The sequence below is a fragment of the Bacteroidota bacterium genome (genome assembly GCA_008933805.1).
Taxonomy (GTDB): domain Bacteria; phylum Bacteroidota; class Bacteroidia; order UBA8524; family UBA8524; genus SB11.
The window spans coordinates 1-400733 of sequence record WBUH01000002.1 but is presented as its reverse complement, the minus strand read 5'-3'; the positions used below and the strand labels follow the sequence as shown (position 1 = coordinate 400733).

At 41.6% G+C, this 400733-nt stretch carries 336 protein-coding genes, 8 tRNA genes and 3 pseudogenes; 196 read left to right on the top strand and 151 right to left on the bottom strand.

Annotated elements, in window-relative coordinates:
• Positions 1 to 713: nodulation protein NfeD (locus F9K23_03905; protein KAB2918311.1), on the bottom strand; the 713-nt coding region annotated here is incomplete at its 3' end.
• A gap of 42 nt (positions 714 to 755) precedes the next feature.
• Here F9K23_03905 and F9K23_03900 point away from each other — a divergent pair.
• Entirely contained in the window at positions 756 to 1874 is a 1119-nt protein-coding gene (locus F9K23_03900; GenBank protein KAB2918298.1) for a LysM peptidoglycan-binding domain-containing protein, read from the top strand.
• 24 nt (positions 1875 to 1898) lie between these two features.
• Complete coding sequence (locus F9K23_03895; protein KAB2918297.1) at positions 1899 to 3137, top strand: O-antigen ligase family protein; 1239 nt, start codon at positions 1899 to 1901, stop codon at positions 3135 to 3137.
• A 503-nt stretch (positions 3138 to 3640) separates the two neighbouring features.
• Here the strand turns inward: F9K23_03895 and F9K23_03890 are convergent.
• The 5 genes from F9K23_03890 to F9K23_03870 all read right to left on the bottom strand — a co-directional run bounded on the left by F9K23_03890 (position 3641) and on the right by F9K23_03870 (position 7169).
• A complete protein-coding gene (locus tag F9K23_03890) occupies positions 3641 to 4360 on the bottom strand; it encodes an RNA pseudouridine synthase (GenBank protein KAB2918296.1) in 720 nt (239 codons plus the stop codon).
• A gap of 77 nt (positions 4361 to 4437) precedes the next feature.
• Positions 4438 to 5205: a 3'-5' exonuclease gene (locus F9K23_03885; protein KAB2918295.1), complete on the bottom strand. Its 768-nt coding sequence runs from the start codon at positions 5203 to 5205 to the stop codon at positions 4438 to 4440.
• A 98-nt stretch (positions 5206 to 5303) separates the two neighbouring features.
• On the bottom strand, positions 5304 to 5978 hold the full coding sequence (gene trmD, locus F9K23_03880; protein ID KAB2918294.1) for a tRNA (guanosine(37)-N1)-methyltransferase TrmD: 675 nt from the start codon (positions 5976 to 5978) through the stop codon (positions 5304 to 5306).
• Positions 5979 to 6069: 91 nt separating this feature from the next.
• Positions 6070 to 6591, bottom strand: coding sequence for a 16S rRNA processing protein RimM (rimM, locus tag F9K23_03875; GenBank protein KAB2918293.1), 522 nt, complete (start codon positions 6589 to 6591; stop codon positions 6070 to 6072).
• 5 nt (positions 6592 to 6596) lie between these two features.
• Positions 6597 to 7169, bottom strand: a complete 573-nt coding sequence (locus F9K23_03870; GenBank protein KAB2918292.1) for a 30S ribosomal protein S16 — start codon at positions 7167 to 7169, stop codon at positions 6597 to 6599.
• Between the two features lie 212 nt (positions 7170 to 7381).
• Between F9K23_03870 and F9K23_03865 the strand changes: the two genes are divergently transcribed.
• Both F9K23_03865 and F9K23_03860 read left to right on the top strand, forming a co-directional pair.
• Positions 7382 to 7774, top strand: coding sequence for a hypothetical protein (locus F9K23_03865; GenBank protein ID KAB2918291.1), 393 nt, complete (start codon positions 7382 to 7384; stop codon positions 7772 to 7774).
• A 158-nt stretch (positions 7775 to 7932) separates the two neighbouring features.
• Complete coding sequence (locus F9K23_03860) at positions 7933 to 8370, top strand: helix-turn-helix transcriptional regulator (GenBank protein ID KAB2918290.1); 438 nt, start codon at positions 7933 to 7935, stop codon at positions 8368 to 8370.
• Positions 8371 to 8422: 52 nt separating this feature from the next.
• Here the strand turns inward: F9K23_03860 and F9K23_03855 are convergent, their stop codons facing one another.
• The 5 genes from F9K23_03855 to F9K23_03835 all read right to left on the bottom strand — a co-directional run bounded on the left by F9K23_03855 (position 8423) and on the right by F9K23_03835 (position 14649).
• Positions 8423 to 8947: a hypothetical protein gene (locus F9K23_03855; GenBank protein KAB2918289.1), complete on the bottom strand. Its 525-nt coding sequence runs from the start codon at positions 8945 to 8947 to the stop codon at positions 8423 to 8425.
• A gap of 114 nt (positions 8948 to 9061) precedes the next feature.
• The gene (locus F9K23_03850; GenBank protein KAB2918288.1) at positions 9062 to 10351 is read right to left on the bottom strand and encodes a DUF5103 domain-containing protein; all 1290 of its coding nucleotides are present in this window, start codon (positions 10349 to 10351) and stop codon (positions 9062 to 9064) included.
• A gap of 54 nt (positions 10352 to 10405) precedes the next feature.
• Entirely contained in the window at positions 10406 to 12325 is a 1920-nt protein-coding gene (locus F9K23_03845) for an ABC-F family ATP-binding cassette domain-containing protein (GenBank protein KAB2918287.1), read from the bottom strand.
• A gap of 42 nt (positions 12326 to 12367) precedes the next feature.
• On the bottom strand, positions 12368 to 13591 hold the full coding sequence (locus F9K23_03840) for a bifunctional 3,4-dihydroxy-2-butanone-4-phosphate synthase/GTP cyclohydrolase II (GenBank protein KAB2918286.1): 1224 nt from the start codon (positions 13589 to 13591) through the stop codon (positions 12368 to 12370).
• Positions 13592 to 14211: 620 nt separating this feature from the next.
• A complete protein-coding gene (locus tag F9K23_03835) occupies positions 14212 to 14649 on the bottom strand; it encodes a hypothetical protein (GenBank protein KAB2918285.1) in 438 nt (145 codons plus the stop codon).
• A gap of 718 nt (positions 14650 to 15367) precedes the next feature.
• Here F9K23_03835 and F9K23_03830 point away from each other — a divergent pair.
• Positions 15368 to 16243 carry a hypothetical protein gene (locus tag F9K23_03830; protein KAB2918284.1) on the top strand — a complete coding sequence of 292 codons (876 nt, stop codon included), beginning with the start codon at positions 15368 to 15370 and terminating at the stop codon, positions 16241 to 16243.
• 147 nt (positions 16244 to 16390) lie between these two features.
• Here F9K23_03830 and F9K23_03825 read toward each other — a convergent pair whose 3' ends face one another.
• From F9K23_03825 to F9K23_03810, 4 genes are read right to left on the bottom strand one after another with little or no spacing between them, the layout of a single operon-like run.
• Positions 16391 to 17119, bottom strand: a complete 729-nt coding sequence (locus tag F9K23_03825; protein ID KAB2918283.1) for a hypothetical protein — start codon at positions 17117 to 17119, stop codon at positions 16391 to 16393.
• A gap of 51 nt (positions 17120 to 17170) precedes the next feature.
• On the bottom strand, positions 17171 to 17632 hold the full coding sequence (locus tag F9K23_03820) for a carotene hydroxylase (protein KAB2918282.1): 462 nt from the start codon (positions 17630 to 17632) through the stop codon (positions 17171 to 17173).
• On the bottom strand, positions 17632 to 18234 hold the full coding sequence (locus tag F9K23_03815; GenBank protein ID KAB2918281.1) for a glutathione peroxidase: 603 nt from the start codon (positions 18232 to 18234) through the stop codon (positions 17632 to 17634). The genes F9K23_03820 and F9K23_03815 overlap by 1 nt, the downstream gene beginning before the upstream one ends.
• 46 nt (positions 18235 to 18280) lie before the next feature.
• Positions 18281 to 19093, bottom strand: coding sequence for a carotenoid biosynthesis protein (locus F9K23_03810; protein ID KAB2918280.1), 813 nt, complete (start codon positions 19091 to 19093; stop codon positions 18281 to 18283).
• Between F9K23_03810 and F9K23_03805 the strand changes: the two genes are divergently transcribed.
• From F9K23_03805 to F9K23_03715, 19 genes are all read left to right on the top strand, one after another.
• Entirely contained in the window at positions 19048 to 19488 is a 441-nt protein-coding gene (locus F9K23_03805) for a DUF2452 domain-containing protein (GenBank protein ID KAB2918279.1), read from the top strand. The two genes, F9K23_03810 and F9K23_03805, sit on opposite strands and share 46 nt — an antisense overlap.
• Complete coding sequence (locus tag F9K23_03800; GenBank protein KAB2918278.1) at positions 19472 to 20005, top strand: hypothetical protein; 534 nt, start codon at positions 19472 to 19474, stop codon at positions 20003 to 20005. Before F9K23_03805 ends, F9K23_03800 begins: the two co-directional genes overlap by 17 nt.
• Positions 20001 to 21386 carry a tRNA uridine-5-carboxymethylaminomethyl(34) synthesis GTPase MnmE gene (gene mnmE / locus F9K23_03795; GenBank protein KAB2918277.1) on the top strand — a complete coding sequence of 462 codons (1386 nt, stop codon included), beginning with the start codon at positions 20001 to 20003 and terminating at the stop codon, positions 21384 to 21386. The genes F9K23_03800 and mnmE overlap by 5 nt, the downstream gene beginning before the upstream one ends.
• A 107-nt stretch (positions 21387 to 21493) precedes the next feature.
• Positions 21494 to 22513, top strand: a complete 1020-nt coding sequence (locus F9K23_03790; protein KAB2918276.1) for a DNA cytosine methyltransferase — start codon at positions 21494 to 21496, stop codon at positions 22511 to 22513.
• Positions 22514 to 22516: 3 nt separating this feature from the next.
• Positions 22517 to 23509 (top strand): restriction endonuclease, encoded by a 993-nt coding sequence (locus F9K23_03785; protein KAB2918275.1) that lies wholly within the window; start codon positions 22517 to 22519, stop codon positions 23507 to 23509.
• Between the two features lie 103 nt (positions 23510 to 23612).
• Positions 23613 to 24653 (top strand): AAA family ATPase, encoded by a 1041-nt coding sequence (locus F9K23_03780; GenBank protein KAB2918274.1) that lies wholly within the window; start codon positions 23613 to 23615, stop codon positions 24651 to 24653.
• A 756-nt stretch (positions 24654 to 25409) separates the two neighbouring features.
• Positions 25410 to 26366 carry a hypothetical protein gene (locus tag F9K23_03775; protein ID KAB2918273.1) on the top strand — a complete coding sequence of 319 codons (957 nt, stop codon included), beginning with the start codon at positions 25410 to 25412 and terminating at the stop codon, positions 26364 to 26366.
• A 112-nt stretch (positions 26367 to 26478) separates the two neighbouring features.
• Positions 26479 to 29370: a type I restriction-modification system subunit M gene (locus tag F9K23_03770; protein ID KAB2918272.1), complete on the top strand. Its 2892-nt coding sequence runs from the start codon at positions 26479 to 26481 to the stop codon at positions 29368 to 29370.
• On the top strand, positions 29370 to 30611 hold the full coding sequence (locus F9K23_03765) for a restriction endonuclease subunit S (protein KAB2918271.1): 1242 nt from the start codon (positions 29370 to 29372) through the stop codon (positions 30609 to 30611). The genes F9K23_03770 and F9K23_03765 overlap by 1 nt, the downstream gene beginning before the upstream one ends.
• A 23-nt stretch (positions 30612 to 30634) precedes the next feature.
• On the top strand, positions 30635 to 34378 hold the full coding sequence (locus F9K23_03760; GenBank protein KAB2918270.1) for an AAA family ATPase: 3744 nt from the start codon (positions 30635 to 30637) through the stop codon (positions 34376 to 34378).
• Positions 34375 to 37575: a type I restriction endonuclease subunit R gene (locus tag F9K23_03755; GenBank protein ID KAB2918269.1), complete on the top strand. Its 3201-nt coding sequence runs from the start codon at positions 34375 to 34377 to the stop codon at positions 37573 to 37575. Before F9K23_03760 ends, F9K23_03755 begins: the two co-directional genes overlap by 4 nt.
• Positions 37575 to 38249: a M48 family metallopeptidase gene (locus F9K23_03750; protein ID KAB2918268.1), complete on the top strand. Its 675-nt coding sequence runs from the start codon at positions 37575 to 37577 to the stop codon at positions 38247 to 38249. The genes F9K23_03755 and F9K23_03750 overlap by 1 nt, the downstream gene beginning before the upstream one ends.
• 593 nt (positions 38250 to 38842) lie before the next feature.
• Positions 38843 to 39184: a hypothetical protein gene (locus F9K23_03745; GenBank protein KAB2918267.1), complete on the top strand. Its 342-nt coding sequence runs from the start codon at positions 38843 to 38845 to the stop codon at positions 39182 to 39184.
• Between the two features lie 24 nt (positions 39185 to 39208).
• On the top strand, positions 39209 to 39463 hold the full coding sequence (locus F9K23_03740) for a hypothetical protein (GenBank protein KAB2918266.1): 255 nt from the start codon (positions 39209 to 39211) through the stop codon (positions 39461 to 39463).
• A gap of 349 nt (positions 39464 to 39812) precedes the next feature.
• On the top strand, positions 39813 to 41144 hold the full coding sequence (locus tag F9K23_03735; GenBank protein KAB2918265.1) for a peptidoglycan synthetase: 1332 nt from the start codon (positions 39813 to 39815) through the stop codon (positions 41142 to 41144).
• A 12-nt stretch (positions 41145 to 41156) separates the two neighbouring features.
• Entirely contained in the window at positions 41157 to 41555 is a 399-nt protein-coding gene (locus F9K23_03730; GenBank protein ID KAB2918264.1) for a hypothetical protein, read from the top strand.
• 125 nt (positions 41556 to 41680) lie between these two features.
• Complete coding sequence (locus F9K23_03725; GenBank protein ID KAB2918263.1) at positions 41681 to 42079, top strand: DUF1801 domain-containing protein; 399 nt, start codon at positions 41681 to 41683, stop codon at positions 42077 to 42079.
• A gap of 175 nt (positions 42080 to 42254) precedes the next feature.
• Entirely contained in the window at positions 42255 to 42665 is a 411-nt protein-coding gene (locus F9K23_03720) for a DUF1801 domain-containing protein (protein ID KAB2918262.1), read from the top strand.
• Positions 42666 to 42747: 82 nt separating this feature from the next.
• Positions 42748 to 44742, top strand: a complete 1995-nt coding sequence (locus F9K23_03715) for a 30S ribosomal protein S1 (protein ID KAB2918261.1) — start codon at positions 42748 to 42750, stop codon at positions 44740 to 44742.
• 135 nt (positions 44743 to 44877) lie between these two features.
• Here F9K23_03715 and F9K23_03710 read toward each other — a convergent pair whose 3' ends face one another.
• Positions 44878 to 45615, bottom strand: coding sequence for a hypothetical protein (locus F9K23_03710; protein ID KAB2918260.1), 738 nt, complete (start codon positions 45613 to 45615; stop codon positions 44878 to 44880).
• A 20-nt stretch (positions 45616 to 45635) separates the two neighbouring features.
• Here F9K23_03710 and F9K23_03705 point away from each other — a divergent pair, with 20 nt between their 5' ends.
• The 8 genes from F9K23_03705 to F9K23_03670 all read left to right on the top strand — a co-directional run bounded on the left by F9K23_03705 (position 45636) and on the right by F9K23_03670 (position 50357).
• Positions 45636 to 46154 (top strand): M15 family metallopeptidase, encoded by a 519-nt coding sequence (locus tag F9K23_03705; protein ID KAB2918259.1) that lies wholly within the window; start codon positions 45636 to 45638, stop codon positions 46152 to 46154.
• 45 nt (positions 46155 to 46199) lie between these two features.
• Positions 46200 to 46607, top strand: a complete 408-nt coding sequence (locus F9K23_03700; GenBank protein ID KAB2918310.1) for an EVE domain-containing protein — start codon at positions 46200 to 46202, stop codon at positions 46605 to 46607.
• Positions 46604 to 47122, top strand: coding sequence for a GNAT family N-acetyltransferase (locus F9K23_03695; protein ID KAB2918258.1), 519 nt, complete (start codon positions 46604 to 46606; stop codon positions 47120 to 47122). The genes F9K23_03700 and F9K23_03695 overlap by 4 nt, the downstream gene beginning before the upstream one ends.
• A gap of 41 nt (positions 47123 to 47163) precedes the next feature.
• Positions 47164 to 47862, top strand: coding sequence for a DUF1361 domain-containing protein (locus F9K23_03690; GenBank protein KAB2918257.1), 699 nt, complete (start codon positions 47164 to 47166; stop codon positions 47860 to 47862).
• Between the two features lie 30 nt (positions 47863 to 47892).
• Entirely contained in the window at positions 47893 to 48375 is a 483-nt protein-coding gene (locus tag F9K23_03685) for a methylated-DNA--[protein]-cysteine S-methyltransferase (GenBank protein ID KAB2918256.1), read from the top strand.
• A 4-nt stretch (positions 48376 to 48379) separates the two neighbouring features.
• The gene (locus tag F9K23_03680; GenBank protein ID KAB2918255.1) at positions 48380 to 48574 is read left to right on the top strand and encodes a hypothetical protein; all 195 of its coding nucleotides are present in this window, start codon (positions 48380 to 48382) and stop codon (positions 48572 to 48574) included.
• A gap of 334 nt (positions 48575 to 48908) precedes the next feature.
• Complete coding sequence (locus F9K23_03675; GenBank protein KAB2918254.1) at positions 48909 to 49568, top strand: DUF4386 domain-containing protein; 660 nt, start codon at positions 48909 to 48911, stop codon at positions 49566 to 49568.
• 72 nt (positions 49569 to 49640) lie between these two features.
• Positions 49641 to 50357, top strand: coding sequence for a DUF4386 domain-containing protein (locus F9K23_03670; protein ID KAB2918253.1), 717 nt, complete (start codon positions 49641 to 49643; stop codon positions 50355 to 50357).
• On the opposite strand, the gene F9K23_03665 is transcribed toward F9K23_03670, so the two are convergent.
• Positions 50338 to 50934 (bottom strand): Crp/Fnr family transcriptional regulator, encoded by a 597-nt coding sequence (locus F9K23_03665; GenBank protein ID KAB2918252.1) that lies wholly within the window; start codon positions 50932 to 50934, stop codon positions 50338 to 50340. The two genes, F9K23_03670 and F9K23_03665, sit on opposite strands and share 20 nt — an antisense overlap.
• A gap of 12 nt (positions 50935 to 50946) precedes the next feature.
• Entirely contained in the window at positions 50947 to 51531 is a 585-nt protein-coding gene (locus F9K23_03660) for a Crp/Fnr family transcriptional regulator (GenBank protein ID KAB2918251.1), read from the bottom strand.
• 136 nt (positions 51532 to 51667) lie between these two features.
• Between F9K23_03660 and ettA the strand changes: the two genes are divergently transcribed.
• A complete protein-coding gene (gene ettA / locus F9K23_03655; GenBank protein ID KAB2918250.1) occupies positions 51668 to 53338 on the top strand; it encodes an energy-dependent translational throttle protein EttA in 1671 nt (556 codons plus the stop codon).
• A gap of 576 nt (positions 53339 to 53914) precedes the next feature.
• Entirely contained in the window at positions 53915 to 54385 is a 471-nt protein-coding gene (locus tag F9K23_03650) for a hypothetical protein (protein ID KAB2918249.1), read from the top strand.
• Positions 54386 to 54462: 77 nt separating this feature from the next.
• On the opposite strand, the gene F9K23_03645 is transcribed toward F9K23_03650, so the two are convergent.
• Genes F9K23_03645 through F9K23_03635 form a run of 3 tightly spaced genes read right to left on the bottom strand, consistent with a single transcriptional unit; the run spans position 54463 to position 56312 of the window.
• A complete protein-coding gene (locus F9K23_03645) occupies positions 54463 to 55299 on the bottom strand; it encodes a hypothetical protein (GenBank protein ID KAB2918248.1) in 837 nt (278 codons plus the stop codon).
• Positions 55300 to 55761 (bottom strand): acyl-CoA thioesterase, encoded by a 462-nt coding sequence (locus tag F9K23_03640; GenBank protein ID KAB2918247.1) that lies wholly within the window; start codon positions 55759 to 55761, stop codon positions 55300 to 55302.
• Between the two features lie 35 nt (positions 55762 to 55796).
• Complete coding sequence (locus tag F9K23_03635; protein KAB2918246.1) at positions 55797 to 56312, bottom strand: gamma carbonic anhydrase family protein; 516 nt, start codon at positions 56310 to 56312, stop codon at positions 55797 to 55799.
• A 221-nt stretch (positions 56313 to 56533) separates the two neighbouring features.
• Between F9K23_03635 and F9K23_03630 the strand changes: the two genes are divergently transcribed.
• Complete coding sequence (locus F9K23_03630; GenBank protein KAB2918245.1) at positions 56534 to 57328, top strand: GNAT family N-acetyltransferase; 795 nt, start codon at positions 56534 to 56536, stop codon at positions 57326 to 57328.
• A 12-nt stretch (positions 57329 to 57340) separates the two neighbouring features.
• Here F9K23_03630 and F9K23_03625 read toward each other — a convergent pair whose 3' ends face one another.
• The gene (locus F9K23_03625; protein ID KAB2918244.1) at positions 57341 to 58045 is read right to left on the bottom strand and encodes a hypothetical protein; all 705 of its coding nucleotides are present in this window, start codon (positions 58043 to 58045) and stop codon (positions 57341 to 57343) included.
• Positions 58046 to 58123: 78 nt separating this feature from the next.
• Between F9K23_03625 and F9K23_03620 the strand changes: the two genes are divergently transcribed.
• The 4 genes from F9K23_03620 to F9K23_03605 all read left to right on the top strand — a co-directional run bounded on the left by F9K23_03620 (position 58124) and on the right by F9K23_03605 (position 62182).
• Positions 58124 to 59377 (top strand): imidazolonepropionase, encoded by a 1254-nt coding sequence (locus F9K23_03620; protein ID KAB2918243.1) that lies wholly within the window; start codon positions 58124 to 58126, stop codon positions 59375 to 59377.
• Between the two features lie 35 nt (positions 59378 to 59412).
• Entirely contained in the window at positions 59413 to 60135 is a 723-nt protein-coding gene (locus F9K23_03615; protein ID KAB2918242.1) for a hypothetical protein, read from the top strand.
• 39 nt (positions 60136 to 60174) lie between these two features.
• On the top strand, positions 60175 to 60846 hold the full coding sequence (locus tag F9K23_03610; GenBank protein ID KAB2918241.1) for a hypothetical protein: 672 nt from the start codon (positions 60175 to 60177) through the stop codon (positions 60844 to 60846).
• Between the two features lie 418 nt (positions 60847 to 61264).
• Positions 61265 to 62182 (top strand): DUF72 domain-containing protein, encoded by a 918-nt coding sequence (locus tag F9K23_03605; protein KAB2918240.1) that lies wholly within the window; start codon positions 61265 to 61267, stop codon positions 62180 to 62182.
• Here the strand turns inward: F9K23_03605 and F9K23_03600 are convergent.
• From F9K23_03600 to F9K23_03590, 3 genes are read right to left on the bottom strand one after another with little or no spacing between them, the layout of a single operon-like run.
• Positions 62179 to 63372: a glycosyltransferase gene (locus tag F9K23_03600; protein KAB2918239.1), complete on the bottom strand. Its 1194-nt coding sequence runs from the start codon at positions 63370 to 63372 to the stop codon at positions 62179 to 62181. The genes F9K23_03605 and F9K23_03600 overlap by 4 nt on opposite strands.
• Positions 63372 to 64841: a YjgP/YjgQ family permease gene (locus F9K23_03595; GenBank protein KAB2918238.1), complete on the bottom strand. Its 1470-nt coding sequence runs from the start codon at positions 64839 to 64841 to the stop codon at positions 63372 to 63374. The genes F9K23_03600 and F9K23_03595 overlap by 1 nt, the downstream gene beginning before the upstream one ends.
• 45 nt (positions 64842 to 64886) lie before the next feature.
• Entirely contained in the window at positions 64887 to 65270 is a 384-nt protein-coding gene (locus F9K23_03590) for an SRPBCC domain-containing protein (protein KAB2918309.1), read from the bottom strand.
• Between the two features lie 167 nt (positions 65271 to 65437).
• On the opposite strand from F9K23_03590, the gene F9K23_03585 reads away from it, so the two are divergent.
• A complete protein-coding gene (locus F9K23_03585; protein ID KAB2918237.1) occupies positions 65438 to 66037 on the top strand; it encodes a phosphatase PAP2 family protein in 600 nt (199 codons plus the stop codon).
• Entirely contained in the window at positions 66034 to 67755 is a 1722-nt protein-coding gene (locus tag F9K23_03580; GenBank protein ID KAB2918236.1) for a glycosyltransferase family 39 protein, read from the top strand. Before F9K23_03585 ends, F9K23_03580 begins: the two co-directional genes overlap by 4 nt.
• 139 nt (positions 67756 to 67894) lie before the next feature.
• Here the strand turns inward: F9K23_03580 and F9K23_03575 are convergent, their stop codons facing one another.
• From F9K23_03575 to F9K23_03525, 11 genes and pseudogenes are all read right to left on the bottom strand, one after another.
• Positions 67895 to 69799: an ABC-F family ATP-binding cassette domain-containing protein gene (locus tag F9K23_03575; GenBank protein ID KAB2918235.1), complete on the bottom strand. Its 1905-nt coding sequence runs from the start codon at positions 69797 to 69799 to the stop codon at positions 67895 to 67897.
• A gap of 61 nt (positions 69800 to 69860) precedes the next feature.
• A complete protein-coding gene (locus F9K23_03570; GenBank protein KAB2918234.1) occupies positions 69861 to 70859 on the bottom strand; it encodes a hypothetical protein in 999 nt (332 codons plus the stop codon).
• Entirely contained in the window at positions 70856 to 71458 is a 603-nt protein-coding gene (locus tag F9K23_03565; protein KAB2918233.1) for a hypothetical protein, read from the bottom strand. Before F9K23_03565 ends, F9K23_03570 begins: the two co-directional genes overlap by 4 nt.
• A gap of 74 nt (positions 71459 to 71532) precedes the next feature.
• Positions 71533 to 72792 carry a hypothetical protein gene (locus tag F9K23_03560; protein ID KAB2918232.1) on the bottom strand — a complete coding sequence of 420 codons (1260 nt, stop codon included), beginning with the start codon at positions 72790 to 72792 and terminating at the stop codon, positions 71533 to 71535.
• Positions 72793 to 73022: 230 nt separating this feature from the next.
• Positions 73023 to 73613, bottom strand: a pseudogene (locus F9K23_03555) (N-acetylmuramoyl-L-alanine amidase).
• 74 nt (positions 73614 to 73687) lie between these two features.
• Positions 73688 to 74713: a UDP-glucose 4-epimerase GalE gene (gene galE, locus F9K23_03550; protein ID KAB2918231.1), complete on the bottom strand. Its 1026-nt coding sequence runs from the start codon at positions 74711 to 74713 to the stop codon at positions 73688 to 73690.
• Between the two features lie 4 nt (positions 74714 to 74717).
• Entirely contained in the window at positions 74718 to 75305 is a 588-nt protein-coding gene (locus F9K23_03545; GenBank protein KAB2918230.1) for an N-acetyltransferase, read from the bottom strand.
• A complete protein-coding gene (locus F9K23_03540) occupies positions 75305 to 76354 on the bottom strand; it encodes a TonB family protein (protein ID KAB2918229.1) in 1050 nt (349 codons plus the stop codon). Before F9K23_03540 ends, F9K23_03545 begins: the two co-directional genes overlap by 1 nt.
• Entirely contained in the window at positions 76351 to 77337 is a 987-nt protein-coding gene (locus F9K23_03535; protein KAB2918228.1) for an SDR family oxidoreductase, read from the bottom strand. Before F9K23_03535 ends, F9K23_03540 begins: the two co-directional genes overlap by 4 nt.
• On the bottom strand, positions 77330 to 78676 hold the full coding sequence (locus tag F9K23_03530) for a UDP-glucose/GDP-mannose dehydrogenase family protein (protein KAB2918227.1): 1347 nt from the start codon (positions 78674 to 78676) through the stop codon (positions 77330 to 77332). Before F9K23_03530 ends, F9K23_03535 begins: the two co-directional genes overlap by 8 nt.
• Positions 78677 to 78700: 24 nt before the next feature.
• Positions 78701 to 79834, bottom strand: coding sequence for a DegT/DnrJ/EryC1/StrS family aminotransferase (locus F9K23_03525; protein ID KAB2918226.1), 1134 nt, complete (start codon positions 79832 to 79834; stop codon positions 78701 to 78703).
• Positions 79835 to 79990: 156 nt separating this feature from the next.
• Here F9K23_03525 and F9K23_03520 point away from each other — a divergent pair, with 156 nt between their 5' ends.
• A complete protein-coding gene (locus tag F9K23_03520) occupies positions 79991 to 80851 on the top strand; it encodes a hypothetical protein (protein ID KAB2918225.1) in 861 nt (286 codons plus the stop codon).
• Positions 80852 to 80868: 17 nt separating this feature from the next.
• Complete coding sequence (locus F9K23_03515; GenBank protein ID KAB2918224.1) at positions 80869 to 82092, top strand: 3-deoxy-D-manno-octulosonic acid transferase; 1224 nt, start codon at positions 80869 to 80871, stop codon at positions 82090 to 82092.
• Positions 82093 to 82209: 117 nt separating this feature from the next.
• Here the strand turns inward: F9K23_03515 and F9K23_03510 are convergent, their stop codons facing one another.
• Positions 82210 to 83379: a glycosyltransferase family 9 protein gene (locus tag F9K23_03510; protein ID KAB2918223.1), complete on the bottom strand. Its 1170-nt coding sequence runs from the start codon at positions 83377 to 83379 to the stop codon at positions 82210 to 82212.
• A 6-nt stretch (positions 83380 to 83385) separates the two neighbouring features.
• Complete coding sequence (locus F9K23_03505; protein KAB2918222.1) at positions 83386 to 83901, bottom strand: hypothetical protein; 516 nt, start codon at positions 83899 to 83901, stop codon at positions 83386 to 83388.
• A 74-nt stretch (positions 83902 to 83975) separates the two neighbouring features.
• On the opposite strand from F9K23_03505, the gene murB reads away from it, so the two are divergent.
• The 10 genes from murB (at position 83976) to F9K23_03455 (ending at position 92718) form a co-directional block, all read left to right on the top strand.
• A complete protein-coding gene (murB, locus tag F9K23_03500; GenBank protein KAB2918221.1) occupies positions 83976 to 84992 on the top strand; it encodes a UDP-N-acetylmuramate dehydrogenase in 1017 nt (338 codons plus the stop codon).
• An 11-nt stretch (positions 84993 to 85003) separates the two neighbouring features.
• A complete protein-coding gene (locus F9K23_03495; GenBank protein ID KAB2918220.1) occupies positions 85004 to 85879 on the top strand; it encodes a YegS/Rv2252/BmrU family lipid kinase in 876 nt (291 codons plus the stop codon).
• Positions 85880 to 86066: 187 nt separating this feature from the next.
• Positions 86067 to 86753: a hypothetical protein gene (locus tag F9K23_03490; protein KAB2918219.1), complete on the top strand. Its 687-nt coding sequence runs from the start codon at positions 86067 to 86069 to the stop codon at positions 86751 to 86753.
• 254 nt (positions 86754 to 87007) lie between these two features.
• Positions 87008 to 87448 carry a hypothetical protein gene (locus F9K23_03485; GenBank protein KAB2918218.1) on the top strand — a complete coding sequence of 147 codons (441 nt, stop codon included), beginning with the start codon at positions 87008 to 87010 and terminating at the stop codon, positions 87446 to 87448.
• Positions 87449 to 87723: 275 nt separating this feature from the next.
• Positions 87724 to 88137, top strand: coding sequence for a hypothetical protein (locus F9K23_03480; protein KAB2918217.1), 414 nt, complete (start codon positions 87724 to 87726; stop codon positions 88135 to 88137).
• Between the two features lie 335 nt (positions 88138 to 88472).
• The gene (locus F9K23_03475; protein KAB2918216.1) at positions 88473 to 89408 is read left to right on the top strand and encodes an SH3 domain-containing protein; all 936 of its coding nucleotides are present in this window, start codon (positions 88473 to 88475) and stop codon (positions 89406 to 89408) included.
• A gap of 461 nt (positions 89409 to 89869) precedes the next feature.
• Positions 89870 to 90457, top strand: coding sequence for a hypothetical protein (locus F9K23_03470; protein KAB2918215.1), 588 nt, complete (start codon positions 89870 to 89872; stop codon positions 90455 to 90457).
• 266 nt (positions 90458 to 90723) lie between these two features.
• Positions 90724 to 91158: a hypothetical protein gene (locus F9K23_03465; protein ID KAB2918214.1), complete on the top strand. Its 435-nt coding sequence runs from the start codon at positions 90724 to 90726 to the stop codon at positions 91156 to 91158.
• Between the two features lie 575 nt (positions 91159 to 91733).
• Positions 91734 to 92078 (top strand): translation initiation factor, encoded by a 345-nt coding sequence (locus F9K23_03460; GenBank protein KAB2918213.1) that lies wholly within the window; start codon positions 91734 to 91736, stop codon positions 92076 to 92078.
• Positions 92079 to 92148: 70 nt separating this feature from the next.
• Positions 92149 to 92718, top strand: coding sequence for a nitroreductase (locus F9K23_03455; protein KAB2918212.1), 570 nt, complete (start codon positions 92149 to 92151; stop codon positions 92716 to 92718).
• A gap of 328 nt (positions 92719 to 93046) precedes the next feature.
• Here the strand turns inward: F9K23_03455 and F9K23_03450 are convergent, their stop codons facing one another.
• Both F9K23_03450 and F9K23_03445 read right to left on the bottom strand, forming a co-directional pair.
• On the bottom strand, positions 93047 to 93499 hold the full coding sequence (locus F9K23_03450) for a 3-oxoacyl-ACP synthase (protein KAB2918211.1): 453 nt from the start codon (positions 93497 to 93499) through the stop codon (positions 93047 to 93049).
• A gap of 75 nt (positions 93500 to 93574) precedes the next feature.
• Entirely contained in the window at positions 93575 to 95284 is a 1710-nt protein-coding gene (locus tag F9K23_03445; GenBank protein ID KAB2918210.1) for a capsule assembly Wzi family protein, read from the bottom strand.
• A 362-nt stretch (positions 95285 to 95646) separates the two neighbouring features.
• Between F9K23_03445 and F9K23_03440 the strand changes: the two genes are divergently transcribed.
• The 7 genes from F9K23_03440 to F9K23_03410 all read left to right on the top strand — a co-directional run bounded on the left by F9K23_03440 (position 95647) and on the right by F9K23_03410 (position 102652).
• Positions 95647 to 96450, top strand: coding sequence for a hypothetical protein (locus tag F9K23_03440; protein KAB2918209.1), 804 nt, complete (start codon positions 95647 to 95649; stop codon positions 96448 to 96450).
• 59 nt (positions 96451 to 96509) lie between these two features.
• A complete protein-coding gene (locus F9K23_03435) occupies positions 96510 to 99725 on the top strand; it encodes a T9SS type A sorting domain-containing protein (GenBank protein KAB2918208.1) in 3216 nt (1071 codons plus the stop codon).
• On the top strand, positions 99725 to 100225 hold the full coding sequence (locus F9K23_03430; protein ID KAB2918207.1) for a redoxin domain-containing protein: 501 nt from the start codon (positions 99725 to 99727) through the stop codon (positions 100223 to 100225). Before F9K23_03435 ends, F9K23_03430 begins: the two co-directional genes overlap by 1 nt.
• A 17-nt stretch (positions 100226 to 100242) precedes the next feature.
• Positions 100243 to 100821 (top strand): Crp/Fnr family transcriptional regulator, encoded by a 579-nt coding sequence (locus F9K23_03425; protein ID KAB2918206.1) that lies wholly within the window; start codon positions 100243 to 100245, stop codon positions 100819 to 100821.
• 1 nt (position 100822) lies between these two features.
• Positions 100823 to 101398, top strand: a complete 576-nt coding sequence (locus F9K23_03420) for a Crp/Fnr family transcriptional regulator (protein KAB2918205.1) — start codon at positions 100823 to 100825, stop codon at positions 101396 to 101398.
• Positions 101399 to 101443: 45 nt separating this feature from the next.
• Positions 101444 to 101809, top strand: coding sequence for a DUF4260 domain-containing protein (locus F9K23_03415; protein KAB2918204.1), 366 nt, complete (start codon positions 101444 to 101446; stop codon positions 101807 to 101809).
• 393 nt (positions 101810 to 102202) lie between these two features.
• Positions 102203 to 102652 (top strand): DoxX family protein, encoded by a 450-nt coding sequence (locus tag F9K23_03410; GenBank protein ID KAB2918203.1) that lies wholly within the window; start codon positions 102203 to 102205, stop codon positions 102650 to 102652.
• A 57-nt stretch (positions 102653 to 102709) separates the two neighbouring features.
• Here F9K23_03410 and F9K23_03405 read toward each other — a convergent pair whose 3' ends face one another.
• Together F9K23_03405 and F9K23_03400 are read right to left on the bottom strand one after the other, a co-directional pair.
• On the bottom strand, positions 102710 to 103069 hold the full coding sequence (locus tag F9K23_03405) for a DUF779 domain-containing protein (protein KAB2918202.1): 360 nt from the start codon (positions 103067 to 103069) through the stop codon (positions 102710 to 102712).
• Positions 103070 to 103145: 76 nt separating this feature from the next.
• On the bottom strand, positions 103146 to 104675 hold the full coding sequence (locus F9K23_03400) for an aldehyde dehydrogenase (GenBank protein ID KAB2918201.1): 1530 nt from the start codon (positions 104673 to 104675) through the stop codon (positions 103146 to 103148).
• Positions 104676 to 104807: 132 nt separating this feature from the next.
• Between F9K23_03400 and F9K23_03395 the strand changes: the two genes are divergently transcribed.
• Complete coding sequence (locus F9K23_03395; protein KAB2918200.1) at positions 104808 to 105740, top strand: AraC family transcriptional regulator; 933 nt, start codon at positions 104808 to 104810, stop codon at positions 105738 to 105740.
• 109 nt (positions 105741 to 105849) lie between these two features.
• Positions 105850 to 106629, top strand: coding sequence for an enoyl-CoA hydratase (locus F9K23_03390; protein KAB2918199.1), 780 nt, complete (start codon positions 105850 to 105852; stop codon positions 106627 to 106629).
• A 77-nt stretch (positions 106630 to 106706) separates the two neighbouring features.
• On the opposite strand, the gene F9K23_03385 is transcribed toward F9K23_03390, so the two are convergent.
• Complete coding sequence (locus F9K23_03385) at positions 106707 to 107789, bottom strand: NTP transferase domain-containing protein (GenBank protein KAB2918198.1); 1083 nt, start codon at positions 107787 to 107789, stop codon at positions 106707 to 106709.
• 182 nt (positions 107790 to 107971) lie between these two features.
• On the opposite strand from F9K23_03385, the gene recQ reads away from it, so the two are divergent.
• From recQ to F9K23_03365, 4 genes are all read left to right on the top strand, one after another.
• On the top strand, positions 107972 to 110164 hold the full coding sequence (recQ, locus tag F9K23_03380; GenBank protein KAB2918197.1) for a DNA helicase RecQ: 2193 nt from the start codon (positions 107972 to 107974) through the stop codon (positions 110162 to 110164).
• Positions 110165 to 110246: 82 nt separating this feature from the next.
• Positions 110247 to 110319: transfer RNA gene (locus F9K23_03375), tRNA-Gln, on the top strand.
• A gap of 107 nt (positions 110320 to 110426) precedes the next feature.
• Positions 110427 to 111419, top strand: a complete 993-nt coding sequence (locus F9K23_03370; GenBank protein ID KAB2918196.1) for a ribose-phosphate pyrophosphokinase — start codon at positions 110427 to 110429, stop codon at positions 111417 to 111419.
• Between the two features lie 90 nt (positions 111420 to 111509).
• The gene (locus F9K23_03365) at positions 111510 to 112088 is read left to right on the top strand and encodes a 50S ribosomal protein L25/general stress protein Ctc (protein KAB2918195.1); all 579 of its coding nucleotides are present in this window, start codon (positions 111510 to 111512) and stop codon (positions 112086 to 112088) included.
• Here the strand turns inward: F9K23_03365 and F9K23_03360 are convergent.
• Together F9K23_03360 and mltG are read right to left on the bottom strand one after the other, a co-directional pair.
• Positions 112078 to 112431, bottom strand: a complete 354-nt coding sequence (locus tag F9K23_03360) for an Hpt domain-containing protein (protein ID KAB2918194.1) — start codon at positions 112429 to 112431, stop codon at positions 112078 to 112080. The two genes, F9K23_03365 and F9K23_03360, sit on opposite strands and share 11 nt — an antisense overlap.
• A 94-nt stretch (positions 112432 to 112525) precedes the next feature.
• On the bottom strand, positions 112526 to 113599 hold the full coding sequence (mltG, locus tag F9K23_03355; protein KAB2918193.1) for an endolytic transglycosylase MltG: 1074 nt from the start codon (positions 113597 to 113599) through the stop codon (positions 112526 to 112528).
• Positions 113600 to 113724: 125 nt separating this feature from the next.
• Between mltG and dapB the strand changes: the two genes are divergently transcribed.
• The 3 genes from dapB to F9K23_03340 all read left to right on the top strand — a co-directional run bounded on the left by dapB (position 113725) and on the right by F9K23_03340 (position 117437).
• Positions 113725 to 114444, top strand: coding sequence for a 4-hydroxy-tetrahydrodipicolinate reductase (gene dapB, locus F9K23_03350; protein KAB2918192.1), 720 nt, complete (start codon positions 113725 to 113727; stop codon positions 114442 to 114444).
• Between the two features lie 293 nt (positions 114445 to 114737).
• The gene (gene lepB, locus F9K23_03345; protein ID KAB2918308.1) at positions 114738 to 116051 is read left to right on the top strand and encodes a signal peptidase I; all 1314 of its coding nucleotides are present in this window, start codon (positions 114738 to 114740) and stop codon (positions 116049 to 116051) included.
• A 195-nt stretch (positions 116052 to 116246) separates the two neighbouring features.
• The gene (locus tag F9K23_03340) at positions 116247 to 117437 is read left to right on the top strand and encodes a hypothetical protein (GenBank protein KAB2918191.1); all 1191 of its coding nucleotides are present in this window, start codon (positions 116247 to 116249) and stop codon (positions 117435 to 117437) included.
• Positions 117438 to 117478: 41 nt separating this feature from the next.
• Here the strand turns inward: F9K23_03340 and F9K23_03335 are convergent, their stop codons facing one another.
• Positions 117479 to 117970, bottom strand: coding sequence for an asparaginase (locus tag F9K23_03335; protein KAB2918190.1), 492 nt, complete (start codon positions 117968 to 117970; stop codon positions 117479 to 117481).
• Positions 117971 to 118027: 57 nt separating this feature from the next.
• Positions 118028 to 118729, bottom strand: a complete 702-nt coding sequence (locus F9K23_03330; protein KAB2918189.1) for an SDR family NAD(P)-dependent oxidoreductase — start codon at positions 118727 to 118729, stop codon at positions 118028 to 118030.
• Positions 118730 to 118991: 262 nt separating this feature from the next.
• On the opposite strand from F9K23_03330, the gene F9K23_03325 reads away from it, so the two are divergent.
• The 3 genes from F9K23_03325 (at position 118992) to F9K23_03315 (ending at position 121174) form a co-directional block, all read left to right on the top strand.
• Complete coding sequence (locus tag F9K23_03325; protein ID KAB2918188.1) at positions 118992 to 119447, top strand: cold shock domain-containing protein; 456 nt, start codon at positions 118992 to 118994, stop codon at positions 119445 to 119447.
• A gap of 240 nt (positions 119448 to 119687) precedes the next feature.
• Positions 119688 to 120932 (top strand): DEAD/DEAH box helicase, encoded by a 1245-nt coding sequence (locus tag F9K23_03320; protein KAB2918187.1) that lies wholly within the window; start codon positions 119688 to 119690, stop codon positions 120930 to 120932.
• A gap of 50 nt (positions 120933 to 120982) precedes the next feature.
• The gene (locus tag F9K23_03315) at positions 120983 to 121174 is read left to right on the top strand and encodes a cold-shock protein (GenBank protein KAB2918186.1); all 192 of its coding nucleotides are present in this window, start codon (positions 120983 to 120985) and stop codon (positions 121172 to 121174) included.
• Positions 121175 to 121233: 59 nt separating this feature from the next.
• Here F9K23_03315 and prmC read toward each other — a convergent pair whose 3' ends face one another.
• Positions 121234 to 122115 carry a peptide chain release factor N(5)-glutamine methyltransferase gene (gene prmC / locus F9K23_03310; GenBank protein ID KAB2918185.1) on the bottom strand — a complete coding sequence of 294 codons (882 nt, stop codon included), beginning with the start codon at positions 122113 to 122115 and terminating at the stop codon, positions 121234 to 121236.
• Between the two features lie 115 nt (positions 122116 to 122230).
• Here prmC and ribD point away from each other — a divergent pair, with 115 nt between their 5' ends.
• A complete protein-coding gene (ribD, locus tag F9K23_03305) occupies positions 122231 to 123250 on the top strand; it encodes a bifunctional diaminohydroxyphosphoribosylaminopyrimidine deaminase/5-amino-6-(5-phosphoribosylamino)uracil reductase RibD (protein KAB2918307.1) in 1020 nt (339 codons plus the stop codon).
• On the opposite strand, the gene F9K23_03300 is transcribed toward ribD, so the two are convergent.
• The 4 genes from F9K23_03300 to F9K23_03285 all read right to left on the bottom strand — a co-directional run bounded on the left by F9K23_03300 (position 123225) and on the right by F9K23_03285 (position 126807).
• Complete coding sequence (locus F9K23_03300; protein ID KAB2918184.1) at positions 123225 to 123917, bottom strand: ATP-binding protein; 693 nt, start codon at positions 123915 to 123917, stop codon at positions 123225 to 123227. The genes ribD and F9K23_03300 overlap by 26 nt on opposite strands.
• 18 nt (positions 123918 to 123935) lie before the next feature.
• Positions 123936 to 125159, bottom strand: a complete 1224-nt coding sequence (locus F9K23_03295; GenBank protein KAB2918183.1) for a hypothetical protein — start codon at positions 125157 to 125159, stop codon at positions 123936 to 123938.
• Between the two features lie 3 nt (positions 125160 to 125162).
• On the bottom strand, positions 125163 to 126404 hold the full coding sequence (locus tag F9K23_03290; GenBank protein KAB2918182.1) for an amino acid ABC transporter substrate-binding protein: 1242 nt from the start codon (positions 126402 to 126404) through the stop codon (positions 125163 to 125165).
• A gap of 109 nt (positions 126405 to 126513) precedes the next feature.
• Positions 126514 to 126807 (bottom strand): RNA-binding protein, encoded by a 294-nt coding sequence (locus tag F9K23_03285; GenBank protein ID KAB2918181.1) that lies wholly within the window; start codon positions 126805 to 126807, stop codon positions 126514 to 126516.
• Between the two features lie 211 nt (positions 126808 to 127018).
• Between F9K23_03285 and F9K23_03280 the strand changes: the two genes are divergently transcribed.
• The 3 genes from F9K23_03280 to msrA all read left to right on the top strand — a co-directional run bounded on the left by F9K23_03280 (position 127019) and on the right by msrA (position 129090).
• Positions 127019 to 127891 carry a glycosyltransferase family 2 protein gene (locus F9K23_03280; GenBank protein KAB2918180.1) on the top strand — a complete coding sequence of 291 codons (873 nt, stop codon included), beginning with the start codon at positions 127019 to 127021 and terminating at the stop codon, positions 127889 to 127891.
• Between the two features lie 102 nt (positions 127892 to 127993).
• Entirely contained in the window at positions 127994 to 128380 is a 387-nt protein-coding gene (locus tag F9K23_03275; protein KAB2918179.1) for a bleomycin resistance family protein, read from the top strand.
• Positions 128381 to 128415: 35 nt separating this feature from the next.
• Positions 128416 to 129090, top strand: a complete 675-nt coding sequence (msrA, locus tag F9K23_03270) for a peptide-methionine (S)-S-oxide reductase MsrA (protein KAB2918306.1) — start codon at positions 128416 to 128418, stop codon at positions 129088 to 129090.
• A 76-nt stretch (positions 129091 to 129166) separates the two neighbouring features.
• Here msrA and F9K23_03265 read toward each other — a convergent pair whose 3' ends face one another.
• Entirely contained in the window at positions 129167 to 129988 is an 822-nt protein-coding gene (locus F9K23_03265; GenBank protein KAB2918178.1) for an SDR family oxidoreductase, read from the bottom strand.
• Between the two features lie 243 nt (positions 129989 to 130231).
• On the opposite strand from F9K23_03265, the gene F9K23_03260 reads away from it, so the two are divergent.
• Positions 130232 to 130354 carry a 30S ribosomal protein THX gene (locus F9K23_03260; protein ID KAB2918177.1) on the top strand — a complete coding sequence of 41 codons (123 nt, stop codon included), beginning with the start codon at positions 130232 to 130234 and terminating at the stop codon, positions 130352 to 130354.
• An 81-nt stretch (positions 130355 to 130435) separates the two neighbouring features.
• On the opposite strand, the gene pdxH is transcribed toward F9K23_03260, so the two are convergent.
• Together pdxH and F9K23_03250 are read right to left on the bottom strand one after the other, a co-directional pair.
• Positions 130436 to 131080, bottom strand: a complete 645-nt coding sequence (gene pdxH / locus F9K23_03255; GenBank protein KAB2918176.1) for a pyridoxamine 5'-phosphate oxidase — start codon at positions 131078 to 131080, stop codon at positions 130436 to 130438.
• 103 nt (positions 131081 to 131183) lie between these two features.
• Complete coding sequence (locus F9K23_03250) at positions 131184 to 132512, bottom strand: signal recognition particle protein (protein KAB2918175.1); 1329 nt, start codon at positions 132510 to 132512, stop codon at positions 131184 to 131186.
• Positions 132513 to 132542: 30 nt separating this feature from the next.
• On the opposite strand from F9K23_03250, the gene F9K23_03245 reads away from it, so the two are divergent.
• Positions 132543 to 132959 (top strand): thiol-disulfide oxidoreductase DCC family protein, encoded by a 417-nt coding sequence (locus F9K23_03245; protein KAB2918174.1) that lies wholly within the window; start codon positions 132543 to 132545, stop codon positions 132957 to 132959.
• Here the strand turns inward: F9K23_03245 and F9K23_03240 are convergent.
• Positions 132952 to 136725: a PKD domain-containing protein gene (locus tag F9K23_03240; GenBank protein ID KAB2918173.1), complete on the bottom strand. Its 3774-nt coding sequence runs from the start codon at positions 136723 to 136725 to the stop codon at positions 132952 to 132954. The genes F9K23_03245 and F9K23_03240 overlap by 8 nt on opposite strands.
• Before the next feature lie 172 nt (positions 136726 to 136897).
• Here F9K23_03240 and F9K23_03235 point away from each other — a divergent pair, with 172 nt between their 5' ends.
• Positions 136898 to 140746: a PKD domain-containing protein gene (locus F9K23_03235; GenBank protein KAB2918172.1), complete on the top strand. Its 3849-nt coding sequence runs from the start codon at positions 136898 to 136900 to the stop codon at positions 140744 to 140746.
• 8 nt (positions 140747 to 140754) lie between these two features.
• Here F9K23_03235 and F9K23_03230 read toward each other — a convergent pair whose 3' ends face one another.
• Entirely contained in the window at positions 140755 to 141522 is a 768-nt protein-coding gene (locus F9K23_03230; protein ID KAB2918171.1) for a phosphatase PAP2 family protein, read from the bottom strand.
• Between the two features lie 63 nt (positions 141523 to 141585).
• Between F9K23_03230 and F9K23_03225 the strand changes: the two genes are divergently transcribed.
• The 5 genes from F9K23_03225 (at position 141586) to F9K23_03205 (ending at position 148898) form a co-directional block, all read left to right on the top strand.
• The gene (locus F9K23_03225) at positions 141586 to 142272 is read left to right on the top strand and encodes a TetR/AcrR family transcriptional regulator (GenBank protein KAB2918170.1); all 687 of its coding nucleotides are present in this window, start codon (positions 141586 to 141588) and stop codon (positions 142270 to 142272) included.
• A gap of 6 nt (positions 142273 to 142278) precedes the next feature.
• Positions 142279 to 143652: a TolC family protein gene (locus F9K23_03220; GenBank protein KAB2918169.1), complete on the top strand. Its 1374-nt coding sequence runs from the start codon at positions 142279 to 142281 to the stop codon at positions 143650 to 143652.
• 43 nt (positions 143653 to 143695) lie between these two features.
• Positions 143696 to 144814, top strand: a complete 1119-nt coding sequence (locus F9K23_03215; protein ID KAB2918168.1) for an efflux RND transporter periplasmic adaptor subunit — start codon at positions 143696 to 143698, stop codon at positions 144812 to 144814.
• A 27-nt stretch (positions 144815 to 144841) separates the two neighbouring features.
• Positions 144842 to 148315 carry an efflux RND transporter permease subunit gene (locus tag F9K23_03210; protein KAB2918167.1) on the top strand — a complete coding sequence of 1158 codons (3474 nt, stop codon included), beginning with the start codon at positions 144842 to 144844 and terminating at the stop codon, positions 148313 to 148315.
• A 163-nt stretch (positions 148316 to 148478) separates the two neighbouring features.
• A complete protein-coding gene (locus F9K23_03205) occupies positions 148479 to 148898 on the top strand; it encodes a hypothetical protein (GenBank protein ID KAB2918166.1) in 420 nt (139 codons plus the stop codon).
• 74 nt (positions 148899 to 148972) lie between these two features.
• On the opposite strand, the gene F9K23_03200 is transcribed toward F9K23_03205, so the two are convergent.
• The 4 genes from F9K23_03200 to tnpA all read right to left on the bottom strand — a co-directional run bounded on the left by F9K23_03200 (position 148973) and on the right by tnpA (position 156250).
• Positions 148973 to 151819: a membrane assembly protein AsmA gene (locus F9K23_03200; protein ID KAB2918165.1), complete on the bottom strand. Its 2847-nt coding sequence runs from the start codon at positions 151817 to 151819 to the stop codon at positions 148973 to 148975.
• Positions 151820 to 152045: 226 nt separating this feature from the next.
• The gene (gene sppA, locus F9K23_03195; GenBank protein KAB2918164.1) at positions 152046 to 153827 is read right to left on the bottom strand and encodes a signal peptide peptidase SppA; all 1782 of its coding nucleotides are present in this window, start codon (positions 153825 to 153827) and stop codon (positions 152046 to 152048) included.
• A 15-nt stretch (positions 153828 to 153842) separates the two neighbouring features.
• A complete protein-coding gene (locus F9K23_03190; protein ID KAB2918163.1) occupies positions 153843 to 155480 on the bottom strand; it encodes a T9SS type A sorting domain-containing protein in 1638 nt (545 codons plus the stop codon).
• 284 nt (positions 155481 to 155764) lie between these two features.
• Positions 155765 to 156250, bottom strand: a complete 486-nt coding sequence (tnpA, locus tag F9K23_03185; GenBank protein KAB2918162.1) for an IS200/IS605 family transposase — start codon at positions 156248 to 156250, stop codon at positions 155765 to 155767.
• 159 nt (positions 156251 to 156409) lie between these two features.
• On the opposite strand from tnpA, the gene purB reads away from it, so the two are divergent.
• The 7 genes from purB (at position 156410) to F9K23_03150 (ending at position 167020) form a co-directional block, all read left to right on the top strand.
• Positions 156410 to 157759: an adenylosuccinate lyase gene (gene purB, locus F9K23_03180; GenBank protein KAB2918161.1), complete on the top strand. Its 1350-nt coding sequence runs from the start codon at positions 156410 to 156412 to the stop codon at positions 157757 to 157759.
• 174 nt (positions 157760 to 157933) lie between these two features.
• Positions 157934 to 158707 (top strand): succinate dehydrogenase cytochrome b subunit, encoded by a 774-nt coding sequence (locus F9K23_03175; GenBank protein KAB2918160.1) that lies wholly within the window; start codon positions 157934 to 157936, stop codon positions 158705 to 158707.
• Positions 158708 to 158765: 58 nt separating this feature from the next.
• The gene (locus F9K23_03170) at positions 158766 to 160685 is read left to right on the top strand and encodes a fumarate reductase/succinate dehydrogenase flavoprotein subunit (protein ID KAB2918159.1); all 1920 of its coding nucleotides are present in this window, start codon (positions 158766 to 158768) and stop codon (positions 160683 to 160685) included.
• Positions 160686 to 160788: 103 nt separating this feature from the next.
• On the top strand, positions 160789 to 161556 hold the full coding sequence (locus F9K23_03165; GenBank protein KAB2918158.1) for a succinate dehydrogenase/fumarate reductase iron-sulfur subunit: 768 nt from the start codon (positions 160789 to 160791) through the stop codon (positions 161554 to 161556).
• Positions 161557 to 161713: 157 nt separating this feature from the next.
• A complete protein-coding gene (locus F9K23_03160; GenBank protein ID KAB2918157.1) occupies positions 161714 to 165619 on the top strand; it encodes a PKD domain-containing protein in 3906 nt (1301 codons plus the stop codon).
• A 54-nt stretch (positions 165620 to 165673) separates the two neighbouring features.
• The gene (locus tag F9K23_03155) at positions 165674 to 166423 is read left to right on the top strand and encodes a hypothetical protein (protein ID KAB2918156.1); all 750 of its coding nucleotides are present in this window, start codon (positions 165674 to 165676) and stop codon (positions 166421 to 166423) included.
• A gap of 3 nt (positions 166424 to 166426) precedes the next feature.
• Complete coding sequence (locus tag F9K23_03150) at positions 166427 to 167020, top strand: riboflavin synthase (protein KAB2918155.1); 594 nt, start codon at positions 166427 to 166429, stop codon at positions 167018 to 167020.
• A 76-nt stretch (positions 167021 to 167096) separates the two neighbouring features.
• On the opposite strand, the gene F9K23_03145 is transcribed toward F9K23_03150, so the two are convergent.
• A complete protein-coding gene (locus tag F9K23_03145; GenBank protein ID KAB2918154.1) occupies positions 167097 to 168464 on the bottom strand; it encodes a dipeptidase in 1368 nt (455 codons plus the stop codon).
• Positions 168465 to 168687: 223 nt separating this feature from the next.
• Between F9K23_03145 and F9K23_03140 the strand changes: the two genes are divergently transcribed.
• The 3 genes from F9K23_03140 to F9K23_03130 all read left to right on the top strand — a co-directional run bounded on the left by F9K23_03140 (position 168688) and on the right by F9K23_03130 (position 175207).
• On the top strand, positions 168688 to 171876 hold the full coding sequence (locus F9K23_03140) for a T9SS type A sorting domain-containing protein (GenBank protein ID KAB2918153.1): 3189 nt from the start codon (positions 168688 to 168690) through the stop codon (positions 171874 to 171876).
• Positions 171877 to 172013: 137 nt separating this feature from the next.
• Positions 172014 to 174320: an AAA family ATPase gene (locus F9K23_03135; GenBank protein KAB2918305.1), complete on the top strand. Its 2307-nt coding sequence runs from the start codon at positions 172014 to 172016 to the stop codon at positions 174318 to 174320.
• A gap of 23 nt (positions 174321 to 174343) precedes the next feature.
• Positions 174344 to 175207, top strand: coding sequence for a hypothetical protein (locus F9K23_03130; GenBank protein ID KAB2918152.1), 864 nt, complete (start codon positions 174344 to 174346; stop codon positions 175205 to 175207).
• 84 nt (positions 175208 to 175291) lie between these two features.
• Here F9K23_03130 and F9K23_03125 read toward each other — a convergent pair whose 3' ends face one another.
• From F9K23_03125 to F9K23_03115, 3 genes are all read right to left on the bottom strand, one after another.
• Positions 175292 to 175759: a hypothetical protein gene (locus tag F9K23_03125; GenBank protein ID KAB2918151.1), complete on the bottom strand. Its 468-nt coding sequence runs from the start codon at positions 175757 to 175759 to the stop codon at positions 175292 to 175294.
• A gap of 90 nt (positions 175760 to 175849) precedes the next feature.
• Positions 175850 to 176227: a hypothetical protein gene (locus tag F9K23_03120; protein ID KAB2918150.1), complete on the bottom strand. Its 378-nt coding sequence runs from the start codon at positions 176225 to 176227 to the stop codon at positions 175850 to 175852.
• Positions 176228 to 176258: 31 nt separating this feature from the next.
• Entirely contained in the window at positions 176259 to 176633 is a 375-nt protein-coding gene (locus tag F9K23_03115; protein KAB2918149.1) for a helix-turn-helix transcriptional regulator, read from the bottom strand.
• A gap of 151 nt (positions 176634 to 176784) precedes the next feature.
• On the opposite strand from F9K23_03115, the gene F9K23_03110 reads away from it, so the two are divergent.
• Positions 176785 to 177435, top strand: a complete 651-nt coding sequence (locus F9K23_03110; GenBank protein ID KAB2918148.1) for an NADP oxidoreductase — start codon at positions 176785 to 176787, stop codon at positions 177433 to 177435.
• A gap of 340 nt (positions 177436 to 177775) precedes the next feature.
• On the opposite strand, the gene F9K23_03105 is transcribed toward F9K23_03110, so the two are convergent.
• The gene (locus F9K23_03105; GenBank protein KAB2918147.1) at positions 177776 to 177982 is read right to left on the bottom strand and encodes a DUF2892 domain-containing protein; all 207 of its coding nucleotides are present in this window, start codon (positions 177980 to 177982) and stop codon (positions 177776 to 177778) included.
• A gap of 200 nt (positions 177983 to 178182) precedes the next feature.
• Positions 178183 to 179058 (bottom strand): helix-turn-helix domain-containing protein, encoded by an 876-nt coding sequence (locus F9K23_03100; GenBank protein KAB2918146.1) that lies wholly within the window; start codon positions 179056 to 179058, stop codon positions 178183 to 178185.
• A gap of 215 nt (positions 179059 to 179273) precedes the next feature.
• Here F9K23_03100 and F9K23_03095 point away from each other — a divergent pair, with 215 nt between their 5' ends.
• From F9K23_03095 to F9K23_03085, 3 genes are all read left to right on the top strand, one after another.
• On the top strand, positions 179274 to 179837 hold the full coding sequence (locus tag F9K23_03095) for a hypothetical protein (protein KAB2918145.1): 564 nt from the start codon (positions 179274 to 179276) through the stop codon (positions 179835 to 179837).
• A gap of 107 nt (positions 179838 to 179944) precedes the next feature.
• Positions 179945 to 180529 (top strand): tRNA-(ms[2]io[6]A)-hydroxylase, encoded by a 585-nt coding sequence (locus F9K23_03090; protein ID KAB2918144.1) that lies wholly within the window; start codon positions 179945 to 179947, stop codon positions 180527 to 180529.
• An 80-nt stretch (positions 180530 to 180609) separates the two neighbouring features.
• Positions 180610 to 183480, top strand: a complete 2871-nt coding sequence (locus tag F9K23_03085) for an outer membrane beta-barrel protein (protein KAB2918143.1) — start codon at positions 180610 to 180612, stop codon at positions 183478 to 183480.
• A 3-nt stretch (positions 183481 to 183483) separates the two neighbouring features.
• Here the strand turns inward: F9K23_03085 and F9K23_03080 are convergent, their stop codons facing one another.
• Positions 183484 to 184233: a thermonuclease family protein gene (locus tag F9K23_03080; GenBank protein ID KAB2918142.1), complete on the bottom strand. Its 750-nt coding sequence runs from the start codon at positions 184231 to 184233 to the stop codon at positions 183484 to 183486.
• A complete protein-coding gene (locus F9K23_03075; protein KAB2918141.1) occupies positions 184109 to 184480 on the bottom strand; it encodes a YraN family protein in 372 nt (123 codons plus the stop codon). Before F9K23_03075 ends, F9K23_03080 begins: the two co-directional genes overlap by 125 nt.
• Before the next feature lie 32 nt (positions 184481 to 184512).
• Here F9K23_03075 and lipB point away from each other — a divergent pair, with 32 nt between their 5' ends.
• From lipB to F9K23_03045, 6 genes are all read left to right on the top strand, one after another.
• The gene (gene lipB / locus F9K23_03070; GenBank protein KAB2918140.1) at positions 184513 to 185259 is read left to right on the top strand and encodes a lipoyl(octanoyl) transferase LipB; all 747 of its coding nucleotides are present in this window, start codon (positions 184513 to 184515) and stop codon (positions 185257 to 185259) included.
• Between the two features lie 51 nt (positions 185260 to 185310).
• On the top strand, positions 185311 to 185904 hold the full coding sequence (locus F9K23_03065; protein ID KAB2918139.1) for a LemA family protein: 594 nt from the start codon (positions 185311 to 185313) through the stop codon (positions 185902 to 185904).
• A 5-nt stretch (positions 185905 to 185909) separates the two neighbouring features.
• The gene (locus F9K23_03060; protein ID KAB2918138.1) at positions 185910 to 186365 is read left to right on the top strand and encodes a TPM domain-containing protein; all 456 of its coding nucleotides are present in this window, start codon (positions 185910 to 185912) and stop codon (positions 186363 to 186365) included.
• Entirely contained in the window at positions 186358 to 187086 is a 729-nt protein-coding gene (locus F9K23_03055) for a TPM domain-containing protein (GenBank protein KAB2918137.1), read from the top strand. Before F9K23_03060 ends, F9K23_03055 begins: the two co-directional genes overlap by 8 nt.
• A 126-nt stretch (positions 187087 to 187212) precedes the next feature.
• Positions 187213 to 187947, top strand: a complete 735-nt coding sequence (locus F9K23_03050) for a 3'-5' exonuclease (protein KAB2918136.1) — start codon at positions 187213 to 187215, stop codon at positions 187945 to 187947.
• Entirely contained in the window at positions 187944 to 188831 is an 888-nt protein-coding gene (locus F9K23_03045; GenBank protein ID KAB2918135.1) for an oxidoreductase, read from the top strand. The genes F9K23_03050 and F9K23_03045 overlap by 4 nt, the downstream gene beginning before the upstream one ends.
• 1 nt (position 188832) lies before the next feature.
• On the opposite strand, the gene F9K23_03040 is transcribed toward F9K23_03045, so the two are convergent.
• Both F9K23_03040 and F9K23_03035 read right to left on the bottom strand, forming a co-directional pair.
• Complete coding sequence (locus tag F9K23_03040; protein KAB2918134.1) at positions 188833 to 189327, bottom strand: hypothetical protein; 495 nt, start codon at positions 189325 to 189327, stop codon at positions 188833 to 188835.
• Complete coding sequence (locus F9K23_03035; GenBank protein KAB2918133.1) at positions 189320 to 190201, bottom strand: J domain-containing protein; 882 nt, start codon at positions 190199 to 190201, stop codon at positions 189320 to 189322. The genes F9K23_03040 and F9K23_03035 overlap by 8 nt, the downstream gene beginning before the upstream one ends.
• 54 nt (positions 190202 to 190255) lie before the next feature.
• Between F9K23_03035 and F9K23_03030 the strand changes: the two genes are divergently transcribed.
• Positions 190256 to 190771, top strand: a complete 516-nt coding sequence (locus tag F9K23_03030; GenBank protein ID KAB2918132.1) for a thioredoxin family protein — start codon at positions 190256 to 190258, stop codon at positions 190769 to 190771.
• Positions 190772 to 190778: 7 nt separating this feature from the next.
• Here the strand turns inward: F9K23_03030 and F9K23_03025 are convergent, their stop codons facing one another.
• A complete protein-coding gene (locus F9K23_03025; GenBank protein ID KAB2918131.1) occupies positions 190779 to 191495 on the bottom strand; it encodes a rhomboid family intramembrane serine protease in 717 nt (238 codons plus the stop codon).
• An 82-nt stretch (positions 191496 to 191577) separates the two neighbouring features.
• Here F9K23_03025 and F9K23_03020 point away from each other — a divergent pair, with 82 nt between their 5' ends.
• From F9K23_03020 to F9K23_02990, 7 genes are all read left to right on the top strand, one after another.
• Positions 191578 to 191877, top strand: a complete 300-nt coding sequence (locus F9K23_03020; protein ID KAB2918130.1) for a hypothetical protein — start codon at positions 191578 to 191580, stop codon at positions 191875 to 191877.
• A gap of 191 nt (positions 191878 to 192068) precedes the next feature.
• Positions 192069 to 192602, top strand: coding sequence for a hypothetical protein (locus F9K23_03015; protein KAB2918129.1), 534 nt, complete (start codon positions 192069 to 192071; stop codon positions 192600 to 192602).
• A 309-nt stretch (positions 192603 to 192911) separates the two neighbouring features.
• The gene (locus tag F9K23_03010; GenBank protein ID KAB2918304.1) at positions 192912 to 193349 is read left to right on the top strand and encodes a DinB family protein; all 438 of its coding nucleotides are present in this window, start codon (positions 192912 to 192914) and stop codon (positions 193347 to 193349) included.
• 10 nt (positions 193350 to 193359) lie between these two features.
• Positions 193360 to 194190, top strand: a complete 831-nt coding sequence (locus F9K23_03005; GenBank protein ID KAB2918128.1) for an AraC family transcriptional regulator — start codon at positions 193360 to 193362, stop codon at positions 194188 to 194190.
• Positions 194191 to 194263: 73 nt separating this feature from the next.
• Positions 194264 to 194806: a DUF4287 domain-containing protein gene (locus F9K23_03000; GenBank protein ID KAB2918127.1), complete on the top strand. Its 543-nt coding sequence runs from the start codon at positions 194264 to 194266 to the stop codon at positions 194804 to 194806.
• Between the two features lie 32 nt (positions 194807 to 194838).
• Positions 194839 to 195132 (top strand): hypothetical protein, encoded by a 294-nt coding sequence (locus F9K23_02995; GenBank protein ID KAB2918126.1) that lies wholly within the window; start codon positions 194839 to 194841, stop codon positions 195130 to 195132.
• Between the two features lie 83 nt (positions 195133 to 195215).
• Positions 195216 to 196442 carry an S-adenosylmethionine:tRNA ribosyltransferase-isomerase gene (locus tag F9K23_02990; GenBank protein ID KAB2918125.1) on the top strand — a complete coding sequence of 409 codons (1227 nt, stop codon included), beginning with the start codon at positions 195216 to 195218 and terminating at the stop codon, positions 196440 to 196442.
• A gap of 851 nt (positions 196443 to 197293) precedes the next feature.
• Here F9K23_02990 and F9K23_02985 read toward each other — a convergent pair.
• On the bottom strand, positions 197294 to 198640 hold the full coding sequence (locus tag F9K23_02985; protein KAB2918124.1) for a PhoH family protein: 1347 nt from the start codon (positions 198638 to 198640) through the stop codon (positions 197294 to 197296).
• Between the two features lie 255 nt (positions 198641 to 198895).
• On the opposite strand from F9K23_02985, the gene F9K23_02980 reads away from it, so the two are divergent.
• Both F9K23_02980 and F9K23_02975 read left to right on the top strand, forming a co-directional pair.
• Positions 198896 to 203326 carry a T9SS type B sorting domain-containing protein gene (locus F9K23_02980; protein ID KAB2918123.1) on the top strand — a complete coding sequence of 1477 codons (4431 nt, stop codon included), beginning with the start codon at positions 198896 to 198898 and terminating at the stop codon, positions 203324 to 203326.
• A 76-nt stretch (positions 203327 to 203402) separates the two neighbouring features.
• The gene (locus F9K23_02975; GenBank protein ID KAB2918122.1) at positions 203403 to 204056 is read left to right on the top strand and encodes a PorT family protein; all 654 of its coding nucleotides are present in this window, start codon (positions 203403 to 203405) and stop codon (positions 204054 to 204056) included.
• 78 nt (positions 204057 to 204134) lie between these two features.
• Here F9K23_02975 and F9K23_02970 read toward each other — a convergent pair whose 3' ends face one another.
• From F9K23_02970 to F9K23_02960, 3 genes are all read right to left on the bottom strand, one after another.
• The gene (locus tag F9K23_02970; protein KAB2918121.1) at positions 204135 to 204578 is read right to left on the bottom strand and encodes an Hsp20/alpha crystallin family protein; all 444 of its coding nucleotides are present in this window, start codon (positions 204576 to 204578) and stop codon (positions 204135 to 204137) included.
• A 288-nt stretch (positions 204579 to 204866) separates the two neighbouring features.
• Positions 204867 to 208472: a gliding motility-associated C-terminal domain-containing protein gene (locus F9K23_02965; protein ID KAB2918120.1), complete on the bottom strand. Its 3606-nt coding sequence runs from the start codon at positions 208470 to 208472 to the stop codon at positions 204867 to 204869.
• Between the two features lie 212 nt (positions 208473 to 208684).
• Complete coding sequence (locus F9K23_02960) at positions 208685 to 212287, bottom strand: gliding motility-associated C-terminal domain-containing protein (GenBank protein KAB2918119.1); 3603 nt, start codon at positions 212285 to 212287, stop codon at positions 208685 to 208687.
• Between the two features lie 139 nt (positions 212288 to 212426).
• On the opposite strand from F9K23_02960, the gene F9K23_02955 reads away from it, so the two are divergent.
• Both F9K23_02955 and F9K23_02950 read left to right on the top strand, forming a co-directional pair.
• Positions 212427 to 212503: transfer RNA gene (locus F9K23_02955), tRNA-Met, on the top strand.
• Between the two features lie 348 nt (positions 212504 to 212851).
• On the top strand, positions 212852 to 214285 hold the full coding sequence (locus F9K23_02950; protein ID KAB2918118.1) for an NADP-dependent isocitrate dehydrogenase: 1434 nt from the start codon (positions 212852 to 212854) through the stop codon (positions 214283 to 214285).
• A gap of 80 nt (positions 214286 to 214365) precedes the next feature.
• Here F9K23_02950 and F9K23_02945 read toward each other — a convergent pair whose 3' ends face one another.
• Positions 214366 to 215286 (bottom strand): LysR family transcriptional regulator, encoded by a 921-nt coding sequence (locus F9K23_02945; GenBank protein ID KAB2918117.1) that lies wholly within the window; start codon positions 215284 to 215286, stop codon positions 214366 to 214368.
• An 88-nt stretch (positions 215287 to 215374) separates the two neighbouring features.
• On the opposite strand from F9K23_02945, the gene F9K23_02940 reads away from it, so the two are divergent.
• The 9 genes from F9K23_02940 (at position 215375) to F9K23_02900 (ending at position 226610) form a co-directional block, all read left to right on the top strand.
• Complete coding sequence (locus F9K23_02940; protein ID KAB2918116.1) at positions 215375 to 215668, top strand: hypothetical protein; 294 nt, start codon at positions 215375 to 215377, stop codon at positions 215666 to 215668.
• A gap of 30 nt (positions 215669 to 215698) precedes the next feature.
• Positions 215699 to 216658 (top strand): sodium-dependent bicarbonate transport family permease, encoded by a 960-nt coding sequence (locus tag F9K23_02935; GenBank protein ID KAB2918115.1) that lies wholly within the window; start codon positions 215699 to 215701, stop codon positions 216656 to 216658.
• A 103-nt stretch (positions 216659 to 216761) separates the two neighbouring features.
• Positions 216762 to 217451 (top strand): TetR/AcrR family transcriptional regulator, encoded by a 690-nt coding sequence (locus tag F9K23_02930; GenBank protein KAB2918114.1) that lies wholly within the window; start codon positions 216762 to 216764, stop codon positions 217449 to 217451.
• A complete protein-coding gene (locus F9K23_02925) occupies positions 217438 to 219162 on the top strand; it encodes an ATP-binding cassette domain-containing protein (protein KAB2918303.1) in 1725 nt (574 codons plus the stop codon). Before F9K23_02930 ends, F9K23_02925 begins: the two co-directional genes overlap by 14 nt.
• 1 nt (position 219163) lies before the next feature.
• Entirely contained in the window at positions 219164 to 220513 is a 1350-nt protein-coding gene (locus F9K23_02920) for an HlyD family efflux transporter periplasmic adaptor subunit (protein ID KAB2918113.1), read from the top strand.
• Positions 220510 to 221904 (top strand): TolC family protein, encoded by a 1395-nt coding sequence (locus F9K23_02915; GenBank protein ID KAB2918112.1) that lies wholly within the window; start codon positions 220510 to 220512, stop codon positions 221902 to 221904. The genes F9K23_02920 and F9K23_02915 overlap by 4 nt, the downstream gene beginning before the upstream one ends.
• Before the next feature lie 662 nt (positions 221905 to 222566).
• Positions 222567 to 224168 carry a sensor histidine kinase gene (locus F9K23_02910; GenBank protein ID KAB2918111.1) on the top strand — a complete coding sequence of 534 codons (1602 nt, stop codon included), beginning with the start codon at positions 222567 to 222569 and terminating at the stop codon, positions 224166 to 224168.
• A complete protein-coding gene (locus F9K23_02905) occupies positions 224014 to 224817 on the top strand; it encodes a response regulator (GenBank protein ID KAB2918110.1) in 804 nt (267 codons plus the stop codon). Before F9K23_02910 ends, F9K23_02905 begins: the two co-directional genes overlap by 155 nt.
• 122 nt (positions 224818 to 224939) lie before the next feature.
• Positions 224940 to 226610, top strand: a complete 1671-nt coding sequence (locus F9K23_02900; protein KAB2918109.1) for a hypothetical protein — start codon at positions 224940 to 224942, stop codon at positions 226608 to 226610.
• A gap of 163 nt (positions 226611 to 226773) precedes the next feature.
• Here F9K23_02900 and F9K23_02895 read toward each other — a convergent pair whose 3' ends face one another.
• Both F9K23_02895 and F9K23_02890 read right to left on the bottom strand, forming a co-directional pair.
• Positions 226774 to 227097, bottom strand: coding sequence for a nuclear transport factor 2 family protein (locus F9K23_02895; protein ID KAB2918108.1), 324 nt, complete (start codon positions 227095 to 227097; stop codon positions 226774 to 226776).
• Positions 227098 to 227116: 19 nt separating this feature from the next.
• On the bottom strand, positions 227117 to 227899 hold the full coding sequence (locus F9K23_02890; protein KAB2918107.1) for an SDR family oxidoreductase: 783 nt from the start codon (positions 227897 to 227899) through the stop codon (positions 227117 to 227119).
• Between the two features lie 131 nt (positions 227900 to 228030).
• On the opposite strand from F9K23_02890, the gene F9K23_02885 reads away from it, so the two are divergent.
• The 13 genes from F9K23_02885 to F9K23_02825 all read left to right on the top strand — a co-directional run bounded on the left by F9K23_02885 (position 228031) and on the right by F9K23_02825 (position 241429).
• A complete protein-coding gene (locus tag F9K23_02885; protein KAB2918106.1) occupies positions 228031 to 228417 on the top strand; it encodes a helix-turn-helix transcriptional regulator in 387 nt (128 codons plus the stop codon).
• Between the two features lie 471 nt (positions 228418 to 228888).
• Positions 228889 to 229425, top strand: coding sequence for a DUF2975 domain-containing protein (locus F9K23_02880; GenBank protein KAB2918105.1), 537 nt, complete (start codon positions 228889 to 228891; stop codon positions 229423 to 229425).
• A gap of 2 nt (positions 229426 to 229427) precedes the next feature.
• Positions 229428 to 229646 carry a helix-turn-helix transcriptional regulator gene (locus F9K23_02875; protein KAB2918104.1) on the top strand — a complete coding sequence of 73 codons (219 nt, stop codon included), beginning with the start codon at positions 229428 to 229430 and terminating at the stop codon, positions 229644 to 229646.
• Positions 229636 to 230019 (top strand): VOC family protein, encoded by a 384-nt coding sequence (locus F9K23_02870; protein KAB2918103.1) that lies wholly within the window; start codon positions 229636 to 229638, stop codon positions 230017 to 230019. Before F9K23_02875 ends, F9K23_02870 begins: the two co-directional genes overlap by 11 nt.
• Positions 230016 to 230456: a DUF1801 domain-containing protein gene (locus F9K23_02865; GenBank protein ID KAB2918102.1), complete on the top strand. Its 441-nt coding sequence runs from the start codon at positions 230016 to 230018 to the stop codon at positions 230454 to 230456. The genes F9K23_02870 and F9K23_02865 overlap by 4 nt, the downstream gene beginning before the upstream one ends.
• Before the next feature lie 205 nt (positions 230457 to 230661).
• Entirely contained in the window at positions 230662 to 231246 is a 585-nt protein-coding gene (locus F9K23_02860; protein KAB2918101.1) for a Crp/Fnr family transcriptional regulator, read from the top strand.
• Between the two features lie 48 nt (positions 231247 to 231294).
• A complete protein-coding gene (locus F9K23_02855; protein ID KAB2918100.1) occupies positions 231295 to 231777 on the top strand; it encodes a DUF4395 domain-containing protein in 483 nt (160 codons plus the stop codon).
• A gap of 275 nt (positions 231778 to 232052) precedes the next feature.
• Positions 232053 to 232862 (top strand): helix-turn-helix transcriptional regulator, encoded by an 810-nt coding sequence (locus F9K23_02850; protein ID KAB2918099.1) that lies wholly within the window; start codon positions 232053 to 232055, stop codon positions 232860 to 232862.
• A 92-nt stretch (positions 232863 to 232954) separates the two neighbouring features.
• Positions 232955 to 234079, top strand: a complete 1125-nt coding sequence (locus F9K23_02845) for a GNAT family N-acetyltransferase (protein ID KAB2918098.1) — start codon at positions 232955 to 232957, stop codon at positions 234077 to 234079.
• A gap of 346 nt (positions 234080 to 234425) precedes the next feature.
• Complete coding sequence (locus tag F9K23_02840; protein ID KAB2918097.1) at positions 234426 to 234563, top strand: cytochrome c; 138 nt, start codon at positions 234426 to 234428, stop codon at positions 234561 to 234563.
• A gap of 446 nt (positions 234564 to 235009) precedes the next feature.
• Positions 235010 to 237997 (top strand): hypothetical protein, encoded by a 2988-nt coding sequence (locus F9K23_02835; GenBank protein KAB2918096.1) that lies wholly within the window; start codon positions 235010 to 235012, stop codon positions 237995 to 237997.
• A 3-nt stretch (positions 237998 to 238000) separates the two neighbouring features.
• The gene (locus tag F9K23_02830; GenBank protein KAB2918095.1) at positions 238001 to 238747 is read left to right on the top strand and encodes a response regulator transcription factor; all 747 of its coding nucleotides are present in this window, start codon (positions 238001 to 238003) and stop codon (positions 238745 to 238747) included.
• Positions 238748 to 238918: 171 nt separating this feature from the next.
• Positions 238919 to 241429 (top strand): T9SS type A sorting domain-containing protein, encoded by a 2511-nt coding sequence (locus tag F9K23_02825; GenBank protein ID KAB2918094.1) that lies wholly within the window; start codon positions 238919 to 238921, stop codon positions 241427 to 241429.
• Positions 241430 to 241526: 97 nt separating this feature from the next.
• On the opposite strand, the gene F9K23_02820 is transcribed toward F9K23_02825, so the two are convergent.
• A complete protein-coding gene (locus tag F9K23_02820) occupies positions 241527 to 243332 on the bottom strand; it encodes a T9SS type A sorting domain-containing protein (GenBank protein KAB2918093.1) in 1806 nt (601 codons plus the stop codon).
• A 255-nt stretch (positions 243333 to 243587) separates the two neighbouring features.
• Complete coding sequence (locus F9K23_02815; protein KAB2918092.1) at positions 243588 to 244346, bottom strand: response regulator transcription factor; 759 nt, start codon at positions 244344 to 244346, stop codon at positions 243588 to 243590.
• A gap of 582 nt (positions 244347 to 244928) precedes the next feature.
• On the opposite strand from F9K23_02815, the gene F9K23_02810 reads away from it, so the two are divergent.
• From F9K23_02810 to F9K23_02775, 8 genes and pseudogenes are all read left to right on the top strand, one after another.
• Complete coding sequence (locus tag F9K23_02810; protein ID KAB2918091.1) at positions 244929 to 247901, top strand: hypothetical protein; 2973 nt, start codon at positions 244929 to 244931, stop codon at positions 247899 to 247901.
• A 20-nt stretch (positions 247902 to 247921) separates the two neighbouring features.
• Complete coding sequence (locus F9K23_02805; protein ID KAB2918302.1) at positions 247922 to 248575, top strand: response regulator transcription factor; 654 nt, start codon at positions 247922 to 247924, stop codon at positions 248573 to 248575.
• A 169-nt stretch (positions 248576 to 248744) separates the two neighbouring features.
• Positions 248745 to 249302, top strand: a complete 558-nt coding sequence (locus tag F9K23_02800; GenBank protein ID KAB2918090.1) for an RNA polymerase sigma-70 factor — start codon at positions 248745 to 248747, stop codon at positions 249300 to 249302.
• 5 nt (positions 249303 to 249307) lie between these two features.
• On the top strand, positions 249308 to 250279 hold the full coding sequence (locus F9K23_02795; protein KAB2918089.1) for a DUF4974 domain-containing protein: 972 nt from the start codon (positions 249308 to 249310) through the stop codon (positions 250277 to 250279).
• Positions 250242 to 252341: a hypothetical protein gene (locus tag F9K23_02790; protein KAB2918088.1), complete on the top strand. Its 2100-nt coding sequence runs from the start codon at positions 250242 to 250244 to the stop codon at positions 252339 to 252341. The genes F9K23_02795 and F9K23_02790 overlap by 38 nt, the downstream gene beginning before the upstream one ends.
• Before the next feature lie 66 nt (positions 252342 to 252407).
• The gene (locus tag F9K23_02785) at positions 252408 to 254765 is read left to right on the top strand and encodes a TonB-dependent receptor (GenBank protein KAB2918087.1); all 2358 of its coding nucleotides are present in this window, start codon (positions 252408 to 252410) and stop codon (positions 254763 to 254765) included.
• A 189-nt stretch (positions 254766 to 254954) separates the two neighbouring features.
• Positions 254955 to 255338: a hypothetical protein gene (locus tag F9K23_02780; protein KAB2918086.1), complete on the top strand. Its 384-nt coding sequence runs from the start codon at positions 254955 to 254957 to the stop codon at positions 255336 to 255338.
• A 779-nt stretch (positions 255339 to 256117) separates the two neighbouring features.
• A pseudogene (locus tag F9K23_02775) lies at positions 256118 to 257305 on the top strand (citrate transporter).
• A 334-nt stretch (positions 257306 to 257639) separates the two neighbouring features.
• Here the strand turns inward: F9K23_02775 and F9K23_02770 are convergent.
• Positions 257640 to 258107, bottom strand: a complete 468-nt coding sequence (locus F9K23_02770; protein KAB2918085.1) for a DUF1572 domain-containing protein — start codon at positions 258105 to 258107, stop codon at positions 257640 to 257642.
• A gap of 99 nt (positions 258108 to 258206) precedes the next feature.
• On the opposite strand from F9K23_02770, the gene F9K23_02765 reads away from it, so the two are divergent.
• Both F9K23_02765 and F9K23_02760 read left to right on the top strand, forming a co-directional pair.
• A complete protein-coding gene (locus tag F9K23_02765; protein KAB2918084.1) occupies positions 258207 to 258776 on the top strand; it encodes a Crp/Fnr family transcriptional regulator in 570 nt (189 codons plus the stop codon).
• 62 nt (positions 258777 to 258838) lie between these two features.
• Positions 258839 to 259579 (top strand): SDR family NAD(P)-dependent oxidoreductase, encoded by a 741-nt coding sequence (locus F9K23_02760; GenBank protein KAB2918083.1) that lies wholly within the window; start codon positions 258839 to 258841, stop codon positions 259577 to 259579.
• Between the two features lie 32 nt (positions 259580 to 259611).
• Here F9K23_02760 and F9K23_02755 read toward each other — a convergent pair whose 3' ends face one another.
• The 4 genes from F9K23_02755 to F9K23_02740 form a co-directional block, all read right to left on the bottom strand.
• A complete protein-coding gene (locus tag F9K23_02755) occupies positions 259612 to 260370 on the bottom strand; it encodes a response regulator transcription factor (protein ID KAB2918082.1) in 759 nt (252 codons plus the stop codon).
• The gene (locus tag F9K23_02750; protein ID KAB2918081.1) at positions 260351 to 263245 is read right to left on the bottom strand and encodes a hypothetical protein; all 2895 of its coding nucleotides are present in this window, start codon (positions 263243 to 263245) and stop codon (positions 260351 to 260353) included. The genes F9K23_02755 and F9K23_02750 overlap by 20 nt, the downstream gene beginning before the upstream one ends.
• 361 nt (positions 263246 to 263606) lie before the next feature.
• A complete protein-coding gene (locus tag F9K23_02745; protein KAB2918080.1) occupies positions 263607 to 264713 on the bottom strand; it encodes a hypothetical protein in 1107 nt (368 codons plus the stop codon).
• 22 nt (positions 264714 to 264735) lie between these two features.
• The gene (locus F9K23_02740; protein KAB2918079.1) at positions 264736 to 265905 is read right to left on the bottom strand and encodes a hypothetical protein; all 1170 of its coding nucleotides are present in this window, start codon (positions 265903 to 265905) and stop codon (positions 264736 to 264738) included.
• A 174-nt stretch (positions 265906 to 266079) separates the two neighbouring features.
• On the opposite strand from F9K23_02740, the gene rplU reads away from it, so the two are divergent.
• From rplU to F9K23_02725, 3 genes are all read left to right on the top strand, one after another.
• Entirely contained in the window at positions 266080 to 266394 is a 315-nt protein-coding gene (gene rplU, locus F9K23_02735; protein KAB2918078.1) for a 50S ribosomal protein L21, read from the top strand.
• A 40-nt stretch (positions 266395 to 266434) separates the two neighbouring features.
• Complete coding sequence (locus F9K23_02730) at positions 266435 to 266827, top strand: 50S ribosomal protein L27 (GenBank protein KAB2918077.1); 393 nt, start codon at positions 266435 to 266437, stop codon at positions 266825 to 266827.
• Between the two features lie 86 nt (positions 266828 to 266913).
• Positions 266914 to 267099: a hypothetical protein gene (locus tag F9K23_02725; protein KAB2918076.1), complete on the top strand. Its 186-nt coding sequence runs from the start codon at positions 266914 to 266916 to the stop codon at positions 267097 to 267099.
• A 300-nt stretch (positions 267100 to 267399) separates the two neighbouring features.
• Here the strand turns inward: F9K23_02725 and F9K23_02720 are convergent, their stop codons facing one another.
• Positions 267400 to 272835: an alpha-2-macroglobulin family protein gene (locus F9K23_02720; GenBank protein ID KAB2918075.1), complete on the bottom strand. Its 5436-nt coding sequence runs from the start codon at positions 272833 to 272835 to the stop codon at positions 267400 to 267402.
• 98 nt (positions 272836 to 272933) lie between these two features.
• Between F9K23_02720 and F9K23_02715 the strand changes: the two genes are divergently transcribed.
• The 5 genes from F9K23_02715 (at position 272934) to F9K23_02695 (ending at position 278838) form a co-directional block, all read left to right on the top strand.
• Positions 272934 to 273638 carry a hypothetical protein gene (locus F9K23_02715; protein ID KAB2918074.1) on the top strand — a complete coding sequence of 235 codons (705 nt, stop codon included), beginning with the start codon at positions 272934 to 272936 and terminating at the stop codon, positions 273636 to 273638.
• Complete coding sequence (locus F9K23_02710) at positions 273616 to 274335, top strand: hypothetical protein (GenBank protein KAB2918073.1); 720 nt, start codon at positions 273616 to 273618, stop codon at positions 274333 to 274335. Before F9K23_02715 ends, F9K23_02710 begins: the two co-directional genes overlap by 23 nt.
• A gap of 426 nt (positions 274336 to 274761) precedes the next feature.
• Complete coding sequence (gene rnr / locus F9K23_02705; GenBank protein KAB2918072.1) at positions 274762 to 276870, top strand: ribonuclease R; 2109 nt, start codon at positions 274762 to 274764, stop codon at positions 276868 to 276870.
• Between the two features lie 92 nt (positions 276871 to 276962).
• Positions 276963 to 277937, top strand: coding sequence for a polyprenyl synthetase family protein (locus F9K23_02700; GenBank protein ID KAB2918071.1), 975 nt, complete (start codon positions 276963 to 276965; stop codon positions 277935 to 277937).
• 16 nt (positions 277938 to 277953) lie between these two features.
• Positions 277954 to 278838: a WG repeat-containing protein gene (locus F9K23_02695; GenBank protein KAB2918070.1), complete on the top strand. Its 885-nt coding sequence runs from the start codon at positions 277954 to 277956 to the stop codon at positions 278836 to 278838.
• Between the two features lie 10 nt (positions 278839 to 278848).
• On the opposite strand, the gene F9K23_02690 is transcribed toward F9K23_02695, so the two are convergent.
• From F9K23_02690 to F9K23_02670, 5 genes are all read right to left on the bottom strand, one after another.
• A complete protein-coding gene (locus tag F9K23_02690) occupies positions 278849 to 279571 on the bottom strand; it encodes a hypothetical protein (GenBank protein ID KAB2918069.1) in 723 nt (240 codons plus the stop codon).
• Positions 279572 to 279581: 10 nt separating this feature from the next.
• On the bottom strand, positions 279582 to 280850 hold the full coding sequence (locus F9K23_02685; protein ID KAB2918068.1) for a dihydroorotase: 1269 nt from the start codon (positions 280848 to 280850) through the stop codon (positions 279582 to 279584).
• A gap of 5 nt (positions 280851 to 280855) precedes the next feature.
• Positions 280856 to 282877 carry a hypothetical protein gene (locus tag F9K23_02680; protein KAB2918067.1) on the bottom strand — a complete coding sequence of 674 codons (2022 nt, stop codon included), beginning with the start codon at positions 282875 to 282877 and terminating at the stop codon, positions 280856 to 280858.
• Between the two features lie 162 nt (positions 282878 to 283039).
• The gene (locus F9K23_02675) at positions 283040 to 283792 is read right to left on the bottom strand and encodes an NlpC/P60 family protein (protein KAB2918066.1); all 753 of its coding nucleotides are present in this window, start codon (positions 283790 to 283792) and stop codon (positions 283040 to 283042) included.
• Between the two features lie 17 nt (positions 283793 to 283809).
• Positions 283810 to 284154, bottom strand: coding sequence for a 4Fe-4S dicluster domain-containing protein (locus F9K23_02670; GenBank protein KAB2918065.1), 345 nt, complete (start codon positions 284152 to 284154; stop codon positions 283810 to 283812).
• 79 nt (positions 284155 to 284233) lie between these two features.
• Between F9K23_02670 and F9K23_02665 the strand changes: the two genes are divergently transcribed.
• Entirely contained in the window at positions 284234 to 285244 is a 1011-nt protein-coding gene (locus F9K23_02665; GenBank protein KAB2918064.1) for an acyl-CoA reductase, read from the top strand.
• Between the two features lie 200 nt (positions 285245 to 285444).
• On the opposite strand, the gene F9K23_02660 is transcribed toward F9K23_02665, so the two are convergent.
• Together F9K23_02660 and F9K23_02655 are read right to left on the bottom strand one after the other, a co-directional pair.
• The gene (locus tag F9K23_02660; protein ID KAB2918063.1) at positions 285445 to 286041 is read right to left on the bottom strand and encodes a hypothetical protein; all 597 of its coding nucleotides are present in this window, start codon (positions 286039 to 286041) and stop codon (positions 285445 to 285447) included.
• 109 nt (positions 286042 to 286150) lie between these two features.
• Positions 286151 to 287884, bottom strand: a complete 1734-nt coding sequence (locus F9K23_02655) for a DUF642 domain-containing protein (GenBank protein KAB2918062.1) — start codon at positions 287882 to 287884, stop codon at positions 286151 to 286153.
• Between the two features lie 235 nt (positions 287885 to 288119).
• Here F9K23_02655 and ligA point away from each other — a divergent pair, with 235 nt between their 5' ends.
• From ligA to F9K23_02635, 4 genes are all read left to right on the top strand, one after another.
• Positions 288120 to 290198, top strand: coding sequence for an NAD-dependent DNA ligase LigA (gene ligA, locus F9K23_02650; GenBank protein ID KAB2918061.1), 2079 nt, complete (start codon positions 288120 to 288122; stop codon positions 290196 to 290198).
• A 357-nt stretch (positions 290199 to 290555) separates the two neighbouring features.
• Entirely contained in the window at positions 290556 to 291077 is a 522-nt protein-coding gene (locus F9K23_02645; protein ID KAB2918060.1) for a hypothetical protein, read from the top strand.
• Between the two features lie 27 nt (positions 291078 to 291104).
• Positions 291105 to 291977 (top strand): 4-hydroxy-tetrahydrodipicolinate synthase, encoded by an 873-nt coding sequence (locus tag F9K23_02640; GenBank protein KAB2918059.1) that lies wholly within the window; start codon positions 291105 to 291107, stop codon positions 291975 to 291977.
• Positions 291977 to 292273: a hypothetical protein gene (locus F9K23_02635; GenBank protein ID KAB2918058.1), complete on the top strand. Its 297-nt coding sequence runs from the start codon at positions 291977 to 291979 to the stop codon at positions 292271 to 292273. Before F9K23_02640 ends, F9K23_02635 begins: the two co-directional genes overlap by 1 nt.
• A gap of 340 nt (positions 292274 to 292613) precedes the next feature.
• Here F9K23_02635 and surE read toward each other — a convergent pair whose 3' ends face one another.
• The 26 genes from surE to ubiE all read right to left on the bottom strand — a co-directional run bounded on the left by surE (position 292614) and on the right by ubiE (position 316379).
• Positions 292614 to 293390, bottom strand: coding sequence for a 5'/3'-nucleotidase SurE (surE, locus tag F9K23_02630; GenBank protein KAB2918057.1), 777 nt, complete (start codon positions 293388 to 293390; stop codon positions 292614 to 292616).
• A gap of 79 nt (positions 293391 to 293469) precedes the next feature.
• Positions 293470 to 293781: a DUF3467 domain-containing protein gene (locus F9K23_02625; GenBank protein ID KAB2918056.1), complete on the bottom strand. Its 312-nt coding sequence runs from the start codon at positions 293779 to 293781 to the stop codon at positions 293470 to 293472.
• Between the two features lie 124 nt (positions 293782 to 293905).
• Positions 293906 to 298180 carry a DNA-directed RNA polymerase subunit beta' gene (rpoC, locus tag F9K23_02620; GenBank protein KAB2918055.1) on the bottom strand — a complete coding sequence of 1425 codons (4275 nt, stop codon included), beginning with the start codon at positions 298178 to 298180 and terminating at the stop codon, positions 293906 to 293908.
• 43 nt (positions 298181 to 298223) lie between these two features.
• Positions 298224 to 302036: a DNA-directed RNA polymerase subunit beta gene (gene rpoB, locus F9K23_02615; GenBank protein ID KAB2918054.1), complete on the bottom strand. Its 3813-nt coding sequence runs from the start codon at positions 302034 to 302036 to the stop codon at positions 298224 to 298226.
• A 108-nt stretch (positions 302037 to 302144) separates the two neighbouring features.
• Complete coding sequence (locus F9K23_02610) at positions 302145 to 302522, bottom strand: 50S ribosomal protein L7/L12 (protein KAB2918053.1); 378 nt, start codon at positions 302520 to 302522, stop codon at positions 302145 to 302147.
• Between the two features lie 64 nt (positions 302523 to 302586).
• Positions 302587 to 303111: a 50S ribosomal protein L10 gene (locus F9K23_02605; protein ID KAB2918052.1), complete on the bottom strand. Its 525-nt coding sequence runs from the start codon at positions 303109 to 303111 to the stop codon at positions 302587 to 302589.
• Positions 303112 to 303141: 30 nt separating this feature from the next.
• On the bottom strand, positions 303142 to 303840 hold the full coding sequence (locus F9K23_02600; GenBank protein ID KAB2918051.1) for a 50S ribosomal protein L1: 699 nt from the start codon (positions 303838 to 303840) through the stop codon (positions 303142 to 303144).
• A gap of 30 nt (positions 303841 to 303870) precedes the next feature.
• Positions 303871 to 304311: a 50S ribosomal protein L11 gene (rplK, locus tag F9K23_02595; protein KAB2918050.1), complete on the bottom strand. Its 441-nt coding sequence runs from the start codon at positions 304309 to 304311 to the stop codon at positions 303871 to 303873.
• 83 nt (positions 304312 to 304394) lie between these two features.
• Positions 304395 to 304934, bottom strand: a complete 540-nt coding sequence (gene nusG / locus F9K23_02590; protein KAB2918049.1) for a transcription termination/antitermination factor NusG — start codon at positions 304932 to 304934, stop codon at positions 304395 to 304397.
• A 12-nt stretch (positions 304935 to 304946) separates the two neighbouring features.
• Entirely contained in the window at positions 304947 to 305141 is a 195-nt protein-coding gene (secE, locus tag F9K23_02585) for a preprotein translocase subunit SecE (GenBank protein KAB2918048.1), read from the bottom strand.
• Positions 305142 to 305154: 13 nt separating this feature from the next.
• Positions 305155 to 305225, bottom strand: a tRNA-Trp gene (locus F9K23_02580).
• 86 nt (positions 305226 to 305311) lie between these two features.
• On the bottom strand, positions 305312 to 306499 hold the full coding sequence (tuf, locus tag F9K23_02575) for an elongation factor Tu (GenBank protein KAB2918047.1): 1188 nt from the start codon (positions 306497 to 306499) through the stop codon (positions 305312 to 305314).
• 86 nt (positions 306500 to 306585) lie between these two features.
• Positions 306586 to 306657, bottom strand: a tRNA-Thr gene (locus F9K23_02570).
• Positions 306658 to 306715: 58 nt separating this feature from the next.
• Positions 306716 to 306788, bottom strand: a tRNA-Gly gene (locus F9K23_02565).
• Positions 306789 to 306814: 26 nt separating this feature from the next.
• Positions 306815 to 306898, bottom strand: a tRNA-Tyr gene (locus tag F9K23_02560).
• 18 nt (positions 306899 to 306916) lie between these two features.
• Positions 306917 to 306989, bottom strand: a tRNA-Thr gene (locus tag F9K23_02555).
• Positions 306990 to 307087: 98 nt separating this feature from the next.
• Positions 307088 to 307393, bottom strand: coding sequence for a ribosome-associated translation inhibitor RaiA (gene raiA / locus F9K23_02550; protein ID KAB2918046.1), 306 nt, complete (start codon positions 307391 to 307393; stop codon positions 307088 to 307090).
• Between the two features lie 24 nt (positions 307394 to 307417).
• The gene (locus tag F9K23_02545; GenBank protein KAB2918045.1) at positions 307418 to 308308 is read right to left on the bottom strand and encodes a tyrosine-type recombinase/integrase; all 891 of its coding nucleotides are present in this window, start codon (positions 308306 to 308308) and stop codon (positions 307418 to 307420) included.
• Positions 308309 to 308363: 55 nt separating this feature from the next.
• A complete protein-coding gene (locus F9K23_02540) occupies positions 308364 to 308555 on the bottom strand; it encodes a 30S ribosomal protein S21 (protein ID KAB2918044.1) in 192 nt (63 codons plus the stop codon).
• 58 nt (positions 308556 to 308613) lie between these two features.
• The gene (locus F9K23_02535) at positions 308614 to 309774 is read right to left on the bottom strand and encodes an acyl-CoA dehydrogenase (GenBank protein KAB2918301.1); all 1161 of its coding nucleotides are present in this window, start codon (positions 309772 to 309774) and stop codon (positions 308614 to 308616) included.
• A 138-nt stretch (positions 309775 to 309912) separates the two neighbouring features.
• Entirely contained in the window at positions 309913 to 310776 is an 864-nt protein-coding gene (locus F9K23_02530) for a hypothetical protein (protein ID KAB2918043.1), read from the bottom strand.
• Positions 310777 to 311363: 587 nt separating this feature from the next.
• Positions 311364 to 312608, bottom strand: coding sequence for an aminotransferase class I/II-fold pyridoxal phosphate-dependent enzyme (locus tag F9K23_02525; protein KAB2918042.1), 1245 nt, complete (start codon positions 312606 to 312608; stop codon positions 311364 to 311366).
• A 90-nt stretch (positions 312609 to 312698) separates the two neighbouring features.
• A complete protein-coding gene (locus F9K23_02520) occupies positions 312699 to 313802 on the bottom strand; it encodes a YjgP/YjgQ family permease (protein ID KAB2918041.1) in 1104 nt (367 codons plus the stop codon).
• 26 nt (positions 313803 to 313828) lie between these two features.
• Positions 313829 to 314947, bottom strand: coding sequence for a tRNA guanosine(34) transglycosylase Tgt (gene tgt, locus F9K23_02515; GenBank protein ID KAB2918040.1), 1119 nt, complete (start codon positions 314945 to 314947; stop codon positions 313829 to 313831).
• A gap of 20 nt (positions 314948 to 314967) precedes the next feature.
• Positions 314968 to 315678 carry a PorT family protein gene (locus F9K23_02510; GenBank protein KAB2918039.1) on the bottom strand — a complete coding sequence of 237 codons (711 nt, stop codon included), beginning with the start codon at positions 315676 to 315678 and terminating at the stop codon, positions 314968 to 314970.
• The gene (gene ubiE, locus F9K23_02505) at positions 315651 to 316379 is read right to left on the bottom strand and encodes a bifunctional demethylmenaquinone methyltransferase/2-methoxy-6-polyprenyl-1,4-benzoquinol methylase UbiE (protein KAB2918038.1); all 729 of its coding nucleotides are present in this window, start codon (positions 316377 to 316379) and stop codon (positions 315651 to 315653) included. Before ubiE ends, F9K23_02510 begins: the two co-directional genes overlap by 28 nt.
• 107 nt (positions 316380 to 316486) lie before the next feature.
• Between ubiE and F9K23_02500 the strand changes: the two genes are divergently transcribed.
• The 6 genes from F9K23_02500 (at position 316487) to F9K23_02475 (ending at position 323182) form a co-directional block, all read left to right on the top strand.
• Positions 316487 to 317086 carry a YihA family ribosome biogenesis GTP-binding protein gene (locus F9K23_02500; GenBank protein KAB2918037.1) on the top strand — a complete coding sequence of 200 codons (600 nt, stop codon included), beginning with the start codon at positions 316487 to 316489 and terminating at the stop codon, positions 317084 to 317086.
• Between the two features lie 283 nt (positions 317087 to 317369).
• On the top strand, positions 317370 to 319490 hold the full coding sequence (locus F9K23_02495; GenBank protein KAB2918036.1) for a T9SS type A sorting domain-containing protein: 2121 nt from the start codon (positions 317370 to 317372) through the stop codon (positions 319488 to 319490).
• A gap of 110 nt (positions 319491 to 319600) precedes the next feature.
• Entirely contained in the window at positions 319601 to 319981 is a 381-nt protein-coding gene (locus F9K23_02490) for a hypothetical protein (GenBank protein KAB2918035.1), read from the top strand.
• Between the two features lie 219 nt (positions 319982 to 320200).
• Positions 320201 to 320821, top strand: coding sequence for a hypothetical protein (locus F9K23_02485; protein ID KAB2918034.1), 621 nt, complete (start codon positions 320201 to 320203; stop codon positions 320819 to 320821).
• A 705-nt stretch (positions 320822 to 321526) separates the two neighbouring features.
• Entirely contained in the window at positions 321527 to 321880 is a 354-nt protein-coding gene (locus F9K23_02480; protein KAB2918033.1) for a hypothetical protein, read from the top strand.
• A 942-nt stretch (positions 321881 to 322822) separates the two neighbouring features.
• Positions 322823 to 323182 carry a hypothetical protein gene (locus tag F9K23_02475; GenBank protein KAB2918032.1) on the top strand — a complete coding sequence of 120 codons (360 nt, stop codon included), beginning with the start codon at positions 322823 to 322825 and terminating at the stop codon, positions 323180 to 323182.
• Positions 323183 to 323228: 46 nt separating this feature from the next.
• Here F9K23_02475 and F9K23_02470 read toward each other — a convergent pair whose 3' ends face one another.
• From F9K23_02470 to F9K23_02460, 3 genes and pseudogenes are all read right to left on the bottom strand, one after another.
• A complete protein-coding gene (locus F9K23_02470; GenBank protein KAB2918031.1) occupies positions 323229 to 323825 on the bottom strand; it encodes a superoxide dismutase in 597 nt (198 codons plus the stop codon).
• A 153-nt stretch (positions 323826 to 323978) separates the two neighbouring features.
• Entirely contained in the window at positions 323979 to 324557 is a 579-nt protein-coding gene (locus F9K23_02465; protein KAB2918030.1) for a thymidine kinase, read from the bottom strand.
• Positions 324558 to 325076: 519 nt separating this feature from the next.
• A pseudogene (locus tag F9K23_02460) lies at positions 325077 to 325175 on the bottom strand (exosporium leader peptide).
• A gap of 85 nt (positions 325176 to 325260) precedes the next feature.
• On the opposite strand from F9K23_02460, the gene F9K23_02455 reads away from it, so the two are divergent.
• Positions 325261 to 325506: a hypothetical protein gene (locus F9K23_02455; GenBank protein KAB2918029.1), complete on the top strand. Its 246-nt coding sequence runs from the start codon at positions 325261 to 325263 to the stop codon at positions 325504 to 325506.
• Positions 325507 to 325773: 267 nt separating this feature from the next.
• Here F9K23_02455 and F9K23_02450 read toward each other — a convergent pair whose 3' ends face one another.
• Positions 325774 to 332010 carry a hypothetical protein gene (locus tag F9K23_02450; protein KAB2918028.1) on the bottom strand — a complete coding sequence of 2079 codons (6237 nt, stop codon included), beginning with the start codon at positions 332008 to 332010 and terminating at the stop codon, positions 325774 to 325776.
• Positions 332011 to 332257: 247 nt separating this feature from the next.
• Positions 332258 to 333022: an alpha/beta fold hydrolase gene (locus F9K23_02445; GenBank protein KAB2918027.1), complete on the bottom strand. Its 765-nt coding sequence runs from the start codon at positions 333020 to 333022 to the stop codon at positions 332258 to 332260.
• Positions 333023 to 333154: 132 nt separating this feature from the next.
• Between F9K23_02445 and F9K23_02440 the strand changes: the two genes are divergently transcribed.
• From F9K23_02440 to F9K23_02415, 6 genes are all read left to right on the top strand, one after another.
• Positions 333155 to 333589, top strand: a complete 435-nt coding sequence (locus F9K23_02440) for a dUTP diphosphatase (protein ID KAB2918300.1) — start codon at positions 333155 to 333157, stop codon at positions 333587 to 333589.
• A gap of 40 nt (positions 333590 to 333629) precedes the next feature.
• Positions 333630 to 334637 (top strand): NTP transferase domain-containing protein, encoded by a 1008-nt coding sequence (locus tag F9K23_02435; protein ID KAB2918026.1) that lies wholly within the window; start codon positions 333630 to 333632, stop codon positions 334635 to 334637.
• A gap of 99 nt (positions 334638 to 334736) precedes the next feature.
• Positions 334737 to 336455: a tetratricopeptide repeat protein gene (locus F9K23_02430; protein ID KAB2918025.1), complete on the top strand. Its 1719-nt coding sequence runs from the start codon at positions 334737 to 334739 to the stop codon at positions 336453 to 336455.
• Positions 336433 to 337227, top strand: a complete 795-nt coding sequence (locus F9K23_02425) for a DUF4292 domain-containing protein (GenBank protein KAB2918024.1) — start codon at positions 336433 to 336435, stop codon at positions 337225 to 337227. The genes F9K23_02430 and F9K23_02425 overlap by 23 nt, the downstream gene beginning before the upstream one ends.
• A complete protein-coding gene (locus F9K23_02420) occupies positions 337214 to 338467 on the top strand; it encodes a peptidoglycan DD-metalloendopeptidase family protein (protein ID KAB2918023.1) in 1254 nt (417 codons plus the stop codon). The genes F9K23_02425 and F9K23_02420 overlap by 14 nt, the downstream gene beginning before the upstream one ends.
• A gap of 35 nt (positions 338468 to 338502) precedes the next feature.
• Entirely contained in the window at positions 338503 to 339426 is a 924-nt protein-coding gene (locus F9K23_02415; GenBank protein KAB2918022.1) for an exopolyphosphatase, read from the top strand.
• A gap of 54 nt (positions 339427 to 339480) precedes the next feature.
• Here the strand turns inward: F9K23_02415 and F9K23_02410 are convergent, their stop codons facing one another.
• Positions 339481 to 340392: a tetratricopeptide repeat protein gene (locus tag F9K23_02410; GenBank protein ID KAB2918021.1), complete on the bottom strand. Its 912-nt coding sequence runs from the start codon at positions 340390 to 340392 to the stop codon at positions 339481 to 339483.
• A gap of 147 nt (positions 340393 to 340539) precedes the next feature.
• Between F9K23_02410 and F9K23_02405 the strand changes: the two genes are divergently transcribed.
• A complete protein-coding gene (locus F9K23_02405; protein KAB2918020.1) occupies positions 340540 to 341112 on the top strand; it encodes an NAD(P)H-dependent oxidoreductase in 573 nt (190 codons plus the stop codon).
• A 58-nt stretch (positions 341113 to 341170) separates the two neighbouring features.
• Here the strand turns inward: F9K23_02405 and F9K23_02400 are convergent, their stop codons facing one another.
• Complete coding sequence (locus F9K23_02400) at positions 341171 to 342313, bottom strand: acyl-CoA dehydrogenase (protein KAB2918019.1); 1143 nt, start codon at positions 342311 to 342313, stop codon at positions 341171 to 341173.
• Positions 342314 to 342488: 175 nt separating this feature from the next.
• Between F9K23_02400 and F9K23_02395 the strand changes: the two genes are divergently transcribed.
• The 4 genes from F9K23_02395 (at position 342489) to F9K23_02380 (ending at position 345190) form a co-directional block, all read left to right on the top strand.
• A complete protein-coding gene (locus F9K23_02395; GenBank protein KAB2918018.1) occupies positions 342489 to 343520 on the top strand; it encodes a T9SS type A sorting domain-containing protein in 1032 nt (343 codons plus the stop codon).
• A 17-nt stretch (positions 343521 to 343537) separates the two neighbouring features.
• The gene (locus F9K23_02390) at positions 343538 to 344128 is read left to right on the top strand and encodes a hypothetical protein (protein KAB2918017.1); all 591 of its coding nucleotides are present in this window, start codon (positions 343538 to 343540) and stop codon (positions 344126 to 344128) included.
• A complete protein-coding gene (locus F9K23_02385) occupies positions 344118 to 344414 on the top strand; it encodes a transcriptional regulator (GenBank protein ID KAB2918016.1) in 297 nt (98 codons plus the stop codon). The genes F9K23_02390 and F9K23_02385 overlap by 11 nt, the downstream gene beginning before the upstream one ends.
• A gap of 65 nt (positions 344415 to 344479) precedes the next feature.
• Complete coding sequence (locus tag F9K23_02380) at positions 344480 to 345190, top strand: hypothetical protein (GenBank protein KAB2918015.1); 711 nt, start codon at positions 344480 to 344482, stop codon at positions 345188 to 345190.
• A 121-nt stretch (positions 345191 to 345311) separates the two neighbouring features.
• On the opposite strand, the gene thiL is transcribed toward F9K23_02380, so the two are convergent.
• The 3 genes from thiL to F9K23_02365 all read right to left on the bottom strand — a co-directional run bounded on the left by thiL (position 345312) and on the right by F9K23_02365 (position 347279).
• Positions 345312 to 346355 carry a thiamine-phosphate kinase gene (thiL, locus tag F9K23_02375; protein ID KAB2918014.1) on the bottom strand — a complete coding sequence of 348 codons (1044 nt, stop codon included), beginning with the start codon at positions 346353 to 346355 and terminating at the stop codon, positions 345312 to 345314.
• A gap of 58 nt (positions 346356 to 346413) precedes the next feature.
• The gene (locus F9K23_02370) at positions 346414 to 347178 is read right to left on the bottom strand and encodes an MBL fold metallo-hydrolase (GenBank protein ID KAB2918013.1); all 765 of its coding nucleotides are present in this window, start codon (positions 347176 to 347178) and stop codon (positions 346414 to 346416) included.
• Between the two features lie 30 nt (positions 347179 to 347208).
• Positions 347209 to 347279: transfer RNA gene (locus F9K23_02365), tRNA-Cys, on the bottom strand.
• Between the two features lie 63 nt (positions 347280 to 347342).
• Here F9K23_02365 and F9K23_02360 point away from each other — a divergent pair.
• Entirely contained in the window at positions 347343 to 347888 is a 546-nt protein-coding gene (locus tag F9K23_02360) for a hypothetical protein (protein KAB2918012.1), read from the top strand.
• A gap of 2 nt (positions 347889 to 347890) precedes the next feature.
• On the opposite strand, the gene F9K23_02355 is transcribed toward F9K23_02360, so the two are convergent.
• Positions 347891 to 348913, bottom strand: a complete 1023-nt coding sequence (locus F9K23_02355; protein ID KAB2918011.1) for a phytanoyl-CoA dioxygenase family protein — start codon at positions 348911 to 348913, stop codon at positions 347891 to 347893.
• Positions 348914 to 348990: 77 nt separating this feature from the next.
• On the opposite strand from F9K23_02355, the gene F9K23_02350 reads away from it, so the two are divergent.
• The 3 genes from F9K23_02350 to F9K23_02340 all read left to right on the top strand — a co-directional run bounded on the left by F9K23_02350 (position 348991) and on the right by F9K23_02340 (position 351277).
• Positions 348991 to 350121 (top strand): FAD-binding oxidoreductase, encoded by a 1131-nt coding sequence (locus F9K23_02350; GenBank protein KAB2918010.1) that lies wholly within the window; start codon positions 348991 to 348993, stop codon positions 350119 to 350121.
• Positions 350122 to 350196: 75 nt separating this feature from the next.
• Entirely contained in the window at positions 350197 to 350811 is a 615-nt protein-coding gene (locus F9K23_02345) for a class I SAM-dependent methyltransferase (GenBank protein KAB2918009.1), read from the top strand.
• A 94-nt stretch (positions 350812 to 350905) separates the two neighbouring features.
• Positions 350906 to 351277: a hypothetical protein gene (locus F9K23_02340; protein ID KAB2918008.1), complete on the top strand. Its 372-nt coding sequence runs from the start codon at positions 350906 to 350908 to the stop codon at positions 351275 to 351277.
• A 241-nt stretch (positions 351278 to 351518) separates the two neighbouring features.
• Here the strand turns inward: F9K23_02340 and F9K23_02335 are convergent, their stop codons facing one another.
• The 12 genes from F9K23_02335 to F9K23_02280 form a co-directional block, all read right to left on the bottom strand.
• Positions 351519 to 352829 (bottom strand): quinol:cytochrome C oxidoreductase, encoded by a 1311-nt coding sequence (locus F9K23_02335; protein ID KAB2918007.1) that lies wholly within the window; start codon positions 352827 to 352829, stop codon positions 351519 to 351521.
• 5 nt (positions 352830 to 352834) lie between these two features.
• On the bottom strand, positions 352835 to 353479 hold the full coding sequence (locus F9K23_02330; GenBank protein KAB2918006.1) for a cytochrome c: 645 nt from the start codon (positions 353477 to 353479) through the stop codon (positions 352835 to 352837).
• Positions 353476 to 354012, bottom strand: coding sequence for a DUF3341 domain-containing protein (locus F9K23_02325; GenBank protein KAB2918005.1), 537 nt, complete (start codon positions 354010 to 354012; stop codon positions 353476 to 353478). The genes F9K23_02330 and F9K23_02325 overlap by 4 nt, the downstream gene beginning before the upstream one ends.
• A gap of 21 nt (positions 354013 to 354033) precedes the next feature.
• Entirely contained in the window at positions 354034 to 355449 is a 1416-nt protein-coding gene (locus F9K23_02320) for a hydrogenase (protein KAB2918004.1), read from the bottom strand.
• A gap of 45 nt (positions 355450 to 355494) precedes the next feature.
• The gene (locus F9K23_02315) at positions 355495 to 358656 is read right to left on the bottom strand and encodes a 4Fe-4S dicluster domain-containing protein (protein KAB2918003.1); all 3162 of its coding nucleotides are present in this window, start codon (positions 358654 to 358656) and stop codon (positions 355495 to 355497) included.
• Between the two features lie 74 nt (positions 358657 to 358730).
• On the bottom strand, positions 358731 to 359999 hold the full coding sequence (locus tag F9K23_02310) for a c-type cytochrome (GenBank protein ID KAB2918002.1): 1269 nt from the start codon (positions 359997 to 359999) through the stop codon (positions 358731 to 358733).
• A 211-nt stretch (positions 360000 to 360210) separates the two neighbouring features.
• Complete coding sequence (locus tag F9K23_02305; protein KAB2918001.1) at positions 360211 to 362163, bottom strand: polysaccharide biosynthesis protein; 1953 nt, start codon at positions 362161 to 362163, stop codon at positions 360211 to 360213.
• 57 nt (positions 362164 to 362220) lie between these two features.
• Positions 362221 to 362760 carry a UpxY family transcription antiterminator gene (locus F9K23_02300; GenBank protein KAB2918000.1) on the bottom strand — a complete coding sequence of 180 codons (540 nt, stop codon included), beginning with the start codon at positions 362758 to 362760 and terminating at the stop codon, positions 362221 to 362223.
• Positions 362761 to 362886: 126 nt separating this feature from the next.
• A complete protein-coding gene (locus tag F9K23_02295) occupies positions 362887 to 364851 on the bottom strand; it encodes an oligopeptide transporter, OPT family (GenBank protein KAB2917999.1) in 1965 nt (654 codons plus the stop codon).
• A gap of 113 nt (positions 364852 to 364964) precedes the next feature.
• On the bottom strand, positions 364965 to 366593 hold the full coding sequence (locus F9K23_02290) for a peptide MFS transporter (GenBank protein ID KAB2917998.1): 1629 nt from the start codon (positions 366591 to 366593) through the stop codon (positions 364965 to 364967).
• Between the two features lie 57 nt (positions 366594 to 366650).
• Entirely contained in the window at positions 366651 to 368543 is a 1893-nt protein-coding gene (locus F9K23_02285; GenBank protein ID KAB2917997.1) for a peptide MFS transporter, read from the bottom strand.
• A gap of 60 nt (positions 368544 to 368603) precedes the next feature.
• Positions 368604 to 370769 (bottom strand): S9 family peptidase, encoded by a 2166-nt coding sequence (locus F9K23_02280; protein ID KAB2917996.1) that lies wholly within the window; start codon positions 370767 to 370769, stop codon positions 368604 to 368606.
• Positions 370770 to 371030: 261 nt separating this feature from the next.
• On the opposite strand from F9K23_02280, the gene F9K23_02275 reads away from it, so the two are divergent.
• On the top strand, positions 371031 to 372092 hold the full coding sequence (locus F9K23_02275; GenBank protein KAB2917995.1) for an efflux RND transporter periplasmic adaptor subunit: 1062 nt from the start codon (positions 371031 to 371033) through the stop codon (positions 372090 to 372092).
• Between the two features lie 10 nt (positions 372093 to 372102).
• Positions 372103 to 376485: an MMPL family transporter gene (locus F9K23_02270; protein KAB2917994.1), complete on the top strand. Its 4383-nt coding sequence runs from the start codon at positions 372103 to 372105 to the stop codon at positions 376483 to 376485.
• Between the two features lie 489 nt (positions 376486 to 376974).
• Here the strand turns inward: F9K23_02270 and F9K23_02265 are convergent, their stop codons facing one another.
• The 3 genes from F9K23_02265 to mfd all read right to left on the bottom strand — a co-directional run bounded on the left by F9K23_02265 (position 376975) and on the right by mfd (position 381723).
• Entirely contained in the window at positions 376975 to 377259 is a 285-nt protein-coding gene (locus F9K23_02265; protein ID KAB2917993.1) for a GIY-YIG nuclease family protein, read from the bottom strand.
• Between the two features lie 344 nt (positions 377260 to 377603).
• Complete coding sequence (locus F9K23_02260) at positions 377604 to 378422, bottom strand: hypothetical protein (protein ID KAB2917992.1); 819 nt, start codon at positions 378420 to 378422, stop codon at positions 377604 to 377606.
• A gap of 13 nt (positions 378423 to 378435) precedes the next feature.
• Positions 378436 to 381723, bottom strand: a complete 3288-nt coding sequence (mfd, locus tag F9K23_02255) for a transcription-repair coupling factor (protein KAB2918299.1) — start codon at positions 381721 to 381723, stop codon at positions 378436 to 378438.
• A 1079-nt stretch (positions 381724 to 382802) separates the two neighbouring features.
• On the opposite strand from mfd, the gene F9K23_02250 reads away from it, so the two are divergent.
• The 6 genes from F9K23_02250 (at position 382803) to rfaE2 (ending at position 389543) form a co-directional block, all read left to right on the top strand.
• Complete coding sequence (locus tag F9K23_02250; protein KAB2917991.1) at positions 382803 to 384527, top strand: hypothetical protein; 1725 nt, start codon at positions 382803 to 382805, stop codon at positions 384525 to 384527.
• Entirely contained in the window at positions 384466 to 386550 is a 2085-nt protein-coding gene (locus F9K23_02245) for a T9SS type A sorting domain-containing protein (GenBank protein ID KAB2917990.1), read from the top strand. The genes F9K23_02250 and F9K23_02245 overlap by 62 nt, the downstream gene beginning before the upstream one ends.
• Before the next feature lie 200 nt (positions 386551 to 386750).
• Positions 386751 to 387587, top strand: coding sequence for a hypothetical protein (locus F9K23_02240; GenBank protein KAB2917989.1), 837 nt, complete (start codon positions 386751 to 386753; stop codon positions 387585 to 387587).
• Between the two features lie 111 nt (positions 387588 to 387698).
• Positions 387699 to 388049 carry an aspartate 1-decarboxylase gene (locus tag F9K23_02235; GenBank protein ID KAB2917988.1) on the top strand — a complete coding sequence of 117 codons (351 nt, stop codon included), beginning with the start codon at positions 387699 to 387701 and terminating at the stop codon, positions 388047 to 388049.
• Between the two features lie 8 nt (positions 388050 to 388057).
• Positions 388058 to 389086, top strand: a complete 1029-nt coding sequence (locus tag F9K23_02230; GenBank protein ID KAB2917987.1) for a flippase-like domain-containing protein — start codon at positions 388058 to 388060, stop codon at positions 389084 to 389086.
• Complete coding sequence (rfaE2, locus tag F9K23_02225; protein ID KAB2917986.1) at positions 389049 to 389543, top strand: D-glycero-beta-D-manno-heptose 1-phosphate adenylyltransferase; 495 nt, start codon at positions 389049 to 389051, stop codon at positions 389541 to 389543. The genes F9K23_02230 and rfaE2 overlap by 38 nt, the downstream gene beginning before the upstream one ends.
• A 469-nt stretch (positions 389544 to 390012) precedes the next feature.
• Here the strand turns inward: rfaE2 and F9K23_02220 are convergent, their stop codons facing one another.
• The 4 genes from F9K23_02220 to F9K23_02205 are packed head-to-tail and all read right to left on the bottom strand — an operon-like array spanning position 390013 to position 393196.
• Complete coding sequence (locus F9K23_02220; GenBank protein KAB2917985.1) at positions 390013 to 390651, bottom strand: hypothetical protein; 639 nt, start codon at positions 390649 to 390651, stop codon at positions 390013 to 390015.
• Positions 390652 to 390656: 5 nt separating this feature from the next.
• Entirely contained in the window at positions 390657 to 391280 is a 624-nt protein-coding gene (locus F9K23_02215; GenBank protein KAB2917984.1) for a hypothetical protein, read from the bottom strand.
• 1 nt (position 391281) lies between these two features.
• Positions 391282 to 392649: a PorT family protein gene (locus tag F9K23_02210; GenBank protein KAB2917983.1), complete on the bottom strand. Its 1368-nt coding sequence runs from the start codon at positions 392647 to 392649 to the stop codon at positions 391282 to 391284.
• Positions 392639 to 393196: an RNA polymerase sigma factor gene (locus F9K23_02205; protein ID KAB2917982.1), complete on the bottom strand. Its 558-nt coding sequence runs from the start codon at positions 393194 to 393196 to the stop codon at positions 392639 to 392641. The genes F9K23_02210 and F9K23_02205 overlap by 11 nt, the downstream gene beginning before the upstream one ends.
• 184 nt (positions 393197 to 393380) lie before the next feature.
• On the opposite strand from F9K23_02205, the gene mnmA reads away from it, so the two are divergent.
• From mnmA to F9K23_02180, 5 genes are all read left to right on the top strand, one after another.
• Positions 393381 to 394487 carry a tRNA 2-thiouridine(34) synthase MnmA gene (mnmA, locus tag F9K23_02200; protein KAB2917981.1) on the top strand — a complete coding sequence of 369 codons (1107 nt, stop codon included), beginning with the start codon at positions 393381 to 393383 and terminating at the stop codon, positions 394485 to 394487.
• Between the two features lie 54 nt (positions 394488 to 394541).
• Positions 394542 to 396245: a S8 family serine peptidase gene (locus tag F9K23_02195; GenBank protein ID KAB2917980.1), complete on the top strand. Its 1704-nt coding sequence runs from the start codon at positions 394542 to 394544 to the stop codon at positions 396243 to 396245.
• A gap of 66 nt (positions 396246 to 396311) precedes the next feature.
• Positions 396312 to 398702: a TonB-dependent receptor gene (locus F9K23_02190; GenBank protein ID KAB2917979.1), complete on the top strand. Its 2391-nt coding sequence runs from the start codon at positions 396312 to 396314 to the stop codon at positions 398700 to 398702.
• Positions 398684 to 399574 carry a DUF4249 domain-containing protein gene (locus F9K23_02185; GenBank protein KAB2917978.1) on the top strand — a complete coding sequence of 297 codons (891 nt, stop codon included), beginning with the start codon at positions 398684 to 398686 and terminating at the stop codon, positions 399572 to 399574. Before F9K23_02190 ends, F9K23_02185 begins: the two co-directional genes overlap by 19 nt.
• 26 nt (positions 399575 to 399600) lie before the next feature.
• On the top strand, positions 399601 to 400131 hold the full coding sequence (locus tag F9K23_02180; protein KAB2917977.1) for a putative metal-dependent hydrolase: 531 nt from the start codon (positions 399601 to 399603) through the stop codon (positions 400129 to 400131).
• Between the two features lie 84 nt (positions 400132 to 400215).
• Here the strand turns inward: F9K23_02180 and F9K23_02175 are convergent.
• Positions 400216 to 400733 (bottom strand): T9SS type B sorting domain-containing protein (locus tag F9K23_02175; GenBank protein KAB2917976.1); only part of this gene is annotated, 518 nt, incomplete at its 5' end.

The window sequence follows — 400733 nt, the reverse complement described above, 5'->3', positions numbered from 1 at the left end:
TGCAACTCGTAATAAATGCCTAAAAATATCAGCAGTATTAATACCCCGCTGGTACCGGGGTGCATCAAAAAGCCCATGATGCCGTCCATAGCAGTGTCCTGCACTTCTACTATATCATATTCTTTTACCCCTGCTTGTTTCAGCATTTCTTCCACCGTCTCGGCTTCGCCGTCGCAAAATCTGTGTTTTATCGCCTCGGTAGTAGTCAGCGTAACAATCTTTCCTGAATCATTCACACCGGGCACCACAATATCCCCGTCAACCATTGCTTGCGCAATATCCGGGTTACGGCCTCTTGCCTCAGCCGTTGCACGCATTTTACTGCGCATATAACTTTGGTACTTATCGGGTACTTTCTCGCCGCTTTCATTCACCACCGTAGCCGCGCCAATAGTAGCACCCTTGCGCATGAATATTTTATTGCAGGCGATAGAAATCAACGCCCCTGCTGAAGCGGCATTGTTTTCAATAAACACATACACGGGTATCTTGCTGTTGAGTATTCGGGTACGTATCGAGTCGGCATCCGATACCAATCCACCGTAGGTATTTAAGTCTAAGATAATCAGGTCGGCCTTCACCCTTTCGGCTTCTTCAAAGGCCCGCATGGTTTTGCGCGTAGCTTTGGGTGCTATCTCCTCGTGTATAGAAAACTTTACAATTTTCAATTTTTTCACAGGCAAAGCGGCACTATCCTGCGCAATAGCCTGCATTGCAAGGAGTAATAGTGTGAAGAAGCAAAGAATACTACGCATATGTTATACAAAATTACGCTTAAAGGCAATATTTTGAGTACCCAACCTGTTAAGTTTGCATACTGTAAACACACTATGAAATCCCTATTACTGTATATAACTATCTTTTTTGCAGGCCTGCAAGCTACTGCTGCAACCCAAAGCGTTGTGAAAGACTCTGTGGGCGTTGCCCTAAAAAATGGTAATTATTTTATTATCCACGAGGTTGCCAAAAGCCAAACCCTGTTCGCACTCAGCAAAGTATATAAAGTAAGTATACAAGAGATTTTAGAAGCTAATCCCGGTATGCCGCCCGCAGTGCAGCAAGGCAAGTTGCTGTATATCCCGCTGAAAAACTTTAAAGCACCCGCTGGACTAAAACTATCTTCTATCAGTGATAAAGGCACTTTGATTTCTGGCGATGGGGAGGATACAGTAGATGCAGATGGCCCCGGACCCATGCCAAAAGAAGAAAAGAAACCCGAACCCAAACCTGCTGAAAAAAAAGTCCCAGCTGTTGAGGAAGAGGAAAAAGAGATAATTGTCCCCCCAACTAAAATTGAACCTGAAACAACAGACAAATACGACTGGAAAAACTACAAAGGCACCGAAGACTTGGTGCATAAGGTAAAAGCAGGTGAAACTTTGTACAAAATAGCCACCTACTACGGGGTTACCGTGCAAGAACTGATGGAACTGAACGGACTTGACAATAGTATTATCTCAAACGGACAGTTATTGGTTATCCGCAAAGCCAAAGCCCAAGAGAAGCCGAAGAAAAACGACCCTGCCCCGAAAGAAACTAAAAAGGAAACTCCCAAAACTGATAAAAAGCAAGACCCCGAACCTACCCCTGAAAGCAATAGCTCTGGCGAGGTACAGGAAACAGGAATGGTGCTGGTGATTGATAAAAGTTTCCCCGACTCGGATAAGAACATTGCTTTGCACACCAAGGCTCCCGTGGGAACCATTATTTTAGTAACCAATCCGGCCAACAACCGCTCGTTGTATGTGCGTGTGGTGGGTAAATTGGAGTCTGACGATACATCCTTGATTATGATGATTTCCCCCGCCGCTGCCAATGAGTTAGGTACTGCGCTTACCGGCAAAGTAAAACTTACCCTCAGCTACGCCCAATAATCTATATTTGCACCCATTGTGCAGGTGTTAGCATTTTTAAAAAACCACTATTTTTTCTTCGGGTGTATACTGGTATGCCTGGGTTTCCCATTGTTTGAGATTACCCCTGCTTTTATGAGCATAGGCACTGTATTGTGTTCAACGGCACTGCTGTTTGACGGCAAGCTGATTGATAATTTAAAGAAACTGCTATCTCCCCCCGTTCTGCTGTTTATTTTGCTTTGGGTTTTGCTTTTAGTAGGAGGCTTATACAGCGAAGACAAAGTAAAATGGTGGTCGATTTGTTCGCGCAAACTTCCGTTGCTGTTGCTACCACTGGGGTTTACATCGGCACGACCGTTAACTAAAAAGCAAGTGTGGTGGGTGTTTTTTGTGTTTAATGCCATTATCACTTTTTTCTCAATAGCCAGTACCATCAACTACCTGCAAAATGCTGCCGCTATTAATGCCAGTATGATTGAATCGAAATCAGTTCCCGTGTGGCCGGTTGGCAATGGTATATCACACATTTACTTTGGGGTATTGATGAGTTTCGGCATTATCAGCTGTTTGTTTTTTGCCTTGAAGGAAACCCAAACGGTAATTTTTTCCCGCGATAGGATTGTTTTCGGAGTGTTAGGGATACTTAATTTTATCATCATCCACATTCTTAGTGCCCGAACAGGGCTGGTGGCTTTGTACGGAGGTTTGGGCATTTTGGCCGTCACCACTGTATGGCAATACCGTCGCAAAAAAATTGTGTGGTTGGCTTTGTTGGCCTTGCCTTTACTGCCAACCGTAGCTTACCTTACCGTACCTACGTTTAAGAATAAGATTATCAATAGCGTACGCGATGTGCAGATAAACCGCGACGGGGGTGATATTAACCACCGCTCGTTTAGTATGCGCTTAGAAGCCTGGAAAACAGGGGGAGGATTGATTGCACAACACCCACTGACTGGTGTAGGCCCCGGTGACATGGATGCCAAAATGGCTGCCCAATACGTACGCAACAATACGGTACTATGGCCTGAAAACCGTGTGATGCCCCATAACCAGTTTATTGAAAATTCGGTGCAAATGGGGCTTATATACGCATTACTATTGTTGGTAGTGGTACTGTGGCCATTTATTAAATTAAAACGTTCTAATACGTTGCAATGGGCTATTGCCGCCATGTTTTTCTTTGCCATGTGCTTCGAGTCAGTATTAGAGCGGCAAATCGGAGTAACCTTATTCCCCTTGGTGTATTTCTTATCGGGGTATTTGCCCAAAAACGAGTAGATTTTTGTTGTTTATCGGTTGATTGTTATCAGTTACCAGTTATGAGTAATTGGTGGAGATTTGTTGTTGGAAGACAAGAATGGGGTTGAAACCCCACGCTGTTACAATTACCGTGTTGGTAAGGACTTAAGTCCTTACCAACACGGTAATCGCAAAAGCAACGGATTTTAATCCGTTGCAAAAGCATCAATCCAACTGATTATTTGCTTTTCAAGCGACTGTGTTTGAAGATAATGTTACCCGCAGCACTCCTTCAACGATGCTCAGGATTATCCTTCGGCAGGTTCAGAAAATCCTCTGTACTTGTGCCTGTCATGCTGACGAAGGAAGCATCTTCGGTAGTCTTTGTTAACAACGTTGCTATGAGGTTCTTCCCTGCGGTCAGAATGACAAGCATAGGGTTGAAACCCTATTCTGTTAAAATTACGAAGGGCATAAGGACTCAAGTCCTTATGCCCTTCGTAATCGAAAAAGCAACGAATTTTAATCCGTTGAAAATATCGTTACAACTCATACCGTTTCACCACCTTTAAAAATACCTCAAAATCTTTGGGGTACGGGGCATCAACGGTAATGGTTTTATCATCGGGGCCAATAAAACTAATGCGGGCAGCGTGCAGCAAAAAGCGTTCAATCATTGGTGTTTCTTCCTCCCACTTGCTGTATTTATAACCCTTTTTAAGCTTTGAAAGATATGGCAGTTTGCCACGGTAGGCAGTATCGCCTGTAATCACCGCATTCTGACTGGCAAGGTGTATGCGTATCTGGTGCATACGTCCCGTAACCGGCTTGCACTCAATCAAACTGAAATTATTGTATAATTCAAGGGTATTAAAATACGTAACAGCCTCCTTACCTTCTTTAAAGTCAATGTTTACGCGGTTACTCTTATCCACCTTTATCGGTAAATCCACCTTTAGCATATCAAAGCGCACCACACCGTCAATCACTGCGTGGTAGGTTTTTTCTACCTCACGGCCTTCAAACTTCATGCTGATATAGCGGTAGGTTTCAGGGTCTTTGGCAATCACCAATGCACCGCTGGTTTCACGGTCAAGTCGGTGGCACAACTGCGCATCTTCGCTATACCGCTTTGCCAAGCGCAGTAAACTTTGCCCCTCCCCGTTCCGCTCATCCAACGAAGGCAAAAACGCAGGCTTATTTACTACAATCAGCCTGTCGTCTTCATACAGTATTATATCTTCAAACTTTACGTGCTTCATTCTTCAATTTTTGATTTACGATTTATTGATTTACAGATTAAAAAATCAGTAAATCAACAAGTCAACCAATCAGTAAACTATTTATTAAACTGCTTCAAACGTATGCGGGTAATTACCTGCTTGGTTTGCTGCGGAAAATCACCGTTCATCATCCAATCGTAATAGGTGGGTTCGCGCTTAAATATCTCGGCCACCAACTTGCCCCTGTGCTTACCAAAGTTAAACACTTCTTCCCCTTTATCATTACGGATGATACGTCCCGCCAAATCCACTAAATTGCTCTGCCCCGACATTTTGTGCAAGGCTTCAATATTTTTCTCCAACTGCTCGTACTTGGTAAGCTGTGCTTTAAACACCTCAAAAGTTGCGCGGGTATCGGCCTCAGCAGTGTGGGCATTGTCCAATTCGCTGTTGCAATAAAAGCGATAGGCTGCAGCAAGATTACGCGGCTCCATCACATGGAAAATACGTTGCACATCAATAAACTTGCGGCTTTCAATATCAAACTCCACCCCTGCCCTAAAAAACTCCTCCACCAACATCGGAAAATCAAAGCGGTTACTATTAAACCCTGCAAAATCACAATTTTCCAAAAAGCGGTTCAAATCGTGTGCAAGCTCTTTAAACGAAGGCTTACCGGCCACATCAGCATCGGTTATCCCGTGAAAGGTGGTAGACTCTGCCGGAATAGGTATTCCGGGGTTTACAATGTGGTGCAGCGTTTCTTCTTTTCCGTCGGGATATACTTTTATAAAGTACAATTCAATAATACGGTCGGTGCTGGTGCTGATGCCCGTTGTTTCCAAATCAAAAAACACAAGCGGGCGTTTAAGGGTTAACTCCATGTATTTGATAGCCTTCGGCTATTCTGTTTTAATTTTTTTGCGAAGATATATACAGTTGCGGGTAGTGTGTTTGCAATATTGAGCCATTTTATACGGCGTCAGTCCAACAAATCAGGCCTGCGTTCTTGGGTTCGTTTCATGCTTTCTTCGTGTCGCCATTCCTCAATTTTTTTATGGTCGCCACTCATTAGTACATCAGGTACTTTTAAGCCCATAAACTCTTCGGGGCGGGTGTACACCGGCGGTGCTAATAATCCATCCTGAAACGAATCACTGAGTGCCGATTCTTCATCGCCTATGGCGCTGGGTATCAGCCTCACAACGGCATCTACCACAATGGCTGCCGCCAATTCTCCCCCAGTAAGTACATAATCGCCTACCGAGAGTTCTTTGGTAATGTATAGCTGCCTGATGCGTTCATCAATGCCTTTGTAATGCCCGCACAGGATGATAAAATTATTTTTTAACGAGAATTGATTGGCTGTTTTTTGGTTAAAAACTTCCCCGTCAGGGCACATAAAAATCACTTCATCGTAGGTGCGCTCACTTTTCAACTGCTCAATACATTTCGCAATAGGTTCAGCCATCATCACCATACCTGCTCCGCCGCCAAAGGCATAATCATCTATCTGGCGGTATTTGTTGGTAGCATAGTCGCGCAGGTTGTGCACGTGTATTTCTACCAAACCTTTCTCTTTTGCCCGCTTCACTATCGAGTAATTAAAGGGACTTTCGAGCAAGCCGGGTACAACGGTAAGGATGTCTATACGCATCAAGAAGTTTTTAGTTTACAGTTTTTAGTTTACAGTTTGAAATGCACCAAAACGGGCGTCTAAAAACTAAAAGCTCTGTTTTTTTTTGAAATTATAAATCAATCAAACCTTCGGGCAGCGTGGTGTGCAGGGTTTGGTTGTCAAAATCAATGTCTTTAATAAACTCATCCACAAAAGGTATCAACACCTCGCGGCCGTTCATCATCATAAACAATAAGGTTTGGGCAGGGGTCTCCATATAATTTTGTATGAAACCCAGTTTGCCCAACTCACTGTCAACAACGGTAAAATCAATCAACGCCGAAGCATTTATGCCCCCATCGTCAACAATCCATTTATCAGGCACCATTACCTCAAGTCCCACCAATTCGCGGGCTGCCTCTTCGGTATCAATATCCTCAAACTTCACAATCAGGCTACTACCGCCATCTTGCCATTGTGTAAAATAAAAAGGGACCGGCTTTTGGTGAATTACCAAAAATACCGGCCCCATATTTTTTTCAGGTTTTTCAACCTCAATGCCCCCGTCAAGGTCAATCCTTACAGCACCTTTGTATCCGTGTAGTTTGCCAATGCGCCCTACCTTGCTACAACTGTGCCCGGGGTACTTCATTGTTCTTAGCTTTCAGTTGTTTCAGCAGTAGCATCTGTGCCTTCTGCTTCAACGTTGGTTTCGCCTTCGGCAGTAGCTTCTTCTGCTGTTTCAGCAGCAGCTTCAACTTCTTCAATTACAGGCGAGTTTTTAGCAGCTATTTTAGCAGCCCTTTCAGCATTTACTTTCGCTTCGCGCTCCATGTCGGCAAGGCGTTTAGTTTGCTTCTCGGTTACTACAGTAGTTACTTTAGTTTCAATTTTGTTGGTTTTCTCATCCAACCACTTTGCAAATTTTTCTTCAACTTGCTCAGCAGTTAATGCACCTTTTTTAACACCGTTCAACAAGTGGTGTTTCATCATTACGCCTTTGTACGATAGAATGGCACGGGCAGTATCGGTGGGTGTAGCACCGTTTTGTACCCATTGCAATGTGCTTTCGAAATTCAGGTCAATAGTAGCGGGGTTAGTGTTTGGATTGTAAATACCCAGCTTTTCGATAAACCTTCCATTCCTAGGAGCACGACTGTCTGCCACAACTATATGGAAAAAAGCGGCTTTTTTGCGTCCGTGACGCTGTAGTCTGATTTTTACTGACATTTTAGTATAAAAATTTAACCGCTGGTTCTCCAATTTCCAACGGGGCTGCAAATGTCTGTCAATTATTTGATTTATACAAGAATTGGGGGCGAAAATTCACGCTTAAACCCGCTGTTTTATTTTTTTATCGGCAGTGTATTAAACCTTTACCGTTTAAAGGTATCCTACCCATAACAGAGCAAATTTAACAACACTTTTAATATTTTAATGCCATGAAAAAGATTCTAGTATTTACCATTGCCGCCCTATTTGCCGTAAGCGGTATGGCACAGGAAAAAAAGAAAGGCAGAAGTGCCGAGCAACGTGCCGAGAAAATCACCAACAAAATGAAGGAAAAACTAAACCTTACTGATGAGCAGGTGGTGAAGATTAAGGCCATTAATTTGGAAGCGGCCCAGCAAAAAGACACCCTGAAAGCTGAAGCCAAAGCCGAACGCAAGGAAAAAGTGAAAGCCATTGAAACCGACCGCGATACTAAAATAAAAGCAGTGCTTACCGAAGAGCAAAAAGCCGAGTATGAAAAGATGAAGGAGAAAGGCAAAGAAAAGGTGAAAAAGCACCGTAAAGACAAGAAAGCGGAAGCTACTGAAGAGGACGATGAATAAATAACATAGTTAAATTATAGTTTGGTGTGGGCCACGAAAGCAATAGCTTTTGTGGCCTTTTGTTTTGTTCCGAAAAAAAGCCGCTTAGTAATCAAACGATTGAGGGTATTATCAGTTTGCTACTTTTACCTTTAGGGTTCTAGGCTAATGAACTCCATATGGGCGAACAAATAAAGGTAGAAATTACAGGGAGTATCAGCAGCCTGAAACAGCAAAACAATACAATTGAGCCTATTTTAGAAACAGTACCCAAATTGTTAAATGATGAAACGAACGTTGTTTATGAACATACGTTGCTGCTACAGCGGGTAATAGACAGTAACGAAGCATTGGGTCTTCACTCGCGCAAATTTGTGCGCCTGTTGGAGGAAGTTTTGTTTTACGACGCCCACCGTGAAAAATTTTTAACACTTAGCCACCGCGAAAAGGATGTGTTGCTGCAAATGGCCTTGGGCAAAAGCAACAAAGAAATTGCTTCGGTTTTGTTTATCACTGTAAATACGGTTGAAACCCACCGCAAAAACATCAAACGAAAATTAGAGGTGACTACCTTTTATGAGATTAATAAATACGCCCGTGCTTTTAACCTAATATAAAAGCCACCGGCAGTGCTGCCGATGGCTTTATCTAATATCACATTATACTATTCTATAATAGCAGTATCAATAATCCAACAGCTATTATAGAGCCCCAAATAATTTTACCTGTTTTGGGTTTGTGTTCTTTCACACTCTCCATAGGTTTGTTGGCATCGTTATTTATTTGGGCATTTACCATAAAACTGGTACTGTCTGATGCTTCAAAAGTTTTCATGTTTTTGTAAGTGGCCGGATATCCCGATAGCTCTATTCGTATTGATGACCACTTTTCAGAAAACAACACCTTACTGTTGGCTTCAATAGAAAACATCGGATGCACTAATAAATCGCAGTTGTTTGCCTTAATTAAATCTACCATAGCCGATTCTTTGGCCTCGTTCACCGTCATATTGTGATACGTTTGGTTTAACTGCACTTTATCTGGTTTCACCGTAAGCTCAGCTACCACAGGCTTTTGTATCACTCCTTGCTTGTTGATATAAATATAATCGTATGATTTTGAACGATAGCTGGCACATGATGATAAGCCAAAAACTACAACTGAAAACAGGATTATTCTTTTTAATAATTTCATAGGGTATTTATTGTACAAGCAAATTTACCTGCCTGTACCCCCTGATAAAATACCCACAATAGGTGATTTTAATACCCCCCGAACCCGCTATCGGGTGCTACTGACTTACTAGGGTTATTTTCGCGAAGTATTAGAGTTTATCCGTTTAAAACCCAGTAACTCATGATAATCAAGAAACTGGTTGCGTACGTAATAAAAAATATGATAGTCGTTTTCGGTATCAAAGTAATTACCCTCAGTAAAGGTAGTTTCGGGTAACTCAGCAGGATTTTGCGGCGTAGTTACGTACATATAATCGTAGAAACCTTGCTTTAACAAGGCTTTACCTTCGTAGGCTTTGTTGGCATGGTTATAGGTCATTTTAAACCGCTCTTGTATGCGCCAATCCGTCAATTCGCCCATTACATACACACTATCGGGCAAAATCACCTCACTTTTCAGGGTAAAATATACCCAAGTATAATCCCCGTCAATATTGCCGTCGTTCCCGTCTTTATTGTCCACTACACGTTTACCGTTGTAATCAATCAAGTTTACATGGCGTTTAAACGCTTTTATTTCATCGGGTATCAAACGGGTATGGTAAGCTCCTTCAAAAAAGTACTTCTTATCCACGTTCATACTGGCAAAACGCAAGCTGCGGGTATCAAAAAACCTAAACTCATTAATACCGCCAAATACGTTTTCCTCTTCGTAGTTGTAAATCAAGTCCTGCCCGTTTACAAACTGGGGCTTAAGGTTAGTAATGGCATTATCCTGCCAGTAGTTTTGCATGATAACCACTCTTGTATCTTGAAAGGGGTTTATCACCAAATAGTTTTTGGTATTGGCCGTAAAATCAACCTCTTGCTTATTAAAACGGTAATCCGGACGTGTAGCTGCTATTGCCGTGCCTGTAATACCTATTTTACTATCCAGTACGTAAAAACGGCGGGTAAGGATTAATTCTCCCTCGTTAAAATTCCTGTATACTTTTAATAAATAATTGCCTGAAAGTTTGGGTTTTATCTTCTCATTAGGAAAACTAAGACGATAGTGAACGTATTTAAAGTAGGTATTGTTGGCGTATTGAAAACTCTCAATATTATCAAACATATTACCCTCAAGGTATTGCATGGGTTGCAAATCGCTGGGAGTCCAATCGCTGTTGCAATGCACAAACGTGTATTGAAAATACTCATTTTCAGTTCCCAATTGGTCAAAAAGCAACATCAACCTGTCATCAGCACCCAAGCCTAATACGGGCATGTGGTCGTTACTGCTTTCCTGAAAAAGCAATACCGTTTGGATATTCTCTTCGTAAATAAAATTCTCGTAGCGAAGGGTTTTATCATCATCACCCGCCAATGCAAGCATGGCCGGTACAAAACCAAAAATCAGAAGAAACGCTTTTTTTACCCCCATAGGTAATTGTATAGTTATACCTCCGCCCCTAAAGAGCGGAGGCGGTATGTTTTGTTATTCCTCAAACGCAAGCAACTGCTCAAAAATTGCTTCGTACTGTTTATCAGCCGCGGCAATTTGTGTTGTCAGTGCGTTGTACTCTTTCTGCAAGGTAGCCATTTTATCAGCGTTAGAAACATTTTCAGGCTTCGCCATTTCGTTTTCTAACTGCTCTTTTTGCTGGTTCAGTTTAGCCACGTGCGCTTCGGCAGTTGCCAATTCCTTGTTCAGCTTTTTGTGCTCAGCATCCTTGTTCGCATCAGGTTTAGCAACCGTTTCAACCTTTGGCTTGCTTTCAATTTTTACAGCAGGTGCGGCAGGCTTTACTTTTTCTTCGGCCTCACGGCGTTTGCGCCATTCTTCATACTCATCATAAGTACCCACATATTCCTTCAATTCATGGTTTTCAATCCACCAAATTTTGTTGGCTATGTGTGATACAAAGTGCCTATCGTGCGAAACAACCAAAAATGTGCCTTCGTACTGCTGCAATGATTGTATTAAGATGTTGATACTTTGCATATCCAAGTGGTTGGTGGGCTCATCCAGCAACAAAAAGTTGGCTTCGCTTAACAGTGTTTTGGCCAGTGCCACCCTTGCCTTCTCTCCACCCGAAAGTACTTTTATCTTTTTAAACACATCATCGCCTGTAAACAGGAAACAGCCTAATACTGTTCGCAATTCTTGGTCTTTACGGTCACCCGCAAAATGTTGTAATTCTTCTAATATCTCGTAGTTAACATTTAACGATTCTAACTGGTGCTGTGCGTAAAAAGCTTCGCGCACGTTGTACCCTTTTATCGCCTGCCCTTCTACCTTTTCCTGTCCTGCCACAATACGCAACAAGGTCGATTTTCCCCTACCGTTGGCACCTATAAGGGCAATTTTATCGCCTTTTATTATCTGGCCGCTGGTATTGTTTAGTATCAGGTTATCTCCGTAGCGTTTGGTAATGTCTTTTAGTTCCGAAACTACTTTACCCGATTGCTGGGTTACTTTAAACTGAAGGTTTATTTTGGTGTCATCAGTTTGCACCTCATCTACCCGCTCCAGTTTATCCAGTAATTTCTGGCGGCTTTGTGCTGCCGTAGCTTTTGAGGCTTTTGCTTTAAAACGTTCTATAAAACGCTCTTGCTGACGTATGTAATTTTGCTGGTTATCAAAGGCTTTTTGCTGCAAATCATCACGTTCGGCTTTTGTTTCAAGATAATACTCGTAGTTACCGGGGTACACCGTAATTTTTTGAAACGCAACCTCGGCAATTTTATTCACCACTTTATCCAAAAAGTAACGGTCGTGCGATACCACTACCACACTGCCTTCGTAATTTCTCACATATTCTTCCAACCATTCAATAGAAGGTAAATCCAAGTGGTTGGTGGGCTCATCCAATAACAGCAAGTCAGGTTTTTGCAACAGCAGCTTGGCCAGCATAACCCGCATACGCCATCCACCCGAAAATTGCGAAAGCGGCTTTTGCAAATCGGCCGTACTAAAACCCAAACCCTCTAATACTTCCTCGGTTTTATGGTGTATGTTGTACCCGTCAAGACTTTCGTATTCGGTTTGTTTGTTTGATAGCTCCTGCATAATTGCATCGCTATGGTCATCCACCATGCGCTCGTATATATGGGCAATGTCTTTTTCAAGTTCCAATACACGGCTAAATGCCTGCAAAGCCACATTCAAAATGCTCTCGTTACTTTCATAACTCAGCAAATCCTGATTCAAAAACCCGATAGTAACGTCTTTAGGTTTAGAATAGATGCCGCTGGTAAGGCTGTACTCACCCGTCATCACCCTCAGCAACGTTGATTTTCCGGTACCGTTCTTCCCAATCAACCCAAAACGGTCGCCGGGTTTAATATTCCAGTTGGTGTCTTTATATAAATATCGTCCGCCAAAATCGAACGAAAAATTGGTTAAGTCTATCATTTATGCTCTAACGCTCTTTATTCTCTGTTTACTATTAGATGATTATGCAAGCAAGTCTTTCAAATCGTGCCCCATTTTTTGTTTTTTGGTATCTAAATACTTTTGGTTGTGTTGGTTGGGTTTTACCTGCAAAGGCACAGTGTCGGCAATCTCTAAACCGTAACCTATAAGCCCCGCACGTTTAGTGGGGTTATTGGTTATTAGTTTCATTTTGCAAACGCCCAAATCACGCAATATTTGTGCACCCACACCGTAATCGCGTTCGTCCATCTTAAACCCAAGCTGCAAATTAGCCTCCACAGTATCCAATCCCTGCTCTTGCAATTTGTATGCCTTTAGCTTGTTTAGCAGGCCAATACCTCGGCCTTCTTGGTTAATGTACAACACTACACCTTTACCTTCTTTCTCTACAATTTGCATGGCAGCGTGAAGTTGCTCGCCGCAATCGCAACGCATCGAGCCGAAAATATCGCCCGTTACACACGATGAGTGTACGCGTACCAACACGGGTTCGCCTTCTTCCCATGCACCTTTCACAAGGGCAAGATGCTCCTCGCCGGTGTGTACCTGTTTGTAGGCTACTAAATCAAAATCGCCGTAGGCAGTGGGCATACGCACCGAAATTTCGCGTTTTATAAGTGTTTCGGTTTTCAGGCGGTACTCAATCAAATCTTTAATCGAGCATATTTTCAAATCGTGTTTTTGTGCCACTTCCATCAAATCAGGAAGGCGGGCCATGCTTCCGTCCTCGTTCAAAATCTCAACGATACAGCCTGCGGGCTCAAATCCTGCCAAACGGGCAAAATCAATAGCCGCTTCGGTATGACCTGCACGACGTATCACGCCTTCGGTTTTGGCTTTTAAGGGGAAGATGTGTCCGGGACGACCCAATTCATCGGGTTTGGTAGTAGGGTCAACCAAGGCCTGTACGGTTTTAGCACGATCGGAAGCTGAAATCCCTGTGGTGCAGCCTTTACCCAATAAATCTACTGATACGGTAAAGGCAGTTTCGTGGGTAGCTGTGTTGCGCCCTACCATCATATCCAATTGCAAATCGTTGCAACGCTCTTCGGTCAGTGGCACACATATAAGCCCGCGACCTTCGCGAGCCATAAAGTTTATCATTTCGGGGGTAACGTTGCGAGCCGCTGTAAGGAAATCTCCTTCATTTTCGCGGTCTTCATCGTCCACCACTATTATCATTTTACCTTTTCTAATCTCCTCAATACCTTCTTCAATGGTGTTGAGTTTTATCTCGGTTTTCATGCCGCAAAGGTACGGCTTTATAGGGGGATTTACAGGGGGTAGTTTCGTGATTTATATTGCACTGTTTTGCCTACTGATAATTACTATTTCCTACCATGCTGAACGGTAGTGAAGCACCCTCGGTAGTCTGTGTTAACAACGTTGCTATAAGATTCTTCCCTACGATCAGAATGACAAGCATGGGGTTGAAACCCCACGCTGTTAAAATTACCGTGTTGGTAAGGACTTAAGTCCTTGCCAACACGGTAATCGCAAAAGCAACGGATTTTAATCCGTTGTAAAAGCATTACTATAATCAATCATCCAACTGTAGAAGCCTCGCGCGCCAGCTTTCCCACTATTAAGGAGGAACACAAGGGGGTGTCTGCCCGTTATACATCCTCCGCACTCCTTCGGCAGGCTCAGGGAATCATACGCACTTGTCACTGCTGAACGTAGTGAAGCATCTTATCTCGCTTTGTTAACACATTTCAAATAAGATTCTTCCCTGCGGTCAGAATGACAAGCATGGGGTTGAAACCCCACGCTGTCAAAATTACCGTGTTGGTAAGGACTTAAGTCCTTACCAACACGGTAATCGCAAAAGCATTGGATTTTAATCCGTTGCAAAAGCATCAATCCTACTGATTATTGCTTTTCCAAGCGTCAGCTCTTGAGATTGATTTTGCGACGTTAAACTCGATATATACCAATGTGAGAATGATTGCAGACTCTGATAAGAAGTAGATTACCCCAAGCGTAGTAATGCCTGCTAAATTGTAACCAAGAGTTACCCATGTGATTATAGCGTATGTGGCGTTAGCAACACTAATTATCTTAAGCAAAAGTTTGTGCTTATTGTTGGGCGCAAAATAGCTTGTAAGAGAATACAAACAGAAAACAACTGCTATTGCCGATAGGTAGTTTATTATTGTTGGCGGAACGCCGAAGAGTAAAGGATTGGTTTTTACAACGCCTAACAACAAAGCTACGGTAACTGCTGCACCTATACTATCTATAAGCAACAACCGTTGGGGTTTAGCAGAAAATTGCCCGATTAGTTCTTTTAACCCGTTCATACAAAACAGGACATTGTTTGGCAACCAAATGTTGCATAAACACTTTGATGGTAAGTTCTTGAAATTGCTGCTTCGTATCAGAAAATCACCTGTCATTTTTACTACAAATCGAAAAATCTTATGCTGAACGGTAGTGAAGCACCCTCGGTAGTCTGTGTTAACAACGTTGCTATAAGATTCTTCCCTGCGGTCAGAATGACAAGCATGGAGTTGAAACCCCTCGCTGTTAAAATTACCGTGTTGGTAAGGACTTAAGTCCTTACCAACACGGTAATCGCAAAAGCAACGGATTTTAATCCGTTGCAAAAGCATCAATCCTACTGATTATTTGCTCTTTCAAGCTTCTATGTTTGAAGATAATGTTGACTTTATGAAATATCCGTCGCACTCCTTCGACAGGCTCAGGAAACCCTCCGCACTTGTCCTGCTGAACGATAGTGAAGCATCTTATCCCGTTTTGTAAACACATTTCAAATAAGGTTCTTCCCTGCGGTCAGAATGACAAAGGGCTGTACCGATATACGTCATCGCGAAACTGGTGTAGCTTATTGATGCTGTTGGTCTCTACTTCTCTTTTAATTCAAAAAACAATTACACATTGAGATATCGGTATAATCGTGTAAAGAAGCTCTAATGACGTAGTAGTAGTTTCTTAAAGTATATGTATATTTAGATTCTCAAATTATACTTTTAACGATAATTTATAAAAAGTGATTAAATGAAATATCATATTGCTGATGAACGATGGGGTATTTGGGGGAGTGAGGGTTATGAAAAATACTTGCTGAACTTTGCATTTGAAGCAAAATTCCATCCCTCTGTTCCTGATAAAATTGTAGAAAACTATAAAGTAATAGAGTATCTCATGGCATTTGCCTACTATTATTATCCTTTATATGATGAAGCTATCGAAAAGTCAGTGGTTTTACTGGAAAGGTGTGTTAAAACTAGATGTAAACAGTTATCAATTTCGCTATCACATTCTGTATCTTTAAAAAATGGCGCGCAAAAAGATAAGTCAAAGGAGTATAATCGTCTAATTAACGATTGTACAGCGGCTGAGCCAAAGAAAATGATTCAATGTGAACTACACAATTTAAGAGGTGTTAGAAATTTTTTAATACATAAAGAAAATTATTCATACACTGGCCCGATTGGGATGCCTATTCTTTTGCGATTTATAAATGTTGTTAACATATTGTTTCTGCCAGAACAGTCTGTAGTATTAATGAAAAAGGAGGTTGAAAAACTTCAGAAAAAACTTAAAGAATATGCTAATTGTGGTTTGGTTCTAAATCGTCAAAACAAAAGAATATTGCTTGAAAAAATATCAATTGAAGAAGCTATACTGTTAGCAGGTGGCTGGAAATATTCATTAATATGTAGCCCAATTTTCTTGGATATTGAAGAAAAAATAAAAAATCACAACTATTCTAAGCAAATAGAACTGGAAATAAGTGGATTATCTATAGACGATAATTCTATTACATGTCTTGATTGTGATACTGGTGAACAAATTGAGGTTTCAAAAACCAATCACCCAAAAAATATTTCAATGCTGGCAGACTTTGAGATAGCAAAAAAAAATTGTTAGCTAGATGACTTATCAATTTATCAAACCTTTATCGAGCATGAAGTTGCTAAAAACAGAGCACATTTTTTATATAGGAACTTACATTTAAGCAAATTTTAATATAAATTTTTTTTAATCACCTCCTATACAAGAATTTACTAAAATCCCTCACTCCCCCAGAAACAACTTACCGAAAATGCGTTTTTCGCGGGCGTTTAAGTCGCGGAGGTAAATCAAGTTCTCGCGACCGCTTACTATAATAACCTCTTTGGTTTTTAATAAAAACGGGTATTTGTGGAAAATAGCCACCAACCGGTTTTGATAAAACACCAGTTTGAGACGTTGCGCAGGGTTTTTATAATTAATTCCCACCACTTCGTTTAGCTGAAACGCAGCGAAACCGCTATCGGCCAAAGGACTGAAAAAACCGAAACTATCCAAGCGGGGGGCTAAATCAACAAAAGAAATATTGCTGAGGGCTGAATCTACCATTTTGGCAAACACCCTTTCGGGCACCCAATTAGAATCAATTTCAGAGATGCGGATATACCCAACCAACTCAAACACCACTTTAGTATCGGTGTAGTAATAGCCTGCGGGCAATTTTAGTTTACCCGAAGCAAACCCTGTAAGTTGATTATCAGTAGTAAATAACTGTGTTTTTTGGGGGAGCGTGAGCGTGTATTCGTCGTAGCCTGCTTTGGCAGCTTGCACTACGGCAATAATTTTTACCCAGCCTTTGTTTTGCTCGCCCACATAAATGGTAGTGCCTTTGTACAGTTGGGCAATAGTTTGCTTGCCCGGCTCTTCGTAAATTTCGGCAAGAGTATTTAACCGTTCAGCTTGGGCAAAAAAAGTGGCAAAAAGAAATAATAAAACTGCTGAAACCTTTTTCAATAACGTATTGATTCCCTTTGGTGTATCACAAAGTTAGGGAATCGCAAGGGATTATTTACTGTTTCTTGCCTGTTGCCAGTATTTACGTCCCACAATCAGCATCCCGAAAGATTCTCCTTTGTGTTTATCTAAATGACTGTGGTGGGCGCGGTGGGCACGGCGTATGGCTCTAAAATATATCCAATTGCTGTTTTTAAACCACTTAAAACGTTGGTGTATGTACACATCATGCACCAAAAAATAAGCAAGTCCGTACAATATGATACCAATGCCCACAAACAGTTTCCAGTCGTTGCCGTGCATCATACCAAACATGGTGAATAACCAACCGGGTATGGCAAAAATCAAGAAGAAAACATCGTTGCGCTCAAAGAAACCTTTGCGTCCGTTGTGGTGGTCGTAATGAAAATACCACATCAACCCGTGCATCACATATTTATGGGTAAACCACGCCATAAACTCCATCACCAAAAAAGTAGCAATAACTACAGCAATGTTAAACGCAGTGTGCATTATTGTGCTTTCTTCTCAATAAGTTTAATTAAATCAGCGTCGAACGGTTTGGTTTTAGACCCAAAATGAGCCATCAGCTTACCGTTTTCGTCCAACAAAAACTTGTTAAAATTCCACGCTACGCTGTAATCATCCACACCGTTGTATTGTTTCTTAGTTAGCCATTGGTAAACAGGATGTTGGTTGTCGCCTTTTACTTCAATCTTTTCTGTTAACGGAAAAGAAACACCGTAATTCTTTTGGCAAAACGTGGCTATCTCTTCAGGTGCGCCCGGCTCTTGGCCGCCAAATTGGTTGCAGGGGAATCCTACAATTACCAACGTATCTTTATATCGCTCTGATAATTTTTGCAAATCTTCGTATTGGTAAGTATAACCGCATTCGCTGGCTACGTTTACGCACAAAACTTTTTTGCCTTTGTAATCGGCAAAGTTTATTTGTCCTTTTCCGTCAAGCGTTTTCAAACTCAACTCGTGAAAGGTTTTTGGTACATCACTGTTTGCTGGTGCTGCAGGTGCTTTATCTTTCTTTGGCAACACAAAAGCCAAGGCCACTAAGGCCACAGCACCCAATATAATTACGTATGTTATCACTTTTTTCATGGTTTCTTCGGTTCAAAATCAATAAACAAAGCTATGGCGTTTTGGTTCATAGCAAAACATTCATTATCATAAAAAAAACAAGCTGTATTGCGTAAAGTGGCACAGCCACAGGGTTTTGCAGTTTTAATTTTATACTGCTAAAACCAAAAGCCAGCAAAGTGCCAAATACACCCCATGCTATGTAGTTTTGTATAGGAATGTGCAACGTATGCCACTGCCAATAATCATAGCGAACGGCCACAGGCTCTATCAGTATGTCCATCAGCACCATAAAAATTCCTGCCAACACACATTTAAGCCAGTTTAACTTGGTAATCATTTCGGCTAATAATAAGCTGCTGTATAGCAGTATAAACCAGTTAACGCCAATAATCAGCGGAATACCGTCAAACTTTTTTCCCAAAGTAGCCCCGTAGTGGTAGCTGCCGAATATTTTTCCTGTTTCAACGCCTACCCACTCAATAGCCCAGCCTGCAAACATTACCAAAATTGCTCCCAACACAAACTTTCCTTTCCACGGTTGGTGAAATGCCAGCAGTACCCCTAAACACAACAGCAAATGGTAGGGCACTAATTGCATAAACATTGGCTTTAGCGAAGGGATATTGAAGCCCACTAACCCTACCAAATGAAATATAATCAGTACAATAATTCCCCAACGGGCGTTTTTACTCTTTTTTGCCATGCTAACAACGATGAACAACGCAAATATGGGGTTTGTTTGGGTGAATTTGATACCCCCACACCCACATTTCAGATTCTCACTCCAACAAAATAGCCAAACGCTTGTTTTATGCTTAAATTTGAACTGCTTTGAAAGACCCCGAAAAAGATAAACCCTTGTACGAAGGCGAAGCATCGTTTGCTCCTTATCCGCTTACGGTAAGCTCGCCGCCCATAAAAACCGAAGACAAACGGCTGATAAAAGCCACTGCCTACGAATCGATGCAGCAACACGCCAACCAGCAAATATTGTTGCTTCGCAAACAAGCCGAGTTGATTTTGGAGCAGGTAAGAAAAATTGAAGAACGGGTCGAAATTTCGAGAAGAATATATGAAGCCGACCTTCGCTTTACCCCCGAAGTAGGACAGCAGTATCACTTATACCGAAAAAACGGAAAAGACGTTATTACTATGATTGCTCCCGACGAATGGGGTAAAAAAATGCCCTATGATGAGTATATTGCAAGTATGATACTTCTGGCCGATAAAAGCTGGGAGATAACGAATAAAAATAATGACGCCCAACTATAGCCTTCCACGTTTTATAGGAATAATTGCACTTATAGGATTGTTTATCAGTGCAAAGGCACAGCCCATTAACTTTATGATATTGGGCAAACAAGGCAATGGTAAGAAATACACTTTTTACGAAGGGCAGGAAATCACCTACAAGCTAAAAACCGACGTTGGCTACTTTACCGATAAAATTCTAAAACTAAAAGACTCGGCCATTGAGTTTGCCACTTACACAGTAGCCTACGCCGATATTGAAAAAGTGCGCATCGATAAAAAAAGGTACCTTATACCCAACAAAGCCGTTTGGGTGTACGGCGGTAATATACTGGCCGCTTCAGCCGTGTTAGAACTGGCCTACCTTATCAATACAGGCAGCGGTATTTATAACTTAGGCACCCAAATGCTGTATTTAGCAGCTCCAGTACCCTTAGTACTCTTGGCAAACTGGGTATATGGCAAATTTGTAAAAACCGAATACACACTTTCTGCCGACGAATATCAACTGCGTCCCGTAATTTTGCGGAAAGATTGATACTGTGAGAGGATACAACCCCGCCGATACCATTGCAGCCCTTGCCACACCCAGCGGTGTAGGAGCCATAGGCATTATACGACTTAGCGGCAGCAACACCTTTGCCATACTTGATAAAATATTTACCGTTAAAAACTTGGCTGAAAAGCCCAGCCATACCCTGCATTTTGGCAAGATAAAAGACGGCGATACCGTGCTTGATGAAGTACTGGTTTCCATCTTTAAAACCCCCAACTCATACACAGGCGAAGACGTTGCCGAAATAAGCTGTCACGGGTCGCAATACATACTGCAAAAAGTACTGGAACTATTGGTGCACAACGGTGCAAGGCTTGCCCAACCGGGCGAATACACCCTGCGTGCTTTCCTCAACAAAAAACTTGATTTATCACAAGCCGAGGCCGTTGCCGATATTATAAATGCCGATAGCGAAGCCGCCCTTAAAACCGCCATGAACCAAATGCGTGGCGGCTACTCTGAAAAGATACGAATGCTTAGGGAGCGATTGGTAAACTTTGCCTCGCTGATAGAATTAGAGTTAGATTTTGCCGAAGAAGACGTTGAGTTTGCCAACCGCGACCAACTGAAAGCCCTTGTGTACGAAATATTGGGAGTGGTAAACAACCTGCAACAATCCTTCAAACTGGGTAATGTGATAAAAAACGGCATACCTACCGTAATAGCAGGCAAACCCAATGCAGGCAAAAGCACCCTGCTAAACGCCCTGCTAAACGAAGAACGAGCCATAGTGAGCGATATAGCAGGCACCACCCGCGATACCATAGAGGAGGCCATGCAGCTAAACGGCATAGTGTTTAGGTTTATTGATACCGCAGGCATACGCACCCACAGCGATAGCGAGATAGAAACCATTGGTATTGGCCGCACGCACGAGAAAATAAAAACCGCCGCCCTTGTTATCTACCTGTTTGATGTAAACACCACCACACCCCAAACCCTTGCCGCCGAGTTGGAGGTACTGAACGATTTTACAGGCAAACTGCTGCTGGTGGGAAACAAAGCCGAAGGCCACAACCCCCAACAACTGCAACAACAATATGCCCACTTGGGCGATGTGGTAGTAATATCATCTAAAGAAAAAAATATTGCCCCATTGTTGGCCGCCCTTGAAACTTTTGCCAACACCCATACCCACACTGCCGACCAAACCATTATTACCAACCTGCGCCACTACGAAGCCCTGCAACACACCGCCACCGCTCTTGAAGCCGTTGTAAACGGATTGGATAGCGGCATAACCGGCGAGCTGCTGGCCTTTGATATTCGCCGCTCGCTACACCATTTAGGTGAAATAGTGGGTGACATTACTACTGACGACCTGCTGGCCAATATTTTCAGCAAGTTTTGTATTGGAAAGTGATTGAATGCCCTATTAACGATGTCTGCCTAAAGAATATTTGACACGAAAACTCGCGTAATCACAACAAAAAGATTGGTTTTGTTTACTTTTGAATTAGTAAAGATGAAATGACTGAGTATGTCAAATATATAAATGAGGTTTTAAGACCTAAAATTACCGAAAGAGAAATAGTTCTTGATTTGTTTGCAGGTTGTGGAGGATTGTCCCTTGGATTTGAGGCAGCTGGTTATAAGACTATCGGGTTTGAAATGGATAATGCCTCTTGTAATACATATAATAAAAATTTAGCGGGGGAATGTTTTAATGTAAAACTTGATCTTGATTTTGATTATCCCCAAGCTGATATCATTATTGGAGGTCCACCATGTCAACCTTTTAGTGTTGGTGGGTATCAAAAAGGCATAAAAGATGCAAGAGATGGATTTCCAATTTTTATTGATGCTGTAAAAAAGCTGCACCCCAAGGTTTTTATGTTTGAAAATGTTAGGGGACTTCTTTATGGTAACAAATGGTATTTTGATTTGATATTAATCGAACTAAGAAAACTGGGGTATATAATTGATTATAAGCTTTTAAATGCGGTAAACTATGGAGTGCCTCAAAATAGAGAGCGACTTTTTGTATTTGGACACAGGGCAAAATTCAATTTTCCGCAGACACATAATAGGAAAGTAACTGTTGGGGAAGCTATCGGCGATACAATGTTCAACGCTCCAAGTGATAGTAAGTTTCTAACTCCCTCTATGGATGCTTATGTTGCAAAATATGAAAAAGCCTCTCACTGTATTAACCCTAGAGATTTATACTTTGAAAAACCAGCAAGGACTTTGACTTGCAGAAATCTTGCAGGAGCAACAGGCGATATGCAACGCGTGAGATTAAAAGATGGTAGACGAAGAAGGTTGCTTCATAATGAAGCTGCTCGGTTACAGAGTTTTCCTGATTGGTTTGAGTTTATTGGTAATGAAACACAAAGATTTAATCAGATTGGTAACGCAGTTCCCCCGCTACTCGCTTATCAGTTAGCAACCTCACTAAAAGAATGCTTTAAAACAGACCAACTTTATTCCCCTCTTGAAATTATAGAAAATAATATGCAACCCAATCAAGTTTTATCTCTATTCTAAAAAATGAAGAATTACATCAGCAAGAGTAATAAATCAGAAGCTGTTCAGAAAATTATTAACGAAGCTCTCGAAATTTTAGAAAGTGTAGGTATTCCTTTTGACAAAAAATCTGAAAGAGCATTAGAGAAAATGGCACTAAGTTTTTTAGCTGTTTCTGGTGTTACTGATGATTGGGTTACAATAAAAAACATTGATGATACTATCCATCTTAAAACAAGAGAGATTATTCAAATCATTAATAAAAACTTTGAAGAGAATATTTCTCCTGGTTCTTATGATGATATCAGACGGAAAGATCTTAAATTATTAGTGCTTGCAGACCTTGTTGTAAATAGTGGGGCTAATAAAGGTTCAGCAACAAATGACCCAACAAGAGGGTATGCTTTACATCCTGATTTCAAAACGTTATTACTAAGTTACAAAACAACTCAATGGGAAATTGAATTAAGGAAATTTAATGAAGCAAAGCCTGCATTGTCTGAAACTCTTGCTCGTAAAAGGGACTTAGAGAAAATTCCTGTAAGCCTTCCTAATGGGAAAAGTATAGAGCTTTCATTAGGAGAGCATAATATTCTACAAAAAGCTCTAATTGAGGAGTTTTTATCCCGCTTTGGTAGTAATTGTGAGGTACTCTACATCGGTGATACATCAAACAAAAGTCTCCATATCGAAGTGGAGGAATTGAAAAAGCTGAATTTCTTTGAGTTATCACATGATGAATTACCTGATATAATTGCGTACAGTAAGAAAAATAATTGGCTTTATTTAATTGAAGCAGTATACAGCTCTGGCCCTATGAGTGAGACTAGAGTGCTAGAATTGAAGAAAATGCTAAAAGATTGCAATGCTGAATTAATTTTTGTTACTGGCTTTCTTACTCGGGCTGATTTTAGAAAATGGATGCTTGATATAGCTTGGGAAACAGAAGTTTGGATTGCTGATAATCCAGACCACTTAGTACATTTTAACGGACACAAATTTTTGGGTGCGTATTAGTAATTTATGATAACCATATTGCCTGTTTTCAGAACCATCATCGTCCATCCCTTAATGCCAATTGCCTAACCGCAACAAACCATCCGTTCTCAAATAATAGAGCATGGATGAAAATAAAACTATCAAAACAAGCATCACCCAAAAAGACATTCAAAACGAGGCCGTAAAACTGGCCAATACTCCTACCGACGGTACTTTCGGACTGTTTGCCGTGCACACCGCCAACGGCTGGATTGATGCTGTAAAAAACAAACCCCAGCCCCGTATGCTCTTTAGCGAGTTTTGGCACGAAGGCGAGCTGTGCATACTGTTTGCCGATACCAACCTTGGCAAAAGCATACTGGCCGTGCAAATGGGCGACAGCATTAGTCGCGGGCAGCCCATACCCGGCTTTGCGCTGCAAACCCCGCCGCAAAAGGTGCTGTACTTTGATTTTGAACTATCGGGAAAGCAGTTTGAAATACGTTATATGCACCCTACCGAAGGCCACTACCAATTCAGTCACCGTTTTCACCGTGCTGAGATTGACCCCGATGCTGATTTGCCCGTTGGTTTCACCGATTACGAAACATTTTTGTACCAATCTTTCGAGCAGGCCATATTGCACACAGGTTCGCAAATAATAATTATTGATAATATAACGTATTTGAAAAACGAAACCGAAAAGGCCAAAGATGCCCTACCGCTTATGAAGCTGATGAAAGCCCTCAAAACAAAGCACAACCTATCTATACTGGCCTTAGCCCACACCCCCAAGCGCGATTTGGCCAAGCCCATTACCCGAAACGATTTGCAGGGCAGCAAAATGCTGATAAATTTTTGCGATAGTGCCTTTGCTATTGGCGAGAGTACACAAAGCTCCCAACTGCGCTACCTTAAACAGATAAAGCAACGCAATACCGCCCAACTATACGGGGCTGAAAACGTATGCGTATGCCGCATTGATAAACCCCTTAATTTTTTGCAGTTTGAGTTTTTAAACTACAGTTATGAGACTGAGCATTTGCACACCCACGAAGAAGCCGGCAGGGAGCAACTTATTGATGAAGTGAAACAGCTTAGCAAGTGCGGCCATAGCCAAAGGCAAATAGCATCGCAGTTGGGTTTATCGCTGGGGGTGGTAAACAAATACATCAACCTGTAAAAGCGCTCACAAGCACTTACACTGCTGAACGTGAACATTGTGAACACATGAACGGGTAATGTAAAAACAATTACTACGCTTCCATATTGAGTGAGTTGGGAACGTCATTCCCTCGAAGGAGGGATTCTGTGCGCAAGACTAATTTTAAGAATGTCCACCTCACAGATTCCCATTTTAAATGGGAATGACTGGCCGCCGCACACCATTTTATTTCAATTGTGTTTAATATAACCTATTTACACATTACCAATAAGATTCTTCCCTACAGTTAGAATGACAATACGTTGCATTAAAAAGAAAAAAGTCCCAAAACTGTGGCCATCAGTTTTAAGACTTTTCCCGATAAAAGTATGGCATTACGCCAGCCGGAAGAGGACGAAGTAAGGGAACAGCAGTTTAATCAGTTCCCAACCCTTTTTGAAGGTTGAAGCTCCAAGCTTCAATACACCTTCGACTTTATAGGTAACGACCATTTATAGACTATACTTTGTTAATAGACTTTTGTCAAGTTTAAGCTGACCGTTTTTGCAACAATCGTCATTAAAGAATCATAAGTTATTGTTTATCAGGAAGAAATAATTTTGGCAAATCGAGAACAAAAGCATCCTCAATCAAACAAAAGATATACGCATTAATTACGTCGCGTTTAATGATACAATAACAACCGGTTAAAATAAACAGTACTATTTTGTTCACGCCGTTCACATTCAGTGGTGTATATCACCGTGAACACCTATCACCCAACTATCAAATAAAATGCACCGCTATCAATTGCAACCCTATAAAGGCGCGCACAGTCGCCACCAATGCCCTGCCTGCGGCAAGCCCCGCCAGTTTACTTTGTATGTAGAGATTGAAACGGGTGAACCCCTTGCGCACCACGTTGGAAAATGCAACCGCTTAGATAAATGCGGCCACCACTACACCCCCAAACAATACTTTGCTGATAACGGCAGCCTGCCACCGCCTAACCGTTTTAGCCATAAGCCTAAAACACAATCCAAAACTACAAGCTACATTGCCCCCTGTATTGCTGCAAACAGCCTTAAAAGCTACCAAAGCAACCACTTTGCAACTTACCTGAACAACTTGTTTGGGGTTGAAATAACCAACACGCTACTAAAAACATATCCCGTAGGAACCTCAAAACATTGGCCGGGTGCAACCGTATTTTGGCAGGTAGATGCACAGGGAAATGTACACACAGGTAAAATAATGCTGTACAACCCCGCAACGGGTAAACGTGTAAAAGAACCACACAACTACATTACGTGGGTGCATAGTGTGATTAAACAACCTGATTTCAACTTAAAACAATGTTTGTTTGGTGAGCATTTGATAAGCTCTTATCCTGACAAACCAATAGCCATTGTTGAGAGCGAAAAAACCGCTATTATAGCAAGTGTGTTTATGCCTACGTTCAACTGGCTGGCAACAGGTGGGGCACAAAACATGCACAATGAAATGTTTGCTCCCCTAAAGGGTAAAAGGATTGTACTGTTTCCGGATGTGAACCAATATCACAAGTGGAAACAAAAAGCCACAGGCATACTCATACCGCGCACTCAAATTTCGGTTTCCGACTATTTAGAAAAAAGGGCTACCCCCGCTATGCGGGAACAGGGTGCAGACCTTGCCGATGTGCTAATTAAACCCGACCCCGTTGCAGGATGGGCACTCACTGATAATGATTATCCTGTGATGTGGGGGTGAAGAAAAACTACCTCTTGCTGTATTTTTTGGTTTAATTTGGAGCGAAAACCTACCCTCATAGTTCCATACAACTTTGTAACCGTAGGGAATAAGCTAAAACACAAAGCATACAGTGAAGAACGATAAGATAAAATTAACCCAACTAGAAAATTTCTTAATGAAAGCCGCTGATATTTTACGCGGCAAAATGGATGCATCAGAATACAAAGAATTTATTTTTGGCATGTTGTTTCTCAAACGTATGTCGGATGTGTTTGACCAAAAACGAGAACAAATACGCAAAAAAGATTATTCTCATTTAGATGAAGCTACCCTAAACGAAGTATTAGAAGACAAAGTTACTTATGGCAGTACTTTTTTTGTGCCCCTAAGGGCGCGATGGCATCAAGGTTTTGTTGATGAAAACGGAACCGAACACCCTCCTATAAAACACCTGCAAAATGATATCGGGCAAATGCTTAATAAAGCACTGGATGCTATTGAAGAAGCAAACCCTGAAACACTTACAGGTATTTTTAAAGGTAGGGTAAACTTTAATAAAGATGTTGACGGCAAGGCTATTGTGAAAAACAAGGACTTGAAGGATATGATTGACCACTTTAACGAGTTTCCGGCACTTATAAATGAAAACTTTGAATTTCCCGATTTATTGGGTGCAGCCTATGAATACTTGTTGAAACATTTTGCGGATGAAAGCGGAAAAAAAGGAGGACAGTTTTACACCCCCTATCAGGTGGTTAGGTTGTTGGTACAATTAATTAAACCCGAAGAAAGAATGACAATTTACGACCCCACAGCGGGTTCGGGGGGTATGTTAATACAATCGTATCAATATGTTGAAGAGCAAGGACAAAACGCAGAGAACATACAGCTTTTTGGGCAAGAGCTAGACCCCACCGTTGTTGCCATTTGCAAAATGAATATTATCCTGCACAATATAACTAAATATAGTATTGAGTTTGGTGATACTTTAACAGAGCCATTGCACGAGCAAAACGGACAAATAATGCAGTTTGACAGGGTAATAGCCAACCCGCCGTTTTCGCAAAACTATAACCGCAGCGAAATGAAATACCTTGCTCGCTTCCCGTATGGTTTTGCTCCTGAAACAAGCAAAAAAAGCGATTTAATGTTTGTGCAGCACATGCTGGCCAGTTGCAAAAAAACAGGTAAAGTAGTAGTGGTAATGCCCCACGGCGTGCTGTTTAGAGGGGGTAAAGAAAAAGAAATACGCCAAGGCATGCTAAATGCCGATGTAATAGAGGGCATTATAAGCCTACCCCCGCAGTTGTTTTATGGTACAGGCATACCCGCCTGCATAATGGTGTTAAACAAAAACAAACCCGATGAGCTAAAAAACAAAGTATTTTTTATAAATGCCGATAAAGAATATGCCGAAGGCAAAAAGCAAAACAACCTGCGACCCGAGGATATTGAAAAGATAGATTATGTATTTACCCACAAAATAGAAGAGGCTAAGTACTCAAAACTGGTAGATTTAGCAACCATAGCCGACTTTGATTACACACTAAACATAAGACGGTATGTAGATAACACTCCTGAGCCTGAACCCGAAGATGTGAAGGCACACCTTATAGGTGGCATACCCATTACTGAAGTTAACACTATACAAAATACGCAGGCCAAAAAATTTGGCTACAACGCACACCTATTATTTAAAGATAAAAACGAAGGTTACAAAGAGTTTGCTATAACCGAAAAAGCACAGATAAAAGCCCATATAGATAACGATAAAAATGTTATTGATACGCTAACCCACTTGGGCTTGCACCTGGCAGATTGGTGGCAACTGGCCAAAGAAGATTTTTCTAAACTGGCTGGGCAAAAAGAGAAAGTTAAAGAAAACCAAGTATCAGACAGTATTGCAGCATACGTTACCGCAGGCGGTGATAAACTGCCAAAAGTGCGAAAAGAACTGCTGGAAACTATTAAAGAAAAGTTTGAAGCCGTAGGGGTATTGGATAAGTACCAAATAGCAGGGGTATTTGTAAACTGGTGGGACAATATAAAATACGACCTTAAAACCATAATGCAAAACGGATGGGAACCCAGTCTTATACCCGATAACTATTTGATTGAAGAGTTTTTTACCAAAGAGCAAACCGAGATTGAAGCCTTAGAAAACCAACAAGCTGAAAAAGAAACCCTGTTGGATGAAACTGTGGAAGAAACCGCCAACCTGTTGGAACTGGAAGCCGAAGAAGACGAAACCATTACCACCGCCAAAGTAAAAGAAGAGCTGAAAAAGCAAATAGCCTACTACCTAAAAGAGAAACTAACCCCAAAAGAAGCTCTGCCCTACCAAGAAGCAGAGAAAAAAATAACTGCTACCGAAAAAGCCATAAAGGATATAAAAGCCACCCTTAAGCAAAAACAGGCCGAACTGCAACTAAAACTAATACTAAAACGCTACGGTACCGAAGATGAAAAAGAAGAAAGCAAAAAACTGCTGCAAACTGCCAATACTGAACTTGACAAACTGGATGCCCAAATAGCCGGACTGATAACACACTTTAAAACAGATTTAAAAACAACTGCCAGTTTTGAACAAATAAAGGCAAGTACCACAGCCCTTGAAAAAGAGTTGAAAATAAACACCGAAAACACAGCCGAAACCCTGTTTAAACTGGCACAGGTACTACACGCCCAAAAAGAATTTAAAGAAATAAGCAAAGCCTACACCGCACGCCTAAAAGACAAAGAACTGCTGCAAAAACACATGCAAAAACTAGATGCTTTGTTGGAGGAAATAGGCGGTATAATTACCGATGATGATGCAAAAAAACTGATACTTAAAAAACACTTTGATATAATAAACAACCAACTGCAACGCTACCTAAGTACTGAAACACGGGCACTAATTGCCGCTTGCGAAAACCTGTACGATAAATACTTTGTTTCTGCGCAAAGTATAGAGGCACAACGCAACGAAACCATGAAAGAACTAAACGATTTTCTTACCCAATTAAATTATTTGAATTAATGGAAGAAAACAAAGTGAATATTCCTTATGGGTGGAATAAGAAACAGTTTATTGAACTTGTTTTGAAAATGCGTTCAGGAGGCACTCCAAAAAGCGATAATCCATTTTATTATGATGGGAACATTCCGTTTGCTTCTATCGAAGATTTAACTAATACCAATAAATACGTATCACAAACAATTAAACAAATAACCATAGAAGGTCTTAACAGTTCGTCCGCATGGTTAGTTCCTGAATATTCAATATTGTATTCAATATATGCTACACTTGGAGTTCCAAGAATAAATTTAATAGAATTAGCAACTAACCAAGCAATACTTAATATTATTCCCAATGAAAAGAAGATTACTCTTGAGTTTTTATACTATTTATTGCTTGAAAAAAGGAATACAATTATTGCTCATTCTGCCCACACAACTCAGAGTAATTTAAACGCAAAAATTGTAAAAGAGTTAGAATTCACCATCCCGAAATCCACAACTGAGCAACAAGCCATTGCCGCTATTCTTAGCAAGGTGGATGAAGCCATAACCCAAACCCAAGCCCTTATAGCCAAATACAACCGCGTAAAAACAGGCCTGATGCAAGACCTGCTTACCAAAGGTATAGACGAAAACGGTAACATACGCAGCGAAGAAACGCACGAATTTAAAGACAGTCCGCTGGGCAGGATTCCGAAGGAATGGGAGTGTTTTCCTCTTAAAAGTTGTATTGAGTTGTATAACAATTTGAGAAAACCAATTTCTGCCATTGAAAGGGAGAAAATAATTGGTACATATCCTTATTATGGAGCAACAGGTATAATAGATAAAATAAACACATTCAGGGTTGAAGGTACATTTGTATTAATTGGCGAAGACGGAGACCATTTTTTAAAATGGAAAAATCACGCACAAACTATTCTTGCATCGGGAAGATTCAATGTAAGTAATCATGCACATATCTTAAAAGGGACTCATAAGTGTATCACAAAATGGATTCATTATTTTTTTTTACATCGGGATATAATTTTCCACCTAACTCGCCAAGGTGCCGGTAGATTTAAATTAAATAAAGAAAGTCTTTTAAATTTACCTATTTTAGTACCTAAAGGTATATTAGAACAAGAATTAATTATTAAAAAAATTGAACAAATAATTTTTTTAATAAATACACAAAATACTCATTCGATTAAACTCCAATCCCTTAAAACAGGCTTAATGCAAGATTTATTAAGCGGTAAAGTAAGGGTAAATATATAAATTGTATTAAAAAAATCAACTGCATGAAACACAATCCTCGCTATCAATTAAAACATCTGTCTGTGCGTGTGCCTTGGCACGATAACGCATGGAACGGCACCATTTGCAGCAACCCAAAAGCCAATGGTGCTTGCCTTATTTTAAAAAACTGTGCCCTAAATCGTAACGATGAACAAGAGCAGGAATTAGCCGGCAGTTCTTTTAAAGATTTAAACGAAGCTCAGCTCCCCCCATGCTGGGGTGAGCGGGCTACCTTTATGGCACCCTTCCCATTCTATAAAACATTATCTCACCCGTATATAGAAAGCTCGCCCGGCACACACGGGCATTTGAAGCCAACACAAGTTCAGTTCCCGGCATTTTCTGCCGCAGCAGTACCCTATCACTGGATGCTGAAAGAAAATGCAAAAGACAAAACCGAACTCTTTTCACTAAACTTTGACGAAGCCCGTGAGCCGCATCTTGATTGGGCAAAAAACGGCAACGATAGTTGGGTGCAAGAAATAAACAATCAAAAGGCATTGCTAAACTGCTTTTTTGAACACCTGAAAGAAGAAACCTCTTTGGTGTTTTTTTATGCAAAGCAAGTTCCCTTTGTTGAAGAATCGGGGCGGGTAATTGCCGGCGTTGGTAAAATTAATAAGATTATTCCTTCAGAAGCCTACGATGGCAGTAACAACCGTTTTGGGGCAGCCTACTGGGAACATATGGTAATGCACACCATTCGCCAAGATGGTAAAAATGGGTTCCTGCTGCCTTATCACGATGCCATAACATATCAAGAAACGCACCCTGATTTTGATATTGCTGAATTGGCCGTTATAGTTCCAAACGACAAACGTTTTGAGTTTTCGTATGCAGCAGAACACGTAAGTAACGATAGCGCCATCAGGGTATTGTTAGAGTGTGTTAAATCATTAGAAAAGGCAGAAGAATTAGGTATTGGTACAAACCATCAAGCCAGTATTCAATGGATTCATGATGAAATTGCCCAATTAGAAAAATTACGTGGCGCATATCCGGGTATGGGTTCGGCCTTGTGCGCCTTTGGCGTTGAAAAAGGCCATTTTGTAGCCGCCGAAATTATTAACCGGCTAAAAAGCGATAATGAAAATCCTTGGCATCTTTTTGAACAGGCCATAGAAAATCACCAAGGAATTTTATCCGATGATATAGCAGCATTAATTCCTTTCTCCTCAAGAAAATCCTATCAACGCTTAAAAGAGAAGGCTAACCCTACCCGTATTAACATTTTGCATCTACTCAGCCGTTTCGATTTAAGTATTGACCAAGCTAAATTTCTTTTTGTAACAGAGGAAAGAGAACGTATTGGTATTAACCGCAGGGATGAAGAATATTTACAAAATCCCTACCTCATTTATGAAGATTTACGTTTCACTACCACACCTGTTGCATTAAGTACCATAGACCTTGGGTTGTATTTAAAACATGTGCCCGATACCTTGTTGCCTGACCAATTAGTACTTAATGACCCATTTGATAATAACCGTGTTCGTGCCTTAACTATTTGGCAATTAGAAATTGCTGCATTACAAGGGCACACTCTTTTACCTCGCAAACAACTTATTACCCAAATACGCAACCTTGCCATAATTCCTTCTTGTAATATTAATAGTGACTATTTTGATTTGGCCGAAGATTACTTTACCAATGGGGTTGCGTTAGAAGAGATGAAAGATGGCGAGCGGGCTTATCAACTCTCACGTTTTGCTAACACTCGCCAAATTATTAGCCAAAAGGTTGATGAACGGGTTAATGCAAAAAGGCTCGAACTACAGGCAGATTGGAAAGGTTTGCTTGCTAATGAACTTAAAAAACATACCGAAGGAACTCCTGATAGCCTTGAAATAAGTGCCCGTGACGAAAAAGTCGCTGTATTAAAAGAAATTGCAGAAAGCAGGTTTTCAGTTTTAATTGGCCCGGCCGGTACAGGTAAAACCACTTTACTTACCATCTTAGCAGGTCAAAAAGAGGTAGAAAACAATGGAGTGTTACTACTTGCTCCCACCGGAAAAGCACGGGTACGTATGGAAGAAGTTGCAAAAAACATACGGGTAACTGCCAAAACCATCGCCCAGTTTCTTGCCGGTTATGGCCGGTATATTGGTGAAACACAACAATATGTTTTCTCTAGCAACTTTTGCGAAGGCCAATATGAAACAGTTATCTTAGATGAAGCATCCATGCTTACTGAAGAAATGCTGGCAACCACCCTTGATTGTTTAAAAGGAGTAAAACGTTTTATTTTAGTAGGAGACCATCGCCAATTGCCGCCCATAGGGGCTGGTCGTCCATTTCTAGACATCATCCACCACCTTAAACCCGATGGAATTGAAACAACCTTCCCAAGAGTTGGGAAAGGTTATACGGAGCTCACGATTAATAGAAGGCAATCAAACTCAAAAGGCGAAGATTTACAACTGGCAGAATGGTTTAGCGGTGAAACACTTGAACCGGGGGCGGATAACGTCATTAATCATATCATAACAACACCAAATTCAACACGTTTACGCATAGAGCATTGGAAAAACGAAGCTGAATTTGAGCAATTGTTTAAAAAAGTGCTGGTTGATGAGCTTAAAATGGAATCTATAGAAGATGTTGATACCTTTAACAAATCACTGGGAGCTAATGACTATGGGTTTTTTAATTTTAGAGAAGCAGTTGAGAAAGTTGAATCTTGGCAAATATTATCCCCTATTAGAGAAAAAGAGTTTGGTGTAAGAGCGATTAATAGGAAAATTCATAAGCTATTTAGAAAAGACAATCTTGATTTCGCAAAAATTAGAAATGGAAAAACACCTGCACCTATTGGACTGGAGCAAATTGTTTATGGTGATAAAGTTATTAATCTAATTAACTCACGTAGAAAAGAAGTTTATCCCGAAGGTTCAATGAACTATATAGCCAATGGTGAAATAGGGATGGTAATAGGTCAATTCAAGCAAGCTTATCATACTTTCACAGGCCGTCCACAAAACACTGAAATCGAATTTACATCTCAAAAAGGGTTTAAATACACCTTCAAATCTTGGGAGTTTTCCGAAGAAGGTAATGTGCCATTAGAGTTAGCTTACGCACTTACCGTGCATAAAGCACAGGGTAGTGAGTTTGGAAAAGTTTTTATAGTAGTTCCTAATCCTTGTTTTTTGCTTTCACGCGAGATGCTTTATACAGCTCTAACCCGTCAAAAAGAAAAGGTAATTTTGCTAATTCAGGGCGATGTTTTTGATATTAAAGGCTTGGCTTCACCATTAAAATCAGACGCGCTTAAAAGAATGACCAATCTTTTTATAAAACCTGAATTGGTAGAAGTAGAAGGCGAATACTTAGAGAAAAACTTAATTCACCAAGCAAGTGATGGGAAAATGCTTAGGTCAAAAAGTGAATTATTAATATACCAACGGCTTATTGATAAAAATCTATCTCCGCTATATGAAAAGAAACTCACAATAAAAGAAGTAGAAAGACTACCTGATTTTACAATTGAAAACGACAACACAGGTGAAGTATTTTACTGGGAGCATTGCGGCATGCTTCACAACACCGAGTACCAACAACGATGGAATGAGAAATACAATTGGTATATTGAAAATAAAATTCTTCCTTTTCAAGATGGTGGTGGCACAAATGGTACTCTTATCATAACAGAGGATAAACCAAGTAAACTAGAAGATGGAAGTATAAGGGGGGCTATTTCAATAAAGGAAATAGACGAGATTATTAATAAGGTGTTTAAAGCATGATACTAAGCAACGATGACAAATATAACGGCAATTTAGGCAACAGCCTAAAGCTTGATGAATACAACTTTGTTGAAAAACCATTTTTAGAGCAACTTATCAGCCTTGGTTGGAATGCAGGACACAACCAAGTAATTGAGCTTAAAAACCAGCAAACTCCGCAACAAAGTTTTCGTACATCGTTTGCACAAGTAGTATTGCTCCCCAAACTGCAAACAGCTTTAAAAACTATAAACCCCTTCCTAACCGATGGACAGATAGAAGAGGTGATACGCAAAATAACCACCTTTCCTAAAAACAGCCTGATAGAAAACAATCAACAGGTATTACACTACCTGCTAGAAAATACAACCGTATCACGTAACGAGCAAACAGGCGAGCCAAGCCCTACCGTACGCTTTATTGATTTTGAAAACCCTCAAAACAACATATTTACTGCCATATCTCAATTTAAAGTAAAAGTAACCGGTACAGACCACCACATCTTACCCGATATTGTTTTGTTTATAAACGGTTTGCCCGTGGTAGTCGTAGAGGCAAAATCATCAAAAGTAAAAGAACCAATCCCCGAGGCGATAGACCAACTGTTGCGTTATTCAGAAGAAAGGGGGTATAATGGCGAGGGGAATAAAGAACTGTTTTTTTATAATCAGTTTATAATAACCACATGCCGTACTGAGGCCAAATTTGGAACAATTACTACAAACATTGAAAAACATTTTTATAGATGGACAGACCCCTACCCCAAATCTCTTAATGATTTAGAACATGGCAAATCATCACCTAACGACCAACAAAGGCTGGTTGCAGGTATGCTTGATTTACGCAACTTATTAGATATAATACAAGTATTTACCGTTTTTCAGATAAACGATAAAGGACAAAAAATAAAAGTAGTAGGCCGTTACCAACAATTTAGAGCAGTAAAAATTGCCACCAAACGTTTACTAGAAGGCAAAAACCCATTAGAACGTGGGGGTATTATATGGCACACCCAAGGTTCGGGCAAATCACTAACCATGATGTTTTTAGTACGCGAAATGCGATTGAAACCCAAACTGCAATCGTGGAAAATAGTATTTGTTACAGATAGAACACAACTGGAAGAACAACTTACTGATACAGGCCAAAGCATAGGGTTTACTATTAAAGTAGCCCACTTTATAAACAAAAAAAATGTACCCGATGGTAAAAGCCTTAAAGAGTTGCTTAGCAATGATAACTCTGATTTAGTAATGGCTATGATACATAAGTTTCAGGAAAACGGGGACGATTTAGAAGGCTTGCAACTATTTCCTGAACTAAATAATAATAGCAATATACTAATAATGACAGACGAAGCTCACCGGTCACAATATTCATTATTAGCAGCCAACTTAGATAAAGCCCTGCCCAATGCAACCTCAATAGGTTTTACAGGTACACCAACAGGCAAAACCGAAAAAAAATACAAAGATTATATAGACAAATACACCATGCGCCAAGCCATTGATGATGGCGTAACACTAGAAATTATATACCAAGGCTTTACCCACAATGCCGAAATTCCTGATAAAAAAGGCATGGATAAAAAGTTTGAAGACGTTTTTAGTGAGTATGAGTTGATAGAGCGACTTCAGATATTGGGCTTTGGCAGCCGCGATGCTTATTTAGAAGCCGCTGAAACCATAAAAGAAAAAGCCAACAGCATGGTAAACCATTATGTAGAACAAATATTTACAGGTGGTTTTAAAGCACAAATTGTAGCCAATAGCCGTGAAGCAGCAGTTAGATATAAAAGTGCCATTGAAGACGCTTTAAAAGAAAAAATTTCCTCCCTTGAGGCAAACAACCCCTTGATGGTAGATATAAGTTTATTAAAAGAATTAGAAACCGCCGTAATAATTTCAGGCAGCCATAACGATGCCCCACACATAAAACAATATACTAATAGCGGCTATCACAAAAAAAGCATCAAACGTTTCAAACTTCCCTTTAGCCAAGCAGATGATGAAGATGCAACAATTATTGGCAACGTAGGTATTATTATAGTAAACAATATGCTGCTAACAGGTTTTGATGCACCCATAGAACAGGTAATGTATCTTGATAGGGTTATTATAGAACATAATTTATTACAAACCATAGCAAGAGTAAACCGTATTGGTTCTGAAGGAAAAAATAAAGGTTTCATTGTTGATTTTGTGGGCATAGGCCACCACTTAAAAAGGGCACTTGATACCTATGCCGAAAAAGAAATACAAGAAATTATTGACTGTATTTCTAATGATGAAACTGAGCTAAACGAACTTATACAAGCACATAAGGATATTTGGGAATTTCTAAAAAAACAAGGCTTAGAAGACCTTGCGGATGCTGATGCTTTTTTTGATGTATTTTATGATGAAGATATTCGCTTTGAATACATAAAGCTATATAGAAAACTAACGACCTGTTTCAACAATGTAATACCTCGCAAAGAAGCATTAGACTTTTTTAACGACTGGAAAGCCTTTACAGAAATTAACGAATTAGCAAACAAACATTTTAGAGATAAACGCTTTAGCATGAAAGGCATACCTCCTAAGCTAAGAAGTATTGCTGATGAATATTTAAAATCGAAAGGAATAGAACAAACAGTTGCCCCCATATCAATAATAGCTGATGATTTTCAGAAAGGGGTAAATACCAAGAAAAGAGAAAAAACAAAAGCTGCAGAGGTTGAACATGCAATTCGCCACTATATTGACATAAATATAGACGAAGACCCTGAATTATTTGCTTCGTTTTCCGAAGCTTTAGAAAAAATACTAGAAAACTTTAAGGGCAACTGGAAAGCCATTTATGAAGAATTAGAAAAACTGCGCGAAAAAATAAAGAATAGGGAAAAAGAAGAAACGTTTGGACTTGACCGCAAAAAGCAAATGCCATTCTTTCGGATTTTTAAAGCCGAATTATTTGATAACCGTACCCTTACCGAAGAAGAAATTGCACTTACAGTAAACCTAACCCAGCACATTGTTAATTTAGTTGTAACCGAAATTAAGCTAACAGGTTTTTGGGATAGTCCTCCAGCACAATTGAAGCTAAAAGAATTTTTACAAAAGTGCATTTTATCTCCTGATTTTAAGGCAATTCCTAACATCATCACAAAAAGACACGAATTAATATCAAGAATAATGGAATTGGCAAAAACCAACCACTTTAAAATCATTGACTAATGCAATTTGACTATGAAATAAAATACAGTAAAAGAAAAACGCTAAACATAACTGTAGAGCGTGATAGGAAAATTATTGTACGCGCACCCATTAATACTTCACAACAAAAAATAGAATCTATTATCCAATCAAAAAGCCAGTGGATAAAAGAAAAAATTAGTCACACACAAAAATATCCTCTAGACTATAAACCCAAGGAGTTTATTTCAGGCGAAACCCTTTTATACTTAGGAAAAAACTATCAACTATTAGTAGTTGAAGAAGAGATAAATGATATAGTGTTTAATCACCGTTTTCTTATATCAAAAACCAATCAATCAAAAGCAAACGAGTTGTTCAAGAAATGGTATCTACATAAAGCTCAGAAAAAAATAGAACCATTAGCAAAAAACTATGCAAAAAACCTAGGAGTAAAATATAATGAGTTTAAAACATCTGAAATGAAATACCGCTGGGGGTCATGTACCCCTAAAAACAATATCATTTTTAATTGGCGTATTATAAAAGCTCCTATGTATGTACTTGAATATCTTGTCGTCCATGAATTAGTTCACCTATTGGAAAATAACCATACTCCAAGGTTTTGGAATATACTTTCGATACAAGTCCCCAATTATTTAAAAGCAAAAAAATGGCTTAAAGAAAACGGACACCAACTAGAAGTGGACTTTTAAAAGACATCTTTCTGACTAATATTATTTTGGGGAAAGAAACAACATTCTACGCCTTATATGAAAACAGTCCTCAATGAGAGAGAGCCTTACTTAACTTATACAACCCTCCAAATAATACTTCTTTTAGCCTTTTCCTTTGTTGCTTGTAGCCTTATCTTATTCATTACAAACCAATACCTGAGAGAGAGCCTACATACTACCCCCAATATAAAAACACTCCCCCGCATAAAAAAATACCCCCCCGGTGCTTTTTTTCCAAGCGTTGAAAAGGTTACTCATTACACCTTTGAACTTGAATGCTAAGTGAGAGATACTGAACTGAACTTGTATAACTATGGGAAAAGCCTTGTAAGCTAAATGAAGGCTTTGTGTGTAATATTTTATACGATAGAGACAATAGGTTAAACTTAAACCCTTGTGTAAATAATCGTTTCCTGTTTTCCTTTTAAGCGGAACGCATCTGCCTTAGTTGAGATAACCTTATTGTATTTGGAGTTAAACCCAATAAATGTATATTCGGACATTGTATTCAAGTCCGCTTAACCAAAGAACAAAAGATTAAGATTGCCAATAGTGAAGATGTGTTTACTATTATGCAAGCGGTGCTGAAGCGTGAAAACAGGTTAGGCCGTCAAAAAGAACACTTTTGGGTAATCGGGTTAACCCCTACCCTTGTTATCTCATTTATTGAGTTGGTAGCATTGGGCAGTTTAAACAAAGCCGGAGTAGAACCCTTAGACGTGTTTCACTTAGCATCTTCAAAAAATATTCGTAAGATTATACTTGTGCATAACCATCCTTCAGGGAACCTAACCCCAAGCGGTGAAGATATAAACCTAACAAACAACTTAAAGATGGGGGCAAAATATCTAAACATTGAAATTTTAGACCACCTTATCATTTCTGAAACCGGTTATGCAAGTGTACCTATTTGAATTAACCTTAAAAGTTAAACCTGCATGAAAAAAGCTGTACCTATTACCATATTTTTTATTTTCATTTTACTTCTTGCAAATGCCTATTTATCTTACAATATGCATACAAAATTGTTAGATGTTCAAAAAAGGATTGATACTATACAGAGAAGAACAAGAAATATTCAAATTCAGACAGATGAAGACTTGCAACAAATAAAATACGACCTGCAAGATGTTCAAAGTAGAATAGACGACCTTTCTGACAATTATACTAAAATACGGATTACAAGTGAGTGATATTTGTCTTCTTTTGTACCCTATTTGTACCTTGAAAAACAGTAAACCGTTAAACCCCTTACCAATACTGTTAACAAAAAAGTTAGTTACTTTTTGTATCGGAAAGTAGCTAATCTTTGTCATTCCGAAGCGCAGCGAGGAATCCTATAACAAATATGTTAACTGTTTACATATTCTTTATAAGATGCTTCCTTCGTCAGCATGACAGGAAACCAATAATGCAAGGTCTTCCTAAGTAGTCCCACTAAGTTGGGTAGCCTTAAAACCCGTTTAAGTATAGTTTACACGCTCACTATTACTCCCACGCATACTAATTTGCCTATAACTTTTTAACTTGCCGCCTTATACTATGCACTACCATTTTATATCCATAGGCGGCGCAGTAATGCACAACCTTGCCCTTGATTTACTGGCACAAGGCCACACCGTTACCGGCAGCGACGATGAAATATTCGACCCTGCCCTTACCCGATTGAAAGAAAAAGGCTTATTGCCCGAAACCTTCGGTTGGTTTCCCGAAAAAATCACACCGCAGGTTGATGCCGTTATATTGGGCATGCACGCCCGTACCGATAATCCGGAGTTACAAAAAGCTAAAGAATTAGGCTTGCCCATATACTCCTTCCCCGAGTTTATATACGAACACAGCAAAAACAAAACCCGCGTGGTAATTGGCGGCAGTCATGGCAAAACCACCACCACCGCCATGATAATGCACGTGCTGCACACCTTGGGCAAGCAGTTTGATTACTTGGTAGGCTCAGCCATTGACGGGTTTGAACGAATGGTGCGCATGAGCGATTCCCCCATAGTAATACTGGAGGGCGACGAGTACCTTACCTCGCCCATCGACCCGCGCCCTAAGTTTTTGGTATACCATGCCAATATAGCCCAGCTTACAGGCATTGCTTGGGACCATATCAACGTATTCCCCACGTTTGAAGGGTATGTGCACCAATTTGAGTTGTTTATCAACCAACTACCTGATGGTGCCCCCCTAGCCTATTATGCTGCCGACGAGCATTTGCAAACGTTGGTAGCACCGCACGCAAACCGTCTGCAACTACTCCCCTACGAGGCCCTGCCCCATACCCTTGAAAACGGGCAAACCTTTCTAACCACACCAAACGGTAACTTGCCGTTACAAGTATTTGGCCTGCACAACCTGCAAAACATGGCCGGAGCAAAGCACCTTTGCAACCAACTAGGCATCAGCGATGATGATTTTTATGCAGCCATTTCAACTTTTGGCGGCACCGCCCGCAGGCTCGAAAAAATTAAAGACACCGGCAGTTTAGTCGTTTTTAGGGATTTTGCACACTCACCCTCAAAAGTTAAAGCTACTGTAAATGCTGTAAAACAGCAATATCCCACCCACAAAGTAGTAGCCTGTTTTGAGCTGCATACCTTTAGCAGTCTTAACAAAAGTTTTCTTTCGCAATACCATCAAACATTAACACAAGCCGATGATGCCATTGTGTTTTTTAACGAACACGTGCTTGAACTGAAAAAGATGCCCCCGCTGGATATTGAAACCGTTGCCGAAGCATTTGGCGGCAGTGTTATAGTATACACCGAAAGTAAAATGCTGCACCGCTACCTGCATTCGGTAATTCAAAACAACACAGTATTACTTTTAATGAGTTCTGGAAATTTTGACAATCTACCGTTAGATTTTTAAAAAAATACACGTATGAATTACATCAAAAAAACCACCGTTGCCATACTATTGTTTTCAGCCGCATTTTTAAAGTCGTACGCCCAAACACCAACCGATAGCATTGACAACGGGCTAAAACAGTACATGTTTGTAATGTACACCAAAGGCAGCAACCGCACCCAAGATTCTACAACCACCAACCGCATTCAAGAACAGCACTTAAACCATTTAGACAGCCTGCACGCGCTGGGCTTGTTAAATGTTGCAGGCCCATTTATGGAAGACGGAGACTGGCGTGGTTTATTGGTGCTGGATGTGCCCACTAAGGAGGAAGCAGAAGCACTTGTAAAGAAAGATCCGGCAGTAATTGCAGGACGTTTGAACTACGTTATTTTACCATGGATGACGCAGAAAGGCAACTGTTTCAGGTAGAAATACCTGATTTACAATGCAAACTTTAAAACTTTTTACCCGCCCTTACAAAGATTTTAGTAGTCCATCAAATATTTTTGAAGTATAGGAATGTTCAACTGAGGTGAAATTGCTTATTCCGGTTTTTGGGAAAACTAAAAATATTTGAAAAGATTATGCGTGCTATAGAAAACTACATCATGGAATGCTCAAACACACAGGCAGCAATATTTGGCTACTTGCGTGAGATTATACTATCATTTTCTCCTAATGTTGAGGAAGACATGAGCCACAACACCCCATACTACTACATCAACGGCGGAGCTTGCTATATAAACAACCAAAACAAAGGCACTGCGTTATCGTTTTGTAACGCACATTTGCTAACAGACCCTGAAGGGGTTTCGTTTCCTACCGACGGACAAAATGAAAAACATATCTTCTTCAACTCGATAAAAGAAGTAAATGCCGATTTGGTATTATCAATGTTACACCAAGCTACCACAGCATCTGAAGATGCCACCGCCAAACTTGCTTATTGCTAAATTTTACACGTACACCCTTATACTTTTTTACTACACACACTCGTTATCGCTTAGCAAAAGGATAATGCTGTGTGTACCTGCAAACTTTTAAACCACTTTTACACAGGTATAGCAACTAATTATCGGTTTTGCTATTTTTGATTGTTTGTTCTTTCACTTTTCAAAACAAAATACAATGCATACTATTGAACAGTACATTTTAGCTACAAATAATAAAAATGCGGGCATAGTTGGCTTTTTGCGCCAGCTTATATTTTCATGTTCAAAAAACATAACTGAAAAAATAGCCTACAACTTCCCGTTTTATTACCATCACGGGCGTTTGTGCTATGTGTATGCCCACGACAAAGGAGTGTCGCTTTGCTTTTGCAACGGTGCTGAAATAAAAGACCCGTTTAATCTATTAGACACCACCCCGAATAAACAGGTAAAAAGTATCACGTTTAAAGACATCAAAGATGTTGACTATGATAAGGTAATACCCTTATTGCATCAATCAATTTTGCTTAATGAACAAAAGGCAGGGATAGTGGAAAATGCAGCATTTATGCAGGGCATAGAAAATCACATGCCTGTGAAGCCCTAAAAGCCTCAAAAACTATCAGTTAAAATTTGGTTTTTACCATATTTTTTCTACCTTTGCCGCCCCCCAAAGGAGGATTAATAATTTGACAGAAGAAAACAAAAATCTTGACCCGCAGCCTAACGCAGAAGTAACTGCCAATGAGGTTGCCAAACCAAAAGAGGTAAAAACTGCCTCTGCACCTGCAGCTCCCGCTGACTTTGACTGGAGTATGGACGACCAAGGATTTGGCGGCTACTCTGATGTTGAAAGGAAAAAGCTAGAGAACCTTTATTCAGACACTTTGAGCCAACTTAACGAAGGCGAACTTGTTAAAGGCCAAGTTGTGGCTATTAACGACAAAGACATTGTTTTGAACATTGGATTCAAATCAGACGGTTTGATTGCCCGTACTGAATTCCGCGATTTGCCAGATATTAAAGTTGGCGACGAAGTGGAAGTATTGCTTGAAACTAAAGAAGACAAACTTGGCCAATTAGTTCTTTCTCGTAAGAAAGCTATTGGCGAAAGGGCTTGGGAAAACATCATCAAAGCCCACGAGAACGATGAAATCGTTACCGGCTACATCAAATCACGCACAAAAGGCGGTTTGGTGGTGGATGTTATGGGTATGGATGCTTTCCTTCCCGGCTCTCAAATAGATATTAAACCCATCCGTGATTACGATGTGTACGTGGGTCAAACCATGCAGTTTAAAGTTGTGAAAATCAACCAACTGTTCAAAAACGTAGTAATTTCACACAAAGCGCTTATCGAAGACGATATCGAAGCTCAAAAATCAGACATACTTTCTAAACTTGAAAAAGGTCAGGTATTGGAAGGTGTTGTTAAAAACATGACCTCATTTGGTGTGTTTATTGATTTGGGTGGTGTTGACGGTTTGTTGCACATTACCGATATTTCATGGGGACGTATCAACCACCCAGAAGAGGTATTGCAGCTTGACCAAAAAATCAACGTTGTTGTACTTGACTTTGACGACGACAAGAAACGTATTTCATTGGGCTTGAAACAACTTCAGTCTCATCCTTGGGATAACCTTCCAGAAGAGATTAAAGTTGAAGCTAAAGTAACAGGTAAAATTGTTACCGTTGCTGATTACGGTGCATTCCTTGAAATTGCCCCAGGCATCGAAGGTTTGATACACGTATCAGAAATGAGCTGGAGCCAACACTTGCGCAACCCACAAGACTTTATGAAAGTGGGCGACGAAGTACAAGCGGTTGTTTTAACCCTTGACAAAGACGAGCGCAAAATGTCATTAGGCATCAAACAACTTTCACCAGATCCTTGGGTTAATATCGAAGAGAAATACGCTGTGGGCAGCCGCCACACAGGTATCGTTCGTAACCTAACCAACTACGGTGTATTTATTGAGTTGGAAGAAGGTGTTGACGGTTTGTTGCACGTTTCTGACCTTTCATGGTCTAAGAAAATCAAGCACCCTGCTGAGTTTGTGAAGAAAGATCAAGAACTTGAAGTATTGGTGTTGGAAGTTGACAAAGAAAACCGCCGTTTGAGCCTAGGCCACAAACAGTTGGATGAAAACCCATGGGATACTTTCGAAACCTTATTCCCCGAAGGTTCAGTACACGAAGGTACTGTACTTAAAATCGGTGATAAGAGTGCAACCATTGCACTACCTTACGGTGTTGAAGGGTACGCTCCGGTGAAACAACTTCAAAAAGCCGACAAAGGCAATGCTAAAGAAGACGAAGTACTTGAGTTTAAAGTAACTGAGTTTAGCAAAGAAAACCGTCGCATTACAGTATCACACACTGCACTTTGGAAAGAAGAAGAGAAAGTGAAAAAGGCAGATGCTGATGATAAGAAAGTGAAGGAAGAAAAAGCAGTTTCTAAAGCAGCTAAGAAAATCAACCAAAACACTGAAAAATCAACCCTTGGCGATATCGATGTATTAAGCGCGCTTAAAGCACAGCTTGAATCATCAGAAAAGAAAACAGCCGCTAAAAAAGCAGAAAAACTGCAAAAAGACGCTGAAGCCCGTGTTGAGAAAACAGAAGAACCAACTGCCGAAGAGCCTTCAACCGAAGCTGAAAACGGTAGCACCGAAGAATAATATTCTTTGAACTTTATAGTAAATCCCGCCTCATAAAGGCGGGATTTTTTTTGTTTTATACCTACTGCAAAATATTTTAACCTCTCCACCCACAGATTCCCATTTAAAATGGGAATGACTGCAAACGCGTACACCTCATCTACCAAAAAACGATTCCATAGCAGGCGTAAGTGTGGTGTTGTGTGTTTCGCCTTTCAACTCCCTCATGGGTATTTTAACCCGCAACATACTATCGGCGTCAATCTCCTTCTTAGCCCTGTGGCAGGCTCCTTTTACATAATTAAACTCCTCACCGCCACCCCAATACATATAAAGCGTTCTCAAGTTTTCCTTACCCCTCCTCTTTGCATATTCTGAAGGCATCAAAGTCCCTTCTACCCACAACGAGGGACTAACAGCTATAAATGTGGTAAACAGGGTGTCGGCAGCAAAAAAATCTCGGTAGACCCACAAACCACCAAACGAGTGCCCCACAATTATCCGCTCGTCAGCCCAACCGTAATGAGCTTGTATATAGGGTACTATACCCGAATCTAAAAGATGGTTCATGTGATTGTTATCGGCCATCAAGTCACGGCGGCGTTTCTCTCTGTAATTACCAAAATGGGCAATACCCACCAGTAGCGTATTACTGTGAACGGAATCATTAAAAAACTTTCGCAAATAATTACCTGCCTTTAGGCTGGCATCAAAATAAAAGATGATGGTATCGTAAGAACCTTTAACATCCCTTTGGCGGTAGTTATCAATCCGTATTTCAAAACTGTCGTTAGCAACAGTATCAAACAAAACAACGTTCTCTGTCCCCTTTTGCACATAGGGTGATTGGCAACATAAAAATGAAGCTGCAAGAAGTATAACTAGCTTATACATTATAAAAACAATTTAGTGATATGTTTTGTAATAGCATATCCGATAAATTCGTTCTCAATTTAAACGCTGTGAAAATTAAAAAGTTAGTAAAAGGTTTGCTTTGGACGATAGCCATCTTACTGATTTCTTCTACGGCGGTATTCTTTTATTTAACTGATGTTTCTAAAGTAAACCCTAAAACGGTAGCGTTTTATAACCAATTAAAAGACTCTTTAAATGAAAGAGGGTATAAAGCCGACTTTTATATTGTGAGTTGCAAACGGCCAAAATGGTTTAACTCAATTCTGGTAAAACTAAAAAGCGGTGCCAAACCTTATAGCCAGCACTTACACGGCAACGCAATAGATATAATTGTTTTAGATGTAAACAACGATGGGAAAAGCAACATTGCTGATGTTGATTTAGTGTTTGATATACTTGATAAGAAAATAGTAGGCGATAGCGGTGGAGTTGGTACATACAAAAAGATGAAAGGTTTTGCAAGCAAGCAAATGATACATTTTGATTATCGGGGAAAACGGGCAAGGTGGCATCATTAAAACTCTGCTACAAATTTCTAACTTCGCAACATGGCAAAAAAAGAGATGAATTACTGGCTGGTAAAATCAGAGCCGTTTAAGTATAGCTGGGAGCAATTTGAAAAAGACGGTGAAACCTTTTGGGACGGTGTGCGCAATTATGCGGCCCGTAACAATCTGCGTAGCATGAAAAAAGGTGATTTGGTGTTGTTTTACCACAGTAACGAGGGTTTGCATATTGTAGGGATTGCCAAAGTGGTGAAAGAAGCCTACCAAGACCCAACCACCGATGATGTGAACTGGGTGGCCGTGAACTTAGCCCCGCACAAAAAACTTAAAAAGCCGGTTGACCTTGCCACTATTAAAACAACTCCTGAGCTGGAAAATATGCAGCTAGCACGTTTGGGCAGGTTGTCTGTAAGTGCTGTAACCCCTGCTGAATTTGATAAAATAATAGCCCTAAGCGAACAATGATAAATTTGCCCCTTACCAAATGCAAACTGCGTCCGCTGCATCCTGATGATGCCGCAAGTATAGCCAAATACGGTAACAACACGCAAATTGCTGATAATATGCGTGACCGTTTCCCAAGTCCTTATCAAAAAGAACATGCTGATTTTTTTATCTCGTCGGTATTGTCGCCAGAAAATAAAGACATGGTAAATGCTATTGAGATAAACGGAGAAGCTGCCGGTGTAATATCGTTGCTGCTAAAAGACGACGTACACCGCCTGAGTGCCGAAATAGGCTATTGGCTGGGCGAAGAACATTGGGGCAAAGGCATAGCCACTGAAGCCGTAAAAGCAATTACCGATTATGCATTTGAAAACACTGATTTGGTGCGCATATACGGCATTGTGTTTCAAAACAATCGCGCATCTGCTACCGTGTTAGAAAACGCTGGCTACCGTTTTGAAGGTACACAGCGCAAAGCCATCTACAAAAACGGCGTAGTATTAGATGCGCTGGTGTATGCCATGGTAAAATAACCACATACTATCGGGCATGGGTTTTGCGTTGCAATTATACCATGCAGCACTTTATCAACTTTTTAGTAAACACTCATCGCGCCAAAGTAGCCTTTTGGTTGGCGGCATCACTTGCTATCAGTTTCGGACTGATATTTACACGAGTAACCATTACAGGAACCGGGCACTTCCGTTTTCTTGTATGGAATTTGCTTTTGGCCTTCATCCCCTACGTTATCAGTACGTTACTGGCTTACCGTACTTCTCGCCGTAAAAACCTGCTGATAATCACAGCCTCGGCATCCCTTTGGCTTTTGTTTTTTCCCAATGCTCCTTACATACTTACCGATTTATTTCACCTTAAACAACGCAGCGGCATCCCCTACTGGTTTGATTTGTTGATGTTATTAAGTGCCGCTTGGACGGGCCTGATGTTGGGTTTTGTATCGCTGGCCGATATGCAAAGCGTTATCAGCAATACGTTTAACAAGCTAACGGGATGGATATTTGTGGTGATAAGTATGTTGCTTACCGGTTTTGGTATTTACCTTGGCCGCTACGAGCGTTGGAACAGTTGGGACATTGTAACCAACCCTACAGGATTAGCAAAAAATATACTTTCATACACCCTGCACCCAATGGATTATCCTCGTGTTTGGGCAATGACCGTTGCTTTTGCAGCGTTTTTGATCGTTGGTTACTTCACCATTCGTCAATTAGGCAAAATACCTCTCACTGCTACAAAAAACGATAACGCTTAAGCCGCTAAATATTCCGATATTTACGGCTACTTGACAACATATACCGCATACTATTCTTCGCCCATCGGGTTAATTGCTGTTACAGGCACCGAAACCCACATTACCCGCATTGATTTTTGCAAAGGGGATGAAAAAGCGCTGCCTGAAACGCCCGCTACACCCGTAATGCACCAATGTATTACAGAGTTGGAAGAATACTTTGCCAACCGACTTACCACCTTCACCGTACCTTTACAACCTGCGGGAACTGATTTCCAGAAAAAGGTATGGGAGGAGTTAATGAAAATACCTCACGGTAAAGTAATCAGCTATAACGAAATGGCCAAACGCTTGGGCGATGAAAAGGTAATACGCGCTGCCGCAAGTGCCAACGGTAAAAACCCGATTGGAATACTTATACCCTGCCACCGTGTGATTGGGGCTAATGGTGATTTGGTAGGCTACGCAGGCGGCTTGGATAAAAAACGCCTGCTCTTAGAGCACGAAGGCGCAATAGCAAAGAGTTTGTTTTAATTCAATGGAACTAGATAACGAAACTATTTGGTATGTATTTACCCATTGTAATGAACTACTTACTTTGGATGAAAAAGACGCACACACAAAGTTCTATACCGAAAGGGATATTAGCGAAAGGGCTTCGAGAGCTGGTAATGAACAGTTTTGGGTTAATTTTTACCTCAGAGCCGGTAGATTAAAACCCGAATATCCTTAAAGTACCATTAATCTCTTAAAAGACGGCATCAAAGTGTTTGAACAAAAAACTGCGATCCGAATTTTAAACGAGTACCCTAATCATCCTTTACTTAATTTTTGCCCTGAATGCGGTAAGCTGACTCGAACCCCGCTTGCAAAACAATGTAGGTTTTGCCGTCACGATTGGCATTAAGAATAATTTTAATAATAGAAATAATATTAGGCGGATTAAAATCCACCACTTTTGAAATTACACTATGCAACGGGACTTAAGTCCCGTTGCATAGTGTAATTTTAACAGAATGGGGTTTCAACCCCATTTAACAACCCATCACACTTCTTAACCCAAATCAATGAGTTTGGAAAACGCGGGCAATAGCTTTGTACCCGTTAATCAAATTCACATGAACACCCCCAAAAGAAACGCACTATACATAGGCATCTTATTCATCATTCCGTTTTTTGCATACAGCACCGCCGATGGGTTTATCAGCACAGCATTAAACAGCACTGCAATAAACAGCAACTCTCTTATCATCGGAGCTGCTTTGGTGCTTGTAAATGCACTGTGCGTGGCATTAATAGGAATAGTAACCCATACTACTCTCTCGCACTTAAACCCTGCCGTAACCAAAGCATACCGCCTCACCCGCTTGTTAGAAGCATTGGGGTTCATTATCATAGCCGCTACAGTATTATACTTTACATATTCAACTCAACACAATGTAAGCAGCACCAAAAACACTCTCTTTTGGGCGTATCAATCCGCAATGTTAGTCTTGAGTTTAGGCAGCTTACCGTTCTTTAAGTTCTTGCAACAGCAACAAATCATCCCCCGTTACATGTCCATTTGGGCTATTGGCGGTTATGTATTGCTTGCAACAGGTTCATTGTTAGAAATGGCTGGACTCCCCTTTGGCCTGTACCTTTCCATACCCGGCGGTTTATTTGAATTGGTATTTGCCATTCGCTTAATGGTAAAAGGATTTACAACAGCTAACCATACCATTTAAACCTAAACCGCATTTCTTACCAAAAGTCAATGCGCGGCAAAAACAGTAACAGCAACTTTGCAGGCATAAACAATGAAAACAATGTCAGCGCTAACATCAACAGAATACTGCCAACAGAAAACCGCTTCATTTATAGGTACAGTATTAATTATCATGGCCATCGTGGCCGGCTATTCTTACAGTTTCTCATTAAATACGCTTTGGGCACGAGGCAATGCCGCACAAACCGTTATTAATATTCAACAATCGCCTATACTGTTCAGAACAGGTTTTATAGGATGGATAGTTATTTTTCTGCTGGATGTGCTATCAGCGTGGGCTATGTATCATTTTTTTAAACCGGTGAGCAAAAACATAGCCACCCTTAATGCGTTGCTCCGTCTGTCCTATTCTTGCATTTTAGCCGTTGCAATAGGAGCGCTGGCTGTAGCATTATTGCTTACTGGTAACGGAACCTCGTTATCCCTTCACAACCAACTTGTCTTACTTTCAATAGAAACCTTTAACAGCATTTGGACGGCAGGGTTATTATTGTTTGGCATCCACCTTGGCTGCTTTGCCTACTTACAGTTTAAGACCGTTCAAATTCCTGCATTTCTTGCTGCCCTCACAACAATTGCAGCAGTGTGTTATACGGGTATTTCCCTTACCAAAATAATAACACCGCAATACAGCAACGAGATAGCAAGTATGGAAACTGTTTTAAGCTTACCTATGGCATTGGGAGAACTTGCCATAGCTATATGGTTGATAGTAAAAAGTAAAACGTTTACCCAACGGCAGGTTTAGTCTTTTGAGCTACCCGTTTTCTAATCCTGCTCAACGATTCGGGGGTAATGCCCAAATAACTGGCAATTTGGTGTTGCGGAACACGTTGCAAAAGCTCGGGACGATTGCTCAATAAATCCAGGTATCTTTTTTCAGGAGATGAGGTGATAAATGCCGCAAAATCTTCCTGCGTTTTACCATAGTCCTCCTCAATCATACTTCGAGTAATTGTGAGCAGTTTCGGGAATTTCGCATACATTTTCTCTTCCTGTCCCAAATTGCCCACTATCACAGTGGTGTCTTCAACACAAGCAACAAAATGTTTTGAAGGTGTTTGAGTAGCATAGCTGGCCACTGAAACTGCGGCCTGCCCCTCAGTATAAAATGCCGTAGTTTTTTCATCGTTGTCTGTTAAGTAATATTGACGCAAACAGCCTTTCAGTAAAAAAAAGCACTCATCACAAAGTTCTCCTTCACGCAATAACACTTCCCCTTTTTTGTATGATTTTACCACAAGGTTTTGTGCAATTGCCTCGCGCTCTTCATCGGTAAGAGTGTCAAAACTGTTTAAAAAACTAATTAGCTCGCCATCGGCCATCTTTACTCACTTTTAAAATTTATCACTAACCAGTAACCGTTTGCGTATTCTGCTCAACGATTCAGGTTTCACACCTACATACGTGGCAATTTGGTATTGGGGAATGCGTTGTGCAATATCGGGCCTGCCTTCCAACAGTTTTAAATACCGTTGTTCAGGCGTATCAGTAATGTATGAAGCCATCCGTTGCTGGTGTTCTGCCACTACCCTTTCCATCACCTTACGGGATATGGTTTCAAACTTTGGAAACTGGGCATACAAATCGTTCTCTCGTTCGGCATTGCCCACCACCAATGTTGTATCCTCGGCGCATACAAAAAAATGGTCGGCAGGTAGTTGCTGCATAAAACTATTCAACGAAATTACCCATTGCCCCTCTGTAAAAAAGTTATTGGTCTTTTCCTCCCCTCCTACCAAATAATATTGGCGCACACAGCCCTCCCAAACAAAGTAGCACTCAGTACTAATTTGTCCCTCACTAAGCAGCACAGTGCCCTTCGCAAACGATTTCAGCACCATACTATCTTCAATAGCCTGTGCCTCAACATCGCTCAACGGATGTATCTGCCTAAAATATTCAACCAGTTTGTTGGGCATGGATGTAACAAAAATAACACAACCCGCGCGTATTACTGTAAAATGGGGTTAAGCATAAAGCCATACTCTGTGTAAGAAAATCATCCCACTTACGCAAAATCCCCTTTACTTTGCATCCATATAGCTACCTAATTCCATGTCAGAAAAAATTATCTTTTCAATGGCGGGCGTAAGCAAAATTTACCCCCCGCAAAAGCAAGTACTTAAAAATATATACCTGTCGTTTTTCTACGGTGCCAAAATAGGCGTACTGGGTTTGAACGGTGCGGGTAAATCAAGCCTGCTGAAAATTATTGCAGGCATCGATAAAAACTACAACGGCGAGGTAGTTTTCAGCCCGGGTTATAAGGTAGGGTATTTGGAACAAGAGCCTAAACTTGACGAAACCAAAACCGTTAAAGAGATTGTGCAAGAAGGCGTGCAACACATTGTAGATGTGCTGGCCGAATACGAAGCGGTGAACTTGAGACTATCGGAGCCGATTGACGAGGATGAAATGATGAAGTTGATTGAGAAACAAGGCGAGCTGATGGAAAAGATTGATGCCTACAATGCTTGGGAATTGGATAACCGACTTGAGATTGCAATGGATGCATTGCGCTGCCCCGAAGGTGATACATTGATAAAACCATTATCAGGCGGTGAGCGTCGTCGTGTGGCATTGTGCCGTTTGTTATTGAGCGAACCGGATATTTTGTTGCTGGATGAGCCTACCAACCACTTGGATGCTGAAAGCGTGCTGTGGCTGGAGCATTTCTTGCAAAGCTATAAAGGGACTGTAATTGCAGTAACCCACGATCGTTATTTCTTGGATAATGTGGCGGGTTGGATTTTGGAACTTGACCGCGGCGAGGGTATTCCTTGGAAGGGTAACTACAGCAGCTGGTTGGAGCAAAAATCACAACGGATGGCGCAAGAAGAGAAAACCGAGAGCAAACGTCAGAAAACCCTTGAGCGTGAGTTGGAATGGGTGCGCATGGCTCCCAAAGCACGTCAGGCTAAGGGTAAAGCCCGTTTGGCTGCATACGACAAGCTATTGAGCGAAGAGAGCAAAGAAAAAGAAACCAAACTTGAGTTGTTTATTCCGCCGGGTCCTCGTTTGGGGGATGTGGTGATTGAAGCCCAAGGGGTGAGCAAAGCCTTTGGCGATAAGTTGCTGTTTGAAGATTTGAACTTTAACCTGCCAAAAGCGGGCATTGTGGGGGTTATTGGCCCTAACGGTGCGGGTAAAACCACGTTGTTTAAATTGATTTTGGGCTTAGAGCAACCCGATAAAGGCTCGTTTAAAGTGGGTGAGACGGTTAAAACTGCCTACGTTGACCAAAGCCACGACGGGTTGGAAGCGGATAAAACCGTGTTTGATGTAATTGCAGGCGGCACCGATACCATGATGCTGGGCGATAAGCAAATCAACTCACGTGCCTATATTTCTAAGTTTAACTTTAGCGGTAACGACCAAAGCAAAAAGGTAGGGGTACTATCGGGCGGTGAACGTAACCGTGTGCATTTGGCTCTTACGCTGAAAGACGGCGGTAACGTACTGCTACTGGATGAACCTACCAACGATATTGACGTAAATACCTTGCGCGCGCTGGAAGAAGCCCTTGAAAACTTTGCAGGCTGTGCGGTGATTATTAGCCACGACCGTTGGTTCCTTGACCGGGTGGCCACGCACATTTTAGCTTTTGAAGGTAACTCACAAGTGTATTGGTTTGAAGGTAACTTTAGCGATTACGAAGAGAACCGTAAAAAACGCCTTGGTGATGCCCAACCTACAAGGGTTAGGTTTAAGAAACTAGGGGTTTAAATACTATAAAATCTTATTTCTAAATCCGAAAACTGCATTGTTGGTTTTCGGATTTTTTATTTAACGGGATTGCTCACAGGCTTTCTATTTGCCGCAAAGGCGCGAAGTCGCTAATTATGATACTTTGTGTCTTACTGTCTTCGTGGCTAAAAAACGTTAATCATATAAACCTATGTAACGTAGTTAATTTAGGGTTACCCCAAAAACACTGGTTTCAACCTGCCGAAACGCTATTGACCTGTTTCAGATTTTTATTTAGTGGGATTGAAGGTGATTCCCTCCAAACAGGCTTTTTATTTGCTGCAAAGGCGCGAAGTCACTAATTTATAATACTTTGTGGCTTACTGTCTTCGTGGCTAAAAAACGTTAATCATATAACCCTATGTAACGTAGTTAATTTAGGGTTACCTCAAAAACACTGGCTTCAACCTGCCGAATAATAGCCCAAACAACCATTTATACCCCTAAAAACTGTAAATCGGAGCCTTGCGGATATCCACACAGTTATGCACCCATCTTTTTGGTTTACAATAATTTGATATTTGAAAAGTGCCGTTTTCTGCTATCTTTGAGTATATGTGGAGAAAACTTGACGGCACGAAGCTCGGCGAGGACATCTTGACCGAAGTGGAGACAACAATTTTAAACGAGCGGGCCATGGGCAACCGATTAAAGGTGTGCATTGGTACCGACTCACAAGTGTATGGGGAAACGATTGAATACGCCACCGTAATTGTTTTTGTACGTGAAAAGCGCGGCGGCTTTATGTTTATCAAAACCGATAAGCAAAAAGCAGGCATTACCGTAAAAGAACGTATGCTGAACGAGGTGGCAAAATCAATTGATGCGGCCTACCAATTGTGCAACCTGTTGGATAAATACAACGTAGAGCTTGAGGTGCATGCGGATATTAATACCAGCCCTCAGTTCAAATCAAACAGCGCACTTAGCGAAGCTATGGGGTACATTTTAAGCATGGGCTTTATTTTTAAAGCCAAACCCAATGCGTTTGCAAGTTCGTATTGCGCCAATAAGGTGGTGAATTAGGTCTTTATTTCCCGCAAGGCTTAAAACGAAATAAGCCACCCTTATCGCCTGAGCATCTCTCCGCTCGGGTAAAGAAATTATTGTCTGTTAAATAAACGTTGCCAAAAACTTTTCTTCACTGGTTTTTCTGCCGTAAAACTCCAATCAAACCCTGCAACAGCCGCTATTTTGTCAGCCATAGTTTGCCCCTCTATGCCGGTAAACAACTCTATCATGGGTTGCTCAGCAACGGCGCAATACGGCCAGTAATGTTCTATCACATCATCACAACGGCGGGTAGTAAACTCCTTTTGTAAAAAGTACGAAAACGCCAGTTGCTCCATCACGTGTTTTTGGTAGGCGGCCAGCATGGCATCGGTAAGTTGCAGCACCTTTTCCATAACAGGTCGGGCATTGGTATGCAATCCAATCACGCCCGCATTCCACATAAAATACTCGGCCGGTATATTCACCTTTTCACCGTTTGTTAGGGTAAATGTATTGGCCTTTACAAAACGGTGTATCTTTTTAATTATCGGGTTGGCGTTGCTTTTCAGTTGGGCTTCGGGCAAGTGCATCAGCGCATTGCTATCGTCAATTTGGGTAAACAGTTCCGCAGGCGATTGCTTAAACCACGTATCGCTATCCAAGTAAATAAACTTGCCGCTGTATTTTGAAGCAAAATCAAGCAGCATCTGTATTTTCACCCGATGCACAAAATTGTGTTCACCTTTCCATTGCTGCACCGTTTCGGGCGGCAGTGGTTCACACACCACAAACTCTTTTATATCCTCAAAAAAAGCAGGGTTATCCGTGTACAAAACTATTTTATACCCCTCCTGCCCTTGTAGGTACCTAAGCAGCGAGAGTACGCAAAACTTCGCTTCGCGCAATATGCGCTCTTTGCCGTAGCACTGTATTACAAAATAATTCATCTATTCAGGCAGGCTATAACGTTCAATAATCCAATCGGGTAAAGCAGCAGCGCGCCCCGTAGCCATATCAATCATGGTGTAATCAAAATGCCCGGTACAGCACAACTTCATCCCTTCTTTCTTCAATATCTCAAAATCAACCTTGGCAGTATGCTTTTCAAAATGGACAAGTTGAGTACTCACCACAAAGTAATCGCCCAATTTCAACGGGCGCTTAAACTCCATGTGTGTAGATACAATCACCCACCCGAAACCGTTTTGCAGAAACTCTTCCATCGGCATACCGTAGCAACGTCCCATTTGGTCGTAACGGGCAGCCAATACATAATCAATATAGCGACTGCTGTGCACGTGGCGGAACATATCAATGTCGTCCGGCCTCACCTGCATTTCGCTCTCGTATTTATTCTTATTTAACTTCAAGGTATGGTTTATTGAATTTAAAATTAGCGACTTGCGCATTCAAATCATAAATCAACAAGTCAACAAATCAAAATTTACTTGTAAAACTCCATGTATTCCGCGGCCAACTCAACATACACGGCGGCATTGCGCTTCACCTTTTCCACCTGTTCGGGGGTAAGGGTTTTCACTATTTTAGCCGGAGTGCCCACCACCATGCTAAAAGCAGGGATTTCCATGCCCGCGGGTACTAATGCATTTGCCCCTATAATACTAAAATCGCCCACTTTGGCACCGTTCATCACGGTACTGTGCATTCCTACCAACACATTATCACCAATGGTAGCCCCATGCACCAGCGCAAGGTGGCCTATAATGCAATCGTTACCAATGGTGGCTGGTTCGTTGAGGTCAACGTGTATCACGGCATTGTCTTGTATGTTGGTACGGTGTCCGATGGTAATAGAGTCGCTGTCGGCTCTCAACACCGCGCCAAACCATACGGAACATTCATCACCCAACGATACATTACCAATTACTGTAGCATTGGGGGCTATAAATACATTTTTGCCCTTTTGAATAGGCTTAGACAGGATTTGCTGTATATCCATAGGGCAAAGATAGGCAAACCGAAGGTGCAGTATTGTATTACCGGATTGAAATCCGGTGCTTTGGAGATTACCCCATCGGTGAGGACTTAAGTCCTCACCGATGGGGTAATCTCAACAACGCGGGGTTTAAACCTCACGTTGCAAACTCATCCCAAAGTCAATACAAATACGTTATTGTCCTATTCGTCTCGAAGGATAACTCCTATTTTTGCTTTGAAACTATGGAAATTCTCCCCTTACAACCCGAAGACTTACCCCGTTTATCTGAAATTCAACCGACCGATTGGGGCGACATTACCCCCAACGTAACTTATTACCTCAATTCGCCGCATTGCAGCCCGATAAAAGTGGTTGAAAACGGTGAAATTATTGGTACAGGCTCTGCCATCCGCCACAAAGACACTGCATGGCTGGCCTTGATTATCGTTCACCCGCAACACCGTAACAGAGGTTTGGGCGGTATCATCACAAAGTATTTGGTAGATATGCTAAAAGCCGAAGGCTTTGAAACCGTTTACCTGATTGCTACCCCAATGGGTGAACCTGTTTACAAACGTTTGGGCTTTGAAATAGAAACCGAATACCTGTTTTTCAAGGGTGAGCTTAAGGAAACTGAAACGCAGCCCAATATCATTCCGTTTGAAGCCAAACACCTGCCCCGCATTTACGAGTTAGACCAACAATCGTATGGTGAAAACCGTTGGTACCGCATGGATGAAAATTTACAAACCGCAAGGGTGTATGAACACAACGGCAAAGTGGAAGGGTTCTATTTACCCTCATTATCTGAAGGATTGATAGTTGCCGCAACACCCCAAGCAGGCATCGCACTGATGCAACTGCGCGCCCAAACCCACGAAGTATTTATCCTCCCTGTTGATTGTGCCGCAGGTATTGAGTTTTTAAAAACCAACGGTTACCAGGAAGTTCGCAACGCCCAACGGATGCGTTTGGGCAAACAACGCCCCTTTAACCCCGCCATGTTATACAACCGTGTAGGCGGCCCGATAGGGTAGCAATATTGCGAGTTATTTATTTTTAAAACACAAATCAATAATCGCTTTGATATGTTTCCCATCTCCATATTCAGGCCATATCCTCCTAAACTCCTCATCTTTTGATAATTCATTCAGTGAGTAAAGAAAACTAAGCTGTTTGCTGTTTCTCATAAAGCAACAATTACTACCCATTCCTATTAAGATTGAAATTATGTCGGGAGTACCTTCTTCTACGTACTCCCCTCCTGTTATGCTATCAAAATCATGAAGATTATTCTTTAGATACATCATTGCTTTATTCCCATTCATAACCCAACCATAAGAGCAGCTATCGTATATGTATCTTTTTATTTTCATAAAATTGGGGCAATCTGAATGTATTTGATGCCCTATTTCCAGTTCGTCAATTCTCCCTCTAATCATATAACCAACACTATCAACGTGTTTAAAAAACCCGTACTTAAAATTCTTGTATTGCTTTAAACTACTATACACATCGTAAGTTAAGATGTCAACAAACAGGAATGCCGACGCACGGTTAACTTCTTCCAAGTCAGTAGTCTTTATCAAAAAAACCAATGTGTCATCTTCATTTGAAACACTAATATCCCTATTATATTGTTCAAGATTTCCGTTAAACTCATTGGTTTCAAATACTTTGAAAAGATTACCAACAAAAATCAAAAATGACAAAACAAGTATTACGACAATAATTTTGTTACGAGATATCTTCATAGCATAATGTTGTTCAAAAGTACAATTCCCCATACCTTCTTCAATAAACTCTCATAACAAGTTCACTATTTTTGCCACATGCCTTTACTTATCACCCATATAAAATCCCTTTACGGAGTTCTTTCACCTGATGTTACTGTGAAACGCGGCGCAGCGATGGCCGATTTTGCACACATTGATAATGCCTATTTGCTGATTGAGAATGGGATTATTAAAGAATTTGGGGAAATGGCCGAGCTTGAAAAATCTTCAAATTCGCAAATCATCAACTCTTCAAATCAGATAAACGCCGAAGGCAGATTAGTACTCCCAACGTTTGTTGATAGCCACACGCACATTGTGTTTGCCCGCACTCGCGAAGAAGAATTTGTGATGAAAATAAAAGGGGCTACTTATGAAGACATTGCCGCTGCCGGCGGTGGCATACTTAACTCAGCAAGGCGTTTGCAAGCAGCCACCGAAGACGAATTGTTTGAGGCTGCTTGGCACCGTTTGCAAGAGCTGATAAGCAAAGGTACCGGAGCCATTGAGATTAAAAGCGGATATGGCTTAACTGTGGCTAATGAACTTAAAATGCTGCGTGTGGTGAAGCGGCTGAAAGAAAAAGCCCCAATCCCTGTAAAGGCTACCTTTTTGGGGGCACACACCTACCCTGCCGACTACAAACAAAACCACGAAGGGTACTTACAACTGATTTTTGACGAAATGCTGCCTGCCATAGCTGCTGAAGGCTTGGCTGATTATATAGATGTGTTTTGTGAGAAAGGCTTTTTTAGTGTTGAGGAAACCGCCCGCATATTAGAAGCCGGTGCAAAACACGGTTTAAAAGCTAAAATACACGGCAACCAGCTGGATTACAGCGGCGGTGTGCAAGTGGCCGTAGCCCACAATGCCGTTAGTGTTGACCATTTGGAACACGCCGGAGATGCTGAAATAGAAGTGCTGAAAAACAGCAATACCCTACCCGTTGGCCTGCCCGGCTGTTCGTTCTTTTTAGGGTTGCCCTACACGTCCGTTCGTAAATTAATTAATGCAGGATTGCCCGTAGTGCTGGCCAGCGATTTTAACCCCGGCAGTTCTCCCGCAGGGGATATGCGTTTTATTACTGCGTTGGGCTGCATACAAATGAAACTTACCCCCGAAGAAGCTTTTAATGCTACTACCATCAACGGTGCAGCGGCGTTAGAATTATCAAAAGAAACGGGCAGTATAACCGTTGGTAAAAAAGCTAATTTTATTGTCACTAAGCCCATCCCTTCGCTGGCGTGGATACCTTATGCGCATCAAAATAATTGGATAGAAAATGTTTTTATTAACGGCATAAAAGTGTAATTTGCTGTTACTAACTATCTATTGCTATCTAACTTATGAAATTAATTACTTGGAATTTGCAAGGCGCAAATGACAGTGACGGCAGCAAGTGGGCTATTGTAGCCACTCAGTTTATAAAAAAGTATAAAGCCGATATTGTTTGTTTGCAGGAAAGCGGATGGCCACTTGCCAACCCTGATTTTATGAGGGTATATGAGGAAAACATTGAGCTTATACCCTACCCCACCCGTTTTAAAGGCAATAAACCACCCGACGGGGTAAATTATACCCAATTTATTTGGCGACCGTTTAAAAACGGTAGAGAGGAAGATATACCCATTTATGTTTTTTGGATGGAAACCGACGACGACGGACACAGGGTGAATCTTACCATTTTATCACTCATAAAGCCTTACTACCTGTTATACGTTGAGCCCGTTACCGTTACTGATACATTTTCTACTCGCCCTGCTATAGGAATAAACCTTGGTGTGCCCAATTTTTTCTGCATTCATGCCAATGCAAGAACCAAAGGTGGTGATGCTCCAAGGTTAATAGAAACCATTAACGACCGATACCGGGTTTGGTTTGCCGCAGGTGATTTTAATAAAGACCCTGATACCGAATGGAACCCCGCGGGGGTGATTTGGCCGCCCGGAAGCGCTACACACGATAACGGCAGTTGGCTGGATTATATGGTAGCCTATACCGGTTTTAACAGGGGTGTGGTGCTGAATAAACAAGCTTCCGACCATTTTCCTGTAGAGTATGTTTTCTAATCTCACTTTCACACATCATATAAAATCTATCTAAGCATTATGAGAATTACAACATGGAACATGCAAGGCGCTACGAATAGCGCCGACAGCAAATGGACTATCGGTGTCCAACAATTATTAGCCACTGATAAAGTGGATTCTGACATAGTATCTCTGCAAGAGTGCGGAGCTGCTCCTCCATCAGCCGTTGCGGCGGTAGCCCCCGCATGGATTGGGAATCCCCCCGCTGGACTGGTTACAGGGTATTACACATGGAAACCTTCAAAGGTTACTTACTACGTAGTATGGGCACAAACCGACCCAAACGGCAACAGGGTAAACATTGCCCTTGCTTCACAAACTGCCCCTGCTAACCTTTTGTATGCGCCTCCCGGTTTAGCCGGCGGCAGGCCTGCCATCGGTATGCTGGTGGGTGGTCGCTATGTATTCAGTATTCACGGTTTCTCAGGTAATGGTAACGACGACCCCGGATTGATTAACAATGTGTATGCTATGGGTACGCCCAATTGGTATGTTGCCGGTGATTACAACCGCGAGCCAAACACTTGGGTACCTCCGCACGGGGTTTTATGCCCTCCGGATAAGCCCACCTATCCGTCAACAAAAAGAAAATACGACTACATGGTGAAGAATGCTGCTCCGGCTGTTACGGGCATCACCTTAGATACTTTCGTAGTTTCTGACCATTACCCTGTTGTTTTTGATGTATAAGCAGGGACTACTGTTTGTACGAGATATACGGAATTAAAATCCTGAACTGTTACGATTACCTTCTTGTGCAGGACTTAAGTCCTGCACAAGAAGGTAATTTTAAAAACTATAGTTTTTAACCTATTGCACCGACGGGCATAAAGCCCGCCTCTTTCGTAGTGGTTTGTTTCGAATGGTTTAAAACCATTCGAAACGGAACACTAACGTACAGTATCGAGAATCAAAGTGAGACCATTTAGTTTGACGGTTTTAATTTTGGTTTCACAACTACTAAGTCGCTAATCACAATATTTTGTGGCTTAGTGTCTTTGCGGCAGAATAACTGTTTTAATAGGCTATATAGCAGGGAATTTTACTTTTGATACCATTCCATGTTTTTTAACTTATGCTTACTTTCGGATGAAATTTTGAGGCTGTAATGGACTTTGGACGCATACCTGATATTGAACACACCGATTTCAGTTTACCCCCTACCCCGCCTGAAACCCTTGAGGTGCTTTCTAAAGCAGGGAAAAAAGGTAAGCCTGAAATTTTTGTGGGCTGTCCCGTTTGGGGCGAAAAGGAATGGGTAGGTAAAATATACCCCAAAGGCACCAAACCCAAAGAGTTTCTGCACTATTACTCCACCCAGTTTAATTGCATTGAGCTAAACAGTACCCACTACAATTTTCCCAATGAAATACTAGTAGAGAAATGGAAAGCCGACGTACACGAAGGGTTTAAGTTTTGTCCGAAAATTACCCAAGACATCAGCCATTTTAAACGTTTGGTTGGAACTGACGGCATGGTGGAAGACTTTTGCAAAGCCATTCAACTGCTTGAGGGGAATTTAGGCACTGTGTTTTTGCAACTCCCGCCTAATTATACTCCCAAAGGGTTAAGCGATGTGATACGGTTTGCCGAAACTTTCCCTAAAAACGTTCCGTTGGCTATCGAGTTCAGACACCCGCACTGGTTTAGCGATGCATGGGTGCGGAATGAGATTTTTGCGGCATTGCAACATTTTAAAGTAGGTACAGTAATTACCGATGTAGCAGGTCGCCGTGATGCAGCTCATCAACGTCTTACCACCCCCGAGGCTTTTATCCGTTTTGGAGCCAATGATTTACACCCTACCGATTATCCGCGTATGCAGGATTGGGCCAACCTGTTACACGATTGGGCACAGCAGGGTTTGCAACGGGCATATTTCTTCCTACATACCCCAATAAAACATTACAACCTTGAGCTGGCTACGTATATGATTGATGAGTTAAACAAATTAGGGTATGATTTAAAAGCTCCCTATCCTTACTCAGAGCCAAAGAAAATAAACCCGCAAAGCAGTTTGTTTTAAAGCGTGCGGTAAAAATCAAGCAACTGGCCACAAATCACCTTGTTGTCGTATCTCTCCTCAATAAGTCGGCGTGCGTTTTGTCCCAATTGGGTACGTGTATTTTCGTCGGTAAGTAATTGTATCAGTTGATTTGCCACCTTTTTAGGGTCTTCGCCTATCAGAATATTCTTCGCTTCCGTAAAATCAATTCCTGCTGCTGCACGAGGGGTAGCCACAATAGGTTTGCCCAGTGCCATACCCTCTAATATCTTCACACGAATACCGCTGCCGCTTAGCAAAGGCACTACCATAATGTGGTGCTGTTGCATAAAGCTTACTGCATCGGGTACTTCGCCTGCAATGGTTACATTGGTATCGTTCCGCTCATAAAACCACTGGGGTATTTTTTTTCCTGCCAAATGGAACTGAACATCAGGAAACTGTGTTACCACCAACGGCCATATCTCATCCAAAAACCATTTCATAGCCTCTTGATTGGGTATCCAATCCATAGAGCCTAAATGAAACACATCCGGAGTACCTTGTGGTTGCGCCGTGTGGTCGAACTTATCCAAATCAATCCCGTGTGGAGATAAATATACTTTGCCTTTAAACCCAATGCTTTTAAAGAAATCTTCATCCTCCTGCGTTAGCGATACCAACGCATCTAATTGGTGCAAAGTGGCTTGTTCGTATGTTTTAAGTCGGCTTGCCAACAAACCCAAATACCATTTTTTAACAGGATTGCCTGTATTGGCAGCCAGTTTTTCCCAAATGCGATGCTCAACATTATGGGCGCGCATGGCAATAGGCCCTTTGTAGTGCTTGCGTATATCAGCAATGTATCCTGTAACAAACAGACTTTCTAAGTGAATAACGTCAAACGTATCTTGTTGCAATACCCTTGCAAGCAGTTGGGCAAAGGGTTGTCCGTAAAAACGCACCATGTGGTAAGAGTGCGGGGTAAACAGGTTTAAAAAAGCGTCTTTTGCTTTAATGTCGGTATCTATATCAACACTCTCAAACCCAAAATCATCAAAAAAATAACGGGGCAAAGTGCTCACATCCACATTATCTTTTTTGGGATTAAGGCACACAAACTTTACTTGTGCTCCCGCGGCTTTTAGCCCGTGCAACAGGGTGTGCATGGCTATTACCCCCCCATCTTTCAACGGATAGGGTACTCGGTGTGATACAACCAGAATTTTCATTATTGGTTTGGTTCTTTGCGCTTGCGGCCAAAGCTAACAATGCGGCGCATACCGCGAATATAGGCATCGGGGTCAAATAACGATGAATCGCGGGAGGCTTTTGATGCCAGCCAAACCCCTAGCGGGGTCAGTACGGCGGCGGCAATCCACATACCCACACTGGCAGGCACAACCAACTCGCGGGTAATTTTTTCACCAATGATGTTTAGAATATAAAACACCATAAACAGTAAAATGGCTATCACCATCGGCCAACCAAAGCCGCCTTTGCGCACAATAGCTCCCAGCGGTGCACCGATAAGAAACAGTACTAAGCAGGCTACGGGCAATGTAAATTTCTTATGCCACTCTATGCGGTATCTGGCTTCTTTTTGTAACGTATCCTTGTGCAGTTTTTTGCTGTTTTCAACCGTTCCCTTTGTTGTACGGGCGATATTCAATGCCTGAGAAAACACCATGTTTGCATTGGGGTTTTCCTTTTGTTTCCATTCAGCGGTTGCTTTGTGGTACTCCTCAACATATTGGGGCTTCAGCGTATCAAAAATGTGGTAGTTGGCGTTTACAAACGTTTGCATTTCAAGCAACAGTGTATCGGCTTTTTTTTGTAGCGAGTCTATTCCCTGTTGCAATTGGCCTATGCTTTGTAATTGCTGATTACCCTTAAACAAATCTTCGGCAGTACGGCTCAAATCCAACTGCGATAAGTCAAACACAATCTCTTGTCGTTCAAACTTCATCGAGTTGTGCATAAAAGTTCGGTGATAATCGGGGTTGTCCCGCATTTCTTCAAACCTGCGTCCGTTTATCAGGGTAAAATATAAAAAGCGTTTGTCTTCGCTGCGGGTCATTTCGCCGCGTTCGGCCAATACTACCGTAGTGCTGGCTTGCTCTTTAGTATGGTCGTAAATTACAATGTCGTAAATGTCTTTCCCGTTCTTATCCTTCTTGCCTATCTTAATGCTAAAACCTTCAATATCATTATAAAAAGCCCCTTCGCGAATATCAAACGCCGGCTTTTTGTTTTTCACATCCCAAAACAGCGAAAAGAATTTAAGGTTGGCGGCGGGTATCACATAGTTACCAAACAAGAAACTGCCTGCTGCTAAAATTGCCACAAACAACGCAACCGGGTATAATGCCCTGCGTAGCGGAACACCTGCTGCTTTTATTGATACTAACTCGTACCGCTCGCTAAGGTTACCAAACACCATAATGCATGACAACAGCACGCCCATGGCCAATGAAAGCGGGATAAAGTTGGGAACGCAATAAAACAGTAATTCGGTAACCACGTACCACTCAAGTCCTTTGCCCACCAAGTCATCAATGTACTTCCACAAAAACTGCATTAAGAAAAACAGGGTGGAAATAAAAAAAGTAACAAGAAAAGGCCCTACAAATGAGCGCAGTATAAAGACGTCGATTTTTTTGGTGCCGAACACTATGGATGTTATTTTGCTATTGCCGATGGCAGTTGCAAATTTTCAGCCAAAAAACTGAATATGAAAGAAGTTTTATGAGCCAATGGCTGTTTTTAGGGTTTGTACTTGGGTGCCCCACAATTGTTTTGATTCCTCAACCTCGCTCTCAATAGCAAAATCAGTAATCACAAGCCCAACATCGCCGGTAATTTCGTCTTGGATAATCTCAAATTCAAAAAATTCCTCCTCGTGGCTGTCTTCCCAACGGAAACGAATGTATTTATTAGGGCTGTTCTTTAGCATCTCTGCTTTTTGTTCTGAGCCGGCCCAACGAAAAACATATTCTCTTTTGTCGTGTATATCCACATCATCACAAAACCACTCAGCAAGGCCCGATGGCGTACTCAAATAATTATAAAGAATACTGGGCGAAGATTTAAACCCAAACTCAACTACGTACTTTTTTTTCTTACTCATCATTCATTGCTTTAAAAACACTGTTGCTGCGAAAGTATATGGATAATAGCTTTATTTTGCGTTGACAAAATATACTTTTTACAAAGTAAATCAAAACAATACTCGTGTCAAGTTTTATTAAAAAAAACAAACTGTTTTTCATCCTCTTGTTAGTATTTGCAGGCTTTTTGACACTGCAATTAATATGCTACCCAAAAGGGAATTTAGTATTGTTTTTAGATGGCCTGCACACGCCTGCCGCTGATATTTTCTTTAAACTTTATACCCATATAGGCGACGGACTAACCTCTATCGCTGTGGCTGTAGCCCTGTTTTTACTAGTAACGATGCGCTGGGGATTGCTTACGTTGCTAACCTTTGCGTTATCGGGAGGTATATCGCAACTGCTTAAAACGGTTGTTTTTGGCCCCACTCCCCGCCCCCACCGCTATTTTGAAGGACTTAACCTACTGCACCCTGTTGAAGGTGTGAAAATTGCATACATATACAGTTTCCCGTCAGGGCATACTATCAGCACGTTTGCGCTGTTTAGTATGCTGGCCTTTTTAATACCAAAAAATCAAGGGATTACAGGGTTACTGTTTTGTTTAGCAGCCTTAGGTGGTATAAGTCGTATTTATTTAGGACAGCATTTTACCGAGGATGTATTGGCAGGAATGCTGATTGGCACTCTTTGCTCAATGGTTTTATATTATTGGGTTGAGGAGAAAAAAGGCTTTATGGCTTCGCCTAAACTGGATAAACCTTTGTTGAAATTAAAAAAATGAACAACGAACGTAAACACTACTATATAGTTGCCCTGATTGGTGCGCTGCTATTTATCCCCTTTTTGGGGCAGGTGCATTTGTTTGATTGGGACGAAATAAATTTTGCTGAAAGTGCCCGCGAAATGATGGTAAGCGGCAATTACTTTCAGGTACAGGTAAATTTTCAGCCCTTTTGGGAAAAACCACCGTTGTTTTTTTGGCTACAGGTACTTAGCATGAAAGTATTTGGAGTAAACGAGTTTGCTGCCCGTTTTCCCAATGCTTTGTGCGGCATCGCCACTCTGCTGGTGGTTTTTCATATAGGTAGAAAAATATTTAATACCCGAATGGGTTATTGGTGGGTGGCTTGTTTTGTGGGTGCATTTACCCCGCATTTATACTTTAAATCGGCCATTATCGACCCTACTTTTAACCTGTTTATCTTTTTAGGAGTATTTCAAATATACCGCGCTTCAATAACTGAAACAGGTAAACGCCGTTTGGGTATTTATGCGCTTGCAGGTATGTTTTTGGGCTTGGCGGTATTAACCAAAGGCCCTGCTGCTGCTGCCGTTACCTTGTTATGTGTATTGAGCTATTGGGTGGTAAACCGTTTCAGGTTTTATTTTAACGTTAAAGAAATTATCCTGTATACACTCTGCGCTATTGCCGTGGCTTTTGCTTGGTTTGGAGTAGAAACGTTAAACAACGGTTTCTTCTTTTTGCGTGAGTTTATCTTGTACCAAATAGACCTTTTCCGCAACCCCGTTGCCGGACACGGTCAACCCTTCTACTACCACCCCATTGTATTGCTGTTGGGTTGTTTCCCTATATCCATTATCGGGTTTTATATGTTCAAGAAGAATGAAAACATTTCTGACGAGCAAAAGGTATTTGCCCAATGGATGTTGATTTTGTTTTGGGTGGTGCTGATACTGTTTAGCATTGTAAAAACTAAAATTGTTCACTACTCATCGTTGTGCTATTTGCCGCTTACATTTTTGGCTGCTTATACGATTGAAAACATTATTAGCGGACAATGGCAATGGAAACGCTGGCTTTCAATCCCGTTGTTGGTAATTGGTGTGGCATTGGGAGCTGCCTTTACCATGCTACCCATGATTGCCTCATCGGCAAGTTTAAAGGCCAAATTATTCCCTATGATTAAAGACCCGTTTGCGGTGGCCAATTTTAGTCGCAACGTTGCTTGGGGCGGTTGGGAATGGCTGATAGGTATTTTGTTTCTGACGGCCATTATTATGGGTACTGTGCTGCTGTACCGCCAACGGTTGCAAAGGGGTTTTATAACGCTGTTAGGCGGCACTATGCTTAGCCTGCAATTGTTTTTATACGTAGTGGTACCCAAAGTTGAACAATACAGCCAAGGTGCTGCTATTAAGTTTTGGGAAAGCCTGCAAGACAAGGATGCTTACGTGCAGCCCTTGGGCTACGATACCTATGCCCATTATTACTATGCCCGCATAAAACCGTGGGACAATATGGCGCCTGATTTAAAACGCTTTTATGATGCCGAGGTGGAAGGTTACAAACAACGCGCGCCAACGGATTGGTTTGACCACCTGCTACGCGACTGGCTGCTGGAAGGCAAAATAGATAAACCTGTTTTTTTCTGCTGCCACATTTCTAAAGCCCCTGAATATGCCAAACGTGTTGATTTATTGCGCATAGGCCAAGACGGTGGTTTTGTATTCTTTATGCGTGAACCAAAGAAAGATTAGAAATTCTAGACGGCTTGCGGTGTTATACATTATCAACCTTACACTGTCATGCTGACGAAGGAAGCATCTTCTCTTACTTTGTCAGCTTACAGATTGCTATGGATTCTTCACTGTCGTTCAGAAGGACAGGAGAAGGTTATCAAAACAACTCACTCAACTCCAACCAGCGGAGTTCTTTTTCTTCCAGTTGGGTATCTACTTGTTCAATTTCTTGCGCCCATTGGGCTATTTGGGTGTGGTCGCCGTCACCGCTGCTTAGTTTATTAGTAAGCTCTGTTTTGCGGGCTTCCAGTTTAGCCATATCCGTTTCAAGGCTTTCCCATTCCAGCTTCTCTTTATAGGTGGGTTTGCGGGTTTTGGCAGCCTCAGCAGTGGATTGGGTTTTAGGTTCAGCAGCCGCCTTAGCTGCTTTCTCCTCCAACTTACGTTTCTCGTCCTCTACTTCTTTCTCAATGCGGTATTGGGTATACGTTCCGTTGTAGTCTTTAATATTCGCGTCGCCCTCAAACACAAACAAGTGGTCGCACAAACGGTCAAGGAAATAACGGTCATGCGATACAATTACCAAACACCCTTTGTAGGTGGCTAAAAACTCCTCAAGGGTGGTAAGTGTAAGTAAATCAAGGTCGTTGGTAGGCTCATCCAGAATTAAGAAGTTGGGGTTCTTCATCAAAATGGTAAGCAGGTACAACCGTCTGCGTTCCCCCCCGCTAAGGGTTGAAACATAATCATGCTGCTGCTTGGGATGAAAGTTAAACGTTTGCAACAATTGCATAGCCGTTAAACTGCCTTCTTTACCCCCCAACGGAAGCACATCGGCAATATCACGTATCACCTCAATCACCCTTTTATCCTCGTCCAGCTTCATCCCCTTTTGGTTGTAGTAACCAATCACAAGGGTTTCGCCGGGCACTACCGTACCCGCATCAGTATTTTCAAGGCCGGTAATCACATTTAAAAACGTTGACTTTCCGGCACCGTTTTTACCTACAATCCCCACTCGTTCGCCGCCTTTAAATGTGTACGTAAAGTTGTTGAAAAACACAGTATCGCCATACCCTTTGCGAAGGTTTTTAAGCTCCATCACTTTACCGCCGATACGGTTCATTTTCACATTAAAACTGATGCTTTCTTCTTTGCGCACATTGCCTGCTTTCTCTTTCAGTTCATAAAAAGCATCAATCCGCGATTTTGATTTTGTCCCCCGTGCTTTGGGTTGCCTACGTATCCATTCCAACTCTTTACGCATCAGGTTGCGGGCCTTATCGGTTTCGCGCTCCTGCATTGCCATGCGCTCGTCTTTCTTTTCCAAAAAGTAAGTATAGTCGCCCGAATAGCGATACAGCTTACCTTCGTCTAATTCAATAATTTCATTGGTTACGTTGTCCAAAAAGTAACGGTCGTGCGTTACCATCAGTAACGTAGTATTATCGGTGCTCAGGTAGCTTTCCAGCCACTCTATCATCTCAATATCCAAATGGTTGGTAGGCTCATCCATCACCAAAATATCGGGGTTGCTTATCAGCAAACGGGCAATGGCCACCCTCTTGCGCTCACCACCTGATAATTGGGCAATTTTACGGTTGGGCAGGTGTATATCCAGCTTGCCCAATATCTGGCGCACTTTTGCTTCGTATTGCCACACATCCAGTGTATCAGCCTGCCTTGTGGCTTCGTTCAGTTGGCGTTCAGTGTCAATGGTGGGTGCTAAACTATGGGCTTCGGCAGCCGTTTCATAGGCTTTTATGGCTTGTATTACGGGGTTATTTTCGTAAAAGATATAATCGGCAACAGTTACAGCTCCTGCAAAATCAGGTTCTTGGGGTAAATACCCTACTTTGATATCCCTGCGAAACACTACTTGCCCCGTATCGGGTATGTCTAATCCCGCAATCAGGTTAAGCAAGGTGCTTTTACCCGTACCGTTATTAGCTACAAGGGCCACCTTTTGACCTTGGTCTATCCCGAATGAAAGGCTTTTAAATAGTTCCTTTTCGCCGTATGATTTGCTGATATTTTCTACCGAAAGATAATTTACTCCCACAGCGGGCAAAGATAGGGCTTGTTGGCGTTAGTTGATGAATTCAGTTGCCAAGAACGAATTGCTATCGCGAGATTAACCAAATGGGTTGATACTCTTGAACTGCAAATGCCATCCTTCGTAACAAAAAATACTTACCGTCTTTTTCTTTCCAATACAAATGAAACACAACTCTTTTGTTGTTATGTGTTACCGTAATTGACTCCATGATATCCATATTATTGAGTTGCCAAACTTTGAGGCCATTGTATTGATATTGATACTCACCACTTTTTAAATAAGGTGATGAAAAAAATTTGTCATGGAATCCTGAACTATCAATAAGTAGTTTATTGTCTGTATTTTGCTTTCCATCTAAAGGCGATTTTTCAATCAAAAATTTAGCTATAGTTTGCTCTAAGGGTTCAAAATTTATGGATACAACAGTCCTTGTTATACTATCGGGATGGAGCAGCAGCCCAGCTATAATTGAATTTGTATTACTAATAAATGTAACCTTGCAAAACAACTCAACCGGATGAGTGCCCTTATTATATGATTCTTTCACAAAGGCATTAATTTTATAGGAGCTTATTTGCCCAATAAGGCTTTCTACCGTCTTATGAATTTTATCAAAATCCAATTCTCCAATTTGCCCGTAAAAATTATCCGCTAAATAATCAAACTCTTTGGCAACAAAATGATCTGCAAAGGTTTTTACTACAGAACTATCACCACTGCTTGCAGGAACAAATTGAGAAATTCCGTCTTTCCAATTTCGTGTTAGGTATTCTTTATTGCACCAATAATCCAGTGTATCAGTTCCATTTTTAAGTTGTATTTGTTGAACTATTTTCCCTTCTCTAAATTCAATCCTAAGTATCTCGTTATTGGCTTTCTTTTCAAAGTCTCTCCATCCACTAAATGTCATAGGATTATATCTTTCAACAATCGTATTTTCTCCCGGGAAAATAGGAATACTAAGTAAATCAGCTTTAGCAACAACTTGGTTTTTCGCTTCGCAACCCAAACAACCTATTATCGTAATAATGTATAACGTCCTATTTATTATGCCTGCTATCATTTATCACTAATACTTTTAAGGGTAACAATATTGAATTCTATTTTTTTATATATCTCTTCGTATGGCTGGTAGTATTCAGTATTTAAAATATCCATTACCTCAGCCTTGTTTTCACTTTTAAAGAAAAAAATATTTCGTTGGTCAACCTTGTATGGGGTTCCATCTTCTTTGATAGTTGTTCTTCCTAATCTATTACCGTAAGATGCTACAATCATACTATCAAAAATCTCAACAAATGCTTTCTTATTTTTCTTGAATAAATAGTCGGCATCATTCCAAATAATAATCCTTGCTTCTGGCTCTGTTTCAAAGTTCAATAACAAATCATACAAAGCATGGCTGATTGCCTGCACCCTATAACCCACAGGTAAGCATAGATTAACTTGATATAAAAAGGATTTTAAACTTTTAACCATTCGACCATATATAGGAGCTACCTCAAATCCCCCTATCCCGATTAAAAACTGAGTATACTGAGTTGTAAACCAAATGTAGCTATCATCGTCATCGTAAAATATAACGAAATCATTTTTATCAGCTTTGCCAAAAAGAGTAGAATGCCATTCTTTTGGACTACGGCTCACATCTATTTCAATCATCGTAATTCCATAAATAAAAAACCGGGCAAGCCGGCGTATTATTGCCAACTGCCCGGTAAAGATAAGCTAAAAAACTACCCGCTTATTTCCGTTTTGGTGAGGGTGAGCGTATAGGTATTCTCACCGTTTATCACCTGTATATCTTGACTACCGCCATAGTTACCGCCATCGGATGTGGCAAGGTTGGCAGTAAGTGTATAATTTCCTTGAGGTACGTTTTGTGCGGCAAACAGCCCTTCTAATTCATCTTCTCCGCTTTTGGCAAGGGCTATTGGCTCGCCTCCGCCTTGTGGAACCAACGACACTAACGTTTGCGCAATATGACCGTTCAATTCTTCAGCATCGGGATGTTGTGGGTCGTTTAAGTTAATATCCACATTAACGGGTGAACCTGTAGGGCTTGGTGCCAATAATGCTGGGTCGGTTTGCGAAGTTGGCGGAACAACCGATTTTGACTCATCACCGTATGGCAACACCAGCTCTTTCAATTTATCCAGCAGTTTCATGGCCCTGCTTGAATAAAACCCTAACAAGAATGAAATTATCAGAGTTCCTTTTGATGCGCTTACATCAAATATGCTATCAGGACTTGAAAGATAGTTGTAGGAGAATATAATAATGAGAGATATGAATGGTGAGTAGGCAATTTTTGCCAGATGGCCGGGGGTTTCGGAAGGTTTAAAGCCCGTACCGCTTGATATGGCCATGGCTACATAAAATAATATGCTGGTAAGTACTCCAAAAATCGTCCAAAATATTATCTCAACGTAGGTATGAGGACCCGCTAACCAAAAATAGGATTTAACCTTAAACCTAGCATTTTGAATAAACGAAACGGCAAGGCTGTTGGGCTGCAAATCAAGCAATGCAAATATTCTGGCGGTATCCTCGGGGAAAATATTTGGCAGTTGATAAATGATAATATTTTTTACCGCTCGGTTATTAGGGTTGTTTTTAAACTGCTGGGCGGTAAATATAGTTGGAGGAGCATCAGTGCGAGAAGTATCACCTTCTACAACGTCCTGTTCAGCCGTTTGATCAATAGTAGGCATATTAGCCGACCCTTCATTTATTAACGAGGTTATGTATGCTACATCCGTTGCATCAATAGTTTTGTACTCTGCCTCGTGCGGGTCGTCATAATATTTCCGTTTATCCTCAGCTGTTTCATATTTATCAAGGCTGTGAATAGCTAAATAAACACCTACGGTGGCCACTAATAGCACAATAAGCAATGCCAGCCAATGGTTTTGTTCTTGCCAAAATGTTAAGGTAAAAACCTTTTTATACAATGGCATAGGCGCATTGTTGGTTTCAGTAGTATTGTTTTCCATAATGTTTATTGTGCAATGAATTGTTTAGATACCCACTGGCTTTGTGTCGGGTCGATTTTATACCATCCGTTCATTTCTGCATAGGCGGTAACTTTTGCGCCGCTGCTTAGCGAATACACCACCGCGAAATTTGTCCCCGCTCCTGCCCTCACATTTAGCTTGCTGGCGGTAACTGTACCGGTAGCTATGGGCTGCGGTGTTTGCGTATCCGGACTGGTTATAAAGCTTGTTATTTTTTGAGAGATTAGGGGTATAAAGTTTTTGTTGGCCGCTTCTACTGTATTACCCCCGAAAAAATTAGTTCCGGGACAGCTTTTCGTACTCCCTGAGCCATTGGTGCGCCTACCTGTATTAAGGTCGAACCAATGGTGATACAAGATAGTTTGGTCGTTAGGCAGCAAACTAAACCGTTTGCAAAGCACTGCATTTAAGAATATTATGGTTTCTTTATGCTCCTCGGTCATTTGGTCTTGGTTAATATCAAACCAACCCAAATGTTCAATAGCAACAGCCCCTGTATTTGCTCCTTTAATTGCGGCCGGGGTAGTATCCATACTCCTGCACAACGCAATTAAGCCGTCAGGAAACGTAGTAAGATTTTGACCGATATCGCTAAACCCACGTTGCAAGTGACTGCTTTTCATGCTGTTTAGCCACTTAAAGGGTTGAGGCGGGTTGTCCCTAAAGTAGTGGACATAGCCCGGTATGTAGGTATGGTGGTTCTGAATTTTATTTATACTGCGCGTGAATTTAGTATTCTCAAGATAGTTCTTAAATTCATCACGGGTATAAAGTACGAATTGACCTTGTGTTTGTGGCATTTGCAATTAACTGTTTGCACGAATTTATAAATATTTTACTCGTAAAAACAACTAATCAAATAGTTATTGGCTAATTATTTTTTAGCCAACGATTTTTCCCACGCCCAAGCAGTAATCAGCATATTTTTAAGATCGCGTTGGGTTTTCCAGCCCAAAACGTTGTTGGCCTTAGTGGTATCGGCATATACTTGCTCCACATCGCCATCACGGCGGGGGCCATATACAAAGTTAAAGTTCACCCCTGTTTCAGCTACAAAGGTATCAACCACTTCTTTTACGCTGCTACCCTTGCCTGTACCTAAGTTAAATATCTCCAGCTTCTCTGCACTTTCATTGTTCAGCAGTCGTTCAATGGCTCGCACGTGAGCGATGGCCAAATCCACTACATGCAAATAATCGCGCACACAAGTACCGTCAACAGTGTTATAGTCGCTGCCGAATATGGTTAGCTTCTCACGTTTGCCAATAGCTGTTTGTGTTATAAAAGGAACAAGGTTATTGGGTACACCTAAGGGTAACTCACCAATCAATGCGCTATCATGTGCGCCAATGGGGTTAAAATAACGCAAAGCAATGGCTTTGGTATCACTCACTTTAACGGTATCGATAAGGATTTCCTCACAAATTTGTTTGGTATTACCGTAGGGAGACTCTGCCTTCTGTACGGGTGAGGTTTCTGTAACAGGATTTATCTCGGGCTGCCCGTAAACGGTACATGACGATGAAAACACAAGGTTATTGATGCCTTTGGCTTGCAGTTCTTGCAACAAAATCACCAACCCGCTTACGTTATTGTGGTAATATTTTAACGGATGCTGCACCGACTCGCCTACGGCTTTATAAGCCGCAAAGTGTATCACACCGGCTATATCGGTATGCTGTGCCAGCAATGCTTGCAAATCGGCACGCTCACACACATCTCCTTCAAAAAACACCGGCCTTTGGCCTGTTATCTGCTCTATACGGTCTAATATAAATGCTTCTGAGTTATTTAGGTTGTCAATAATTACAGGCTGATAACCTGCATTGTACAACTCAACCACGGTGTGCGAACCTATAAATCCAACACCACCAGTAACTAATATTTTTGGCTTGCTCATGGGGTTACAATATACGGCTCACAACGCCGTCTTTCAACTGATATTTTTGTTTGCTTTCTTCACACACGGCTATGCCTTGCTCATCAAACATAAGTTTGTGGCCGTATTCGCTCATCCAGCCTGTTTGCCTTGCCGGATTGCCTATTACTAACGCATACGCTGGAACCTCTTTGGTTACTACCGCACCCGCACCAATAAATGCATACTCACCAATGTTGTTTCCGCAAACTATAGTTGCATTAGCCCCTATACTTGCCCCTTTGCCTACATGGGTTTTTGCATAGTTTTCCCTACGGCTTACTGCGCTACGGGGATTAATAACGTTGGTAAACACCATGCTGGGGCCTAAGAACACATCATCGGCACAGGTTACACCAGTGTATATGGATACGTTGTTTTGCACCTTAACATTATTACCCAACACCACTTGTGGTGAAACCACCACGTTTTGCCCCAAATTACAACCTTCACCAATTATACAACCCTGCATAATGTGCGAAAAGTGCCAGATTTTAGTACCTGCACCAATGGTGCAACCATCATCAATAATGGCGGTGGGGTGTGAGTAATATGTAACGGGATTGTTATCCATTAACGTAATCTAAATTTTATAGGCATTTTATACCTTATTGCGGTTTTAACATTACATATTTTATGAGGTTTGAACTTAAAATTTGTCTTAACAACCCTAATACATTCTTCCTCAAGCCCAAAATCTAATTTAATATCATTAATACATTTTACATTATCAATGCTACCTTCCGATCTAACGGTAAACTGAACTAGAACTTGGCCTTGAATAGCATTTTCAATAGCAAATGCCGGATAATTAAGATTTTTAGCAATTATAGACTGGCGTATATCGGCAGACATTTCGGGATGTTTACAAATAGTTGCGGTATCTATTTGTTCAGTGCTTATACTACCATCTTCATTGAAAAAAAATACCGAATCTATAGTCTCATTCTTACCATAATATACTTTTGCTGCTACTATATTTTCAGAATGATAAAACACCCATTCATTTATCTTTAAACCATCGTCGTAATTACCGGTGTATAATAAACCACCCGTAGAATTATAATTTTCATACTTGCCGTGATATGTACCATTAACATACCAAGCTTTTTCGCTTATGCTTCCATTCTTATTTTTTTGGATTACTTCACCCGTGTAGTCAGGGCCATAATGCAATGTTGTATCAGCGATGGTTTTGCCTTGCGCATAGTTCAGCCATAAACCTATTTTAGTTCCGTCTTTATATAAACCTTCCCGCTCAACTCCCCCTTCTTTATAATAGATTTTCCAATAACCGGTTTTATCACCGTTTTGATACTCTCCTTCACACATCACATTACCCGATGTAAAATAGTAGGTAAACTTACCGTTACAGCTTTCTTTACTTACTTCAACACTGCTAAAACTTCCTTTACAGTACAATTTATCTTCATACTTATAATATATCGAAATAGGAATCTCTCTGCTTGCAACATTATCGGGTTTTTCATAATAAAAAACAGCCTCACGCTTTTTGCAAGATTCCCAAACCATATTCAGGTACACCCTTTTAGCATATAGCCCTGCGAATGAACAACATTGCAGGGCTATACAGGCAAGAATAAATATTATATTTTTTCTCATTTATTCGAAGCAAACTCCCTTCCGTGCGGGTCTTTAAACAAGTCCGCTTCGGGGAGTGATTTAAAGTAATCGTATGTTATTTTTAATCCTTCAGCGCGGCTCACTTTAGGTTCCCAGCCAAGTATTTCTTTAGCGCGGGTAATATCAGGGCGGCGTTGCTTAGGGTCGTCAGTAGGTAATGGTTTATACACTATCTTTTGCGATGTACCGGTAAGTTTTATAATCTCTTCGGCAAACTCTTTAATGGTGATTTCGATAGGGTTACCAATGTTTACAGGGTAAGCATAATCGCTCATCAGCAAACGGTAAATACCTTCTACCAAATCATCCACGTAGCAAAAACTGCGGGTTTGGCTACCATCACCAAAAACAGTAATGTCTTCACCCCTCAACGCTTGTCCGATAAATGCGGGCAATGCTCTACCATCATTCAGACGCATACGAGGGCCGTAGGTATTAAATATACGTACGATACGGGTTTCAACACCGTGATAAGTGTGGTAAGCCATTGTCATAGCTTCTTGGAAACGCTTAGCCTCGTCGTACACACCGCGTGGGCCTACAGGGTTTACGTTGCCCCAGTAGTCCTCGTTTTGAGGATGCACTAACGGGTCGCCATATACTTCAGATGTTGACGCAATAAGCATACGTGCACCTTTTTCTTTTGCCAAGCCCAAGCAATTGTGCACACCCAATGAACCCACTTTAAGGGTTTGAATGGGTATTTTCAAATAGTCAATAGGGCTTGCAGGAGAGGCAAAGTGCAGAATGTAATCCAACTTGCCGGGCACATGGATAAACTTAGACACATCGTGGTGATAGAACTCAAAATTGGGCAGTTTAAACAAATGCTCAATATTGCGCACATCACCTGTGATAAGATTGTCCATTGCAATCACATCATAGTCTTCTTTTATAAAGCGGTCGCACAAATGCGAACCCAAAAAACCGGCACCGCCGGTTATTAATATACGTTTACGCATTGGCTTTAGCAATTTGGTTTTTACCGTTTATACCTACACCGTAATATGCAAAGCCCATATCGTTAAGTTCTTTGCCATCGTAAATATTACGTCCGTCAAACACCACTTTGTCATTCATTATTTTAGCAAGATTTTCAAAGTTAGGCACACGGAATTCAGGCCATTCGGTAATCAGCAATAAAGCATCAGCACCTTGTAGTGCATCGTCTTGCTCATCCACATACTCAATAGTATCACCCAGCATGTGTTTGGCTTCTTTCATTGCCACGGGGTCGTATGCTTTTACTTTTGCACCGCCTTCAAGCAATTTTTCTATAATCACCAATGATGGAGCTTCGCGCATATCATCAGTTTTTGGTTTAAACGATAGTCCCCACATACCAAAGGTTTTGCCTTTAATATCGCCGTTGAAGTGTTTCATTATTTTGGTAACCATCACCATTTTCTGGTCTTCGTTTACCTCTTCAACTGCCTCAAGTATGCGCATGTTATAGCCTTTTTCAACCGCAGTTTTAATAAGGGCTTTCACATCTTTTGGGAAGCATGAACCGCCATAACCAACACCGGGATAGATAAATTTATTACCGATACGCGCATCGCTGCCTATACCCTTACGCACCATGTTTACATCAGCACCCACAATTTCGCATAGGTTAGCTATATCGTTCATAAAGCTGATTTTGGTAGCCAGCATACTGTTTGCAGCATACTTGGTCATTTCAGCTGAAGGCACATCCATGAAAATAATGGGGTGACCGTTTAACAAGAAAGGCTTGTACAAACGACGCATAATTTCTTCTGCTTTTTCTGATTCAACACCGATAACAATACGATCGGGTTTCAAGAAATCATCGATTGCAGCACCCTCTTTCAAAAACTCAGGGTTAGAGGCCACATCGTAAGTTAGTTTTGAGCCGCGGGCATTTAATGCTTCTGATACTTTAGCACGTACTTTTTCAGCAGTACCCACGGGTACAGTACTTTTAGTAACAACCACTAAATAATCAGTCATGTTACGACCAATCTCATCCGCTACAGCCAATACGTATTTCAAATCAGCACTTCCGTCTTCACCCGGAGGGGTTCCTACTGCTATAAAAGCAACATCGGCACCAACAATACTTTCAGCAAGGCTGGTTGAAAAGTGCAACCGCTCTTTTTCAACGTTACGAAGTACCATTTCTTCAAGCCCAGGTTCATAAATAGGCATTATGCCCTTTTTAAGATTTTCAATCTTACGTTGGTCAATGTCAACACAAGTAACATCAATACCTACTTCGGCAAAACATGTTCCGGTTACAAGGCCCACATAGCCGGTTCCAACTACTACTATTTTCATAGTGCTTAATACGATTTTGGTTTATTAGTGATTGTTAACGAAATCTAATACATTACTGGTGATAAAAGCAAGTTGTTGCTCATCCAATTCGCTATGCATAGGCAGCGAGAATACGGTTTTACACAATTGCTCGGTCACGGGGAACATTCCTTCTTTATACCTTGGGTCGGTATACGCTTTTTGCATGTGCAACGGAACAGGGTAGTAAATCATGCTGGGCACACCGCGCTCGCTCAAAAACTTACGTAACTCATCGCGGTCAACGTTGTTCAATAGCAACGTGTATTGGTGAAATACGTGAGTTGAATCGTTAGCCCTTGCTGGTACGGTTAGTTTTGGGTTGTTTGCAAACGCTTTATCATAAAAATCGGCTACCTTATTACGGGCAGCAGCATAATTATCCAAACTGCGTAGTTTAATGCGCAATACTGCGGCTTGCAAGCTGTCCAAACGGCTGTTTACGCCTATCTCATCATGGTAATACAAGGTGCTTTGACCGTGATTACAAATCATGCGCATTTTTGCAGCCAAAGCATCATCATTGGTGAATATAGCACCACCATCGCCCATACAACCTAAGTTTTTAGACGGGTAAAACGATGTTGCTCCCACTGTACCTATGGTTCCTGCTTTCTTTACAGTTCCGTTGGTAAAGGTATATTCAGCACCAATAGCTTGGGCTGTATCTTCAATTACGTATAAGTTATGCTTTTGGGCAATCTCCATCACCCCTTCCATGTTTGCACACTGGCCAAACAAATGCACAGGCACAATGGCTTTGGTTTTTGGGGTAATTGCAGCTTCAATAGCCTTTAAATCAATCTCAAAAGTTGCAGGGTCAACATCCACCAACACGGGGGTAAGTTGAAGCAACCCAATCACTTCGGCGGTAGCTACGTAAGTAAAGCTGGCAGTTATCACCTCGTCGCCGGGTTTCAAACCCAATGCCATCATGGCTATTTGCAACGCATCGGTACCATTAGCGCATGGTATCACGTGCTTCACGCCCAAGTATTGTTCTAACTCTTGTTGAAATGCTTTTACTTCCGGACCGTTTATAAATGCCGACGTTTTTATAACGTTTGCGATAGCAGCATCCACTTCATTTTGTATTTTTTCATACTGGCTGTAAACATCAACCATCTGAATTTTTTTCATCCCTTGTGATTCCACGCTGAATAAATGATTTTGTGCAAATATAACCCAATAAATATGAAATATGAGGTAACAATACGCGCCGAAAAAGGTTTTTAGCGTGCTGATAAATAGCGGCTACACTACCAACTATTTACCGTTGGTTTTCGTTTAGCTGTTATGCCTTTACATAAAAATAACGTAGGTTTGAGCCTGAAAATGAAGTACCTAAAAATACTTGGGAGTTTGCTGTGTGTGGCTTCGGCTACAGCGGCTTTTGCTCAGCAAAGCCCTCCGCCCTTCCCTCCCCCATCTGATACGGTTCGCAAGGTGCAACAACCTTTGCGCCAACGTGAGTTTAAAGCACAACGTGCAGTGGTTTTCAGGTTCAACTATTCGTACTGTTTTCCGCAGGCCGATTTGGGTAAACGCTTCGGGGTATTTTCAAACCTTGGCGGAAGTGTAGGGATGAAGTTTGAGAGCGGCTGGGATTTGCGTGCTGAAGGCGGTTTCATCTTCGGGCGTAATGTGCTGGAATATTCAATGCTTGATTCGTTGCGCAACAGCGACGGTTATTTAGTAGATAAAGACGGATATAATTTTAACCCCCAACTATCTATGCGCGGCTTTAATGTAAGCGCACACTTAGGCCGATTATTCCCGTTGGATAAAAACCGTAACTCAGGTTTGTTTGTAAGTTTGGGCGGCGGCTTTTTGCAACACCGTATGCACTTTCAGAGTGTTTCTAACTTTGCCCCCCAACTGCAAGGCGATTACATGAAGGGCTACGACCGATTGACTAACGGCTATTACGTGCAGGAGTTCATCGGTTACCAGTATATGAGTATTAAAAAAATGGTGAATTTTTACGTGGGGCTTGAGTTTACACAAGGTCGTACGCAATTTGCCCGTAACTGGAACTACGATTTAATGGGACCCGATACCAAAACCCGAAGTGATAATTATTGGGCGCTTCGTATCGGTTGGATATTGCCCATATACGGTGCCAACCGTGATGAAGACGAGTTTATTTTCCGCTAACAGATAACGGTTTGCCCATGCCTGTATTGTATGATTTGGGAATTGCAGCCTACACAGCAGGTGCCCGTTTAATGGCCTTGTGGAATGATAAAGCCCGCAAATGGGTGGCAGGCCGGAAAAATATTTTTGAACAGATACAGCATACCCTTCCTGCAAAAACAAAAAAACGGCTGTGGCTGCACGTGGCCTCGTTGGGCGAGTTTGAGCAAGGCTTGCCCGTAATTGAAAAATTTGACCGAAACGAGTGGGAAATTATCGCCACTTTCTTTTCACCGTCGGGATATGAATACCGCCACAGACACCCCGCCATTGATTTTGCTTTTTACCTTCCGCCCGATACTGCCGGAAATGCTTCCCGCTTTTTGGATGGGGTTAAGCCCGATATGGTGTTGTTTGTGAAGTACGATTTTTGGTTTCACTACCTCACACAAACTAAGCAACGAAACATTCCCTTATACCTTGTTTCAGCATTGTTTAGGCAAAACCAACCTTTCTTTAAAAAATATAACGGCTTGCATTTGCAAATGCTGCACAGCTTTAATCATGTATTTACGCAAGACGAAGGCTCTGTGGTTTTATTACAAAACATCGGTTACAAAACAGTTACCTATACAGGCGATACCCGTTGCGACCGTGTGTTGCACAATGCTCAAAACGCTAAAAAATTCCCCTTAATTGCTGCTTTTAAAGCCGATAAAAAACTATTGGTAGCCGGCAGCAGTTGGCCGGAAGAAGAAGCTTTGCTGGCGGAAGTTCATCCGCAGCTAAACAACGTATTAAAACTGGTAATTGCTCCCCATAAGATTGACGAAGGGCATTTGGCTGAAATTGAAAAGAAATTCAGTAAGGTTATCCGTTACTCAAAGCTAACCGAGGCAAATGCTACGGAATACGATGTTGTGCTGATTGATAACATCGGGATGCTTTCGTCGCTGTATCAATACGGCGATATGGCGCTTATCGGTGGTGCATTCCGCAAGGGGCTGCACAATATTTTAGAGGCCGCTGTGTTTTCAATTCCCGTTTTGTATGGCCCGCCTGTTAACAAGTACCCCGAAGGAAAGCGTTTGGTAAATGCGGGCGGCGGCTTAATCATCAACAATGCTGCTGAATTAAAGAACATCCTATCTGAGTTTCTTACTCACGAGGAGAAGCGTTTGAAAACAGGTGAAAATGCCGCGGCCTTCATCCAACACAATGCAGGCGCAGCGCAAAAGATTTTTGATCTTATAAAACCCTGAGCCTGTCGAAGGGCACTTAATTTTACTACCATCTTAGCAAATTAATCTATCACTTAGTCGTAACGGATTGCTTCGTCAGGCTATCGCCTTTCTCGCAATGACGCATACGGACATTAACTACCCCTCCAAAAACAAATCCACTTCTTTAATTACAGTCGTGATACTGATGGATTGTATATCGCCCATGCCTACCCAATCGTAGGGCGGATTGGTAACCGCAGGCGGGTAAATGGCTTTTACATTTGGGTGAAGTGCGGCAGGGTACGGAAAAAACCTGCCGTAACTGTTACCGTTTAATAAGGCAATGGTACTTTTTCCTAGCGCAGCGGCGTAATGAGCAGCACTGGTATCGTTGGTAATTATTAATTGACTGCCATTGAGCACAGTGGCTAATTGCAGCAAATCCGTTTGGCCGGTGTAGTTTACTATTGATGATTTGTTTTTGGCATTGCTGATAATTTCATCGGCCAATGCACCATCTCCTTTTGAGCCGCAAACCACACACTGCAAACCGTATTTAGCAGCGATATAATCGGCTACTTGCGCAAATTTTTCAGTACCCCACCGTTTGCGTTTTGCAGCAGCCCCCGCAAACAATACTACATACTGTTGCGACAACCCTGTAATTGAGGGGAGTTTTTTTGCGTCGATAATCGGTTTCACAAGTTCAGCAGCCTGCCCTGTTACCCACTCCATAAAACGAGTGTTCAAACCAAACTCGTGTAATCCGTCGGGGATGGGTTTAGTATGGGTAAAATCAGCATCGCAATAGTTACGCAGCCATTGGCGTACTTCTCTATCGTTGCGTTGCCAGCAATATTTTTCTTTAGCAGGCAGTAAACGGGCAATCACCCCGTCAATAAATGTACTGCGTGAGTACGAAGGAGCTATCACTAACTCAGGTCTTTTAGCACTTATTTCTCGCAAAAACTGTTGGGCATAGTCTTCTTCTTTCAAAAACCTACCCTTTTGCAGCCAAATAAACTCGTCTGCAAAATCACTGTCCCAGCCCTCTGCAATCGGCTGCCAAAGTGCATGGCCTATTAAGGTGATTTTATAACCGGGTTTTGCTTTTCGCAACAACTCCAGCGAGTTTCTAAACAAAATATAATCGCCGATATCGTCCGTTCGGATAACAACAATCTCCCTGTCAAACTCCGTAGGCAGTTGTTTAATGCTATCTACAAATGCCCGCCGCTTTTTTAAAAACCGTTCTTCTTTCAGTCGGTTTCGCGGATTCTTGTAAACTGCCTTCCACAGATTTGAAAAAAATACTTTTGCACTCATGCCTGCTTATTCTTCGTCTCCCTCGTCGTCTTCCAGCGCAAAATTATCAATCTCAACATCATTCACCTCAAAATTGGTAAAGTACACAGTAATTTCAATATCCTCATTTTGTTTTTGTACGTATTGAAAATCCCAACTGAAAACGTCCCCTTCTTTCTTATTAATCCCTATTGAAACCAACTTATAATCGTTTACAACATCAATAGTATCTGCTTTCTTTTCAGCTAAATATTCTTTGTTGGCATCATTTGCCAGTGCTGTTTTTGCAGCATTTGCTAACGCAGCATATTTTTCTTCCACCTGCTTAAATAATTCTTTTTGATAGGGCTGAGGGCCGCTTTTATCCGCTGAAAATGTGATACCTATTCTCTCATTTACGGGTTTAAAAAACACTTCACCCCTGTAAAATTTGATTGTATCCATTCCGGCATAGCTAAACTCATTGTATTCGAGCACCCCAAAATATTCATCCTCAATTTTTGCAGGAAGCAATGCACCAAACAGCTTTTTAAAAATACTCATTGCATTAATTTTGGTAGCAAGATAAACAACCCTCCGCTAAGGCACTAACATTTTCCTACCTTCGCAACACCCTCATGGAGATACAAGAAAACATTTCGCTAAAGCCCTTCAATACCTTTGGTATCGAAGCGTTTACCCGATATTTTATCCGCATTAATTCCCTTCAAAACCTAACGGAATATTGCGCCGACCCACAACTTTTTGCCCTGCCCCGTTTGATATTAGGAGGGGGCAGTAATGTATTGTTCACCCAAAACTGGGAAGGTATTACGCTGCTGAACGAGTTGAAGGGAATAGACATAGTTGCAGAAAATGAGGACGAAGTGGTGCTGAAAGCCGCATCGGGAGAGAACTGGCACAGCTTGGTGATGTATTGTGTTGAAAGGGGGTTCGGGGGGATAGAAAACCTATCGCTGATACCCGGCACGGTGGGGGCTGCGCCCATGCAAAACATAGGTGCGTATGGGGTAGAGATTAAAGACGTACTGCAAACGGTTGAATACTTTAGTTTCGACGATTTGCAAACACATACCGTTACTAACAGCCAATGTGATTTTGGCTACCGCGAAAGCATTTTTAAACGTGAACTGAAAAACAAAGTTTTTATACTTTCCATCACCATTAAACTCAGCAAAAAACCTGTATTTAACACTACCTACGGGGCTATACAAGAAACGCTGGAAACAATGGGGGTTAAAACGCTTAACGTTAAGGCAATAAGCGATGCCGTAATTGCCATCCGGCAAAGCAAGTTGCCCAACCCTGCTATTTTAGGAAATGCGGGCAGCTTTTTTAAAAACCCTGAAATACCCACGGTGCAATACCTGCAACTGAAAGAACAATTTGCAGATATGCCCGGTTACAAGGTGAATGACACCATTACCAAAGTACCCGCAGGCTGGCTGATTGAACAAACAGGCTGGAAGGGAAAGGTAGTGGGCAACACGGGTAACCACAAAATGCAGGCGTTGGTGTTGGTGAATTACGGCAATGCAACGGGACATGAAATTTATGCCCACGCACAAAACGTAATCGCCTCGGTAAAGGAGCGTTTTGGGATACAGCTTGTGCCGGAAGTGAACATGATTTAATCCCGCAGAGGATGGCAAAACAGAAAATATATTTTTTAGTGAACCCGATTTCGGGCGGAAAGAAGAAGGATAATTTTAAGGCACAGGTAGCTGCTAACATAGATACGGCGAAGTACGAGTTTGCCATTGAAGAATGGGGCGACCACGACAGTGTGGAACAACTGGTGGGCAATGCACTTGCCAATGGTTTTGACATAATTGTGGGTGCGGGCGGCGATGGAACTATTAACCAAGTAGCCCGCCAGTTAGCAGGCACTGATACATTAATGGGCATTGTGCCGATGGGTTCGGGTAACGGGTTTGCCCGCCATCACAACATACCCATGCAAACCGAAAAGGCGTTGCAACGTCTTAATGCTCCTAGCCTTAAAAAAGTAGATACTTTACTGATAAACAACCAACGCTACGTAAATGTGGCGGGCATTGGCTTTGATGCGCACATAGGGTATTTGTTTGCCACTGCCCCCCAACGAGGGTTTAAAACCTATACCAAGATTGTGGTGCGTGAGTTGGGCAGTTTTAAGCCCCAACAATACAGTTTGGTGATTGACGGTAAAGAATATACCGAAGACGCCTTTTTAATATCAGTAGCTAATGCTTCTCAATGGGGCAACAATGCTACCATAGCTCCCGCAGCCAGTACCCGTGACGGGTTGATGGACGTGGTGGTGATGAAACCGTTTAAGTTTTACGATGTACCCCGCCTTGCTCTGCAAATGTTTACCAAAAGCATTGACAAGAATAAAAACATCTTATCGTTTAAGGCAGAAGACGTTATCATACGGCGCAACGATAAAGGAGCCGTCCACTTTGACGGGGAACCTGCCGAAATGGGTACGGAAATAAATTTTAAAATCGATCCTGCTTCGCTTAATTTGCTGGTGTAAGCTGCCGGTCATGCCCCGCTCTCGCAAGTCTGTAGTGTGGTTTGCAGCGCCTTCAAATTTCACAATACAGATGGGCTGTATTTTGTAACCTTTGCTACCGTCGGCTGGACAGACTTAATCTCACAAGTCGCTGACACACAACCTGCGCTACAGACTTGCGAGAGCGGGGGAAAATTAAAGTTCTAAAATGATGAAAAAGTTGATTTACATAATGATTTTCGTTCTTGCATTTAGTTGTAGAGTTAAAGAAAAAAATATTGCGGGAGATAATCGCTATCTCTATAAAGATTTTGACTTCTTTACAATGAAAGGAGTTGATAGCATAACTGATTACGTGAAGAATAAAAAAGATAACAATGTAAAAGTTAGCTTTAAATCTGACAGATCATTTGCTAAAGCTATTTTTTTAAATAAGATAAATAATGAAACACGAGTAATTGAAAAAGATAGTTCAACAGGAAACTACATAACCACATTTTTTAAATACAAATTCCCTTTTAATACCATTGATACTCTGATCCCAATAAATGATAGTGTCTTTATCCAAAAAACATATTTGATTTCAAATAGTAAAAATAATGAAGATAAAAAAATTGGAACAAGGGTTTGGTTAAATTACCAAGATTCAATTTTAATAGTATCAACTCCAGGTTTTGAAATAAACAAGGAAAATTTTAAATATTTGTTGATTAATAATAATATAAATAAATTTTTCATTACTTACATATTTAAAAATGATTTATTAGAAATAAAAGGGCATACAGGTTTTTTATTTCATGAACAAAACAATATTGTGTCGCCTTTCTTTGAAAGCATCATTAATCAGAATAATATTCGGTTTAAGTTGATAATAGAAAATTATCGACATTGGTAGGTCGTGTCCCAAATTACCCCCTGTTCTCGCAAGTTTGCAGCGGCAGGGACTTGAGAGGACAAATAGGCTAAGTTTGAAACTTAGAAATAGTAATTTGCAGTATGAGCCGTGCCTACAGATTTCACAACACAGATGGGCTGTGTTTTGTAACCTTTGCTGCTGTGGGCTGGACAGATATATTCTCACAAGTCGCTCCCACACAGGCAGTGTGACAGTGTTGCGAGAGCGGGGGAATTAAGATAAGAAAATAAATTATGAGCATAGCAAAAAATTATGGATTAAAGTTTTTTATGCATAATCCTGCTGATGGAGAGCGCTTAGTGCCTTATATTACCTGTAGCAATGATATCCATGGAGATCCCACTGTTAATGAAGGTATCGCAGAATACTTGGAAAATACGGGGCCAAATATGGCACAACAATTAATAGATGAACTAAGTATATTTCATACAGAAACTGACCCAGACGATTCATTTCTGGTTAATTACCCAATTTATGGAACAGACGATTTTGTGTTTTATATGAATCAAAATACATTGTACCCAAACGATTCAATGGATGCCTTTTATGTTACTTTTATGTCTTCCGGAGGTATTATAAGCGATATTCCTTTACGCGATTTGATATTATTATTAGGAGAATGGAGAGATTATCTTAATTCATTTGGTTCTAAGCATAATTTAGCCAATATGTAATTAGCTATAATTATGAGCAAAACAATACGGTTTGAAATTTATAGTAGACAGGCGAACAAATTCGTTACCGGAACCGTATATCGAAACTAATATCTGCCCCGCTCTCGCAAGTCTGTAGTGTGGTTTGCAGCGCCTACAAATTTCACAACACAGATGGGCTGTATTTTGTAACCTTTGCTACCGTCGGCTAGACGGATATATACTCACAAGTCGCTGCCACACAGGCTGTGTGACAGTGTTGCGAGAGCGGGGGAATTAAAATAAGAAAATAAATTATGACTATCGCAAAAAAATATGGGTTAACATTTAGAACAATTTTAACCCCGCGAGGCTCCTTATCCCCTACTGTTGACATTAGTAAAGACGCTAATGGGGATTTAAATAGAGGGATAGCATTTTATCTAGCTAATATAGGATCAACCGACGCCCAAAATTTAATTGATTGGTTGCCGGTTTTTTATACGGAAAGAGATCCCAACGACGATATGGTGGTCAACTATCCGGTTATGGGTGATGATATTGGATTTTATATAAATCAAAACACTTTATATCCAAATACGTCTATTGATGCATTTTATGCTACATTCAATTATGGAGGAACAAAGAGTAATGTTCCAGTAAAAGATTTGATTTCATTATTAGATGAATGGAAAAATTATCTTATTTCCATGGGCATTAAAGGTAGTTAATTTTAAAATAAATAAAATGAGTAAATCAAAACAATACGGTTTGAAATTTATAGTAGACAGGTGAACAAACTCGTTACCGAAACCATATATCCCCCCGCTCTCGCAAGTCTGTAGTGTGGTTTGCAGCGGCAGGGACTTGTGAGGGTAAATAAGTTACGTTTGTAACTTAGAAAAGTAATTTGCAGTATAAGCCGTGCCTAAAAATTTCACAACACAGATGGGCTGTATTTTGTAACCTTTGCTACTGCGGGCTGGACAGACTTAATCTCACAAGTCGCTGCCATACGCCTGCGCTACAGACTTGCGAGAGCGGGGGAGATACATGTTCATGTAGCATGGCCAAGGTAGTCAACTGCCACATCAACTACTGCTGCTTTTCAAATAAAACAAATACCTTTAAGTCATTAAATAACCCAATGTCATTCCAAAAAGCAAGAAATAATATATTACTATATTCGTTTCTTATTTTCCTATATTTTTCATGTAAGGGGAAAAGTAACAGCAATGATTCATTTGCTTCAAATAAAACAACAAATGAATCATCAAAAGAGGAGTATGTTTATAAATTCAATTCTATAGACTCTATTAAAGAGATTATTTTTGATTTAAAAGGAAAACTATCTTCTTTTGACAAAATAAGAGCACATAAAAATCTTCAAAAACCGCTAATAGAGTGTCCAGAATATGAAGGGTGTCTTTTGTATTCAGATGGTAGAAACTCAATACTAGAGTATCCATTATATGAAGATGGTAGACACATATATGGAAAGGGTAGAATTTTTATTAATGAAAAAAATGATGTTTTTGCACATTTACTGATCGTTGGTGGTGACAGTACTTTTGAGTTCTTTGAAAAGAAATCATTGTTCTTTAAGTTCCATAAATCTAATAAAATATATGCCACTAACCTTGATGGGAAAATTATTCAACGGCGAAATTCCCATGTGACAAGGATGCTTGGCGAATATTCTGTCCCATTTAAACTAAAATTTAACCCTCCACAGATTAATAATGAGACTTTTCCTGATTTAATCACACTGACATCGGTTTTAATATATGAAAATCCTGACTCACTATCTAATGTAGTTACCTCAGTAAAAAACAGGACACCTCTTAAGTATATAAAAAGTACTAGTGATTTTGGCGGGAAAGATTCTTCCAATTTTGAATGTCCTATTTTATGGTATAAAGTTAAATACTCAAAAGATGGTGTTGGATGGGTTCGATATACAGTAAATGAAATAGCCGAATACGATGATGAAAATTGGTAGTGTTCCAATTACCCACTCTTCTCGCAAGTCTATAGCGGCAGGAACTTGTGAGGGTAAATAGCTAAGTTTGTAACTTAGAAAAGTAATTTGCCGTATGGCCGTGCCTACAAGTTACACAATACAGATGGGCTGTATTGTGTACCCTTTGCTGCTGTGGGCTTGACAGATATATACTAACAAGTCGCAGCCACACAGGCTACGCTACAGACTTGCGAGAGCGGGGGAAAGAAGAAGTTAAAAGAGCTGGAAGATACAGTTGTTTCATTGAATGGTTGGATATCTATGTTCGAGTCATCAGTAAAGGATCTGAAAACAGATATTATAATTACAGATACGGGGACAAATACAACTAATCAAGATAAAACAACTGTAACCTACAAGAATAATATCAAAACAATAACAACAAAATAATGCACAACAAGATTGTGAAAAAGGGGTATTATATTTTTTTATACATGTTCATGAGTTGTATAGATAATAATCAAAGGAAACAAGTTTTGGGAAAAGAGGACAAACTCTCTGTTTTTTGCAATACCAATAGCTTCGAACTATATAAATTTAGTCGAAATGATTCGACATTGATGGAGATTCGTTATGGCTCATTAAGTTTATTGATGCCTGTTCATTATGAAGCTGATTTAACAACTTTTTTACTATTGAAAGATTCATCATATAATGAAAAGTATTGCTACGGCAAAGATAGCGTATTATTTTTTGTATTATATGATCCTTCAATCAGTTACTATTCTTTAATTAGAGTTCAAAAAAATGGACAAGAATTATATAGCAATAAATTAATTTTTTCTAATAGAAAAAATTTCTTTTTAAGCGTTGATAGTGAGTGTTTTTATAATTCTAATTTTGATTTAAATGGAAATGGTGAAATAAAGGCTAATTTTGAATGTTACCAATATAAAGACACAGTTCCTACAAAAAAGCTAACTTTTATCGTAAATAGTGATACTTTTTCAATAAATAAATTTCTTTTACCGGATAACGGAGATTCTTCATTAAAAATATTCAATAATATTATTAATATATTAAAATAAGCCTCCCCGCTCTCGCAAGTCTGTAGTTTGGTTTGCAGCGGCAGGGACTTGTGAGGGTAAATAAGTTAAGTTTGTAACTTAGAAATAGTAAATTGCATTATGAGCCGTGTCTACAAGTTACACAATACTGATGGGCTGTATTGTGTAACCTTTGCTACTGTGGGCTGGACAGATATATTCTCACAAGTCGCTGCCGCACAGTTTGCGCTACAGACTTGCGGGAGCGGGGAAATTTAATATATTTATGCTCAAAAGATAATAATTAAATGAAATATAATATTTATTACTGGCCTTTTGATTGGTTTGGATTGTGGAAAGAACATGATGAAGGTTTCGAGAATTATCCAAGTGTCCATGAGTTTGTTGACAGAAGCATAAACAGTAAATATAACAAAACCAGTATTTTAAGTTATTTGAAATCAGGAGAGGTAATGATGTGCACAAGCGCTTTTCAATTTCCAAACCCAATTACAGGTAAAAGGGCGTCGAAAACCGTTTGTTATCGCACTGATGGTAAAAGGATTTGGTTTGATGATATTATTGAGTTAATAGAGAATAACGATCTATGCCTTCCTAATAGTTGGCTGCAAGAAATGATGGAAAATAATTATAGATTTCGTGACCTTACAGACTTGGATATAGATGCGATGACAAGTAAACTCTTTAATGACTTGAAGTCTTTCAAATCGGATAAGGGGTAATGGGTCGTGTTCAAAATTATCAACTTTGTATAAAAAAGTTATGGAAGTCCCGAGAAATCGGGATTTTTTCATTTATACCCGTTTCCAATTACTACCTATCCAACAAGTTCTTTGAAAGCCGTAACCGTCCGCAATATTGGCAAAACCCCGCACCCCCCTGTGCGGTGCGTAACAAAAATAACAGGATAACCGCGTAACCGAATAACACCGTAACAACGATATAAAATTGTCCCATTTTGTCTCACGTGTTTGGGACAGTTTTTTTAAAGTTAATACAATGAAAAACAACGATTTATTATCAAAAACGATTGTCCCGGCTGTCCCAACCAAAGAGTAAAAAACCAGTTTAGGGAATGCGCGAAGGAAAGAAAGGGGACGCTCCGAAGGAAAATATTTAGGGCAAATCGGGGAGCGGTATAAGTGCCAATACCGTAGCTTTGTAGCGCTGCAACATCAGCTTGATGAAAACCGTTATCCCTGAGATTGTTTACTTTTGGCTTTATGCTTAAGATACGAAGTCGAATTTTAATGTAAGAGACTAACTATTTTATTTCGGGGTGACTAAACATTGAATTATGAGCAACAAGAACAAAAACAAATTGGGGATTATGTACAGCACCGACCCCGATTTTGAATACAACGAAGAATCTACGGAGGAAACCAACACTCTGCCCCCACAGCAACAAAGGTTAAGGGTGATGTTGGATAAAAAGAACCGTGCAGGCAAGGCCGTTACGCTGGTAACAGGTTTTGTGGGTACTAACGACGACTTAGAAGCTTTGGGCAAAAAACTGAAAAACCTTTGCGGAAGCGGAGGCAGTGCTAAGGACGCTGAAATACTGGTACAGGGAGACCACCGCGATAAAATACTGAAATGGCTGTTGGACAACGGCTACAGCCAAACCAAAAAAGCGGGTTGATTGTTATTTGATTTAACAATTAACATTTAATGTTTAATGGGATTTTTGATATTGATTAGAGCGTATCGTGATGAATAAACAAGATATTACTGAATTGATTAAGAGCAGGCGCAGCATATTTCCGCGCCAATATAGCGGCGAAAAAATTGCTGACGAAATTGTAGCCGAAATGCTGGAAACGGCCAATTGGGCACCCACCCATAAGTATACTGAACCGTGGAGGTTTAAGGTATTCAGAGGTGAGGCGCTGGAAAAACTGGTAGGATTTCAAAAACAGTTGTACATAGCAAACACACCCGCAGAGGAAATAAAGGATGCCAAACTGAAAGTGTTTGACGAAACCCCGTTGCAAACCAGCCACATTATTGCTATTGTAATGCACCGCAACCCCATAGTACCAGAAATGGAGGAGATTGCCAGCGTGGCAATGGCAGTACAAAACCTATGGCTCACAGTTTCAGCATATGGATATGGCGGGTATTGGAGTACCGGAAACGGCACGTTTAGCGCTGCTATGCACCAATGGCTACAATTGGACGAAAACCACCAACTGATGGGTTTTTTCTACATCGGTGTTCCTGCCGAGCCTTTGCAACAAGGTCGTCGTCGCCCTATGGATGAGAAGGTGCAATGGATGTAATCAATTTTTGATTTGTTGACTTGTTGACTTGTTGATTGAATGTTATTCTGAACGATAGTGGAGAATACTACCCCAATCTGTAAACTGACAAAGAGGGAGAAGATGCTTCCTTCGTCAGCATGACATGGCAGGGGTTTTATATTCCTCCTCCTGAATCCTCCTCTATGAGGAGGACATTGGAGAGCGAACCTACTACATCATTTCTTCGGATATCAAAACTCGCTAATCGTTCAATGTCCCCCGCAGGCGGGGGCAGGGGGTGGATTTAATTTATTATGAATTGTCATTCTGAACGACAGTGAAGAATATTACCCCATCTGTAAAAAGCCTACCCTACTTCTACCACCTTTTCTTTTTTTCCTCTAAACTCAAAAGTATCTCCGGCTTTTTTGTTTAACAGTACTTGCGCCAACGGTGTGGCGGGAGAAAGGGCTACCCATGTTTTCCCATCCACTTTCAGCATACCCGCACTTACGGCAATAAAATAATTTCCACTGCCGGTGATGGCCACACTACCCGGTTGTATGACGGTTTGTTGTGTTTCAGGATTTATGAGTTTTAGTGTAGCCAGCTCTTTCAATGCCTCGTTCAGTTGTTTGGCATTCATATCGCGCACAATCTGCCCCATAGCACGGGCGGTTTCGTACTTATCCCCCATAGAGCTTTTGCCCTCCTCATTCGCTGAGTTTTGGGCATCCTCCATCGCCTTCTTAGCCACCTCAATACGGGTATTCAATGCCTCAAGGCAAAGGTTATATAATTGTTGTTTGATATTAATCATGGAATATTCTTTTGCCGCTAAGACGCAAAGTCACAAAGTTAGTTTCTTTGCGTCTTCGTGTCTTTACAGCAGGGCTTAAAACTCAAATCCCCTCAACCCAAAGTTTAATCGCATTCCCACCATCAGCATACTGCTGGTAGTACTTTGTGCAGCAATATCACTGCTTACGTTGCGATAAATGTAGCGCACATCAAAAAACAGGTTGTGGGCGGGCATATAACTGGCCGTCAACTCACCCCACAAAAGGGTGTTGCCTACCCCCTGCCCAATGGTATTGTTCTCATCGCTATAGCGGGTATCGTAATTTTTGCCCACATCACCCCCAAAATTTCTTCCTGCACTGTCTTTGCCGTATTTGGCATAAATAGCACGGGCAGTAACATTAATGCGGTTGGCAGGCTGGTAGCGCACAATGGCCAACACCTCATTAAAGTTTGCCCCTAGCGGGTGCGCCAACGGCGTGCCCATATTGGTATAGGTTTGCGCGGTATTAAAATGCTGATACGTATAAGGGCGTACACTATTAGCCTCTAACTGAATATCAAGGTGGGGTATAGTAAAGGCGTTGATGTATTTCATCCCTGCCTGCACCCCGAATTTATTCACCCATGAACCCGGATTACTGCGCAATTGTTTGATGTGCAACTCGTCCAATATTACTTGGCTGTAAAAGCTAAGACTGCGGGTGGCATTAAACTTCACATCAAAACCCAACAACGCATTATCACTGCTCACCCCGCCTGTTGATTGCTCAATAGCGCGGTAAAAAATAATCGGGTTCAGGTAATTATAGTCAAAACGTCCGTTACCTGTGGCACTATCGCCCCTGCTAAACACAATGCTCTCAAAAATTCCCACGTTCCAACGGCGACCAAGGTTTACACTCAAATGGTGAAAACTCATAAATTTATCGCGCTTATCACGTTTTGCCAGCGTGGTATTGAAGGCGTTTAACTGCATAAACAAGTTGGTGTAGTTAATGCGCCACACGTTAGTTTTTATCTTTAAAAACAGGTTTTCTTTAGAGAAATCGCTCAACACCAATGAGCGTGCTCCGTTGCCGATAAAATTACGGTCGTGCCCGAATTGGAAATTAATCAACTTGGTAATATCAAACGTAACGTAGCCGCGGGCCTCAAAAAAATCAAACGTGTTGGTATCCGTTTTATAAGGCTTGGTAAGCCCTGCACCCGGAAACACCCCTTCGGCACGGGTACGGTCAGCTAAATACAAGGGGGCTTTTACTTGGTTCTCCGTTAAGTAGGTATAAAACCCGATACGCCTTCCCACTTGTCCGCGCATTTCAGCACCGCGCGTGTTTTGCCATATCATCCGGCTTTCACCGTCCACCTGCTCAGTACCCGAAGTGAAATTCAACACAGGATTTACAAACACGCTAAACTCGTACGCTTTAAAGGCATACAACGCAGCCTTATAGTTATAAAAATACTTTACTATCGGCTTGCCTTTTACCGCCTCATTTTCTTGCACATCGGGATTATCGGCCAGTAAATACGTTAGGTTAAACACATCACGCTTGGTATAGCGTCGGTTGCTGTCGCCCAACAGCTTTTCAGCCATTGCACCTACTTCATAGCGTTGCAAGGGTTTCACCGAGGTGTGCACCCCGCCGTACAGCCAATACTTGCGGGCCGGACTGCCGTTCATTATCTCGAAGCGGTCAATCAAGTGCGAATATTCGCGGTTATTGCTCATCGTGTAGGTTGATTGGGAAATCAACGGGCTTACCGCCAACAGTGCTGAAAAAAGGAGTAAGAAGCGCATGGTGTGCGAAGATAGGGGATTTTTTTGGGGCAAGGTTTATCACACCGGCTATTCCAACTTCAAACAAAACAATAACGTTTATTGATTAAAGAGTCGTTCTTTTAATGAGTTTATCCTATAAGCGGTTGGTTTTATTCCTATCGTCCCGACGAGCATAAAGCCAGCCTCTTTTGTAAAGGTTCGTTTAAAACACATGGGATTAAAATCCCATCTTGATACGATTACCTTCCCGCAAGGGACTTAAGTCCCTTGCGGGAAGGTAATTACAAAAGCGACAGGTTTTAACCTGTCAGGCTACCCGCAATGAAGTTTGATTTTGGCAACCATGTAATCTTTTGTTCATCACTTAAAACCACCCTATTATGGAAAATAAAGTAATACTCACTTTTCCTTGCTCTAAAAAATGGCAGGATATGACTGATGCAGGCGACGGTAAGAAATTTTGCAGCGATTGCAATAAGTGCGTTACCAATCATACCGGACTAAGTAAAGAAGAACTTCACCAAAAACTAAACAATCCTGATGAACAGGTGTGCGGTTTTTATACCGTTGACCAACTTGACAACCTACATCAACAGTATTTCTTTTCGCGGTTTAAAGGCCTTACAGTTTCATTATTAAGCCTATTGGGTGTATTTGCCACTAATGGCATTGCTAATGCCCAAACCCAACAAGAACAGGCTCCCGCAATCCCTGTAAGCGATAGCATCAACCCTGTTGACACTATTAGTTTCCCTGTAGAAATAAGCGGCAGATTGAGGGATAAAGAAACATTGATGGCAGCCTCAGGCATTACCATCCAGATTTTGCAACACGGTAAAGTAATTAAAACTGTGGGGACTGATTACAAGGGGCGTTTTAAGTTTGTATTGACAAAAGAGGAGTTAACCGATACCACCATCACATTGAAAGCTGTATTAGGAGCTAACCCTTTTAACACCGCAGAAGCAATGACGGTGCGCAACGACAGTAAGCTTACCGATGCCTCGTTCGATATTTTGCTTAGTGGCATACCTACTTATCACCTACTTAATAATTATGATGACGCCAACCCGCCTAAATTTAATAATTGGGGGCCGCGGTATATGATCGGTTGTGCTGTATCATTGTTTCAAATGCCTGAACCATTTAACAATACAACCTTGCCCCGTTTAGATTTTGAATAGAACAAAACCACTATAAATTCTAACCATCCGATACAAACAATTTGTAACTTTGGCAATTAGTGAAAAAACTAACCACATTCATTATTGCCCTGTTGCTAACTGCGGTTGCGTTTGGGCAAGCCTCTAAAGACTATACCGTACAAATTAAACTATCGGTACAAAAAAGTCCTTTGCGTTTCACTCTGTTGTGGAACAAAGCAGCAGCGGCTACCCAATACAAGGTGTTCTCAAAAACACCCGATGCCCTTGCATGGACAGAACTTGCAACACTTTCGGCATCAGACACCACCTATACCGATACAACAGTAAAGGCAGGAGTTGCGGTTGAGTACCAAGTAGTGAAGTTTACCCCAAATTACAATGGGTATGGCTATTTGTATGCCGGCGACGGAATTGACGAATACAACTACCGCGGCAAGCTATTATTGATGGTGGATAGTAATTACAGGTTGCCGCTTGCTACAGAGATTAAACTACTGCAAAGCGATTTGCGTGGCGATGGATGGCAGGTAATTACCCGTTATGTAAGCCGAAACTCAACTCCGGTAAAAGCTAAACAACACGTAATTGATTTGTGGCAGCAGGATTCGATAAATTTTAAAGCTGTTTACTTGTTAGGTCATATACCTGTTCCCTATTCTGGTTATGTAGGGCCTGACGGCCACAGCGACCACTACGGTGCTTGGCCTGCTGATTTGTATTACTCGATGGCGGATAACAGTCAATGGACAGACTATGTGTTGAACGTAAAGGTCTCTTCAAGCCCCCGCAACTACAATACCCCCGGCGACGGTAAATTTGATGCAGATGCAATAAACCCCGGAAGTGCCAAACTACACGTGGGTAGGGTGGATATGTATGATATGCCTGTTTTTGGCATGAGTGATACCGCGCTAACCCGCCGCTACCTTGCCAAAGCCCATAATTTTAAACTGAACAAATACCCTATTGTGCTGCGCGGTTTTATTGAAGACGCTATTGGCGGATTTGGCGGTGAAGCTTTTGTGCGCGGCGGCTGGGGCAGTTACTCAGGTATGTTTGGAGACTCTATTCGTGAGGGGGATTTTTTAACCGAGTTAAAGACCCGCCCCTATATGTTTTCAGTAACGGCTGGCTATGGTAGTTATACTACCAGTTCAGGCATCGCTACTTCAACCGATTTTGTAAACGACTCACTTACGGCTCCTTTTACCTCTTCATTCGGCAGTTATTTCGGCGATTGGGACATCACAAACAACCTGTTAAAGGCACACATTGCCTCACGTTCATTGATACTAACTTCTACATGGAGCGGCCGCCCTGTTTACTACCATCACCAAATGGCGTTAGGGCTTCCTGTAGGTTATTGCGCCACGGCATCGGCCAACTCGCCGCGCAACTTATACCACTCATACTATTCAAGCAACGGAGTTACCATGGGTTTAATGGGCGACCCTACTTTGCGATTACACCCCATTACGCCTGCTACTTCGTTATCGGCCACTGAAAGTTGCTCTAATGTATCATTAAACTGGACTGCTTCTACCGATACCGGAATCATGGCTCACCGCATCTACCGTGCTGCCTCTGTTGACGGTAAGTACGAATTAATCGGCCAAACCACTGCCGCAAACTATGTGGATGCTTCGCCCTTATTAGGTAAAAATTATTACATGGTAAAAGCCCTGCGCCTGCAAAAAACTCCTGCCGGAACGTATTACAATACTTCACTAGGAATTATTGACAGTGCTACCTTTTTACCTGCTCCAAAATTAATGTTGACGGTAAACGACAGCGAGCAGTGCGAATTCAACAACACATTTATTATTAAGAAAACCCAACCGCAAGGTTACACCCTCCCATACACCGAACGCTGGTGGATAGACGGGCAGCAAAAAACCTATACCGACTCTTTGGTTGAGAGTTTTGTAGGCGCAGGTTCATTTAATGCAAGCGTAGCAGTTGTTTCAAGCGGTAACTGTTACGACAGCACTGTTTTGCATTTGCTGGTTAATCCCATCCCTCAATCGGGCATTACCTTGGTAAAGGGCGGTTCTTGTACTGATAGTACCAACGTGCAACTGCTTTCACCCGCTACGGGCGTAAGCTATACATGGGCATTTTCTGACGGAGATACTTTGTACACCCAACAAGTGGCTAAAAACTTTGCCGACAGCGGCTGGCAAACGGTACAACTAATTGTTGAAGACCTTTCTACTGGATGTATCAACAACTTTGAAAACCAAACGGTGTATGCCAAGCTGAAACCTGCACCCAAAGCTTCGATACTAATTAATAATGCCGCCCAGTGCTTAAATGGCAACCGCTTTGTAATACGTAATGGCATTGCTGCATACCCTGCACCTTATACCCAAAGCTGGCGCATTGATGGGCAAACGGAGGTGTTTACTGATTCGTTGGTAAAGTTTTTTAATACTTCAGGCACTTACACGTTAAGCTATGCCGTAGGTATTAACGGCTGTTACGACAGCACAACCACTACCTTAACGGTGAATACCAATCCAGCTGCGGGTTTCATTGCACTGTGGGAAGGGCAATGTGCCGATAGTAATCTTTTGAAATTAGCCTCAAATACTTTCACCGATAAGTACACCTGGAAATTCTCTGACGGGGATTCTATAATAACCTCCTTCCCAAATGCACTAAAAACATTTACTGTAGGGGCAGGAAATTACACCGTCAATTTAACTACCGAAAATACTACCACTGGCTGCAAAAGCTCAATTACCCAAAATGTGAGTGTATTGCCCAAACCTGCTCCCGTAAACATTACGGGTAATCCGTTTATACAATTAGGCAGGCCGTTTACATACAAAGCCCAAGGCCAACCTACTTACAACTATACTTGGTCGGTAAGTCAAACCCCTGATTTGTTGCAAGCCAATAAAGACAGTATTACCCTGCGTTGGGATAACACCCTGCTGGCAGCAGTAATAAAACTGGTAGTACGCGATACCAACGGCTGCAAAAGCGATACCTCATATTTTAATGTGTGGACGATTATTAACAGCACCAACGAGGTGAGCAATAACGCCTTTGAAGTATACCCCATACCTGTAAGCAATGATGTGTTGTACATCAACAACCTTGCAGGTATAGAGGGAACAACCCTTGTTACGGTAATGGATGCGACAGGCAAGACCATCTTTAATAAACAAACAGTATTGCTGCAAGGCGAAAACAAGATGGATGTAAGTAATTTAGCGGCGGGTGTTTATTACATCAGTTTGCAAAACGGTACACAGGTATTCACCCAAAAAATTATTAAACAATAATGAGGCGATTATTAACCCTTGTATTGATGGTGCTTGCTTTTGCCGCTGCAAAAGCTCAATACACTGTATATGTATTTTTGGGTGAAAGTTGCCCCATTTGCCAATACCACACCCTTACTTTAAATACCCTTAGTGCAGAATATGCAGGCAAAGGAGTTACAGTGGTAGGCTTGTTTCCAAACCCTGATTCTGACTCCGCTACTATTGATAGCTTCCGTCGCGAATACCAACTTACTTTTGAACTACGAAAAGATATTGGCCGCCAATACATGAACCGATTAGGGGCTACAATAACCCCGCAAGTATTTGTGGTGAATGAAACCACAGGGATAGTGCACTACAAAGGCCGTATTGACGATAAGTACACTACATTGGGTAAACGCAAAACTACTCCCGCAGTGCCTGACCTAAAAAACGCGCTGGATGCCTTGCTGGCAGGTAAAACCGCTCCCGTAACGGAAACTACCGCTGTAGGCTGTTACATTGATAGTGAATATTAATAGTTTTCTTTGCAGTTATGCACCCACTGCTCGAAGCAGGTCTTAGCCGACATATACAGCTTACCGATGAAGAAAAAGAATTGCTGTGGCAAGCTGTAACCTTACGCAAGTACAGAAAACGGCAATACGTGCTGCAAGCCGGTGATGTTTGCCGTTACGAAAACTTTGTGGTAAGCGGTTGTTTAAGGGCTTATTATATAGACGATGCTGGCACGGAACATATTATCATGTTTGCTGTTGAAGACTGGTGGACATCTGACTTGTTGAGCTTTTTAACCCAAACGCCCTCTAAACTGAATATTGACGCACTGGAAGATTCAGAAGTGTTGCAAATAGAACATTCAGCGCTTGAAGCCTTGTACCTTAAAATACCCAAACTGGAACGGTTTTTCAGGATAATGATGCAAAACGCATACATAGCCCAGCAACAGCGGATTTTGTTCAATATCAGCAAAACCGCTAAAGAACGTTACCTGTACTTTATTGAAAAATACCCCAAATTGGAGCAACGCCTGCCCCAACATCAAATAGCGGCCTACTTGGGTATCACCCCTGAGTTTTTGAGCCAGATACGAAAACAATTGAGCGAAGGATAAAATGGAACTGCAACAAGCCATACGCCGTTTTATAGGCCTTGATGAAGAGAGCTTGCAAGACATTGCCTCGTACTTTAAACCATTACACTTGCCTAAAGGTGCCTTTTGGGTAAAAGCCGGACAAGTAAGCACACAAGTGGGTTGGGTAAAAGAAGGTTTGTTGCGCACTTGGTATGAGGTTGATGGAGAAGAAATTACCCACTGGATTAGCGAAGAAGGATATTTTGATACCTCACTCAGCAGCTTTAGTTTTAAAACACCAAGCCGTTGGAATTTGCAAGCTATTACTGACTGTGAGCTTTTAGTACTGGATTGCGACGACCACCGCGAATTGCTGAACAAATACACCCAGTGGCGCATTTTTGAAAGTCAGCTATTGATTTTTAGTTACTTGGGATTAGAGGAACGAATGTTCTCGCAACTGCACCAAACCGCAGAAGAGCGTTATGAGAAACTACTGATTGAACGTCCTGAACTGGCCGCCCGTGCACCTTTGCAACACTTGGCAAGTATGTTGGGCATGAAACCCGAAACCCTGAGTCGTTTACGTAAAAAACAAACCACCCGCATTTCTTGATTTTTGTCAAGCGGCTACCCTACCCTATCGGCGTAGGTTTGTAGCATGAAAACAACATTAAAATTAGAAGAAGCCGCCCAGTTTGCTTTGGGCATTATAGTATTCTCACAACTACCCTACGCTTGGTGGGTATTTGCTGCTCTTATTCTTACCCCTGATATTGGTATGCTGGGTTATACCGTAAACAATAAAGTGGGGGCTGCCGTTTACAATCTGTTCCACCACAAAGCTCTTGCGCTGATTATTGCCGTTTTGGGTTTTTACCTGAAAAGTGATGCTACTGCACTTACCGGAGTAATTTTATTCAGCCATGCCGCAATGGACAGAATGATGGGCTATGGTTTGAAATTTGAAACCGGTTTTAAGTTTACCCACTTAGGCAACATAGGTAAACCCGATTTGCAAGCGTAAAATATTCTTGTATGCCGCTAAGGCTCGAAGACGCAAAACACTTCTTCCTTTCTAACTTAGTGGCTTTGTGGCTAAAGAAAAACCCCTTTGCAATGAAACAGGCATTAAGTTTACCCACTTAGGCAAAATTGGCAAACCCGATTTGCAAGCGTAAAATATACTTGTATGCCGCTAAGGCTCGAAGACGCAAAACACTTCTTCCCTACTAACTTAGTAGCTTTATGGCTAAAGAACACTCTTTAGCAATAGAATTTTTTATGAATGGGAAGAGTACTCTTAAGGTAACCCTATTTTCCTTAAACTACTTTAAGATAATTTCTTAAAATAGTTCAATGCCTTGCTGCTAAAGGCATCCCGACCTTTGTTCCAACAAATAACAAACGATTTAGAATTATGATGGAACAATTTTTCAGCTCACAAAACAACTGGGCAGGTCTTTTATTAAGGGTTACTATTGCCGTGGTATTATTTCCGCACGGTGCACAAAAACTACTGGGATGGTTTGGCGGCTTTGGCTTCGACGGAACCATGCAGTATTTTACTCAAACTGTAAAATTGCCATACATCATCGGTTTACTGGTGATACTGATTGAGTTTTTTGCACCCATTGCTTTGGTATTGGGCGTTGGCAGTAAAATTTTGGCGGCAGTTATCGCCATCCTGTTTGTTGGCATTATGCTGACTTCGCACCTTAATTTTGGTTTTTTTATGAATTGGATGGGAAACCAAGCGGGGGAAGGATTAGAGTACTTTTTACTGGCCATAGGGGCTAGTTTAGCCCTTATGTTAAACGGAAGCGGCAAGTTTGCAATAGACAATATGATTGTTGCTGCCTTAAAATAACCTGCTTTACCTTCTACACACATAAAAAGCCCGCCGGCTTAAGCGGGCTTTTACTTTTCATAGTAAACCCAATTGCTTTTGCTCTTCTTCGGTAAACAATCGTGAGCGGATAATAAACCGCAGCCCTAAGGGTATTTCAAGTGAAAAACTGCTTCCCCTGCCTTTTACAACATCAAGGGTTAGCTGAGTATGTTTCCAATATTCGTATTGGTCGCGGCTCATGTAAAACTCACAGTCCTGCACTTCTCCCAACAACACATCACTTTCACCTGTTTTAAACTCTCCTTTCTCAAAACACATCGGTTGCGAACCATCGCAGCAACCACCGCTTTGATGAAACATCAACGAGCCGTGTAACTTCTTAAGCCTTGTTATTACTTCGTCAGCTTGGGGCGTACTGGTTACTTTTTGTATCATATTTAAACATTCATTAAAAATAAAAGGGCATTGCCCAAAGGCAACACCCTTTCCTATAAACCGCAAAAAGGGGAGATTAAAAGAAACCTAGTTTCTTTTTATCGTATGATATCAGCATGTTTTTAGTTTGGCGGTAGTGGTTCAGCATCATTTTATGCGTCTCACGTCCAAACCCTGATTTTTTATACCCGCCAAACGGTGCATGGGCAGGGTACGCATGGTAGCAATTTACCCATACACGGCCTGCTTCTATAGCACGGGGCATTTGGTAAATTTCGTGTGCATCACGGGTCCACAAACCGGCACCTAAGCCGTACAAAGTATCGTTGGCAATTTCAATCGCCTCTTCAGCTGTTTTAAAAGTAGTTACACAGGTTACGGGGCCAAAAATCTCTTCTTGAAACACGCGCATTTTATTGTGGCCTTTCAAAATAGTAGGTTGTATGTAGTACCCTTCGTTTAAGCCGTCGCCCAAGTTAGCGGCAGTACCGCCACACAGCACCTCTGCTCCTTCTTGACGACCAATATCCATGTACGAAAGTATTTTTTCATATTGGTCGTTTGATGCTTGCGCGCCCATCATTGTTTCACCGTCCAACGGATTACCCATTTTAATAGCCTTTGTGCGGGCAACCACTCGTTCCATAAACTTATCGTAAATAGATTCATGCACCAAAATCCTTGATGGGCAGGTACATACCTCGCCTTGGTTAAGGGCAAACATTACTGCACCTTCTACACACTTATCAAAAAACTCATCATCAGCATCGGCAATGCTGGGCATAAAAATATTGGGTGATTTTCCGCCCAATTCCATGGTAACTGGTATCAGGTTTTCACTGGCATACTGCATTATCAAACGTCCGGTGGTTGTTTCGCCTGTAAAGGCAACTTTAGCCACCCTGTCCGATGTTGCCAAAGGTTTGCCTGCCTCGGGGCCAAAGCCGGTAACAACATTAATAACACCGGGGGGCACAATATCTTTAATCAGTTCCATCAGCACCATAATGCCGGTGGGGGTTTGTTCAGCAGGTTTCACCACAGTAGTACAACCCGCAGCCAACGCCGGAGCTATTTTCCACGATGCCATCAGTAAAGGAAAGTTCCAGGGAATAATTTGCCCCACTACACCCAAAGGCTCTTGCAAGTTGATACTGATAGTGTTTTCATCATGTTCTGACATGGTACTTTCATCTGCCCTTATTACACCTGCAAAGTAGCGGAAGTGATCGATACACAAGGGAATATCAGCCGCACGGGTTTCGCGCAACGCTTTGCCGTTATCTACAGTTTCAACCCTTGCCAAAAGCTCAAGGTTTTTCTCCATCACGTCAGCAATGGCAAGTAATACTCTTGCGCGTTCTGCTGCCGATGTTTTGCTCCATGTTGCAAAAGCAAAATGTGCTGCATCCAATGCCTTATTTATATCTTCTTTATTACCGCGTGCTGCTTGGGTAAACACCTTACCATTGATAGGCGATACATTATCAAAATATTCACCGCTGGCGGGTACTACCCACTGACCTCCGATAAAATGATTGTACTTTTCTTTGAATGCCGGAAAAGCTAGTTTTTCGTCTTGTTGAGTAAGTTCTAATGTCTCCATAAAATGTTTTTTGGTTTATTTAAACTCAAAGGTTGTACACCCTGTAACAAAAAACTATGCTGTGAGTATCAATCAATACGCTGCCCGTATAAGGCTTGCAGTTTATAAAAATATATTCGCTAGATTAGTTGTATGAAAAGGGTACAGATAGCTGAAAACATACCGTTGCACACTGAAAAATCGCTGTACACGTTGGTAGAACACCGCTCGGCATTTACGCTGGATAAATGTGAGCTGAATGTGTTTGAAACTCACCGGGAAGCAAAAGATGTGAAGTTGGTATTTGGCGATATGGTACTTACCAGTATGCTGAAAGGTAAAAAAGTGATGCGTTTGTTTGATAAACCTGCTTTTGATTACCTGCCCGGCGAATCGGTGATTGTGCCCCCTAATGAGGTAATGCGTATTGATTTTCCCGAAGCTAATACCCTGCAACCCACCCAATGTATTGCCCTTGCTATTAACCACGAACAGATATTTGATACCCTTAATTTACTGAACGACCGTTTTCCTAAAGTGGAACGTGATGATTACTGGCACGTGGATGCCGACAGGTTTCACCTGATAAACAATAATGATTTAAGCGACAGCATACAACGCATGATACGCATCAGCGTGAACGAACACACCAAAGAAAAAGATGTGCTTGCCGGCTTAACCCTGCGCGAGCTTTTGGTGCGATTGATGCAAACACAGGCTCGCCAGTTGTTTGAAATGAATTATGTACAGATGGCCAGCCGACATCGCTTTGCGCATGTGGTACAATACATTAAAGAAAACCTTACCGGAAAAATAGATATGGATTTGCTGAGTGAGCAGGCCTGTATGAGCAGGGCTAATTTTTTCCGCAAATTCAAAGAGAATTTTGGGCAAACTCCTGCCGAATATATTTTAGAACAACGCATAAAGCTATCTAAAGAGTTGCTGAAAAGCCCTAAATACCAAGTAACGCAAGTGTGTTTTCTGGTAGGCTTTAACAACTTAAACCACTTTATCCGTTGCTTCAAACAATACGAAGGCACAACCCCTAAGCAATACAAAGACAGCTTTAGAAACTATGCCTGATAACACTCTCAACAGGCTACTCTTGTTAACTTTTCTGCATAATTCACACACTTTCTTGGCCTAATAAAAATAATGGCTATTTTCGCCACCAACAGAACATTGAAAGTATATGAGCTACGAGAATATAATTGCCCAAAAAAACAATGGTATTTTTACCATTACCATCAACCGCGAAACCAAGCTAAACGCACTGAACGTGAAAACCTTGCAAGAAATTCGCGAGGCCGTTCTATCCATACAAGAGGATAAAGAAGTGTATGGTATAATACTTACCGGTGCCGGTACTAAGGCTTTTGCTGCCGGTGCTGATATTGCTGAGTTTGCCAATTTTACCATTGCACAAGGAACTGAAATGAGTGCTGCCGGTCATGCGGTGATGAACACCCTTGAGCAATCTAAAAAACCTGTAATTGCTGCCGTAAACGGTTTTGCATTGGGCGGTGGTTGCGAGTTGGCAATGGCCTGCCACATGCGCGTAGCCAGTGATAATGCCCGTTTTGGCCAACCTGAAGTAAATTTGGGTTTGGTACCGGGCTATGCGGGTACACAGCGTTTGGTACAATTAATAGGTAAGGGCAAAGCGATTGAATTGCTTACTACAGGCGATGCCATTAATGCCCACGAAGCTAAATCATTAGGATTGGTGAACCACGTGGTAGAACAAGCCGAATTGATTATTAAGTGTAACGAGATTATTGATAAGATTAAAACCAAAGCCCCATTAGCTATTGAAAGCGTAATACGCTTGGTAAATGCTAATTTGGATAAGAAAGAAGACGGGTTTGCCAATGAAATCACTGATTTTGGTAACTTCTTCGGTACTAAAGACTTTAAAGAAGGTGTAGATGCGTTTTTAAATAAGCGCAAAGCCACCTTTACCGGCGAATAATAGTTGTATCCGCCTAAATAAAAACGGTCAGATTGATAATCAATCTGACCGTTTTCTTTTGCTATCCGCCTATTATATTATAGGTACTTCTCGCCTAATTTCAGTTTAATGTTGGTTACTATTTGTTTCACCTCTTGCTCACGGTTTTTGTCACAAATCAGCAACACCTTATCGGTATCTACGATAATCTTATCTTCCAAACCGTTTATTACAATCAACTTACCTTTAGGTACATCAATCATACAGTTGCGGGTATCGTACAACTCAGCAGTGCTTGCGTTGATAGCATTTCCGTTCTCGTCTTTATCGTGTACTTCAAACAACGATGACCATGTGCCTAAGTCGCTCCATCCAAAATCACAAGGTATCACATACACATTATCGGCCTTCTCCAACACCCCGTAATCAATAGAAATACTGTTACTCAGCGGGTACACCCTCACTATTGCATCCGTTTCAGCTGGCGTGTTCAATTCAGCTTCAATGCTCTCAAAGTTAGCGCTCAACTCTGGTAAGAACTTATCAAACGAGTTAACTATCGCTCCTATCGACCATATAAATATCCCTGCATTCCACAAAAATTCGCCGCTTTCAACAAACTTCTGTGCCAGCTCGTAATTAGGTTTTTCGGTAAAGGTCTTCACCTTGTGCACGTCGTTCTCATTACCACCCTCCAAAAACTGTATGTAACCGTAACCGGTATCAGGGCGTGTGGGTTTAATACCTAACGACACCAACGCGTCGTTATTTGCTGAGAACTCAAGCGCAGTAGTAATGTCATCCAAAAACTGCTGTTCATTCAAAATAAGGTGGTCGCTCGGAGCTACCACGCAGCAGGCATTAGGGTTAATCTTACGTATCTTGTACGTTGCGTAAGCAATACAAGGAGCCGTGTTTTTTGCCGATGGTTCGCCCAATATGTTGTTATGGGGCAATTGGGGTAAGTGCTCCTTAACCAAATCTATATACATTTGGTTGGTTACCACAAAAATACGTTCAGCGGGCACCAGTTTGTTAAAGCGTTCAAAAGTTTGGGTAATCAGTGATTTTCCGGTACCCAAAATATCCAGAAACTGCTTGGGGTGTGAGGTTTTGCTCAATGGCCAAAACCTGCTGCCTATTCCACCCGCCATTATCACCACATAATATTCGTTAGCCATTCAATTAATTTTTTCTTAACTTTGCTTGTTTTAAAAAAATAGACCCCTATTCGAGTAAAATTTCTACCTATTTTTTATTAGATTTTATTAACTTACAGCTTTAAGCCGGACGCAAAGAAATTAAAATCCGGCGTGAAAATAAAGCATTGTAAGCAAATTAAGTTGTACTTAATTATACTGAGATGGTAGAGAGTTCTGTTAATCTTAAAGATTCACTAAAAGAGTTTTTTGGTTTTAATACATTTAAAGGTAACCAAGAACAGATTATTGACACCGTGATTCACGGTGATGATGTGTTTGTTATAATGCCCACAGGAGCCGGTAAATCACTATGTTACCAGCTGCCTGCACTTATAAAGCCGGGGACGGCCATTGTTATTTCTCCCCTTATCGCCTTGATGAAAAATCAGGTGGATGCCATACGGGGATTTGGCAGTACCGATGCTGTTGCACATTTTTTAAACTCGTCGCTTTCTAAAGGCGAAATAATGCGGGTGAAGGATGATATTACAGAGGGTAAAACCAAATTGCTGTACATAGCCCCCGAAACACTTAAAAAAGAAGAAACCCTTGATTTCTTAAAAAGCATCAACATATCGTTTGTAGCTGTTGACGAGGCACACTGTATTTCAGAATGGGGACATGATTTCCGACCTGAGTACCGTCGTATCAAAACAATGGTGAAGGACTTGGGCGATATCCCGATGATGGCGCTTACTGCCACTGCAACCCCAAAAGTACAGGCCGATATTCAGAAAAACCTGAATATGGGCGATGCTACGGTGTTCAAATCGTCGTTTAACCGTACCAACCTTTACTACGAAGTACGCAACAAGGATAAAAAAGACAAGGTTTACAAAGAGATTGTAGCCTACATAAAACAACGTCAAGGCAAGAGCGGAATTATTTATTGCCTTAGCCGCAAAAAAGTAGAAGAGATTGCCGAGATGCTGAAAGTAAACGGCGTTAAAGCTCTCCCCTACCATGCCGGTTTGGATGCAAAAACACGTGCCCTGCATCAAGATATGTTTTTGATGGAAGAGGCCGACGTAATTGTTGCTACCATTGCTTTTGGGATGGGTATTGATAAGCCCGATGTTCGTTTTGTTATTCACTACGATGTACCCAAGAGCCTTGAAGGATATTATCAGGAAACCGGCCGTGCCGGACGTGACGGTCTTGAAGGTGAGTGTATTTTGTTTTACAACCCCAGCGATATTGAAAAGCTGGAGAAGTTTATGAAAGATAAGCCTGTGGCCGAACGTGAGATTGGTGCACAGTTGTTGTTTGAAACTTCATCGTATGCTGAATCATCGCAATGCCGCCGCAAAATGTTGCTACACTATTTTGGTGAGCATTTTGACGATGCAGATTGTGGAAAAATGTGCGATAACTGCCGTCACCCCAAAGAAAAACTGGACGTGACTGCCGAAATGGTGAAAGCCCTTAAAACCATTGACGGCTTGGACGGTAAATTCAACCTTAAGCACATTGCAAACGTATTGCAAGGCATAAAAGCACAAGAAGTAACCGATTACGAACACCACAAAAGCGAGTTTTTTGGTATTGGTAAGGATAAAGACGATAAGTTTTGGAAGGCCATTGTTAGACTTGGCTTGCTAAACAGCTTTATTGATAAAGACATTGAAAACTACGGCTTGCTAAGCGTAAGCGATGCAGGCAAAGAATATTTAGGCGCCCCACACCCTGTGGAAATGGCGCTTGATAACAGCTATGATAAGATAACTGAGGAAGACTTTGAAAGTGTGGCAGTGGAAAACATTTTTGACAAAACACTGTACGCCATGCTGAAGGATCTTACCAAGAAAATTGGTAAGCAAAAAGGCCTTCCGCCTTATGTTATCTTCCAAGACCCTTCATTAGAAGACATGGCCTCTAAATACCCCATTGCAATGGAAGAAATGGAAACCATTGTAGGGGTAGGAAAAAACAAGGCTATGAAGTTTGGTAAGCCATTTATTGAAATGATTGCCAAGTATGTGGAGGAAAACGAAATTGAACGTCCGCAGGATATTGTAATCCGTACCGTACCCAATAAATCGGGCAAAAAAGTACAGATTATCCAAAACATTGATAAAAAAGTAAGTTTGGATGATATCAGCCGTTCAAATGGTATCAGCATGGCTGATTTGATTAAAGAGCTTGAAAACATTGTGGATTCAGGCACCAAAATCAACATTAAGTATTACATCAACGACCATCTGGACGAGGAAAGACAGGACGAGATTTTTGATTACTTCAAATCTTCAGACGAAGATTCACTTCAAAAGGCCTACGATGAGTTTGACGGTGAGTATTCACTAGAAGAACTGCAGCTGATGCGTATCCAGTTCATATCTGAAATGGCTAATTAACAGGCAGTTTCAGAAAACTTTGCAGAAAATGCAAAAAAAGTGTTGACATGAAAAAGTCTTTTGCTAATTTTGCATCCCCAATTGACCGATGGTGTAACTGGCAACACGCCTGATTTTGGTTCAGGAGAGTCCAGGTTCGAAACCTGGTCGGTCAACAAAAGCACCTCCAACGAGGTGCTTTTTTTATGTTTAAAACCTTCAATTGCTAATAATTTATTAACACTCCCACGTAGCAAAAAGGCTTTTAATTATTTTTGCGCCAATGAATTCTGCCGTAAACAACCGCAACCCTGTAAAACTATTTTCCGGTACAGCTTCGCACTACTTTGCCCAAAAAATCTCTGACCACTATGGACAAGAATTGGGAGACGTTACATTACAACGTTTTAGCGATGGCGAAATGCAACCCAACTTTAACGAATCGGTAAGGGGCTGCGATGTGTTTTTAATCCAGTCTACCTTTGCTCCCAGCGACAACCTTATGGAGTTGCTGCTAATGGTAGATGCGGCCAAACGTGCATCGGCCCACTACATTATCGCTGTTATCCCTTACTTTGGTCTTGCCCGCCAAGACAGAAAAGATAAGCCACGTGTGGCTATCGGCTCTAAAATGGTGGCTGATTTATTAGAAGCTGTTGGGGTACGCCGTGTAATGACTATGGATTTGCACGCTCCACAGATTCAAGGTTTCTTTGATATACCGGTTGACCACTTGGATGCTTCGGTAATCTACATACCTTATATACAAAGCCTGAACTTACCTAAACTTACCATTGCTGCTCCTGATATGGGTGGTACGGCTCGTGCCCGATACTTTGCCAAAATATTGGGCTGCGACCTTGTGGTATGTGATAAAGAACGTAAACGTGCCAACGAAGTTGCCGGTATGACGGTGATTGGTGACGTTACTGATGCTGATGTTATTATTATTGACGACCTTGTAGATACAGGTAATACCTTGTGCAAGGCTGCCAAAATGATGAAAGAAAAAGGCGCACGCAGTGTACGTGCTATGTGTACGCACCCTGTGCTTTCAGGCAATGCATACGATAATATCGAAAACTCGGTATTGGATGAGTTGGTAGTATGCGATACTATACCTCTAAACCACGAGAAAACTACTACCAAAATTGTGCAACTGTCTGCCGCTCCATTGTTTGCTGAGGCTATCCGCAACATAAATGAGCATGGCTCAATCAGTTCTCTATTTAAAATTGGAAATTCAATCCAATCTTCATTACCTTTGCAACCCTGATTTTAAACGCCTTGTAATTAATATGATAAAAAACCTGCCGTGCTAAGGCGTTGCATGGGGGTTTTTGACAGTAATTAATTCATTAAAAAAATGAAAACTATTAGACTAATCGGCGAAGCCCGCAAAGATTTGGGTACAACCGCCACCCGCCGCCTTAGGGAAGAAGGTAAAGTTCCTTGTGTATTGTATGGTGCAAACACTCACGTATCATTTGCAGTGTACAGCGGCGATTTCAAAAACCTTGTGTATACACCAAACACTTATTTGGTTCAAATAGATGTTGACGGAACTAAATACAAGTCAATCTTGCAAGCTATCCAGTTTCACCCTGTAAACGACGAGATTACTCACGTTGACTTTTTGCAGGTGTCTGACAATAAACCCGTATCACTAAACATTCCTGTAAAAATCTCAGGGAACTCTCCTGGTGTACGTGCCGGTGGTAAATTGCTGGTTAAAAACAAAAAACTACGCGTAAAAGGTCTTATTGCCAACATTCCTGATAGCATCGAAATCAATATCGACAACCTTGAATTGGGTAAATCAATCAAAGTATCAGAAATTAATGTAAGCAACCTTGAGTTGTTGGATGCTCCTGCAAACGCAGTTGTGAGTGTATTGACTACACGTGCAACAAAACAAGCTGACGCTGACGCATCTAAAAAGTAATTTCTTTTAGTCGGTTTACCATCATAGTAAACTTATCAGAAAGCTCCCAGAACATATCCGGGAGCTTTTCTTTTTCTGTAAGGTCTTTGCTAATTTCTTCTATTTCAGAGCATATTGCATGCGCCCATTCTGCCCCCATAATTGCATAAGAAGATTTCATTTTATGGGCAGCCGATTTCGCCTTATCGTAATCCTCCCAATCAAGTGCATCTTTCAATGCTTGCATATCATCGGGTACGGTATTCAAAAAAATTGTTATAAATCTTTTTAGCGACTCATCATTCTTACCCACCTGCTCATACAGCGTGGTCAAATCATAAAAATCGCTCTTTAGTTCAGGCATGTATCTGCAATTTAGTTATCAAAATATAATTATTATTCAGTTTCCAATCAAAGTAATAATTATTTCCTGTTCAGCATTGATAGTTCATCCGTTACTATTTTATACCGCGTTTATCTAATTCCAAACGATAACGGGCTGCATTTAAGTTGTGCTGGGTAAGGTTATCTGTAAAATTATGATAGCCGCTCAAATCTTCTTTGGCACACATATAAATATAGTTATGGTTTGCTGGGGTAAGCACTGCCTGTATAGCCTGCTGCGAGGGTAATGCCAGCGGACCGGGGGGCAATCCTTTGTAAATATAGGTATTGTATGGCGATTGTATTTGTGTGTGGTAATTATACACCCGTTGCAAACCGCTGTTGCGTGCTGCATACTTTACCGTAGGGTCGGCTTGCAGCAACATATCCTTCTTCAATCGGTTCAGGTACAACCCGGCAACAATTCCCATCTCATCGGTTTTATTGGTTTCACCATCCACTATAGAGGCCAATATGCCTGCTTGCAAAGGGGTTAATCCTTGCGCTGCAGCCTGCTGTTTACGTTTATCATTCCAAAACTTATCGTGTTCCTTCTTTAACCGTTGAAACACGGCTTTGGCATCCGTATTCCAATAAAAGTTATACGTATTTGGTACAAACAGGCACAACACGGTTTGCGGTGTAAAACCAAACTGCGCCAGGTAAGTACTGTCTTCAAGCATATTGATAAACTCAATACTATCAGCCTCCAAATTTGCCCCCACAATAGATGCCACTTGTCGTGTGGTTATCATGGCGTTTATCACCAACTTCACCTCCTCTTGCTTGCCCGCGCGTAGCTTTCGTATCACATCTATGTAAGTCTCTCCCTTTATAATTTTATACTTACCTGCTTTTACTTTGCTGGGGTATTTTGCTTGCTGTGCTAAAAAGTCAAACACTTCCTCACTCTCTATCCAACCGTTACGGGTCAGCGTTTGCAATACATCTTCATACGTATCACCTGTTTTAATAATCAGCCACTCGGTATCGGCCTGCACCTTCATGCGTGCACCAATTAACTTACTGTAAAAAAATCCGCCTGCGGCGGCCAACACTACAACACAAACTGCAAGTACTAACCAAAACTTGCGGCGTTTATAAAAAGGGGTATTAGACACTACTTTTACTAATAAAACGGCAAATATAAATAACGGCTTTACCCGTGCGGTATTTTTTCAGTCGTTAAATTATTTATACTGATAGATTTTGCTGTGGCAAGGTTGCCCGCAAAAAGGTAGCTTTGCCAAAACACATTAAAACGGTTACCTTTTTGAATATAGCACTGATTGGATATGGTAAAATGGGCAAAGCTATTGAGCAAGAAGCCCTATTGCGCGGCCACCGCATTGTTTTGGCGATGGATTTGATAAACAAAGACCTTACGTCGGATGCACTGAAAGCTGCTGATATTGCCATTGAGTTTACCCAACCCGAGGCTGCGGTAGATAATATTTTTAAATGTTTTGAAGCAGGTGTACCTGTGGTAGTAGGTACTACCGGTTGGTATGACCGATACGAAGAAGTGAAACAACACTGCGCCGATACCAACGGTACATTGTTTACTGCTACCAATTTTAGCATCGGGGTGAACATTATGTTTGCCGTAAATCGCTATTTGGCTAAAATTATGGCCGGCCAACCTTCGTACAGAGCTTCGATGGTAGAGACTCACCACACACAAAAGCTGGATGCGCCCAGCGGTACGGCTATCAGCCTTGCCGAACAGGTGATAAAAGCACACGACGGCTATGACGGCTGGGGACTTGTAGGTCGCGACTCTATCGAAAAAGGAGTGTTGCCGATTACTGCTCACCGTAAGGACGACGTGCCCGGTATACACGATGTAATTTATACCAACGAGATTGACGAAATAAGCATTCGCCACAGTGCATATAGCCGCAAAGGTTTTGCACAAGGTGCCGTGATTGCTGCCGAATGGACCGCCGATAAAAAAGGCGTGTATACTATGGACGATATGTTGAAGTTTTAACCCATAAACGCATTGTTTACTAAATGACCGGATTCATCATTTTTATCATACTTGTATTTATCTCACACCAAGTGGGATTGTGGATGATTTTCAAAAAGGCTGAACAAAACCCTGTTCTGTCGCTCATTCCTGTATACAACTATTACATACTTATAAAAATATCCAACCGCCCTTGGTGGTGGGTATTGCTTTTGTTTGTGCCCATTGTACAGTTTGTTACCAATTACAACATACGTACCGATACGATAAAAAACTATGGCCGCCAATCGTTTTTAGACGAGGTGCTGGGTGTTATGTTTTTCTCGTTTTATCTGGTGTATTTAGGTCGCAACAAAAACATAAAATACATAGGCCCTTGCAATACCGAAGAGTTTAAAGCCAAATACCCCGTGCGCAAAACTACTCCGCGCGATTGGGGCGAAGCGTTGTTTTTTGCAGCAGTAGTAGCCACCCAAGTACGTGCTACTTACATTGAGGCTTATACCATTCCTACGGCCTCTATGGAGCGCAGTTTATTGATTGGTGATTTCTTGTTTGTGAGCAAAGTTCATTACGGCGTGCGCATACCTATGACACCCGTTGCGTTTCCGTTTGCACACCATACCATGCCTCTTATCGGTGGCAAAGCATACGTTGATTTTATAAAATTCCCCTACCTGCGCCTTCCGGCATTGGAGAAGATTGAAAACAACGACATTGTGGTGTTTAACTTCCCCGAAGGCGACACTGTATTTGTAAAGGCACAAGAACAAAGCTATTACAAGGTTATCCGTGATAACTACGTAGCATACCTTAATGCACACCCCGAAGAAAAATTTGAAGGGTTTAGCGGTGCTAAGTTTGAAGCTTTTAAAGCTGATTTGGTTTCTCGTAATGATTATGTAGTGCGCCCATTGGATAAAATGGACAACTACATTAAGCGTTGTGTGGCCATTGGCGGCGACAGCATACAGGTAATTGGCGGTAAAGTGTTTATTAACGGCAAGCCCTTGCCAGAAGCCAAAAAACTTGCACACAGCTACGAAGTAGCCTTTAAAAATAAAGCCCCTAAGAAAGACATTTCAGAACTGGGTATATCGGTAGATGTTACCAACTACCAAGGCAACCGCATGAGCCTTACTTACGATGCCCTTGCCCAATTGAAACAAAAAGGGATTATTGATAGTGCCCGCCAGTACATGGATGTTGCAGGTAATTGGGATGCAACGGCATTCCCAGCTCATGATTTGTATCGCTGGAATAAAGATTTCTTTGGCCCGCTATGGGTACCCAAAGCCGGAGCCACCATTACCCTTACTAAAGAAAACTACCCCTTGTATGAGCGTGTGATACGCGTGTATGAACACAACGAGGAGTTTACTATACAAGGCGATAAGTTTATACTGAACGGACAGCCCGTAACCACTTATACCTTTAAGCAGGATTACTACTTTATGATGGGGGATAACCGCGATAACTCTCTCGACTCGCGTTTCTGGGGATTTGTACCCCACGACCATGTTGTAGGTAAGCCCGTATTTATTTGGCTTTCGTTGGATTACGAACAAAAAAGCCTGTTGGATAAAATACGCTGGAACCGCCTGTTCAGGGTAATTAGTTTTGATTAATCTATTAACACTTATACTTACTAAGGCACAAAGAGTTACCCTACTTTTTGTGCCTTAGTTTTTTTTATAACAACCTATATTTTACAACAAAAAATAAATCGTGCCGGTAGCGCAATTTCTTAGCTGCTTTTGTAGTTTTGATATATAAACAACAGCGTATGATTTAAAGTTTACAATGCAACGTTTGACCGACTAATGGCGTTTACTATAATACAGAGGGGGAGTTTGGCACTGCTTTTGGCTATTATTTACCAAACGGGTGCTAAAGGTATTGAGAATAAAACAGTAACGTTTGATTTTTACGGCCACCCTGTAAGCATAAGTTACGATACCACTTTAAATACGATACGATATGAAAGCGCTGTTGAACAATTTATTAAAAGGTTTGATGAAGAGGTCATTAACCCGCACCATGTACCTTTAATTAAAGAGGTACAAAAAACCGCCACCTATTTTGGTTTGGACGATGTGGGCAAAACATTATTGATTACTGCCTTTACTGAGAAGGCTTTTGCCCACCGGCCCCAAAACTACCGAACTCTTGTAAAATGGTACATCTTGTACCACGATAGCATGGATGTGATGCTATGCTACGATGCAAAAAACATTACTTTATACGGCAGCATGGATGCCAAGCCCTACGGTACAGGCTACATAATGAAGGGCGGTAAAATATACACCGACCTTAGTTTTGCACGCACTCCCTACCCTACTGCGGGCAAAGTATTTGAATACAAACCAAAAACTCCACGTAACTTTACTTTACAGGACTTTAAACTGAATAAGCACGCCTATCCCAAGTTGAATGCCCTTACTCAGAAAAAGGCTCATGCTTTTGAGTTTGCCGGCAAAAAGTTCAGCTATACGTACACACTCAACAAATCACTGATACTGTATCTGAAAGACTTGCCCATTGTTGAACTGGGCAGTATTTATGTAAACTACGGTTTTTCTGAAGCGTTAAAAAACACGCTCATAAAAGAACTGCGCTCTACCATTGATAGCATGGGCAAACGGGAGGCATTGGGCTTTCTGTTGAAGTTTGTACAGGAAATACCCTACAAAACCGACGAAGAAGCTTGGGGCTATGAACGCTACGCTTATAGCGAAGAAGTACTGTACAATGATTTTGCCGATTGTGAAGACAAGGTGGTGCTGTATGCCGCCCTTGTAAAAGAAATGCTGGGAGTGCAAAGCGTGGCTCTGGTGTATGAAAACGATGAACACGTGGCCATTGCATTAAAGCTGCCCGAAGAAACGGCCAATTATTCGTTCATGTACAAAAACAACCGGTATGTAACTGCCGAACCCAGTGGCGAAGGCTTTGAACTGGGCAAATTGGGCATGGATGTAAAAACCGTTAGTCTTGTGGTTGAACTGTATTAAGAACTTTTCATCCTAAACACTAACCACTAATCACCCTCCGCTTACTTCAACTCCTCAAAATAGCCCGTCTGTCGGTTTTTGCGAACGTTGTCCCAATTAAAATAACGGCCGTTCATGGCTATATAAACCCCGTATGGCAATGCTTGCGCAAAAGCAAGGGCACTACCCAAATTAAACAATCCGTCACTGCTGCCAAACTGTATCGGTATCATAGCACCTGTAAGTACTATCGTTTTATCTTTTATCCCGCCGTTTGCAAGTACCTTAGCGGTTTCAACCATTGTATCCGTTCCGTGGTTAATAACGATATTTTGCTCTTCGCAACGCAGGCAACTGTCCAAAATTATTTTACGGTCAGTTTCCGTCATTTCAAGACTATCAATCATCATCAGCGTACGTATGCTAATGTCTAAACGGCTGCGTCCTTTCTCAAGCAGTTCAGGAATGTGAGTGTCTTTAAAATGTAGTTGTCCGGTTAACTCATTATATTCTTTGTCAAAAGTTCCACCTGTTACAAATAGTCGTATTCCCATTATCTATTAACTGTTGTCTAAAGTTGTACGTTTAAGCAGCAATATTAATCAAACAAATTACTTTTTTGGTCCTTTGGGTTGCAGGGGACGTATTTCGTAATTCACCGTGTGGTAATTATCAGGGGTTTCTAAAATTTGCTTGATGGCGTTTCCCACATCTTCGGGCATCAGCATATAATCGTGGGGCTGTATTCCGGGGCTGTTTCTAAAGAACTCTGTCTTCACCGAACCGGGATATACACAGGTAACTTTCACCCTAAAATCGCGCACCTCTTTGTACAAAGCCTCACTAAGTCCCCTAACGGCAAACTTAGTACTGCTGTATGCAGCTACTTGCGGGTAGCCCTCAAGTCCGGCCACCGAAGCAATGTTTATAATATGGCCGTACTCCTGCCCTTTCATAATCGGCAATACCATTTTGCAGCAGTAAAACGTACCGCTCACATTAGTATCGTACATGGTATGCCATTCTTCAAGAGTGGTATCTTCCAAATACCCAAAATAGCCCAAGCCAGCATTGTTTACCAGTATATGCACCGCATTACCAAAGTGTTCTTGTACCTTTTCTACCGATGTTTTCACCTCTTCAAAATTTCTTACATCAGTTTTAATAAAAAGAAAATCAGGATGTTCATAATCGGGCGTAGTCATCCCAAAACCTGCCACACGGCAACCGTTTGCCAATAATTGTTGTACCACGGCTTTGCCTATCCCTTTGCTAACTCCTGTAACAATTGCTGTTTTTCCTTTTAATTCCATGGTGCAAAGGTAAACTATTAGAAAAACAAGGGTAGCCTATGTGCAAAACAGGTATAAGTTGGGGGCTCAAAACCTGTTTTTGCCAAACTAAAAATAGGGTACACATTAGGCAGCATATAGGTTTAAAGAATGTTGTGTGTTAAAAATTTACAAGCATGCTAAAGAACCAATAACTGTTTGTACCTTTGCACCATCCACTTATTCTGCTATTTTCTAACCAATCTGATCGGACCAAATGGATATCTAAAATAATTAATACTCTATGGCGAGATCAAAAGAAACACAAGGCAAAAAAGAAAACGACAAAAAGAAGCAGAAAAAAAGGAAAGAGAAAGAGGAGAAAAGAGAAGAGCGCAAAGCCAATTACAAAAAAGGCAAAAGCCTTGAAGAGATGATGGCTTATGTGGATGAAAACGGGAACATATCTAATACTCCGCCCGACCCCAAGAAAATGCGTGAAATACGCACCGAAGACATTGTAACCGGAGCCGCACACCGCGAGCCCGAAGATGCAGCTGATGCAATAAGAACAGGTACCGTTACCTTTTTTAATGACTCAAAAGGGTATGGTTTTATAAAAGATGCCAAAACAGGTGAAACTGTTTTTGTTCACGCAAACGGTTTAATTAAGCCTGTAAAAGAAAATAATAAAGTTACTTTTATTGCTGAAAAAGGACCCCGCGGGCTTACTGCCACTAATGTTACTATTATCGGGTAATTCGTGTTCGACTGAACACGAATCCCGTGTAAGTCATTCTTTTTCAGAAAAATGATATTTTACTCAGATAAAGCATTACCTTTGTATTACTTTCTTAAGGAAGATTGTATCTCAATCTGTTTGTACCCCCTTCTACAATCCGAATAATTTTACACTTTTCTTTAACACAGGCCGTGAATGGCTAAGTTATATTCACATATACCTGCTGATAAGTATGAAGAAATATTATATAAATAGTTAATGACATTTTCAAAGTTACAACTCAGTGCGAAGTTAACCGACGTACTTGACGAACTGGGTTACACAACCCCCACTCCTATCCAAAGCAAAGCTATCCCTCATATATTAGACGGAAAAGATATTTTTGGATGTGCCCAAACAGGCACAGGAAAAACAGCAGCCTTTGCATTACCCATTATACAAATGCTGGATGCCGAAAAAATACCGGGCACAGCAGCCACTGTTAAAGCTCTTATTTTAGCCCCTACCCGCGAACTTGCATTGCAAATAAGCGAAAACATAGACTCATACAGCAAAAACACAGTACTTAAACATACCGTAATTTTTGGAGGCGTATCACAATACCACCAAGCAAAAGAAGTGCGCAACGGGGTTGATATTTTAATTGCCACCCCCGGCAGGTTGCTTGATTTGGTGCAACAAAGCATTGTGAAACTATCGCAAGTGAAATACCTTGTGTTTGATGAAGCCGACCGTATGCTGGATATGGGCTTTATACACGATATCAAAAAGATTATCGCTAAACTGCCTTTCAAGCGTCAAACCGTTTTCTTTTCGGCCACGGCCTCTAAAGAGATAATGACCTTGTCTGAAACGATACTTCGTAACCCCATAAAGGTTGAGGTTAGTCCCGTATCATCTACTACCGAATTGGTTGAACAATCAGTATATTATGTAAGCAAAGACGATAAGAAATTGCTGCTAAAACACCTGATTGTTGGCAATGCCATTGAGCATGCCCTTGTTTTTACACGTACTAAACACGGTGCCGACAAGGTGGTAAGGGAACTGAAACGCGACGGTATTGCAGCAATGGCAATACATGGTAACAAATCTCAAAACGAGCGTGTAAAAGCACTAAAGCAGTTTAAAGACAAAACCATCAGCGTATTGGTAGCAACGGATGTAGCATCGCGCGGTATTGATGTTGAAAAACTAAGCCACGTAATCAATTACGATATTCCCAACGAAGCCGAATCATACGTACACCGCATCGGTCGTACAGGCAGGGCGGGCGAAAATGGTATAGCCATGTCGTTTTGCGCTGCTGATGAAATGGACTTCCTACGCGATATACAAAAACTGATTAAGAAAACTGTTGACGTAATTGAGGATCATCCCTACGCACAAACATTTGCAGTAGCTGCACCGCCCAAAAGCATACAACAGCAACAACGCAATCACAAAGCCGCTTATGCAAGAAGCCGCCGTAACAACAACCGTTCAAGGGCGTACAGCGCGTAAGCTATTAAATTCTAAAACCCAATTTTAAATAACACAATCAAATAAATTTTATGGAAAAAGGTACAGTTAAATTTTTTAACGAATCTAAAGGTTTCGGTTTCATCAAAAGGGACAACGGCGGTGCCGACATTTTTGTTCACATCTCTGAATGCAAAGATGAGTTGAGAGAAGATGACACCGTTGAGTTCGAAGTAAAAGAATCGAACAGGGGCCTTAATGCCGCCAACGTAAGAAGGGCGTAATCGAAGAAACAACCGATTGGAAAGGCCGGATATATTGAAAACCGGCCTTTTTTTTATTTTTAGGGCTTTACCGCACTTATCATACGTTGCCTGCCTTGCATATCTGCATATACTTCAACAGGCACAAAGCCTTTCTTTTCAAGCATTTGCTTGGTTTCAACACCAAATTGCTCGTTAATTTCAAAATACAACTTACCGCCTGCATTTAAGTTTACTAACGCAAAATCAGCAATGGTACTGTAATACCTCAACGGGTCGGCATCAGGCACAAAAAGAGCCTCAGCCGGTTCAAACGCCAGCACATTGGGCTGCATTTCTGCCTTTTCACTTTCAGTTACATAAGGCGGGTTTGATACAATGGTATCAAAACTCCCCAGCTCATCCCACCAAGCAGTATCAAAAATATCGCGCAGCAAAAACTTATTCTCTTTATCGCGTTGCAGCAAACTCAAAGCATTTTGCCTTGCCAGTCGCACAGCAGTTTCTGAAGCATCAATAGCATATACCTCAGCCGCAGGTAAACTGTGTTTCAGTGTAATAGCTATACACCCGCTACCCGTTCCAATATCAAGCATACGAGGGGCGGCTGCCGTATTTTGTTTCACAATCAACTCTACCAACTCTTCGGTTTCCCGTCGGGGTATCAATACCCCCGGATGAACCACCAAACGCAGGCCGTAAAAGTAGGCTACCCCCAAAATATACTGCACGGGCTCGTGGGTAAGCAAGCGTTGCAACACAAGGTCTATCGCTTCGGCTTCAATGGGTTTTAGTATTTCATCTTTGTTCATGCGTAATTGCACAGGGCTAAGTTTCAGCACCTCGGTAAATACGTATTGCACAATACTGTCGGCCTCGTTTTTGGGGTAGATATTTTGCAACACCAGCGAGCATTGCTGCTGCTTTGCAAAAAGTGTGATATTGTTGGCTAAAGTAAGAATAGTATGTTGTTATTAAGGCCTGTTATTGGCCTGTGAATGCCTATTTTTGTTGCAATTTTAACACCAAAATACGGCCTTTTTTAAATTAATACACTTGACCACTGACGAATTATACATGGAACGCTGCCTGCAACTTGCCCAATTAGGGGCAGGACGGGTGAGTACCAACCCTTTGGTAGGCTGTGTTGTAGTGCACAATGGTGTTATTGTGGGCGAAGGCTACCACCACGCATACGGCCAAGCCCATGCCGAAGTGAATGCAATAAACGCGGTAGCTGATAAAAGCCTCCTACCGCAAAGCACATTATATGTAACGTTGGAGCCTTGTGCCCATTACGGAAAAACACCGCCCTGTGCTGATTTGATAACAAAACACCAATTAAAACGGGTGGTAATAGGTACTACCGATACTTTTAGTTTGGTAGCCGGTAAAGGGATTGAAAAACTTAAAAATGCGGGCATTGAGGTAACGGTAGGAGTACTTGAAGAGGAATGCCGCTATCAAAACCGCCGTTTCTTTTGTTTTAATGAAAAAAAGCGTCCCTATGTATTGCTGAAATGGGCACAAACTGCCGATGGTTTTATAGGCCGCTTGCCCAATGAAAACGACTTGGACAAAGGGATTAGCAATGCCGAAACCAATATTTGGGTGCACCGCTTACGTACCGAAGAAGACGCCATTTTGGTTGGAAAAAATACAGCCTTGCTGGACAATCCTTCGCTTACAGCAAGGCTTTGGCAAGGAAAAAACCCGACAAGGGTATTAATTGACCGTAAGTTGGAAGTCCCTAAAACGTTCAACATTTTTAAAGATGATGCACGGGTAATTGTTTTTAATGAAACAATCGAGCAAGAAGACGGGCACATACATTATTGCAAAACTGATTTTGAACAACCGCTTATACCGGAGGTTTTAGAGGGGCTTAACAAACACAATATTCAATCGGTATTGGTGGAGGGTGGCGCAGCCACATTACAGCAGTTTATTGATGTCCGACTTTGGGATGAAGCCTTAGTGATTACTTCGGATAAAACTTGGGGTCACGGAATTGAGGCTCCCCACATAAACGGCTCTGTGTTTACTACCCAAACGTTAGGTAGTGATACAATTACTCAGCTACTTCCAACCGAATAAACGCCATCGTAGTTTCGTACGCTGTACCCGTGTGGTAAGTAACTGTATCACGGTTTCTTTTTTTAACTTTAACAGGTTTTGAAAATAGAGGGGCATTGAGTACAAACGTATGAAACTCCCCATTCTCCCCACACTTATCTACTCCTTCGGGCAACGAAGCTATCAACGCATCATCATAAAAATTTCCCGTAAGGTTTGCTGCTAAATGTTTTAAGTTTACGGAAGCGATGATGGTTTCAATCCCGCTATCAATAATCTCATTACAAAGTATGTGCGTAGGTTTGCCCCACAAAGGGAAAACACAAGCGATACCGTATTGTTGGTGTATGGTTTGATGATACGCTTTTAACTCTTCTAAAAATATATCACCGAAAATGGCATGGGTAAAGCCTTCGACAACTAATTGCTGTAGCACCGCTCCCATCGTTTCTTCATACACCGTATTGGGAGCAAAGGGGGGCAGTTCAATTATTTTAACTGGAATATTTAGCGCTTTTGCCTGCTCCTGAATAAGCGAAGCAGGTATTTCATGGGCGGCTACGCTTCCTTCAGGTGAAGTCCGGCACAGCAGTAATTGGGGCACTATACCGTATTGTTGCACAAAAACGTGCAGAGCCATTGTAGCATCTTTGCCTCCGCTCCAATAAATAAATGCCTTCATTAACATTTATTGTTTTTACACCCGTTACTGTTTTTGCAGGCAGGCAATAAACATACCATCGGCTTGGTGTTGCCAACCTTCTATTAGTTGTTGTGATACGGTCTTTAATCCCAATCCCTCAAAATACGGTAATTGGTTTTCGTTTTCAGCCGCAAATACCGAACAGGTGATGTAGAACAACCTTCCCCCTTTTTTCAAGTACGGGGCTGCATTGGCAACAATGGTGCGTTGCTTGGCAGCAAACGCCTCTATCTGAGCTATGGTAAAATAATACCCTTGCTCAGGGGTGCGTGCCCAAGTACCGCTTCCTGTGCAGGGCACATCGGCTACAATCGTATCAAAATAAGGGCCTTTGGCCGTTTTATACTCGCTTTTGTTTTCAAACAAAATTCCCTCGCCGCTCACATTGCTAATGTCTTTAACCGCGGTAAAAGGTCTTGCCAATCCTGAAACCTTAAACCGCTCGTGCAGGTTTTGCAGTATTTGCGGTCGAACATCACTACTATACAACTCTATCTTTGCCTCAATATCACGCAGCATTAGGCTTTTTCCACCTGCCCCGCAGCAACAATCCCACACCTTTTCAGAGGGTCGCATTTCTATAAAAGTACCCGTTTGTTGCGATGCAGCATCCTGCACCTCACCCCAATGATAATACCGGTTACCCAATACCTGCTCTATATTGGTTTGTTGCGGTAAGCCTACTGCATTAGGCAATAAAGGATGGCTAAATGAGTTGACTTTCGCCTCCGTCAGTAACTCTACCAGTTTTTCACGCTTCCCTTTTTTAGCACGTAGCCATACCAACGGTTGTTGCAATCGGGCTAATAAAAACTCTTCCTTGTTTTGCAAAGGAGATAATTGCCCCGTATGCGGAAATAGCTTCTCGGCCTCAAACCCTGCTTGGGCTTGCAAAACAGTTATCTTTTCTTCAACCGTTGCGGCAAAAAACGGTTCATCAACAAAAGGTAAATATTGCTGCACCAACGGTAAAGCATCGGCGGGAAGTAACTCAGGCTGGCAAAGGCTGATGCCCGCCAGTAGTTTAGCCTCAATGGGTTGCCCATCAAAGTTGGTGCCCATGCGGTAATACGCATAGCACAAAGCCGATATGATTTTTCTATCCCTGCTGCCGTGCTTTTTTTGGGCTGAGAAATATTTTTTTAGGTATAGATGTAGCGGTTGGGGCGGAGTGTATGCCTTAATAAGGTTTGACGCCGCAGTGAGGTATGAATGAAAATATGACAACTGTTATTTATTAATACGTTGAAAACGGTATTCTGAAAACTCGATGATGTTTACCGAGCGGTTTTCAAGTGCACGCCCGTTAAACCTGAATTTGAAAGTATTGTGCAGTCCTTTAACTTCCATTTCTTCTGCTGATTCGGCAAGATTATCCCCTTTGCCGTTCATAAACAAAATGCCCATCGCAACAATATGGTCGAACCCTCTAAAGGCAAAGTCGCTCGGAATTGTTGCAAAGCGTTCTTTATATGCTGCTTTAAACGCAATCACATCTTTTGCATAATCATCAGCAAAATAGTGTGTTAAAATATGCAGGTGGTTTTGCTCCCAAAGCTCATAAGTTTGGTAGTTGGTGTTTTTAAAATTTAACCAACTTTCAAGTGTAAAAAGTAGATTCACATGGCTACCACCGTCATTTTTCAGATTGGTTAGCAGCAATTGCGCAGTTTTTTCGTTTGATGTAGGAGTAATAATGATGTTGGTATCGCCGTCTCCTTTTTGCAGTTGGGGTAAAATATCCGACCCTTTTTGGTAGGTAACGTCCTTCCACTTTTCTAATCCCAACTCGCGGGCAGCCACTTTAAATCGCCACAAAAAATCTTTATCCTCTTTGCTGTTATCGTTTACCAATACAAGGTTTGCATTGGGGTGATGTTTAGCAATATGCGCCGCCAAAGCAGCCGCATACGATTTATCATCGGGAGTACAGTACATTGAATAATGATTACTGTCGGTCCACATATTGGCATTTGAAAACGGAGAAACAAGAGCAATTTCACGCGCCTTCACATACTTTGAAAGCATGGTATGCCCGTTTTTAAACGTTGGCCCTATAATTACATCACTCTCTTCAAGCTCCTTTTTCCATGTAATTTTTTTAACTGCTGCGGTATCGTTCTTGGTATCGTAAACGGTTACAATAACCTCCATCCCAAGTTTTTTAAGCGAGTCCAAACCCATCAATACCCCTTCGTAGTAATCCGCAAAAACATCGTCAAGTTTATATTCTCCGGGACCGATGTTTAGCGGTAGTAATAATGCCACTTTAAAAGGTCCTAAGTTTTTCTTGGCTGCTTGTTTCGGGGTTTTGGTTACGGCAAGAGAGTCTGTTTTCGGCTCTATTTCCAAAGGCGCTACCGTTGCTGAGGGCTCAACGGGAACAGGTGTGAATGAGTTACTTGTTCGCGTGCTGCCGCAGCTTGCCAGAGCTATTAAAAAAAAGGCTATTAATTGGCAGGGGGCTTTCATGAGTACTGCAAAGGTAGTGTTTTAAAGGCTATGTTAAAACTTTACGGAGTCAACAAAAAAGCCAAACATAATACTATGTTTGGCTTTAAATCGTGGTTAGAAGTATTTTTTAGTACCTCCTGTTGTAGCCGCCACCACCACCGCCTGATGGACGGTCGTTAGTTTTTGGGCGGGCTTTGTTCACAACAAGCTTGCGTGATAAAAACTCAGTTTCATTTAGGTCTTCGATAGCGCGATCGGCAGACTCTTCAGTCGCCATCTCAACGAAAGCGAAGCCACGAGGGCGGCCGCTTTGAATATCTTTAACAATTTTTACTGAAGTAACTTCTCCGTAATCAGAGAAAAGTTGGGCTAACTCTTGCTCACCGGCCTGGTAGCTAAGGTTTCCTACATAAATGGTCATTGTTTTGTTATTTGTTAATTAAAAATTTCCGAAAGCATCAGCCTAACTGTGTTACCCTCTTATTAACAAAGATATAAATCGGTTTCACATATTGCTAATTTTTTTTAGCTAATGCGGATTATTTTTTGTATATCACTAACCTGCTTGTGTTTTCAAGCTTCAAAGCCCATAGCAATACTAAATACAATCTTCGTTACTTTTGCGCCTGCAAATGATTTCGTACCACAGCCATACCCAAAAAGGGGAAGAAAAGTTCACCATATTGTTGCCCAGCTGGAACAACTTGGGCTACCTGAAAACTTGTGTAAACAGCATACGCAAAAATTCAACATTTGCGCACCAGATTGTGGTGCACGTAAACGATGGTAGCGACGGCACCCTGCAATGGCTTGAGGAACAAAAAATTGATTACACCCACAGCCCTGAAAACGTGGGCATTTGCTTTGCGCTAAACGCAGCCCGCACATTGGCCTATACGGACTATATAGTATATATGAACGACGATATGTACGTATTGCCCAATTGGGATGCTGCATTATTAAATGAGGTAGAGGCAATAGGACACTCATTGTTTTTTATATCGGCTACGATGATTGAACCGTATGACAGCGGAAACCCCTGTGTGATTGCCCCGCATGATTACGGTCGTGACCTTGCTACCTTTAAAGAAGCAGAACTGTTGAACGATTTTGCCAAGTTTGAGAAGAAGGACTGGATGGGTGCTACTTGGCCTCCTAACATTGTGCACATAAAAACTTGGGACTTGGTAGGCGGTTACAGTACTGAGTTCTCACCCGGTATGTACAGCGACCCTGATTTTAGTATGAAACTTTGGCACGCAGGAGTACGCTTGTTTAAGGGGGCTGCTGCAAGCCGTGTGTATCATTTTGGTTCAAAATCTACCTTACGTATAAAGAAGAACAACGGTTACAGGCAGTTTATAAAAAAATGGGAAATCACCCCCGGTTTATTCAATGCCGCTTACATTAAGCGTGGCGAAGTTTTTACAGGGCCTGCCGTTGAGCCTGTTGAAACCTCAGCAACAAAGTTGCAGAAGTTAAAAGCCCGTATTAAAAGTTTTTAATCAGTAAATTACACTGTCAATTGCGAGCTCATTTTGTAGATTTTCGTATTAAAATCATTGATATTATAACACATAAGTATTCTTAACCCTATTTTTGCAATCATGGAATCACCCGTAAAATTCACCGGACTTATACCCGCACTTGAAACTTGGAGCATGAACGCCACCCTGATGTTTTATACTGAAACACTTGGGTTTACTATTGATGGTAAGATGGAAAACAAGGGGGATATTTTTTGGGTGATGCTTCGCCGCGATAATGTTTGGATAATTTTTGCCAAACCCAACGAGGTTGAAGGTAATGTGCGAGCTAAGCTTACAGGTAACCTGTACATATATGCAAATGATGTGGATACTATTTGGACGTTTGTGAAAGACCGCGCCGAAGTAGTATATCCTATCGAGGATTTTAAATACGGTATGCGCGAGTTTGCCATCCGTGATAACAACGGTTACATTTTGTGTTTTGGCAAGCCTATTGCTAAGTAAGTTGTATGCAACTTACAAAACTGCTTATCATTATAATGGTTATCCCTTTGGCGGCAGCATGCAAGCCAAAACAGCAAACCAACTCTAGTGTAGAAAAGGTGAGCAGTGTATTTGCAAATACTTCTGATAAAAAAACACAAACAAACATGAACGATAGTAACACAAGGCTTGATACTGCCACCTTTGGCGCAGGTTGCTTTTGGTGTGTAGAAGCTGTATTTCAAGATTTAAAAGGTGTAAAAAGTGTAGCCTGCGGATATAGCGGCGGCAAAATTAAAAACCCAACTTACCGCGAAGTTTGTAGCGGGCTTACCGGACACGCGGAGGTGATACAAATAGCTTACAATCCTGATAAAATTTCTTTTGACGAACTGTTAGAGGTGTTTTGGCAAACCCACGACCCAACAACGCTGAACCAACAAGGTGCCGACCGTGGTACACAATACCGCAGTGTGGTATTTTACCACAACGAGGAACAGAAAGTACTTGCCGAAAAATATAAAAAGGCATTAAATGACTCGCAGGCGTTTGCAAACCCTGTAGTAACTGAAATAAGTGCCTACACTGAGTTTTACAAAGCTGAAGATTACCACCAAAACTACTTTAACGAAAACGGCGAAGAACCTTATTGCCGCATGGTGATTAAACCCAAAGTAGATAAGTTTAAAAAGGTTTTTAAAGACAAGCTGAAAAAAGAAGCGGCACAGTAATTAGCTGTTCAAGAAATAAAATACCCCCGATAAAGGCAGCAACCTTCATCGGGGGTATTGTTTTTATCTGAAACTATTATTCGTTTGCGTTTTTAATAATTTCTACGATTTCTTGGCTTACTCCTGTGTATGAGAAACCACCATCGTGGAAAAGGTTTTGTTGGGTAACATAGCGGGTCAAATCGCTAAACATCGCTACGCAATAATCAGCACAAGCTTCGGCAGGGGCATTACCCAATGGCGAAAGTTTTTCAGCATAATCAAAAAATGCATCAAACCCTTTCACGCCTTGTCCGGCTGTAGTCATTGTAGGCGATTGCGAAATGGTGTTTACACGTACTTTCTTTGTTTTACCGTAGTGGTAGCCAAAGCTACGGGCAACCGACTCAAGCAATGCTTTGGTGTCGGCCATCTCGTTATAATCAGGGAAGGTACGTTGTGCAGCTATGTAAGTAAGAGCCAATATTGATCCCCACTCGTTCACAGCATCTTTGCGATACAAAATATTCATCAAACGGTGGAACGACATTGCCGATATATCCAACGTTTTGTGCATAAAATCATAGTTCAAATCGGTGTAGTGCTTGCCTTTGCGTATGTTTAGCGACATACCTACCGAGTGTAGCACAAAATCAAGCTTGCCGCCCAACACCTCTTGCGATTCATCAATCAGTTTCTCCAAGTCCTCGGTCAAAGTCACATCAGCACCAATAACCTTAGCACCCGTTTTTTCAGCAAGGGCATTAATTGCACCCATGCGCAAAGCTATGGGAGCATTGGTAAGCGTAAATTGCCCGCCCTCTTCGTGGCAGCGTTCGGCAACTTTCCAAGCTATCGAGTTTTCATCCAAAGCACCGAAAATGATGCCGCGTTTTCCTTTCAATAAGTTATTAGCCATCGGTTTGTTATTTATGGGCACAAGTTTAAGAAAAATAAATGGCTTGCAAGGCGGTACAGACTAAAACTTAAGAAGCAGCTTACATCCGTAACACGGGCTGCCGTTATCATTAGCTTAACATTTGCCACAAACCCAACACTTAAAACTAAAAACTGTAAACGTACACCAATATTTGCCCTTGCTGTTTTTATCCAAAAATTGCATCTTTGCAATCCTTTTAAAATCAGATTAAAAAATACTACTATGGGTAAAGGCGATAAAAGAAGCAAAAAGGGCAAAATTACATTGGGTTCATACGGAAACTCACGCCCTCACAAACTACAAAAAGTAAAAGCAGCTAAAACCAAAGCCGCTAAAAAAAGCTAATTACGCAACTGCGTGATAAATAAAAAAACCGATTAGCCAGGCTAGTCGGTTTTTTTTATGCGCTTTAGTTAAGTGTTTATCTCAGGGTGATAAGCGTACTAATTTCCAAAAGCCCTCTCCCCCTTTAATGTATTTAAGGCGGTCGTGCAAACGGCTGGGGCGACCTTGCCAAAACTCAACGGTATGTGGCACAACTCTGTAGCCTCCCCAATGGGGCGGACGCATCACACTTTTATCAGCATAAAATGCGGTTAATTCTTCCAGCTTTTTATCAAGTTCTTCCCTGCTTTCAATCTCGTAGCTTTGTTCTGAAACCCACGCACCAATTTGGCTGCCTTTGGGTCTTGAAGCAAAATATTCATCAGACTCTTGCGAAGATACTTTTTCAACCTCCCCTTCTATACGTACTTGCCTTTCAAGTTCAGGCCAAAAGAAATTTAGAGCAGCGTGGGGATTAACCGCCAGCATTTGTCCTTTATCGCTGTGGTAATTGGTGTAAAACGTAAAACCCCTTTCATCCAACCCTTTCAATAACACAATTCTTGAAGCCGGTTTACCGTCAGGTGTGGCAGTGGCAAGGTTCATGGCATTCACTTCCAATACTTCTGCCTCCATTGCCTCACGAAACCATTTGTCAAACTGCGCAAAAGGGTCAGCAAGCATATCACTTTCGTTCAGGCTTGCACTTTGGTAATCCGTCCTTATTTCTGCAAGAGTCTTGGTCATGGTGTTCAGTTTCCTGTTTTTAGTTTCCAGTTAATTTGCAAAAGCTTGTCACAATTTCCTATTTCCACTCTTTAACTGAAAACAGAAAACTGTAAACTTAAAACTATCTCCTAAAAGGCAATCCCTTCATACTTCTACCTGCTCCTTGCAATTTGTTCATGGTTTTCATCATCTTACGCATATCTTCAAATTGCTTTATCAGCTGGTTTACTTCCTGCACATCCCTACCTGAGCCTAATGCAATGCGCTTGCGGCGTGAGCCGTTCATCACATCGGGGTTTTGGCGTTCGTGCGGGGTCATGGATTGTATAATCGCTTCGATGTGTTTAAAACTATCGTCGCTCACATCTACATCTTTAATTGCTTTGCCGATACCGGGTATCATTCCCATCAAATCTTTCAGGTTACCCATTTTTTTAATTTGCTGCAACTGGCTGTAAAAGTCTTCAAAGTTAAACTCGTTACGGCTCAGTTTCTTTTGCAAACGCTCGGCTTCTTCTTTATCAAATACCGATTGGGCACGCTCTACCAACGATACGATATCACCCATACCCAAGATACGTTGGGCCATACGCTCGGGATAGAACACATCCAAGGCATCCATCTTCTCGCCCATGCTCACAAACTTGATAGGTTTGTTTACCACAGATTTGATAGACAACGCCGCACCACCGCGTGTATCACCGTCCAATTTGGTTAGTACCACACCGTCAAAATCCAATCGCTGGTTAAAGGCTTCGGCAGTATTTACCGCATCCTGACCTGTCATTGAATCTACAACAAACAAAATCTCACCCGGAGTAATCGCCTTTTTCACATTGGCTATCTCGGTCATCATCTCCTCGTCAACACTTAAACGACCGGCAGTATCCACAATCACAAGGTTGTGGCCGTGTTGTTTAGCGTGTTTTATTGCGTTTTCGGCAATTTGTACGGGGTTCTTGCTGTCTTCTTCAGTGTAAACGGCTACGCCAACTTGCTCGCCCAGTACTTTCAACTGGTTGATAGCCGCAGGACGGTAAACGTCGCAAGCAACCAGCAAAGGATTGCGGCCTTTACTTTTAAGGTAACGGGCCAACTTACCGCTGAAGGTGGTTTTACCACTACCCTGCAAACCGGCTATTAGTATAATGGCGGGGCTGCCGCTGATATTAATATCTATTTTTTGGCCGCCCAGTAATTCTGTAAGCTCATCGCTCACAATTTTTACCATTTGCTGGCCGGGCGATACGCTGGTGAGCACATTAGCACCCATTGCTTTGGTTTTTACCGTATCGGTAAAAGTTTTGGCAATTTTATAGTTTACGTCGGCATCTATAAGGGCTTTGCGTATTTCTTTAATAGTTTCGGCAACGTTCAGTTCAGTAATTTTTCCCTGTCCGCTAAGCGATTTAAAGGCCCTTTCTAACTTCGAACTTAAATTCTCAAACATTTTTAAGCGTATTTTTGCGGCTGCAAATGTATGCAATTGGCTGAAGAATATGGCAAGCACGGTATAGTGTTATTTGATGGTGTGTGCAACCTTTGCAACAGCAGTGTGCAGTTTGTGCTAAAACGCGATGCTGCTGATTACTTCCGTTTTGCGGCATTACAATCGGATACAGGCCAACAACTGTTGAAACAATCGGGGTTGCCCACCCGGCACTTTTCAACGTTTGTTTTTATCGAAAAGGGGAAATATTACACACAATCGACCGCAGCACTTAAAGTAGCCAAACATTTGAATGGTTTATGGCCGCTACTTTATGCGTTTATTATTGTGCCGCCTTTTATTAGGAATTTTGTGTACAGATTGATTGCGAATAACCGATATCGCTGGTTTGGCAGGCAAGAAAGCTGCATGATACCCACCCCTGAATTGAAAGCCAAATTTATCTGAGCAGAATTACCGTTCCGCTGAATACATGCCATTTGCCGTATAAATCAAGGTATTCTATCTGATAGGCGTACGTATCTTGTTGGCAAGGCACTCCCAAATGTGTACCGTCCCATTGTTCGGCAACTTTATTGGTTTCAAATATTTGTTGGCCGTAACGATTATAAATTTTCATTGAAAAACGTTTGGCCCACAATGGCCCATACACACCAAAGGTTTCATTCCCGTCTTTCTGATTGGGTGTAAACGCCGTAGGGATATGAAAGAAGTAATCGGGCGCTACATAAATGGTAGAATCAATGGTATCCCTGCAATTTTCTGCCGAAATAGCTATCAACCGCACTGTACGGTAACCTGTATCCCTGAAACCGTATCTAAACAAGTTGCCATTATTAATATAGGTGGTGTCATCGTACCATTCTAATGAAGCATAGTTTAGCGATTGATTAACAAAATCATAGAAAATTCTGGCAGTATCGTTATCGTCTTTATTTAGAGTAAAGCCTGCCACGGGCAAATCATGCACAATCACTCCGTTTTTTAGCGTATCGATTTTTTCACAGCCCCAATCTGAGTTTACGCGCAACAACACATCGTATGAACCCGCGGTTGTGTAGGTATGCTTAGCCCTTCGCCCGTTTGCATCTGTAGTCCCGTCGTTTTCAAAATCCCATTTCCATGTTTTGCCCAATATTGCCGAATCAAAAAAATCAACCGACAACGGCACACAGCCTTCCGTATTTGTAATTACAGGATGTGTAATCGGGTAATTGCTTACCCTCAGCTCTCCCTGATAATTGTATTCGGCAAGGCAACCTTGCGCATCAAGCAAAAACACTTTTGGTTTATATATTCTCGATTCGGCAATAGTATCATTAGCAGCCCTCACATACATATGCGTACCCGGATTTCCTGTACTGTCAAACACACTCCCGTCACCGTAATCAAAAAAGTATTCACTATAGTATTTACTACTATCGGTAAAAGTTACAGTGTGCGGAGTACAGCCTTTGTCATCATCAAGGGTAAATTTAGCCACCGGCCCCAGTATAGTTAGGTATGCAGGTCTTAAAAGTGTATCGGCACACCCCAATTTATTTCTTGCAATCAGGTTTACAAAAAAGCCTTGCGGTCCGCTGTTTCTAAAATAAACTGATGTGTATTGGGACACAGCTGGCATTTCTACACGCGGTGCTGCTTCCTGCCACCAAATCAATGTATCGGCGTTTACCGATGTATTGGTGTACTGCACACTCACCGGAGCACAATATTTTAAGGTATCGTTGGTATAAAACCCGGCAATAACTTTCACTGCCCTTACCTGATGAACTGCCGTATCATAGCAGATGCCCCCTTTTGAAACAATTTGACGTACGGTATAAACGCCTGAATCAGCAAATTGTATTTTAGGGGCTGCAACATTGGCCGATGGTAAAAAAGCCGCTGTGCTTGGGGTTACAGTCCATTGGTACTTGTCAGGAACAAGTTCAGCTTCATTAACTGTTGCTACCGAATCGCCAAAACAAACAGAGACAGGTATTGAAAAGCCTGCTCTTATGCCAGAAAACACTGACGATGTAAACGCAATTGTATCTGAACACCCGCTGGCATTGGTCGCGGCTACCAATAATATGTACTCGCCCGTTTGGTTAAAGGTTACTTGTGTGGCTGATGCATTTGGAGTTGTAAACACTACACCTGTAACCGGTTTGGTATGCCAACTGTAGTTGATGGTGGCATTACCGGGATTTAAGAAATTATAGTTTTGAGTTACCGCGGCACTGGCATTGCCCACAAGCGGCACACAACTGGTAGGGTTACTGAATTGAGCCGTGAGAACTACCCCACTCACCTTTATTAATGAATTGACGCGAACCGTATCAATACACCCCTGTGCCCATTGGGTGATTAGCGTTGCGTGGTATCGTCCCGGTTTATCAATAGTAACAGGAAAAGTAGCTCCTGAACCCGTAAATGTAATGCCTGTATCAGCAGCATTTTGCAAACACCATGTGTACTTATAATTTACCGGTGAAATATCGGGGACTGTATTTGCCTGCAATGAGATGGGAACATCCACGCAGGGCAGATAATTGTTTGCCGTTATTGTGGTGGTGGGTTTGATAATTTTTATCGGGGCTAATAAATTAAACGTATCCTCACATTTTGAGTTAAACACCTTTAATGCCACTTTGTAATCACCCGTATCTGAGAAGTTATAGGAAATACGCGGAAAAGCCCCCGAGTTTTGGTGTTTCAAAACAGTTGCCCCGTCTTTACCAAAAATTGTCCACTCATAAATGTTCGGTTCACCCGAAGAAAATGCAGAAGATGTGGAAGTGAATGTTACGGTATTGTTCGCGCAACTAACAGAAGGGTCAACAATAAAGTTTGAACGCCCCGTGCGTCTACTGATACTGGTGGTTTGTAGAATTGAATCAGAACAGCCGTTGCTTCCTTTCACTACTAATTCCAGAGAATAATTACCCATTCGGCTGGTATAAAACACAGGAATAGAATCTGTTGAAGTACCCTCAAGAGCTCCGTCGGGGTTGTAAAATTTCCACAAATAGGTGTGTGTGGCACCTGTCGCCAGTCTTGACCTATTGAATAAATACACCCGTGCAGTTGAATCGCACTCCACAGGATTCAGCACTAAAAAATTTGCCAGCGGCGGGGTTATGTACACCAAATTATTAACGGCTTTTGTGGTTATACACCCATTGTAATCTCTTGTAACTGTAATAGCCTTATAGCCAGTATCAGAAAAAACCACACGCTGACTGTGTTGCGTTGAACCTGCTTGTGCGTTACCGCTGCCTAAATCCCACGTAAAATCACCACCAAGCATTGGGTTTGAAATATTCAGAATAAATTCTTCTCCCCTACACCCTGAATTTTTTGATGGATTAACGGTAAACCCTATCGAGTCTCCCAAAACAAGATAACCCGGTTTGTTTACTCCATAGCTGCACCCGTCGGTATTAATAATTTGTAGCGAGGCGGCAAAAGTTCCTGCCGTATTGTATTGAACCGTGGGGTTGGGTTGAGTTGCCGCAGAAGGATTTCCGCCGCTAAAGCTCCAATTATATTGGCCGGGGGTATGCCCTGCTGTAAGGTTTTTAACTGAATAAGTAATCATTAACGGAACACAACCTTTGGTGGTATCTGCCGCAAAATCAAAACTCATCGGGTTGTATATGCGTACTGCCGAATCTACCTTGTAATAAACCGTAGGACAATTAACCGAACTTGCCGCCAATACAATGCTTTTAACCCCTGCCGTAGTAAATGAATAAACAAACTGAGGGGTGGTATCTGCAATCGGTAAACCGTCAACAATCCACGACCGCGATTGAACACCGGTACTTACATCAGAAACGGTTACCGTATCGGGGCCATCACAAAGTACAGACCTGCTAACTGAAAATAACGGGACGGGATTTTTATTAACGGTGATGTAATTGGGCTTTGAAACTATACATTCTGTTACTCCATCGGCTAAAACTACTCGTAATGAAACCGTGTAATTTCCCGTGTTTGTATAAATATATTGTCCGGTATCTTTTCCTAAAACCGCACCAAAACCATAGTTCCATTCAAAAGTGCTACCGGCAGGTACGTTCGTCGAAAAAAATTTAATTGATTTTGGAGCACAAACAGATGTTTCACTTGCATAAAAGCCAATGCCTGCGCATTGCGCACCTAGCCTTCCGTACCATAGCAAAATAATGGCCGGCAACACCAGTAACGGTAGTTTAGCTTTCATGCTTCACAAAAATATAATGATTTTTTGGTTTGCTTGTTAAGGTTTATACCACCTGCTTAACTTTGTGATGAGTGGCGGTCATTTTTGTATAATATGTTAATAATGTGTAGTAAATCACAACTTATTTTTATATTATTGTATAGTAAATGTTAAAAATTGAGAGAGGTTGTATTTGAATAGACGTATACTTTTAACCTGGGTTGTATTTTTTCTTTCTGTTTCTGTTTTTGCTCAAAAGCAAGCCAACGTTTGGCACTTTGGGATTAACGCAGGAATCAGTTTTAACAGCAACCCTCCTTTCGCAGTAACTAACGGTTCGTTAGTAGCCTACGAAGGGTGTGCTAGTATTTGCGCTCCTTCAGGTCAATTATTATTCTATACAGACGGACAAAAAGTTTGGTCGGCAAATCATCAGCTTATGCCAAACGGACAAGGTCTCGCAGGTCACGTTTCAGCCACACAATCATCAATTATAGTTCCCCGCCCCGGCCATAAAGACCGTTATTACATTTTTACTTTAGACCGTGAAGGTTTATCTAACGGTTTGAAGTACAGCGAGGTGAATATGTCACTAAATTTGGGCTTTGGTGACGTTACCGGTACCAAAAACGTATCAATGATTACCCCCCTTGCAGAAAAACTGACGGTTACCCGCCACAGCAACGGAGTTGATTATTGGGTTTTAGTGCACGGTACTATCGAGGCTTCAAATACTGCCAATGCAGCCAACTTCTACGCATTTAAAATTACCGAAAACGGCCCTGCTACTACCCCTGTAACTACCACTTTAGGCAATGCGCATTTGGGAGCTTCGGGCAAGGGTACCATCGGGTATATGAAATTTTCTCCCAACGGCAAAAAGGTTGCCCTTGCTGTTGGTGTTAATAGCTCAAACAAGTTTGTTGAGCTTTTTGATTTTGATGCCGAGAACGGAACACTATCAAACCCTCTTACAATTGACGGCTATGATATTGCCCCTTACGGTGTTGAGTTTTCTCCCGACAGTAAACGTTTGTACGTAACATCGGGTAAAAGTTTGTTTCAATATACCATCCCCGAGGTTAAAAACTCATCGGTGCTTCGCTTTTCACAAAAAGAATTCACCTCTGATGAAAACCTTTGGGCAATCCAGTTAGGCCCTGATAAGAAGTTATACTTCTGCAAGCAAAATACTACCCTTGGCACTATTAACTTCCCTAACAACGATGCTTCTACTGCCGGATTTACTGATAATTCAATCAGCTTAAACGGCAAATGGGCAGTGCAAGGCTTCCCTAATTTTATTACCAATTACTTTGCAGATAATTATATAGTTGCTGAAAACCTTTGCGAGAATCAAGCTACCCAGTTTGGTTTTCTTATAAACGGTATGGACTCTATCCAGTGGGATTTTGGTGATAACTCAACTTATCCGGGAAATCGTGCCAAAGGTTTTTCACCATCATATACCTACAAGTCTGCCGGTGTATATATTGTTTCGGCAACCATTTACTACAACGGAAACGCTGAAACCTTTAACCACCAAGTTACTATCAATCGTCCGCCTCAATTTACATTGGGCAACGATACTGTTTTGTGTAAATCACAATCTCTTTCTGTTAAACTTAACCTGCCGGGTGCTACCTACTTATGGAACAACGGTAGTAAAGTAGGCAACCGTGTTATTACAACTCCGGGTATCCACTTTGTTGATGTTACATCAATGGGTTGTGTTACAAGAGACTCGGTTAAAGTCACCTATAATATTTTAAACCCTGATTTCAGTATTGATAAAGCTGTACAATGCTTCAAAGGCAACTCTTTCACTTTTACAGCATCTGATACTAAAACAGCTAATAAGTGGATGATTGATGATGTAGCTTCCGGTAGCGGAACTACTAAAAAAGTTTCGTTTACAACAGCCGGAACCCATAAAATCACACACATACTAACTTCTACTTCCGGTTGTGTAGATTCTGTAACCAAGGATGTTAAAGTGAACGCTGATATTAAGGCCGACTTTAGTGTTGCCGTGGGTAATAATTGTGGTGTAACAAACAAGTTCTTCTTTACAAACACCTCTTCTTACGCAGGAGATTATACTATTGAGTTTGAAGTTGAAGGCAGAAAACTTGATAAATCACCTATCGAATGGAACTTTAGTAAAGCAGGTACCTATACGGTAAAACTAACTGCAATATCATCTGAGGGATGCAGTGATGTTATTAGCAAACAAGTAACAGTGTTTGAAGGTCCTGATGCAGCATTCTCTACCATAACTCACAAGTCGTGCGATATTGATAACCGTTTCACTTTCAAGAAAAGCAGCCCGCTGAAAAGTTATGAAACAATTGAGTGGGTTTCAGGGACTACTGTTATTAAAGGTAAAGAAGAAATCAATCTTTCATTCCCTGCAGCAGGTACCTATCCTATAAAATTAACGGTTACAAACCTTGCCGGTTGCAGCGTTACTACTGAGACAGATGTAGTTGTTTACTCATCTCCTACCGTTAGTTTCACTACTTCTAAAAACTCAACTTCTTGTTTAGGAAACAACCCCGTTGAGTTTATAAATACTACTACGGGCGACCATCCTATTCAACAGTTTGATTGGGATTTTGGTGATAATACAACCTCAAACGATAAAAACCCTGTTAAAACATTTGCTCCTAACTCAAGCTATTTGGTTTCGTTAACGGCTACCAACGATAAAGGCTGTAAAGTTACTGCTGTTAATACGGTGACTACTTTTGAAAAGCCCAACGCTGATGTAACCATAAAAACCTTAAGTGCTTGCGAAGCTAACAACAGGTTTGAGTTTTCATTTGCAAACACTAACCCATCTGCCCCTGTATCAGCGTACAGTTGGAAGGATGAAAACGGTAAAGTGTACTATGCTAACCCACTGCCAATTACCTTTACTACTAAAGGTAAAAATACCCTTGAGTTAAAGCTTGTATCTAAAAACGGTTGCGAAGACATTAGCACTCACTCGGTAACTGTTTTTGAAAATCCTAAAGGGACTATTGCAGTAAATAACGACGGACAATGTCTTGACCTTAACGCGTTTAAACTAAGTGTAAACCGCTCTAACGATGTTGAGATTACCAACTACGTTTGGAAACTAGGCAACGGTACTGAGCTGTATACAGCTACCCCTACAGCTAATTATTTAGCACCAGGTAAATATAACATCCAGCTTGAAGCTAAGTCGGCTGAGGGTTGCGAGGGAAGTTTTGACCCTATTGAAGTAACTGTGCACCCAACACCTGTTTTTGAAATTGTGAGCGTTGAGGCTTGTGATAAACAACCTGCCCGTTTGAAAATAACAGGACTGGATAACTTTATACCCATACGTGAGTGGTTGTGGGATTTGGGTGATGGAGAACTTTCTACTGAAGCCCAACCTTCGTACACATACCAACACAGTGGCAGCTACACTTTAACCGCAACTGCTGTTTCTGATAAAGGTTGCAGGTATGTAACTTCAAAACCCAATGGTGTAAATGTGGTTAAACTGCCTACGGCTGATTTTAGCCACTACAAAAAACAATGGGGTTTTGATGAAACTGTAATTGAGTTTATTCCTAAAGTTTCAGGTGATGTAAACTCATACAACTGGGATTTTGGTAACGGCCAATCATCAACTCAACAAACCGTACTGATTACTTACGAAAAAGCAGGATATTATACTGTAGGGCTGGAAGTGGCCAACAAAACCGGCTGCGTAACCAAAATAAGCAAAGAGATTTTGATTGTTCCTCCGTTTGACGCGTATGTTCCAACAAGCTTTACCCCCAATGGTGATGGTAAGAATGATTATTTTGGAATGGACGGCGTGGAGTTTATCAGCAGTTACAAAATGCAGATATTTAACCGTTGGGGACAAGAGATTTTTGTATCGCACGATTTGAACCACCGTTGGGACGGACGTTCTGACGATGTGGCTATGCCAACAGATATGTACTCATACGCCATCAAAATTATTGATGCTGAAGGAAGGCCTTATGCCCTTAACGGTACTATTCACCTTATCAGATAAGCTCATTTTTATTTTCTCGGCCTAAACAACAACGGAAAAAGTATTCCGTTTACTGCTCCTATGGCGTATCCTCCTGCAATATCACTATAAAAGTGTCGTCCGCTTTGGTTTCGCAGGTAACCGGTTAATGCCGGCAATACTACAGCACCTATCCAAACAGGTACTTTATATTTACTTTCAGGATAATAGAGGCTAAAAGTAGTGGCCGCAAAGAAGCAAGCAGCAGCAGAAACAGAAGTATGCATTGATGGAAACGAATGCCCTGCATCACGACTCAACCGTCTATCAAGGGGAGCATCGGTATTATAAACATAGGGCCTTGCCTTATTAATAAAGCCTTTTAGCAGCATGCTTTGTCCCATAGTAGCCAACAAACATTGGGCATAAACGGCATTATACGTTACAAACTCTTTGCGTATGGTAGGCAACAAACTCATTGCTGCCGGAATTGCAACGCTGGTAAAAGCAGTAACATCACTGTAAAACTTAGCTTGTGTATTGTATTGATAAGTAGCTTGCTTGTCAATTGCATTAAGGTTGTTACGGTCAAACGTTGCCAGCTCGGCAACCGTATAAGGCCTTGTTGTCTGTGTTACCAAGTACCCGCCTGCCGCCAAACCTATGCTTCCGCCTGCGGTATAATACACCAATGGCCTTTTTAGTTTCAGTACGGTTTGGGCTTCACTCATCGTCGCACACAAAAAAAACAGTACCCCAAAAGATATTACAACGCTTATTTTTTTCATCGGTACAATCATACAAAAAATACGGTTCATCGGTTTTTTTCTACGTTTCGTAAAATTCAAAAAATCACAAAAACTTGATTATCAATAATTTAATTGGAAACAAAAGAAACAAAGGAAACGTTTTGTTTCAAAAATGTTTCTTACGTTTATTCTTTTTTTACCTTTGCCACCGTTTTGCAATTACTACTTAAAATATTAGAAGGGAGCGAAAACCTTTTCTCGCGGTACGGAATAAAGAGTATCACGATGGACGACGTTGCTCGTGAGCTAGGTATAAGCAAAAAAACTTTATACCAGTTTGTGAATGATAAAAACGATTTGGTTGAAAAAACCTTAGAGTTTTATCTGCAACGCCACCGACATACCTGCGAAGTACTTGGCGAGGATAACAAAAATCCCATTGACGCTATGTTGGCCATTGGCGACTTTTTTTGCCAGCAATTAAAAGATACCAGCCCTGCCTTGATGTTTGATTTGCGTAAATACCATTCGGGCGCATTTCAGAAACTGGGCGAATACAAATTGGCTTGCATATCCGAACAGCTTGAAAGCAATATGGTGCGTGGTATTAAAGAAGGTTACTACCGCCCCGATGTAGATACTAAAATCATTCCCCGTCTTTATATGGTTATGGCCGACGCAGTGCTTGAAAGCCCTTACTTTCCACGCGACAAATTTAAGTTTGAAGAGGTGGTGAAATCCATGCTAAACTACCACATTCACGGCATTGCAACCCCAAAAGGCATTGAATATTTAAACAAACAATACAACAAAATATAATTAACTATGAAAATAAGACTAATACGGCTTTTGGTAGCGCTTGCGGTTGTTGCGGGCCTATACCTGCCCGCCAATGCGCAGGAGGCCACCAAGTTTTCGATTAAGGAGGCGGTTGAATACGCCAAGAAAAACAACCTTTCGTTACAAAAAACCCGCATTGATGAAAAACTTTCTAACCAAAAGGTAAAAGAAATTTTGGCTAGCGGGTTGCCACAAATAAGTGCAGGAGCCAGCTATACCAACAACATACAAATAGCTACCCAAAGGCTTCCCAACTTTATAAACGATGCGTTGCCTCCCGGCTCGCCTCGCGGCCCAGAGTACATCAATGCTCAATTTGGTTTAGCCAACTCATTAACTGTGAATGGCCAACTAAACCAGTTGATTTTTGACGGTACCTATTTCTTAGGTGTAAAAGCGGCTCAAGAGTATGTTGAAATGAGCACATTGGCTACTCAACAAACTGAGATTGAGATAGAAATAAACACCATTAAGGCCTACTACTCAGTGCTAATGGCTGATGAACGTATTGAGCAATTATCTGCCAGCTTGCGTAGTCTTGATTCAACGTTGTTTACCATGAGCGCCATGGCAATACAAGGTTTTGCAGAAGCGGTTGATACTACCCGTATTGCGCTTTCACGCTCAAATCTTGCAATACAAAAAGCAAGGTTAGAAGACCAACGTAAAGTGATGTTGAATGTATTAAAACTTCAAATGGGTTTTGATATGAGCAAAGACATCCAGCTTACTGAAACCAGCGAAACCCTTGAAGCCAAAATGAAGGTGTTGAACGTAGATGCAAATGGTAACATTAGCGCCCGCCCCGAGTATAAAATACTTGAACAACAAATTAAGTTAGGCATATTGGATAAACGCCGTTATCAGGTAGGCTACTACCCTACGTTAAATGGTTTTATCAGCCACCAACAAAACACATTTGCCAGCAAAGGTGAGTTGAGCCAGTTGGGCAACCCTTGGTTTCCCGGTACTTCATGGGGTCTTACTTTGCACGTACCCATTTTCACAGGTTTCAGGCAGCGTTCGTTTATACAACAAGCCGATTTAAGGTTGCAACAATATCAAATTACTAAAACCCAGTTTGAGCAATCGTACCAAAACGAGGTATTTACAGCCCGTACATCGTACTTGCGCGCTCTTGAAAGCTATAACCTGCAAAAGAAAAACATGGAGTTGGCCACTGAAATTAAACGCATTGCCAAAATTAAACTTCAGGAAGGTTTAGGTACATCACTAGAGTACACAACTGCTGAAACTGAAAGCAATACAACTGAAACGAACCTTTTAATAGCCCTTTACGAACTGATGGTATCTGAACTTGAATACCGCAAGGCTACAGGGGGTAAAATACTTGAATAAACAAAACAAACTATAAAACAATTTCACCAAATCACTAACACAAATGAAAAATATTATAGCATTGGCCCTTGTAGCAATATTGGCCATATCATGCGGAAAACAAGAAACCGACAAGCAAAAGCAGCTTGATGCAATGAAAGCTGAATATGCCGACTTGGGCAAAAAAATTGAAGACCTTGAAAAAGAACTTTCATCAAAAACCAGTGCTGCTGATGTAGCGGTGCCTGTAAAAATACAACCACTTGCTGCTACTACCTTTAAACGCCCTGTAGAAATGCAAGGTGTAGTAGAAAGCGATAAGAATGTGATTGTAGGTAGCGAAGTAGCCGGACGTGTAGTAGATGTATTAGTAAAAGAAGGCCAAAAAGTGAGCGAAGGCCAGTTAATTGCCCGTGTGAACGGTGATATTACTGCTAACTCTATACAAGAAGTTGAAAACGCTTTGAAACTGGCTGAGATTACCTACAAAAAACAAAAAGCCTTGCGCGACCAAAACGTAGGTACTGAAATGCAATTGTTGCAAGCTGAAAACCAACGCGATGCTTTGAAAAAACAACTTGAAACATTGCGCAGCCAATATGCCAAATACAATATCACTTCACCAGTAAGCGGTGTGGTAGATGATGTAATGATAAACAATGGCGAAAACATTATGCCCGGCATGCTTGTAGCCCGTGTGGTAAACAACAACCAGCTTAAAGTTACTGCTCAAATATCTGAAAGGTATGTATCAGCCGTACAAATTGGCGACTCAGTGTACCTTAAATTCCCCGGTATCAACTACACTATGGGCGCTAAAATAGGTGCTGTAGGTCAGGTTATCGATCCTGCAAACCGCACATTTGCTATCACTGTAAACATCTTCAACAACAGCCAAAACCTTAAGCCTAATTTGTTGTCGATGGTTACCATCTTTGATTATGTAAAACCTAACGCGATAGCTGTTCCATCAAATGTAATTAGTACAGATGGTGCAGGAAGTTTTGTATATGTAGTTGAAGAAAAGGGTGGCAAAGCCTATGCAAAAAGAAGAGCAATTAAAGCAGGACAAACTGCAAATGCACTTACTGAAATTACTGAAGGTCTTGTAGCCGGCGACCGTATTGTTACAGAAAATACAAAAGGTCTTGCCGATGGTACCTTGATTTCAATTGTAAAATAATCCAACTCTAATCCTGACTACTACTGTATGAGCACAGATAAAGATAAACAGCTCTTAAAAGAGTTTGGCCTTTCAACCTTCTCTATTAATAATAGAACCAGCGTTTATGTGTTGGTGTTTATTATTGCTATAATAGGTTGGGTAGGCTATGGCGCAATGCCAAAAGAAAGCTTCCCCGAGATTAAGCAATCAATTATCTACGTAGGAACAGTTTACCCCGGTAACTCTCCTACTGATATGGAAAACCTTGTTACCCGCCCTATCGAAAAAGAAATTAAATCGTTAAAGGGCATCAAAAAATTTACCTCTACCTCTATTCAAGATTACTCAACTATTATCGTTGAATTTGACCTTGACATAACCCCCGAAGAAGCCTTACAGGATGTGAAAGATGCGGTGGACAAGATTAAAGGCGATTTGCCCAACGACTTGCCCAACGACCCGAACATTTTTGAAATGGACTTCTCTGAGTTTCCGGTTGTTAACGTAAACATATCGGGTAACTTTAGCTACGATGTGTTGAAAGAAAACGCTGAATACCTAGAAGATGAGTTTGAAAAACTTCCTGAGATTTCTAAAGCTGAGATACGCGGTTTGCTTGACAAAGAGGTGCGTATATCAGTAGATAAAAACCAAATGGAAGCGATGCAAATCAGCTTCGGCGATATTGAAAATGCAATCAAATCTGAAAACATTTCAATGTCGGGTGGTGATATACAAAGCATAGACGGTGATAACATTAACCGCCGCAGTATTCGTATATCAGGTGAATACAAAGATTTTAAGGACTTGGCCAACATTATTGTAAAGGACGAGAACCAAAAAATTGTGTACCTGCGTGATATAGCTACTGTTGAATTTGGCCCTGAAGAAGCTCAAAGCTTTGCCCGCTTGGATAAAAACCCCGTAGTATCAATTGATATTATGAAAAAATCGGGTGAGAACCTTCTGAATGGTATCGACAAGGTGAAACTAATCCTTGAAGATGCACAGAAAAACAAGCTGCCAAAAGGCATGAAAGTGGTTCTTACCAACGACCAAAGTATCCAAACCCGTGATAACGTAAGCAACCTTGAAAACAGTATTATCTCAGGTATTATTCTGGTAGTACTTATCCTGTTGTTCTTTATGGGTGTGCGTAATGCGTTGTTTGTAGGTATTGCCATTCCGCTATCAATGATGTTGGGGTATGCTATCCTGTATTTTATGGGAGCTACACTAAACATGATGGTGCTTTTCTCGCTAATCATGGCCTTAGGTATGTTGGTTGATAACGGTATTGTGGTAGTTGAAAACATTTACCGCTTATACACCAAAGAAGGTTTTAATAAATACGATGCATCAAAATATGGTATTGGTGAAGTGGCATGGCCTATTATTTCATCAACCCTTACTACGGTAGCAGCTTTCCTTCCCCTATTGTTCTGGAATGATTTGATTGGTGAGTTTATGAAATACTTGCCTATTACCATCATCACCGTTCTTTCAGCTTCATTGTTTGTGGCACTGGTAGTAAACCCTGTGCTTACTTCAAGGCTGATGATAAAAGATGAAGAGGATAAAGGTTCTCCCGTTCGTAAATTCTGGATATACAATGTGGTATTAATTGTACCCGGTTTGTTACTTATTGTGGGTGGCAGCCTAACCTTGGGTAACTTGTTATTGCTGTGGGCATTGCTGCGCATACTAACCCGTTATTACTTTAAACCTGCGTCTATCCGTTTCCAAAACAACGGTTTGGTGAAACTTGAAAACCTATACCTGCGTGTTGCTAAATGGTGTTTCACTCACACCAAAACCATTTTCTTCTCAACAACAGCACTGATGATTTTCAGTTGGATGTTCTTTGCAAAAAGCGATGTAAAAGTTACGTTCTTCCCCGATAACGACCCCTTGTACTTTAACGTGTTTGTTGAAATGCCATTGGGTACTGATATTGAACGTACTAATGCTTTTACCAAGCAATTGGAAACTAAAATTGACAGTGTGCTAAAACCCCATAAGAAAATTGTGGAGGCTATGCTGGCACAAGTAGGTGAAGGTACCTCTGACCCTAACGAGGGTGTACAGCAAGGTGCTATGCCACACAAAGCGCGTATTACAGTTACGTTTATTAAAACCGAAGACCGTATGAAGATGGAAGGTGTTGCCACCACATCACAAGTGCTTGAAGATGTACGTGCGGCTTTGCAAGGAATACCTGAAGCCAATATTTCGGTAGAAAAGAACCGTGACGGCCCCCCGGTTGGTAAGCCTATTAACGTTGAGGTAAGTGGTGAAAACTACGACACCTTGATTAAATACACCAACTTGATGCTTGCCTATATGGATGCTGAAAAGATACCCGGTGTAGATAAACTTGAAACCGACCTTGAAGATAGCAAACCCGAAATGATAGTGAAAATTGACCGTGAAGCGGCTCGTCGTTTCGGAATCTCTACCTTCAGTATTGCTAATACCATCCGTACAGGTAGCTTTGGTAAAGAAGTCTCTAAGTTTAAAGAAGGTGAAGACGATTTCCCAATCAACTTGCGCTTGAAAAACGACCAACGTTATAACGGTAGCAATTTGATGAACCAGTTAATTACGTTCCGTAACCCTTCAAACGGACAAATTGTTCAAGTGCCTATTTCGGCAGTTGCTACGGTTGATTACGGTACCACTTTCGGTTCGGTAAAACGTAAAGACATGGACAGGGTAATTGCTATCTACTCAAACGTTAAAGAAGGTTACAGTGCTAACGAAATAGTACCTAAATACAAAGCCTTGCTAGAAGGATTTGAACTGCCTGCCGGCTACGATTACAAATTTACCGGTGAGCAAGAAGAGCAAAGCAAATCATCAGAATTTATGGGTCGTGCATTTATGATAGCGTTCATGCTTATATTCCTGATTATTGTGGCTCAGTTCAACAGTATCATCAACCCCGCTATTATCATGCTTTCGGTATTGTTTAGTACCATCGGTGTGTTTATGGGTTTTGGTATCTTCCAAATGGATTTCTCAATCCTGATGTGCGGTTTGGGTATTATATCATTGGCCGGTGTGGCTGTAAACAACGCGATTGTATTGATTGACTTTACCGACCTAAGTATAAAACGCCGCAAACAAGAATTAGGTCTTAGTGAAGATGAGAGTTTGCCAATAAACGAGTTAGTAGAAACCGTTGCAATTTCAGGAAGTACCCGTTTGCGCCCTGTATTGCTAACTGCAATCACCACAGTATTGGGTCTTGTGCCCCTTGCTATGGGTATAAACATTAACTTCTTTACCATATTGAGCGAATACCACCCGCACATATATATAGGTGGAGATAGTGCAATGTTCTGGGGTCCTCTATCGTGGACTATTATTTTCGGTTTGATAGTTACAACTTTCCTAACCCTGCTTGTAGTTCCTGTAATGTATATTATCAGTGAGAAAGTACAAATGCGTTGGTTTAGAAAGAAGTCTAGTGACGAACCATCAATAACTGCTGCTGAAGATTCAGTAACAGAATAACCAAGCCCTCCTTTTTAGTTTCGTTATATATCCCGCCTGTGCTTTGCGCAGGTGGGATTTTTTTTACATCTGAACTAATTTTCAACTTCAAAAACAAAAAAAAACTACATTGCGGTAACATTTTTGGGACATTAAACATCTTAATAAAAACTAAAGAGTAAAAATGAAAAAGCTTTACATTTTCTTAATGGCCGGTGCACTTGCACTTGGTGCTGTATCGTGCAGTAAAGACGATAATAGCAGCAGTAACAATAATAATGGCGGCGGTAACAACCCTACTGTTGATGTATGGGCAAAATCTACCGGAAAGTTTATTGGTGATGTTACCAACGGACAAGGTACAACTTCAAACATGAGCGTTACTGTAACTAAACTTAGCGATGCTAAAGTGAGGATAACCCCCGGCCCCGAAAACACCAAAATGCAAACTGTTGATGTGTTTGTGTTTAAAAACGATACTTCTATTTACCACCAACAAGGTACTCTTGATGGTAGCTTTTATGTGATTGCAAACAGCAACCCTCCTCAAATTGTTTATACTCAAAACAGCGGTAACATTAGTTTTTTTGGACAAAAGCAATAATCCTGCTCTACTTTATACAGCATAAAAAAAGCCCCGCTTGCAGCGGGGCTTTTTGTTTATCATCGGTGGTTACATTACCTTCCCAATGTTGAGTTTTTACCTGCTTCGGCATCCTTCACCAACTGGTCGGCCTGCTTGCGGGCTTCGTTTACCAAACCATCGGCTTTAGCATCGCCTTCGGCAATCGCTTTATCTGCTTTGGTGCGTGCTTCTGCTTTCAATTTATCAGCCACTTTTTGTGCAGCCGCTTTAGCTATCGGATTATTACCCGCCAACTTCACCTTATCGTCAGCTTGTTTATTCGCTTCGGCCAAAATTGCATCGGCTTGCTTCCTCGATTCAGCTTTCAGCGCATCCGCTTTCTTTTGAGCCTCGGCAATTAGTTTTTCTCCTTGCGCTTTGGCAGCATCAATACGTTTTTGCAATTCAGCATTTGCCTTGTCAATGGCTTTATCCTTTTCTTCGTTCAACTTTTGCTTGGCTGCATCTTTCACATCGTCCAAGGTGTTTTTAGCAATCTCCTTTAAGCTGGTTTTAATGGTAGGATTTGTGGTGAAACCACCTATCAAAGCATTCACATTAATAATTTCACTGGGTTTAAGCGCTATTCCCTTTTTACCTACCTCGGCAAGCATGTTATCAAGCGCTGCATTTGCACCACTGCCAAACAAGCTGCGCGGAATATCCAGTTTCACATCATAATCCAACGATTGGTCTAATCCAGACGAGCCTGAAATAAGCATATTTACACCACTGGTAGCCAGTTTAAACGGTTGCAGCTTTATGCGTCCGTCTTCTACACTAAACATCAGCAGTATTTTATTCAAATCCAACGATTGCAGCTTATCTACTTTCAAGGTGTTTGATAGCTTCATCATCGGTGGGTAACCTGCTAGTGCAGCCTTGGGTATCTCTAATTTACCACTACTGGTTAAGCTGCTTAGCAATGGCATCATATCACCACCCAACAGCGTGTTTAAATCAAAATTGGCTGATATTTTACCGTTGATGTATTGGGCAATGGGTGCCAACTGCTTCACGGTATTCATGTATTTAAATGCTTCGCCTGCATCAATGCTTGTAACGGCAAAATTCAGCTTGGTTTCGGGTTTCAACGGATTAGCGGTGCTGTAGCTTCCGTTCATTTTTACATTACCGCCAAAAATATCCGTACGCACATTGTTAAGCAACACAGCACCATCAGCAACTTTAGCCATACCGCCCATGTTTTTCAACTCAAGGTTGTCGTACAAAAAGCGATTAACCGCTAAGTTTAATGTAAAATCAATATTCTTAGGAACTTCAACCACAGTAAGCGGAACTGTATCGGCCGGTGCGGGAGTTTCAGTACCATTGGTTTCTCCTGTCAGGTATTGGTTGGCATCAAACAAGTTTGATTGCATATCCAACTCCCCTTTCAATATAGCATTACCCAAGAAATAACTGAAAAAGTTGCTCAAGCTGCCTTTCATGTTCACATCGCTGTTACCTAACACCGCCGCAAAAACAGGCATTTCAACTGTTTTGGGGTTAAAATTCAACTGGGCGTTGGTAATAGTGGTTTTGGGCAAGCTGTCGGTATCATACACTACATTAGTAGCCGTCATACTACCCGATGCATTAAAATCTTCATAGTTGCCACTCTCAAGGGTTGATACACGGCCTTTTGCACTCATATCGGCAGCAATCAACCCACTAAGGGTTGTGCCTTTTTCAAGCGGTGCCAATTTTGATACTTGAGCCAAATCTACCCTACCCTTTACGTTCATATCTACATAAGGGTCGGTAGTGGGATTTTTAGCCAATAACCTGGCACTAAACGGCTCGTTAGCCAATATAAAATCAAATTTTTTCAGGTCGATAACCGTGTTGTCAATTACCCCGTCAGGGTTGGTAACATTCAGGTTCACAAATATGCTGCGCATATCGGCAGGCATACCGGGATATTGGAACATCCCGTTATCTATCACCAAATTGATGATAAACGCAGGCAGTGATTTTTCGTTATAGATACCTTTTAAACTGCCGTCAAGTCCTAATTTACCTGAGGTTTTAACGTTTGCAAAATCTTTGGTGTACACCGCAGGTATCAGCGATAAAATATTTTTAAAGTCGGTTTTGCGGGCAGCAAACTTCAAATCCATTTGTATGTCCTCGGCAGGCATGGCGACAAAACCATCAAAGCCTGCAAACAACTCATTCAGTTGAAGTTCGTTTTCTTTAAACGTAAACTTCATCTGCTTCATGTCCATTTCCAAATCGGCTTTTAGGTTGGCTTTCACCTTGTTCAGGTAATTCAAGCCGTCCATACCTACCGTCACAGCTTGCGCATCGGTTTTGGTTTGCAGGGTAAAAAGGTCTTGGGTAAAATCACCGCTAAGGGTATGGTTCAAACCTTCAAGTGCACTGTAAATACCACCTTGCTGGTCGTCATAAACAATGCGTCCGTTTATGATTTCAAATTTCTTTAAACCTAATTTAAAGGATGAAGTTGTATCCGCAGGGGCAGCCGTTGCGGTATCGGTACTCGGCTTCATTATATCCCAGTTGGCTTTACCGTCTTTACGCACTTTTGCATAAATACGGGGATTATCCAACACAATGGAGTTAATCTGAATTTTATCGCCTGATATAACAGACATTACATCCAGGGTAGCCGAAAAACGCTGCACAGAAACCAGTGTATCGCTATCAGTACTATCTGCAATGCTGAATTTCTTAAGCTCAATAGTAAACTGAGGGAAGTTTTTAAACAGGCTAAGGGATATATCGTTATCAAAATCAACGGTGGCGGTAAGTTGTTTGTTGGCTTCTTTTTTCACCAACTCCACAATTTTACCCTTAAATATAAAGGGCAGGGCGATAACAACACCCAATAACACTACAACTACAATGGCTGTGATTTTAAAAAACTTCTTCATCGGCTTTTTGTATTATACGCTGCAAAGCTACTAAGTTAGACGGTTATAGCCTGTATTAGTTACATCCCTGCAAAAAAATATCTGTGTTTTTAGTATTGTACCTTAAACGCAAAAACCAAGCCCCTATTTTAGAACGACTTGTTAATTTTTGTTTTCCTTTCACTACCCCTAAAACAAAAAAGCCCCTTTCGGGGCTTCTTAAAGTATATTGTTCTATGAGAAAAAATTAGTCAACTGTAATTTCAAACGGCATGCGGGTTTGTATGCCTTGCACACGCATTGCACGTTTCATTTGCATGTAGTAAGTATAGCTTTCGCCCAATTCTTCTTTCAGCATTTTGGCTTTGGTTTCAGCACTCATGCTCTTAAAGAATTCTTCAAACGGGTTTTTCTCAACGGGCAATTCAGTAATACGGTAGTTGGTTAACCCTGCTTTTTTAGCAGCGATGTCTAATGCTGTTTGCATACCACCCATCACATCCACCAAGCCGCGGGCTTTAGCATCTTCGGCAGTCCAAACACGGCCTTGAGCAATTTCGTGCACTGCTGCAGTATCCATTCCCCTGCCTTTTGATACAACCCCTAAAAACTGACGGTAAACGTCTTCAACATATCCTTGTATGATGGCTTTTTCGCCTTCGGTAAAAGGACGGTCGGGACGGCCAAGTTCTGAAAACTCGCCTTTTTTTACACCATCTAAATGAATACCCAATTTATCGTTCAACAAACCTTTCATGTTGGGTAGCATACCAAACACACCTATCGAGCCGGTAATGGTATTAGGTTGTGCCACAATAGTATCAGCAGCCATAGCAATGTAATAACCGCCAGATGCAGCCACATCACCCATAGATACGATAAGAGGTTTTGTTTTCTTTAATAAGGCAAGCTCGCGCAATATCACATCAGATGCCATTGCACTACCGCCGGGCGAGTTGATGCGCAACACAACAGCTTTAATTTTATCGTTGGTGCGGGCTTTTATAATAGCTTCGCGTAAGCTGTGCGAACCAACAGTGGCTTCATCGCCGCTGCCGTCAACTATATCGCCTACTGCATACAAAATGGCAATTTTACCTTGGTTTTCGCTGTCTTTATTCTCACCGTCAACTTTTACATCGCGGTAATCATACGCCGATACAAAATCAATTTTGTCATCACCGCCGGTACCCAACTTTTTGCGGATTTCAGCCAACACCTCATCGTGGTGTTTCAAAGCGTCAATCATTTTCAAATCCACAGCAGTTTTGGCAGTGCGGATTTCCATTTTATCGGCAATTTCATACAAACGCGCGGTATCAATTTTGCGGCTTTCTGAAATACCTTTGATAAACGTACCGTACAACGAGGTTAGGTACACGTTTATTTGCTCCTCGTTCTCAGGGCTTAGGTCCTCACGGATAAAGGGCTCAACGGCACCTTTAAATTTACCTGCCTTAAACACCTGCATTTCTATGCCCAGCTTATCCAGCATGCTTTTAAAGAAAGTAATGTTTACCGACATACCGTTGAAAATCAACTCACCCGACGGGTCTAAGAAAACCTTATCGGCTGTACTGGCCAGGTAATAATTACGCTCGGCATAAATCTCTGAATAGGCATAAACGAATTTGCCCGATTTTTTAAAATCGATAATGGCTTCACGTAAATCTTGCAAATTGGCAAAACCTGCATGAAAACCTGAGCCAAACTCGATAAAGATACCGCTCATGTGTGCATCGGCTTTGGCCTTTTTGATGCTACGGATAACATCGTACACACCCGCGGAGTTGTTTGATTCAAAGTTGCTGAAGTTATAATTAACAAAGGGATTTTCAGAGGTGCGATCTTCTAAGTACGTATCCAGTTTAAGGTGTAAAACACTGTTGGCTGATACTTTTACTTCTTTCTTTTCGCTGAAACTTGAAACCGTTGCGGCTATAATTCCGAAAACGATAAATACAAGTAAGATGCCTGCCAGCACAAAGCCGAACATTGAGGCAAACATCATTTTAAAAAATTGTTTCATGATACTCTTTCGTGGTTAAAACTTAACAAGTTTAGTGATGGAACTCAAGGTTCCGTCATTTACTTGTACAAAGTAACAACCCGAAATCAGCGTCGTAACATTTATATCGGTAAAACTTTCATTTAAAACGGTAGAATAAACACATTTTCCTGCCAAATCATAAAAATTAACCGTGGCAGGATAGTTTAATGCGCGGTCGGCACTAAGCGTAACTGCAGCATTTGCAGGGTTTGGAAACAAGCTGATATTGGTTCGTGCAGCCTCATTAATTCCTAAGCCTGATACATTGGCAGTAAAGGCCATAATGGTTTCGTTAAACCCTTGTGCCTTAAAGCTGAATGAATCGGTAAAGTTGGTGCCTACTGTTTTAGCGGTGAAGCTGAACACCAAACGTTTGGTTTCGCCCGGTTGTATGGTGAAAGAACCTACCAATGCAGAAACATTTGTTTGCGGTTTAGGGTTAATGGCTGATAGCGTGTAATCAACCGCTGCTTTACCGGTGTTGGTAAGCACCGCCACATAATTAATAGTCTCGTTTAATGACACATACCCAAAGTTTACGGGTTGGCTGTAAGTAAGTTCGTATTTTTTAACCGGAGTTGGAGCTGTACCTGCAAAGTTGCTGATACGCTCAATAAACTCAGGATGGTCGGTAAAAGGGTTGCGGTTACCTTGCACTTGCGCAGCGCGCTCGTGACGGATAGAATCTTTTGGGGTAACGGGAAACTGTGCTGCCCATCCGCGCAACAAATCTTCTTGCGGGTCAAAAAAGTTGGTATAATCTTGATAACGGGTAACAAAATAGAACATGGCCCTTGCTGCTGTTCCTTTGTGCTCGTTACGGGGCTCAAATTTTTGGTTATCGCTCAGTGAACCGCCCACCATCCAAACAGGAGAGGTTACAATGCCGAAAGGGTCATCGCTGCGGCGGGTATTTGCAGGCCCATCGGCAGGAAACAAATGATGGACATCTGAAAACATAGGGTCTTGCGAAGTGTATTTGCTGCGTGGAAAATTATGTTCGGCAGTAAAGTCTTCCGCTACAGCACCGGCTCGGGTATTAAACTTGGCCTTACGCCCTATATACACACACTCTACACTATCGTTGTTATTATCTACATAGGCATACATTTGGTCGCGCACCACTGTATAGCCCAACGTATTAGCTGATGAAATTTTAGCTTTTAGCGCGGCCATTAAATCACCTTCCCACTTGTTTTGTGTGGTACTATAATAGGTGTTACTATAAAACCCTGTGCCTTTTAGGTGTACATTATAAGCACCATAAGGACTTTGGGTGCTGATTATTAGCTCATTGTTGTAATCAACATTGTGTCGGGGACGAAACTTCACATTCACCACTTTAGAGTTCATGGCAGGTATGTTTACCAAGGTGTCGCTAAGCGTAAAATCACTATTCGTGGTCTTTAGCTTCACCCCTTGCATATCAAACGGAGCATCGTTGTATATGGTTATATTAACTCCCGAGGTTACATACTTAAATAAGGTACCGTACTTAACTGTATCGGTTGAAACCCTTAATTTTTGTGCATTTATGCCCAACGCCATAAAAACAGCGATGGCGGCAACGGTAATTTTCTTTATCATAAACCTTGCAAAATTACTGCTTTGATTTTGCACATAGGTTGCCATGCTATTAAATTAATACGGGTAATCTTACATGTTTAGTGTTGCTTTGAACGAAGGGCATACCTCTCGAAGGGTTTAAAACCCTTCGTAAGGAAATACCCAACAGAACGGGATTTTATATCCTGTTCGAAATGAATTTCATTTTGAGAAACATTTCAATCTAATCTATACTGCTCAACGACGGGCATAAAGCCCGCCTCTATTTGTGGTATGCCCCACGAAGGGTTTTAAACCCTTCGTGGGGGAAATACACAACAGAACAGGATTTCACATCCTGTTCTAAAGATTTATTGGCTAAATGAATTTAAAAATTTCATTTCCGTGTCAAAGTCATTATTGGCATGGTGCTGTTGCTGGTTTTGAATGTATTTGATTACCGCCCCTACTTTATATGAGCTTACTGAAAACGCTCCGTAACCATCTTGCCATTCAAAATACTCCTCCATTTCAATTTGGTGATTTAGCCATGTAGATGTGCTACCCTTAATATTTTTTACAATCTCACTTATTGAATGTGTTGGGTGAAGGCGCAATAAAATATGTACATGATCAGGCATACCATTCATTTCAACCACATCATATCCTTTACTTTCACACACCTCAAGCACCTTGGAATAGAGTATTTGCTTGGCCTCTTCGTGAATTAGGTGCCTTCTCTTTTTAACTCCCCATACCAAATGAACCCAAAGCGATAACTTATTTTGTCCCATTTTAATTTCATTTATTCTTTCATAACTCTCGACGGGCATAAAGCCCGCTGCTATTTGTGGCATACCCCACGAAGGGTTTAAAACCCTTCGTGGGGAAATACCTAACAGAACAGGATTTCACATCCTGTTCTTCAAATTCTGTCATTTTATACAAGCTGCATGAAAAAAAGTAAACACACGATTACTTTTTAGTCTATTCACCTTTTAATGTAATTTTGTGGCATGGATTTAAGCGCACTCACTGCCCTATCGCCGGTTGACGGTCGTTACCGCAAAACCACACTTTCGCTGGCTCAGTATTTTTCTGAGTTTGGCCTGATACGCTACCGCGTTTTGGTGGAAATTGAATACCTGATTTATTTATCAGAAATACCTTTACCACAGCTGGCCGGCAAAATAAATGATGTACAAAAAAACCAGTTGCGCGATATATACCGCAACTTTATACTGAGCGACGCTGAGGAAATAAAACAAACGGAGAAAACCACCAACCACGATGTGAAAGCGGTGGAATATTTTGTAAAAGACCGCTTAAAAGAACTTGATTTAATTGAGATAAGCGAGTTTGTACACTTTGGTCTTACCTCGCAAGACGTAAACAACACCTCGGTGCCTTTAAGTTTAAAAGAAGGACTTAACGACGAACTACTGCCCAAACTGAATGAGGTGAACGACTTACTACGCGTGAAGGCCGAAGAGTGGAAAAACATTACCATGTTGGCTAAAACCCACGGTCAGCCTGCATCACCTACCAAATTGGGCAAAGAAATAATGGTGTTTGTTGAGCGTATAGAAAACCAACTGCTGTTGCTTAAAACCATTCCGTTTTCGGCAAAGTTTGGCGGAGCTACCGGAAACTTTAACGCCCACAATGTAGCCTACCCTGAACTTGATTGGCGCGTATTGGGTAACGAGTTTGTGAACAACCGTTTGGGACTAACCCGTATGCAGTACACCACCCAAATTGAACACTACGATAACCTTGCCGCATTGTGTGATACGCTAAAGCGTATTAACAATATTATGATTGATTTTTGCCGCGATGTATGGACGTACATCTCGATGGATTACTTTAAACAGCAATTAAAAGCAGGTGAAGTAGGCAGCAGTGCCATGCCACACAAGGTAAACCCCATTGATTTTGAAAATGCGGAAGGTAACTTAGGTGTTGCCAACGCATTGTTTGAACATTTTGCGGCAAAACTACCCATCAGCCGCCTACAGCGCGACCTTACTGATAGTACTGTACTGCGCAATATAGGTGTACCCATTGCTCACTCGCTTATTGCCTATACTTCTATTATTAAAGGCGCCAATAAGTTGCTGTTGAACAAAGACGCGATTGACCTTGACCTTGAAAGTAACTGGGCGGTTGTAGCCGAAGCCATACAAACCGTTTTGCGCCGCGAAGGTTACGAAAAACCTTACGAAGCTTTAAAAGCATTAACACGTACTCACCACAAAGTAACTAAGCAAAGCCTGGCCGAGTTTATTGATACCTTGAACGTGGATGATACTGTGAAGACTGAGTTGAAGAAGATTACACCGTTTAATTATGCAGGTGTTTTTTAGTCTTAATGTAATTTTTTCTGCCGCTTGATTTTTTTTAAAAACAATTAAAAACTAACAAGTGTTAATCAGTTTGAATTTAGATGAATTCTAAATTTAGAAAAGGTGTTGTTATTGGTTAACACACCATTAAATTTGCCCCGTTAAAAAACTACCTCTCAATATAAGTAAACACACATGAATTGGGTAATCAAAACATTATCATCGTCAATAGGTAAAAAAGTAACAATGAGCCTCACAGGCTTGTTCTTGTGCTCATTCCTTGCCGTGCACCTTAGCGGGAACCTTCAATTACTTAAATCTGACGGTGGATTGGCCTTTAACGAGTATGCGGTTTTTATGACCACATTCCCCGTGATCAAATTCATTTCATACGGCTTGTATGCTACCATTTTGTACCATGCTGTTATGGGCCTTTATCTTGCCAATAAAAATATGGCTTCGCGTAAAAGCAAGTATGCGGTTGCCCCCGGCAATGCTACCAGCTTTTGGGCTAGCCGCTGGATGGGTGTTTTAGGTACCATCATCTTGGTGTTTATTGCTGTGCACATGAGCGATTTTTGGGCTGAGTACCACTGGGGAAAAGTACCTTATGCTCAATATGAAATTGATTTGAACAGCGGCCATACAATAGCTACTGACACTGCTGTAGCTCCTATTGAAGCCAAAATGCAGGAAACCTATACTCAAACTACCAAAACAATCATTGTAAAAGACCTTTACCGTGAGGTGCAAAGTGCGTTTAAGCAACCTCTGTTAGTATTGTTGTACATTTTTGCAATGGGTGCTTTGGCATTTCACTTGGTGCACGGTTTCAAAAGTGCATTCCAAACTTTGGGTGTAAATCATAACAAATACAACGGCCTTATTAAGTTTATAGGTGTTTGGGTGTTTGGTATCATCATACCCATCCTTTTTGCACTTATTCCTATTAGTATTTTCATCAGCTAATTCATTAGATAGGCTACAACAATATACTTTGTACCATATACTAAATACAGTATAAACAATGTCTGACAAATTAAATTCAAAAATCCCCGCAGGTGCCATTAGTGAAAAATGGACCAACCATAAGTTTAAACTAAAGCTGGTAAACCCTGCCAACAAACGTAAGTACGATATTATTGTAGTGGGAACCGGTTTGGCAGGTGCTTCTGCCGCGGCATCACTGGCAGAATTGGGGTATAACGTAAAGGCATTTTGTTTTCAGGACAGTGCCCGCCGTGCGCACTCTATTGCTGCACAAGGGGGTATTAACGCTGCCAAAAACTATAAAAACGACGGTGACAGTGTGTACCGTTTGTTTTATGATACCGTAAAAGGTGGTGACTACCGCGCCCGCGAAGCAAACGTTCACCGTTTGGCGGAGGTGAGTGTGAATATTATTGACCAATGCGTGGCTCAAGGAGTTCCTTTTGCCCGTGAATATGGCGGCTTGTTAGATAACCGTTCATTTGGCGGCGCTCAAGTATCTCGTACTTTCTACGCCAAAGGCCAAACCGGACAACAGTTGTTGTTGGGTGCATACAGTGCTATGAACCGCATGATTAATGAAGGCTCGGTAACAATGTATGAGCGCCACGAAATGCTGGATGTGGTTGTTGTTGACGGTCATGCACGCGGTATTATTGCCCGTAACATGGAAACCGGCGAAATTGAACGCCACAGCGGTCATGCCGTATTGCTTTGCACAGGCGGCTACGGCAACGTATTTTTCCTTTCAACCAATGCCAAGGGTAGCAACGTAACTGCTGCATGGCGTGCCCACAAAAAAGGTGCGTTCTTCGGTAACCCTTGCTACACCCAAATACACCCTACTTGTATTCCCGTATCGGGCGACCACCAATCGAAGCTGACCCTTATGTCAGAATCGTTGCGAAACGACGGCCGCGTATGGGTACCAAAAGCAGTAGGGGATAAACGTAAAGCTAAAGACATACCCGAAGCTGAAAGGGATTACTACCTAGAGCGTAAATATCCATCATTCGGTAACCTTGTTCCCCGCGACGTGGCCAGTCGTAACGCAAAAGAAATGTGCGACGAAGGCCGTGGTGTTGGTTCAAGCGGTTTAGCAGTTTACCTTGATTTTGCTGATGCTATCAAGCGTTTAGGCAAAGCAGCGGTAGAAGCTAAATATGGTAACTTGTTTGACATGTACAAACAAATTACGGGCGAAAACCCTTACGAAGAACCCATGCGTATATATCCTGCCGTTCACTATACAATGGGCGGTTTGTGGGTAGATTATAACTTGATGACTACTGTACCCGGCTTGTATGCTTTGGGTGAAGCTAACTTTAGCGACCACGGTGCTAACCGTTTGGGAGCATCTGCTTTGATGCAAGGTTTGGCCGATGGTTACTTCGTAATTCCTTATACTATTGGTGATTACTTGGCCGATGTTGAGCGTAAGCCTGTATCAACCGACTTGCCTGAGTTTGCTGAAGCTGAGAATGTAGTGAAAGAACGCATCAACAAGCTGTTGAGCATACAAGGTACTGAGAGCGTTGACTATTACCACAAAAAACTGGGTAAAGTAATGTGGGATAAATGCGGTATGGCCCGTAACGAAAAAGGCTTGAAAGAAGCTAAAGAAGAAATTCGTGCCATCCGTGAAGAGTTTTGGAAAAACGTACGTGTAACCGGTACCGGTGCCGAACTAAATCAAGAGCTTGAAAAAGCTGGCCGCGTGGCTGACTTTTTAGAGCTTGGCGAATTGATGGTTGACGATGCTTTGCACCGCAACGAATCATGCGGCGGTCACTTCCGTGAAGAATACCAAACCGAAGACGGTGAAGCAAAACGTGATGACGAAAACTATTCATACGTTGCCGCTTGGGAATACAAAGGCGACGGACAAGCCGAAACTCTTCATAAAGAAGACTTGGCGTTTGAAAACGTTAAACTAACCACTAGAAGTTACAAATAAGAAACAGTTTACAGTTTTAGGCTTACAGTTTTAAGTTGAAAGGCAATCACCTAAATCTTAAAACATAAAACTTAAAACCAACTAATAAACAGGAAACTTTAAACTGAAAACAGAGAATATGAACCTTACACTGAAAGTTTGGAGGCAAAAAAACAGAAATACTGAGGGTAAATTTGAAACCTATCCTGCAAAGGATGTTTCGCCCGATATGTCGTTTCTTGAAATGCTGGATGTGGTGAACAACGGCTTGGTGCGCGACGGCAAAGAGCCTGTTGCTTTTGACCACGATTGCCGCGAAGGTATTTGCGGTAGTTGCAGCATGTATATAAATGGCCGTGCACACGGACCCATTAAAGGTGTAACCACCTGCCAGTTGCACATGCGCAGCTTTAACGAAGGTGAAACCATTACCATTGAGCCTTGGCGTGCAAATGCATTTCCTATTATCAAAGATTTGGTGGTAGACAGAAGTGCTTTTGACCGCATACAAAGGGTTGGCGGTTATATTTCAGTAAACACAGGTTCAGTACCTGATGCTAATGCTACACCTATACCTAAAGACAATGCCGACGAGTCATTCAACATGGCGGCTTGTATTGGTTGCGGTGCTTGCGTTGCCGCTTGCAAAAACTCATCAGCAATGTTGTTTGTGGGTGCTAAAGTAAGCCAGTATGCATTGTTACCTCAAGGACAATCTGAACGCGACAACCGTGCATTGAACATGGTAGAACAAATGGACGAAGAAGGCTTTGGTGCTTGTACCAACACCGGTGCTTGCAGCGCTGAGTGCCCCAAAGAAATTCCTCTTACGGCTATTGCCCGCCTGAACCGCGAGTATTTACGCGCCAGTTTGAGCAAACAACTTAAATAAGTCAATCGATTTTATAGAAAAAGGCCCTGCAATATTGTAGGGCCTTTTTTCGTATAAACTTACGCTTAAGTCCTTGTTAAATATCGTAATTAGTTTAACTTCGTACGTTAGGAATTTTATATACTTTTAACTCCTTACCCCCTCTTTTAAAGTGAAAATGAATTTGAAAAAACATATACTCTCCCTTTTAGTAGTTTTTCTTTCAACGTTCTCTTACTCGCAGGTTATCACTCCCACTCCGGCTTCTGCCGTTGATACTGCTTGTTTGGGCGATACCTCATTTGCGCAGGTATTATTTTATAACAACGGTAACAACCCGCTTGTTATTGATTCAATAGTATCCCCCGGAGGAGGTTTTGGCCATAAAGGTGCTTTCCCTATTACTATTAGTATTGCATCAACTTATCCCAACAACTTTTACCCTGTAGATTTTTACTACTTTGGTTCTACGTTGGGCTTGCACAGGGATACGTTTTACGTGTACACAAATGCTGCCAACGTTCCCCGTCCTTTTAAGCTGGCCGCATCTATGTTTTATGTGCCCAGCCCATCGCCCTCTTTTACCGTTAACGATACCGACCAATGCCGCAATGCAAATAGCTTTGTATTTACCAATACTTCGACTATAACATCAGGTACTATGACCTATGATTGGTTTTTTGACGATGCCACTACATCAACAGCAACATCACCCTCAAAAAACTATACAACGGCTGATACCTTCAACGTAACCCTTATTGCAAGTTCAAATTATGGTTGCGAAAGTGTTTACCAACGTAATGTTATTGTATTTCCCAGTGTGGCCACTCTTATCAGCAGTTCATCTACGGTGGACTGTTTAAACGAAAACTCTTTTACGTTTAATGATGCCAGCACACTTTCATCGGGTAACTATACTGTTAAGTGGTATTTTGGCGACGGGGACTCGAGTACCCAATCAAACACCTCTCACATTTACACCCAAGACTCATCCTCATTTAAGTTGCGTTTGGTAGCCACCAGCGATAAAGGTTGTACTACATCAGATTCTCAGGATATTTTTGTGTACCCCTCTCCCATCGCATCGTTTAATATCAACGATAGTACACAATGTCTTAACGGCAACTCGTATGCATTTACCAGTACTTCTACCGTTAAAAGCGGTGGTTTAACTTATAACTGGAATTTTGGTGATGCCACCTCGTCAACCGCAACTAATCCTTCTAAAAACTATCTTACTTCGGGTAGTCGAAATGTGAGGTTAGTGGTGCGTAGCGACTTTGGTTGCCCCGATACCCTTATTAAACCCGTGACGGTTTACAGCAAGCCTAACGTAAACTTTAGTATTAGCGATAGCACGCAGTGCCTTGTAAACAACTTTTTCTCGTTCACTAACTTATCAAGTATTACAGCTCCTGATACGATGTTTTACTTGTGGAGGTATGGTGATGGCGGAACATCAACCGATACCAATACCAGCCATCAGTATACTGCTGTAGGCTCATACCCTGCGAAGCTTGTGGTTACCTCTAACAACGGTTGCAAAGACTCACTAACCCGCACGGATGTGTTATACCCCCACGCCGATGCTGAGTTTATTATCAACGACTCTAGCCAGTGTTTAAATACCCAAAGTTTTGCCTTTGCAAACATTTCAAGCACACCCTCAGGCGGTACGATTGCGGGCTATTCTTGGAGATTTGGAAATGGCGACACCAGCAACGTTACCAATCCTACAAAATCAAACTACGGAGCTGCCGACACATTAACTGTAATGTTGATTGCCCGTACTACCGAAACTTGCTATGATACTGCAAGCAAACAAGTGATAATTTACCCTGTACCACAGGTGAAGTTTATTATCCCTGACACTGCATTGTGTTTCAACGGACACCAGTTTGTGTTTAACGATACATCTACTATTGATTACGGAACGCTTACCCATAACTGGCAATTTGGCGATGGAGGTACATCAAAACAAGCCGATACGGTATATACCTACGCAGGCCTTTCTACCTTCTATACAGTTAATCATACAGTAACTTCTGACCAAGGTTGTGCTGCAACAGGGTTTGACAGTGTGTACTTATTCCCTTCGCCCACGGCTGATTTCTCAACTACTGATTCAACCCAATGTTTACGTGGCAACTCATATACATTCTTTGATGCCAGCTCAGTAAGCAGCGGTACTATTACACATTTCTGGAAATTTGGTAACACCGATACATCCAGCCAAATAAACCCTGTGTATGTGTACAATTATGCAGATACATTTAATGTAATATTAACCGTAACCAGCGATAAAGGCTGTACCGACTCAACCACATTAAACAGCATTGTGTACCCCCACCCTGCTACCCGGTTTACTGTAAACAACAACAATCAGTGTTTTGTAGGCAATGCGTTTAACTTTGCTGATAACTCAACCATTCCATACGGTACATTATCTTACTTCTGGGATTTTGGTGATGCTACCAATGCTAACACAACTACGTTTAATAAATCATATACCAGCGCTGATACTTTTGACATTATTTACACAGTAACCTCAGACCAAGGTTGCGATAGCTCAATTACCAGCCGTGTGTTTGTTAACCCCTCTCCTACAGCAAGCTTCACCATTAACGACAGCACCCAGTGCTTAAACGGAAACCAGTTTTTATATACAAACACCAGTACTGTTAGTAGCGGAAACCTATTTTATGAGTGGGATTTCGGTAACGGAAGTACTTCTACATCGTTCAACGGTGGAGCTATATATATAACTACGGGCAGTTACTTGGTGCGCTTAAAAGTCCGTACAAACTTTAACTGCGAAGATTCAACAAGGCATACCGCATCCGTATTCCCCAAGCCAACAGCTTCATTTGCTATTAACGACCCTATACAGTGTTTTGGAGTAAATAATTTTGTGCTTACCAATAACAGCTCTATTTCATCAGGAACTTTGACCTATTTCTGGGATTTGGGCGATGGTACCACCAGCACACAAACCAATGTTACCCACGCATACCTTGTGCCCGATACTTTTGTGGTAAGGTTTAGGGCTACATCTACCGACGGCTGTTCAGACTCAATCCAACGTAATCTGTTTGTTCATCCCGATCCTACTGCGGCATTTACAGTAGACGATAGTACGCAGTGTTTAGATGGTAACTTATTTACGTTTACCAATAACTCTACCATTGCCTCGGGTACAATGGCTTACATATGGAACTATGGCGACTTTAGTGCCGATTTGGTAGCAAACCCTCCGCCAAAAGAATACACCAATGCCGATACGTTTGATTTATCGTTGATAATTACGGCTACAGCCGGTGGCTGTGCTGATACCGCTCTTGGTAGAGTGTTTGTGTACGATACTCCTGACCCGACGTTTAATGGTCTTGCTAAGCAGTACTGTGTAAATAGTCCTGCTGTAACACTAACCCCTATGGTAGGTGGCGGAACATTTAGCGGAGATAACGTAGTAGGTAATGAATTTACACCCACTTTAATCGGATGGAATAAAATAACGTACGGGGTTGAAGTGGCCGAAGGTTGTGCCGATACAGCCACCGACTCCACTTTGGTAGTTCCTCCTCCATCATTTGATTTAGGCCCTGATACTGTTTTCTGTAAAGAGGATTTCTTTACCCTAAACGCTACTACATTAGGTGCCCAGTATCTTTGGAGTGATAACAGCAAAGACCCTACTTTCCGTATTACTTCACCCGGTACACACACAGTTTCAGTTACAAATGCTTGTGGTACTGTAACCGATTCGATACGAGCGCAGTACCTCGATTTTGCCTGCGATGCCTTTATGCCCAACGCGTTTACACCGGAGGGCAATACAGTAAACGATTATTTTAAACCCTACATTGATACCACGATAGTAAAAGGAATATTATTCTTGGTGTTTAGCCGTTGGGGTACCAAAATATTTGAAACTACAGACATTGCTACTTTAGGCTGGAACGGGTATCACAACGGTGCTCCCGCCCCTGAAGGCGTGTACGGGTATTTGCTGAGCATGACTATACAGCGTGAGGATGTACGTATTCTCAAAAGTATTAAAGGCAACTTCCACCTTTTACGTTAATATAAAAGGTTACGACATGGGGCGTTGCTTTTTTTGCTAACTTTGCGCCCCGTAATGTCCATTGTCATTAAATTTATGCAGGTAAGGGTTTGGCTATTTACTCTACTGTTGCTTGTTACAAGCACGGTGATGGCGCAGCCCCGTAATAAGGGTAATAAACCCAAGAAACCACCTGTTACTGTTGTTGACAGTGTTATAAAATATCCATCGCGTATTGAGCTAACTGCAACCGGTAATTGCATTAAAGGAACGACTGAAGTTAGCACTGAACTTAGGGTTGCCGATTCAACCATTATACCCGACCGCGTATTTCTTTACCGCCTCCCCGATACAATGCAAGAACCGGATACGGCTATGCCCGACTCTGTTTTGTTTGAAAAATCATACGAATACACCAACATTACCAATAACAAAAATGTGTTGTTCGGTTTGTTGCCGGGCAGGTATTATGCCAAAACCATGACTGCAAAGCAGGGCAAAACTGTGTTTAGTGTCCCAAGTAATGTAGTAGAAGTGAGTTTTTGCAGCAGGATTGAGTTTGCCCCGATATTTGATAGAGCAGAACAAACATTATATGCACCCGGTCCGTTTATAAATGTACAAATTGTTGAGTTTGATATTTTCGATCGAATGGGCGGAACAGCTTACTCACATAAAAACAATGATATTGTTTGGGATGGTAATTATCCCAATAAACAACCTTGTACCGCAGGTGTTTACTATTTCCATTGCTCGTACATCGATTTATCTCAAAACGATGGTGCTGCAAAAAGCCTGTCGGGCATGATAGAATTAAAGAATTAACTCATGTTTACCGGAATTATTGAAACTGTTGGTACTGTTACTAATATAGAGGCAGAGGATACCAACCTGCACTTTACTATCAACTCCGCAATTTCAAACGAGCTTAAAATAGACCAAAGTGTATCACACAACGGGGTATGTCTTACTGTGGTTGCACTTGATGCTGCCAACAGCACCCATACGGTTACGGCAATCCATGAAACCCTTATCAAAACTAATTTAGGTAATTGGCAAACCGGCAGCATTGTAAACATTGAACGCTGTATGCCTGCAAACGGACGCTTTGACGGACACATTGTGCAAGGCCATGTTGACCAAACCGCCACCTGCACAAATGTTGAGGAAGCTAAAGGAAGTTGGTATTATACTTTTGAATACGAACCAAAAGGAAATATTACGGTTGAAAAAGGTTCGATTACGATTAACGGGGTAAGCCTAACGGTTGTAAACTCAATCGATACAGGTTTTTCGGTGGCAATTATCCCGTACACCCACGAGCATACCAATTTTAAAACCCTACAAGCAGGCCACACTGTAAACCTTGAGTTTGACATTGTAGGCAAATACATTGCCCGATTATTGGGACAACGAAACTAATTACACTGTGTATAAAACAACTAAGGGGTGAACTGACGTTCACCCCTTAGTTGTTTTTATGCTTTTATTATAAAGCTTATTTGCTCATTTCAGCAAAGTTTTGGAAGAAGTAAGGAATGGTTTCAATACCTTTTAAGTAGTTGAAAATACCATAGTGTTCGTTGGGCGAGTGCAAAGCATCGCTATCCAAACCAAAGCCCATCAATACTGATTTTAGTCCAAGTTCTTTCTCAAACAACGCCACAATAGGAATACTACCGCCACCGCGTGTTGGGATTGGTTTTTTGCCAAAAGTGGTTTCCATTGCTTTGCTTGCAGCTTTGAAAGGTATTGAATCAGTTGGGGTGATTACAGGCTCGCCACCGTGATGAGGACGAACTTCAACTTTAACCGATTTAGGAGCTACTTTCTTAAAGTATTTCTCAAACTTCTCGGTAATCTCATCTGCCGATTGATTAGGTACCAAGCGCATTGAAATTTTAGCAAACGCCTTTGAAGGCAATACAGTTTTTGAACCTTCGCCTGTATATCCGCCCCAAATACCGTTTACATCCAATGTTGGGCGTGTACCGGTACGTTCAATCGTACTGTAACCGGTTTCACCATGTACATCATCAATTCCCAAATCTTTCTTATATTCTTCTAAATCAAATGGGATTTTATCCAACTCTGCACGGTCTGCATCGCTTACGGTTTGTACATTGTCGTAAAATCCTTCAATGGTAATATGACCGTTTTCATCGTGCATGTCAGCTATCATTTTACACAACACATTAATAGGGTTACCAACACCCCCACCGTAAACACCAGAGTGTAAATCACGGTTAGGACCGGTTACTTCTACCTCAACATAGCTTAATCCCCTCAAACCAACATCTATAGATGGAGTATCGTTGGCAATCATAGAAGTATCAGAAATCAACACCACATCAGCCTTCAACATCTCTTTCTTTTCTTTAATAAAAGTGCCCAAATTGGCTGACCCAACTTCCTCTTCGCCTTCAATCATAAATTTCACATTGCAAGGCAGGGTATTGGTTTTCATCATGTATTCAAATGCCTTTAAGTGCATATAGAACTGTCCTTTATCATCAGCACTACCACGTGCATAAATCTTTCCGTCGCGCACGGTAGGCTCAAACGGAGGAGTATGCCATAAATTATCCGGTGATGAAGGTTGCACATCATAGTGACCGTAAGTTAGTACGGTAGGTAATGACGGGTCTATTATTTTTTCTCCATATACAATAGGGTGACCGGCAGTTGGAAAAACCTGCACATTATCAGCACCGGCTTCGCGCATTTTATCAGCAACAAAATCAGCGGCACGCTTCACATCGTCCTTAAATGCTGAATCGGCACTGATAGAAGGAATGCGAAGAAGGTCAAAAAGTTCATCCAAAAACCTTTGTTCGTTGTTCTTAATGTATTCTAATGGTGTCATAGTTGTATAAAAAGTGTTGCCATACAGTGGCAGTAAGGCAAAAATAGTGTATCATCGCCACAATAAAAGTTTTTTTAAAAAGTTAAACTCATATGCAACCCAAAAAAATTTAGCGCGTCTATATCTTTAAAATACATGCACTAGACGTTTATCCTTAAATTATGATAAACGCTAAATTTTTATAATTTTGTAATTTACCAATAGGCAAGTACGCACTAACTCTATGAAAAAATACATACTAAGTCTTTTAGTTGCCCTTTTAGCAGGCATTTCCACCCAGGCGTGGGGACAGTTGAAACCACCGCCACCAGTTAATCCGACTATTACTGATATTTGGAAATTTGCCCCAAAGCTTGATACAGGACGCCACTCAGCAGCTTCTTTTGTGATTGGTACCAAGCTTTATGTAATAATGGGCGATACCACCAGTTGGTATTTCAGGGGTCGTATTGTAGCAGCTACATGGGCCTACGATACGGTTGCCAAAACATGGACTCGCAAAGCTCCTTTCCCCGGTAAACTACGTATTGGTGCTGCTGGCTTTAGCTTAAATGGCAAAGGCTATGTTGGTGGCGGACGTAATTTTATGAAGCCTGACTCTTTAGGTGGCTCAATTTACATGCAAGGAACTACCTATAATATAGTTTCAATGGCCCCAAAAACTTGGGAACGTCAAGACTTTACAGTTACCTATACAAATGCAAAAGGTGATTCATTGTTGAAGGATTTTTGGGAATATGACCCCGCCTTGGACAAATGGACCCAAAAGGCAGATATCCCTGGTACCATAATGGGTAGGGCGTATCCTGTAGCTTTTGCTTTTGGTAACAAAGGATATATTGGTTTAGGATATGACAATGGTCGTATTAAAATTCAAGCCAACGGTGCCCCAACATCTGAAGTTTTAGGTCCTTACATTGATAGTATTAAACATACTCAAATTAGTTCAGGTCCTCCTCCGAAATTTAAGATAGATACTATAATGCGTCAGATACTTAAAGTAACTGCCGACTCAATTTACACAGATAGTATTTTTTACAAAAAAGACTTGTGGGAATATGACCCAACTAATAACACATGGACTCAAAAAACTGATTTCCCTGGTAAAGCAAGGGGTTACTCAACTTCATTTGTTCTATATGATAAAGTATGCGTAGGTTTAGGTATCGGTGACTCAGTTAAAAACGCAATGTTTGATGACTTCTACGCCTTCACTCCTCCAACCAACTCTTGGAAACGTATTGCAGATTTCCCGGCCTCTAAACGTTATGGTGCAGGCGGTTGGGGTATTGGTTTCCTTGGCTATGTTATCAACGGTAACGATGGTTTGGATCGTAAAGACTTCTACGAATACAACGATATTTCACAAACTTGGGATCGTTTGCCAAACAAACCTGATTCAGCTCGCTCATTAGCGATTGCCGGTGTTATTGGTCGCACAGGATATTACGGTACTGGTGCAGGTATAAAAAAGAGCTACGATAATATGTTTACTTGGTTGATTGATACCAACCGTGTTACTATTACTTCAATTCCAGCAGGTCCGTTCTGCGGTGGCCAAACAATTGCTATAGGCTACAAAATATCATCAGGTATCACACTTGGTTCAGGTAACATTTTCACTGTTCAAATATCTGACTCACTGGGTAGCTTCTTCTTCCCTGTTGATTGTGGTACATTTACAACCACTAATGCCTCTGGTACTTTCAACGTTGTGATTCCCGGAACCACCCTTGAAGGTAACTCCTACAAGTTTAGGATAGTGGCATCGGAGCCAAAAATGACAGGAACACCCACAATGGCTTCATTTGCTATTCGCCAATTGCCTAGTATAGTTGGTGGCCCTTACGCCCAATCATCTTGCTTAAAAGCTGATGCGATGTTTATCGTAAACGCGGGTGGTACAAACCTTACCTACCAATGGCGAAAAGGCGGTGCTCCTATTTCTGACGGTGTAAAATATGCTGGAACAAATGATGACTCGCTAATTATTAAATCAACTGTTATGGGTGATGCCGGTACTTTTGATGTGGTTATCAGCGGTACATGTACCCCTTCTGCTACTTCTCCATCTGCAACCCTAACTATCCAAAACATACCTCCTGCAACTATTACACTGCAACCACAAACCGACACTATTTGTGAAGGTGATTCAGCTAAGTTTAAAGTTGCAGCGACAGGTACTGCGGTTAACTACCGTTGGTTAAGAGGTTTAGATACCCTAAATAATAAAGATACCGTAAGGAACAGCCCATTTGTGTTGGGTGCAACTACTAACGAATTAACTATCACCCCTTCACGCTTAAGCGATTCAGGCTGGTACCGTTGTCTTGTATTTGAAAACTGTGGTTCAAAAACATATTCTGACCCTATATACTTAGGTTTCTATTTGAATACCGAAATTATTGACCAACCTAAAAACATTGATACCGTTGAATTTGTAAACATCGGATTTAAAGTATCAGCGAGGGGTGAGAACTTGAAATATGAGTGGTATAGGGGTACTACTAAGCTTAATAACGGTACTAAATATGATGGTGCTGATACAGATTCATTAACAGTTAAAAACCTTCAAATGGGTGATGTTGGTTTCTACCAATGCTACGTTACAGGCGATTGTGGTACTTTGAAAAAGTCACTACTTGGATTGCTTGAAATCGACCCAATGCCTGTAATTACTCAGCAACCTATTAACACAAGCGATTGTGAAAAATCAACTGTATTCTTCTCAGTTAAAGTTGATGGTGCAAACATTACTTACAAATGGCGTAAAGGTGGTACTCCACTAACAAATGGTGGTAAAATATCAGGCGCTGATGAACGTACTTTAGTAATTACTAACATTGATGCCAGTGATAATGGCTCATACGATTGTGAAGTAGCTACAGGTCCTTACACTAAAGTTATTTCTTCAAGTGGTACCTTGATTGTAAAACCAACTCCTCCAAAACCTGTTATTACTCCATTCGGTCCTGATTTCATACAATCTAGCACAAGCGGTGATATTTACCGTTGGTACATTGATAACGTATACGAGCCCGGTTTAACAGTTCAAACTCCAAAAGTTACTGTTATTGGTGACTACCGTGTTCGTGTAACCAAAGACGGTTGTATCTCTGAATTGTCAGACCCTTACTTCTGGTTCCCAACAACAGGCATTGCTAACATCAATGCAGGTAACCTAAACTTGTATCCTAACCCTGCAACCAACAACGTTGAAGTTGAAATTCCTTCAGCAATTACAGCAGGTACTGTTAAAGTTTACGATATGTTGGGTAAAGTTGTTATCGAGAAAGACTTTACTTCTTCTGGAAACTACTCACTAAACATTGCCCAATTACGCGAGGGTATGTATGTAGTAGCAGTTGTTTCTGAAAATAACTCATACGTTGGCAGGTTGGTTAAACAATAAACCCACAATGCCGATAACGCAAAGCCGCCCCAATACGGGCGGCTTTTTTGTTTATCGTATGTTGATATTTATTTATAAGCCCTAGCCTTGCCAGTACTTAACTTTGTTGCTTCCGTATCATGGCTTTGAACATTAATATCGACTTTCTTAACGAATTGAACGAACCACAAAGGCAAGCGGTGGAAAACACCGACGGCCCTGTGATGATAATTGCCGGCGCAGGCTCAGGTAAAACCCGTGTGCTTACGTATCGTATTGCATTTTTGATGGCTAAAGGGGTTGACCCTTTCAACATTTTGTCGCTAACCTTTACCAATAAGGCTGCAAAAGAAATGAAGGAGCGTATTGCCAAATTAGTTGGCAATGAAGCACGCAACCTTTGGATGGGCACCTTCCACTCAATTTTTGCTAAAATATTGCGTATCGAAGCTGATAAACTAGGCTATCCTACCAATTTTACCATATACGATACTGATGATAGCAAAAGCCTGATTAAAACCATTTTGAAAGAAATGGGGCTGGATGATAAAGTATATAAACCCGGTATGGTGCTAAACCGTATCTCAAGCGCGAAAAACAGCTTAATTACTGCACAACAGTATTTCAATAGCCCTGAATTGGTTGATTATGACCACAACACAGGCAAACCTAAAATTGCTGAAATCTTTTTGAACTATACCCAGCGCTGCTTTAGGGCAGGTGCGATGGACTTTGACGATATCCTGCTAAAAACCCATGAATTACTGAATCGTTTCCCCGATGTGGTAAACAAATACCAGCACAAATTCAGGTATGTGATGGTGGATGAGTTTCAAGATACCAACCATGTGCAATATGCCATTGTTAAAAAGCTCTCTGCCGTTCACCAAAACCTTGCGGTGGTGGGTGATGATGCTCAAAGTATTTATGCGTTCCGTGGTGCTACCATTAAAAACATATTAAACCTTGAGAAGGACTACCCTGAATTAAGGGTTTTTAAACTTGAGCAGAACTACCGCAGTACCCAAACTATTGTGAATGCTGCGGGTGCAGTAATTGCCAATAACAAAGAGCAGCTGAAAAAGAATGTTTGGACGAGCAATGAAGAGGGTGAAAAAATAAAGGTACTACGCGCCACTACAGATAACGAAGAAGGCAAGATGGTAGCAGAGGGTATTTTTGAAGAGAAAATGCGCTACCGTCGCTACAATAGCGATTTTGCCATACTGTACCGTACCAATGCACAATCAAGGCCGCTGGAAGAAGCCTTGCGTAAAATGAATATTCCCTATAAAATTTATGGGGGTATGAGTTTTTACCAACGCAAAGAGGTGAAGGATTTGATTGCCTATTTGCGCATGACGATTAACCCAAGCGATGAAGAGGCGTTGAAACGGGTGATTAATTATCCTGCAAGGGGAATTGGGAAAACCACTATTGACCGTTTGGTGGTATTGGCCGACCAAAACCAAACCAGTTTGTGGGAGATAGTGAACAACTGCAACAACTTTCCCGATTTGAAGGGTGCTATCAGCAACCTGAACGATTTTAAAAACATGATTTTGAGCTTTACCGCACTGGCAAAAAAACAAAATGCCTATGATGTTGCGGTATATATAGCCAAGCAAACAGGGCTACTGAAAACCCTGTACGAAGATAAATCGGTAGAGGGGGTGAGCCGTTATGAGAACCTTGTGGCATTGCTGAACGGTGTAAAAGAATTTACGGAAGACGATACCCGCGAAGAAGCAAAAACTATTGACGTTTACATGCAGGACATTGCCTTGCTAACGGATGCCGATAGCGAGGATGAGAATGATATGGACCGTGTGAAGTTAATGACGATACACGCGGCCAAAGGTCTTGAGTTTCCTGTAGTATATATAGTGGGACTTGAGGAAAACCTTTTCCCTTCTCAACTATCCTTAAACAGCAGGCAGGAATTGGAAGAAGAACGCCGCTTGTTTTATGTAGCGATTACACGTGCCGAAACAAAACTTACGCTGGCTTTTGCCACCTCGCGTTTTAGGTTTGGCAGCATTACTTATTCTGAACCCAGCCGCTTTATTACCGAAATTGACGAGAAGTATCTCGCGCTTGACCCTCGGATGCTAAACATAGCAAACACTGCTACAGTAAGGCCGCAAACAAGCGGGGGCTATAACTTTAAAGCAGTAAACAAACCAACTTCACCCCAATCAAAACCTACCAGTACACCAAGTTTCACCTCAAGTATAAAATCACAGGTATTGAAACCTGTTTCATTTACTCCCGACCCAAATTTTACCCCCGATGATACCAGTAACTTGGAAGCGGGCATGAAGGTAATCCACCAGCGTTTTGGGCCCGGTGATGTATTACGTGTTGAAGGTGCCGGTGATAACCGCAAAGCCACTATCTTATTCAAAGAAGCAGGTGAAAAACAATTGGTACTAAAGTTTGCAAAGCTGCAAATTGTGGGGTAATATGTAATATTTATAGAATATCAATGGCCAAATTTTTAGAAGGGAATGACTTAAATGCAGGTTTAGAAGACTTGTTCGGGAACGCTAAAAAGTCATTAATACTTATTTCACCTTATATTAAGCTTCATCAAAGGTATATTTCTGTTTTAAAGAACCAGATTAATGAGCATGATTTAAAAATTACCATAGTATTTGGCAAAAACGAAGATGATTTATCGAAAAGTATGCAGGAGGACGACTTCAACTTTTTTAAGAGTTTCCCGAATATCGAGATAAGATATGAAAAGAATTTGCATGCCAAATATTACGCAAATGATAAGTCAGCGATTATCACATCGATGAATTTGTATAGTTTTTCGCAGGATAATAACATTGAAGCGGGAATATTACTTAAAAGCTCACTAGTAGGATTTGGAACTGGAGATAATTCTTTAGATGAAGAAGCATGGGACTATTTTAAACGTGTAATTCAGCAATCGGAGTTGCTTTTCAAAAAAGAACCTACTTATGAGAGTGGTTTTTTGGGTATTACAAAAAAATATAAATCTTCAACCATACACACAGATAAGCTAACTGACTTTTTTGATGAAATCAACATTTCACAGCCAGCCAAAAAACAAAAATTGGGAAATGACACCAAAAAAGAAAGTCGTTCCAAACTAATAATCAAATCTGGCTTTTGTATAAGAACCAGAAAGCAAATTGTATTTAATCCAACTCGACCTCTTTGTGACGAAGCATATTTAAGTTGGGAGAAATTTAGCAATAAAGATTATCCAGAAAAGTATTGTCATTATTCCGGTGAGCCTTCGAACGGGGAAACTTCCTTTGCAAAACCCATTCTAAAAAAGAATTGGAAAAAAGCAAAAGAAGAATTCAAACTATAATAGTAGGGTACCACAACCCTCATAAACAAAAACAGCCCCTTCATTAAGGGGCTGTTTTTGTTTATAGCTCTGTTATTCGCCGCCTCATGCAAGTGTGCTGTTAACCAAATCGTGCCATTTCTTAATCAACTGTAGTTCTCCACTTAATAAAAAGTTACTGCGGGTTGCATCATAAAACACCAAGCTGGTTTCAGGGGTGTTAGCATCAACATAAGAAAATACCAGCTCTAACCGCACAACCGAAGTTTTATCCTCATTTTTTACCTCTACCACACGGCATCGTTTCACGTTGTGCAGGTTAATTTCATTCTTTGCAAAACTTCCCCCTTCTTTAGCTACATATAATAATTTTCCCGCACTCTTATAAATACCTATTACAGTATTGCTCCAAAAATCGTGGCTATCTAAAGTGTACTTGTTTGAAACTGCATAATCATCTAACTGCTTGATAAACTTTTTCTCTGAGTTAGCTTTTAACCTGTTAAAGTATATGATTGGGCCGCACAAGGCAACCAACATTATTGTTCCTATTATTATTACTGAAGTATCCATTTATTAATCAAATTATAAAAAAGCAAAACATACCAAGGGCACAGTCGCACCGATGGCTAATCATTAAAAAACTGTTTGATGATTACTTAGTTATAAGTGATAATGAAACGGATAGATGAGCTGGGTAGCGATGGGACGTACCTGCCATTTTTGTAAACAGGCCGTGTATTGCCCGCCCAACTGTAAAAGAACTGCCGCACGGCTTTTATTACCCGCCACAAACTCCTTAACAGCACTTTTACTACACAGAGGCTGACCGTTTTCTAAATTACCGGTAAGATTCTCCTCGTGCAGGTTGGCGCAAAAGAAACTGCTCTTTTCTACAAAAAAGCTCTTTTGTTGATGGTGGGTACTATCAGCAGATGCAACAAAAACAGGCTGTGATGCTGTACTGTAAAACAGCCCTACTAAAAAGCACAAAAGAGTAGCCCATGCAGAAATTGTGCGTGCCTCTTTTGTTTTATACATGGTGCAAAGATAAACTCTTTTGTATATCTCTTTACCTTTTCACCTCGCGTACTACCCCTTCAAGGCTACCTTTGCGCCTACCCCATGCCGCTATTTCTTCTAACAGGGGCAATAAAGTTTTTCCTTCCTCGGTCAATTCATACTCTACCCTTGGCGGCACTTCCGGATAAATAGTCCGCTTCACAATATTGTCCCGTTCAAGCTCTTTTAATTGCAGGCTCAGCATCTTTTCAGTAATCGGTGGTATCAGCTTTTTCAATTCACCAAACCGTTTGTTGCCCTTGCGCAAATACCAAAGCACAATAGTTTTCCATTTGCCCCCTATAAAACTCATAGTCACATCCAGCGCACAGTAATAGGTCTCTCCACCAATCTCATATTCGTACTCTTTACCGTCAATAATCATAATTTCAATTTATTTTTAAACATCACCAAGCAATAGCCTGCAGCAAACCCGTCAAAAATGTTCAATACTATACTTTTTGACAGTTATTGTAAAAAGTAAATAAGCCTGCTACTTTTACAGCAAACATACAGACAAAATCAATACATAAAATATGAAAATTGCAGTGTTAGGAACCGGAACGGTAGGTGCTACCATAGGTTCAAAACTAATTGAGCTGGGCCATGAGGTAAAAATGGGCTCACGAACAGCTACCAACGAAAAAGCCCTTGCTTGGGTAGAAAAAAACGGTGCACAAGCAAGCACAGGTACTTTTGCTGATGCAGCTGCATTTGGCGAAATGATAGTTAATTGCGCAAAAGGGATTGCAACGCTTGACATTTTAGGGATGTGCGGCGAGGAAAACCTGAACGGCAAAATACTGATTGATATTGCTAACCTTTTAGACGGTTCGCAAGGCGGGCTACCTGTATTATCAACCTGCAATACCGATAGCTTGGGCGAACAAATACAACGTGCGTATCCGCAAGTGAAGGTGGTAAAAACCCTAAATACAATGTGGTGTGGCTTGATGGTAAACCCGCGTATGCTAAAAGACACCCATCAGGTGTATATGAGCGGAAATGACGCTGTTGCCAAAGAAAATGTAAAAACCCTATTAAAATCATTTGGCTGGATGGACGAGGAAATACTTGATTTAGGGGATATCAGCACAGCCCGCGGTCCTGAAATGTTTTTACCCCTGTGGCTGCGTATTTATTCGGCTACACAAAATGGTGCTTTTAACCTAAAAATTGTACGGTAAAATAACCGTCTTTTCACCCAGTCAATTTGGGTTGTTCAACTCTGTTTCACAAAGCCAAATGATAGTTCCTTTGTACTCGATGTGTGTATAATAGCTTGCTATCATAAGCTATAAATATTTGCCGGAGTAAAAGCCAAGGCAAATAGTTGTAAAAAACCTCATGAATCGCGCCCCGTGTCCGGGAGGATACCGGGGTGCATTTTTTATAAATACATAATAATACAATGTTTAATAATTGTATTGAATAGCTAAGAAAACAAAGTATCTGCCTTGATTAATACTAAAGCCCCGAAATAAACGGGGCTTTACTTGTTTATTGAGGTATGTTAGGTAGGTGTTTTTATTTCTTAACGGCACAAGTACTGATGCCGAAAATGGTATAGAGCGGACAAAAACTGATAATTGAAGTTAGGGTGAAAACAGCAGCCAATATTATTAATACAAGTCCTAATGTGCCTGTAACTGTTCCGCTAAAGTATAAGCCGGCTATTACAGCCGCAACAATCAAGCGGATAACCCTGTCAGTATTACTCATGTTTCTTTTCATACAAAATAGATTAAGTGTTTTGAATAAGTAGGGCAATGGCTACAGCCAGCCCTATGCACAAAAGGCATACTGCTGAAAACTTTATCCATTTGCTCTTAAAACTCATACACAAAACTAAAAGGCATGCAGGAAACCGTGTGTGACATTTATCACACAACTATCACATTAAACGCTGATTCTCATCAGGATTACAAGAAATTTCAGCGTTGGCGTTGGCGGTATTCTTCGGGGGTTATTTGCGCCCACTTTTTAAAGAAACGGTTAAAATAGGCAGGGTCGTCAAAACCCAATCCGTACGAAATTTCCTTCACGCTGCTTTGCGTAAGGTACAGCATCCGTTTAGCTTCCACCATTACCCGTTCTTTAATTACCTGCCCTGGGCTTTTACCGTAAAACCGTTTGGTAAGTTTTGATAATGTATTGGGTTGTATAAACAACTTATCAGCATAATAAGCCACCCCGTGCTCTTTGGTAAAGTTGCCCTCTACCAAATCCTGAAAATTGATAAGCACCGAATTATCGCTGCGGGTTTCGTCTTTCACTTCCCCGTTAATGGTCAGCATTTTTGCCCTGCTGGCTCTAATCAAAAATATCTTCAGGTAAGAAAACAACATCTCTTCCTGTGCTAAGCCCCCTTTGTCAAGCTCAGTGGTCATGGCATTTACAACCTGTTGCAATTCAGTTTCAAGTGCAGTATCGGCATATAAAAACGGAGGGCCGTAAATACCATTAAACAATACCCCGTTGCACGATACCTCGTGTCGGTGTTTCTCAATACAAAAAAACTCTGACGAAAACTCCAGCACGGTAGCCTCAAACCTCTTTCCCTTTTCAATTACAAAAGGTTGATAGGGCATCAAAAACATCAGCGTACCGGGTTTCAAAACATACTTCCCAAAATCAACCTTCACCTCCCCTTCCCCACTCTGCACCCACAAAACAGTGTACAACTCAAAAAAAGCAGGTTTACTGTTTTGTCCGTCCATCTCTACTACACTATCAGCCAGTGTAAAAGCAATTTGGTCGGTACCGGGTTTATATATACTATGTTTATGACGGTTGGTAATGGAAAACATGATTCAAAATTAAACTATTGCCATTTGCTGCAACACCTGTGCCACAGTGGCGCAGATTGCGGCGCGGGCTACTTATCCACAAACAGCCCGGGCAGCCAACTTTTTTGCAGTTTACGTAGTCTGATACTCACAATAAACAAATGCTTGCACAATTATTGCACGTGCAACAACAGTTTTTTATATTTTTGCACCCCTTTACCATTTAGAATTAAGTTATGGAGTTAAAAGATATAGTAGCAGTAGCCGGCATGGGCGGCTTGCACCAAATTGTGGGCCAACGCCCATCAGGTCTTATTTTAGAGACCATTGACGAGCAAAAACGCCGTTTCCCTACTACGCTTACCCAAAAGGTATCTATTTTAGAAGATATCGCTATGTTTACCATTGAAGGTGAAGTGCGTTTGGGCGAAGTGTTTGTGAATATAAACGCAAAAGAAGCTGAAGGTCTTGAAATACCTGCAAAAAATGCAGATAACAACGCCCTTAAAGCATTTATGGAAGCCGTATTGCCTACCTACGATAAAGAAAGGGTATATGTATCTGATATCAAGAAATTGGTAAGCTGGTACACCATACTTAAAGGCCATCTTGATTTTGAAGCGCTTAAAAACAAAGGCACTGAAGAAGAAGGCGGTGAGGCAAAAGCAGATACTAAGGCCGACTTGAAACCTGCTGCTGAAACCAAACACAAAGCAGTGAAAACTGCTGCGCCTAAGGTGAACACCAAAAACGCACCTGTGAAGAAAACTTCTACTCCCCGCAAAACAGGCGGTGGTTGATATGAAATAACCCTTTTAGGATTTTTACAAGCCATAACCTTGAAGGGTTATGGCTTTTTTTGTTGCAGAACGGTAAAAACAACACCGCCACATTATCTTTGCCGCGCATGAAACTTAGTATCGACCTTGCCTGCACAAGCAGCCCCGAATGGGTGCAAACGGTAATGAACGATTTTGACAGCTTTTTGCAAGACCACGCAAACTGCGAACGCAAAGCCAGCAATATGGCGTTGAGCTTGATTGCTAAATACCCCGACCGTTTGGAGATTATACCTGAGTTGATTGAAACTGCGGTAGAGGAGCTTGAACATTTCAGGGATGTCTATGCAATGATGCAAGAGCGGGGATTGCCGCTTGCAAAAGAATTGACTCCTGATATGTACGTGAACCAATTACTAACCTTATTGCGCACAAGCAGCATGGAACGTTTTATGGACCGCTTGCTATTGGGAAGCGTAATAGAATGCCGCGGAGCTGAGCGGTTTAAACTAGTATGGGAAGCTTTGCCCGATGGCGATTTGAAGAAATTTTACCATAGGCTGTGGGCCAGTGAGGCCAAACACGGCAATATTTTTGTGAAAATGGCCTTGAATTATTTTGACGAGACCATTGTTTACAAACGGTTAGATGAATTGATGCAGGCCGAGGCTGCAATTTTGCAATCGTTGCCATTAAAAGCAGCATTGCACTAAAAAAATTGATACTGCCATTAAACCTTTTAAAGCGGCAAGTATCAAAGGCTAGGGATTATTTTTTTTTTGACAAATAGTATATGCAAGGTAGGATAGGGATTTTTATACTCTTTTTGATTTTTGGAAGCAGTGCCGTAGCTCAAAGCTACACGGTTGAGGGCACCATGCAGGATAGTGCTACACGCCAGCCTATGATTGGCGTAAACATTATTCTAACCTCTTTTAAGGATAGTACACTAAAATTTTACGGCGTAACAAATCTTGATGGCAAGTTTGCCATTAAAGATGTGCAACAAGGTGGCTACCGTATGCATGCTACCTCGATAGGCTACAACCCTTACAACCGAACAATTCGTGTGGGTGAGAGTTTGAAATTGGGTGTGCTTTTTATGACCGAAGCGATGTATGAAGTTTCAGGCGCTGAGGTGGTTGAACGACTACCGCCTGCCAAGGTAAAAGGAGACACTACCGAGTATAATTCACAAGCATTTAAAACCAACCCCGATGCTACTGCCGAAGATTTGGTGAAAAAAATGCCGGGGGTAACGGTTGAAAACGGCCAGGTAAAAGCCCAAGGCGAGGATGTGAAAAAAGTATTGGTGGACGGCAAGGAATTTTTTGGTGACGACCCTTCACTGGCTTTGCGTAACCTGCCTGCCGATATGATTGATAAAGTACAGGTGTTTGACCGCTCAAGCGACCAAGCAGCCTTTACAGGGATTGACGATGGCAATGCCGCAAAAACAATAAACATTATCACCCGCAAAGACCGCCGTGAAGGAGTTTTTGGCCGTGTGTACGGTGGCTATGGAGATAAAGACAGGTATAGCAGCGGTTTGAGTTTGAACTTTATGAAAAACACTCACCGCCTTTCAATTGTGGGGTTATCAAACAATACCAACCAACAAAACTTTGCTGCCGAAGACTTACTGGGTATTGCCAGTACAGGTGGCGGCGGAGGCGGTAATCGTGGCGGTGGTCGCGGTATGATGGGCGGCGGGCCAAGTGCCAACTTTATGGTAGGCCAGCAAAAAGGTATCAGCACCACCCACTCATTCGGGATTAACTACAGCGGTTCATTGTCAAAAAAAGTTACCCTTACCGGTAGTTATTTCTTTAACAACTCTGTAACCGAAAACACACAGTTGCTAAACCGTACTTATTTTATTGGCGGCGACAGTGCACAGTTGTATAACGAAAACAGCAGTTCTACCGCTGATAACTATAACCACCGTGCTAATTTCAGGTTAGAGTACAACATCGATTCATCAAACTCAATTGTATTTACTCCGCGCGCTAGCTTGCAAGTAAATAACAACGAGAATAAACTAACGGGTAAAACCCAACTGCAAAGCGAACTTTTACTAAGCGACCTGCTGAATAATACCGCCTCAAAACAAAACGGATACAATGTAAGCAGCGACCTTTTGTACCGACACAAGTTTGCCAAACAAGGCCGCACTATTTCGGCCAACATCACAGGCGGTATTAATGAGAAAAAGGGTAAAAATTCGCTGTTCTCAAACAACAACTATTACGGCCCTATTTTCAGCTCACAGTTACTAGACCAACGCGGTATAAGCAATACATCAGGCCATAATATTTCGGGCAGGTTGGTGTATACTGAGCCATTGAGTAAAAAAACGATGTTACAGTTTTCATACTCGCCTGAAATTACTTACTCTAAAACCTCAAAAGAGACTAACAACTTTGATACTGCAACCGATGCGTACAGCTACCCCGATACTTCACTTTCAAACAGGTTTAACAGCACTTATGCTATCCAACGCGGCGGAATTGATTTTAGCTACAACGTAAACGAGGGCACAGGTTTTTCTGTAGAGTTAGAATACCAACGAGCTGAGCTAAAAGCAGCTCAAACCTTCCCCGCAAATAATACCATCAGCCGTCCGTTTGACAACTTTTTGCCTTCGGCTTCATTCCGATATAAGTTTTCAGAAAAAAGCAACTTCCGCGGCAGGTTCCGCTCAAGCACCAGCGCACCATCGGTAAGCCAGTTGCAAAACCTTGTAAACAATAGCAACCCCCTACTACTAAGCACAGGTAACCCCAACCTGCAACAACAATACACACGTATGCTGTTTGGCCGCTTAATGTTTGCCAATCCGCAAAAAGCGCGCAACCTGTTTTTAATGTTTATGGGACAAAACATACAAGACTACATTGGTACATCAACTATCATTGCAGCCAACGATACTACCGTAAACGGCATTGCACTAAACAGAGGCAGCCAATTGAGTATGCCTGTTAACTTAAACGGATATTATACCGTACGTTCGTTTTTGATGTACGGCTTACCTGCGGGATTTGTAAAATCTAACATTAACAGCAGCACAGGCATTGTTTACTCACGTACTCCAAGCCTTATTAACGGCCGCCGGAATATTGCGCAATCAACTTCGCTAACACAAGGTATCACCCTTAGCAGTAATGTTAGTAAAGAGCTTGACTTTACCCTATCCTACTCTGCCAACTACAACATTGTTAAGAACTCCATCCGCCCTGAATTGAACAATAACTTCTTTTTCCATACCGCCGGCGGTAAGGTAAACTGGATTGTTTGGAAAGGTTGGTTTGTGAATACCGAAGCTACCCAAACCTTGTATAGCGGTTTAACAGGCGGCTTTAACCAAAACTTTTTGCTGTGGAACGCCGCAATGGGTAAAAAATTCCTGAAGAATAATGCGGGTGAACTGAAATTGAGCGTGTTTGACATTTTGAACCAAAACAACGCCATTGGTCGCACTGTAACTGAAACGTATGTAGAAGATACCCGCACACAGGTGCTAAACAGGTACTTTATGCTAACGTTTACCTACACCATCAAACACTTTAAGAAAGGTAGCAGTACCGATATACCCGAGCAAAAAAGCGATATGCCGTTTATGCCTCCCGGTGGTGCACCCGGTATGCGCCCACCACAGCATTAATGCTTAGCGTCTGCGCCGTTTTATTGAAAGTATTCCTAACAATACAAAGCAAAGTACCCCTAAAATAAGATAGGTAGTTGCTTTTTCTAATGGGTCAGTCTCGGTAGCTTGGGGTTGGTCGGCTGTTTTCTCTTCAATTTTTTGGGCAGGCTCGGCCTTTTTTGTTTCTTTCTTTTGGTACGTGTTATTGTTAGCGGCACCGCCCCAAACCCCTAAAAGGTTATCCTTAGCGGTTGTTTCGCACTCAAGGTACTCTTGTTTCTTCTTAAACTTAAAGCGTGTATAAACTATTGCGTATCCGTCACACACCATCCGCAGGCTGATGTCTTCACCGTTCAGTATCGTATAGCGCAATAGTCGCCCGTATTTATCCTTATCACCATTCCCCTTGTCCGATTTCAATTCTACCGTACGACCTTCTATCAAACTTTTCAAATGCTCCTTCGCATCATCCCCAAACTCGGTTTTCATTTCGGGGGCATTAATACCAATCATACGCACCTTATCTCCGTTTTCAAGTACATACGTATCACCGTCAATTACCCTTGTTACCTTTTGGGCACTTAAAGGAATCAACACCAAAAAACACAACGCGGTTATAAAATATCTCATAGTCAATAATATCATCTTAAAAATCCATCGGCCAAAAAGCATCCTCAATGTGGTAAACCTCTTGTTTGCTGCTGTTGAGTACAATGGCCACAATATCAAAACGTATATCCCCCTGTACAGAGTATTCCTCCACAAAAGCATTGGCTGCTTTTTGCAGTTGCTTTTGCTTAGCCTTGTCAACAGCCTCTTCGGGATACCCGAAGTAATCCGTCTCGCGGGTTTTCACCTCCACAAACACCCAATCGTTACCAATACGGGCAATAATATCTACCTCACTCCGCCCACTGCGCCAATTACGGTGCAAAATCTCATACCCTTTGCTGATAAGATGCTGTACTGCAATCTCCTCCCCTTGTTTGCCTAATTCTATGTGTGGTGCATCAGCCATCCCGACGAAAATAACTAATTTTGCAGCGTTTTATGGTAGCCGTTAAAAAAACCGATTTAGGTGTTATTGATTACAAAGAGGCATGGGACTTACAGGAAAAGCTGTTTGCCGAAAACGTAAACATAAAACTGGAACACCGCAGGCAGGAGTTGGAACGGGAGTCCATAGTTAACGGTCAACAGTCAACGGAATCATCTCCACCCCAAACCACTAACCACCTTTTGTTTTGCGAGCATCCCCACGTTTATACGTTGGGTAAAAGCGGCAAGCCTGAAAACCTGCTGGTGGATGAAGAAGGGCTGAAGAACATTCACGCTAAGTATTATAAAATCAACCGCGGCGGCGATATTACCTATCATGGTTTCGGGCAAATGGTGGTGTACCCTATTTGGGACTTGGAAACGTATTTTTATACCGACATACACCGCTTTTTACGCGATTTGGAAGAAGTGGTGATTATGACCCTTGCTGATTACGGCATTGAGGCAGGTAGAGTAGATGGGCTTACAGGTGTGTGGATTGACGGTGAAAACCCTGAGAAAGCCCGCAAAATATGTGCAATGGGCATACGGTGCAGTCGCTGGATAACCATGCACGGTATTGCATTGAATGTGAATACCGATATGAGCTACTTTGAGCATATTGTACCCTGCGGTATTGACGATAAGGCAGTAACCAGCATGCAACAGGAGCTAAACCGCCAAATTGACCTGACAGAAGTAAAGGAAAAGTTCGCTTATCGGTTATCGCAGGTGTTTGGTATAGACTTTATGGCATAAGCTGAGTATAATACATAACTTGCACATACTTTATAAAACAAACTACCATTTATGAAACGTTCAACCATTATTTTACTTGTAGTAGCCGGTGTATTGGTTCTTTGGGCCATTTTTGCACAACGCGGTTTTGTTTCCAAAGAGGAAAAGGTGAACAAAGCATGGGCCGATGTTCAAAGCAGCTACCAACGTCGTTTTGACCTTATACCCAACCTGCAAGCAATTGTTGAAGGAGCCGCCGATTTTGAAAAAAGTACTCTTACCGCAGTAATTGAAGCCCGCGCGAAAGCTACCTCGGTAAATATTGATGCCAACAACCTTACCCCTGAAAACATTCAAAAGTTTCAAGAGGCACAAACCCAATTCAGCAGCTCACTAAGCCGCTTATTGGTTTCTGTTGAGCAATATCCTCAGCTAACTGCTACCCAAAACTTTAAAGATTTTCAAGTTGAGTTGGCCGGAACTGAAAACCGCATCAACCGTGCCCGCGATTTGTTTAACGAGGCTGTACAAAGCTATAACACCTCTATCCGTATGTTCCCCGGTAATATACTGGCCGGACTTTTCGGGTTTGAGAAAAAAGGCAGCTTTGCTGCGGATGCAGGCGCACAAAATGCTCCCAAGATTGATTTCAAAAAAGATAAATAACAGGGATGCTTTTTAACAAACCCAAAGATATTTTCAGCCCCGAGCAGCAGGGAATGATTATTTCAGCCATTAACGAGGCTGAAATGCAAACCAGCGGCGAGGTAAAAGTACACGTAGAGCCCTTTTGCAAGACAGACCCTATGCAAAGGGCTTTACAAGTATTTGATGAGCTGGAATTGCACCACACCGCACAACGTAACGGGGTGCTTTTTTACCTTGCCTACGAAGACCATAAGTTTGCCATACTGGGCGATGAAGGTATACACCACAAAGTGGGGCAAAATTTTTGGGACACTACTAAAGAGAAAATGGCCGCTCACCTTAAAAAAGGTGAATATACCGAAGCTCTTTGCGAAGGTGTGAAAATGGCGGGAGAACAGCTAAAAGCATATTTCCCCTACGCACACGATGATAAAAACGAATTAAGCAACGATATATCTTTTGGAGGGCATAATGCGTAAAGTTTTAATTGCCCTTGTTGTAGTTATAGGGATTGCATCACAGGCATTTGCAGGAAACATTCCTGCAAAACCCAATACCCTTGTAAACGATTATGCAGGAGTTCTAAGCGCAAGCGAGCGTAATAATTTAGAGCGCGTGCTGGTGGCTTATGATGATAGTACCAGCAACCAGATAGCCATTGTTATTGAAAGTAATTTACCCGATGGCGAAGAACCCTTTACCCGTAGTGTTGATATTGCCGAAGGTTGGGGCATTGGTGATGCCCAAAACGATAACGGAGTACTGATATACATTGCCCTGAACGATAGGAAAATGTATATCCAAATTGGGCGGGGACTTGAGGGTGCCATACCCGATGCTTTGGCAGGACGTATCATCGATTACGAAATAAAACCCCGTTTTAAACAACAACAATATTATGAAGGCTTGATGGCCGGTTCGATTGCAGTTATGAAAGCTGCAGCCGGCGAATACAAAGCCAAAAGCCGCAAAAAGAAAGGCGAAATACCCGGTTGGCTGATGATAGTAATTATCATCATTATTTTAATTGTGCTTTCTATTGGCCGACGCATGGGTGGCGGAATGGGCACTTTTGGCCGCGGTGGATACATCGGCGGTTTTGGTGGTGGCGGATGGTCATCAGGTGGAGGCGGCGGTGGCGGCTTCGGGGGTTTTGGTGGCGGCAGCTTCGGCGGCGGCGGTGCCGGCGGTAGCTGGTAGTTGGGTTTTGTTATTAGTTATTGGTAAAACAATACGGCTTTATAATTGATAAACCATCCCTATCTCAACGCTCCACAACTTTAAACATACTCAACAACTGATAACTAATAACCGATAACCAACTTCATGCTGGATAACATCGACTTAGAAAAAATATTGGTGCTGGATATAGAAACAGTACCCCAACAGCCTGATTTTCATGATTTGCCCGAAAAGTTTAAAGAACTGTGGGTGAAAAAAGCCGAAACGTTTATCCGCAATAACGAAAACCCATCAGCAGCAGATGCTTATGGACGGGCCGGCATTTATGCCGAGTTTGGCAAAGTGATTTGTATTTCCTTCGGCATTTTTGTACGAAACCCCGAAAGCGAAAGCGGCTATAAGTTCCGTATCAAATCCATTATTAACCACGACGAAAAAATACTGCTGCAAGAATTTGCCGATTTGCTTCAGGATAAATTTAACCGCACAAGCAACTTGTTGTGCGGCCACAACGGTAAAGAGTTTGATTTTCCCTACCTGTGCCGCCGTATGCTGGTAAACGGTATTAAGCTGCCCGGTATATTAAATACTGCGGGTAAAAAACCGTGGGAAGTGCAGCACATTGATACTATGGAATTGTGGAAGTTTGGTGATTACAAAGCCTATACCTCGCTTGAATTACTTGCCGCCATTTTTGATATTCCTACGCCGAAAGACGACATTGACGGCAGTATGGTAAAAGATATTTACTGGAAACTAAACGACCTTGAACGCATACAAACCTATTGCCAGAAAGATGTGGTAACAGTAGCCCAACTTTTGTTGCGTTTTAAAGGTTTGCCCATCCTTAGCGACGAAAACATTATTTTTGCCGCATAACCCCATTGAGCTTGAAACTTATTACCCCCCAACACTGGAAGCAGTATGAATTGATTGACTGCGGAAATTTTGAAAAACTGGAACGTTTTGGCAACTACGTGTTGGCTCGTCCTGAACCACAGGCCGTGTGGGATAAGCAATTTGAAAAGCGCGAATGGGATGCGCTAATGCACGCCCGTTTTGCCCAAAAATCAAGTCACAGCGGTAATTGGAACAAAGCCCAAAAAATGCCTGATAACTGGCATTTGGAATACTCACACAAGCAACACAAATTGCGTTTTAAACTGGCTCTTACGGCCTTTAAACACGTAGGGGTATTTCCTGAGCAGGCTGAAAACTGGGATTTTATCATCAACAGCATCCAAAGTTTTAACACCAAACAACCCAAAGTGCTAAACCTGTTTGCGTACACAGGCGGTGCATCGCTGGCTGCAAAAGCTGCAGGTGCCGATGTGGTGCACGTAGACAGCGTGAAGCAAGTAGTGGGCTGGGCACGCGAAAACATGGAACTAAGCGGCCTTAGCGATATTCGCTGGACGGTTGAAGACGCGCTGAAATTTGTACAACGCGAGGTGAAACGCGGTAAAAAATACAACGGCATTATCTTAGACCCTCCTGCTTACGGTATTGGTGCAGGCGGTGAGCGCTGGAAACTGGAAGACTCTATAAATGAATTGCTGAAAGAGGTAGCCCAATTACTCGACCCAAAAGAGTACTTTTTAGTGCTGAATACTTACTCGCTGGGTTTTTCAGCATTAATCATCGAGAACCTGATTGATATAAACTTCCCGCAATTTAAAAACCGTGAAACAGGCGAACTGTACCTGCAAGCCAAAAGCGGAGTAAAACTGCCGCTGGGCGTTTTTGCAAGGTTGAGGAGTTAACTCACCTCGGCATTCCGATATCCTCACACCACTGTCCAAGTGCTTTTATATCGTGCCTCTTTGCAGGCGGAAATATTTGAGCGTTGTTGCATAAAAAGCAAATATTAACGCTTGCCACAATCTTATTGGCCTTGTCGTAAAACAACACACCGTGGTGCGGTTCAAAACAAGCAGCAGTAACTTCTTCAGGGTTTTTCTTGCTTACAATCCGCCCGCACAAAATATCGTTGAGTTTATTCACTTGTGTCGAGTCCAGTATCCACACCGAATCGGCTTTGATAAATTTATCAAACGGTTTATTAGCACTAAAGGCTTCCAAATATCCCTCAGGGTCGTTAATCAAAAATGCTTTGGCCACCTTATATTCAAACGTTAACCAATTGCAGGTGTCCTGTTCCTGCTTGGATGTTGTTTTCTCACCATTGGTTGATTTTGCTGCATCTTTACAAGCGCAAGCCAATAGAATCAACAATATCGGTAGTATGTTTTTATTCATTGAGTGTTTCAATAACTTCACAAACATGAGGGTTTGAGGTTGAGTATTTTACCCTTACGTTAATACTTCTGCCATAATACTTATGGGGAATGTCGTAGGATTTGCTAATACTTTCACCATCAACAAAATATACCAGCACAATATTAGACTCCATAGCCGCCGATAATGTCCCAGTGGTGGTCTTTCCAAATACGTCCAACTGCACTTGCTTGTATAATTGCGGGGCATTAAAACTAAACAAAAATATCAGTCCCACATACCCTAAAAAAAACAGGGCAATGCGGTTGCGTACCTCAAACCTAAAGGGCTCATCAAGATTTTCGGCATTCCATTTTTTAAACAATGAGTTTAAGAAATATACCGTACAAACCAGCGTAACCACATACCCGAAAAGCATTTTAAAAAAGGCCGGTTCACGCTCGCCAAGCACATCGTAAGAATACCAGTTGGTGATGATGATGAACATGGATAGCAAAATGCCTGCAACCACCAATCGGTACCGCCACTTATAGGGCATTGTTTTTTGCGCCCTCAAGTATGCGTCTCTTATTTCGCGGGTTTCGCGTTCGTATTTTTCTCGTTTCCGCTTTTTTATCGCCTCGCTTTGTTGCTTTTTCTTCTCTGCTTCACCATCCGTTTTTTGATACGCATAAAACCCTGAAAGTCTTAAATCATAGTCCCTTTTCTTTTGTTCATCGCCCAAAATATCATACGCAGCGGATATTTGCTTAAACAACTCTTCGGCCTCAACATTTCCGGGATTTTTATCGGGATGGAGCTGCACCGCCAACCGCCTGAAGGTGGCCTTTACCTCGCCCAAAGAAGCATAGCGCGGCAGTCCCATTATTTCATATAAATTTCCCGTTTTAAGCATTTCGTAGCCCGAGGTTTGGTTTTATATTAGCACTCCAAATTTATTGTTTGTACAATGATTTATAAAACACAACGCAAGATTACTGCCTCCATTATATTTCTTTTCATTGTTTTAACTTATTCCTGCAAAATGTTTTCACACAATACCGACCCAAAGGGCATTCATACCCGTGAAATACTTAATGATTCCCGCAAGTATGACTGGTTTGCACTTGAGTATAAATGGTATAACACCAACCACTTTGCCACCGACCGTTTAAACCAATACCTCACCCCCGAGCACGAATTTATTGTGTTTGGCGGCACTTGGTGCGGCGATACAAAAAACTTGTTGCCTAAGTTTTATAAAATACTGGATACGCTGGCTGCACCGCCAAAAGTAACATTGGTATTGGTGGATATGAACAAACAAAGCGGCACTGACCTTGAGGAGCAATATAAAATTGAATACGTGCCTACGTTTATCATTTTAAAAGACGGAAAAGAAGTTGGCAGGGTGGTTGAAAGTACCAAACAGCCTGACTTGGAGAGTGATTTGGCTGATATTGTAAACCCTGTGGGGGCACATTAATCAAGCGTCAATCTCTGCGTTCGTCGGCAGGATTTCCGGTATAAAAATACTTGTAGATGCGGATTGGCTTTCGCGACGCGTCGTCGTCTTCCTTTTCATCCTCTTCCAGCCAGTAAGGGTCGCTGTCATCGGGTTCATCCAGCACAATCGGTTCGGGTTTCTTCGGCCCTTTTTTCCGGTAGTTCCAAGCCAGTAAGGTGCCTGCCACGCCGCCCGAAAGGTGGCCTTCCCACGAGATATGCTCCAACACGGGGAAAATCCCCCAAATTAAACTGCCGTACAAAAACACCACTAACAAGGATATGGTGAGCAAACTAACGTTGCGCCTGAATACCCCGCTAAAGAATAAAAACGCCGCCAGCCCGTATATATAGCCGCTTGCGCCGATGTGGAACGAAGGACGACCGATAATCCACAACCAAAACCCTGAAATTAAGAGGTTAAGAATGGCTAGCTCCCAAGCTATCTCTTTATAAAAATAAAACAATAGCGTACCCAGCACCAGTATAGGGATGGAGTTATCAAACAAGTGATAATAATCGCCGTGTATAAAGGGTGAGAATAAAATACCCTTTAGCCCGCCCAGCGTGCGCGGAAAAACACCCCACTCGCTAAAGTCGGTACCCATCGAGTTTTCGATAATCTTCACCGCCCACATCACCGTCACAAAAAATAGTGACAGTTGAAAACTCGACCGTATTCTGCTAAGTTCTTCTTTCAGCATTTTTACAGTAATATATCCGAAAGTTTACTAAAACCGTGCTAAAAGAAACGCGCAAGCAATAAATTTGCGTAAAAACCCAATCATGTTCGGAAAATTGAATGAGGCCAAACAGAAGGCCGAAGAAGTGAAACAACGCCTTGAAACCATTAGCGTGCAAGGCGAAGCAGAAAACGGTGCGGTGCGCGTGATTGCTAACGGAAACCGCCGCATACAAGAAATTATTATTGACGATAGGTTGTTGGCAGACAAAGAGCAGTTGCAAGACATTTTGACGGTGGCGGTGAACCGTGCCATTGAAAATGCAGACAATGTGGCCAATGCAGAAATGCAAGCCATTGCCGGACAACTATTACCGGGCTTAGGCAATCTTTTCGGAAAATAGTTATTGGTTGATTGTTATTGGTTATCGGTGTAATACCCTACAAAAACAGTCATGCCGAACTTGTTTCGGTATCGCATAAGTAATTATCGTAAATTGGTAATGATACCCTGAAACAAGTTCAGGGTGACGGTTTACAAAGTTACTTGGCCATAAAAAACTTAAAACAGTACACTTAAAACAAGAAACTAAACATGGAATACAACTTAGGAATTGGCTCACGTATTAAGCACCCCAACCACGGCGAAGGAGTGGTGATAAACGTTAAATCATCGTCGTTGCAGGTAACTTTTATGAGCAGCGGTTACAGGGAAATACCCAACACGGATGAGATTGAAGTGATTGACGAAATGGTACCCGATACCGATATGGTGAGTATGTACGAGGTGGAACGCTCACTGATACGCATTTTGCAAAAGTGGAGCGATGTAACCGAAAGCACATCATTGCTCGGTGAAAAATGGACGGGCGGTAAAATGATTTTACAACCCGGGCGCAAGGATTTGGCCACCAAAGAAGTGCCTATTGAGCAGTTCTTCCACAAAATTGTGATGCTGCGCGACCGCCTGCGCACGATGGAACAAAAGGTAAATGCCAGCAACCTGAGCGACGAAGCCAAGGTGGATATACAACAATACATTACCCGTTGCTACGGCAGTCTAACTACTTTTAACGTATTTTTTAAACACCCCACCGACCAATTTGTGGGTGATAAGGGGAAGGAGTAAACCCACTCCCGACGGGCATAAAGCCCGCCTTTGTTGCAAGTGTGCGTCCCGAATGGTTTAAAACCATTCGGGACGTTACTTTTAAAAGACCTGAATTTTATATTCGGGTCAATACCGCTCTGCCTTGTTAATATTATAAGAGGGTTTGAAAACCCTGCTATTACAATTCCCCATTAGGAACGGACTTAAGTCCGTTCCTAATGAGTAATCACAAAAACGATTGGTTTTAACCTGTCGTACTAAATTGCATCAAAAAAATTTACTTTTGAATCTGCTTCCCGATTTTCGGGTGATACCCATAAAACTATGATGACTCCCTCAGCAGAACTAAAACATGTAATCACTAATTCACTCAATGCTTTTAACGGTATTACTGAAGAAGCGTGGAGTCACAAACCCGCACCCGATAAATGGAGCAAGCGCGAAATACTGGGGCATTTGGCTGATAGCGCCCAAAACAATCTGCGCAGGTTTATTGTAACCCAACACCTGCAAAACCAAAACATTGTGTATTACCAAAACGAGTGGGTACTGCACCAAAACTATCAAAACACGCCCACCCAAGAGGTGGTTGAATTATGGAAAGTGCTTAACCAGCACATTTGCCGCGTATTGGATAATATGCCTGCCGAAAAACTTTCTTATACTTGCGATACCGGCAAGCAAGGGCAAGAACCGCACACCCTTGAGTTTTTAATTGCCGATTATATCGACCATTTAAAACACCACTTGGGTCAAATACAATAATAGCCGTCGTATGCCATTCATGCGTCTTCAAAATATCACCCCGCTGCCCCAACTGCAAGGGTATATTGATAAGCTGTGGGTATTTGAAAGCGAAGGCATACCACCCAACGCCGACCTGAACTTGATTGTACCCAACGGCCTGATAAAGCTGGTGATACCCTTTAGAAATAAACTAACGGGGATAATGGAAGGCTGCAACCATACCTCGGCTGAAAACAGCATCACACTTATCGGTATGACGGATATTCCCTCTGTGGTAGTATCGCCTGATGATAGCTATGCGGGCACCATAGGGGTTGAGTTTAGTGTCTTTGGTGCATACCGCTTTTTTCATCTCCCCCAAAACGAAATAAAAAACCATATCCACTCACTAACTACCGTTGTAGGACAGGCAGCAAAAACCCTTGAAGAACACATAAGCAACGCCCCTACACTGGCTGAGAAAATTTACCTACTGCAACAGTTTTTACTACGGCAGTTTACCCGTCAACCGCACGATGCCATTTATGATTATTGTGTGAAAAAAATCCTGTTTTCAAAAGGTCGCATTACGGTAAAAGAGCTTGAAAAAGAAACCGGCTACAGCAGCCGTTGGCTCAACATGAAGTTTACCGAAAAAGCAGGTATCAGTCCTAAAAACCTTGCGTCCATTATTCGGTTCCAACAGTTCTATCAGGCATTAGCCCGCAACGACGAGAAAAGCTTTTTCACCTCCTCATTTTACGATTTCTACTACGACCAATCCCATTTTATCAAAGATTTTAAACGATTCACGGGGATGCCACCCACCAAGTTAGCCCTTGCCGATAACGAGTTCGGTAAGATTTTTTACAAAGAATAGCACTTCCGATTTTTACAATCATAGGGGTAGCGGGCAAGGTAGTTTTGTATCAACAATTTAATACTACAAAACTATGCTTGACAAAATGATTGAGAACCTGCCCAAAAACACAGGAAAAACGTTGGAAGAATGGATGGCCATTGCCGCCCAAAACAAACACCTGAAGCACAAAGAATCGGTAAAGTTTTTACAAGACAACTACGGCTTGGGGCTTAACTATGCCGACCTTATCGTACACAAAACCAACGGCACGGATTCAGGCTCGATGGACGGGGATGCATTGATAACCGAGCAATACAAGGGCAAAGAACACCTGAAACCCATTTACGACATTTTAATGGAACACATTGGCAAATTTGGGGACGACATTGAAATCTCACCCAAAAAAGCTTACGTGAGCCTGCGTCGCAAAAAACAGTTTGCCTGCCTTAAGCCCGCCACCAAAACCCGTTTTGAACTTGAACTGATACTGAAAGGACAAGATCCGACACAACTGTTGCAGGCCATACCCGGTGCCGGAGCTATGTGTACCCACAAAATTGTGATTGAAAACCTATCACACATCACCGAAGAAGTAATTGATTGGGCCCGACAAGCCTATACGAAAGCCGGCTAATTATTAATCATCACCCTTTTATACATACCACCATGAAATACTTTTTATATAAACTCATCCCTCCACGCCCAACGTTTGCCTTTGACATGACCGACGAAGAGAAACAAATAATGCAAACCCACTCAGAATACTGGAGCCGTCTTTGCGATGAAAGAACTGCCGTGCTGTTTGGCCCCGTACTTGAACCGAACTCGGTTTGGGGCTTGGGGATACTGGAAGTGGAAGATGAAAACGCCGCGCACGCTATAGCCATGAGCGACCCCGCCGTAACCAGCGGTGTAAACACCTTTGAGCTTCACCCCGTGCTGATTGGCAAAATGCGATAATCCAACACACTAACTCATAGAAGCAGGGGTTAAACAACGTCCTGCTTTTATTTTTTACCCTTGCGTTGTAGGTTTGCCCCAGTATGGATACCTCCTCGCGTTTGCAACGCCTGCAACAAATAGACCTCGAAGAATACAATTATTCTTTGCCTGATGAACGTATTGCCAAATTTCCGCTGGAACAACGCGATGCCTCAAAATTGCTGGTGTATCAAAACGGTGAAATAAGCCACCGCACGTTTAGCAAAATTCCGGGTTTATTACCCGCAGGCAGCTTTTTGTTTTTCAACAACACTAAGGTAATTCCTGCCAGATTGCATTTTCGCAAAGATACAGGCGCATTGATTGAGGTATTTTTATTGCATCCCGTACTGCCCTCCCGCATCACTGCCATTACTATGGCTGCCAAAGGTTCGGTAACGTTTGAATGTTTGGTAGGCAATCTTAAACGCTGGAAAGACAACGAATTGCTCCAAAGAAACTTAACCATCAACAACGAGTCGTTTAGCCTTACTGCCCGCCTTGTAAACCGCGACGAAAAGTTGATAGAGATTTCTTGGGAACCTGCCACGCTCACCCTTTCAGAATTATTGGAAGTAGTGGGACAAATTCCTATACCGCCCTACCTAAACCGTGAGGCCACAGAAAAAGATACAGAAACCTACCAAACCGTGTATGCCCAAAACGATGGTTCGGTAGCTGCTCCAACAGCAGGGCTGCACTTTACTCCTGCGGTTTTTGAAGCTCTTGAAAAACGTGGCATACAACACGATTTTGTAACCTTGCACGTAGGCGCTGGTACATTTCAGCCTGTGAAAGTAAAAGACCTGAGTACCCACCCCATGCACCGCGAACAGGTGGTGTACAGTCGCCAAAACATCGAAAATATTTTAAAGCACCATACGAATACAATTCCCGTAGGCACTACCAGTATGCGTACGCTGGAAAGTATCTATTGGTACGGGGTAAAGCTGTTAACCGATAGCGATAAAGAGTTTTTGGTGGATAAACTTGCCCCTTACACCTCGCCGCTGCACATTAGTGTAGAGCAAAGTATGCAAGCCGTTTTGGGTTTTATGCAGCAAAACAACCTGCAACAGCTAATCGGTGAAACGGAATTGCTGATTGCCCCCGGCTATGAATTTAAGGTGTGTAAAGGACTTGTTACCAATTTCCATCAGCCTGCCTCTACCCTATTGTTGCTGGTAGATGCCTTGGTGCAAGGCAACTGGAAAACCATTTACGGCCAAGCCCTTGATAACAATTACCGCTTTTTAAGCTACGGCGATTCATCGTTGTTGCTGCCATAACCCCAACCCGTTACACTGAACTCGTTTCAGGGTATCGTTACCAATTTACGATAACTACGTATGCGATGCCGAAACAAGTTCGGCATGAAGGGAGCTTATCTCACCACTGTCAAATTGAGCGCAGCGAAATTCCTTCTACCAAATGTGTCAACTCAAAGCTAAAACACATTTGCTATAAGATGCTTCCTTCGTCAGCATGACAGGTTTGTGCGTACTACCTGCCCCCGTCATGTTGAACTCGTTTCAACATCGCATTACCAATTCACGCTAAATACTGATGAGATGCCGAAACAAGTTCGGCATGACGGGTACCCTCCTCCTAAATCCTCCTCTAAGAGGAGGACATTGGAAAGCAAACCTATTTCAACGTGTTTTCGAGTACCCAATATCGCTAAACGTTCAATGTCCCCCGCAGGCGGGGGCTGGGGGTGGAAAATCAGTAGTTACAACAAGTAATTACCCATGTTACGGTGTTATCCGGTTACGGAGTTATGCAGTTATTTTTGTTACGCGCAGCACAAGGGTTTGCGGGGTTAGCAAAATATTCATCGTTTTATTCAGTCAAAGAACGGACATCTTTATAATTGGTAAAATGTAAAATTGATACGCCCGTGTGCGCGGGCAGTCATTCCTGCGAAAGCAGGAAACTGAGGGTAGAGAATAGTTAGCCACTCCCCGCATAGATTCTCAATCAAGTTGAGAATGACACCCCGCACTACCCGTTCCCAGAAGCGTCAACGCTTAGGGATTAACTATATTAAATATATAGCGTCGCGCTAAGTCCACTATTTGCCAGACTTTCAATATCCCCCGCAGGCGGGGCAGGGGGGTGGAAAACACACCACCAATAGTTACAACAAGTAATTCGCCAAGTTAGCCAGCTCGCTGCGCTCGCCCTTTTCAAGGGTAATATGGCTGTAGATGTTTTGGTCGCGTATGCGGTCAATCAAATAACTTAGCCCGTTACTTTGGGTATCAAGGTAGGGGGTATCAATTTGGTAAATATCCCCCGTAAAAATAATCTTAGTACCCTCCCCTGCCCGCGTGATAATCGTTTTCACCTCCAGCGGGGTAAGGTTTTGGGCTTCGTCCACAATAAAAATAATATTACTTAAACTGCGGCCGCGTATATAGGCCAGCGGGGTAATCACCAGTTTTTCATTCTCCACCAGTTCCGTCACCTTGCTGTGCTCCTTCTCCGTTTCTTTAAACTGGCTTTGTATAAACTTCAAATTATCCCACAACGGCTCCATATAAGGGTTCAACTTCGATTTTATATCCCCCGGCAAGTAGCCAATGTCCTTATTATTTAGCGGTACCACGGGCCTTGCCAAATATATCTGACGGAACTGCGAGCGTTGCTCCAACGCGCAAGCCAACGCCAGTAAGGTTTTACCCGTACCTGCCACCCCTTGTATAGTTACTAATTGCACTTCGGGATTCATAATGGCGTGCATAGCAAAAGCTTGTTCAGCGTTTTTGGGTTTTATGCCATAAGCCGTGCGCTTATCCACCTTTTCGATATTCTCAGTAAAAGGATTGTAATAACACAGCACGCTTTTCTTGTTATTTTTCAGCACAAAATAGTGGTTGGCAAAAGGCTTATCCTTCATCAACTCCTTATACGGGCAAAACCCGTTGATATACAATTTCTCAATCGCATCGCTGTCCACATCCTCCAAAGCAGTAATGCCCTTGTACAGCGAGTCGATATTTTTAATCTTGCCCGTTTCATAATCCTCGGCCAGCAACCCCAATGATTTTGCTTTCAAACGCAAATTCACATCCTTTGTCACCATAATCACCTTGCGGGCGGGGTTCTCTTCGTGAATGTGCAAAGCAGCATTCAGTATCTTATGGTCGGCCTTTCGTTCGCCAAATACTCGGTTTGCATCTACTTTACTGCTTTCGTCCATTATCACCCTAAAATTCCCCTTGGTGGGTCCGTTTAGCGGCATCCAGTCTTGCAGGCTTTGGTTGTGCTTGGTTGATAATTTATCCAAAAAACGGATAAACTCCCTTGCTTCAAAGTTTATCGTATCGTTTCCCTTCTTAAAATTATCCAGCTCTTCAAGCACCGTAATAGGTATTGCCACATCATGCTCCTGAAAATTGTTAATGGCGTTGTGGTCGTAAAGAATTACCGAAGTATCTAGCACAAAGATTTTACGGTCGTTAGATTTTTTTCTCGCTGGCATCACTCACAAATAAATTCATTGGTAATTTCCCCTTAACCCTATTAAAATCATAGTTGTAATTACCCACACGGGTGGATAAAAACAGCGCCTTCGCAGTGTTATTTTTTTGTGAAGTCATACACCCGTCCCAACTTGTCTAAAATGACATTTTTATTATATTTAATACCCTTATTTTTTACAAGCAACCTATAACCAACCGCTTACGTAGTTTTGAAAAAAAGCTTGCTACAACATTTCGTCGTATGTATTGCCCTATTGCTTTCAGCAATAGCTAATGCCCAGCAATGCGAGTGGATTGATATGTATGGGGGTTCAGGTAATAATTATAATTTGACCCATGCTGTAGATGACAGCAATAATGTAGTGGCGGTAGGAAGGTACACTGCTACGGTTACTCGAGGCTCCACATCATTTTATTTACCCTTTGGTAGTCTGAATATCGCACTGGTAAAGTACAAACCTGATGGGACAATGAGTTGGATGACGAGAATAAAAGCACTGGATACCACCAAGTTCTCAGCAGTGACTGTAAATACAATTAAGTCTTATAACAACGAGTACTACCTTGTTGGCAATACACAGGGAAATATTGATTTTGGTAACGGTATAACTATTCCGCAGGACACAACAAATTATCTCTTTCTGGCAAAATATAATACAAATGGTGTTGTGCAATGGGTTAAAACGTTTTACTCAACATATACCTCTCTTTCAGCTCCGGGAGGGATTGACATTGATAACGTGGGTAATATAGTTCTTACCTTCGGTTCAGGCGGGAAATGGTTTTTTTCACCCACAGATTCAGTATCCACAGGGCACTATAGTCAGATTGATATTTTTGTTGTTAAGTTTACCGGTAACGGTAACTTCATCTGGTGCAAAAACTTTGGTAGCAGCAGCCTTACCAAAAACGATATAGGTCGTGCAGTATCAATTGATGCCGCTAATAATATTTATATAGCTGGGTGTATTGACAGCATCACACAATTTGGTAATCAAACATTTGCAAAAAAAGGACATATTATTCTTAAACTAGATTCCGCAGGCAACCCTATTTCGGGGATAAGTTTGCCTTACGAATACACTTTATATGGAATTAACGTTGGCTTGCAAGTCTTTCCAGACGGTAGAGTTGCTTTTACAGGATATATGAAGGATAGTATGGAATTTGGAAACTCAATTAAATTACATTCTACAGGATCTTCTACAACAAATGCTGTATTTGCCTTATTCGACAAAAATTTGAACTGTAAATGGGCAAAACAATGTAACCCCTCGGCCGGTGCATATACAATACTTGCAAGAGTTGAGACTTCTCAAGATAACATTTATACGGGTGGATGGGTGAATGGACAAATTATCATAGGGAACACAACTGTTGGGAAAATCGGATCAAACAGTTTTTGTGTAATAAAGATGGATACTATTGGTAATTTTTTATGGGCGTTTTCAGGAGAAACATCTGGTCAGATAAATACTATAGGACCTGATAGGGAAGGCAATGCATATATAGGTGGATATGTTAGAGACTCTGTTAATCTCTTTGGGGTAAAAAAATACAGCAACGGCAATACCACAGATATTTTTTTAGCGAAGTTGAAAGACTATGAGATAACCAGAGGCAATGTTAGCCCGGGACCCTATTGTGCAGGCGATAGCATTGTTGTGCCTTATTCCATCGAGGGTAAGTTTACCGCAGGTAATGAATTTATTGCTGAACTTAGTGACAGTGCCGGAAATTTTGACTTTGGAGGACGTGAATTAGGTCGTGTAACGGATACATTAGGGGGCACCATTAAAGGGGTTTTACCTCTGTTTAATGTAGCCACCAATAACCGGTACCGAATACGGATAATAAGTACAAAACCGTTTGTACAAAGCTATTACAGGATTGACACCTTGCGCTTGCTTATATATAGTAAAGACACGGCCAATGCAGGCCCTGATTTATACGTTTGCAAAGGACAACCCATACGATTAGGCACCACAGGTGGTAGCCGCTGGCAGTGGAGTCCGTCAACATTTATGCCCTACCTGCAAGATACAGGAAACAGGCAACCACTAATAAAACCTGACAGTGCTGTTGAATACCGTATTATTATCAGCGACAGCAGCGGTTGCGGTGAAATTGATACCGATTATGTAAAAGTGTTTATTCGCCCGCCACTCTCGTTAGCACCCATTAAAGGCCCTTCAGCTTCGTGCCGTGGCCAGAAAGTTTTGCTAACAGCCGCCATGACCGGAGGGGATAGTACAGGTTACTGGTACAATTGGTCGGTTAGTGGCGACCCAACCACCATAAGTACTACAGACACAGTAAGGGTTTCCCCTTATAAGACTACCACATACCGAATAATTATGGGTGATAGTTGCCACCCAAAACCTGATACTTTGTTTTATACCCTGCAAATTGATACGGTACTTAAAGTACTAACCAATCGTGACACAACAATTTGTAGAGGATCAACCGCTTATCTTCAAGCATGGGGAAACGGTTGCGACCCCAGCCAATACGAGTTTTCATGGACAGTTTTCGGTAACAGTGTGGTATTAAGTGATAGTTCACACTTTACACCCTCGCCTTCAGCTACCACCCTTTACCGCGTTACTCTACGCGATAAAAGTACCACCTATACTGCTTCAAGAAATGTAAGGGTTACGGTTGACAATGTGTTTTTTGCTACCATAAATAATAACACCACCATTTGCCAAGGGCAAAGCATAGATTTAAAAGCAGGTGCCGCCAGTTGTGATACCTCGCAACTGCATTACGAGTGGGATAACGGCCTCGATACTTTGCAAGGCCACACAGTCAGCCCCAATGTTACTACCACTTATACAGTTAAGGTAACCAATAAAAGTAACGGCCTAAATGATACTGCCAAAGTAACGGTTACTGTAAGACCTCCGCTAACCTTAACATTAGCAAACGACACCACCATTTGTATGGGTGCTAATGTGCTGCTCAAGGCAACTGCAACGGGGGGCACAGGTACTTATAAGTTGTTATGGACGGTTAATAACGGTTTGTGGACAGATACAGCTTTTACAAGTACGGTTTCGCCCACTACAAGTTCAACCTATAGGGCTGTATTAAGCGACAATTGTTCAACCAATGATACGGCTTTTGTGAAGGTTACCGTAAGAGACAGCTTAAAGGTATCATTACCCTATAACGATACCGCAATATGCAGTGGGGAACAATTGACGGTAAACCCTGTCGGAAAAGGAGGTATTGTCGCCAACTATAGTTATTCATGGCGTTTCCCCGACGGAACAGTTGTGAACGGTAAACAACCCACTATCAACCCTACTTCATCAGGAACCTATAAAGTACTCTTAACGGATAATTGCAGCAGCCCTTCTGATTCTGCAACGATGTTTGTTTACGTGCGTCCTGCGCTTAAAACAAAAGTTATTGGCCCTGCAAAAGCTTGTGAGGGTGATACCTTATTATTAACGGTTGTTGTTTCGGGCGGAGACAGCTCTAACTACTCTTACACTTGGGAGTTACCCAATGGTAGCTTCGTGCAGAGCAAAACAATCACTGTGACCCCAACCGGTAACGAAACCTATAAAGTAATTGCCGTTGATGGCTGTTCAAACCCTGCCGCTGATTCGTCATTACATATCATAACACTTCCCCCTCCTATTAGCCTTACTCCTTCAGCCGATATTACAGTATGCCAAGGCAGCAATGTACCGTTATCAGCCACCATTGTTGGCGGTACACCGGCCAATTATCAAATACTATGGCAAGAAATTGGCGGCTCATTCAGTGCGAGTTCCATATCTATTAATGTTCAACCCCCGGTAAGTACTCAATACAGTATCTCGGTTAAAGACGGCTGCGCCTCCCCTGTTGCCGATACTGTTACTGTTAGTGTATTGCCAACCCCTGAAGCTGATTTTGCCGTAACCCCCACTAAAGGGTGTGCTCCGTTTACTCCCCTTCTAACCGATTTATCCCAAAACAACGATACCTCCCTGAACATTTGGAGGGTTGCCGGTACCGAGAAACAGGGGGCTGTCCCTGCATTTACTATCACCAAAAGCGGAAACTATACGATTGAGTTAGTAGCCTCAAACAATTTAGGCTGTAAAGACTCGGTTAAAAAATATAGTGTAATTGAAGTGTTTGCCTTACCAAAGGCTAATTTTATGCACCACCCAGAGCATGAGACAGAGATAGGGAAACCGGTTACGTTTTATAATTACAGCACAGGAGCCCAACGCTATAACTGGTTTTGGTCTTCTACCGACTCATTGTTTGTGCAAACGCCCAACGATATAAAACGGGTTTTTGCGGATACAGGAAAACAGTTAATAAAACTGGTAGCTATCAACTCAAACAATTGTACGGATACTTTTTACAAAGAAATATTTGTACACGACCTATTTAGCGTGGTAATACCCAATAGCTTTACCCCTAACGGTGATGGGCTTAATGATGTATTCAGCATTGTAAATACAGGCACTTTAAAATATTCAATATCAATATTTAACCGTTGGGGCGAGTGTTTATATACCTGTAGCTACGAAAACGGACAATCGCTGCCTTGCAGCTGGGACGGAACTTATAACGACGTGCCCGTGACTACCGGTGCCTATTTGTATCAAATTGGTTTTGAATCAGAACTACATCTTAAAAGAAACGTTTGGGGTACTCTCAATCTTATTAGATAACAACCACTTAAAATTTTGACTGCAATACCCTATAAATACAGGGCATGAACTATTATTGCACCAAATTTTAAAATTGATGAAAAGAGTTTTTTTGATGATGATTTTGGCGGGTAGTGCTTTGGTTGCAAACGCCCAAGTAAAGTTTGGAGTTGAGGGCGGTATTACTTTCACTAACCCTAAAACAACAACCCCAATTTCTGAGATTGCTTGGACACCAGGCATTGGTATTCGTTTAGGCGGATTTGCACAATATGGTTTCCACGAAAATTTTTCAGTTAGGGGCGGATTAGTGTTTGAGCAAAAAAGGTTTACTAACGAATTTAAAGTTACCGATATGATGGGCAATAGCGGTACCATGTATCATAAATATACATTAAGCTATATAACTATCCCTGTACGTGTATTTTATGGACTAAAGATAAACAAGGGAAGTTTGCTTTTCGGATTAGGCCCTGATTTTAGTATTGGTGCCGCTGCAAAGGTAAAAGCAACTAACACCAACGATAAGCTGCCCGCAGTTGCCCCAAGTTTTGGATTTGGGAGCGATGCTAACGAGATTAAAGCTTTTGACCCCGGTTTTGGCATCACCGTAGGCTATGAGTTTGCAAACGGTATCGGAGCAAACATCAATGTTGTGTACGGTCTTTCAAACCTTTTTAACAACACAAACAATTCTGAGTGGTTTAACAGAAACTCAGGTATAGGTGTTTATTATATTTTCAATAAATAAGCTGTACAAAATACAAAAGCCCCGCTGCATGGTGCGCAGTCGGGGCTTTTTTCAACATATTAAACCAAACTATGAAAATTACTTAATCGATATTGTTTTTGGTCCTACTTGCTCGGTTTTGGGCAGGATAAGGGTAAGAATACCATTCGTAAATCCGGCCTCAATTGCATCAGCATTTACATTTTCGGGTAACATAAAGCTACGGCTAAAGCTACCGTAGTGGTTTTCTACACGGTGGTAGCGGGTGTTGTTTTCTTCTTTTTCCATTTTGCGTTCACCGCTCACAGTCAATCGGCTGTCTTTCAACTCAATCTTCACATCTTCTTTATTCAAACCGGGCAGGGTAAAGGCAAGCTCAAAACTGGTTTCAGTTTCTTTCACATCAACAGAGGGTCTGAAAAACGAAGTGTTGTTTTCAACTTTACCCAAACGGTCGTTAAAAAAGGTATCAAAGAAAGTTCCGAATGGAGTGATTGAATCACGGAAAATTTCGTTAGCGGGTTTAAATTTTGTTACGTACATGGTTGTAAATTTTTAAATGTTATTGTTTGGCATCTGTATTTCAATTCTTGTACCACTCGATTTTTAAGCCAAAAAGTCACTAAAACAAATTAACAACGGAAATATAAGCGACAAAAAGTCCTAAAAAGAACTTATATAGGTGAGAAGAAGGTGCTTTTTGTCCGATAGGAGGACTACCCCATATAACACCCAAGGAGAATTAACCCGAAAGCATAGGATTGCGTCGAGGAGCAATAGAAAATAATCCCTCGTAGGGTAGAAAGATATAAAAGTGAAGTAGCGGAGAAATTATCGCAACAAGGTAATGTTGCCCATTAGCACCTTTATAATGTTATCAGCGCCGGTGTAGCGCAGTTTGTAGATATATACCCCATCAGGGCAGGGCGCATCTTTATAAGTTCCGTCCCAGTTATTAGCAATGTTGTTTGTCTGGAACATCCGTTCACCCCAACGGTCAAAAATCTCCAAATCAAATGTTTTGATACTGCCGTACACAATCAAAAACTTAGTATTCAACTGGTCGTCGTTGGGTGTAAAGGCATTGGGTACCCAAATTACAGGCTCAAAATTGAAAAATATCTCGTTAGACCAAGTAGTATCACCACCCGCATTGTTTTCATATGCCTTCACACGATACCTTTGGGTAAAGTTATCAAAGCCGTCGTTATAATTATCAGTAGTATCACTACCCCTATCACGTTGCATTACAAATGAGGGGTCAAAATCAACACTGCGGTGCAATTCATAAGTGCGTACTCCATCCGTCCAGCCTTTATAACGTGTCCAATTCAAGTCCACTTCATAAGCATCGGGTTGTGTACCGGTAAGCAATATATTGGTATGAATGTCTGAGTATATCTCACGTCCGCAAAGGTCTAATGCAACAACACGGTATTCAAAAGCTGTTTTATCCGTATTTAAGTTCCTTTCAATGTAGCTAAGGTTGTCCTTATCAACAGTACTCACAGTTACCCAACTGTCGGGAACACCTGCAACACGTCGTTGCACAGTATACCTGGAGTTAAAACGAGGGGCGTTTGCCAATTCCCATTTTATCACCATGTTGTCGTCTTTGGGAAAGCCCACCGAAACATAGCGCATCTTAAGTATTGGGCTATCGGCAAATATTTTCAAGGTTTGTGTATCTCCTAAACATCCCTTGTCTGATACTTCAAGTACCCTCAAGGTGTTGTTTTGTATACCACTCCAGTTTACATTCACTTTATCGGTGCCTAAACCACTGTTAATGGTACCGCCATCTATTATCCAGTTAAATACCGAGGTTGCAAAACCTGTGGTTGTATAATCGTGGTTGCCAAACAATGGGTTACAAACGATGCTGTCACCAATAATTGGAGTTGTCACAGGCTTAGGGTTAACCAACACAACAGAGTCAACAATAAAGCTGATACAACTGTCTTTGGTCATTTCTTGTACCGTCAAAACAAAGCTGCCGGCTTTCTTCCATTCTAACCAAACAGTGTTCTTACCTTGGCCTTGAATGTTTGACGTATCACCGTCTATAGCCCAACGGTATGTTGAACCGGGGAAACCAGCTAGTGTATAAGAGTATTGCCCGCTGTGCTGGCACAATTCAAACTGGCCTTTAATTTCATCAGCTACAGGTAATGGATTTATTACAATAGGTAAACGCGAAGGATTGCCTATACAAGGTTTATTATTTACCGAATCGTAGCTTGTTTCAAACACCTCAACGTATCCGTTTCCTGTTGCTCCCCAGTTCACTTCAATCCAGTTTCTGGTTGCATCACCGGTTATTGAACCGCCATTTACCGTCCAATGATATGTTGAGCCTATTGTATAAATAACTTCGTACCGAACCTTGGTTGAAAACTCACATACCGAATCATCACCTACAGGAACCATTCCGCCAAGATTATGGCTTTTCTTAACCTTGTAACGCACGGTATCGCCTTGGCATCCCCATTTAAGGGTTTCTACTACTTTCACGTATCCCGTACCTTCATCACCCCAATCAACAATTATACTTGGTGTGTTATTTCCGCTGCGCAAAGTACCACCCTCAACCACCCAGCGGTAGCTGGCTCCTTCGCGGGAATTAACATAATACCTTACCCCTCTAAGGTTCGGACAAACTGTTGGGCTACCAAACAACGTATCGAGCAATGAACGGGTTTTGTGTACATAAAAATAGTTTGTATCACCTGAACAACCTGCTTGGTTGGTCTCAACCATTTTCACAATACCGTCGCCAATACCTCCCCAGTTTATACGGGCTTGGTTTGGCTGAGGGTTTGCGGTTATGGTTCCGCCTACAACAAACCAGCGGTAGGTATTACCAGCAATAAGCGTTGTTTGATAAAGAGAGTTCGCGGTAAACTCGCAAAGCGTATCTGTACCTGTAATATTATTCTTAACAGGCTTGGGCAATATATTCACCACCAGCTCTTTTGCAGGTGCTGCACAACCGCCTTTGTTATATTCTACAACTTTAATTTTTCCGGTGCCTGATGAACCCCATTTTACTTTAATAGAGCTTCCGTCAGTAGGCCCCTCAACCTGGCCACCAGTTACTGTCCACTCGTACCTATGACCGTTTGTAAAATCAGTGGTATATGTACTTGCGCCATCACCGGAGCATACCTGAAGAGGTCCGTTAAGCATACTGCTGCCAATAAACGGGTCAACAAAAATGTTGAATGTTACGTTGCGGCTTTTGGGAGGGCAACCATCATCAATGGCTTCAACTACAAAGTTATAAGAAGCTCCGCGAGCTTGTGGACAAGATGGAGTCCAGCAAAACTGTGAAGTGACTCTTTGTTGACCTGTTTTTTTGGTAAAGGTAGCCACAGGACCTGTCCAACCGCTACCGCCAAACACCTCCCCTTTTGCACTCATGGTGATGTTTTGGGGTACGTTATTACGGTTAAGGTCAAAATCACTGGCCTCAATATCAAAACAAATAGTTTCTCCTGCTATTACCCTCTTTACATAGTTTCCGGTTGTAGGAACTATAATGGGGCTTTTGTTGGGTGCACAGGTAATCACAATCATCTGCACATCCAATCGTATCGAACTCAATGCTACGCCGTTCCTCCACTCGGTAACCTCAATAGCCAGTGCATAACGCCCTGTATTGGGAGGCATCATGGTAGTCAAACCGTTGTTAACGTTTATACTTGCCACGCCGGCTGTGCCAAATGGGAAGTTTACGTTATGTCCTGATTTATAAACTACATTCTCAAAAGGTAATGCTAACTCGCTGGGAGGATTGGGATTGGGTGCAGTGGCATCGGCACCCGCCCATGGATGTACTAACCTATAGGATAATGAATCACCGTCAGGGTCGCTGGCTCCGTTAAAATAGGTGGTAGTATCGTTTGAGCAGATATATGGGGCTGGTACCCCTGTGAAAAATGGTGAACTGTTGCGAATATTGGTTGGGGGAATAAAGGCATAGTAGGTTTGCCCCATCTCATCAATAATATTATTTTGAGTGTTGCGGCAGCAACGCATAAACATCAAGTGATAACCAAAACTTGACGGAGGTAAACTAATTAAACGGCTATATGTAGCCTCTCTAAGACATACCTGTGGTTGATTAGGACAATCGGCACCTCTTGGAGGATCTACCGAAACTTCATTTAATAAAGAAAAAGTGAATTGTGATACAAGAGAACGATTGCCGGTAGCATTGTATGCGCCAACAACAATTTCGGGGTCAAACTTAACTTCGGATGCCGCACAATCCCTATAAATTTTAAGTGTAACCCTGTATTGAAAGTATCCGTTTGCTAACCTGCTCACGTACTCATAACTCATGCTACCCCCAACTAAGTGGGTAGCTTTTGCAGCAAGCATGCTACAAAGAGCTATAACAAGCAGTATGTATTTGGCTACGGGAAACTTCATCTTCACTATACAAATTACAATATTTATTCCAAAAGCGTGCCCTTATCTATATAGAACTCTAAATTGCTATAATAGTTGCACCGACTGTTAAATATTATACAAAAATATAGGCTCTTACCCCTAAACGATTTTTGCAAATTTTTATTTCAAAAAAAACTACGGTTTTAACTTGTATAGGTTTGACTTAGTGAACTGAAAAAGGTTTAATGCAACTATCGTAAAAGAGTAATGCTGCCGCTTTTGATGGTATAGATGTTATCAGCACCTGAGTACTTTGCAGTGTAGATATAAACTCCATCAGGAACAGGCACCCCATTTATTGTACCGTCCCACGAGTTATTTATATCATTAGTGCTAAACGTTTTGCGTCCCCAACGGTCGTAAATATCCATCTCAAACGTTTTTACACTTCCTGATACAATTAAAAACTGAGGGTTCACCCCATCAATATTGGGTGTAAACGAATTAGGTATCCAAACAATCGGGATTAGTTTCACTTCTACTTCGTTAGACCAAGCTGTATCTGATTTACCGCTGTTTCGGTATGCAACAATCCTGTATCGTTGTAAGTAATTTTCAAGTCCGTCAAAATATTTATCGGTTGTGTCACTGCTTACGTTTCTTGAAAACACAGGGCTTAGCTCTGCATCGTTCCTACGATACACTTCATAATTACGCACTCCATCGTCCCAACCCTGATATGGTGTCCAGTTTACGGTAACATCATAATCTTTGGGTGGCTCAGAACTCGCCCAAACGTTTACATGCACGGGTGAATAAAAATCACCCCCGCACAAGTTTTTACCTCGTATCCGGTATTCGTAAGGATTATTATCAGTGTTGATGTTGGTATCTGTAAAGTTATTTACGGTTCCCGCAACTGCACCCACTGTTTTCCAATGGTGAGTGGTGCCCGCATTGCGGCGTTGTATTGCAAAGTCATGAGAATATAGCGGGGCACTGTCCAACTGCCAAGCAAGGCGGATATGGTCGTCTGGAAAACCTACGGTAACATATTTAATAGTCAAATAAGGTCTGTCAGCAAATACATTCTTACGCATCGTATCACCAATACAGCCTTCATCAGTTATCTCCACCACCTTCAGGTTGTTATATTTTTGACCGCTAAAGCTTACAGTAATATACTTGGTTCCATTACCACTATCAATAGTCCCCCCTTCCATAAACCAATTAAATGTTGAACCTGCATTACCGCCTGAGTAATATGGATTTCGGTTAAATGTAGGGTAACAAACAATGGTATCACCGCGTATGGGTTTGGTTTTGGGTTTAGGAGTCACCCTAAGCACGCTGTCAATCAACACCCCTATACAGGTATCCTTACTGGTTTCTATTACGGCAAGGGTAAACAAACCAACAGTGTTAGCATCAAAACGAATGGTATTGGTTCCTTGCCCTTTAATGTTGGTGCTGTCTCCATTGATAAACCATTTATAGGTTGACCCCGGAAATCCATTAATAGTGTAAGGCGCATTGGTTTCACCTTCACAAATTTTAAAACGTCCTACAATTTCATTGGCTGTTGGTATAGGATTTAACAATATATCCAGCGCTACAGGTGCACCAATACAAGGAATATTATTTATAGAATCGTAGCTGATTTCAAACACACTTACTTGGGCGTTTCCAAACTTGCCCCAGTTGGCAATAACGCTGAAGGTGGTATCGTCTTGCACAATAGTTCCGCCATTAATGCTCCAGAAATAATCCGAGCCTTTGGTCTTCACTACTTCGTACCGTATTCCGCCTGTAAACTCACACATGGTGTCCCTACCTACAGGTTTAAAGCCCTGTAATACGTGATTTTTAACCACACTTATCTCCACAGTATCACCGCTGCATCCCCACTTTGTTGTTTCAAGCATTTTTAATTTACCGATACCAACCCCACCCCAATCAATTGTAATTGTATCGCTACCGTTACCATCAACAATGGTTCCGCCTTCAATAAACCATTGATAAACAGACTCGTTACGCGGTGGGTATGCGCTGTAATTTACCCCGCGAATGTGCGGACATACCGACTGGCTTCCATAAATGCTGTCGCTGAATGCTTTTGTCTTATTCACCTGCAAACGAAGTGTATCGGCAATACAACCATGTTTTGTTGTTTCAATAATTGCAATTTTACCTGTACCGATTGAGCCCCAGTCTACCTGTGCAATATGAGGTTGCGGCAAGTTGTTAAGGGTTCCCCCTTGTTGTACAATCCATTGGTATGTGCTACCGGGGACGGGTGTTAGCGGGTATTGTTTAGAAGTAAACTCGCAAACTGTATCGTTTGGTAAAGGCACAACCACGGGGTGAGCACCAATCTCAACTAAATATTCACGCTGTGGAGCTACACAGCCAAAAGCACTGGTTTCAACCAATCGTAACTTTCCTGTTCCTGCATTTCCCCAATTTATTTTTACAGTGGTTAAGCTATCGGCTCCAATTATCGTCCCCCCAATTACGGACCATTTGTATTTATGCCCTACACTATTGGTCATGGTATAAATTATCCCCGTATCCCATTCACAAACTAATGCCTTACCGCTTATTCCCCCAACACCTACAAATTTTTTCACCTCAATGGTAAAAGTTACGCTGCGGGTTTTGGGCGGGCACCCGTTATCTACCGCATCAACTACAAAGTTGTACAAATTGGTACGACCCTGGTCGCAGCTTGTTGTCCAGCAAAACTGTGAAGTAATATTTTGTATTGACGAATCTGTTTTAAACGTCGCTTTAGGCCCCTGCCAAGTAGGGTCATCGCCAAACACCTCGCCCCTGGCGCTTATTTTCACCTGCTGTGTAGTATTTGCATCTGCGGCAAGTATGCTGAAACACACAGTTTCACCTGCGGTAATGGTGCGGTGATTTGTGCCACCTACAGGAGATATTGAAGGGGTTGAGTTGGGCGGACAGCTAATTACAATAATCTGTACATCTCGTCGTATTACGCTAAGCACTGCTCCGTTCCTCCATTCGGTTACCTCCATTGCCACTGAATACAACCCTGTTTGCGAAGCCAACATAGTCGTTAGCCCGTTTAATTGGTCGATTTGTGAAATTCCGTTACCTCCAAAGGGAAATGTAGCTGAAAAGCCATTCCGGTAATTAATGTCAGCAGGGAAAGCGAATACATCCGGAGGATCAGGCGATGGATCGAAGCTTGTTCCGCCGGCCCAAGGTCTCACTAGTTTGTACGTAAGAGAATCACCATCAGGGTCAACGGCTTTGTTTAAGTAAGTTGTAGTATCGTTTGCACAGATGTATGGTGCAGGAATATCTGAAAATGTGGGTGAACTGTTTATTGTTGAAGTAGGAGGAATAAATGCATAATACGATTGTCCTGTATTATCAAAAATATTTATTTGAGAGTTGTTGCGGCAACAACGTGAGTACAATAAATGATACCCAAAGTTTGAAGCCGGTAAACTTACAACGTTGGTATATATCCCCTCTTCTATACAAACATCTACAGTATTGGGGCAGTTGGCACCTTGTGGCGGATTAACAGATTTACGACTTGAAAGATTAAAGCTTATAGAATTTGTAAGGTCTTTAAAGTTGTCATCCTCATAAAACCCTATGGAAATAACATTATCAAAATCACCGGGAACTGTATTACGACAATCGCGATAAATGGTAAGAGTAACCCTGTACCTGTACTGCCCACCTGACAACCCCAAGTATTGATAACTCATACTACCTCCTACCAAGTGGGTAGCCTTTGCCGCTGTGCCACAAAGTAATACCACAAATACCAGAAGAAGTTTATACCATTTAAAGCTCACGTTGATTGTCAAATCTTTGTTAAAGTTAATCAATTAGACAGACGAAAGGTATAAAAGAGTTGTTCGGCCATTAAAAAAAAGTCATTTTTTTTGTTGTTGCATCCAATGCAAATTTTATTAAATTTGCAGCCCTTTAAATAAAAAAGGAAATGGCGAGGTAGCTCAGATGGTTAGAGCGCAGGATTCATAACCCTGAGGTCGGCAGTTCGATCCTGCTTCTCGCTACCAATAGAACAAAACCCTTGCAGTGCAAGGGTTTTGCTATTTAGCGGATTCTCTATTGTAAAGAGATTGATTTTAAAGCATTGATTTACACACCACTTGTAGTTCGATTCTGCTCCGATTGACAGCCGCAGAGTCATGGTTTGATAAATAATCATGGGTATTTGCACTATACCGAAATTAATAGCGATTCACTAGTGAGTGAATTTTAATACCCCTTCGTAACCCAGCATCATTAAAATCCGTTTTGGGAACACCCCACTATACATAAAAATAATTTATGTGAAACATAATAAACATATATTTTAATTTATATTTATTGTGTTACACCTTTGCACAGTCAAAAAAACAATAATGAAAAAAATCACTGTAGCAAAAGGGGATGGCATCGGACCTGAAATTATGAATGCAACATTAAGCATTATGAAAGCCGCAGGAGCCGAGATTGAAATTGAGGAAATAGAAATCGGCGAGAAAGTTTATTTATCCGGAAACACAAGTGGTATCAGTGCAAGTTCATGGGGCAGCATACGCGAAAACAAAGTGTTCCTTAAAGCTCCGATCACAACCCCACAGGGCGGAGGCTACAAAAGTCTTAATGTAACCATGAGGAAATCATTGGGCTTATATGCCAACGTTAGACCTTGCAAAAGCTTTTATCCTTTTGTAAAAACAAAACATCCTGTAATGGATGTGGTGATAATACGTGAAAACGAAGAAGACTTGTATGCCGGTATCGAGCATCAGCAAACCGAAGAGGTTATACAATGCCTTAAATTAATTACCCGGCCCGGATGCGAAAGAATTGTTAGGTATGCTTTTGAGTATGCGAAAGTGTATGGACGCAAAAAAGTGAGCTGTTTTACAAAGGATAATATCATGAAACAAACCGACGGCTTGTTTCACAAAGTATTTGATGAAATATCAAAGGAATATCCAGACATAAGGGCTGAGCACTGGATAATTGATATTGGGGCGGCAAAAATTGCTGAAACACCGGAAGAGTTTGATGTTATAGTAACCCCAAATCTTTATGGGGATATACTTTCTGATATGGCAGCACAAATTTCAGGTTCGGTGGGATTAGCAGGTTCAGCCAATATAGGCTTACAATGTTCTATGTTTGAAGCAGTTCATGGCTCAGCTCCAGATATTGCTGGAAAGAACATAGCAAATCCCTCAGGCCTATTGCGGGCGGCAATAATGTTACTAAACCACATTGGGCAGGCAAGTGTAGCAGAGAAAATAAAAAATGCCTGGTTGTATACACTTGAGCAGGGAATTCACACTCAGGATATTTACAAGGAGGGGCTAAGTAAACAAAAAGTAGGAACAAAAGAGTTTGCAGAAGCTGTAGTTAACCACCTTGGAAAAGAACCAACTATATTGACCTCGGCTGATTATAACAACAACGCTGAGTTTAATCTGCCAGAATACAAACGAAAGCAGCCTGCAAAAAAAGAGTTAAAAGGAATTGATGTTTTTGTGGACTGGAAGGGAAATAACGCTGAAGAACTCGCCATCATGCTAAACAAGCTAAATAATGAGGCAAAACTGAGCATGATAACCAATAGGGGGATAAAAGTTTGGCCGGATGGCTTTGAGGAGACTTTTTGCACAGATCATTGGCGATGCAGATTTATGGTAGCAGAACAGGCTACTATGCAGCCCAAAGATATTTTGACCATACTAGGGAAAGCCATTGAGGAGAACATTGATGTGATAAAAACAGAAAACTTGTATGAGTTTGATGGTAAGAAAGGCTTTTCGCTAGGACAAGGACAATAATAACATGAGCATTAACTTTTACTATGGGGTACTTCCAAAAAGTAAGCTACCCCATAGTGCATTTGTTACTAAAACAACTTCTATTTGTTTCTAAACCATTCAAATTGTTTTGAGATAATATTGCTTTTATTGTTTTGTAAAAATACTTTGTAAGCTTCAGCGGCAGGGCTAAATTTTTTATCCTTTAACCAAATGAGATTCCAATTGGTTATAATCGGAAGTCCTTTCACCTCAATTATGGTAAGTTCACCGTTTTTAAGTTCATTCTTTATACCGATTAAAGGCATAATCGAGAATCCCAAGCCCGCCAATACAGCTTGCTTAACAGCTTCGTTTGAAGTCAACTCCATTTTCTTTAATACATGAATATCATTGTCTGAAAGAAACTTCTCCATCACCTGACGGGTAGCAGAACCTTGTTCACGGTATATCAACGGTAAATTTTCCAAAGTTTTCAGCTTTATTTTTGCCGGAGTTTCATTTGTTTTCCTGCCCACCAAATAAAGCCTGTTTTCCATCAAGGGTATATTTTCAACAGCTATGTTTTTCGGCAAAACAGAGACTAGTGCGTAATCAACATCATTATTTTCTAAGTGTTTTATTACAGTAGCCTTATTGGTCACGTCCATTATTAAGTCAACGCCACTACTTTCATTTAGAAAATCCGTTAAAAAATAAGGCATAACATATTTTCCTGTTGATACAACTGATAGCTTCAGCTTTCCTACTACTTGTCCTTTGTGTTGAAGTGTTTTATAATTTATTTCATCCACTTGTTGTAAAATACTCTGGGCAGCACTTGCTATTTCCTTTCCAAAATCAGTAATATAAATTTTGCGTCCTATAACTTCAGTTAAAGGTATTTCAAATTGATCTTGTAAATTTTTTAGCTGGATAGATACGGCTGGTTGTGTTAAATGTAACTCCTCAGAAGCCTTGGTTATACTGCCCAACTCTACAATTTTTGCAAATACTCGTAATTGGTTTAGAGTGTAATTCATAAAATAAGTTTATCCTTAACATCAAATATATAAATGTAAATATATGATTTTGAACTTTCACTTTTGCACCATAATAAATCCATAAATTATGAGTAATAAAATGATACATGAGGCGCTTCCCTTTGTTGATGGATTATTCTCTCCATCAGAAGCATCAGAAATGCTATACGACATTATTAGCCGTGCAATGAACTTTTGTACGATTAAGCAATGGAGTGAATGGGAAAAAAACAACTCTGCCGATCTCTCGCACTATGACAATATGAAGGCAGACTTTGACTCTAGAAGGATTAAAATAAGGGAAGAACTAAAGAAACTAAGTTCAGGTGACCAGAAGTTAAAAATTGAATTAGTTTTTAACGTACAAGTTGATAGTAAATAATTTACAAAATTAACCCATCACCGGCCAAAAATGGAATTCAGCTTACTCATTGATAACCTTACAAACCCCGCTTTACTTTTTTTCTTTTTGGGAATTATTGCAGTAAAGCTTAAAAGTGATTTGGAAATACCTCCAAATTCTTCAAAATTCATCTCATTATATCTACTTTTTTCAATTGGATTCAAAGGAGGGCAAGAATTGGCTCACAGTGGTATTAATGTAGAAATTATGTGGTCCATCCTGTTTGGAGTTGCCCTTGCCATCCTCACCCCTGTCTATTCCTTTTTCATATTAAAAAAGAAACTGGGTGTTGAAAATTCTGGTGCAATTGCCGCAGCTTATGGCTCTGTTAGCGCAGTTACATTTGTTACAGCGGTTTCTTACCTTGAGCTTCATAAAATAGATTTTGGCGGACATATGGTAGCTGTAATGGCTTTGATGGAAGCACCGTCAATAATAATCGGGGTATTATTAATTGATTTTTTTAAGCAACAAGGTAACAGTAATACATCGTTTAAAAAAGTACTTCATCATGCGCTTACAAATGGCAGTGTATTATTGATAATGGGCAGTCTTATTATTGGCTTCTTGGCAAGCAACGCACAAGCGCAAGGTATTAAGCCTTTTACAACAGATATTTTCAAAGGTTTCCTCGCGGTCTTCTTGCTTGATATGGGAATTGTTTGTGGTAGAAAACTGACCGACCTTTATAATTACGGGCCTTTCCCGCTAATATTTGCTATCCTTATACCCGCAATCAACGGTATTATTGTGGCTTTTTGTAGTGCAATGGTAACTAATAACTTAGGCAATAGGTTTTTGCTAACTATACTCGCTTCCAGTGCTTCTTATATCGCTGTGCCTGCAGCTATGAAGTTGGCCGCACCAAAAGCTAATCCGGGTTTGTATGTCCCTATGGCATTAGCCATAACTTTCCCTTTCAACATAACACTTGGTATGCCTATTTATTTGGCCATACTAACAGCATAAACAAGAAATCTAAAACAAAACAGTGTGGTAATTGTTTTTTGTGGTGTTGTAAGTTTTTACGATAGTAAAGCTATTATAATTAAGTATTACTAATACAAATTGAGTGGAAGAACTATTAAAAAATATAAGAATACAGGTTAGTGATCAGCTGTTTAATCAAGACCCTGATTCAAAATTATTGGGTAAAAAAATAGTTAGACACAGCATAGATCTGATTGAAGAAATCGGTTTTGAAGCATTTACCTTCAAAAAGTTAGGTGAAAAAATTGGATCCCCTGAAAGTACCATATACAGGTACTTTAGAAACAAAAAACAACTGCTAATGTATCTAACTTCCTGGTATTGGACTTGGTTAGAGTGCCGCCTAGTATTCTTTACCAATAATATAGTATCACCGCAAGAACGTTTATCACGTGCTATAACTGTAGTTACACAATCAATAAATCACCACTCTGAATACACCTATATAAACGAAGTAAAACTTAATAAAATTATTATTTCAGAATCGTTTAAAGCTTTTCTTAATAAAGAAGCTGACGAGGCAAATAAACTTGGTTATTATCAAGTGTATAATCGCATAGTGGAAAGAATCAGTGATATGGTTTTAGAGGTATCGCCAAAGTTTCAATATCCCCATACACTTGTTTCCACAGTCATTGAAGGAGCACACTTTCAAAAATTTTTCTCAAACAACATACCCCTTCTAACTGATGTGGGAAAAGACGAGACAAAGCTGGTTAATTTTTTTACAACTATGGTTTTTAGAATGATTAAGAATGATGATGAAAAATGAAGATATAAACCTACGACCCTTGCAGCGGTTTTGGCGTTTGTTGCAAGTTGATAAAAAAGAAATAAGCCATGTTTATCTGTTTGCCTTATTCAATGGCCTAATGAACCTCTCGTTACCCTTGGGTATACAAGCCATTATTGGATTAATACAAGGGGGTAAAGTGTCTGCTTCATGGGTAATACTAGTTATATTCGTTATTGTCGGCATTGCCATTTCAGGGTTTATGCAAATGATGCAGTTAAAAATAACTGAAAACCTGCAACAAAAAATATTTACCAGGGCTTCATTTGAGTTTGCGTTTAGAATTCCGAGAATAAAACAAGAGGCATTATACAAATATTATCCGCCAGAGCTTGTAAACCGTTTTTTTGATACAATCTCTGTTCAAAAGGGTTTGTCCAAAATTCTTATGGACTTTTCTTTAGCCTCTCTTCAAGTGCTTTTTGGGCTTCTCCTTTTATCCTTCTACCACCCATTGTTTATTGTGTTTGGTTTAATACTCCTTCTTTTGATATACCTCATTCTTGGGTTTACAGCAAAACGGGGGTTAAAGGCAAGTATAGAAGAGTCTAAGCACAAATACGAAGTTGCCCATTGGTTGGAAGAATTGGCCCGTACAATGGATACATTTAAACTGGCAGGAAAGACAGATTTACCTTTAACCAAGGTCAACCACAATGTCGATTCCTATCTAGACTCTAGAAAAAAACACTTCCGCATACTATATACTCAATATGGTTTTCTAGTAATATTCAAAGTTATAGTTGCGGCTGGATTATTAGTTGCAGGGGGGTTATTAGTATTTAAACAACAAATGAATATAGGTCAGTTTGTTGCTGCTGAAATTGTAATACTAATGGTAATAGCTTCTGTTGAAAAACTTATTTTGAGCCTAGATACTATTTATGATGTATTAACATCGCTTGAAAAACTAGGGCAGGTAACAGATTTACCGCTTGAAGAGCAAGGAGGAGAAGATGTTGTTGATGTTTGCAGGAATGAGGCATTAAAAATTGAATTAGATAATATCACATATAGCTACCCTGAACAAGAAAACCCAGCCATTCTTAGTTTTTCCCTGAATATAAATCAGGGAGACAAAATATTGATTACTGGCGAAAGTGGCTCCGGAAAATCTACCTTATTGCAACTTATTACTGGCGTGTTTACACACCAAAAAGGAAATATAAGCTATAACAATATCCCCATAAATAACATAAAAAAAGAATCTATACGAAACATACTCGGCAGTTATATGTCACATGATTTACTTTTCAATGGTACTTTGTCTGAAAATATTAGTATGGGTAGAGGAAGTATTAGCCGTGAAAACATACTTTGGGCAGCTGAGAAAGTAGGATTAAGTGCATTCATAAAGAATCTGCCGCAAGGGTATAACACTTTAATTTTTCCTGAAGGAAAAAGATTACCCCGTAGTGTAAGCCAAAAAATACTTTTGGCACGTAGTATAGCAAGCAAACCTCGGCTGCTGATACTTGAAGATATGATGGACGCACTTTCAGCCAAAGAAAAAAAGCAATTAATATCCTTTTTAACATCAAAAGAAATGCCTTGGGCACTAATTGTGGCATCACAAGACAAACAATGGGTAGAAAACTGTGATAAATCAATAATCCTCAACAGAGGCGAAGTTGTAATTGAAGGTAATTCAGAGTTGGTTAAAAATAGTGATTGGTTTAAAGAAACGTAAGATGCTCAATATATCAAAAAATTCAGTAAAAGGTGCTTTTGACATAGAAAGCTACAGCTCTTTTTCGAAGCTTTCTAAACCTAAAAAAAATGTTTTGCTCAGACTCATTGCAACAACACTTTTAATAGGTATTGTTATTATGTTTTTACCTTGGACGCAGAATATAAGGGCAGAAGGATATGTGACTGCACTTCAGCCAAACCAAAGACCTCAAACAATACATTCAATAATCCCCGGAAGAATTGAGAAGTGGTTTGTAAATGAAGGTGACCAAGTTGAAAAGGGTGATACAATTGTATTTATCTCAGAGGTGAAAGAAGAATATCTTGACCCTGAATTATTGCAAAAGACTGAACAACAAGTGAAAGCGAAAGAGCTTACTGTAAGTTCATATATGGAGAAAGTAAAAGCATTGGATAGTCAGGTAGATGCATTGTTAAACAATAAAAAACTAAAAATTCAACAAGCGCAAAACAAACTGAAGCAAGCACTTTTGAAGGTACAAAGCGACAGTATTGCCCTTAAAGCAGCCGAAACTGATTATACCATTGCCCTAAAGCAATTAGAGCGTATAGAAGGTCTTTATAAGGACGGCATAAAATCACTTACCGACGTTGAACAAAAAAGATTAAAAGTTCAGGAAACACTATCAAAAAAAATTGGCGAAGAAAATAAGCTGCTGACAAGTAAAAATGAGGTGTTGAATGCTGAAATGGAGATGGAATCTATAGATGCTGAGTATAACGACAAAATAGCAAAATCGAAGTCGGAAAAGTTTACTGCACTATCAAGTATGTATGATGCTGAAGCAATTGTAACAAAGTTGCAAAACCAGTATATGAACTACTCCATCCGCAGTGGTATGTATTATATCACGGCCCCCCAAAATGGATACATTACAAAAGCAATAAAATCAGGTATTGGTGAAACCATTAAAGAAGGAACAGAGATTGTGAGTATTATGCCTTCCGATTATCAACTGGCCGTTAACATGTACGTTGAGCCGATAGATTTACCACTAATAAATAAAGGAGAACCTGTACGAATTCAGTTTGACGGGTGGCCTGCGATTGTTTTCAGTGGGTGGCCCAATGCCTCGTACGGCACATTTACAGGAAAAGTGGTGGCCATTGATAACTTTATTAGCCCTAACGGCATGTACCGGGTTTTGGTAGCCCCCGATGAAAATGAATATAAATGGCCCGAGGAAGTTAAAGTGGGTGCCGGCGCTAAAACTATTACATTATTAAATGATGTACCAATCTGGTTTGAGTTATGGAGAAAGCTTAACGGTTTCCCCCCAAACTTTTATTCTAATGTTGAGCAAAAACAAACTAAAGAGGTAAAATGAAAAGAATATTTCTTATCCCCCTTATTTGTGGCTTACTCTACTCAACCCAAAACATGGCTCAAAATGACAGTGGGGTATTTACTTATGAAGTATTCATAAGTTATGTAAAACAATACCATCCCGTATCTATACAATCTCGTCTTGTGGCAGAGATTGGTGAACTTGAAATACAAAAGGCAAGAGGAAGCTTTGACCCTTTAGCATCTTCTGAGGTTAAACAAAAATACTTAGGCGGGACTACCTACTATGATTTAAATCAACACCAAGTAAAAATACCCACTTGGTTTGGAATTGAAGGTAAAGCAGGGTTTGAGAATAATACAGGTGTGTTCCTAAATCCGGAAAACTACACAAAATCCGGATTATGGTATGCGGGTGTTACCGTCCCGCTTGGACAGGGGCTTTTTATTGACAAAAGGAGAGCCATGCTTAAACAGGCCAAAGAATTCAGCAGATTGTCAATAGCTGAACAACAGTTAATGATAAATAACTTATTGCTGGATGCCTCTATTGCTTATTGGAATTGGTACATAGCATACAGAGAAGTAAATATTAATGCAGAAGGACTGCTATTGGCAAGTGATCGACTAAGTGCAACAAAAAAGTGGGCCATTGCCGGCGATAGGCCATTTATTGATACTTTGGAAGCCGACATTCAGTATCTGAACCGACTTGTAAGCCTAGAACAAGCACAATTAAACTTCAATAAGTACACCTATGAACTTAGTACATTTTTATGGAGTGAAAATGAAAGCCCTCTTCAACTAAGCGATTCTGTAAAACCCCAAATTAATATACCAGACATTTATTTAAGCCTACCTGTGTTGGGAGAAAGCATGGATAGTATAAAGATAAACAACCCGTTATTGAGCCAATTACAAAGTCAACGTACAATCCTATCAATCGAAAGACGCTTTAAAGCAGAAATGCTTAAACCTCAGCTAAATTTGAGTTATACCCCTCTAGCTCAAGCTACCGGGAACAACCCTTTCTCCCAGTATTCAATTAATAATTATACCTGGGGACTGAACTTTAATGTTCCAATTTTTCTAAGAAAAGAACGTGCAGAATTGAGCCAGGCTAAGCTAAAGATAAAAGCCATTGAACAAAAAACAGCACAAAAATCATACGAGCTAACTAACAAAGCCAAGTCCAATTTGGTTGAAATAAATAACCTCCAACGTCAAATTTCACTGTATAAAAAGAATGTAGAAAGTTATAGTAGGCTTTTGGATGCAGAACGACAAAAACTTTCAATAGGAGAAAGTTCATTGTTTCTGGTTAATACACGAGAACAAAATTATTTGAATGCTCAACTAAAATTGGCAGAAGTAATAGCAAAGCAACAGCAAGCCTTAGCCGGGTTAAAGTGGACTCTTTCTGAATGGTGATAGGAAGCGTACTCATACATTTCTAGTATTGTTTTTATAGGGATTGAGTTGCTGTTTGTTAAGTTTAGTTCTAACTCATCCATCCTTCTTTCGGTTGGATTAACTATCAAACTAATGTACTTGATTTGAAATGAAAGGAACTAAAAGATGTTTTAGATACACAACCATTTGGAAGTATAGGAAATATCTTACTGGAGAAATGTAAAAACAGCAAATACACGATTAGCAGTTTAACAATCGACTAAGCTAAGCCGTCTTTCAGACTATAAATTGTAGTCAAAATTCGTTGATTGTAAATTTGCAACTAACTGATTTTAAGCAATAAGTAATGAATCTGGCTCGATAATGAAATGCTTCGGACTACAAAAACTAAAACCCTTGCTAAGCAAGGGTTTTGTTGTTTTTAGAAAAACGGATATTATTTCCATTTGTGCCTATTCGATTGATTTAAAGCATTTTATTAGTTCGATTCTGCTTCGGTTTTTTATCAAATAAAGCCTACCCTCAATCTTCTGGACGTTTTAATTTTTACATAACCCTTTTGGCTTGTATTGTTTTATCCTTTTTAATTATCCATTAACAAATTAAAATCTTGCCACCAAGGTTTCGCAATGCATTTTTTATATTTTTAAATCGTGAATGGGATAAAGCAAATATGTTTATTGTTAGCAGTTATATTAGGAATACCAGTTGCCGGGCTGCCGCAAGACGCTGTAAAAGAAGTTGAATCGTATTTTGAAAGGGCTATGGTTTATAATAACCTGTCTATTTTTGGGCAAAGCATCAACGAGTTGAATCTTGCTATAGAATATGCCCACCGCCATAATTTAAAAGAACAGGCTATTAACGCTACTATTACGCTGGCCGAAACGATGCGCATGACAGGCGATTTTGATAAAAGCCTTGAGTTGCTGATAAACCTGCCGCAAAGCCCTTTATATCCTAAATTGCATGTGCGAAAACTGGGAAGAATAGCGGCAATTTATAATGAGTGGAACACACCGCTGGTAAAAACCCCAAAAGATTCAGTAATCCGTTACCTTGACAGTGCCCTTAAAATAGCAGCGGCCATAAACCTGCAGGCCGAGCAGGCCGGACTGTATAACGAGTTGGGATATACAATAGCCAGTACTAACCCATACAAAGGGTTGACTTACCTGCTAAAATCGGCAGAAATGTTTGAATACCAAAAAGACACACACAACTACGTTGGTTCGATGACAAATCTGTTGAGGGTGTATGTGGGGTTAAAGAACGCTGTAAAAGCCAACGATATTATTAACAGGCTATTGCCGCTGGTAAGTGGTAAACAGTGGTATGCGGCAGAAACTGAGTTATATAAGACTATTGCGTCGCATTACCATTCTTTAAACGACACCGTTTCTGCCCAATACTGGTTATCAAAAGCGGATAAAGGTACAATACGTAGCCTTGAAGCCAAAAACTCAGCACAGGTAAATGCTTTTCGGACGCTATATGAAACCAAAAAGCTGAAAGAGCAAGTAACTGCTATGGAACTGGTGACCCAATTGAAGCAGGAAGCCTTGGACAGGCAGACAAGGCGTACTCAGGAACTGGTGATATACCTGCTGGTGCTGGCCTTGATGGCAATGGGTGTGGTAGCTCTTTTGCTCAGGGAAAGAAACCTTAAACGGCGACTAAAAACCACCAATATAAATTTGCAGGTAAGCAACGAAAAATACCAGGTGCTGATGGTGGAAAGCAATCACCGGATAAAAAATAACCTACAGATGGTAATTTCAATGTTGCAATATTCAGGCAGGGGAGCCGATAAAGAAATTTCAGAAGCATTCCATCAAATGTCAGGCAAAATACAAACCATTAGCATGCTGCATAAGCGCCTCACAGCCGATGTACACAATGAGCAGGTGACTATGGATGTATATCTCGGCGAAATAATAGCATACTACCAGAATATGGCGCCTGCCATCCCACAAATTACCGCCTCAATTGTCCCGGTAAAAATTAAAAGCGAAAGAATTATTTACTTTGGTTTGATTTTGAACGAGATGATTGCCAATACCATAGCCCACGGAAACAGCGTAAGCGGTACGGTTAAATTCAACGTTACGCCCCTTGCACAGGGGTATGGTTTTGAATATACAGATGGCTCTAAACATGCCCTTACGGCTGCAAAAGGTACGGGCAGCGCCCTCATACGGCAGCTTACGCAGCGGGTGGGCGGAACAGATTTTATATTTAACCCATCCAGCGGGCAGTATAGGTTTACATTTTATGAGTAAAACAAGGGTAGTAATAATAGAAGACGAGTTTTTTGCAGCCAGTCACCTGGGCGAATTGCTCACTGATTTGGGGTATCTAGTGTGTGGAATATATTACAGCGGCGAAGATTTTTTAAAGCAAACAAAGTGGGATTTTGATATTGCTATTGTAGATATATTTCTCTCAGATAAGATAACAGGGTTAGATATAGCAGAAAAACTGAATGAACGGTTGAAGCCATTTATTTTTCTTACTGCCAACCAGGATAAACAAACCCTTAGAGCCGCCGCCCGTCTCATTCCCCAAGCCTATATAAGTAAACCTTTTCAGCAAAATGATGTGCAGGCCGCACTTGAAATTATTTCTCACGGGCTGATGCCCAAAATACAGGTGCGCACCACGCATGGCATCGAGGAGATTAGTTCGGGAGATATTATATATATTCAGTCTGATGGTGTGTATGTCCAAATTCACACCACCACCGGCAAAATAACCCAACGGAAATTACTGAAAGAAATACAGGACGAGCTTCCTGCTTCATTCATGAGGGTGCACAGGTCATATCTCGTCAATACACAATATATTGAGAAAAGAACTGCAACCACACTCACACTACGGGGTGAGGTTATTCCCATATCACGCAACTACAGAACCGAACAGGATGTTTAATTTGCTCTGAGGTTAGGTTGCTGCCATCCGCAACAAAAACTTGCTGTTTACTACAAAAATCCTTATCCATTTAATGTGCGGTCTACCTTTGGGTATCATTATTAACCAAAAATTAAAACATTATGGAAGGACTTGATTTAGGAGAGATTCTTCAAATAGGAAGCATCGCTTCAGATGTTATTAAACATCGTGATAACCCGCTTAAATTCATCGAAAGTTTTTTTAGCAGTGAAGAAGCACTACAATCTTACCTGGAACAAATAGACCAAGATATTGTGCAGGGTTTTAAAAACCTGGTGGAGGAACTAAACGAAAAAACCTACCTCGAACAATGGTCGGCTATCAGTGCTACGCTTACTCATATACACGACCAACGAAAAAGTTATGCCACACTATTTGGCGCTACCTACAAGGGCACCGATGGAAATTATTATTTGGTGGACGACCAAGGTGATACCGTGTTGTTTATAGATTGGGCCATTGGCTCTAAAGATGCATCGGGCAACCGAACAGGGGGGGTGCTGGAAGAAATGTATGGCTGGCTAAATCAGGGAGAAATAAGAAATCAAACCTTATCCAGCTTATACGGAATATTTGAAGATGCACCGGGCACCAACCCGTCGCCATCATCCAACAACCAGTACGGTCATAATGCTATTGAATTATTGATTACCATTATTAATGCAGCGCAAACCTTCAGCGGAGGGCCTATCAGCAGTTCTTATGCCACAAATTTGCAGGTAAACTCATTGTATTCATTCCAGCAGGCTATTTATAAGCTTACTACATCTGTGTTTTTTACCCACGATGCTATACTCCAGTTTTTAAATTCAGCAACAGGAAGCATGCATGGAAGAAACTCTGCCTATAACCTAATGGTAAACAACTTTGGTACAGCTACAACCGAAGGGACTGTGTGGTACAAATTTGCCGATGCAATGGCAGCCCTATCACAAGGAAACCCTGACCAGCAGCTAATGAAAACCGCCTTTAATGCCACACAGGTTCCCCCAGCCAATGCGCAGCCAATGATAAACTCCGATGCTTTATACGGGGGTGGTCCTGACTGTTTCAGATGGTGCCCTTACAATTTCAACCTCAGCGATTATTATCAAAATGCCTTCATCTCGTCCATTGGGTTCGTTATAGTCCCTCCTATGGGCTCAAACAGTAATAACTACATGTATGTTGGTTTGCAGGGCACTGCCACCCAGGTGGGGCCGGGGCTTACATTTACCCCCATGATAAACCCTGTACCCCCAATGTATGACCTTAACGCTCCGGCAAACTGGGTGATTGTTGATCCCGCCTCGGATAATTATAATTACAATGGCTGTTTCCAATTAACCAATTATAACTTTAATTATGTAACACCACCTGCCATACAGGATACCACTACACAAATACAGGTGATTACCGGGTTTAAACTGGGTAGTGTAACCAATGGGCCCGGAGAATATAACCTTGCTATAAGCCTACAATTTGGAGTACTGGATGTAAGCGACCCCCAAAACCCAACGGTTACTGTACCCGACACTACCTATTACGCCCCGGAATGGTCGGATCAGATGGGCATACAGCAATACCTGAGCGGCAATTTTATTGGCAATTTAGGCGGCACTACTGTACAAGACCAGCAAACAGGCGTACTTACCAATGTAACGATTGATCGTGAAGCCAACGGAGCAAACTCTATTAACGTGCAAATATTTCCCAATGCATACCTGCTAAATATGTTTCAGCCAGCCAATGTAACGCCTATAATAAATTCACAAACAGCACCGTCAAACTGAAATTCATAGATTACATTTAATTACGGCCATTATAGGACTTGTTAGCAGTTTACCGCAAAACTTTAAAAATAGTTCGATAATGATATGCTCCTGGCTACAGATACTTCAAAACCCTTGCAGTGCAAGGGTTTTGCTGTTTTATGGGATATTTAGCCGTTTCAACTTATCCTGTAATTTTCAATGATTGTATCAATCCATCAGCTATTTCTAAGTGATAATTTAATACAATAGGGCTGCCGTCAAATTTCCCTGAAGCCTCTGCTTTTAAAATGCTTTGGATTCCTTTTTCTTCAAAGCAGACGGGCTGCATGGTAGCTTGGTACCTCGCATTGGCATCCGCAATCCAAAATTCTATCTCTTTCCGCCCTTTGTGCGTTTTGCCTTCATCATGGACTACGGCTATTTCGGAAAAACATTTTGCGTAAGCAACACTATCAAAGTTGTTTTGTGCTTCTACTAAATCTGATACTATCTTCGGTAAGTTCATAATTAATTATATTGGGTTATTAAATAGTTGGTACTGTTCCGCCGTCAATGACGAAATTTGTTCCTGTTAAATAATTGGCTCTCGGTGAAGCCAAAAACCCGACTAATTCAGCAACCTCTTTGGGTTCGGCGGGCCTGCCAAAAGGTATTCCACCCAACGCATCCATCACACTTTGCTGAGCCTCTTCTACAGTACTATTTGCACTTCTTGCAATCTCGCCCAACCATGCTATTGATGCTGTTGTATTTATCCATCCTGGTGAAACTGTAAGCACGCGAACACCTTTTGGCGTAACTTCATTCGATAAGCTTTTACTGTAATTGATCAAACCTGCTTTTGCAGCGGCATAAGGCAGGGTAGAATCGTATAGCGGTAATATACCCTGGATAGAAGCGATGTGGATAATAACATCACTTTTCCGATCAATCATTTGCGGTAAAAACCCTCTGTCAAGTCTGACAGGAGCCAGTAAATTAGCTTGCAGGGTTGATATCCAATCCTCATCATTCAATGCAGAAAAACCACCGGCGGGTGTTGATGAGCCACCAAGGTTGTTAACCAGAATATCCAGCCTGCCATAGGTTGACAGCACTTCGCTGATTACTTTTTGCGCACCTTCTGCCTTGCTCAGATCGGCAGGAATAAAATGCAGGCTGCTGTTTTCTTTTTCAGGAGCATTTCTTGCGGTTATAATTACAGTTGCACCAGCTTGTAGCAGCCTTTCTGCAATGGCCTTTCCGGCTCCTTTTGTACTTCCTGTCACCAGGCTGATTTTGCCTGATAATTCATTTTGATAATCCATTTTAGATGTATTTAATTTCTTTGGGCAAATCTCTGTAGTACGTTAGTATCTCACAAGTACGGAGTTACGATTCAGATAGGGATAAGTTATTCCCTATTGGACGACTTGGGATAGAGGTTTAACTTTGCAATATGTATGAGAGGAAAGTAATGCCGAACCTGAACTGTGGGCTTGACCTGGTAGGTGAAGTGCTTTACGGAAAATGGAAGATACGACTGCTTTGGTTTATAGATCAGGGGCATAAGCGTCCAAGCGAACTGCAACGCAAAATACCCGATGCTTCACGCAGGGTTTTGAACATGCAGTTGAATGAATTGGAAAAACATGAACTGATTACCAGAAAAATTTATCCCGTTGTACCGCCAAAAGTGGAATACAGCCTTACAGAATTTGGTAAGACGGTAATTCCCGTTATTGCTGCATTAGGGCAATGGGCCGATAAACATGAAGACCATTTACGAGACGTGATTTTGAAACAAACTGTAATTTCGGATTTGAATGACAACCTGGTTATCTAAGCTGTTTATCGGAATATAATGTTCAGTTATTGGAATTAAATATGGCATTAATTTTACACAATGCTTTTTTGGCAGACTTGCCTGTTTGTGCATAGATTTTATCAGCCAATTATTGTTTAATAATCGAACACAACCCTTTACTCCAAAATTGAGAGGAAAGGAGGCTTATGCTCTTCAAATAGTTCGATAATCTTCCTGTCGAGGCTACCAGATTTTCAAAACCCTTGCACCGCAAGGGTTTTGTTGTTTAATAAGTTTATGAGCTATAAACGAATTTCATGTAAGATTTTGATTTACAACATGTTTATGGTTTGCTTCCGCTTTCATTAGTTTTTTTGACTATTGCAATAAGACCCTATTCTCCTGACAATTAGCGACAATAGCTAATTATTTTCCTAAGTTCAATATATTTTTATTGTTTTTCAATAAAAATATATTGAACTTGCATCGTCTATTAAAAATCTTTGAAAGATGTCAAAAACAAACAGCTTTGTGTTTTGGGGCTTATATATTGTGGCTTGGATCATTTTTGTAGGCTTGTCTATAGAAGCCGGGGGCTTATTAGTAAACTTTATTTTCAGTCTGTGTAAGCCTGAATTTGTTCAAAATCTTTATCAAAAGTTGGATTTATCTGCAATATATAAGGAAAGTAGATTGGCTTTTTTTGGCATCTATAGCTTTATACTAAGTATTTCAATTTTAAAAGCTTGCCTTTTTTACATAGTAATCAGATTAATGCACCAAATGGATTTATCAAAACCGTTTAACACCTTTGTTTCAAAGCAAATTTCACTAATTAGCTATTACACCCTTATTATTGGTCTATTAAGTTACTTTGCCAGGCAGATTACCAAAAGTTTAATGCATCACTGGGTTGTTCTCGATAACATAAACTCCTTTTGGGAAGACAGCCAGGCATTTATTTTAATGGGAGCAGTTATTTACATTATTGCAACTATTTTCAAACAAGGAGTGGTCATACAAAACGAAAACGATTTAACTGTATAGCTATGTCAATCATTGTAAACTTAGATGTAATGATGGCAAAGCGAAAAATGTCACTTAATGAGCTATCAGAAAAAGTGGGGCTAACACTTTCTAATCTCTCGATCTTAAAAACCGGAAAAGCAAAAGCTATACGCTTTAGTACACTTGAGGCACTTTGTGAAGTGTTGAATTGCCAACCCGGAGATATTTTAGAATTTAAAAATGAAATGAATGAAAAATAAACTAACACATTTTGCCATACATATTGATAACATTGATAGGGCAAAGAAATTCTACGACGAAGTTTTTGAATGGGGTTTTAACTCTTATGGACAAGATGACTTTTTGCAAATCAAGGCAGATAAGTCAGAAGATGGAGAATTGATTGGAGCAATGCAATCAAGAAAATATTCACCAGTAACTGAAAAGGTAATCGGTTTGGAATGTACTATTGGTGTTGAGAATATTGAGGAAATCATAGAAAGAGTTAAAAGTAATGGCGGACAAGTCCTTATGCCAAAGACTGCGATTCCGTATGTTGGTTACATTGCCAAGTTTTTGGATACAGAAGGTAACTTGATTTGTGGAATGCAATATGACAATTCAGCGAGATGAAAACTTCAAGAACAATTCATCCGGACTTTCAACTCTTATTGGACTTTAAAGGTCAAGATATAATTGACTTATTTAAAGACTTGCGGGAATATATTTTGGAGTTGCATCCGGACTCTAACGAACTTGTTTATCATACCCACGCCTTGACAGCGGTTTTTTCAATCTCCGACAAGCTATCAGACGCTTTTTGTATGTTGCCAATTTACACAAACCACCTAAACTTAGGCTTTAACAAAGGGGCGCTTCTTAAAGACCCTAATAAACTTTTGACAGGGACAGGAAATTTAATTAGGCACATTGACGTAAAAAAAACAAGCGATTACAGAAATCCTAAAGTAAAGGCATTAATACAAGAATCCATTGACTTTGCGATTAAGGATATGGGCAAACCGACAAAATCAATCGGTAAAACAATTTCAAAAATTAAGAAGAAATGAAAGCCTAGTTTCTAAATGGTGAGATTAGGTCACTTATTTTGTTCAAATAGTTCGATAACATTATGCCCGGTCTACTAATAATAACAGGCGTTGCAGTTCAGAAAGCCTTTTTTGTTTTTTGTCTAGCATAACACATCCAAAACAAATAATAGACACACGATTTATTATTTTTGTTACCCCACTTATTTAGACGAAAAAATAAACAATGTTTGAAAAAACTAAGGATCTATTTAGCGAATTTACATTTCTGAATCCCAAGGACCTGCTTCAACTTGCCACTATTATTAAGTTTAAGCATCTTAAAAAGGGTGAACATCTGGTAAGGGAAGGTGCTTTTAATTACAATGCTATTAAAGTTATCAAGGGTTTGTTGGCGCATTATGTGATTGATAAAAATGGAGTTGAAAAAACATTGTTATTTGTACCCGAAAAGGGGTTTTCCGGTTCATTGCAAACTACTATGAACAAAAAACCGGCTGACGAGAATATTGTAGCTCTTGAAAACAGCTGGCTTGTATCTATCGATATTAGAGAACTGGAAAAACTGGCTTCTGAAAATATCCGAATACTAAAAATACTGAGTCAAAGCTACAAAGAGATTATTTTAGATGCTGCCACACGAATAAAATATTTAATTGTGCATAGCCCTGAAGAACGTTATTTACATTTCACCAAAACCTATCCCAATTTAGAGCAAAGAGTAAAACAAAAGGATCTGGCTTCTTTTCTTGGCATTACCGTTAGCTCACTTTCGCGTATAAGAGCACGAATTGCGAAAAATAAAAATTAGCCCCCATTTCGAAATTGCCTTAAGACAATTTTTTTAAAGTTTTTTCTAATGAATTTTGACCAAATTAAAAATTTAGTCATGTTCAAAGAACTAGTATGTCCAATTTCAAACGAAAAAATTGACAGCAATGTAAGCCGACTTACAATATTCATAAGTGTAATACTAGTTGCCGTTTTTATTCTCACTCTGCAGCCGTGGTTTTTATACGTAGCTGCTCTAGATTATTTTATAAGAGCATTTGGAAATAGCCAATATAGTCTCCTACGGTTTTTTGCATTAAAAATATCTGAAATCTTTGGCTGGAGCCCCAAAATGATTGATAAAGCGCCAAAAGTGTTTGCATCTCGTTTGGGTTTTCTTTGTTTACTCGCGTCATCTGGGTTGATTATCCTAGGGCAAACATTGGCTTCAATTATTATTGCAGCTATGGCCGGCTCTCTGTTTTTGTTGGATGCTTCAAATATTATTTGTGTTGGGTGTGTTATTTATCATCATTTGGTTTTCCCTCACTTTAAAAATAAAAAAGTGTAAATTTCACCTGTTATTAAAACAAAATTGCTGTAATAAACAGTCCGATATCACATTATTTCACGCTTCTAAACGGAACATTTGGTTATTATCAACCGATTGTTCCGTTTTTTAATTAAACAATAAAATTCAATAATTTACTTCATTTCAGAAGGTTTAAAATTTCTTTTGTTTATCTAACACTAAAGAGGAATTAAATCAGAAAATGCTAACTTAGCACAGTCCAGCAAGGAGATGGGGTTATATGTGTACTTAGGACAAAAAATTATACATGTGCTATGAACTTTAATTTTTATATCCCTCAAAAGCTGAAAGGCATATCTCCAATTATCTGGGAAATGAATGCAGATAGTCCTACCAATTGGCAAATGCTACCGGAAAGTTTACTTTCTCTTACCTTCAAGCTCAAGGGGCCGTGGAAGATTCATAGCGAGATATTTACGGAAAAATCGTATAACCCTACGGAAAAGCTCTCTTTTATATGCGGACTTCAAACCAAGCCGTTTAAAATATCTTTTTCTAACCTACAAATAATGGGAGTGGGATTAAGTCCAATAGCTGCAAAGCTATTGTTTGGCATTCCTTGCAGTGAATTGTTAAACTATGCCGTTAGTACGGAAGAAATCTTCCCTGAACACATTGAAATGATTGAAAATGAAATTCAGAAATTACCTGATTTCATTTCCCGAGCCATTTGGATTGAGGACTTTGTGCTAAAGCATTTACAAGATCACCCCGACTATGGTTTGGCAATAAAAGTGAGTAATGTTCTAGACCAGATTACTCACAATAAGATACATGGAAAACCGGTAGACATATATAGCCTCAGTGGCTATTCACGAATGCACACGTACCGGATATTCAAAGACTGGGTGGGGCTTTCGCCTTCAAAATCTATTGTTATCCGTCAGTTCAATCATACGCTGGAAAATATGCACCACAATCAGGAAACAATGACTCAGATTGCGCTGGCTAATGGCTATTATGATCAACCCCACTTAATCCGTACATTCAAACAATTTGCAGAGATGACACCGCGCGAGTACCTAAAGAACAAAACGGAGGTTGTGGGTCAGCTACCCTTCTAACCCAGTTTTGGGTTCATGTTACATTCATACAATTTTAGATGTATAGCGGCCTCTAAATTCGCCCTAACCTATACAACTAAAATATTTATACTATGAGTAACAGTGCTATTGTAGCTATTGACCCAAAAAACAAAACCGCTTTAAAGCGATTCATTTCATTAGAAAGAGAACTAATGAAAGACAATCTCTACTATATTTCTGAGTTAGACGGTGATGTATCCAAATTTCTAAGTGGTAAGAGTTTATTGGCTCAAAACATGGAATTTGGATTATTTATCGCTACGAAGTCAGGAAAAGATATCGGAAGATGCGCTGCCATCATCAACAAAACCTATCAGCAACAAAAGCAGCCCGGTTCAGGTTTCATTGGTTTTTTTGCTTCCGCAGATGGATATGAAAACGAAGTAAAGCAGCTGATTGCAAAAGCTGAAAGCTGGTTAAAAGAAAGACTGGTAAGCAAGGTGATTGCACCCGTAAACGGCGGTGCCCCTAATGCCATGGGATTTTTGGTTACTGCTTTTGATGAAGACCCGATGTTCCCCTTCCCTTGGACAGCACCACACTACCCCGCCCACTTTGAAAAATTGAACTATCAACCCACATACCCTTTGTGGTATTATAATGTGGATTTTAATGGTGAAAAATACAAAAAAGCTAAAGCCAAGTATAGCAATTACACAGAGGCAACTATCCGACCAATTTCTAAAAAGAACTGGGATAAGGACATTGAAACCATCACAGATATACTCAATGAAACGTTTGTTCACGAATGGGAATTTACCAAAATGAGTCATGGAGCCATGAAGGAGTTCTTTGCTCCAATGAAAGACGCTTTAGCTGCCGAACAAATACTTATTGCTGAGGCAAACGGCAAGCCCGTTGGGTTCTGTCTTGCTGTACCCGACCTAACTCCCTTATTCCGTTCATTTAATGGAAAAATTGGTCTGAAAGCACTCTTTAAACTGATAACCGGAGCAACAAAAAAGTTTCAACGAGCAGGTATTCTGGGAATTGGAGTATCGGATGAATTTAAAGGTAAAGGATTAGCCAAAGCCATTGCCATGAAAACCTATACCTACCATGAGTCTCTGGGCTTGAAGAGCAGCTTGTATTTTCCTGTAAATGAAGGCAACTCAAAGTCTCGCGGGTTTGCTGAGTCGATAGGTGGAACCGGCCGTTTAATGTATCAGGTATTCGATAAGGATATCAGCCAATAAGCAAAATCATTCTCCGATTTAATTCTATTCCAAACTGTCAAGCTGAAACCAATATTGCGTGATATATAACCACATATATCACGCATATATCTAATTTTTAGCTACCTAATCATATGAAAAAATTAAAAAAAATTCTCTTAGTTATTACTTTAGTATAGGAGAAGATTTTGCAGGGGGATTTGAATTTACGATAGGAAATGGACGTATTGTAAGATCAGCCAATTTAACTCCAGACAAAGAAACCGGAATAGGGAAACTATCTCAAAGCGACTTTGTGGGACTATTTACAAGGTACAGAGATGGGTTTGTTCCCGGAAAAGTAAGGCCAACTGATTTTCAAACCCCAATGCCCTGGATTTTTTATTCAGGTATGACAGACGAGGATCTTAAAGCAATTTATGCCTACCTTAAAAGTATCCCTCCTATACAGAACAAGGTTAAGAAATTTGAAATTCAAACTGCTTCAACTTCTGAAAAGAAATAAACAGGCCATTAGGACATATATGAATATAACGTTTGATAATCTGCTTGTTTGAGCATAACACTGGGTAAATAGTTGAATAACTATTTACCCTTTTATTTTATATATCCCCTCTGGTTAAATTAAAGGGTTAACCACAGTCCTCCCCTTTCGCCCCCTCGGGTAAACTTTAAATGGTCTGAGTTATAGGCTTATTCTTGAAATCTTATCCTTTAACTAATTATTGCGTATATAACAAAAACCATAATACTGTCATTTTAAAACAACCAATTGTGTTTTGTATAAAATAAGACAACCCAAATACTAAAGCTACGTCTTTACTCTATATAATATCATGCAGAGGCCTTGCTAATTTTTTAACTTAATAATAAGGTAAATTATCAGTATTGTTTTTCTGTTCTACTATTATTGTGGCAGTGGAACCTATCAATAAAGACTAACCGGAATATATGAGGCAGCGTATTATCATTTGCTCAACTCACTATAATAATCTGCCCTCTATACAACAGGTGTCTTTTAATGGGCTACTATCATACTTGCCTAAACTCATTCATTATCAATTAGTTTTCCTTAGCATTTTACTTGCAACGCTAACTTCATTTTCACAGCAATACAGCTATGCCCATTACAGCACCAAAGATGGGCTCGCAGGATCTACTGTTCACGGTATAGCCCAAGATAAAGACGGTTTTTTATGGTTTGCAACTGAAACGGGTTTAAGCCGGTTTGACGGTACACATTTTCAAAACTACACGCGTGCGGATGGCCTACCCAGTAATGAGATTTTTGGGGTATTTGTTGACTCAAAAAACAGGACATGGTTTACATCGTTCCAAAATGCCATTTGCTATTATTGGAAAGGGAAAATTTATAACCAGCAAAACGACCCCGTACTAAAAAAACTCAACTTTACTGCTATCGTTTCATCGTTGGCCGAAAACTCACAGGGTGAGATATTGATTGGCTGCAACTCTATAAATGAACATTATGTTTTAAAAAACGACACTGATATCGTTAAACTATCAGGTACTCATTTTGATATTACCCACGGCATTCCAACGTTTTATGCCGGTGTAGTTTTGTTACCAAAAACTGTACGGGCGTTAGTAAAAGAAAATGATTCTTACTATCCTCCGCACAACAAAACCAAGTATATATTAGCTAGAGGAGCTTACCTTTTTAGAAGGGGCAACGGAACAAATCCTAGTGACAGTGCTTTTTATTTTCCGGCAAATAACCAACCCGGGTATTCTTTCTGGTTATCTGCCGAGATACGACATATAGAATACTTAGACGATAGTACTTTAGCTATGATGAGGTATAATTCAGGAGGTGTAACGCTGTTTAACCTACATAAAAGACAGTTTATCGCTACTTATTTACCGGAATATACGGTTCATACTGCATTTAAGGACATCGAAGGTTGTATCTGGTTCTCTACCAAAGAAGCGGGTGTTTTTAGATTAAACAACCCAACATTCAAAAACTCGGTTTTTTATAATAAAAAAAGTCCGCTTGGGGTATTAAGCATCCAGAAAATGAACGATGGTATTTATGTAGGTACCGAACACTCGCAATATTGGAAGTTAAAGCCAATACAAACAGATGAGGGGCTCAATTGCTGGTACGACCCTGTAAAAGTAAATGCTGATATGGGTTTTCTAAACAAAGAGCGATATAAGCAACTAATCAATTATTCCAGCTCAAATTTTTTCCGGTTTGCTTTCAAAAATCAACAATCCATCAAAACGCTTTTTACATTTAATGATACGTTACTAATAAGTTCGTCGCTAGATGCTTCGCTCTTTCACCTACCCTCCCGGCGCAAAATCAGACAGTTACATAACGGACGAACAACCACCGCCTACAAACACGACAACACCTATTATATCGGGACATTGAACGGGTTGTATGCAATAACCGAAAATGGGAAAAAAGTTTTTTTGGGGGATGAAAATCCGCTGTTTAAAAGCCGAATCAGTTCTTTTGCAGAGGATAATAATGGAATATTGTGGGTTGCCACATACGACGCGGGAGTTATTGGGTACCGCAACGGAAAAATCATTGCTAATATTACACAGCGTAACGGAAACTTGAGTAGCGATATATGTCGCTGTATTTTTATTTCAGGCAATATACTATGGGTTGGAACAGAGAAGGGATTAAATAAGGTTGATATTACATCTGGTCGCTACACTACTACTGAAAAGTTTACTGCAAATGACGGTTTAGGCAGTGATATTATTAACACAGTATACGCTGATGGAAATATGATATATGTGGGTACTCCTAACGGCCTTACCTATTTTGAACAGGATAAGGTACCCAAGCATTCTATCTGCTACATTCGACTTAACGGGATATCTGTTTCAGGGATAAAGCAAGATCCCAATAAAAATCATATTGTGTTAGAGAACAAGGATAATAATATCCGGTTCGAGTTTTCGGGGATTTCTTTTTTGTCATCGGGTGATATTACTTACCGGTACCGCTTACTTGGTTTGAATAATGAATGGCGGACAATTAAGGAAAACACCTTGAACTACCCATTACTACCTTCGGGGAGATATACATTGCAATTACAGGCAATTAATAAATTTAATGACCCAAGTGATGTTCTGAATTATTCTTTTGAAATCAAAAAATCACTACAAGAAAAACCATGGTTTATAGCTTCACTTTATATAATCGCATCAATTATTATTTGGATTGCCTTACAATGGCGCATTAGGCAGATACGGGAAAAAGAAAAGGCAAAACGCACTATCAATCAAAAAATTGCGAGGCTAGAGCAAATGGCGCTCAGAGCTCAAATGAACCCTCATTTCATTTTCAACTGCTTAAACTCCATTCAGCATTATATTATCAAGCAAGATGTTAAAGGGGCTAATTTTTACCTAACACAATTTGCTGATTTGGTAAGGAAGACACTTGAAAACTCGGCAAAGATTAATGTCCCTCTAAGTGAAGAAATCTCATACCTATCCCATTACCTTGAACTTGAACGACTACAATTGGCAAACCGGTTTGAGTATGTGATTGATGCGGAAATTGAAAATAAAGACCAAATCATGATTCCCAACATGGTTATTCAACCTTACATTGAAAATGCTGTCAAACATGGGGTAAGTCAACTTAAAGAGGGTGGTTTAATAAAACTAACTTTTAGTTACGACTCAAACCAAAATGTACTGGAATGTATAGTAGAAGATAATGGTGCGGGCATTACTTACATGCGAGAAAAGCAACGGCAGGAAAAGAACACTCACCTCTCAAAGGGAATGTCTATCACATCCAGCAGGATAGAAATACTTAACCAGCTTTATCCGGGTGATGAGTTTATATCCGTGCAAGTAAGCGATGCACATGAAAATGTTTCAGAATGCGGCACACGAATCACCCTACGATTTCCATTAAACAACCTTGTTAATTCTTAATCTATGCTTAACGCTATAATTATTGACGACAAACCCGCCAATATTGAGACTCTTAAAAGCCTTATTGATACATACTGCCCGCAACTAAGTATTGTTGGTACAGCTACCAATATTGAAGAAGGTTCTTCATCCATTATCCGATTAAATCCATCAATAGTTTTTCTTGACATTGAGATGCCTGAAGGTAACGGTTTTGATTTATTGAAAAGATTTAACCCTGCCCCTTTTGCTGTAATCTTTACTACTGCTTACAACCAATACGCCGTGCAGGCTTTTAGGGAAAACGCCCTCGATTATTTGCTGAAACCCATTGACATTGAAGCACTACAGGAATCAGTGGCAAAGGCAGAAAAGCATATATACTTAGAACAAACAGGCAAAAATCTTGAGAAATACATGCGGCAGCTGCAAGTGCCTGATACAAGTAAAATTGCACTCCCTACTCAAGAAGGGTACTTGTTTGTAGACCATACCAATGTGATACATTGTGAAGCTTCCGGCAGCTATACCCATATTTATCTGCAAGAAGGCAAAAAAATACTGGTAAGTATGAGGCTTAAAGAATGTGAAGATATTTTACCTGCCAAATCGTTTTTTAGAGTTCATCATTCCCATATCATCGGGCTACGCCACATCAGCAAATATATCAGGGGCAGAGGCGGCTACTTGGTTATGCAAGACGGCTCAAAAGTTGAAGTTTCTGCAAGCCGAAAAGACGAATTTCTTGAATTAGTGAAGTACCATTACTAATCCGCTTAGGTTTGATTTTACATGACTGTGAACTGGTTCAACATAACCGTGAACCGGACCAAACGTCTACATTTCATTGGGTTTAACTTGCATATGAACATTTAGCCACGGTGCTTATCCGCTTGGAAACTGTTCAGTTTTAATCAATCGCACACCTAAAAAACAAAACCCATGAAAAAGATCAATGTATTAATTTACCTAAGCTTGTTTTTGTGTTTAACAACACAAGCCCAAATGCAAAAATGGTGTATCCCTCCTTATCTTGTTGATTTATCGGGACCTCCACCCACTCCTACTATTGCTACCAGTAGCTTATCGGCCGGTAGTTATCTCACATCGGCAAATGCCGCGTTTGACAAAACGGGAAATATGCTGTTTTATGTAAGAAGCGGAGAAATTGTAACACCGGCCGGTGCCGTTGTAAACGCGTTTCCTGTTCCCTTATCACTTGAAATCTCAATTGTCCCTGTTCCCGGTCATTGTACAAGGTACTATGTCATTGCCATAGGGTATGATGTAGCGGGCGGTCCGGTAGATTTGTATTATACCATGGTAGAAACTGCCGGTGGCATTAGCATTGTAACAGGATTTAATAACGTTAATTTGGGCGTAGTAGGTAATGGAAAAGCCGGATTAGCCGTTTCAAGGTTACGTGCGGATAGAACCCGTTTTCTTTTCACTGTTGGTGGTACTGCTGTCCAAAGGTTTCGTATTACCGATAGTGGAATAAATCTTGAAGAAGGATTAATGCACAACATCTCTGGTCTTGGTAATAACCAGGCAGTTGATGTTGAACTGAAAGAAAACATTGCAACCGGAACGATGAAACTGGCTTGGGGACAAACTACCTGGTTTGTCGGTATTCCCAATAAAGTCCACGTATTAAACTTAACCAGTTCAGGTGGTGTCGTACTTCCTAGAAATGATTATGCCATACCCGGATTACAAGGTGTTTATGGGCTTGAGTTTTATGGTTATAGCGGCACCCATCTGGCTGTAGGACAAACTTCTTCAACTGATGGTATTGCATTAATTGATTTATCAACCAGTTCCGTTAGCTTCATTCCCAGCTCAAGTAATTATGCAGGCTCACAAATAGAAACCGCACCAAATGGAAGGATTTATGTGTTGAGTACCTCTAAGGAGTTGGCAATAATAGACCCCGGAGCGGGCACAATTACCAATACATCGCTTATTTTAAGCAGCTACTCAGGAATATTTGAAAACACCTTGCCTGAGCAGATAAACGATGAAGATTATATCACGGCAAACTTTAGGGCACAGCTAATGGCGCGTGATAACTACTCTGATGTTGGTGCCGAGCCCTATGAGCCAACCCCTCCCACAGATTTTGTTTCAAGCCCTGACCTTTGGAACCGCAGAGATAGCTTAGGTGATTCGCTTGTACACCAAAACCCCGGTTACGCATCAACCACTTTTGGAAACTTAATGAAGATGCGTGTTACCAATATTGGCTGCGTGCCCTCAACCACAAGTTATGTAAAAATGTATTGGACCTTGGCCAGTACCGGTGAAAGCTGGCCGGGAAGCTGGACAGGCGCAGTGATGTACGGTTCACAACCCGCAGGAGGTCAGCTCACTCTTAGCTCTGCATACAGCACCTACACATCCGGTCAGGGATATGCCGTCCCTGCGCTTAACCCCGGCCAAAGTGCCATTATATCTGCTAAATGGTTTCCGCCCTCTCCAGCATCTTTTCCTTCAGGTACAGTTTCCGACCCTGTAAATATTTGCTTCCTTGGCCGGATTGTAGACCCGCTACAAGACCCTATGTACAGTGAGTTACCCGTTGCGGCTTCAATAAACCACAATGTTACCTTTAACAATAATATTGTTACCCGCAACACTTACTTAGCAAACCTACCCGGTAATTTTAAAGTTGCTCAAGCACCACGTGAAATCTCTCTTCTTGTTCAGAATTACCTAAGCGCAACGCAATTATTCAACATTAATTTTGCTGCTCTTTTGCAAAGTGATTTGGCATTTGCCAATTTGGGCACTATTACTTTAAAAGTAGATAATGCCCTTTGGAGTGCTTGGGTGCAAGGCGGCCAACAAGCTAGCGGGCTTACGGTAAGTAATCAGCAAACACATGAGTTTACTGTAACTAATTTAAGCAATGCCGTTCTTTATAATGTAAGCATGAATGCAAACGATGCTATGCTTGTTACACTTGGGTTTGTGCTAAACAATCCTACACAAGTAACCAATACCTACCGGTTCGGCATTACACAGGAGAGAAGCGATTGGCAACAAGGTGAAGAAAGGTATGGAAGCCCATGCACCTTTATTGTTGACATAGTTCAGGATAGCACAGGTGGCGGACAGGATAGCTCATCGATGAAAAAACAAACCAGCACAAGTGTACAAAGCATTGAAGTTGAGCAAGCTTTATCACAAAAGCTTATTGTATATCCCAACCCATCGGCTAATGAGGCTATTGTGAAACTTGAATTGGCTGAACAGGAATCTGTACTATCTGTTAAGATTACAGACATTTCAGGTAAGCTAATTAAGCAAATTACAGACACCAAAACCGATAAGACAAGGGGAGACCAATCGATACACATTATTACATCAGAACTTCCAAACGGTGTATACATTGTAAATGTTCAAACCACAGAAGGATTACACTCTGCTAAAATGAATGTAGCACACTAATTTTATGATTAGTAGTGAATGAACACTATCTCAAAACAATAAAAGCCCTTGCGGTGCGAGGGCTTTTATTGTTTATAAGGTACTTTAAAGAGTTGGGCTATTTAACCATTAGTGTAATGTTTTTATTTACACCTTCGCCCCGCACTTTTACAGTGTACATACCAGCCACCATGTTTGTTGCAGAAATATCAAGGGTTAAACGGTTGTTTCCTTTTGCAAGCGCAAAACTATTGTTGTAGTACTCACGACCCAGCATATCATATATCGTTACATCAACTTTTGCTGAGGTTTCAGTCATTATTTTCACCTCCACAGCTTTCGTATTCTGTTCTGCCGGATTGGGAATAATAACGGGTTCAGCTCCTTTATCCAATATTTCATTGGGCTGCACCATCTTATCTTGCTTTTCGGTTGACGGTGTTGCCTTTAGCCCTCTTTTCCTGGGTTGTTTTTGGGCTTTGTAATCATTACTACCGGTGCCTATAACGGTTGCGTGGCATAACTCGTTATCAGGATTGCTGCCAATATGGTCTATATATATGCCGGTTGTACCAAAAGAAGATTGACCAAACACAATGCTTGAGATAGTTGAAAACTGTACCCAGTTCATATCCAAATCTTCAAAATATTCGTTACAGCCCGATACACCGTTAAAATATGCTTTCACAACATAGGCTTCCCTAAGAGGGTCGTCCTCTTTTATGGCATACATAGTAACCCCGTCTCCAGTGCCGCTGGTATTCACATCCACTGAGTTACCGGTTTCTTCGTAACCATAATCGTATACAAACAAGCCATTAGGATTTATAGGATTACCCGAGCGGTCGATCTTAAATACAATTGCATTCCCATCACTGGTGGTTGACCAAAAAGGACCTGTTACAAAATATTCAAACTCTGTTGCGCAATCATCAAACACTTTCAAACGTCCGGCAACATCATGTCCCCGCAAATATTTGGCAGGGGTTGTACCCGACCAATATTGTCCGCTCCACTGTGTTAAACCTGTTTGACTGGTCTTAACAACCCATGCCCTGCCATCAATTTCACCGCCTAAAACAAAGCCCGGCATAGCAGGGTCGGCACTGATATCAATCGAGAAAAGTCTATCCAGCGAAGCACCTGTACCTGAACTCTTTACATCAAACGAATTAAGAGCCCCGGTACCGGGGTTAACCTCCATCCAAAAAGCATTGTTACTATGCTGTCCCACTATAATAACAGTAGATGTATAAGGGCTTTCTATTATATCATTAGGAGTGGCGGCAACATCGTATATACTTCCCCACAACAAGCCTCCATTTTGATCAATCTTCATGGCCCACATATCATCTCCGTTGGTACCGGTAGCAAATAAATCACCATTCCCTGCTTCTGACTCTCGCAAGCCTGTTACAAATGGGACCGTTCCTATAACTGATGATAATTGGTAGCCCTGTATAGAGATAACGTTCCCTGATGCATCTAAGCGTATATAAGCAATACCTTGCCCAAAAATTTGTGCACTGGGGTAGAATATGTTTTGCCATCTGTGAAAAGCACCCACAGCGCCATAACCTGAGCCATCTTCAAACTCAATTACCTGAGCCGAAGTAATGCGTAATGTGTAAGTGCCGCTCCCATCGTTAAAAACGTAGTGGTTATTAAAATCGGTAGTGTTAACAAACCGGCCATCATCATCGGCATGAGCAGCAAATATTCCTAAGCTTCCCAAATAAAGGGGTGTGCTTGAAATGTCGATAAAATGGCCGCCGATAAGATGGCCTGTAGCGGCATACCGTGTGTTTTGCCCGTGTACGTTTACCGTACCAATTGCAGGGCCATTGCCATACTCGTGTTGGAAATACTGTGCTTGGGCACTTATTCCCATTAATGCTAAAGCAATTAAAAGAAGTTTTTTCATGGTTAATATTGATTAGTGGTTAATGATTTAAAACCGTAGTAAGTAATTTGCAGACTGATAGCTTGCTTTTATTACAGTCAAAATTAACCGATGATTAAAGGCCCTTTCAAGCACCGATTAGGGAGTCCTATATTTTTGCTAATAAGTGTTGGCAAATGATAAATAAGTGTGCAGAGGAGTAATAATTATACGCTGCTAAATGACCGATGATATGCGTATTGTGTACCCCGATGCCTTTTACGATAATCTAAAACGCTAAAATATACCTACCGACATTACTCTAAGCAATGCTGCTTTTTTGCGTGCAGATACTTCTAACTCAATGCCGTTATTTAAAATAACGTGCCCTCCTCCCCTTCCTTTTGAGTATGATTTAATAAAATTAAGATTTACCAAGTGTTTGTGATGTATGCGGAAAAAACCGAAGCGGGAAAGCTCTTTTTCATAATGCAACAGAATTTTTGATACATATACCTTGGGTGCTGCCGTAAAATAAATACTTGTACAACTGCCATTGGCCTCACAACGAACTATTGATTTGGCATCCACAAAACTGTAGCCGTCAGAACTGGGTATCTTCACTTTTTTTACCTCACCCTTTCTATCGAAACTCGTATCCCCCTTTTTTTCCTTGCTTATCCGTTCTAACCTGCTGAGAATCTTGCTTACAGATTTCCTGAATTCGCCCCTGCTTACCGGTTTTAGAATATAATCACAGATGGCAGCCTTGTTGTTCTGAACAGCATGGTTTTCATACGCCGTAACAAATACAACAGCTGCTTGTATCGCAGAAAAACAGCTCAACAAGTCAAACCCCGAATCTTTTGGAAACTCAATATCCAAAAAAAACACATCCGGATTGTGGGCAGTTATGTAATGATTTGCCTCTGACAAGCTGCCTGCCCTCATTGTAGCAGTTATCTTCGGGAACATTTTGTCCAATAAAAAGCCAATTATTTTGCAAGCATCGGCTTCATCGCCTGCAATAAAGTTTTTAAAATTTTGTGTGCTCATGCGTGATAGGATATTCTATAAAGTAAGAGAACAAATGCGCACTTTCTTTAAGTTCTCACACGTCTCTGTGCCTGAATCTTAACCGGTACCAATAGATAATACTAGCCAAACACCGTACACTTAGGGTTTACCTGCAACCCTACAAATAATTTGCTTACAGAAAGTTACAATAAAAATGTAACAGTTGCCGTTTTAACTGAAGCAATTGCAAATGTTCAATACGATTTGGACTTAATCTACCCAACTCATGACCTATCAAAAAACAAAACCGAAACTTATGTCAATCACCTGTAAAAATTTGGTACTTCAACACACTCGTTATTCTCATAATTTTCACCTTAACCCCTGTGATTCAGACATTCACTACTTTGTACATCAGAATCTATACGTATATAGTCTTAATTTTTAGTACACAGTTTACCTTATTTTAATACATTCGTATTAGGTACTTAGATGTGCATACTTGTGTAAGAGGCTATTTTCAATTGACTTGCAGAACCCTTTTGTATTAGCTTCACTAATATACAGATGCCTAGTGTTTTAGGTTCCTAAGTTGTATAAGCTGCGCTACATAGTCATACTATGAACGGTAAAAACTTATCATTTGCATCTATTATCCTGATTTTTTGTGCCCTCACCTGTAAAGCACAAGAAGACCTTCCCGGCTTTGACCATTACACTGTAAAAGATGGCCTGCCAACTCAAACCATTTACAATGTATTACAAGACAAGAAAGGCTTTTTATGGATTACTACTGATGCCGGGGTTAGCCGTTTTGACGGAACAAATTTTGTAAACTATACCACTGAAAATGGCTTGGGTGATAATGAGATTATTAACCTGTACGAGGATAAAAAAGGTAGAATTTGGTTTGTACCCTTTAGCGCACTGCAAAGCTATTACCTAAATGGGAAAATTTATAACAGCAATAACGATAGCCTGCTTAACGCACTTACCAGTTACGGTGTAGCTTCTGAATTTATTGAATCAGGGAATGGAGAAATCTATGTCCAACTTAGAGAAAAGCCCCACTCGATAGTAAAAATAGATAATAACAACACTATCACATACTTTAACTTCAGCCATCTTTTAGATACTACGGATGTGATAAAAGCATTTTATCTAAGTACGGATAACAGTAAGGTGTATTGCATCACTAATAATGATAAAATAATTCTGGTTTCCGATTCCGAGCCTAAAGCAGTTACTATCCCGTATTCTAATTTTTCGGCAGGAGGTTATAAAATCTGGTGTGCGAATGCATCTACACCGTCCAGAACCTTATACCTGAACGACAACGGGCTGTACTCTATTAATGATACAGCATGCACACTTGAGTTAGGTGTGCACGAAATATCTATGGGAAGGAAGGAAGATGTGATTGTGCTGATGGACAAACACCACAATATTTGGATGTGTAACCGCAGGCACAATACTTTTTTTTACCGCTACACCGGCAATGGCTATGCGCCCGCAGTGCAGGTATTAAAAGATATGTATGCCATTGTAGCTATTGACAATGAAGACAATTTGTGGTTTTGTACGGGAAACAAAGGTTTGTTTAAAATACCTTATAAAAAGCTGATTGAAGATATAATACCCGGTATTAAAGAACGCCTTTTGCAAAAGGGGTTGTTGTGTATACATACCGATAACGAAGGCACGTTGTGGACAGGCTATTGTAACGGTTTCATCACCAGTATAAATGGTAATGAGATAAAACACTACGACTTGAATTATGGAAATCGCAACTTTAACCGAGTACTTCAAATACACTCGGATAAGACGGGCAATATATGGTGCGCCACTGATGAGACCTGTGTACTGCTGCAACGTAAGGCTAAAGGAGTATATAAGCGGGTTTTATTAAACAAAACTGATGGAACGGGATTTTATGCCCCGGTTAAGGGTGTTGCATCTGATAACAATGGCAACATTTATATCACAACACCTAAATTAATATTTGAGGTAAAACAACCAACACCACAAATTAAAGCACTACAAAACTTAGTATTAAACGCACGTATATACAGTTGTTTTTATGACAACCAAAACACTTGTTATTTAAGTAGTTCAAACGGCTTTTATAAAGCAAGCGGTTCCACGATTAAAAATTTGGCAATAAAAACACCCCGACTAAATGTAAGGATACAGCACTATGCCCAAAGTGCAGACGGAACAATTTTTTTAGCCACGTATAGCGATGGTGTTTTAGCATTAAAAAATGACACGATAGTTGCCCGCTTAGGCCGTGCAGAAGGACTTGAAGGTATTATTTGCAGGCGGGTATATTTACAAAACGACACTTTATACATAGTTACCAACGGCGGTATTACTATAGCTGCTTATAAGAATACTCGGTTACACATTATACAAACTATAGGGCTTGACGACGGCCTTCACTCCATTGATGTTTATGATATTACTTTCTTAAAAAACACGATGTATGCTGCCACGGCTGAAGGTTTATCAACCTTTGCCCTGCCGTTGCAAAAGCAATACAAGGTATCGGCCCCTGTTCTTACTATTTTAAGTTTTAAGGTAAACGAAACCGTTTACCCTACTACATCGGTTATCAGCTTTCCGTATAGGCAACAGCGGGTGCGGATAGAATACATAGCCCCTGTTATGACTAACCCCGGCATGGTAACCTACCGGTACCGTTTTGCAGGTAGCACAGAGTGGCACACTACCTCGTCAACTCAACTTGAGTTTAGTGATTTACACCACGGGGATTTTACCATTGAGATACAAGCAAAAAAATCAAACAGCGATTGGAGTACCTCAAAAGAAATAGCCTTTACCATATTGCCTCCTTTTTATTCCACATTACCATTCAAAGGTTTGATTTTACTTTGTGCAGTAGGTGGTTTATACATCCTTATCCGCAATCGGTTCACAAAACGTTTCAGGGTGCAACTGGCTCAACTGCAACAAAACGAAGCAATTGAAAAAGAACGAAACCGAATAGCAGCCGATATACACGACGATATTGGTGCCGAGCTAACCCATATTGTACTGTTATCCCGCATACTAAAAGAAAATTCGCCACACACGGTTCCCTTTACAGACATGGTGGATAAGCTTGAAAAATCATCGAACGAGGTAATTAATAAGATGAATGAAGTGATATGGACGCTGAATGCGGCTAATCACACCCTTCATAACCTTGCTGCATACTTGCACAACTACTGTGCCCGCCTACTTGAAGAACACGGCATAAAAAACACCATTACAATTGATGAGAATGTTTTTACCGATCACCTTGTGAAGGCCGACGTAAGTCGTAATATCTTTCTAATCATCAAAGAGAGCCTCCACAACATCATCAAACACTCAGGCGCCGGCGAGGTAAAAATCTATTTTATGTTACAACAAAACAATGTCCTGTATTTTGAAATAAAGGATAATGGCAAAGGATTTACAACACACCCTTCAGGCGGCGGAAACGGCTTAGGCAATATGAACAGGCGTGCCGCTGCACTGCAAGGCACTGTAGAGATTAGTTCACAACCTAACGCAGGATGTATTGTAAAAGCTAAAATACCACTGTAATAAAACTATCTATTATGAATATGCCTCTCGAAATATGCATTGTTGAAGACCAACCCGATATGCGGTTGTGTATTTCATTTATTATCAACGGCCATACCGATTTTTTCTGCACCTCGTACACTAGTGCCGAAGAAGCCATGGAAGGGATAAAGCACTCGAAGCCACAGGTACTGTTAATGGATATAAACCTGCCGGGTATGGATGGTATTGAGTTTACCCGATATATTAAAGAACATTATCCTGATATTTTGATAATGATGTGTACTGTTTTTGAAGACTCTGAAAAAATATTCAGAGCACTGAAAGCCGGAGCCAATGGATATATTTTGAAAAAAGCTGCCGGCGAAACCCTATTAGATGCTATTAAAGAACTGGTAAAAGGCGGAGCACCCATGAGCAGCGACATTGCCCGCAAAGTGGTAAATGCTTTTAGAGAAAACCCCGGATTTGCAAACGAAGAAATAAGCCTTAGTAAGCGTGAAAATGAGATACTTGACTTACTGGGCAAAGGATACGGCAATAAAGAAGTAGCCGAAAAACTATTTCTAAGCGTGCACACAGTGCGTACACACATTTACAATATTTACGAAAAACTGCACGTACGCAACAGGGTTGAGGCGCTTAATAAAACAGGCAGAACTCTTGTAACCAAAGCTTCAAAAAGCAGGGTATAATTTACCGGTTCACACTCTTAGTTTCTTTATAGAAATATGGAAAAGAATCAGCTTAGCCGGTATCTAACTATTTCTAAGGCAACCCCTAAACAAATTATTTTGGTGACGTAGGGGTAAAAACGCTTTCAATTGTCTTGTATAAAAGTATGTTTAACTTTGCTGCCTACAAATGGAAAACAGCAAAGAAAAAGCACTTTTTAAACTTGAAGATATAAAGGCTTTTGAAATGCTTTTTAACCAATACTACAAACCATTAGTAAACTATAGTTTCACCTTTCTGAAAGACCCCGGCGAAGCCGAAGATGTAGTGCAGCAGGTGTATATTAATGTATGGCAAAAGCGCGATGAGCTTGACATACATACTTCGCTCCGCGCCTTCCTTTATAAATCAGTACACAATGCCTGCCTTAACCGAATAAAGCAAATGGCGGTTAGAGAATCCTACGCTGTAGACTCTATGCGCTCTGCTACGGTTGAACACACTGCCGATGTGGTGGTAGCTAAAGAACTAAAACAAAAGATTGACGATGCAATAGACCAGTTACCTGAGCAATGCGGAAAGATTTTTAGAATGAGCCGCTACGGTAACCTTAAGTACCAGCAAATAGCCGACACATTGGGTATTTCAGTAAAAACCGTTGAAAACCAAATGGGTAAAGCGTTAAAGATTTTACGCACCGAGCTTAAAGAATACATGCCTTTACTAATTCTGTTCACCCAAATTTAGTGCTGATGAAAGAAACAAATACAGATGAGTTAATAAGCAAGTATCTGGCAGGTGAAGCAGGTCCTGAGGAGGCTATGGAGTTGGAGGACTGGAAGGAACAGAGTGCTGATAATTTGGCCTACTACCTTGAGTGCGAGAAACTGTTTTTTACTGATTACCAAATTAATGCACTTACCAACACTAATGTGCAAGCGGCGTTAGAAACCGTAAAAGGTCAGCTGGATTATACCGAGAAACAAACCCCTGTTTTCAAACTAAAGGGTTTATTTAAATATGCAGCCGCAGTAGTATTAGTGGCTGGTGCCGTGCTTGTGTTCAGATACTTCAACCAAACATCGGGTAATAACAGCACCACCTATGCAGCACTTGATACACAAAAGAAAGTAGTGCTTGAAGAAAGTACCACCGCCGTTATCGAACCTAACTCAAGTCTAACCGTTGATGATGGTTACGGAAAAACCAACCGTTTAGTTAAACTTAAAGGGTCGGCGTATTTTGAGGTAACCCACTCTGAGCAGCTTCCCATGCTGGTGGATGTGGGCAATGTGTATGTAAAAGATATCGGTACTAAATTTAAAATCACCACATCGCCCAACCAAGATACCATAAGTGTTTTGGTGGATGAGGGTGTAGTGTTGTTGTATGATAGCTTAGGCACTGAAGTTACATTAAACAAAGGCCAAAGCGCTGTTTACATTAAATCGCAAAAAAGTATTGTACGGGCACCTGAAACTGCTGCAACCCAAACGTTTGCATTTACCCACGTTTCACTGAAAGAAGTAGTACAAAAACTGAGTGGTGCATTTAATACCCGCATAAGTATTGAAAGCAAGAACATTGAAGATTGCAGGTTGACTGCACACTTTACCAGCGAAAAACTGGAAACCATGCTGGATGTGATTACGGAAACGTTGGAGCTAACCTTTATTAAAACGGACGATGAATACATTATTAAAGGCAACCGCTGCAACAATTAAGCACTTTATCTGGGTTGTTTTAATAGTCGTAAACGTTTCTACAGCCCGCGCTGCCGATGTGCCATTTTTGGAAAAATCGGTTACGGTGAATGCCAGTAACCAAACCTTTGCCGAAATTTTCAGAACCATCAGCAACCAAACAGGGGTGGTATTTTCATACAACTCAAAACAGTTTGACGACCAACGAAAAACCTCAGTCAGCTTTTATAATAAGCCTTTACGGGTGGTGCTGAATGCTTTGCTAAAACCGGTTTCGTGCAGTTACAAGCTTAAAAAGAAATACATCATTATTAAATACAGCGAACCCGTACCGCCCGCTAAAAAAAGCACTTTTACCATTAGCGGCTACCTTGTAAGTGCAGGCGATAGTGCTAAGGTGAAAGATGCCAGTATTTTTATTAAATCCATCAAGCAATCGGCCATTACCGATTCGTTCGGGTATTTCAAAATGGTAGTATCAGCCGAAACGGGCGACTTATCACTTTCAATAGCCAAAGAAAATTATAAAGACACTGCGTTTACCCTCTCCGGTGCTACTGATAAAGAATTGTGGCTAACCCTCACCCCTATCCATATTCCTAAGGTTGAAACAACGCTTCTACCCCAAGAACCTGCTACTGAAACTCCTATCGATACACCCGCACCAATACTTGTAATTGATAGTGCGGTTAAAGATACCTCGGCTCCTATCAGTAAGTTTTGGCAAAAGCAAAAAGAACTGAATGCCAACTTTAGAAACATACGGGATACATTGTTTACCAAAATATCATTTTCATTGGTTCCGCCGCTAAGCACCAACAAACTCTTATCGTACAATACGATTAATAAACTATCCTTTAACGTTTTAATAGGAAACTCAAAAGGGGTTGACGGGCTGGAAATTGCGGGTTTACTAAACTATGATTTCGGCGATGTGCAATATGTACAAATGGCGGGGTTAGGCAATATTGTGGGTGGTAATGTGAAACACGTGCAAGGTGGGGGCATTTTTAATATCGTTGGCGGAAACACCGACGGTGTGCAAGCAGGCGGTATTTTTAATACTGTGCAAGGATATTACCACGGCTTACAAATTGGAGGTATTTTTAACATTGTGACCAAAGACGTAGATGGTATGCAATTGGGCGGCATATTTAACTATGCAGAAATTGTGGACGGCTTACAGGTGGGTGGTATTTATAACATTACCCGAACCAATATTACCGGCTTGCAACTTGGAGGTATTTTTAATTATGCCAATAACATAAACGGGGTGCAAATAGGCGGCATATATAATTGGGCTAAAGATACCATGCGCGACATTCAACTGGGGGGTATTTTAAATACAGCCAAGTATGCCCGCGGCACACAAATAGGCGGTATAATGAATACCGCTAAAGAAATTGACGGGGTGCAAATTGGTGGTGTGATGAATGCTGCTAAACAAATTACGGGTGTACAAGTGAGCGGGGTAATGAATATGGCAAAAGAAGTGGATGGTGCACAGGTGACAGGGGTAATAAACATAGCCCGAAAAATAAACGGTGTACAGGTAGCCTGTTTTAATTTTGCGGATAGCTGCAATGGCATTCCTGTGGGTATATTTAGCTTTGTAAGAAACGGTTACCACAAAATAGAACTATCGTTTGATGAGCTAAAAATTACCTCTTTAGGTTTTAGAAGCGGCGTAGATAAATTTCACAACCTATTGTTTGCAGGGTATAGCAACTTTGGCCCTCAGCCCTTTTGGACTTTTGGCTACGGACTGAGCACTTATAAAAAGCTTACCCCGAAAAAAGGCTTGCTGTTTGATATAACCACGCAGCAATTACAAAACACATCGTCAGGTGCTATAAAAACTAACCTGCTTAGCCGTGTAAACGTGAGTTATTCGTATGCAATTGCCAAAAAAATCAGCTTGGCTGTAGGCCCCACATTCAATTTCTTGCAGCAAGAAAAAACCGATAATTCATTCATCAATACCTTTAATGCAATAGCACCGCCAACCTTTGGCAACAACACTATGGGCAATACACAAAGCACTATGTGGCTGGGGGCTAAAGCATCTATCAAATTTTTGTAATACCGGCATAGGGGTATTCTGTTTTTTAATTGTCCAAGAGATATGGAAATTAAAAACAACAGAACTATGAATTTCAAACAATTAATTATCGCGCTTTATTTATTACTGTTCACATTCTTAATTGCCCACGGTCAAACTGCCACCCAAACCATTAGAGGTACTGTTTTAGATAAAGTATCACAATCACCATTAATAGGGGCACAACTTGTAGTGCAGGAGGTTACCCCCATTATTGGGGCTGTTAGCGATGAAAATGGAAATTTCACTCTAAAAGGAGTGCCCGTAGGTAAACGAACCATTAAAGTTACCTACATGGGCTATAAGGAACAATTACTGCAAAACCTTACGGTGAATGCCGGGAAAGAATTGGTGCTGACTGTTAACCTTGAAGAAGATATTGTAACCGCACAAGAAGTAGAGGTTACCGCCAAAAAGAATATCCCGCTAAACAGTATGTCGACAGTTAGCACCCGTCCTTTTTCAGTAGAAGAAACCCAAAAGTATGCGGCGGCGGTAAACGACCCCGGCAGGATGGCCACCTCGTTTGCAGGGGTGGTACACGCCGGCGACGGTAGCAATACCATCTCTATCAGGGGTAACTCGCCCAACGGGTTGTTATGGCGTATGGAAGGTGTTGAAATTCCTAACCCCAACCACTTTTCAAACGTAGGAACATCGGGCGGAGGTATTTCCATTATCAGCTCGCAGCTACTAAGTAATTCTGATTTTTCGACGGGTGCTTTTGCTGCTGAATACGGCAATGCTTTATCAGGTGTTTTTGATTTGAAACTGCGCAAAGGAAACAATCAAAAACGTGAATATACCTTTCAAGCAGGCTTGCTGGGGTTAGATTTTGCAGTAGAAGGCCCTTTTAAGAAAGGCTATGAAGGCTCATTCCTTATCAACTACCGATACTCTACCCTATCATTATTGGGCATGATTGGCGTGCCATTGGGTGATGCCGTTACCAACTTTCAGGATTTATCGTTTAATGTGTACTTGCCAACAAAAAGAGCCGGTAGTTTTAGTGCCTTCGGTTTTGGGGGCATCAGCACCCAAAATTCTTATGCCAAAAAGGATTCACTAAAATGGGAAGAGGATGATTTTTACAAATCAAACTCACGCTTTTTGAGCAATACAGGGGCTGTGGGGCTTACACATACCATAAACTTTAAAAACAAATCCTACCTTAAAACAGCCCTTGTGTTTTCAGGCAATCAAAACGGTTATAACGAAGAAGAGCTCCAACCGGATTACACCACTTTTATTAAACAATACGAGCAGAGATACACCCAAAACAAAACCACGCTATCATCCGTATATACCCAAAAATTATCTGCAAAAAGCAGTATTCGCAGCGGATTGATAGTAAACCGTTTGGGTTTTAATCTTATCATGAAAGATAAAACCGACACCACTGAGCTTACTGAAAAACTGAATGTAAACGACAATACGTATTCAGTACAAGGATTCTTCCAATGGAATTATATGCTTTCAAAACGTGTAACCGCCAATATGGGCTTGCACTACCACCAGTTATTGCTAAACAACTCAAACTCAATAGAGCCACGGGCATCTATAAAATATGCGGTAAACAGCCGTGGAAGTTTTATACTGGGTTATGGCTTGCACAGCCAATTGCAACCCATAGGAATATACTTTGCCCAAAAAACCGAGAACAATACCATCACTACTCCCAATAAAAACCTTGCATTCAGTAAATCGCACCACATTGTTACCGGATATGATTTTAATATAAACAGCTACTCACACATAAAACTTGAGTTGTATTACCAGCATTTGTTCAATGTGCCAGTGAGTGCGGATAGGGATAAACACTTCTCGATACTTAACAGTGTTGAAGGGTATAACACCGAACCTTTGGTGAATAAAGGATATGGCAGAAACTATGGTGCCGAATTGACCTACGAACGGTTTTTACATAAAAACTTCTACTATTTGCTATCCGCTTCGTTGTATGAATCTAAGTACAAAACGCTGGATGATGTGTGGTACAATACCCGTTTCAATACCAACTATGTAATTTCATTTACCGCCGGAAAAGAGTGGGCTTATAAAAGAGGCAACAAAGACCGTGTGATAGGTTTCAGCATAAAATCAATAAACATGGGCGGTTTCAGGTACACTCCGATAGACCTTGCTGCTTCTATTGCACACAACGAAGCCAAGTTTTACGAATCGAAAGCGTTTGCAAGCAAAGCCCCTGATTACTACCGTGTGGATGTGCGCCTAAGCATGAAGCGCAACTACAAAAACATCACTACTACCATTGCCCTCGATTTACAAAATGCTACCAACCATAAAAACATTGGCGGCCAATACTATGATAAAAACACAGGCACTGCAAAATACTGGTACCAAACACCGCTTATCCCTATACTTAGCTACCGTGTAGAGTTCTAGCATGTTTGCTCCTTTTGGTTAAAGACTCGCCCTGCATGGGGCGGGTCTTTTTAATTTAACAATTTCTTAACAAGATGCCTGTTAAACTGATACTGAATGCCCCATTTAGCCTTTAAAATCAAGGTTGCAGTACACCAGTGTTGTTTCTTATAAAACAACTGCTAATTTTACATCGCAAAAGTTTTCTGCTTGAAAAAAACCTTACAATACACCCTTGCCTTAGTAGCTGCACTCGTATGTTTGGGGACATTTGTTTCGGTCATAACGCAACACCCTCCTAAAACAATTGCAGCAGCCGAACATCAAGGCGATGTGCTTGAAAAGGAATGCACCATTCAGGCCGAGGATTGGAGTGTATCATCTGCTGAAAACAGACTAACCACTCATTATAGCCCTACCAATAAAACCAATGAAGATTATGCCAAGCGCAAAAAACAGAAGCTAATTTTAGCAGTCTGCTCACAGATTAAATTCTCGGTTGCCAAAGCGTATTCTATTAATGAATTTCTTACCTCTAAGCGAAAATCAGAAACATACTCTATAATAACTGTCAACAAACAATTGCGCCTGTAAAACCCAAAAAATCATTGTTATTCAACACTGTCAACCCTAAATAAGTGACTTAAAAACAATGTTTTACCGCTGAGGATTATTAAACAATCAAATCATCACATTTACCTTGCATCGGTTCATTTTGTCCGTTGTAACAAACCACTAATGTAACTACAAAACCAATACCTTACTAAAGCACTAAACACAAGGGGTTGCACCCCGTTTGAATTAGATTGCCTCTATAAATATTCACTTTTTACTCCCTCATTGCTAGGTAATTACAAGAGTAATCCTATATTAGTGAATCGTTTAGATGCAATACCGGCACTTTGAAATAAGAGGGGAAAATGCACCGTATATCAAGCATTGCAGGAGCACAGAGAAGAATAAAAAAGTGCGTTTAGACAAAAAGGTATTACAGTTCTGATTTTTTTGACATTGCAACACACTACAAGTTTGATAGTGATATCTGCTACGGTATTACTATGCAAATAACGTTGTTGCCAAAAAGTCCTCTTTTTTAACACCCAAAGAAGAGGCTTTGACTAATTAGTGGTGATAGGTGGCAACACCTATAAGGCGGGCAAACATTTCCGGCCGGATGCTTTAGGCAGAATGATGGATTTTTGATGGCGGATATTGGTTTGCTTCAGGGAATTTTCAGCGTAGTTGGGTGAATGATGATTACACCGGTACATAACATTGAATAACAACCATAAACTAATTACATAACCAAAGATCCCATTACAAAAACAACACTAATGAAAAACATACTAACTTTTTTGGCCGCCATGCTACTTATGCCGGTCGTTAGCTTTGCCCAAGCAGCAGGTGATGTCGCAGAGCCTTTTACCATCGCCGGCATTCGATTAGAATTTATCTTTTTTGCCTTAACCCTGTTGGGTGTAGCCCTGTTTCACAACAAAACACTTTATGTGGCCCTAACAGGTTTGGCAGTTATAACGGTTTACAAAATATTTTTCGACCCAGCTTTTGATATCGTCCATCACCTCGACCATGAGAAAATGACGATTCTTAATCTTGCAGGCTTGTTGCTGGGGTTTGCTATACTGGCAAAACACTTTGAGCACTCAGGTGTGCCTGATATTTTACCCAATTACCTGCCCGATAATTGGACAGGTGGTTTTGTATTGCTGATACTGATTGCTGTTATATCTTCTTTCCTTGATAACATAGCAGCCGCCATGATTGGTGGTACCATTGCCTTGGTTGTTTTTAAAGGCAATGTACACATAGGTTACCTTGCGGCTATTGTAGCCGCCAGTAATGCCGGTGGCTCGGGCAGTGTGGTGGGTGATACTACTACCACTATGATGTGGATTGCAGGGGTAAACCCGCTAGATGTTTTGCACGCTTTTGTTGCCGCTGTACCTGCCCTTATTGTGTTTGGGATTATTGCCGCCCGCCAGCAGCATAAATTTCAGCCGATACAAAAAGATGCTACCCCTAATGCAAAAGTTGACGGTAAAAAACTGATTGCAGTAGTATTGATACTTGCCGGTGCTATTTTAACCAATATTTACCTTGATTTACCCGCAGCGGGTGTTTGGGCGGCCATATTACTGTGTGCAGCTTTTACCAAAACCGATTGGAAGGAAATCCCAGCTTCATTATCGGGTACTATCTTCCTGCTATCACTAGTGTTGTGCGCATCAATGATGCCCGTGAATGAACTGCCCGAAGCCTCGTGGAAAACTGCCTTTATTTTAGGTTTTGTATCGGCAGTATTTGATAATATACCGCTTACCGCCCTTGCCATCCAGCAAGACGGTTACGATTGGGGTATGCTGGCCTATGCAGTGGGTTTTGGCGGCTCAATGGTTTGGTTTGGTTCATCTGCAGGTGTGGCTTTATCTAACATCTATCCCCAAGCCAAATCGGTAGGTTCTTGGCTTAAAAATGGCTGGCACGTAACCTTGGGTTATATTATCGGCTTTTTTATCTTGTTAGGAATTTGGGGCTGGCATCCACACAAAATTAAAACCGACAAAGGCAATGCTACTGAGCAAACCCAGCCTGCACAAACTGAGAAGCATTCACACTAACATCATCCCGACGGGCATCCCAACGTTGCTCTCGACGGGCATAAAGCCCGCCGCTGTTGTACGGTTTCGTTCGGCATGGTTTAAAACCATTCCGAACGTTGACCTCAAAAGCCCTGAATATAAAATTCAGGGCTTTTTAGTATTCAGTTGGAGTGAAATGATGGGTACATTCTCAATAGAGACGGGTTTCATTCCCGTCTTCGCCCGTTGGGCATCCCAATATTACCGACGGGCATAAAGCCCGCCGCTATGGGGGCTACCCCTCTTTCAAAATCTTCTTAATCAAGGCTATTTGCCCCAAGTGGTAATGGGTATGCTCAATAATACCGTGCAGATTGCGGTAATAAATACCGTATTTTTCATCGGCAATGTTTTCCCAAAGTTTGCTATCAGGCATTTGCTCCAGTAAATCAGCAAACTCTCTGGCATCGTCCCAAACCTTGTTTAGCATATTATCCCAATCTTCTTGCGAGTTGATGGGCGGGTGCGAAAAACTGAATTTATCATTAGAGGATAACACCTCTCCCTTAAATACCTTTAATACGGCATCAACATAATAGTTGGTATGATACACAAGTGTGGCTATTGTATTAAATGAGTGCACTTTGGTAATGGCTTCTTCCCAAGTTACCCCTTCTAAATTGTCTTTAAGGTTCGACCACGTCCAATTACCTCCAAAGTGAACCTCCCTAAAATGTTTTGCAATGTGGGCTGTTACGTTCATAGTTTTTATAGTTTATAGATGATTATACAATATTAACCAAATCAGTATTTGGTTTACAAACGGTTGCTTTATATTGCCTCAAAGCATACGCACAAAGCTATGGACGCCATTATTGAGTTACTGCGAAAAATAATTAAGCTGCCCGATACCGAGGCGGAAAAGTTTGCTTCTATAGCTAATGAACGGCGTATGGATAAAGGAGAGCATTTTATCCGTGAAGGGCAAGTACCTAAAAAGATTGCCTTTGTGGGTAAAGGGCTTTTCAGGTATTTTTATATTGATGGTAACGGAACTGAGTACACTAAGAATTTTATTCTTGCCGGAAACTTCATTACTTCATACTCGGCCATGATTGCCCAAAAACCTTCAGCTATGTTTATTGAGGCATTAGAGGATAGCGTAATTTATGAGATAAACTATACCGATTGGGAGCAATTAAAAAACGGACACTCTTGTTGGAAAGACTTACTGATTCATTTTTTAGAAAAAGCTTTTAGTACCAAAGAAAAGCGGGAACGAGAACTACTATTGCTGGATGCTGAACATCGCTACAGGATTTTTAAAGAGGAGTTCCCCTGTTTGGAAACACGGGTAAAACAACACCTTATAGCGTCGTATTTAGGTATATCGCCCGTTTCATTAAGCCGTTTAAAAAACAGCAAGCGTTAACATAGGTTAATGCGATTGCTTGGTAGCGGTTTTTCCTTTGCTCCACTAATTTATAGTGAGCAATGAAACTACAACATCAAACCATTCTTATAACAGGCGGAAGCTCAGGTATAGGGCTAGAGCTTGCCAAACAGCTTATTAACCTTCAAAATACAGTGATTATTTGCGGACGAAGTGAAGAAAAACTCTCAGCAGCTAAACAACTACTCCCGCAACTAATTACTATTGCCTGTGATATAAGTAATGATAACGACCGCATGAAACTACACGAGTTTATACAACAGCATTACCCTAACTGCAATGTATTGATAAACAATGCCGCAATTGTGCACCGTGTTGACTTTAGGGCGGATGTATTGATGGTGAGAAAAGCGCAGGCTGAGATTAACACTAACTTATTGGCTCCCATAGCCCTCACCAAGCTGTTTTTACCTTTGTTTGAAAATACTCCTAATCCTGCAATTATTAATATCACAACCGGACTGATATATGCCCCGCGGGCCGAATACCCTATTTACAATGCTACAAAAGCGGCCCTGCACTCGTTTACACAAGTGCTTAGGTACCGCTTAAAAGAAACTAAAGTGAACGTTTTTGAAGTAATGATGCCTGTGGTTGATACCCCTTGGCACAATGGTGACGTTCCCAAAATTGCCATTACCGCCGAGGTTGCAGTACTCAAAATGCTAAAAGGCATTGAGAAAGGAAAACCCGAGGTAAAGGTGGGTGCCGTAAAACTGTTGTATTTTATTTCCCGTATCTCACCTAAACTGGCGTTCAGGCTGATTAACGGGGTTTCATAGCCACAACTCTATACTTATAACCGACTCCTGCCCTACTCAACGTGTGAAAGGGTTTTAAGGAGGTCGGTTTTTTTGCGAAGTGCCACTTTAAGTTCAACACGGTTTACCAATGTAATAAAGCCGCCATCCTTACCTTTAGTGTAAGAACTGATGTACTTCATATTTACCAGATACTTGTTGTGCGACCTAAAGAAGTTGTATTTCCTTAAATCATTTTCAAAATGTGATAAAGTACGCGATACCAACGTTTTTGTGAAGTTGGTAAAGTGCACCACGGTATAGTTATCATCGGCCTCGCAATACAAAATGGTATCTACATCCACATAGTTCACCCCATTTAATACCGGTAAACCAATTTTGCCGGTATCAATTTGCATTGCCGCCATAGCACCCCCAAAATTGCTTGAAAAACGTTTCTGCTCAAGACGTCTCAAGGCTAGATTCATGGTTTGCCTAAACTCCTCTGCATCAATTGGTTTTAAAATGTAATCAAACGCAGATGCCTTAATGGCTTTGATTGCATAGTTGTCAAACGCTGTAATAAAAATAACAATATCCGGCTGGTGGGCAAGGCGGGTTAGTAGGTCAAAACCAGTCCCGTCAGACATTTCTATGTCTAAAAATAATATATCAGGTTCTAGTTTGTAAATGGCATGGGCAGCTGAATTAACGCTATCCATTTGCCCGATAATTTCTACCGTAGGAAACATTTGCTCAAGGAAAATGCTCACCATTTCCCTTGCATCGTCCTCATCGTCAACAATGACTGCTCTAAAATTTTGTGTTTTCATGTGCAATTGATGGTATTATTAATTCTATAACGGTTCCATACCCCATAACAGTATTTGCCCTTATATGAACTTGTACATTTAAATTAAACAACTGATTATACGTTTGTGCCCTGCTTCCTGATAGCCGCATGCCTAGTGTTTTTCTGCTGTTGTTAGTAGTTTGTGCAGGCAACCCCGGGCCATTATCTTCAATGGTTATTATCAATCCCCCCTCTTCATTCTTAAAAAAGTTAATTTCAACCAACCCTTCCCTGTCTCTTACCGCCGCTACTCCGTGTTTCAACGCATTTTCAACATAAGGTTGCACAAGCATGGCCGGTATTAATGTAGTAGAGCTTAATGATTCATCCATCCACAATTTGTAATTCAACTTATCTTTAAACCGTATTTTTTCAAGCTTAAGGTAATTGATAAGGTACTCACGTTCTTCGCCCAACGTAATAAATGTTTCTTGCGAGTACTGCATGGTTTGGCGTATCAACTTAGCAAACAGGTTGATGTATTGTTTTACCAAATCGTGCTCGTTTTTATAACTAAATACCTGTATTGAGTTTAGGCAATTGAACACAAAATGCGGGTTTATCTGGGCTTTAATGGCCTCCAGTTCCAATTCAGCCAATTTTCGTTTTTGCTGCAACTGCTTGTAATGTATGCTTTTGTATCGCTGCACCCACCATAGTATTAAAAATGCTATGCAAACAAGTATAAACACTGCTATAAACAGCATAAACCACCATGTTTGCCAAAATGAGGGTAAAACAATTATGGGGAGTGTAAGGACTTTTAAGCTTTTTACGCCGTTATAGTTTAAGCCAAACACTTGTAACTGATATTGCCCCGGCGGTAATCCGCTGAAGCTTATATCCGGGCTTTCAGTGGTTACCCAATTATCGGTTAATCCCAACAACCTGTATTGATACTTTATATTGCCAAAACTCTCATAGGAGATTGCGCTTAATGATAATTGAACATCGTTTTGTCCGGGACCTATGGTAAGTTTCTGAGGGAACTGTATTGCTGTATCGCTATACTTGGCTGTCAATAGCCAAACCACCGGAGGGTGAGAAGCTGTAGTAATTTCTCTATTTGGCAAAAGTATACCTAACCCGCCTGATGTGGTTAAATAAACAGTGTCGTTTTGTGAATATATTGATGATACGTTATTTGAAGGCAGACCATCAAAAAACGTGTAGATTTTTACGTCTTTATCTACCATCGCTTTATCAAAACGGATACTATAAGCTCCTCTATCGGTAGATAACCAATAAATTGAATCGTTTTGGGGGTATATCTGCTCAATGCTACCGGTGCTTTGATTTATTACATTATTTACTTGCTTTATCTCGCCCGTTTTATAGTTATAAGTGTATAGCCCGTTTACACTGGTGCCTACTAATATGTGTTCTTTGCCTGCAAGCGTTAATGCTGTAATGTGTGCCTCGCTCAAAACTGGGTGTTTTACTTTATTGCTTGGAGCTATTACTGATTGCTTTACATACAGTCCGTTTGGTGTACCAATCAGTATAACTCCATTTTCGGTGATACTAACTGAGGTTGACCTACCGTAATAAAGGCATTGCTCCGTTTCGGTGGTTCCGTCTCCATTTGCCGTTACTATATACACTCCATCATGCGTAGCCATTAGTAAGGTCTTATCCTTATAATTTGTTACATCCTTTATTGTATGTATGTTATGCAACTTTATTAGCTGTGTAGGGTTTTCGGTACTACTCAGATACATCATATTATCCCTGCCCGCAATTACAATTTTATCATTTACAGGTTTGATAATAGATAGCGATTGGTTTCTTCTTACGGGCAACTCAAATACGGTTGCCTTATTGTTTTTAAGTATTGAGAGTTTTGCTCTTTTATGGCCAAAAAATATTTCCCCTCTATCACCGGTTACGCAATCAGGGTTCATATCTGCAAGTTTTAACGGCATGGTTTGCAGCGCGTTTTGCCAATGCTTTTGCGAAAGAAAAAACAACCCGTCTCCGCGTGTCGTCAACCACACGTTATTATCTTTATCAACAAACAAATGATTAATTGTAACATTCTTAAACAAGCTTACAGGAGATGATGAGTTGGTTATTTTTGTTATATCACCCCAATATTCAATACCGTTATCGCTTGATAGTATCCATAAATGATTATTTCTATCTACTACCACATGATACAAAGGGCCTTGCGTATAGTTATCAAACAGTTTAATCCCTGTATCGCCCTCTATCCTGTAACCCGTTATTTTTTCTCGGCCAACATCATTAATAACAAGAAGCTTTGCATCATCTGTAACGCTTACATTTATTAGAGATGTTATAGAATAATCAAAAGGAATGCGCAGTGTATCCTTCTTGTGGGTCAATACATTATACCACAGCAGGGTTCTACGGTCGTCTTTTAACTGCATTAAGATGCGGTTGTTTATTACCGTTATCGAAAAAAAACCAATACCAATATCCAGCTTTTGCTTTGTTACAATGCCGTCATAAAAACAAAAAATAGTTTTGTTTACCCCTTCATCACACAGCCATATTTTGCCGGTTGATTTATCAATACGGGTATGATTAATCTGTTTGTTACGTACTTGCTTTAAGCTTGGGTTTTGTTGCGGCGTAATAACCTTTCCATCTTGATAATACGATATATTATTAAGCAAAGGTACCAGCATCACCCTGCCATCGTTACAAGGGGCGGCCATTAGTATCTCTTGGTCTATCAACCCCATGCGGTCGTCAATCACCTTAAACCGCTTGCCGTCAAAACAAATGGCTCCTTTATCAGTACCAACCCAAATAAACCCTTTATCGTCTTGTGTAATTACATAACCAATGGTTGCCGTATACCCATCAAACTGTGAGTATACCTTCATCCCGGGCACTTGACCGCGCACAAAAATCACTGAAAAAAACAATAATAATATACCTAACAGTATTTTTTTACTGTAGAATAGAATACAATCAATTGCCACTGATAAAGCCCTCACAAAAGATTAGATTGGTTTGAAATAATGGGCTAAAAGTTTACCTTATTTTTGTATAAAAACAAATTTTTGTAAACGATTGGTGCTGTTTCTTAGATAAAGTTATTTAAACAACGATCTTTTTACCATAAAATGACCCTATTTAAAGTGCTTTTTATGAATACATTATCGTGTTTTTTTGATAGTTTTTACTATTTTTTTACCCCAATAGTAACGGGTTCACTTTACAGGCAATGCAAGTAAGTAACGTTTACTGCTTTGGCGTAAAAGCAACCTCAATGGTTTGCTGCTGTTTCATCTCTTCGATATCCTCCTCTTCAAAACGGCGGGTTAAATGGTTACCTGATAAGTCGGTGACATAGGAATTTAACTGTAACTTATATCCTGTTGATTGCCAATACTTAGCAGGAGCAAAAGCCCACACCTTATCATTTATGGGGTGTACAAAGCCCTCTACTTTATTACCCATATTGTCTTTCACTTCAAGGCCTATTTGCATGGTACCGAAATCCATTTTATCATCAAATACAACTTCAAGCGGTTGTTGCGTACCGTTTTGGGGCACTACTAAATGCGGCTGTTTAAATGTGGGGATTACCCTATCAGCAGCAGTCACCACAAATGTTTTTGTAAACTCCTTTTCAAGCGGCTGGTTATCCCTATCACGCAATACAGAAGTAATTACCAATGTGTACTTTTTCCCCTCTTCAAATAATTTATCCTCTTTTTCAAAATAATGTATGCCACGTTTCACCCTGCCGGGGTGCAGCATCAACACTAAATGTTTTCCATCATCTGCCCAGTTTGATTTGTGTCGCCATACCATCTGCTTTTCCACCCCTTTTTCATCCAACAGTTTTATTTGCTTATACGTTTGCACATCTTCTATCATTGGTTTGGTAAACGTAACATGAAACATGAGAATGTTTGCCGGTACAGTATCAGCGAGGGGGTAAATTCCTGCTACAGCTGGTACTGAAATATCTTTTGGAGTTGCGGGAGTTGCATACTCTGTTCTTACTGTATCACTACCTGTAATGTACAGTACTGCAAATTGCATATTGACCCCTAAAGGTTGGCGGGGAGTGAAGTACAAGGTATCGTTGGTAAAATTGTATTGGCAACCGATAGGAGTTGTAGCGGCAATGCCATTATTAATCACAAAAAGGCCGGATATGGTTTCCCATCCGGCCTTTTGTGCTTGTTGCGCCTGTGTAGCGGTTACAGCAATTTTTATAATTGGTTTATAGGGATTGCTTGCATCAATTGCCGGTTGCGCTGATTGTTTTTTATCACCACATGCTGCTATTACCACAACCCATATCAGCCCCCATACCTTTATTAAATTCTGCTTCACGGTTTATCGGCGCTATAGTCAATTAAATATCTAATAATGAAAGTTGACCGCCTTGACGGCTAATCACCAACAATTTAGTCTCGCTGTATTTTGAAGCTAACACGTAGGTATTGGCAGGAGCAATCAGTTTCAACTCTTGCTCAGTCAATCCGGGTGCAGGAGCCAAACCACCGTTTTGGTAGGTCATAATCCAACGGCCATTCTGATTAGCATTCTCGCTTTCGTTCAAGTATCTCTCACCCACACGAACAATACGTCCATCCTCGTGTACTTCAATCATATAGGTGTTATTGTTACTGGTTACGCAAAATACTTTTTGCGCTATACCCGTGTTTAGGTTAAAATATTCTTTTACCTGCAACAATCCGCTACCGGTGGTTATTTCGCTGGTTTTGAATGAATAACCGGGAGCGCATACGGTAACACCCATCAAGCGTTTTTCACCGTCTACTTCACCATAAGTCATGCTTTCAAGAGGAGCACTGGTAAAATAGTTACCGCCCCAATTGCTTTTGTACACGGTTGTAGCGCGTGATGTTGCCGATGAGTTGTGAGCAAAAGGAGCAACAGCTGTGGCTATAGAACCATCCAACGTTGAAGCATGGCTGTAGCTAAAGTATAAAGTGTTATCGCCCCAAGTCATGTCGTTAATCAACTGGCCGTTGCTTGAGAAATTAATAGTGCTGTAGCTTACATTGCTTACATCTAACTGCTCGATAGTAGTACCGGCATTGGTAATTTTAAACAATGTTTGGTTGTTGTTTTGAGTGTTACGCACCAATGCATACACCGCTTTTGAAATTGGGTTTACTTCAATGTTTACATAGCTGATAGAGCTTACAGCAATACCCAAACTTGATGCTATGTTGGTACTAAAGGTAGTAACAGGTGCCGAAATTGTGTTTGCGGCTGCTTTGGTAGCATCGTTGTCTTTCAAATCGATGGCATAAATTTTTCCGGTAGAGTTTTGAGCAGCCAGCAACACAACTGAGTTGTTGTTGAACGCCAATGTGAAGTCGCTGATTGAGCCTGTGTATGCCTGCCCTGTTTGAGCCCCTGACAACAACGAAGGTCCGGAATTATTGTTAGTTGGCGACGGAGTGTCGTTTTTGTCTTTGTCTTTACAGCCAAAAGACAAAAGGCAACAAAGGGTGAGAAGACTGAATAATAGGTGTAAACGATTGTTTTTCATATAGTAATTAGGTTATAATGTATGGCCTAAAAGACTTGCTGTATAAACAAATAGTTGCAATGGATTTTAAAATGACTCTCAAGTGACACGTATTCAACTTGTTTAAAAAGTGATGTGTAGGTTTTTATTTTTCATAAACTTTCGTATCTTTGCCGTCCTTTAAAAATAAAAGTGATGTACGCAATAGTAGAAATTGCCGGTCAGCAGTTTAAAGTGGAGAAAGACCAAAATCTTTTCGTTCACCGTTTAAACGCCCACAACGAAGGTGAAAGCCTTAGCTTTGATAAAGTGTTGTTGGTGGATAATGGCGGAAACGTTAAAGTTGGCACTCCCACTGTTGAAGGCGCTAAAGTAACCGCCACAGTGCTTGAGCACTTGAAAGGCGATAAGGTTATCGTTTTTAAGAAAAAACGCCGCAAAGGCTACCAAAAACAAAACGGTCACCGTCAACAATTTACCAAGATTAAAATCGACGGTATCACAGCTTAATTTTTTAATTAGTTCAACGTAAGTTTAAAAGAATAATACTATGGCTCACAAGAAAGGTGCGGGTAGTTCGAAAAACGGTCGCGAATCGCACAGTAAACGTTTGGGAGTAAAGATATACGGTGGTCAGTTGGCTATTGCCGGTAACATCATCGTTAGGCAGCGTGGTACTAAACACCACCCGTCTGAAAACGTTGGTATCGGTAAAGACCATACCTTGTTTGCTTTGGTTGACGGCACTGTAGTGTTTACCAAACGTAAAGACAACCGCTCATTTGTATCAATTACCCCTTTTGTTGACGAAACTGTTGTTGCTGCCCCTGCTGCACCAAAAGCTAAACCTGCAAAGGTTGCTGCTCCTGTAGTTGAGGCTCCCGTAGCAGAAGTTGCTGAAGAGGCTCCTGCTGCTGAAGCAACCCCTTCAACCGAAGAATAAGGTACTCCTTAAAAATATTCAAGCACCCCGAAGAAATTCAGGGTGCTTTTTTTGTTTACAGCAGGGGCAGACGGGTTTAGACGGGTATGAAACCCGTCTCTATTGAGAGTGTGCCCATTGCTTTACCTAAACCATTTACGCCCCTGAATATAAAATTCAGGGCTTTGGAAAATAACGTTCGGAATGGTTTAAAACCATTCCGAATGAAACCCTACAACAGCGACGGGCTTTATGCCCGTCAAAAGCAGCGTTGGAATGCCCAACGAATATAGACGGGTTTAAAACCCGTCTCTATTGAGAGTGTGCCCATCATTTAATCCCAACTGAATACGCAAAAATTATTCTGAATATTAAAATTCAGGGCTTTGGGGAATAACGTTCGGAATGGTTTTAAACCATTCCGAACGAAGCCCTACAACAGCGGCGGGCTTTATGCCCGTCGAGAGCAACGTTGTGATGTCCGTCGGGGTTAGACGGGTGTAAAACCCGTCTCTATTGAGGTTCACAATCAAAAAAGGCATGAAGTCTGAACTTCATGCCTTTTACATTGTGATATTTTGGGTGTCTCTCCCCTATTGTATCGTTATGGTTCCGGCTCCGTTGTATGAGCGGTACTCGCCGTTATACATCGCATCGGCACCAACAGGCCCCATTATAAATTTACCTTTGGTTACCGCCCGCACCGTGTAGTAAATATACTGCTCCCTGTTATCAGGGTTCAGGTAAAAGTTTATACGGTCGTCGCGTACATCAAAGTGTTGGGTATAAGCACGGTTTTGTGTCCATTCATAATCACGTCCCTCGGTAATGCGCGGATTCTCAATTTCAAACCCTGCGGGCAGCATATCCGTTACCACCACATTATCAATGTCCATATTATTCAGTGCCGCTATTGAAATACGCACAACAATTAACTCGTTTTGCTTGAAGGTGGTACCTGATAGTTTGTTGCCGAAGCGGTCGAAAAACTCTTTACGTACCCGCAAGAAGTTATCTACTTGGTCGTATTTGCCCGTTGCGCTTATTCCCTCCATTTCGTAGTAATAATACAAAGTTCCTGTGCCCGAAGATGTGATGCTTACTTCTTTGTTACCCAACACCGCATTATCCAATACCAAATCTTTGTTTGAGAAGTTTCCAACGGTTTTACCATCAATTTTAATGATGGCTGATACATCAGACTTGTTTGCGTTTTGCGCCAACTTACCCAATGCAAGGAAGCCAAACGAAAGTTCTTGGGTGCTTAAATAATATCCTGTTTTTAATTGTTGGGTAAGGTTACGCGCCATGGCGGGTATTTGCTTATGGTTGATATCGCTTTCAACCAAGGCGTGTAACGATATAGCAAGGTTACGCACGGGCGAATAGAAACTACCGCCGGTGGCTTTGGTGGGGTCATACTCCACAAACTCGTTGGGCAGCATTTCATTAAACGATACCTTATCTGAGATAAGCGCGTAGGCCGCTGCTAACATATAACGCGAATCGGTAGTAAGCACATCTTTGTTGCCTTTGTAGTAGTTGAGCAACGAGCGGTTGGGTTTACCCGCGCGGCTTAGCACATACAAGCTGTATATCACATCGCGAGAGGCGTACTTTTTGTATACATAGTTTTCGCCTGTATAATAGCGGTACTCTACCAACTCTTTATTGCCTGTTTTATAGGTGATATAATCCAGCAAACGGTCGAGCACGTTGTTATCTACATCAAACCCTGCTTTCTCGGCTTCAATTAAGAAGTGTGCCGCATAAATACTACCCCACCACGATTCTTCATACCCGCCCTGCCAGTAACTCATACCTCCGTTATACAGTTGCATACCTTGCAATTTAATAATGGCTTGGCGCACGTTATATTCAGGGTTGCGGTCATCCTCACCGCTGCTTAGCAAAGTGCGGTTTTTCATGGCTGAGTTTTTCATAAAATCAGCAAAGTATAGTTGAGGGAAGGCCGCTGATACCGTTTGCTCCACACAACCGTGAGGGTACCCCACCAAATAGCTGAATTTATCAATAAACTCAACCATCGGGTTTTTACTAACTACCAGTTTGGTTGCTATTGACGACGGAATATAATCGGGGTTGAGTTCCAAGTTTTTAGTCTCGCCCGGTTTCATGGTTCCCGAAAGAGTACTTTTCAGTAGCGAGGTGGATGGCCGCACGGTGATTTCGGTTTCATCCACAAAGGTTTCGCCCAAGCCTTGTACGGATACTTTGATTTTAGCATTGCCTATTTGGGGCAGTGCTTTTAGTTTAAATACCACCAAGTTTTCTTTATTGGCCGTTATGGTAACGTTTTCATTTGCCCCCTCCATTGCTTGTACCGGCCCTGTTATGCTCACGGTTACTTTGGCGTTTGCATTTTTAGCGGTAGTGTTGCTAATGTTTACAGGCATTTGTATTTCATCACCGGGAGAGAAGAAACGAGGCAAACCGCTGGTAACCACCAAGGGGTCGGCTACTTTCATATTCTTACTGCCTGAACCGAAGTTCCCGTTTTTGTACGCAACGGCCATAATGCGCAAATCGCCGCTAAACTTGGGTAAATCCACCTCATAGGTTACTTCCCCGTTACTGTTGGTAGTAAGTACTCCGCTCCAAAATGCTACCAGTTTCACGCGGTTATTGCTTAACGGGTTCACCCTTTTTTCAAGGTCGTAACCATCACCACCTGTAGTGCTTCGGCTTGATATTTCAGGAAACAAGAAGGGGTATAAATCGTAGCTGTTTACCTCAAGGGCTCGGCGGGCATAAAAATGCCCGTGCGGGTCAGGAGTGGGGAAGTTTTTAAGGGCTAATATACCCTCGTCAACGACGGCCAGCGTAACTTGTATGCCTGCTTCGGCTTTGGTTTTTACCGTAATCTTTTGTTTGGTAGTTGAGCGTGATTTCTCTACCGCAGTAATAGCCACAGGCAGTATGGTGCTTTTCTTTTCTACCGATAAATTACCGTAGCCATGCGCTACCATTAGGGGCACTCCGCTGTTGGTAAGAGGTTTTATCAGTGTGGCTGATATGTAAACATTGGGTAAGAAGTCTTCTTTAACCGGAAGTTCAATCTCAGCCGATTTTTTATCGGTTTCAATTACACGGTAATCATAAATGCCGTTGCGTTCAATGGTAACCAATAGTTTCCCTACAAACGGTGTTTTAAACAGTACTTTGGCTTTATCGCCCACCTCGTATTTTTCCTTATCAAATACAATATCCACGCTACCCTCGGTACTCACATCAAACGATGTGGTAAGGGTGGCACCCCAGCGGTAAGCATAAAAATCATACGCCACATAACGTTCTGCACCTTCGCGCATCACCCGTATTTCATACGAGCCAGATACAGGCGGAACGTAGGTAAATATCGTCTCACCCTTGCCAAACCCAATGGTTTTGCTCTCCATTACCTTTTCTACCCGTTTAGAGGTGTAATAAAAATTATCGTTATAACCCCTTGTAAGCACTGATTGCCATTCGTATTGTACTACCTGCACTAATCCTTTTGCGTTAGCCACCAGCTTACCGTCCCTATCCACCGCTACCAGTTTGGCCTGCATAGGTTCGTGGGTTTTCAGGTAATAATCGTCCAACTTAATACCGTACAGCACAGGTTGGGTAACAATATCAAACCGTTTGCTGCGGTTCACCGGGCGGCCGCTCTCATCAAAAACAGTAGCAAACACAGTACCTTCCAGCAAGCCCATGTCTTTATAGGCGGCATCAAGTTCAAACGTTTGTGAGCCCAACCCTGCATCGCTGGTTTTCCCTTCGCGCAGGTTCTCCATAAAGTTTTGTTTGGCGCTAACGTTAAAGTTAAAGTCGCTGTAATTTTTAGGGCTAAAATCCTTACGAGTTAGTCGTAATTCCATCTCGTAGTTACGGTTTGCCGCGGGCGGGCCAAAGTAATTCACCGCCTCAATGCTGGCAATTACTTTATCGGTTAGGTTATAGTACGGTTTATTAAGTGTAAGAGTCGATTTAATACGGTCGGGCATAAACTCCTCAATCCCTATGCTTCTTGAGTTCAGCAACACATCGTTACCGTTATACACCTCAATAGTGTAGCTGCCTGTAACGGCAGATGCCGCAATATCAAAAGCCCCGTCTACAGAGCCTTGCCCGTTGGTGTTTTTGCGTAGGCTGGTGTACTCTTTTCCGTTGGGCATTACCAATTTAACCTTCAAAGGCACATCGGCCACAGGCTCCCACTTGGTGTTGCGCACAATGGTATTAAAATACACCTTCTCGCCGGGACGGTATATGTTCCTGTCGCCGTAAATAAATACATCCCACCCCGAAGGATGCTCGCGCTTTCCGCCTACATCAAACCGCGAGGTTTCAACCCCAGTCTGACTCAGCAACATATAGTTAAAGTCATCACCCAACCGTGCGGTTAGCATTGCAGGGCTAAAATGGCGCATCTTATCCTTAAAATCTTTTACCACAGCAAACCCTTTGCTGTCGGTTTTTACGGTAAACACATCTTGATTGTTGTTGCTGATAATGTGTACCTCTACATCGCCCAAAGGTTTGGCCGTAAGAATTGAGTTGGTGTAGATAAACAAATCGTTTTCGGTTTGTTTGCTTATCACCCCAATGTCTGATATCGAAACCAGTTTGCTGGCATTTAAATAATAATCGGTTTTTGAGGACACCTGTACCACGTATATGCCTTTAAACTCATCAATTTGGGGCATATCAAGGTTTAGGGTGGCAATACCGTTTATACGGGGTAAATCGCTGGTTTTTATGGTGCGCTCTGATACTACGCTGCTGTACTGGCCACCGTGGTCCATATCGTACGAACGGTCGCTATTATAATACTCTTCCTCGTAATAATAATCGTAATAGCCGTAACTATTGCCCCGCATATAGGCCAGTATGTTGTTTTCGTATATTTTTATGATTTTAACCTGTACCTCGGGCACATTTACGATGTTAATCCCAATGTTGCGACTGCCCGATTTACTTAGGTAAATGGCTTTTTTACTACTGAAACTAATGCTGGGCGGCATCTCACCGAAAAATACTTCGTGGCGTGAATCGGCTTTTAATACTCCACCCAACGCCCCTTTAAAAAATTCCTTTTTAAGTATCAGCGAGTAGGTGTTGTTTATCAAAAAATCACCTGTAATCAACACCCCATTTTCGGTCAATTCGGCTTTGTTGGTCACATTCGGGTCAAGCGTAAATGCTTTATCCAGTGCCGTAGCATCAATCTCTTGCGATGTAATTACCCGTACAAACCCTTTGTTATCTTTAAAACCGCTCTCCACATTCTGAATTACCAAATCATAGCGTGAAGCAAGTACTTGGGATAATTCATGCTCTTGGTCGGTGGTATAATCGCCGGTTGCCAACTTCACCCCTTTCATAAACTTCACCACAATTAATGATTGCTCTTTACCAAACGGCGAACCGTTGATGGTAAAAAACAACTCTTTTCCGGGTGTGGTGTTATCCGGTGTAAACGAAGCATCGGTGCCGCCTATACTCACCTTCATCAAACTTTTCAACTGTGCAGGGTCAACTTCATAATTAAAATTAACACCCAAACGAATCATAATGCCGTTTCCGTCCTTACCTTTAGCCCAAAAAGCACTGATGGCATCGGGCTGTAAATACTCGGTATGAAACTTTACCGCTTCATACTCCTTGCCGATAAACAGCTTTTTGTTTTCAGCCTTTTTCAACACTTTTTTTGAAAACTCCGCCTTGTATTCAGTACTGGGTTTAAAGCCCTTAGCAGGAGAAAACACCAGTTCGCGGCGGCTTGCCCACCTAAAACGTCCTTCAACTTTTGGCGATAGCTGTATGTACTCGGTAGAATCCCATTTACCAACACTCGTCTCATCCACTACGTCATGGTTAAAGGAGAAAATAAGGTTTTGCTGGGTTTGTATTTCTTCGCCGAAGTTTTTCACGTAACTTACCATGTTGATGGGGTTGCGCGAACACGAAAAAAGAGTTGCCACCAAAAGGGCAATAAATAAGGCATTTAATTTGTTAATCATAGGGCGGTGCAGAAGTGTTGAAAGTGGGTGTAAGTTATGAAAAAAGCGTTGTGAGTAGTGTTATTATTGTATGGTTTCTCATAAATATTTTAAAGAATTTGAAAAAAGTTTATCTCGTGTTACTGCTTGTTAGTGTGAGCATTAGTGTAAGTAGCCAAGTAAAGAAAGGCGACTTTATGCTGGGCGGAAATTTGGCCTTTGGGAGACAAAAGTCTCAACTGCCCGCCACTGCTTCTACAGGTATTGACGGACAAACTACCTTGAAGTTTGCTCCCCGCATAGGGGCGTTTTTTACCCCAAGGTTGTTGGTAGGTTTCGGTACCAATGTAAACTATACCGGAACCAGTGATACGTACACTGTGCTCGACTCATTGGGCAACTCATACCGTTTAAAAAGCCAATACTACGAGTTGGAACTGGGCATGGGTTTGTTTTCGTCGTATTACCTCCCTCTTAGCGACCGTTTATATTGGGTGAATACGGTAAGCGTTAACTGGGGTTCTCTTATCAGGGGAGATAAATTATCTACTCTTTTTGCTGACGACAAACCCCGACAAGATAGAGACCGCTACGTAGACGGGAAAATCTCAACCGGAATACAATATTTTGTGTTGCCGCACTTATCGGTTTCGGCAGGTTACCAGCCTTTTTCTATTACCTACAATTACCAAAAAACCATCCGCCAAAACACACCTTTAAGCAGCCGAAATAGAGTAATTGTCGATTTCTCGTCGGTAGCTAAAGGCTTTTTTATCGGGGTTAATTACTTAATAATTTCTGATGGCACAAAAAATGATAACTAAAATGCGTGTATTAATTGTAGTACTTAGCTGTTTGTTTGCATCGCAAGCAGGAGCGCAAATGTATAAAGGACGTTGGGCTGTAGGGGGTGATTTTTCATTTCTTAACTCCCGCAATGCACAAAGCAATTCAAGCAATAATTTCTCAGAAGAGCTGGGCACGGGGTTCAATTTCCGTGTGCACACAGGGCAGTTTATTACCAACAAGCTTTATACCTACGGCGTGGTTGGGATAAACTACAGCACCTTGCAGCGCAATTATGAGGCAGGTACTACCACAGGTGGTAAAGATATCCGCGAAACCCTTGCCAATGCCACCAACATTGGTGTTGGGGCGGGCACCCGCTGGTACATAAAAGGTACCGAAAGGGTGGGCTTCTTTCTTCAGGGGCAAGTAATGTTGTCAGGTACGTATGTGCGCCGCGATGAGTACTTTGTTGAAAATGATACCGTGAAAAGCGATACCAAAATTAAATACCCGTTTTATACCCTTGGCGTTAATATAAACCCCGGTGTGTATGTTGTGCTAAGTAAACGCTGGCAACTTACTTTTGATTTGGGTAACCTGTATTTTTCGCAAACCTGGCAGCCCGAAAAGAAAGGGGTAATTGAGCGCAGCAGCAATTCTTCGTTTGGTATGGATATAAACCTGTTTGATTTTAGAGTGGGTGCACTGTACTTGCTGGGTAAGAGTGAATAAACTAAAACACAGGGTTGAAACCCCATTCTGTTAAAATTACCCAATCCGTGCGGATTTAAGTCCGCACGGATTGGGTAATTACAAAAACGATAGGTTTTAACCTGTTGTGGTAAACAGCCCCCTTAAACTCACTTTTGAAGTAGCCCTATTATCCGACGGGTATAAAGCCCGCCGCTGTTGAGGGCTGCGTCCCGAAGGGTTTTAAATCCTTCGGGGCATTACTCGCTAAAAACCTGAATTTTATATTCGGGGTAACTTTTCCATTTATGATTAGCTATCCTGCATCTGCTATTACTACAACCAACTTTAACTATTACACAATACGGCTTATTTTTTAACGTCAAAACAAAACAGTATCATTGTATATTATTACATTGATGTTGCGAAAACATCTTACATTATTTTTATTTCAAACTACCATTACAAATGGCATATTCTAAAAAAGACCTAAAACCTCTTATACTACAAGTATTTAAAGACAATCCTACCCGCCTGATGAACCACAAGCAAGTAAGCGCAAGGCTGGGTATCGAAAAAATAAACAAAAACGTTATTCAATTATTAGAAGAGCTGAAAAAAGACGGGAAGATTAGTGAAGCTGAACGTGGAAAATACCACTACGATAACCCCATGAACACCATTGAAGGCGTGCTTGAGGTTACCCAACGCGGGGCTGCTTACCTTGTACCCGACGAAGGCGAAGAAGATATTTTTATCTCGGTTAACGACTTAAACCATGCTCTTAACGGCGACCGTGTTGCGGTTACCTTGTATGCGCGCAAAAAAGGCAAACGCCCCGAAGGCTTTGTGCTTGAGGTGATGCACCGCAGCAAAACCGATTACGTGGGTACATTGCAGCGTAATAAAAACTTCTCGTTTTTGGTGCCCGATGATAAGCGGATGTATGCCGATATTTTTATCCCGAATGAACACCTGAACGGAGCACTTGACGGACAAAAAGTAATTGCCCGACTAACGGACTGGCCTGAAGAAGCTAAAAATCCTTTTGGAAAGATTACCCACGTATTGGGTGAACCGGGTGAAAACGATACCGAAATGCACGCTATTGTTGCTGAATTCGGTTTCCCTGTTGAGTTTCCGTTAGAGGTAGAAAAAGAGGCTGAAAAAATACCTACTACCATTAGCAAAAACGAGATTAAGAAACGTACCGATTTTAGGGATACGCTCACTTTTACCATTGACCCTGCCGATGCCAAGGATTTTGACGATGCTTTATCGTTCAAACGCCTTGATAACGGCCACTTTGAAATTGGGGTACACATTGCCGATGTTTCACACTATGTAAGGCCGGGCACAAAACTGGACGAAGATGCGTTTAATCGCGCCACATCAGTGTATTTGGTTGACCGTACCATCCCCATGCTGCCTGAAATGTTGAGCAACGGGGTGTGTTCACTCCGCCCTAATGAAGATAAACTGACCTTTTCTGCCGTTTTTGAAATGAACGATAAGGGGCAGATTATTAACCAGTGGATTGGCAAAACCGTAATACACTCACAACGCAGGTTTACCTACGAAGAAGCCCAAGACCGTTTAGAAAGCGGCGAGGGTGATTTGGCCGAAGAACTGATTATACTGAACAACATTGCCAAAAAGCTGAAAGAAGAACGCTTTAGGCAAGGGGCTATAAATTTTGAAACCGAAGAGGTGAAATTTAACCTTGACGAAAAAGGAAAGCCCTTGGGCGTTTATAAGAAAGAACGTAAAGATGCCCACAAACTGATTGAGGAGTTTATGCTGCTGGCCAACCGTAAGGTGGCTGAATACGGTTACAAATACCGTACACCAAAACAAAAAGACCCCAACGTGTTTGTGTACCGCGTGCACGATGCCCCCGATGATAAAAAGCTACAAGATTTCTCAATGTTTGCAAAACGTTTCGGGTATCATTTAAAGTTAGATTCGCACAAAGCCATTACTAAATCTATAAATGAGCTTACGGCTGCCACCGAAGGAAAGCCTGAGCAAGGTATCCTGCAAAACATGGCCATTCGTACCATGTCGAAAGCGGTGTACACTACTCAGAAAACAGGGCACTACGGATTGGCGTTCGACTTTTACAGTCACTTTACCAGCCCCATCCGCCGTTACCCCGATTTGCTAACTCACCGTTTGCTTGAAAAATACCTTGAAGGAGGCAGCGAAAAACCCTCGCAAGAATGGGAAAAACGCTGCAAACACAGCAGCCAAATGGAGCAAAAAGCGGCCGACGCTGAACGTGCTTCTGTAAAATATAAACAAGCTGAATACCTGCAAACCGCTATTGGTCGTGTGTTTAACGGCATCATTTCCGGCGTTACCGAATGGGGTATTTATGTAGAAATTATTGAAAACAAATGCGAAGGCATGGTACGTCTGAACACCTTGTTTGATGATTTTTATGAGTTTAACGAGAAAGAGCAAGCCATTATAGGCAAACGCAGCAAACGCAAATACCGTTTGGGCGACCCTGTGATGGTGAAGGTTAAAAAGACCGACCCTGTAAAACGTCAAATTGATTTTGCAATGGTTTAATTGGTCATCCGTCCGCAGACAACAGTCCTTAGTAAAAACATACTATGGACTGTTGACCGCCGACTATTGACATCTAAATGTATCTTTGCCTCATGCGCCCATACGAAGAGTACCTTTCCTACATTAACAGCGAAATTGAAAAACGCCCGTTTACGGGAAATCCTAACAACCTTTACGAGCCTTTAAACTACATCCTTACTTTAGGCGGTAAGCGTATGCGCCCTGTGCTCACCCTTATGGGTTGCGAACTGTTTGGCGGCGCTATGGACACTGCGTTGAAACAAGCGTTGGGCATTGAGGTGTTTCACAACTTTACGTTGATGCACGACGATATTATGGACGTAGCTCCATTGCGCAGAGGAAAACCCACTGTACACGTAAAGTGGAACGAGCCTACGGCGATACTTGCCGGAGACTTAATGCTGATAAAAGCCATTGATTTGGTGCGCGATGCTGATATTTCTCTACAAAAACCTCTGTTAGATATTTTTAATCAAACAGCGATTGAGGTATGTGAAGGCCAGCAGCAAGACATGGATTTTGAAGGCCGTGAGAATGTTACCGAAGCGGAATACATTGAAATGATACGCCTTAAAACGGCTGTATTATTAGGTTGCGCGCTGCAAACCGGAGCAATGATGGCAAATGCAACCCCCGAGGGGGCAAAAAACATCTATCGTTTTGGGGAGTTGGTAGGTATCGGGTTTCAGTTAATGGACGATGTGCTGGATGTGTTTGGTGATAATGAAAAGGTGGGCAAGCAGGCCGGAGGTGATATTATCAGTAATAAAAAAACCTATTTATTGATAAAAGCCCTTGAACTGGCCGAAGGTGAAACTAAACAGCAATTAACCCACTGGATTAACGTTTCGGATTTTATACCAGCTGAAAAGGTAACGGCCGTAACCGCCATCTACAACACATTAGGCATAAAAGAACTGGCTACCCAAAAAAGTGAAAGCTATTTTACGGAAGCATACAATCTATTGGAAACGATTGATATGCCCGCTGAAAACAAAAAATACCTGCACGATTTTTGCGAATGGATACGCACCCGAGTTAGTTAATACGATAATATTCTTTATGAAAAAAAACACCCTTTTAACTATTGCTTTGGCACTTACAGGTGCATTAAATGCTCAAACCGATGCTAACCGTTTAATGGTGATTAAAGAGGGTATGGCCGGCTATATTGATAGTTTTGGTGCTGAGGTAATAGCCCCCGCATTTACTATGGGAAACCAATTTAGCGAGGGGTTGGCAAGTGTAGTGCACAACAATAACAAAGGCTTTAGGTACGTGTTCATTAATGATAAGATGGACATAGTAATAAGTACTGTTTTTGATGGTGCAGGTGATTTTAGCGAAGGGCTTGCCCGTGTGAATACAGGCGGCAAGTGGGGCTACATAAACAAAGAAGGTAAAACCGTTATCGAGCCGAAGTTTCAGTTGTGCTATGAGTTTTCTGAGGGATTTGCGCAAGCACAAACCAAAGGCAAGTGGGGGCTGATTGATAAAAAAGGCCAATGGGTAATTCAGCCTGAATATAACGACCTAACCCAAGTGGGTGAAGGATTGATAGCCGTGCAAAAGAACTTTGCAGGTAAGTGGACGTATATTGATACTAAAGGTGCACAAGTGATTAAAGACAGTTTTGAACGCGCAGGCTTTTTTGCCAACGGCCTTGCCCCTGTACGTAAAAACGATAAGTGGGGCTTTATAAATAAAAAAGGGGAAGTTGTGGTGGATTACCAATACTCAGGCGCACGCGAATTTAGCGGCGGTTTGGCCTGTGTAGAAAAAGACTTTGCCAAGTGGGGTTTTATAGACACCAAAGGTACTGTAACTATTGATTTTAAGTTTGACAGAAGCGCACGCTTCCGCTACAACCATGCGTTAGTTGAAACCACGAAAGGGTATGCGTATATCAATAAAAAGGGGACTATAATCTGGCAGGCAGCGCAATAACTGCTTCCTTTTATTCTGCTAAGTTGTCCAAGCTGTTGGTAAACCCGTTCAACGCCATAAACAAGGCAGCATCAACAGATTTGTTTTCAGACAAGGTGAGTATTTGTAGTAAGCGTTCAGCGTAGCTTTCGCTATCACTAAAATAAGCCATCAGGGGCACAAATATTTCTTGTACCTCGCTATCAGCCATGTTTTCAGCCGCATTTACAATGTCTTTTATGCTTGCGTCAACTAAATGCTGGTTTTTAATAATCGGTTCGTATATCACATACTCCTCTTGGTACAAATCGTCTTCGGTAAGCAAAAACTCTTTCAGAAAATCATCCAGTGAAATATCTGCACCAACCTCTTTGCACTCATTAATATACAGCAGGATGTTTAAAAACTCCGTGCCTCTGTCAAGGGTTTTCTCTTCTATATCCAGCCATTCCTGCGATTCAAGGTAGCCGTCTTCCAAATCTTTAGCGTCTGCCGTAAAGAAGTTAATCATCAGCAAATCAAAGCAAAACTCACCAATAGGTGCAAATGCAGGGTATCGCTCAAACACTCCGTCCACATTGTTCATCTTGGTTTCAAAACCGTCTATCTGTGAAAAAGCCGTAACCAATTCATTCAAAAACGATTGGTGTTGGTCTTCATCAATAGTAAGACCGTCTTTCTTACCTCCCTCTATAAAACCCGCTACCATTGCCTGTAAGGCATCTTTAATAGGCGCAAAAATCCGTGCTTCCATTGTGTTGTATTTAAAATTGGAGAAAATTATTGTTGTTAACGGTAACTACTACCTTGCCTGTAAGTTCATTGCCCCACAGCGGCGAGTTTACCGATTTTGAGTAGTTGGTGCTTTTATCAAACGTCCACTTAGCAGTGGGTGAATATACAGTAAGGTTTGCCGGCTGCCCTTCAGCAATGGTAGCAGCTTCAATTCCTAAAATCCTGCGGGGATTTTCGGTAACTGCTTTCAGCAAGGTATCCCAACCTATTGTTTTTTCAAGGGTGAGTGCAAGGGGTAAAAAGGTTTGCAGACCCAGCATACCGGGCGTAGCATATTCATACTCCAGTACTTTATTTTCAGCGTCCTGCGGGTTATGGTCGGTGCAAACGGCATCTATCGTTCCGTCTTTAACGCCTGCTATCAAAGCATCAACATCGGTTTGCGTACGCAAAGGCGGGGTAAGTTTAAAATTGCTGTCGTATTCTTCCAATACTTCATCCGTCCAAACAAGATGGGCTATAGAAACATCGGCAGTTACCTGCAAGCCTTCGGCTTTTGCTTTGCGTATCAATTCAACCGAACCTGCGGTGCTGATGTGCGAAAAATGAACGCGGCAGTTGTTGTAACGTGCCAATTCAATATCGCGCTTCACTATCAGCTCTTCGGCAAGGTTGGGAACGCCTTTCATACCCAAACGAGTAGAAACTATCCCCTCGTTCATCTGACCGCCTTTGGCAAGGCCGCTATCTTCGGGGTGAACGCATAACAAACCGTTGAAACCTTTGGTGTACAGCAATGCACGGCTCATTAATCCACTATCGGCAATGGCTCTATTACCGTCGCTAAAGGCTACCGCCCCTGCCGTGTGCATATCATACATCTCAGCCAGTTCGTTTCCTTCGCGTTTATGGGTGATGCAGCCCATTGGGTACACGGTGGTTACCTGCCCTTTGGCTCTGCTAAGTATGTATTCGACTTCTGATTTTGAGTGTACGGGCGGCTGGGTAGAAGGCAATACAGCCACCCCTGTGAAACCGCCTGCGGCGGCAGCTTTGCATCCGCTTTGTATGTCTTCGCGCTGCTCAAAACCGGGGTCGGCAAATTGAGCGCGCATATCCATAAAACCAACGGAAGTATACGTACCCGTACCGTCAATTACCGTTGCCCCATCGGACTGAGCAGTATTGGCGGCTACAATGGACTTTATCTTGCCGTTTTCTATTAAAATATCTTGGGTTTTGCCGTTTAATGGGCTGTTGGGTTGTGATACTGTGGTGTTTTTTATCAGCAGGTGCATTACGGCTACTTTAAAAATCTTAGCAATAATACTTCACATAAAAGGAAAAACAAGCCCATCATGATACAATACCTCCATAATTGCACCCCTTTATCAGCCTCAACAATGGCTGCCTGTATGCCTTTGGGGGTATTTTTCAATACTTTAATGCCTTGTATTTTTATCTGCTCTTCTAATTCTTTTTCGGTAAAGTACGTGTTTGCCGATTCATTACGGTTGTAATTAAACGCTACCCTAACACCTACATCCTGCCCTCCGCTTTCCAACGCATAATTTCCGGGTTGTTTCAACTCAGGGCCGGCGGCAAGATTCAGCTTGTTGTCTTTTACCACCATCTGGGGTATTAACTCCGCCTTGTCTAACTTCAGTTTATATACTTGGTCTTTGCCTGCGGCGAGGTTTAAACGCACTAATTGCCCGTTGCCGATGGTATAGAACAAATCAGGGCTTTGCACGCTGTTTAATGCCATGTTGAGCATGATGGGAACAAACAGTGCATGGGTGGCAAAGTTGTTCCACTCGCCGTTTAGAGGCGAATTAAACAAGTACACATGGCCTGCGGCATTGGTATAATGGGTAAGGAAACTTTGACCGCTTTGCAAACGCATAATAGGTTCGCCGGCACTGGCTTGGGTTACAAAGTATTTTTGCAATACAGGTTTATCCATATTGTCGCCCGTTTTCTCAAAAATATGCCTGAATAAGGGGTGGGCAACCGTAAGCCCCTCAACACGTTGGTTGGCTTCCATATAGGCTTGCAAAGGGCTTGCCCCTATTGAGCCTAAAAAATCGTTTACGCTTCTATCAACAACTTTATCAGCGGCAGGAAACACCACCAATGAACCGCCTGCGGTTACAAACTTACCCAGTTCGGCACTTAGCCCGCTTGAAACAGTTTTAACTCCGTTTAAAACAATCAGCGTGTATTTTGAGAAGGAGGAATAATCCAGTTGTTTGTCGCTCACCTCGGTTAGCTTGTAGTAAGCATCAATCTTGCCGTACACCGCCCCGATAAACTTTGAAGGCCCTTCGGGGGATATGGCAAGGATGTTTATCTCTTGTTTCACCTCAAAGGCAAAAAACAACTTATCGTCAAACGTGATGGGGTCGTCCATCACCGCCAATTCAGCATTTTGCCAACCCGAAGTAGTGGCGGTAAACGATAGTTCAATATCCTTGGTTTCGTTTTTACCAATGCTAAAATTGGCTAACCCTTTTTGAATGTTATTTATTTTTAGGGTGAGCGGAATGTTTTCTTGCTCATCGCCGAAGTTTTTAACACGCACCATCAGTTGTGCGGTTTGATTGGCCTGCACATAAGGAGTTAGCAACCACGCCGAGTCAACACTTAGGTTGGCTTTGGGGTTACCTTCCAGTTTCACCAGCTCGGTAAGTATGGTAGTATCGGTATTTACGGCCTCAACATCCACCATGTTTTGCTGAAAATCAGACAACACGTAGGCTGTTTTATTGGCCATCGGGTCTTTGTTAAGGGCTTCTTTTTGGCGGGCAATTATCTCGCTCAGTTTTCGTGAGGCAGGCGATACCTGCAATTCGTCAATCATCCGTAAAAATTCTTCACGGTTTACTAATCGTTGGTGTTTGCCTTCAAAATCAGCCGTTAGCAGTTGAAACAAATCGGTTGAAGAATAGGCGTTTGCAATATCGCGGGCTTTGTTTTTGGCTGCCTGAAACAGCTCTCCCTCATTGCCCACGCTACTCATGCTGAAAGAATTATCTACGTACACGCTTACTGCTGAAACGCCTTGCCTTGCCGCCCCCGAAGTAGCGGGAATAAAGGGCTGCACAAACGCCAGTACAATAAATACAATGGCAAAGATGCGCGCCATCAATACCAAAATATGCTTTAGGTTACGGCGCGAACGTGTTTCTTGCTGCACTTCTTGCAACAAAGCCACGTTGGTAAAATAAATGCGTTTGAATCGCCTGAAATTGAATAGGTGTATAACGATAGGGATGGCAATGGATGCCAATGCAGCGAAAAACAACGGGTACAACCAACTCATTAGGGTCAAAAATAGTGTTTTTGTTAATACATGAACGGCTGTAAAAGTAAAATGTTGCTTTGGGTTTGGGGATTAGTTGATGGTTGGTAGTTGGTAGTTGATGGTTGGTAATCATCAATCCCTAATCCCTAAACACCAACCACTAAACACTAAAAACCTACTCTATACTATCTTTTTAATTAAGCGTAGTTTGTGGGTGTAGCGGCCGGTATCCACATTAAAAATGCCTTCTTGGTCAATTTTATCAATGCGAACACAGCCGCCTGCATGGATAATACGACGAGAATCGAGCAGAATGCCCACGTGTACTATCTTGCCGTCCTCATTGTCAAAAAAGGCAAGGTCGCCCGGTTCGGTTTCATCCAAAAACGATAGTGTTTGTCCTTGAGATGCTTGCTGATAGGCATCCCGCATCAATGATAATCCGTTCAGTTTATAAATCACCTGTGTGAAACCTGAACAGTCGATGCCCCAAATAGCGCGACCACCCCACAAATACGGGGTGTTCACAAATTGCAACGCATCGCCCGTCATAACATCACGGTTGGGGGTGGTAACGGCACTGCGAACTTCTCCCCTCACCTCCCACAACTTACCGTTGTGTAGGGCTTGTCCGGCATCATTTATCTGTATTACCGAACCCATCGAAAGTCGGATGTGTTCATTGCTATGAACCAACTCGCCCAAAGCACTGTTCAGCAGTACTTTTTGGCCTTCGCTTGGCTTTGCCTCTACAAACTGGTTTTCGTGCAACCAGCCTTGGTAGTCGTCAAAATCGCACACCACCTGCATCCAGTTTTTTTCGTGGCCTATTACGCGATAGGTCTCACCAAATAATAATTGCGAAACCATCTCGCTTTTGCTTGACGGTTCGGCGCGTAAGGGTACAGATGAGTATGTGCAAATGCCTTGCATAAAAAAGGTTTAAAGTATTATAAGTGCAACCACTCTTTCTTGGTCAACAAATGCTCCTTAGTTTCAACGTGGTCGGGGTCGGGCACACAACAGTCAACCGGGCAAACGGCAGCACACTGCGGTTCTTCGTGAAACCCTTCACACTCTGTGCATTTATCAGGTACTATGTAATATACTTCTTTATTTATCGGCTCGTGCTTTTCTTCGGCGTTTAACTCCTTGCCGTCGTATAAAAATGTACCGCTAATTTCGTTCCCGTCGCCGTAAGCCCACATTACTCCGGCCTCATATATGGCAGTATTCGGGCACTCGGGTTCGCAAGCGCCACAATTAATGCACTCATCGGTTATCATTATAGCCATGGCAAAATTGTATTTTTGCAAAATTACTACTCGCCGGGGGTATTTACCTAACGCGTAGCCTTTGATTTTTTAATTTAAAATGGAACTGAACGAGATTTTAAACGCATTACACTATACAGGCCGCGTATTTAGCGATAAAAATGATGCTGAACTTTTGATTGCCATGCACAAGGCATACGTGGCAAACCCTTGGTTTACGCCTGAAAACATTGCCTTATCTGTGAATTATTGGAGTAAGAAACTTACGCCCGAAAGTTTGCAGCAATGGATTGAGCGCGAGCAAATAGGCAACAACCCCGCCCCAAAAACAGTAGGTATTATCGCCGCGGGAAATATCCCGTTGGTAGGGCTGCACGATATTTTGAGCGTATTGATAACCGGCAACCGTGCTATCATAAAACCATCCAGCGAAGACGAAGCTTTGATACAGTTTTTTATCGCTACTATGGTGCAGGCCAATCCTGAAATGGCTAATTACCTGCAAACTACTGAGCGTATTGAAAAGCTTGAAGCGGTGATAGCTACCGGTAGTAATAACACTGCCCGCTATTTTGAATACTATTTTGGTAAATACCCTAATGTAATCCGCAAAAACCGCAACAGTATTGCTGTGCTTACGGGGGATGAAAGCCCCGAAACGCTTACTAAGATTGCGGGCGATATTACAGGGTATTTTGGCAAAGGCTGCCGCAACGTTACCCAAGTATGGATGCCCAAAGGGTTTGATATTGTTAAGTTTATTGATAATACCCTGCCCTATAGCGATTTGATAAACCATAATAAGTATGCAAACAACTACGTGTACCACCGTGCGTTGTTTTTAATGAATATGGATACCCACCTTGATAACGGGTTTATGCTGTTTAGGGAGGATAAAAAGATTTACGCCCCCATAGGTACCGTTAACTATACTTTTTATGACGATTTGAGTGATGTTAAGGCTTTTATTGCTGAACATACCGAGGAAATACAGTGCGTGGTAAGTGAGGCTGATTTGGGCAACGTGGTTGCCCCCGGTGAAACCCAAAATCCTGCCTTGTGGGATTATGCTGACGGGGTGAATACCATTGAATTTTTGAAGGGGATTTGATTTTTTCCCGACAGGTTAAAGTGCAAGCCTTCGTCATTGCGAGAAACTGCTTTTGAGTTTTGAAGCAATCCGTTTGCTTTAATTGTGCGGGATTGCTTCGGGAGACCTCGCAATGACGAAAAAATAGTGCGGACTTAAGTCCGCACCGATGGGGTAATTTTAACAAAATGGGGTTTCGACCCTATTTGTAAATACAGGTATCAGTCAATGCCCAAATCACTGGTAAAGCTGCTCTCCAGTTTTACTTCTTCAATAGGCACTGAAAGTTTTTCTGAAACGAATCCTAAAAGTACCAGTTGTACATCCCTTTCACTGCATAGACCATTCTTATCGAAAAGTGTATTATAATTAAGTGATGTTATCCAGCTTATTAATTCCCCTATGGTGTGATTAAATAACCCGTCCTCAGACTTCACTTTTTTTAATCCAAAAAACTTATAGACTATCGCTGGTTTACCAGTACTATCAACTTTACTTAGTTTAGGTAATTTTAATGCTAAGTGATTTTCAAGCTTTACCCATACATCCTTTCGGATATCAATCTTTACAATGTTTTCTAAAATTGTTCGGGGGGTTATTTCCGATTTACTTAGTCCAAGCTCATTGCAAAAAAACTCCCTGACCTTATAAAACAGTACTTGTGTTTTGCACTTTTCTGCCGTTTGAAGCGTGATATGTTTGTGCACATAGCTTGAAAAATCGCCTACAGTAACAATTTTTTCAGCAACATCATTCGGAATCGTTATCTCAAAATAATCTTCGACTTCTTGCAGTAAGATGACGCTATCTAAACCCATAATACAAATTTAACGCAACCGATTGATGGGCGGTATACCATTAAACAAAAAACAGGATGCAAGGTGTTACCCTTAGCATCCTGCATCTATCATAGGCTAACTACTCTTTCTAGTTCTTAGCTATTAACATGGTTTTGGTGGCAATCACGTTGTTATCCACTATCAACGAGTAATAGTAAGTACCGGTTGCCATATTCAAGCAGTTTAATTCTAATTGACCGTACCCTGTTTTTTCAATCGGGAATGCCTGAATTAAACGACCGTTATTATCGGTAACTTTAATAAACGCTGATACTGTGGTTGATGGCAAGTAGTAATCAATAAAGGTTACATCACTTAACGGATTAGGATTGTTTTGCATCAACATGGCAGTTTTGTTAATCTCTACTTTTTGAGGTTCGGGGCTACCCTCAAGCGTACCTTGTTGTTTGTTAATGCCTTCCATCACAGCCACCTTTTCTTCCAGCTTCTCAATTTTTTCTTGTTGCTCTTTAATGGCTTGGGTAAGAACGGGGATAATGGCAATGTAGTTTACCGACAAATAGCCATCGGTTTCTTCAGTAACTGTATAAGGAAGTACTTCTTTCAACTCTTGTGCAATAAAACCGTAAGTATTTCCTTCGGGAAAGTTTCTGTTCTTAAACTCCTCTGTTTTAAACTTATAAACAACAGGGTTTAGCTTACTAATAATCTCATCGGTTTTTTCAATGGGTTTTACATCCGTTTTAAACCTGCTGTCAGAAGTCAAATTCATTCCGTTAATCAAACCCGTACCATTAATTGTAAGAATATGGACAGACGGCAAATCTTGGCAAGCATCACCTGGAGGGTTACCCCCCAACGTCATTACATTACTAAACCAGCTTTTACCGTTACCGTATATCACAGCTCTGTCGATTCCGTTACCTTGTATGGCAAGTGCTTTGGTTCCTGCTAAGGGATTGGTGTTCACCAAAATTCCATATCCAAAACTACAATTGGTATGCATAGCTGTGGCGTGGATAGCATTGCGGTTATTATTTTGCTCAAAGATATCGTCGCGGTTATCTATCGTTAATTTAAAATTCCATATAGGGTTGTTAGTACCAATACCCGCATTTTGAATCCGAAAAATTTTATCAGTAGGAGACATTGGGGCTGAAGTAGTGCCAACCGCATACCAATCATGATCTTGGCATTCGGGGTGACAGACTACCGTGGTATCCTCTTCCTCCTCGCAATCGGGATTACAAACCGAACGTATCACAACGCTATCCACTAAGATTCCTCCTGAATGGTAACAGCTACTATCCCCTTTAAACCTTAAAATTAAACTATCAGCAGTGGCTATAAAGGCATACGTTCTTTGTTTCCATACACCTGTGTCTGTTTTAGGTATCCGCATAGAAACAGAAAGGTCTGTAACACTATCCAAATAACGGATAAGCTGTATGGTGCCGAATGCAGCCTGACTTGTTGTAGCCCCACATCCTATCAAATTCTTATGTACACTTGTGAAAAAAGTTAATGTATAATTCACCCCTGGCGTTAACCCTAAAATTTTTTGTTGTATGATGCCATTGGTGTTCAAGTCAATGTGTTGCGTATCAGCACCTGGACATCCCATATTGTGATGGGTATAATGGTGTACATTAACATCCCCTCCAACATATGTCCAGTTGGCTAAAGTACTCGTTGATGAAAGAGTTGTGAAGGCTAAATAAGCGTTTGAATTCCAAGCGGTAGGGGTTGAGTTTTCAAAGCTCCCGTTTTGTACCAAGTTTTGTCCAAATGCAACGGAACTCAGCAACAAAAATGCTAAGGCTGATAAAAAATTTAATTTAATTGGTAATAGTTTTTTCATCGGTAGGTAGTTTAGTTGCTTACTCTATTAAGGCTTTTCAGCTTCGGCCACAAAACACATTGTTGTGTTAGCATTGTCAAATTCCCATTTATTCCAAAACAATTCGGGATGTTTTCACCAACGTGTTCAATTACTGTACAAACGTGTATATAAACTGGATATAGGTTTTGCTATTAATTTCTTGAACACAGTCTGCTTAAAAAAATCTGTAAACTGTTTTAACTTGCAACCACCTATGACCCGCGAAGAAGCTAAACAACGTATAGATAAACTAACCGCCGAACTGGCCGACCATAACTACCGCTATTATGTGCTTTCGCAACCCGTAATCAGCGATACAGATTTTGATTTTCTATTGAAAGAACTTGAAAAGCTGGAGGCTGAATATCCTGAGTTTATGCACCCCAACTCTCCTACCCAACAAGTAGGCGGAGCTATCACTAAGGAATTTGTAACGGTGAAGCATAAGTACCCTATGATGAGTTTGGGGAATACTTATAGCGAAGAGGAATTGACGGAGTTTGATAACCGCATTCGTAAATCAATCGGTGATGGGTTTGAGTATGTGGTGGAGCTTAAGTTTGACGGCCTTGCCATCAGTATTACGTATAAAAACGGTGAGTTGGTTCGCGCAGTAACCCGCGGCGACGGTGTGCAGGGTGATGATGTAACCAACAACGTTAAAACCATTAAGAGTATCCCACACAAATTACCTCCCGGCGATTACCCCGAAGAGTTTGAAATACGCGGTGAGATTTTTATGCACCTGAAAACCTTTGAACGGTTGAAGGATAAACTGGCTGCCGAACTGCGTGAGAAAGGATTGGATGAAGACGAGATAAAAGAACGCTCGTACAAAAACCCCCGCAACTTTGCTTCGGGGACTATGAAACAGCAAGACCCTAAGGAGGTGGCTAAACGCCCGTTGGATGCTTTTTTGTACTACATATATGCCGATACTCCCGTTGCTGAAACTCATGCTGAAAGTTTGAAAAAAGCCGAACAGTGGGGTTTTAAAGTGAGCGACCACTATAAACTTTGCCGCAACTTGGATGAGGTAATAGCCTTCATCAAAAAGTACGATACAGAACGTCATAACCTTAGCTATGATATTGATGGAGTTGTGCTAAAAGTAAACAACTACCTGCAACAGCAAGAGTTGGGCTTTACGGCCAAAGTTCCCCGTTGGGCGATATCGTTTAAATACAAGGCAGAAAGTGCCTCCACCCTGCTTGAAAAAGTTACCTACCAAGTAGGCCGCACAGGGGCTATTACTCCCGTTGCCAATCTTACCCCTGTGTTTTTGGCCGGTACTACCGTAAAACGAGCCAGCTTGTACAATGCGGATGAAATTGACCGCCTTGACTTGCATGAAAACGATACCGTATTTGTTGAAAAGGGCGGCGAGATTATACCCAAAGTAACCGGTGTTGATGAAAGCAAACGCAAGCCTGATGCTGCTAAAATTATGTATGCCACCCATTGCCCCGAGTGCGGCACTGAGTTACAACGCAAGGACGGCGAGGCTATACATTATTGCCCCAACGAAAGCGGGTGTAAGCCACAGCTAAAGGGTAAAATAGACCACTTTATCGGTCGGCGTGCGATGGATATCAGCAGTATTGGTGCTGAAACCATCAGCGGATTGTACGACAAAGGATTGATTAGCAGCTACGCTGATTTATATACACTTACCTACGAGCAATTAATTGGACTTGAGTTTGAAGTGGGTGATGATTTGGGCGAAAAGAAAAAACGCTCGTTGCAGGAGAAATCAGTGCAAAATATTTTAAAGGGTATTGAGCTTTCAAAACAAATCCCTTTTGAACGTTTATTGTTTGCATTGGGTATCCGTATGGTGGGCGAAACTGTTGCTAAAAAACTAGCCAAGCACTTTAAAAACATTGACGCATTGGCCGCCGCCACAGTTGAAGAAATGTCGGCCATACATGATATCGGAGAACGTATTGCAGTTAATGTGGTTCGCTTTTTTAGTGATGAAAACAACCGTGCCATCATTCAGAAAATGAAAGACAACGGCTTGCGCTTTGAAATTGAAGAAGACACCAGCATAGAACGCAGCGATAAACTACAAGGCAAAAGTTTCTTGGTATCGGGTGTTTTCAGCATCAGTCGCGATGACCTAAAGGCATTGATTGAAAACAACGGCGGTCGTAATGTTAGCGGGGTATCGGGTAAATTAGATTACTTGGTAGCCGGTGATAAAATGGGGCCTGAAAAGCTGAAAAAAGCTACCGACTTAGGCATTACCATCATTAGCGAACAAGAGTTTATGGCAATGATTGGCGGTTAGTTAACCAGACTTGCTATATAACCAAAAGGCTATCTCAAAAGCGGCGGGCTTTATGCTCGTCGGGGAGCGTCAGAATATCCGTCGCGTGTAGACGGGTATAAAACCCGTCTCTATTGAGAGTGTACTCATTGTTTTATACCAACTGAATACGAAAAAATTACCCCGAATATAAAATTCAGGGCTTTTAACAATAACGTTCCGAAGGGTTTAAAACCCTTCGGAACGCATCCCATCAATAGAGGCGGACTTTATGTCCGTCGCAAAATAGTTATACAACCCCTCTTTCACCGAATAGTACAAAATCTTCCGCCCTCCCCTATTTATCGTATATTTGTACTAACACACAACACACCATACTTGGGCATTAAACAACGCATAGGGCTGTACTATTATAAGGCCGAGGTGAAAAAGAAAAAACACCGCGACCGTAAGTTCACCCCGTTGGAAACAGCCAAATTGATAGGAGTTGTGTTTGATGCGGATAATGAAGTTGAGAAAAAAACCGCCTTGCAACTGGCCGAAATTTTACGCGGACAAAAAAAAGAAGTACTGCTAATGGGGTACTTTAATGCTAAAAAATTTCCTCCCAACTTGCACATTGCCTACGGCAACGAATATTTTAACCGCACCCATCTAAATTGGGCAGGTTTGCCGGTGCATATCAACCTAAAGTCGTACCTCAATACTACGTTTGATTATTTAATAAATATCAGCACTAATAACAGTGTTATTTTCCCTTACCTGATGGTGAAATCATCCGCCAAATGTACCGTAGGAAGGTATTCTCAAACCTTTGCCGATGCGTATGATTTAATGTTGGAAACTAAAGAGAATGACTTTATTGCCCAACTATTACACTATTTACAAAAAATTGGCTGAATTTTGCAGCCCAAAACCATTTGATACATGAATAAATTCAGAGGCACGGGTGTGGCTATTGTTACCCCGTTTAAAGCAAACAACGAGGTTGATTTTGAAGGTTTGGAAAACGTTACCAACCACATTATCAACGGTAAATGCGAGTACATCGTTATTTTAGGTACTACCGGAGAAACTGCCACCCTGAATAAACAAGAAAAACAGCAAGTGGTTGATACAATAAAAAGAGTAAACAATGGCCGTGTGCCTTTGGTAATGGGTATTGGCGGTAACAATACTGCCGAAATTTTAGAAACCATTGCCCATTTTGATTTTACCGGCTTTGATGCTGTTTTATCTGTTAGCCCTTACTACAACAAACCCAACCAACAAGGACTGATACACCATTATACCGTCATAGCTGATGCTTGCCCTGTTCCCGTGATATTGTATAACGTACCGGGACGTACAGGAAGCAACATGACAGCGGCTACCACGCTTACTCTTGCCAAACACCCCAATATTATCGGGATGAAAGAAGCCAGTGGTAACATGGAGCAATGCATGGCGATTATAAAAAATAAACCTGATGACTTTTTGGTTATCAGCGGCGATGATGCACTTACTCTGCCCCTTATTGGCGCGGGTATGGACGGTGTAATCTCAGTAATTGCTAATGCCTACCCTGCTGACTGGAGCGAAATGGTGCGCCTTGCCCTTGCAGGCGACTTTGTGGCTGCCCGCAAACTGCACTACAAACTGTTGGATCTAAGCATCACCATTTTTGCCGACGGAAGTCCGGGCGGTATTAAAGAGTTGCTTAACTACATGAACATTTGCGGTACTCATGTGCGCTTACCTCTTTACCCCGTAAACGATGAGGTAAAGAACAAGCTGCTGGACTTGGCCAAGAATTATTAATGAGCTCTAAAAAATATATTGCCCCATTATTAAAATGCCTTTTAATAATGGGGCAATCGTTTTTATTAGGGTTTATTGCTACAGCCAGAATTTTTGGCGGCTCAAACTTCATTTCCCTTACGTTTGCTGTAGTAACATTAATTCCTATACTGCTATTCTTACTATTTATCTACATAGTCAACTTAAAAATCATTGATTACTACTATGCTGATTTAAGTTATAATCAACGGTTAGCATTAATAGTTATCTCTTTTATTTCAGGAGTATCAGGGATTGTAACTGCCTTCAGTTGGTAAGAAACAGAAAAGCCATCGGCTAACTGATGGTTATCAGCTACTCCAATGGCTTTTTTTTGATTGTTAAACCTACCTGATGAGCTTAAGCCGTTTTTTGTTTCTTCTTAGAAGCTATGTCAATCATCATAACTACAAGACCTAAGCAAACAACTGAAGCCAACACCACTTCGGCAACACTAGGGATAATCATTAATAACATACAGCAATTATTTATTTACAGGAACAAAGTTGCTGCATCTACGTTAAATTATTCCTTTTGGTTAAACACATATCCACCGCTAACCGATTTATTAAGTATTTAATTTAGTACAGGTATTTTCACCCTGTTTTTTACTCGTTTTTACAAATCCCAATCGTTTAAGTAGGGTATTGCATGGTATGCAGTAAGGTCGAACTGTGTAGGGACTACTGATACATAATTGTTTGCAAGTGCCCACTCATCGGTATCCTCACCGTGGTCTTCGTTTAAAAACCGACCTGTGAGCCAATAATATTTCCGTCCGCCCGGGTCAGCACGTTCGTCAAAGTTCTCCTGCCATTTGCCTTTGCATTGGCGGCATATTTTAATCCCTTTAATTTCTGATTCGTTATCCACCTTGGGGAAATTCACATTTAACAGTGAACCCTTGGGCAACCCGTTTTTAAGCACATTGTTGCAAATGCTCAGTATAAATTTCTCAAGCGGGGCAAAATTGGCCGCGTAGCTATAATCACACAACGAGAAACCGACAGAAGGAATGCCTTCTATAGCTCCTTCAACAGCGGCTGACATGGTGCCTGAGTAAATTACATTGATGGATGAGTTGGAACCGTGGTTAATACCTGAAACCAGTAAATCGGGTTTACGGTGCAACACTACATCAACAGCCATTTTAACACAATCTACAGGTGTGCCTGATGATTGATAGGCTTCGATGCCGGGGTATAAATCTACCTTATCCAAGCGCAAAGGCTTTGAAATGGTAATAGCATGCCCCATACCCGATTGCGGGCCTGCGGGGGCAACTACTATCACATCGCCCAATTGCTTCATCAATTCCACCAAAAAACGAATACCGGGGGCTGATACACCGTCATCATTAGTAACTAATATAAGGGGCTTCGTTTGTTTACTCACTTTTGATTTGCTTATTTAATGATTTAGAGATTTGTTGATTTAAATAAGAAAATCAACAAGTCAACAAATCAGAAATTAATTATGCTTGCCCTGTGGGGCCGCCAAAATTCATGGGGAAACTTGGGAATGATTCTTCGTTGTTTATTGTGCCGAAGCTTTCTTCAAACTTATTTACGTTATCGCTAAGGGCCATTAGCAACCTTTTAGCATGGGTGGGGGTAAGTATCACCCTCGATTTCACTTTTGCTTTAGGTACACCGGGCATCATACGGATAAAATCAATAATAAATTCAGAATGCGAATGCGTGATGATAGCAAGGTTTGAGTAGGTACCATCAGCCACATCTTCACTTAGTTCTATATCTATTTGCTGTGTATTCTCTTCGCTCATTATGGTATTTGTTTAGTATTACAAATCTAAGGTATTGCGGGTTGCATTGATGCACTAAGGGCAACAAAAAACCCACAGGTTTGCACCTGTGGGTTTTGTATAGTTTCCCTAAAGGGAGTTTTGATTAGTCTTTGGTTGCCATCAACATATCGTATTCTTCTTGCGAGCCTACGATCATTTTTTCGTATTCGCGCAAACCGGTACCTGCGGGTATCAAGTGACCTACGATAACGTTTTCTTTCAAACCTGCCAAGTAATCTACTTTGGCTGATATTGAAGCTTCGTTCAACACCTTGGTAGTTTCCTGGAACGACGCTGCACTCATCCAGCTTTGTGTACCCAACGATGCTTTGGTAATACCCATTACAACGGGGCGTGCAGTAGCTGATACAGCATCGCGAGCTTCAACCTGTTTCATATCCTTACGTTTCAGCATCGAGTTTTCGTCGCGTAGTTTACGTAAAGTAACTATCTGACCTACTTTCAGGTTGCTTGAATCGCCGGCATCAGAAACAATTTTCTTGTCGTAAATCCAGTCGTTTTCCTCATTAAAGTTCAAACGGGTTACAGCTTCACCTTCCAAGAAACGAGTATCGCCCGGATCGGTAATTTCAACTTTCTGCATCATTTGGCGTACAATCACCTCAACGTGTTTATCGTTGATTTTTACACCCTGCAAGCGGTAAACCTCTTGGATACCGTTTACGATATAACGTTGTACAGCGCTAGGGCCTTGAATACGCAATATATCTTGAGGGGTAATCGCACCGTCGCTCAATGGGTCACCGGCTCTGATAAAGTCGTTGTCCTGAACAAGGATGTGTTTCGACAACGGCACCATGTACTTACGTACTTCACCGTCTTTAGATTCAACCATAATCTCACGGTTACCACGCTTAATACCTCCGTAGCTTACCACACCGTCAATCTCAGATACAACGGCAGGGTTAGATGGGTTACGGGCTTCAAACAATTCAGTAACACGGGGAAGACCACCGGTAATATCTCGGTTACGTGATGTAACACGAGGTATTTTTACCAGAATGCGTCCACCTTCAACTTGTTCTTTATCGTCGATTACGATGTGTGAGCCTACCGGAATGTTGTATTCTTTAAGTACTTCACCTTTCTTATCAACAATCTTGATTGAAGGGATTTTGGTTTTATCCTTGCTATCGATGGTTACTTTTTCTTTGTGACCTGTTTGTTCGTCGCTCTCTTCGCGGAAGGTGATACCTTCGATAATGTTTTCGAACATGATTTTACCCGAGTGTTCGGTCATAATCACCGCGTTGAAAGGATCCCAAGTACAGATGATGTCACCTTTTTCTATTTTTTGGCCTTCAGATACCATCAAGTGTGCACCGTAAGGTACGTTGTTGGTAATGATGGTATTGCCGGTGGTTTCGTCAACGATACGTACTTCACCTGAACGACCTAATACAACAACTTGCTCGCCGTTGGTACCGTTCACTTTTACTGTACGTATATCTTCAAACCTTACAATACCGCCAAATTTGGCAACTTGTGTTGATTCTGTAGCTGAACCTGAAGCAGCACCACCCACGTGGAAGGTACGCAGGGTAAGCTGTGTACCGGGTTCACCGATTGACTGTGCGGCAATTACACCTACAGCCTCACCTTTTTGAACCATGCGGCCGGTAGCAAGGTTACGTCCGTAACACTTACCGCACACACCGTTTTTGCTTTCGCAGGTCAACACTGAGCGTATTTCAACCATCTCAATGGCTGACGCATCAATTTTCTTAGAGATATCTTCGGTTAGTTCTGAACCTGCAGGACATATCATCTCACCTGTGATAGGATCAATAATATCATACAAACAGGTACGACCTAAAATACGCTCGTACAAGCTTTCCACAATATCCTCGTTGTCTTTCAACGCTGAGGTTGGGATACCACGAAGCGTACCGCAATCTTTATCAGTGATAATCACATCTTGGGCAACGTCGTGCAAACGACGGGTTAGGTAACCCGCATCCGCTGTTTTCAACGCCGTATCGGCCAAACCTTTACGAGCACCGTGCGTAGAGATGAAATATTCTAGTACTGAAAGACCTTCTTTAAAGTTTGAGATAATGGGGTTCTCGATAATCTCACCTGTACCACCGCCAACGTTTTTCTGTGGCTTGGCCATCAATCCCCTCATACCACCTAACTGACGAATCTGCTCTTTAGAACCACGCGCTCCTGAATCCAACATCATATAAATGGGGTTGAAACCTTGGTCGTCGGTGCTCAAATGTTTAAGCAGGCTATCAGAAATACGCGAGTTGATACGGGTCCAGATATCAATTACCTGGTTGTAACGCTCGTTATTGGTGATGAAACCCATGTTATAGTTACTCCAAATTTCATCTACCTCTTCTTTAGCTTGGTCAATCAGTTTTTGTTTTTCTTGAGGTATGTTTACATACGCCAAGTTAAATGAAAGACCGCCTTTGAATGCGTAGTGGAAACCTAGGTTTTTGATATCATCAAGGAACTTAGCGGTTTTTTGCACGCCAAATTCTTTTACCATATCACCAATGGTATCACGTAGTGACTTTTTGGTTAGCAATTGGTTTACATATCCAAACCCGTAAGGAACTACAAGGTTGAAGATGATACGACCAACGCTGGTTTCGATGATTTTTTCAATCAGTTGTTTGTTCTCCCTAACTACAACTTTACATTTCACAATGGTGTGAAGTTCTACACGGCCTTCGTTAAAGGCAATGATAGCCTCTTCTGAACCATAGAATGTAAGGCCTTCGCCTTTCACCGGCCTTTCGGGGGTGCTGCGGCGTAGTTTGGTTATATAGTACAATCCCAACACCATGTCCTGTGATGGTACCGCAATAGGGGCACCGTTAGCAGGGTTCAAAATGTTGTGGGGAGCAAGCATTAATATTTGGGCTTCCAATATGGCCGCGTTTCCAAGTGGAACGTGAACCGCCATCTGGTCACCGTCAAAATCCGCGTTAAAACCTGTACACACCAATGGGTGCAAACGGATGGCCTTACCTTCAACCAATTTAGGTTGGAAAGCTTGGATACCCAACCTGTGCAGCGTAGGAGCACGGTTTAGCAATACGGGGTGAGCTTTTAGGATGTTCTCCAAAATCTCCCATATTACCGCTTCTTTACGGTCTACTATCTTTTTAGCTGATTTTACGGTTTTAACAATACCCCTTTCAATCAGTTTGCGGATAATAAATGGTTTAAACAACTCAGCAGCCATACCTTTTGGCAAACCGCACTCATGCATTGCAAGAGTTGGACCTACCACAATTACTGAACGGCCAGAGTAGTCAACCCTTTTACCCAAAAGGTTTTGACGGAAACGACCTTGTTTACCTTTAAGCATATCGCTCAAAGATTTCAAAGGACGGTTACCTTCTGATTTCACAGCGTTGGCACGACGGGTGTTATCCAACAACGAGTCAACAGCTTCTTGCAACATACGCTTCTCGTTACGCAAAATCACCTCGGGAGCTTTGATCTCTATAAGGCGTTTCAAACGGTTGTTACGTATGATTACACGGCGGTAAAGGTCGTTCAAATCCGATGTTGCAAAACGTCCGCCTTCCAAAGGCACCAATGGGCGCAACTCAGGAGGGATAACGGGCAATATCTTCATTATCATCCACTCAGGACGGTTTTCAACTTCTTCGTTTGCACTACGGAAACCTTCGATAACTTTCAAACGTTTCAAGGCTTCTTGCTTACGTTGTTGTGAAGTTTCGTTGGCTGCCTGGTGACGAAGTGAGTATGAAAGGTCGTCGAGTTTAATCCTTGAAAGCAAATCCCACAAACCTTCAGCACCCATTTTGGCGATGAATTTATTGGGGTCAGTATCTTCAAGGTATTGGTTTTCTTTTGGCAACGAGTCAAGAATATCCAAGTATTCTTCTTCGGTCAAGAAATCCAAGTAGTTTACACCATCTTGTGCTTTCACACCTGCTTGTATTACTACGTAACGTTCGTAGTAAATAATCATATCAAGCTTTTTGGTAGGCAAGCCTAACAGGTAACCTATTTTATTAGGTAGTGAACGGAAGTACCAAATGTGGGCTACGGGCACAACCAATTGGATGTGTCCCATACGCTCGCGGCGTACTTTCTTTTCTGTAACCTCCACCCCGCAACGATCGCACACGATACCTTTATAACGGATACGTTTGTATTTACCGCAATGGCATTCGTAATCTTTTACAGGCCCAAAAATCCTTTCGCAAAACAAACCGCCCATTTCGGGTTTGTATGAGCGGTAGTTTATGGTTTCGGGCTTGGTTACCTCACCGTATGAACGTTGAAGAATGGTTTCAGGTGAAGCCAATCCTACACGTATTTTGGTGAAGTTACCTTTTACTTTTAAATCTTTTTTTGACGACATATAGTGTCTTTTATTACAAAAAGGTGATTGTTAACTTTTAAAACTATTCAAGGTTGATATCCAAACCTAAACCGCGAAGTTCATGCATCAATACATTGAACGACTCAGGAATACCGGGTTGTGGCAGGTTATCACCTTTCACAATGGCTTCATAGGTTTTGGCACGGCCTACGATATCATCCGACTTGATGGTAAGGATTTCTTGAAGGATGTTTGATGCACCAAATGCTTCCAACGCCCATACCTCCATCTCACCAAAACGCTGACCACCAAACTGGGCTTTACCACCCAAAGGTTGTTGTGTAATAAGTGAGTATGGTCCGATTGAACGTGCGTGCATTTTATCATCCACCATGTGACCCAGTTTCATCATGTAGATTACACCTACTGTTGTTGGTTGGTGGAAACGCTCGCCTGACAAACCGTCGAATAGGTAAGTTTGACCGTTTAAGGGCAAATTAGCATTCTTCAAATAGTCGTCAATTTGTTCTTGCGATGCACCATCAAATATAGGAGTGGCGAATTTAACACCTAGCTTCAAGCCGGCCCATCCCAGTACAGTTTCGTATATCTGTCCAAGGTTCATACGCGAGGGTACGCCCAGTGGGTTCAATACAATATCTACAGGAGTTCCGTCGGCCAAGAAAGGCATATCCTCTTCCCTTACTATACGTGCCACGATACCTTTGTTACCGTGACGACCCGCCATCTTATCACCCACTTTTAGCTTACGCTTGTTGGCAATAGATATTTTAGCAAGTTTCAAAATACCGGTTGGTAGTTCATCACCTACAGTTAATGCAAAATGCTTACGGCGGAAGTCTGATATCTCTTCGTTAACAGCTATTTTGTAGTTAACCAAAATGTCTTTGATTAGCTCGTTTTTAGCTTTATCAGTAGTCCAGTTATCAGCGTTAACGTTGGTGTAATCAATTTCGCTCAAGTTCTTTTGAGTAAACTTGGCTCCTTTTGGTATCAACTCTTCGTTGTATACGTTATTTACACCTTGTGAAGTTTTACCGTTAACTACTGTAAACAGTTTCTCAACCAATGTGTTTTTGATGGCTGCTACTGCTTTCTCATGGTCAGTTTCAAGCTTGGTAACCTTAGTTTTTTCATCACCTTTGGTTACTTTATCTTTCTTAACACGTGAGAATAGTTTTTTACCGATTACGATACCGTTGGTTGATGGGGGCGCCTTTAATGATGCATCTTTCACATCACCGGCTTTATCACCAAATATCGCACGCAACAGTTTTTCTTCGGGCGAAGGTTCAGTTTCACCTTTAGGAGTGATTTTACCAATCAATATATCTCCCTCTCCTACTTCGGCACCTATGCGGATAAGACCGTTTTCGTCAAGGTTACGTGTAGCTTCTTCGCTCACGTTTGGTATATCGTTGGTTAATTCTTCTTCACCACGTTTGGTATCGCGTACTTCCAGTTCATACTCAGTTACGTGCAACGAGGTAAACCAGTCGTCACGTACTACTTTTTCTGAAATTACAATCGCATCCTCAAAGTTGTAACCTTGCCAAGGCATGAATGCCACTAGCAGGTTTTTACCCAAAGCCAACTCACCATCGCGGGTTGCATAACCTTCGCAAAGTGGTTCGCCCTTGGTTACCCTTTGACCTTTTTTAACAATAGGTTTAAGGTTGATGCTTGTGTTTTGGTTGGTACGCAAAAACTTGATAAGAGGATATGTTTTAACGTTTCCGGCAAAACTTACCAACTTCTCATCTTCTGTGTACTCATATTTCACGCGTATTTCAAGTGCGTCTGAATATTCAACCACACCATCGCCTTCGGCAATTACCAAAGTACGTGAGTCAACAGCTACTTTTTTCTCCAAACCTGTACCTACGATAGGAGCATCAGGGCGCAACAAAGGCACTGCCTGACGTTGCATGTTAGAACCCATCAGCGCACGGTTAGCATCATCGTGCTCAAGGAAAGGAATTAGTGAAGCTGCTATAGATACAATCTGGTTAGGAGCAACGTCCATGTAATCCACAATGTGCGGATCTACCATCGGGAAGTCACCCTCGTACCTTGCTTTTACTTTTTCGGTATCAAAGTTTCCGTTTTCGTCAATCGTAGAGTTTGCCTGTGCGATTGTTTTACGGTCTTCTTCTTCAGCACTTAGGTATTCAACAGGCTCATCAACAGCAACCCTACCTTCAACTACCTTACGGTAAGGAGTTTCGATAAAGCCCATGCCGTTAATTTTAGCGTGAACACATAATGATGAAATCAAACCGATGTTCGGACCTTCAGGAGTTTCAATGGTACACAAACGACCGTAGTGGGTATAGTGTACGTCACGAACCTCGAAACCTGCACGTTCGCGTGAAAGACCACCGGGTCCAAGTGCCGACATACGACGCTTGTGGGTAATCTCAGCCAAGGGGTTGGTTTGATCCATGAACTGCGATAGCTGGTTGGTACCAAAGAACGAGTTGATAACTGACGATAGGGTACGTGCGTTAATCAAATCGGTTGGGGTAAATACCTCGTTATCGCGGATGTTCATACGCTCACGGATGGTACGAGCCATACGTGCTAAACCTACACCAAATTGTGCATACAACTGCTCACCTACCGTTCTTACACGACGGTTGCTCAAGTGGTCAATATCATCCACATCAGCACGAGAGTTACTTAGCTCAATAAGGTATTTTATAATGGCGATGATATCCTCTTTGGTAAGTACTTTAACTTCCATAGGGATATTCATTTCCAACTTACGGTTGATACGGTAACGGCCTACATCACCCAAATCGTAACGTTTATCAGAGAAGAACAAACGCTCGATAATACCGCGTGCGGTTTCCTCATCCGGTGGATCAGTGTTACGCAACTGGCGGTAGATATGCTCAACGGCTTCTTTACCGTTGTTTGAAGTATCTTTTTGAAGTGTGTTGTATATAATAGCAAAATCGTTGGTGGTAGTATCTTCTTTACTCAAGATGATAATCTTCACACCGGCATCAATAATCAAATCAATGTGGTCATCATTAAGCACAACATCGCGCTCAACAATCACCTCATTACGTTCGATAGAAACCACCTCACCGGTATCCTCGTCCACAAAATCTTCTACCCAAGTACGTAGTACCCTTGCAGCCAATTTGCGGCCAACTACCTTTTTAAGGCCTGATTTGCTAACTTTAATTTCTTCCGCTAGGTCGAAAATGTTAAGAATATCCTTATCGGTTTCAAACCCGATAGCACGCAATAACGTGGTTACGGGGAATTTCTTTTTCCTATCGATGTAAGCATACATTACGTTGTTTACGTCGGTAGCGAATTCCATCCACGAACCTTTAAATGGGATAACCCTTGCTGAATACAGCTTGGTTCCGTTGGTATGGTATGATTGCCCAAAAAATACACCGGGCGACCTGTGCAATTGTGATACTACAACACGCTCAGCACCGTTAATAATAAAAGTACCTTTAGGAGTCATGTAAGGGATAGTACCTAAGTACACATCCTGCACAATTGTTTGAAAATCTTCGTGGTCTTTGTCGTTACACGAAAGACGCAACTTTGCCTTAAGTGGAACGCTATAGGTAAGACCCCTTTCGATACACTCAGCAATGGTATAGCGGGGAGGGTCAACAAAATAATCCAAGAACTCCAATTCAAAAATGTTCCTGGTATCGCTAATAGGGAAGTTTTCGTAGAAAACTTTGAAAAGCCCTTCGTTTTTCCTGTTTTCCGATGAGGTTTCAAGCTGGAAAAACTCGCGGAAGGATTGTAGTTGTACGTCAAGAAAATCGGGGTAATCAATTACTTGCCCGATTGACGCAAAACTTATTCTTTCCTGGTTGTTTATTGTAGTTGCCAAGGGTATAAAATAAATTAAATGAGGAGGGAGAAATGTTGCAGGTATATAAAAGAGTACATAGACCCACGGAAAATCCGGGGTCTATGCATAAATATCGGGGCGGTATGATTACTTAACTTCAACAGTAGCTCCGGCTTCAACCAATTGAGCTTTAATAGCTTCAGCTTCTTCTTTAGAAACTTTTTCTTTTACAGCTTTTGGTGCACCGTCAACCAAGTCTTTGGCTTCTTTCAAGCCCAAACCGGTAAGGTCTTTTACTAACTTAACAACGTTAAGTTTAGCAGCACCAGCTGAACTTAGAATTACGTCAAATTCAGTTTGCTCAGCAGCAGCAGGGGCTGCATCGCCAGCAGGAGCAGCAGCAACTGCAACAGCAGCAGCAGCAGGCTCAATGCCGTATTCTTCTTTAAGAATTTTAGCAAGCTCGTTTACGTCTTTTACTGTTAAGCTAACCAACTGTTCCGCGAATTGTTTCAAATCTGCCATTTTATTATTTTTTTAAAAAGGTTTGTAATGAGTTAAAAATTGTTTTTGTTTTTTTTGAAATAAGTTATGCTTGTGCCCTCTCTTCAAGGGTCTTAACAATACCGGCCAATTTGTTGCCACCTGATTGCAATGCTGAAATAACATTTTGTGCAGGTGATTGCAGCAAACCGATAACTTCGCCGATAAGTTCGTTGCGTGATTTTAGTTTAGTAAGTACATCAAGCTGGCTGTCGCCGATAAATACATCAGAATCAATGTAAGCACCTTTCAACAAAGGCTTATCGTTAGATTTTCTGAATTCTTTAATGGCAAGAGCAGGTATTTTGGCATCATCACTAAACATAATTGCAGAAGTACCTTTAAGGATACTTGGCAATTCGCCGTAGTTATTACCCGAAGCTTCCATAGCTTTGCGGATTAAGGTGTTTTTAGCCACCTGCATTTTTATACCTTGCTTGTGTAAGCTGCGCCTAAGTTTGTTATCATTGCCAGCGCTTAGGTTTGAAGTATCTGTAATATAAATAAATTTATAGTTACGCAACTGCTCAGCCAAGCTGTTAACAATGTCCTCTTTTTCTTGCTTATTCATGTCTCTTTACGTTTACTTTAAGTCCCTGCATTAGATACCGGGAACCGATTTAGTGTCAATATTAACACCGGGGCTCATCGTGCTTGAGATGTAGATACTTTTAATGTAAGTACCTTTAGCAGAAGCAGGCTTTAGTTTTGCCAATGTCTGAATTAATTCAACAGCATTGTCGTAGAGATGCTCGGGCGAGAAGGAAGCTTTTCCCACCGAAGCGTGGATGATACCGGTTTTATCAACTTTAAAGTCGATTTTACCAGCCTTTACGTCCTTCACAGCTTTACCAACCTCCAGCGTAACAGTTCCGGATTTTGGATTGGGCATCAGGTTACGGGGTCCTAGGATTTTACCTAGTTTACCCAACTTTGCCATTACTGTAGGCATGGTGATAATGATATCAATATCAGTCCAGCCGCTTTCAATTTTGGCAATGTAATCGTCAAGCCCAACGTGGTCGGCACCGGCTTCGCGTGCTTCTTGTTCTTTATCAGGAGTGCAAAGTACAAGTACACGGATGGTTTTACCGGTTCCATGAGGCAACACTGCTGTGCCCCTAACCATTTGGTTTGATTTACGAGGGTCAACACCCAAGCGAACGTCAATATCAACTGACGAATCGAACTTCGTCAATGATAAATCTTTTACAATCTTGGCAGCATCTACCAACGTATATGCTTGTTTAGGATCGTATTTTGCTAATTGTAATTTTCTTTTTTTAGTTAAACGTGCCATGGTTTTCTCAACTCGTTTTGTGGTTTAAGATTATGCCCAAGGTGCAGTGCCGGTAACGGTTATTCCCATACTGCGAGCAGTACCGGCAACCATTTTCATTGCCGATTCTACTGTGAAGCAATTCAAATCAGGCATTTTTTCTTCAGCAATTTGCTTCACTTGATCCCAAGAAACCGAACCTGTCTTTTTACGGTTAGGTTGGTCTGAGCCTTTTTGAATTTTGCAAACTTCAAGCAGTTGTGCTGCAACCGGTGGAGTTTTCAAGATAAAGTCGAAAGACTTATCTGTGTACACGGTTATCACCACGGGGCAAACCTTGCCTGCTTTGTCTTGCGTGCGGGCATTAAACTGCTTACAAAACTCCATGATATTAACACCTTTGGCACCCAGTGCAGGGCCAATGGGGGGAGCCGGGTTAGCAGCACCACCTTTAATCTGTAGTTTTATATAGGTGAATATTTCCTTTGCCATTCTGTTTCAGTTATTTATAAATCATCACTCAGTAGTAGTTGCGGGTGGAAGCTACCGCGTCTTGTACGTTGTGTTAATTTTGATTATTGTTCTTTTTCTACTTGTACGTAGTTTAGTTCTAAAGGTGTGCGGCGGCCAAATATCTTAACCATTACCTTAAGTTTCTTTTTCTCCTCATATACCTCTTCTATAGTACCGCTAAATCCGCTGAAAGGACCATCGGTAACTTTCACGGTTTCGCCTACTATAAAAGGTTCAATTGCGGTTTCGCCTTTTTCTGATTGCTCATCAACTGTACCCAATATACGGGCAACTTCGGCTTGGCGCAGAGGTATTGGTTGGTCTTTGGCTCCCAAAAATCCAACAACACCATTTATACCAATAATAATGGGGGCAACTTCGCCCACCAAGTTTGCTTGTATAAGTATGTATCCGGGATAAAAGCTACGCTCTTTTGAGGTTTTTTTGCCATTACGTATTTGGTACACCTTTTCCATAGGGATAAGCACCTGCGGTACAAAATCACTAAGACCTGCACGTGCAAGTTCATTCTCTATGTAGGCTTTTACCTTTTTCTCCTGGCCACTAATAGCCCTCACTACATACCACTTAAAATCCTGCATACGGTACCTCTATTATTTAAAAAACGAGTAAACCATCTTCAGAAGTTCACTCAAGCCCAAGTCTGCTCCCCATACTACAAAAGAAAATATTACTGAAGATACCAATACCAAGATAGTACTGTCTTGTAACTCTTCCCAAGTAGGCCAGCTAACTTTGGTTACTAATTCGTCGTATGACGCAGCTATATATTCTTTTACCCTTTTCATAATTCAGGTTTCGCAGGGGTAACAGGACTCGAACCCATATCAACGGTTTTGGAGACCGCTATTCTACCTTTGAACTATACCCCTAACTTTAAGTTTTTCATAAGATACAAAAATCAATCCCGAGTTAACGGGATTGATTTCGTATCATTTATATTTTAAATCCTCGACGATTAGTCAAGAATTTCAGTTACCTGACCTGCACCGATGGTACGTCCACCTTCGCGGATAGCGAAACGAAGACCTTTTTCCATAGCGATTGGGTTCAAAAGGGCAACTGTGATAGTTACGTTATCACCGGGCATTACCATTTCAGTACCTTCTGGAAGAGATACGTCACCGGTAACGTCAGTTGTACGGAAGTAGAACTGAGGCTTGTATTTGTTGAAGAATGGGGTGTGACGACCACCTTCTTCTTTGGTAAGGATATAAACCTCGCCTTTGAATGCTTTGTGAGGAGTTACTGAACCTGGCTTGCAAATAACCATACCACGACGGATAGATTCTTTGTCGATACCACGTAGCAACAAACCTGCGTTATCACCAGCTTCACCACGGTCAAGGATCTTACGGAACATCTCGATACCAGTTACGGTTGAGGTTAGTTTTTCAGAACCCATACCGATGATTTCTACAGGATCACCAGAGTTGATTACACCCCTTTCAATCCTACCGGTAGCAACAGTACCACGACCAGTGATTGAGAACACGTCCTCGATAGGCATCAAGAAAGGTTGGTCAGTCAAACGTGGAGGAATTGGAATCCAGTTGTCAACAGCATCCATAAGAGCTTTAACAGTGTCAACCCACTTAGGTTCGCCGTTCAAAGCACCAAGTGCTGAACCACGGATAACTGGGATATTGTCACCGTCGAAGTTGTAGAAACTCAACAGTTCGCGGATTTCCATTTCTACTAGGTCAAGTAGTTCGGGATCGTCAACCATGTCAACTTTGTTCATAAATACAACAAGTTGAGGTACACCTACCTGACGAGCCAAAAGGATGTGCTCGCGAGTTTGAGGCATAGGACCGTCGGTTGAAGCAACCACCAATATAGCACCGTCCATTTGCGCAGCACCAGTAACCATGTTCTTAACATAGTCAGCGTGACCTGGGCAATCTACGTGAGCGTAGTGACGGTTAGCGGTTTGATATTCAACGTGGGCGGTGTTAATGGTAATACCGCGTTCTTTTTCTTCAGGAGCTGCGTCGATTGAATCAAATGAGCGGGCTTCTGACAAACCGGCGTCAGCCAATACTTTGGTAATGGCAGCCGTAAGTGTAGTTTTACCGTGATCCACGTGACCAATTGTACCAATGTTCACGTGAGGTTTTGAACGGTCGAAATTCTCTTTAGCCATTTTATTTTTGTTTAAGTATTCGTTTTATGTTTAAAAATATAAACTTCTTTCTGTTTTGTTCTGCACCTATCTTTTTCACTTTCTAGAGCCGTTGATGAGAATTGAACTCACGACCTCTTCCTTACCAAGGAAGTGCTCTACCCCTGAGCTACAACGGCAGTTTGCATTTCACTTGCATGTTTTGCGGGTGCTATAACAATGCCCGGTTTGCTTTTGAGCGGGAGACGAGGCTCGAACCCGCGACCTACAGCTTGGAAGGCTGTCGCTCTACCAACTGAGCTACTCCCGCAAACCTGCATAGCTGTGCTATGCATTTGGTGGGGAGAGAAGGATTCGAACCTTCGTAGGTTTCCCAACGGATTTACAGTCCGTCCCATTTGGCCACTCTGGTATCTCCCCGTTTGCATTTAAAATGCGAGCCACTTGCCGGGATCGAACCAGCGACCTACTGATTACAAATCAGTTGCTCTACCAGCTGAGCTAAAGTGGCTTGTTATAAAAAAGAACAGTCCTTTGATGTCAGTACGTTTCGTACTTTTTCAAAGGACTGCAAAAGTAGATGAAAAAATTATTTGTGCAAAGAAATTTTTAAAAATTTACAGCACGAAGTTTGTCTTTGTACTTTTTCAACTGCATTTTTAGTGACTCAACTGCCAGATCTATAGCGCATTCGAACGTGCGGCAGTGCTCTTCACAAAATAGTGTTTGGTTCTGAACATTTAGTTTAACCTCGAGGGTTTTGTTGTTATTGTCTCCACTTTTTTCAACTTTCAAATACACATTTGCATCAATGATGTTATCATGAAATGTGAGCAGCTTCTCAAGGCGCTTTTGGATGTAAGCAATAAGTTTCCTGTCAGCGTCGAAATGAATAGATTGAATCATGATTTGCATAGCTCGTAAAATTAAGGGTTAAACTTATGATGATTTTGGATGGGACTTTTTATGTACCTCCTTTAGGCGTTCTATAGAGTTGTGTGTGTATACCTGTGTAGCCGCAAGGCTGGCGTGCCCTAGCAATTCTTTGATTGCGTTAAGGTCGGCGCCGTTTTCTAACAGATGGGTAGCGAATGTATGGCGCAACACGTGTGGACTTTTTTTCTTTACTGTGGTAACCAATGACAAATTCCCCTTCACAATTTTATATACCAGCCCGGGATACATTTTGTCTCCCTTGTTGCATAACAAATATAAACATTTTTCGGAATTTTCAGCCTTAGCAGCCAGGTATTTTTCAACAATTTCAAGTAAGGGCTTACTGATAGGGATAATGCGCTCTTTATTGCGTTTTCCTAGCACTTTTAGCGTTTGTCCGTAAAAATCTACATCCGTTTCTTTCAGGTTGATTAGCTCGCTTAAACGCATACCCGTTCCATACAGCATTTCTACAACCAACCTATTGCGTAGTGATAGGAAGTCATCGCCGTCCTCGGGCAATATGTTTTCGGTTAATACCTCCATTTTGCCTTTTTCAACAAATACAGGCAGTTGTTTGGGCTTTTTGGGTGATTGAACCTTGGCCATGGGATTGCCATCGGCCTTACCCGTTTTTTTGAGGTATTTAAAGAAGCTTTTTAGGCTGGATATCTTTCGGTTTACCGAAGTGGCTTTTACGCCCTCTGAAAGTAATTGTGCAAGCCAGCTGCGAATTTGTTGATGGGTGATGGTATCTACTGTAACTGCTCCGTAATGGTTGGTTACGTATTGGGCAAACTGGTCTAAATCGTTTTGGTAGGCAGCGATGGTATGTTGCGAGTATTTCTTCTCAACTACCAAATACTCAATAAAAAACAAAATTTCTGTATCCATCACACTTTACGTGTAAAGATACAGAAATTAAATATCATTAACCAGCAGGTCGAAATTATTCGCCTGTGATTTGTTGCGATTGCTTGTAGGCAGCCTTAATGATTTGCATACGACGAGAAATTGAGGGTTTCTCAAAGGCCTGACGGCGACGAAGTTCTTTCAGTACTCCAGTTTTTTCAAACTTCTTTTTAAACTTCTTAAGGGCTTTATCTAAGCTTTCGTTTTCTTTTACGTTAACTATAATCATGTCAAATAAAATTCCAAATGGGGTTGCAAAAATAATACACTAATCTGTTATGTGCAAGCTATTTCAAAATCTCTCTTGAGATTACTAACTTTTGTATCTCTGATGTGCCTTCGCCAATGGTGCAAAGTTTGCTATCGCGGTAAAATTTCTCTACCGGATAATCTTTGGTATAGCCATAGCCACCAAATATCTGCACGGCTTCGGTAGATACTTTTACAGCTACTTCTGATGCGTAATACTTAGCCATTGCCGAAAGTTTGTTTAATGGCATATTGCGGTTTTTACAATCAGCTGCTTGCATAATAAGCAATTCTGAAGCTTCTATTTGGGTAGCCATATCTGCTAATTTAAACCCGATGGCTTGAAACTCACCGATGGGTTTACCAAACTGTTCGCGTTCTCTTGCATATTTAAGCGATGCTTCGTAAGCTCCTTTGGCAATACCTAATGAAAGTGCTGCGATTGATATGCGACCGCCTTCTAATACTTTCATGGCTTGTTTGAAACCTTGGCCTACTTCGCCTAATATCTGGCTTTTGTGTACACGGCAGTTCTCAAAAATCAACTCGGTAGTTTCGCTGGCGCGCATTCCAAGTTTGTTTTCTTTACGGCCGGCACTAAAGCCCGGTGTTCCTTTTTCAATTACAAATGCAGTAATACCGTTGCTGTCAAGCAATTCACCTGTACGCACCATCACTACTGCTACATCACCGCTTTTACCGTGTGTAATCCAGCTTTTTGCACCGTTTATCACCCAGTAATCACCATCCTGCACGCCTACCGTCATCATGCGGAATGCATCTGAACCTGTGTTGGGCTCGGTAAGACCCCAAGCACCAATCCACTCAGCAGTGGCAAGTTTTGGTAAGTATTTTTGTTTTTGTTCTTCTGAACCAAAGTACATAATGTGGCCGGTGCACAATGAGTTGTGCGCAGCTACCGAAAGACCTATTGAACCGCAAACTTTAGAAATTTCGCTGATTACGGTTGCATACTCAAAGTATCCGAAACCTGAGCCTCCGTATTCTGTGGGAACTAAAACGCCCATCAAACCCAGCTGGCCCAATTGTTTAAAAACCTCGATAGGAAACTCTTGACTTTCGTCCCATTCCATCATTTTTGGCCTTATATGGCGGTCGGCAAAATCGCGCACCATATCGCGCACCATCTTCATATTCTCGGTTTCTGCAAAACCCAATGTTGTGGAAGTATCTATCATTTCTCCTGTTGAACTCATTTTAAACAATTTCCGATTTTGGCAAAAATAAAGCTAATTTTCAATTTTATCCCATCCGGCTATGTACAATGTGTAATTATCGATAAACTAACTGCAACACATTGTGCTATTTAACATCGCCTAAAACGATACATAATGTTTTAGCAGAACTGCATCGCGGGTAGTAATGATGCCCAACACTGTTAAATCGTCAAGGCTTTTTATTTTGCCATAGCGGGCAATGTATTTGGGTATTGCCGAAGACTGCTTATAGCTGATATACGGATGTGCGGACAGCTGCTTTTGGGTAGCTGTGTTAATATTTATTTTTTTGATACGAGAAATATTTACCGTTAGCTGCGCTTTGATTTCATCCATGCGTTGTTGCTTTTCGGCCAGCGAGGCTACGGGAATGGTAAAGGCTTCTCCCAATTGGCTAAGACTATAGTAGCCCCCTAGTTGATTACGGTATTGCAGGATTTTGTGGGCAAAATAAGGGCCGATACCTTTTACCGCCAGTAGCTGCAATGAGTCGGCAGTGTTTATTTCAACCAACCCACGTGAGGCTGGTTTTTCACTTTTAGATGTTTCTGCATCCGGTAATACCAAAAACGGTAAGTACACTTTGTATAAGCTATCGGTGAGGTTATACAGTTTGGCAAAATCGGCTTTGGTGGCAAACGGTCCTACTTTTTGGCGGTAGTTGATGATTTGTGCAGCAAGCTTTTTAGGAATACCGCAGGCCATTAAAGAATCTAAGCTATAGGTATTGGGGTTGAAGGGTTTAAGTAAACTTTGTTGGGTTGTAGCTTGTTCATTAGCCAGTTGTTTAAGTTCAAGGGCGTTCTGCTCAAATTGTTGCTTTGCCTCTTCCCTATCTGTCCCTACCCAAAGGGGTACGGTGAAACTTACTATTATTAGTGCTATTAATACAAAGAGCAGTACAAATATGCCGTTGCGCTCACGCCTGCTGAATTGAAAGTACTGCTTTATGTGTTGTTTCACGTTACGAATTTATGCAACTGGTTGAAACCTGCTACTTTTTAACGTTAAAAGGAGTGGCTAAAAAGTCAAAATAACGTCCACGGATGGAGTTTACTATTTTGCCACGAAGACACTAAGTCGCTATTAACAACTATTTTGCTTCTTAGTGTATTTGAGGCAGGTTACAAAACTTGTAAGCTGTTTAATTCAGCAACATCCCAAATGGTTTAAAATCATTCGGAATGTCTTAACGCAAGACAACGTTTTGTATCAGTCGGTTCAACAGGTTTTAATCTGTTGTTTTTAAAGCGCAAGGGTATTTTTTGCTGCGACGGATTAAAATCCGTCTCTTTTGTGATTACAATGCGAGAGAGGACTTAAGTCATCTCTCGATTGGTAATTGTAATAGTGGGGTTTTTAAACCCAAAATAACAATGGGCTTTATTCCGTCCAACCCCCGACGGGCATAAAGCCCGTCTCTTTTGCAAGGGTTCGTTGCGAATGGTTTAAAACCATTCGCAACGTTAGCTGCTTATACAGTTAAAAAGCCGAAGGCAGACTTAAGTCTGCCTTCGGCTTTTTATTATAAAATTGGGGGGGAATACCTATTAGTACACTGCTACCAGTTTATCGACGTTGTAAACGCCTTGCGCCAGTTTTTCTTTCACTTCGCTAAAGGCTTTCAACGTTTCTTCTACATCAGCAAGGCTGTGTGCAGCAGTAGGTATCAAGCGTAATAAAATAACTCCTTTGGGTACTACAGGATATACTACTATTGAGCAGAAAATATCGTAGTTCTCACGTAAATCGTGGGTAAGTGCAGTGGCTTCGGGTATGGTTCCGTTTAATATTACGGGGGTAACGGGCGATGAGGTTACACCAATATTAAAGCCACGTTCACGTAAGCCGTTTTGCAATGCGTTTACTATCGTCCACAGTTTCTCTTTGTGTTCGGGTTGGCTGCGCAACAGTTCTAGGCGTTTCAAAGCACCGATAACCATTGGCATGGGCAAACTTTTGGCAAATATTTGCGAACGCATATTATAGCGCAGGTGTTTTACAACCATTTTGTTACCGCCTATAAATGCACCGATACCTGCCATGCTCTTAGCAAAGGTTCCGAAATAAATATCGATACCGTTGGTTACGTCTTGCTCCTCTCCTATCCCTGCGCCGGTTTTACCCATTGTGCCGAAACCGTGTGCGTCATCCACAAACAAACGGAAGTTGTATTTTTCTTTCAGTGCTACTATGCCTTTTATGTTGCCTTGCGCACCGCTCATTCCAAACACACCTTCAGTAATCACCAATATACCTCCGTTGTTTTCAGCAGCTACACGGGTAGCGCGTTTCAACTGGGTTTCAAGGCTGTCCATATCGTTGTGGTTGTACACAAAACGTTTGCCCATGTGCAGGCGCACCCCGTCGATAATACAAGCGTGGCTTTCAGCATCGTACACAATTACGTCGTGGCGGTCAACCAAAGTGTCAATGGCACTTACCATACCTTGGTAGCCGTAGTTTAGCAATATGGCATCATCGTACCCTACAAAGCTTGCAAGCTCACGCTCCAATTGCTCGTGGTAGTTGCTGTTACCGCTCATCATGCGGGCACCCATCGGGTAGGCCATACCGAATTGTGCAGCGGCGTCCGCATCGGCTTTGCGCACTTCGGGGTGGTTGGCCAGCCCCAAGTAGTTATTTAAGCTCCAAATAAGTTTGGTTTTGCCCCTAAAAATCATGCGGCTACTGATTTCGCCTTCAAGTTTTGGGAACATATAATACCCTTCGGCCCCTTCGGACCACATGCCCAGCGGACCGGGCTTACCTGCTATCTTCTCAAATAAATCCATAAACTGCTATGCTTTTACGTTGCGGCAAAATAAAAGAAAATTATTACTGTAAACTATGATATTACACATGCACAATTGTGGATAACCCTGTTATTTTGGTGCTTTTGAGTACATATACAACCCGATAATCAAGAACAAGAGGTTGGGTATCCATACTGCAATTAAGGGATCTAAACCGCCTGAGGTGGCAAAGGTGTTACCAAAATGGCTAAACAGCATAAAGCTGCCCCCTATTAATACTCCCAAGCCAAGATGGATGCCCACCCCGCCCCGCACCTTGCGCGATGATATTACAAAGGCGATGAGGGTGAGTATGACGCCGGCAAAAGGGAATGCTATGCGGCGGTATTTTTCAATCAAATAAAAATCTATGTTTTCTGCTCCGCGTATTTTTTCGGCTTCGATAAATTCATTGATTTCGCGGTTGTTTAGTACGCCCACTTCATCGTTTCGCCTGAAAACGTCCTGCGGATTAAAATTCATCGAAATATCCATCTGGTCGCCCTTTTTTATACCCTCATCTCCTGATGGTAAAAACTCACGGATAAAATAATTCTGCAAGGCCCACGATTGACTTTCGGAATTCCAGTACAGTTTTTCAGCGTAAATTTTTTGTTTTAAATCAAGCCCCTCAAAACGGTCTAATGTCATGTGGTAACCGAAGCTGTCTTTATTATTATAGGTTTGAAGGTAAAGAAACTGCCCTTTTTCAAGCTGGCGGTGAATGTTGTTTTTCCAGTTGTTATCCAGCTTGCGACCTTTAAGAACTCGGTTCTGAAAATCAACGCGCCGTTGTTCGGTTTCGGGTATCACCCAAGAGTTTAATAAGTAGGTGATAACGGCTAGCACTGCTGCACCAATGAGAAACGGACGTAAAAGCCGTTTGAAACTGACCCCGCTGGCAAGTATGGAAACGATTTCTGAATCGGAAGCCATTTTGGAGGTAATAAGCAATACGGCCAAAAAGGTGAACAGCGGGCTAAACAGGTTATAAAAATACGGTACAAAATAAATGTAATACCCAAACACCAGCCCCCCAAAGGATACTTTGGAGCTGATAAAGTCGTCCATCTTTTCAGAAGTATCAACAACGATAGATACCATTATGGCCAACCCTAATGAAAAGAAAAAGGTGGTAAAGTATTTTTTTAATATGTACCTGTCGATTATCGTTAACACTATCGTGGTTATCAGTTATTGGTTATCCGTTATTCAAATTATTACAGCCTTCTTTGCAATTTTGGAACCATTTGTTGTTTCCACTCAAAAAAAGTGCCTTCGTTTATTTTTTGACGGGCTTGTTCCATCAACCATAGATAAAAAGTAAGGTTGTGGCGACTGGCTATCATAGCTCCCAACATTTCGCCCGCGTGTATCAAATGGCGCAGGTAGGCTTTGCTAAAATGCGGGGTAATGGTTTCGTCAACGGGGCTAAAATCTTCTTTCCACTTCTCGTTGCGCATGTTCATTGTGCCTTCGGCAGTAAATAGCATTCCGTTGCGGGCATTGCGGGTAGGCATCACACAATCAAACATATCTATGCCCAATGCAATACATTCAAGCAAGTTTGCGGGAGTGCCTACACCCATCAGGTAACGGGGTTTGCTGCGGGGCAAAATACCGCATACCAGCTCCGTCATTTCATACATCATCTCGGCAGGCTCGCCTACTGAAAGACCGCCAATAGCATTGCCATCGCAATCCATGCTTGCAATGTATTCTGCCGATTGTTTGCGCAAATCAGCATACACACTGCCCTGCACAATGGGAAAAAGCGTTTGCTCGTACCCGTACAAAGGGTCGGTGGCTCTAAAATGGTCTACACACCTTTTTAACCAACGGTGGGTAAGCTCCATTGAGTTTTTGGCATATTTAGGCTCGCAAGGGTATGGAGTACACTCATCAAAAGCCATAATTATATCAGCCCCTATCAGGCGTTGTATGTCCATTACCCCTTCAGGAGTAAACAGGTGCATACTACCGTCGATGTGCGATTTGAACTTAGCACCTTCTTCTGTTAGCTTACGGTTATCGGCCAATGAAAATACCTGATACCCGCCGCTATCGGTAAGTATTGGTCTGTCCCAATTAATAAACTTATGCAAGCCGCCGGCCTGTTTTAAAACATCGGTGCCGGGGCGCAAGTATAAATGGTAGGTATTGCCCAATATTATTTGGGCGTTGATGTGTTCTTTTAAATCGTGTTGGGTAACTGCTTTTACGGTGCCTGCCGTACCCACAGGCATAAAAATGGGGGTTTGTATCACCCCGTGCGCTGTTTCTACTTCGCCCGTGCGGGCTTTGCTGTTTTTATCTTCTGCCTGTACTGTAAATTTCATGCGAGGGGCAAAAGTAAGTTTTATTCAAAGTGAAACGAAAAGTTTACAATACGACTCCACAAACCGTTCATGCTTTCGGTATATACGTAGCCGTCTTTTACCAGTGCATTGCTGATGCCGTTGGTAAGTTTTAGCTCGGGTGAAAGTTTAAAGAAAGGGAAGTAAATATCGAATCCTGCGCCTAACTCGTAGCTGAATGTATGCGGCTGAACTGCCACCACGGGGTCGGCAAGACTGCGTTGGGCATCAATGTTTGAAGCCAAATCGTAGCTGTATTTAAACCCGCCTGTTACATAAAACCCGTAATTGCCAAAACGGCGGGTACGGTATTTTACTAATAAAGGTATCTCTAAATACACCGATTCGATTTTTACCTCGCGATTGCTTCTTGAGTTGGTGAATTTATATACAAGGTTACGCTGCGCAAAGGCTATTGAGGGTAGTGCACGCAGGTTAAAGTTTTCGGCAAAGCTAAAATCGGCAATGCCGCCCAATACAAATCCTGGGAAACGCCTAACCGAAATACTATGCAGGGTATCAATATTAAGGAACTCATTATCCAAACGGATTTTGAAGTCGTTATTATTGGCACCCAACGTAAAGCCGAAATGCAATTTCTTTTTCGACCAATAGTTGGGCATATTTAGCTGTTGGGCACTAAGTTGCGCGCTGCCAACCAGCAGGATAAGCCAAACTGTTACTTTTATCGTATGCCTGAGTAAACCGTACAAATGCCGAAGGTTAATGTTTTCTGTTCAACTGTATTAAAACCGGTGCTTTTCATAATCCCGCAAAACGCATCCCCTTCAGGAAATGCCATTACTGATTGCGGAAGGTATGTATATGCACTCTGGTCTTTTGAAATCATCTTTCCCCACAGGGGCAAGATATTGCTAAAGTAAAAATTATACAGTTGCTTAATGGGTGTTTTTTTAGGTTTAGAAAATTCAAGCACCACCAATTTGCCTCCGGGTTTCAACACCCTGAAAATTTCGGATAGTCCTTTTTGAAGGTTTTCAAAGTTCCTTACACCAAAAGCAACGATTACAGCATCAAAACTATTGTCTGCAAACTCAAGATTTTCGCTATCGCCCTTCACAAAACTGATTTTATCCTGCAAATTACGCTTTTGGGCTTTTTCGCGGGCAAAGCTCAGCATACCCTCTGATAAGTCAAGACCTACCAGTGTTTGCGGGTTCAATCGTTTGTTCACCTCAAAAGCAATGTCACCGGTTCCGGTGGCTATATCCAATACGCTTTGGGGTTTAATGGGTTTTAGCAGGTTGATGGCTTTGCGCCTCCAGCCTTTATCAATACCCATCGAAAGAAAATGATTCAAAAAATCGTAGCGGTGGGCAATGCTGTCAAACATCTTTTCTACCTGCTGCTTCTTGCCCAGTTCTGAGTCTTTATAAGGGGTTACGGTTTCCAATGGTGTACTTGGGTTGTTTGTAATGTGCTTGCTATATAATTATATGTATGCTAAACATTACAATTTGTTTTAGGTTTGCAAAGGTAGCAAAATAGAGGCCAAAAGTAATGAATATCACAAGTGCTAAGTTTATAAGCAGTTTTGCAGAGATAAGTAAACTCCCCAATACGCAATTACCCGAAATGGCTTTTATCGGCCGCTCAAACGTGGGTAAATCCTCACTAATTAATATGCTGACGGGACAGGCCAAACTGGCAAAAACATCTGCTACCCCCGGAAAAACCCAAACCATCAATCACTTTTTGATTGACGATTATTGGTATTTGGTGGATTTGCCCGGCTACGGTTATGCCAAGGTATCAAAAACATTGCGCGAAAAATGGGAAGGTATGATTAGCTCGTATATGCTAAAACGTGAGCCCTTGTGCAATGTATTTGTGCTGATTGATTGCCGCCTGCCGCCCCAAAAAATTGATATTGAGTTTGTAAACTGGCTGGGTGAAAACGGGTTGCCTTTGAGCATTGTTTTTACAAAAGCTGATAAACTAAAGCCAAGCGAGTTGCAACGCAACACTACTGCTTTTTTGGATGAACTGCTAACGGTTTGGGAAACCCTGCCTCCTTATTTTATTACTTCGGCTGAGAAGAAAACAGGTAAGGATGAGGTGCTTACTTACATACAAAAGATACTGGCTAGTCAGGAGTAGGGCTGTTTGAAACCTTATTTTGGTCGATGGGTATAAAACCCATCGTTATTATCCCTCCTATTACGACGGGTATAAAACCCGTCGCTGTTTTGCAATGATTCGTTCCGAATGGTTTAAGACCATTCGGAACGTTACACATAAAAGACCTGAATTTTATATTCAGGGTATTAATGGCGGGAATGAAACCTTTTCTGACCGATGGGTGTAAAACCCATCGTTGTTATCCTACCTATTACGACGGGTATGAAACCCGTCGCTATTGAGAACCCGTTTTGCAAAGGGTATGAAACCATTCTTGCCGACGGGTGTAAAACCCGTCGCTGTTGTATCCTCACATCACAGCAGGTATAAAACCTGCTGCTATTGCGTTGATGATGTTTGCCACACCGTTTTTATTCTAAATTATATAACTTGCTTCTTAAAGCCAATTATACAATTGATGAAAAAAACTCTACTCGTTACCTCACTTCTATTTCTTGTTTCAACGGCTGTAACGGCACAATTCAATAAAAACCGTTCGGTGTTGGTTACGGCAACGGTAAGCGAAAGTCCGGCTGCTATTACCCTTAAATTTCCAAAGTTTACTGATGCTACCCGCATACGGGTGTTTAGAAAAGCGAAGGAAGATAAGGACTGGGGCAATGTGTATGCTAACCTTGGCACGGGCGACAGTACTTATACCGATAATGCGGTTACCGTGGGTCAAGCCTACGAGTATTTGGTATTTAAAGAAGGCGGAAGCACGGGCGCACTGGGCAGTGTGTATGCCGGTATAAACCATGCTGTCGAAGAACAGCACGGCACGCTTGCGCTTGTGATTGATAATAATTATTTGCAACCGCTGGCCACCGAAATTGCCATGCTTGAAAAAGATTTGATTGGTGACGGCTGGCAAGTGCAACGCATTATCACTGAACGTACCGATGCAGTTACGGCGGTTAGGGATAAAATAAAGACTGTACCTAATGTGAAAGCCGTGTTTCTGTTGGGAAGAGTACCTGTCCCCTATTCAGGGAGTATATACCCTGACGGACACCCCGACCATTCGGGGGCTTGGCCTTGCGACGGGTATTACGGTGATGTAGATGGTTTGTGGACGGATAATATTGTAAGTACTTCGTCGGCATCAAGGGCTGAGAATAAAAACCAACCCGGTGATGGTAAGTTTGATGCCAGCCAGTTTGATAGCGATGTGGATTTAATGGTAGGCCGCGTTGACCTTTCTCGCTTGCCTGCTTTTGCGGGACAAAGTGATACGGCGTTGCTGCGTTACTACCTGCAAAAAAACCACAGCTACCGCATTGGACAGCTTACTGCCCCTGCAAGGGCGTTGATTGACGATAATTTTCAATCGTTTACAATTGCTTCGTCAAACTGGCGAAACTTTGCGCCCATGGTGGGCTCTGCAAACATTGTAGACAATGTGAACAACGGCGTTGACTACAATGCTGATTTGAAAAAAGACTGGTATTTATGGAGCGGGGCTTGCGGCGGCGGTTGGTACTCGTCTTGCGGCGGAGTAATCAACACCGCACAGTTTGCTGCGGATAGCATTAAAACCATTTTCACCTCGCTGGCAGGCAGTTATTTTGGCGATTGGGACATCCAAGATGCTTTGTTGCGTGCTGCATTGGCTTCAAAACCTTCGATACTGGCAAGTTTTTGGGGCGGTATTCCCAACTGGGCATTGCACCACATGGCATTGGGCGAATGTATCGGATACGGTGCGCGACTTACCCAAAACGAAAACGGCACATTGTATGAAGGAAACTTTAACGGCTCGCAACGCTTGATACACATTGCGCTGATGGGCGACCCTACCCTGCGTATGCACGTAGCGTTAGCCCCTACTACTATTGACGCTGTTGAAACGGGTACAAAAAAGGTAACGGTAAGCTGGACGGCCTCTACCGATGCTAATGTGGTGGGCTACCACGTGTACCGCGCCCCGCATTTGTACGGCAAGTATGTGAAGGTCAATCTTACGTTGGTAAACGGTACTAGCTTTGTTGACAATGACCCTTTGCAAGGCCACAACGTATATATGGTGCGTGCGGTGAAAAAGGAGACTACTCCATCGGGTACGTATTATAATTTGAGCCAAGGGATGTTTGACAGTACGGATATTACCTTCCCCGCGGGGATAGACCAATTGGCTGAAACGAACTTGCAACTGGCTGTGTACCCCAACCCTGCTACAACTGAACTTACCATTGCTCCCGCCGGCTTTAACGGCCCTGCTCTTAAGGGCAGCCTTATGAACCTTGTGGGACAAGTGGTACGTACCTTTGCCATTGAAAATGGTACTAATACGTTACCTATCGCTGATTTGCCCGCAGGTATTTACTTTATTCAAGTGCAAGGCAACGGGTACAAGGGTGTTACTAAGTTTGTGAGGGAGTAAGAACATAATATAGCTTTAACCCAATTTTATCTCCCACGCACAAGCCCCTGCTTTACAATTTACGGGAGAGGCTTGTGGGAGTTGGGGAGTTTCCAATGCGTTTTTAATACATGATTTTAATAAGAACAAAAGAAAAAAAATTTAAAGTTAAAGCCCTGATTATTTTTTGTTTAATAATGGGATATCTGTTGGTAAACAATCTTAATAACCGAAGACTAAAAAAACATTTTGATTTTTTTGATTCAACAGAATTAAGTGGACTAATCTCCTATATTGAGTATCGAGAAAAAATGCAAGTAATATCTTTAAAAAATAGTGTTACGAAGTATTATTTTCATCCATATGTTGTCTCTACAAATGGGAAAAGTGTTTTTTTTGATGATTTGGCACAGCCAAATGATAGTGTTTACAAACCCGCGTTTTCTGACACTTTATTTGTTATCAAAGCAAAAAACGAGATTTATAAATTCACATTCTATCATCCAAATTAATTCAAAGGAAATGAAATCGAATGTAAACATACAATGTGTTTTGTTTAAGAGATGTGTTCAAGGTTATCCTCAGCGTATAAACCGTTACTTTAGCTGAGAAGAATACGTTACAAACTTATTTTATCTTTGGCTTACAAGTAGCTGTTGCACAGCTTGCTGGAGAGACTTATGGGAGCAGGGGCTATTTTACCAGTTGGTACGAAAATCAAATAAATAGTTATGAAATTGAACCTCTTCGAAACTATAATAGAAAATTTTGAGAATAAGGAGTATGATGCAATAATTAATTCAGTTTCAAAAATGGAGGTCTCTCAGCGAGTCAATTTATTGCAGAGGGTTGATATGCTGAATATTTTGGGTTTTAGCTATTATAAAAAATGTAAGTATCAAAAAGCATTGGAGTATTGTACAAATAGCAGACGACTAATGCTATTAGCGGAACAGTTTGATTATAAAGAAATGTCATTCTGTTTAGCTATTATGTCAAAATGTTATTTTGAAACTAAAAGAAGGTTTAAAAGCTATTATTGTATGTTACTTTTAAAAAAATACTCAAAAGACCAGTTCGAGCAGGAAAATTCTTTTTATTTGGAAATCACTCAATCTATCTTTAATTATTCTTGTTTCTTTTTTGGTGTTTTTTCATCAATTTTTATTCTTGGAGCTTTGTTGTTTGATTTACCTTACAAAGGAACTTTTTTCTACCGACTGTATATTTTATTAATATTTGTGTTATCGCTTATATACTATTTCAAATACGAAAAGCTGTTTGTTTTTTTTGAAAAACAATTTAAATCTTTTGCAACATCGTTATTAAATCTTTTGGGATTATATCGGTAGTTCAGATGGTGTCCCAAATTATCCCCTTCGTATGAAACTGCAACTTTATAAGTGAAGAATACGTTACAAACTTATTTTATCTTTGGCTTACAAGTCGCTGTTGCACAGTTTGCGGTGGGGACTTGAGAGAACGGGGTGAGCCGTGTTTTTGCGACCTCCCCCAACCCCTCCTTTTCCTTTGCTCAGCCTCCACAAGGAGGGGAGCCGCGCACATGGCCGTTGATAGTTGCTACCTTCCTAACAAAGGATGTATTTTTGTTCTCACAAGTCGCTGTTGCACAGTTTGCGGTAGAGGCTTGGGAGAATGGGGTGATCCTTGTTTTTGCGACCTCCCCCAACCCCTCCTTTTCCTTTGCGCAACCTCTACAAGGAGGAGAGCCGCGCACATGGCCGTTTGTAGTTGCTACCTTCCTAACAAAGGATGTATTTTTGTTCTTACAAGTTCCTGCCGTGCATTGCCTACGACAGACTTACGAGAACGGGTGGAACAATATTGACGGCGTTCAAGGAGGATTAGCAGGCCGAATTTAATTGTCATGGGGATGATGGCAAATATTTACGTACAACTACATTAATTGATCTGTCTGATTCTTATATAAATGGATTTGGTGGTTAGATGTATATTCATTTGATGTTGATCATCCAGAATTAATTAAAAAACAACTGACAATGGTTATTTAACTAAATTAGTAATCTCTCAAAAAAATGATAAAATCTGATATTATTAAAGACATAAAGAAGAAAACATTCTTTTTTTATGCTGTAGTATATAGTCTTTTCTTTATTAGTTTTAGTTTCTTTGACTACAATCTTGGTTATGGTTTAGGAGATGCAATTTATTTTATTGGATTTACCCTTTGGATGGTAATTACTAGTTTTTTAAGTTTTGTTGTTGTTAAGAGTAGAAACTGGTCTTATATAATCAGTATTTTGAATTTTTTAATTGCAATTAATATTATTCTAATGATGTTTGTTTTTAGAGGTGCAGAGTCCAATAATTTTTACAATAAGCCGCTCTCGCAAGTCAGTAGCTTGGCTTGTAGTGGCAGGGACTTGTGAGGGCAAATAGCCTAAGTATGTAACATAGAGAAAGGAATTTGAAGTATGAGCCGTGCCTACAAATTTCACAACAAACATGGGCTGTATTTGTAACCGTTACTACAGTGGGCTGGATAACTGGTAGTATTTCAATTATCACCTGCGTATAAAACTGCAACTTTATAAGTGAATAATACGTTACAAGCTTATTTTAACTTTGGCTTACAAGCCCCTATTGCATAGCCGAAGGCAGAGACTTGGGAGAGCGGGGTAAGCTGTGTTTAATGCTACCTCCCCCAACCCCTCCTTGTCCTTTGCTCAGCCTCCACAAGGAGGGGAGCCGCGCACATGGCCGTTGATAGTTGCTACCTTCCTAACAAAGGATGTATTTTTGCTTTTACAAGTCGCTGTTGCACAGTTTGCTGGAGAGACTTATGGGAGCGGGGTGCATCAAATATGAGTGTTGCGGTGTTTTTCTAACCCGACAGGTTAAAACCTATCGCTTTTGTAATTACCTTTTTGTGAAGGACTTAAGTCCTTCATAAAAAGGTAATTGTAACAGTAGAGTTTTCAACCCCTTACTTTTGAGCAAGCCCAGTCTTCATTTATACCCGTTTCCAATTACAAACTATCCAGCCTAGTTCTTTGACCTCCTGAAACTGCCTTTGCTTTGTAGAACTTCGCAAGCCCCTGCGCGGTGCGTAACAAAAATAACACGATAACCGCGTAACTAAATAACACCGTAACTGGGCCATACAACTGTCCCACTTTGTCCCACGTAAATGGGACAACTTTACAACACATAAACAATTTAAAATCAATTTGATAGAATTTAAAAACGAGTGTCCCAAGTGTCCCACCCAAAAGTTACCGTCAACGCTTTAGCCTTTTGTTTTTCCTATCGGTAAAGTTTTGTAGTGTTTCATACAGCAAGCCTTTATTTTCGCTGAAATTTTTGAGTGTATGAAAAACTACGTGATTCTTATGATTGCAGGGTTTGCAATGACTGCCTGCGGAAATGAAAAGAAACCCGCACAAAGTACTGAACAAGCCACACAGCAAACAGTCACCATTGAGCCGCCTGCTGATATACAAGCCAAGCTTGACGAACATACTTGCCTTACCTGCCATAAGCCAAGTGAAAAATTAGTAGGGCCTGCTTTTAATGAGGTTGCTAAAAAAGGATACACTGATGAGCAAATGGTGAGTTTGATGTATAACCCCAAGCCTGAAAACTGGCCGGGCTACCCCCCGATGCTGCCCCAACGTTTACCGCAAGAAGATGCACTGGCTATTGCCAAATGGATAAACAGTTTAAAATAAAAAAGGGGCTTGCGCCCCTTTTTTATTTACTATGTAATACGGTGAATTAAAAGCGAGCCGCTACGGCATCCCAGTTAATTACATTCCAAAATGCTGCTACGTAATCAGGGCGGCGGTTTTGGTAGTTAAGGTAATACGCGTGTTCCCATACGTCGATACCCAACAACGGAGTGCCTTTTACGTCGGCAATGTCCATCAAAGGATTATCTTGGTTAGGGGTGCTGGTTACTTCAAGCTTACCTTCGGCATTTTTAATCAACCAAGCCCATCCGCTACCAAAACGGGTAGCAGCAGCAGCGGCAAATTTTTCTTTAAATGCATCAAAAGAACCAAAAGTGCTGGTGATAGCATCGCCTAAAGCACCTGTAGGAACGCCGCCTTTGCCGGGGGCCATGATATTCCAAAACAGGCTGTGGTTGTAATGACCACCACCGTTGTTGCGAACGGCAGGAGCATATTTGCTGATGTTGCGGCAAATATCTTCAATGCTCAAACCTTCTGCATCAGTTCCGGCGATAGCATTATTAAGGTTGGTAACGTATGCTTGGTGGTGTTTGCTATGGTGTATTTCCATTGTGCGTGCATCAATGTGCGGTTCAAGCGCATTGTATGCATAGTCTAGTGCGGGTAATTCAAAAGCCATTGTTATTTATGTTTAAATAATGAATAGTAAATCAATCTTCAATATTAACAAACCAAAGTTAAATTTGGTTTACTGCCATTGGCAATTGTTTATAAATAGACACTGAACTGGGCACACGGTGTCGCAGGACATGAAATCCTGTGCTATTGAAAATCAAGGTTTAAAATCTTCATTAAAGCAGCGACGGCAACGGGGTTCGTAGCTTTCTTTTTCACCCAGCAAAACTTGGTCGGTTTGGTGGGTGGTACGGAATGAGTGGGTGGCCAAATCACCGCACTTCATACATATAGCGTGTACTTTGGTTACAAACTCAGCTTTTGCCATCAAATTTGGCATGGGTCCAAAAGGCTGACCTCTATAATCCATGTCCAATCCTGCCACTATTACCCTAATGCCGCGTGCAGCCATCTCGGCACAAACGTTGGGTAACTCGTTATCAAAAAACTGGGCCTCGTCAATACCAATCACCTCGGCATCACCCGCCATCAATAAGATATTAAGGGAAGAATCAACGGGAGTAGAACGAATCTCACTAGCATCGTGTGAGACGATGTTTTGCTCGTGGTAGCGCACATCCGTCATCGGTTTAAAAATCTCTACCCGCTGGTGGGCAAACCTCGCCCTTTTGAGACGACGTATCAGCTCCTCGGTTTTACCGCTGAACATACAACCGCACACTACCTCTATCCATCCTTTTTGTCTGCCCCTGTTTCCGGTGGGTTCTATAAACATACTATACTGAGCCTTTTAACGGTTTTATAATTATACACATTGCCACGTGCAATACTTACCCATGCTTTATAACATTTGCCTCACAAAGCGGGGCTATATTTGAAGCGCAAAATAATTTAAAATGAGCAATAGGACTGAACTGCACGACAAAATTCAACAATTAACGGCCAAGATTACCGACCTTAATAACGGTTTTGCACAAAAATCGTCCCTTAATCCATTAGATATTGACCTTTTGCGCAAGTACACGATTGAGTTGTACGACGCTGTTTTAGAATTAAACAGTGCTGATACTAATACAAAGGTTGCTGAATTTAGCGCGCCTGTTGTTACTGTTCCCGTTCCTCCTCCTGCTCCGGTAAAAGAGCCGGTAACTACTCCATTTGTAGAACCTGCTCCTCCAAAAATTGATGCGCCCATGCCTAAGGTTGAACAACCTGTTCCGCCACCGCCAGTTTTTGAAGTTCCTGTGAAGCCCATAGTTGTTGAAGCTCCCGTGGTTGAGACACCAAAAGTACAAGAGCCTGTTGCGCCCGTTGCTCCCCCTGTGGTTGTTGAAACTCCTATTGCACCTGTTGTTCCTGTGCCTCCAGTAACTCCCCCACCCGCTCCTGTTGCACAGCCTGTGAATAAGCTGGTGAATGAGCCTTCGCTGAACGACCGTTTGCAAACTGCCCCTGAGGGTAATGACTTGGTATCTAAGTTGCAGCAAACCCCGATACACGATTTAAAGAAGGCAATTAGCATTAATAAGAAGTTTGAGTTTATTAACCAACTTTTTAAAGGCGACCACGAAGCTTATGCGAAGTCAATACACTATATAAATGGGCTAACGAACGGAAATGAAGCAGATACTTTCTTTAGAAACCTGAAACGTGAGTTTAGCTGGGACGAGGAAAACAAACTGTTTCTTGAACTGGCCGATATGGTTCGCCGCCGTTTTATGTAATTCACTCCGCGTAGTTATAACAAAATCGCCTTCTCTAAATAATTAGGGAAGGCGATGTTGTTTTATGACGCTTTTATTTCGAGTTAGGAATAAGGGAAAGTCAGCCCTAATTATTATTGCTGTGTGCGGCTGTCAGTCATTCCCATTTTAAATGGGAATCTGTGCGGTTGACTTAATCAACAGTGCCACCCACCCACGGATTCCCTCTTTCGAGGGAATGACGGCCTCATACACCTTGTTAACGTTTGGTTTTTCTTTTAACTCAACCTATTCAACCACTATGGTGCGTTTGGCGTTGTTGCCAAAGTGAAGCGGGAAGTACATCTCTTCTGCACGGGCAGGTAATAAAGTTACTTGTCCTTTAAACTTAGGAAGTAATTCTACTTTAAAGCTATACAAACCGCGGGGCAACTTGCCAAAGAAAATAGCCACCTTGTCGTCAAAATGTTCACGGTGTTGTTCGTATGCATAACCGGGTGTTTTGCTTTGGTATGAAAACCCTGCGGGGATAGGTATTTCCAGCATCACATACTCACGCTCTTTATCAATTGTCATGCTGATGTGCATGGTAACAGGTTTACCCACCTGCAAAGTATCTGTCATGCGTTTGTTTTGTTCAAACGAAGTCCGTATATCAAATATTTGAGTACGAGCATCCGGATTGGCCTCAAATTGTTGCCACGAGTACACGTAAAACAACTCACTGCCCTTTTTAGCCAGCTTTACAGTATCAGCCGGAGCTATTTTCATGGCAAGGGGTAAAGGGGTTGCTTTTCCGTTGATGCTGAAATCGGGTATCAACTCCTCGCGTTTGTTATCCTCTGTAACAATATCCTGCATAAACGTTTGCAACACGGTGGCCGACTCGATGGTGTTTCTTGAAGTATGAGGCTGCGATAAGAAGTAATTACGCACTTTTTTCAGTAATTCATCATGGCCGCCTTCTTTTCTCAAAATTTCATACACAACGGCAGAAGTTTGCAACTCGTTTACTGAAATACTAAATACTTTCTCGCCCCACACAGCCTGTTTTTCATTAGGTAAGCGCACTGCTTCCAGCAAAGGTTTGGTATTAATTTTTATACCCGAAGCTTGTTTCGCTTTCATCAGTGCATAACGTTCTTGCAGGTTAAGGTTAAGAGTATCCAGTTTTGCAATTTTATCAGCTACCGAGCCAAACCCGCCATTAATAAACAGTTCTAACGAATTGATTTTATGCGGGATGGCCAAAAATTGATACACACCCCATAAATGTTGTGCTCCTGTAAGCGCACTTTGTGTTTTATACCCTGCTTTAACGGCGCGTTGCAGTGCATCAGTGGCATAAATTGTCATCCAGTAATCGGTAAGGGTGCGACTCCACCATCCCCATGATCCGTCGGTGTTTTGGAATTTTTCAAGGCGTTTTACGCACTGGCTGATTTCTTTTTCATCCGTAAACGGTTTGTTCAGTGCTTTTGCAAACTGCTTTTCAAGCAACAAGGCTTTTAGCTTTGATGCCGTTTGCTCCACACAACCGTATTGATAGTTGCGCAGTTTATTCAACTCTGCCTCCAGCAATACCACTTTTCGGTTACTCACCATCAACTCGCGGTTGATAAAACCCTCTTCGGGGTAAAGGGTACGCTCTAAATTGCCGTCAAGGGTTTGACTTTCGCCGTTGTTTACCAATAAGCCGTTTTCTAACACGGGTACATTGCGTATTTCGCCGTCAAGGTAACCGTTGTCCATCTTAATGCTGTATTGTACTACGGTTTCTCCGGCCTTAATGGGTTCTAAAAACTGCTGTACCAGTTGGTAATAGCGCAACCCCATCGGGTTGTTATACAAATCTTTATCGTTTACACGCAACAAGGCATTCACCACTACCGAGTCTGATGTATAGTTTACTGTTTTTCCTGTAATCTCTAAGCGGTCGCCTGCAACCATTACACGGGGTACTGAAAGGTTGGCCGTTAACGGCTTGTAGGCTTTTATGGTAGCTGTTCCCAAACCCGTACGGCGTTTACCGTCCATGGCTGGCACAAATGATTTCCATTGGGTTTGGTTATCGGGTAGTTTTACGGTGAAGCCCGCTTTGCCCTTGCGGTTAGTAAGCAGATTGGGTATCCAATACCCGTAATCGCGGAAGGTTTTGCGTACCAAAAGGGCATTGCTATCCCCCAGCATTCCTTGCAGGCGTTGTGCTTCTTTTTGCCTGTCAACCCAGTTTACTTCAGTACTATCGGCTAAGGCATTACCCCTAAAAGGATTGTATTCCTCTTCGTAGCCTTGTTCTTCACCATCACTAAAATCAGGACTGTTTAATGTTTTTCTTCTCTTGCTTTTTGAAGTAGTGGTTACAACATCCATCGTCGTTACACTTTCATTCATCATCGGAGATGTAGCTGAATAATATCTTTCGCTATTGTAACTCATTTCATCGCCTTTAACAACGGGCATTCTTGCTCTTTCTGTCACAATCACCTCACCCACTTCACTAACATTCTCTCTTAACTCAATGTTTAAAAAAGTAGTTGCACCGGTACCAACATTCACATTCATAACCTTTTGGGTTTGATACCCTACGTACCTCACTACAAGGGTGTATGTTCCTGCCGATAATCCTTTTATGCGGTAATCACCGTCTATACCGGTAGCTGTAGCTATGCTATTACTTTCTATCATTACTGTTGCCCCTACCAAAGGTTCACCCGTTGCAGCGTCGGAAATAATACCCTTTACTTCCCCGCAATTGTTGCCAAAACAGTTTCCTGTTGATGTGTTTTCATACTTAGGTTGTGTACCGTTATTGGTTAGCTTTTCGCTGGTTTGTGAACGGGGAAGATTGTTAAAGTTTCTTGCCAATACTTCGGGGCTGTAATTGCCAATGTGTAGGTGGGCTATGGTATTTTTCTTTGCAGTTACCGTAAGTTTCTCTACATGAAACATATCCCACTGAGGGGTAAATATTTTCATATAATACGTTCCCGGTTTCAGCGGTATTTGATAAAACCCGAACTGATTGGTAAGCCCTCCGTTTATAAAACCGCCTTTACCGTCTTCAATCACTATCAGGGCATTGCTTATGTATCGGCTGTTGAGACTCAATTCACCTACTACTTTTTCTGCCCCCTTAGCGGGTTCATTATCAGTAGTTACCTTTAACTTCACAGGGGTGTTGTAATATTCGGGTACAGGCCCTCTGTTTATAAGTTTTATTTTGGTAAGGTAACTCCACATCAAAAGGGTATCGTATTTCATAAAGCCTTCGTCGGTGGGGTTGTAATACACAATAAAACTATCCAGCACCTGCACATTGCGCAGCAGTTTAAAACTGTTGGTATCAGTTAGCATTACTATATCGTAATTGCCGGGGACTAAGTGCGGGTTTATAACACCTGTTTGCCATGCTACTACGGTCGACATTTCGAGACTGTCGTTATTAATAAACCACCAGTTCATGATACGGTTATCTTTACTATTGGATACGCGATAAAAACAACCTTTGCCCACCCAATACGGGTGGTAATAGGTACGCATACCGGGGTGCTGCAAGGGATTGGTTGAAGCGTAAGTTGGAATAATATTTACTTTAGGCTCTTCGGGCGGTGGCGGCGGTAGTTCGGTAGCGGTATCTGCAAAGCTGTAGAAAGAGGGCAGTGGTTGCGGTTTAAAGTCGTCGTAATTCACATCTGACGACATTACCGCTACTGTTGAATAAGTATAAACATACTCTGGATTAAAGAAGAACGTTATTACCCGTTGGTCAATAATCAAATCTATCCACCCCTTTTCAAACGGCCCTACTTTGTAAAAGTAGTACGGATTGTTTTTAAGGTTATCGTTGTGCCCGTATGTGTATGATTTTTGTAACCTGCCGATGTTGTAAATTTTATCCCCCTGTCTTAGGTATCCCCTTGAAAGATTATCTCCATACATGGAGTTTTTATCTCCGGTGATGTACAATACATGAGGCTGGTACAACCCGTACTCTTCTTTTCTCACCTCCTTCAACATCTCAGTACGTTTAATGGTACGGTTGTTATAAATACTATCCGTATTAAGCCCTACAAGGGTGCGCATTCCTGCCGTGCATTCAATACTATCTGTTTCATACAATCCCTCATACGTGCGCAAGGTTATTTTGTGCTTGCCGGGTTTCACTCGGTAGGCATTGGGTTCTTGTCCGCTCAGGCTCAAATACGCCAAGGTATCGTCAATCCAAGCAGCATAGTAGTTTTTGTAGTTGGTGTTTGAGTTTCTTGCAAACAGGCTTAACTGGGTTTTCCCGTCGGATAGGCTGTCTTTTAAAATACCCAATGCTGTTGGGCTATACATCAAACGGTAGTAGGGATGGCTTGCCAAGCCCATCCATTTGTACAGATACGGATTGCAGGGCAACGTATAGTTGTAGCTTTTCTCCCACAAACTCATGTTGTTGATGGGCTTCTTAACCAACTGCCCGCCGTAGTTTTTACCATAATAGGGCATTTGTGGGTAGGGAATGTTCTCAAACTCCATGTTTACGCTGTATGCGGTAAGATTCACTCCACTTGCACCCCTGTTTTTATAATCGGTAACCGTAATATCAACGGCAATTTCTTGTCCGGGGTAAACAACTTCGGGTTGTTCAATTTTCACCGTCAACTGTTTTTCCTTCACCCAAGCAATGGTTTCGTAGGTAAATAAATTGCCTCCCCAAGTGTAGGTATATGCCACATACACAGGCTTAGTGCCTTTTAGTTTTTTATGGTACGATAGGCTGTTACCCGCACCTTTTTCAATCAGCTTTTTGCCTGATAAGATGCGCCAACCCACCTCAATGCCCAAAGGGTTTTGCAAATCAATGTGCAGCGAGTCGTAAGTTTTGGTAACGATAAATGCAGGCGGTTTGGGTATTTGGCGGGGCATAGCAATCGAGCTTATCTCGCGTCTGCCTGAATCTAACAAACGATACAATGTAGCCCCGGGCTCCCAATCTTGGTAATACGGCAGAGTGATTTTCTTTTCCGTTCTAACGCCTGTAGTATATTCAACCACCCAATACGCCGGAATTTCTTTTTGTATGCGGCCTTGTACTACATACCCTGCTCTTAAACCGTTACTATCTTCTTTTACAAAAAATCGTTTAGAGTCGGCTAGAATATTGAATTGCCATTGTGCAAAACCGGGTTGGTTATCTGCATTGGTAAAATTCATGGTACCAAAAATTCTCAAATCAGCATTGGGCAACAGGTGTTGCGGCAAGTGTATCGGTGTTAACCCATCAGGGCTGCACGCCAACAGGGTATCGTACCACGAAGTAAACACACTATCGCGCAAGGCTATCAAGGTGTCGTATGTAGCTAATACTTGGTCTATCCTCAATCGTAACCGCACTGTGGCATCGGGCAGGGGCAGGTTGTTTGCATCAACTGATTTAGCGTAAAAAACAATATCATTACCTCGGTAATATTCGGGCGAACCGTTTTCCCAACTGTAGCTCACCTTTTTAAGTTCGTAATCGGCTACTTTAAATTGGCTTGATTTATAGCTTCTCCCCAACTTATCGGTAATAGAAATTAGATACGTTTGGTCGAGCAGGAAACTGTCGGGTATCGCCATATCAAACGTATAAGCTCCCCGTGTAACCGGCGATATTTTTTTGAATAGCAGCGGCTGGTAGAAGTTGGACTGCGTTGTAATTTTTACATACAAATCCTTCTTAAGCGGCTTGCCCTTTTTGTTCACTATAAAAGCTTTCATCTTTAGTGAATCAAAGTGTTTGTACTCAGGCTGGTTAATCACCATATAACCCGGGTTAAGCTGCATGGGGGTTGCAGGGCGGCTAAAAACATCCGATGCCCAGTTTAATAACCTGCGCCATCCTCTTGGGCGGTATCTGTAATTGTAGTTGTTATAATCGCTGTATGCAGGGCGGCATTTTTTCCAAAATTTCCACCATGGGCGGGTACAATCGCGTTTTACTTTTTTGTAGGGAGAATATACTTTCAGGTAATAAAACTCTGTACCCTTTTCAAACAAAAACCAGCGGTCTTGCTTTTGCAGCGGCACAGGATAGCACATACACGACGAATCGTAACCAATTACACTGTCTTTCTCTTTGCTGCCAATCATGGTAAGCGTACCGCCCTTCACAATGCTTTGCAGGGTATCTTTAAACACAAACCACCACACCCCGTTGGTTTCTTGTATGGTAGGAAAAAACGGTTGGTGAATGTGCAACTGAGCATTAATGGTTAAATCAGCAGCGTAGGCGGATAAATAGTAGCCTCTTGCCAGCTTCTTAGGCACAAACGGATTGCTGTTGTTGATGCGTAATGAGCTATCTACAGGTGCCGTTAGTATGGGGCTTTTATCGCTTAGCCAAGCACTGTCGAGCATCCAGCGTACTTGTTCTTTTTCAAGCTTGTACAAGTATGAATATTCGCTGCCTTCAATAGTGGGAGCTTGCCCCTTTACTGTAAAAGGAACAGCTACTATTGCCGTGATAACCCACAGCAGTGCTTTGAGATTTTTCATAGGTTTGACGATTGTACTTTGATAAACGCGCTTATTCTTTTTTGAGTTGTAAAGGGTGGCTCAACTTTGCAAATGTTAACGGAAATATAACATTTCTTTTTCCGTAGGAAAGGAGAATGTAAAGACTGTCGTGTTTAATAGGATTGAAATCCTATTCTGTAAAAATTACAAAGCGTGGAGGGACTTAAGTCCCTCCACGCTTTGTAATCTTAGGAGCGACGGATTTTAATCCGTCGTAACTATTTTATCAGCTCAAAAACTCTTTCACATAGGCAACAACTGCGGCAGGGTTTTCAGCGTGCACCCAGTGACCGGCACCTTCAATAGTGCTTAGTTTTGCGTTGGGGAAAAGGGTTTGAATATCAGTCCAGTCCTCATCGGTTACGTATTTCGAGTTTCCTCCCCGCAAAAACATTGTTTCTCCCATATACGGCTTGGCCGACTTGATGGGCCCTACTATATTTTCGTAGTTTTTATAGATAGACTCAACGTTCATTTTCCAATAAAAACCGCCATCAGCATTGCGGGCAAGGTTTTTAAGAATAAACTGGCGGGTACTAAACTCAGGCAATAGTGGAGTAAGGTGTCGGTCAATATCGCCGCGGGTTTCAAACGTTTCAAGTTTCAGCGGAATAATAGCATCAAAAATATCATCGTGGCCGCGCTTATATTCTTTCACACCTATATCGGCCACAATCAGTTTATCAATCATTGCAGGGTATTTAAGCGCAAACGTCATCACCGCTTTTCCCCCCATGCTGTGCCCAAGTATGTGAGCCTTTTCGTATTTAAGCGATACCAGTAATTGCGCAATATCGTCAGCCATCAAACTGTAATTCATCTCATCACTGTGCGGCGATTGCCCGTGGTTGCGCAAATCAACAGTATAAACGGCATAATCGGCAGCCAGTTGTTGGGCTACGTTGTGCCAATTATCCAACATCCCGAATAACCCATGAAAAATAAACAAAGGCTTGCCTGTTTGGCTATACTGCTTATAAAACAAATTCATTCCTGATTTTTTAAAAACGCGTGCAAAAGTACAACAACTGTCAATAGCTTTTGGTTTAATATCCCATTAGATAAATACGGCATTTTTCATTCAAAATGCTAAATTCGCAGGCCAAAACAATACAAAGTTTTGATAGAGGTTAAGATAGTAAACAGTTCGCACCACCCATTGCCACAATACCAAACCGGATTGTCGGCAGGCATGGATTTAAGAGCCAACCTTGAAGGGCCCGAAACCTTGAAGCCGCTTGAAAGGAAACTAATAAGCACAGGTATTTTTATTGAATTGCCCCAAAGCTATGAGGCTCAAGTGAGACCCCGCAGCGGATTGGCCTATAAAAACGGAATTACCGTGCTTAACAGTCCCGGCACTATTGATGCGGATTACCGTGGCGAAGTGAAGGTATTACTGGTTAATCTATCATCCGAAGATTTTGTAATTAATGATGGCGAACGCATTGCCCAACTGGTAATAGCCCGCCACGAGACTGTACAATGGCAACCCGTTGAAACACTTACCGAAACCGAACGAAACGCAGGCGGATTCGGTCATACAGGAGTGAAGTAGTAGATTTAGTTTAACGAATATAAAGACACCAATTACCCTAATGAATATTATAGTACCAATGGCAGGGATGGGCAAACGTATGAGACCCCACACCCTAACTACCCCAAAACCCCTTATTCCGGTAGCAGGTAAACCTATAGTTGAGCACCTTGTTCACGATTTATCGGCTATGTGCAATGAAAAAATTGAGGAAGTAGCCTTTGTAATTGGTAGGAATTTTGGCGCTGAGGCCGAAGCTAACCTTCTGAAAATTGCTGAAAACATTGGTGCAAAAGGTAAAATATTTTACCAAGACGAAGCTTTAGGAACTGCCCATGCAGTGTATTGTGCAGAGCCTTGCTTGCGCGGTAATGTTATTGTTGCTTTTGCAGATACTATTTTCCGTGCCGATTTTACATTGGATGCAGGAAAAGACGGAGTGATTTGGGTAAATAAGGTTGAAGACCCCAAACAATTCGGGGTGGTGAAAATTGCTGCCGATGGCCACATCAGCGAGTTTGTTGAGAAACCTCAAGAGTTTGTTTCTGACCTTGCTATTATTGGCATCTATTACTTTAAAGACGGTGACAACCTATCAGCAGAGATAAAACACCTGTTGGATAACGATATTAAAGACAAAGGTGAATACCAACTTACCAACGCCCTGGAAAATATGAAAAACAAAGGGCTTAAGTTTCACCCCGGTACTGTAAAAGAATGGTTGGATTGCGGTAACAAAGCCGCTACCGTTTACACCAACGAGCGCGTGCTTGAGTTGGAACGCGAGCGTTACAGCCAACCCAACCCCAACGCTACACTTACCAATGCGCAAATTATCCCCCCTTGCTTTATCGGCAATAACGTAACCATTACCAACTCGGTAGTAGGCCCTTACGCCTCGCTGGGCGATGGCTGCAAAGTTGAGAACTCGATAGTTTCAAATTCTATCGTACAAAAACATACTTCTATCAAAAACGCCAACATTACCGGCAGCATGATAGGCAGCTACGCATCGTTTACAGGTAAGCAAGACGACTTGAGTATCAGCGACTATTCTGTTATGGAATAGTTTTAGCTGTTTACCTTTTGCGTAACATTTTTATTAATATTACGTTTTCTTAAAAATACTTACGCTTTGCGCCCCTCAATACATATACTATACATCTTTATGCTGGCGGCACTTGTGGCCGCAGGGTGCAAGAGCCCCAAAAGCACGGGCAATACCCGCAAAGCCCCTGCAGGTTCGGGTGGTCCTTTGTTTGCAAACGAAGCTGACAAAATGCGCTTTGATGCCTTGTTTTTTGAAGGTAATAAAGACAAACAGCTTGGCAGGTACGAAGAGGCTGCGCAAAACTTTGAGCAATGCCTTAAAATCACTCAAAAGGTAGCCGATGTGTATTACCAGTTATACCTGTGTTATATGCAAACCCGCAAACCGGGTGTGCTTCCTTATCTTGATAAGGCCATTGAGCTTTCACCCAAAAATGTGTGGTATCTTGAAGAAAAAGCCTTGCTGCTGAAATCGTTTCGCAAGAATGCCGACGCAGCAGCCATTTTTATTCAACTGATTGAACTTTCGCCTGAAACTGCCGACCATTACGATAATGCTGCCGAACAATTGGTATTGGCAAGTAAACCCCTCGATGCAATAGCCATTTTGGATAAAATGGAAGCCCGCTTCGGACTTTCGGAAGAAGTGGTACGCAAAAAAGAAGATTTGTATCTCTATATGAATAAGCCTGAAAAGGCTATTGAAGAAGTACAAAAACTGGTGAACAGTGTACCCGGAAATACCGATTACTTGGGTATGCTGGCTGAATTGTATGTAGTAATAGGCAAAAAGGATAAAGCCCTTGAGTATTACAACAAAATATTAGCTATTGAACCTGAAAACGGCCGTGCGCATTTTGGCTTAGCTAATATATACCGACAAGAAGGCGATAGTGCCAACGTAATTAACGAACTGAAACTTGCGTTTAAAGACAAGGAAGTATCATTAAAGGATAAGATAGACGTTATCCTTTCGATGGCTCCGCTGGGTGATAATAACCTTGAATACCGCAAACAGGTATTTGAACTGGCTGAAATAGCTGTAGAAAAGCACCCCGACCAACCCCAATCGCACGCTATATATGCTGATTTGCTATTTGGTGATAAGCAATACGTAAAAGCTGCCGAGCAATATAAAATTACCCTTACGCTGGATAACAACAACTTTAAAGTATGGCAGCAATTACTGGCTTGCTATGAAGAAGCAGGGGACTATAAAAATTTGCACGATGAGAGCGATAAGGCGTTGGAGTTATTTCCAAACAGAGTAGTGCTGTATTATTACAATGCTAACGCATCGTACCAACAAAAAAACTACAAGAAGGCCGCATCGACTGCACAGGCTGGTATTGATTTAGGAATAGGTGACAATTTTGTTAATATGGGATTGTACACCATTGCAGGCGATGCCTACTATAAATTACAAGAATACCTGTTGTGTTATGCCTCGCTTGAATCAGCCTTGGCTATTGACGGTAACAACGCATACGTGCTAAACAACTATGCCTACTACCTTTCGCAACAAGAGCAACAGTTAGAAAAAGCGTTGAGCATGGCAAAAAAGGCTGTTGAATTAAAACCCAACGAAGCTGCCTATTTAGATACGTACGGCTGGGTGCTATACAAAAGCTCGCTGTACGAAGAAGCCTTAACCTATATTGAAAAAGCCCTTGCCCTCTCTCCTACCGATGGGGATATTTTAGAGCATTTGGGCGATGTATACTACCAACTGGGGAACAAAGACAAAGCCGTTGAGTATTGGCGCAAGGCTAAACAAAGCGGAAACCCCTCAGCACAACTTGATAAAAAAATAAATGAAGGTAAACTTTCAGATTAATAGCCGCTCTGCCTACCCTATCCTGTTATTACTACTAGTGATTTCATTAGGGGCTACCTCGTGCAGAAGTAAAAAATCAATCTCAAAAGCTCCCAACAATACTGTTGTTAACCGCGATAACAAAACCGAGGTATTCAGCGCTATTAAAAACAACCGTTTTGAGTTTGAATATTTTTCGGCAAATGCAGTTTGTGATTATTCAGGCTCACCGGTGCCTATCAGCGTTAATGTGCGTATGCAGCGCGGTCAAAAAATATGGATGTCGGCATCGGCAATATTTTTTGAAGTAGCCCGTGTACTTATCACCCCTGATTCAGTGCACATCATTAATTACAGCGAAAAAACCATTACCAGCCGCAAAATTGATTTTATTGCAGCCTACACAGGCACCCCGCTTACTATTGATCAAATACAAGACGCATTGGTAGGCAATTCAATACTTACACATGATAACAACTCGTCGTATGAAAATACTGACGAGGCGATGAAAATAACAACCCGCATTAAACAATTTTTGTTGGTGGAAGCCTTTAATACTGGGACGTTCAGACCTGTGAAAATCAATGCTGACGAGGCTGGAACGTCTAACAAGTTAGAAGTTATATACAGCGACTTTGTTGAGCAAAACTCACGTATACTGCCTTCTTTAGTTTCGCTAAACGCAGTTACCAACACCCAGCAAATGAAGGCATCGCTCAAATATTCCGATATTAGCACTCTAACCATAACCGACTGGCCTTTTAAGATACCTGCAAAATATGAGCATAAGTAGATGGTTCATAGTAATCACATACACGGCACTGTTGCTATTGCCTTTAACAGTTTCTGCACAACAATCGCGCAAGGAGCTTGAGAAAAAGCGCAAGCAGAAAGAGCAGGAAATAAAGCTCACCAAAAAAATCTTAGACCAAACCCGCACACAAAAGAAAAAGACACTGAACGAGCTTAACCTGCTGGATAAGCAAATAAAGGTGCGCGAGGAATTGATAGGCACTATCTCTGACGAGATAGTAGTGGTTGACGGGCAGATTACCGTTGAAAATGCTACTCTTGAGCAGTTGGGTCATGAATTAAAACGATTAAAAGACGAATATGCCGACATGGTGTACCGTGCTTATAAAATGCGTGAATCGGGCGACTTGGCTTCGTATGTTCTTTCGTCTGACAACTTTAACCAAGCGGTGAAGCGTATAAAATATGTGCAACAGGTGAGTGAAGACCGCGAACGTCAGCTGGTTTTGATTAAACACATGCAAGACAGTATCACGGGAAAAATTACCAAGCTGAAAGAAATAAAGCGTGAGAAAAACGAGTTATTGGGACAAAAAGAAACCGAAAACAATGAGTTGAAGGTGGATGTGAAAGAAACCCAGCAATTGGTAAAAACCCTTCAACAAAAGGAAAAAGAGCTAAAAGACGAGATTAAGCAAAAAGAAAAGTCAGCCAAACAGCTTGACTACCAAATACGAAAGCTGATACAGGAAGAGATTAAGGAACCAACGGGAAAAGGTAAAGGTAAGGACAAGGATAAAAACAAACCCGAGGATAGTAAGAAAAAAGGTGAAATGGAGCTGACCCCTGCAGGGGCTGCCCTTGCCAAAAACTTTAGTGCCAACAAGGGTAAATTACCTTGGCCTACTGAAACGGGTATTGTGGTTGGCAAATTTGGTACGTATGCCCACCCTGAACTTAAGAATATTACAATTGAAAACAACGGAGTAGATATTGCCACCGTTAAAGGCTCAAAAGCCCGTTGTGTGTTTGAAGGCGAAGTACGTTCGGTATTTTCAATACCCGGTATGCAAAAAGCGGTGATGGTGAAACACGGTAACTATTTTACGGTGTACACGCACCTTGACCAAGTGCTTGTGAACAGAGGCGATAAGGTAAAAGTTAAACAGGAATTAGGTATCATATACCACGATACTGAAGAAGGCAAAACCGTACTGCATTTTGAGGTATGGCAAAACAGTAATAACCTGAACCCCGAAAGCTGGCTGGCAGATAAATAAATTATACACCTAACTAAGAAGCAGAAATACAACGGATGCAAAAACTGGCGGTTATAGATTGTGGCACAAACACGTTTCATTTATTAATAGTGTCGCTAAACCAAGGGACTTTTACTACTGAATACCGCAAGCAGTTTCCGGTGAAATTGGGCGAAGGGGGTATAAATAAAGGGACTATACAAGCCGCTGCGTATGAACGGGGTATTAATGCGCTTACTTTTTTTGGTGAAAAAATTAAAGAATTTGGGGCTGATAAAGTAGCTGCCTTTGCTACATCGGCCATACGTTCAGCAGCAAATGGTGCCCAATTTAGTGCAGAAGTTTTAGACAAAACAGGTATTGAACTTGCCACTATTGACGGCTTGCGTGAGGCTGAATTGATATACAACGGTGTAAAACACGCCTACCCTCTTACCGATGAAAATGTACTGGTAATGGATATTGGCGGCGGAAGTGTTGAGTTTATACTGGGTAATAACGAAAAAATACACTGGCATGGCAGCTTTGAAGTAGGTGCTGCGCGCCTTGCCGAAATGTTCCATACTACTGAGCCCATCTCAGCCGGTGATTTGAAAGCCTTAAATTCTTTCTTAGAAAAGCACCTTGCTCCGCTTAGAGAGGCAGTAGCCAAATTTCCGGTAACAAAACTGGTAGGGTCGGCAGGGTCGTTTGATAGTATCTGCGAATTGGTGAACGAACGTTTTGGCACCCATTTACTTGAAAACAACGAAACTTGGTGCAACATCCCGTTAGAGAGTTATAGCCAAATACATACGATACTGCTATTATCAACCCTTGAAGACCGTAAAAAAATGGCAGGTTTGGTAGATTACCGCGTTGAAATGATGGTGGTTGCCAGTTGCCTGATTGATTACGCCCTTCGTGCCAATAACCTTAGTGAGTTATTCTGCTCTACCTACTCCTTAAAAGAAGGGGTAATGTTTGAGTTGTTGGGTTAAGCTTATTATAGATTCCCCATCAAGTTGGGAATGATAGGAAACGAATCCCCACAGCTATTTTGTTTGCAAGCTTTCTATTGCACTTTCAGCAAACTGTTTTGACGACTCGTCACCATACTGTATCACCAATTTATAATACTTAATAGCATTCTCCGTATCGCCTTTCATTTTATACGCATGTGCCATGTTGTTCAACACAATATCATCTTTAGGGGCAAGCTTTTCGGCTTTCTTAAGTTCTTCAATAGCCTTGTCGTAGTCTTCACTAATTATATAAACAACCGCTAAATTAGAGTAGCTCTCAACATTATCAGGGTAATGTTTAAGTACGGCCAAAGCAATTGATTTAATGTACACCAATAAGTTGTCATCGTTTGTATTATAAAGTTGTGCCTGATACTCCTGAATCGAACTCAACATTAAAACCTTAGCATTTTCTGCCGGTTTATTATTTGCCCACAACCATTTGTTTTTAATAGTTGCCGAGTATTCAACCGTTTTGATTATTTCATCGGTAAAGCTTGCCCAATCTAAAACAGCCCCATACATGTACACCTTCCCAAAACGCATATCCAAGCGGGCAGGGTGTTTTTTTATTCCTTTACTGATACAATCAAACCCCATTTGCAACAGCACAGTATTGTAATCCTTTTGTCCGTACAAATAGCTAACAGGTTCTTTATTTGCAGTATCTATACTTTTAATCTCAAGTGCCTCACCCGTCGGCTCGTCTCCGAATACTAAAATCTCCCTGCGACTTATGTTTACATAGTAATTAAACTGTGCTACGTATAACTCAGCATCGTTACTATCGGCAAGCTGCCATTTCTCAAGAAGCACCCTTTGCCCTGCTGTGTCTTTCTTCTCAACTAATAAATCAAACTGTTGTTTGCGGTTTTGCGCACTTAAATTATACGTTAATGCTGCAATGCAAAAAATAAAGAGTGTAAAAAAGGGCTTACCCATAAAGATGAATTTAGTGCTGTATTACGCAAGTTATCAATTAAGAATATTAAACGCTAATTCGCGCTGATACAAATCAGTTTTAGAGTTATCTATCGTCATTTTTTTCGCTGACGCATTTACTGAATTTCGTTAGCTAATACCACCCTGATGAACATTCTCCTGCTTAACGGAAATACAGAAACGCACAGTTTCTCAAAAAGTATTTGTACGGCATACATTGAAGGCGCTAAACAAATAGGACACACTATTGAAGTGCTTAATATCGGTGATATGCAGTTTGACCCCATTTTACGTGAGGGTTACCATACCACACAAACGTTAGAGCCTGATTTGGTTGATTTTCAGCGAAAGATATTGTGGGCACAGCATTTTGTAATTGTGTACCCTACGTGGTGGGGTGGTCCGCCTGCAATATTAAAAGGCCTGTTTGACAGGGCATTTTATTCGGGGTTTGCCTATAAATACCATGATAACGACCCGCTTTGGGATAAACTGCTTAAAGGTCGCAGCGCGCACCTAATTACAACAATGGATGCTCCCGTGCTTTGGTACAAGTTTGCATACCACTCAGCCGGCACCAATCTGTTAAAAAATGCCATCCTAAAATTTTGCGGCATTAAGCCTGTAAAGGTTACTTACATTACCAGCGTGCGGTACAAGAAACCAAAAGAACTGGAACAGGACTTAGTAAAAATAAAGGAGCTGGCTAAAGATTGGTAGCAACAAAAAAGCCCTGCACGATTGTGCAGGGCTTGTATAAATAATATTCCTAAACAGATTAGTCTTTCAATATTGAGCGTGAAATTACAATACGGTTTACCTCGCTGGTACCTTCGTATATCTGAGTAATTTTAGCATCACGCATCATACGTTCAACGTGGTATTCGCGTACATAACCGTAACCGCCATGTATTTGCACCGCCTCAGTGGTGGTTTTCATCGCAGTTTCGCTGGCAAATACTTTAGCCATACTGCTGGCCAAACCATAATCCATGTGGTTATCTTTCATCCAGGCAGCTTTAAGGCAAAGCAAACGTGCAGCTTCAATTTCGGTTGCCATATCGGCCAACTTAAACTGTATAGCTTGGTGTTGTGAGATTTCTTTACCAAACGCCTTACGTTGTTTACTGTATTCTATCGAACGTTCATAAGCGCCGCTGGCAATACCCAAAGCTTGCGAAGCAATACCGATACGACCACCTGCAAGGGTTTTCATAGCAAACTTAAACCCGAAGCCATCTTCGCCGATACGGTTTTCTTTAGGCACTTTCACATCTTGGAACATAATAGAGTGCGTATCGCTGCCGCGGATACCCATTTTATCTTCTTTACGTCCCACTTGCACACCTTCCCAGCTTTTTTCAACTATAAAAGCATTGATACCTTTATGTCCTTTTTCTGGGTGAGTTTGTGCAATTACTAAATATACCGAACCACTGTTACCGTTGGTAATCCAGTTTTTAGTTCCGTTTAATAAATAATAATCACCTTTATCCTCAGCAGTAGTACGTTGTGATGTTGCATCACTACCTGCCTCAGGTTCGCTTAAGCAAAAAGCACCGTGTATCTCACCTTTTGCAAGGGGCACCAAGTATTTACGCTTTTGCTCTTCATTACCAAAGGTTTCTAAACCCCAGCAAACCAATGAGTTGTTTACTGACATTACTACTGATGCTGATGCATCAACCTTTGATATTTCTTCCATGGCAAGCACGTAAGATATGGTATCTAAACCACTTCCGCCATACTCAGGGCTCACCATCATGCCCAAAAAGCCTAGTTCGCCCAGTTTTCTAATTTGTTCGTAAGGGAATTCACACTTTTCATCCCTTTCAATTACACCGGGCAGCAATTCGGTTTCAGCGAAATCGCGAGCTGCTTTTTGTATCATCAGATGTTCTTCCGTAAGCTGGAAATTCATATCAAAAATTTTAAAGTGTGCAAATATATACTAAACAGCCTAACATTTAAAAAAGTGCAAAGTTTTGTGTTTTAGCTTATAACTACTCTCACCTGCTGAAAACCAATGGTATAAACTAACGAGTGTTAACCTTGAGGTAACAAAAAATTATTTGGTTTACAATATAAACTACTTTATGTTTGCATCTCTATTTAAAACTATGAAAACAATTCTTTTATCTGTAACAATGAGTTTAGTGGCCGCTATCGGCTCGCTTTGGGCCCAGCCCACACTCAATAACCATGAAAAATTTACACCGGGCAGTGTAGTAAACTTTTATGTGATGGATACCTCCAACATCCACTCGGGAGCATCGGGTGCTAATGCAATATGGAACTTTGCCAACTTGGTGCAAACAAATGAAACCTACACAAAACAATACGTATTACCCGAAATAACCGAAATGGGCGACAGTTTCCCTGCGGCAACCCTCGCAGAGGTGGGAAACGACGGTACTACTTTGTATTTTCAGCAAAGAAATGATACTATTTACGAAATAGGAGCATGGCTGGATTACAACAACATACTACTTAAATACAGTCGTCCTCAAGTAAGGAGCGTTAGCCCGCAAACGTATCAGGCTGTGCACACAAGCGATGCTCTTTATCAATACAAGTACGATACCTATTCGTACAAAAGTGGAGGGGCTTACACAATTACCGCCGATAGTTACGGAACATTGGTTCTGCCCCAAGGAACTTATAACAATGTGGTAAGAATACGTACTGAAACGCTTTACTATGATACATTACAGGGCGCAGGGGGCTATGTGCAACAAGTGCATAGAGTAAAACACAGTTGGTACAACCTTTACAACAACGCTCCTTTATTTGAAATGGACTCAGTTAGGGTACAATCGCCATTTTACAACAACACCCGTCGCGGTATATATATCCTAAAAAATCCATCAAATTCAGTAGTAACTGCAACTAAAGACGACGTGAGAGTGTGGTTAAACCAATCTTGTTTAAATGTGACTGGGTTACCCGAAAATTTGCCTACTGTATATATTTATGATGCTTTGGGAAAAATGATAACCCAAGCTACCCGCAAAATAGGAACAACAACTGCGGAGTATGCGCTTGAGCATCCGCTTACAACTGGTATTTACTATATTGTACTACCTGCCAACAGTGTACAATACACCGCAAAACTTTTAGTAAACTAATACCCCCATAAACCATCATGGAACCATTTGATGAAAAACAAAGCCTGCAAATCATTACCCAAATGATTAATACGGCTAAGAACAAACTTCAAAACAACAGTTTCTTTTTCTTGCTTTGGGGTTGGGCAGTTTTGTTGGCATCGGTAACTCACTATGTTTTATGGAAACAGAACTATGAATATCATTTTTTGCCATGGCCTGTGTTAATGACGACAGCTGCAATCACATCAGCCGTTGCAGGCTATAGAATGAGCAAGGCCAGTTTAGCAACCAGCTACATTGATAACTACATAGGTACCATGTGGATGTATTTGGGTATATCACTTTTCTTGGTGCTGTTGCTGGTTACCGCCGTTGCCAATTTTAGAGGAGCATACGTGGCGCTGATGATTTTTTACGGAATGGGAACGCTTACCACGGGTACAATCATAAAATTTAAACCACTAATTATAGGCGGAATATTTGCGTGGGTGTGCGCGGCTGCTTTGGTTTGGGTAGATTTCCCCGAAGGTTTATTGGTTTTAGGAGCATCTGTATTGGGTGGGTATATCATACCCGGTTATATATTGCGGGCAAAACGCGAAAGGAACCCCGAATATGGCCTTTAATGATTTGGACCCCATACTGCACAGCCAACTAAGATTGGCGGTAGTGAGCCTGCTGGTTGGGGTTCAATCGGCTGAATTTACCTTTATAAAAGATAAAACCGGTGCTACCGCAGGCAACCTAAGCGTGCAACTGAACAAACTAAAAGAGGCCGGATATATTGATATCGAAAAGCGTTTTCATAACAATTATCCGCAAACACTTTGCAAACTCACACCTCAGGGACTCAACGCCTTTGAGAAATACGTAGAAGCTCTGCAACAATACATAAAGCCCAAAGCTGAGTAAATAGCACAAGGGCTGCTTTAAATCTTATCCGCACAACGCGGGCAATCATCTATTTATTAAAAACTATGAAAACACTAGGTAAACTTATTTCTATTTGTGTATTAACTGTGCTTGCCCATACCGCAATTGCACAAAAATACGAAGGAGGCTTCGGGTACTTTAATGCCGGAATAGGAGGGCATTTTCAAAAGAGTATTGAAACCCGATTGCAGAGTCCTACCCTATTTGGTAACTCGTTTAATTTTTCTCCTGTAGGCCGCACAATGGGCGGTAAAGGCTTTGGCATTTATAATAGATTTCTTATCGGCGGGGGTGGCTACGGCACTATTCTACTTGGCGATGCAACAAACGCTGAGGTAAAACTAAGCATCGGTGGGGGCTTCTTTAATTTTGGCTACTTGTTCTTAAAAAAAGAAAGAACCTTTATGTATGGCTTTGGCGGAATTGGCGGTGGAGGCAGTACCTTAGAAATTAAAAACACGAGCTTTACAACACTTGATTTTAGCGCCAACCAACAAATACCTATCGGCGAAAAAAGGAAAATTAGAGCCGGCGGGTTTGGCCTTGAGGCCGGTATTGGAGTGCAGCAACTAATAAAAGGTAAGGGCGACGATGCGGGTAGAAGTTGTTTTATGCTGGGACTTGCAGCCGGTATAAATTACTTCCCATCACAAGATTGGCGGTTTGAAGCCAACGATACCAAGGTGAGCGGCATGGGCAACCTATCCAGCTTCTACGTGGGGATTACCATTGGCGGCGGCGGTATAAGTAATTAAGCAAATGGGCTGTCTCTACAGCATCTATATTACTACAAAGACACCAAGCATTCTAATTACAAAAGCTTGGTGTCTTTGTGTCTTTGTGGCCTGAAGAATAAGATAAAAACTTACTTTCCGCTTAATCCTTCTTCAAATGTTGCCAGCCTTGTGCTTGCAAAGCAAACTTATTATTGTTACGGGTAATAATATTAATGCCTTCGCTTTGTGCTGTACAATGTCCAATTACAGTAATAGGTTTGTGGCTCTTAATTTTATCATACTCACTTTGCGGAATGGTAAACAGCAGTTCGTAATCCTCACCGCCGTTCAAGGCTGCTGTGGTAACATCCAATTTAAACTCTTCAGCCATCTGAATGGTTTGGTGGTCAATCGGTAGCTTCTCTTCATACACATTCATCCCCACGCCCGATTGACTGCATAAATGGAAAATTTCAGAAGCTACCCCGTCCGATACATCAATCATAGATGTAGGGACAATCCCTTTTCCTGCCAACCATTCAACAACGTCTTTGCGAGCTTCGGGTTTCAACTGACGGCTTACAATATAATCCCAGCCTTCCAAATCGGGTTGCATTTGCGGATTGGCTAAAAACACTTGCTTTTCACGCTCCAACAACTGCAAACCCATATAAGCACCGCCCACATCGCCGCTAAGGCATAATAAATCACCTTCTTTGGCGGTATTGCGGTAGGTTATTTTATTTTCTTCTACCTCACCCACTGCGGTAACTGATAAAACCAATCCCTGCCTTGATGATGAGGTATCACCGCCAACCAAATCAACATGGTAATGGTCGCAAGCAGCATAAATGCCTTTGTACAATTCTTCAACCGCCTCTAACGAAAAACGATTTGAAATCCCGATCGAAACAGTAACCTGCTTGGGTGTTCCGTTCATGGCATAAATGTCAGAAAGGTTCACCACCACAGCCTTGTAACCCAAGTGCTTCAACGGGGTATAGGCAAGGTCAAAATGTACACCTTCCAACAACATATCAGTGCTCACCAATACTTTCTTATCGCCATAATCAAGCACGGCCGCATCGTCGCCAACACCTTTTATTGTTTGTGTGTTTTTGTGTTCAATAGCACTCGTAAGGTGTTTTATCAAACCAAACTCACCTAAATCTTGCAATTCGGTTCTTCCTGCGTTTTCAAACATGGTATTAGTTATTTGTTATAAGTAATTGGGTATTGGGTTGCTTCCCTATACCGTTAAATTAAAGGACTAATTGAAGTCCGTCGTAGGCAATGTGTATGCCTGCGGGCAGCTCTTTGCTCACCTCTTCGTGCTTGCCCATTTGGTGGCTCAGATGTATCAAATACGTATCAGGCACTTGCAGCTCTTGCGCAAGGGCAATGGCCTCATCCAACGTAAAATGCGAAATGTGTTCGGTTTTACGAAGTGCATTCAGAACCAGTGCTTTACTACCTTTTATTTTTTCTTTTTCGGCTTCATCAATGCGGTTAGCATCGGTAATGTAGGTGAAATCACCAAAACGGAAGCCCAACACCGGCAAGCGGTAATGCCAAACCATTATGGGTTCAATTTTAGTAGTCCCGATGGTAAAAGGGGTATTGTATTCAATGGTATTCATCTCCACCTCAGGGATGCCGGGGTATTTTTCATCGGCAAACACATAATGGAAATCACGCCTCAAAGCTTCTTGCACTATCTTATCGGCGTAAATGGGTACAGCATTTTGCTGCACAAAATTATACGCCCGTATATCGTCCATTCCCGCAATATGGTCTTTGTGGGCATGGGTAAATATTACTGCATCAAGGGTGTTAATGTTTTCGCGCAACATTTGCTGACGAAAATCAGGACCGGTATCAACAACCAAACTCAACCCGTTTGTTTCAACGTGTATCGAGGTTCGTAAACGCTTGTCTTTGGGGTCGGGTGATTGGCAAACTTCACAACCACAAGCTATTACGGGGATACCCTGCGAAGTGCCTGTGCCTAAAAAAGTAACTTTCAAGGGTGAAGCTGCTTTAATGATTGGGGTTTGAGGTCTCAGGCGGATTCGAACCGCCGTAAAGGGTTTTGCAGACCCGTGCCTAGCCACTCGGCCATGAGACCTTTTTGAACAGGAGTGCAAAATTAACGCTATTTGCCAAATCTGCAAACCTTATTTGCTTTGTTTTGGTTTTAGCCTCAAAAACAGCAACATTTGTATTTAATAGTTCGTTTATTGTGATGATGACTTTAGGTAGATTATACAAGTTGGCCGCACTGGCAATTATGGGTACAGCCATCGTTTTTTTGCTGGCACAGTGCAAAAAAGATAACGGGCAAGTGCAGAACGATGTGCCCAATGTGCCTGTTAATGTTACTATTAACCTTAATTTACCCCAATACCTGCCTTTGCAAGCCCAAGGAAACTGGGTATATGAAAACGGCGGCGTTAAGGGTTTGATTATATACCACCACTACGACGATAATTTTTATGCCCTTGAACGTAACTGCCCTTACCAACCTTGGGATAGTTGCGCCAAAGTAACGGTTGAAAACAATGGGGTATTTGCCCGTTGCGGTTCGTACAAATCTCAAAGCGATACTACTTGGGTTCCTTGCTGCAACTCGCATTACGCTCTTGAGGGCGGAATACTTATCAGCGGGCCTTCGCGGTTCTCGCTAAAAAACTACCGCGTATCACAAAGCGGCAGCTTTTTATACGTAACCAACTAACCTTACAGCCACACTGGGTGTATATCCATCATCACCGGCTTGTAATTTAAATATTGTACAATGCGGGGTGCTGTTGATGTATTAGGACTTGCCCCGTGCGGTAAAGCATGGTGCCATATTATCAAATCCCCTGCATTTGCGGCAATGGGTTTAGCTCCCAACTCATAAAAGTTTTGCTCCCTCGGATTAGCATCGGGAGGAAGGCTCTGTAACCACTGCCCTACTTTATGCTGAAAACCGGGTACAGCTGTAAATGCTCCTTGATTGGCCTGTGTATCGGTAAGGTATAATATCCCTTGTGTACCAAAGGGAATTGGCTGAGACAAACTCACGTCCCAATGCAACGGCGAACCTTGAAATTTATAATTATCGGTTTCAGGAGGGTTAAAGCCACCCCTATCTGCATTCACAAATACATCCTCCCTACGCCATAATTGCCTGAAAGCATCGCGAATGCGCTTTGACCGTCGGTTTTTTTCAAGGGTTTCATGTTGCCATAACTGCACCATTATCCCGGCCTTATTTTGACCCAAATACCAAGTAGACGGGTTGCTTAAATCCACCCCTATATGGCTGCAAATGGCTGCGATTGCGTCTTCACAGCCTTGCTTATCCACCGCATTCCGCACAATTACATAGCCATTCTCGTCCCAAAATGCCAAATCAGCTTCACTTAACACCATTTCTGTATCACTTCCTAAGGCTACGGGAATATCCCCCTCCACCAAACATTTATTAAAAGACATTACTTTGTCCGTTGCCAAAGAGCCGCCATTTACTTCAAGCACCCATGCTTCAAGTTCTTCAAACGTAGGATTTTGCATGAAAAGAAATTTCAGCATTTGTTCTTCGCCAATACCCACCACTGATAGCAAACTTTTATCAATACTCCATTCATCGGCAAACATATTTGGTGTGGCCTTTCTTACTGCTATAGCCCGTTGTTTTTCCCAATATCTTTTAAGAAACATTATACCCAAACGTCCGGTATCTGTTTTTGCTGCAAGAGTAATAGTGGCATCCATAAAATAGTTTTGCCAAATCTATACAAAACATAAAATAGAAGGAAAGTATTATCATTGAATATTGAATTTGGTAAGCAATGATTAGTTTTTGGGAAAAAAATTCATTTACCCGCTATGACATTATCATCATAGGGGGCGGTATCACAGGCTTATCAACCGCCTGTTCGCTAAAAGAGAACAATCCGAAAAAAACGGTATTGGTACTTGAAAGAGGCATCTTTCCTACCGGAGCAAGCACCAAAAATGCGGGGTTTGCCTGTTTTGTTAAAGCTTGCGAAATGCTTTCGGATATTAAGTTATCCGATGCTGAAACCGTTGCTCAAATAGCCCTTAACCGCAAAAACGGTTTGGATAAGCTGCGTGCCCGATTGGGTGATAATAACATTGGCTACATACAAAACGGCGGGTATGAACTGGTTTTTAATGATGATACCGGTTTTGACCTTGGGGAAATTGAACACCTAAACCAATTATTACATCCCTATTTCAATAGTCAGGTATTTTATGATAAAACAAGCGAAATAGGTGCTTTGGGGTTTGGGAACACCAAACACTTGATATACACCCCGCTTGAAGGGCAGATAAATACAGGCATGATGATGCAATCGCTGGCGGCGTATGCAACATCGTTAGGTGTTAAGATTATTACCGGTGCCGAAGTAATTGAGTTTGATGAAACTGAAAACGGCATAAGCGTTTTTGTGAACCACCGCCAACTGAACGAGAATGTTGAGTTTGAATGTGAGAAGTTGGCCTTGTGTACCAATGCTTTTACGGGTGATTTTTTACCTGATTTGCAAATAAGCCCCGGCCGCGGACAGGTATTGATTACTAAACCTATTGACAATCTTAAGTTTAAAGGTACATTCCATTTTGAAGAGGGGTATTTTTATTTCAGAGATTTTGGCGACAGGCTATTATTTGGTGGCGGACGTAATCTTGATTTTGAAACCGAGACTACTACCGCCTACGAACGCAACGACTACATTATTAGTGAACTGAAAGATTTTATTGACGAGGTGATTTTGCCCGGCCAAGCGTATGAAATAGACCGTGTGTGGCAAGGTATCATGGGCTTTACCCCCGATAAAAAACCCATAGTCAAAAAAATTACCGACAGTATTGCCGTAGGATTCGGCTGTAATGGCATGGGCGTGGCATTAGGCAGCACCACAGGTGAAAAACTGGCAACCTTGCTGCTAGAATAGAGTTCACCTCCCTTCATCTTTTTGTTTATTTTCGCGCAGCGCACAAACAGCCACATAAAATAGCCGCAACTCACAATGTTTATAGCCAGTTTAGGTTTTTATAAAAAGCTTTCGTTCAACCGCTCAAAACGTCTTGCCCAAAAGCTGGTTCCCCTTATTACTCCTGCCAATGCTCACATCCTTGATTTTGGTGCGGGCAATATGTACATGGCAAGGGTGTTGGCCGAAACCATGCCGCAAGTACAAATAACCGCGGTAGATGTAATTGAAGACCAAAACCTTGACCGTGAATTGCTAAACAACCCTCGTGTACAGTTTAGGGTTTGTGAAGTAGGCGAATTACCTTTTGCCGAGGGTACATTTGACATAGCCATTGCATCAGCCGTAATGCACCATACCCCCGACCCTGATTTTTACCTTGCCGATTTGGCTCGCACACTAAAACCCGGTGGAAGCATTTTGCTTATAGAGGAGATGTATCACAACACTCCCGATAAGCTATACATAATGGCCGAAGATTGGATACTGAACAAAATGAAAGAGGGTGTGCCCGTTCCGCTTAATTTCAGGTCGTATAACTATTACAAGCAACTGTTTACCCGTTTAGGACTTACCATCAGCTACGAGGGGTTTATACGTCCCGGATTTCCTTGGAAACACCACTACGTATTTAAACTTACAAAAAGCTAATCAAGAGCTTATAACACTATACAAAGGCATTGCATTTTTACTTACTTTTTGGTTTACTTTGCTGCGCTATAATCAACAAAGACATACTGCAAACATGAAATACTTTTTTATCGGTTTCACAACCCTGTTGTTAACTGCTTGTAATAATTACGGAGATAAGAAGGTATTTGGAAAAGGTGAGTTGTATTACACCAGCAGTATTACTGCCGAAGAAGCCGATAAAGCAGGTAGCAAAATACAGGAAACCGGCTACTTTACCGAAGACAAGGCTGTGAGCGTGCAACTGGATAAAACAGGAAGTACTTACAAACTACGTTTTGTTGTTAACGAAAAAGCATTTAGCGACACCGCTGTAGACTTCAGCTTTAAATTTATAGCTTCATCCGTTTCTCAAGCATTATCAAATGCAGTGGTAGTACCTGAAATGTGCGACAACTCTTTCTCTACTAAACGGATTATCCAATAACTCTTTTTCCCCTCTCACTTACTAATAAACCCTTGCTGCATTTGGCAACGGCATTGCTATTCCCATTAACAATATGTGCCTAATCTTTGGCAAATTGGATTTGTCATTTTCCATTTATTTATCCGCTTGCAATAACGCTATGTACACCTTTCCAATCACCATTAACCGCTAATAAACACAAAAGGCACGCAATGCGTGCCTTTTGAATAAATACTTTATAGTAGTATAATCTCTGTTTCTATTAAGGACCTGTTTCGTGCAAAATGCTCTCTTTCAGGTAAGGGTGGTTTTTGGGGAACAAGTTTGCCTTGCCCAAAGCGCTCAACACCATAAAGATGTAGATGCCTGCAAACAATATCGGCATACCAATTTCAAGCAAACCAAAGTGTGCATTCTCTTTCATTACACCAGGTGTAACCAAGATAAATACGTCGCTCCAGTGACCTACCAATATAACCGATGCACCAATTACCAAAGGCACAGTGCTGCGTTTGTTTCCGCGAGTCATAAACCATAAGAATGGGAAGAAGAAACACAATGCAAGGTTAAACCAGAAGTGAGTGCTGTAAGGGCCATCAAAACGGGCATTGTAATAGGTTACCTCTTCAGGTATGTTTGCGTACCAAATCAATAAGTACTGAGCCAACCAAATGTATGTCCAGAAAATACTGAAGGCAAACATGTATTTACCTAAATCGTGCAAATGTTCGCCGTTAACAAAGTTCAAATAACCTTGAGATTTAAGGAACAACACTAACAAGGTAAGAACAGCCATACCCGATACAAAACCTGTAGCAAAGTTATATACTGAATAGATGGTTGAAAACCAGTGTGCATCAACCGACATTACCAATAACCATGTTAGTATTGAGAATGCGAAAGCAAAGATGAAAGTGAAAGTTGCTGAAATACGGAACGATTTATTGAAGTGTTTCAAACCACCAACTTCATCTTCTTTCAAAGAGTTTTTGCGAATCAGGTAAGTGAATAGTATAAACAAACCCACGATTACGATAATACCGCCGTAAAGGAAACCACCGTTAAGAAACGCTGATTTGCCGGCAATAATAGAGTCGTAGTTTGGGCTGTTAGGGTCTGTTACCCCTTCGTGCATCCAGTGGTACAATTCATTTGCACCAAAAATTGCTGTTACTAATAGAGTTATTAAGGCTACAGGCAAATAAGCTCCCATAGCTTCAGGGATACGTTTAATTGCAGCTGACCAGCCTGCCTCTGCAAGGTAGTTTACGGCTACAAAGAAAGTACCCATGATAGAAATCAAGAAAAAGAACCAACTGTTAATAAGCAAGTTGCTCCAAATACGGGCGGTCCATGATGGTCCGTGGTGTGCATCAGCGTGTCCTGTTTCTTGACCTGCCGATACTAATGCCGCATGGTGTGCATCGTGGCTGCTTGCACCGCTTTTATGCATAATAATGCCTGCCACCGTAAGCACAAGGCCCACTGCAATAAGCACCATCACCCACATTTTGGTGCGGCTGCTCATCACATATCTTTCATCAGCTAATTGTATATTTTCGGTATGTGCCATTGCGGTTAGTTAGTTTTTAGGTAATTAATGTAATGGATAACTTCCCAACGTTGTTGGGGGGTAAGTACTGATGCGTATGAACCCATATTGTTCAAACCATAAGTAATGGTGTGGTATGCACCACCATCAGTAAGGTTAAGTATCCTTGCTGATTTGTATGAAGGAATACCTGCAACTTTTGCAGCTACAGGGCCTTTACCCAAACCGTCAACACCGTGGCAAGGAGCACAGTTAATGTTGTAAAGCCTCTTACCGTTTGCAAGAGATTTTTCAGTTAACTGAATAGGGTTTTGCAACATTTTTGAAGCTGAATCTTTACCGCCGATAGAATTGGCATAAGGATATTGCATCCACAAAAAGTTGTTTATTAATACATGGCCTGCTTCAAAATCTAAATCACGAGGGATAGAACCTTTTACAGGGTCACGCATGGTTTTACCATCTTTGGTAAGCATCACCGTTTTTCCGCTCACAGTTACCAATTGGAACTGTTTGCTTTCTAACTGGGTCATAGGCTCATATCCTTTTGATACATACATATCAGGTGCATATTCAACACCGGGATCATCACCGCCTGCTACACCGCAGCTTTGCAACATAACTGCTGCAGCCATAGCGGGTAGTATAAGCTTCAATATATTCTTTGTCATTTGCTTACTCCTTTCTCCCTTGTTTCAATAGCACCATTTTGCATCATCACACCGGCAATTTCTTCACGGCTGTGGTGTTGTTCATCCATGTTAATGGCTATGATATATAAATCGTCTGTCTGACGTAGGTCAACCAATTTCTCACGTTGACCGTGTACCATCCTGTTACGGTAAAAAAACAATATCATCATACCAAAAGCAGTAAACAACACGGTAAGCTCAAACGTTACAGGAATAAAGGCAGGTACATAACCACCGTTGGGTTTACCACCTATATTCATTGGCCAATCAAAAATGTTGGTGTACATTTCAAGCGTTACAGCTGATATGGTTCCGGTAAGGCCGCACAAAAATGCAGCAATTGTAAGACGGGTACGCTTAATGCCCACTGCCTTTTCTATACCGTGCACGGGGTGTGGGGTATAGCAATCCTCAACAGGCACACCCATATCCTTCATCTTGTAAGCTGATTTCAGGAATTGGTCGGCATCATCATAGATACCGTAAAGCATATTATTGGTTTTATTGCTCATCGCTTACTAAAAATTTCGTTATTAGTGGTTATCGTTATGATTGTGGTCGTGACTATGACCGTGGTCATCATGACCATGCTCGTCATCATGGTGTTTGTGAGGAAGGATTGATTTTACCTCAGCCATGTTGATTACAGGTAGGAACCTGCAGAACAAGAAGAAGAAGGTAAAGAACAAACCGAATGAACCCACAAATATACCTACCTCAGTTGGGGTTGGATAATACATAACCCAGCTTGAAGGAAGGTAATCACGGTGTAGTGAGGTTACGATAATTACAAAACGCTCAAACCACATACCGATGTTTACAATGATTGACATTACAAAAATGAACCAAGGTGTAGTACGTGCCCATTTAATCCAAAATACCTGAGGGGCAATAAGGTTACATGTCATCATACTCCAGTAAGCCCACCAGTACTCACCGCTCATACGGTTAAGGAACGCATACTGCTCATAGTTTACACCAGAGTACCAAGCGATAAAGAACTCAGTAATGTATGCCAAACCTACCATAGAACCGGTAAGCATTACGATTTTACACATTGCTTCTAAGTGACCCGATGTGATGTAGTTTTCGTAGTTCATTACCTTACGGGCAATAACCAACAGCGTTAACACCATACCGAAACCTGAGAAGATAGCACCCGCAACGAAATATGGCGGGAAGATGGTAGTGTGCCATCCGGGAACTATTGAGGTAGCAAAGTCCATAGATACGATGGTGTGCACCGAAAGTACCAGAGGAGTTGAAATACCTGCCAAAATCAACGATACAACTTCGTAACGTGCCCAAGTACGTACTGAACCATCCCAGCCCATAGCAAAGAAGTGGTACATAAATTTACGAACTTTGGTTGTAGCACGGTCACGTACTGAAGCAATATCAGGAATCAAACCCAAGTACCAAAACAATAGTGATACTGAGAAGTAAGTTGATATCGCAAATACGTCCCAAAGCAATGGTGAGTTAAAGTTTACCCACAACGAACCAAATGCGTTAGGCATTGGTAGCGCCCAGTAAGGTCCAATCCATACCCTACCCATGTGAAACAAAGGGAATATGGCGGCACACATTACCGCGAAAATTGTCATCGCTTCAGCTGAACGGTTGATAGACATCCTCCATTTTTGGCGGAACAGCAAAAGGATTGCTGAAATCAGGGTTCCGGCGTGACCGATACCCACCCAAAACACGAAGTTGGTGATATCCCAAGCCCAGCCTACAGTTTTGTTGATACCCCACAAGCCTAAACCTTGTGTTGATGATGTCCACAAATTCCATAGCAGTAGCCCTAAACAAAATACCGAAATGATGAAACCTATCCACCAGGCTTTGGTGGGCTTGTTTTCCATTGGGCGGCAAATGTCGCGGGTTACATCAGCTACCGTTTTTCCTCCTGTTACAAGCGGTTCTCTTATGGGAGATTCGTACATGGCTTATATATTCTTGTTAAGTGTAACTTTCTTTTTAATTAATTATTAATGAGCGTGTTCGTGCTCAGCTTTCTTTTCAGTTTTGGTTGCGTGTGCAGCACCTATTTCTTCGGTGTTGCGAACTTGTGTCATATACACAACCGCAGGCTGAACGTTCAATTCATCCAACATGTGGTAAGCACGTTCGTTGCGGTACAAGCGTGAGATTTCGCTTTCAGGATCTTTCAAATCACCAAAAACAATAGCACCTGATGCGCAAGATTGTTGACAAGCTACTTTCACATCACCGTCTTTTAGTTTGCGGTTTTGCAACTTAGCTTGAAGTTTACCGTATTGGATACGTTGAATACAGAATGAGCATTTCTCCATAACACCTCGGGTACGAACGGTAACATCGGGGTTGATAACCATTTTACCCAAGTCGTTATTCATGTAATAATCAAACTTGTTATTGTCGTTATAACGGAACCAGTTGAAACGGCGCACTTTGTATGGGCAGTTGTTTGCACAATACTTAGTACCGATACAACGGTTGTAAGTCATTTGGTTCAAACCTTCGTTGCTGTGAGTTGTAGCAAGTACAGGACACACAGTTTCGCAAGGAGCGTGACCGCAATGTTGACACATCATAGGAACGTGTGATACGCTCACGTTGTCATACATTTCAGGGTGATCTAAGTAACCATCTGTTTCACCGATACCCAAATCACCGGCTTTAGTGAAACCGGCACCCAGTTGTTTATCTTCAGGGTTTGGAGTAGTTGGAGAGAAACGGTAGTAACGGTCGATACGTATCCAGTGCATTTCACGACGACGACGTACTTCATCACGACCTACAACAGGAACGTTGTTCTCAGCATTACAACTTACGATACAAGCACCGCAACCGGTACAAGCATTCAAGTCGATTGCCATACCCCATTTGTGGCCTTTGTTATCGTGTTCTTCCCAAAGGGTGTAGTACTGACCGTTGTTTTTAGGGTCGCGGATAAGCCCGTGGTGATCGTGATTACCTGAACGTGGGTCACGTTGGTATGCAGGCAAGCTGGTTTCTTTCACTAAATCCCTGCCCTCAATAGAGTGGTGGGTTTGGGTGCGAGCCAACTCATAGCGAGCGCTGCCTTTTTCCAATTTAACACCGGCTGATGTTACGTTGGTTATCGCATCATTTTTGTAGCTGCGTGCCGGGAATACATCCACACCACCTGCTTCTTTTGCAACTTTACCACCCTCTTTGCGTCCGTAACCTAATGCGATAGCAACAGTGTTACGTGCTTGACCGGGTTGGATAATTACAGGAACGTTTTCAAACTTAACGCTACCTACAGTAACGTTAACTGTATCGCCTTCTTTAACCTTAATAAGGTCAGCATTGTATTTAGAAAGGCTGGCAAAGTTATCCCAAGTTACTTTGCTGATAGGATCTGGCAATTCTTGCAACCAAGGGTTGTTAGCATCACGACCGTCGCGTAGTGCGCTGCTTTCGTAAGCAACAAACTCTAACTCAGCGTCAGCAGCACCTTTGGCAATTTTGCTCGCCATTTCGCCCATATTGGCAGCTGAAGTAACCGCAGTAGTAGCTATAGCAGTCATTTCAAACACACCATTCTGGATGCTTTCGTTCCACATTTGTGAAAACGAAGTGTATTTGCTTTGCAAACCAAACATTTTGGTTTGCCAGTTATTTTTAATGTAATCGTAAGCCGCAGTGTTGTTACCTGCCCATACTAAGATGCTTTCAAGCACTTGGCGGGTTTCAAACACGCGTTGCATGGTAGGTTGCGTAAATGCAAAATACCCTGCTTTGGTTTCGTTATCACCCCAGCTCTCTAAGTAGTGGTTATCAGGGGTAAGGTATTGGCAAAGTTTAGCAGTTTCATCAATGCTGTATGCTGCGCTAACAGACAATTCAGCCTTTTTAATACCTGCTTCAAACTTCTTAGCATTGTAGTAAGTATATGCAGGGTTGATACCGTGCATGATAACAGCCTTAACAGTGCCGTTGTTCAACTCATCTACAAACTTCTCAAACGTATCATCGGTAGCACTGTATTGTTTTGAGTAGTTATCCAAATCAATAGTAGTACCGTAGTTGCCAAGCATCAAGTTGATACCGTTTACAACACACTGTGTGTAATGATCGTTGCTACCGCTTACTACCACACAATTTCCTTTGTTTTTCCAAAGGTCGGCAGCAGCATTGCCTATTGAGTTACCACCCAATTCTTTAGCACCGCTTGCTATAGCATCAACACCGGCTAGTTTAGCAACAGCATTGTACAATGCCACTACGTATTCGCCTTGTTTTGATGGCTTGATGGGCATACGCACATCAGCATTAGAACCGGTAAGAGAAAGAGTAGCTTCAAATTGGTAGTGACGTGAAATTTCTTTTTCACCGTTTAACAACCTACGGTTTCTAGACCATTGGTAAGTAAATTCGGTTGGAGAAATCCAAGTACCCAAAAAGTCAGCTTCAAAGCTCACAATCACTTTAGCCTTATCAAACTTGTATGATGGGATTACTGCTTTTCCAAAACACATTTTGTTGGCATTAAGAATGCCTGAATACGATACTGCATCGTATTGAACGTGTTGTGTAGTTGGATACTTAGCAGTAAACTCAGCAATAGCGCTTAGCATTGAGGGGCTGTTTACCGAACCTGTTACGATACGGATTGCACCACCTGCAGCAGCAATTTTGGTAAGTTTATCAGTAATTTCTTTATCTACAGTTTTCCAGTCGCTTGCTTTGCCGTCTTTCATCGGGGCATCAAGCCTTTCTGAATCGTACAAGCTCAACAGCGATGCGTGCCCTGCGGCATCAACACCACCACCGGTAAAACCTTTGTTGTTGCCTTCTATTTTAATAGGGCGACCTTCACGGGTTTTTACCAATATAGGCTGACCTTCGTAGGCAGTAGCATACCAGTTGGGTATACCTGGGTTCACCTCTTCAGGCTTTGTAACATAGGGTATAACATTTTTAACAGGGGCTGTGTTACAGGCTGCCAAGGCAACGGCTGAAACACTAAACCCGAAGTATTTAAGGAAATCCCTGCGGTTCGACGAAAGGCTCATTGTGCTTTCGCTAAACACTTCGTCAAGCGGAAGGCCTTCGGCAAACTCGTTTTTGTTTGCTTGAACAAAACCGGGTTCCCTGTTCAGTTCCTCTAAACCTTTCCAGTATTTAGTTTTATTTTCCATCTAACGTTTATTATGATGAAGGTTTATTTCTCAGAATTTAATGTGTGAGGTTGGTAATCTTTGTTACTTAACTATTAATAGTGGCATTTACCACATTCCAAACCACCGTTCATGGCTACTGTCAAACCTTTACGGCCCATGCCTTTAAGGTCTTTGTGAAGTTTTTCGTAGTAGTCGTTGTTTTCAACGTCAATTTTAGCTTCACGGTGACAGTTTACGCACCATCCCATTTGTAGGCTGGCAAACTGCTCAACTTTCTTCATGGTTTCAATTGGTCCGTGGCAAGTTTGGCACTCAAGTTTGCCCACGCTTACGTGTTGTGCGTGGTTAAAGTATGCGTGGTCGGGTAGGTTGTGTATACGCACCCATTTAATTGGGGTATTGTTTTTATACGCGTCGCGTATTTTTTGAATTTCAGGAGAAACTTCACCGTTGTATTTGGCAGAAGCGTCAACACTCTTGTGACAGTTCATACAAGTGTTTACTGAAGGTACACTTGCCTGCTTACTGATTGAAGCAGTAGAGTGACAGAACTGGCAATCCATTTTGTATTCGCCGGCGTGCAAGCTGTGGTCAAATGCAATAGGCTGAACAGGAGCATAACCTTGTTGTACACCTATCTCTTCGTTTGCATATTTAAAGTACGCACCACCGCCTATAACACCTACAATAAGTACTAATACAAGTACAGTAATGGTAGGGTTTAAGTTTTTAACCCAAGGGGTAAACTTGCTTTCATACCACGAAGGTTGGTTCAACTCTTCCTCTTCGGGGAATTTGGCAGCAAGCATCTTTTTCATCATAGCCTGTACCCTTGATAATAGTAAGCCCATCACAAGTAGTACAAAGGCTAGTACTAATAAGATTATCATAGTGGTTGAACTATAAAAACCTTCATCCTTTTTAGAAGATACTGTTGAAGTAGCTTCAGTTGATGTTGAAGCACCGCCTTCAGCAGGAGCTGCTGCGGCAGTAGCTACAGGAGCAGACTCAACATACTTAAGGATTGATTTGATTTGGTTATCGCTAAGGAAACCAAACTCAGTCATGTTTGCTTTGTTGTTCTCTTCGTACAATTTCACAGCAACGGGGTCGCCAGAGGCAATCATTGCGGGTGAGTTTTTAATCCACTTTAACAACCAATCTTCTTTACGACGTTTAGTAACGTCGCGAAGGTTTGGTCCCACACTTTTAGCCCCGTCAATCACGTGGCATGAAGTACAGTTCTCGTTAAATAATTTTTCGCCTTCGGCAACATCTTGTGCCAAAATAGGGGTAGTAGCGAAAATGCCTAAGGCTAAGGGTAATATTAGAAGGCGTTTAAGCGTTGAAGTATGCACCATATACTCTCTTTAAGTTTTTTAAAAACTCGCGGCTCCGTAGGTTATTACTACTACTTTTACCGTGTTTTGGGCGCAAATATAGTGTGCAAAAACATTGACTGACTAAAAAAAATACACATTTCTTTAATTTAAAACACGTCTAAATAATGTTTACAAAAAACTGACAAACAATTATTTAACTGTTATAAATGACAAATAAGAGCAGGGAGATTTATGAAGGTAGTTTCACAACGTCTAACGAAGTGAACACTGAATTGTTGCTGATGAACTCAGGAACAATCTGTTTCATCTTACGAACGATGAGCTCGGTGTCCCTTACATTAAGCAACTCGATAAGCGCAGTTACTTCTTCTTGGATCACCTCGTAGTGGTAGGGTTTAATTTTTGCAATTGTAATTTTAGGGTGATGCGTTGGCAAAGTGTTTTCCGCATCATTCAACAGCTCTTCCATCAGTTTCTCACCCGGACGCAAGCCGGTAAATTCTATACTGATATCTTTACCCAAAGTAAGCCCTGATAGTTTTATCATCTTCTTGGCCAAATCAACAATCTTCACGCTCTGTCCCATGTCAAAAATAAATATCTCTCCTCCCCTGCCCATATTACCGGCTTCAATCACCAGTTGGCAAGCTTCAGGAATAGTCATAAAATAACGGGTGATTTCAGGGTGTGTAACGGTTATCGGGCCTCCTTCGGCTATTTGTTTCTTGAATAATGGAATTACCGAGCCGTTTGAGCCTAATACATTGCCAAAACGGGTAGTAATAAATCGGGTAGTGGTATTGCCTTCCCAATTGTTCAATGATTGAACGTAAATCTCAGCAATGCGTTTGCTGGCCCCCATAACGTTGGTAGGGTTTACTGCCTTATCGGTAGATACCATTACAAACTTACGGATACCGTATTTCACAGCAAGGTCAGCAAGCGTTTTGGTACCGCCCACGTTCGTATTAATAGCCTCATCGGGGTTGTTCTCCATCAACGGCACATGTTTGTATGCAGCAGCATGGTAAATAATATCGGGCTTATAATTGGCTATTATATATTCTATCTTTTCGTGGCAGCGGATGTCTGCCATAATAATATCAACCGTTTTGCTGAACCCATGATGTTTGAACAGTTCCTTAAGTCTACCCTCCAATTCATACAAAGGTGTTTCAGCTTGGTCAACCAATACCAATTTGTTAGGGTAAAAGGGTATTAATTGGCGTACAATTTCACTACCTATAGAACCGGCAGCACCGGTAATCATTATTGTTTTACCCTTGATGTTCTCGCTTATTTTCTCAAGGTCAAGTTGTATCTCATCCCTTTCAAGCAACTCTTCAATGTTTACCTTTTTAAACTGGCTAAAACTCAACTCACCGTTAATCCATTTTTCAACGGGAGGGATTACTTTAATCTTTACGTTCAGGGCAAGGCAAGCCTCGATAATATCTTTTTTACGTTGCTTGGTAATGTTTTGGATAGAGATAATCACCTCGTCCACTTTATTATCACGCAATAACTTCTCAAGATGTGTTTCAGTATGGTAAATAGGCACCCCGTCGATACGTTTTTTTGCTTTTGAGGGGTTGTCATCCACAAAGGCAATAACACGCTGGCGGTTTTTGGTTTCTTGCTCTAACGTACGTTTAGTAATAAGTCCTGAATCGCCTGCACCGTAAATAATAACATTCAATTTACCGATACCGTTGCCATTAACACCTCCATCGCTTTTTGTGATTTGCTTATACAAATGTTTGTAGGCAAAACGCGAAGAAGTCATTAATACCAATGAGATAAAGAAATCTATAATTACTACTGAATGGGGAATTATAAAATGGTTGATTGCGGGAAGGCTATTTGCAACGATGTTGGTGGCTACAAGCACCATGCTGCCCACTAAAAGAGTAACAAAAATACGGATGATATCCTGAGTACCTGAGTAACGAACAATACCGTGGTAAGTTTTGGTAAGATAGAATGAGACAAAACGAACAGTTAGGAACACCGGAATTGCGGCGTACAACGCTGTATAGTTTTCAGACGTCAATATAAAATTATGACGCAGGTAATGGGCTACAACAAACGAAAAAAGACATATGCTTAAATCTATAAGCAATATTACCCAGCGGGGTATATGACTTTTTGACGGTTTTTTCAGCACGTTATCCCAATTCATGTTACAAAATTATATTTATATCATCAAGTAATTTCCAGTCTATTATCTAAACAACGATCAACTTTCTACGGGTAGGGGTTTTTCTTGTGCGAGTGGCGTGATGAAGGATGACGGAATATTAACCAATACCGATTGATTAATGTACTCTATCCTTATCGAAGCTCTCTTTTCACCGCGGTATTCTACCATCTCCCCTTTTATCCCCATCATCGGGCCGGCCAAAATTTCTATTGGCGTTCCGGGTTTTAAGTTTTCAGCTACTTCAATGGTATCCGAAAACTCAGCTAACAGCATTTTTATTGTTTCAATCTCACGTTCGGGAATTGGCACTGCCTTACCCGAAAATGTTATAAAACGTACAACACCATGTATATTAAGAACGTTGAAATAATTTGACGGGTCAATTTTAACGAATATATACGATTTAAAAAGGGGTTCTATAACCCATTTTTTACGATCACTCCACCTTTTTAATTGTTTAGTTAATGGGAGATAATATTCAAAACCGGCCTGTTCAAACCTCTCCGCAACTTTCTTTTCAGCACGCGGGGTGGTATATATCGCATACCAATTTTTAAACGCTGTTGAACTTTCCATAGGCCAAAGTCAGCTTTTATACCTTATGACGGTTAAAAGTAAATAACACTCCTTAATATTAGCTACACAAAATTATACCTTTTATTCTTAAAGTATTAGACTTTAATATTATCAAAGGTTGTAAAATTATCCGTTTTGTTTTTCTTTCATTATTGCAAAGCGCAGTAACAGGGCTCCCAGCAGCAAAAACATAATCATTGCTACAAGGTCAGCATATGTTCCCATACCTTCTGCAACCCCGCTGTTCAGCCATACCATCAAACTCACTTCACCATCCGCACCCTGTATGGTTTTTGCAGTAAGAAACGCTATCAAAATACCAGTAAGCGAACCTCCGGCAATCAGCCCCGAGCTAAACAAAGCGCCCGAACCTATATCGCTTTCTTCGCCTTTGCGCTTGGTTATCTTGTCTGAAAGCCATTTAACCATACCACCTATAAATATAGGCGTGGTGCTGCTAAGCGGCAAATATGCACCCACGGCAAATGCTAGTGAACTGATACCGCACAACTCTACCACCGCTGAAATACCCATGCCAATAATTACAAGTCCCCAAGGCAAATCATTACTCAAAAGTCCTTTGATAACGGTTGACATAAGGGTTGCTTGCGGAGCAGGAAGCGGTTTGGCGTGCTCGGCAGTAGGTTCACCAATACCTATGGCATCGTTTAACAACATTAGGGTAAACCCAATGGCAACAACGGATACCAACACCCCAATAAGTAAACCAAGTTGCTGCTTTATAGGAGTTGCTCCTACAATAAAACCTGTTTTCAAATCCTGAGAGGTAGCCCCCGCATTGGCCGATGCAATACAAACGATTGAACCCACCACCAATGCAATGGGTTGGTAAGCATCACCACTCCATCCTATACCTACAAATATCAACGCAGTAGCCATCAGTGTAGCTATGGTCATACCCGATATAGGGTTAGATGAAGAACCGATGAGCCCCACAATACGTGAAGACACCGTTACAAAGAAGAACCCGAACACAACAATCATTACTGATGAAAGCCAGTTTACAGGTAATCCCGGCATCACTGCCATAAATACGATAAGAAACAAGCTGCCTGCAACCACCCAAATCAAAGGCATATCCTTTTCAGTACGGGTTTTTGCCTCAGCGTTATTTTTTTGATTTTTTAAATCTTTAAATGAATCTCGAAAAGCAGATACAATGGTAGGAAGGGTCTTTATCAAAGTCATTACACCACCAAAGGTTACTGCACCGGCACCAATGTAACGGATGTATTTGCTCCATATCTCATCGGCACTCATGTCTGCTATTAGTTTCACTTTTTCAGGCAACAAAGGCACAGTAAGGTAATCCCCGATAAATGTAATTAAGGGGATTAGCACTAACCACGATAATACACCGCCCGCAACCATTACCCCTGAAATGCTGGGACCTATGATATATCCCACTCCTAACAACTCAGGAGTGATTTCACCATTTACCGTCCCGTTGGGAAGTGCAGATTTGCGACTGAATACGATTTGGGGTACATCTTTCCAAAACCCGAAAACAGTCATTAATACTTTGTATAAAAAGGCTACGCCTAAACCGTAATACACTTTTTTGGCAAGGTTTCCGCCCTTTTCACCCGCAACTAAAACGTCGGCACAAGCAGTACCTTCGGGATAAGGTAGATTTCCGTGTTCTTTAACAATCAACGAACGACGCAAAGGCACCATAAACAACACCCCTAAAATACCACCGCAAAGGGCAAGAATAAAGATGGTGAAGTAGTTAAAGTAATCGATACCGCCTGAAAGAAACAACAAGGCAGGTATAGTAAATACCACCCCGGCTGCTACCGATTCTCCGGCAGAACCTATAGTTTGTACGATGTTACTTTCTAGAATGGTGGCATTGCCAATTTTTTTGAAAATAGAAATTGCCAATACTGCAATGGGAATGGAGGCACTTACCGTTAAGCCTACTTTAAGACCCAGATAAACAGTTGCTGCCCCGAATATAATGCCGAAAACAGCACCTAATATGATAGCTTTGGGAGTAAACTCAGGAATAAAGTCTTTAGCGGCTATGTATGGCTTAAACTCTTTATTGTTTTTTTCTTCCTCCATCTTAACAATTACATATAACAATCAAAAATAGTGAAATGGAACTATACAACGCATATAAAATAATAAGCAATTCGATTTGTTCGAATTGCTTATTATTCAGAATGTTGTTCTAATTAACTAAGCCTTTCTGAAAGAACTTTCTTCAGCCAGCGTAGTAATATCAGCATTAGTATTGCTGAAAAGCCTAACAAAACAAAATTTACTAAGAAAAAGTTAGTCTTGTCTTCGTATTTATCCCACATCGAAGCCAAAACACCTGAAAGCTTGTTTCCAATAGATGTAGAAAGGAACCAGCCTCCCATCATCAATGAAGTAATATGGGGCGGACTTACTTTTGAAACTAGTGATAATCCCATGGGACTTAGAAATAACTCGCCTATGGTGATTACACCATACGATGCAATTAACCACCACGTTGAAGCTTTCTCAACCCCGTTGTTTGAAGCATACACAGCACCCACCATTACCAATGTTGATAGTGCAGAAATAACGAGACCCCAAGCAATTTTTGTAGGTGTTGAAGGCTCTTTATTTTTACGGCGCAAATAAGCAAAAAACGCAACCACCAAAGGTGTCAACAATATTACCCAGCCCGGATTAATAGACTGGCTGATGTTGGTTGCCCACACGCTTATCTTACTTCCCTCTTGAGGTAGTTTTTCAGGGGCCATGTTTTTAAAATATGGCGGGTAGTTAAACTCTTTCACCACTACCCCGTTTTCTTTTGATATCCTAAACTGATCATCATATAAGGCAACACTGTCTTTACTGTATGTGATGGTTTGGGCTCCTTTAATAGTTTCAAACGCAGTTTGCGATGCACCGCTCAATTCGCGGTCGGTGTATCTGTCCGCCCATGTTGTTAGTGCAGAACCGTTTTGTTTAAATACCGCCCAAAAAAGAATTACAACAGTAAATATTGCAAGTAATGCTGCTATTGGCTTCTTTTCATTTGCGGCAGCTTTGGTGTACAATGTTCCGAAAAAGTAGATAACGGGTATGCATGAGAAGATAAAGGCATCTGTTGAATCGGATCCGAATATACTTCCTGGTAAAAACCAGCCCAGTAAACCTGCAACAATAGATGGCAGTAATATCACAAGAGTTAGTTTCGACATCGGCATATCGCCTTCCTTTACCCCTTTTTTTACATCGGCATGTGCATAGTGTTTTGTACCTACCAAGAATACAATAATGCCTATAAACATACCTACCCCGGCTGCCATAAACGCATAGCTCCATCCCAGCATAATGTATAACGCTGCTCCAAAAAAGTTACAGATAAAGGCCCCAACATTTATACCCATGTAAAAAATGTTATAGCCATCGTCTTTCTTATCCTTAAACTCCGGTGTAGAATACACATTACCTAGTAACGTAGAGATATTGGGTTTAAAAAAACCATTACCAAGAATCACCAACGTCATTGATAGATAAAGCATGGGCAAATTATGTATTCCCATCATACAATATCCAACACCCATCATTATTCCGCCTGCAATTATTGATTTACGATAACCAAAATAACGGTCGGCAAGAAGTCCGCCCAAAAACGGAGTTAAAAAAACAAGGGCAATAAAAGTTCCGTAAAGGTCTGCTGCTTCGGCTTCTGTCATTGCAAAGCCTGCTTTTACATCTTTAAGATACAATGTAAAGATGCCTATCATCAGATAATAACCAAACCGTTCCCACATTTCAGTAAAAAACAGGAATGGCAATGCTACCGGGTGTTTTCTTTCCATAGTTAAAATAAAAAAGCCTCGCATGTCGCAAGGCTTTGGTTTAAAATCATTATTAAATTATTGAACGCCGTGCATCATGCGCAACAATACTTTGCGAATTGCAAACAATATAATTGCAGCTGCACCGGCCATGTAAACAAATATCATAAAGAAATCAAAGAGAGTGTTTATCTGCATACCCAAAAACGATGGTTTCACAGGTTGCAAATTCCAAACTTCAAGTTTTTCTTCCGCTACATCTCCTTCTTTGGTCTTTTTAATATCTTTTTTATACCCTACTAAAAACTTCCCGTCTTCGCTAACTACAGCTTTTTCAAACTTTGAATTAATAGTACGGATAAGTTTAAGATGATATACAGAAATCTCTTTGGTTCCGTTTGTCAGCTCAAGTGCAGAAACATTTTCCTTTTTCTCGTCTAATGTAAACTTAGCTGTTGGCAGTTTGGTGTTTTCTTTAGCAGATAAGCTCCAAACAGCGGTATCAATAGCTTGTGAACCTACAGTTTTTATAATGCTGTCAGCTCCCTGCGCTACAGTTTCAATTTTAACTTCTTCAGGATACAAAGCACTTAATTCACCGGCAAATTTATTTGCAGTTGCAATGCCCATAAACCAAACACCCATTAGCAACGACACAAAACGTATTGGAGCTAATTTTACAACCATTGAAAGGCCTATAGGTGAAAGGCAAAGCTCGCCGATGGTGTGTATAAGGTATAACCCCACCAACCAAATCATGCTTACTTTATCCCAAGGTTGAACACCGTATACACCCCAAGCTATAAATAAATAGCCCAAAGCCAAAAAGCCTAAACCCATTGATTGTTTAACAGGCGAGGCGGGTTCTTTACCCTTGTTGCCTAATGTAGTCCAAACAGCAACTGCAACGGGTGCAAGTACAACAATGAACAAGGCGTTAAATACTTGGAAGAAGCTGGCCGGCATTGTCCAACCGAATATGACGCGGTTGGTTTGCTCTTGGGCAAAGAAGGTTAGTGATGCCCCTGCTTGCTCAAACGCGCTCCAAAAGAATATAACAAAGAAAGCTACAATGTATATAACCAGAATACGGTCTTTTTCTATCTTAGTTAGTGATGGGTCGCTGATAATAAATACAGGAAGCACAATGCAGCTTGAAAATATTACAGCCCCAATGATATCAAACTCTAATACTTTATAAAATACAAAGAACAAACCTACCAATGCCAATAAAGCAGCACCAATTTTAGCAGGACTCATTTTTGCGCTTTCTTTGGTTTCATTTTGCCTGTTGAAAGCCAATTTAGGAGGCAATCCTACTGCATGGCCTTCAGGAGAAACGATGTACTTATTTTTAAGCATTACAAAAGCCACAAGACTGATAATCATACCAATACAAGCAGCTAGGAAGCCCCATTTGAAGGCTTCAGGAACAACTGCGCCGGTCTCTGTATATTGTTCACCCAAACCACCGCAAACCAGTGGGGCAAGCAAGGCGCCTAAGTTTATCCCTTGGTAAAATATTGTAAACGCTGAATCTACACGACGGTCACCCTCAGGGTATAATTGACCTACCATTGTAGAAATATTGGGTTTAAAGAAACCGTTACCAAATATCAGAAAGCCTAATCCTGTGTACATGGCCAATTTGGCAGTATCCGGATTTTCATAAAGCCCTCCGCTTGTAAACATAAAAAACTGCCCGATGGCCATCAACACACCCCCGAAAATTATCGAGCGGCGGTTTCCCCAGTAACGATCGGCAATATATCCTCCCAATAAAGGAGTTAGATATACTAAACCTGTGTAACTACCATAAATCTGCGAAGCCAAAGCCTTATCAAAAAGCAGTGCATTAACCATGTATAAGGTAAAAATTGCACGCATCCCATAATAGCTGAATCGCTCCCACATTTCAGTGAAATACAACAGGTATAAACCTGCCGGATGTTTGGATGAAGAGTTGCTCATTGTGTATTCCAGATATTAAATTTTCGTAAAACTAACTGTTAAATTATAAAAAGCAAACTTTTAAAGTTTTTCAAGTACAAACGCAGTGATGCGGCTGAATAGGTGATAGCGGGTCATTCTGCCTCCAATGCCGTGATTTTTATTCGGATAAAATTCACTGTCAAACTTAACTCCGGCGTTTATCATGGCATTCACCATTTCTACCGTGTTCTGAAAATGAACGTTATCATCGGCTGTACCGTGTATAATTAGGTAATTACCTTTTATCTTTTTCACATGGTTGATAGGAGAGTTATCATCATAACCTGCTCCGTTTTCAGCAGGGGTACGCATAAAACGCTCGGTATAAATGTTGTCGTAGTACCTCCAGTTGGTTACCGGTGCTACTGCAACGGCAGCTTTAAACACATCTGCTCCTTTACTAATACACAATGAAGACATATAACCGCCAAAACTCCAGCCCCAAATACCAATGCGACCGGCATCAATAAAGTTTTGCTTACCAAAAAACTTAGCAGCCTCTATTTGGTCAATCGTTTCATACTTACCTAATTGTTGGTAAGTCATTTTCTTAAACTCTTCTCCCCTTGCGCCTGTTCCGCGGTTGTCAACGCAGGCAATAACATACCCTTGCTGCGCAAGGTATTGATACCACAGGTAGTTACTGCCGCCCCAACGGTTTACTGTTTGCTGGCTACCGGGTCCGCCGTAAACAAACATCAACAAAGGGTACTTTTTATTAGGGTCAAAGTTGGCAGGCTTAATCATCCAATAGTTTAGCTCAACATTTTCGCTTGTTGTAAGCGTTGCAAACTCAGCGGGAGCAAAACCGTATTCCGTCATTTTTGCGGCTAAGTCTTTGTTGTTTGCTAACTCACGCACAAGCTCACCTTTATTATTCCAAATGGCTTGGGTATAAGGTACACCCAACGCCGACTCCATATCCATATAGTAGGTATAGGTGGGGTTAAAGGTTATCATGTGATAGCCTTTGTTTTTGGTTATTTGCTTTTTGTTTTTACCGTCAATTCCTATGCTGTACAAATACCTTTCAGTCGGGCTAATTTCAGTCGAAGTGAAATAGAGCAATTTCTTTTTAGTGTCGTACCCCAAAAAGCCGTCAACCTCCCAAGTTCCTTTGGTTAGTTGGCGTACTTCTTTTCCGTCCATACCATACAGGTACAAATGGTTGTAACCGTCTTTTTCGCTGGTAATGATAAACTGTTTACCGTCGGCCAAAAACGTAAGGTTATCGTTGATGTCTATATAATACTTGTTTTCTTCGCTGTATAACGTTCTGATTGAGCCTGTAGTAGCATCTGCGGCCAACAGTTCAAACTTATTCTGGTGGCGGTTCAATCGCTGAAACGATAACACATTAGCATCGGTAGTCCATTTAATGCGGGGAATGTATTGGTCGTTTTGGCTGCCTTCGGCTAAATCAATAGTGTTGTTGGTCGCTAAATCATAGATTTTTACATCTACTACTGAGTTTGCTTCACCTGCTTTGGGGTATTTAAAAACATCTTGCGATGGGTAAAGGCTGCCGTACATATCCATGCTAAACTTCTTTACAGCACTTTCGTCAAAACGGTAAAACGCTATTTTGGTTCCGTTGGCGTTCCAATCAAACCCTTTACTCATCGTAAACTCTTCTTCGTACACCCAATCAACCCCACCGTTTATAATCGCATCTTCTTTCCCATCGGTAGTTATTTGGCGGGTTTGGCCGCTTTTATAATCAGTATAGTAAAGGTTGTTGTCTTTTACATAGGCTATCTTATTACCATCGGGCGAAAAGCTTGCATACATTACCTTATCAGCCGCAACGGGGTATGCTTTCTTTTCCTTCAAGTCCCACACGTAGTATTTGCTGCGGGTACTGTGACGGTAGATATGTTCTGTAGCTAAGCTGATAAGTATTTTGGTTTCATCACCGCTAAATTCATAACCGTATGAAGCTGCATCCTGACCCAAACCCAAATCATACGGATTAAACACCGTTTGCACTTTAACCCCTGTTTTGTACGAGTATTTTACTACAAATAGGGTGTCATCCCCTTCGTAATTATAGTAGTTCTCACCATCCGCTGAAGGCACAAACCCCGACACGGTATTCATTCTGAAGGTGTTATTCAGAAATATATCCTCAAGAGTGATTTTTTTCTGGGCTATACTGCTAAGAGTAAGCAGGGCTGCAACAATCAGCAAATTGTATTTTCTCATACTGCGTAGTGTTTTGCAAAAGTTTCAAACCTAATGGTTTTGGAGTAAAAATGTAGTGATTTAGATAAAAATAGCCCGTTTTGCCTACCAATTGCATTATAGCCAAATACACTATAAAAGCTACCTGCTTAAAAATCTTAACTTTACCTTTTAAAACACATTAAACTTTCGTAATACATAAAAATAGGCATAGTATGTGTGGCAAGAAGTAGTCTTTCCACGCCTAATTTAAAGTTTAAACATTAAAAATAATCCCTAAACATGAGGCACACACAGGCTCTACTAGTGGCCATAACCAATATACTACTACTAACATTAGCAACAAGTTGCGGAAGCAGCGACGGCAAAAATGCCCCCGGGGCAGCAGGAGCCAAACGTCCGCCAACTGCAATAAATGCATTTATTGCCCGCACCCAAAACATCACAAGCACAGTAAACGCATCGGGAACCTTGCTTGCAAACGAGGAAGTTGAAATACGTCCTGAACTGCAATTGCGCGTAGTGAACCTTTATTTTGAAGAAGGTTCTAACGTAACCAAAGGGCAACTTTTGGTGAAATTGGATGATGCGGATATTGTGGCGCAACTGAAAAAAGCACAGGCACAACAAGCACTTACCCAGAAAAATGTAGACAGGCTGGCGGAGTTGCTAAAGATTAACGGGGTGAGCAAACAAGAATACGATGCTGCACAAACCCAACAAAAAAGCTACGACGCCGATATCGAAGCATTAAAGAACCAGTTGCGTAAAACAGAAATACGCGCCCCCTTTAGCGGGCAGATTGGTTTGCGTAACATTAGCGAAGGGGCTTATGTAACCCCGCAAACACTTATTGCCACATTGCAGCAACTAAGTACGCTAAAAATTGATTTTGCAATCCCTGAAAAGTATGCCCAATCAATAAAAAACAACAGCCGTTTACAGTTTATCATCGATGGTTTTAAAGATACGTTTGATGCAACGGTATTTGCCATAGAACCCAAAATTGATGTGGCCACCCGCAACATTAAAGTGCGCGCCCGCACCCAAAACACAAGTGGTAAGTTATTGCCCGGTATGTTTGCCAACGTAAGCCTGGGCATTGCAAGCCACCAAAATGCGGTAATGGTACCTACCCAAGCCATTATGCCGATAGCAAGGGGCAAACAGGTAATTGTGGTAAAAGCCGGTAAAGCAACCTATGTACCCGTAGAAACAGGCCTGCGCGATGCTGACCTGGTGGAAATTACAAGCGGCATACAAGTGGGTGATACCGTTGTTACTACAGGGCTAATGCAATTGAAACCCAACGGTGATGTAAAAGTGGCCAAAATTGTAAAATAAGGAGGGCGTAATGAGTTTATCATCACTGAGTTTAAAAAGGCCCATACTTGCCACAGTAATGTCTATCATTATTGTGCTGTTCGGGTTGATAGGATTTAATTTTTTGGGGGTGAGGGAATATCCCTCGGTCGACCCTCCCATTATAACCGTCCGTACTGCTTATACCGGTGCTAATGCCGATGTAATCGAGTCACAAATTACCGAGCCGCTTGAAAAAGCAATTAACGGTATCGAAGGTATACGCACCATTTCGTCGTCAAGCAACCAAGGTTCCAGCGTTATTTCGGTAGAGTTTGATTTGAACTCAGACTTAGAAGCTGCTGCCAACGATGTGCGTGATAAAGTATCGCAAGCACAACGTCAATTGCCCGAAGATATTGATGCTCCGCCCATTGTATCAAAAGCCGATGCAAACAGCGATGCAATCATATCCATGACGGTAAAAAGCGATACCCGCAACCAATTGGAAGTGTGCGACTATGCCACCAACGTGTTGCAAGAGCGCTTGCAAACCATACCCGGTGTGAGTGGAATACAGATTTGGGGTGAAAAGAAATATGCCATGCGTATTTGGTTCGACCCGATGAAATTGGCGGCCAAACAACTTTCGCTAAACGATATTCAGTCAGCCTTAAACCGCGAGAATATCGAGCTTCCATCCGGTAAAATTGCAGGTAACGCCACTGAACTAACTGTTAAAACATCAGGCCTGTTAGTTACCGAAGAGGATTTTAACAACCTTATTATTAAAACCGATGCCAACAGTATCGTGCGTTTGCGCGATGTAGGCCGTGCGGTACTTGGCCCTGAAAACGAAGAAACGATTTTGAAAGAATCGGGGGTACCGATGGTGGCCTTGGCTATCATCCCCCAGCCCGGCTCTAATCAGGTGGCTATTGCGGATGAGTTTTACAAACGCTTTGAGCAACTGAAAAAAGAAATACCCGAAGACATTGAGGTGGGTATTGTATTGGATACCACCAAATTTGTAAAACGTTCTATTGCTGAGGTAGAGGAAACCCTGCTGATTGCCATACTGCTGGTAGTAATTATTATCTATCTGTTTTTCCGTAACTGGCTGATAGCCATCCGCCCGTTGATTGATATTCCCGTATCACTATTGGGGGCATTCTTTATCATGTACATTTTCGGGTTCTCCATCAACGTGTTAACCCTATTAGGTATCGTACTTGCAACGGGCTTGGTGGTAGACGACGGTATAGTTGTAACCGAGAACATTTACAAAAAACTAGAAGCCGGACTTAGTCCCCGCGAAGCAGCCAAAGAAGGCTCTGAAGAAATTTTCTTTGCGGTAATATCTACCTCAATCACCCTTGCTGTTGTATTCCTTCCCATCATATTTATCCAAGGTTTTGTAGGCCGTTTGTTCCAAGAGTTTGGAATTGTGGTAGCGGGGGCGGTACTTATTTCAGCCTTTGTTTCACTTACGTTAACTCCGGTGCTAAGTGTGAAACTGGCCGGAAAACCCGGCTACCAATCGTGGTTCTACCGTAAAACAGAGCCTTTTTTCCGTGCAATGGACAATGGCTATCGTCGTGCCCTCGGCTCATTTATGAGAGTAAAGTGGGTTTCGTTTGCCATCATCGCTGCCTGTTTCGGACTTATCATCTTCTTAAACAAATCATTACCCGAAGAATTAGCCCCACTGGAAGACAGAGGCTGGTTGCGTATCACTACGTCAACCCCTGAGGGTACATCATACGATTACATGGACGGCTACATGGATAGGATTAGCCGTTTTGTGGAAGATTCTGTTCCTGAAAAGCAAATCATGCTTTCGGTAACTGCCCCCGGCTTTGCGGGTTCAGGTGCACCCAATACAGGCTTTGGCCGTATCGTAATTGGAGACAAAGACACTCGCGAACGCAGCCAGCAACAAATTGCCGATTACCTTACTAAAAACATGGTGCGTTTTAACGACGGACGTGTGTTTGTAGTTCAAGATCAAACCATCTCATCGGGTGGAGGCCCACGTGGCGGTTTGCCCGTGCAGTTTGTGCTCCAAAATTCAAGCTTTGATAAGATAAAAACCAATCTGCCCAAGTTTATGGACGAGGTTTCTAAAAGCCCTGTTTTTGGAGGTATGGTAGATGTGAACCTTAAATTTAACCGCCCTGAATTGGGTATCACCATTAACCGTAATAAAGCAGCAGAATTGGGTATATCGGTAGCCGATATTGCCCAAACCCTGCAACTGGCGCTTAGCGGTCGCCGTATGGGGTACTTTATTATGAACGGCAAGCAGTATCAGGTAATGGGGCAGGTAGAACGCGATAACCGCGATGACCCCTTGGATATGAAGAGCTTTTATGTGCGCAGTAATACCGGACAACTGGTACAATTAGACAACCTTGTAACGGTAGAAGAGCAAAGTAATCCTCCCCAATTATACCATTACAACCGTTACAAATCAGCCACGGTTTCGGCAGGTTTGGCAGCCGGAAAAACAGTGGGCGACGGCATCAAAGAAATGGAACGTATTGCTGATAAAGTGTTGGATGAAACGTTCAGTACATCGCTTACAGGCCCATCACGAGATTTTAAAGAAAGTTCAAGCAATACTTTGTTTGCCTTCTTATTAGCGTTGTTGCTGGTATATTTGATTTTGGCCGCACAGTTTGAGAGCTTTAAAGACCCGCTTATTATTATGATTACTGTACCCTTAGCGTTGGCCGGAGCCCTACTGTCGTTGTGGGTTTTCGGACAAACCATCAACATCTTTAGCCAGATAGGTATTATTATGCTGATAGGTTTGGTAACTAAAAACGGTATTCTGATTGTGGAGTTCGCCAACCAGTTGCGCGAACACAACCCCGAACTTTCAAGGTTTGAAGCCGCCCTGCAAGCAGCCACTATGCGTTTACGTCCCATTTTGATGACCAGTTTGGCTACCGCTTTAGGGGCGTTACCCATTGCCCTTGCTTTGGGGGCAGGCGCACAAAGTCGTGTTCCTTTGGGTATTGTTATTATTGGCGGTGTAATGTTCTCGCTGGTACTTACGTTGTTTGTTATCCCTGTTATTTACACCCTTTCGGCAAGACGTTTCCTTCAGTTTATCGGATTAAAAAGAAAGGCTGTTACAACTACGTTGTTACTATTGATTTGCGGCGGACTTTTCGCTCAAACTCCGATGACCATTAACGAGGCGGTTGAAGTTGCCTTGAAAAACAATTACGACATTCTTTTATCTAAAACTGCCGACCAAGCAACGCAACTGAACAACAATGCAGGCAACGCAGGGATGTTACCCAATGTAACGCTGAACGTGAGCGAGAATTTATCGAACAATAACATCAATCAAAAATTTTCAAACGGTTTGGAGGTGCAAAGTAACGGGGTAGGTTCTACCAACCTGAATGCAAACGTAGCGCTGGACTGGACGTTGTTTGACGGGATGAAAATGTTTGCCACTAAAAGCCGCTTGGAAGAGTTGCAAAAGCAAACCGGTTTTAATCTTAAAGAACAAATACAACAAACCGTAGCCCAAGTGATGAGTGAGTACTACGGACTTGTGGGGCAAAAGATGCAGATTAAAACCACTGAAATTGCCTTGGATTTGGTTAAAAAACGTCAGGAGATTATAGCCGCTAAGTATGCTGTGGGTGTGGTTTCAGCGTTTGAGGTGAATCAGGTGAACATTGATAAAAATACATTTTCGGCCAATTTGTTGATGCAGCAAAACAACCTTGCTAATCTTAAAATGGGCTTCAATATTTTGTTGGGTCGTGATGCCGGAGTAGCTTTTGACGTTACTGAAACGATTGATAACGATACTACGTTGAATTTCCCGCCGGTGGATGGAAGTCTTGCCAGCAAAAACTTCTCGCTGCTTTCAGCACAACGGAATATCAACATTAGTCAACTGCAATACCGCGAGATTGGTTCGCAACGGTTGCCGTTGGTTCGCTTAACTTCCAGCTACGGATACACCCGTCAAACCAGTCAGGCAGGTTTTTCGCTGCTCAACCAAAGCAACGGTCTAAATGCAGGTATCACGGCCAGTGTACCGTTGTTTAGAAGCAACTCTATCCGCAACCAACTGCGCACGGCTGATTTGCAAATTAAAAGCAGTACCCTGTTGTTTGAAAAGCTGCAAAGCACTGTGAATAGTGCCTACCGACAAGCCTACAACGACTACCAAACCTACAAAACCATTGCAGGTATGGAAAAAGCCAACGCTCAACTGGCTTTTGATAATTACAAAATTGCCGAAGGTCGCCTGCAACAAGGTCTTTCTTCATTACTTGAAGTAAAAGAAGCCGAACGCAACTGGCAGGATGCCCAAAACCGCGATATTAACGCCCAATACAACCTAAAACTTGCCGAAATAGAACTTAAAAAGCTATCAGGGCAATTAGTGGGCAGTAACTAATATATCTTACTAACGACAAAGCCCCTGCACAACAAGTTGTGCAAGGGCTTTGTCGTTTATATAGTTTGGGACTTACGTTTAAGGTTGTCGTGCGGCCGCCGTCATTCCCAACTTGGTTGGGAATCTTGTGCGGTGGTATTGAAGTATCGCTCACTTAAAAAAGAATAGATTCCCGCTTACGCCGGGAATGACGGGATGCTATCAGTGCAGGTAAAATGGGTGTTTCATTACACTTCTACAATTTTCGTTTGGAGTTGCCGTGCGGTGGGTAGTCATTCCCAACTTGATTGGGGATCTTGTGGGAAGGTGTTGAGTCATTGCACCACTGCAATGGATAGATTCCCGCTTACGCTGGGAATGACGGGATGCTCTCAGTATTACATAGCTGATGTTTTATCACACTCGTGCGGTTTTCATTTAGAGTTGCTGTGCGGTTGGTGTCATTCCCAACTTGATTGGGAATCTTGTGTGGGGTTTGAATATAATCGTTCAAAGCTCATCCCATAGGTCTTGTAAATTAGGGTTAACACTTTGAATAAGTTCATCCTTCCATGCCCTATTCCAACGCTTCATTTGTGTTTCACGCAGAATTGCTGCCTCGATTGTAGGAAGCTGCTCGTAATAGACCAAAAAATAACACTTGTATCTGGATGTGAACTTTGAGCCTACACCGCTTTTATGTTCAGCTATCCGCTTTTTCAAATCAGCAGTAACTCCAATGTATAAGGTCGTTCTCGTGTGGTTCGACATTATATACACAAATCCGGTTTTCATTATTGCAAAGTAATAATTTGTAGGGATAGATTCCCGCTTACGCAGGGAATGACGGGATGCTATCAGTGTTTGTAAAATGGGTATTTTATTACGCTTGTACAATTTTCATTTGGAGTTGCCGTGCGGCTGGTGTCATTCCCAACTTGATTGGGAATCTTGTGGGAAGGTATTGAGTTATTGAACCACTACAAGGAATTGATTCCCGCTTACGCAGGGAATGACGGGATGCTATCAGTATTACATAGCTGGTGTTTTTTCACACTTGTACGATTTTCGTTTTGAGTTGCTGTGCGGCTGATGTCGTTCTTATCTTGATTGGGAGTTTGTGCGGTAGAATGCTATTGTTAAATGCTTGGAGGATTTATATTTTCAACCGCTATTTTAGAATAAAACGCAACTAAGTAGTCCAAAAATACCTGCCAAAATTCAGGACTTAGAAAGCCTAAATTTAGATTTTTATTTTGAGAATTAACTAAAAAATCAAACTGATTTAATGAAAAATTTGTAAAAGAAAAAAATATTAAATATCTATTTAAATAAAATGAATGTGGGTTTCCACTATTAGAATAAGGAAAAATTACATTTTTAGTCTCATCACCAAAACTTTGGCAAGTTAAAATAATGTAAAATATATTTATAGTACTATCATTATCAACTTTCTCTAAAAGTTCTTTCTGCTGATTTACTCTAAATCGAATTAATTCAGTACGAAAAACATCTTTTTCCTCTTCACTTATCTTATACAAATTGAATAGCGGATGTGAAGAAACACTCGATCTCCATAATATCGAAAACAAAAATAATTTGAATACATTTATATTAATTTGTTTACTACTTCGCCACCTTATCCCATCATTGTTAATATGGTCTTCGAATTCACTGTTTTTTCTTATATCCCAAAGTCTGTTGTGAAGTCTTTGTGAAACATATGTTTCTAATATCTCAAAATATCTCTCGCAACTTTCACATAATATAAAATCTTCTTTGGGTGAATCTTGAACCTTGCTTTTGTCAAATGGTTTTAAAGATTGAAGAATGTATCCTGCCTTTTGATTACTTGTTCCAAGTATACTCTTGGTCATAAATTTAGGAAGTATGTGAGAATTCTTCTTTGTAGCTGGGTTTATTAGGCATAGTAAACATAAATCATCAACGCTTCTCATTGAATTTGAAACATTAATTAAGATGGATAACACTCTCCCTCAACTCATCCAACTCTCTGATAGCATCTAAAACGCCGGTTATGTTTTTAAGTATCATGGTGAGGTTTTTGGGTGTTTGCTTCATGCTGCATTTTACAGGGTGTGCGGCTACGTATTTTAATATGTTGCCAAACAACTCACTTTGGTAGTATGGGCTACTTTGGTTGGCAGGGAAATAACAGGTAAGCGTTTTGTTGTGCAGATTTACCCGCTCAAAACCCAAATCGCGGGCTTTCCACTTCATCCGCATACTGTCAAACAAACCTTTCAGTTCTTTGGGCATCGGGCCAAAGCGGTCAATCAGTTCATCCCTGAACTTTAATAGTTTATCCTCATCGCCTATCTGTGCTAGTTCGTTGTACAGCGAAAGTCGCTCCTGTATGTTGCGCACATAGTGGTCGGGTATCAGAATTTCAGCGTCCACGTCCACCTGCACCTCATTGGTACGGGGTTTTGGCGTTTCGTCCTTAAACAGTTCTTTAAACTCTTCGTCTTTAAGTTCTTGCAGAGCTTCGTCCAGTATCTTGTGATACATCTCAAAGCCAATCTCTGCAATAAACCCGCTTTGTTCACCACCCAGCAGGTTACCCGCCCCGCGGATGTCCAAATCGCGCATCGCCACATTGAACCCACTACCCAAATCACTGAACTGCTCAATGGCGCTTAACCGTTTGCGGGCTTCTTGTGTAAGCGTACTCAACGGCGGCGAGAATAAATAACAATATGCCTTTTTGTTGCTACGTCCTACCCTTCCACGCATCTGGTGCAAATCGCTAAGACCGTGCATGTGGGCATTATTTATAATAATGGTGTTGGCATTGGGTATGTCCAAACCGCTTTCGATAATTGTAGTAGCCACCAGCACATCATAATCCCCCTCCACAAACTTTATCATAATATCTTCCAGCTGGTGCCCTTCCATTTGTCCGTGGGCAACTGCCGCACGAGCACCGGGAACCAATCGTTCAATCATGGCAGCAAAATCATAAATATCTTTCACCCGGTTATGGATGAAAAACACCTGACCGCCGCGTGCTATTTCATTGGCAACGGCTTCTTGCATCAACTCCTGATTGAATACGTGCAACTCAGTGCGCACGGGCTGACGGTTGGGCGGTGGGGTGTTTATCACCGATAAATCCCTTGCGCCCATCAGCGAGAAATGCAGGGTGCGCGGTATGGGGGTTGCCGTAAGGGTTAGCGTATCCACGTTTACACGGAATTGCTTCAGTTTTTCTTTGACAGCCACCCCAAATTTTTGTTCCTCGTCAATAATTAGCAGACCAAGGTCTTTAAATTTAATTTCTTTGCCTACCAATGCGTGCGTACCAATAAGAATGTCAATTTTTCCTTCTTTAAGTTTGGTAAGAATTTCTTTTTTCTCTTTGGCACTTCGGAAACGGTTGATATAATCAATATTACAGGGGAAACCCTCTAAACGGCTTTTAAATGTTTTATAATGCTGATAGGCCAAAATAGTTGTGGGCACCAACACGGCCACTTGCTTGCTATCAGCCACGGCTTTGAAGGCAGCACGGATGGCGACCTCTGTTTTACCAAAACCCACATCACCGCACACCAGCCTGTCCATCGGGTGTTGCAGTTCCATGTCTGCCTTAACATCCTCAGTTGCTTTGCTTTGGTCGGGGGTATCTTCGTACAAAAACGAAGCCTCCAACTCTACTTGCAAATACGAATCGGGACTGAATGCAAAACCTGTTTGCGCCTTGCGGGCAGCATACAGCTTTATCAAATCGCGGGCAATGTCTTTTACCTTCTTTTTGGTCGATTTTTTCAGCTTGTCCCACGCATCGCTGCCCAGTTTGTTCATGCGCGGCTCGGTACCGTCTTTGCCTACGTATTTGGTTATTTTGTGCAGCGAGTTAATGTGTACGTAGAGTAAATCGTTATCACGGTACACCAAACGCACGGCTTCACTCATCACTCCGTTCATCTCAATCTTTTCAAGCCCTGCAAACTTTCCGATACCGTGGTCGATGTGAGTTACAAAATCACCGGGCGAAAGTTCCCGCAGTTCTTTTAAAGTAAGGGCTTTGGTAGATGAATACGTACGACGGCCTTTGTATTTATAATAGCGGTCAAAAAGCTGATGCTCAGTATAGCAGGCAATTTTCAGATCGTGGTCTATAAAACCCTCGCTGATACCATGATACACAGGCTCAAACTTTACTTCTTTATCCAAATCCTCAAAAATGGTATGCAAACGCTCTACCTGTCGGGGATTATCAGAAAATATAATATTTTGGTAGCCCTTTCCCTGATTGTCTTTAAGGTTCTCAATCAGCAGGGTAAAGTTCTTATGAAACAGCGGTTGCGGCGAGGTTTTAAACTCAATGGTTTTTTGAGGTTTAAAAAACGTGCGTTTCCCGTATTCCACCACCGTACGTTTTTCAACCTGTCCCAGCCACTCGTTAGTGGTTTCGTACAACTCGGCAATGGGTGTAGAGTCGTTATTTTCGCCCAAATATTTGGCCGCTTTACCCAACCCCTCTTCCATCACTCCGGTTGCAAAGGTGCCGTCGTGCAGCCACACCACCACATCATCGGGCAGGTAACTAAACAAACTGGTTTTTTCTTTGGCAATAACTTCGCTTTGTATGTTGGGAACAATGGTGGTATGCACCACTTTTTTTACTGATAGCTGGTTCTCAGGCTCAAACAAGCGGATAGACTCTACCAAGTTGCCGTCCAATTCTACACGGTAGGGTAAATCGTTGGCAAATGAAAACACATCGATAATCCCCCCGCGAATGGCAAACTGACCCGGTTCGTACACAAAGTCAACACGGTCAAAATCGTGTTCACTCAACATCTCCATTAAAAAGTCAAGGTCAAAAGGGTCGCCCACTTTCACCTCAAAGGTGTTCTTTTCAAACGTAGCATTGCCTATCACCTTCTCAAGCACTGCTTGCGGATAGGTAATAATCACCTGCCCGTGCGGCTTCTTATTCAAGCGACTCAATACCTCTGCACGTTTCAGCACATTGCTGTTATCGGTTTGCGCCGGAATGAAACTCTTGCTAAAGCTTTCGAGCAGCAGCAAAATCTCGCGGTTTTCTATCAGGCTGCTCACATCAGTGTGCAGGTAGGCCGCCTGTTCCCAATCGTCGGCTACTATTAAAAACGTTTTTTCAGGATTGCGCAGCCAAGCTGCTGAAATGCCCACCCCTACTGCGGCTCCGTTAAGATTTTGCGCAGCTATTTTAAGGGGTTTTGTTTGAGAAAAAACAATATCATCCAGCCCCGAAAAGGCGGGGTGGCGGGTGTAGAGGTCTAAAAATTGCTTGATGTTCAAAGCGGGGCAAAGATAACGAATGGATGTTAGTTTTCAGTTTCAAGTTTACTGTTTTCAGTTGGGTGGAGGCCCAACCCTTTCCTGTCAAATTGAGCGTGCGAAATTTCTTATCCCAAATATGTTAACACGAATCGTTTAACAGAACTATATAAGATGCTTCCTTCGTCAGCAGGACAGGTGGTTGGTTGGCACCCGTCATGTTGAACTTGTTTCAACATCGCATTGCTAATTCACGATGAATACCGATGAGATCCCGAAACAAGTTCGGGATGACTGCCACCGTGCCACAACCCTTGCCTGTCAAATTGAGCGAAGCGAAATTTCTTATCCGAAATATGTTAATACGAATCGTATAACACATTTTCAATAAGGTGCTTCCTTCGTCAGCAGGACAGGAGGTTATTCGGCACCCGTCATGTTGAACTTGTTTCAACATCGCATTACCAGTTCGCGATAAATGCTAATGAGATCCCGAAACAAGTTCGGGATGACTGCCGCTTTTCCCAATTGCTGCTTAACATCATCCATGTAATACTTGCGCCTGCTTAACATTAAAAACACATTGCTTTTGCAGTAAATGCCCGATACTGTTAATTATACCTGTTATTTAAAAAATTATCTGTTTTGCTACCTTTCTAAACCTAAATTTTAAACAGCCCTGCACTTTTCTACATGTGCTTGTGTTGATAAACCCGTCCGCTTGTAACTAGCTTGTTAACTGAAAGGCCATCTGTAATGTCACTTTGTGCAGTTACAGGTGTTTTAGCCCTTCCATTTTTGTTGTTTTTAACAATTCCTTAAAAGCCCCCGTGCATTGGGCAGGTAATTATGTAATAAATTATTTACCGGCCTTTTAATCCCCCGTTACCTGCCAAGGGGACTTTTGAATCATCAAATTTTAGAAACCGGAGTTACCCGGTAAAAGAAATAAATAAATGCTATGGTTTAAAAAAGCAGCTCCGTTTGGGGTTGTCCGTCATTGGCATTGCTGCACCCTCCGGTTTCTAAAAAATAAACGGTTACTTATGAATAAAAAACACTCAAACTTATTATTGAGCCTTTCGCTATTGGTTTTATTTTCTTCTTTCCCTACACTGGTTCGCAGCCAGGACGTAGTTATCAATGAGTATTATAACAGCGGCGGCACTTCGGGAGCTGATGATGAGGTAGAATTATTGGTGATAAAAGACAGCACTGATTTAAGGAGCTTATGGATTAAAGACTTTTCGTCAAGCAATGCCAATGATGGTGGTGGCGGTTATCAGTTTACCACGTTATCAGTGTTTAGGTATGTACGGGCAGGTACTATCATCCGCCTGCGTAAGCCCGGTTCTGCATTAACGTTGGATACTACTACCGGTTGCTCAGATTTTAACATGGCCATAAGCCTTGGCAACACCACCTTTTTTAGCAATAACGGTACGCTTGATATTGCTACAAACGACATGATAATGATAAAAAGCGGCACGCAAAGCGGTGTTGCCAATAACATTCACACGTTGCGCTCAGGCTCTACCGGAACACAATGGAACAATATTTCATCGGGTACTAAGATTGGTAACACTTCAACAACGAGTGGTTCATCATCGGCTTATGTAAATAACGCAAATACTGTTATCGGTGATTTTAACTTGGGTACCAGTGGCGTAACAGCTTCGGGAACTGCAACATTGGGCACATGGAACAACACCACCAACCAAAACTTTATTCTGTTGTTGCGCGGCCCTATACCTTCGGCAGGTACTGCTGTCAGTTCAAGTGGTTTCACGGCAAATTGGAGTTCATTAACTGCTGCCACTAAATATTATCTTACTGTAGATGATGACTCAACCTTTGCATCGCCTGTTTCAGGTTACAATAACCTTGATGTAGGTAACGTAACCAGTAAAGCTGTTACGGGCTTATCAGCCTCTACCACCTATTATTTCCGTTTAAGGGCTCAAAATGCTACTCCAACCATGTCAAGGTTTTCATGCAAGCAAGCAGTTACAACTGCTACCCCTACTCCTAATATTATAGTAAGCCTTACATCGGTTACAGGTTTAGATACCACTATTAATAATGCTTCAACTGCTCAAACATTTACCGTTTCGGGTGATAACCTAACTGCAAACGTTGCTCTTAGTTTTGTTACCGGTACCGATTTTGAAATTTCATCTACCTCTGCTACAACGGGTTTTGGTTCATCATTAAACCTCACTCAAAGCGGTGGAAATTTAACGGGCGAGCCAGTTACAATTTGGGTGAGGATGAAATCGCAATCGGCAACAGGCACGGTTACTGATACAATTAACTTTACCAGCACAGGAGCTACTACAAGGCAACTGATCCTTAGCGGAACAGCAGGGGCTAACTACTACTCGGCCAGTACAGGTTTCTTGGATGATTTAGCTACTTGGGGAATTAATACCGACGGTACGGGTGCAAATCCGGCATCGTTCTCTACCAATTATTGTACTTATACAGTTACCAACCGCACCACCGCTACATTAAATGCAAACTGGACAGTGAGCGGAACAAACTCTAAAATTGTAGTAGGCAACAGTTCATCAGCCACTGATGTTGAAATACCTGCTTCGCTTACCATTACAGGCACTGTTGATATTGCTAACATGGGTGAGCTTACAATGAATAACACCACCCTTGCACACACCTACGGAACCCGTGCCACAGGTCATACACTTGAGTATGCTCAATCAGGCTCAATCAGGCTCATTCAACATTCCCCAAATTACCTATCACCATCTTAAGCTAACCAACGGCACTAAGGTGTGGGCAGGCAATACTACCACTATTAACGGTAACCTTATATATACAGATGTTTCGATTGACGGAGCTTCGTCGGCTCCCTTTTCAACCGTAAACATTGCGGGCGATTTAACTTCAAACGGAGCACTTACCAACCCTCCTATTGCTAACAGTTACACGTTTATTTGTACCAGCAACGGTACACAAACCCTTAGCGGAAACGGTAATCAGTTTAATCTCTTCAGGTTACAAACTACAGGAACTTCAACCGTTGTATTATCAGACAATTCGGGTGGTACTACCCTGCAATTGGGCAATGCTTCAGGCGGAGGATTTAGCCTTGGGGCAGGAAGTACATTGGTGCTAAACAACAACTCGGTTTCAACAGTTTCAAGCACCAACAGTGCGTTTGCGGCAGCTACCACAGGTGTTATCCGCGGTTCGGCCAATGCAAACCTAACTATTAACAGTGCTGCTACTGCGGTGGGTACTATGTATATGGACCAAACCACTCCCGGTACTACCAATGTGCTTAAAAACCTTACCTACAACTGCACCAATGCAAGCAGTAACCTGATACTGGGCAACCAATTGCAAATTGCAGGGATACTAACCCATACCGACGGCGCGCTTACCACAGGCGGCAATTTGGTACTAAAAGCTACTTCGGGTACTTTGTACGGACAGATTGCAGGCAGCGGTAGCGGTACTATCAGTGGTAACGTTATCTCACAATATACTATTACAGGTGGCGGTATAGGCTGGAGACCGATTTGCTCACCCCTAAATGGTGCTACATTGGCTCAACTAAGTGATGATATGAACTTAGATTTCGGTTCGCTGAGTGCAGCCTCGGCCAATACCTATTATTTTGATGAAAGTGCTGTTCCGTACTGGAATAGGGCAAGCGGAACTTCGGCCACTATGGATAGCCGCTCGTACTCAATCTATATGGGTGGTTCTGCTGCATGGGCTAACCCTTTGCCCCTCACCATGGATATTACCGGAACGTACGCAGGTACTGCCGATTATACTGTAAACGGATTAAGCCGCACAGGCAGCATTACAGATACTACCGGCTGGCAAGTAATCCGTAACCCTTGGCCATCAGGTTTTATGTGGGACGGAACAACCGCAACCGTTGATGATGTGAACAATGTACAAGGCCAGCAAGTATGGGTGTTTAACCAATCTGACAGTAGCTACACCGTTTATGATAATGCTACACAAGGTGTAATCCCACCTTTTACTCCCTTCACTGTAAAAGTAGTTTCAAACAACACCGACCTTACTTTTAAGAACAGCGCCCGTAATACTGATTCGCTAAGCAACTTCTTCAGCAAAACAGGTTTTGAAAACTATCTTGAGCTAAAAGTTACAGGCCCCACCGGCAAAACTGATGCGGTAAAATGGTACACACACCCGCAAGCAACTAACGGGTATGATATTTACGACGGCACTAAAAAGCTAAACACAGGGGCACCCAATATGTACTTTATGCTTGAAGGACAAAAAGCAAGCAAAGAGGTTTGGAATACAATACCCACTGAAAATGAGCCTGTATTCATTCACTTTTTTGCTAAAAACGCAGGAAAGCACACCATAAACTTTGCCACTGAAAACATGGCACCCGGTGTTAAAGTAGTGCTTGAAGATTTGGTAACGGGTAAAAAACACCCCGTAAACAGTAAGCCCTATGAGTTTACTTATGAAGCCAACAGCACACAAGCGCGTTTTGTATTGCACTTTACCCAAACCATCACTTCTGCCAAAGAACCTCAAACCGCTAACAATGCTACACAAATAGGCTGCAACGGTAGTGAGGTTACTGTAATAATAAACAAAGCAGGAAGCTTTGATGCAACCGTGTTTGATTTATTAGGCCGTACCGTAGCCAATACACAAACAGTACATGGCAACGGCCAACTAAATACCCTGAACCTTAACGGACTTGCTGCGGGTTACTACCTGCTACAAGTAAAAGGTAACGGGGTTATAACCACTGAGAAAGTATATATCAAATAGCACTCCTCCATTTTATTTCTAGGTTGCCACGGTCTTAGGGCCGTGGTTTTTTGTTTTATGCTGATGGTGTAGCACCCGTTTGCATTTTTTGCAACTAATCCGTCTTGGTTGGGTTGCAATCAGCAAAATCTGCTAAAACAAAAAAGGGTTCACGCAAAATGTGATTAAAAAGCCCTTTTGCAAGCCTGCAACTTTGTCTCATGGAAACCGCATTTTTACAAAACCAACTAACCGAGTTTATTGTATTACACATCATCGCCTTTTTTGAGGGGCTAATGGTTGTTAAAGGAGGTGTTAAAGTGAACTACACCCGCAAACTCAATCACTTTTTTGTATTCTTCTTACCCTTTATTATCAAAATCTACATTCCCTTTACCGAAAACCTGCTGACTATGATTTTGATGGTGGCCATCAGCATGGCTACGTTTATTATCTACCTAAAACCCGTACGTACCCGCATACCCTTGTTCGGGATGATGTATGCCGCCTTCGACCGTCCTGAAGACCGCCCGCATACCATGAAGTGGCTGTTTACCCAATACCTGGCTACTTATATGGTGGCTGTGCCCTTGTACTTTTATTTTCACAGCATCGGAACTTCTCAACTTTTATTGATAATTATATTGGTAAATGCCATTGGCGACGGCTTGGCAGAACCTGTTGGGGTTACATGGGGTAAGCATAAATACAAAGTAAAAGCCTTGTTTACCCGCCAAACCTATACCCGCAGTATTGAAGGCAGTGCGTGTGTGTTTATTACCGCTGTGATTGTGCTGTTGTGTTTTCACCAATTATTTACAACGCCACAGTTAATCGCTGCATTGCTATTATTCCCTATTGCTGTAACATTGGCCGAGGCGTATTCACCCCACACGTGGGACTCTCCTTTTATCTTTTTGGCAGGCGGATTGGTATTGATTGCCGTTATAAATTTTGATTTCGCTTCGGTTTTTAATTACTACGAAAATATTATGCAAGTAATTCGCAGTGCCGAAGAAGAAGTATATGCAATCGCTGCCCCTCCTACCGGCAGGTAATTAGCCGCTTGAATCTATTTAACCTGTTAAATGATACACAGTAAATGAATACTGGCACACTTATGGCTTCACAACTATTCTGCAAAGTTTCGCTACCTTTGCGGCGCTTTTATGATAATTGAAGTATTAAAATCTAAAATCCACAGGGCAAAAATCACGCAAACTGAATTGCACTATGTGGGCAGCATTACGCTGGACGAGGACTTAATGGACGCTGCAAACCTGATTGAAAACGAGAAGGTGCAGATTGTGAACATTAACAACGGCGAGAGGTTTGAAACCTACGTAATTAAAGGTGAGCGCGGAACCGGAATGGTGTGCCTGAACGGACCCGCAGCCCGCAAAGCGCAAAAAGGCGATTTGGTAATTGTGATTTCATACTGCCAAATGGACTTTGAAAAAGCCAAAACCCACAAGCCAACCTTGGCTTACCCTGATGATAACAACCGCGTGATTAAATAACACGTTCCATGTCGGCAACCTTAAAAAAAGTACTCCGTTACACCATTTTCATCGGTATTAGTGCTGCATTCATTTATATGGCCTTTCAAGGCGTTAAGATGGATGAGTTGATTGAAAAAATAAAAGGTGCCGAACTTAGCTGGGTGCTGGCTGCCATTGGTGCGGGTATAATTAGCTGTGTAAGCCGTGCTTTGCGCTGGCAAATTATGGCTGAACCCTTGGGCTACAAAACCGGTTTCTGGACCACCTTTCATGGTATTATGGTAGGCTACATGGTAAACTTTGCCATCCCTCGCGGGGGTGAGGTAGCCCGTGCTGCTATTATCTCTAAAACAGAGAAAATACCGCTTACTACCATGATTGGTACCATTGTAGCCGAACGTTTGGTGGATTTGCTGTGCATGGGCATTGTATTGTTATTAGCCATCGGCCTGCAGTTTGATACGCTGCAACAGGCGTTCAACTTGTTTTCGGCAAACAAAACCGATGCTGCAAGCAGCGGCCCAAGCCTGATACAAATTGCAGGTATTGCGGCTGTAGTAGGTTTAGCAGTGTTTTTTATCTTCCGTAAAAAAATACAAGCACTGCCTTTGTATAAAAAAGCACTTGATTTTATAAAAGGCTTTGCCGACGGTATAAAAAGCCTTCTTACTATTAAAAAACCGATACAGTTTATCTTCCACTCAATTGTAATTTGGGTAATGTATTACCTGATGGTGTACTTGTGCTTTTTTGCACTGGATACTACCGCACATTTGGGTTGGGAAGCAGGTTTAACTGTATTGGTAATGAGTACCATTGCAATTTTATTACCTGCCCCGGGCGGTATGGGCACGTTTCACTATTTTGTTTCGCTGGGTCTTACGCTGTATGGCATTGCCGAAAACAACGGAGTGGTGTACGCAACCATCGCCCACGCATCACAAATGATTATGTTTATTGGTGTGGGTAGTGTAAGCATGATTCTTTTACTGATTTTACAACGCAAACAATTGGCGGGTGAATCTTCATCAGAAAATACAAAACAAGGTAATTAATACCCCCGAACAGCTTGAAACCCTGCTTGCCGATTGGCACAGTAAGGGCTACAAAGTGGTGTTTACCAACGGCTGTTTCGATTTGCTGCACCGCGGCCACGTGGATTATCTTGCCAAAGCCCGCGATTTGGGTGATGTGTTGTTTTTAGGATTGAATACCGATGCAAGTGTAAGCACCCTTAAAGGCCCTCACCGCCCGATACAGGACGAGCAAAGCCGTATGCAAATTATGGCTACGCTGGAGTGTGTAGACGCTGTAATGCTGTTTAACGAAGAAACTCCTTACGAACTAATAAAGAAAGTGCAACCCGATGTTTTGGTAAAAGGTGCCGATTACAAGCCTGAAAACATTGTGGGATATGATATTGTTACTGCCAAAGGCGGCAGCGTTATCACGCTTGAATACCTACCCGGTTATTCAACCACGGGTATCGAAAAGAAAATAAAGCTGGCTTAATAGTCCTCCCCTTACTACAGATTTCCAACTAAGCTGGTAATCAAACCCTTCTCCGTCCAACAAGTTCATTGTCAAATTGAGCGCAGCGAAATTTCCTATCAGAAATGTGTTAACGGATACCCGAAGACACATTTGTAATAAGATGCTTCCTTCGTCAGCAGGACAGATGGTTGTTTGGCACTCGTCATGTTGAACTTGTTTCAACATCGCATTACTAATTCACGATGAATGCTAATGAGTTCCCGAAACAAGTTCGGGATGACGGCGGCAGCATCCTTCTAAAAGCTCAGGAAATCCGTCGCACAGTCACCACTGTCAAATTGAGCGCAGCGAAATTTCCTATCAGAAATGTGTCAACGCGTTGCAAACACACATTTGTAATAAGATGCTTCCTGCGTAAGCAGGACAGGGTAAATACAAAACTGCTTTGAAGTTTTGTACACTCTTTTGTATAAACTAATAGGATATGTTATCGTTGCCCGAAAGGAATAGATGCGGTACCGTCTGTAATGGTATATGTCCAGCCGGTAAAAGGGTCTCTGATTTTGCAGCTGAATGCTACCTGCGCCATTCTAAAAGGCTTGCCCTCAAATATCACATCTTTTACAGATTGAATTTCAAACTTTGCCCACTGCGGCTGTGGCGAGTACAATGAATAATACTCCTCAGAGTGTCTGTAATCGTTGTATATCACAATTATTTCATTGGCATTAAGCTTAAACGGCCATGAACTTGTGTACGCAAATTTATATCCACCGGTAGTAATAGAGTGTGCCAGCTGCTCTTCAATAGTTCCAAAATTATTAAAGCTGTCAATAAAAGTTATTTGCAACCCGTGTTCGTTATCAAGTGCATTAATCTTAAATACAAACTCAGTTAGGTTGCTGTCAATATTGTGCTTTATAGTAGTAGCGTACGATACGCCCTCACCCGCAGCCATTTCAACAGGTACACCGTCAATTTTTGCCTTCACCCAAATTTGAGGGGTCTCCTCAACAGGTTGGGGCAATTCCTTTTTAGTGCAGGCAGCAAGTCCCAAAAGGGCAAATGCTAACAGCATTAGAAAGGCTTTACCGACGTGTTTTTGAAACGACTTACTTACTTCCATTTTTATTAAAACCCGCTAAAGGGCAATACAGCGTGTCCGTCTGAAACAATGTACTGATTACCGTTATCAATACACTTTACATTACAGCTAAACTTTACTTCAGCCAGTTTACAAGGGTTGCCGCGTTCATCCACTGCATCTTTTACTGATAGTACTTCAAAGCTTGCCTTTGATGATGACCCGTATTGATACATTGGAATTGACGAGTATTTATAATTCTTTTCCTTATCAGTGTATGAAATTATTACCTCGCTTTGTCTGAAGTAATATACAGGATAAGAATTAGAATATGTAAATCTGTACTCTCCTGTTTTCAATGTATTAGTCAAGTCTGATTTTAAATCGCCTATCGTATCGTTGTAATTGTTAAATGTAATCTCAACTGACTTTTTGTTATCAAGCGATTCTATCCTAAAAGTAAACTGCCGAATATTGCTTGATGTGTTGGTATAAATAAAATTATTAGCAAACACATTTTGCTCACCCACCTTAAACTCAAACGGAAACCCGTTCATTTTGCACTTCATCCAAATTGCAGGCGTACCTTCTTGTGGTTCGGGCAGGTCAGTTTTCTTGCATGCACCAAACAACAATAACGTTGCAAACAATATGGCTACGTAATTTTTCATTTTATCTGTTCAAATTCAATTTCAAAAACACTTGCACATCAGCAGGCAGGTGTTTTTTGCCATCATTAAAATAGCTGTTAATAGTTAAATCGTTTAATTGCTGATGGTAGCGCACTCCTATACTGTACATACCGGGCAGTCTGTATTCGTATCCTGCCGATAAGCCAAAGCCAAACCTGCGCAAATCTTCATACACGCCTTTTTCGGTTGTGGTTTTCTGTACAGTTTCACTGCTGTTTTGCTTGTTTTTCACCACTTCGGTTTGTGCATTTACAAGTATTGATGATACAAGTCCTGCGCTAAACTTATGGTTTGCCGATGCAGTGTAATTAATACTTACCGGCACTTGTACGTAATCAAATGATTTTGTTACAAGGAAATAAGTAGTAGTAGTTTTTTCAAAGAAATAAGTGGTTTGGGTAATGCTACGGCTAATGCTGTTGCTGTTTCTGCGCAGGTACGATGCTTCTAACCCTACTGAAAAACGGGTGTTGATGGCACGGTTAACAAACAAACCTGCATACAAACCGCTACCCCAACCTTTTCCTCCTGTATTGCTAATGATGGGGCTAAAGTTTGCACCTATTGCCAAGCCATAATTCCAGCTAAATATGCCGCGTTTTGACCCTTCGCTGCGGCGTGCTGCCTGCAAAGCCTCAAAAGTGTTAAATGATTTTTTAGTTTCAGCATCCACACCCTCATCGGTAACTACATACCCATCTATAGAATATGGTTTTGAGGCCAAAAGTCCGTTTAAGTAGCTTTGCTTTTCAAGCATTGTTTGTGTTTCAACAACGGCTGGTGCATCAACAACAACTACGGGTTCAGCAACCTCTTTGTTGTCATCCACAGTTACAGCAGTAACAGCCACTGAAGGTTGTTCAGGCTGTTCAGCATCATCATCCCCTACAGTTGCTGGAGGAGTAGTTCCTTTTTGTTTATTGTTGCGAGGTGCTGTAGTTGTTTTGGTGATGGTTGTATTATTATTATCCCCTGCATTTGCAGCTGTTACATCAGTTGCGTTAGGGGTGTTACTTGCTTGGTCTTGTGTTTGGGCATTAATTTGTTCGCTGCTGTTATCAGCTGCTGGAGCTTCAATAGTTGTTGCTGCCACATTAACAGGTTTTTGTGCCAACGAACCGTTGGTTGAATTGTAGCCTGACACATAGGCCACAACGGAACCTGCCAGTACAATAGCCCCTACCACGCTGGCCAATATGTACCGGTTTGCGTTTTGCAGTAAATGCCCTGAAGTGCCATTATCAAGCATCGCCTCCATACGATCCCATGCCCCGGGAACATACGGGCTGCTTTGGCCTTCAAGGTTATCCCTGAAAAACTTGTCTATATCATTCATGTTATTGTCCATAACTTGCTTCTACCTTATCCTTTTTTTTAATAAGCATCTTTAACTTCTGCCTTGCAGCATGAAGGTAAGTGCGCGATGTAACCTCTGAAATGTTTAATTGGTCGCTGATTTCCTTGTGAGAATATCCGTCAATAGCATACATATTAAACACTGCTTTTGCCATTGGCGGCAATTGGTTAATCATTGCCGTCAACTCCTGCATATTAAATTTTGATATTACCGAGTTATCAGTACTACCATTATATATATCCAAATACTCAGTATTGGGGTAAATATTCTGATTGTAGTTCTTGTGCTCCTTAATAAAGTCAAGAGCCGTATTTATCACAATCCTTTTCACCCATCCTTCAAAACTACCTTGGTTTTTAAACTGTGCTATGTTTTTAAACACCTTAAAAAAACCAGCATTCAAAACCTCCAAAGCATCATCTTCCTGTTTCACATACCGCAAGCACACCGCATACATTTTGCCAAAAAAATACTCATAAAGCCTTTTCTGGGCCTTACGGTCATTGTTTCGACATAAATCAATTAGTTGCTCGTTCATCTTTGGCAGGTGTACACTTATTGACGATTGTTTTGGCAGGGATGTTGTTACTCCACCATAAAATTTTTTAAATCTCTACCATAAAGGTAGTGTTTTTAGTGACGAAGGCATTTACTATCAAGGGACAATCTGTATTAAACAAAAGTCCCATTGTAAATACCTTTATCTTTGCAAAGATAAAACCATGAGTAAAAAAGGAAAAATATTAGTGGCCATGAGTGGCGGTATTGATAGTACCGTTACTGCCATTATGTTGAAAGAAGAAGGGTACGAAGTGGTGGGTATCACCATGAAAACATGGGATTATGCCACATCAGGCGTTAACGGTAAAGAAACAGGCTGTTGCAGCCTCGATTCTATAAACGATGCAAGAAGCATATCGGTACAGCACGGTATTCACCACATGATACTGGATATAAGGGATGAGTTTGGCAATTTTGTGATTGACAATTTTGTTGATGAATATTTGGCAGGCCGCACCCCAAACCCCTGTGTATTATGTAATACCCACATTAAATGGGAAGCCTTACTACGCCGTGCGGATATGTTGGATTGTGAGTTTATTGCCACAGGGCACTATGCTAAGCTAAACCAAAACCCTGACAACGACAGGTATTATATATCACGCGGTAAGGACTTGAATAAAGACCAATCGTATGTATTGTGGGGCTTGGCTCAAAAAAACCTTGCCCGTACCCGTTTCCCTATGGGGCATTACCACAAAACCGAGATTAAGCAAATGGCCATTGATATGGGCTATAGTGAACTTGCTAAAAAAAGCGAGAGCTACGAAATTTGCTTTGTACCCGATAATGATTACCGCAGCTTTTTGAAAAACAAAGTTGAAGGGCTTGAAGAACGTGTGAACGGCGGAAACTTTGTGCGTAAAGACGGTACTGTTATTGGCAAACACAGAGGTTATCCGTTTTATACTATCGGTCAACGAAAAGGACTTGAGATAGCTGTGGGCGAACCTATGTTTGTGGTTGACATTCAACCCGATACCAATACTATTGTTTTGGGACCTCAAGAAGAGTTGCAACGCAACGGTATGTGGGTGCGCAATCTTAACCTGCAAAAGTATGGTGAGATTGAAGGCCAAATGGATGCCTTAACCAAAATACGCTACAAAGATGCCGGTAGCCACGCAATGATTGAGCAACACGATAACCGCATGAAAGTGCTGTTTAACTCAAAAGTAAATGCTATTGCCCCCGGACAATCGGCAGTATTTTATGATGGTGATGATGTGATAGGCGGCGGATGGATTGAATCGAGCTTTGAAGTATAAGTTCACTAGCCTTTACAGCTAGCTTTTAATACATATAAGAAACAACCTTTATTGATGAAAAAGATTTCAGCAGTCATACTATTCCTTCTTCCAATGTTTGCTTTTGCAGGCTATGGAGATACCTTAAAATTTTGGGTACAGTTTACCGATAAGAAAAACAGCCCATACAGTATACAACAACCTGAAGCTTTTTTATCAAAAAAGGCCATTGAGCGCCGTGCCAAGTTTGGCATTAAAATTACCGAAGAGGATTTCCCTGTAAACCCTGATTACTTGAAAAAAGTAACCGCTACAGGCGTGCAGGTCTTAAACACTTCACGTTGGCTAAACGGAGTTTCAATACAAACCGCAAACAACGATGTTATTAAATCACTAATGGCATTGCCGTTTGTAAAAAGTATTGATAAGGTGGGGCTATACGATAGTAAAGACAACTCACGCCTTGAATACCTGATGGAAATGTTGATGGCTGTAGGCGAAGAAGAACCCCTTACCACCGACGGTGAAATGCAACCGGCTATTGAACTTACACCCTATAATAAAGAGTATTACGGAAAAGGGTTTAATCAAATTGAGATGTTGAACGGGGCTGCTATGCACCGCTTAGGCTTAACCGGAAAAGGGGTTACCATAGCCGTGCTTGACGGCGGTTTTATGAACGTGAACAAGATAAAAACCTTTCAGCACTTATATACCAACGGGCAACTATTAGGTACATGGGATTTTGTAAAACAAGACAGTAACGTTTACGACGATAACAATCACGGTATGAATGTATTGTCGTGCATGGCGGCGAGAACTCCCGGTAAAATGGTAGGTACTGCTCCCGATGCATCATACTGGTTGCTGCGTACCGAAGATGCCAATACTGAATTTCTGATTGAAGAATACAACTGGGTAAGCGGTGCTGAATTTGCCGACAGTGCCGGAGTAGATATTATCAATTCATCATTGGGCTACAGCACATTTGATGATAACAGCACCAGCCACAAATACAAACAACTTGACGGAAAAACCAGTGTAGCCAGCCGTGCCGCAGGCATTGCCGCACAAAAGGGAATTATTGTTTGTAATGCGGCGGGTAATGAAGGTAATGACGAATGGACTTATATAGGTGCCCCTGCGGATGCAGAAGGTATTCTTACAGTTGGCGGTGTAAACGCCGATAGTACGTTTGCCGATTTTAGCAGCTACGGCCCTACTGCTGATGGCAGGCTAAAACCCGAAGTAACTGCACAAGCAACACAAGCCTATGTAGCTACCGTTGCCGATGTTTTTGTGCCCAACCAAGGTACTTCGTTTGCATCGCCCATACTATGCGGTATGGTAGCCTGCTTGCGTCAGGCAAACCCCAACAAAACGGTACAAGAGGTAATAGCAGCCTTGCAACTTAGCGGCCACCAGTTTGCCTACCCTGATACCGCCTTTGGAAACGGCATACCAAACTTTATTAAAGCAAACCGTTACTTGGGCAATGATGCTTCTTTTGATTACGACAAAAACAGCATTGAGACTGCTCCTCCCAAAACTTTTAATAAAGCTTTCGGGGTTATTGTGTACCTTACCAAAAAACAGAAAATTGATGCCCGCCTTAATACAACCGCAGGGCAAACTATCAGAACGTTTAATACCCAAGGGTTTGAAAAAGGCTTCAATAAAGTTGTTTTTACTGAGCTAGACGGCCTTAAGCCCGGCACATATCAAATAGAAATTAAAATCGGAGGAGCTACCCACGGTTTTACTTTAACCAAAGATTAATCCACTTCATCAAAATAAAACAACATTTTTGGCCGTTTTTTTGTCTGTTTGTGGGGACCAATACTTATGCAAACAGTACATAAAAAGTTATTTATATCCATATTTCTTCTAATCATTAGCGCCGCTGGGGCTTACGCCCAAAAGCAGTTAACGCTGAGCGGTAAAATAACTGACGACCAATCGGGCGAAGTTTTAATAGGAGCTACCGTTTTGTGCATGGGTGCTGATACATTAGGCACTACCACTGATATTAACGGATATTACCAACTCTCCGTTCCTGCTGGCCAATACAACGTAAAAATTTCTTACGTAGGGTATAAATCAGTTACCGTACAATTGGATGTAAAGGCCAATACAGGCAAGAATTTTAAGCTTGAGGCGGAAGCAATGAGCGTGGGTGAAGTTGAGGTGCAAGCCGAAGCCAGCGATAAAAACGTGAAAAGTATTGAAATGAGCACTGTTTCGCTATCAGGCAAAACCATCAAGCAATTGCCTGTTATATTTGGTGAAACCGACGTACTGAAAAGCATTACACTATTACCCGGTATTAAAAGCGGCGGTGAAGGAAACACGGGCTTTTACGTTCGTGGCGGCGGACCCGACCAAAACCTTGTGATGTTGGATGAAGCCGTAGTGTACAATGCTTCTCACCTCTTGGGTTTCTTCTCTGTATTTAATGGTGATGCCGTTGAAAATGTGGAAGTAATAAAGGGCGGTATGCCTGCCAATTACGGGGGACGTTTATCCTCAATTGTTAATGTGGGGATGAAAGAAGGCGATGTGTATAAAACCCGTGTAACGGGAGGTATAGGGCTTATTTCATCACGTTTGCAGATAGAAGGCCCCATACAAAAAGAAAAAAGTTCGTTTGTGGTAAGTGCCCGCCGTACCTACGGAGACGTGTTGGCGCGTCCCTTTTTGGCGGATAGTATAAAAGGTAACAGTCTTTATTTTTACGACCTGAATGCAAAACTAACGTTCAACCTCGGTCCAAAAGACCGCTTTTATGTTATCGGTTACATGGGCAGGGATGCTTTTAGGTTTGTAAACAACCGTGTAAATAAATTCACCTTCTCTGTAAACTGGGGTAACAAAATTGCCGGCGTACGCTGGAATCACACCTACAACTCTAAACTTACCTCAAACCTTAGTGTCATCTACAATGATTATGATTTAAGATCAACTGCCGAGTTTCTTAGCGGTTCATTAAATGTATATTCAGGTTTGCGTGATGTTACCTCCAAACTCGATTACTTTTATGTGCCCAATAAAAAGGTAAAAGTAAAATACGGAGCGCAATACATCTACCACACCTTTATTCCGGGCATTTTATCAGCACAGCAATCGGGAGTTAATATCAACCAAACCATCAACCGCCAATTTGCACATGAAGGCGCCGGCTATGTATCGGTAGATTATGAAGCCAGTCCTCGTATTTACATAAATGCAGGTCTCCGCTATTCATTGTTCGACCAAATCGGACCTTATAAACAGCCTCTTTATGACGAGTTAGGCGCTCCCACAGGAGAAACTATTGAGTATAAAAAAGGGGAATCGATAAAACTATGGCAAGGTGCCGAACCTCGTTTTTCATTCCGTTATTCAATAGATGCTACTACATCTGTAAAAGGCTCTTACACCCGCACCCTTCAATACTTGCACTTAGCCACCTCGTCATCGGCAACATTGCCTACTGATTTATGGGTGCCCAGTTCAAAATTGGTGAAGCCGCAGGTTGCCGACCAAGTTGCCGTTGGTTTGTTTAAAAACTTTAAAAAGGATGAGTACGAAACTTCTATCGAGGCTTACTACAAACCCATGCAAAACCAAATAGAGTTTAAGCCGGGGGCACAACTGTTCTTCAACCAAAACCTTGAAAACGAAATGGTGTTTGGCAAGGGGCTTTCGTACGGTGTTGAGTTTTTGATAAAGAAAACACGGGGCAAAACAACGGGTTGGATAGGTTATACATGGAGCAAAACCACTCGTACTTTTAACGAATTTAATTACGGAAACCCATACTATTACCGCTACGACAGGCGTCACGATATATCGGTGGTGATTACCCATCAGATTAATAAAAAGTGGAATGCCAACTTTGTATTTGTGTACGGTAGCGGCAACGTACTTACTTTGCCACAACAGCGTATGACGTATAATTTCGGGCTGAGCACACAATCGCCCCTACCCTATTTTAACATTGTTGACCGATATGTAGATATTGCGAATTTCAGGATGCCCGCTTATCACCGCGCTGATGTATCGTTTAACTATACTCCCAAACCTGACAATAAGAAATTCCAAAGCAGTTGGAATTTTTCGGTGTACAACTTGTATAGCCGCGCCAACCCCTATTTTATCTATTTCGACCCTGATGTAGCCTCACAAACTGTAAAGGCCCGCATGGTGTACCTATTCCCAATTATCCCTTCAGTTACATGGAATTTCAAGTTTTAACCCTCATGAAGTCATTAAAAAACATCGCATATATATTTACAGCTGGTTTACTTTTTACTTCGTGTGAAAAAGAGATTGAGGTAAATCTTCCCCACGCCCCTTCCGAAATTGTGGTTGAAGCTTACATTAACCAGCTAAACCCGCTGTTTAATTACGTAATTCTCTCTCGTACCGTTGACTACTTTAACCCACAGCTTGATTTGTTGGGGGTAAAGGGTGCACAGGTTTACATCACAGAAGGTACTTTAAATGGTACTGACACCACGTGGGATATAGCCAACAAAAAACAGCTTATTGAGTTAGCTCCTGACTCTATACCCGGTATCTATTTCAACCCTTTACTCACAGGTAAAGAGGGTAAACTGTATAAACTTGAAATTACTGCTGAAGGTAAATACATACACGGTATCACTACTATTCCTGCGCTTATACCGTTAGACAGCCTTACTTACGAAGTGAAAATAAACCCCGATAATAATAAAGATACCGGCAAGTTTATGACCATACACTTTATGGAGCCCACGGCTACAGGCAATAACTACCGAGCAATGTACCGCATTGGCGGTGATACAAACTATTTTGGATGGGGCAGCATTTTTGACGGCGATGATGTATTTAATGATGAGATTGTGAACGGCGTTTACCGACGTTTTACTTACGGGCGTAACTTTGATTTTGACGATACTATTAGCTATTACTTTAGCAGTATTGACCGACCTGCTTACAATTTTTGGCAATCATACGACCAAGCACGCAACAATGGGGGGCCGTTTGCTACACCCGTGCAGCTTAAATCAACGGTAGTTGGAGGTATCGGCTCGTTTACCGGTATGGCTGTATCGTACAAGAAACTTATCATCAAGCGTAAGTAAACCTTTCTGTCTATTACTTTTGTGTAATGGACATTGAACAACTTAAATACCCTATTGGGAAATATACACCCCCTGAGACTATTACTACTGCTCACATTGCTGAGTGGGCAACCTCCATTGCAACACTTCCGCAACATCTTGAGGAAGCCGTTAAAGGGTTAACCGAAAGCCAGTTAGATACTCCTTACCGCCCCGACGGCTGGACAGTGAGGCAAGTAGTTCACCACCTTGCTGATAGTCACATGAATGCGTTTATCCGTTTCAAATTGACTATAACTGAAGACAACCCTACTATTAAACCCTACTTTGAAGACCGTTGGGCGCAATTAGCCGACTCATCAATGCCTGTTGATGTATCTATAACTTTGTTAAAAGCACTACACGCCCGATGGATTGTTCTGCTACAATCGCTTTCTTCGGATGATTTAGAAAGAACCTATTTCCATCCCCAATACCAATATACGGTTCCGTTGGCAAGGGTTGTAGGATTGTACGCATGGCACAGTAACCATCATTTAGGGCACATTACTGCTTTAAAAGAACGAAACAACTGGTAACTCCTTTTCCCGATAAAAGTAAAAGGGCGGCCTGCTATGCGGGCCGCCCTTTTGTATTTGATTAGAATACTTGGATTAAATTTATTATCGCAACAAAGTAACAGTTCCGTAGAAGCTGTATTGTTTGCCTGAGAAGCTGGTAACATTCACCACATAGGTGTAAACATCCTGTTGTGCAAAGTCTCCTTTGAACTGACCGTCCCATCCTTCGTTGATATCGGTTGAGTAGTACACTTTCTCACCCCAACGGTTGAAGATATAAATCTCAAACCCTAAGAACCCTTCTGCAGTTACGTAGAAACGGTTGTTACGTTCAGGTCCGTATTTGTTAGGAGTAAACGCGTTAGGTACAAACACGGTGATATCAGGGTTGATAGTCAAGGTGTCGATGTGTACCGATTCACAACCCATGTCACTGGTAATGGTTTGGGTGATGATGTATTTACCGGTATCGGTAGGGTATTCAAAAAATGGGTTCTTAGCACTGCTCTTACTGTTAAGAGGGTCACCCAATTCCCATTCGTATTTGCTGATAGCTCCCTGTCCGATTGTACTCATGTCTGTAAAGGTGATATCGGTAGCTGCCACTGTAGTTACTTTCC

Excerpts from the sequence above, each read along its gene's own strand:
- F9K23_03750 (KAB2918268.1), top strand. The coding sequence starts at position 37,575 with ATGCAATTTGACTATGAAATAAAATACAGTAAAAGAAAAACGCTAAAC.
- F9K23_02950 (KAB2918118.1), top strand. The coding sequence starts at position 212,852 with ATGAAAAAAATCACTGTAGCAAAAGGGGATGGCATCGGACCTGAAATT.
- F9K23_03465 (KAB2918214.1), top strand. The coding sequence starts at position 90,724 with ATGAAATATAATATTTATTACTGGCCTTTTGATTGGTTTGGATTGTGG.
- F9K23_03480 (KAB2918217.1), top strand. The coding sequence starts at position 87,724 with ATGACTATCGCAAAAAAATATGGGTTAACATTTAGAACAATTTTAACC.
- F9K23_02890 (KAB2918107.1), bottom strand. The coding sequence starts at position 227,899 with ATGGATTATCAAAATGAATTATCAGGCAAAATCAGCCTGGTGACAGGA.
- F9K23_02750 (KAB2918081.1), bottom strand. The coding sequence starts at position 263,245 with ATGAAGGTATACTCACAGTTTGATGGGTATACGGCAACCATTGGTTAT.
- F9K23_02885 (KAB2918106.1), top strand. The coding sequence starts at position 228,031 with ATGTATGAGAGGAAAGTAATGCCGAACCTGAACTGTGGGCTTGACCTG.
- F9K23_02345 (KAB2918009.1), top strand. The coding sequence starts at position 350,197 with ATGTTTATAGCCAGTTTAGGTTTTTATAAAAAGCTTTCGTTCAACCGC.
- F9K23_02320 (KAB2918004.1), bottom strand. The coding sequence starts at position 355,449 with ATGTACGAATCTCCCATAAGAGAACCGCTTGTAACAGGAGGAAAAACG.
- F9K23_03040 (KAB2918134.1), bottom strand. The coding sequence starts at position 189,327 with ATGAATAAAAACATACTACCGATATTGTTGATTCTATTGGCTTGCGCT.
- F9K23_03740 (KAB2918266.1), top strand. The coding sequence starts at position 39,209 with ATGAAAAAAGCTGTACCTATTACCATATTTTTTATTTTCATTTTACTT.
- F9K23_03670 (KAB2918253.1), top strand. The coding sequence starts at position 49,641 with ATGAAAACAATGTCAGCGCTAACATCAACAGAATACTGCCAACAGAAA.
- murB (KAB2918221.1), top strand. The coding sequence starts at position 83,976 with ATGGAGATACAAGAAAACATTTCGCTAAAGCCCTTCAATACCTTTGGT.
- F9K23_02990 (KAB2918125.1), top strand. The coding sequence starts at position 195,216 with ATGGATACCTCCTCGCGTTTGCAACGCCTGCAACAAATAGACCTCGAA.
- F9K23_02935 (KAB2918115.1), top strand. The coding sequence starts at position 215,699 with ATGGAATTCAGCTTACTCATTGATAACCTTACAAACCCCGCTTTACTT.
- F9K23_03900 (KAB2918298.1), top strand. The coding sequence starts at position 756 with ATGTTATACAAAATTACGCTTAAAGGCAATATTTTGAGTACCCAACCT.
- F9K23_02350 (KAB2918010.1), top strand. The coding sequence starts at position 348,991 with ATGATTAGTTTTTGGGAAAAAAATTCATTTACCCGCTATGACATTATC.
- F9K23_02480 (KAB2918033.1), top strand. The coding sequence starts at position 321,527 with ATGATAAAATCTGATATTATTAAAGACATAAAGAAGAAAACATTCTTT.
- F9K23_02605 (KAB2918052.1), bottom strand. The coding sequence starts at position 303,111 with ATGAATAAGCAAGAAAAAGAGGACATTGTTAACAGCTTGGCTGAGCAG.
- F9K23_03245 (KAB2918174.1), top strand. The coding sequence starts at position 132,543 with ATGCAATTGGCTGAAGAATATGGCAAGCACGGTATAGTGTTATTTGAT.
- F9K23_02710 (KAB2918073.1), top strand. The coding sequence starts at position 273,616 with ATGGCACAAAAAATGATAACTAAAATGCGTGTATTAATTGTAGTACTT.
- F9K23_03490 (KAB2918219.1), top strand. The coding sequence starts at position 86,067 with ATGATGAAAAAGTTGATTTACATAATGATTTTCGTTCTTGCATTTAGT.
- recQ (KAB2918197.1), top strand. The coding sequence starts at position 107,972 with ATGGTAGAGAGTTCTGTTAATCTTAAAGATTCACTAAAAGAGTTTTTT.
- F9K23_02795 (KAB2918089.1), top strand. The coding sequence starts at position 249,308 with ATGAAAGAAACAAATACAGATGAGTTAATAAGCAAGTATCTGGCAGGT.
- tuf (KAB2918047.1), bottom strand. The coding sequence starts at position 306,499 with ATGGCTAAAGAGAATTTCGACCGTTCAAAACCTCACGTGAACATTGGT.
- F9K23_03230 (KAB2918171.1), bottom strand. The coding sequence starts at position 141,522 with ATGAACCGTATTTTTTGTATGATTGTACCGATGAAAAAAATAAGCGTT.
- F9K23_03360 (KAB2918194.1), bottom strand. The coding sequence starts at position 112,431 with ATGCCTGAACTAAAGAGCGATTTTTATGATTTGACCACGCTGTATGAG.
- F9K23_03210 (KAB2918167.1), top strand. The coding sequence starts at position 144,842 with ATGAGCACAGATAAAGATAAACAGCTCTTAAAAGAGTTTGGCCTTTCA.
- F9K23_02405 (KAB2918020.1), top strand. The coding sequence starts at position 340,540 with ATGAACATTCTCCTGCTTAACGGAAATACAGAAACGCACAGTTTCTCA.
- F9K23_03820 (KAB2918282.1), bottom strand. The coding sequence starts at position 17,632 with ATGCACACTGCGTTTAACATTGCTGTAGTTATTGCTACTTTTTTGGTG.
- F9K23_03105 (KAB2918147.1), bottom strand. The coding sequence starts at position 177,982 with ATGAAAAGAAACATGAGTAATACTGACAGGGTTATCCGCTTGATTGTT.
- F9K23_02450 (KAB2918028.1), bottom strand. The coding sequence starts at position 332,010 with ATGAAAAATCTCAAAGCACTGCTGTGGGTTATCACGGCAATAGTAGCT.
- F9K23_03035 (KAB2918133.1), bottom strand. The coding sequence starts at position 190,201 with ATGCTTAAAACGGGAAATTTATATGAAATAATGGGACTGCCGCGCTAT.
- F9K23_02235 (KAB2917988.1), top strand. The coding sequence starts at position 387,699 with ATGATAATTGAAGTATTAAAATCTAAAATCCACAGGGCAAAAATCACG.
- trmD (KAB2918294.1), bottom strand. The coding sequence starts at position 5,978 with ATGCGTATAGACATCCTTACCGTTGTACCCGGCTTGCTCGAAAGTCCC.
- F9K23_02465 (KAB2918030.1), bottom strand. The coding sequence starts at position 324,557 with ATGTTTATAGAACCCACCGGAAACAGGGGCAGACAAAAAGGATGGATA.
- F9K23_03755 (KAB2918269.1), top strand. The coding sequence starts at position 34,375 with ATGATACTAAGCAACGATGACAAATATAACGGCAATTTAGGCAACAGC.
- F9K23_03015 (KAB2918129.1), top strand. The coding sequence starts at position 192,069 with ATGGAATACAACTTAGGAATTGGCTCACGTATTAAGCACCCCAACCAC.
- F9K23_03325 (KAB2918188.1), top strand. The coding sequence starts at position 118,992 with ATGGCGAGATCAAAAGAAACACAAGGCAAAAAAGAAAACGACAAAAAG.
- F9K23_02340 (KAB2918008.1), top strand. The coding sequence starts at position 350,906 with ATGAAATACTTTTTTATCGGTTTCACAACCCTGTTGTTAACTGCTTGT.
- F9K23_03280 (KAB2918180.1), top strand. The coding sequence starts at position 127,019 with ATGATTTCGTACCACAGCCATACCCAAAAAGGGGAAGAAAAGTTCACC.
- F9K23_03870 (KAB2918292.1), bottom strand. The coding sequence starts at position 7,169 with ATGTCAGTAAAAATCAGACTACAGCGTCACGGACGCAAAAAAGCCGCT.
- ettA (KAB2918250.1), top strand. The coding sequence starts at position 51,668 with ATGTCAGAAAAAATTATCTTTTCAATGGCGGGCGTAAGCAAAATTTAC.
- F9K23_03675 (KAB2918254.1), top strand. The coding sequence starts at position 48,909 with ATGAGTTTGGAAAACGCGGGCAATAGCTTTGTACCCGTTAATCAAATT.
- F9K23_03275 (KAB2918179.1), top strand. The coding sequence starts at position 127,994 with ATGGAATCACCCGTAAAATTCACCGGACTTATACCCGCACTTGAAACT.
- F9K23_02415 (KAB2918022.1), top strand. The coding sequence starts at position 338,503 with ATGCAAAAACTGGCGGTTATAGATTGTGGCACAAACACGTTTCATTTA.
- F9K23_03415 (KAB2918204.1), top strand. The coding sequence starts at position 101,444 with ATGAAAACAACATTAAAATTAGAAGAAGCCGCCCAGTTTGCTTTGGGC.
- F9K23_02310 (KAB2918002.1), bottom strand. The coding sequence starts at position 359,999 with ATGGTGCATACTTCAACGCTTAAACGCCTTCTAATATTACCCTTAGCC.
- F9K23_03200 (KAB2918165.1), bottom strand. The coding sequence starts at position 151,819 with ATGAAGAAGTTTTTTAAAATCACAGCCATTGTAGTTGTAGTGTTATTG.
- F9K23_02665 (KAB2918064.1), top strand. The coding sequence starts at position 284,234 with ATGGAACTGAACGAGATTTTAAACGCATTACACTATACAGGCCGCGTA.
- F9K23_02305 (KAB2918001.1), bottom strand. The coding sequence starts at position 362,163 with ATGAATTGGGATAACGTGCTGAAAAAACCGTCAAAAAGTCATATACCC.
- F9K23_03265 (KAB2918178.1), bottom strand. The coding sequence starts at position 129,988 with ATGGCTAATAACTTATTGAAAGGAAAACGCGGCATCATTTTCGGTGCT.
- F9K23_03765 (KAB2918271.1), top strand. The coding sequence starts at position 29,370 with ATGGAAGAAAACAAAGTGAATATTCCTTATGGGTGGAATAAGAAACAG.
- F9K23_03020 (KAB2918130.1), top strand. The coding sequence starts at position 191,578 with ATGTTCGGAAAATTGAATGAGGCCAAACAGAAGGCCGAAGAAGTGAAA.
- F9K23_02845 (KAB2918098.1), top strand. The coding sequence starts at position 232,955 with ATGAGTAACAGTGCTATTGTAGCTATTGACCCAAAAAACAAAACCGCT.
- F9K23_02330 (KAB2918006.1), bottom strand. The coding sequence starts at position 353,479 with ATGACAAAGAATATATTGAAGCTTATACTACCCGCTATGGCTGCAGCA.
- F9K23_02210 (KAB2917983.1), bottom strand. The coding sequence starts at position 392,649 with ATGGACAATAACATGAATGATATAGACAAGTTTTTCAGGGATAACCTT.
- F9K23_03390 (KAB2918199.1), top strand. The coding sequence starts at position 105,850 with ATGAGCTACGAGAATATAATTGCCCAAAAAAACAATGGTATTTTTACC.
- F9K23_02315 (KAB2918003.1), bottom strand. The coding sequence starts at position 358,656 with ATGGAAAATAAAACTAAATACTGGAAAGGTTTAGAGGAACTGAACAGG.
- msrA (KAB2918306.1), top strand. The coding sequence starts at position 128,416 with ATGGTTATCCCTTTGGCGGCAGCATGCAAGCCAAAACAGCAAACCAAC.
- F9K23_03540 (KAB2918229.1), bottom strand. The coding sequence starts at position 76,354 with ATGAGAAAAAATATAATATTTATTCTTGCCTGTATAGCCCTGCAATGT.
- F9K23_02805 (KAB2918302.1), top strand. The coding sequence starts at position 247,922 with ATGCCTCTCGAAATATGCATTGTTGAAGACCAACCCGATATGCGGTTG.
- F9K23_02725 (KAB2918076.1), top strand. The coding sequence starts at position 266,914 with ATGAAACCCGTCTCTATTGAGAGTGTGCCCATTGCTTTACCTAAACCA.
- F9K23_02975 (KAB2918122.1), top strand. The coding sequence starts at position 203,403 with ATGAAAAGAGTTTTTTTGATGATGATTTTGGCGGGTAGTGCTTTGGTT.
- F9K23_03440 (KAB2918209.1), top strand. The coding sequence starts at position 95,647 with ATGGAAAATAAAGTAATACTCACTTTTCCTTGCTCTAAAAAATGGCAG.
- F9K23_02905 (KAB2918110.1), top strand. The coding sequence starts at position 224,014 with ATGGTTTTGAATATACAGATGGCTCTAAACATGCCCTTACGGCTGCAA.
- F9K23_02290 (KAB2917998.1), bottom strand. The coding sequence starts at position 366,593 with ATGGAAAGAAAACACCCGGTAGCATTGCCATTCCTGTTTTTTACTGAA.
- F9K23_02675 (KAB2918066.1), bottom strand. The coding sequence starts at position 283,792 with ATGCAAGGCATTTGCACATACTCATCTGTACCCTTACGCGCCGAACCG.
- F9K23_02540 (KAB2918044.1), bottom strand. The coding sequence starts at position 308,555 with ATGATTATAGTTAACGTAAAAGAAAACGAAAGCTTAGATAAAGCCCTT.
- F9K23_02325 (KAB2918005.1), bottom strand. The coding sequence starts at position 354,012 with ATGAGCAATAAAACCAATAATATGCTTTACGGTATCTATGATGATGCC.
- F9K23_03055 (KAB2918137.1), top strand. The coding sequence starts at position 186,358 with ATGCGTAAAGTTTTAATTGCCCTTGTTGTAGTTATAGGGATTGCATCA.
- F9K23_03300 (KAB2918184.1), bottom strand. The coding sequence starts at position 123,917 with ATGTTAATGAAGGCATTTATTTATTGGAGCGGAGGCAAAGATGCTACA.
- F9K23_02965 (KAB2918120.1), bottom strand. The coding sequence starts at position 208,472 with ATGAAGTTTCCCGTAGCCAAATACATACTGCTTGTTATAGCTCTTTGT.
- F9K23_03145 (KAB2918154.1), bottom strand. The coding sequence starts at position 168,464 with ATGACACCATTAGAATACATTAAGAACAACGAACAAAGGTTTTTGGAT.
- F9K23_02755 (KAB2918082.1), bottom strand. The coding sequence starts at position 260,370 with ATGAAAACACAAAATTTTAGAGCAGTCATTGTTGACGATGAGGACGAT.
- F9K23_03885 (KAB2918295.1), bottom strand. The coding sequence starts at position 5,205 with ATGGAGTTAACCCTTAAACGCCCGCTTGTGTTTTTTGATTTGGAAACA.
- F9K23_03845 (KAB2918287.1), bottom strand. The coding sequence starts at position 12,325 with ATGATAGACTTAACCAATTTTTCGTTCGATTTTGGCGGACGATATTTA.
- tgt (KAB2918040.1), bottom strand. The coding sequence starts at position 314,947 with ATGAAATTTACAGTACAGGCAGAAGATAAAAACAGCAAAGCCCGCACG.
- F9K23_03330 (KAB2918189.1), bottom strand. The coding sequence starts at position 118,729 with ATGGAATTAAAAGGAAAAACAGCAATTGTTACAGGAGTTAGCAAAGGG.
- F9K23_03635 (KAB2918246.1), bottom strand. The coding sequence starts at position 56,312 with ATGGATATACAGCAAATCCTGTCTAAGCCTATTCAAAAGGGCAAAAAT.
- F9K23_03535 (KAB2918228.1), bottom strand. The coding sequence starts at position 77,337 with ATGCGTAAACGTATATTAATAACCGGCGGTGCCGGTTTTTTGGGTTCG.
- F9K23_02260 (KAB2917992.1), bottom strand. The coding sequence starts at position 378,422 with ATGAGAAGCGTTGATGATTTATGTTTACTATGCCTAATAAACCCAGCT.
- F9K23_02985 (KAB2918124.1), bottom strand. The coding sequence starts at position 198,640 with ATGCCAGCGAGAAAAAAATCTAACGACCGTAAAATCTTTGTGCTAGAT.
- F9K23_03430 (KAB2918207.1), top strand. The coding sequence starts at position 99,725 with ATGAGGCGATTATTAACCCTTGTATTGATGGTGCTTGCTTTTGCCGCT.
- F9K23_03705 (KAB2918259.1), top strand. The coding sequence starts at position 45,636 with ATGTTTTGTAATAGCATATCCGATAAATTCGTTCTCAATTTAAACGCT.
- mnmA (KAB2917981.1), top strand. The coding sequence starts at position 393,381 with ATGAGTAAAAAAGGAAAAATATTAGTGGCCATGAGTGGCGGTATTGAT.
- F9K23_02925 (KAB2918303.1), top strand. The coding sequence starts at position 217,438 with ATGATGAAAAATGAAGATATAAACCTACGACCCTTGCAGCGGTTTTGG.
- rpoC (KAB2918055.1), bottom strand. The coding sequence starts at position 298,180 with ATGTCGTCAAAAAAAGATTTAAAAGTAAAAGGTAACTTCACCAAAATA.
- lipB (KAB2918140.1), top strand. The coding sequence starts at position 184,513 with ATGGTAGCCGTTAAAAAAACCGATTTAGGTGTTATTGATTACAAAGAG.
- F9K23_03790 (KAB2918276.1), top strand. The coding sequence starts at position 21,494 with ATGACTGAGTATGTCAAATATATAAATGAGGTTTTAAGACCTAAAATT.
- F9K23_02525 (KAB2918042.1), bottom strand. The coding sequence starts at position 312,608 with ATGGATTTATTTGAGAAGATAGCAGGTAAGCCCGGTCCGCTGGGCATG.
- F9K23_03660 (KAB2918251.1), bottom strand. The coding sequence starts at position 51,531 with ATGCCCAACAAACTGGTTGAATATTTTAGGCAGATACATCCGTTGAGC.
- nusG (KAB2918049.1), bottom strand. The coding sequence starts at position 304,934 with ATGCAGGATTTTAAGTGGTATGTAGTGAGGGCTATTAGTGGCCAGGAG.
- F9K23_03050 (KAB2918136.1), top strand. The coding sequence starts at position 187,213 with ATGCTGGATAACATCGACTTAGAAAAAATATTGGTGCTGGATATAGAA.
- F9K23_03425 (KAB2918206.1), top strand. The coding sequence starts at position 100,243 with ATGCACCCACTGCTCGAAGCAGGTCTTAGCCGACATATACAGCTTACC.
- F9K23_03735 (KAB2918265.1), top strand. The coding sequence starts at position 39,813 with ATGCACTACCATTTTATATCCATAGGCGGCGCAGTAATGCACAACCTT.
- F9K23_03780 (KAB2918274.1), top strand. The coding sequence starts at position 23,613 with ATGGATGAAAATAAAACTATCAAAACAAGCATCACCCAAAAAGACATT.
- F9K23_03650 (KAB2918249.1), top strand. The coding sequence starts at position 53,915 with ATGTGGAGAAAACTTGACGGCACGAAGCTCGGCGAGGACATCTTGACC.
- F9K23_02790 (KAB2918088.1), top strand. The coding sequence starts at position 250,242 with ATGAATACATTATTAAAGGCAACCGCTGCAACAATTAAGCACTTTATC.
- F9K23_02430 (KAB2918025.1), top strand. The coding sequence starts at position 334,737 with ATGCTGGCGGCACTTGTGGCCGCAGGGTGCAAGAGCCCCAAAAGCACG.
- F9K23_03730 (KAB2918264.1), top strand. The coding sequence starts at position 41,157 with ATGAATTACATCAAAAAAACCACCGTTGCCATACTATTGTTTTCAGCC.
- F9K23_02660 (KAB2918063.1), bottom strand. The coding sequence starts at position 286,041 with ATGGGTTTAGATAGCGTCATCTTACTGCAAGAAGTCGAAGATTATTTT.
- F9K23_02500 (KAB2918037.1), top strand. The coding sequence starts at position 316,487 with ATGAATATCACAAGTGCTAAGTTTATAAGCAGTTTTGCAGAGATAAGT.
- F9K23_02245 (KAB2917990.1), top strand. The coding sequence starts at position 384,466 with ATGCTCAATCAGGCTCAATCAGGCTCATTCAACATTCCCCAAATTACC.
- F9K23_03690 (KAB2918257.1), top strand. The coding sequence starts at position 47,164 with ATGCAGCACTTTATCAACTTTTTAGTAAACACTCATCGCGCCAAAGTA.
- thiL (KAB2918014.1), bottom strand. The coding sequence starts at position 346,355 with ATGTTTGAAAACGCAGGAAGAACCGAATTGCAAGATTTAGGTGAGTTT.
- F9K23_03865 (KAB2918291.1), top strand. The coding sequence starts at position 7,382 with ATGAAAAAGATTCTAGTATTTACCATTGCCGCCCTATTTGCCGTAAGC.
- F9K23_03580 (KAB2918236.1), top strand. The coding sequence starts at position 66,034 with ATGAACAACGAACGTAAACACTACTATATAGTTGCCCTGATTGGTGCG.
- F9K23_02800 (KAB2918090.1), top strand. The coding sequence starts at position 248,745 with ATGGAAAACAGCAAAGAAAAAGCACTTTTTAAACTTGAAGATATAAAG.
- F9K23_03260 (KAB2918177.1), top strand. The coding sequence starts at position 130,232 with ATGGGTAAAGGCGATAAAAGAAGCAAAAAGGGCAAAATTACATTGGGT.
- F9K23_02840 (KAB2918097.1), top strand. The coding sequence starts at position 234,426 with ATGCCCTGGATTTTTTATTCAGGTATGACAGACGAGGATCTTAAAGCA.
- F9K23_02895 (KAB2918108.1), bottom strand. The coding sequence starts at position 227,097 with ATGAACTTACCGAAGATAGTATCAGATTTAGTAGAAGCACAAAACAAC.
- F9K23_03775 (KAB2918273.1), top strand. The coding sequence starts at position 25,410 with ATGCACCGCTATCAATTGCAACCCTATAAAGGCGCGCACAGTCGCCAC.
- F9K23_03475 (KAB2918216.1), top strand. The coding sequence starts at position 88,473 with ATGGCCAAGGTAGTCAACTGCCACATCAACTACTGCTGCTTTTCAAAT.
- F9K23_02295 (KAB2917999.1), bottom strand. The coding sequence starts at position 364,851 with ATGGAGGAAGAAAAAAACAATAAAGAGTTTAAGCCATACATAGCCGCT.
- F9K23_03190 (KAB2918163.1), bottom strand. The coding sequence starts at position 155,480 with ATGGCAACCTATGTGCAAAATCAAAGCAGTAATTTTGCAAGGTTTATG.
- F9K23_02215 (KAB2917984.1), bottom strand. The coding sequence starts at position 391,280 with ATGAAAAATTACGTAGCCATATTGTTTGCAACGTTATTGTTGTTTGGT.
- F9K23_03250 (KAB2918175.1), bottom strand. The coding sequence starts at position 132,512 with ATGTTTGAGAATTTAAGTTCGAAGTTAGAAAGGGCCTTTAAATCGCTT.
- F9K23_03175 (KAB2918160.1), top strand. The coding sequence starts at position 157,934 with ATGAATTGGGTAATCAAAACATTATCATCGTCAATAGGTAAAAAAGTA.
- F9K23_02285 (KAB2917997.1), bottom strand. The coding sequence starts at position 368,543 with ATGAGCAACTCTTCATCCAAACATCCGGCAGGTTTATACCTGTTGTAT.
- F9K23_03025 (KAB2918131.1), bottom strand. The coding sequence starts at position 191,495 with ATGCTGAAAGAAGAACTTAGCAGAATACGGTCGAGTTTTCAACTGTCA.
- F9K23_02355 (KAB2918011.1), bottom strand. The coding sequence starts at position 348,913 with ATGGATGCCACTATTACTCTTGCAGCAAAAACAGATACCGGACGTTTG.
- F9K23_02250 (KAB2917991.1), top strand. The coding sequence starts at position 382,803 with ATGAATAAAAAACACTCAAACTTATTATTGAGCCTTTCGCTATTGGTT.
- F9K23_03085 (KAB2918143.1), top strand. The coding sequence starts at position 180,610 with ATGCAAGGTAGGATAGGGATTTTTATACTCTTTTTGATTTTTGGAAGC.
- F9K23_03710 (KAB2918260.1), bottom strand. The coding sequence starts at position 45,615 with ATGTATAAGCTAGTTATACTTCTTGCAGCTTCATTTTTATGTTGCCAA.
- F9K23_02495 (KAB2918036.1), top strand. The coding sequence starts at position 317,370 with ATGAAACCATTCTTGCCGACGGGTGTAAAACCCGTCGCTGTTGTATCC.
- F9K23_03405 (KAB2918202.1), bottom strand. The coding sequence starts at position 103,069 with ATGATACAAAAAGTAACCAGTACGCCCCAAGCTGACGAAGTAATAACA.
- F9K23_02205 (KAB2917982.1), bottom strand. The coding sequence starts at position 393,196 with ATGAACGAGCAACTAATTGATTTATGTCGAAACAATGACCGTAAGGCC.
- F9K23_02275 (KAB2917995.1), top strand. The coding sequence starts at position 371,031 with ATGAGGCACACACAGGCTCTACTAGTGGCCATAACCAATATACTACTA.
- F9K23_02380 (KAB2918015.1), top strand. The coding sequence starts at position 344,480 with ATGAAAACACTAGGTAAACTTATTTCTATTTGTGTATTAACTGTGCTT.
- F9K23_03365 (KAB2918195.1), top strand. The coding sequence starts at position 111,510 with ATGAAAACTATTAGACTAATCGGCGAAGCCCGCAAAGATTTGGGTACA.
- F9K23_03665 (KAB2918252.1), bottom strand. The coding sequence starts at position 50,934 with ATGGCCGATGGCGAGCTAATTAGTTTTTTAAACAGTTTTGACACTCTT.
- F9K23_03620 (KAB2918243.1), top strand. The coding sequence starts at position 58,124 with ATGCCTTTACTTATCACCCATATAAAATCCCTTTACGGAGTTCTTTCA.
- F9K23_02195 (KAB2917980.1), top strand. The coding sequence starts at position 394,542 with ATGAAAAAGATTTCAGCAGTCATACTATTCCTTCTTCCAATGTTTGCT.
- F9K23_03335 (KAB2918190.1), bottom strand. The coding sequence starts at position 117,970 with ATGGGAATACGACTATTTGTAACAGGTGGAACTTTTGACAAAGAATAT.
- ribD (KAB2918307.1), top strand. The coding sequence starts at position 122,231 with ATGGAACGCTGCCTGCAACTTGCCCAATTAGGGGCAGGACGGGTGAGT.
- F9K23_03115 (KAB2918149.1), bottom strand. The coding sequence starts at position 176,633 with ATGATTATTGACGGTAAAGAGTACGAATATGAGATTGGTGGAGAGACC.
- F9K23_03835 (KAB2918285.1), bottom strand. The coding sequence starts at position 14,649 with ATGAACGGGTTAAAAGAACTAATCGGGCAATTTTCTGCTAAACCCCAA.
- F9K23_03080 (KAB2918142.1), bottom strand. The coding sequence starts at position 184,233 with ATGCTTTTGTGGAGGAATACTCTGTACAGGGGGATATACGTTTTGATA.
- F9K23_03810 (KAB2918280.1), bottom strand. The coding sequence starts at position 19,093 with ATGCTTCGCCTTCGTACAAGGGTTTATCTTTTTCGGGGTCTTTCAAAG.
- F9K23_03625 (KAB2918244.1), bottom strand. The coding sequence starts at position 58,045 with ATGAAGATATCTCGTAACAAAATTATTGTCGTAATACTTGTTTTGTCA.
- F9K23_03600 (KAB2918239.1), bottom strand. The coding sequence starts at position 63,372 with ATGAAAATTCTGGTTGTATCACACCGAGTACCCTATCCGTTGAAAGAT.
- F9K23_02685 (KAB2918068.1), bottom strand. The coding sequence starts at position 280,850 with ATGCACCTGCTGATAAAAAACACCACAGTATCACAACCCAACAGCCCA.
- F9K23_02545 (KAB2918045.1), bottom strand. The coding sequence starts at position 308,308 with ATGGATACAGAAATTTTGTTTTTTATTGAGTATTTGGTAGTTGAGAAG.
- ligA (KAB2918061.1), top strand. The coding sequence starts at position 288,120 with ATGACCCGCGAAGAAGCTAAACAACGTATAGATAAACTAACCGCCGAA.
- F9K23_02220 (KAB2917985.1), bottom strand. The coding sequence starts at position 390,651 with ATGGAAGTAAGTAAGTCGTTTCAAAAACACGTCGGTAAAGCCTTTCTA.
- F9K23_03525 (KAB2918226.1), bottom strand. The coding sequence starts at position 79,834 with ATGAAAAAAATTCAGATGGTTGATGTTTACAGCCAGTATGAAAAAATA.
- F9K23_02690 (KAB2918069.1), bottom strand. The coding sequence starts at position 279,571 with ATGGAAGCACGGATTTTTGCGCCTATTAAAGATGCCTTACAGGCAATG.
- F9K23_02180 (KAB2917977.1), top strand. The coding sequence starts at position 399,601 with ATGGACATTGAACAACTTAAATACCCTATTGGGAAATATACACCCCCT.
- F9K23_03385 (KAB2918198.1), bottom strand. The coding sequence starts at position 107,789 with ATGGCTAACGAATATTATGTGGTGATAATGGCGGGTGGAATAGGCAGC.
- F9K23_02680 (KAB2918067.1), bottom strand. The coding sequence starts at position 282,877 with ATGAGTTGGTTGTACCCGTTGTTTTTCGCTGCATTGGCATCCATTGCC.
- F9K23_03010 (KAB2918304.1), top strand. The coding sequence starts at position 192,912 with ATGACTCCCTCAGCAGAACTAAAACATGTAATCACTAATTCACTCAAT.
- rplK (KAB2918050.1), bottom strand. The coding sequence starts at position 304,311 with ATGGCAAAGGAAATATTCACCTATATAAAACTACAGATTAAAGGTGGT.
- F9K23_02535 (KAB2918301.1), bottom strand. The coding sequence starts at position 309,774 with ATGATAGATACTTCCACAACATTGGGTTTTGCAGAAACCGAGAATATG.
- F9K23_02390 (KAB2918017.1), top strand. The coding sequence starts at position 343,538 with ATGGAACCATTTGATGAAAAACAAAGCCTGCAAATCATTACCCAAATG.
- F9K23_03060 (KAB2918138.1), top strand. The coding sequence starts at position 185,910 with ATGCTTTTTAACAAACCCAAAGATATTTTCAGCCCCGAGCAGCAGGGA.
- F9K23_02445 (KAB2918027.1), bottom strand. The coding sequence starts at position 333,022 with ATGAATTTGTTTTATAAGCAGTATAGCCAAACAGGCAAGCCTTTGTTT.
- secE (KAB2918048.1), bottom strand. The coding sequence starts at position 305,141 with ATGAAAAGGGTAAAAGAATATATAGCTGCGTCATACGACGAATTAGTA.
- F9K23_03590 (KAB2918309.1), bottom strand. The coding sequence starts at position 65,270 with ATGAGTAAGAAAAAAAAGTACGTAGTTGAGTTTGGGTTTAAATCTTCG.
- F9K23_02825 (KAB2918094.1), top strand. The coding sequence starts at position 238,919 with ATGAAAAAGATCAATGTATTAATTTACCTAAGCTTGTTTTTGTGTTTA.
- F9K23_02720 (KAB2918075.1), bottom strand. The coding sequence starts at position 272,835 with ATGATTAACAAATTAAATGCCTTATTTATTGCCCTTTTGGTGGCAACT.
- F9K23_03785 (KAB2918275.1), top strand. The coding sequence starts at position 22,517 with ATGAAGAATTACATCAGCAAGAGTAATAAATCAGAAGCTGTTCAGAAA.
- F9K23_03520 (KAB2918225.1), top strand. The coding sequence starts at position 79,991 with ATGCCTTTACATAAAAATAACGTAGGTTTGAGCCTGAAAATGAAGTAC.
- F9K23_03340 (KAB2918191.1), top strand. The coding sequence starts at position 116,247 with ATGGCGTTTACTATAATACAGAGGGGGAGTTTGGCACTGCTTTTGGCT.
- F9K23_03215 (KAB2918168.1), top strand. The coding sequence starts at position 143,696 with ATGAAAAATATTATAGCATTGGCCCTTGTAGCAATATTGGCCATATCA.
- F9K23_02810 (KAB2918091.1), top strand. The coding sequence starts at position 244,929 with ATGAACGGTAAAAACTTATCATTTGCATCTATTATCCTGATTTTTTGT.
- F9K23_02970 (KAB2918121.1), bottom strand. The coding sequence starts at position 204,578 with ATGTACGTAACAAAATTTAAACCCGCTAACGAAATTTTCCGTGATTCA.
- F9K23_03855 (KAB2918289.1), bottom strand. The coding sequence starts at position 8,947 with ATGAAATTATTAAAAAGAATAATCCTGTTTTCAGTTGTAGTTTTTGGC.
- F9K23_02410 (KAB2918021.1), bottom strand. The coding sequence starts at position 340,392 with ATGGGTAAGCCCTTTTTTACACTCTTTATTTTTTGCATTGCAGCATTA.
- F9K23_02610 (KAB2918053.1), bottom strand. The coding sequence starts at position 302,522 with ATGGCAGATTTGAAACAATTCGCGGAACAGTTGGTTAGCTTAACAGTA.
- purB (KAB2918161.1), top strand. The coding sequence starts at position 156,410 with ATGGATTTAAGCGCACTCACTGCCCTATCGCCGGTTGACGGTCGTTAC.
- rimM (KAB2918293.1), bottom strand. The coding sequence starts at position 6,591 with ATGAAGTACCCCGGGCACAGTTGTAGCAAGGTAGGGCGCATTGGCAAA.
- F9K23_03615 (KAB2918242.1), top strand. The coding sequence starts at position 59,413 with ATGAAATTAATTACTTGGAATTTGCAAGGCGCAAATGACAGTGACGGC.
- F9K23_02695 (KAB2918070.1), top strand. The coding sequence starts at position 277,954 with ATGAAAAAAAACACCCTTTTAACTATTGCTTTGGCACTTACAGGTGCA.
- F9K23_03700 (KAB2918310.1), top strand. The coding sequence starts at position 46,200 with ATGAATTACTGGCTGGTAAAATCAGAGCCGTTTAAGTATAGCTGGGAG.
- F9K23_03640 (KAB2918247.1), bottom strand. The coding sequence starts at position 55,761 with ATGCGCAAGTCGCTAATTTTAAATTCAATAAACCATACCTTGAAGTTA.
- F9K23_03120 (KAB2918150.1), bottom strand. The coding sequence starts at position 176,227 with ATGTATAAAACAAAAGAGGCACGCACAATTTCTGCATGGGCTACTCTT.
- F9K23_03030 (KAB2918132.1), top strand. The coding sequence starts at position 190,256 with ATGATTTATAAAACACAACGCAAGATTACTGCCTCCATTATATTTCTT.
- F9K23_03760 (KAB2918270.1), top strand. The coding sequence starts at position 30,635 with ATGAAACACAATCCTCGCTATCAATTAAAACATCTGTCTGTGCGTGTG.
- F9K23_03510 (KAB2918223.1), bottom strand. The coding sequence starts at position 83,379 with ATGAGTGCAAAAGTATTTTTTTCAAATCTGTGGAAGGCAGTTTACAAG.
- pdxH (KAB2918176.1), bottom strand. The coding sequence starts at position 131,080 with ATGACCAAGACTCTTGCAGAAATAAGGACGGATTACCAAAGTGCAAGC.
- rnr (KAB2918072.1), top strand. The coding sequence starts at position 274,762 with ATGGCATATTCTAAAAAAGACCTAAAACCTCTTATACTACAAGTATTT.
- F9K23_03645 (KAB2918248.1), bottom strand. The coding sequence starts at position 55,299 with ATGAATTATTTTGTAATACAGTGCTACGGCAAAGAGCGCATATTGCGC.
- F9K23_02700 (KAB2918071.1), top strand. The coding sequence starts at position 276,963 with ATGCGCCCATACGAAGAGTACCTTTCCTACATTAACAGCGAAATTGAA.
- F9K23_02435 (KAB2918026.1), top strand. The coding sequence starts at position 333,630 with ATGAATATTATAGTACCAATGGCAGGGATGGGCAAACGTATGAGACCC.
- F9K23_02655 (KAB2918062.1), bottom strand. The coding sequence starts at position 287,884 with ATGAAAAAACTATTACCAATTAAATTAAATTTTTTATCAGCCTTAGCA.
- F9K23_03800 (KAB2918278.1), top strand. The coding sequence starts at position 19,472 with ATGACGCCCAACTATAGCCTTCCACGTTTTATAGGAATAATTGCACTT.
- F9K23_02490 (KAB2918035.1), top strand. The coding sequence starts at position 319,601 with ATGATTTTAATAAGAACAAAAGAAAAAAAATTTAAAGTTAAAGCCCTG.
- F9K23_02265 (KAB2917993.1), bottom strand. The coding sequence starts at position 377,259 with ATGAAAACCGGATTTGTGTATATAATGTCGAACCACACGAGAACGACC.
- F9K23_03140 (KAB2918153.1), top strand. The coding sequence starts at position 168,688 with ATGAAAAAATACATACTAAGTCTTTTAGTTGCCCTTTTAGCAGGCATT.
- F9K23_03850 (KAB2918288.1), bottom strand. The coding sequence starts at position 10,351 with ATGGGGGTAAAAAAAGCGTTTCTTCTGATTTTTGGTTTTGTACCGGCC.
- sppA (KAB2918164.1), bottom strand. The coding sequence starts at position 153,827 with ATGAAACAATTTTTTAAAATGATGTTTGCCTCAATGTTCGGCTTTGTG.
- rplU (KAB2918078.1), top strand. The coding sequence starts at position 266,080 with ATGTACGCAATAGTAGAAATTGCCGGTCAGCAGTTTAAAGTGGAGAAA.
- F9K23_03320 (KAB2918187.1), top strand. The coding sequence starts at position 119,688 with ATGACATTTTCAAAGTTACAACTCAGTGCGAAGTTAACCGACGTACTT.
- F9K23_02470 (KAB2918031.1), bottom strand. The coding sequence starts at position 323,825 with ATGGCTTTTGAATTACCCGCACTAGACTATGCATACAATGCGCTTGAA.
- F9K23_02820 (KAB2918093.1), bottom strand. The coding sequence starts at position 243,332 with ATGAAAAAACTTCTTTTAATTGCTTTAGCATTAATGGGAATAAGTGCC.
- F9K23_03570 (KAB2918234.1), bottom strand. The coding sequence starts at position 70,859 with ATGATAGCAGGCATAATAAATAGGACGTTATACATTATTACGATAATA.
- F9K23_02850 (KAB2918099.1), top strand. The coding sequence starts at position 232,053 with ATGAACTTTAATTTTTATATCCCTCAAAAGCTGAAAGGCATATCTCCA.
- F9K23_02730 (KAB2918077.1), top strand. The coding sequence starts at position 266,435 with ATGGCTCACAAGAAAGGTGCGGGTAGTTCGAAAAACGGTCGCGAATCG.
- F9K23_03160 (KAB2918157.1), top strand. The coding sequence starts at position 161,714 with ATGAATTTGAAAAAACATATACTCTCCCTTTTAGTAGTTTTTCTTTCA.
- F9K23_03470 (KAB2918215.1), top strand. The coding sequence starts at position 89,870 with ATGAGTTGTATAGATAATAATCAAAGGAAACAAGTTTTGGGAAAAGAG.
- F9K23_03460 (KAB2918213.1), top strand. The coding sequence starts at position 91,734 with ATGAGCAACAAGAACAAAAACAAATTGGGGATTATGTACAGCACCGAC.
- F9K23_02860 (KAB2918101.1), top strand. The coding sequence starts at position 230,662 with ATGTTTGAAAAAACTAAGGATCTATTTAGCGAATTTACATTTCTGAAT.
- F9K23_02425 (KAB2918024.1), top strand. The coding sequence starts at position 336,433 with ATGAAGGTAAACTTTCAGATTAATAGCCGCTCTGCCTACCCTATCCTG.
- F9K23_03695 (KAB2918258.1), top strand. The coding sequence starts at position 46,604 with ATGATAAATTTGCCCCTTACCAAATGCAAACTGCGTCCGCTGCATCCT.
- F9K23_03745 (KAB2918267.1), top strand. The coding sequence starts at position 38,843 with ATGCAAGCGGTGCTGAAGCGTGAAAACAGGTTAGGCCGTCAAAAAGAA.
- F9K23_02765 (KAB2918084.1), top strand. The coding sequence starts at position 258,207 with ATGGACGCCATTATTGAGTTACTGCGAAAAATAATTAAGCTGCCCGAT.
- F9K23_03000 (KAB2918127.1), top strand. The coding sequence starts at position 194,264 with ATGCTTGACAAAATGATTGAGAACCTGCCCAAAAACACAGGAAAAACG.
- F9K23_03400 (KAB2918201.1), bottom strand. The coding sequence starts at position 104,675 with ATGGAGACATTAGAACTTACTCAACAAGACGAAAAACTAGCTTTTCCG.
- F9K23_03315 (KAB2918186.1), top strand. The coding sequence starts at position 120,983 with ATGGAAAAAGGTACAGTTAAATTTTTTAACGAATCTAAAGGTTTCGGT.
- F9K23_03565 (KAB2918233.1), bottom strand. The coding sequence starts at position 71,458 with ATGATTGAAATAGATGTGAGCCGTAGTCCAAAAGAATGGCATTCTACT.
- lepB (KAB2918308.1), top strand. The coding sequence starts at position 114,738 with ATGTTTTTCTCGTTTTATCTGGTGTATTTAGGTCGCAACAAAAACATA.
- F9K23_02625 (KAB2918056.1), bottom strand. The coding sequence starts at position 293,781 with ATGAGCGAAGAGAATACACAGCAAATAGATATAGAACTAAGTGAAGAT.
- F9K23_02915 (KAB2918112.1), top strand. The coding sequence starts at position 220,510 with ATGAAAAGAATATTTCTTATCCCCCTTATTTGTGGCTTACTCTACTCA.
- F9K23_02670 (KAB2918065.1), bottom strand. The coding sequence starts at position 284,154 with ATGGCTATAATGATAACCGATGAGTGCATTAATTGTGGCGCTTGCGAA.
- F9K23_03370 (KAB2918196.1), top strand. The coding sequence starts at position 110,427 with ATGAATTCTGCCGTAAACAACCGCAACCCTGTAAAACTATTTTCCGGT.
- F9K23_03395 (KAB2918200.1), top strand. The coding sequence starts at position 104,808 with ATGAAAAGGGTACAGATAGCTGAAAACATACCGTTGCACACTGAAAAA.
- F9K23_03170 (KAB2918159.1), top strand. The coding sequence starts at position 158,766 with ATGTCTGACAAATTAAATTCAAAAATCCCCGCAGGTGCCATTAGTGAA.
- F9K23_02635 (KAB2918058.1), top strand. The coding sequence starts at position 291,977 with ATGAGCTCTAAAAAATATATTGCCCCATTATTAAAATGCCTTTTAATA.
- F9K23_02835 (KAB2918096.1), top strand. The coding sequence starts at position 235,010 with ATGAGGCAGCGTATTATCATTTGCTCAACTCACTATAATAATCTGCCC.
- F9K23_03505 (KAB2918222.1), bottom strand. The coding sequence starts at position 83,901 with ATGAGTATTTTTAAAAAGCTGTTTGGTGCATTGCTTCCTGCAAAAATT.
- F9K23_02485 (KAB2918034.1), top strand. The coding sequence starts at position 320,201 with ATGAAATTGAACCTCTTCGAAACTATAATAGAAAATTTTGAGAATAAG.
- F9K23_03090 (KAB2918144.1), top strand. The coding sequence starts at position 179,945 with ATGAAACTTAGTATCGACCTTGCCTGCACAAGCAGCCCCGAATGGGTG.
- F9K23_03095 (KAB2918145.1), top strand. The coding sequence starts at position 179,274 with ATGGAGTTAAAAGATATAGTAGCAGTAGCCGGCATGGGCGGCTTGCAC.
- F9K23_03530 (KAB2918227.1), bottom strand. The coding sequence starts at position 78,676 with ATGAAAATAGTAGTAGTTGGAACCGGCTATGTGGGCCTTGTAACCGGA.
- F9K23_02600 (KAB2918051.1), bottom strand. The coding sequence starts at position 303,840 with ATGGCACGTTTAACTAAAAAAAGAAAATTACAATTAGCAAAATACGAT.
- F9K23_03560 (KAB2918232.1), bottom strand. The coding sequence starts at position 72,792 with ATGGAAAACAATACTACTGAAACCAACAATGCGCCTATGCCATTGTAT.
- F9K23_02335 (KAB2918007.1), bottom strand. The coding sequence starts at position 352,829 with ATGGCACATACCGAAAATATACAATTAGCTGATGAAAGATATGTGATG.
- F9K23_02740 (KAB2918079.1), bottom strand. The coding sequence starts at position 265,905 with ATGAAAAACAATCGTTTACACCTATTATTCAGTCTTCTCACCCTTTGT.
- F9K23_03610 (KAB2918241.1), top strand. The coding sequence starts at position 60,175 with ATGAGAATTACAACATGGAACATGCAAGGCGCTACGAATAGCGCCGAC.
- F9K23_03065 (KAB2918139.1), top strand. The coding sequence starts at position 185,311 with ATGAAACGTTCAACCATTATTTTACTTGTAGTAGCCGGTGTATTGGTT.
- F9K23_03110 (KAB2918148.1), top strand. The coding sequence starts at position 176,785 with ATGAAAATTGCAGTGTTAGGAACCGGAACGGTAGGTGCTACCATAGGT.
- F9K23_02865 (KAB2918102.1), top strand. The coding sequence starts at position 230,016 with ATGAAAACTTCAAGAACAATTCATCCGGACTTTCAACTCTTATTGGAC.
- F9K23_03450 (KAB2918211.1), bottom strand. The coding sequence starts at position 93,499 with ATGATTAATATCAAACAACAATTATATAACCTTTGCCTTGAGGCATTG.
- F9K23_02830 (KAB2918095.1), top strand. The coding sequence starts at position 238,001 with ATGCTTAACGCTATAATTATTGACGACAAACCCGCCAATATTGAGACT.
- F9K23_02270 (KAB2917994.1), top strand. The coding sequence starts at position 372,103 with ATGAGTTTATCATCACTGAGTTTAAAAAGGCCCATACTTGCCACAGTA.
- F9K23_02185 (KAB2917978.1), top strand. The coding sequence starts at position 398,684 with ATGGAATTTCAAGTTTTAACCCTCATGAAGTCATTAAAAAACATCGCA.
- F9K23_03075 (KAB2918141.1), bottom strand. The coding sequence starts at position 184,480 with ATGGCTGATGCACCACACATAGAATTAGGCAAACAAGGGGAGGAGATT.
- raiA (KAB2918046.1), bottom strand. The coding sequence starts at position 307,393 with ATGCAAATCATGATTCAATCTATTCATTTCGACGCTGACAGGAAACTT.
- F9K23_02940 (KAB2918116.1), top strand. The coding sequence starts at position 215,375 with ATGAGTAATAAAATGATACATGAGGCGCTTCCCTTTGTTGATGGATTA.
- F9K23_03485 (KAB2918218.1), top strand. The coding sequence starts at position 87,008 with ATGAGCATAGCAAAAAATTATGGATTAAAGTTTTTTATGCATAATCCT.
- F9K23_02640 (KAB2918059.1), top strand. The coding sequence starts at position 291,105 with ATGAATAAATTCAGAGGCACGGGTGTGGCTATTGTTACCCCGTTTAAA.
- F9K23_02855 (KAB2918100.1), top strand. The coding sequence starts at position 231,295 with ATGAATTTTGACCAAATTAAAAATTTAGTCATGTTCAAAGAACTAGTA.
- F9K23_03720 (KAB2918262.1), top strand. The coding sequence starts at position 42,255 with ATGCATACTATTGAACAGTACATTTTAGCTACAAATAATAAAAATGCG.
- F9K23_02920 (KAB2918113.1), top strand. The coding sequence starts at position 219,164 with ATGCTCAATATATCAAAAAATTCAGTAAAAGGTGCTTTTGACATAGAA.
- F9K23_02995 (KAB2918126.1), top strand. The coding sequence starts at position 194,839 with ATGAAATACTTTTTATATAAACTCATCCCTCCACGCCCAACGTTTGCC.
- F9K23_03125 (KAB2918151.1), bottom strand. The coding sequence starts at position 175,759 with ATGGATACTTCAGTAATAATAATAGGAACAATAATGTTGGTTGCCTTG.
- F9K23_02395 (KAB2918018.1), top strand. The coding sequence starts at position 342,489 with ATGTTTGCATCTCTATTTAAAACTATGAAAACAATTCTTTTATCTGTA.
- F9K23_03815 (KAB2918281.1), bottom strand. The coding sequence starts at position 18,234 with ATGAAAAAAGTGATAACATACGTAATTATATTGGGTGCTGTGGCCTTA.
- F9K23_02420 (KAB2918023.1), top strand. The coding sequence starts at position 337,214 with ATGAGCATAAGTAGATGGTTCATAGTAATCACATACACGGCACTGTTG.
- F9K23_02945 (KAB2918117.1), bottom strand. The coding sequence starts at position 215,286 with ATGAATTACACTCTAAACCAATTACGAGTATTTGCAAAAATTGTAGAG.
- F9K23_03830 (KAB2918284.1), top strand. The coding sequence starts at position 15,368 with ATGAAATATCATATTGCTGATGAACGATGGGGTATTTGGGGGAGTGAG.
- F9K23_03220 (KAB2918169.1), top strand. The coding sequence starts at position 142,279 with ATGAAAATAAGACTAATACGGCTTTTGGTAGCGCTTGCGGTTGTTGCG.
- F9K23_03455 (KAB2918212.1), top strand. The coding sequence starts at position 92,149 with ATGAATAAACAAGATATTACTGAATTGATTAAGAGCAGGCGCAGCATA.
- F9K23_02400 (KAB2918019.1), bottom strand. The coding sequence starts at position 342,313 with ATGAATTTCCAGCTTACGGAAGAACATCTGATGATACAAAAAGCAGCT.
- F9K23_03545 (KAB2918230.1), bottom strand. The coding sequence starts at position 75,305 with ATGGATAACAATCCCGTTACATATTACTCACACCCCACCGCCATTATT.
- F9K23_02240 (KAB2917989.1), top strand. The coding sequence starts at position 386,751 with ATGGAAACCGCATTTTTACAAAACCAACTAACCGAGTTTATTGTATTA.
- tnpA (KAB2918162.1), bottom strand. The coding sequence starts at position 156,250 with ATGCCACAAATAGCAGCGGGCTTTATGCCCGTCGAGAGTTATGAAAGA.
- F9K23_02475 (KAB2918032.1), top strand. The coding sequence starts at position 322,823 with ATGAAAAACTACGTGATTCTTATGATTGCAGGGTTTGCAATGACTGCC.
- F9K23_02385 (KAB2918016.1), top strand. The coding sequence starts at position 344,118 with ATGGCCTTTAATGATTTGGACCCCATACTGCACAGCCAACTAAGATTG.
- F9K23_03150 (KAB2918155.1), top strand. The coding sequence starts at position 166,427 with ATGTTTACCGGAATTATTGAAACTGTTGGTACTGTTACTAATATAGAG.
- F9K23_02760 (KAB2918083.1), top strand. The coding sequence starts at position 258,839 with ATGAAACTACAACATCAAACCATTCTTATAACAGGCGGAAGCTCAGGT.
- F9K23_03420 (KAB2918205.1), top strand. The coding sequence starts at position 100,823 with ATGGAACTGCAACAAGCCATACGCCGTTTTATAGGCCTTGATGAAGAG.
- F9K23_02815 (KAB2918092.1), bottom strand. The coding sequence starts at position 244,346 with ATGAGCACACAAAATTTTAAAAACTTTATTGCAGGCGATGAAGCCGAT.
- F9K23_02770 (KAB2918085.1), bottom strand. The coding sequence starts at position 258,107 with ATGAACGTAACAGCCCACATTGCAAAACATTTTAGGGAGGTTCACTTT.
- F9K23_02785 (KAB2918087.1), top strand. The coding sequence starts at position 252,408 with ATGAATTTCAAACAATTAATTATCGCGCTTTATTTATTACTGTTCACA.
- F9K23_02900 (KAB2918109.1), top strand. The coding sequence starts at position 224,940 with ATGGAAGGACTTGATTTAGGAGAGATTCTTCAAATAGGAAGCATCGCT.
- F9K23_02190 (KAB2917979.1), top strand. The coding sequence starts at position 396,312 with ATGCAAACAGTACATAAAAAGTTATTTATATCCATATTTCTTCTAATC.
- F9K23_03100 (KAB2918146.1), bottom strand. The coding sequence starts at position 179,058 with ATGTTTTCCATTACCAACCGTCATAAACATAGTATATATAAACCCGGT.
- F9K23_03890 (KAB2918296.1), bottom strand. The coding sequence starts at position 4,360 with ATGAAGCACGTAAAGTTTGAAGATATAATACTGTATGAAGACGACAGG.
- F9K23_03605 (KAB2918240.1), top strand. The coding sequence starts at position 61,265 with ATGGACTTTGGACGCATACCTGATATTGAACACACCGATTTCAGTTTA.
- F9K23_03840 (KAB2918286.1), bottom strand. The coding sequence starts at position 13,591 with ATGAAAACCGAGATAAAACTCAACACCATTGAAGAAGGTATTGAGGAG.
- F9K23_03285 (KAB2918181.1), bottom strand. The coding sequence starts at position 126,807 with ATGACCATTTATGTAGGAAACCTTAGCTACCAGGCCGGTGAGCAAGAG.
- F9K23_03445 (KAB2918210.1), bottom strand. The coding sequence starts at position 95,284 with ATGCGCTTCTTACTCCTTTTTTCAGCACTGTTGGCGGTAAGCCCGTTG.
- F9K23_03515 (KAB2918224.1), top strand. The coding sequence starts at position 80,869 with ATGCCTGTATTGTATGATTTGGGAATTGCAGCCTACACAGCAGGTGCC.
- F9K23_03005 (KAB2918128.1), top strand. The coding sequence starts at position 193,360 with ATGCCATTCATGCGTCTTCAAAATATCACCCCGCTGCCCCAACTGCAA.
- F9K23_03240 (KAB2918173.1), bottom strand. The coding sequence starts at position 136,725 with ATGAAAGCTAAACTACCGTTACTGGTGTTGCCGGCCATTATTTTGCTA.
- F9K23_03130 (KAB2918152.1), top strand. The coding sequence starts at position 174,344 with ATGGCCAAATTTTTAGAAGGGAATGACTTAAATGCAGGTTTAGAAGAC.
- F9K23_03410 (KAB2918203.1), top strand. The coding sequence starts at position 102,203 with ATGATGGAACAATTTTTCAGCTCACAAAACAACTGGGCAGGTCTTTTA.
- F9K23_03155 (KAB2918156.1), top strand. The coding sequence starts at position 165,674 with ATGTCCATTGTCATTAAATTTATGCAGGTAAGGGTTTGGCTATTTACT.
- galE (KAB2918231.1), bottom strand. The coding sequence starts at position 74,713 with ATGAGCAAGCCAAAAATATTAGTTACTGGTGGTGTTGGATTTATAGGT.
- F9K23_03290 (KAB2918182.1), bottom strand. The coding sequence starts at position 126,404 with ATGAAAGCCCCCTGCCAATTAATAGCCTTTTTTTTAATAGCTCTGGCA.
- F9K23_02870 (KAB2918103.1), top strand. The coding sequence starts at position 229,636 with ATGAAAAATAAACTAACACATTTTGCCATACATATTGATAACATTGAT.
- F9K23_02875 (KAB2918104.1), top strand. The coding sequence starts at position 229,428 with ATGTCAATCATTGTAAACTTAGATGTAATGATGGCAAAGCGAAAAATG.
- F9K23_03495 (KAB2918220.1), top strand. The coding sequence starts at position 85,004 with ATGGCAAAACAGAAAATATATTTTTTAGTGAACCCGATTTCGGGCGGA.
- F9K23_03630 (KAB2918245.1), top strand. The coding sequence starts at position 56,534 with ATGGAAATTCTCCCCTTACAACCCGAAGACTTACCCCGTTTATCTGAA.
- F9K23_02230 (KAB2917987.1), top strand. The coding sequence starts at position 388,058 with ATGTCGGCAACCTTAAAAAAAGTACTCCGTTACACCATTTTCATCGGT.
- F9K23_02880 (KAB2918105.1), top strand. The coding sequence starts at position 228,889 with ATGTCAAAAACAAACAGCTTTGTGTTTTGGGGCTTATATATTGTGGCT.
- F9K23_03205 (KAB2918166.1), top strand. The coding sequence starts at position 148,479 with ATGAAAAAGCTTTACATTTTCTTAATGGCCGGTGCACTTGCACTTGGT.
- F9K23_02280 (KAB2917996.1), bottom strand. The coding sequence starts at position 370,769 with ATGAGAAAATACAATTTGCTGATTGTTGCAGCCCTGCTTACTCTTAGC.
- F9K23_02300 (KAB2918000.1), bottom strand. The coding sequence starts at position 362,760 with ATGGAAAGTTCAACAGCGTTTAAAAATTGGTATGCGATATATACCACC.
- F9K23_03680 (KAB2918255.1), top strand. The coding sequence starts at position 48,380 with ATGGAACTAGATAACGAAACTATTTGGTATGTATTTACCCATTGTAAT.
- F9K23_03860 (KAB2918290.1), top strand. The coding sequence starts at position 7,933 with ATGGGCGAACAAATAAAGGTAGAAATTACAGGGAGTATCAGCAGCCTG.